This window comes from Mycobacteroides chelonae (genome assembly GCF_016767715.1).
Classification (GTDB): Bacteria; Actinomycetota; Actinomycetes; order Mycobacteriales; family Mycobacteriaceae; genus Mycobacterium; species Mycobacterium gwanakae.
Genome location: NZ_CP050145.1, coordinates 2,116,317 through 2,577,689, shown reverse-complemented (window position 1 = coordinate 2,577,689; position 461,373 = coordinate 2,116,317). Strand labels below are relative to the sequence as shown.

Sequence of the window (461,373 nt, the reverse complement as noted above, 5' to 3'; positions counted from 1 at the left end):
TCGTCGAAGTGTTCGAGGCCGACTGGGAACACCGCGACTGGGTACCGTCACTCTTCGACGGCCTGCTGTGGAGCAATGCGAACTCCCGGTATCACATGGCGGAATTCATCGACGCGGCTGAGCAGCGGCTCGACATTCAACATCCGAAGTACGTCGATGCTGTCATCTTGGACCGTGTTGCCGCGGCAGTGGACCGGGGTGTCAGGGTGCGCGTGCTGTGTGGGGGCAGGCACGGCATCAGTGAATGGGACATTCTGGACACGTTCGCATCGCTGCGGACATTGCGTCGCATCGGAGTGAAGGTGCACAAGCAGAAGAACCTGAGGGTGCACGCCAAATTACTCATCATCGACAACACCCGGGCACTGGTGGGCTCGATGAACATCGATCGCAGCGCCTTCGACCTGCGTCGTGAACTTGGGATCACCATCACCGACCCACCCGTGGTTGCCCGGCTAAAAGACGTCTTCGACACCGACTGGAATCTCTCCCATCAGTACGACCCGCCGGATCCGCTGGATTCACGTCAACACTATGAAGACGACTTCCCACACGATCCGGAACTCATGCATGAGTAGCGGTGACAACGATCCCCCGTTGCCACGGGTGTCCATCTTTCGCTTGGCGTGGACGTTCAACCACATAGCGCTGGCCTCGTTCGGAGGTGGTTTGTCGGCGTGGTCGCGCGAGGTGCTCGTCGTCGAGAGGAAGTGGCTGGGCGAGGAAGAATTCCTGTCCGCGATGACGATGTGCCGAATCCTGCCGGGCGCCAACCAGATCAACATGGCCGTATTCGTTGGCACCAAGATGCGCGGTGCACTGGGCGCCATCGCGGCCGTCGTCGGGCTCTGCCTGATACCGCTGGTTCTGGTGTTAACGGTGTCGTACTTCTATTTTCGCTTCAAAGAGGTACCCGCCGTCAAGGGCGTACTGCATGGCGCTTCCGCCGCCGCCGTAGCGCTCACCCTGGCGATGGTGATCAAGACCGGACAGAAGTGCCTCACCAGCCTGATCCCGGTGCTCCTGTTCGCCGCCAGCTTCGCGCTCAACGGACTGATGCGCTGGCCCCTGCTGGCGACACTCGCACTCCTTGCCCCGCTGGCCCTCTTCTGGGCGTGGCCCAGGAAGGCGGCCGCGTGAACACCTACTGGCAGCTGGTGGTGTTGTTCGGATCGCTGTCACTGATGTCCATCGGCGGCGGTAATGCGGTGCTGCCGGAGATGCACCTGCGCTCAGTGCGCGACGAACACTGGCTGACCAATTCGCAATTCGCCGACATCTTTTCGATCTCCCAGACCACACCGGGCCCTAGCATTCTGATCGTGGCGATGGTCGGGTATGCCGCGGGCCTTCCTGTCGGTGGCATCGCGGGAGGCATCCTCGGCGGAGTCATCGCGACGGTCGCCATGGTGTTTCCCGCCGCCTCCCTGGTGTATGCGGTAACGCGATTCTGGCAGCGGGCACAGAAGTCGAAATGGCGCACCGCCGTTGAGAGTGGCTTGGCGCCGCTGACAGTCGGGCTCATCCTGGCGACCTCCCTGGTGATGAGCCGAGCCGCGGATCACGACTGGCGTGCCTACACGGTCACCGGAATCTGCACCCTGATCTTCGTCTTTACGAAGACAAATCCGTTGATCGTGGTCGCCGCGGCCGGAGTGCTCGGCTATCTAGGTCTTGTCTAGTACCAGATCAGCGCCAACCGAAGCCGGGTCCACCAAACCCGACCCCGAATCCGTCGTCGCCCGGCCACATCCACGGCGTCGTGAGCTCATCGTCATCGGTGCTTTGGGTGCAGGCGGCGTCAGGGCCCAGACCTCCCGAGAACTGACACTCGGGCTCACCCCGAGCCGGCGTGGCAAGAATCAGCATCGCCGCCAATGCTGCTGTGGCACATGCGCTGTAACGCATTTCCATCCCCCTCCTTCGTCGCAATAACGTGCGGGGTTGGCATGAGATTAGCACCGCAATCGCGGCGCGGTAGGCCATCGAGTGAGGTATTCGAGTGCCCTGATCTGCGACGCTACCTCCGCTTGCGACAATGGCTGCATGGTTGAGCAGAGCCTCTGGATGCAGAAAGTCGCGGCCAATCCGAACCATTCGCATTGGTACATCGAGCGGTTTCGCGCCATGGCGCGTGAGGGTGCGGATTTGGCGGGCGAAGCTCGCTTTGTGGACGCGATGGTTCCTCGTGGCGCCCGGGTCCTCGACGCCGGGTGTGGCTCCGGCCGGGTGGGCGGGTTTCTGGCGGCCGCCGGTCACTGCGTGGTCGGCGTCGACGTCGACCCGGTGCTCATCGAGGCGGCCGAGCAGGACCATCCCGGTTCACGGTGGATCGTCAGCGATCTCGCCGACCTCGACCTGCCGTCGGCCGGTATCGCCGAGCCATTTGACGTCATCGTGTCAGCGGGCAATGTGATGGCGTTTCTCGCCCCGAGCACACGGGTTCAGGTGTTGAAACGCCTGCGCGGACACCTCGCGGAAGATGGCCGCGCGGTGATCGGCTTCGGCGCCGGCCGTGACTACGAGTTCGCTCGATTCCTCGACGACGCTGCCGAAGCAGGTCTCGCTCCGGACCTCCTGCTGTCCACCTGGGACCTGAGGCCCTTCACCGATGACTCGGACTTTCTTGTCGCACTGTTGCGAAGGGACAACACCCCGCGTGAGCTCTGAAGCCATCGTCCGAAGCAAGTCACAATCGTTGGTGCTCGTGACCATCGCCTATCTCATCGCCGTGGGCGTGGCCGCCGGCTGGCTCATCTGGGGTCCAGCTACCGGCCGCATGTGGCTGGACACGTTGATCGCCGATGTGCTGGCCACGGTGGTGATATTCGTCTTCAGCAGGCTGTACCGCAATTCGAGCTTCTACGACGCCTATTGGAGCGTGATACCCCCGCTGCTGCTGGTCTACTGGTGGAGTCAGTCCGGGGTACATGAGTTGCGTTGTTGGCTCATCGCGATGGTGATCGCGCTGTGGGCAGTGCGCCTCACCGCCAACTGGGTGTATTCGTTCCCTGGGCTGCACCATGAGGATTGGCGCTACCCGATGCTGCGCGCCAGCGCCGGCCGATGGAGCTTCCTGGCCGATCTGGTCGCCATCCATCTCATCCCCACACTGCTGGTCTTTCTCGGGATGGTGCCGGCGTATGTCGCGGTAACGCGCCCCGTCGGCGACCTGGTCTGGCTGACGACGATCGCGTGTCTGGTTGGCCTCGCGGCTGTAGCTCTGGAGCTGGTCGCCGATGTGCAGATGCACCGCTTCACCGGCAACCGTCGTCCCGGTGAGGTGATGGACCGCGGCCTGTGGTCATGGTCTCGGCATCCAAACTATTTCGGAGAGTTCAGCTTCTGGCTCTCCCTAGCACTCTTCGGTATTGCGGTCTCCCCCGCTGATGCGTGGTGGCTATGCCTCGGCGCCGCGGGCATGTTGGGGATGTTCCTGGGCTCGAGCATCCCGATGATGGAGCAGCGCAGCCTGCAGCGGCGGCCCGAGTACCGAGATGTCATCGCACGGGTATCCCGATTTGTGCCCCGCCCTCCACGGAAATCGGCGTGAGCCGCAGACGGGTCCTTATCGCCGGGCTCGGCGACAGCGGCCTGCTCACGGCGATCCGGCTCGCCCGCCACAGCGATGTTGTCGGAATCTCCGCCAAACCCGGGTTGGTCAGTGGCCAAGAGTTAGGGATACGGCTTTCACGCCCCGACGAATGGGCACGGAACTACTGGGTGCCGTTTGACCGGTTCCACAGACTGGACCGTGTCCGTACCGTGCATGCCCGGCTCACCGGCGTCGACTTCAGCGCCCGAACAGTTTTCGCCCACAGCAGTAACGGCGTATCGCTTGCGGAACCATACGACACTTTGGTCATCTCGACCGGTGTCAGTAACGGCTTCTGGCGACAGCCCACACTGCAGTCCAATGTCGAGGTCGCTGCGGAGCTGCGCGCGGCGCACCTGCGACTGGCCGCGGCGGGCACGGTAACCGTCATCGGTGGAGGGGCAGCCGCTGTGAGCAGCGCGGCCAACATCGCGATCACATGGCCCAACCTGCGTGTCGACCTGTATTTCCCTGGTGAGCGTGCGCTCACACAGCACTCGCCGCGAGTATGGCACCGGATTCGGCAGCGGCTCAACGACCTCCGCGTGGGGCTGCACCCCGGACACCGTGCACTCATCCCCGACGGATTCACCGGCAACCGAATCACCGGCGAGCCGGTTGAATGGATTTCCGGGCAGTCTCCGGTCTCCTCCGATGCGGTGCTGTGGGCGATCGGCCGGGTCCAACCCAATACAGAATGGCTGCCCGACGAGGTACTCGACCAACACGGATTTGTCCGTGTGACGCCACAACTGCAGGTTCCCGGCTACCCCGACGTCTTCGCCGTCGGAGACGTCGCGGCCACCGATGCGCTACGCACCTCGGCTCGCAATCGAGCTGACCGGCTGGTGGCTCACAATGTTCGCGCCGGAGTATCCGGGCGGCCTTTACGTACCTACCGCCCACCCAGGTACCGGTGGGGCTCGGTTCTCGGCGTACAGCCCGACGGGCTGGAAGTCTTCGCCCCCTCCGGTCACGCCTTCCGCTTCCCCGCGTGGTCGATCGAGCGCGTACTGCAACCCTGGATCATCAAACGCGGTATCTACCATGGCATCCGCGACAACACGGCGCCGCCGTCGGGCGTCGGCACACTCAAGCCTCTCCGGAAGGATTGACCGCATGAACATCGGCAGCACGATCGTGATGGGCGCATGTGCCGGGCTGGCGACACTCGCCGCGGCGTGCGGGTCATCTACCCCCGTGTCCGAACGTGAGCCGGTGAGCCGCACCGACTTACAGCGCCATGATCTGAGCATCCCGGGCCGCGAGGCACTACAGACACGTGTCGATTTTCAGCCGGGAGCCACGGCTGCCCGCCACAAGCATCCCGGCGAGGAGATCATCTACGTGCTCAAGGGCACGCTGGTCTACGACATCGACGGTCAGGGTTCACAGAGCGTCACCGCCGGAGATGTCCTTTTCGTCCCCGCCGAGACGTTCCATTCCGTTCGCAATATCGGTGATGACGAAGGTTCAGAACTGGCAACCTACATCGTCGACAAGGACAAGCCGCTCTTGGTACTGGCTAAGTAGGCCGGTCAGTGCTTGATCTCGTGACGGATCTGGCCGTCCATCATCGTCATCGTGACCGTCGCCTTGTGGATGTCGTGTGGGTCTCCCTCAAGGATGTTGCGGTCGAGCACGATGAGATCGGCGAGCTTGCCGACCTCCACCGAGCCGACCTTGTTCTCCATCCGGATCTGGTGCGCGGCACCCAGCGTATTAGCCTGCACCGCCTGCGCCGCCAACAACTTCTGGTCGGTGGGGCCGAGCACCGCGGCATTCGGGTCACCGATCAGCTGACGGGTCACACCGATCTGGATTGATTCGAGTGGCTTGTAGGTGGAGAAGTACCCCGCCGCAGGCCAATCCGTTCCCAGTGACACTCTTCCGCCGGCGTGCAGTATGTCCTGGATCCGGTAGAAGTTGTCCTTGCGGGGCGCGCCATACCGGGCAGCCAGATTGACCACGGTGTCGGGGTCGGCGGAGAACCAGTTCGCGGACAACTGGGCTCCAACCCCAAGCTTGGCAAATCGGGCGTTGTCCGCGTCATCGACATAGATCAGGTGCGCGATTGTATGCCGGCGGTCCCGGGCGGGATTCTTGGCGATCGCCGCCTCAAACGCATCCAGTGCCGCCCGCACCGTGCGCTCCCCGCACGCGTGCACATGCATGTCGATACCCGCAGCATCAATCTGGCCGACCAGCTGGCCCCACTGCTGCTCGGTGAACGGTGACGTTCCGATCGAATCGGGTTTGTCCGCATAAGGATCGAGCAACCAGGCGGTGTAGCCGCCTTGGGTGCCGTCGCCCATGATCTTGATCATCCCCACCTGAACGAGGTCGCTCGCGATCTCGTCACGAGTCTGGGTGAACATCGCTACCGCATCATCGAAGGGAGGCGCCTTCACAACATAGGACGCCACCACGCGGAAAGGTAACGCGCCCCTGCGCTCAATGTCGTTGTACAGCCCAAGAAACGCCGCCTGACTCCCGACCGGAGGAACACCGGCATCGAACACCGACGTGATGCCGGCCGCAGCCGCATGGGGCAGCCAGTCCTCAAGTGCTCGCTGCATGCTCTCAGCGGTAACCGGTTCGATGGCATCGATCAGGTCAAGCATCGCGCTGATCTCCAGGATGTAGCCCCTCGGCTCGCCCTTGCCATCTTTTGCGTAGTAGCTGAAGCCTGGGACCGGGTCGGGCGTATCTCGATGTATGCCAGCGACTTCCAGGGCCTTACTGTTGGCCCACATGCTGTGCGCATCGACGGCGAAGAAGAAGCCGGGCCGGTCCGGCAGGACACTGTCCAATTCTTGACGGGTCGGCCCCTCCGGCCCGAACATGTCGATACGCCAGCCAAATCCGCGTATCGGCCCATCCGGATTCTCCTTGGCGTACTTGGCAATAGCCGCCAGTGCCTCTTGTTTGGTCGAAACTTGCAGATTCACGCCGCTGCTGAGGAAGGCACCGAAGAACGGATGAATGTGCCCCTCCACAAACCCGGGCATGAGCAGCTTGCCGTCCAAATCGATGACGCGGGTGCCCAGGCCCACCATCGCCATCGCGCCCGCCTCATCACCAACATGTCTGATGGTATTGCCCTTCACGGCAACCGCTTCGGCCCATTCCTGAGGCCCGGACACTGTGTAGACGCGGCCGTTTCGGAAGACGAAATCCGCCTCGGCATTGTCGGGGTTGGTACTACCTGACGTGGACGACGAATCGGCCCCTGTAGAGCATGCGGCGACGGCGCCCGCCCCGAGCGCCACCGCGGCCGCAGCGCGCAGCGCCGTCCGGCGGGTGGCCTTCGTGCTCAACGACGAGAAATGCGGCGCCCACTCGCATGCGATACACATATCTGCACAATATTGCGGGCTATCCCGGCGCGGGATTGGAATAGACGCGGCCGGGCGCGATGAGAACTGCGGCGCGTCGTTCTTCGGCCATCACCCTGTCGTAGGTGTCCCAGTCGTCATGGGTACCGCCGGCCGCCTGGAAGATGTCGCGCAACAACAGCCTTAGCGTTTCCTCGTCGATACCGGCTTGTTGGTCGTCTGGGCCGATGATCTCGGCGACTCCCTCCACGGTCACCCACTGCCATCCGGCGCGCACCACGATGGTGGCCCGTGGGTCCGCCCGCAGGTGATCGAGCTTCCGGGTGCCCCCGGCCGCCACCAGCGCGACGGCTGGTTCACCAGTTCGGGGGTGGCGCATGACGCCGGCGTTGATCACCGATGACTGGACGCTGCCGTCGCTTCGAATCGTGCTGAGCACGCACAGCCCATGGTCACGATCGACCAGCTCGGCGAATGCGGATATGTCTGTCACGACTGAAATCCCTTCCATGTGCGGCCACGACGGGCGCAATTCCAACTGTAGGCCCCGATCGTCTCGAGGGCGCCAGAGATTTTGAATCTGATTCAGAAAGATCTTGACGCCCCTCTTCTCGATGACTACTTTCTGAATCAGATTCAAATACTGGAGGTGTCATGGTCGGCAACAAACGTGGTGTCGCCTCACGCGCCGCCCTGCTGGAGGCCGGTCGCGTTGCCTTCAGCACGCAGCGGTACGACGAGGTGTCGATCGTGGATCTGGCCCGCGCCCTTGGCGTGGCCGCGGGCTCGATCAGCTACCACTTCGGTGGTAAGCGCGGCTTCTACCTGGCCGTGGTCGAGCAGGCGGCCGACGAATTCTGGGGTGAACTCGTCCAGATGCGCGGTCCCGCGCTGGAGCGATTGTCCGAGGGTGTCGGCAAGTTTCTGGATCGGGCACAGCAGGAGCCCGGCGCCTTCGAGGCGCTCCTGGCCGACGTGTCCGATGCCGAAGTACGGCGTGTTCGTGAACAACATCGCCAACGTCTGGCACACGCCTTGGCCGTGGAGATCACGGGAACCGAATCGACGCCGGTGCTGCGTGCGGCGATCAGTGGCTGCCTCTCATTCATCGAGGGCATCGTGCTGCATTGGATGCATACCGACGAGATCTCCCGCGACACGGTTCGCGATCTGATCATGGCCAACTTCTTCGGCACTGTCCTGAGCGCCGTGCAATCGGACCCTGATATCGAACTCAGCCAACGTGTGGTCGATGCCGTGGTGTCCGATGCGCAACTACGAACTGTGCTCGCCGGCCTGGCCTCCATAAGTCCCTCAACTAACAACACCAAGTAACCGAAAGCACCGAGATGTCAACGATTTTGCCCACTGGGCCTTCCCCCGTCGTACACCATCCGATCGCACGCGCGGCCGCTTATCTGATCGGCCCGCGCGGTTTACGGGACATCGATCGGCTCCGCGGCGAGGTGGCGGGAAAGGTCGTCGTCGTCACCGGTGCCTCGTACGGGCTCGGCGCCGCCACCGCTGAACTCTTCGCGCAGGCCGGTGCGAGGGTGGTGCTGGCCGCACGATCCATGGAACAGCTCCGGATGGTTGCCTCCGGTATCGCCGAAAGGGGCGGCGAGGCAGCGGTTTACCCACTCGACTTGACATCCGAAGCCTCGATCACAGAGTTCGCCGAGGCTATACTCCATGATTTCGGTGCGATCGACTATCTGGTCCACAACGCCGGTAAATCACTGCGCCGGTCGATACACCTCTCCTACGACAGGCCCAAAGACGTCAACGCGACATCGGGCGCCAACTACGTGGGGCCCATGAGGCTCACCCTGGCGCTGCTACCCGGTATGCGTGCCCGGGGAACCGGCCATATCGTCAACGTCTCGACAGTGGGCGTGATGTTCGGGGTGGTACCCAAGTGGGGCTTCTACCTGTCGTCCAAGGCCGCGTTCGACATCTGGATGCGGGCCGTCGGAATGGAAGCCCGCGGCGATGGGGTGACCCTGACAACTTTCTACGCAGGTCTGATGCATACCCGGATGAGCGCACCGAGCCGGTGGATGCGGCTGCTTCCGGGACAGACCCCCCTTGATGCGGCGCGCGTGATCGCCCGCGCCGTCGTGGACAAACCCAGAACGTTGACGCCGGTGTACGGGCATCCCTCCGCGATATTGGCTCCGGTGCTGCGCTTTCCGATGGAACCGATCCTCGGTTTCGTCTATCGGCGATTGGGTGATACCCAGGCCTCCCTGTCAAGGGTGACCGCAGGCCGGCCGGCACCAACTCATGTCCAGACATCGGACCCGGTGGGTGCTCATGCCGAATGAGTTCAGGCAAAGCCTCAGGCAGTGGGCTGCCGCGGTGCCTGCGGCGCTCACCTCAGGCGCGCTCACCCCGATGGGTCCACGGGCCGTCGCCGCACTTGCCCGCGCCCTCTGCCAGTACGGGCCGACACCGGCACTGTTGTTGGCGGCCAGCGCGATTCGATTTCCCAACAGGGCTGCGCTGATCGACGAGGCGGGGCACATCACCTATCGCCAGTTGCATCAGCGCGCGGAGGCTATCGCCGCGGCCGTATACGCGCTGGCGCCTTCTGCCCCTACTTCGGTCGGGATCGTATGCCGCAACCATCGAGGATTCGCCGAGGCCATGCTGACCGGTGCACAGCTCGGGGCCGAACTCATCTTCATCAACACGGAACTGACTCCTCAACAGTTGCAGGCGATCCTGCAACGCCACGAACCGGACGTACTGATCTTCGATGCCGAGTACACCGAAGCGGTCGATGCCGCAAACTACCGTGGCCTGCGGGTCTTGGCGTGGCACGAGACCGCGGCCACAGATGGACTCCTGAGCTTGGATGCACTCGCGACACAAACGCACCCCAAGCCGCCACCGGTGCGCCGTCCGGTGAAACTCACCCTGCTCACTTCGGGCACCACCGGGCTGGCCAAGGGAGTGCCGCGCGCCGTCAAACCCCGACAGTTGGTGCTCATGTGTGTGACCGCGATGGCCACCGTGCGACTGCGATCCCGGGACAGGGTGCTGGTGGCACCACCGTTCTTCCACGGATTCGGATTGGCCGCACTGCTCGGGCCGTTGGCGCTCGGGGGCACCGTAGTCTGCCGACGCCGATTCGACGCCGCGCAAGCCATGAACGATATTGCGCGTCAACATGTCACGGTACTGTTCGCGGTGCCGGTCATGCTGCAGAGGCTGTTGACGGCGCTCCCGGAAATAGGCAGGCAAAACGCCCAAGGGCTGCCCTTGCGGATGATCGTCACTGGGGCGGCGCCGATATCACCGGCCACCGTCTCCGGCGTGCTGACAGCCTTCGGACCGATATTGGTGAACGGTTATGGATCCACCGAAGCCGGAGTGGTCGCGATCGCCTCCCCTGCGGACCTCGTTGCCGCACCGAATACTGCGGGGCGCAAGGCACTTGGAGTGTCCGTGCGCATCCTTGGAGACAACCGCCGAGAGGTTGAGGCCGGTAAAACGGGAATGATCTTCGTCCGTGGTGGCCTGGAGTACGAGGGCTACACGCCCGACAAAGCAGCGCACGCCGCTTCCAAGGAAGTCGTCGACGGGCATGTGAACACTGGCGATATGGGCCATTTCGACGCAGATGGCAGGCTGTACATCGACGGTCGCTCCGACGACATGATTGTCTCGGGTGGCGAGAACATATTCCCCGGGGAAGTCGAGGACCGACTCACGGCGCACCCCGCGATCGCGGATGCTGTCGTCATCGGCGTACCCGATGACGAATTCGGTCAGGTATTGCAGGCTTTCGTGGTTGCGGCGGCGGGGTCCTCAGCGCCCCGGGAGGACATGCTCAAGGCTCATGTTCGGGAGGGTCTCGAGCGCTACAAGGTTCCGAAACGGTTCGTTGTTCTTGACGAGATACCTCGCAATGCCAGTGGCAAAGTACTTCGTGCACAACTACATTCACCCGACGCTTCATAGCCGCACCACCACCGAAGGACAACGATGTCTCATACCCCGGCCACCCGCCGAGCGCGTGATCGGTTCTACGATCCGCCCGCTCTCGACAACACCGGATCTCCCGGCGATCTACTGCGTGCCACGCCCATGGCCGCGCGTGTCTTCCCCGGAGTCAGGATGCGCACCCAGGCCTGGCGCGTGCTGTATCGATCGACGACCGCCACCGGCACCCCTATCGCGGTATCCGGTGTCGTGCTCATCCCCGATGCTCCCGCCCCGATGACTGCACGGCCTTTACTCGGATTCGCCCCGGGCAGCCAGGGTCTGGCGCGCTCTGCCACCGTGTCTCGCCTACTTGCACTCGGCCTGGAGTACGAGGCCCCCTTCCTCACCGCGGCCGTACGGCGCGGTTGGGTAGTGGCCGTCACCGACTATCCGGGGCTCGGCACCCCTGGCGTGCATCCCTATGTCGTCGGAAAAACAAACGGACGCGCGCTTTTGGACATCATGCGCGCCGCAAGACAACTACCACAGGCCGATCTCGAGCCGCAGGGCCCGGCAGGCATATACGGCTACTCCGAGGGCGGCAACACTGCCGGCTGGGCCGCGCAGTTGCAGCCCAGCTACGCACCTGACATGCCGCTGCGTGCTGCGGCCGTCGGCGCGGCTCCGGTAGATTTCCCCGAACTCGCCAGCGAACTGGACGGTGGACTTTTCGCCTTTCTCCTGCTGTACAGCGGGATTGGGCTCGACAGCAGCTATCCCGAACTGCGATTGCATGACTACCTCAACCGAGGCGGGCGGCTGGTCACCGCAGTGTTGCGACGGACCCATATTGTCGCCGCAATTGTTCTGGGCCTGCTGCTACCCAAGAATCGACAGCGCTATCTCGCGGGTGCGGACCCCTTTGTCGAGCCGGGATGGGTCACGCAACTGCACGACAACAGCCTGGGACACCTGGCGCCCGCAGCTCCGGTGTTGGTGGGCACCGGACGGCAAGATCAGGTGATTCCCTACCGTCAGGCCGAGCTGTTGGTGCAGCGGTGGAGCGCTCTCGGTGTCGACGTGCGCGAGCATCCGATTCGTTTCGGTGAGCACCTCACCGCTGCACCACAATTCGCGAAGGCAGGATTCGCATTTCTCTCCGATCATTTCGGTCGCGCCGAAGCAAGCGCACCCACGGTGAGGGAAGCGGGATGATTCGGATACCGCGAGGCGTGGGGCGTTAATCTCGCCTACGCAACCCGGCGCGACATGCGATACCCGGCCGCGAGCAGTAGAAGCCACACCGCACCGACGATGAGCGCAACGCGGGTATCGGCACTGAAGCCCAGCAGGATCATGACGAAGACCAGAAATCCGGTCGCGAACACCTGCAGGTACGGCCAGGCCGGTACCGGGAAGCTCGGACCCGATAGATCGCCAGCGCCCGTTTGTGACCGGAACCTGAAGTGGGACAGAAGGATCATCAGCCAGACGAAGATCGTTGCAAAGGTGGCAACCGAGGCGATGATGACGAAAACACGTTCCTCTATCGCATAGTTCAACACCACGCCGACGAGCAAGGCCGCCGTCATGACGACCACGGTCATCCACGGGACGCCGTTACGCGATACCCGCCGCATGATCGCGGGTGCCTGTCCTCGCTGAGCCATGCCGTAGATCATTCGTCCAGCGGCGAAGACATCACTGTTGATCGCCGACAATGCCGCCGTCACCACAATGACATTCAGGACGGTCGCCGCTGACGTAAGCCCCAACCCCTCGAATATCTGGACAAACGGGCTGCTGTTCGAATCGATGGAGCGCCAGGGATTCAGGGACATGATGACGGCGAGCGTCAAAACATAGAAAAGCATGATGCGTATGGGAACTGTGTTGATGGCCCGGGGAATCGTGTGCGCCGGGTCCTTGGCCTCACCCGCAGTGATTCCGATGATCTCGGTGCCTCCGAACGCGAACATCACGATCATGAAGCTGCCCAAGAAGCCTGCCAACCCGTTGGGAAAGAAGCCGCCGTCATTCCACAGATTGGCGATACCGTGCTGCGCCTCATGCCCGGTAGATGTCCCCCACAGCAAGATCGCGATGCCACCACCGATCATCGCCACAATGGCAAGCACCTTGACGAGGCTGAGCCAGAACTCGACTTCCCCGAACACCTTGACGCTGAGCAGATTTATCGCACCGATGAAGAAGATGATCGAGAGGACCCAGATCCAGCGTGGCACGCCCGGGAACCAGAACCCCATGTACACACCGAACGCGGTGACATCGGCCAGGCAGACGACGACCATCTCCAGGGCGTACGTCCAGCCGGTGAGAAACCCGGCCAGCGGGCCCATGTATTGCGTCGCGTATTCGCCGAATGATCCGGCAACCGGGCTGCGCACCGCCATCTCCCCCAGCGACCGCAACACGATGTAGATGACAGCCCCGCCCAGCAGGTACGCCAGCAGAACCGAGGGGCCCGCCTGCCTGATCGCTTCGGCCGATCCGTAGAACAGACCCGTCCCAATGGCCGAACCCAATGCGATGAAGCGGATGTGGCGCGCGGAGAGCCCTCGCGTCAGCGTCTCCGACGTGCTGTTCACAGGGCGAGCTCCTATCGCGTGGCCTATTCGGGGTTATGAGATAACCGGGAAGTTAGCCGAGTTTAGGTGCTCGGCCGCTGGTCGTAGTCATCGGAGCTGATCGACCTGACGCTGTGACTCCCATGTGGCAGGAGAATCACGCTAACCCGGCTGCCAGCTGGCACGATGGTCATCGTGACCGACGACCCTGTTCCTGGCGCATTCAGCGCGAAGATGGCTGATGCCGCCCGCCGCATGCAACAAGAGCATTCCAGCGTCGAGATGACGCTCCAATCGATCACCACCGCGGCTCTGGAGAATGTGCCCGGTGTTGAGCAGGCCGGCATCACCCTGGTGACCGGTCAGTACACCATCGAATCCCGGGCAGCGACCTCGGAGGTGCCCCGCATTCTCGACGAGATACAACAGAAGCTGCGCGAAGGGCCCTGTGTCCAATCTGCGTGGGAGCATGAAACGGTGTACGCCGAGGACCTGGCCAAGTCCACACGCTGGCCGGAATTCGCGAAGGCCGCAGTCAAGCTCGGTGTGCGATCAATGTTGTCTTTCCAGTTGTTCACGCATGGGGAAAACCTTGGGGCGCTGAATCTCTACTCGCAGAGCGCCCAGGCATTCGGCGCGGATTCGTATGACGCCGGCCTTGCGCTGGCCACCCACGCGGCGATCGTGCTCGTGGCTGCGCAACGCGAATCACAGTGGGTCTCGGCTCTAGCCTCCCGCGACATCATCGGGCAAGCCAAGGGAATGCTGATGGAGCGGTTCGCTATCGATGCCGCCCAGGCCTTCACGCTGATACGGCAGTTATCTCAGGAGTCCAACACCAAGCTGGTGGACGTGGCCCGTGCCATCGTCGATGATCGCCCCTCGCGTTGACGCGCGCCATCGTCAGACTGTCTTGCACTCCTGCCGCTTCTTGTCGATGGGCGCCATGATGTCCTGAAGTTCCCGGTCCTGTTGGGGGTGGGCGCCAAAGTACGCCTTGATATTCGCTGCCCCAACCGATTCGGGCTGCGTGTAGGCCTGCGTGATCACCTCGTTGGCCTGGGGATACTTCGCAAAATAGACACTCAGGGCGTTGTCAGCCGCGCGGATCGTCTGCGTGACGCTCTCCGGGCTGCAGTCTGTCGATGCATGTGCGACCGGTGCGCCGACCAACGCTGATGCCGCCGAGATGACAAGGGCTGCAAGGATAGTCTTGTTACTCACGCCATGACCTCCTCTCTCGGATCGATCAGGGTACGTTCACGCACCCCACATTGGGGATGCATCCGCTTCCACCGCCCGGCCCACCGGAGCCAGTCGGACCGCCGGGGATGCTTCCGGCGCCGCCTTCTGGTCCACCGCCGCCAGTCGGACCGCCGGGGATGCTTCCCGCACCCCCGCCCGGGCCGCCGCCGCCGGTGGGGCCGCCGGGAATGCTCCCGGCGCCACCCTCAGGTCCGCCTCCGCCCGTCGGCCCACCTGGCACGCTGCCGCTGCCGCCGGGCGCCGGGGGTGTTTGAGTGGTGGTGCCGACGCTAGAAGCGGCCGTATCGCTACCGCAGCCAACTAGCGAAGCAATCACCGCCATGGAGCTGATGACGACACTCACTGAATTTCTGGCTTTCGTATGCATACATTGCCTCTACCCGGGTTTCGCCCGGCTCAAACGGGGAACCATCGATAGGTGGACGCCGACCACCCGGAAAACGACCAGCAGTGGGACGCAAGGGCGCGCCACGAGAATGTGACCGAACGGCTTGACCGGAACTGGGCCAGTCTTTTGCAGGAACTGCGGGTCCTGGAAACCGGCGTCCAATTGTTGACCGGCCTGCTGCTCACACTCCCCTTCCAACAGCGCTTCATCGTGCTCGATCACCCGATGCGGTTGGTCTATCTCGCCACGGTGGCTTGCTCGGTTGTGTCCACAGTGCTGTTGGTGGCACCCGTTGGCATGCACCGGGTGCTGTTCCGCCGCCACCGCCTAGCCGTGCTTGTCTCTGCGGCACACCGGTTGGCGTTCGCCGGTCTGCTGGCACTGGGGCTGGCCATGGTCGGGGTCACCGACATCGTCTTCGACACCGTCTCGGGCCGGCGTGTCGGCATCGCTTCGGGTGCCGTCGCACTCGTTGCGTTCGGCTTCTGCTGGCTCGTGTTGCCGCTCATCCTTCGTTCGAGAAGTACCTCCCGAACGCGGCCTGGACCGCGGCTTCCCTTGTAGCAGAACCATTGCGGCCCGGACGACCCTGCGACGTTTGTTCATGCTGCGAGCGGGGTACCCGGCCGCAGTACTTTCGCGCCAAAAGGAGACCACAGTGGACAGCACGCCGAACCCGAAACAGGAACAGCTGGATACAGCTCGAGTGGGCCGTGGCTCCGGGTATCTCACCACACAGCAAGGTGTTCGCATCGATAACACCGATGACGCCCTTGCGGCGGGCGCCCGCGGACCAACACTTTTAGAAGACTTCCATGCCCGGGAGAAGGTCACCCATTTCGATCACGAAAGGATTCCCGAGCGAGTTGTACATGCACGGGGCGCCGGCGCCTACGGCTACTTCGAACCCTATGACGACTGGCTCACGGAGTTCACTGCCGCGAAGTTCCTCACCACACCAGGACAGCGAACACCGCTGTTTGTGCGTTTCTCGACGGTGGCAGGTTCACGTGGCTCCGCTGACACCGTGCGGGACGTGCGCGGGTTCGCGACGAAATTTTATACGCCGCAAGGAAACTACGATTTGGTGGGAAACAACTTCCCGGTCTTCTTCATCCAGGACGGCATCAAATTTCCAGATTTCGTCCATGCGGTGAAACCCGAGCCCGACAACGAGATCCCCCAGGCCGCATCAGCCCACGACACATTGTGGGATTTCGTCTCCCTGCAGCCCGAGACACTGCACGCCATCATGTGGTTGATGTCCGATAGAGCCCTGCCGCGCAGCTACCGCATGATGCAGGGGTTCGGTGTCCACACCTTCCGACTGGTCAATGAGTCAGGCGAAGGCGTCTTCGTCAAGTTCCACTGGCAGCCCACCCTCGGCGTTCATTCCCTGCTGTGGGACGAGTGCCAACAGATCGCGGGTAAGGATCCTGATTACAACCGGCGTGATCTATGGGACGCCATCGAGTCGGGCCAATACCCTGAGTGGGAGCTCGGTGTACAGCTCGTACCGGAATCCGACGAATTCGGATTCCCGTTTGATCTGCTTGACGCAACGAAAATCATTCCCGAAGAGCAGGTTCCGGTACAGCCCGTGGGACGTATGGTCCTCAATCGCAACCCGGACAACTTCTTCGCCGAGACCGAGCAGGTGGCCTTCCATACCGCGAACGTCGTCCCCGGTATCGACTTCACCAACGACCCGCTCTTACAGTTTCGAAACTTCTCGTACTTGGATACTCAGTTGATCCGGCTGGGCGGTCCCAATTTCGCGCAACTGCCGATCAACCGCCCGACTGCTGAAGTCGACAACAATCAGCGGGACGGTTTCGCCCAGCACGATATCCCGCAAGGCAAAACGAGCTACTCCAAGAACAGCCTCGGCGCAGGTTGCCCGGCGCTCGCGCAGGACGGTGTCTTCCGTCACTACACGGAGCGGGTCGACGGCCACAAGATTCGCGAACGCGCTGAGAGTTTCAAGGACTACTACAGCCAGCCGAGAATGTTCTGGCGAAGCATGTCGGTAATCGAAGCCGAACACATTGTTTCCGCATTCGCCTTTGAGCTCGGGAAGGTGAGTCCGCACAACGACATCCGCGCGCGTACGGTCGATCAGCTCAATCTCATTGACAATGAGCTGGCATCCGAAGTGGCATTGCGGCTCGGTTTACCCTGTCCTGCGATGCAATCTGTTGACGACGTTCTTCCGGCTTCGCCGGCCCTGTCGCAGCTCGCCATGTCGCCCGACACCATCGCGACCCGCCGCATCGCGATCTTGGCCGCCGACGGAGTGGACGTGCGCGGTGTCGAGTGGCTGCGGACGGTGCTGCATCAGAACAATGCCGTCGCCGAGGTGCTTGCACCGACCGCGGGAGGCACCTTGACCGGAGAATTCGGCGGTGAGCTGGCCGTGGATCGTGCCATGACGACCATGGCCTCCGTCTTGTACGACGCGGTTGTCGTGCCATCCGGTGTCGGATCGGCGGGGCGGCTCGCACGCAATGGGTATGCCGTGCACTTCGTCTCCGAGGCATACAAACATCTCAAGCCGATTGCGGCGTTCGGCGCGGGCCTAGACGTCCTACGCGCCGCTTCGGTTGTCGAGACGCTCGCCACCACCACCGAAGTCGTCGAGGAGGACGGAGTGGTGACGACAACCGCGGAGGATGACACGCTGCCGACCGAGTTCGCGACAGCCTTCGTAGCCGCGATCAGTCGTCACCGCACGTGGGAACGCGAGACCGAAATGATCCCCGCGTAGTTTCGTACATGCTCGCGCGGGTAGTAGTGCCAGAGAACATCGCTCGCCGACTTGATATCCGCGGTGGGCCCAGCAAGCCACCTGGCGAAAGTGAGGCCGACCGTGCCATGCGCCGGTCGGCCTCACTTCCTTCCCCGCAGTCCCATCTACTTCCAGGCCGCCGGCGCCCGTGGGGCTGCGCGGCGACCGCCTCGTCGACTATCAGGGGCTTGCCGCGACGGTGGCAGACCCGCGCGATCCCGCCGATATCTGCGCATGTGCCGTACGGACTGGGGCTGACGATCAAAGCGCCGGCGGCCTGAGGGTGCTCCCGCCACGTCTGCTCAACCTGTTCTGGTGATGGTGGATGCGAGATGCGCCGCTGTGTATCCCACCGTGGGGTGATCCATCTGCTGCTAACTACTCACCAACGCGTTCCCCAGTAGGAGTTTGACCACGCGCCGTCCGGGAAGTCTGCTCACGCGGGACCCAGGGAAGGGCGCAGATGAACGCTCCGATGTATAGCGACAGAACACGAAAGTCACGGGATAAGAAGGCTTTCGGAAAAGCGGTCTGGTTCAGCGGCGTGGTCGTGGTGGCTGCCGGAATCACCCTGATCACGTCCGTGATGTGGATGGGACAGTATTCGATCAGTCTGGACGTCGATGAGGCGCTTTGCGGACGGCACGGCACGCCAATGATTGCGCTGGCCTCGCCGGCGGTGCTCTTGATTGGCGGGATTGTTGCGTTTGTCCAGACCTACCGAAGCTGGAAGCGGCGGGAGAGCTGGTGGATCTGGCAGGGCGCCGGCTGGTTCCTGCTGTTGCTCATGGTGGTTAACCTCATGCTGGCCGGACGGATGATGACGACCTAACCACACCCCCGAGTTTGATCAACGGGATCGCGGGTATTGCTGAGGCATGACCATTGTCCGGAAGCCATCTCGCACGGTAGCAACGGAATACCGTCATACCCCTGGCCATTAGGAGACCGCATGCACAAGTCAGCTGACGACCCAGTGGATCATGCCCGCACGTTTCGCCCACACGCCGGCGAGGCTTTGACGGACAGAGCGTCCTGGCCAGGATTGGCGCTCATCGCGTTCGGTATCACCGTGGTGGTGCTGGGACTCACTGCGGCCGGCTATCGGTACTACGGCTGGGCATCGATTGCAGGCGTTTCGGCCTTCGTATTCTTCGTTCTTGGGTGGCTCTGGCTCCACATCGAACGCAAACGCGTCCGTGAAATGGAAGACGCTTGGCACCAGGAACATTCGGAACCACGACACGATTGAACAAAGCCGGCCAGTAGGGAATCGCGCTCTCGCGCCTGGCGCCGCCCGACTGTTTAACTAGTTACCGCTTGGGGTAATTCGGGCGAGAAGCAGGAGGAGCGTAGCGATGCGTAGTGGCGCCCACCCGGACGGTCCAGTCGTGTATCCGTCCGAGGTGAACCAGCGGCTTTCCGCATTCGACAAGTTCGCGACGCTGATGTCCGGATATGTCTCGCAACCATGGTTCTTTGTGATGTGCGTGCTGATCGTGGTGCTGTGGGCCCCCACGTTCATCTTGTTCAACATCGACACCTGGCAGCTGATCATCAACACGCTGACCACCATCATTACCTTCCTGCTGGTCGCACTTTTACAGAACACGCAAAGACGATCAGACAATGCGGTACAGCAGAAGCTCAACGGGATCGCCGACGGATTGGCCGACATCGCCGATGCGCTGGGACAGATGAACCCGAACTTGGCGCAGAAATTGAGCCGAGACCGTGCGGATCTGCTGGACGCAGTGGGGCTTGAGGAACACGAGAGCACCGACTCCTCATGAGTCGCGCAATCGATGATTGAGTCCATGGCTCACGGGGTAGGTCACATCTATCATGAAGGTGCAAGCACTGCAGAAGGGCCGCGAATTGCGTTGCCGCAAGGCGGGCTTATCCATTTTTGCCAGTGAGACGCGCCCCTTCTCCACGCGAACGCGATGCAAGCCGCCTCACAAGAACGATCAGCGATCAGCTATCCCGGCCTGTATGGCAGCAGAAGAAGACGTATGCTGACGTTACCTACCTACATCGGCAACGCGGAGAGTTTGGCGTGGATGCCGAACGGCTACGTGCAGGTATTGGTTGTGCGCCGATGATCCGGGTAATCTCGAACGCAGGAAATGTTGGGAGAGATATGACCGAGACTGACTCCACTGAATCCGGCAGTCATGCGGGCGATCGGTCTCTCACGCTCCAAATAGCTGCTCGGCTAGATAATCTGGCGATGATACGTACCGTCGTAGGCGCGGCCGCAACGTTCGACGATGTCGACATGGATACGGCGGCTGACCTGAAACTAGCCACTGACGAAGCGTGCACTCGGCTGATCCGGGCGTCGGTATCCGAGGCCACGCTGACCGTTCGGTTGGATTTTCATTCAGATCGTCTGGGCATCGTGGCGTTTACGCAGTGCCTAACCGGTGACGTGTTTCCGATCGACAGCTTCAGCTGGCATGTCCTCAGATCGCTGGTAGACCACATCGAAGTATTCGAGCGGGACCCCTCGGCTGATGAGGCTGGTCGTATCGTCGGCATAACGATGAGCACGGGACGGCACACCACCGCGACAGTGCACGTGGCCCACGGTTAACTATCTCAGAAACAACACTTTTCGACTACAGCGCCAACTTACTCCAGACCTCAGGTATCGAATCGCTCAGTGGGAAAGTACTACTGTCCCCGCCGATGTCGAGCAGCTTGGCCACCGCACGTCCGGGAATCACCGACCAGTCGATCCCTTCCATCGCACAGTGGCGGCGTATCTCGTCGAGTGCCACCAAGCCGTCGGTTCCGAAGAACCGCAGCCCTTCAAGATCGAGCACCAAAGCGCGGTGCCCGTCCAGATAGCGCGTTGCATACTCCGTCAGGTGACCGGCGTTGACCGCGTCGATCTCACCCGTGACGCGCACGAGGATCGCAGACGGACGGTGCCAGTGAGCCGTGAACGCCGCAGTGTCGTCCGTTGATGAAAACAGGGAAATAACACCGGTTTTGGATCGAGCCGCGAAACGTGATGCATTTTGGTCAATGATAGACATGTATGACTCCATCGATCGAAGTGTGCATTCTTCGGATCGGAGACACCAGGCTACTAGCCCGATATAGAAGCCCGACGCTGCACTGGCATCTACAGATCCTGCGCGGCTGTGGACTCAACCTGATGATGACGCTACGCCGACTCGCGTTCGTGCACAATGCTTCTAGCTGCCGCGATGCCCCAACGCAAACATGGGCGTCCTACCCGGTCAGGTGTTTACGCTGTAAAGCTAATTTTGATGACCATGAGCCTGATCGGGTTCGTTGGCCCGAATGCTCGGCATGAGTGCCACAAGTGGGCAGTACCCGACCCCGGGAGCGTTCAGCGGATAGCCTTGCCGCACGAAGCCTGCGAAGCGTTGTAAAAGTCGCAGTACGTCCACGATTCACCTCCAGCATGTGGCGCTGGACATACACATACCCGGCGATGACGCTATTCAATCCACCGAAACGCTTTTGACCTACTGCAACTGTTCCCGGAGATGCCGCAGGGTGTCACTGAGGATCCGCGACACGTGCATCTGGGATACGCCGATCTGGTCGGCGATCTGACTCTGGGTCATGCCTTTGAAGAATCGAAGTTCGAGGACTGCGCGCTCGCGACGCGGCAACCCCGCCAACAGCGGGCGTACCGCCTCGCGATTGGTGACGTGTTCCAGCGCCGGGTCGATGCCACCGAGCAGGTCACCCACATGCTTGGACTCGTCATCTCCGTGGGTCAGAGGCGCCTCGATCGACTGTGGCTGATAGGCATCAGCAGCGACCAGGCTCTCAACGACGTCCTCCCGGCTGATGTCCAGCTCCGCTGCCAACTCGCTGGCTGTGGGCGCACGCTGCAGCGCCTGGGTCAGTTCCGCGGTAGCCCTGGCAATCTGGACATGCCTGTCCCGGATCGCACGCGGCACATGCATTGACCACCCGTGATCGCGGAAATACCGACGCACCTCCCCCATCATGGTGGGAACAGCGAAACCCAGGAAATTCGCACCCTTTTCGGGGTCAAAGCGGTTGACCGCATTCATTAATCCGACCCGCGCGACTTGAACCAGGTCCTCGAGGTCGACGCCACGGCGATCGAAATGGCGTGCGACATTGTCTGCCAGCGGTAAGCATCTGGTCACAATCTGCTCGCGGCCACGTTGATACGCGGCGCCATCGGACGGCATGCCAACGAGGGCCAGGAACATATCAGGAACATCCGAATAGTCGTCGGCCGCACCGCCCGGTTTCGGTTTAGCCGCCGGGCGCCCGGTATCCGGAACATCCACAGGGCATTCCATATAGTGAACCCTCTCAACGCTGTCCACGACGCAACTCGTTGCGGTTTGGCCGATCACGTCGGCGAGCTGCGCGTGCATTCAATGGCGGGCCGCTGCCAGCGGGCCCCGTCCTCTCATGCGGACCATATGCGCCACATCTGCTTCCCCCACACTAAGCGGATATTCCGATAGGCACCACCCTATGGCGAATCCACGCGTACCGGACCGCGCGCCGATCAGCAGCAGGGTTCGGGCGTCGCTTCGCTGACTTCTTCTCGGGGAGTGGATATTTGGTATGAGAAGCCGCGCTTCTCAGGCTTCGTGGCCGGGGGTGAGCCCCGTGACATCGCTGAACGTTACGTAGCCATGCGACTCGTCGGGCCGCATGAGGGCGACGGGTGAGAGCACGTGGCCGATGTGATCGCCGAGTGTGATGCGCGCCAGGATCTCGCCCACGAACCAGGCCGAGGATTGGTCGAGTATCGCTGCGCCATGCGGACCCAGATGCCAGGCACACCTCGCGAACTTGTCAACGTTGTCCCCGGTCTCTTCGCCAAAAAGGCGTACCAGCTCGCCCTCTGCCGGAGGTATCACGTGGACTGCCAGATGGCTGGCGGCCTGCGAAACCCGCCACGTGTGGTTCTGTTCCGACAGCCCGACAAGAAACAGCGGTGGATTCACGCTGATCTGCGTCGCGAATCCGACCAGGCAACCCGAAGGTCCATCGGTTCCCTGCACAGTCACGACGTACATCGGGTGATCCAGTTGGCCCATGAGGTTGGTGAAATCTGCCTGCACCTCGGAGTCCGACGAAGCTGCACTCTCCATTCCCACCTCCGATCCACGGCTACATCCAATAGTCCTACCCGTTTGGCGCTATGGGAAACGGGTAGGCAAGCGGTGACGTACGACTGGCCACGAGAGACGGAGTAGTTTTGTGCCGAGTGTGATAGCAAGAGCGCCGCTGTCCGACCAGGAGCTCAGTCAGATCGACTCCTACTGGCGAGCAGCCAACTATCTGTCGGTTGGCCAGATATATTTGCTGGATAATCCCCTGCTGCGCGAACCACTCACCGCTAGCCATATCAAGCCCCGCCTGCTGGGCCACTGGGGCACCACCCCCGGGCTCAACATCATCTATGCACACCTCAATCGAATTATCCGCCAAAGGGATACCAACGTTATGCTGATTACCGGGCCGGGGCACGGAGGACCGGGCGTCGTCGCCAATACCTACCTCGATGGCAGCTACAGCCATTTCTATCCGCACATCGATCAGAGCTTCGAGGGTATGCGAAAGCTATTCAGGCAGTTCTCTTTTCCTGGCGGTATTCCCAGTCATACGGCACCTGAGACTCCCGGATCGATCCATGAGGGCGGCGAGCTCGGATACGCGCTCGCCCACGCCTACGGAGCGGCCTTCGACAACCCGGATTTGGTGGTCGCGTGCGTCATTGGGGACGGGGAAGCAGAGACGGGCCCATTGGCGGCCAGTTGGCACTCGAACAAGTTCCTGAACCCGACCACGGATGGTGCGGTCTTGCCCATACTGCATCTGAACGGTTATAAGATCGCGAATCCGACGGTGCTGGAACGAATTCCGCAGGAAGATCTCCATTCGCTGCTGAGCGGGTACGGCCACGATCCCTGCATGGTGAGCGGCGACGACCCCGCCGAGGTTCACCAGCAATTGGCCTCCGCATTCGACTGGGCGTTTGGCCGCATCGCGGACATTCAGGAGGATTTCCGTCGGGAACAGACGGTACGCCTTCCCCGTTGGCCGCTCATTGTCCTGCATACACCCAAGGGGTGGACCGGCCCGAAGATGGTCGAGGACGTGCCCGTGGAAGGGACGTGGCGGTCGCATCAGGTTCCCCTCGCCGAATGCCGTACCAATCCTTCGCAATTGGCTCAGCTTGCGGACTGGATGGAGAGCTATTGTCCGCACGAGCTGTTCGACGACCACGGGGCGCTACGCCCAGGGGTCGCCGAGCTTGCCCCCCCATGGCCCGAAGGCGATCGGGCGTAACTCACATGCCAATGGGGGCTCGTTGGCGCGTGACCTCGACCTTCCGGACGTGGATCGCTACGCCGTGGCCACAGGACGACCCGGGACAGTGAACGCGGAGGCCACGAAGGTTCTGGGCTCGTACCTTCGCGATGTCATCGAACGTAACCCGATGAGTTTCCGTCTGATGGGGCCCGATGAGACCGCTTCCAACCAGTTGTCGGCGGTCTATGAAAGCAGCGACAAAGCATGGCTGGCGCGTACCGAGTCAACAGATGAACACTTGGCGCCCGCGGGCAGGGTCATGGAAGTACTCTCCGAACATCTCTGCCAAGGATGGTTGGAGGGATATCTACTTACCGGAAGACACGGCGTCTTCAACTGTTACGAAGCCTTCGCCCATATCATCGACTCGATGCTCAACCAGCATGTTAAATGGCTGTCGAGCAGCGCTCAGATCCCCTGGCGGCACACCATCCCTTCGCTGAATTACCTACTAACTTCGCATGTCTGGCGTCAGGACCATAACGGCGCGTCCCATCAGGACCCGGGTTTCATCGACCATGTGGCCAACAAGCGGCCCGAAGTGGTGCGCGTCTATCTTCCTCCCGATGCCAACACCCTCCTCGCAGTCGCCGATCACTGTCTGCGCAGCCGCCATTGCGTCAATGTCGTGGTGGCGGGCAAGCAGCCGGCATTGACTTACATGGAAATGGATACCGCGCGGGCGCATTGCGCACGAGGGCTGGGAATCTGGGATTGGGCAGGTAATACCTCGGACGAACCGGATGTCGTACTGGCCTGTGCCGGGGATGTACCCACCTTGGAAACTCTGGCCGCCGCCGACATCCTCCGGCGGCGACTGCCCGAACTTGCATTCCGCGTGATCAATGTCGTGGACATCATGCGACTACAACCTGATTCCGAGCATCCGCATGGCATGTCGCACAGCGACTTCGATGCACTCTTCACGCCGGACAAACCGATCATTTTCGCCTATCACGGCTATCCGTGGTTGATCCATCGGCTCGCCTATCGACACACCAACCATGACCGGATGCACGTCCGCGGGTTCAAGGATCGCGGCACCACTACCACTCCGTTTGACATGGTGATGCTCAACGACCTGGACCGCTTCCACCTGGTCATGGATGTGATCGACAGAGTCGACGGAATGGATGGCCGGGCAGCGAACCTTCGACAGGACATGGTCGATGCCCGTATCGCAGCCCGTCGATACACCCGAGAGCACGGCCGCGATGATCCCGCCATCGCAGACTGGGTATGGGAACACGAACTGGACTTCGTGGCCGAATAGAAACTCACAGCCTGCTAGCGCGGCGGATGAGTTGGTAAGTCGCCTTGTCCAGGATTGCCTCGGCCACTTCGGTTTTCTTGTGCGCTGCGCGCCGGACTGCCGCCCCGATTGTCCGTCCGTGCTCGTAACTCAACACCACACGCGGGTCGACGTACGCATCGCGGGCGACGGCAGCGGTATTACCCAAGGCTGTACCGACATCTTTCATGACAGTCGATGCCACTTTGGCGCGCTGTTTTGGGTCTGCGGCGGACGTCGCCTTTGCAAAACCAACCGTCGCCAGCACCGTCGCATGCCAGGTGCGCAGATCCTTCACGCTGAGTTCGTTGCCCACCAAATCCCTGAAGTGATCGTTCAGATCTCCGGAATGAATCTCTTGGCGCCCAGAACCGTTACGGTACTGCAGAAGACGATGTGATCCGTCGTTGATCCGGAGCAGAGCCCGGACTGACGCCTGCCCGCGGTGTCCTTTCCGACTGCCTGTATGTGTCCATTGGGATGCGGGCTGATCCATACCTGTTTCCACGCAGGTGGAATGACGAGCGACTTGATTCGACGCAGTGTCTGCTCATCGGTTAACAGGTCGCCATTGACGGCGTAGTACGCAAACCCCCCACCCCGCCGTTTTCGCGCGAAGCCGGGTGCGGCCGGCGTGCTCCGGCGTAAACGCATAGCGACCTCCCAATGACCTTGAGTGAGCGCAATACCCGCCGAGCCACTGGTCTACACGCCTGATTACTTACCGGTGCGCTCGCGGTGCTTGCATCCGGGCCAACAACACGGCCGTCGCTTTCCTTCTTCGAGCTCCTCCTGGGTCCGCCGAATCCGGCGTTCCCGCGTCGCGTCCTGCTTGGCATCCTCCACCCAGCAGATGAACTCATTGCGACCCAGCGGGGTGATGTCCCGCCATAAGGCCAGGGCCGTGGGGTTCCCGATCAGTGCGGTGCGTAAGTCTGCGGGCAACGTGTGCACTACCCCACCAGGCACCTGCTTGCTCATGGGGCAGGGCTGCCCTGGCCCGGAGCCGCGGGTTCATAGCCGGGCGGCGCGGGATCCTTCAACGAGGTATATCCGGGTGGTAGCGGCGGCCCCGAGGGTGCCGGTGCATAGGGGTCCCTGATCCTTCCCGGATTCGAAGACTCTGGAGCATTTGTCGAGATGTATCCCGGCGGCAGCTGCGGAGCGGGACCCGCACCATCGGGCCGTCCGGTAACGCCTTCGGGAGTATCGAGTGGACCGTCGTGGGCTTGATGCCACAGGTCGCGGATGGTCCCCAACGGACCGCTCGACCCCGAGCCGTAGGTCGGGTTCGCGATCTCGGGAACCCCCGGTTGAGCCGGTGGCGGAGGTGGAGGCCCCAGGGGGCCGGTGGCAGCTGCTGCCGCATCCGGAGTCGAGGGTCCCGGTGCAGGTCCGGGCACCCCGGGATCCGCGATGGCGGGGACCGACAGGGTTAGCGTGGCACCGGCGACGATTACGCCAGCGACAAACAGCTTGGCTGCGTCCATCGGCTCATCGTCGCATAGTCGTTCTGCAGCCGCTGGTCAGTGATGCCGGATGATTAGGCTCCCCCACATGATCAGCAGACGCGGATTTTCCACAATGGCGCTCGCTGCGGCGGTCGGCGCGACGGCCCTCGGGGCATGCTCGAACGGTGCCCGTGTCGACGCGACGCGACCGCGCACACAGTTCCCTGCGCTCAAACAGATCGACGCGGGCCCGCTCAACGTCGGGTACGTCGATGAGGGCCCACCCGATGGACCACCGGTGATTCTGCTGCACGGTTGGCCCTATGACATTCACAGCTATCTGGACGTGGTGCCGCTTCTGACCGCCAAAGGATTCCGGGTTCTGGTCCCCTATCTGCGCGGATACGGCAGTACCCGCTTCAGGTCCGCCGACACCGTGCGCAACGGTCAACAAGCCGCACTTGCCAGCGATGTCATCGACTTCATGGACGCGCTGAAGATCCCGTCGGCCATCCTCGGCGGATTCGACTGGGGTGCCCGCAACGCCGACATCGTGGCCGCGATCTGGCCCGAGCGTGTCAAGGCACTCGTCGCGGTCAGCGGTTACATCATCGTGAACCTCGAAGCCAACCAGCAGCCGCTGCCGCCACAGGCGGAACTTGGCTGGTGGTACCAGTACTACTTCTCCACCAACCGTGGCCTGCGGGGATATCGGCAGAACACTCGCGACTTCAACAAGCTCATCTGGCACAACGCCTCACCGACATGGAACTTCGACGACACCACCTATGACCGCTCGGCCGGCGCCTTCGACAACCCCGACCATGTCGACATCGTCATACACAACTATCGGTGGCGGCTCGGGCTGGCCAAGGGCGAACCACGCTACGACGCCGTCGAGTCCAAGCTGGCGGCCAAGCCAACCATCGGCGTGCCAACCATCACGATCGGTAGCGATTTCGACGGGCCGGCCAAGGACGGGGCAACCTACCGGAAGATGTTCACGGGCAAGTACTCCCACCGGATCCTGGACGGGATCGGCCACAACGTCCCGCAGGAGGCGCCCAAGGATTTCGCCGCCGCGATCATCGATGCGAACGCCCTTTAGGTTCTCCACGAAGGGCACCCGCCTAGAATCACAAATGGAACAGGCGAACAGGTAGGGAATGAACTCACTCGGAATGTCGATCGGGGCTACACAGCTGGTCGCCACCGACGGCAACCCTGACGGCGTTCCTGTCGTGCGGGCATCGATGCTCACCTTGCATGACGATCGGCCCTCCGAGGTCGGCATCCCGAAGGAGCCTGGCCTGGGTCTGACCGGATTTGTCGATCGCGTCGGAGATCCCGTCGGAATCGTGGGTGCTGACGGATCGGTGCACAGCGCCGATTGGGTCATGGCAGAAGCCATCCGGGTCATGATCGCCGACGCTGCGGTGGTGGCCAGTTTCGAGACTCCCCCGGCGCTCGCGGCCGCCATCCCCGCGCATTGGGGCGCGCAGTCCATCGCCGCGTTGCGCGCCGCCATCGACAAAGTGCCTGCCCTGGCGCCAGGCGGGCGGCCGATGAAGCTGGTGCCGGATGCGCGCGCGGCATTGGTGAGCCTGCGCGATCGCGTCCCCAATCACGGAGTGGTTGTCGTCTGTGATCTGGGCGGAACGGGCACAAGCATCACATTGGCCGACGCCACAAGCAATTTCGAGCCCGTCGGCGAGACTGTTCGTCATCGCGACTTCTCCGGACAACGTATCGACCAGGAACTCCTGGCCCAGGTCCTTACCGGCCTCGACCAGGATCCGGACGGCACCGCATCGTTGGGTGCCTTGACCCGCCTGCGTGAACGGTGTCGCGCGGCCAAGGAGCATCTGTCTACCGATACGACCACCGTGGTTCCCGTCGAGCTTCCCGGCCTCACCGCCGATGTGCGGCTCACCCGCAGCGAGCTGGAAGACCGGATCCGAGGCCCGCTAGCCGCGTTGATCACAACCATCCAAGAAACTCTGGAACGCAACAACATTCCTTCCGCTGGCGTCAGTACCGTCCTCACCATCGGGGGCGGCGCCGGCATTCCTCTTGTGACTCAGCAGCTTTCCGAACGATTGCGATGCCCGATCATCGCCGCACCACAGCCCCAGCTCGCCGCCGCATTCGGGGCCGCCGTCATGGCCGGTCAACCAGACGAGACACCATCGCTCGAAGCGACCATGATGCGGCCGGTGCCGACGGGCGAGGAAACCGCGAAAAGCCCGGCATCCAAGCCCATCGACACCGTCGAGTCCGATAGCTTTGCCTGGTCCCAAGCCGATACTTCCCCGGAACTGCAGGAGTATCAGGACTACTCGACGCCGGTCACCGCCGCTCGCCCCGAGGTGACCTTCAGCCCCGGACCGGGCGACTACCGTGACACCGACCGGATGCGCTGGTTCCAGCGACCGTTCCTGTGGTTTCTTGCCGCCGCAGTGTTCTCGGCGGCCATATTCACCGCACTATTCATCGCGTGGCAGGACCGCGACGACGCACCGTCACCGAGTAACCGCACGTCGACCACGACGACGGCGACCAGCACACCCCATCCCTAGCCGCGAATGTTGGCTTAGGCCAGCCGCTGCGAGCTAGACGATACGAGCGGGAGAGTCATGACCGGCACCAGACGATTCTGGATCGCACTCGTGGTGGGGTTGGCAGCCGGCATCCTGACGTGGACGCTGCTGCAGCGTTGGCAAGTTGCCCTGCTCGCGGTGGTGATCGTCGCCGCGGCCATCAGTGTCGGGTGGGCGCTGATCGTCTTGTGGCCCATGGATCCAGAGCAGACGCGTGCGCGTGCGAGCAGTGAGGACATGGACGACGAGCTCGGCGATGTGGCGATGCTGCTGATACTGGTGGCCAGCCTGTCGGCAATCGGAATACTTCTGATCTCTGCCAATGACGAGGACAAGGGCATCTACGCGGGCCTGTGCATAGGAGCGATACTGACCGTGTGGGCGATGCTGCACACGATCTACGCCGCCCGCTATGCGCGGATCTATTACCAGGACGCCCCCGGTGGAATCGACTTCAATTCCACCGTGCCGCCACGCTACGTCGACTTCTACTACTTCTCCTTCAATCTCGGCATGACATATCAGGTCTCTGACACCGCCGTCACCGAGTCGCACATCCGCGACGTGGTCTTGAAACACTGTCTTTTCAGCTACGTCTACGGCACCGTAATCATCGCGTGCACGATCAATCTGGTGATCAATCTCGTCGGATAGATTTAGCCGCGCGCGTGCTGATACCGCGTCGTGTGGAAATCCCGGTTGCCGAATTCCGACTCAATCACGGTAAGACGCTTGAAGTAATGTCCGATGGCGAGCTCCTCGGTCATACCCATGCCGCCATGCAGCTGAACCGCCTCCTGCCCCACCAGCCTGGCCGCACGCGCGATGGTCGCCTTGGCGGCCGACACCGCCCGGGTACGGCGTGCGCCGTCGAGATTGAGCGAGGCCAGGTACGAGGCCGCGACCGCCTGCTCGACCTCGATATGCATATTCACCATGCGGTGCTGCAGCGCTTGGAAATTAGAGATCGCCACACCAAACTGCTGACGCTGCTTGGTGTATTCGACGGTGTCGGAAAGGACCTTGCGCAGCATCCCCACCGCCTCGGCCACGGTGGCGGCTGTGGCCTCGTCGAGTGCGGCATCGATCAGCGGCCACGCCTCGTCCACCTCCGAGATGCGCGCCGAATCCGGCACGCGCAGGCCGGATATCACCAGATCGCTGGCGTGATGGTCATCGATCGTCCGGTAGTGGTGTACGTCCATCCCCGATGGCGGATCGGCGGGATCGAACGGTATCGCGAATAGTGTGAGACCCGCGGTGTCGGCCGCATCACCGGAGGTCCGCGCGGTGATGATCAGATGGGTCGCGATCGGTGCGTCACTGACCACGATCTTTTCCCCGTCGAGCAACCAGTGCTGTCCATCACGGCGCGCGGTGGTCCGCACGGAATGGAATGCCTGGCCGGAAGTTGGTTCCAGGGCCGCAAATCCGGTGACAACATCGCCGGACGCGATTCCGCCAACGAGTTCTGCGGCAAGGTCAGTGCTCGAGCGCCGCAGCAGCCCGCCACCAAGAACCACGGTGCCGATGAATGGCTCGACCACCAGATGCTGCCCGAGCACCTCGGCGATGACAAGAACTTCCTCCGCGCCGCCACCCAAACCACCGCGCTCCTCAGGCAGTGGCGCGGCGAGGATGCCGAGTTCCTCGGCAAAGGACTTCCACACCTGCGGCTGCCAGCCGACATCCGAGCGCGCCGCACGTCGGCTGGTGTCCAGGGCATAGCGGTTGGACAGGAAGTCCGAGACAGAGTTCTTGAGGAGTTGCTGTTCGTCGGTCAGATTGAAATCCATGGTGATGTTCGCTCTTGTCTGTCAGAGACCCAGCTGGGCCTTGGCGAGGATGTTGCGTTGAATCTCGTTGGAACCGGCATAAATTGATCCAGCCCGATCATTGAAATAGTGCAGCGGTGCCACCGCCTGCCATAGCTCACCGCTGTGGTACCCATCGGCGGGCGGGGTGTACTCGACCACCGGGCCGCCCGGCTTCGTGACATGGGGCTGATACACACGACCGCGCGGACCGGCGGCCTCCAGCGTGAGCGTGGTCAACGCTTGAGAGAGTTCGGTGCCAAGGATTTTCAGCATCGACGAGGCCGTGCCGGGGTTACCGCCACCGGCGACAACCGCGAGCACGCGGTGCTCAAGAACTTCCAACACGTCGACACGAATCGCAAGGTCGGCAAGCTTGGCGCGGAACAAGGGATCTGCTGCCAGGGTGCCGTTCTCGGTGGGTGCTGATTGGGCTGCAGCGGTCAACTGATCGAGACCCACCTGCAGCATGGGTGCCACTGCCCCACCACCGCGCTCGAACTCGAGAAGATACTTCGCGACAGTCCACCCCTCGTCGATCTCACCGAGGACATTCGCTTTGGGCACTCGCACGTTGTCGAAGAAGACAACGTTCTGCACCTCCTCCCCCGAGCTCATCACCAGTGGCTTGACGTCGATTCCGGGCGAGGTGAAGTCGATGAGGATGAAGGTGATACCGAGCTGCTTCTTTGGGCCTTTGGTGGTGCGAACGAGAGCAAACATCCAATTCGCCTCGCGTGCATGGGTTGTCCAGATCTTGGAGCCGTTCAGAATGAAGTCGTCACCATCGGCGACGGCCGACATCTGCAACGACGCCAGGTCCGAGCCGGATTCCGGTTCGCTGTATCCCTGACAGAAGAACACCTCGCCAGTCAGGATGCGGGGCAGGAAGAAGTCTTTCTGCTCCTGGGTGCCGAACTTGACGATAGCGTGCGCAACCATCCGAATACCCATGGGCGACAGAGCCGGCGCCCCGGCAATCATCGACTCGACCGCGAAGATGTAATGCTGCGCAACGGTCCAGGGCTGACCACCGTACTTCACCGGCCAGGCCGGCGCGGCCCACCCCTTCTCATGCAGGATCGCCTGCCATTGCAGGCTCGCCTCATGGTCGCTGTACACACTCGTTTGCAGGCGCCCGGCCGAACGCAGGTCCTCCGTGAGGTTCTCTTCCAGGAACTCCCGAACCTCGGTGCGGAATTGTTCTTCCTCTGCCGAGAAGGCCAGGTCCATGTGCACTCCGTTGCGTCGAGTCGGTGATGTGAAGGCGATGAATCGCATTAATCTGGATGCAAGCGCATTCAGATTAATGCGCGTCGGCTCCCCGGGCAACACCGGCTCCTGCAAGTGCGTTTCACCACAGCGTCGGACAACATGACGACCACACCCACTCCCGTGGCCGTCGTTTTTGTTGACAGAACGACCAGGATCGTCCACACACATCCGGACCGATATGGCGGGAAACGGGGCCAAAGCCCCAAGCGGAACCGACGTCTAGTGGCGGGCCGAAGTGGACGTTGCCCCGTCCTCGATTGACTGGCCACCACTGGATGGATGTGGCCACCTCCGGATAGTGACTGCAATCGCCAAAATCTATCAAATTACTTGTACTGCAACATGTTTCAATCAATTTGCCCGCCGCTTACGTTGCGTCCACGGGTAGAGATTCATTGTTTCTTTCGATGTAGAAGGGTGTCATGAGCGGATATCGCTTTTGTGTGAATGTGGTGACGGCCAGCTTTCTAGCCACAGCCGGAGCTGCTGGGTGGTTGGGTTTGGCTGCGACGGCTGCGGCAGATCCGGGTAGTGGCAACAGTTCGCATGATTCAGGCGGGTCGCACAGCTCTGCTGCTGGGTCGCACGGCCCTGGTAGTTCGCGACCTGGTGGCTCTGGGGCTTCAGGATCAGCTGGGGCCAGGCCCGGCCATGAGTCAAAGACTCCCCGTGCTGCAGGGAATTCGCCAACACAGCACGGTGGCGGCACCCAAGGCGGTCACACCGGCACGAAGTCTTCTGGCGGCACCGATGCGCCTGGACATTCGACGGCGATAAAGCCGAAGGCCCCGCCCAGCCCGCATTCGGCAGATTCGCCGTCCACGGCGACCAAAGATGTCGCCGGCGGCGGCGTTCCGACCAAAGAGAAGCGAGCACTAACAGATCCCAAGCCAGGTACACCCGAGACCGCACGAGTATCCGGCGCCGGAGGCAACGGCGTGGGTCCCGAAGCTGATCACAAACCCGGCGGTAAGCCAGCGAGCACGCAACCGGGGCACGCTGTCAAGACTCGCGAAGACGGTTCAAAAGCGTTACGCCCCCCGCACGTAGAGGGTCACAAAGAAGGTGATCGTGCAGACGCCAAGGGCGAACAGCGCCCTTCGCCCAGTACGAATGGCGAATGGAGGTCCCACAGCAGTGGAGCTTCACTCAACTCTGAGCAGAACACCGCGGCCAACAAGTTTCTGGAACAGGCACGGCGGGCCGAACCCCTTATCACCCAATCCCTCCGAGGCATCGTTGACAATGCGCCGGGCAGTCAGCTCACAGGTCTGGCAAAGCGGCTCAAGACAGAAGAATCATTCAAACGGAAGCTCTACACGTCCATCGTGACGACTCCGAATCTGAGCACTGCCGAGCACCTTGCGGATATGAAGGATTCTGTGAGATACACCGTGCAATCGCCCCATGAGCTTTACACCGCGAACACACAGCGGGCGATTGATCGCCTGGTCGCGGAAGGCTACGAGCCTGTCAAGTTCAAGAACACATGGGACAAGCCGGGTTATCAAGGCATCAATAGCTTCTGGCGCGAACCGACAACGGGGCATACCTTTGAAGTCCAGTTCCACACGCCCGCGAGCTTCGATACCAAGACGCAGGCGCACTCCCTATATGAGGAAGAACGCCTTCCTAGTACCTCACCGCAGCGGGCCAATGAACTGCAGCAGAAACTGAATCACGCGTTCGACGCGGTCCCACGCCCGAGTGGCAGCTCGTCGATATCTCTACCGCCGAACGGAAAACGTAAATGAGTAAGACACCAGTCACCTTCTACGCGCTTTTGGCTGGTGGTCGCACACCAGAAAACCCAGCAGGAATTGTCAGGCGGGTCCACACAGACCCTCCCATCGACGAGGCCTTCGGCCGGGACCTGGAGTGGCACCCCACCGAGTACATACGCCGCTACTACCTCGGACACAACGATGTAGATCACGTCGAAATCGACGAAGGTTCCGCTAAGTCAGTCCTCGACAGATGGCGTATCGAGTGGGCCGAACAGGACGGAGCGGGCGGCGCTCGTTAGCCCGGACTCCAGAAGACGACTCGACAAGCGCACGCCGTACGTGACCGAAGAGTGCCGACAAGGCTCATATCGGTCACGTACGGCATGGCGCCGATTTTGCCGTGACTGGCAGAGCCTGAACCGGCAACACCGGCTCCTGCAAGACTGGTCGGGTGTCATCCCCCGCCGGTCGCTCCTACAGCGGCCTACCTGCCGACGAACGCCTGGCCCGGCGTCGGCAGCAGCTGCTGGAAGCGGGGCTGGACATCCTCGGCGCCCCGGAAGGACCCGGCGACCTCACCCTGCGCGCGGTCTGTCAGCGGTCCGGCCTGGCGCAACGCTATTTCTACGAAAGCTTTGCCGACAAGGACGAATTCGCCGTCGCGATCTTCGATTGGGCAGTTGAGGGGCTTGCCTCGACGGTCGAGGCCGAGGTGGCCGCGGCACCACCGCGCCTGCAGGTCAGAGCAGGTATCACCAGCGTGGTGCGCGTCATCAACGCCGACCGGCGCATCGGACAGCTGCTGTACAGCCCCAGCCAGGTCAACCCGGTACTGGTCCGCAAGAGGTTCGAAGCCACCGCGATGTTCGTCTCGCTGTTCGCCCAGCACCTACGCGACTGGTTCCGTCGCGACGATCAGGGCAACCTGCCCGTGCTGGCCCATTTCATCATCGGGGGCGTGGGCCAGGCCGTCGCGGCGTGGCTGCATCAGGACGTCGCGGTCGGTGAGGACGAGCTGATCGAGCAGCTCGTCGAGATGCTGCTCGCCCACGGTCCCGAACGCTCCGCGCAACTCTGAATAGCTCACGGATCAGACCTATACCCGTACCCGGCGACGGTATTCTGAGTATTAACTGAGCTCACCATGAGAGCTTCCTGATTTCCCCCTGATCGATGTAGACAGTTCCTCTGAAAATGATATATGCATAGATAGCCATGAATTGACACGCCGCGAAACGCGGCGAGACAGATTAGCTGGATTTTCGACGTGCAGAGAGGCATGGATATGAACGTGTTGACGGCAGTGGGTTCGGCAATGACCCTCGGGATCGTGACACTGATCGGGGCGCCGGCCGCTGCGGCTGCACCGGAACCCCCACCGGTGTGTTACGCGAACCAGCCCAGTGTCAGCGCCACCGAGTTTGACCCGTGCCTGGCGCCGGGTGACATCGAGTACCAGCAAGGCGCCCATCAGCCGACCTACGACGGCGCCAATCCGTTGACACCACCCGGTGTGAACCCGTTCGTGCCGGACGGCACCAATAAGAACAACGCCGGCTAGCGGGCAACGCGACGCGCCGGACACACCTGCCAGACACGCGGAAAAGCCCTTGAGAACAGCGGCTCCGCGAGCCAAGGATGTAGGCGTGAATTACGGTGAGGTGCTTGAGAAGTTGGTCGCGTGGGCCGCTGAGACAGACGCCGTCCGGGCGGTCATTGTCACCGGATCCGCGGCCAACGGGGATGATCACGTCCTATCGGATCGGGATATCGAGCTGTACGCGCCCGATCCCGATGACCTAGCGGACGACGATTCCTGGTGGTCGGACTTGGGTGAGGTCCTCGTGGTCGAGCGCCTAGAAGACGAAGACACCGGGTACCCCACCCGGCTGATCTATTACGCGGGCGGCAAGCTCGACTTCACCCTGGTGCCTGCCGAAGATCTGGTCACCGCGCGGCACGACAGACCCTTTCTGGTCCTTCTCGACAAAGACGATCTCGCGCCGGACCCGGAGTCGGTGGGCGCGCCCGAGGGTGCGCTACCGGACGAGGAGGAGTTCGAGGAGTGTCTGCACTGGGGTTACGCCGCGGCGTTGATGTGTGCGAAATCGATAGTGCGCGAGGAACTCTGGTCGGCCAAGCTACGTGACCAGGACCTCAAGGAGGAACTGCTGCGGGTCATCGAGTGGGATCACACCGTGAGACATGGCACCGCTCATGACACCAGATATCTGGGCTCGCGGATGAGCAGCTGGATGGACTCGGACATCCGCGAGGAGCTCAACGGGTGCTGGGGCCATTTCGATGCTGTCGACACCCTCAACGCCTTGCGACGGACCGTTGACCTGTTCGCACGCCTGTCCGTGCGCACGGCCACCGCCCTCGGCTTCCCACCGTTCGATCACGAACGGCTGCAGCGCGAGATCGAGCGGATCCTGTCACTGCGCGTCTAGAAGGTTGTGGAAGTTCGGCACCAGGACACCTCATGATGGAGGGCATGGAATCCTCCCGCGTCGATCGGTGGCTGTGGGCGGTCCGGTTGACAAAAACCAGGCCGGACGCCGCCGCGGCATGCCGAGGCGGACATGTGCGAATCAACGATCGACCGGCGAAGCCGTCGACGACCGTGTCCCCCGGCGACGAGGTTCGCGCTCGGGTCGGTGACACCACGCGAGTCGTGAAGGTGGTGCGGGTAATCCAGAAACGGGTTGGCGCCGTCGATGCGGTGACCTGTTATCTCGACCGAACACCTGCACAGCCCGCTGTCCCACCGGTACTGGTCGCCGCGCGTGATCGTGGTGCCGGGCGGCCGACCAAACGGGACCGGCGAGTGCTCGACAAGTGGCTTGCGGGTCGGGAATGAACCGTCAGTAAACGTCGCGCACGTACCGATGGTTCTTGATGAGATCGTTGACGTACGCATGGGCACCAGCGGCGTCCATCCCCCCGCAGCGAGCAACGATCTCATGCAAGGTGGCGTCTACGTCCTTGGCCATATGGTCGGCGTCGCCACACACATACAGGTACGCACCATCCTGCAACCAGGCGAACAACTCCGCCGCGTTCTCCGACATGCAGTGCTGGACATACCGTTTCGGTTCCCCCTCAGCACCGTCACGGGAGAACGCGAGATCGAGGCGGGTCAGCGCGCCCGAATCCACGAAGCCCTGTAGTTCCTCCCCATAGAGGAAACTAGTGGCGCGGCGCCGGTCTCCGAAGAACAGCCATGAACGCCCCGAGGCGCCCGTGGCCTGCCGCTCCTGCAGGAAACCGCGGAACGGAGCAATACCGGTGCCCGGACCGACCATGATGATGGGTACGTCGGCCGCCGGTAGCCGGAACGTGTGGTTGGGGCGCAGATGCACCCGCATCGTCTGTCCACGATCTGCCAGGAAGGTCGATGCCACTCCGCCATAGGTGCGTTCGGCATCGGTGTACCGGATGGTCGCCACGGTCAAGTGCACGCTGTCGGGATGGATGAGAGGACTCGAGGCGATGGAGTAGTCGCGGAACTGAAGCGGCCGTAAGTTGTCCACTAGCTCGTCAACGGTCAACTCCCCCAACCTGATCAGGTCGAGGACATCTTTCCCGTACAACCAGGAACCCGGCGCGGGCACGACATCGCCGCCCAGGGCCACGACAGCGTCAGTGTCATCTGTTCGGGTAGCCACCAGACCGCGAAGGGTGCGTGAGGGAGTACGGATCTCCAGGTGATCTGAGAGCAGCTCACCAAGGGGCTCGTCGTGACCGGTCACCCGATGATCGGCGTCTACGCCGAGTTCGGCAAGTATCGCCGCGACAAGGGCAGGGTCGTTGCTCGCGTGCACGGCAATCGAATCACCTGCCTCATAGGAGATTCCGGAGCCGGTGAGGTCCACTTCATAGTGGCGCACTTCTTTGTCGGATTCGGTGGTGGTGAGCAGCCGGTTGACGAGCAATCGGGCCTCGACAGGTTCGTTGCGGTCGCGTTTGGGCTGTGTGGGGGTCTCGGTCACGGCTGCCGGCGTGGAGGCATCGCTCTGGCCCGCGGACAGGCGCTTGACGAGGTCGGTGGTCCATTCCTTCGAGGGCTGCAGATACGGCCCATCCACATCGACGCGGTCGGTGAGCTTCACCGCGCCGAGCGCCTCCAAACGTTGATCGAGCAGCAGACCCGCGTTGCAGAAGAACTCGTAACTGCTGTCACCCAGCGCCAGCACCGCGTAACTCAGGTGCTCCAGCCGGCCTGCCGCCTCGGCGCTGATCGCCTCCCAGAACAGCAGTGCGTTGTCGGTGAACTCGCCATCGCCGAATGTCGACACCACCGCGACGAAATGCGATGCCGACTGCAAGTCCGCGACATCAATCTGGTTGAGCTCGATCGCCTCGGATTTGATTCCGGTGGCCTCTTCCAGCGCCTCGGAGAACGACATCGCAGCGTCCTCGGCGTTGCCCATATCGGTGCCATAGCCGACGATCAACGAAAAATCCGGCTGGGCGGTCACAGCACTCCCTCACTCGCGCGCGGGGCTGCTCCCCAGCGCTGGGTGAGGGCGACCTTACTTTGACGCGCAACGCCGTGGGGATCTCCCCCTCTCTTTTCCCGGTACCGCACCTCTGACCGGCTAACATCCGAAGGTGGCCTGGCTGGATACCTGGTGGCAGTACGACGTGGTGGACGGTTACAAAGGTCCCTTGCTGCTCGGCTTCGTGGCGTTCGTGGTGACCTTCGTGGTGACGCGCACCATTACCCGGCTCATCCGTGACGGGCGGGGCCCGTTTCACAACATCTCCGGTGGCGGCGTCCACATCCACCATTCCGTGCCGGGCGTGATCCTGTTGATCGTCGGGGGGTTCACAGCGCTCGGCTCTCCGCCGTTGTCGGTGTGGACATACTTCGCCGGTCTACTGGTGGGGATCGGCGCATCGCTGGTGCTCGACGAGTTCGCGATGATCTTCCATCTGGAGGACGTCTACTGGTCCAACGAAGGTCAGCTTTCGGTCGATATGGTCACGCTTGCCACCGCCTGCATCGGTCTGGCTGCGGTCGGTGTCTCGCCGCTCAATGTGGATGGCCTGACCGGCGTCATCGCCATCGCTCGCGGGGTCGCGGTGATGCTGCTGCTGGTACACCTGGGGCTGGTGGCGCTCACCGCCCTCAAAGGCAAGTACCCCACCGCGATGATCGGCATTTTCATCGCCCCCATCGCCTGGTGGGCGGCGGTTCGCCTGGCCCGCCCGACATCCCCGTGGGCGCGGTGGCGCTACTCGCCGGAGAAGCTCGAACGAGCGCGGCAGCGGGCCCTGGTGTTCGACCGCCGGTGGGGTCCGGTACGCCGGCGATGGCTCGACGCTATCGGTGGGACACCAACCCCCGAGCTCCCTCACGCACCTACAGACTCGCGGACCCGCTGAGCGACCTCGGCAAGTGTTCCTTCCGTGTGCACCGGTGTGCCCCACCGCGGGTTGACCTCGAGCTGCACCCAGCTGGTGCAGCCGACATGCCCGTCGTCACGGGGAATTCTCACAGGCGTGACCAACGGGTACGCACGCACCACCAAGACTGTCAGCCGGTGTTTGGGCCGGAAATCCACGCGGTCCTCACGAATGGATTCGGCTGTCCAGATATGCAGCGACGCAATCTCTTCGAGCGCCTCGGCCCGAGTGACCTCGATTGCGGCGACAACCTCGGCCCCGGCTCGCACCACTACGTCGGTTTCGGTGCTATCGGCGGCGGCACGCTCGAGTACGTCATGGTGTTCCGGTCGCACCCGTTCGGCGTGGCCGTGCACGATCGTCGGGAAGAGCAGGAACCGGGAATCGGCGAGCGTGAAACGCTTCTCGTGAATTCCGCCCTTGCGCAGCAGAATCTGCTGTCGGCCGTCGAGCAGCGCATGCACCGCCGCACTCCATTCCTTCAGCGCGGTGGTCACATATCGAGACTACGGCCGCGGTGTCACCAGCACCGGGCAAGCAGCCTTGTGAATCAGCGCATGGCTGGTGGATCCGAGGAAGAATCCCGCGACGTCACCGCGGCCGCGGCTTCCCGTGACGATCAACTGCGCGCCCTCGGACGCGCGGAGCAGGACGTCGGCGGGATGCCCGATCGCGAGAACGCGCCGGACCGGTACGTCCGGATGCTTCTCCTGCCAGCCGGATAGACGCTCGGCAAGAATCTGTTCCTGGCGCCGTTCCTCTGTGGTCGAATCGACGGCGCTCCACGCGGTGTAGGCGTAGACGTACCCCGGCGGAATGTTGTTCCAGACATGCACCGCCACCAGCTCGGCGTGTCGCATCGAGGCCTCCTCGAACGCCCACGCAAGCGCGCCGTCGCTGGAATCGGAATCGGCGACTCCCACGACAACCGGCCCTGCAGGTCCCGCCGCTTCTCTCACCACGACAACCGGGCTGTGGCCCTTCGCGGTCAGCGATACCGATACCGAGCCGGCCATCATGCCGGTGAATCCGCCGAGCCCGCTGGACCCGAGCACCGTCATGACAGCGTTCCGGGACAACTCCACGAGGATCGCGACGGGCTTACCCGCCGCCTTGACCGTGGACACTTCGACATTCGGGAACAGTGCGTAGACATGGTCCTTGGCCTGACTGAGGAACTCGGCGCCATCGGTGTCCAGGTGATCAAAGAAGCTCGCCGACGCCCCCAGGTTGTAACCCTGCCCGAAGCTGCTGTGATCGACGGCGTGCACCAGCGTCAGCGGCAGATTCCGCTGCTGGGCCTCGGCGCCTGCCCACGTCAGGGCGTGGAGCGCCGATGTCGATCCGTCGATACCGACAAGAATGTGGGGGTTGGGTGTCGTGGCGGTCATGGCTCCTCCGATGCGATAGGGCGGCTCTGCTCCTCCTCCCCGACACTATTGACCGCCCGGCGCGGCAGCCATGGGCCAAAATCCCCACTGCCAGTGACTTTCGGCCATACAAAAGTGGGCTTCATCACGCCATCGACGTGTCATTCGTGTTGGCGGAGCTTCCATTTGGAGCTCACCAGCCGGTAGATAGCATGACTAAGGACTCTCGTGATCCTGCTAGCGTTGTGCGTAACGGAATCTCGCCGACCGTCGATATGGACGTCGGGGGAACTGGTGGAAGGTAGACGAGAATGCCCTTGACGGCGAAGTTGATTGTTGGTTCTGGCGCGATCGCATTGTCGCTGGTTGCAGGCGGTGGAATCGCGTCCGCCGACCCGGATGTGACGGCCATCGTCAACACCACATGCACATACCCGCAGATCATGGCGGCACTGAACGAGCAGTCGCCCGCGGCGGCACAGCAGGTGAACGCGAATCCGATCGCCGGTGCCTGGCTGCAGCAGTTCGTGGCGTCGCCCAAGGTGAAGCGCCAGCAGATGGTCAACGAGGTACGGGGCATGCCGGCCGTTCAGGAGTACACCGTCCTGATCAACCAGGTCGCCAACTCCTGCAATAACTACTGAGCGGCGATTTTTCCGCCGCTGCCCCATAATGGGAAGTGGCGGCCGGTCCATCGAAGCGTCGGCACGCTTGCTAGGCCTGATCCTCGGTGTGACGTATATCCCGCCGACTATCAGACCTCATCGACTTAGGCTAGGCTTGGTTTAACTGACCCCAGGAGGCCGGGGAACCGGCGTCTGCCAGGTCGCGACCATGCCGAGCGCTGGTCAGGGCGGGTTCGCTCAACGAACGAGAAACCCAACGTCACACGCTGGATACGCCGTGCGCGGCGCTGGGTGAGGAGAATCGGCTGAACGGGCTGTATGACCAGAGCCAGGAGAAAAATAGCTGCGGTGTCGGCTTCCTGACCCGTAAAGACGGCATCCAGACACACGATGTCGTGCGCAAGCTCCACGAGGCACTCTGCGCCGTGCCGCACCGAGGAGGAATGTCTTCCGAGGGCGTTGGTGACGGCGCTGGCGTGAACATGGACCTGTCCTTGCGCTTCTTCTCCGAACTGACCGGCGATCCCGACTTGCTGCCGGGCGAGTTCGGGGTGGGCAACTTCTTCTTGCCCACCGATCCGGCATTCCACCCCGAGGCCGAGGCGGTCATCGAACAGGCCCTGCGGGCACAGGGATTCACGATCCTGCTCACACGGGATGTGCCAGTGGACAACGGGGCGATTCGCCCTGCCGCTGTGAAGTACCAGCTGCCGATTCGGCAATGGGTATTCCGTTCCGATTCCGAGCGCAAGACACATGAGGCGCTCATGGCGATCGAGGCCGTGGCCTACACGCGCCCGGAACTGCTTGGGCTCTACCCACTCTCGCTCAGCACGCACACTCAAGTCCTCAAAGGGCGCCTGAACTCCAACGAAGTGGTGCCGTACTTCAGCGACCTGTCCGATCCGCGGATGGAAGTGCACTCGATGTTCTTCCATACCAGGTTCTCCACCAACACCGCACCGAATGCGACCATGGCTCAGCCGTTCCGGCTGATGGCGCACAACGGTGAGCTCAACACGGACAAGAAGAATCGCTTGTCCGAGAATGCGATCGCGCTGGCCCGGAACCGGGCCATTATTCGCCCGGTGGGGCAATCGGACAGTTGCCGACTGGATCAAACCCTGCAAAGCCGGGTGCTTGAGGACGATCTCGACCTCGTCACCGCCGTCGTTGCGATGATGCCGCCCGCATGGGAGAACGACACAACACTCTCGCCCGGTGTGACGGCGATGCTCGAATACTTCAGCCTCTACGAGGAGAAGAACGACGGCCCCGCCGCGCTGATCTTCGGGGACGGCAACATCATCGGTGCGCGCCTGGACCGGCTTGGGCTCAGGCCACTACGCACGGTCGAGACGGCCGAGTACCTCGGAGTGATGTCCGAGGCCGGACAGATCTACTTCGACCCCGACACCGTGATCGAGCGCGGCCGCATCGAGGCCGGCGGCATGCGCTACTACGACCATGCCGAAGGCCGTTCCTACGGAACCATCGAGGCTCTCGAAAAGCTTGCCGCGCGCCATGATTACCCCACCATGCTGGCGCAGGCCCGCGTGAACATCGCGGACTTGCCCCACGTGCCCCCGGCGGGCCAGGGCTCGCCGGCACGATACGACGGCGACCTCGACCGTCACCAGCGGTACGTGGCGTACTCACTCAACCAGGAAAGCTTCAAGTTCCTGATGGATCCGATGCTGGCGACCGGTCAGGAGAAGATTTCCGCGATGGGCTACGGCGCAGCCATCAACGCCCTCTCCAATCAGGAAGGTGGCGTTGCGAAATACTTCTCGCAGCGGTTCGCCCAGGTGACCAACCCACCACTGGATTCCATCCGCGAGGCGGATGGAATGACCTTGCGTGTTGCGCTCGGCGCAAAGCCCAACAGCGGGGCTCAGCCCGCACCGCAGATCGTGGTCCCCTCCCCCATCCTGACCCATCTCGACATGCTCAAGATCCGCGAGCAGCAGGGCACCCCGGTCCGGCGTTTCGGGATGCGCTATCGCATCGAGCTCTCCGACCCGGCATCCAACGCCGAACGGATCGTGCGGGCCATCGATGAACTATGCGATGCGGTAGAGCAATTCGCGCGGGAGTCCGGCGGCATTGCGGTGATCTCCGACCGCCATGTCTCCAGTGATCGCGCGGCAATGCCCCTCATCATCGTCATCTCCGCCATCAATCAGCGGCTGATCGAAGAGGGCCTACGGCTGCGTGTTTCGTTGATCGCCGAGAGCGGACAACTGTGTTCCTCGCACCACGTGGCCGCCGTGCTGGGATTCGGCGCGTCGGCGGTATACCCGCTGGCCGTACAGATGCGGGCCGAGGAGAAGTACGGGGCCGATGCCGACAAGGCGTTCAAACATTTCGCCAAGGCGGCCGAGAAGTCACTGATGAAGACGATGGGCCGCGTGGGCCTATGTACCGTCGAGAGTTACATCGGCGGCGAGTTCTTCGAACCGAATTACCTCGATACCTCTGATCCGGTGTTGCACAGATACTTCCCCAATGTCGTGTCACCGGTCGCCGGTGTCGGTTTCTCCACTCTCGCAACAGCTGTCGCCGACTGGCATGCGCGTGCACTGGCGGTGACCGGCGAGAAAGACGTTCCGCTGCTGGGGCTGTTCAAGGAGCGAGCCGAGGGCGCGGGCCACTCGTACGGCACCACGGCGGTACGCGGATTCGTCGACATGACCGAGGAAGCCATCTCATTCGGGGACGAAGCGCGCCCGGAAAACCCCGACATGGCCGACCCGACCTACCTGAGGCTGCTGCCATTGCACCAACTCGAGGGTGCGTTCGGGCTGGACGACGGCGCGTACCGCAACAACAGCTTTGACGAGCTGCCCACGCGCGCTGTCGATAGTTTCGATATCACCCCGGGCTACCGCAGTTTTGTCCGGGCTATGAACACAGAACGCACCCGGCGCCCGGCGGCGCTTCGGGACGTACTGGCGCTGCCCGCCGATGTGAATTTCGTGCGTACCGCCAACGAGTTCCGCAGGGAAATGGGGCAATTCGCCCGGTTCGGAAACAACGACTTTCAGGTGCGTGGCCTGTCCTGCCGGGAATCCGATGGCAAGTTCGTGCTGCGGCTCTCACACACCCACGAGCGGCTCGCGGCGCTGGCAGCCTCGCTTCGGGTCCGGTTCGGCGCTGACATCACCAGCCAGGAGATCATCGGCGACGAGCTGCATCTGAAGGCGACCGGCCAAGCGGCGAGCTACCTGACGAAGATCAGGACGGCTCCGGATTCGGTTTCCCTGTCCTCAGTGCAACCGGCCAGTGAAATCACCCCCACGCTGACATCGGGTGCCATGAGCCACGGCGCGTTGGTGGCCCCGGCACACGAGGCCGTGGCCCACGGAACCAACTTGGTTGGCGGACTCTCCAACTGCGGCGAGGGCGGCGAACACATCAGCCGTTACGGCACCATCCGCGGCTCCCGCATCAAGCAGTTCGCCTCCGGGCGCTTCGGAGTGTGGGCGGGATACCTTGCCGACCCGATGCTCCAGGAGCTGGAGATCAAGATCGGGCAGGGCGCCAAACCCGGTGAAGGCGGCCAACTTCCAGCGCCGAAAGTAACCGTCCAGATCGCCGCGGCGCGCGGAGGAACCCCGGGTGTCGAACTCGTCTCTCCTCCGCCCCATCACGACACGTACTCGATCGAGGACCTCGCGCAGCTGATCCACGATTGCAAGGCGGCCCGTGTCCGGGTGATCGTGAAACTGGTTTCTTCGGAGGGCATCGGCACGATTGCCGTGGGTGTTGCCAAGGCCGGCGCCGATGTCATCAATGTCGCGGGCAACACCGGTGGCACCGGAGCGGCGGCCGTGACAAGCCTCAAGTATGCGGGCCGCTCGGCGGAAATCGGTGTGGCCGAAGTGCATCAGGCTTTGTGCGCCAATGGAATCCGGCAGAAGGTTGTGCTCCGCTGCTCGGGCGCGCATCAGACCGCCAGCGACGTCATCAAGTCAGCGCTGCTGGGGGCGGACAGTTTCGAGTTCGGGACCACCGCCCTGATGATGCTCAAGTGCGTCATGGCCAAGAACTGCAACATCAAATGTCCGGCCGGGCTGACGACCAACGCCGAGGTCTTCGAGGGTGATCCTCGGGCACTTGCCCAGTATCTGCTGAACATCGCGCACGAAGTGCGGGAGCTGCTGGCGACGCTCGGCCTGCGGACGCTGCGTGAAGCGCGCGGTCGCAGCGACCTCCTGCATCTGCTGGATCACCCGTCGAGCATCGGCACCCTCGATCTGCGCCGCATGCTTGCGGTGGCAGAGGAATTCGTCGTCCAGAATCCGGTGTACATGGAGAAGGACTACTCCGTGGACGACGCGTTCACCGAGCAGCTCGACCTCGACGGCACGGTACTGCCACCCAGACAGCTGACCAACCAGAACAAGAGCGTCGGCGGTCAGCTCGCGATCGATATCGAGCGGATGCTCAACTATCAAGGGGCAGAAGGATCCGCGGTCGCCGTTGACGAACGTGGCCGTCGTTACTTGCTACCCGAGAGTGTCTCGATCACCACAACGGGCTCGGCAGGCCAGAGCTACGGCGTGTTCTGCAACGACGGCATGATGCTGATGCACACGGGCACCTGCAACGATGGAGTCGGTAAGAGCGCCTGCGGCGGCACGATCACCGTGCGCTCACCCGGCGGTGGTTCGGAGGCGCCGGGCGGCAACGTCCTGATCGGAAACTTCGCCCTCTTCGGTGCTTCGGGGGGACGCCTGTTCGTAGAAGGCCAGGCCGGGGACCGCTTCGCGGTTCGGAACTCGGGTGCAACGGCAGTGGTCGAGGGCGTCGGCGAATTCCTTTGTGAATACATGACCAATGGTGCCGTGCTCAACATCGGCGGATTCGGCAAGGGCGTGGCGAACGGGATGAGCGGCGGCTTCCTGTACCAGTACGACCCGCACGGCGAACTGCCCTCGAAGGTCAGCAGCGACTCGGTGCTGGTACTGCCCGTGACCGATGCCCCGTTCCACGAGGCCGCAGCCCGCATCCTGCTGCAATGGCATGTGGCGGCCACCGGGTCAGTCAGAGGCCAAGCCCTGCTTGATGATTGGCAGAGCACCCGGGAGCACCTGGTCTACACGATGTCGCGGGCGCTGTTGCAGTACCAGGATTCCGACGCCATTCTGCAAGGCAAGACACGCAAGGAACTGCTGGACGAATTGGCCGCCGCCCTGGCCGGCTACCAAGTACACAAGTTCAAGCTGTCCTACCGGAGCCAGCGCGATGTCCTCGAAGGATCGGTGCCCGCATACGGCGACACCGATACCGAAGGGATGTACGCGCTGCTGAACACCTACACGGTGCTGAACATGGCCCAGCAGCTCGCGCTGTCCAGGATGCCGAACGTCACGGACGTCACCGACCCCCGGATCGGCAAGGCAGTGCGCAATCTCGTACTCACCGAGGACTTCTTCTTGATCCAGAAGCTGCAAAAGTATGCACGTGAGGCGATCGACGGGCATAGCGATGAGGACCTGGCCGTGCTGATCGCGGACAAGCGCCTCAACGATTACAAGGAGGCGCTGAGCCAACGCAACGTCTTGTCCATGGACAGCCCGGGAACCTACGGCTGGATCCTGTACCAGAGCAACAAAAACCGGGACAAGATCGGCCGTCTGCCTTCCTTCGAAGAACTGTTCGCACATCAAGCGTTACCTGTTGTCGCCCTGTCCGGACCGTCCCTCCAGACCACGTGAAGAAGCCATGAAGATCGCCTACATTCCCGAAGACGCCCCATTCAACGAGGACCAGCGCGCCTGGCTCTCCGGATTCCTGGCGGGGCTGCACTCCCGTCTCGCCATGAACCTGGCAGCGCCACCGCCGGCGGCCTCCGGGGACCTGGCAGCTCCCCGCCCGCCGCTGCGCATCCTGTACGGCACCCAGACCGGTAATGCCGAAATCGTGGCGGGCGACGCTGCCGCCGCGGCCAAGGCTCAGGGATTCGACGTGACGGTCAGCGGCCTCGAGGAGATAGCGCTCGATCAGTTCGCCGGACTGAAATACGTCCTCATCGTCACGTCCACCTATGGCGAGGGCGAGATGCCCGATAACGCCGAACTGTTCTGGGAAGCACTGTCTTCAACACTGGCGCCCCGTCTCGAAGGGGTGTCCTACGGTGTGCTCGCCCTCGGCGACACCAGTTACGACGGTTTCTGCCAGGCCGGCAAGCTCATCGACACCCGTCTCGAACAACTCGGCGCGAGTCGGGTGGTCGGTCGTGCCGACTGCGATATCGACTACGAGGCGCAGGCCGCGGAATGGGTCCAGGGCGCAGTCGCGAGCCTGGTCACCCTGGCCGGAGCCAGCGGCACCCCTGGAACTCCCCCGCCGAGCACCGTGGTTCGTTCCGGGTGGACCCGCAAGAATCCGTTTCCCGCAGAGGTACGGGTCAACCGGCTGCTCTCACGCGCGGGCTCTGACAAGGAGATCCGGCACTTCGAGTTCGCGCTCGCGGACAGCGGGATCACCTACGAGGCGGGCGACGCGCTCGCGGTCATCGCCGAGAACGATCCGGCACTGGTAGGGGCGATCGCGGATCACTTCCGTGTCTCCACAGAGACCCTGGTCGACGGTGAGCCCCTGGGTGAACTGTTGGGCACCCGCTACGAGATCAGCGCCCCATCGCGAGACTTGTTGAGCGAGGTGGAAAACCGCGCGGAGAGCGAGGAGTTCTCGCATGCACTCCGAGGCGGGGTCAAGGAGGTGCTGGATGCCTGGCTGTACGGCAAGGACATCCTTGACATCCTGCGCATCGGCGGGGATGCGCTGAGCCTGGAAGAGTTCATGGGGCTGCTCAAACCGCTGCAGCACCGCGCCTACTCGATCTCTTCCAGCGCATTGGCTCACCCAGAGCGCATCCACTTGACGGTCGCCAGCGTGCGGTACCAGAGCCTGGGCCGTGAACGCGGCGGGGTGTGTTCCACATTCTTGGCAGATCGTGGCAGTAATGCCCGTATCTTCTTGCAACCCAACAAGTCCTTCCGGGTCCCGAGTGATGACGATGCGCCGATGATCATGGTCGGCCCCGGCACCGGCGTGGCGCCGTTCCGCGCGTTCCTGCAGGAACGTGAGCAGCGCGGCGCCAGCGGCCGCAACTGGCTGTTCTTCGGTGACCAGCACCGTGAACACGACTACATCTACGAGCACGAGCTCGACGGGTGGCATACCTCCGGCCTTCTCAACCGGCTCGATCTGGCCTTCTCGCGTGATCAGGCAGAGAAGATCTACGTGCAGACGCGGATGCGCGAGCATGGCCAGGATCTGTTCGCATGGCTCCAAGATGGCGGGCACTTCTACGTGTGTGGCGACGCCACGCGCATGGCCAAGGATGTGGACAAGGCGCTGCACGAGATCGTCGGTGAGCACGGCGGATTCAGCCCCGATGAGGCGTCCGAGTATGTCAACACCCTCAAGCGGGAAAAGCGGTACGTCCGCGATGTGTACTGACGGCCGGCGCTGCGAACACTGCCCCGCCCGACGAATCGTGGCGGGGCCCAATGCCATTGCCGAAGCACTCCCCGCCCTTGGCACGGTGGTGGCCGTGACCGCCAACGATGCCGCCCTGATCAGCCACACCGGCGAGTACCTGGAACCCGCCTTTCCCGGCGAGGCACTGTGCTGCGATGACGAGTACATCGCCCTGCGGCTCAACCCTGCACTCGTCCGCGATGCCTTCCTGGCACCGCGAGCGCTGACGATGGTCGCCGAGACCGGCACGCACCGCGCCTACCTGACCCCGCTTTCGGACCGCCTGACGATCAGCGCCCTCGAGCTGGCACCGGCGGCGGCCCCCGAAGCGTTCCCCGTCACCGATTGGTCCGACGTCAATTGGCATGACACCGATCAGCTCACCCACCTCGACGCACTCACCCCCGGGCGTTACCGCGTGCTTCCGTTCACCGGCGCCCGCAAGATCGATTCGCAGGTCATCCCCCATCTGCTGGCTCACATCGTGGACGTGGACATGCCGTTCACGATCGCGGTTCCCGGTGGCGGCTGCGTGCAGCTGCACCGTGGCCACGCCGCGATGGTCGAACAGGCCGGCGCACATATCGCCGTCATCTTCGGGGCCTCGAGGTACGCCATGGATCCGGTGTTCATCGCCGAGTCCTGGGTGACACATGCGCACGGTACCCAGGGCCTGACATCGTCGGTCGAGCTCTACGACCACAGCCATCGGTGCGTCACGACCATCACGCAAACCGGCCCGATCACGGCCCGGCTTCATCAGGCGTGGGAACACATGATCGCTTCGTTGCCTGACGCCGCCTGACCTCCACCCGCCTCGCGGTTCGGCACTCATCTCACAGCTGATAGCCGGCGAAGTGTGAACAGATTGAGATGTCCCGGTGAATTGGGGGCAGCGTCCGGGAAATTGTGCGGCCCTAGCGTGTGCGCATGAAAGCGACACCCGGAGGCAACATGGGCGGTGAACCGTGAGCGGCCTGATCAAGGTCGTCGATCCGATCCTTCCGGGTCGGAGCGCGGATCTGCGTCAGGCGCAGTACTACCAGGATGTCCTCGGCGAGCTACGTGCAGTGGCCCTGCGGGAACTCGACGACCATGTGGCATCCCTGGAGCGCAGAAGACAGAGCGGCAAGCCATCGAGCCTCTCGCGCCTGCACCGGCTCGTCGGTGCTAAACGCGCCGAGCTGGCCGCACTGGATCAGTTGCTTGTGGCGCTCAGTGATCGATTCGGAGATCACTCCACCTTGTCAGCCGGGTAGGGCTGCTCGACGATACGACCGGCCCGGATGTCCGTCGGACAGATGGGGCCCGCGGCCACCGAGATGCTCGCGCAGGCTGAGCCTTTCCCGCCGATACGGCACCCGGCCTCGGCGCCGGAGCTCGGGCACCACGAAACGGGCGAAATCGACGAAGGTCCCGGGTGTGGTCACATACGCGACGTTGAACCCGTCGACATCGGCAGCGTCGACCCAGTGTTCCAGTTCGTCGGCGATGTCGGCGGCGGCACCGACGAGAACCGGCCCACGCCCGCCGATCCCGATTTCCTGCGCCAGCTCACCCACCGTCCAGGTACGGCTCGGATCCTTGGTAAACGAGGCCAGCGCGGAACGGTTGGCATCGGTCTGGACATGCCGCAGCGCCTCGTCTGCCCCGAGCCCAGCCAGATCAACTCCCGTCCAGCCACCAAATAGAGCCAATGCACCTGCGGGGCTGACATATTGGCGGTAATCATGCAGCTTAGCGATCGCCAGATCCCGCGTCTCCGCGACGATCGGGGTCACCATGGTGAAAACCTTGATGGCCCGCGGGTCGCGGCCCAATCCCGCTGCGGCCTCACGCAAGGCCCGCACCGGTCCGCGCACGACCTGCGGCGTCGGACCCGATACGAACACCGCTTCGGCGTGAGCCGCCGCGAATTGAACTCCCCGCGCCGAGGCACCCGCCTGGAACAGCACCGGTGTGCGCTGCGGCGAGGGTTCGCACAGAAATGGCCCGGGAACGGTGAAATACCTTCCCTGGTGCGCGATGTCATGGACCTTGGCCGGGTCGGTGAAGACACCCCGCGCCCTGTCATGCACCACGGCACCGTCCTCCCATGAACCTTCCCACAGCTTGTAACAGACCTGGAGGTACTCGTCGGCGATGTCGTAGCGCCGGTCATGCGGTATTTGGGAGTCCAGTCCCAAATTCCTTGCTGCACTGTCTAAATACGATGTGACAATGTTCCATGCCACCCGCCCCTCGGTGAGGTGATCGAGCGTCGAGAGACGGCGGGCCAAGGCATACGGCTGCTCGTAGGTGAGTGACAGCGTGATCCCGAATCCCAATGTCTCGGTCACCGCCGCCATCGCCGATACGGCCAGCGACGGGTCATTGACCGGGAATTGCGCCGCATCGACCACGGCCGCATCGCGCGAAGCTCCGTACACGTCATACGCACCCAGCACGTCGGCGAGGAACAACAGGTCAAAACCGCCGGTCTCGAGCGACCGGGCGAGTTCGGTCCAATAGCTCAAGGTCCGGTATCGGTATCCCTGATCCTCGGGATGTCGCCACAGGCCCGGTGATTGGTGGCCGACACATGCCATGTCGAAGGCATTGAGGTAGATCCGGCTCATCGAGAGGCTCCGATCTTGTCTCGATAGGTTTCACGGGCGGCATGTGCGGAGGCGAACGTGAGTGCGGCCAGCACCAGGTAGTAGACGACAATGAGCCATGGGTTGCCATGGTTGACGGCCAGCAGGGCTGCGGCGATCAGCGGGGCGAATCCACCGGATAGCACCGCACCGATCTGATAGCCCAGAGACGCCCCGCTGTAGCGGACCCGGGTGTCGAACAGCTCGGCGAACCACGCGGCCTGGGGACCATACATGGCGTCGTGAACAACGTTGATCCCGAAGATAATTGAGAGCACCACGAGAACCGTCGACCCGCTTCCGGCCGCCAGGAAGAACAGCGTCAACGCCACCGGTCCGGCCACCGCTCCGAACAGGTAAAGCGGACGTCGGCCGATCCTGTCGGATAGTGCCGACCACGCCGGCGTACTCACGATGCCGATCGCCGAAGCGGTCAACACGGCAGTCAACCCGACTTGACTGTCCTTCCCGAACACGTCTTGCAGGTAGGTCAACGAGTAGGTGGTCAGCAGTACGAACAAGGCGATCTGGGACAGCCGTAAGCCGATGGTCAACAGCACATTACGGGGCTGCGTGCGCACGACTTCCACGACAGGCAGCCGGGCGAGCTCGCCTCGTTCGCGCAGCCGCCGGAAGTCCGCTGAGTCACTCAGCCGCAATCTGATCGCCAGGCCGACGGCCACCAAGATGACGCTGCTCAAGAACGGGATGCGCCAGCCCCAGGCAAGAAACACGTCCGGCCCGGTGAGCATTCGAGTGAGACCGAATACGCCGGTAGCCAAGAGCATTCCCGCTGGCGAGCCCAACTGGGTGAAGCTGCCGAACAGACCCCGATGGCCGGGCGGGGCGTGTTCAACCGACAGCAGGGCGGCGCCACCCCATTCCGCTCCGGCCGCGAGCCCCTGCAACACCCGTAGCGTCGCCAGTGCGCTCGGTGCGAAAACGCCCGCCTCGGCATAGGTCGGCAGTGCGCCGATCAGCGCGGTGGCAGTGCCCATGAGGAGCAGCGCCCCAACGAGAACGGCCTTGCGCCCCAGCCGGTCACCCAGGTGTCCGGCGATGACGGCTCCCACGGGGCGCGCACCGAACCCCGCGGCGTAGGTTGCGAACGAGGCCAGCGTGCCGGCTGTCGAGGAGACGGTCGGGAAGAACAAGGGCCTCAGGACAAGTGCCGCAGCCGTCGCGTAGAGGTAGAAGTCGTACCACTCGATGGTGGTGCCGACCATGCAGCTCAGCGCAACGGTACGGGCGCCGGGACCACCGCTCGGGGCCGGTCCACCCGCGTGAACGGCAGGCGCCGCACTGGTGGTAGTCACGTGACGCCACGGTGCATGACCGGATCGCCGGTGGGAACCTTTGTGCTCGGCGGGATTTCAGCCGTACGGCTAGTGGCTCCCGGCCCGCATATCGGGCTGTGAATCCTCTAGCGGGGTAAGGATTGTCGCGAGCCAGGTGACCGTCAGCGTGGAGGAGGCGAGCGCAGCCAGCAGCGTCCACATCAACGGATCGGAACCGTCCGCCGTCTGATGCCACCACAGCGCGGCCAGACTTGTCACCGCGCTCAGCGCCGCGGTGTACGCCGCCGCGCAGCACCACCGGAAGTGCCTCCGGCGCAGAGCTACGAGCGAAACAAGGCATGCCACCAGAAACATGATGGACGTCCCCGGCACCACGGCATCGACATGCAGCGACGGACTGGCTTGGGCGCCGAGGTTTGACCAGCGACTTGCCGCGGCCACGCCCAGGACGATGGCCGCCACCAGCGCGGTCCAGCGTCGCGGCCTGCTCATCCAGACGTCCTCAAGCACGCCGCGCTCGATCGCGCGCAGCGTGTCCTCAAGTCCAACGTCGTCGTGGCGCTGCGTCCTCACTCAATGCCTCCCAAATTCGAACATCTCTGAGACTAGAGGTCGGATGCGGTGGCGCGGGAGTTCCGTACCACTTGTCGTACTGCTACTTTCCGGCGGTGGACCTCTTCACCCACACCTGGGCAGCTCTGCGTGCCGCCGTCGCCGATCTGCCGGACCAGGCATTTACCCAGCCGTCCGGCTGCGCGGGCTGGCTCGTGCGCGATCTGGTGTGCCATCTGATCATCGATGCCCAGGACGTGCTGATAACCCTGGCAACCCCCAGCGAGGAACCACCGACGCGCGATGCGCTGACCTACTGGGAAGTCCTTGGTGCGCCCCCTGCCGGTGACGACGCCCTCGATGCGCTGATCGTCAGGTTGGCCGCCGCCTACCAGGAGCCGGGCCTGCTCACCTTTCACCTGGATGACCTGGGCGCCGCGGCCGGGCGCGCCGCGCTCCTCGCCCATCGCGACCAGTGCGTCGCCACCAAGGGACAGGTCCTCACCGTGGGCGATTATCTGGATGCCTACGTCCTGGAATGGACATTGCATCATCTCGACCTTGTCGCGTATCTTCCCGACGCGGCAGCCCCACCCGCCGCCGGGCTTTCGCGTACGCGTCAGATGGTGGAGCAGATCGCCGGATACAAGATCCCCGCGACACTGACGGATACCGACGCCCTGGTGATCGGAACGGGGCGCCGCTCCCCAACCGCCGCACAAACCGCAGCCTTGGGAGCCGACGGGAACAGAATTCCCGTCTTTCTCGGCTGAGTCACGCGCGTCCTTCGCCTACGCGCAGTTCAGGGTGACATAGGCGATCTTGTAGTCAGGGGCTTCCCCATCGCGGGCGGGCGCCGGCCTGATATCGCTCGTGTGCTGGTGCTGCACCGGGGTTTGGGTCAGGATCGAGCGAACCGTGCAGTCCTCGATGCCCCGCCCGCCCGTCTTGGTGACGATGACGCGGTACCCCTCCGAGGTGAGCATGTCGATGACCCCCTGGGCGCCCCCGACGGCGGCCGGGCCCGCGGCGGCCAGCGGGGATTGCGTAAGGAATACCGCCGTGCTCGCTGCCACGGCGACGAACCCGGCCGAGGACACCGCCCTGACGAGCGCTTTGGCACTGTGAACTGCGCATTCGGTGATCATGTGACGGTGCTCCTCTCGGGTTGAATCCACCATATGACACATTGTGTCATTCTGTACACATCGTTTCATGTGGTGTGGAGCACATCTAGACAGGCGGACCATTTCTCGGAGGTCGCGGCTAGCATTGGGACATGACAACGCAGTTTGACGCCGTCATCGTCGGGGCCGGTTTCGGCGGGATGGGCGCGGCGATCCAGCTCAAGGAGCTGGGCCTGACCAACCTTGCGATCCTGGATCGCGAGGACGATTTGGGCGGTACCTGGCACGTCAACCATTACCCCGGCCTGGCTGTCGACATCCCTTCGGCGACCTATTCGTATTCCTTCGAGCCCAATCCCTACTGGTCGCGGTTGTTCGCGCCGGGTTCCGAACTCAAGCAGTACGCCGCCCATGTGGCCGAGAAGCACGACCTGCGCAAGTACATGCGGTTCAACACCCCGGTATCGGGTGCACGCTGGGACGAGGAGGGCCAACACTGGGTTGTGGCCACCGAGTCCGGTGAGACCCTCACCGGTAAATATCTTCTGACAGCCACCGGATACCTGTCTCAGCCCAAGATGCCCGATATTGCGGGTATCGAGTCCTTCACCGGCAAGGTCATCCACACCACCAAGTGGGATAACAGTTATCGGGCCGCGGGCCACAAGATTGGCCTGATCGGCACCGGCGCCACCGCCGTTCAGCTCATCCCTGAGCTGGCCAAGGACGCGCAGCACCTGACCGTGTACCAGCGCACCCCGATCTGGGTCGTACCCAAGGCCGACGCGAAGGTCCCCGGTGTGATCAAGAAGCTTTTCGCGAAGGTGCCACGTACCCAAAAGATCGCTCGCACAGTGGGTTCGGCGATCCTTGAAGTGATCATGGTGGGCGGAGTACTGCATTTCCGTCAGTTCCGGCAGGCCAACAACGGGGCCGCGATGCTGGCCAAGGCGCATTTGTTCGCGCAGGTGCGCGACCGCGAGCTGCGCCGCAAGCTGACACCCGACTACGACTTCGGTTGCAAGCGGCCGACATTCTCGAACACGTACTTCCGGGCCTTCAGCAAGAAGAACGTCAGCCTTGAGACGGCATCGATCGAGCGGATCGAGCCCGATGGCATCGTCACCGCAGACGGTCGCAAGACGGTCATCGACACCTTGGTCTTGGCCACCGGTTTCAATCTGTGGGAATCGGCCTTCCCCGCGTTCGAGGTAGTCGGTCGTGAGGACTACAACCTCGGAAAATTCTGGCGGGATAATCGATTCCAGGCGTTCGAAGGTATCGCGGTGCCCAAGTTCCCGAATCTGCTAACACTCAACGGGCCCTACTCCTACAGCGGGTTGTCCTACTTCGACACCATCGAGTCCCAGATGCGGCACATCAAGCGGCTCTTTGGCGAGATGGCTCGCACCGGCGCCGAAACCTTCGAGGTCACCGACGAGGCCAACACCGAGTTCCTGAACCGCATGGTCGGCAACCTGGACAATTCGGTGTTCTATCTCGGCAGCTGCCAGACGGCACGAAGCTACTACTTCAACCAGCACGGTGAGGCCGCACTGCTGCGCCCGACATCCACGGCCAGCGCGTACAAGGAGCAGGAGTCATTCCCGCTGGAGGCCTACCAGCTGGCCTAGCCGGTTCTGGGTGGGTTAGCCGAGTACGCAGTCGCCGCATACCGCGGAACGGTCGTCGGTGAGCTGATAGATCAGACAGCAGCTGCGCCGCCGGAAATCAGGTCTTGCACGCTGGGTGCCGTCGTCGATGCGCGGGTCGCGAAGGTAGGAGTCGGCAACTTCGCGGGCGGCGTCGGTCAGTTCGGGTCGCGATGAGGCGATGAGGCGCGCGGCGCTGTTCACGGCCGATCCGACGTTTCCCCAGAGGACGCGGTCGCTTACCCCCGCGTGTTCCATGACGCCCTCGGTGATCGATTCCACTACCGACCCGGTGATGGCGGAGTCCTCCCCCATCCGCATGACCACGGAAAGCGGAAACGGACCGCCGAGCTCGTCCTGCCACCACAACTCGTGTGGCTGCTGCGAGATCCGCGGTTCGTCGCATGCCGCTGCGGCGACCGTTGGCGCCAGGATGCGGGCGACCAAACCAAGATGAGCCACCGAGCCTGCTACCCGCGGATCGATGTCGGCGGGGCTCACCGCTATCCGCGCGGCGAGATTGCTTCGGACGCGCTCAATCCGATCCGCCAATGCGTGTGATCCGTCGGTCAACTCCGCCACAGGCCGCCACGGCGGGATCGGCGCGTCACCGGTGTCATGGGTCTCGACGGCGAAGAAGGGCCCAAAAGCCGACACCTCAAACGCGCTCACACGCCGATGATGCCATCAGCCCGATCAAGATCACGCGCGGGCGAGGCATTGGGTTTAGGTTACTTGCGTCCGGTACATCCAGGGGCAGTGCGCACGAAAGGTGTCGTTGGTGGCTGAGCAGGTCGGGGACCTCACTACGGTCAATTTCGAATACCACTACTCGTATCCGGCCCACCAGGTGTGGTCGATTCTTGTGTCCCCGCAGTTGTTCGGGCAGTGGGTCAAAGATTTCGGGCCGACCAAATACGAGACGGGACTCGCGTTCTCGTTTAGCGTCTTCCCGTTCGTGGGAAGCGGATTCGTCGGAGAGATCGACGGCCGATTCACCGAGGTTGTCGACGACGAGCTGTTGGCCTACCGGATGACCACCCGCGACGGATCGATCACCATCGACTCACGCTGGACCCTGAACCCGAATGCAGACGGAACCCGGCTATCTGTCGAGGCGACCGGATTCAACCCGAATGACCACGACCAGATGCGGTTCAGGCAGCTGTGTCTGGTGGGTTGGCCTGCTGTGCTGGAACGGATTGAGGACTTTCTGCGCGAGCAGTGATCGCGCAGAAAGACGCTCCATCGCTGTGACTACTCGATCACCCGAACCAGGTAGGGGGCCATGTCGTTGAACCGCACCTGCGACACCTGCACCGCGGGTTCGGATGCTTCCAGCATGAGGTTGTTCCCCAGGAACATCGTCACGCTCTGGCTACCGTTGGGACCGTAGAAGATGAGATCCCCCGGAAGCGCCTGGGACGGAGCGATTTTCCGGCCGACGTTGTATTGATCACCGGATCGGCGTGGAAGCTTGATGCCTGCGGCGGCATAGGAGTAGACCATCAGCCCCGAGGCGTCGAAACCGGGAACCTTGGGCGCAGGGGCAGCCACCGGAGCGGGAATCAACCCCAGCAGGCTCGTGGTCGCCTCCGGCGCGGCAGGCGCGGTGTCGGTACTTGTGGTCGGGCCGTCGGTGTTACCGCCCCCATATGTGAACGGCACGCCGCGTTGAGACAGGCCCCTGGCGATCACCGCGTTGACGAGCTTCTGGGCGTCGGCGGGACTTCTGTGAACGTCCGCCGAGGCCAACCCCGGGGTGGCGAAGAGCAGGGCGATGCCGAGCATGACGGCGTATGTGCGTTTCATTCGATTGTCGCTTCCCTCCGGCCGCGAATCCTCCATGCGCGGGTGGTTCCCTCCGGCCGGCGATGACCACCAAGATCCTTTGTACCTCCGCGGCCCCTTCCAATCCCAATTAGGTTCTGCGACATGGCCAATGAGTTGTCGTAACGTGACCGAACGGTGATACGCGGCGGGGCTTCGGCGCACGTCAACCCTTACGCTCAACGTTTCTTGAGCGCGGTTGGCCCGCCGGTCGTAGGCTGGCGCCATGACCGACCACGACCGCCTTGCCGCCCGCCGCGAAATCGCCGACGCACTCACCAGCGCGTTCGAACGGCGTCACGAAGTGCTTGACCTGATTGTGGAAGCCGATGACCGGAAGAGTGCGATCGACGCGATAGCCGCACTATTGGGAACCTCGCATCTGGGCGGTGAGGCAGTCATGGGGATGTCGTTCGATCATCTGACCAAGGATGAGCGCCGCAAGAACGCGGCCGAGCTCGAGGATCTCAACAGCCAGCTCACCTTCACACTCATGGAGCGCCCCGCGAGCTCGGGAGACAGCCTTGAGCTGCGCCCGTTCTCCGGGAATGCCGATGCCGACATCTTCGCCGTACGTACGGAAGAGATCGGCCAGGCCGGCGACGGGTCCGGCGCCCCCGCCGGGGGTGTCGAAGACGAATTGCGGGCGGCTCTCGCGCGCATCGATGATGAAGAGGCGGCCTGGTTCGTCGCCGTCGAAGGGCCCAGCAAGGTGGGCATCGTCTTTGGTGAGCTGGTCGACGGTGAGGTGAACGTGCGGATCTGGGTCCATCCCGACCACCGCAAGAAGGGTTACGGCACCGCGGCTTTGCGAAAGTCCCGATCGGTGATGGCCGCCTACTTCCCCGCCGTGCCCATGGTGGTACGTGCACCCGGCGCCCCCGCGTCATAGGCACCCGACAGATTTAATGCTCATCAAGAGCATTGATCAATGTGCTTGATGCACTGATGAATTGGTGCGAATGTACCGGACGACACGCCGCCCCTCCACAGCGCTTCGGGCGGTGGAACATTGGCGAGGTCCGCTACTGTTAGCGCGGTATGAGCACATACGAGGAATCTCCGATGGGCATTCTGGTGTCTCAGATCTACCGGGTGCTGTGGTCACGCGCTTCGGTGATCGTGCGCGACTTCGGCGTGACTGTTCCGCAGATGGAGTGCCTGGCCGTGCTTTCCGCACAGCCGGGGATATCCAATGTTGAGATCGCCGCAGAGCTTCGAATCACCCCCCAGGCGGTAAGCCTGGTCCAGCGGTCGCTGGAGGAGGCAGGTTTGGTGCATCGTTCGCGACGGCAGGCAGACGCGAGGGTGCTGACCACCGAGTTGACCGCCAAGGGACGAAAGCTCTTCGAGCGTGCCGACGCCACGCTGCGCGAGGATGACGACGAGATTCTGGCCAACATGACGGACAAGGATCGTGCCCAGCTGCGCAGGCTGCTCGGCGGAGTGATCGAGACGATGTCGGCCCGGTAGTTCACCCACCTCCGCGTGCAAAAGTGCTCAGTGTCAACACTATTGACGACGTTTGGCCATCATTGATGACGCCTTTGCGCTGGTTGAACGGGTTCTGAACCCTTTCCAACTCTTTTCCGGATTTCTTGGACTCATTCCAGATAATTCAGGCATACTGCCGTTGTGGCCTTCACACCGGACGAGTACGCGGCGCTGCTGCGGACCGCCGATCTGCGTGTGACCCGTCCCCGAGTGGCCGTGCTCGAGGCCGTCGAAGCGAACCCGCACGCCGATACCGAGACCGTCTTCGGTGCGGTGCGGGCGGGCCTGCCCGAGGTGTCCCGGCAGGCCGTTTACGACGTCTTGGCGGCGCTGACGTCGGCCGGCCTGCTGCGCAAGATTCAGCCCTCCGGCTCCGTCGCACGGTACGAATCACGGGTTGGCGACAACCACCACCACGCCGTATGCCGCTCGTGCGGTGTCATCGCGGACATCGATTGCGCGATCGGCGCCGCGCCCTGTCTTACCCCGTCCGACTACAACGGATTCGTCCTGGAGGAGGCCGAGGTCATCTATTGGGGCTTATGCCTCGACTGTGCAGCACACGCTGCGTCCACACAAATTTCGGGATCACACACGTGATCACAGCCCATATCACCCCCCTCCCGAAAGGATCGCTGTGCCTGAAGAACACCCGCCCATCGCTGAGGCGAACAATCAGCCCTCGAACGGTTGCCCCGTTGCCGGTGGTCGCCTGAACTACCCCGTCGAGGGTGGTAACGCCAACCGCGAATGGTGGCCGACCCAGCTCAACCTGGGCATTCTCAAGAAGAATCCGCCCGCCGCGAACCCCCTTGGCGAGAGTTTCGATTACGCCAAAGCCGTACAGACAATCGATGTGGACGAGCTGAAAAAGGATGTCGAGACGGTCCTGACCGATTCGCAGGACTGGTGGCCTGCCGACTTCGGCAACTACGGCCCGATGTTCATCCGCATGGCATGGCACGCCGCGGGCACCTACCGCGTGGGCGACGGCCGTGGCGGCGCCGGTGCCGGCATGCAGCGGTTCGCCCCGCTGAACAGCTGGCCCGACAACGTACTGCTTGACCGTGCCCGCCGGCTGCTGTGGCCCGTGAAGAAGAAGTATGGGAACAAGCTCTCGTGGGCAGACCTCATCGTCTTCGCGGGCAATCACGCGATGGACACCATGGGGTTCAAGACCTTTGGCTTCGCCTTTGGGCGCGAGGACCGCTGGGAGCCCGAGCAGGACGTCTACTGGGGTCCCGAGCACACCTGGCTCGGCGATGAGCGCTACACCGGAGACCGTGACCTGGAGAACCCACTTGCCGCCGTGCAGATGGGTCTGATCTACGTCAATCCCGAAGGCCCCAACGGTAATCCGGATCCGCTGGCCGCGGCGATCGATATCCGTGAGACGTTCGGCCGGATGGCGATGAACGACGAGGAGACGGCCGCGCTCATTGTGGGCGGCCACACCTTCGGCAAGACGCACGGTGCCGGCGACGCCGGGCTGGTCGGTCCCGATCCCGAAGATGCACCGCTTGAGCAGATGGGCATCGGCTGGAAGAGCGCGTTCGGCTCCGGAAAGGGAAATGACGCGATCGGTAGCGGGCTGGAGGTCATCTGGACCCATACCCCCACCAAGTGGGACAACAGCTTCCTGGAGATTCTCTACGGCAATGACTGGGAGCTGACCAAGAGCCCGGCCGGTGCGCATCAGTGGAAGCCCAAGGACGGCGGCTGGGCCAACTCGGTACCCATGGCGCAGGGCGCGGGTAAGACGCATCCATCGATGCTCACGACCGACCTTTCGATGCGCTTCGATCCGATCTACGAGGCGATCACCAGGCGCTGGCTCGATCACCCCGAGGAACTGGCCGATGCCTACGCAAAGGCCTGGTACAAGCTGATCCATCGCGATCTCGGGCCGCTGTCCCGCTACCTCGGTCCGCTGGTGCCGAAACAAACCCTGCTGTGGCAGGACGTCATTCCCGCCTCGGATACCAATCTCGGGGACGCTGACGTCGCCGAGCTGAAGGCGCAGCTTCTCGCCTCAGGCCTCACCGTGCCGCAGCTGGTGTCGACCGCATGGAAGGCCGCGGCGTCGTATCGCAACAGTGATAAGCGCGGCGGCGCCAATGGTGGACGTATCCGGTTGCAGCCGCAGGCCGGCTGGGAGTCCAACGAGCCCGACGAGCTCGCCCAGGTGATCCGCACGCTGGAAGGCATCCAGGAGTCGTTCAACGCCGGCGCCAAGAAGGTCTCGTTCGCCGACCTTGTCGTACTCGGTGGAGCTGCCGCCGTCGAGAAGGCGGCCAAGGACGCCGGATTCAACATCACGGTGCCATTCACGCCCGGCCGCGGCGATGCGACTCAGGAACAGACCGACGTCGATTCGTTCTCCTATCTGGAGCCGGCTGCCGATGGGTTCCGCAACTACCTGGGCAAGGGTGCGCAGATACCGGCGGAGTACAAGCTGATCGACAAGGCCAACCTGCTGGCGCTATCTCCGCCGGAACTGGCAGTCCTGGTGGGTGGCTTGCGCGTGCTGGGTGCGAACTACCAAGGTTCCGAGCTCGGTGTGCTCACCGACAAGCCCGGGACGTTGACCAATGACTTCTTTGTCAACCTGGTCGATATGGGCACCGAGTGGACGCCGTCCTCGTCCGACGACGGCACGTACGTGGGTACCGATCGCAGTACCGGTGCGGCGAAGTGGACCGCCAGCCGGGTTGATCTGGTGTTCGGCGCGAACTCCGAACTGCGAGCTCTCGCAGAGGTTTACGCACAGGACGATGCCAAGGAGAAGTTCGTCAAGGACTTCGTCGCGGCATGGGTCAAGGTGTCGAACGCGGACCGCTTCGACGTCCGCTGATACCCGCCACACGTGGATGGCCGGCTCCTTCGGGGGCCGGCCATCGCGTTATCGCCAGGACTAGTCGGCGTCTCTCGTTCGCGCGGTCAGCGGCACTCCGGCTTCCTCGAAGATCTCCTCGATGGCATCCCAATCCTTCTTCCCCACCGCGGACTTGATGCGTGTCGCGTCCTGCAGAACGAACCGGAACGGCTCGTCGTCAGGGGTGCCGAAGCCGCCCCGGAGGCAATCGACGAGAGCATCGAGATTGCTGCCGAAGTAGCCGCCCGGCCCGTTCACCGCGCGCCCGAGTTCGGTGAAGAAGTCCGCCCGGGTGCGGACGTGGGAGCCTTCGACGACATAGGTCTTCATGCGCCTTCAACCTCACAGAATGACTGGTAGTGATCGCCCGTGTAATAGACGTGTGGAGGATCGTTCGGTGGATTACCACCGGTGATGATGCGCCGAGTGCCACGCGTCTTACTCCCCGGAGTTCGGACCGTGTACTCGTGGTAGTACCCGCGGGGCTCCGAGGGCAGGACCCGCTCGCGGTTCTGGAACACGACACCGTCGTTACGCGGATAGGGGAACGGCCCGCCGGCATGGATCAGGTCCACTGTTCCGGAAGCCTCCGACGGCAGTTCGGACAAGTTGCACTCGGCGATGGTGGCACGAGCCGGCGAAGGCTCGGTACAACCGATGAGTGCCAGCGCGAGGACCGCGGCACCCACCACACGCAAACGCTGCGACATGCTTCGACGGTACTGCACGCCGCCGCCGGAACTGCGGTCGGCGACTCGGTTACCGCGATCTTCCGCGGAGCACCGCTAATTCGGTGCGCGCCGATGCGTGTTCGGCTTGCACCAGTGCGGCTTGTTCGTCGGCGGGGTCGGCGAACAGGAACGAGCCGGTGCCGGGTGCGCCGGCCGATCCGAGCTTGTTCATGCGCTGTGGCACTGCGGCGCCCTGGTATTCCAGCGGGATGGCGTGGCCGTGCTCGTCGACACCGGCCAGTGGCTGGTGCAGCTCGATGTATTCACCGTGCGGCAGTCGCTTGATGATGCCGGTCTCGATGCCGTGTTCGAGTACTGCGCGGTCACTGCGTTGCAGGCCGATGGCCCAGCGGTAAGCCAGGTAGTACACGACGATCGGCAAGATGACCATGCCGATACGGCCGATCCACGTCGTCGCGTTCAGCGAGATATGGAACTTCAACGCGATGATGTCGTTGATGCACGACAGGGTGAGCAAGATGTAGAGCGAAAAGCCGGCAGCCCCGATGGCGGTGCGGACCGGAGCGTCACGCGGACGCTGCAGCAGGTTGTGATGCGCATCGTCGCCGGTGAAGCGTCTCTCGATGAATGGCCAGGCCACGATCACCACGAACGCGAGCATGATGCCCAGCACTCCCCACAGCACGGCGGGAACGGTGTGGCCGAAGATGTACAGCTCCCAATCCGGGACGAGCCGCAGCAGGCCGTCCGTCCACATCAGGTAGATGTCGGGCGGTGATCCGGCCGCTACCTGCGATGGCTTGTAGGGGCCCAGCAGCCACACTGGGTTGATCTGCAGTAGCCCGCCCATGAGAGCGAGAACTGCCGTAACGATGGCGAAGAATGCGCCAGATTTCAAGGCGAACACCGGAACAATCCTTACCCCAACAACATTGGTCTCAGTGCGCCGTGGGCCGGGAAATTGCGTGTGCTTCTGATACCACACAAGTGCCAGGTGCACGCCGATGAGCGCGATCATGATGGCGGGAACGAGTAGCACATGCAGAACGTAAAGTCTTGGCAGCACGATGTTTCCGGGGAAGTCGCCGCCGAACAACGCCCAATGCATCCAGGTACCGACGATCGGCAGCGACATCATGCCCTGCGTGACCACACGAAGTCCGGTGCCGGACAACAGATCATCGGGCAGCGAATAGCCCGCGAACCCCTCTGCCATGGCCAGGATTAGCAGCAGTGATCCGATGACCCAGTTGGCCTCCCGCGGGCGGCGAAATGCCCCGGTGAAAAAGATGCGGGCCAGGTGTACGACGATCGAGGCCGCGAACATCAAAGCCGCCCAATGATGGATCTGGCGCACGAACAGGCCACCGCGAACCTCGAAGCTCAGATTCAACGAGCTTTCATAGGCCTTGGACATCTGCATACCGCGTAGCGGTTGGTAGACGCCGTTGTAGGTGACCTCGGCCATCGATGGGTCGAAGAACAGCGCCAGATAGATGCCCGAAATCAGGAGCACCACAAAGCTGTACAGCGCGATCTCCCCCAGCAGGAATGACCAGTGCGTCGGGAAGACCTTATTCATCTGTCTTCGTAGGCCCGATGACGCGCGATAGCGCGAGTCGATCGCATTGGCAAGCTCCGTTGCTTGACCCATAGCTGCTCCCTCGGGAAGAGACTTTGTGCCTACTACGGAGAGTAGTACGTAATTACTACTAGCGGTAGTAGCAATTCAGAATCCACGACACCGGGCGATTACGTAATAGAGCAGTTGCTCTGTTATGGTCTGGCCTGTGCCGCGACCACGTGTCCACTCCATCGACGATCTGCTCGATGCGACCGAGCGAATCGCGGTCGACGACGGACCAGCGGCCGTCACGGTCCGGGCGGTTTCGCTGGCTACCGGCACCTCCAATGGCGCGATCTACCACGCCTTCGGATCACGCGGCGCGATGGTCGGTCGGGCCTGGCTGCGTGCCGCGAAGAGATTCCTCGATATGCAGCGGCACGCCGTCGATCACGCGCTGACGGCGGGTGAGCCGATGCACATCGCCGCCGTGAATGCGGTCGTCGCGGCGGCCGACACCCCTGCCGCCTTCGCCGAACGCTTCCCCGCGTCCTCGCGGCTCGTGCTTGGGGTGCGGCGCGAGGATCTACTGGGCTCCGACATACCTGCGGATGTCGCCGACACGATGACACGCGTGGACTCCACACTGGTCGCGTTGTTCATCCGATTATCGCGCGCCTTATGGGATCGGGAGGACGGCCGTGCGGTTCAAGTCATCGAGGACTGCGTCGTGGGACTGCCGACTGGTCTCCTACTGCGAGGGCGCCGGAAGCCCGACGCTGCCGCACGCGCACGGCTCGAGGCCGCAGTGCGCGCCATTCTTACCCTCGATCCACCACCGGTGCACCCAAAAGCTAAGGGCGCCAAAATGAAAGGAAAAGCACGATGAGCCCCATCCTGGAACTTCAGGACACCATTGCGATTCTGAACCTCGGCCCGGACGAAAACCGGTTCTCCCCGGATTGGCTCGATACCGTCAACGGACTCCTCGATGACGCGCTGGAGCACGCCAAGCCGCTGATCACCGTGGGGACCGGAAAGTTCTATTCGAACGGGCTTGACCTGGATTGGCTGATGTCCCACGCAGATCAGACCGACGGGTACGTCGGTCGTGTCCACGCGTTGTTCAGTCGAGTCCTCACCCTCCCGCTGCCGACCGTCGCGGCGGTCAACGGTCACGCGTTTGGAGCAGGAGCGATGCTCGCCGTGGCCCACGACTACCGAGTGATGCGATCCGACCGTGGATATCTGTGCTTCCCCGAGGTCGATATCAACATTCCGTTCACCCCCGGTATGGCGAGCCTCATTCAGGCCAAGGTGACCCCGCAGACAGCGGTGACCGCGATGACGACCGGGCACCGGTACGGCGGAGAAGCGGCCGTGGCCGCGGGTCTTGCCGACCGGGCCGTATCCGAGGACCAAGTACTCAGCGTCGCAGTCGATCTGATGAAACCCCTGGAGGGCAAGAACAGCGGGACGCTGGGTGCCATCAAAACGACAATGTTCGCCGCGACCACCGCTGCCCTGGCCGCATGACGCGTTCTTACTGCGGAGGGACGACCGGTGGGCGGCACACGTTGCCCACCGGGTCCCACCACCAACCGTTGTCACAGCTCAACGGGGTTGTGGCTATTGCAGGGCGACAGGTGTTGGCCACCGGGTCCCACCATCCGTCCGGACAGTTGGGCACGATGGGATCTGCCGAGACGATCGGCGCGACGGTGCAGGCAAGGGGTATCAGCGTCGCCACCGCGGTAACGATCGTCAAGCGCATAAGCTTGCTCATTCGAATTACCTCGGAACGTGGGTTATGTATGGCCGGTAAGCCTACTCGCGGATGCATGTGGTGCGCGGGCCGTTCGCTGCTCATGCGTGGTTGAAATCGCGTCACTGTGACGCCTTCGCCGCTATCAACGTTCAGCGTGTGTAGGCGGCGGAGTCATGCTGTTGACGAACCTCCGGTAGTCGTCCGGGGCAGCGCATCGCCACCAGCGCTAACCCGCCTCGCTGAAGCAAGGCGGGTGATATGCCACGCACCGCACCCGTGACAATTACCACCTTCCGTTCCAGGAGCCGCCATGAATGACCTTGCTGGCAAGACATTGTCATGGGGGATCCTGTTCTGATTGTTGCACCGGAAGGCCTTCGACTCCCCTGGAGAGCAATGCCCGAGGGAACGAGGTTCCGTCTAGCCTGCGTGTTGTGCGCTGTACGATTTCCCAGCCTCTGGCGCTTCGCTGCAGTGCGAAATGGTTAACGCCCGCTCGCGCGACGTAATAGGTCACTCCGTGTTTGACAAGTAAGACTGATTCGCACACAGCAACAGCGTCGTCGCCTCGCACGGTAACGACCGCTGGCCCCAGCAGATGAGTGCATCCGCGAGCAATCAGCCCTTGGTGCTCTTGCGAATTGACCATCGCCTCGATATCGGATCGACCCGACATGGTCCAGTCTTCTACGTCGTAACGTCCGTCGGGAGACCACAACTCAGCTGTCGCGGTCGCTTCACCCGCGTCCACAAGCGGACCATATGACGCGACAATTCGTTCGATGGCACGTTCATCTTCTATTCGTTGAATCATCGATTCAAGCTTGGCGAGGTCGGATGTTGTCATGTTTCCTTCTTTGCAGCGGGTGGACGAGCTCACTGAGGGCCGAGAGCTGTTCACGAAAATGACTCGCGGAGCGCGACGAGAGTGAGCAAGTGACAGCAGTTGCACCGGCCTCGCGCAGGGACGCAATCTGATGCAAGGCCTCTTCGGTTTGTTCACAGGGGTCTAGCGGTGACGTGCCCAGCGCGACTTCAAAATCATCCGGAATATCGACAGAGCTGAGCATCTTCGCCGCTTGAGTGAGTGACACGGCGAAAGGCATCCACCCGTCTGCCAATTCGACGGCTCGGTGCAAGGAGCGAACTGTCCGTCCGCCGACCCATACGGGCACATGCCGCTGAACCGCACAGGGACGAATGTCGAGGGACGTGTACTGGTAGTACTTACCACGGTAGGTCGGGGTGGTAGTCGATAGCGAAGATCGCAAGGCACGAATGGCGTCATCGGCGCGCTGTCCGCGGTCATCCCATGAGGCGTTGAGTAGATCAAACTCCTCACGTAGCGAGCCCACGCCGACACCCAGGATTAGTCGGCCCGAGCTGATTCGGTCCAGCGTTCCGTACCGCTTGGCGATTGCGAGGGGGTGGTGATACCCCAGCACGACAACTGATGTGGCCAACCGAATTCTTGATGTGAATGCGGCCAGGTAGGACAAGGTAGCGAGCGGGTCCCAGTAGACCGATCCTCGCGTAGTGGCGGCCTCAATTGGCACGGCGATGTGTTCGGAACAGGTGAGGTAGTCGAATCCGAGGTGATCAGCCCAGCTGGAGATATCGGCGATGTCGGTGGCCGTGCCGGAGGATTCCCACTCCGCGGCAACCCCTGGCACCTGGACCACGACGGGCGTCGCTATTCCGATCAGCATGGCAGCGCGCCCATACATGCCGGTGATGCGGGTTTAGGCGGCATATCGACCTCCTTTGGGTTGTACGGTATCCTCCAAAACTAAAATGTATTTTAGTTTTGGAGGTGGATGTTGTCCAGTGCGTTCGGCCCGGAATGGTTGCGGCAGTATGGTCCGTGGGCAGTAGTCGCAGGCGCGTCAGAAGGGATAGGCGCCGAATTCGCGCTGATGCTGGCAGAGGCGGGCATGAATCTCGTTCTCGTGGCGAGAACTCGAGAAACATTGGAAGGTATCGCTTCAGAATGCGGTGATCATGGCGTGCAAGTGAGGGTGCTGAGCCTCGACTTGACTCATGCGGATTGCGTTTCGGAGATATCTTCGGCCACGGTTGACATCGAGATCGGCTTGCTGGTCTACAACGCCGGTGCGAATACGCACAGCGCTGAGTTCATTGACGGAGACTTGGCCGAGTTCCGCCGGGTGATTGATCTCAATGTCACTGCACCGCTTGCCCTGATCCACCGTCTGTGCGGCCCGATGCGTGAACGTCGACGCGGTGGTGTGGTGTTGGTCGGCTCGCTGAGTGGATACCTTGGGGCAGCCCGACACACGGTATACGGTGGCGTGAAGGCATTCGCGCGGATATTCGCGGAGGGATTGTGGTTGGAACTACGGGAATACAACGTGCACGTTCTCGAACTCGTGTTAGGTGTGACAGATACCCCGGCGATGAGGCGTATCGGCTTGAACCTTGAAGTTCCGGGAATGCACATATCGACGGCGAAGGACGTTGCTGCACAGGGGCTTACTAGCTTGCCGCAGGGCCCCATACATGTCGCCTCGGGCAACGAGAACAACCCAGTGCTCCAGCCTATGACTGATCGAGCACAAGCTATTCTGGCCTCTCATCGAATGATGCAGAAGCTAATTGAAGGAACCGCGCCGCACAGCCACTGAAATCGGAGGTCGCAATGCCAAGTGCATCGCGGGGGCGCGAGCCGGCAAGTCCTTCGACCCCCGCGCAAAAGGCTCGCTGTGATCGAATTCTCTCTGTGGCAGCCAAGCTCGGAGCCAGGCAGGGCCTGGAAGCGGTGCGCATGCAGGAGGTCGCGGACCGGTCGGAGGTGTCCACCGCAACGCTGTATCGCTACTATCCCACCAAACATCATCTATTCGCGGCCTTGCTGTTTCGATATAGCCAGCACCCCAGTTTGCCGGCAAAGCCATCTGGTTGCCCGATAACAGACGCAACTGAGTTGATGGTGCAGATGGTACGCAGCACCCTGGCTGTACCGCTGCTTGCCAAAGCGATGATCGTCTCGGTCAACGTCCTACGCGCAGAGTCTGAGTTTGCAAGGGACTTTCAAGTGCGCCGAAGCATCTTGGCGGTGGCCGGAAAGAGTGCCCCAACGGCCGAGGACGCCCAACTAGCGTTGCTTGTGGAACAGATGGCGTTCGGTGTTCTGTGTTGGGCAGTGATGGGGGAAACGACGCCGGATCAGGCCGAACGGAATATGCGGAAGGCGTGCGCGCTTCTACTTGCTCCTTGGCGTGGTGCGGCCGAGTAGTCGCCTTGCGGCCACATCAAGGACGTATCCGAGCACACCGATCACGAGAATCACCGCCGTCACCTGATCGTAGGCCAGCTGGTCGCGGGCGTTGAGAATCTGATAGCCCAAACCCGATCGCACGCCTAACATTTCGGCCGGCACAAGCACTACCCATGCGATACCGAGTGCGACCCGCGCGCCGGTCTGAATGTTACCCCGCACGGCCGGAAGTATCACCGTGGTGAGGAGCTCTATGCGGGTGGCATGAAACGACCGCGCCACGTCCAGATACCCGGGTGCGATGCCGTGCACACCGGCCGTGGTGTTGATGAGGATCGGCCAGACGGCCGCTGCGGCGATGAGAAAGATGACCGGTTGACTGCCGATACCGAACACGGCCACGGCGATGGGCGTCCACGACAGCGGCGAGATCATCCGCAGAAACTGGATCACCGGACGTGTGGCACGTTCCGCGGTAGCGCTTACGCCGAGTAGCAGGCCTGCCGGGACGCCGATCACGGCAGCAAGGCTGAGCCCGATGAGTAATCGCCACAGGCTGATTCCGATATCAGGCAGTAAGACTCCACGGTTCAGCAGTTCGATGGCCGCGGGCAGCGCTTTGTCGGGGGCGGTCTGCCGCAGCAGCGAATGGGGTTGGCTGAGTATCGAACTGGCAACGCACCACAGAACAACGCTCACCACAATGGCCAGGGCCGGGGGCCAGATCTTTGCGAACAGTCGCGCTGTCCGCGGCGCCTCGGCACTGTCGTGGACGATCGAAGGTGTGCGCTCAAGGGTGCTCACAGTGCCTGTACCTGTTCTGTTCGGGTGAAATCGGCCGTGATTCCGAAGGCTTCGGGCCCGCCGTGGGTCGCGATCGCCGAGCGCACAAAGGTGTCGTCCACCAGATCATCGTGAACCCGCGCAGGATCCAGCCGGTTGAGGAAACCACGGTCGCCATCCACGACGGTGTCGTGCATCGACTCGACCAAACGCTGTGTGAAGCTTCGGTAGGGAAACGGCTGGAAGCCCAGGCGTTGCGGATGCCAATCCGGATGCTTCAGCGGATATGGCGGATTCGGGTAGGTCAACGCCGTCTGTACCGCCGGGACGGGCTGCGGTAGGTACTTCCCGGCGCCAAGGGCGCCTGCCGCCGCTTTTCTGTCGGCATCAATCCGCAGCTGGGCGGCCACCACCGCGTCGGTGACACCCTGCACTGCCGAAGCACAGTCGGCGATCACGTCATCGCGCGTGACGAGGACACAGCAGGCATGGTCGCGCCAGACATCGCCGAGAAACGTGTGAATCCGTCCGATCTTCTTGATCTGTGCGATGACGTTGAACGGATCGGCGACCACGTATCCCCCGATGGATCGATTGGCCAGCGCCGGCACCATATCGGAGGGGCTCATCACGATGAGTTCGACGGTACGCTGGGACCGGGACGCGGCGCTTCGGATCACGGGCCGTAACCCACTGCCGCGCAACAGCTCTTGCAGCACGATGTTGTGGATCGACCACCAGAATGGAATGGCGACCTGGGTGCCCGCGAGATCCTCCAGATGTTCGATGTCCGGCGCCACGGTGAGTGCCGAACCGTTAGTGTGATTCCACCCGAGCACTCGTACTCCGTGCCCCAGCACCTGACGGAGCTGGATCGCCATGGGCATCAATAGATGCGCAACATCGATCTGCCGCGCCATGAAGGCCTCCGCCAAGGCGGCCCAGCTGCGAAACAGTACCGGCTTGGCCGCGCTGACCGTGCCGTCCGGATACATCCGCGCGGAGTGGGCCAGCAGCAGCGGTGCCGCGTCGGTGATCGGTAGATACCCGATGCGCAATTGGCCGCTGATGTTCGTCGCGTCTGACGCCGCGGCGCGAATCAACCCGGCGCCACCGAAAAGTCCCGCTGTGGTGGTTATTCCAGCGGCTCCTGCCAGAACGGCGCGGCGCGAGACGATGCTGCTCACTCAGATCCCGTCTCTGCCGGTTGGTACTGGGCGAGGATTTCCCGGCGTATCCGATCACGCTCCTTCGCGGAGTGATCGTCCAGCGACCACTGCTGACGTATCCGCCCGTTGTCGCCCAGAAGAACCACCCGGTGCGCAAGTGCCAGGGCTTCATCGACGTCATGGGTCACCAGGATGACGGTGACGGCCAACTCGGCGGCCAGTGCCGCCAGCCAGGACTGCAGGTCCGCCCGCGTCACCGGGTCGAGTGCACTGAAGGGTTCATCGAGGAGCAACAACTTCGGCCGAGTGGCCACCGCGCGCAGAATCGACACACGCTGAACCTGTCCCCCGGACAATTGATCGGGATAGCGATCGGAGAGTTTTCGGAGCCCGAAATGATCGACCAGGGCCTGCACGTAGGAATCCTCGAATCCGCTGCGGTGCCGCCCGAATCGCTTGGCGAAGACGATGTTCTCGGCGACGGTCAACCAGGGCATCAGCAAGGCATCTTGGAAAACCACACCCGTCCGGGGGCGGCGTTCACCGTCCGATGTCCAGACGACGGTCCCAGCACTGAGTTCTTCCAGACCCGCCAGCACGCGCAACAGGGTGGACTTACCACTTCCACTGGGGCCCAGCACGGCCAGGAACTCACCGGAAGTCACGTGGACATCGACCTCGCGCAGGGCCACTGCTGTGCCGAAATACTTGGTGCCGTTCGCTATTCGTACTGCGTCAGTTCCCACCGTAGCTGTCCTTCCGAGGGCGATTGGATGGGTAGGAAAGCGGCCTCACGAAACCGCCGGTTCGCCGAGGTTCCCAGTGCGTATCCTGCGCCGCCGGCCATGGTGACCTCCAACCGAGACGCTTGACCGGCAAGACCGGCGGCATCGAGCCGTAGCCGGAGGAGTTCGGCGGTGCCCGGTTCAGATGGTGCTGCCGCGAAAGCGTAGAGGCGATCGCGCAGAATGCGATTCCTCTGTGTGAGCTCAACGAGTTCGGTGGCGAACTGCCCGGCGAGTTCGCCACGCGCGGATTTCGCACCGCAAATCGCCGCACTGGTGACCCCGGCGCAGAAGGCGGTCTGGAGCAAGAGAAAGGCTGGGCGGATTCGGGCGACGAAGCCCCGCAAGTCGGTGCTGATCACGTTCTCGGTGGGGATGTGAACATCATCGAGCTGCAGAGATGTGGAGGCCGTGGCCGACAGCGCCATCAGATTCGGTGGTCGCTCGATGCGTATCCCATCCGTGCTGACATCGACCGCGACGACGAAGGTAGTGCCGTCCGCCCCACATGCGGGTAGCACCACCAGCGCGTCGGGGAAGACATTGGAAGCCCACCGAATCGGGCCGGTGATACGGAGGCCGTCCCGATGCGGTGTCGCGCGCAGCGGCACCTCCCCCAGCCCCGCAACCTGTTTGAGGCCGGCAGCCATCGCGGTGACGCCTGGGCGGAGCCCCGCCCTGAGCCCGGGCAGGTGCTCAGCGCGCAGAGCTTCCGGAGCCAGGCTCACATACTCGATGGTCATGCGATGTGCCCATGCCGAGAAACCCACAGCCAGACTGCTCGTGGCAACCCGTTCGATCACCCGCACCATGGGCGCCAGGTCTACGCTGGTCAGACCCGCATCGAACAGGCTTTCCGCACCCAGAGCGCGAATGTCTGTTCGGACATCGGTCTCATTGGAGTCAAGAGCTGATGCCCGGGCCGACACCGCATCGCCGACGCGTTCCAACGCCGCCTCGATGTCCCTGGCCACGGCGGCCGTCATAGCGAGATATCTCCAAGCCCGTGCAGTCTGTCGACGGGGGTGTCAACGGCCTTGCGCGCGCGGAGCACCGCCTCTTCATCAGGAGCGTCGTAGAAGCACAGGCACTTGTCCATGTCTTCACGCACATACGTGCGCAGAAAGCTGACTTCGGGCACATCGGCGTACTTGGGCGCCTTGGCCTTCTTGCGCGCCAGGTACGTCTGCATGTCCAGGTCCGCGGGCAGATCCCATTCCACGAGATATCCGGCTACCGGCCGCACGGACTTCAGCTGGCCAAGATCGGCGCCGACCAGCCGTACCGAGTGCGGCCCGGAGACCGAGTCCACGCGCAGCGCATCGGAGTCCAACCGCGAGGCCTCACCATGAAACTCGGCGATGACGAAGATCCGGCGGGCCTCACGTGTCACCTGAGCTTCGATCAATTCACCGCCGTCGCTATGCACCCGCCCGTCGATCTCCTTGAGCAGTTGTGTGGCATCGGTGTTATCAGCAGGGCCAAGGGCGATTTCGTAGAGATGCAGCGTCACGTCACTGTTCCTAACTTCGGTGGACGACTTCGATGTGCGACCCCGTGACGGTTTCATGAACAGACCGGTCTGTCTATGAAGGTTCATTGGGTTACCCTGCTTTCATGAGTTCCACGACAGCACCTCCAGACCGCGACACCACCTCGGCCACCCGTGTGCTCGCGCCGTCCGAACGGCTGCTTCGCACTGCCGCAGATCTCTTTGCGACGCAGGGCATTCGCGCTGTGGGAATCGACCAAATACTGCGCGAGGCGGGGGTTGCCAAGGCAAGTCTGTACAGCAGCTACGGATCAAAGGACGCGCTCATCGTTGCCTACCTCGAAGAATTGGATCAGCGTGATCGCAACCGCTGGAATGCCGCGGTGGCGGCGCAACGCAATCCCAAAGCGAAGGTCCTGACGTTCTTCGATCTCGCCACCGCCGCCGCGAAGGCGAGGAACTTCCGCGGCTGTCTGTACGCCAATGCCGCTACCGAGTTCCCCGGAACGGAGTGGGAACCGGTGCGAAGGCATCGTGAGTGGTTCCGTGCGACCGTGACCGCGCTGCTGCGCGAGGCAGGGATATCGCGCCCCGACAATCTCACCCGGCAGGTGCAACTGCTCTACGATGGTGCATTGACCGCCTCGAAGATCGAGAAATCAGTTGCACCGATAACGCTGGCGCGCAAAATCACTCGCGAGTTGATCGGCTAGGCGGCAAGATTCTGGTTGGATGGGCTGTATGACTGAGGATGTCCGAGTGGTCTCGGCGAGCCGCGTAATAGATGCGCCGGCGGCGGTGCTCTTCGAACTCATCGCTGACCCGGCGCGGCAGCGAGAATGGGACGGCAACGAGAACCTCGCCGAGGCGGCCCCGGGCCAACGGGTTCATGCCGTGGGTGACGTGTTCGTCATGACACTGACCAATACCCACGTCCGAGAAAACCGCATCGTGGAGTTCGACGAGGCGCGCCGGATCGCATGGCTACCGTCAGAAGTGGGCAAGCAGCCGCCGGGCCATCTCTGGCGATGGGAACTGGAGCCGGTCGGCGATGGCAGCCGCACTCGGGTGACGCACACGTATGACTGGACGAATCTCACCGATGAGAACAGACTGCCCCGGGCTCGTCTCACCACGCCCGAACGGCTACAAGCGTCGGTGGACAGGCTAGGCGCGCTCGCCGAATCGGGCGCGTAGCCCAGGCTGACGCAGCGCCGTATTACCCCTTGACCTCAAGTTCACTTGAGATTGAACACTGGGGTGATGACAACGAAGACATCGAATGTGCGCCAGATTCGATCAGACCTGTGGGAGACACGAACGGACAACCCCTTCCCCGGGCTGACCACTCACGCCTACCTGTGGGTCCGCCCCGAAGGAAACGTGTTGTTCTACAGCCCCGCCACCGAGGCCGACTTCGAGGCAATTGCCGAATTGGGCGGAGTCGCCCATCAGTACCTTTCCCATCAGGACGAGGCAGGACCCATGCTCGCCGTCGTGAAGCAGCGATTCGGATCGAAACTGCACGCATCCGCCCGTGAAGAAGGTGAGATCAGCACACACACCGACATCGATGTCCCGACAACGCAGCGTCACGTGGACGAAAATGGCGTCGAAGTGATACCGACACCTGGTCATTCCGTCGGCAGTACAAGCTATCTGGTAACCGGTGCAGATGGTGAGAAATACCTCTTCACCGGGGACACCATGTTCCCGACCGAGGCCGGATCGTGGTCCACCTTCCTGGTCCCCGGTCGCGGGAGTGCCGACGAGCTATCGGCGAGCCTGGACCTGCTGGCAGACACCGTCCCGAATGTCGTCATCTCCAGCGCGTACGGCGGGGACACCGCCATGTATGAGCTCACGCCGGGCCGGTGGGGAGAATTCATCGCACAGGCCCGGCAGAGCCTACAGCGCGGCTAAGGGCGTACCGCCTGGGTGAACCCGAAGATCCCGTCGGGATCGTAGGTCGCGGCGATCTGTCGCAGCCTCGGCAGATTATCTCCGTAATACGCTGCGGCCCAATCGGGTAAACGCGGATCGATGTAGTTCACGTACGCGGCGGTACCGCAGATCTCGCCGAGCCGGTCCCGTGCCTCGTCCACGCGGCGATACGCAGCCGACGGATCGGCGCCGACCCCATGATAGATCTGGAGGGAGGCGAGGGCCGTTCGATGCGGGAAGGCGGTGGCGGCAGCGGGAATTCGGCTGACTGCACCGCCCAGGCTATCCAGAATGAACGTCAGCCCCGGCGTGCCCACGAGGATCATCTCTATTGCGGCGGTGTCGACCGCAGCGTGCGGGATCATCCGGGAGGATGCCACAAACGCCTCGCGTTGCAGTTGACCAGTACCTACTCCACCCCACGACGGATGACACTGGGCCACAGTCAGTGTTGAGCACCCACCCATGAACTTCATGGCGTCGATATAGGCCATGTCGGCGACGAATCGATCGGATGGACTGATGCCGATCGCGGCGCGGAGACCGTCTACGAGTGCCCGTGGATCGTCCGTTGTGGCGATGCAGCCCACGATCCGGCCATGCGGAGTAGCGCCGCCCACGGCGTGCAGCGTCGTCCACAATTCGTCCGGCGCATCGTCCATGAACGCCAGCCACCGGCGCATGATCGTAGCCAGCTCGCCCGGCGCGTAATCGAGCGTGAACACCGTAAGCTCGCTAGCTTCGGCGGTGTCAAAGGTTAATTCCGTTGCAATGCAGAAGTTTCCGCCGCCACCCCCGCGAATGGCCCAGAACAGGTCGGACTCGGATTCCGACGACAGGTCTCGGATCGCACCATCCGCGGTAACCACCCTGGCGGATGCCAGTTGGTCGCAGGTCAGCCCGAACCTACGAGTGAGAACCCCTACCCCGCCGCCGAGGGTCAATCCCGCGATGCCCACGGTGGGACAGGAACCGCCGGCAAGCATCCGGCCGGCCCCGGAGACAGCCGCATAGACATCTATCAGACGCGCCCCCGACCCGATCTTTGCCCGCGTCCCGGTCATCGAGACCGTTGCCATACGCCCGAGATCGACCACCAGTCCGTCATTCGGAACGCAATAGCCGGCAAAGCTGTGACCACCGCTGCGTGCCGCGATCGGGATCCCAGCACCCGATGTGAACTCCACGCAGCACGCCACATCCTGCTCGGAGGCACAGAAGGCAACCGCAGCTGGATGATTCGTGTCGAAAAGAGGATTGAACGTCCGCGCTGCCGCATCAAACCCGTTCTCGCCACGCACCGTGAGCGTTCCGGACATCCTGCGGCGCAGGTCTTCCCATCCAGAAGCCGCGAGTCGATCCTTGGGGTGTGCCGGTGAGCATCCGGCGATAGACGCGGCGCCGAGCGCCACGATCGCCCCCGCGGACAGCACCGCACGCCTGGTGACCAGCGCAGGAGTTTGCGTGCGATGCGGTTGGGGGTCCAACACTCCTCCTGTCGGTCACGATCGGGTGGATACCCCATCTTGTCGCCTACGGCGGGTACGCGTGCCGCACAACGGTAGATTGGCCCACATGACGGTGAGTTCGGCACCCGACCCGGTCGCCGATATAGCGTTGCGCCCCGCTGGGCCGCAGGTGGGAGCCTTCTTCGACCTGGACGGCACCCTGGTGGCCGGATTCACCCCGACGGCTCACGCCCGTGATCGGATGCGCCGTGGTCAGGCGAGTATCGGTGAGGTTCTCGGAGTTCTGGAGGCCACCTTCCGGTACAAGCTGGGCCGCATGGAATTCGAGCGTTTGGTGGTGCGCGCCGCCGGATACCTGCGCGGCGACTCGCTAGCCGAGCTCGAAGCCGTCGGCGAACGAATCTTCCACCAGCACAATGCCTCGATGATCTATCCACAGATGTCTGAGCGCGTGCGTGCACATCAGGAGCAGGGCCACACTGTGGTGCTGAGTTCCTCGGCGCTAACCATTCATGCCGAACCAGTGGCGCGCCACCTCGGAATAGCCCATGTGCTGTGCAACCACTTCGACCTCGACGACGACGGACTGCTCACCGGCGATATCCGCAAGCCCATCGTGTGGGGCCGCAACAAGGCAACCGCGGTCGCGCGCTTCTGCGAGTCCAATCATGTTGACTTGCAACGCAGTTACTTCTATGCCGACGGAGAAGAAGACATCGATCTGATGTCTCTCGTCGGCGAGCCCTGCCCGGTCAACCCGCGTGGCCGGCTCGCCACCGTGGCGGCCGAGCGGGGTTGGCCGATCTTGCGTTTGGACGATCCGAGGCCACGTGGGGTGAGTTCGTCGCTGCGCAGGTTCACCCGGCTGGCTCGCCGATAGGCTTGGTCCATGGCGGGACGTTATGTGGCATTGGGCAGCTCTATGGCGTCGGGGCCGGGTATCCCGCCGCGTGTACCGGGCTCGCCCCGGCTTGCCGGGCGTTCGGCACGCAACTACCCGCACCAAATCGCTGAACGCAGGGGATATCAGCTGGTCGACGTCACCTACTCGGGGGCGACCACGGCGCATATCCTGACCGACGCACAGCACGCCGCCGCACCTCAGATTGGGGTACTCGATGGCACCGAGGAGTTGGTGACGATCACGATCGGCGGCAACGACGTCGGTTACGTGCCGTTTCTGATCGCCGCGCGCCTACCGCGCATCCTACGTGCCCTGCCGGTCATCGGAAGCGGGTTGGCCGGCTTGCTCGACACCGGTAAGCAGGACGCGGCGCTGGCGGTCGTGGGTGATTCCCTGCGCGCGGTGGGTGAGCAGGTACGCGCTCGCGCACCGCGCGCACGCGTGATCTTCATCGACTACCTGACGCTGCTGCCGCCTGAAAACGAGCCGGCGCCGCCGTACACCCGGGCCGAGGCTGACAACGGGCGCCGTATTGCCGCGGAACTGGCGGCGCTCACCGCGCACGCGGCCCACGCCGCCGGCTGCGACATCATCCGCGCATCGGCGGCCAGCGCCGGACATCACGCATGGTCACCGCAGCCCTGGACGAACCGCCCCGGATTCCCGTGGCCGGGGCGTCCGGCACCGCTTCACCCCAACGAGGACGGTATGACCGCCGTGGCCGATCTGGTCGTGGCGCTATTGGACGGCGCGTCTAATCGCTGAGGTTGCGGTGTGAGCGGTCCATCGCATTGCGATACTTGACCCGTGCGCACACCTTGCCTGCTGATGATCCCCGTCGTCGCCATGGCGATCGGAATCGGATTCGCCGGCCCGGCCTCGGCCGTGGCGCCTCCGGCGGATGGGACCTACCGAATGATCGAGGAAGGTGCCGGCGAGGTCTCCTGGACGATGTCCGCTGTGTGTGTGCAGGCATCCGGCACCCGCATCCAGTCCGACTACACCGACCCCACCATCCAGGCCGACGGCTGCACCCTCACCGTCACCAGCGCGACACCCGACATCCTCAAACACAACGACCGACTCCAGAACTACTCCATCCCGGCCAAGCTGGTCGATGACCAATGGACATTCCTGCACGCCCGGCCGCAAGGCATGACCTGCCCCGATGGAACCTTCGCACCCACTCAGGAGAAGTACGTTTTCAACGACGAAACCCTGACCGGAGTGCACACCAGCATCCACAGCGCCGTATGCGGTGGCCAGCCCGGGATGACCAAGAAGCCCTTCAGCCTGCAGTTCCTCAAGCCGCTCGACGTACCCGTGGACCGGTTCCCGCAGTACTGCGATGGGTTCGCGCACTGCTGGTGAGCGGCTAGGGCAGCAGTGGCACCCGCCAGAGCGGCACTCCTGGATCGATGACCATCAGGCGCGTCATCGTCAATCGCGTGATGAGCAACGCGCCCCGGATCATCACCACGGCCACCGGTAACTCAGCCAGCACCGCTGTCAGAATCGCCCACCGCACCTCGCTCGGTCCGGCCGTCATCACGTCGAACCAGGCGTCGCAGATCAAGAGCACACCGGTGGTGAAGGCCGTCAGCACAAGTAGCTGACGGCGCAGCAGGCCAAGTACCACGGTGGCCAGCATGAACGTCACCAGCAGGATGTCGAAACCCACCCATGTCGCCGTCCATCGCTGCGCCACATAGTTTTCCGGCAGCGTGAACGCAAGGTAGGTGATCCAGGGAATCAGCGCGAGCGCGCCGCCGATCATCAATCCGAGTCGCAGTGCACGAAACCTGGCCAGGTTCGGCGGTGCCACCTCGCTGAGCGGGCGTTCCAGTCGCTGAATGAGGTCCCTGCGCTCGGCTGTTGACAGCGCCGCAATCGTCTCGTCCGACAGATAACTCTGGGTCATGTCCAGCTTCCTCCCAGGAAACCTCATCACAATGTCAGCGTGCCACCGACTACGCCGACGCCCGCTCCGGCGCCGACCCCTATCCCACAGTTGCCCGCCAATGACTTCCACCAGTACAACCATGGGATTTCCGCGCTCGGCGGCTGGTTTCCGATCGTCGTTCAGGTACTGGCGGTCGTGGCGTTGGTCGTGGTCATCGGATGGCGCACCCGCCGGTGGCGCCTCCTGTGGGTGCCCGTGAGCGTAGCGGTCGGAGCGTTGGGCGCCTTGGCGGCATGGATTTACATGAACTCCGAAGGGTTGGCGTCCGATCCGGCGCCTTTCAGACTATGGATTTGGATCGGTGTTTTCGTCACCTCGGTCGCGATCGCCGTGATCGGCTTCCCCAGTGCGCAATGGTGGCGCCGTGGCGTATCGGTGGTGGCCATTCCGGTGACGCTGCTCGCCGCACTCGTCGCACTCAACACCTGGGTGGGCTACTACCCCACTGTGCAGGCGGCCTGGGGTGCGGTGTCCGCGGGACCGCTTCCCAACGAGGTCGATATGAGTGACCTTGCGGGTCTGCGTAACTCGAAGCCCGACACCGGCAAGCTCGTACAAGTGGACATCCCCGCAGATGCCAGCGGATTCAAACACCGGGGCGAGTACGTCTATCTCCCGCCGGCCTGGTTCGCCGGCGATACCCCGCCGAGGCTGCCGGTGGTGATGATGATCGCCGGCGAGTTCAACACTCCCGCCGACTGGATTCGCACGGGCAACGCCACCCAGATGATCGACGAATACGCCAAGACACACGGCGGACAGGCGCCGATATTCGTCTTCGTGGACGTCGCGGGAAGTTTCAACAACGACACCGAATGCGTCAACGGGCCACGCGGCAACGCCGCCGACCATCTCACCGAAGATGTTCGCCCCTATGTGGTTTCGGAGTTCGACGGATCGCCCGATCCCGCCAACTGGGCCGTGGTCGGCTGGTCGATGGGCGGTACCTGCGCTATCGACCTGACAGTCATGCACCCGGATTTGTTCTCCACCTTCGTCGACATCGCCGGCGACCACGGACCCACCGCCGGAACCAAACAGCAGACCATTGAGCGGCTATACGGCGGCGACGCCGCCCGATGGGACGCCTTCGACCCGCGCACCGTCATGGCGAAGCACGGGCCGTACACCGGTGTAACCGGATGGTTCGAGGATGCGATACCACCTGCGGACAGCAAGAAACCCAGTGGCGCAAAGCGGCCCACGGCCGACACGCCCACGGGCATCGGCGGGCATGACGACGTGACCGATGATGACCGAGAAGGTGCCGCCGCGGACCTGTGCGCAGCGGCTCAGCAGGTACAGATCTCCTGCACCATCCACCAGATGATCAGCGGGCACACCTGGCAGTTCGCCAGCCGGACATTTTCCGACGCATTGCCGTGGCTGGCGGCACAGCTGCACACCCCGGGAAGCTCCTAACGCTCTATGACGCACCGACCCGGGCACGCAGCGATTCCAGAAGGTCCTGCCACCATTCGCCGTGGCGCCGCAAGAACAGCCCATCGGGAAACGTATGGCGTGCAACGTGATCCTGCGGCACGGACTCCCAGCCGAGATGTTCCACCGTCACCCGGGTCTCGTCGTCAACCGGCTCGAACCTCACCTCGACGGTCGTTATCTGATCCCCGGTGAAACTGTCCTGGCGCCAGGTGAATCCCAGCCTGCTGCCCGGTTCCCACGTGGTGACCCTGCCTATTTCGAACTCGGTGCCGTCCGGGTACGACTCGACGAAGCGGCCCCCGAGTACCGGTTCTATCGCGAGAGTTCCCCTCCGTTGCCTGGTGAATCGGAACAGCGTGTTGGGCCGCCACCACATTCCGATGTCATTGACGAACACCTCGAATGCACGTGCCGGCGTAGCGCCCACGCGCAGCGATACCAGCACTCGTGACGTCATCGGCCCGGCTCGCGTTCGACGTGCTCCTTGAATGCCAAAAGCTGGGTAGCCCAGAGCTTCTCGATCTCGTCGAGCCAACCCTTCAGTTCTGCCATAGGCGCGGGCCGCAGGGTGTAGATGCGTACACGCGCGTCGAACTCCGGGTGTGACTCCTCGACCAGCTCGCTGGCCTTGAGGGTCCGCAGATGCCTGCTGAGCGCTGCGGGACTCAGGCCAACGGCTTGCGCCAGCTCCCCTGCCCGACGCGGTTGATCCCGCAGCACCTCAACGATTCTTCGCCGATTGGGATCGGCAAGTGCAGTCAGCGTGCGATCAATGCTCGCGAGTTGCGGCGAGGGCCGGGTCAAACCCAGCCCTCGATGTTCAGACCGCTGGCCTTCTCGGCGTCCTCACGCGACACGGCCCGCACTGACTGCCCGAAGGTCCAGACGTGCCCCTCGGGATCCTGAGCGCGGTACACCCGATCGCCGTAGAACTGGTCGGCCGGGCGCATAAGAATTTTCGCGCCGGCGGCCTCCGCCCGCTCGCAGTGCGTGTCGATCTCGCTGTCGATCTGCACGTGGATCGTCTGGGTACATCTACCGCCCACACTCTTTGGGCTGGCGACGCTGGAGTCCCACTCGGATCCGACCATGAGGTAACCGTCCCCGAATCGCATCTCGGAATGCTCAATCTTGCCGTCTTTGTCGGTGATGACCATGGATCGTTCAAAACCAAAGGCCTTCTCCAGCCAGTCAAGTGCTGCCGCCGGGTCTTGATAGACGACCGCCGAGGCCAAACTAGGGCGTGTGCTCATAGTTGATATTTAACGCTTGCGTTGAATATCTGTCAACGGTCGCGCACAGCGCCGAGACGCATTCCGTGAGCTGGGGGTAGCCCAGCCCACGAAATGGGACCGCTAGGAGTTGACCTTGGCGACGACGTGCTCGGCGAAGCCCTCCAGATTCCTGATCTTCGTCTCCAGCGGCTCGGTGTCCGGCCCGACGATGTAGGGAATGCGGAAGCCGACGATGACATCGGTGACGCCCTTGTCCTCCAGGCGCTTCACCCCGTCCACGGTGAACCCGTCGACGGAGATGACGTGGACCTCAAAGGGCTTGTCGGCCGTCCCCTCTTCTTCACGGAATTTGTTGAGCTTGACCAACAGCTCGTCCAAGTCCTCGGTGCCACCACCATGCATCCAGCCATCGCACCGCGCCGCGCGGCGCAGTGCGGCGTCGGCATGTCCACCGATGAGGATCGGGATGGGCTGCGTCGGCGCGGGGCACATCTTGGTCTTAGGAATGTCGTAGAACTCGCCGTGGAACTCGAAGTAGTCACCGGTGGTCAGCCCCCGGATGATCTCGATGCATTCGTCCATGCGCTTACCGCGCTTGGCGAAGGGCACGTTCATCAGTTCGTAGTCCTCGGGCCACGGACTGGTACCGACGCCGAGCCCGAGACGGTTGCCCGTCAGTGCCGCAATGGACGAGGCCTGCTTGGCCACCAGGGCGGGCGGGCGGATCGGCAGTTTGAGTACGAAGATGTTGAACCGCAACGTCGAGGTCACCGCGCCGAGCGCGGCCGTGAGCGTCAACGCCTCGATGAACGGTTTGTCCTCCAGGAATTCGCGGTTCCCATCGGGCGTGTACGGATACTTCGCATCCGACTCGTAGGGATACGCCAGGCTGTCGGCGATGGTCATACCGTGATAACCGGCCGCCTCGGCCGCCCGGGCCAAGGGAACGTAGTACGACGGATCGGTCATGGCCTCGGCGAAGGTGAACCGCATAGCTTCCTCCTAGAGTGCTTGAGAAACACATTGTGCTGTCGGTACTACGCACTCTAGCGGTTGCGAAATCTGAACTCGCATATTGATTTTACGAAGTCAACGCGCCTTCTCGTCTGCGCCCGCGATCACGAAAAACAGTGCGGGGACGAGAATTTCGACGGCGAGCATGACAATCCAGAATGGATGGGGCTGTCCGGAGTCGATCAGTGATGCCACTCGGCCAAGTGCGCCCACCAGCAGGCCGGCGGCGAGGAACCTAATGGCAGCGCCGGGAATGGGCGATCGCCGCGCCACCCAGATCCATGCCGCACCATAGACGGCGAACAACCCGGAGAAGAAGCGCTCCTGACTGTCGGTGCTCGCGGTGACCGTTCCCCCGCCGATGACGGTTCCCGGTCCCCCGATGAGGTGATAGAGGCCGATGGCCAGGCAGATCACCCCGGTCAGGATCGCCAGGTACTTCAGCACTTTGTCCATCTCCACACCCTCCACCTCGGCCGTACTTGATAGAACGTTCTAGTAAGGACCGTACAATGCTGTGCAATCGGATACAAGACTCCCTGAAGGACTCGCCATGCCCGCTGACACACGCGACCGCATCGTTGCCTCCACGTGCGAGTTGTTCCGCCGACAGGGCATGACGGGCACTGGGCTCAAGCAGATCGCGCAGAGCGCCGGCGCACCGTTCGGGTCGATCTACCACTTCTTCCCCGGAGGCAAGGTGCAACTGGCGGACGAGGCAATTCGAACAGCCGGGGCCATGTACCGCGATCTGGTACTAGCGATCTTCGATGAAGGTGGTCCAGACCTGCCGACCACCGTCCGGATCGCGTTCGCGGCCGCAGCGGACAATCTCGTCGCAACCGACTACGCCGACGCCTGCCCGATCGCCACCATCGCCCTCGAAGTGGCGAGCACCGACGAGACGCTCCGCCGTGCCACCGCCGACGTCTTCACGGATTGGATCGATCAGGGGGCGCAACGGATCGCTGGATCGGGTTTGAGGCCCGAGATGTGCCGACGCCTCATGCTGGGATTCATCACCAGCCTGGAAGGTGCGTTCGTGCTGAGCCGGGCGCTGCGCAGCACCGAGCCCCTGCTGGCCGCCGGTGAAACCGTCGCGGCGGCGGTGTCGACCGCGCTCGCCACCGGGAGCACACTTCCGGAATAAAGCGGACCGCAGTCCGGTTAAGCAGGCATAGGAACTCTCACCAGGAGGTTTGCATGCCAGCTATCACTGTGTCGTCAACGGACGCCCTGACTCTGCCGCGCATCCCCGCTCCCGAGCCTGCCGATACCGAACGGCCGGTGCGGTCCATCACCAGCGGGCCGCGCGGGTACGAGGGTGAAGGCTTTCCCGTCGTGCGTGCGTTCGCCGGAGTCCCGTCAGCCGAGTTGGATCCGTTCATCCACATGGATCAGATGGGCGAAGTCGAGTATGAGCCCGGCGAGCCGCGTGGGACGGATTGGCACCCGCATCGCGGCTTCGAGACCGTCACGTACATGATCGACGGCAGGTTCACCCATCAAGACTCCCATGGTGGAGGCGGGCTCATCCACGACGGAGCCACCCAGTGGATGACGGCGGGATCGGGAATTCTGCATATCGAAACTCCCCCAGCAGAATTGGTGGAGAGCGGCGGGCTATTCCATGGCATCCAGCTCTGGGTCAACCTGCCGGCGCGGGACAAGTTCCTGACGCCCGCCTACCAGGCCATCGAGGGGGCGCAAACCACACTGGTGAGCTCCCCCGACGGCGGTGCGCTGGTACGCATCATCGCCGGAGACGTCGGGCCCCATCACGGACCGGGCAGCACACACACGCCAATCACATTGGCACATGCGACGATCCAGCCGGGCGCGCAGTTGAATGTGCCCTGGAATCGAGAGTTCAACGCCCTCGTCTACGTTCTCTCCGGACGTGGCACGGTGGGGGCACTGGGGCACCCGATCGAACAGGGGCAGCTCGCGGTGCTGGGCCTCGGTGACCGGATCTCGGTGCAGGCCAATGCGGAACAAGACGCGAACCGCCCGGCATTGGAGGTGTTACTGCTGGGCGGGCGGCCCATCCGTGAGCGTGTCGTGACCTACGGGCCATTCGTGATGAACACCAAGGCGGAGCTGATCCAGGCCGTGGAGGACTATCAGGCCGGTCGCTTCGGTGCGATTCCGCCCGATGCCCTGATGCCGCACGTCGTGCGCTGACCGTGATCGCCTACCGCCGGAATGCCCGACGGTAGGCACTCGGTGTTGTTGCGGTGACCCTGCGCAGGTGTGTCCGCATGGCGGTAACGCTGCCGAAACCACACTGTGCAGCAATGGATTCCATAGTCAGATCAGTGTTCTCGAGCAATTCGCGGGCACGGGTGGCGCGCTGTAGGTCGAGCCACCGCTTGGGAGTCGTACCGACTTCCTCGCCGAACCGCCGGTTGAATGTGCGCAGGCTCAAGTGTGCGTGCCGTGCCAGCGCCGATACATCGTCGATCTCGGAGAGATACTCCGATGCCCAGCTCAAGGTCGGACCGAGCCCAGCCGAATCATGAGAATTCCTTGGGGGCGGGATGAATTGGGCCTGGCCGCCATCGCGGTGCGGCGCCATGACATTCCACCGCGCCATCTCCGACGCCGCGGCGGCTCCCAGCTCTCGTCGCAGCACGTGCAGACATAGGTCCATCCCCGCGGAAAGCCCCGCCGAGGTGAGGATGTCCCCGTCGTCGACGTACAGCGCATCGGGCCGCAGATCGACCTGTGGGTACAGCGTGCGCATGTCCTGGCAGTACTCCCAATGTGTGGTGGCAGGGCGTCCATCCAGCAACCCGGCTGCTGCCAGGACAAACGCACCCAGGCAGATACTGAAGATCACTGCGCCGCGTTCGTGCGCAGTCACCAGCGCGCTCAAGACGTCATCCGGTGGCGGACGGTCGTGTGGGGCACGCGCGGGAACGACGACGATATCGGCGGTTTCCAGCGCGTCGATACCGTGTTCCATTTCGAGATTGAAACCGTCCGGTGTCCACACGCTGCCCGCGCGATGGCCGCAGGTCACCAGGTCGAAACCGTCCGGCTGACCGGCACGCCCCGGCCCCCGGCGAAACATCTGCACGGCACATGCCAGGTCGTAGGTGATGACGCCGTCGAGCGCCAGTGCCGCCACCGTCTTGGTGCCCATGGCTCACTATGGCATGAATCGGAGCATCTATGGCATTCATGCCACTGGCCTTCGGGGACATACCCGCCTTGACTGAAGCCCATGACGACCGAATTGGATTGGCACTGGGCCACTCAGACCGGCGGGGAGATCTCGTCGGCTCAGCGGCGGGCATTGTTCGGACGCCTGTTTCGCGCATTACCCGCGATGATCGGCGATGCCGTCAGGACACGCACCGGCCGCCGCGGGCAGGGGCGAGTGGAACTCGGATCGATCGCAGTGCCCGATTCCACGCTTGCTCTTGCCGCCGAGCAGGAGGCACGCGATTCGGTGACCCCGCACGTGCTCGAACACTCGTACCGCACCTACTTCTTCGGGAAGGCACTGGCCGCGCTCGACGGCGTAGCAGTCGATGACGAGCTCGTGTACGTCGCGAGTCTGTTGCACGATCTACAACTCGAACATCCCACGCCCGGCCGGTGCTTCGCCGTCGCGGGTGGCGAGCGTGCCGCGCAGTTCGTCCGGGATCAAGGGGCGCCGGAAGCCCGCGCGGAGGCGGTCGGCGCAGCGATCGCCGCACACATCACTCTCGGTGCCAGCGAGAACCTCGCAGATCCGGGCGGATTCGTCTCTGCCGGCGCAGGAACAGACGTCTTCGGTCTACGGCTCTCCGACCTCGACGCCACGTGGGTGGACGAGCTGCTGCAACGGCACCCGAGGCTTCAATTCAAGCGGCATATGCTCGCAGCCTGGGCCGCAGAGGGCGCCGCGGTGCCGGCGGGCCGTGCGGCTTGGCTGACTCGCTATGCGGCGTTTCCGCTACTGATCAGGGCGGCGCCCTTCAGCGAGTAGCGCTAGCGCTGCAACAACCGACGCAGCAAATGCAGGGCGACAGTGGTTGCACGCTCACGAATCTGGTTGCGATTTCCCGGGATAACGACGCGAAGGGCAGCCTTCTCCCCCGCCGAGGTCTTGACACAGAAACACACCGTGCCCACCGGCTTCTCCGCCGTACCACCGCCCGGGCCTGCCACACCCGTCGTCGACACTGCGATATCAGCACCCAGCACCTTCAGCGCGCCCTCCGCCATGGCCTCGGCGACCTCCGGTGATACTGCACCGTGTTCTGCAAGTAGCTGCGGATCCACCTGCAGCTGACCGATTTTGACGTCATTGGCGTAACTGATGACCCCACCCAGGAAGTACGCAGAAGAGCCCGGGACATCGGCGATGCGAGCGCCCAACAGTCCCGCCGTGCATGACTCCGCCACCGCCAAGCGCCTCCCGTTCAGCAGCCGGGCCACCACGTCGTCGACGGTCGAGCCATCCGCAGAGAACAGTGCCGCTCCATGCCGGGTCTGAATGAACTCATGCAGGCGCGTCCATAATGGGTGCGCATCGGCCTCGAAGCGGGTGACCACCTCGACCTCGCTGCGCCGCAGGCAGGTGGTGATCTCCAGCGCGGCAAGGCTTCCCAACTCGCCCTCAGCAAGGCGCAGTGTCTCGGCGATATCCGGCTCGGTGATTCCATAGAGACGCAGTGTGGCCTGCTCGATAGCGGTGACATCCTCGCCGAGGAGCGCCCGGAAAGGCGCGGCGTCGAGCGCCGACGGCCACATCCGCTGAAGCTCATGCGGCGGCCCGGGCAGCACCACGATGAGAACACCGTCCGCACTCATGATCGCTCCCGGCGCCGTGCCCACCGGATCAAGCACCTCGCCCCGAGCCGGGACAAGCGCCTGTTTGGCGATGCCGACGCGCAGTGCTTCCCAATCGACATTCTCCCAGCGATCCGCGATCGGCCGCAGCCGGTTCATGATGGCCGATTCTAGCGTTGCGTCGAAAATTAGTGTGGTACCGGCAAATTCAGCTACAGTCGGCAGCGTCATGTCGTCGGCCGTCGGACCCAAGCCGCCGGATGTGACGATGAGATCTACACCCTGATCGGCGAGAAACCGCAGCTGCGCTGTCAGGTCTTCTCTGCGGTCCCCGCACACGCAGATATGTGCCACATCCACGCCCACTTCCCGCAGGTGTTCGGAAAGCCATGGGCCGTTTGCGTCGGCAACACGCCCGGTGAGGACCTCCGTACCCGTGACGACGATTCCCGCTCGCAACATGTCAGCAGCCTAGGCCGGTAGGTTCGGTGTCATGGATGAGGGCGCCATCATCGAATACATCGTCACGACCTTCCCGGATCTGCAGCACGAGGTTGTACAGGGCAATTGGTTCTTCTTCCAAGGCCCCGAACGTCAGCTGCCGGTCATCACCCTGATGTCGAACGAGGCATTCGATACGTACTCCGACCTCGGACGACCGCACGTCTACCGGCTCAACATCGGCATCAGCGGTGACACCTTCGTCAAGGTTGTGCCCGGTCAGGACGAAGCGATCCAGCCCGATTACACCGAGTTCGACCAGGTACTTCCGCATCCCGAGTACGGCGGCGCCAAATGGGTGTGTGTGGTCAATCCAGGTGAGGACACCTTCGCCGAGGTGCTCCGGCCACTGCTGGCGGAGGCATACGCACGGGGTCGTGACGACTAGTTGTCGCTGACACCGGCCCACAACTGCCGGTTTGTGGATGCGTCGCCCAGGGTGGGCAGGGTGCGCCCCTCGTTGCGGAAACCGTGCACGGCGAGAGCCCCGGTCAAGGACCGATCCTCATCGCGCACCGCGACGACGATCCGCCTAGTGGGTGAAGGAGCGCCCATCAAGCGTCCCGCAAGATCTGCGATGGTCGCGGTGAGCTCATCCTCAGACACATCGGGACGGGGCCTGCCAATGAGCTCCGTGGTGGAGCTGCCCTGATCGACAGCGATCTCGACAGATCCCAGAGATGTCCCCGAAACCGTCACCGCGACTGAACTATTCGCATCGGCAGCGACGCGCCGTCTGTAGTTGCGCAGTTCGTAGCGACCGCGCGCCAGCAGATCGCTCCAGGAAACCGCCGCGCGGCGCCCTGACGTCGTCCAGCTGGTGATGTTGCCGGACAGGGCGTCTCGCGTCCGGCGTAACGCCGCCAGGTTCTCGATGGTGTTGCCCTGAAACCAGATCTGATGATCGGTGGGGTTTCCGTCGTACATGCGCAATCGGCGGCATGTCTGTAGCTGCGACCAGCCCACCGACTGGGCAAGTCGCTGCACCGCGATGTTCTCCACCGCGAGCGGCGCCACCGCGTGCGGAACCCGGGGATCAGCCTCGAATCCGGCGATGATGAGCGATGCCTGCGCCCACCGGGTGACGCTGTGTGGAACACCGGCCGTCCATGTTGATACCTCGGCGCCCCCCGTTCGCGGATGTCGCCCCGCCATGGCCAAGTGGCCGACGACGTGTTCGCGGCCTCCATCGAGGTGCACGAGCAGATACGAGACCCAGCCACGCGCGGCATCGGAGAGTGCCTGCTTCCAGGTGTGAATCCACATGTACGGCGAATGCGCTGTCGACCACGGCATGTCCGGATGGCTGAACGCCGGTGCCAGCCGCTTTTCGTAGCGCAGGTTGGTTTCCCGCCACGATGAGCCATCGGAGAGCCGCGGAATGCGCAGCATTACGGTCATACCGTCTATTTCAACCGGCCCCAGAGATGTCGGAGTGGGCCGATCGCTTGCGAACACCCCGGCAGGGTAGCGCACCTTGGCACAGGCGTATGGCGATTAATCGGCAACTGCGAGAAGATGATTGCCAAGTACAGGCTGTCTATTTTGGAAGCGGGCCCGCCAGCAGCGTCCACATACGCCGCGCGGTACCACCGTCACCCAGGGTCGCCGGCGCCTCACCCTCGTCGACAAAACCACGGCGGGCAAGCTGGTCCGCGAGCGTGCCATCCGCGCCGCTGACCGCAACGACCGTCCGGCGCGACCCGTCGGGGCGAGCGGCAACATGGCTTGCGAGTGCGGACAGTGCGCACGCGCCGGCATCGCGGGACACCCACGGCTCGAATCGTGGCACCAATTCCGTTGTGGACGTGCCGACATCGGTATAGACATCAATCGAACCGGCCGTGCGCTCAGCCACCGCCACCCGGAACTGCCCGCGACCAGCCGGTGCGATATGCACCACTTCCCCATTGGTGGTGGAGGTTTCGAGTGAGGACTCAGTCGGTGCGGGCCGCAGTGTGGCACTGATCCGCTGCCGGACGCGAATCGCCGCGAATCGGGCCCACGCGGCGAGGTATCCAGCGTCCGGCCTGCGGGACACGGTGGGCGCGAGAAGCGTTCTCGTGGCGGGAATTTCCGCGAGGCGCTGCCTTACCCAATCTCGGTACTCGGCCGTATTGGCGAGCACCCACATGTTGTGGTCTGAGATCTGCCCATCGTATTTACGCAGAGCACGACGTGTCTGTAGCTGGGCCCAGCCCATGGATTCGCAGAATCTGTTTGCGCGCACGTTTGATACCGCCACGGGCGCCAACGCGTGTGGAATCGCAGGGTTTCCCTCAAAGGCAGCCAGCACCGTGACCAGCTGTGCCCACCCGCTCACGGCCGAGGGCACATCGACCGCCCAGCTGGAGATCTCGGCGCCCCCGGTTCGTGGATCCCTGCCGGTCATCGAGAACTGCCCAACGACTCTCTCGATGCCGTCATCGATCCTTACCAGCAGGTATGAGACTCCGCCTGCGCGTGCATCGGCAAGCGCCGAACGCCAGGTGTCCACCCAGATAACCGGAGAATGCGCGCTCTCCCAATCCATGTCGTCACGATTGAACGCCGGTGACAGCCGCTCGGTGAAAGCCAGCGCGGTCTCCCGCCAGGATGGACCATCCGCGAGCCGGGGCGGCCGTAGCAGTACCGTGACCCCGCCGATCGTGACCGGCCCAAGGTCCACCACGGACCGGAGGATGGATTTGCTAGACACCGCGTCAGGCTACAGGAGAAACGTTCGCTCCGTGAAAGTCGTCAGGTGGCGGGCACGAGAACGAGCGGAACCCTTTTCGCGCCGATGAGGCGATGCGACACCGACTGCCCGAGCAACGCATCCAGCGCGGACGCCAACCCTCCCCGGGGGCTACCCAGAATGATCATCATCGCCTCATACTGCTGTGCCACGCCCAGAAGGGCGGCGGCAGCGGGTCCCTGCGCGCGGTGGTACTTCCAGGCCACTTCCTGGCCCGCAAGCTGTTCGACAGCCTCAGCCTCGGCAGCGGTAACAGCGTTGCCTGCCTGCGCTTCCCAGCTGTCGGTGTCGATGTCCATCGGCTCGTCGTCCATATCGAGGATGTGCACCACGTGCATGCAGGCGCCCAGGCGCCGGGCCATATCGATCCCGAAGCGCAGCGCGGCAGTGCTCGGCGGGTATCTGTCCCATCCGACTACCACGTGCACACCTGACGATTCGGTCATAGTGACATCCTCACGCTATCGACCACGCCAGCGCTAGTCCCGCGACACAGGCCCCGACGGTGCCCAGCAGCGTGCCGAACGTGTTGTACAGGGCGAGTGACCATTCACGCCGCTCGAGAAGCCTGACCGATTCCACACTCGCGGTGCTGAAAGTCGTATAGCCGCCACAGAACCCAGTCCCCACGACAGCCAGCAGGGCCGACGACGAATGGTGGAAGATCACGGTGCCCGCCACCACGCCGATAAGGGCCGATCCGCTGAGGTTGATGAGGAGCGTCGCCCATGGGAAGCGGAAGGTCCGGCGATGCTTGATGAGCGAATCGACGACGAAGCGCGCTACCGCACCCAAAGCCCCGGCGAGAATCACGGCGATAACCGTCACGCGGAACCTCCCGAGTACCGCCCCAGTACCGCGGCGGCGGCAGCTATCCCGGCCATGGCGGCGGCCAGACCGACCGTGATGCTGACCAGTGCGTACCCCACGCCCAATCCCGCAAATCCGTTGCGGGCGAGAGTGCTGATCTCCAGGGCGAAGGCGCTGTACGTGGTGAAGGCGCCGCAGATGCCCGTGCCGACAAACAACCGGGCGCGTTGGCGCCAACCGCCGTCCGGGCCCAGCAGTGTGAGGGTTTCCAGCAGCGCCCCGAGGATGAACGCTCCGGTCAGGTTGACCGCAAAGGTCCCCCAAGGCCAGGCCGCGCCGGTAGCCGGCCACATCTTCTCGAACCAATACCGCAAGGCGGTTCCACACACGCCGCCGAGAAAAACCCACAGCAGGGCATACGGTCGCAGATGTAGGGGTCGCACGGACTCTTCGCGCTGCGCACCTGTCACATTCGGTCCCATCGTGTTACGACTCATCAACACAGGAACTATCAGCCATCAGTGGCGGTTCGGGACAAGCCCCGGCGAGATCCATCGCGCGTGACGAATATAGCGCGAGACGGGTCAGTACACGTCGCGGACGTACCGTTTCCCGGCGACGAGCTCCTTACGAAACTCAAGAGCCTCCTCGGGCGACATCCGCCCGTGCTTCTGGGCGATGGCCAGTAATGCGCTGTCCACGTCCTTGGCCATCCGGCTGGCGTCTCCGCACACGTAGAGATGCGCGCCGTCAGCGAGCCACCGCCATATCTGTGCCCCCTGCTCCATCATGCGGTGCTGGACATAGATGCGTTTTTGCTGGTCGCGCGAGAACGCGAGGTCAAGTCGGCGCAGGGAGCCATCACGCAGGAAGCCGTCGAGCTCGTCGCGGTAGTAGAAATGCTGGGTGCGGTGCTGGTCGCCGAAGAACAACCAGTTGGGTCCGGAGTGGCCCAGAGCGCGGCGTTCCTGCAGGAACCCGCGGAATGGGGCGATACCGGTCCCGGGACCGACCATGATCATCGGCGTGTCCGAGGAATCGGGCGGGCGGAAATGCGGCGATTTCTGCAGAAAGATCGGGACGGGCAGCCGCTGTGCACGATCGGCCAGAAAGGTCGATCCCACACCTCCACGGGCCGAACCGTCGGGCCCCTGGAACCGAACGATGGACACGGTCAATGCAATGGATTTCGGGCTGACCAAGGGGCTGGACGAGATCGAGTACTGGCGTGGGGTGAGTCGGATCAGAACCTGTTGCCACTCCTCGATACCGGCACGGACGGGGAACTCGCGCAGCACGTCGAGGGCATTACGGCCCCGTAGCCACCGCTCGCGCGTCGCGGTGTCGGGGCCGCGCAACAGCTTGATGGCCAGTTTGTCGCCGCGCCGCTCGGCGACGAAACGCAGCAGGTCATCGGTGACGCGGCAGATGTCGTAGTGGCTGGCGAGCGCGGTACCCAGGGGCAGCTCGCCCCCATCGATCGTGATCGGCAACTCCGCATCGAAACCTGTTGCAGTGAGCCAGCGTTGGACATCTTCCTCGCGGTTCGTCGGATAGACGCCGAGAGCATCTCCCACCGAGTAGTCCACATCGTGGCCGGTCAGGTCGAACTCGATGCGCCGTACCTCCTTGCCGGAGCCCGGCGCGGAGAGGACCTCGTTGTGTGACAACGCCGCCAGGATCGGCGCGTCGCGGGTGAAAAGTTCCGGCGCGGCCGTCGGCAGCCCGTCGCTGCGCAATCGTCTGACCGCCTCGACGCTGGCGTCGGTGCCATCCCCAATCGCCTCCAGCAGGTCCGCGGTCCACGCCGCGATCAGCGCTCGGTCATTCGCCTCGCCGTCTACCCGGGCCAGTACCGGGGTGGCGCCGAGCTCGAGCAGCCGGGCGTCGAGCGCCTTTGCGTGACCACAGAAATCCGCGTAAGCCCGGTCGCCGAACCCCAGCACCGCATAACGCATGTGGTTCAAGGACCTGGTATCGCCGGACAGTGCGGACCAGAATTGCGCGCCGTTATCGGGTGGGCCACCCTCGCCGAAACTGCTGGCGATGAGTACGGCTGTTCGAACCTCGCCGAGATCGACGGGGGCGCACTCGTCCATCGCGGTGAGTGTGGCGGAGATTCCCGCTGTCGCCAGCAGCCCGTGCACCGAGGTGGCCACAGTCTCGGCGTTGCCGGTTTGCGATGTCCACAGAATTGCTATGTCGCCCAATGCTTGTGCCGGCCTGTCGAGCACCTCGTGGACAACGCTCCGTCCGGTGGGACGCAGCATCACCGCGCTGACCTTGAACTCGGGCTGTAGCGAATCCGGGTCGACGGCGTCGTTGGTCACCGCGTTGATCGCCAATCCGGGCCCCTGCGCGTCGTTCCAGTGGAAGGGCGCAAAGCAGCTGCCGGGTTTGACCCTGTCGCTGATGATCGCCGGGAGTTCGGCGGTGCCACGCCGCGAGGCGATATCGACGATATCGCCTTCGGAGATGCCGAGTGTGGCGGCGTCGCGGGGGTGGATCTCCACGAACGGGGACGGATGGAGCCGCTCGAGCGTCTTGATGCGGCCGGTTTTGGTGAGAGTATGCCAATGATGTTGCAAACGACCGGTGTTCAAGACCATGGGATACCCGTCACCGGGGGTTTCCGCGGGGTCGCGGTGGGCACGGGCGTGGAACACCGCCCGCCGCGACGGGGTGGGGAACGCCAGCCGCGGAATGGTGCCGTCCTCGCCGATATGCAGGCCTTGGCTGACTCCGTCGTTGAGATAGCGAATGGGATTCCGCTCCCCCGAATCTTCGGGTGGACAAGGCCATTGCACGGGTCCTTGACGCAGTCGCGCGTAGCTCGCCCCGCGCATGTCGTATCCGGTCCGTGGATTCCAGAATCCGCGGATCTCGTCGAAAATCTCCTCGCTTGACGCGTAGTCGAAACCGTCGCCGAATCCCATCGCGAGGGCGACATCGCAAATCAGGCGCCAGTCGGGCTGCGCATCCCCCGGCGGATCGGCGGCCCGGTTGGTCAGCGTTACCGTGCGCTCCGAGTTGACTGACACGCCATCTGATTCGGCCCACAGCGCGGCGGGCAAGAGCACATCGGCGTATTCATTGGTGGCCGTCGCGAGGAAGGCATCCTGGCTGATCACCAGCTCGGCCCGGCGCAGTCCGTCGATCACATTCTGCCGGTTAGCCACCGAGGCAACCGGATTGGTGCAGATGATCCAGCACGCCTTGATATCGCCGGCGGCCATCTGGGTAAACATATCCACGGTTCCGGTGCCGAACTCCTCGCGGATGGAACCGGGTGCGAGGTGCCAGTGCCGCTCGACGAATTCTCGATCGGCGAGGGATTTCACCGAGCGCTGTCCCGGCAACCCCGGGCCCATGTAACCCATTTCCCTGCCGCCCATCGCATTTGGCTGGCCGGTCAGCGAGAACGGTCCGCTGCCGGGGCGGCAGATGGCACCGGTAGCCAGATGCAGATTGCAGATCGCGTTGGTGTTCCAGGTGCCATGAGTGCTCTGGTTGAGGCCCATGGTCCACAACGTCATCCATTCGCGCGCCTCCCCGATCCACCGGGCGGCGGTGCGGATATCGTCCTCGGCCAGGCCCGTGATAGCCGCGACCGTCACAGGTGGATAACCGGCGAGGAACTCCGGCATCCCCGCCCAGCCCTCGGTGTGCTCGGCGATGAACCCGGAGTCGATATCGCCGTTCTCCACAAGCAGATGCAGCAGTCCGTTGAGCAGGGCCAGGTCGGTACCGGGGGTGATCTGCATGAACAGATCAGCGCGTTCGGCAGTGGCGGTGCGGCGCGGATCGACCACGATCAGCCGTGCTCCGCTGCCGAGCCGATCGGCCATGCGCAGGAACAGAATCGGATGGCAGTCGGCCATGTTCGCACCCATGACGAGGAACAGATCGCTCTGCTCGATATCGGAATACGACCCGGGCGGCCCGTCGGCTCCCAATGACTGGCTGTATCCGGTTCCCGCACTGGCCATGCAGAGCCGCGAGTTGGACTCGATCTGCGTGGTCCGGATATAACCCTTGGCGAGCTTGTTAGCGAGATACTGCGCCTCCAGGCTCATCTGGCCGGATACGTACAGGGCAATCGCATCGGGTCCATGGGTGTCGAGGATGTGGCGTAATCGCCTGCCGGCCTCGGCGGTTGTCGCCGCCAATGGGGCCGGAACCGGCTCCGTCCCGCGCGCGGGACGGATATGCGCCGCCGTCATGCGTCCTTCGGCGGCCATCAGCTGGGCCTGCGTGGCGCCCTTGGTGCACAGGCGTCCCTGATTGCTTGGGTGCAGGGTGTCGCCCTCGACGGTTGCGATGGTGACCGGACCCGCCGAACTTCTCTCGGCCCGCACCACCACACCGCAGCCGACACCGCAATACGAGCAGGCGGCACGGCGCGCGGTGGGCGGCGCGCTGAGTTCGGTCACCCCGCCATGGTGAGCGAGTCAGATTCCCGAATTCTTCCGCCGAGGTTATCCGGCTGTCACGGCGTCCTCACCGCACGGATCTACCGAGCGTGAGAACGACATCTCCCCGCAGCGCGCCGTTAGAGCGCCGACGGGCGAAGTGTTCCACTAGCATCAGCAGCGGGTCGACGCTCGTTTCCTCAGTACGCATACTCGAAGGAGCTAGACATGGTGTTGAACATCATTTGGATGATCATTCTTGGCCTGATCGTTGGCTGGATCGCCCGGTTGATCGTGCCTGGCAAGGAGAACTTCGGCTGGATCGTGACAGCGTTGCTGGGCATCGTCGGTGGTTACGTCGGCGGGACGCTGGGAAGTCTGGTGTTCGCCCCTCACAAGTTCACGGTTACCCCGCCGATCAATCACGCCTTCCTGGGAGCACTGGTCGGCGCGGTGATTCTGCTGGTCGTCTACAAGTTCATCGCCGGGAAAACCAAAAGCTAGTCGCTGCCCTTAGGCGGCATCTTCAGGCGAAAACACAGTGCATCGGTGACATGCGCCCACGCTGATCGCGTGGGCGCATGGAATCCGACCTTCACCGACACTTACCGTCAGCGCTCACCGCACAGTGCGTGAGCCGAACTAGCCGAGCGTTAGACCGGAACCCCGGGTGCTGCTGGCGCCGCTGGAGGTGGCGGTGGCACGGGCTGCCCCGGAGCAGCGGGTTCGGGCGCCGGTGCACCCGGTGCCGCAGGAGCCGGTGGCTGGTTGGGATCGGCAGGCACAGGCGCGGGCTGGTTCGGGTCCGCAGGCGCGGGTGCCGGCTGGTTCGGATCGGCGGGCTGCCCGGCCGGAGGCGTGGCAGGAGCGGGCGGGGTCCACGGGCGAACCGAGTCGGTGAGGGCCTTGGCCACTCCCTTGTCCACCGGAGATGCCGCCGTGCCGAGCCACACGATGAACCAACGATCCTTGCCCTTGCCCACGGCAGCGGCCCAGATCTGACCGGGCTCCTTGGCGGCGTCGTCGAACTTCACCTCGTAGTACGAGGACGCCGCGGGCATGCCCGCCACTTCGAAGCTCTGATCCTCCTGGTTGACGCGGTTCCCCGGGTACGGCATGAAGAACTCACCCATATCCGAAGCGAGCCTGCGTGCGGCCTTCTGGTTGTCAGGCTCGGCGCCCGCGAAGAGCTTCAGATCGAGGCGACCCAGGAGAATGCTGCCGTTTGGCGCCGCTGGGTTGGTCAGCAGCGCCGAACCGTATGTCAGCCTGCGCGCGTCCGCTTGCGCCCAGCCTTGGGGCACAACATAACTGAATCCACCCTGGTCATTGTTGATGCGCGCGGCATCTGCCGGCGCACCGGGTGCCGGAGTGGGTGCGGCAGTACCGGGCGGAGGTGACGCCGGAGGCGTCATCACGGTTGTCGGAGTCTCCGGGTTGGGTGCCGGTTGGCCGGGCGCAGGCGTTGCGGGTGGCGGCGGCGCATCGGTGGTCACCAGATTGATTTCCGCCGTGCGTACCGACGTCGGCGACTGATCAGCCGGTCCGGCGACAAGCGTTATCGCCCCTGCCCCCGACAGCGAGGCCACGGCGACGGCAGCTGCCATCACCCGCGCCCGTTGCACCCGCTTGGCGGCCAAAGTTGCCCGTGGTTGCTGCATGCCAATGAACGTACCGTTTTGTCCTGCACGTGCAAGCCTATCCGGCAATCGGCGCGCCCGATTCGGCAAGGGGTTTGGCTGATCAGAAGCAAACATAGGTTTCCTCTCAAAGGCTACCGAAATCCCCGTCCCCAGCTACTGCGCCGCCTGAATGACGACCTCGTGAGCCTTCACGGCAAAGTATGCCGACTCCTCGGGTGTCAGCTTTAGCTCTGCCGCGGCAGCCGCGGTGATGTGTGCCGTGAATATCGCGGGCCCCGCGGTTGCCGTTACAACCACGCTGTCGCCATGAGCGCTCAGGGTCGACACGGCCACCGCGATGACGTTGCGCGGGCTGCCGCCCGGCGGGGACAGATGCACGCCCACCGCACGCGGCCCGAACACCGCGACGGCATGCTGGCCCGGCTCGGGACTGTCGGCGCCAGACCACGCGCCGTGGATGACGATGCCGTCCGCGTGCAGGGCTCCGTCCTCGCCCACGGTGCCTGCGATCAGGTTCACGCCCGCGAACCGGGCACCAAACTTGCTGGTCGGACGGGCCAATACGGTCGCGGTATCTCCCAGCTCCACGATGTGGCCGGAGTCCAGGACCATCACCCGGTCGGCGATGGCGACGGCGTCCATGATGTCGTGCGTGACGATCAGAGCGCTCTGGCCACCGCGGCCCAGCACCCGGCCCAATAAGGCCCGGATTTCCGGCGCGCTCGCGGCATCGAGGCCGGCGAGCGGCTCGTCGAGCAGCACCAGGTCCGGTTCGGTGGCCAAGGCACGGGCGATCGCCACTCGCTGCGCCTGCCCCCCGGACAGTTCGCCCGGCCGGCGTCGGGCAAGGTCGCGCGCGCCGACCGATTCCAGCCAGCGATCGCGCAGAGCAGGCACCTCATCTCGATGCCGGGCGCGCATCCCGAACTCGACGTTGCGCGCGACCGTCAGGTGCGGAAACAACGAGGCTTCTTGCAGCAGGAGCGCCGTACGTCGCCGATGGGTCGGGACGAAAGTGCCTGTGGCACAGTTCGTCAGCACGTGATCGCCGAGGCGGATCTCACCGGAGTCGGGTCGCAGCAGTCCGGCAATGAGCCCGAGCAATGTGGACTTACCGGCCCCATTGGGGCCGACGATCGCCAAGGTCTCTCCGGGCGCAACGGTGAATGCGGCGTGTACACCCCGACCGGAATGCTCTGCCTCGAATCGCAACTCACTCATCGCCGCCATCCATCGCGGCGCCAGGCCCGGACTCCCACAACGGCCAGCACAACCGCCGCCACCGCCACCAGCAGCAGCGAGAGCGCCACGGCCGATTGCGCATCGGATTCGCGCTGCAGATAGATCTCCAGGGGCAGTGTGCGCGTGACCCCCTGCCGGGATCCCGCGAAGGTCAAGGTGGCACCGAATTCACCGAGCGAACGCGCGAAGGCCAGCACCGTACCCGAGACCAGTGCCGGCATCACCAGCGGCAGCGACACCCGCCGCAGCACTGTGGTCGGTGGTGCGCCCAGACTTGCCGCCACATGGTCGTAGCGCTCCCCTGTCGTGGCCAGCGCGCCCTCAAGGCTTATGACGAGAAACGGCAACGAAACGAATGTCTGCGCCAGCACCACAGCAGACGTGGAAAACGCTATCCGGATACCCGCGGCGTCCAGGTAGTGGCCGAGTAGGCCGAGCTTGCCGAAGGCGTAGAGCAGTGCGATGCCGCCGACGACCGGCGGCAGTACGAGAGGCAACAGAATCAGCGGGCGCAGCAGGCGGGTGAGCCACGCCGGTCCGCGGGCCAGCACGATGGCCAGCGGGACACCCAGCAGCAGGCACAACGCCGTGCTGGCCACGCATGTCCTGACGCTGAGCAGCAGCGCTGCCTGTGAGGCGGGGCTGGTGATCAAAGCGGGGAGCTGAGGCCAGTCGGCCTTGACCACAAGTGCCAGCAGCGGCAGCACGATGAGCACTGCCCCAACGGCCGCCGGCAGATACACCCAGCGCGGCAGACCGGGTGCCGGTGTCACGGCGCAGAGAACCCGGCCGCCGCCAGAATTTTGTGTCCGGCATCCCCGGTGACCGTTTCGATGAACTGATTCGCACGTTCGGGATTGCGTGAGTTCGCAGTCACCGCAATGGGATAGGTGTTGACGATCGACCGCGCCTCGGGGAATGCGACCGCGGTGACTTTCTCGCCGGCGGACTTGGCATCGGTCACGTAGACCAAACCCGCATCCGCCTGGCCCGCGACCACCTTGTTCAGGACATCGGTCACCGAGGACTCTTCACTGACCGGATTCAGTTGCACCCCAGTCTCTTTGGATGCGGTCGCGGCGGCCGCACCACACGGAACCTGCGGTGCGCACACCACCACGTCCAGACCAGGACGAGCCAGGTCCCCAAAGGTGGCGATGCCCTTCGGATTCCCGGGGGCGACGACGATGGCGAGCGTGTTGGCCGCGAAGTCGACGGGATTGACCACCGAGTGCGCCTTCCACGCCTTGTCCATGTTGGCCGAATCCGCGGTGGCAAGCACGTCGGCCTGGGCGCCCTGCGTGAGCTGAGTGACCAGATCCGAGGACCCCGCAAAGGTGAACTCGACGGTCGTGCCCGCGTGGGTCGATTCGAAAGACTTCCCGATTTCGGTGAAGGCCTTGCGCAGCGACGCCGCGGCCAGCACGTGCAACTGAACCGGAGCAGAATCCGAACCAGTCGACGGGGCCGCTGTGCTGCCCTCGGGCGCCGTTCGCGAACCACAGCCGGACATGGTCAGCGAACCCGTAAGGAGTGCTGCGGCGAGAATTTTCCACCCTCTGCTGGTCACCGGCACAACCCTAGCCCCAGCCGAGGCGATACGTGGTGGTCGTAGGTATTGCTACCGTCCAGTAATATTGGCGCTCAAACCCGTGCGACCCGGCCACGAAATCCGGGGTATGAGGTCCGGGTTGTGTCACGATCAAGCTGATCAGGCCTGGCAACAGAAGCGGATCGGTAAGGCTTGCAGGAAGGTAAGGAAGGTACCGCCATGGACGTACTGGTAACCGGAGCGGTTAACGAGGTCGGCCGGGCGGTGGCTGCGGAATTCCGCAACGCCGGCCATCGGGTAGTCATCACCGGCCCCAATGCCGACGAGCTGGAAATCGCCGCCAAGGAGCTCGAGGTCGACGCCATCGTGTGCGACAACTCCGACCCGGACAGCCTGGAAGAGAACGTCGAACTGTTCCCCCAGCACCTCGACGCCATCGTGAACATCCCGAACCCCGTCTGGAGCGAGCCCGGCCCACATCTGGGCACCCTCACCGATACCGGCGAGGCGTGGCTGTCTCGCTACGAGTCCAGCGTGCTGACCGCTGTGCTGACGGTGCAGTCCATCGGCGATCATCTGCGTTCCGGCGCGGCCATCGTCAATCTGTGCACGCTGGGCAGCCGGGACCGATCGGGCGCCACGACTGCCGCCAAGGCCGCACTGTCGGCGTGGACCGCCGAGCAGGCCGAACGAATGGGCACCCGCGGGATCACCATCAACACCATCGCTCCCGGGCAGTCGGCCGACGCCAACTACGACGGCCTTGACAGCACCGAGGATGCCCAAGAGCTGGTCAGCGCCGAGATCGCACGGTTGGCGTTGTTCCTCACCAGCCCGCAGGCGCGTCACATCACCGGCCAAACCCTGCATGTCAGCCGCGGAGTTCCCGTCGGCGTCAGCTGACACAGCTGGAGTGCACTCCAGCTGTAGATCGCCGAATTGCATTGCGAGGCAAGACCGTACGTAGTGCCGTGGCAGCAGTTCGAGCGTAGGCTCGATCGGGTGACCATTCGGCTTGGCTATCAGATCCCCAATTTCTCCTACGGCACCGGCGTGGCCGAGCTCTTTCCCACCGTCGTCAGACAGGCGCGCGAGGCGGAGTCGGCAGGTTTCGACACGGTTTTCCTGATGGACCACTTCTATCAGCTGCCCATGATCGGCACCCCCGATCAGCCGATGCTCGAGGCCTACACAGCCCTGGGCGCGTTGGCCAGTGCCACCAGCACCATTCAGCTCTCGACGCTGGTCACCGGCAACACCTACCGAAACCCGAGCCTGCTCGCGAAGGCCGTGACCACCCTCGACGTCGTCAGCGGCGGGCGCGCCATCCTGGGCATCGGAGCGGGGTGGTTCGAACTGGAACACCAGCAACTCGGGTTCGAGTTCGGCACGTTCACCGACCGCTTCGAGCGGCTGAACGAGGCCCTGGAGATCATCGCCCCGATGCTGCGCGGTGAGCGACCCACCTTCGAGGGCAAGTACTACCGCACCGAGACCGCCATGAACGAGCCCAGGCTCCGGCCGAACATTCCGATCATGATCGGCGGCAGCGGCGAGAAGAAGACCTTCGGGCTGGCTGTGAAGTACGCCGACCACCTGAACCTGCTCAGCTCCCTGGACGAGATCCCACACAAGCTGTCGGTGCTGCGACAGCGGTGCGAGGAAGCAGGCCGTGACCCATCCACCCTGGAGACCTCGGCGTTTTTCTCGGTGTTCATTGACGACGACTCGGCGACAGCCTGGAAACTCGCCGGTGAGCAACTACGCAAGAACGGCATCGATCTGGAAACCCTCCCCGAGGAGGCCCGTGCGCAGGTTCTCGGACGCACTCTCGTGGGCAGCCCCGACGAGATCGCCGAACAGGTGCAGACCCGAGTTCTCGATCAGGGAATCGATGCTGTCACGCTCAACGCGACCGCCAACGGGCATGTGCCTGGCGTGGTGGAGCTGATCGGCAACACTCTTCGCCCCCTGTTCAAGGAGTAGTCGGCCGGATTCGCCCTCCGTCGCGCAATCTTTCGGCAGGATGTGCGATATGGGTGCTCCGTTCAGCCTGCAGCCAGCCGCGACAGCCGTGGTGGCGCTTCTTCCGGGGGTGTCGGATGAGGCGCTGGACGGCTCGACTCCGTGTACCGAACTCACGGTCCGTGCCCTGCTGAATCACCTGATGGGTTTATCGGTGGCGTTCCGATACGTCGTCCGCCCCGAGGAGGCGGCGGCTCTCGGCATCGACCTTTCGGGCCCGTCGTTCACCGAGGACCTCGATCCGCAGTGGCGGACGTTGCTTCCGCAACGGCTCGCAGATCTGGTGGCGACCTGGGCGCAGCCCCGGTCATGGATTGGCCAGTCGACCATCGCGGGCACTGTCATGCCCAATGACCAGGTGGCCATGGTGGTCCTGGATGAGTTGGTACTGCATGGATGGGATCTGGCGGCGGCCACCGGGCAGCCGTTTGACCTGCCTGAGGGCACCGATCCGGGTTTGTATGGATTCATCAGGGCGCTGGCCTCCGACGCCGGGATTCCGGGTTTGTTCGGCCCGCGCCAGCCAGTTCCCACCAGTGCTCCACGGTTCGATCACATGCTCGCCATGTCGGGACGTGACCCAGGCTGGCGTCCGCAGGGTGTGTGAGATATTTCGCTAAACTAACTGACGCGACGTACAGGGAAATCCCGACTACGGTTGAGGTGTTGCACCAAGTGTCAGACAAGGTGAATAACCCCAGTTGAGACACCATTTGACGAGGAGTGATCGATGAGCACGACACCAGACGCCGCCACCGGCGCGGCGCCTGTCGAGGCCAATCCGAAGCCCAAGATCAAGGACGCGCTGACTCCCAAGCACCGAGTCGTGATCATCGGGTCGGGATTCGGCGGTCTCACGGCCGCCAAGACGCTCAAACGTGCCAACGTCGATGTCACGCTGATCGCGCGCACCACTCATCACTTGTTCCAGCCGCTGCTGTACCAAGTGGCCACCGGGATCATCTCGGAAGGGGAGATCGCTCCCCCGACGCGGCAGATCTTGAAGGACCAGGACAACGCCCAGGTCGTTCTCGGCGATGTGACGAGCATCGACCTGGAGAATCAGGTGGTCCACTCCTCGCTGCTGGGGCACGACTACTCCACGCCCTACGACAGCCTGATCGTCGCCGCCGGCGCCGGCCAGTCCTACTTCGGGAATGACCACTTCGCCGAATGGGCTCCGGGCATGAAGACCATCGACGACGCTCTGGAACTGCGCGGACGCATTCTGGGCGCCTTCGAGCAGGCCGAGCGCTCCAGCGATCCGGTGCGGCGCCGCAAACTCATGACCTTCACCGTGGTCGGTGCCGGTCCCACTGGCGTCGAAATGGCCGGGCAGATCGCCGAACTGGCCAACGAGACCCTCAAGGGCACCTTCCGGCACATCGATCCCACCGATGCCAGGGTCATCCTGCTGGACGCCGCGCCCGCCGTACTGCCACCCTTCGGCCCCAAGCTCGGCGACAAGGCACGCAAGCGCCTCGAGAAACTCGGCGTCGAAATCCAGTTGGGCGCCATGGTCACCGACGTGGACCGCAATGGCCTGACCGTCAAGCATTCCGATGGCACCGTGGAACGCATCGAATCCTGGTGCAAGGTGTGGTCCGCGGGCGTGTCCGCCAGCCCCCTCGGTAAGAACCTGGCCGAACAGTCCGGTGTCGAACTGGATCGTGCCGGGCGTGTCAAGGTCGGCCCGGACCTGTCGATTCCCGGTCACCCGAATATCTTTGTGGTCGGCGACATGATGGCGGTGGACGGTGTACCCGGCGTCGCCCAGGGCGCCATCCAGGGTGGGCGCTACGCCGCCAAGCAGATCAAGGCCGAACTAAAGGGGCGTAGCGCCGAGGAACGCCCCGCATTCAAGTACTTCGACAAGGGCTCGATGGCCACCGTGTCGCGGTACAACGCGGTGGTCAAGATCGGCAAGCTGGAGTTCAGCGGATTCATCGCGTGGCTCAGCTGGCTGGCGCTGCACCTGGTCTATCTGGTCGGGTTCAAGAATCGTCTGGTCACCCTGATCCTGTGGTCTATCGCGTTCATGACGCGCTCGCGCGGCCAGATGGCGATCACCGAACAGCAGGCCTGGGCTCGAACACGTCTGGATCAGCTTGAAGAGCTGGTCGCGGAGAAAAACGGCGACGACGAACAAGTTGCGCAGCCCGAAGAGGAAAAGGCAGCCAGCTAGTTCCGATCAGTCGGACGGTAGCCGCTGTCCCTGCCACGTGAGCAGGGTGGCGTCGCCGGCGAGGCGCAGCACAGTGGCGTCGGCCGGACATGGTGGCATGGAATCTGTTGCGGGATAGCGCAATTCACTAATCAGGGCCAGTGGGCGACCCAATTCGTCATCGGTCACTGATCCCGCACCGAGTTCGATGCGGTGGCGCAGCAGGGGGCGATTATCGATATCCGCCTCGAGCTCGCCGCTCCAGAATCCGGACGACTCCCCTGCCCTGCCGATCTGCACACGTTCGCGCAGCCGCACGCTCGCGCTGCCCGATCCATGAACGGTGACATGAGAATGGTGGACGGCATTGGCCGCCACGATGGTTGGCGCGGGGTCGAGGTCAAGTTCGCCCGCCACCGAGCAGCTCCACGCTGTCGAGGACCGCAGGGTGTCCCGGCCGGGCAGGGCCACCGCTGCCGCCACCGATCGCACGCGCAACAACACCCCGTCGCCGACCTCGATACGCACCGAGATCTCGTCGCCACCCAGGGGGCTAGCGGCCACTCCGATGAGATGAACGGTATCGGCCTCGGTGAGCCTGCCCTGCAGGCTGCCCGAGCAGCGTATCCGTGGGAGGCGGCCCTTCACCGCAATGATCTCGACGTCAGTGCGCATGGTCCAGGTGGCTCCGGACCCACGCCAACACCTCGGTGGCCGTCGGGTCTTCGGTCAACGAGATCATCGCGGTGGGCCGTCCTTCCCGTACAGCTGCCGCGTCCCGCGCCATCACGCCCAGATCGGCGCCCACCATGGGAGCCAGGTCGGTCTTGTTGATGACCAACAGATCCGAGAAGGTCACGCCGGGACCGCCTTTGCGTGGCACCTTGTCACCGCCGGCGACGTCGACGACGAAGATCTGCACGTCGATCAGACCTGAGGAGAACGTGGCAGTGAGATTGTCGCCACCCGACTCGACGAGGATGAGGTCAAGTGGATCATTGGTGGCGATGAGATCCTCGATGGCGTCCAGGTTCGCGGTAATGTCATCGCGGATGGCGGTGTGCGGGCAGCCACCGGTCTGCACGGCGGTGATGCGCTCGTCGGGCAGCACCGCGTGGCGACGCAGGAAGTCAGCATCCTCCGTCGTGTAGATGTCGTTGGTGAGCACCGCCACCGAAATCTCGTCGCGCAGCGTGCGACACAGCGCGGCGACCAGCGCGGTCTTGCCCGACCCCACGGGTCCGCCGATCCCGATGCGCAGCGGCTCACCCGGCTGGCGCACCCGGCGGGGCCTGTCGATGTGTTGATGGGGCTGACCGTCGAGAAGATGCGGTGGCATGTTGATCCAATCGTGGTTGTGCGTGAAAAACCTAGAACCCTAAAACTACGAAACAAAAAGCGGACGTTCACGTGTGAGATGACGCTCAGCGAGCACATCCAGCAGCGGGTCGGACAGGCATGCCAGATCGGTGGCGGCCACGGTCGCGGTCTCCTCACACAGGCCCGCCATGGCCAAGGTACCCACCGCCACCTCTGTGGGGTCTAGCGCCAACAGCCGCTGGCCCGCGGTAGCGGACCCGGTCAGCGTGGTGTACACGACAACGAGGGCGATATCACGACCCGACAAACCCGTTGCCGCGCCGATGATGCCGTAGACCACGGCCAGGTGCGGCTGGCGGCCGTGCGCACGCCAGTCGATATGCGGCCAGGCGCTCCCGGCCAGGCGCTTGAGCCCCCGCCCCTGGGCGCGGGAAGCGTCCCGCGCCGCCTGCGACGGCGTCCGCGCGTCCGTTTCGGCATCGGCACGCTCCGGATCCAGCCGCCCCGATGTGATGGCGGCGGCAATGGATGCCGCAACCAGGCCGTGAGTCCGAATACGCCGCCGCAGATACGCGTTCAGAGTCGCACCGTCTCGCACCAGACCCTGCGCTATGGCCTCCTCCACCCCGCCGGAATGCACATGCGAACCGGTGGGCAACCGGGAATCGGCCAGCGACAGCAGCAGTGCTGTCGTCGCGGAAGTATCGATGCCACCCATCAGAACAAGAAATATCGTTGCGCCATGGGCAGTTCGGTGGCCGGCTGTTCCTGCCAGACCTCGCCGTCAATACGTACGGTGAAGGTATCGGGATCGACTCGGATATCCGGCATCGCGTCATTCAGCGGCAGGTCGGCCTTGCCGCGATGGCGCACATCGCGGGTGGGAACCAGCCTGCGCCGCAACGCGAGCCGGGCCGCCAGATCGTCCTCGATGGCCGTCGGCGAGACGAAGTGCACGGCCAAACCGGGTGCCACGTTGGGCATGGCGCCGAACATGGGCCGTGGCAGCACGGGTTGCGGGGTGGGAATGGAAGCGTTGGCATCGCCCATGGCAGCCCACGCGATGGCGCCGCCCTTGATGACGACATGTGGCCGGACCCCAAAGAAGGCCGGTTCCCACAGCACCAGATCGGCCAGCTTGCCGACTTCTACCGAACCCAACTCGTGATCGATGCCGTGCGTGATCGCCGGACAGATCGTGTATTTCGCGACATACCGGCGGACGCGGTTGTTGTCGTTGCCTCTGGCCCCGGACGGGTCCCCCTCCAACGCACCCCGGCGCTTCTTCATCACATGCGCGGTCTGCCAGGTGCGCATCACCACTTCTCCGATGCGTCCCATGGCCTGACTGTCGCTGCCAATCATCGAGATGGCGCCGATATCGTGCAGCAGATCCTCGGCAGCGATCGTGGACGGACGAATCCGGCTCTCGGCGAAGGCAAGATCCTCCGGCACCGCGGCGTTGAGATGATGGCAGACCATGAGCATGTCGAGATGCTCGTCCAGGGTGTTGACCGTGTGCGGGCGCGTGGGATTGGTGGAGCTTGGCATCACGTTCGGGTGACTGGCCACGGTGATGATGTCGGGAGCATGGCCGCCGCCGGCGCCCTCGGTGTGGTAGGCGTGTATCGCACGGCCGGCGATCGCCTCCAGAGTGCCCTCGACGAAACCTGTTTCGTTGAGGGTGTCCGAATGCAGGGCGACCTGGACGTCGGCCTCGTCGGCGACACGCAGGCACGCATCGATCACCGCGGGCGTGGTGCCCCAGTCCTCATGAAGTTTGAAACCCGCTGCGCCACCGCGTAATTGTTCCCACATGGATTCGGGGTTGACGGTGTTGCCCTTGCCCAGCAGCAACACGTTCACCGGCCACCTGTCGAGCGCCTGCAGCATGCGGCCCAGGTGCCATGCTCCGGGAGTGACTGTGGTGGCCTTGCTGCCCTCGGCGGGGCCGGTGCCACCGCCGATCATCGTGGTGATGCCGCCGCCGATCGCCTCTTCGACCAGTTGGGGACAGATGAAGTGGACGTGGCAGTCGATGCCGCCCGCGGTGACGATCCGGTCATTGCCGGCGATGATCTCGGTGGACGGGCCGACGATCAGTTGGGGGTGAACCCCGTCCATGATATCCGGATTACCCGCCTTGCCGATACCGACAATGCGTCCGTCTCGAATACCGATGTCGGCCTTGATGATTCCCCAGTGATCGATGATGACGGCGCCCGTAATGACGGTGTCCGGCGCTCCCCCGGCGCGGGTGAGGCGGCTCTGCCCCATCGACTCGCGCAGCACCTTGCCACCACCGAAGACCGCCTCCTCGCCCGCCAAACCCGGCCCACCACATCGATCTTCGGTGATCTCGATAAGCAGATCGGTGTCGGCCAAGCGGATGCGATCACCCGTTGTCGGCCCGTACAGCTTGGCGTAATGCTCCCGGGATAGCCGGGTCATGCGGGTTCACCGCCATCCAGATGTCCCGGGGCGTCAAGCGTCAGTCCGTGCACTTCTCGGCGGCCACGTAGGGGAACCAGTCGGACCTTTTGCGCCACACCGGGTTCGAAGCGAACCGCGGTACCCGCAGGAATGTGCAGGCGGTGTCCGTGCGCGGCCTCGTGATCGAAGTCAAGCGCCGGGTTCGACTGCGGGAAATGTACGTGACTACCGACCTGCACGGGGCGGTCACCGGTGTTGACGACGTCGAGCTCGATGACGGTCGCTCCCGCGTTGAGTTCGATATCGTCCGGTGCGAACAGGTATTCGCCAGGAATCATGTGGCTCATCCGATCGGGTGGTGCACAGTGACGAGCTTGGTGCCGTCAGGAAAGGTTGCCTCCACCTGGACGTCCGGGATCATCTCGGGGACGCCGTCCATCACATCATCGCGCCCCAGCACCTCGCGGCCGCTGGCCATCAATTCCGAGACGGTGCGACCATCACGAGCACCCTCGAGGAGATGATCAGTGATGATGGCGATTGCTTCTGGGTGGTTGAGGCGCAGGCCTCGGGATTGGCGTCGTCGCGCCAATTCCGCCGCATAGGAAATGAGCAGCCGTTCCTGCTCGTGCGGGGTCAATCGCATAAGGGGCGATCCTGCCATGATCCGGGCTGCCTGGCACTTTCACGGCCGTTGCGCAGACAGCGGACGGTTTTGCCCTGCGGTCGAGATGGTGAGTGCGAGAATCCACGGAGCTTGTGGGGTGTGGAGTCGATCAGGAGGGTTCGCAATGCGGTACGGGATGACGTTGTGGTGTGTGGTGTCGGCCGGAGTGCTGATATCCGGGTGCGGTCAACCCAGCGAGGGGATAAAGCCGGTGTCGGCACCGAGCACCACTGCGGCGGATATGCCCATGACAGCGGGCACCTCAGCGCCCGCGTCCATCCCCACGACCACAAAAGCGCCTCCACCCCCGCCTCTGGTGGTCACTCCGGAGAAGATCGACTCGATCCTGGGCTCACGTTCGGATGTCGGGAAGATTCTGGGAACCACGCTCGAGTACGACGACAACACATCGACACCACCGACCGATGCCGTCGGTGGTGCACCGGACTGTGCCAACCTGGATAACCCGCGGGCCGGCCAATTGGGATCCGAATGGACGACATATCGCTGGAACTATTACCGCGAGACCAAGGACACCACCGCATACATCGTGAGTCAGGTGGCCGTCCTGTATCCGTCCCGCGAGGAGGCCGCGGCGGCTTTCGCACACGCGTTTCCCAAGTCCGCAGCGAGAACATGCGCCAACGCGGAGATCTCCAAGCAGGACCAGAAGTGGAAGATCAGCAACATCGCGGAAATCAGTGATGGCGCGGCGAAATGGACCCAACTGCAGATCACACAGACCGCCACGTGGCACTGCTTCTTCGACTTCCGCAACAAGAACAACGTGCTCTTCGGGACGTACCTATGCCAGTACGGTGACGGCGTACCCGGTGTGACGACCATTACCGACCGGATCGCGGCGTGGATCCCGCAGTGAAAGGAATCGCTGTGACCAGCAGATCGGTGTACCGAAAGACTGCCGTCGCGGTGTGCGCCGCCGCGGTCCTGACGGGATGCTCAATTTTCGGAGGTGGCCAGCACCCTGCGACGTCCGGGCCGTCGGCGACATCCGGCGCATCGAAGACGTCGACAACGTCCGCGGTGGATGCGATCAGTCCCGACAGAGCCAACTCGATCATCGTCTCCAAAAATGACGTGTCCGAGCTGGTCGGCTCGACCCTCGAATACGAGGGCAAGTCCTCGAATCCGCGATCGTCGTCGCCGATCGACGGCAAGCAATCGTGTCAGGCGCTGATGGTGCCGCTGACCGTCGACGTCGGCGACAAGTGGACCACCTACCGGGACGTCTGGTATCGGGAGGGCAAGGACACGTTCACGCACTCGGTCACCCAGCGGGTGCTGCTGTACTCGTCGAAAGACGATGCGCGGGAGAACTACTCAAAGGAGTTTCCCGCCGATGTCCGCAGTTGTTCCGGCGAGGAACTGAAGGTGGACACGGCGATCTGGCGCGTGTCTGTCCGCGAGGCATCCGACGACCGCGCCCAGTGGGTGCTCGATGAAATCGCCGATGGGCGCCCGTCGGGATGGCGCTGCATGTTGGAGGCCCGCATCATCGAGAATCTGCTGCTCTCGGCGACGGTCTGTCAGGTGGCCAACGGCGGTCCGGCGCTGCGCGCCATCGTGGACAGGATGGTTGCCGCCACCCAGCCGAAGTAAGAAATCGCTCGTGTAACACTGGGCGCCAGCGATCCGATGTAGCCATGATTTGGGTCGATACGGGTCTGAAATCGGCAGGGAGGGATTGAGATGCGTCACGTGTTGGCTGTCGGATGGCTTGGCCTGGCAGCGATGCTCGCGGTGAGTTGTGGAACGGAGACCGGGGGCATCAAGCCGATACCGGTCGGTGCCACCGAGACATCGGCGCCGACCGATCACGGGCAGGACGGGGCGATCGCGAGCCCCAAGTCCAGTGCTCCACCGGTCACCACCTCACTCGAACCGCCGGCACCGGTGATCGTCACGCCCGACAAGGCGGAATCGATCATCATCTCCGCCGACGATGTGGGCAGGCTGGTCGGATCGCCGCTGACGTACGAGTTCAAGTCCACTCGGCCCAGCGATGCCTCCGCGACAGGCAAGTGTCAGGCACTCACCGGGTTGCGCAGCGAGAGCCTGGGTGATGAGTGGACCACCTACCGGGGCTCGCGTCTGCAGGAAACACAGGACCGGTATGACCACATCGTGTGGCAAGCGGTCGTGTTGTTCCCCGATGCGAAGGCCGCGGCGAACCAGCTTCAGACCGCATATCCCCCGTCGCTCGCGTCCTGCGCGGACTCGCGCCAGACCGAGGGCGATATCGAATGGCGGATCGGTCAATTCTCGAACGACGGCACCAGCGTGAAGTGGGTGCGACAGGAGCTCAAGGACGGAAAACCCGCAGGGTGGCGGTGTTTCTACGACTACCGGGTCAAGAACAACGCACTCTTCGGAAGCCTGCTGTGCCAGAACGGCAACGGCACTCCGATAGTGACCGCGATCGTCGACCGCATGGCCGAATGGATTCCGGCATGACCACGACGAAGAACACGGCAGGGGGCCCGATGACAGGCACAACGGCGCGGGCGGTGCTGTGCGCGACGGCGATCGCCGCGCTGGCGCTGTCCGGGTGTTCCGGCCAGCGGGAGGCCGCCGGAACGTCAACGGCCACCACCACGACGGCCTCACGGTCGGTAAACGCGCCGGCACCGGCTCCGGTGAGCAGCGGACCAGCGGGGCTTACGGGGTGGCCCGGCCAGGACAAGATCACCGAGGAAGCCATGGTGGCGGCGTTGTTCACCAACGAGGAGATTTCCAAGGTGTTCGACGCCGAAGTCGCCAAGACCAACAAGCGCGAAAAGCCTTTCACGGCCACGGAGTCTGATGACGCGAGTTGCAATGTGACACAGGGGCTCACCGTGGAGTCGGTGGGTAAGGAGTACGAGACGTTCCGCGGCACCGAGATGCTGCTCGGCGACGCCGAGAGCCCGGATGCGCAGGTCTACCAGGGCATCGCGGCGTACAGGGACAAGGACTCCGCGCAGGCGCAGTTCTCGACGGCAGCTGACGAGATCACGGAATGTGACGGAAAGTCGTACAACTTCACCGATCCCGGCGGGCGCAAGGTGCCGGTGACGGTGTCTGTCTCGTTGTCGAACGACAAGAAGGTGAATTGGGCCCTCACGTACGGGCCCAGTAAGTATCGCTGCTTCGTGTCGTACAACGGTGTCGCGAATCTGATTGTGCAGACGCAGGTTTGTGCACGAAGCAATTCAAAGCAGCTGGTGCAGAAGATGGCCGACAGGATTGTCGACAAACTGCAGCTGAGCTGACGAGCTACCCGGATCCAGGGGGGACTGGGTCCGGGCGGGGGGACGAGGATGGCGGCCCGACCATCGGGGGGCCGGCCGACATCTCTCGAAAATGAGCTCGGGTGGGCGTACGGGGGTTGCGCCCACCCGAGTCTCACAGATTCTGTAGGCGGACCTGCCCGCGTGCGATTGTGCGGTTCTGATCATCGGCAATGGTGACGAGCCACAGCTGCTGACGACGTCCCCGATGTATCGGCGTGGATGTCGCGGTCAGCGTGCCGGTCGAGATGGCGCGCAGGAAATCGGTGTTGTTGTTGACGCCGACCACCGCACTCTCCTCCCCCAGCACGTTGGCACGCCAGACGTACGCGGACACGCTCGCGACGCTTTCCACCACGGAGCAGTAGACGCCACCGTGCACGATCCCATTGGGTTGCAACAGGTTTTCGGTGACCGTCAGGGTGGCGGACACTCCCTCGGGTGTCAGCGAGGTGTATTCGAGCCCCACGAGCTTGTCGAAGGGCGCGGTGGGCATCTGGCTGAGGTGCTCCGGCGTGTCTGGCATGCGATGTTCATATCAGTGCGGGATCCGTTAACGAAGAAGTGCCCCACCTGCCGAGGCAGGTGGGGCACTTCCTTCGAGTGGACCGGGGGTCTCTGCAGCCCTCAGGACTCCGGCGCGGTCCGGGTGTCTGGTCGCGCGGTAGCGCGTTCGACATTTCTAAGGATAGGCAAGGCTGCCCTAAATTGCAAGGGCCTTGTGGCGAACCGGCAATCCGAGTGTCATGAAGCGGTCCAGGATCGCCTGTCCGCGCCGCATTCCATCGGTCTCGCTGGAGCGGGCCAGCAGCGGAACATGCGTCGCCGCACCCACCACGGTTGAGCCCACCAGTTGCCACATCTGGCCGATTTCCATTGTTCCGGAACTGATCTGAGACAGGCGCGTAAACAACGGCGCCAGGGCGCGATGGCATCGGTGCGCCGTCCACGCCGCAAGTGCGTCCTCGCCGGGGAACACCACAACCTGCTCCCGGTCCCGGTCTGGGTCATTGGGCAACACCCGCAGCGTCGGGTCCACCACACCCACCCAGTCGATGCAGCCCTCGGAATCGAAATACACCCACAAGTTGCCGAGGCCCGGATCCCAGGCGCGTCCCTCCAGGACGACCAGGGCGACCAATCGGCCGACCACGGTGTGCACAAGCGCGTCCGCGAGTTGATGGACGGCGACCGCGTCGCTACCGGTCTCTTCAATGGCGCGGGCGTACATCCGCTCGAGGCGGTCGGTGTTCAGGGCTCGTGCCAGCGGCCACCATCGGCGCCGGCCGACATCGGACATGACGGCGACACCATAGGCCCGAGGGCACTCGGGATACAGCTCGCGAAGCCGGGCGCTCGATTCGTGCAGCGGCAGTGATTGGCGGATAGACATCCCGGCGATCAGCGGATCGTCGGCGATGAGGCTCCTCGTCGAAGAGCATCGATCAATGGCCAGTGTCACAGTTGGCAGCCTCCCTTCACGTAGACAAGATAGGTAAGCCTAACCACATGTAGGATGACATCGCCAGGTGCGGGTGTTGTGACTGCCCTCACCAAAGCTCCTGATCATCGGGCAGTGCTAACGATTTCGGCCCACATGTTGAGACCGGATCCAGCGCTGGAACAAAGACCGAGTTCTAGATCGTTGGCTGTCAGAAGTAGTACGACTGGATGTAGTACGGCATTGCGTCGGAGGTGAACGTAGAATGTTCGGAATGGCACGCCTGGGCGAACTTGAACGCGCGGTGATGGACCATCTCTGGTCGTCCCCCGAGCCCCAGACTGTGCGCCAGGTCCACGAGGCATTGTCGGCGCGGCGTGACCTCGCCTACACGACCGTGATGACCGTGTTGCAGCGTCTCGCGAAGAAAGATCTGGTGGTGCAGCACCGCGATGATCGCGCGCACCGCTACGCACCCGTACATGGCCGTGACGAGCTTGTCGCGGGCCTGATGGTGGATGCGTTGGCGCAGGCCAACAACTCTGGTGCCCGTGAGGCCGCGTTGGTGCACTTCGTGGAGCGCGTCGGCCCCGATGAGGCCGATGCGCTGCGCCGCGCACTGGCCGAGCTCGAAGCGAAAGATCCATCTGCTGGCGGTCGCCCCACCGCGTAAGGGACACTAGTTATGTGTCCGCCCTGGCGTTCGCGATACTCGCGCTGCTGCTGACCGGTCCCGTACCGGCGTTGCTTGCGCGTGCGCGCTGGCCGTACCGCGCGCCACGTGCCGCGATGGTGTTGTGGCAGGCCATTGCCGCGGCCGCCGTTCTCTCCGCGTTCAGTTCGGGGCTGGCGATCGCGAGCAGACTCCTCGTCCCTGGCCCCGATGGTCATCCAACCGCCACGATCACCGGTGAAATCGACCGCCTTGGTTGGGGTTTGTGGCTGCTCTACGTCACGGTGTTCGCGATCACGATCCTTATCGGTATCCGGCTCATGGTGTCGGTGATCCGAGTCGGGGTGCGCACCCGCCGTCGGCGTGCCCGCCACCGCGCCATCGTTGATCTACTGGACCACAAGCGGTACTGCGAGAACTGGCGCGGCGGCTACGACATCCATCGTCGGCGCGACCACGACCTGCGGGTGTTGGAAGTCGACGAGCCCTTGGCCTACTGCTTGCCGGGAGTACGCAGCCGGGTGGTCGTCAGCGAGGGAACGCTGAGCACGCTTGGGCACAACGAGGTGACCGCGATCGTCGCGCACGAGCGTGCGCACCTGCGCGCGCGCCATGACCTGGTGCTGGAAGCCTTCACCGCAGTCCACGACGCCTTCCCTGTCATCGTGCGCAGCAAGAATGCGCTGGAGGCGGTCAAGCTGCTCGTCGAGCTGCTCGCCGACGATGCCGCGGTGCGGACAGCCGGGCCGACTCCCCTGGCCCGCGCGCTCGTCGCGTGCGCTGGTGGACCGACCCCGGTCGGCGCAATGGCCGCCGGCGGCCCGACGACACTCATCCGCGTCCGCCGCCTCGGCGGGGACGGAAACAGCCTGCTGTTGTCGTGCAGCGCCTATACCGCCGCTGCCGCCATCCTCGTGGTGCCGACGCTGGCCGTGGTGATCCCATGGTTCACCGAACTTCAGCGCCTGTTCAGCAAGTAACCTCCGAGTAGGTGACCCGCGCTCGCGGGCCGATTGTGACTGCGCGAGAATCCGTGGAGCACAACACGTCAACGAAAGGATGTGCTGGTGACGGCTGCAGACGGCTCGGCGCAGGGTAAAGCTCAGATCGGCGTGACGGGCCTGGCCGTCATGGGTTCGAATATCGCGCGGAACTTCGCACGGCACGGATACACCGTCGCTCTGCACAACCGATCGGTCGCCAAGACCGACGCATTGCTCGCCGAGCACGGATCCGAGGGCAGCTTCGTCCGCAGCGAGAGCATCGAGGAGTTCATCGCAGCCCTGGAGCGCCCGCGCCGCGTGCTCATCATGGTCAAGGCCGGCGATCCGACCGATGCGGTGATCAATGAGCTCGCCGATGCCATGGAGCAGGGCGACATCATCATCGACGGCGGCAATTCCCTGTACACCGACACCATCCGCCGGGAGAAGGCGATGGCCGATCGCGGCTTGCACTTCGTCGGTGCGGGTATCTCCGGTGGCGAAGAGGGTGCGCTGAACGGTCCCTCGATCATGCCGGGCGGCCCGAAGAAGTCGTACGAATCCCTCGGCCCGCTGCTGGAGGAGATCTCCGCGCACGTCGACGGTGTGCCCTGCTGTACCCACATCGGCCCCGACGGCTCCGGCCATTTCGTGAAGATGGTGCACAACGGCATCGAATACTCGGACATGCAGCTGATCGGCGAGGCCTACCAGCTGCTGCGCGACGGCCTCGGCATGAGTGCACCGGAGATCGCTGACGTCTTTACCGAATGGAACAAGGGCGAGCTGGAGAGCTACCTGATTGAGATCACCGCAGAGGTGCTCAAGCAGGCTGACGCGAAGACCGGCAAGCCCCTCGTCGATGTCATCGTCGATGCCGCCGAACAGAAGGGCACCGGCCGCTGGACCGTGAAGTCGGCCCTGGACCTCGGCGTGCCAGTCACCGGTATCGCCGAGGCGGTTTTCGCGCGCGCGCTGTCCGGTTCCCGCCCCCAGCGCGCCGCCGCGGCCGGGTTCGCCTCCGGGGCATTGGGCGAGAAGCCAAGTGATGCAAAGCAGTTCGTCGAAGATGTACGCCAAGCGCTGTATGCGTCCAAGATCGTGGCGTACGCGCAGGGCTTCAATCAGATTGCCGCGGGCAGCGCCGAGTACGGCTGGAACGTCAACCCCGGTGACCTGGCCACCATTTGGCGGGGTGGCTGCATCATCCGCGCGCAGTTCCTCAATCGCGTCAAGGACGCCTTCGCCGACGAGCCCGACCTGGCCACGTTGATCGCCGCGCCGTACTTCCGGGCAGCCGTCGAAAACGGCATCGATAGTTGGCGTCGCGTTGTGGTGGCGGCGACGCAGTTGGGAATTCCGGTTCCCGGCTTCGCCTCGTCGCTGTCGTACTACGACGGTCTGCGCACCGATCGTCTGCCTGCCGCCCTCACTCAGGCGCAGCGGGACTTCTTCGGCGCGCACACCTATGAGCGCGTCGACTCCCCCGGCAAGTTCCACACGCTCTGGAGCGGCGACCGCAGCGAGGTAGAAGCCTAAGCAGGACGCAGAAGGAGAGCGATACTGTGCGGTTTCTAGACGAGCAGCGACCACCGTACGACCTCACCTACGACGATGTCTTCGTGGTGCCGAACCACTCGGATGTCACCTCGCGGTTCGATGTCGACCTGACCACTGCCGACGGCACCGGCACCACGATCCCGATCGTGGTGGCCAACATGACGGCGGTGGCGGGGCGGCGGATGGCCGAGACCGTCGCTCGCCGTGGCGGAATCACCGTGCTACCCCAGGATCTTCCGGTGGAAGCGGTCGCACAGACCGTCGAGTTCATCAAGAGCCGGGATCTGGTCTACGACACGCCCGTGACCCTGGCTCCAGACGATTCCGCGGGTGAGGCGGTCGCCCTGATCCACAAGCGCTCGCACGGGGCTGCAGTGGTGCTCGAGGACGGCAAGCCACGTGGGCTTGTCACCGAGGCCGCATGTACCGGCATCGACAGGTTCACCCGCGTGCGCGACATCGCCACCGCCGACTTCGTCGCGGTCCCCACGGGAACCGATCCGCGGGCGATCTTCGACCGCCTGGCCGAGGCGCATGTGCCGGTGGCGGTGCTGACGCGTCCGGACGGAACCATGGCGGGGATCCTGACCCGTACGGGGGCGATCCGGGCGGGTTTGTACACGCCGGCCGTGGACGCGAGCGGACGCCTACGGGTCGCCGGTGCCGTCGGCATCAACGGCGATGTCCGCGCCAAGGCGACCGCCTTGGCGCAGGCTGGGGTGGATCTGCTGGTCATCGATACCGCGCATGGACATCAGCAGAAGATGATCGAGGTGCTGACGTCGGTCGCGGAACTGTCGCTGGGTGTGCCGATCGCGGCGGGCAATGTGGTGTCCGCCCAGGGCACCCGGGATCTGATCGCGGCCGGAGCCGACATCGTGAAGGTGGGCGTGGGCCCGGGCGCCATGTGCACCACCCGGATGATGACCGGAGTGGGTCGTCCACAGTTGTCGGCGGTCATCGAATGTGCGGCGGCGGCACGGGAACTCGGCGCCCATGTGTGGGCCGATGGCGGCGTTCGGCATCCCCGGGATGTCGCGCTGGCACTCGCCGCGGGTGCCGCCAATGTGATGATCGGTTCCTGGTTCGCGGGCACGCACGAATCACCCGGGGATCTGCAGCACTCGGCCAGTGGCCGGCGCTACAAGGACAGCTTCGGGATGGCGTCCAAACGCGCCGTGGCCGCCCGCACCGCCGGGGACAGCGCCTTTGACCAGGCCCGCAAAAGCCTCTTCGAAGAGGGCATCTCCACGTCGCGGATCGAATTGGACCCGCAACGGCCCGGTGTCGAGGACCTCATCGACCACATCATCTCGGGCGTGCGCAGCACCTGCACCTATGTCGGGGCACGCACGCTGGCGGAGCTGCACGAACGGGTGGTTCTGGGTGTCCAGTCCGCCGCCGGATTTGCCGAAGGGCGCCCGCTTCCCGAAGGTTGGTAACCGTCCTCCCTGATGGTTGAGTACCTGCGGGCCAGCTGCACCGTTACCATGAGCCTCACGATGGTCACACCGTGTGATCACTCAACCTAAGGGGCCAGCCAGCGGTGACGCTCTTATTCACCGGGCTGAGCTTGCTTGCGTTCGTGGCGCTGACCGCGGGGACGGCACTGTTCGTGGCGGCCGAGTTCTCCCTGACCGCGCTGGAAAGAAGCTCCATCGAGGCGCGCGCCAAGACCGGCGACGGCCGAGACAGGTTGGTCAAACGGGCACACAGCACGTTGTCCTTCCAGCTGTCCGGCGCGCAGCTCGGCATCACCATCACCACACTTGTCACCGGGTATTTGGCTGAACCGGTGATCGCGCGGCTGCTCACGCAGGTGATCGGATACACCGGAGTGGCTGTCAGCAGCGCCATATCGCTGGCGCTGGCACTGATCCTCGCCACCTCGATATCGATGATCTTCGGCGAGCTCGTGCCCAAGAACTTTGCGCTGGCACGTCCCATCTGGACCTCACGCGCCACCGCGGGCCCCATGGTGCTGTTCTCGGCAGTATTCGCCTTCGCGATCCGGGCATTGAACGGCATCGCCAACTGGGTGCTGCGTCGCATGGGCATTGAACCCGCCGAAGAGCTGCGCTCGGCGCGCTCGCCCCAGGAGCTGGGTTCGTTGGTGCGCACCTCCGCCCGTAGCGGTGCACTGGATGAGACCACGGCGGTGCTGGTGGACCGCTCGTTGCGATTCGGGAGCCGTACCGCCGAAGAACTCATGACCCCGCGCACCGAGATCGAATCGCTCGAAGCGACGGACACCGTTGCCGACTTGGTCGCCATCGCCGTGGACACCGGCTTCTCACGGTTCCCGATCACCGAAGGCGACCTGGACGCGACGATCGGCATCGTGCACGTGAAGCAGATCTTCGAAGTGCCACGGGAACAGCGCGCCACGACCACCCTGGCCAGTCTGGCCCGGCCCGTCGCGGTAGTGCCCTCCACCCTCGACGGCGATGCCGTGATGGAGCAGGTGCGGGCCAACGGCATGCAGACCGCGCTGGTGGTTGACGAGTACGGCGGCACCGCCGGGCTGGTGACGGTCGAGGACATGATCGAAGAGATCGTGGGCGATGTCCGGGACGAGCACGATGACGCCACCCCCGACGTGGTGTCCTCCGGCGGCGGCTGGGTGGTGTCGGGTCTGCTGCGGATCGACGAGGTCGCCGCCGCGACCGGCTACCGTGCCCCCGAAGGCGAGTACGAGACGATCGGCGGCCTGGTGCTGCAGGAGCTCGGTCACATCCCGACGGTCGGCGAGACCGTCGAGTTGTCCGCGGTCGTGCCGGATCATCCGTTCGCGGAGCTGCCCCGCTGGCGGGCTCGGGTAGCGAGCATGGATGGTCGCCGCATCGATCAGATCGAGCTTGTCGAGCTGACCGACGCCGACGGTCGGGGGGAATGACCACGATGGGCAGCGACATACTCGGCGTACTCCTCACCGCCGCACTGCTTTTGGCGAACGCATTCTTCGTCGGCGCCGAGTTCGCCCTCATCTCCGCGCGCCGGGATCGACTCGAGGCGCTCGCGGAGGCGGGCAAGAAACGCGCCGTGACCGTGATGATGGCCGGCCAGAACTTGTCCTTGATGCTCGCCGGCGCCCAGCTCGGCATCACGATCTGTTCAATCCTGTTGGGCCGCATCGGAGAACCGGCCGTAGCGCATCTTCTGGAACGACCATTCGAGCTGTTAGGTGCGCCGCCCGCTCTCACGCACACCATCGCGTTCGTCGTCTCGCTGTCCATCGTGGTGCTGTTGCACGTGCTCCTCGGCGAAATGGTGCCCAAGAACATCGCCATCGCGGGGCCAGATTCCGCGGCCATGCTGCTGATTCCGCCGTACCTGGTCTACATCCGGCTGGCACGGCCATTGATCGCCTTCTACAACTGGTGCGCCAACACCGCGTTGCGGCTGGTCAAGGTCCCGGTGAAGGACGAGCTCGAGGTCACCGTGTCCACCGTGGAGCTTTCCGAGATGATCGCGGAGTCACTGTCCGAGGGGCTTCTCGACGAAGAGGAACACACCCGGTTGCGCCGCGCGCTACAGATCCAGCACCGGGTGGTCGCGGACGTGGTCGTGCCCGCTAACCAGATTCGGGCGATCGCGGTATCGGGTTCGGCGCAGGCGCCCTCGGTGACTGCCGTGGAGCGCGCGGTGGCGGAAACTGGTTACTCACGTTTTCCAGTTATCGGGCCCCACGGGGATTACCTCGGCTATCTGCACATAAAGGACGTCCTGACCATGGGTGACGATCCGGAGGCGATTGTCGACCCCGCGTTCATTCGACCGCTCCCACGTCTACACGGCTCGGTTCCACTGCCGGAAGCACTGTCGACGCTACGTCGCAGCAACAGTCATCTTGCGCTCATGTCGACCACCGACGGCAGCGTGGTGGGCCTCGTCACACTCGAGGATCTGGTGGAGGATCTCGTCGGCACCGTGCGTGACGGAACTCACCGCATATAGAGCGGTTTCGGGGTACATGGCTACCAGTGAGTAGGATCAATGTTCACCGAATCGCAAGAGCGTCCGGTCCCAGACCCCCTAACAACACAGAGGAGTTGCGATGAGTGATCGCGTCGATGTGGGCAACCTTCGCGTGGCGCGGGTGCTGTACGACTTCATCACCAACGAGGCCCTCCCGGGCACCGGTGTGGATGCCGACGCTTTCTGGGCCGGGGTCGACAAAGTAGTCACCGATTTGGCTCCGCGGAACCGCGAGCTTCTCGACCGGCGCGACGACCTGCAAACTCAGATCGATCGCTGGCACCGGCAGCGCGCCATCGAGCCGCTGGACCAGTCGGCGTACCGGGAGTTCCTCACCGAGATCGGGTACCTGGTCCCCGAGCCCGAAGATTTCACCATCACCACCGCCGATGTGGACGACGAGATCACCACGACTGCCGGTCCGCAGCTGGTGGTGCCGATCCTGAACGCGCGCTTCGCGCTCAACGCCGCCAACGCGCGCTGGGGCTCCCTCTATGACGCGCTGTACGGCACCGATGTCATCTCCGAGGCCGATGGCGCCGAGAAGGGCTCGTCGTACAACAAGATCCGCGGCGACAAGGTCATCGCCTACGCCCGCGAGGTGCTCGACGGCGCGGCCCCGCTGGCGGGCGGCTCCTGGAAGGACGCTGTCGGCCTGAAGATCGACGACGGTCAGCTGCTCATCGAGCTGGGCGACGAGCTCTCGGTGGGACTGCAGAACCCCGATCAGTTCGTCGGCTACACCGGCAAGCTGGGCAAGCCGCAATGGTCGGTGCTGCTCATCAACCATGGCCTGCACATCGAGGTCCTCATCGACCCCGACTCCCCTATCGGATCCACCGACAAGGCCGGCATCAAGGATGTCGTGCTGGAGTCGGCGATCACCACGATCATGGATTTCGAGGACTCCGTGGCTGCCGTGGACGCCGAAGACAAGGTGCTCGGGTACCGAAACTGGCTGGGACTCAACAAGGGTGATCTGTCCGAGGATGTTTCCAAGGGCGGCAAGACATTCACCCGGGTACTCAACGAGGACCGCGTGTTCAACACCCCCGACGGCAAGGGCGAGCTGACCCTGCCAGGCCGCAGCTTGCTGTTCGTCCGCAACGTCGGTCATCTGATGACCAATGACGCCATCGTGGATGCCGCGGGCAACGAGATGCCCGAGGGCATCCAGGATGCGTTGTTCACCAGCCTGATCGCGATCCACGGTCTGCGTTCCGGCAAGAAGAACGGCCCGCTGAAGAACAGCCGCACCGGATCCATCTACATCGTGAAGCCCAAGATGCACGGGCCCGAGGAAGTGGCCTTCACCGCCGAGTTGTTCGGCCGCGTCGAAGAGGTGCTCGGACTCCCGCACGCCACCCTCAAGGTCGGCATCATGGACGAGGAGCGTCGCACCACCGTCAACCTCAAGGCCGCCATCAAGGCCGCCTCGGATCGAGTGGTCTTCATCAACACCGGCTTCCTGGATCGCACCGGCGATGAGATCCACACCTCGATGGAAGCCGGCCCGATGTGCCGCAAGGCCGTCATGAAGTCGCAGCCGTGGATCCTGGCATACGAGGACCACAACGTCGATACCGGACTGGGTGCCGGTTTGGCGGGTAAGGCGCAGATCGGTAAGGGCATGTGGGCCATGCCCGACCTGATGGCGGACATGGTCGCGCAGAAGATCGCCCAGCCGCGCGCGGGGGCCACCACCGCCTGGGTGCCGTCTCCCACTGCCGCGACGCTGCACGCGCTGCACTATCACCAGGTCGACGTCAAGGCTGTGGACCAGGAGCTCGCCGGTAAGCACCGCGCCGAACTGGAGTCGCTGCTCACCATTCCGTTGGCCGAGTCGCGTCATGACTGGACCGCGGAGGACATCCGCGAGGAAATCGACAACAACTGCCAGTCGATCCTGGGCTACGTGGTCCGCTGGATCGATCAGGGAGTCGGCTGTTCCAAGGTTCCAGACATCCACGACGTGGCGCTCATGGAAGACCGGGCAACCTTGCGTATCTCCAGCCAGCTGCTGGCCAACTGGTTGCGTCATGACGTCATCACCGACGCCGACGTGGTCGAGGGACTCAAGCGGATGGCACCTGTTGTCGATCGGCAGAACGCCGGCGACAAGGACTACCGCCCGATGGCTCCGGACTTCGACAGCAACATCGCCTTCGAGGCCGCCAAGGAGCTGATCCTCGAGGGTAAGGACCAGCCGAACGGATACACCGAGCCGATCCTGCACCGGCGTCGCCGCGAGTACAAGGCCGCGGCGGCCAAGTAGCGGCCTGTTTGGCTGACGTGCCTGGACCTCGCCGAGGGTCGTTGCCGTCCCGGTCTGTTGAGTGTCGGTTTGGCTGCGGTTTGGTGTCGCGTGCCGTAGTTCACGGGGTCTGAGACAGTAGACTCAGGCCGACGCACAGCAGGGCTCTCACGCAGCCGCTGGACAAGTACTTAGACACGATCAGAAGGGTCGCGACAACACATGGGCAGGCACAGCGCATCTGGGTCAGGTAGCCCAAACGATCGCGACGACAACGACGGTTGGGGTGCCGACGCGGCGCCGGACTACGAGTCGGGCTCCGGCCCTGAGAACTCCGGCTCTGAGTTCGACACGGGTAGCTGGCAGCGGTCGCATCGCAGCGGTGGCAGCAACTGGGGTGTCAGCAAGGGTCTGATCGGAGCCCTCGCGGCCGTCCTCGTGGTGGCCGTGTCCATCGGACTCTGGTGGTACTTCGACCGGCGGACCACCGACAACCAGGCAGAGGCATCTGCTACCTGTGTACACGGTGACAACGCCATCGCCGTGGTCGCCGACCCGTCGATCGCGGACCGTATCGGCGAGCTGTCCGAACGGTTCAACAAAAAGCACGAGGTGATCGGCGACTACTGCTTCACCGTGTCGGTGCGCCCGGCGGATACGACCAACGTGATCAAGGGGCTGACGGGTCAGTGGCCCGCCGAGCTCGGGGAGCAGCCGGCCTTGTGGATCCCCGGCAGCTCGATCTCCTCGGCACGTCTGAAGGCCGCCTCCAAGACAAACATCGTCAATGACAGCCGGTCGCTGGTCAGCACACCCGTGGTCATCGCGACGACGCCCCGGCTGCGTCAGGCCATTCCCAATGACAAGAGCTGGGCGGATGTGCCTGCGCTGCAGAATGTTCCGAACTCGCTCGACGGTGTCGGTCTGCCCGGTTGGGGTTCGCTGCGGTTGGTGTTGCCGTCGAGCGGCAATGGGGATGCGGCGCAGCTCGCCGCCGAGGCGGTAGCCGCCGCCAGCGTTCGCCCCGGCGACTCGCCCGAGCTCGGCGCGGGCGCGGCCGCATCGTTGACCGCTGCGGCTCCCAAGCTTCCCGCGAACAACCTGACCGACGCCATCGGCGCACTGCTGGACGGCGGCGAACAACCCGGTGCCGCCGTGCACGCGGTGGTGACCACCGAACAGCAGCTCTACGCCCGTACTCGCAGCAACGGCGACGCCAAGAAGGTGATTGCCGCGTGGCAGCCCGCCGGGGCGACGCCGATCGCCGACTACCCCACCGTTCAATTGGACGGGCCGTGGCTCTCCGAGGAACAGCACACCGCGGCAAGCCAATTCGCGCGTTTCCTGGGCGACAAGGACCAGCTCAAGGATTTGGCGGCCGCTGGTTTCCGTGCCGAAGGCGCGGATCTGCCCAGCAGCGACGTGGTGAGTTTCACGAAGATCGACAAGCCGCTGAGCATCGAGGACAAGGTCCGGGTCGCGCTCGCCGATGGCACCTCGACAGGCGCCGGGGCCACCACGATCATGCTGGATTCCTCGCTGTCCTCCGAAGCGGTGAAGCTGTCCGATGTGACCGGGGCACTTGCCAATCGCGTACGCGCCATCGCTCCGAGCTCGGGAGTCGGGCTCTGGACATATGACGGCAGGGAAGGCAACACCGTGGTGCGGCTGGGTACCGCCTCCGACGACGTCGAGGGCGTGCCCAGGTCACAGAGTGTCGCCGACGCGTTGACGGCGCTGCAGCCGACCTCCAACGGCGCGGTGGCGTTCACCACGTTGCGCAACGTGTACCAGGAAGCGGTCAATAGCTTCCGGCCGAACCAGGTCAACTCGGTGCTGATCGTGGCAGGCCGCTCGCATACCGATCAGAGCCTGGACAGTGCCGGCCTCATCGACACGATCAACCGTCAGAAAGATCCGGCGCGACCGGTTCGGATCAACGTGATCGACTTCGGCAACGACTCCGATCAGCAGACCTGGCAGGCCTTAGCTCAGCAGACCGGCGGCGCCTACCAGAACCTGGCGACCTCGAACAGCCCCGAGCTGGCCGGAGCCATCACCCGCTTCGTGTCTTAACGTCATTTCTAGCGAAGCAGGCCCCCGCCGTAGCAGGGGCCTGCTTCGCTAGAAATCGCTACTGGGCGAAGGCCTCGATCGGTGGGCAGGAGCACACCAGGTTGCGGTCACCGTATGCACCATCGATCCGGCGTACCGGTGGCCACACCTTGGGGCGGAAGCCCTTCCCCAGCGGATATGCGGCTTCGGACCGGCTGTAGGGGTGCTGCCACTCGTCGGCGGTGAGGGATTCGGCGGTGTGCGGCGACCCGCGCAGCGGGTTGTCCTCCACCGGCCACACCCCGGAGCCGACCTTGTCGATCTCGGCCTTGATCGCGATCATCGCCTCGCAGAAGGCGTCCACCTCGGCCAGGCTCTCACTTTCGGTGGGCTCGACCATGAGCGTGCCGGCCACCGGAAAGCTCATCGTTGGCGCGTGGAAACCGTAGTCGGCCAGCCGCTTAGCCACATCGTCGACGGTAACGCCGGTGTTCCTGGTGATCTCCCGCAGGTCCAGGATGCACTCGTGGGCCACCATGCCGTTATCGCCGGTGTAGAGCACGGGGTAGTACTCGTCGAGACGGCGCGCCAGGTAGTTGGCCGAGGCGATCGCGGTGAGCGATGCGGCCCGCAGGCCGTCGGGCCCCATCATCCTGATGTAGGCCCAGGTGATCGGCAGGATCGATGCCGAACCATAGGGCGCCGCCGACACCGGCGGGCCCGAGGGCAGTTCCGCGGCGTACGGGTGCCCCGGCAGGTACTGCGCGAGGTGACTGCGCACCGCGACAGGTCCGACACCTGGCCCGCCGCCGCCGTGCGGGATGCAGAACGTCTTGTGCAGGTTCAGGTGACTCACATCGCCACCGAAGTGCCCGGGGCGGGCAAGTCCGACAAGGGCATTCAGGTTCGCACCGTCGACGTAAACCTGCCCCCCGGCATCGTGCACGGCCGCGCAGATGTCGGCGACGTCGTGCTCGTAGACACCGTGGGTGGACGGGTAGGTGATCATGATCGCCGAGAGGGAGCTGGCATTCGCCGCGATCTTGGCGCGAAGGTCGTCCAGGTCGACGTCGCCGTTCTCACGGCAGGCCACCACGACAACCCGCATACCGGCCAGCGCCGCCGAGGCGGCGTTGGTGCCGTGGGCACTCGACGGGATCAGGCAGACGTCGCGGGCGCTCTCGCCGCGGTCGATGTGGTACTGCCGAATGGCCAGCAGACCCGCGTATTCGCCCTGGGATCCCGCATTGGGTTGCAAGCTCACGCTGTCGTAGCCGGTGATATCGGCCAGCCAGCCCTCGAGGTCGGCGATCAGCGTGCGCAGGCCGCGGGAGTCGCTTGCCGGGGCGAATGGGTGTTGTGCGGCGAACTGCGGCCAGGTGATGGGTTCCATCTCGGCGGCGGCGTTGAGTTTCATGGTGCACGAACCGAGCGGAATCATGCTGCGGTCCAACGCAATATCCTTGTCGGATAGCGCACGCAGGTAGCGCATCATCTCGGTTTCGCTGTGGTAGCGGTTGAACGCCGGGTGCGTCAGGTAATCGGAGGTGCGGGACGCGATGTCCGAGGTGTCGGATGTTCCGCCACCGAAATCGGTTCCGAACGCCCGCAGCACCGAGACCAGGTGCGGCAGCGTTGTCGCCTCATCACAGGCGATCGAGACATGGTCGCCGTCGGGACTCCAGATGTTGACACCCTCGGCCTTGGCGGCGGCCTGGATCTCGATGGCCTTGCCGGGAACGTGCACCAAAACGGTGTCGAAGAACTGGTCGTGCACCACGGTGTGGCCACCGCGAGTCAGGCCGGAGGCCAACAGCTGCGCGTTGCGGTGCACCCGGGTGGCGATGGCACGCAAGCCTTCCGGGCCGTGGTAGCTCGCGTACATGGCGGCCATCACGGCCAACAGCACCTGCGCGGTACAGATATTGCTGGTGGCCTTGTCGCGGCGGATGTGCTGTTCGCGGGTCTGCAAGGAGAGCCGGTAGGCGGGTGCGCCATCGGCATCCATCGACACTCCGACGAGCCGTCCGGGCAGCTGCCGGGCGTGGGCGGTGTGCACGGCCAGGTACCCGGCGTGCGGCCCACCGAATCCCATCGGCACGCCGAAGCGTTGCGTGGTGCCGAAGGCGACGTCGGCGCCGATGTCGCCGGGCGGGGCGATGAGGGTCAGGGCCAGCAGGTCGGCGCCCACCGCCACCAGTGCGCCGCGCTGATGGGCCTCGGAGATGAGCGCTGACCAGTCGCGTACCACTCCGGAGGCACCGGGCAGCTGCACGATGACTCCGAAGAACTCACCGTCAGGCAATCCCTGGGAAAGATCGGCGGTCACCACCTCGATGCCGAGTGGTTGAGCGCGGGTGTCGATCACGGCGGCAGTCTGCGCGTACACGTCGGCGTCGACGATCAGACGGTTGGACTTGGACTTCACGGCGCGGTGCATCAGTGTCATCGCCTCGGCGGCGGCAGTGGCCTCATCGAGCATCGAGGCATTCGCGATGTCCAGGCCGGTGAGCTCAGAGACCATGGTCTGGAAGTTCAGCAGCGCTTCCAGGCGCCCCTGACTGATCTCCGGCTGGTACGGCGTGTAGGCCGTGTACCAGGCCGGATTCTCCAGGATGTGCCGACGCAGCACGGGCGGGGTCAGTGTGTCGAAGTAGCCCTGCCCGATCATCGATACGGCAATCGTGTTGTGGCTGGCGAGTTTCCGCAGCGCGTCGAGAGCCTCGTGCTCGGATGCCGCTGCCGGGAGCGCGTCGAGGCCGGTGGCGAGGCCACCGTGCAACTCATCCAGGATGCTGGCCGGTACCGCCTTCTCGGCGAGCTCGTCAAGGCTGGCCACACCGATGGTGGCGAGCATGGTGTCGATATCGGCGGCGGTGGGACCGATATGGCGATCGGCGAAAGACATGACACTCCCGAAGGGCCGAGTCGCGCGGCGGGCACACGACAGCATCTCCCCTCCCTCTGTCATCAACCCGGTGCGGGCGCCTGAGAGATTCGGTCGTCTCACCGGGCCAATACCCGGACGAGAGCCTTTCCCCGTCGGCGGGTGATCCGCTCACAAGATCGGATCACCACTTTTCAGAGGCATCGGGGCCGAGAGCGGTTCGGGGGCCTGAGAGATTGACGGAGAGGTGTTGCTCCTTCGGCGGCCATGACTGGCGGTCATGACACTCTCCCGCCCACGGGCGATGCCTGACCAGCTTACGCGAGTTAACCCACGGGTCCAGACAGCCGAGTAGGCACCCGCGAATCAGCCGATCTTGCGGGCACGATCCTTGCGGCGGGAAGCCAGCTCGTCCTCGGGCGCCTCGATGGTTTCGCCGCCGTCGGCGCGCTCCCCCGGGAACTCGGCGATGGCACCGGTCAGTTCGCGCATGGCGCCGCTGACCGCGATGCCGAACACACCTTGTCCGCCCTGGAGCAGGTCGACGACCTCTTCGGCCGACGTGCATTCGTAGACAGTGGTGCCATCGGAGAACAGCGTGATGTTGGCCAGATCCTCGACGCCACGCTGACGCAGGTGTTCGACGGCAACCCGGATGTTCTGCAGCGAGATCCCGGTGTCCAGCAATCGCTTGACGATCTTGAGAACCAGGATGTCCTTGAACGAGTACAGGCGCTGGCTGCCGGAACCGGCGGCGCCACGGATCGAGGGAACCACGAGCGAGGTGCGGGCCCAGTAGTCGAGCTGACGGTAGGTGATGCCAGCAACCTGGCAGGCACTGGGTCCGCGGTAGCCGACGAGTTGGTCAGGAACGGAGTCATCCGGGAAAAGACCCGGCTGGACAGGCCCGGCAGATGCGGAATCGGCGGAACCGGTGGCGCCGTTGTCCAATGTCATCTCCAGCTGCCCCTGCTGCGGCTCTTCAACCACTTCTGCTCCCTCTCGCGATCGCTTCTCCGGCTACCGTCCTGTGGTTCTCAGTTCGCCGGTAGTGCGTTCGTCCAAGCACGAATCCTCCGAGCATACGCCCTTTGCGCTGCCCCGTGCCGGCCGCTGAGTCAAATTATGGTCCCCGGGAAATCACGGTCAATGCGACGCGCCCGGGCCGTGACTGTAAAGGTCAGGTTGAGACTTACTCGTTACTTAAAGCCCTGTTACGGGCCTTCCGTGGCCTTGAAGTCGTCGGGAGACACGCTGTCGAGGAACTCCTTGAACTTCTCTACCTCGTCTTCTCGCAGCGCTCCGCCGGAATCCTCATCGTCCTCGTCGGGAATGATCAAGCCTGCCTCGGCCAGCACGGCTTCCTCGACGTAAATCGGAACTCCCACGCGTAGCGCGATTGCCACCGAATCCGATGGGCGCGCCGACACCCGGATGTCGCTGTCGAAAACCAGGTCCGCGTAGAACGTCCCCTCCTGAAGATCCACGATCCGCACCTCTTTGAGCGAATGCCCAAGGGCAGCAATGAGATCACGGATCAGGTCATGGGTGAGTGGCCGCGCCGGTTCTACCCCCTGTTGCTCCAGGGCGATGGCCGCGGCCTCGGACTGGCCGATCCATATCGGCAGGTAACGATCGCCGGCAGACTCCCGCAGCAACAACACCGGCTGGTTCTGGGGCTGTTCCACGCGGATTCCCACGACTCGAACTTCGCTCATCGTGCCTCCAACACCAGTGCTTCTGTCGTACCGCGAGTCTAGTCCTCAGCGATCGAGGACGCCGCGCACCGCGGACTTGATCATCGCGCCGTGGAGCGCGATCGACAGTGCCGCCACCTCTCGGATCAGGTCATCGGCGCGGTCGCGGGCCCCTGCCTTGTTGGCTTTGACGGTTGGGCCCACAATCTGGGCGATGAGATCGGTCTCTCGATCGACCGCGGAGCGGAACGTGCGCAGATGCCGCGGCTCGACGCCGTAATCGGCCAGCTCAGCGGCGCACTGAACGATCAGGACCGTGTACTCGTCGAAGAAACCGCCCGGGCCGGCGGTGATGATCCCCGCCTTGATGAGCGAGGTCAGCAGCACCTCGTCCGCACCGGAACGCGACAGCAGGTCCTCACGGCTGAGCCGCGTGGGACGGGTAGATGGGATTCCTTGACGGGCAACACTGTTGGTGCTGTCGCCATCGGTGATGGCAAAGAGACGAGGGCCGCCGGTGAAACCCGCCACATCCGGCAGCGCTCCGTCGGGCTGCGCGTCGAGTTGCTCCTTGATCACCTTCAGCGGCAGGTAGTGATCACGCTGCGCGGTCAGGATGAACCGGAGCCGCTCGGCGTCATAGGCCGAAAACCGGCGATACCCCGACGCGCTACGCGACGGGGTAACCAGTCCCTCTGATTCGAGGAATCGAATCTTCGAGATCGTGACGTCCGGAAACTCCGGACGCAACAGGTCGAGTACCGACCCGATCGACATTCCGGTGAGAGCCGGCCGGTCGGGAGCTGTCACTGGCCACCCGGGGCGGTGCCATCGCCTGCCGACTTCGGCCCGGTCAGGAAGACCAGACGGAACTTCCCGATCTGCACTTCGTCGCCGTTGGCGAGCACCGCTGAATCCACCGGCTCGCGGTTGACATAGGTGCCGTTGAGGCTGCCCACGTCGACTACCTGGAATTCATCACTGTCAAGCCGGAATTCGGCGTGACGGCGGCTCACCGTGACGTCATCGAGAAAAATGTCGCTGTCGGGGTGCCGTCCGGCCGACGTGGTTGCTTGATCGAGCAGAAAGCGCGATCCCGCGTTGGGTCCACGCTTGACCACCAACAGTGCCGAACCGGCGGGCAATCCCTCGACACCCGACACATCGTTACCGGCCTGCGCGGGCGCTTCCAGCTCGGTGGCGAAATCGGCGCGGAACACCGAGGTCGTCTCCGCGGTGACCTCGCCTGACGTGTCGTCCTTGTCGTTATCGGTCACCATCGCTCCTTCTTCCTCGCCCCTGGAGGATTCGATTGTCAGTGCGGATCTCGTTGAGCATGACGCCCTTCGCGACCCTCATCGCCGCTCATTTCCGACCGTACCGTCTGACTGCCCGTAACGGGCCACCTCTGCCGTATCCGCCAGTGGTCCACCCGAAATTGTGGTCATCGGACTGGTTGGAGAACTGGTGCCCTCCTAATCGGTGGCGTCACCATATCCCGATGCGTCTAAGAGGTCATTAAGAGCCACGTCGAGATCGGCCTCGCTGGCGACCTCAAGATCGACCAACCAGCCCTCGCCGTACGGATCGGAATTCACCAGCTGCGGGTTGGAATCCAAATCGCCGTTCGCGGCAACAACTTTCGCGGTGATCGGCGCGAAAAGGTCCGATACGGACTTGGTGGATTCCACCTCGCCGAACGTCGAGCCGGCACTCAGGTCCGAGCCCACATCCGGCAGCTGAACAAACACCACGTCGCCGAGCTGCGACTGTGCGTAGTCGGTGATTCCGATACGCACGGTGCGCTCACCGGTGCGCCGCACCCATTCGTGTTCCTCGGTGTAGTGCAGGTCGGCAGGAATTTCGGTCACGGTGAATCATCCTTGCTCTCGGTCAGTGGTCTGCGTGGTCGCTGGCCTGGGGGCTACTTGCCGGGCTGAGCGTATTGGCGCGGTTTCGGTTCTCGCAAGGTGGTGATGTCTACGCGCGCCGGCTGGTCGATAGTAACGCCGCCGCCAACCCGCGAGACGGTGTCGACGGCACCGCCCGGAATGTTCATCGCCGCCGCGAGTGTCGGTGGATCGCCTATCGCCAGAACCGAATACGGAGGTGTCAGGAGCACGCCGTCGACGATGAGCTGTCCTGGGGCCCCGGTGACCCAGGAATCGGCCCCAATGCGCACCGACTGGTCGCCCGACTTGATCTCGATGGCCTCGGCACCGGCCGCCCGTAGCTCGTTGATGATGTCCAGTAGGGCTTCTGCACCCAGGCCCTGCCCCGGATCGTCAATGGTGAGGATCACACCAGGACCGGTGGCCCCGACGGTCCCCGCCATGATGGACAGTGCGGACAGTCGGGCCTTCGCGTCGTTGATCACGGCCTGGTTGCCGGTTCCGCTGGCGCGCATCGTGATAAGGCTCTGCTGCAGATCCGCGATCTCCTTGTTCAGGTTGGCATCGCGCTGCTGCAGGGAGTCCAGCAGCACCAGCAGGTCGGCGGGTCGCGCGGTGTCCAGGCCATCGCCGGATTCGGTTTGGCGGACCTGGGTGGTGATCGCCAGGCCCAGCAGCGCGCACAGCGCGACGCCCAGCACTCCAAAGATAACCTGAGTACGCGTCGGCGGACGGCGCGTTTTGGGCATCTCATGCTTGCCGGGGTGCGGTTCGTGCGGTGCATCGGTCATCGGCTTATGCCCCAAACAACCTGCGCCGCAGGGCGGCTGCGTTTCCGAAGATCCGAATGCCGAGAACGACGATGATGGCCGTGGACAGCTGCGTACCGACCCCAAGCTGGTCGCCCACGAACACGATCAGCGCCGCTACCAGCACGTTGAACACGAAGGAGACCACGAACACCTTCGAATCGAAGATCTGGTCCAGGTAGGCCCGAGCACCGCCGAAAAGAGCGTCGAGCGCCGCGACCACCGCGATCGGCAAGTACGGGGCGACCGCGTCGGGCACATTTGGGTGAAACACCAGCCCCAAAACCACGCCGATCGCCAGCGCGACTATGCCGATCATCGTTTACTTCCTCTCCTGTTCACCGTCCGGGTCACCTCACCGGCCTCCTGCTGGAATTTCCTTGGCGTACTTGACGTCCCGATTAACCGCGGGAGCCAGCTGAACGTTCTCCTGGGTGCCCAGGGTGAGTCTGATGCCGTAAGACTTCTGCAGAAGCCGCATCCTGGCCATTCCCGGGCTGCGCTCGAACGAGGATTTCATGGTATTCGCGGGGCCGACGGCGACAATCCGGTACGGCGAGCTGATGGGCTGGTTGTCCACCAGGATCGCTCCCCCGGCCTGACGCATCGTGACATTCGGGCCTATGCGGACATCCGATACCGAAATCGCTTCTGCACCACTGTTCCACAGCGAGTTCACGACGAGCTGCATGTCGCGGTCGAGGATGACCTGCTGGCTGCGCGGGATGCGTTCCTTCGAGACGTCCGAGAGGTCACCTGCACTGCCAGGGTCGGCCAGCGTGACGATCAGCGCCGGTCCGCGCACCTCGGTGCTCGCCGCGGCAAGACCCAAGTGGTCCAATCGATTCAGCAGCTCCTTGCCCTGCTCGTTGCCTTCCAGCTGACTGCGCCGAGCGCCGGCTACCTCTGCCGCCAGCTGGTCTCGCGTCGACTCCAGGGCCCCGGAGTCGCGCTGTTCACTGCGGATACTCGCCAGCAGTCCCTGCTTTTCCTGCATGACGCCGGGCGCGATACGGGTGGTCTGGGCGATCGCCGCCGCGAAGACCGTGGCAATGGCGACGGCAGCGACTGCCTGCCAACCCCATTCAGCCAGGCGTGAACGCGGTGGCGCGCCGTCTCGGCGTGCTGCGGCCGCCTCGGCGTATCCGGCGTCCAGGTGATCAGAGAGCAGGGTGCGCAGCAGCGACGGCACCGGGTTGCGCTTGGGCCGGTTCGCACTGTGGTGACCCAGACCCTCCTCGGGTTCGAAACCACCCATGAGATGCGGCCCGTTGCCGTGTATGGGGTCCTCGGCACTCATGTCAGGTGCTGACCTTGGGCAGCTGCCGGACCACCATCACGATCTGGGCGACGTAAAGCACGAAAGTCCACAGATACATCCCCAGACCCCAAATCAGGAATGCCCACCCGCAGGGGCCGATTATCCTGCCCCACAACGAGTCCCATTCACCGATGAGGATCAGCGGAAATGCCGACATCAGCGCAAACGTCGCGGCCTTGCCGATGTACATGACGGGCAGCGCCTCGATTCCGCGACTACGCACGATGGGCAGTCCGAGCGTGAGGATAAGGTCGCGGGCCAGCAGCGTGAGGACGATCCACCACGGGACGATGTCCCGGATCGCGAAGGCGATCGGTGTGGTCACCATGTACAGCCGGTCGGCAGCCGGGTCCAGGAGCGTGCCCAGGTGCGAAGACTGGTTCATCAGACGCGCGATCTTGCCGTCGGCCCAGTCGGTGAAGCCGCTGAGCATCAGAATGGCAACGGACCAGCCGTCGGCGTGTTTGACCAACAGCAGATACAGGAACAGCGGAATGAAGGCCAACCGAATGACGCTCAGCACGTTGGGGACCGTCAGTATCCGGTCGTCTCCGGAGGGCGGTTCGGCGGTTCCCATCCGGCCACCCTCTCATATTCGCGAAGGTATGCCCCGCGCAAATAGACGGTCTGTCGTCAGCTGAAGACGCCAGGCAGGTTCAAGATCGACAGGCTGTCGTTCTTGCGCGGGTCGTCGTGAATCATGTACGTCCACGTCGAGGTCGGCCGGGCAAGCTTCGACAGGTCCAATCCCTGTTCCTCGTCAACCAGATTGGTGGTGTCGAAGGTCTGCTGCGCCGCTTCCACGGCGTCGGCGGCCAGCGACGCGAAGGCGTCGACGGCGAGCCGGTGGAACTCGTCGATCGGGTTCTGCCGCCCGAGCGCGCGCAGGTGGATGCTCTCGCGCACATCGGAGAGGTACGCCAGGTGGTCAGCCCAGCCCCGATCGAGGTGGTACAGCATGATCTCCCGTGAGATCCGCTCCAGGCGTTCTTCGGAAAGCTCCTCGGCCAGCTCGTCGTAACGCTCAGCGGAGCGCTCCTGGAGTTCCTTACGCGCGGTGTCGGTGCGCAGCAGGGTGTCGCGGCGCTCGGAGATGATGGCGCGCTGCTGGGCGATCAGCTGGTTGTACCGCCACGTGTTGGCGTGTAGGTCGAGCATCGCACCCTCGGCGACGCGCTGGGCGTGGTCAATGAGCCCTCCGGCCTTGGTGCTGACAATCTGCCCATTCTCGTCTGTCTCGGTGGGCAGCTTGGCCGAATCCAGATATGCGACAACGACCTCGTCCTCCCAGCTGGAGAAGAAGACCGACGACCCGGGGTCGCCCTGGCGTCCCGCACGTCCGCGCAGCTGGTTGTCGAGTCGTTCGGTGCGATGCCGCCCGGTGCCCACGACGTGCAGCCCGCCCGCTTCGACGACAGCGTCGTAATCGGTCTCCTCGGAGCCGCCCAGGCGGATATCGGTGCCGCGTCCGGCCATCTGCGTGGAGACCGTGACCGCCTTGAGCGCGCCGGCCTCGGCGATGACGCGGGCTTCCTCGGCATCGTTCTTGGCGTTCAGCACAACGGCCGGAACCCCTGCACGCACCAAACGGTGATGCAGTGCTTCGGATTCGGCGACATCGTGCGTGCCCACCAGCACCGGCTGCCCGGTGGCATGGATCTCGGCGATATGGGCGACGATGGCGTCGTTCTTACTCGCCTCGGTGATGTAGACGCGGTCGGGCTGATCTTCGCGGATGTTCGGGGTGTTGGGCGGGATCGGCGAGACACCGAGCTTGTAGAACTGCCGCAACTGCTCACCGGCCGCCAGGGCCGTACCGGTCATTCCGCTGACACGCGGATAGCGGTTGATGAGTGCCTGCACGGTGATGGTGTCGAGAACCTCACCGGTATCGGTGGTTTCGATTCCTTCCTTGGCTTCGACGGCTGCCTGCAGGCCATCGGGCCAGCGCTGCAACGTCGCGATGCGTCCACGCGAGGAGTTGATGAGGTGCACGGCGCCATCGCGCACGATGTAGTGCACATCGCGCTCCAGGAGCACATGTGCGTGCAGGGCCACATTGACCTCGGTGAGGGTCGTCCCGACGTGGTGTTCGGAGTACAGGTCGATGTTCCCCAGCTGCTTTTCCAGCTTTCGGGCTCCGGTATCGGTCAGGAAGATGTTGCGGCGGTCGTTATCGGCCTCGTAGTCCTCGCCGGCGACCAGCTCGCGGACCGCCTCGATGACCTCCGAGCTCGGCGCTTCACGATGGCTGGTTCCGGCCAGCACCAGCGGCACCAGAGCCTCGTCGACGAGCACCGAGTCGGCCTCGTCGACGACGGCGACATCGGGGCTCGGCGACACCAGGGCATCGACATCGATCGCCAGCTGGTCGCGCAGTACGTCGAAACCGATCTCGTTGACCGACCCGTAGGTGACGTCACAGGCGTAGGCCTCACGGCGTTCGTCAGCCGTGGATTCCTCGGTGATCCAGCCGACCGTCAGCCCCAGGCGCTCCAGGAACGGTCCCATCCACTCGGCATCACGGCGGGCCAGGTAGTCGTTGACCGAGATGACGTGCACGCTGCGTCCGCCCAGCGCGTAGCCGGCGGCGGTGATCGCACCGGTGAGAGTCTTGCCCTCACCAGTGGCCATCTCGATGACGTCGCCGTCGAGCATGCGCAGGGCGCCCAGCAGCTGAACATCGAACGGGCGCTCGTCAATGGTCCGCTCGGCGGCCTCACGCACTATCGCCAGGAACTGGCCGATGTCCTTGGATTCGATGCCCTCGGACAGGTCGAGTTTCTTGGCCGCCTTGGTGAGTTGTTCGTCGGTGAGGTCCTTGGCCTTCTCGTCGTACTTCTTCGAGGCATCCACGAGCTCCAGCGACTGGCTCTGGTTCTTGTCGGTGGCGGCACCGAGGAGCTTCCAGAACTTCCCGGTGAACCGTGAGGCGGTGTTCGACTTGCGCACATGCACACGGTACGTCAGGGAGCTAGGAGCGCCTTCGCGACGATCGTTAAGCCCAGTGAGTGCCGTCAGGCGAATTCCACGATCACCGAATCGGTGACGGCCCGGAATCCGAGCTTGCGATAGATGGAGTTGGAGGTGGGGTTGGCCAGATCGGTGGTGAGCACGATCTCCCGCGCACCTGCCTGACGCGCCCATTCGCAGGCCGCCGCGGCCACGGCGCTGCCGTAGCCGTGGCCCCGCTGCGGTGGGGGTGTGTAGACGGGACCCACTCGTGACACCCCTTCGATGGGGGCCCGGACGCCCGCCATCGCGACAGGGGCCCCGCCGCGTTCCCAGCACAGGTAGACGTCCCCCAATCGGTAAGAGCCAATCAGCCAGTGCCCCGCTTCGTCGGCGGGCTTGTCGACACCAAAGGTTTCCCTGCTGTACTCCACGCTCCACGGCACCAACGACTCGATCTCCTCTGCAGCGACGAGCAGTGGCTCGCCCGCTACGCGCGGCTTTATGAGATCTAACAGGCGGTAGAGCCGCTCGTCGGTGGTGCCGCAGACCGTGACGCCGGTCCTCGACAGCCAGGCGTCGGCCACCGCCAAGGTCACCGCACGCGACCCCCGCACCGAAGGCAGCGGTATCGCGTTGTCGGCCAGCAGGTTCACCGCGGCAGTGATCCCGGCCGTGGGCATGGCATTGCAGACGAGGCCCTGGCTGGTCCCCAGGGCCGCTCCCACCAGATGATCCAGATCGGTAAAGGTGATCAGTGCCGCCGCGGGATCGGAATCCGGCTGCCGCAGGCGCGCGGCCAGGTGGAGCTCAAAGGTGTACAGCACGGGATCGGCGGAGTACAGCGGCCCGGCCAGGGCCCAGTACTCCGCCAGATCCTCGTGAAGGTGCGCCCGCATCAACCCAGCGTGATACGGCGGGGCTGGTGTGTCGAGCTATTTCTCTGCCAGCAGCCCCTTGGCGATGTGCGTGATCTGAACCTCGTTGCTGCCGGCGTAGATCATGAGCGACTTGGCATCGCGCGCCAGCTGTTCGACGCGGTACTCGGTCATGTAGCCGTTGCCACCGAAAAGCTGCACGGCGTCCATCGCGACATCGGTGGCGGCCTCAGAGCAATAGAGCTTGATGGCCGAAGCTTCCGCCAGGGACGGCGTCTTGTTCTCCGAGAGGCTCTCGATGGCATGAAACAGCATGTTCCGCACGTTGAGCCGGGCCACTTCCATCTTGGCCAGTTTGAGCTGGATCAGTTGGAACTGGGCGATCTCCTTGCCCCACAGGGTGCGTGTCTTCGCGTAGTCCAGCGAGAGCCGCAGGCACTCCTCGATGACACCGAGTGCGAGCGCCGCCACGCCGATACGTTCCATCGAGAAGTTGGCACGGGCACTGTCGCGGCCGTCGCCCTGATCATTGGCTTCGGATTCGCCGAGGAGCCGGTCTTTACCCAGACGGACATTCTCGAAGAACAACTGGCCGGTGCGGGAACTGTGAATGCCCATCTTGCGGAAGGGTTTCGACTGCGTGAAGCCCTCCATGCCCTTGTCGAGAACAAAGGTCAGCACCGTGCGGTCCCGCTTGTCGACCGAAGGGTCCTTCTCATCCAGCTTGGCGTAGACGACGATCACATCGGCATCGGGTCCATTGGTGATGAAGGTCTTCTGGCCGTTGAGGATGTAGTCCTCGCCGTCACGGGTGACATACGTCTTCATGCCGCCGAATGCGTCCGAGCCCGAATCGGGTTCGGTGATGGCCCACGCTCCCACCTTCTCGTAGGTGACCAGCTCGGGCAGCCATCGCTCCATTTGCGCGGCCGTGCCGCGGGAGGCGATGGTCGGGACGGTCAGGCCCATGCTCACGCCCATACCCGTCACCAAACCCATACAGACACGCGAGATTTCGCTGGTGAGCACGAAGCCCATACCGGCCGACCCGCCCGCGAGCCCCATGACTCCCCCGCCGTCGGACTTCTTGGAGTCCTCTAGCGGCTGACCGGCCGCCAGTGCGGCCTCCCGGGTCTTCTTCTTCTCGATCTGCTTCTGCAGCGCCTCTTTGGCAAGAGCGTCGATGCCGAAGGTTGCGAACATCTTTCGGATGATGGGGTACGGCTCCATCTCACCGGACTCCAGCGCATCGACGTGAGGCCTGACCTCCTTGTCGATGAACTGGCGAACGGCGTCACGCACCGCGAGGTCAATGGGTGACCAGTCGAGCATGTCTCCTGCTTTCTCCTGTGAAAGTGATCGACGTCGGCAGACCCGGTTAGCCGAGTTCCTTGGCCAGCAACTCTTTGAGGCGGGCGACGGAGTTTTCGAGCTCTTCCTGCACGGCCTTATCGATGGCCGTGCCGATTGCCCCGGTGAGCATCTGCCCGGTGAAGGACGAGTCCACGTTCACCCGGGTGTTGTCGGCATCGATTTCTTCGACACTCGACTTGATGATGGCCTCGACTCCGGCCATACCGGTCCCGCCCAGCTTGAAGGCGCCCTTCTTGGCGGACAGCACCTCGTCTGCCGGGGTGAACTCCTGCACGGTCCACTCGACCGTGTTGGCCATGCCCATGAGGGTGACGATTTCGGAGAACTTGGTGCCGACCTTGATGTCCTCGATCGCCGGGACATCGCCCTTGAATCCGGTGTGGATGGTCATCCACTCGTCGTATTTGTTGAGATCCGGCAACACCGACCAGAGCTTGTCGATGCTGTACGGGAGGTCGATGCTGGAGTGCAGCTCGGACATGGGCGGAAGACTCCTTTGTCATTGGTCTGGCACGGATTGGCACCAGCGGATCCGAACGTAACATACATACCCTCGTGTATGTAAGATGCAATTACTGCTGATCTCGCACTGCGCGCCGACTAAATGCAGGTGTACTGCCGTCAAATACCGACAGACCTGTGGGTGGATGGGCCCGATTCTGCGGCTACCCGGCAGTAGCTCAGCGCACGTTACATACAACTGTGCTCGTATGTATTACAGTGGCGCACATGACCACCCCCGAGGGCGCGGGCAACGACGCGGCGCCCCTCGCCACTGGACTGTCCGAGAGTGGGACACAACAGCCCGGCCCCCCGGAATCTACCTCGGAAATCGCCGCGGCAACGGCGAATTCGCAACCGGCCAGGGGGGCGATCGATATCGAGATCACCCGCCCGCGGGTCACGTTGCATCCACCCCCGCTAAGAGTGGAGGTCGGGCGCGTCGGCATCGCCGCGTCCCGACTGGCCAGTTCTGGAGCCCGCCTGCTGGTGCGGCCCCGTCGCGGGAAGTCTCTGGAAGTGCGCGCGGCACACGAGCTGCGCCGGACCTTCGCCCTGATGGGTCCCACCTACGTGAAGCTGGGACAGCTCATCGCCTCCTCCCCCGGCGTCTTCCCCGAGGCGCTGTCCAACGAGTTCCGCACCCTGCTCGACAGAGTTCCGCCGGCTTCATCTGAACTGATCCACCAGACCGTGCGGGAGCAGTTAGGCGCTGATCCAGCAACGATATTCGCAACATTTGATGAGCACCCCTTCGCCTCTGCGTCCATAGCCCAGGTGCACCACGCCACCTTGAAGACAGGTGAACGGGTGGTGGTGAAGATTCAGCGGCCGAAGATCCGCACCCGGTTAGCCGCCGATATCCGAATCTGGGGCCGGCTGGCGCGGGTCGTCGTCAAAACCGATCTGGGCCGCGCCACCAACGCGACCGAGATCATCGAGGATTTCGAGCAGAACCTCAATGAGGAGCTGGATTTCGCGGCCGAGGGCCACGCCATGGAACAGTGGATCGCCAGTTTGGCCGACACCGAGTACGGCGACAAGGTGCGAGTCCCCAAGGTGTTCTGGCAGTACAGCACCGAACGGGTACTCACGATGGAGTATGTCGAGGGAATCCGGATCGACAACGTCACCGAGCTCGCCGCGGCCGGTTTTGACGGGGTCGGATTGGTCAAGGCCATCGTCTACTCACTGTTCGAGACGGGATTTCACAAGGGGCTCTTTCACGGAGACCTACATGCGGGCAATCTCTTGGTGGATTCCAACGGCCGAATCGTCTTCCTGGACTTCGGGATCGTTGGCCGTATCGACGAACGCAGCCGCAAGATCTTCACCGAGATCATGGTCGATCTGTTCGTCAAGAACGATCATGCGGCCGTGGCGCGCGGCATATACAAACTCGGCGCCATCGGCGATCGAGGCAAGCCGGCCGATTCCACAACTGCCGCCAAGACCATCTCCGATTTCACCAGTCCCCTACAGCAATCGAAGCTTTCGGCGATCTCCTACGGACAGCTGGGTAAGCAGCTGGCGATGATGGCCAAGGAATACGACGTGCGACTCCCGCGCGAGCTGGTACTGATCTCCAAGCAGCTGCTGTATGTGGAGCGCTACATGAAGCTGCTGGCGCCCGACTGGGCCATTCTCTCGGATCCGTCATTCATCGGATACTTCGGGAACATGGTGATCCAAGCCGAGCAATCACGCATGGAGGAAGCAGCGGCGCGAGAGTCCGGCCCTAGTCGGAAAGACTGAGCTTTCCGGTGTCGATGGTGCGTAACGCGGAATCCAGTGGCGCACCGACCGTCGGCGACTCGACGATATTCAACAACATCGACTTGGCGCGCGCCCAGCGTTGATCACGAGCCTCCTGCGGTGCGGTCATGCTGTTGACCAAGATCCCCCGAACGGCGTCCATGGCGGTGAGTGTGATGTTGCGAATGACCCGCAGCTCTTCGTCGGTCTGACTTACCGATTGACCCAGCGTCGAGAACTGCTGCATCACAATAAATTCGAACTGGTCCATCTGAGCCGATAGTTCGGGATCGGTTCGCGCGGCAATCCATAGCTCCATGGTGGCGATGAACATCGACCCCTGATGCATTCGCCAGAGCGCATCCAGACAACGGCTGACGAAGTCGGTTCCACTCTCACTGTCCAGCGCTATCAGCTCGGAAAGAATCTCCTGCCCTTGCTTGAACGCCAAGTGCCGCACCGATTCTCCGAGAAGTTCGGATTTCGACTGGAAATGGTGCACAAGCGCGCCACGGGTGACGCCGGCGCGTTGCGCCACGCGCGTGGTGGTGGTGCCCGCGTATCCATATTTGACCAGGCAATCCACGGTGGCGTCCAGGAGCCTGCTGCGCATCGCGGCGCTACGTTCCTCCTGAGTGCGTCGCCCGGCACGATGATCGCGGGTAGCAGGCCGTGCTGGGCTGCCAGCGGTGCGTGTCATTCTCCGACCTCATCCTTGATTTCTTCGCGGGCCTGCTGATACTCCGATATCAAGGTGCCGAAGTAGGTGAGTATTTCCGGGTCCCCCACCGGCTGCCAGTCCGGCGCAAGCAGTTTGGTGTACCGCTCGACATAGAGCAGTTGCTTGCCCACCAGGATGAATTCCTTGGGGAGGATAGCGTCGTGCTCGCGCCCCAACGCGGTGAGCTGTCGGCCGATCGTGCCGTAGGAGATCTTGCCCAATGAGGTACCCATGGGACGGGTGACCTTCCGGAGCGACTCGGCAACCTTGGCCGGGTCGGCGCCGGGATCGATGGCCCCCAATTTGATCAGCGTTCGCGCGGCCGCCTCGTCATCGGGCTCGATGATGAGTGCACCGATCAACTCGCGCAGCGTCTTGCGGGTGCGCTCGTCGAGGCGGCCGATGATTCCGAAGTCCAGGAACACGATTCGCCCTTGCGGGTCCACCATCAGGTTTCCGGCATGCAAATCACCATGGAAGGTGCCCGCGGCGAACGCCGAATCGAAAAGGGTGAGCATGAGGGTTTTGACCACCTCGGGGCCGTCGAAGCCTGCCGCACGGATACCTTCCGCGTTGTCGATACGGATGCCCTCGACGTACTCCATGGTGAGCACCTTGTCGGTACACAGCTCCGAATAGAGCTGGGGTACTCGCACCTTCGGTGCGTACTTGGAGCCCGCAAGGCCAGCGGTCCAGTCCCGCATGGCCTGGGCTTCCAGAGTGAAGTCGAGCTCCTCGGCGAGATTGGCCTCGAAATCCTGCATCACCTCGTAGATGTTCGACATGCGGCCCATCTCGGTGAGTTCCAGGCCCCGGGCGATTTGTTTGAGGATCTGCAGATCGGCCGCGAGCCTGGTGCGGATCGCGGGGCGCTGGATCTTGACGACGACCGCGGTGCCGTCCTTCAGGGTCGCCTTGTGCACCTGGGCGATGGATGCCGAGGCAAAGGGAACCTCATCGAAGGAGCCGAACACGTCCTCGGGTGGGGCGCCGAGCTCGTCGGTGAGCATGGAACGGATGGTCCGCGGGTTCGCCGGTGGTACCTGATCGAGCAGCGACCGAAACTCCGCGGAGAGGTCCTCGGGGAACATCCCCGGCGATGACGCGATGAGCTGGCCGAACTTGACGTAGGCGGGGCCGAGTTCGGCAAATGAACGGCGCATTTCCTTGGCGACCACCTGGCGCAGGTCGCGTTCGGTGGGACGTTGGCTCAGGATGCGCGACCCGGCCTTGAGGAGCTGACCGGCCGTAGCTGCCAGCCGATCGAACTGAATCTCGACGGAAACCGGATCAAGCTTCCGGGGCCTCCGGGGCTGATCGGATGAATCGCTCATCGCGACTCCCTTCGTCCTCATCACCTACGTCGATGAGACATTACCGACAATCCGGTATGTATGTTAATCGAACGTCAGGAGTATCCGGGGATGACCAGGGAAGGAAGCCCTACCGGTGCAGGGCGCGTTCGACTTGGGCGATCCGATCGTCGGCGAAATCCAGCACGATCTTCGTGGGGTAGAGCGCGACCTTCAGTACGCGGATGAGCGGATTGACCACGTCGATGAGGGTCTCGAGGCTCGTCATCGTGTTAGCCAGGGTCGTGGTGGTCTCGGCCAGATTGTTCAACGTGAGGTTCAGCGAGTCGAGGGAGTCGTCGAGCCGCTCCAGGCTGGAGTCCAGGTGGTCGAGCATCGAACCCACCCGATCGGTGAGGTCGTGCACTTCCACAGCCATCGATTCGATATGTCCGACGGTGCCATCGATGTTCAGTGCGACGTTGGCCAGCTTGCGGATCTTACGGGCCGGGGCGGGCCGGTTCCCGTTGCTGGTATAGACCTCCGCCATTGGAGTCACCTTTCCGTTGCGCCCAGCCTAGGCGACATGTTCACGGTCACCCACCGGCTATCCCGTTGGACGACCATTTGATGCACGTTTGTGACCGGCCTCACATAGCGTGCCAGATCGGATTAGCCGGTGGATACCCCTGCTGACGCGTGCGAACCTGCGCGCCGGCCGAAGAACGACGCTTCGCCAAGCCGGGTTCCGCTGCTGTAGCCCTTCCCGTCCTGAGCAATGTTCGAAGCGCTGGCGCCCGCCGCATAGAGACCCGATATCGGCTCGCCGGATTCGGCGAGCACACGTCCGTCCGCATCCGTACGAAGTCCACCCAGCGTGAATCCCGCATAGATCGCCTTACCAAGGGTCAGATCGAATGCACCCCATGGGCCGGTTCCCTGCGCGGCAAGGTATTTCGGGTACTTATGGAAGTCGGGGTCCTCTCCCCTGGCGGCATGTTCGTTGTACCGCTGCAAGGTCTTCCCAAGGTTTCCCGCCGGGATGCCCAGCGCCGCTTCCATTTCCGCGACGGTCTCCCAGCCATCGATGAACGGCGTCAACGGCAAGGTCGGCCGATCCATGTGCTCGGAGTCGACAATCAGGTAGGCGGCACTGTCGGGCTGATCCATCACGAACCCAGAGGTCCTGGAATGGTAGGAGTCTTCGGCGACGAATCGTTCACCGTTCTTGTTGACGATGATTCCGGTGAGCAATCCCGACGGCGGGTACACCGGAGCAGTCACGAAGATCTGGTTCATGTTGCGGGTGCCTGCACCCGCGGACACCCCGAGTCTGATGCCGAGACCGTCGTCGTAGGTACTGCCGAGCACGAAGGGTTTCTCGGCGAGCTTGGGGGTGTACTCGGCCACCATGGCGGGGTTCATGACGAATCCGCCCGCCGCGATGATCACTGACTTCGCGCGTATCGCACCGGTTTCCGCGAAACGTTTCCACGTGGCGCCCACGACCGCACCCTCCTCGTCGAGGATGAGCGCCGTGGCGCCGGTCTCATAGCGGATGGGTACACCCAGCTCGTCGGCACGCCGTGCGAGCAGGTCAACGACCATGCCCGCACCGCCGGTGTCGCCGGGCTTGGGCACCTTGTGTCCGCGTGGCGCCGGAACGGCCTGATCGCGGTACGGCCACACCAGCTCGTTGCCCGTGAACATCAGCCCTTCGGTGTTGGGCTGGATAACCGCCTTCTCCGGATAGAAGCTGCGTTCGAACTGAAAACCCAGCGCCTCAAGCCAATTGAAATGATCGACACTTCCGTCGCAGTACAGACGGATCTTCTCCGGATCGGGATCCGGAGATACCGCCATGAGGTATTTGTACATTTCGTCAGCGCTGTCGGCATGTCCGGTGGCCTCCTGAACCGCGGTGCCGCCGCCGAGGTAGAAATGCCCGCCCGCCATGGCGGTGGTCCCGCCCGCGGAAGCGGCACGCTCAAGGGCGAGTACGCGTGCGCCCGCCTCGGCGGCCGAGACGGCGGCACATCCGCCGCCCATGCCGAATCCGATGACCAGTACATCTACCTCGTCAGACCACTCCGTGACGTCCTGGACCGCTACGGTTTCCGGTATCGCTGCGCTCATGCCTGCTCACTCTTGATGTAGTCGTAGAACGCCCGGATTTCGGACGGGACATGGGCCAGTTCCATGTACGGCAACGCGGCCTCAGGTGCCGAGAGGTAGGCAAAGCGCATACCGCCGGGCATCACACCGTCTTGGACCACTGCCATGCCGCGTGCCGTGGCCTGTTGGACCGCAACGTCCATGTCGGGCGGTTCCACGCATACGTGGTGCAGCCCCGGGGGATGTTGTTCCAGAAACTCCGAATAGATGCTTACACCGCTGACCGGGCGGATCAGTTCGAGTTGCATGTCGTCGAGGTAGCTCAGCGCGATGGTCGCGGTGAAGTCGGCCGGCGCACCGCGATAGGTGCACGAGTCGGGGCCGAAGTGCACATCTGGAATTCGCGTCCATTTCTTGACCCCGAATACGGCACTGAGCATGCCTTCCGTGGCGTCGAGATCATCAGTAACCCAAGCAATTTGGGTGACGCGTCCAAATCCAGAAACATCCGGCGGCATTGCCGATGTGGTCATGGGCCGATACTAGCGTCCGCTGTGGCGCCGGCCACTTCAGCCCGCGGTATAGGCCTGCGTGGTGCGATCTGCCATGCCTCGGGCCTGCGCTGGGTCCATACCGGAGGCAACGGCCGCCTCGTACCACCGTTCGCTGGAGCCGGCCATGAATGCGCGCCCCTCATCGCCAGCCGCCCAGGCCGCTCCCTCTTCGGGAGTAATCCGATCCTCCGGTGACGCGAGGTATCCGGCCAGGCCCAGAATCCCAGAGTCCCAACCGACTCCGACAGCGCCCGGACCGAACTGCAGCCAGTGTTCGTCGTCGTCGCTGATATCGGAGATGTGTTCCAGGGTGAAGGTGGCCCGGTCGCCGGACTCGGGGGTAATCGTCACCTCGATCCAGCTGGTGGCGCCCATGGCTTCCCAGGACGCGCTGAACGAATGCGGCGCATCGCAGGTGAGCACGGTTCCAGATGCGTTGCCCTCCAATGAGTAATGGCCTCCGAGGCGTAGGTCTCCGGTGACCGGCAGGAACCACCGCGGGATGCGTTCGGCGTTGGTACAGGCATCCCATAGGTCTTCGGCGTTGGTGTCGTAGGTCTGACTGACCGTCACAACGCGCGCCTCTCGTGCCTGGAATGTCCTGGTGCCGACCGTGCGGCGGACGGCGTTGAGCTGATGCTGAACGTCGATCACGCGATGTCCTCCTTGTCGTTTCGGGGGCTTGCGGATGCGCGGTGCCGCTTGCCGCGGGAGATCTCGGTGGCCAGCGCATCCAAATGCGGAGTCCAGTTGCGGCGAAAGGTGTCGAGCCAGCGGTCCACTTCCCGGAGCGGCGCGGCGTCCAGGCTGTAGAGACGCCGGGTTCCTTCGGTACGTACCGTCGCGAACCCGTTGTCGCGCAGCACCTTCAGGTGCTGTGATACGGCAGGCTGGCTTATCGCGAACTCCGACCGGATCACCTCGGTAACGGCACCCGAGGACATCTCCCCCGCCTGGATCAGCTCCAAAATGCGCCGGCGCACCGAGTCTCCGAGTATGTCGAAGGCGTGCACGCCGCAATATTAAAAGCCTTTACTTATATAAGTCAATAATTAAATACTAACCCCAGGTCAACGGATCGAGCTGCAGATAGAACTTCAGCCGATCGGGGTCCGCACGTGTCCCGTACACGTCCAGGAACCGCCCACGTGCGGTTGCCGCCCGGGTGTCCTCTGGCCAGGTATCCCGCGAATTGGCGAAGAGCAATGCGAGATCCGCATGCCGATCCGCCAGCCCGAGCCTGCCGAGGTCGATGAGTCCGGCGACCGAAAAGCCGTCCGGAGCGACGAGGATATTCGGCAGACACAAGTCGCCGTGGCATACGGCCAGGTCGCCGGTTTCCTGGGCGAGGCGCGCCGGTACGTCGGCCGCGATACGCGCCAGGAGCTCCGCGGCAGGAACATCACGGTCCTCATCGGGCAGGAAGTCCGGATTGACGGCATCGCGGGCCACCACGTCACGCGCCAGCGCCATCATCGCATCCAGATTCCGCGTGAAAGGGCACTGTGCCGTCGGCAGTGCGTGCAGTCGGCGCACTGCCTCGGCGATGGCGGGCCACGCCCTGTCCAGATCGTCCGCGTCCAGCTGATCGGCGGGCGTGCCGCGAACGGCTGAGGTGATCAACACGGGGCCGCTGGGCCCCGGTGTCCATTCAAGGACCTTCGGGCCCGGGACATCCCGAGCGCTAAGCCAGTCGATGCGATCTCGCTCCGCCTCCAGGTCGGCACCGCCCGCTTTCGCGTAGCGCGTGCGGTCGGCCGACCGGTAGACCAAGGCGCCAGACTCCCCTGTTGTGACAGGTTCCCAGGCCGAGAGGTCGATCAAACGCCCGTCCAGGCCGAATCGAGCCGGTGCGCGACGTCGATGGTGCGTGCCGCCATGGCCTTGGGGTTATCGACCTCGTCGGCGACATATTTGGCGATGAACCGGCTGATCAGCTGATCGACGCCCGCCAGGATGCGCAACAGCTCGCCGCGAATGGTGTTTGAGGACACGTCGACGGTGATGTCTGACGGGCCGGGCGGTGCGACGTCGATGATCAGCTGCAGCGGCGCGGCGGCGCGGGCGGTCGCCTTCAGGTTGATGTTGCCCGCGACGTTGAATCGGCTCTTGTCGAGCTTCAGGTCGATCAACAGATCGATGGCCAACGGCACCTGAATGTCGAAGGTGATGGTCTCGCCGGCGTTCCGGGTGACTATCGGGTCCAGGATCTGGACCTTCGCAGTGACCTTGGCGATCTTTCCGGGCCCTTGAGCCATGGGGCCGACCTCGAACGGTTCGCCGGCGATCGACGCGACCGCCGCCCGTACGCGGGCCTCGCTGACGGCTATCTCGAAGAACGCCCTGCCGAATTCCTCATACGAGAGGTATTGGTGGCCACTCGCCTCGCTATCCATAGTGAGAGATACGGTCTCATGGACGGGGCCGGAAGTGTGAACTGTCGGAGTGTCCGTGTGTCAGAAACCCCGAATCCGCACCAATCGATGCGACCGTCGCATCAGTAGCAAACATGTGACGATCATTACGCAGCATGTAGGTGGCAAGATGACATATTCGCGGCTATGCGCCGACCGTATACAGGCCGTCAATGCAAGCAACTGCTGGTCACACCGGGGCCGATGGGTTTCAACCGCTCCGGCTCTCTGCGAGGGCATCGCTGGTGATTGCCCGGCGGACATTAGCCCTTCGTTCTTCGATCGTGCGGCCAAACTCCTGCATGAGCAAGGGGTTCCGGTGCACCAGCGTCTCGACCTGCTCGCGTTCGATCTGCACGACAGTGACTTCGCCAACGGCATACGCGCAACCGATCACCGGCTGACGAGTGAGCGTGCTCTGCCCAAGAAAGGAACCTTCGTCGAGAGTACCCACCGATATCTCCGCGCCATCCGCACCGACCGCGGTGAGACGTACGCGGCCCGCGACGATGAACAGCATGTGGTTCGGCACCTCGCCTGAGCCCTGAATTTTTTCGTCGGACCCGTAACGCTGGACTGTCGAATGCGAGATCAGCGCCTGCTGGTCGTCCAGCCCTATCCGCAATGTTGGTGCGACCACAGTCTGTATCGCGTCTGCGACGCGTTCCGGTGTGGAGAACGTCTCGGCGGCGTGATCGAGGTGAAGCCCTTCCCGGCGAGCGGCATACCAGATCCAGCGCAGGAAGGTCGCCTTCGCCTCGCCATCATCGTCAAAGGACAGCAGTGGGATAGTGGTGCGATATTCCATGCCGCCCAATGGGATTGACAATGGCGGTGCATCCAGGCGGAGCTGTGGCAGCTCGGCCGCTACCCGCAGCAACATGGCGCACACTCGATCTGGGGGGTCTTCGACAGAGAACACGCTGATGATCGCGATCTTGTGCTTGCCGACAGGGCGGCTCACATTGGTAAACGACGAGGTGGCCAGCACGGAGTTCGGGGTGATCTGCAGCCCGGTGTCAGTCTGCAGATGCACCGCACGCCAATTGACTTCGACGACGTGGCCATGCGCGGTCGGGGTATCGAGCCAGTCCCCTATCCGAAACGGCTGCTCGAAGAGCATCAACAGCCCGGAGACGATCTGGCCGACGGACTGCTGCAGCGCCAGTCCCATCACGATCGATGTCACGCCGAGTGCGGTGAACAGCCCCCGCACATTTGCGCCCCAGATGTAGGAAAAGATCATCGCGAGGCCGACCACGATCACGACGAACCGTGCGACGTCGACGAAGATGGCCGGCACCCGTTTGCGCCATGTCCCCTCGGGAGCACCGTGGAAGAGCGTGGCGCTCACGCCCGAGAGCACCAGCACCAACACCACGAAGGCGAAAAGGGTGCCCACGAGTCGCACCGACGTTGCCTCGGGCGGAATCCGTTTCGCCTCGATCAGCAGCAGTAGGAGTGCACCGAGCGGCAGCAGATAGTTGCGCAGCACGCTGACCGGCCGCACCAAGACGCTGTGCTTGCGGCGCAACGCCTGTTGCCACTCGGTCAGCGCGATCAACCCCAGGGGCAGCCCGAAGGCGATGCCAACAGACCAGAAGAACCAGGGAGACGTGAGGATGTCGGTCATCACTGATTCTCCGACAGCCGCCAGATCGGTTGTTCTTCCCCGTCGACCGTAACGGCTCCGGCCGATGTGAACTCGAAGGTTTCGCGAAGGGCATCGTGCACGCGCGAGGTGACGTAAATACCCTGCTGCGGCGAACCACTCTTCACCTGGTGCGCGAGATTGACTGCCGCTCCCCACATTTCGTAGACCATCGTGGGACGTCCGACAAGCCCACTGCTGACTGTGCCGGTGTCGACGCCTGCCCTCAGGCTCAGTTCATGCCCGGTTTCGCTATTGAATCGCCCGATGATTCCCTGGCATGCGAGGGCGAAGTCGATGATCCTGCGCACATTGTCCAGCCGCGGAGTGTTGAGACCGCAACTTCCGAGGTAACCGTTGTGTGCCGTTCGTACCCGCTCGATTCCGAGATCATCGGACGCCGCATCGAGTTGGCGAACCAGATCGTTGACGAGCGCCAGTGAATCCTCGGAGGCCAGCTCGGCCTGGAGCCGATCCAGGCCGACGATGTCGGCGAAGATGACCGACACGTCATGACGTTCGGTGGCAATGAGCTCTTCGCCTTGCCGGTACCGTTCGGCGAAGGGTTCGGGCATCAACGATCGCAGCAAGCGGTCGTTTTCCTGGCGCTGTTCGGTGAGCAGGTCCTCCTTGATGGTCAGACTTCTACTCATTTCGTTGAATGCTTTTGTCAGATCCGCGATTTCATCACGCGTTTCGATCGGGATGGCAACGGTGTAGTCGCCGGCACTGATTCTCCGGGCCCCTTCTTCCAGCCGCCTGATGGGGCGGACGAAGAGCTGCGCGAAGAATGCGGCGGCCAGGCAGACGGCGAAGATGATGCCGGTGGTCGACACCACAATGGTCTTGGTGAACGACACCTCGTGTTCGAATGCCTCCGCGGTGTCGACCGTCGCGATCACCGACCAGTGCACATCGGAGTCCGGCAGCACCAGCGGTGCGTACGCCTGTAACGTCTCCTGCCCAAGGTAATTGGTGGCGATCAGGGTGCCCGATTGGCCACGTTGTGCCGCTTGGGTGGCATCGGAGTCCACCGGCTGCACCAGTGTGGTTCCACCGAGCCGGATGGCCCTGTCTACCACATCGGTGGGAGTTCCCGCCGCGACGACATCGCGCTTGTAGCGCTGCGGATCTTCCAGGAACAGACGTGAATCCGAACGCATCAGACCGTCCGGGCCGGCCAGGTAAGACTCACCGGTTTTGCCGATACCGGCTGCCTGCCAGCCTTTATCGAAGGTCATCAGGCTGTTGATCTTCGACACCGGGAACTGCAAGGCCAGCACACCGGTTGCCCTGTCGTTGGGGATGACCGGTGCCACGATCCAGGCGGTGGGCTCATTCTCCGCCGGCTGATAGATCTCGAAGTCGGTGAACAGCACAAAGTCTGAATCGTTGGACGTCAGCGCTCTCTGATACGCGTCATGTAGTTTCGATCCGCTGTACGGGCCCGTCAGTATGTTGGTACCCAAGTCGACATCTTTGAACGCGGTATAGACGATGTTTCCGCGAGTATCGAGCAGCAGCGCATCCTGAAACTGGAAACGGTTGGCGATTTCGCGGAAGTACTCCTGATAGCGGGCGTTCGCCGCCGACCAGGCGCTGCCGTCATGGGCGTCGTTGAGACCGATCGCCACATCATCGGATTTCCGCTGAGCCGTGTAGATGGCCTGCAGATAGCGCTGGGCGTTGGACGTGGGCAGCACCGCTGCCGCGTCGAGTTTGACCCCGCTGTTCTGTTCGGTCTGCTTGAGGAAGTTGCTGTTGTAGTAGTTGACGACCGATTGCCACTGCGCCGGATCGACGGTCGCGTTGGACAGCTGATCAAAGCCACTGGTGAACGCATCGAGTGCGCCCGAGACGGTCGTCCCGTGAGAATAGATGACCAGTGAATTCTTCAGATCCGAAAGCTGCCCCGCGAGCGCGCGCGATTGCGACTCCCGCACCTCCGTCAGCCGGGTGAACACCGCCGTGCGCAGTCCGTTGCGGCCGACCTGAAAAGCGATGATGCCGACCACCGCGGCCCCCACAATGGTGCACACCACCATCATCGCGATCAGTTTGGATTGAATGCTGACTCTGGACAACGGCCGGAAACGCAGCAGCCTGAACCTCTTGACTCCACCGGCGTCCGGTGTCGCCCCCTGGGCCTCACGCGTAACTCGCACCCTCGGCGTCCCTTCGACGGCCCAGCTAGACGACTGATCAGTGTGACAGAGCAAGGGCCTGCTCTGATCAAGATTGGTCAGAACGCATAGGGTGCGTGCCCGTATTCAGCCCACAACTCGGCGGGCGCCTTTCATCGATAGCGACTAAACCCTTTGGGCACAATGAATGAGCACGGCATCGCGGTACATTCACCGCCGGCTGGCTCCTCGACTTACAGGATGTAAAGCATCTCCTGGTAGGTCGGCAGCGGCCACAGGTCATCGGCCACTATCCCCTCGAGCATGTCGGCGGCGGCTCGCACCGCATCCATCGCGGGCAGCAGGCTCTTGGCGTGCTCCGCTTCCTCCAGCGCGCTGACGGCGGAGTCGCTCTCGATTCCCTTCTTCAGGTCGGCGAGGGCCGCGACGAGGTCGGCGATGGGGCCCGATACATCCTCCAGCAAGGTGGTGCTGGGCGACATCCCGGCGGCCTTCAGTGCGGCGACGTTCTGCGCGATCTCAGTCTGGTAGCGCAGTGCCGCGGGTAGCACGACTGTCGAGGCCAGCTCGAGGGACAGCTTCGCCTCGACGTGAATCGTCAGCGCGTACTGCTCAAGACCGATCTCGTAGCGGCTGTGCATCTCCCGGTCGTTGAAGACCTTGTACTTGTCGAACAACTCCAGGGCTTCGGGCTTGATCAGCTCCGGGAGCGCGTCCAAGGTGGTCTTGAGATTCGGCAGGCCCCGAACGGCCGCCTCGGTTTGCCATTCCTCCGAGTAGCCATCCCCGTTGAACACCACGTCGCCGTGTTCGGTGATGATGTCGGTGAGAAGCTGCTGAACGGCCTCGTCGAAGTCGGTGCCGTCGGCAACTTCCTTTTCCAATACGGTGGCAATGTAATCCAGCGATTCCGCCATGATCGTGTTGATCGTGACCATCGGTGCGGCAACTGTCTGCATCGAGCCGGGGGCGCGGAATTCGAAACGGTTCCCGGTGAACGCGAAGGGGCTGGTGCGGTTGCGGTCGCCCGGATCGGTAGGCAAGACCGGCAATGTATCGACGCCGATAATCATGCTGCCCTTGCCTTTTGACGACGTCGCCGCACCCTTGGCAATCTGCTCGAACACATCGGCCAGCTGATCGCCGAGGAAAATCGAGATAATGGCCGGCGGAGCCTCGTTCGCGCCGAGACGGTGATCGTTGGTCGCCGATGCCACTGAAACCCGGAGCAGCCCACCGAATTTGTGCACAGCACGGATTACCGCGGCGCAGAAGACCAGGAACTGCGCGTTCTCATGTGGTGTGTCGCCCGGCACCAGCAGGCTGCCAAACTGCGAGTTCCCCAACGAGAAGTTGACGTGCTTGCCGGAACCGTTGACACCGGCGAAGGGCTTCTCGTGGAACAGGCACTCCATGCCGTGCTTCTTGGCGATCGTCTTGAACGTCGTCATGAGCAACTGCTGATGGTCCGAGGCAATGTTGGCCCGCTCGAACATCGGAGCGATTTCGAACTGCCCAGGCGCAACCTCGTTATGCCGTGTCTTGGCCGGGATGCCGAGCTTGAACAGCTCACGCTCGGTATCCATCATAAATCCGAGAACACGCTCGGGCACCGCGCCGAAGTAGTGGTCGTCGAACTCCTGACCCTTCGGCGGCTTGGCGCCAAACAGAGTACGACCCGCGTTGATCAGATCCGGGCGAGCCAAGAAGAAGTGACGGTCCACCAGAAAGTACTCCTGCTCGGGACCGCAGAACGACACAATGTGATCAAAGTTGCTGTGGCCAAACAGTTTAAGAATACGCTCGGCGTGCTCCCCCATCGCCTGCTGGCTGCGCAGCAGCGGGGTCTTGTGGTCCAGAGCCTCACCGGTCATCGACACGAACACAGTCGGGATGCACAGCGTGTTGCCGTTGGGGTTTTCGAGGATGTACGCGGGGCTGGTGACATCCCAGCCTGTGTACCCCCGGGCCTCAAAAGTGTTTCGCAGGCCGCCGCTGGGGAAGCTGGACGCGTCCGGCTCGCCCTGGATCAGGGTCTTGCCTGCGAACTCGGCCAGAGTCGCACCGTCACTGATTGGTTCAAGGAAACTGTCATGCTTTTCGGCGGTCAGACCAGTCAATGGGTAGAAGACGTGCGCGTAGTGTGTCGCACCCTTCTCAAGTGCCCAGTCCTTCATCGCCGAGGCAACGGCATCGGCCACGGCCGGGTCCAGCTTGGCGCCCTGCTCGATGGTGGCGGTCACGGACTTGTAGACCGACTTGGGAAGCCGCTGTTGCATGACAGCCTTGCTAAAGACGTTCGCGCCGAACACTTCACCCGGCTCTTCACCGACCACGAAGCTGATTGCCGGCGGCACGTAGGCCTCGACGTTGTTGATCGCCTGCAGCCGAACAGCATTTCCGCTCAATTGACTTCCTATCGCCGTGACGTGCCCGCACCTGATTTGCGAGCGACCAACGTGGCTACGTTAGGGACGACCGATAGCCGGGATGTTTCGCACACATCAACAGCAGAATGCGTAGCTGTGGAACTCCCCCTAACTTGCTGCATGGAGTTCGACTCGCGCTGAGCACTTCACAGAGATGCAACACGCAGGAGCCGCGTTCGACATATCTGCTGCGCATTGTTCTGGCCGCGGCCCTTCCGCCGTGCATGTTCCAAGATCCCCGAGAGGAATGCCGCTAGTGGATGGTTTCCCGTCAATGGGTGTCCCGAATACCGGAGACACTGCGTGGATGCTGGCCAGTGCCGCGTTGGTGTTGTTGATGACACCCGGCCTGGCTTTTTTCTATGGCGGCATGGTCCGCGCGAAGAACGTGCTGAACATGATCATGATGAGCATCAGTGCGATGGGGCTGGTGACGGTGCTGTGGGTGCTTTATGGGTACTCGCTGGCGTTCGGTAACGATGTCTCGGGGCTGTTCGGTAACCCGGCGCAGTTTTTCGGTTTGAAGGGTCTTATCGGTGGTAATGCCGCGGAGGCGGTGATCGCCGATCCGGCTAATGGGATTGAGGCGGCCGAGGTCGTCAACATCCCGCTGGTAGGAACTATCCCTGCGACAGTGTTCGTGGCGTTTCAGCTGATGTTCGCCATCATCACTGTTGCCCTGATTTCTGGTGCGGTGGCTGACCGGTTGAAGTTCGGATCCTGGCTGCTGTTCGCGGGTCTGTGGGTCACGGTCGTGTACTTCCCGGTCGCGCATTGGGTTTTCGCGTTCGATGGTGCGGCCGCGGAGAAGGGTGGCTGGATCGCTAATCAGCTCAAGGCAATTGACTTCGCTGGTGGTACCGCGGTGCATATCAATGCCGGTACCGCGGGCCTGGTGTTGGCGCTGATCTTGGGTAAGCGCAAGGGCTGGCCGGGCACGCCGATGCGTCCGCATAACTTGCCGTTCGTGATGCTGGGGGCTGGTCTGTTGTGGTTCGGCTGGTATGGGTTCAACGCCGGTTCGGCAACCAGTTCTAATGGTTTGGCGGGCTCGACGTTTGTGACTACCACGGTGGCTACTGCCGCGGCGATGCTGGGCTGGTTGCTTACCGAACGTATTCGGGACGGGCATGCGACCTCGCTGGGTGCGGCCTCGGGAATCGTGGCCGGTTTGGTGGCCATCACCCCGTCGTGCTCGTCGGTGAATGTCGCTGGCGCCCTTGCCATTGGCGTGATCGCCGGCATTTTGTGTGCGCTGGCGGTGGGCTTGAAGTACAAGCTAGGATTTGATGACTCGTTGGATGTTGTCGGTGTGCACCTGGTCGGCGGGATCGTTGGCACGTTGCTCATCGGTTTGTTCGCCGCGCCCCAGACCGGTGCGGCCGTGGCCGGTCTGTTCTACGGCGGCGGGCTAGAACAGTTGTGGCGCCAAGCTCTTGGCGCCGGGGCGGTTCTGCTCTATTCGGCAATAGGCACCGCTATCGTTGCATTCATCGTGAAGTACACCATTGGCCTGCGCATCAGCGACGAGGGAGAAGCGGCCGGAGCCGACGAATCCCAACACGCTGAAGGTGCATACGACTTCGTCGCACTCGGCCTCGGATCAGCCACCGGGAACTTCGCGGGCTCCCCGACAGAGGGACGCCCCCTCATCTCCCACCGAGAGGCATGAGGGACATGAAACTCGTTACCGCGATCGTCAAACCGTTCACGCTCGACGACATCAAAACCCAACTCGAACAGACCGGCAACCCCAGCATGACGGTCAGCGAGGTGCAGGGCTACGGCCGGCAGAAGGGCCACACCGAGGTATACCGCGGCGCTGAGTATCAGGTGGACTTCGTGCCGAAGGTGAAGGTCGAGGTCCTTGTCGACGACGAGGCTGTCGACAAGGTGGTGGAGGTCATCGTGACCGCCGCACGCACCGGCAAGATCGGCGACGGCAAGGTCTGGGTGAGCCCCGTCGACTCGGTGGTGCGGGTACGCACCGGCGAACAGGGCGCCGAAGCCCTCTAACCGGGCAAGTTGCGCAACCTATTTGCCCCCAGTACCGCTGTTTGATACTGATGGAAGGTGACGATTCGACGCGCGTTCATCACCGGCGCAAACGGATTCGTGGGCCGCGCACTCTCGCGGCAGCTTCGCGCCTCGGGCTGGGAGACCCGCGGCGTCGATCTGGCGGCGGACTCCACACACGACGTCCGCGCCGGAGATATCAACGTTGAGGGTCCGTGGCTGGCAGACGCTGCGGCCGCGGATGCGATCTTCCACACCGCAGCAATAGTGTCGAACACCGCGGCAGCCGACGCGGCCTGGCGCATCAATGTGCTTGGCACGAAAAAGGTTATCGACGCCACGTCACCAGCGGCGGTGTTCGTACACCTATCGTCGGTTCGCGCGTTCTCGGATATCGACTTCCCCGATATGGTCACCGAAGATCATCCTGTCCGAACCGACGGGAACACCTACGTTGACACCAAGATCGCAAGCGAACAAGTGGTACTGCAGGCTCACGCGGCCCACCGGATCGATGCGCGGATCGTACGCCCAGGTGATATCTACGGGCCCGGATCCCGGCCGTGGACACTGCTGCCCCTCGAGATGATCCGCGGTAACCAATTCGTGTTGCCGGCGATGGGCAAGGGGATCTTTTCGCCGATCTACATCGATGACGTCATTGACGGCATCACGAGCGTGGCTACCTGCGACGCGGCACGCGGCCAGATCTTCACCATCTCCGGAGGGGTTGGGGTCTCCTGCGCACAGTTCTTCGGCCACTACTACCGCATGCTCGGTAAGCGCGGCCCCTTGGTGCTACCCACCACCGCCGCGATTGGCTTGGCCAGAGCGAAGACGTCCATCCTCGCGCTGTCGGGCAGAACAACTGAAGCCAATGCCGCCTCCGTGCGATACCTCACCAGGACCGGAACCTACTCGATTGCCAAAGCACAGAGCGTTCTGGGGTTCAGGCCCCAGTTCACTCTCGAATCCGGCATGCAAGCGACCCAAACCTGGTTACAGAGCCAAGGGCTCCTGGGATGACAAAAACCACCTGTAAACAGGTGGTTTTTGTGTTGTCGGGCTGACAGGATTTGAACCTGCGACCACTTGACCCCCAGTCAAGTGCGCTACCAAGCTGCGCCACAGCCCGCCGCCGCGATGAGCAGCAGACGGAAGCCTACCGTAGGTGTGGCGAGATCCTGAACTCGGATTCCGGTCAACGAACCCGGATTCCTGAAATCACTTGTGTCACAACAAAATCATTCGCAACATTTGTCGGTAGTTGTCGGAGTGGCGTCCTATAATTCGAACATGCGTTCGATAGTGGATGCGGAGGCAAGCCAGGTCCTTGCGGAGCTGGCCGGCGCCCTCGGCGCATTGTCGGAACTGGATCCGCAGACCCTTACGCAGGGTGACCGTCTCGCCGTCCTACGCGAGGTCGAGGCATTCGTGCGCCGGATTCCCGCCGCCACCCACGGGCTTGTCAATGAACTTGTGGCCGATCATGTTCCGGGCGCGTTCGGTGGCATCAACCCGCCCGACGTCCTCGCCGATGCACTCCGGATCACCCGCTCCGACGCCCGACGGCGCATCCGGGACGCCGCGGAACTCGGTCCGCGGGTCACGCTCAGCGGTGACCGGATCGAGCCGGTGCTCGCGGCCACCGCCATGGCGCAACAGGCGGGCACCGCCGGGTGTGATCACATCGCGGTCATCCGCCAGTTCTGGGACCGGCTCCCCCACGCCGTCGATGCGGTAACCCGGGCGGCCGCCGAGAGGCAGCTGGCGGAGCTCGCGGGAACGCTGCGGCCCGACGAGCTCCGCAAGGCCGCGGACAGACTCCTGGCCTATCTCGATCCCGACGGGAGCTTCACCGGCGACTCCGACCGTGCTCGACGGCGAGGGTTCAGAATGGGGCGTCAGGGTGTCGACCTCATGACGCCCGGGGAATTCGACCTCGACCCCGAGCTACGTTCCTATCTCGACGCGATCTTCGCCAAGTACGCAGCACCGGGCATGTGCAACCCCGATGACGAAACACCTTGCGTAGGTGATGATTCGGACGTAGATGCGGCGCGGCGGGATGGTCGAACCGTCGCACAGCGGCAGCACGATGCGCTGAAGGCGGTCTGCCGGTCCGTGTTGTCATCGGGTGAGCTGGGTCGTCATCGCGGATTGCCCGTGACCGCGGTGGTCACCGCAACGCTGCGTGAGCTCGAAGCTGGCTCGGGTAACGCGGTGACCGGCGGGGGCTCACTCCTGCCGATCACCGATCTGATCCGGATGGCCAGTCACGCCCATCATTATCTGGCCATCTTCGATGACGACGGTCGCGCGTTGCATCTGGGGCGGGCGAGACGGATCGCCACCGAGGACCAGCGAATCATGTTGACCGCCAAGGATCGTGGCTGTACCTACCCAGGCTGCGATCAACCCGCGTATCACTGCCAGGTGCACCACATGGACGAGTGGGCTCACGGCGGCAGCACCGATATCGACTCCCTCACGCTCGGCTGCGAAGGGCATCACAAGCTACTGGGAGCCGAGGACCAGCACTGGAGAGCAGCACGCGGTCCGGACGGCCGAACCTGGTGGATCCCACCCGCGCATGTCGATCCGGCGCGTTCGCCGCGTATCAATTGGTTCCACCATCCGGACGGCTACCTACGGGAGTAACACGACATCGGCCCCGCCGGGGGTTAACCCGACGGGGCCGATGGGGCCAAGAGGCTTAGTTCGAGCCGCTTGCGTGATCCGGTGCGATTACTCCGGGATGGTCAGAACCTGACCCGGCTGAATCAGATCGGGGTTGGCAACGCCGCTCGCGTCGGCGATCTTCTGGTACTGGTTGCCGTCGCCGTAGAAGCGCTCGGCGATGGCCCACAGAGTGTCACCCGACACGACCGTGTAGGTGCGGGGCTCCGGGGCAGGAGCAGGCTCCTCCACGGCGGCCGGAGCAACCTCGACGGACTCGGCCGGGGCGACCGGGGTGTCGGTCTGGGTGCCCGAGGACCACACGGAGTCGGCGCCTGCGTAGAGCACCAGGTTGCGGTCGTCCTGCAGAACCAGCTTCACATCGGAACGGCCCTCGGTGTTGCTGCTCCACAGCGCGCCGCCACCGTTGTCGTAGACCACGAAGTTTCCGTCGCTCTGCACCTCTGCGCGGCCAGCGCTGTGTCCGCTGGTGTCGGAGGCCCACACGGGGCTGCCGCCATCGGTCAGAACCAGGTTGCCGTCATCCTGCAGAGTCAGGGTGTACGCGCCGTTGTTCGAGGTGAGGCTCTGTCCCGAATCCAGCTTCTGACCCTGGGTGAGTGTGTCCGCCACTGTGTTGCGCCTTTCGTAGGTGGTTTTGCTACCGCCGCAGGATGGTAGACGGTCAAACCAGCCTAGGTCGGCAAACCGAAAAAGTGGGCGATTCGGATCGGGTAGATCTCAACATGGGCGCGAATATTGGGTGAACGGAGCCTGAGAGCGCAATGTGCACAGGGTCCTTTAGCTTGTGCCCGTTGCTATCTCGCCGCCAGTTAGCGCTTGGGCCCGCGCTTCTCGCGTACCCGCACATTCACCCTGATGGGAGTGCCTTCGAAGCCGAAACTTTCGCGCAATCGACGTTCGAGGAATCGGCGATACCCCGCCTCGAGGAAACCGGTGGTAAATAGCACGAAGGTGGGCGGCCGTGAGGTGGCCTGAGTGGCGAACAACACACGTGGCTGCTTCCCGCCGCGCACCGGCGGCGGCGTCGCGGCAACCACTTCCTTGACCCAGGTATTGAGCTGACCGGTAGAGATACGCGAGTCCCAGGACTGCAGTGCAGACTCCAGCGCGGGCACCAGCTTCTGGATGGCCCGCCCACTCTTGGCCGAGATATTCACGCGCTGTGCCCAATTGAGCTGCGCAAGCTGAAGGTCTACTTCACGTTCAAGGAGATCGCGGCGATCCTCGTCCACCAGGTCCCACTTATTGAACGCCAGTACCAATGCGCGCCCGGATTCGACGACCATCGACAGCACCCGCTGGTCCTGTTCGGTGATGGGCTGGGATGCGTCCAGGAGCACGATCGCCACCTCGGCGGCCTCGATGGCTCCATGGGTGCGCAGCGAGGCGTAGTACTCATGCCCCGAGGCCTGGCCAACCTTACGGCGCAGACCTGCCGTATCGACGAAACGCCAAGTCTTACCGCCGAGTTCGATCAAGGTATCCACTGGGTCCACGGTGGTCCCGGCAGTATCGTGCACCACCGACCGCTCGTCGCCGGACAGCTTGTTCAGAAGAGAGCTCTTGCCCACGTTGGGTTTTCCGACGAGTGCCACACGCCGCGGTCCGCCCTCCCCCGACCCTCGCGCTGACACCTGGGGCAGATCGGCGACCACACGGTCAAGCAGATCCGCGACCCCACGCCCGTGCATGGCGCTGATGGCGATGGGCTCACCTAACCCCAGCGACCACAGGGTTGCGGCGTCGGCCTCGGCACGGTCGCTATCAACCTTGTTGGCCGCCAGGAAAACCGGCTTACCCGAGCGGCGCAGCAGCTTCGCCGCGTCTTCGTCAGTCGAGGTGGGACCCACCGTCGCATCGACCACCAGAATGATGAGATCCGCGGTCGCCATCGCATGCCGCGCCTGTTCGGCCACGAGCTGTTGCAGGCCGGTCGCATCGGCCTCCCAGCCACCCGTGTCCTGCACGGTGAATCGGCGATCCAGCCATTCGGCCGGGTACGAGACGCGGTCTCTGGTCACCCCGGGGATGTCCTGGACGACCGCTTCGCGCCGCCCGATGATGCGGTTCACCAACGTCGACTTGCCGACATTAGGGCGACCGACCACCGCCACCACCGCGGGCGGGGCACTCGGCTCCTCGGTTTCCTCGACTCCATCGAATTCGTCGAGTTCCCACTCGCTTTCGTCGACCCATGTGCCGTCGGTCATCGGGATGCCCCTGCCTTTATACGAACGAGGTCCAGCAGGTGGGCCACCACCTCATCCTGTGTCATGTCGCTGGTGTCGACCTCTATCGCGTCCTGCGCCGGACGCAACGGTGACACCGCCCGGGTCGAGTCCAGATGATCGCGGCGCTGCACGTCGGCGAGCACGCGCTCGTACTCGTCGGCCCCGCCGCCCGAGACATTCTGTGCGTTACGGCGCTGGGCCCTGGCCTGTGCCGATGCCGTCAGGTAGATCTTCACGTCGGCCTCGGGCAGCACGACGGTACCGATATCGCGGCCCTCGACCACCACGGCGCCACCACTGCCCTCGGCCAGCTCACGCTGCCGTCGCACCAGCCGTTCACGTACCTCCGGAACCGCCGACACCGCGGAAACCGCGCCAGTCACCTCGGTCCCCCGGATGGGAGTCGACACGTCCTCTCCGGCGAGCAGAGCAGTCTGCGCATCCGGATCGGACCCGACCGACATGGGCACCTCGCCGGTGGCCGCGGCGATGGCCGCCGGATCGGTGAGATCGACACCGGCGCGCAGCACCCAGAGCGTCACGATGCGGTACATCGCACCGGTATCCAGATAGGCGGCGCCGAGCTGCCGGGCCAATTCCTTGGCCACCGAGGACTTTCCGGTGCCCGATGGACCGTCGATGGCCACCACGACGCGACTCACAGACCCACCGCCTTGTACAGCGAGCCGATCTCATCACGGCCCAGGGCGCGGAGGCTTCCCGGACGCTGATTGCCCAGCGCCACATCGCCAATCTTGGTGCGCACCAATTCCACTACCGGATGCCCCACGGCATCCAGCATCCGGCGCACAATGCGATTGCGCCCCTCGTGCAGGGTCAGCTGGAGCATGGTCTGGCCGTCGGTGGTGCCGAGGAATTTGAAATCGTCGACCTTGGCGGGGCCGTCGGCGAGTTCTACGCCATCGCGCAGCTGTCTGCCAAGACTGCGCGGTATGTTGCCGGCCACCGTGGCGATGTACGTCTTGGGCACCTCATAGGACGGGTGCATGAGGCGGTGCGTCAGCTCTCCGTCATTGGTCAGCAGGATCAGTCCGACGGTTTCGGCATCCAGTCGGCCGACATTGCGGACACCCTGGTTGCTGCGCACCCGCTCTTCGATCAGCTTCCCGATGCACGGGCGGCCACGATCGTCCGACATGGTCGAGAGCATCCCGTACGGCTTGTTGAGCGCCAGATACACCAGCTCGGAGTTCATGATCACCCGCGCACCATCGACGCGAACCACGTTGACGGCGGGATCGATTCGCCGGCCCTGCTCGGTGACGATCTCGCCGTCCACCTCCACGCGGCCGTCGAAAATCATCCGCTCGGCAACCCGGCGTGACGCAATTCCCGCCTGCGACAACACCTTCTGTAGCCGAATTCCTTCTTCGCTCATCGTTCAGTCCTGATCAACAGTAAAGGCGGGCGCGGCACCGGATCCGGCACCGTCGGCAGACATCCGGTCGAGCCGTGCAAACCTCGGCTCGTCGCCAAGGTTCTCGGATAGGTCATCGATCACGTCGATATCGGGAAGAAGCGGCGCGATATCGGGAAGATCCGACAGTGACGTCAGCCCGAGCCGCTCCAGGAACAGCTCGGTGGTGCGGAACATCACGGCACCGGACTCGTCATCGGTGCCGGCCTCAGCGATCAGCCCGCGCATCAGCAGCGTCCGCATCACGGCATCGACGTTCACACCGCGAACGGCACTGACGCGCGATCGCGTCACCGGCTGCCGGTAGGCCACCACGGCAAGGGTCTCCAGCGCAGCTCGGGTCAACTTCGAACGTGCACCGTCCAGCAGCAGCTTCTCCACGTAGGGGGCGTACTGGGCGCGGGTGTACATGCGCCAGCCATCTGCGGTCTCACGCAGGTCGATACCGCTCGTGCGGTCGGTCAGGATCTCGGAAATCCGTTGCAGCGCTTCGGCTACACGATCCAGCGGCTGCGCGACGACGGTGGCCACCGCGGCCGCACTAATGGGTGTATCCACCACCAGCAACAGCGCTTCGAGAGTGCTGCTGAGTTCCTCATCGGTCATCGGGACGAACTCGTCCGATTCCTCCAGGATGGGTTCTGCTGAGGGGTCGAGCTCGGTGGACTCCTCCGACCCCTCGACAGAGGTCGTCTGCTCACTCATGTGTAGTCCACTGCCTTTTCTAGATCATCCTGCGCCGGGCGCTCACCGGTCCATGAAACTTGGAGCGGTCCAAGCGGTTCGGATTGCTCGAATAGTACCGCCTTGGAGCGGTAGAGCTCGAGGACGCCCAGGAAACGGGCCACAATCTCAATGGGCACCGTGCACTCGGCCACCAACTCGGTAAAGGTCATCCACTGCCCCGCGCCGCGTTCGGCCAGCAGTTCAACCATCCGTTTGGCGTGCTCAGGCACCGAAACGCGGGGAATATGCAGATGGCTGAGGCCCACCGTCGGCACCGGCCGCGGCGTAAACGCACCGGCCGCGAGCTGGGCGAATTGGTCGCCATCGAGTCCCAGGTGCACCGGCGGCAACAACTCGCTGAACCGCTCCTCCAACGCCACCGCACGCGGATATGAACGCAGCGCGGCGGCCTCCAGTTCGGCGAACATCTCCGCCACGTGCTTGAAGGCCCGGTACTGCAGCAGCCGCGCGAACAGCAGGTCCCGGATCTCCAGGAGAGCCAGATCGTCGGCGTCGTCCACCTGTCCCGACGGCAGTAACCGCGCCGCCTTGAGGTCCAGCAGTGTGGCCGCCACCACCAGGAACGCGGTGACCTCGTCCAGGCTGTAGGTATCGCCCAGCGACTTGGTGTATGCGATGAACTCGTCGGTCACCTGATGTAGCGACACCTCGGTGACATCGAGCCGATGCTGCGAAATCAGTTGCAGCAGAAGGTCAAACGGACCCTCAAAGTTTGTGAGGCGAATCCGGAAACCGTGCGTTTCGGACGCAGCCGCCTCCGGGGCCGCGGAACCGGGCTCCGCAGAGGTCTCGACCGGATGAGACACAGCCAGCTCTTCCGGTACCTCAACCGTCACGATTCGAACCGGTCGATTACCTCGCGAGCCAACGAGATATACGCCTGGGCACCGGAGGATTTGGGCGCCCACGTGGTGATGGGCTCTCCCGCCACACTGGTCTCCGGGAAGCGGACAGTGCGAGTGATGACGGTGTGGAAGACCTGGTCACCGAACACCTCGATGACCCGGGCCATCACCTCGCGCGCGTGCAAGGTGCGGGCATCGAACATGGTGATGACGATTCCGGACACCGACAGCTTCGGGTTGAGCCGGTCGCGCACCTTGGCGACGGTGTCGGTGAGCAGCGCCAGCCCGCGCAGCGAGAAGAACGCGCATTCCATCGGGATGACGACGCCCTCGGAACAGGCCAGCGCGTTCACCGTCAGCAGCCCCAGCGACGGCTGGCAGTCGATCAGCACGTAGTCGTAGCGGTCGAGCACCGGATGCAACGCACGGGCCAGCGAGTGTTCCCGACCCACCTCGTTGACCAGCTGAATCTCGGCCGCGGACAGGTCGATATTGCTGGGAATCAGGTCCAGGCCATCGACCCGGGTACGCATGAGAACATCGTCCACCGATACCCGCGGCTCGACCAGCAGGTTGTGCACCGTGGTCTCCAGCTCGTGGTGCGCGATACCCAGACCGGCAGACAGCGCCCCCTGCGGGTCCAGATCCACCAACAGAACGCGCCGGCCGTACCCTGCCAGCGCGGCGCCCAGATTGATGGTGGACGTGGTCTTACCCACCCCACCCTTCTGGTTGCACATCGCGATGACCTTGGCCGGTCCATGGCTGGTCAGCGGCTTTGGTTCGGGAATGTCTCTGTGCGGACGACCGGTCAGGTCAAGGTCGCCGTCTTCGGCGGGAAAGTCGGAGTCAAGACTGGAGTCCGTCACGTCACCTCCCGGTCATCTGTTCGACCCTCTTCGCACCAGCGGCTCATCGAAGGCATTCGCGCAAGTCTAGTGGGGTTGCGGCGTGCGGTAGCGGCAACCCGCGCATGGAGTCGGCACTATCGGGCGCGGGGATGTGCACCAGCCCACACTTCGCGCAGCGAACTGACGGTGACCAGCGTGTAGATCTGTGTCGTCGTGACCGAAGCATGGCCGAGGAGCTCCTGCACGACGCGAACGTCGGCACCGCCTTCCAGAAGGTGCGTTGCAAAGGAGTGCCGCAGCGTGTGCGGCGATACGGCCGCGCTGATCTTGGCGCGTTCGGCGGCATCGGCAAGTACCTGCCAGGCGCTTTGACGTGAGAGCCGTCCGCCCCTCGAGTTCAGGAACAGGGCGGGCACGCCCCCGCGTCCTCGTCGCGCCAGGTCCGGACGGCCACGCACCAGGTACGCCTGGAGCGCTTCCACCGCGGGGCGCCCCACTGGCACCAGCCGTTGCTTGCCGCCCTTGCCCCAGAGCAGTGCCGAGCGGGCCTGAACGTCGACATCGTCGACATCGAGCCCCACCGCCTCGGAGATCCGGGCGCCGGTCGAATACAGCAGTTCCAGCAGTGCACGGTTACGCAGATCGAGCGGGCCGTCCGTGGCGGCTCCGCCCGCGGCGGCCAACAGGGCCTCGACTTGATCGACGGTGAGGCTTTTGGGCAGCCGCCGGTTGGGGGTCGGCGGTTTGACGGCGCGGGCAACGTCCGTCGGTACCAGCCCTTCGATGGCCGCGAACCGGTGCAGCCCACGCACGGCGATCAACGCGCGCGCGGCCGAGGACGCGGACAGCTCGGGCACGCCATGCTCGGGGTCGCCCCGGCGCAGCGTCACCACGAAATCGCTGACATCGGGTTCGGACACGTCGGCGAGACGGTCGATTTTGCGGTCGGCGAGATGCTGCTGATAGCGGCGCAGATCGCGACGGTATGAGCTCAGTGTGTTCGCGGCGACGCCGCGTTCCACGTCGAGGTGATCCAGGTAGGACTGGATCTCACCGTCTAGGAGCGGGACCGCTACCGTCACATTCGGGCCTTACGTTCCGCGAAGGCCGTAGGCCGGTCCGGCCAGGGGGCGTCCGAGGCGCGGGTGTGGTGACCGGAGAGGGCCACATGTGCGGCCAGAATGCCCGCCGCGGCAATAGCATTCACGATTTCACCGGCGAGCACCATGGACACCGCCTCAGCCAGCGGCACCCAGTGCACCGTCATGTCGGCCTCTTCGTCATGACTTTCACCACGTCCCGGATGTGACAGCCCGGTGGCCAGAAAGACCCTGACCACCTCGTCGGTGAACCCGGGTGAAGCGGCCGCGTCCACGAGCACCCGCCAGGTGGTGGCCTCGACGCCTGCCTCTTCCTGCAGCTCGCGCGCGGCGGCAAGCTGAGTGTCCTCCCCCGCGATGTCCAGCAGACCGGCGGGCAGTTCCCATAGCCGGTGCCCGAGCGGATGGCGGTACTGATGCACCAGCGCGACCCGCCCCACCTCATCCACCGCGGCGACCGCGACAGCCCCGTAGTGCTCGACGACCTCTCGGGTCGCACTTCCGCCGCCGGGCATCGCGACACGGTCGCGGCGCAACGCCAGAATCCCGCCCATATACATGGGCTCGGACTCCAGGGTGACGAACTCGTGGCGTTCGCCCTCCCCGGAGGCCCCGCTACTCACTGTCAGGATCCAACGGAAGACGCTCGGCCGCTTTGTATTCCATTGCTGCGCGGATGAACGCGACGAACAACGGATGTGGGCGGGTGGGACGGCTCTTGAGTTCGGGGTGGGCCTGGGTGGCGACCGCGAACGGATGGACGTCCCTCGGGTACTCGACGAACTCCACCAGGTGCCCGTCCGGCGATGTGCCGGAGAACCGCAGGCCGCTTTCGGCGATCTTGTGCCGGTAGGGGTTGTTCACCTCGTAACGATGCCGGTGCCGCTCGGATACCTCAGTCGTTCCGTACGCCTCGGCGACGATCGAGTCGGCTTCCAGGATCGCGGGGTAGGCACCCAGGCGCATCGTTCCGCCCAGATCCGCCTCACCGGCGACTGCCCGCACCTGATCGGCCATGGTGGCGATCACCGGACTCGGGGTGTCGGGATCGAACTCGGCCGAGTTGGCGTCGGCCAGGCCCGCCGAGCGTGCCGCCTCGATCACCATGCACTGCAACCCCAGGCACAGGCCAAGCATCGGGATACGCCGCTTGCGGGCGTAGCGGATGGCGCCGAGCTTGCCCTCGATGCCGCGGATGCCGAAACCGCCGGGGATCAGCACGCCGTCGACATCGCCGAGCGCGGACTGCGCACCGGCCTCGGTCTCGCAGTCGTCCGAAGGCACCCACTTGATGTCGACCTTCGTGCGGTGCCGGAATCCTCCGGCGCGCAGCGCCTCGGTGACCGACAGATACGCGTCGGGCAGATCGATGTACTTGCCCACCAAGGCGATTCGTACGGTTTCGCTGGGCTCGTGGACGCGCTGCAGCAGATCGCCCCACTCGGTCCAATCGACGTCGCGGAAGGGCAGGTTCAGTCGGCGCACCACATAAGCGTCGAGTTCCTCGCGATGCAGCACCTTCGGAATGTCGTAGATGGACGGGGCGTCCGGCGTGGAGATGACACCGTCGACGTCGACATCGCACATGAGCGCGATTTTGTTCTTGAGGGGTTCGGGCACCTCCCGGTCACAGCGCAGGATCAGCGCGTCGGGGGTGATGCCGATGCTGCGCAGCGCGGCGACCGAGTGTTGCGTGGGCTTGGTCTTGAGCTCGCCGGACGGCTTCAAGTACGGCACCAGGGACACATGCAGGAAGAAGACGTTGTCGCGGCCGACGTCGTGCCGGATCTGGCGCGCGGCCTCCAGGAACGGCTGCGACTCGATGTCGCCGACCGTGCCGCCGATCTCGGTGATGACGATGTCGGGCCGCTGTCCCTTTTCGTTGGGTTCGGCCATAGCCAGAATGCGGCTCTTGATCTCATCGGTGATGTGCGGGATCACCTGTACGGTGTCGCCGAGGTACTCGCCACGTCGCTCTTTGGCGATGACGGACGAATAAACCTGCCCCGTAGTGACATTCGCCGACCCGGACAGATCGCGGTCCAGGAAGCGTTCGTAGTGCCCGACATCGAGATCGGTCTCGGCACCATCCTCGGTCACGAAAACCTCGCCGTGCTGGAACGGGTTCATGGTGCCCGGATCCACGTTCAGGTACGGATCGAGCTTCTGCATGGTCACCTGCAAACCACGTGAGGTGAGAAGTTGCCCGAGGCTGGAGGCGGTCAGTCCCTTGCCCAACGAGGAGGCCACACCGCCGCTGACGAAGAGGTGCCTGGTGGCGGATTGAGGATGCTTGCGTAGACCTGCCAACTTGGCTCCCGTGACGACTGCGCAGGGCAATTCTGACTAGCTCGGGGCCCTGCTGACCCACGGAACCTCACCCTAACAAACACGCCGACAACCCGCGCTGAACACGCCGAGCGGTGTGGGCTAGATCCCCTTTTCGGATCGTCTACGGCACCGTGATGGAAGTAGCTCCCGGCCCCAATCCATACCGGCCCGAGCGGCCGTCGGCCTGTTCCCGCAGCGCCAGGACGGTGGTGATGCGGCCCGAGGCCATCTCGATATCGTCGACGGTGCTCGCCGCGGAGGCCATGGAGCTGTCGGCCCGGGTCACGGCAATCGCCGCGATGCCATCGGCCGACCCGCTGCGTCCGGCGAGCACGGCGCCGGAACCGCGCCGATCCAGCGCGGCGGCGAATCGCGCGACGGTGGAGCCCTTGTTTCCGGCGTCGTTGGGCAGCGCGCCCCCGGTCACGATCACCGCGAGGTTCCCCGCCGACACCTGTCCGTCGGCGTAGGTGATGAATCCGCTCTGACGCAGTGCCGACAGGGCGATGCCGCGCTGCTCATCGGTCACCGGTGGTGCCGGATCTTTCGGGACCTGCAGCACGATGCCCACCAGGTCACCCGCCTGCGAGCCCTGATCGACGACATCGGTACGCAGTGCGGTGCCGGCGGGCAGAATCGACGAGTTCACGATGGTGCGCAGCCGTTCGCCCTGGTTGGCGTCGGTGAATTGATCGGTCAACCCGATCCGGCCCGATACCGATCCGCCCGCGGTGGCGATCAGCTGCGCGATGCCGTCGATATCGGCGCGGTCGGCCTCCGGGGTGGTGATCAGCACGACCTTGCGATCGCCCAAGGCGTCCTTGACCATTCGAGGCGCCATGGTGGCATCGAAGTTGCTTGCCGCGTTGAGTTTCTCGTTGAGGGCGTTCTTGTCCTGATTCAGATCCTCAATCTGCCGCTGCTGGGTACGCTTGTCGTCGCGCAGACCGGACAGCAGGGTGTCGTTGAGCAGGCCGGAACCGAGTATGACGCCCACCGCGAGTGCGAGGAAAACCGCAGCGAGGGATATTGCGTGCTGGCGCAGGGTAATCACGGATAACTCAGCTGACCAGGTTCTGCACCCAGACGGTCAACCGGTTCCAATACGCGAGCAGCCATTCCGCGGCGCTGTCGCCCGCGCTGGTGACCCACAGCATGGTGATCACGGCAACCAGCACCGCGAGGATCAGCAAGGCGATGGCCCCGCCGGAGAACCGGTTGCGGTACAGCGTCGCAACGGCTTTGGAGTCGACGAGCTTGGCGCCGACCTTGAGCCGGGTCAAGAATGTCGACGGATTGGATTGCTGCCGTTCGCGATCGAAGAACTCCTCGATGGATGCGGTGTGGCCCACCGTGACGATCAACGATGCTCCGTGATGATCGGCCAGCAGCAGCGCCAGGTCCGCCGCCGAACCCGCAGCCGGGAAGGTGACCGCACCGACTCCCAGGTCCTGGATGCGCTCGAGCCCGGCGGCGTGTCCGTCGGCGTCGGCGGGAAGCACCACCTGCGCACCGGATTTCAGGACATCGTTGCTCATCAACAACGGGTCGCCCACCACGATGAGCGGCCGGTACCCGGCCTTGCGCAGGATGTCCGCACCGCCCCCGACTCCGATGAGAACCGGCTGGTACTCCTTGATGAAAGGCTTGAGGTTCTTCAGGTCATACACCGCACCCGCGCCGTCGGACACCACGATGACGTGCCGGTTGCGCAGGTCGACATCGACGTCCGGGATGCCGATGCCGTCAATCAGCAGCGGACTCTCGCTGCGGATGAATTCGATGGTGTTGCCGGAGAAGGCCTCCAGGTGCGCGACCAATCCGGTCTTCGCCTCGGTCATGAGGTCGTGCACGTCCGCATCGGTCCGCGGAGTTCCCGCGATCAGACGGCGATCGCCGTTGTAGATGCCGCCGTTGTGCACCCGAACCGTGGAGCCGTCCTTGACCTTTTTGAAGACCTCGGGTCCGATGCTGTCGATAAGGATGATGCCGTTGGCGACGAGCACCTCGGGTCCCAGATTCGGGTACCGGCCGGAGATCGACGGCGAAGCGTTGACGACGGCGCTCACCCGGGCGTCGACCAAAGCATCGGCCGTGATGCGATCCAGATCGAGGATGTCGATGACGGCGATATCACCCGGATTGAGGCGTTGCAGCAGCTTGTTGATGTCCCTGTCGGTACGCACTGTTCCGACGATGCCGGGCCTGGAGCTGCTGCTTCGCGTGAGCATCGTGGTCAAGTTCATGAAGGTGATCATGACGCGATGGGCCGTCGAGCCTGTGGAGGCGCGCCGTAACACCTGTCACATTAGTCACTCCAGTACCGCTGACTTTCCGCGGGTCGTGCTCTGTGATTGTTTGCGAAGGGGTCTCAGCCCCGCTCGGAGCGGGCCGCGTCGAGCAACTCGCGGGCATGCGCCCGGCCGGTGTCGGAGTCGCCGAGACCGGCGAGCATGCGGGCCAGTTCAGCGACCCGGTCCTCATCATCCAGACGGCGCACACCGCTGCCCTTGCTGTTCACCCGGTCAACCGTGAGGTGGATATCGGCGAAGGCCGCGACCTGCGGCAGGTGCGTCACCACGATCACCTGATGCGTGTGTGCCAGCTTGGCCAACCGTCGACCGATCTGCACGGCCGCACGGCCACCCACCCCAGCATCGACCTCGTCGAACACCATGGTGGTGCCGGCGGTCGAGGCGGCCAGCACCACTTCGAGGGCCAGCATCACGCGCGAGAGCTCACCCCCGGATGCGCTCTTGGCCAGCGGCAGTAGCGGGTTGTCACGATGGGCGGCGAATCCGAATTCGACGGCGTCGGTACCCGCTGATCCCGCGTGCACGGTCTGCCCGGACGGCAGCGCCAACGGCGCCGAGTCATCGGCCCGGGCCGCGATGGGCTCCACGGCGATGGTGAACACCGCACGGTCCATCGCCAGGCCGGCCAGCTCGGCCGTGACGGCCTTACCGAGCGCCTTCGCGGCCTTCGTGCGCGCCTTGCTCAGAGCCGTTGCCGCGACAGCCAGTTCACCGGCGAGCCGATCCACACGGGCAGCGATGGCGTTAAGCGTCTCCTCGGAGGTGTCGACCTCGGCCAGCCTGCCGCGCGCCTCCTGCGCCCAGGCGATCACCCCGCCCAGGTCGGCGGCGTACTTGCGGGTCAACGTACGCAGCAGCCCCTGGCGTGCCAGCTTCTCTTCGAGTGTGCTTGCATCGCTGGGCAATTCGTCGGTGAACGCGGTCAACTCGCGGGCGACGTCACTGACCACCGCAAGCGCCTCGGCCAATTGTGGCGCCAGGGCTTGCAGGGCCGCGTCATCGGTGGCTTCCAGCAGAACTTTGGCCTTGGCGATGCGGTCGATCGCCGAATCCGAATCGTCATCGCCGCCGTCCGAGTCCGTACCCGCCAACGCACCACGTGCCGAGCCGGCCGCATCGCGCAGCGCATCGAGTTCGGACAGGCGATGGATGTCGGCGATGAGCTGGTCGTCCTCACCCGGCTTGGGATCGACGGTGTCGATCTCGTTGAGCGCGAACCCGAGTCGATCGGCCTCCTGCGCGAGCTCGCGCGCCCGGTTGGTGCGGTCGATCAAGTCGCGCCGCGCGGTGAGCCACTCCTCGCGCAGCTTGCGATAGGTGGTGAGCAGCGCCTCGATGCTGCCCGGCCCTTCCGAGGCGAACCTGTCCAGCGCGGCGAGCTGCTGCTCCGGGCGCATCAGCCGCAGCTGGTCGTTCTGCCCGTGTACCGTGAGCAGTCCCGCGGTGAAGCTGGCCAGCGATTTGGCGGGCACACTGCGTCCACCCAGATATGCGCGTGAACGCCCGTCGGAGGTCACCGAACGCGCGGCGATCACGCTACCGTCGTCATCCCGTTGCGCCCCTGAGGAATCCAGGATCTCGGTAACGTCGGCTGGTTCGGCGCCCAGCGGATCGGTCGTGAGAAACCGGCCCTCCACCACGGCGCGGTCGGCGCCCGCCCGCACCCGATTGGCGTCGGCGCGGGCACCACCGAGCAGATGCAGACTCGTGACCACCATGGTCTTACCGGCTCCGGTCTCACCGGTCAGCACGGTCAAACCACTGTCGAACTCCGCGGTCGCAGCGGGTATCGCGCCAAGGGACTCGATGCGAATCTCGGTGAGCACGACTACCTTCCCCGCCAGCCCTTGACGGGCAACTGGAACTTGCGGACGATCCGGTCCGCGAAAGGCCTGCTGTCCAGGCGTGCCCACAGCACCGGCTGATGACCGCGCACCACCTCGACGCGTCCTCCCGGTGGCACTCTGATCTCTCGACGTCCATCGCAGAACAGGAGCGCATCATGCCCATCGGCTTCGATCTCGACGGCGACGGTGGACGCAGGACTGATCACCATGGGCCGGGCGAACAAGGCATGAGCGTTGTTGGGCACCACGAGGATTGCGTCCAGATCCGGCCAGACGACCGGTCCGCCCGCCGAGAAGGCGTAAGCCGTTGAACCGGTCGGCGTCGAGACCAGCACTCCATCGCATCCGAAGGCGGAGACCGGACGGGCATCCACCTCCAGCACCACGCCGAGCACACCCAGCCGGGGGCCCTTTTCGATACTGACCTCGTTAAGCGCCCAGCCACGCTCGACAACCTCGCCGCCAATGCGAACCAGGACGTCCAGCGTCATCCGGGTCTCGACGCGGTAGGTGCCCTCAACCACATGGGTGAGCACGGCATCGAGCGCCTCGGCCTCGACCTCGGCGAGAAACCCGATGCGGCCCAGGTTGACTCCGAGCACCGGCGCGGTCGCACTACGTGCCAGATCCGCGGCCCGCAGAAAAGTGCCGTCCCCGCCCAGTACCAGCACCAGTTCACACCCGGTGGCGGCATTCTCATCCGCGTCGACGACCTCGACATCGACACCGAGGGAGCGGAATTCGGTGGGGTCCAAATGCACGGGGCCGCGATCGATGGCCTCAGCGGACAACACCCGTAAGGCGATACCGTTCTCGCCCAGCGTTTTCGCGACACGCTGGGCAGTCTCGGTAACCTCGTCGCGCCCGGTGTGCGCGACGAGCAGAATCTTGCGTTCGCTCATTACTGGGGTCCCCTCGATACTGCATCGGCGACTGCTGTTTCGATATCCAGGCCGGAATCTGTGTTCCGCAGCCAGAGAAAGTATTCGACGTTTCCGGACGGTCCGGGCAGTGGGCTGGCCGTCACGCCAGCGGTATGCCAACCCTGCGTCCTGGCGCGGTGGGCGACAGAGACCACGGCATCGATGCGTAGTTGCGGGTCACGCACCACGCCTCCCGCGCCGACGAGTTCCTTACCTACCTCGAACTGGGGTTTGACCATGGGCACGATATCGGCATCGTCTGTGGCACAAGCGATCAGCGCATCGAGTACCAGTCCGAGCGATATGAAGGACAGGTCGGCCACGATCAGTTGTGCCGACCCGCCGATCACTTCGGGTGTGAGGGTGCGCACGTTGGTGCGGTCCAGCACGGTGACCCGGTCGTCGGACTGCAGGGCCCAGGCCAGTTGCCCATACCCGACGTCGGCGGCAACAACTTCACGAGCACCCGAACGCAACAGCACCTCGGTGAAACCGCCCGTCGAGGCACCAGCATCCAGACAGCGCTTGCCCTCGACGGAAAGTCCCTGTGGGCCAAAGACGTCAAGCGCCCCGAGAAGTTTGTGAGCACCACGCGAGACCCACTTGTCCTCGGCCTCCCCCTGCACCACAAGCGAAGCCGTCGCAGGCACGGCTGTTGCGGCTTTCGCGGCGGGTATGCCGTCGATACGCACGCGTCCCGCGTCGATCAGCTCAGCCGCCTGCTGTCGCGACCGCGCGAGCCCGCGGCGCACCAACTCGGCGTCGACCCTGGCGTGCCGGGCCATGACTATCCCTGCTCCGCGGATTCCAGCGCTCGGACCAACACGTCATGTGCCTGTTCCAGGACCTGGGCTTGGGTTTCGAGATCCAGCTCGGCGTCGGTTTCGCCCAGGCCGGCAGGCGGGTCGAGCTGACCCAGCAGCGCCTGCACCTGGGACCTGACCTCATCAGGATCAGGTCCGGCAGCGTGACGGGCGACATCGTTCGGGGTGGTCATCGCGCTCAAGGCTAGTGGATCGCCCCCGACCGGCAGGGGCGACGACACACTATCCGGCAGAAAGCCCCTGCAAGGCCTGTTCCGCCAGGTCATCGGTGGACACGATGGGCCTGATCGCCGGGGCTGGGCCTGTTGCCCACACCGCGGCCGCCAGTGACTGTGCCAGCGACAGGGGTGTTCCGGCGTCGTCGACGGCGCCAACCGACACATGGCCGGTATCCACCGTTACCCGCCATGACGGCTTCGGCTCGATACGTACTTCGGTCTGTGGGAAGTGCAATGCACCCAGATCGGTCCCCAGGAAGGTGGGTCGGTGCGAGGTGTGCGCCCAGATCGCATCGACAGCACTGTTGACGCCGGTGAGCACCATGAGACTGGGTAAGTCCGCGGCATTGGCTCCGGAGATATCGGTATCGAGACGGTCGCCGACAACGAGCGGCCGTGCGAAGCTTCCGCGTGCCAGTGCGTCCTCGATGAGTGCACGTCCCGGCTTGCCCGCCACGATCGGATCGGCGTCGGTGGCGGTGCGCAGCGCGGCGACCATGGACCCGTTTCCCGGCAGCAGACCACGTTCGGTCGGCAGCGTCGCGTCGACATTGGCCGCCACCCAATACGCGCCTGCCCGGATCGCGAGTGCCGCCTCGGCAAGGGTGGTCCAGCAGGTGTCCGGGGAGTGCCCCTGCACCACGGCACGTGGCGCCGCATCGAAGCTCCGCACCGGGGTGAGGCCAACGGCCGCAACCTCGGCGGCCAGCGCCTCGGTGCCGACCACGAGTACCGCATCGTCACGCTCAAGTGCCTCGGCGAGCAGTCTGGCCGCACTCTGGGCGCTGGTGACAACGTCGCCGGGGGTGGCCATGAAGCCCAGGGAGGTGAGGTGTTCGGCGACCTCGGGTGCGGACCGGCTGGCGTTGTTGGTGACGTATAGCTGCCGCGCATCGCCGGCGGCTGACAACGCGGCAATGGCGTTCGGAGTGGGTTCGGAACCCCGGAATACCGTGCCGTCGAGATCCAGCAGCAGGCAGTCGTGGGCGCCGGCAAGTGTGTCAGGCAAGTTCGGCTGCCCGATCCTCGGCGTCCGTGTGGCCTTCGACATCGGCGTTGGCCGCGTGCAGGAACCATTGCACTGCTTCGGGTTTGCGATCCAGGGCCAGGAGGATGTCGGCGTATGCGTAGAACAGCCGCGCCGCGACCACGCCGACACGCTTCGGATCGGGTGCGGGAGTTGACAGCACCGCCAACGCCTGATCAAGCTGTCCCATGTCGGCGCGCGCTCCGGCGGTCACAATGCGCAGTTCGTCCGCGGCATCGCCGGTGAGTGCCTTGGCCTCATCTCCGCGGGCAAGTTCGAGGGCACGTTCGGGCCGGCCCACTCCCCGTTCGCAATCGGCGATGAGGGCCAGCAGTGGCGAGCGGGTGCCCATGCGCTTGGCCGCGCGCAGTTCGGACAACGCCAGCGCCCAGTCCCCGCAGTGATAGGCGGCGATACCGAGCGCTTCGCGGACGCCCGCAATGCGGGCCGCACGGCTCTTGGCGGCCTTGGCGTGCTCCAGCGCCGCTTCCGGGTCTTCGTCGAGCAGGTTGCCCGCCACGACCAGATGCCGGGCCACCGTGTCGGCGGTGTTCTTGTCGAGGCTGAGTAGCTCGGCGCGGACATCGGGCGCAAGCTGCTTGGCCTCGACCTCGTCAGGAATGTGTGGGCCGAAGTTTCGTGGCGCCTGGCGCTCATCCGTGCGCCGGGGCCCGGATCCTTGATGGCGCTGCGGGCGATCGCCGCTGCGCTCATCCGACCGGCGCGGACGTGCCGCACCGCCACCGCGGTCATCGCGCCGCGCGCCTGAATCGCGCGCGGGGCGACTCGGGCCTTGTTTTCTGGGCCCCTGCTGCCTGGGTCCTCGCTGGTCCACGGGCACCTCCTTTACAGCGCGAGTATGCCGGTAACAGGCCCTTCGCCGGAAATTCGGTGGCGATCCACGTGACCCATTACGCAGACTGAACGCCATGTCCGCTGGTCTGCGCGCAAGCGGCTCATCCATGGGCCATGTGCAGCTCGATGCCATCGGCTATCACCTCCCGGACGGCCGAGCGCTTCTCCACGATGTCAGCCTCCGGGTAGGCGAAGGCAGTAAAACCGCACTGATCGGCCCCAATGGGACCGGCAAGACGACGTTGTTGCGCATCATCGCCGGCGACACCGATCCTCATGACGGGGCCGTCACCCGGGGCGGGCAGCTCGGGGTGATGCGGCAATTCATCGGTTCCGTTCGTGACGACTCGACCGTCCGCGATCTGCTGTTGTCGGTGGCGCCGGATCGCATCAGAGTGGCCGCCGAACGTTTGGACCGCGCCGAGCTGGCACTCATGGAACGTGACAGCGAACGAGATCAGCTCACGTACGCCCAGGCGCTGGCCGACTGGGCGGATGTGGGCGGGTATGAATTCGAGACCGAATGTGACGTACACACCACCGCTGCCTTAGGAATTCCGTTCGAACTGGCCAGATTTCGCGGGGTCAACACGCTGTCGGGCGGGCAGCAGAAACGCCTGGTGCTCGAATCGCTGCTGCGCGGTCCGCACCAGGTGCTGCTACTTGACGAGCCCGATAACTATCTGGATGTCCCGGCCAAGCGCTGGCTCGAGGACAGGCTCGTGGAGTCGTCTAAGACCGTGCTGTTTGTCAGTCACGATCGCGAGCTGATCAATCACGCGGCGAGTCAGGTCGCCACGTTGGAACCCACCCGGGCCGGGTCCACACTGTGGGTGCACCCGGGGTCGTTCGCTACGTACCATCAGGCGCGGGCGGACCGTAACGCCAAGCTCGCCGAGTTGCGTCGCCGCTGGGACGAACAGCGTTCGGCGCTACGCGATCTGGTGCTGATGTACCGGCAGAAGGCGGCGTACAACTCCGATATGGCCAGCCGGCTGCAAGCGGCCGAGACCCGGCTGCGCCGCTTCGATGAGGCAGGGCCACCCGAAGCGGTTCCACTGCGCCAGAACGTCCGCATGCGCCTTAGCGGCGGCCGCACCGCCAAACGTGCCGTGATCGCGGAGAACCTCGAATTAAGCGGTCTGACAAAGCCATTCGACGCCGAATTGTGGTATGGCGATCGGGTCGCGGTCCTGGGCGGTAACGGCACCGGCAAGTCGCATTTCCTGCGGCTGCTGGCGTGCGGGGGCAGTGACCCCGAGCCGGATCAGTTGCCGGTGGGCGACATGATTCCCGAAGCCGTGCGCCACGACGGACGACTACGGCTGGGCGCGCGGGTACGTCCGGGGTGGTTCGCGCAGACGCACCATCACGCGGGCCTGATGGAACGCACGCTGCTCGACATCCTGCATCACGGGGACGAACGGCGGGCCGGTCACGGTCGCGAGCAGGCCTCGCGGATCCTGGACCGCTACGGGCTCGCGCCGTCGGCCGAGCAGACCTTCGGCTCGCTCTCGGGTGGACAACAGGGCCGGTTTCAGATCCTGCTGCTGGAGTTGATGGGGTCGACACTGCTGCTGCTCGACGAGCCGACTGACAACCTGGACCTGCATTCGGCGGAGGCGCTCGAAGATGCGTTGGCAGCCTTCGACGGCACGGTCATCGCCGTCACCCACGATCGATGGTTCGCGCGGACCTTCACTCGCTTCCTTGTCTTCGGCGTGGACGGCAAGGTGAAGGAATCCGTTGAACCCCAATGGGTGTAGCGAAATCTACGACCCGCGCACCCGCTGCACCCCGGCGATGTTGCGCTTTCCGCGGCGAAGCACCAGCCACCCACCGGTGAGGTAGTCGCCGTCACTGGGCGTCCACTCTTCGGCGTCCACTCTGGTGTTGTTGACGTAGACGCCACCCTCCTTGATGGTGCGGCGTGCGGCACCCTTGCTTTCCGAGAGTCCGCTGCTCACCAGCAGGTCCACGATGGTGTCGGGTTCCCCGTCGGCGAGCCGCGCAGGCTCACCGTTACCGGCCTCGGTGAGCGCAGCGGTCAATGTGCCCTCGTCGAGCCGGTCCAACTCGCCCCGGCCGAACAATGCCCCACTGGCAAGTTCGACTGCCTGCGTGGCGCTTTCACCATGGACCAGGGTGGTCACCTCGGCGGCCAGACGACGCTGCGCGGCACGCTCATGTGCCCGCTCGTCCGTTGCGGTCTCCAGCTCGGAGACTTCGTCGGCGGTCAGGAAGGTGAACCAGCGCAGGTACCGCACCACGTCGGCATCGGCGGTGTTGATGAAGTACTGGTACCAGGCGTACGGACTCGTCATCTCCGGATCGAGCCAGAGGTTGCCGCCCCCGGTGGACTTACCGAACTTGGTGCCGTCGGCCGCCGTCACCAACGGAACGGTCAGCGCGTGCACGGAGGCACCGTCGAGCTGGCGGGCCAGCCGGACGCCGGCGACGATGTTGCCCCATTGGTCCGAGCCGCCGATCTGCAACGAGCAGCCGTACTTTCGGTACAGCTGCACGTAGTCATTGGCCTGCAACAGCATGTACGAGAATTCGGTGTAGGAGATGCCATCACCCTCCAGGCGCCGCCGGATGGTGTCCCGGTCGAGCATGACATTCACCGAGAAGTGCTTGCCCAGATCGCGCAGGAACTCCAGGGCGGAGAGCTGACCGGTCCAGTCCAGGTTGTTCGCGACGATGGCCCCGGTTGGGCTGTCATTGAACTCGACGAAACGCTCCAATTGCCCGCGAATCCGATCGGCCCACTGTGCCACGGTGTCCGCACCATGCAGGCTGCGTTCGGAGGTGTCCCGCGGGTCGCCGATGAGACCGGTCGCCCCACCGGCCAGCACGATGGGGCGATGCCCGGCCCGCTGGAATCGGCTCAGGGTCAGCAGCGGCACCAGATGCCCGGCGTGCAGACTTGCGGCGGTGGGGTCGAATCCCCCATAGACGCTGATCGGCCCCTTCGCGATATCGGCCGCGAGGGTGTCGCGGTCGGTCGTCTGCGCGATGAGACCGCGCCAGGTCAGCTCGTCGAGAATGTTGGAAACCACGGCAACGATCATCCCTTATCGGGTTCAGCGTGCCGGATACCGCTCATCCGATCGTGGTCCCGCAGGCCCGCGGAGGTCATCGGCGACGGTCGCGATGACCTCCCGCAGTTCAAGCCGGTCCAGCCAATCCGGTGGCAGGCTCGGTGCGCCCCACATCGCACCGAGGAGGTTACCCGTGATGGACCCGGCGGAATCGGAGTCACCGGAATGGTTCACCGACAACCGGATTCCGTCCTTGAAATCATGCGCACCGGCAGCCGCCCAGATACCGATGGCAAGTGCCTCCTCCCCGACCCACCCGCCACCGAGCGCAGAGGCGATCCGTTCCGGAGTCGGCCGCTCGTGCGCGGCGAGTTCGAGACTTCTGCGCAAGGCGCCGGATGTCTCCTCGTGCCCGGAAGGTGCGGCGAGCACATCGAGCGCCATACGCACCGATTCCGCCAGAGTCGCTGCGGCCGCCACTCGGTTCCTCAGACGTCAATCGAGGCATATGGACCAGTATCCGGTTGCGGAGCGCGCGGACTGCGCCGGTACACGGATACCTCCGGATATCCGGGCAGCCAGAATCGCCATGGACGATCCGCCGCCGTGCTGACACCCACGCGCGGCCCCGACTGGGCCTTCTGCTTGCGCCTCAACACGACCCGCACCGGGCTGGAAGCGGAGAAAACGTCGACGCCGTTGTCTTCGGGGGTGATCCCCAGCGCGGCGCCCAAATTTCCGGGGCCGCGAGCCAGACCCGCGTCGTTACGGGCGGTCGGGCGGCGCTGCCAGCCCAAAGGTGCTCCATCCACAATCGCCGCCGCCCGCATCAACACTCCGCCGGCGACACCGTCCGGACCACACACCACGTTGGCACACAGATGAATTCCGTGACTTCGGTACACGTAGAGGTGACCGGCGGGCCCGAACATCACCCGGTTGCGAGGCGTCGGGCCACGGAAGGAGTGTGAGGCGGGATCGGGCCACGGCCCATCGGGCACACCCCCATAGGCCTCGACCTCGACGATCATCGCGCGGATCCCACGCGATTCGATGGTGGCGCCGAGCAGACGCACCGCAGCCTTGGCGGGATGGGTCCTCAGAATCGCGGCGCTCACCCCACGATTGTCCTTGACAGTCGTGGCAGACAGGCTCATATTCATCCTATGGTGAGTTCATCCATCGGTGAATTAGCTACCGCGGTGGCATCGGGTTGGGCCGCCGCCACGCTGCGCCGCCGGACATCATGACTCCCAAACGACCGGGCCGTCGGCCAGGAACGAGCAGCGCCCGCGACGACATTCTCGCGAGCGCGCGAAAGCTGTTCTCAGTCAATGGAATCGATAAGACATCCATGCGATCCATCGCCTCTGATGCCGGTGTCGATCCCGCCCTCATCCACCACTACTTCGGTACGAAGCTGGATCTTTTCCGCGAGGTGGTCCAGCTGCCGGTCGATCCGCAGGTGGTGCTGCAACCGCTGCGGGACATTCCCGTCGAGGAACTCGGAATCGCGATTCCGCGGCTCATCATCCCGTTCTGGGATTCGGAATTGGGCGCAAACGTGCTGGCACTGTTCCGGTCGGCGCTCAGCGGCGCAGATGACGGGCTGGTTCGGGTCTTCTTCCGTGAAGTCCTGGTCAACATCATCGCCGAACGCGTGGACAGCCCGGCCGGGAGCGGAGTGCTGCGTGCCGAGTTCGCGATCACGCAGATGGCCGGGATTCTGGTGGCGCGATACATCATGGAGGTTGAGCCGTTGGCCTCGCTGACGGCCGAGGAGATCGCCCTCACCGTGGGACCGAACATTCAGCGGTATCTGACGGGCGAGCTACCGGTCTTCACTCGGTGAAGCGCTGGTGCTCCTCATCGGTCACCTCGCGGGCCTCGTCGGGCAGGAGCACCGGGATGGAGTTCTCGATCCGGTAGGCCTTGTGCAGACGGGGGTTGTAGAGAATGCCGTCCGTCTCACCACCGATGAGCAGGAGTGCCCCGCGATCGATGGGGCAGACCAGGATGTCTAGAAGCGCAGCGTCAAGAGGCATGTCGGTGGTGTCAGCCCAGCGGGATGTTCTCGTTGAAGATCTGCTGGCCGCCGCCGCCGCTGACGCCGATACCCGGTCCGGGACTGACGTTGGGCGGTCCACCGTTCGGATTGTTCGACCCGTTGGTACCGCTGATGCCGATGTGAACTGGCTGCTGCGGCTTCTGCGCGGCCTTGAGGAACTGGGACTGCGTTGCGATGACCGACTTCAGGGTGTTGATCAGCGGCATCTGACTAGGGCGTTTGTCCAGGGCAGACTTGAGGGCGTCGTTCTGTGCCGAGCTGACCTGGGCGCCCCGGGCGCGCAGCTGCAGTGAGGTGCGGACCAGGTTGGACACCTGCCCACCACTGGTTCCGGTGGAGTACTCGTGGGCGATGTCGTCCAATACGTCGGCGCTGGCCGTGCCAACACCGGGCCCGAACACCAAGGCTGCGGAGAGGCCGGCGGAGGCCAGAGCTGTGCCAGCGAGGGCACGTAGGCGTGTCGGCATGACGAGTTCCTTCCGGTATCGCGGACGTCAGCCTAACAACAACCCGTCGTCTGAGCAGCGGAAGGCGACGGGACCGGGGCTGGCGCGCCCGATGCGGGCTACTGGGCGGCGCCCTGAAGCGCGTCGTACGTCGCGGCGGTTAACCGGTGGTACGCGCCGGATTCGGGGTCCAAATACCAGGTCTGGCGTCCCGGTTTCGGCAACCCCGACTCGCGAAGGTGTGTGGTGGAAGGGCGATAGGTCGCGCTGAAGGGCAGATTGGATACCACCTTGACGATGTCCGGGCGTTCCGAGATCGGCACGGATACGAAGGCCTCCGCGAGATCCGCAGGTGATATCGCCTCACCGGGGCGAAGCACCACAGCGGTCACCGCGACGCTGGCCTCGCCGGACTCCACGGGGTACGTCGCGACCAGGTCGATTGCACTCACCGAACCCAGTGCGTGACTGGTGGCTTCGGCGTACACAACACCGTGTGCGGTACGGATCGCGGTGTTTCGGCCGTCGAGCATCCAGAAATCGCCGTCCTCATCGCGACGGAAGAGAGATTCCGACGACACCCAGGTATCGCCAGGCGCGAACACGCCGCGCCGAATCGCAGCCGCGGGATCCACATCACCGGGTGGCTTCGCCAAGAGCAGACCGACCTCGCCGGGCTTGGCGATCTGCACGAACCCGTCCTCCCCCTCGATGATGACGTCGTCGACAGGGTCGTATGCGGCGAGCCGAACCTTGCCGCCGCCGGGCAGTGGCCGCCCCTTGCTGCCGATTTTGGTACCGGACACGTTGGCCAACACCGCTTCGCCGTCGGTCGTCGCGAAGAACTCGACGACATGGGCGGGTGCGAATCTCTCGGTAACGCGCCGCCATAGACCCGACGGCATGCCCGAACCGATGAACAACCGCACCGGGTGGTGCGCACCCAACGCCAGCGAAGGATCGTCGATGACCTCATGCATCATCGCCCAGGTGTAGGACACCACGGTCACGCCGTACTGGTGGATCTCCTGGACAAAACGATCCGGATTGAGCCCGCGCGACAGCGCAATGCGCGCGCCACCGGCCACCGCGCCGCCCAGGCTCACCAAGAGGCCGGACTGATGATGCAGTGGCGTGAGGCAGTACACGGTGTCATTGGACGTCAGCGCGGCGGCCGACGCGGTACCGAATGCCGACAACGCCCACCGGTGGTTGGTGATCTGCTTGGGAACCAGCCGGGATCCGTATCCGCTGAACATCACGAAAGCCAGATCGCGGGCCTGCCCGGGGTCTGGCCGGTACCAGCCGGGCAGCTCGACGGCATCGGGGTCGATCTGCTCCATATCGATGATCGAGCCGTCGTCCGGAATGGACAGATCGCGCGACTCACCACCGCCAAGTACCAAGATATGCACGGGAAGGCCCTGTGCGACAGGAAGGTTCGGCGGATCGGTGAGCAGTTCGGAAATCTCCCCCAGCTTCACCGCGACTTCCAGGTCCGCATCGGGCGGCAGCAGCACAGCCACGGCCCCCAGGCGGGACAGCGCGGCGATCGCCACCAGGGCGCTGGGCCGGGTCTCCATCAGGACACCTACCCGGACACCTTGGCGCACACCCACCTGGATGAGGCCCCGGACCACGTTGTTGATGCGGCGGTCCACCGCCTCATAGGTATGCACCCGGCCGTCGAACAAGAAGCTCTCACCATGAGGAGTGCGGCGCGCCTGTTCGGTCATCAACCGGCCCAGCGAGATTCGGGTGTGATCATGGATCTGGCCCAGTCGCGTCAACCGTGGCAGTGTACGAACCGCCTCGACGGCAATGGATTTCACCGACTTGTTGGCAGCCGCGGCGGCCGCTCCCGCCGTGCGGGCGGCGGCGATGGCGACCTCGGTGGTGGTGCTCAAACCGTGGGCGACCCGAGACGTGAGTGGCACACCGCCGCCGTCGAGCTGACCGCTTTCGTGCTCGTACATGAGGTCGACCGCCGGGGGTTTGGACGCCTCGCCCTCACGCCATTGCACCCACTGGCTCACCGTCGGCCAGGTCTGCGCCACCGCGGTCGAGCCGACCACCAGACCGAAGTGGCCGGCGCGGATGAGGTATTCGTACACGTCGGCCTTCGGCGCGGCACGCAGGATGCCGCGCACCGAGGCCGGCTGTCCGATGTCGTCGACCTCGCCGACCACAGCCAGCACCGGGCAGGTGATGTCGCTGAGCGTGACCACGCGATCGTTGACGGTGAAGCCGCCGGTGGTCATCCGGTTGTGCACCACGAACTGGCGCAGCAGCTCCGCGATCGCGGGCCCGGACCAGGCGATCCAGCCCTCGTTGGCCAGGAACTTGCGCTGCTGCTCGCGCGGGAGCAGCGCATCGCGGTCGTGTAGCTGCCGTAGGAAGTCGAGACGGCCCTTCACCGTCTTGACCGGGTCCAGCATCTGGAACCCGATGCGCGCCGACCACGCCGGAATGGAGAACCGGCTGAATATGTGGTCGGCCATGAACTCGGCGATATCGGCCGACAGCCCCGCGGGCATGCCCATGGGCATGGCGGCGTTGGCGTCGACCGGCGAACCGAAGGTGATGATGCTCGCGATGGTGCGCGACTTGCGCAGTGCCGCAGTCTGATAGCAGAACATGCCGCCCTGTGAATATCCGGCCAGGTGTACCTGACGGCCGGTGATCCGGTGCACGGTTTCGATGGCGTCGCTGACGGCCACCACGTGATCGGACAAGGTGCGCTCCATGCCCCCGGCCATCCGGTCGGGGCTGCCGAAGTCGATGACCCACGGATCGATGCCCTCACGGTGCAGGATGCCTACGGCGCCGCCGTCCTGGGTCACGTCCCACATGTCGGCGGCCATCATCATCGGGTGCACCATCAGGACCACGGGCCCGGCATCTTCGGCGCCGGAGGACCCCGGTGCGAAGTAGCGGCGCAACCGGTACATGGGGACGCTCTCGATGATCTGGTGCGAGGACGCGGTGCTGCCGGTCTCGAGTCCACCGAGACGCAGGACCTCCAGCCCGTTCTGCGCGGTGGCGGCCAGGCGGGCGACGGGCTTGGTCAAGGAGGAGAGATTGAAGGACACAGCTGCTCCTTAGATACCGATCATCCGCAATATTGCCCAGGTGAGGGCCTGCATATCCTGTCACAGCGGACCCATCGGGCTGACCGAATCCCAGCCACCGGATCGGAAGCGACGCCGTGATACGAGGCTCTACGATGGCGCGGTGGGGAATCTGTTGCTGCGACCGCTGCGCCTCTGGGTGATGTACCTGCCTCAACTGGCCGCTTGCTATCTGCTGGGCCTGTTGGGGCGCAACATCGTCATCGAGCTGGCGGCCAAATATGCGTGGAACAACTATCTCGTGGTCGACCTACTGATGCCCTTCGCGGGTCTGGCCCGGCTGGGGTCGATCATCGCGATGTTCCTGGTCCTGCGCTCGGCGATTCCGGTGTTGGCGGCCATGCCCAGGATCTCCCTGCGCAATGTCGACATATTCGCCAATGTTGTACTGCCGTTCTTTGTTATCTACCTGGCGTGGAAGATGTTCCAGGACGACTGGCTGACCTACGAGCAGAAGGCGATGTGGCACCGCGTGGGCGCCCACATGACGACCGGCACCAAGGTGGTCAACTTGGGGGATGTTCCGGTGACGAATTACGTCTGGGTACTGATCGCCGGTGCATTTGCACTACGGCTCGTGTTGAACCTCAAATTCATCAAGAACAGGCTGCCCGGGTGGTTTGTTTTCATCAGGGTGTACCTGGATGCCTTGTGGGTCTTCCTGGTGTTGTCCTTCTCCGCCAGCAAGGGCGTGAACTTCTTCCTGAGCCCATCGGCCTGGTTCAAGGAACGCCGCATCGTGGTCTGGTTTGACGAAATGCGCAGCGAACTGTTCTCGCATTTTCGCCCTTTGGAGGTTCTCTGGGGCTTTGTTAGTGACGCGTGGCATATCGTCTGGGGAGCAGCGGCCGTACCCCTGATCTGGCTGGCTATCGCCGGCATCATTTATGGCTCGTCCAGTAACGCCAGCTGGCGGGGAGTGCTTCGGCGGCTGGCGGGTATTGACAGCCAGGTGGTGGCCGACAGACTCGCACCCACCCGGGATCAGGTCCAGCGTCGGGTGACTAGCAGGGTGTCCGAGCAGACCAGGGGTAAGGCCAAGGATTGGCTGCTCTCGCAGTTCGGCAGCGCTAAACCTATTGTCGATTCGGCGCGCCTGGTGTTGCACGGAGGACTAGTCCTGCTGTCTGGCTATGTACTGGTGTATCTCTGCTTGGCGTGGCTGGACATGTCCGACAGTTTCCTCACCACGCAAATGCAGGTCGGCGGATACCTGACCCGTGGTTTTGCCTGGATGTTGGGCCCACATCCGCTGTCGTTCTGGAATGGCGTCGCGCCTATATTGACGGCGATTTCAGGTGTTCTTGTTTCCTCCCTGAGGGTATGCGTCATCGCATCTGTCTTCGCCCATTGCGTCGAAAAGGCAGAGGCGGAAGCGGCGGCGCTACATGACAACGAGGTTGTCGACTACCCAGCCGACTCGGAAGACGCTCTCTCGGCAAATCCCGTTGTCGCCGATCGGTAGAACTAAGACAGCTCAAATCTGACCAAGATTTGGGCACCGCCGCCTACGGGGTTCACCAGGTCGACAGCGGTCATGGTCACATCGTCGGGCACCAGGAAGCTGAACTGAAGGTTTCCCGGTTTGTCGCAGTGATCGACGACACCGTCTGGGGGCGTCACCGTATACAACAGGAACGGAGCCTCCGGCCACTGATGCTCACCGTCAGTGATTCTTCCGTCACAGAAGAAGTTCTGAGGAACGGGGCCAGAGCGTTCTATCGTGACCACCGCCAGTTCCGCCCCTTTCGGAATGACCCCATTGGCTCCGCGCGGGGCTTTGCCGAGGTGCTTCACTCCGGCGAGGCGCCACGTCTGTCCGTATGCTTCCCCGGACTGCCCGGTCGCAATCACATGGAGTGGGACCACACTCGCTCGATAGTCCCGCCACGAATCGCGGAACGAGACAGCCCATACCCCGGAGAACACCGCGATGACAATCACTCCCGCGACGGCATTGCGAAACCACAGGCGCGAACGTAACGGCAGTTGGTCCGGGGCGTGCTCGCGTCGGTGCCGCGGGGCATCGGTGCTGGTTTGCATTTCGCTCATTGCTTGCCCACCACCGTTTTGGGAAGCGCGATAACGGACGCCCGGGGTGCATGCTCGTTGTCGAGCGGAATATCGATCACGAGCCGTGAATCCCATTTGTACTGTCCGGCGGCGTAGAAAATGTACAACTTCGCTGAGCGAGCATCTTCAAGCACACTTGAGCTGACCTCGAAAACAAAAACGCCGGTTTCGGGGATCAGCGGAGTCAGACGTGCGCCCAGTAACGTGGATCCCTCAAGTCGGCTGTCAGGTGTGTAGCCCTTATCGCCGAGCGCCAGTATCGCGTCAGCCTGTGAGGCCTCCGTCATTGATGTGATGGTGAGTTTGACGACGACCCATTGACCGGCGGACTTGATGTTTCGCTGACGCGGAGAAAAGCCGGTGTGTTTGACGACTGGCCCGATCCCGACCTTGGTCACCGTGGCCGAGAACAACCGGCCGGTTACCGAACTTCCCATCGTGCCGTGAACATCAAAGGCATTTTGAGTCTCGGCGGCTGACGGAAGGCGATTCCAGACGTAGACGGAGGCAGAAAGTAAAACAGCCACCACCGCAGCCGTCACGGATACGCGCAGAAGCGGCGAGGAGGCCCGGAAAGGCAAGAGTTTCTTCGGGAAGTTCACGAAGACACCTCCACAGGCACACTGGTTGTTGCGCTCTTGCCGTCATCAACCCAGCCCTCGCCATAGAGCACCAGGCCACGGCTAAATTTCCGGTATGGCACCTGAACCGACACCGTGGATCCGGGTAGTACAGCGGCAGAAGGGACGCTCCACACCACTGCCACCTTCTCGGTGATATCAGGTTGCAGCCCGACCAAAAAGCTGCCGTCTTCGATCCGGAGAGTCACGGCGCGCTGGCCCTGGAACTGAGAAATGTCTTGTACATCGGGCACATTCGGCAGGGAAAACTGGCTGCTGACCACGTCGACGCGATCGGAGTTGTTGGTGACCTCCGCAAGGACCGCAAGATACATGCGTCCCGGCTTCTCTTTTGCGATCACCGCTCCACCGCCGACGATTTCCGATCGCAGAACGGCCTTTTGCACAGTGATGGTGAATTCACCATTGTCGAAAGGCTTGCCAAGATCGAATGTCTGCGGAGTCTTGTCCACGGCGTCCAAGCCACCGAATCCGGCGGTCGTCACAATCGCGAGCACTGTGACCACATGCCACATCTGCACGAACTCAAGGTCGTTCCACCACGTACGGACCCAATCGATGGTCCGACCGATCACACCATGTGGTGCCGACCGCGTTGGGCTCTCCTCGATCGCGACGCCGGCCTGCGGCGGTTCAGTGCCCACCGGGCGGCGCCACGCCGCGTTCGGGTCGTCCGGTATATCTCCCCCCGGACCGGGGCCCGACGATGTCGGGTCCGGCTCACCGTCCATGCCTGGATGTTAGCGGCTCTGACCGCGCAGCACGTTGAGACGGGCCAGCACCAGTTCGCGCTGCTCAGCAACGCGTTCCGGTGCGGTGCCGCCACGGGCGCTGCGGGAGGCGACCGATCCCGTCGTGGTGAGCACGGCGCGCACCTGTCCCGTCAGGTCCGGGTGGATGGCCGCGAGTTCGGCATCGGTGAGATCCTCCAGGCCGGCCCCGCGGGCCTCGGCGACACGAACCGCCTCCCCTGCCGCCTCATGCGCGACGCGGAACGGTACGCCCTGGCGCACCATCCACTCGGCCAGGTCGGTGGCCAGGGTGAACCCCGCCGGGGCGAGGGCCGCCATGCGCTCGGTGCGGAACCGCAGTGTCGCGACCAGGCCGGCCATCGCGGGCAGTAGGAGTTCCAGCTGCGCCACCGAATCGAAGAGCGGTTCCTTGTCCTCCTGCAGATCACGGTTGTAGGCCAGCGGCTGGGCCTTCAAGGTGGCGAGGAGGCCGGTGAGGTTTCCGATCAGGCGCCCCGATTTACCGCGGGCCAGCTCGGCGATATCAGGATTCTTCTTCTGCGGCATGATTGAGCTACCGGTAGACCAGGAATCGTCGAGTTCGGCATAGCCGAATTCTGTTGTGCTCCAGAGAATGATGTCCTCGGAGAGGCGCGACAGATCGACGGCGACCATCGCGAAGACGAAGGCGGCCTCGGCCGCGAAATCGCGGGCCGACGTCGCATCGATCGAATTATCCATGGCCGCAGTGAATCCCAGATCCGACGCGATGGCGTCCGGGTCCAGACCGAGCGAGGAGCCCGCCAGTGCACCGGCCCCGTAGGGCGAGACGGCCGTACGCCGGTCCCAGTCGACTAGTCGGTCCACATCACGCAGCAGTGGCTGCGCATGGGCGAGCAGATGGTGGGCGAGCAGCACGGGCTGGGCGGCCTGCAGATGAGTCTTGCCCGGCATGATCGCCTCGGGATGTGCACCGGCCTGATCGGCCAAGGCCTGCACCACGTCGAGCACGCCGTCGGACACCCGCCCGGCCGCATCGCGCAGCCACATCCGGAACAGCGTGGCCACCTGATCATTTCGGGAGCGACCGGCGCGCAGACGACCACCCACATCGGCTCCGACACGTTCGATGAGTCCGCGTTCGAGAGCGCCGTGCACATCCTCGTCGGTGTCGGCAGGCACGAACTGTCCGGAAGCGACGTCCCGGTCCAGCTGTTGCAGCCCGTCCACCAAGGCCGACAGTTGCTCATCGGTCAGCAGGTCGGCCTTGCGCAATACCCGGGCATGTGCGATCGATGCCCGAATGTCGTACGGCGCCAGCACCCAATCGAAATGAGTGGACTTGCTCAGTGCTGCCAGCGCGGGCGCGGGCCCGCCGGCGAACCGGCCACCCCACAGCGATCCCTCGTTGGTGCTCACTTCCCCGACAGGTCCCGCTGTGCGGAGATCTTCGACGACAGGCCGTGGATGTGCACGAATCCCTTGGCACTCGACTGATCGAAGCTGTCGCCCTCGTCGTAGGTGGCCAGGTTGAAGTCGTACAGAGACTCGGCGCTGCGGCGGCCGTTCACCGCGATGTTTCCACCATGGAGCACCAGTCGAATGTCACCGGAGACATGCTGCTGGGTGTCCGCGACGAATGCCTCCAGTGAGCGCTTCAGCGGCGAGTACCACAGACCGTCATAGACCAGCTCGGCCCATTTCTGGTCGGTGTGCCGCTTGTACCGGCCAAGCTCACGCTCCAGGGTGACGTGCTCCAGCTCCTCGTGCGCGGTGATGAGGACCATCGCGCCTGGCGCTTCGTAGATTTCACGGCTCTTGATGCCGACCAATCGATCCTCGACGACATCGAGACGGCCCACACCCTGCGCCCCGGCACGCCGGTTGAGCTCCACGATGGCTTCCAACACGGTGACCGGATTGCCGTCGATCGCGGTGGGCACACCCTTCTCGAAGGTGATGATCAGCTCGTCGGGTGCGCCCCAGTTGAGGGTCGGGTCCTCGGTGTAGTCGTACACGTCCTTGGTCGGGGCATTCCAAAGGTCTTCCAGGAAACCGGTTTCCACCGCACGGCCCCACACGTTCTGGTCGATGGAGAACGGCGACTTCTTCGTCACGTTGATCGGGATCTCGTTCTCGGCGGCGAACGCAATGGCCTTCTCGCGGGTCCAGGCATAGTCGCGGACCGGAGCTAGCACCTCCAGATCCGGTGCCAGCGAGGCAAATCCGACTTCGAAACGCACCTGATCGTTGCCCTTGCCGGTGCAGCCGTGCGCGACGATCCCGCCGCCATGCTCGCGGGCGGCGGCCACCAGATGCTTGACGATCAACGGACGGCTGATCGCCGACACCAGCGGATAACGATCCATGTACAGCGCGTTGGACTGCACGGTCGGCAAGCAGTACTCGTCGGCGAACTCATCGCGGGCATCGACGACAACCGCCTCGACGGCGCCACAGTCGAGGGCACGCTGGCGCACCACCTCCATGTCCTCGCCGCCCTGGCCGAGGTCGATGGCAACCGCCACCACATCGCGGCCGGTTTCCTTGCCGATCCAGCTGATCGCTACCGAGGTGTCGAGCCCGCCCGAGTAGGCCAGAATTACGCGGTCACTGCTAGTCATGTCTTCTCTCTCTTAAGCAAGCTGTTCGAATTGTGCGGCGAGCTGGGCTCCGGTCAAGGGTTCGCGGGCGATCACCGCAATGGTGTCATCCCCCGCGATGGTCCCGACTACGTCGGGCAATGCGGCGCGATCAATCGCGCTGGCGAGATAGTGCGCGGCACCCGGCGGCGTGCGCAGTACCGCGAGATTACCGCTGGCGTCGGTGGATACCAGCAGCTCCCCCAGCAACCGGGAGAGCCGGTCGGTGCCGCCGGACACTCCACGCACCGGACTGCCGTCCTCGGGCACCACGTACACCCCCACCCCGCCGTCGGCAGCGCGAAGTTTCACGGCACCGAGCTCGTCGAGATCCCGGGACAACGTGGCCTGGGTGGTTTCGATGCCCTCGGCGGCCAGCAGTGCAGCCAGTTCGCCCTGGCTGCGTACCGATTGGGTGGACAGCAGTGCCACGATGCGGGCCTGCCGGCCCGCTCGGGTGTCGGCGGCGTGTGAGGCTGTCATCGTCGCTGTTCCAGCAGCCACACCAGCAACGCCTTCTGGGCGTGTAGACGGTTCTCGGCCTCATCCCATACGGCGCTACGGGGGCCGTCGATCACCTCATCGGTGATCTCCTCGCCGCGATGTGCGGGAAGGCAGTGCAGGACAATGGCTTCTGAATCCGCCAGCCCGAGCAGATCCTCGTTCACCTGGAACGACCGGAAAGGCCGCACCCTGTCGAGGCCGTCGTTCTCCTGTCCCATCGAGGTCCACGCATCGGTGACGAGGACGTCGGCACCGGTGGAAGCGGTTCGCGGGTCAGCGGTCACGGTGACGGACGCACCGGTGTGCGCGGCGATCCGCTCGGCTTCGGCGACGTACTTACCATGCGGTGCAAACCCATTGGGCGCCGCAATCGTCACGTGGATGCCTGCCGTGACGCCGCCGACCATCAGCGAGTGCGCCATGTTGTTGGCCCCGTCACCCAGATACGTCAGTCGCAATCCGGCCAGCGAGCCCTTGCGCTCGGCCAATGTCTGCAGATCCGCGAGCACCTGGCACGGGTGAAAGTCGTCGGACAGGGCATTGACGATGGGGACGGAGGCGCCGCTTGCCATGGCGGTCAGGCGTTCCTGTGCGTAGGTGCGCCACACTATGGCTTCCACATACCGGGACAACACCTGCCCGGTGTCTTCGAGGGTCTCCTCGCGTCCCAACTGAGTGGTGCGGCTGTCGACCACCACGGCGTGCCCACCCAGCTGCGCTATGCCCATCTCGAAGGAGAACCGCGTCCGGGTCGAGTTCTTCTCGAAAATGACGGCGACCCCCTGCGGGCCCTCGAGCGGCCGCCGCGAGAACGGCGCCTTCTTGAGTTCGGCAGCCAGCGTGAGGACTTCAGCCTGCTCGGCAGGTGAGAGATCGTCGTCCCGCAGAAAATGTCGGATGCTTCCCGCCGGGTTCATGCCAGCTCCTGTTCTGCTGCGGTGTCGAGGATGCCGGGCAGCGCGGCGACGAACTCCTCAATCTGTTCATCGCTGAGGATCAGCGGCGGGGCCAGACGCAGCACGTCGGGCGCGGCGGCGTTGAGCAGGAATCCGGCCTCGCGTGCCGCTGTCTCGGCCGCCTTGGCACGTTGCTCGTTCAGGACGATTCCCAGGAGCAGACCCGCGCCGCGTACCCGCGCGACCAGCGGATGGTTCAGCCCTTCGATGGCATGGCTCAACGACTTCCCGGCCGCGGCAGCGTGATCGACGAGGTTCTGCTCATCGAGAACCCGCAGGACCGCCAGGGCCGCGGCGGCGCAGACGGGATTGCCTCCGAACGTGCTGCCGTGCAGCCCCGGGGTGAGCAGCTCTGCGGCAGCTCCGGTCGCGATGCAGGCACCGATCGGCAGACCGCCGCCGAGCCCCTTGGCCAGGGTGACCACATCGGGGGTTATTCCCACCTGTTGATGTGCGAAAAATGTTCCGGTGCGGCCGATTCCGGTTTGTACCTCATCGAGCACCAGCAGCGCGCCGCGGCGCGCGGTGATCTCACGCACCCCGGCGAGATAGCCCTCTGGTGGAACCACCACCCCGCCTTCGCCCATGATCGGTTCCAGGAAGACGGCTGCGGTGTCACCGTCGACAACCGACTCGATGGCGGCGAGATCGCCGTACGGTACATGAACAACCCCCGCCGGCAACGGCTCAAACGGCGCCTGCTTGGCCGGCTGGCCGGTGAGCGCCAGCGATCCCATGGTGCGGCCGTGGAAGGCACCTTCGGCCGCTACGACCTTGGTGCGCCCGGTAAGCCGGGTCAGCTTGAACGCGGCTTCGTTGGCTTCGGTGCCGGAATTGCAGAGGAACACCCTGCCCGGAACTCCCAGCCGTGCGACGAGCGCCTCGGAGAGCTCGAGGCCGGGGCCCGTCGCATACAGATTCGAGGTGTGGCCGAGTGTCGAGAGTTGGTGCGTGACGGCATCGATGACGGCCTGGTTGCGGTGACCCAAGACGTTGACGGCGATGCCGCCCAACAGATCCAGGTACCGCTTGCCGTCCACATCGGTGACGACGGCCCCGTCTCCCTCGGCGAGGACGACCGGCGGTGTGCCGTAGTTGTTCATCATGACGTGTTCCCAGCGCTGCTGGGTCTCGCTGGTGTTGCTCATGATTGGCTCCTGACAAGTGTCCCGACGCCCTCGTCGGTGAATAGCTCGACCAATACGCAGTGCTCGACGCGCCCGTCGATGATGTGGGCGCTGGGCACCCCGCCGTCCACCGCCCGCAGACATGCCTCGACCTTGGGAATCATGCCCGATTCCAGCCTGGGCAGGAGCCCGCGCAGATCCTCGGCGGCGATAGCGGTCACCAGCGATCCCCGATCCGGCCAGTCGGTGTAAAGGCCCTCGATATCGGTGAGCATCAGGAGACGCTCGGCGCCAAGGGCTTCGGCGAGTGCGCCGGCGGCGGTGTCGGCGTTGAGGTTGTGCACCACGCCATCCGCATCGGGGGCAAGGGTAGATACCACCGGGATACGTCCGGCATCGATCAGGTCAAGGATCGCTTCCGGGTTCACCTGTGCCACATCGCCGACCAACCCGATATCGGTCTCGACGCCATCTACGGTCGCGGTACGGCGCACGGCTGTGAACAGCTGCGCATCCTCGCCCGTGATCCCCACCGCGTACGGCCCGTGGCTGTTGATCAACCCGACAAGCTCACGGCCAACCTGACCGAAGAGCACCATTCGCGCGATGTCCAGCACTTCCGGTGTGGTGACCCGGAAGCCACCCTTGAACTCTCCGGAAACACCAAGCTTTTTCAGCATCGAGGTGATCTGCGGGCCGCCGCCGTGCACGACGACGGGGTGGATGCCGCAGTTGCGCAGGAACACCATGTCTTCGGCGAAGGCGTTCTTGAGCGCATCGTCAGTCATGGCGTTGCCGCCGTACTTGATCACGACGATGGCGCCATGCAGCTTCTTGAGCCATGGCAGCGCCTCGGCGAGCACGCGCGCCTTCTTGGGAGCCTTCATGAGCTGTACGCCGAATTCTCTTCGACGTAGGCATGCGAAAGATCGGTGGTCCGGATGGTCGCCCGCTGATCCCCCGCGCCGAGGTCGATGAGTACCTCGACGTCCGGCCCGGACAGATCGATATCACGAGCGCCCGGAGCGCCGGTGCAGTTGGCGCATACCAGGTTTCCGTTGAATGACACCGTGACGCGATCCGGGTCGAGGTCTATCGGGGCCATGCCGACCGCGGCGAGCACTCGGCCCCAGTTGGGGTCGGAGCCGAACAGCGCGGTCTTGACTAGGCTGTCGCGCGCCACCGTCCGGGCGGCGGCCACCGCGTCGTCCTCGGTGACCGCTCCGGTGACGGTGATCAGGATCCGTTTGGTGACACCCTCGGCATCGGACTGCAGCTGCGCGGCCAGGTCATCGCAGACCCGTGCTACCGCGGCAGCGAATTCCTCTGCGTCAGGAGTGATCTCGCTTGCCCCGGAGGCCAGCAGCAGCACGGTGTCGTTGGTGGAACAGCTGCCGTCGACGTCGAGCCGGTCGAAGGTGCGCGCGGTAGCCGCCCTCAACGCGGAATCCAACTGCGCGGCGGGCACTGCGGCGTCGGTCGTGATGACCACAAGCATGGTGGCCAGGGAGGGCGCCAACATGCCCGCGCCCTTGGCCATGCCGCCCACCGTCCAGCCGCCCTTATGATGCAGCGCAACCTCTTTCGGCACGGTGTCGGTGGTCATGATGGCGTGCGCGGCGTCGGTGCCACCGCCCAGGCCACCCGCCAGCTCGTGCACGATTTCCTGCACCCCGGCCAGCACCTTGTCCATGGGCAACCGGTCGCCGATGAGTCCGGTGGAGCACACGGCCACCTCGACGGCCCCGGTCTCGGTGCCCCAGTCGCTGAGCGTCTTGGCGACCTCCTCCGCGGTGGCGTGGCTGTCCTGGAATCCGACCGGCCCGGTGCATGCATTCGCTCCACCGGAGTTGAGAATGACGGCGCGCAGCCGTCCCGTGGTGAGAACCTGCTGCGACCAGAGCACGGGCGCGGCCTTGACCTTGTTGCGGGTGAACACCCCCGCCGCGGCGTAGTCGGGCCCCTCGTTGAAGACCAGGGCAAGATCCGGCTTGCCTGAGACCTTGATTCCGGCGGCGATTCCGGCCGCTTTGAAGCCGGCGGGCGCGGTGACGCCCTGCGTCCGAACTAACGGCGAGTTGTTCTCGGTCATGGTGCTACCCCCACGATGGATAGGCCGTCGCCCTCGGGCCAGCCGAGTGCGAGGTTCATGGATTGAATCGCGGCTCCTGCGGTGCCCTTCACCAGGTTGTCGATCGCCGCGATCGCCACCAGCACGCCCGCGTCGGGGTCGACGGCCAGCCCGATGTGCGCGGCGTTGCTCCCGGATACCGCCTTGGTGGTGGGCAACTGTCCCTCGGGAAGCACGTGGATGAACGGCTCATCGCGGTATGCCTCCTGATATGCGTCCCGGATCTCGGCCAGGGTCGCACTGGTTGGCGCCGTACACGTGGCGAGGATGCCGCGGGGCATGGGGATGAGTACGGGCGTGAAGGAGACGGTGACCGGCTTGCCCGACGGATGATTCAGCCCCTGAGCGATCTCCGGAGTGTGCCGATGCGCGCCGGCGATGTTGTAGGCGCGAGCCGATCCCATGACCTCGGAGGCCAGCAGGTCGGCCTTGGGGGCGCGTCCGGCGCCCGTGGTGCCACTCACCGCGACCACGGTGACCGTCGGATCCACGAGTCCTGCGGTGACCGCAGGAGATAACGCCAACAGTGCTGCCGTCGGATAGCAGCCCGGAACCGCTACACGCTTGGTGCCGTGCAGGCCCGCACGTGCACCGGAAAGCTCTGGTAAGCCATACGGCCAGCTCCCCGCATGTTTCGAGCCGTAGTAACGCTGCCATGCGGCGGCATCGGTCAGCCGGAAGTCGGCGCCACAGTCGATGATGAGGGTCTGCGGCCCCAGCTCGTCGGCAATCTTGGCCGAAGACCCGTGCGGCAATGCCAGGAACACCACGTCATGCCCCCGCAACAGCTTGGGATCGGTGGGCTGTAGTTTGTGGTCAGCCAACGGCGTCAGATTCGGGTGATGCTCGATGAGGCTGCTGCCGGCGTTCGAACCAGCCGTCAGCACCCCGATGCGCAGGCGGCCCGCGGCGTATGCCGGATGTGCGAGCAGCAGGCGCAGAATCTCACCGCCGGCATATCCGCTGGCACCGGCGACCGCGACCGAGAACCCAGTAGTCATAGCCGCAATTCTGTATCATTATGCAGTCAAGCGCAAATATATTCGACAGGTCTTTTGGGCACGCGATCAACCTCAACTTGAGCTAAACGGTGTGATGCCCCGTTCCCACGGTTACGGTGGAGGTAGCTGGCGAATAGCGCCGGCAGTTGATAACGAGCGAGAACGAGAAGGGAGCCTTCCATGTCGGATCGTGCCGATCGTCAGCGCCAGGAGCAGCACCGCGAGCAGGCTGACCAGCGCCGAGGACAGTAAGACCTGCTAGGTGCGTTGGGTTGCCCCAACGCGCTCGGCCGCAGAGGCCACCGCCGTTATCCGTGCGGCGGTGGCCTCGTCTTCTGTCAGGGTGCGGTCGGTTGCCCGGAAACGCAGCCGGAAGTTCAACGATTTGTTGCCTTCGCCCACCTGCGGCCCGGTGTAAACCTCCACCAGACGCACCTCTTCGATCAACTCACCCGCCCCGGCGCGCAGCGCCTCGGTGACCGCATCGGCGGGCACCGTTTCGGCGACCACCAGCGAAACGTCCTGAAGCACTGCCGGGAATGGCGAGATCCTGGGCGCGGGAAGCGGATTGGTGATGGGAAGCGCATCGAGGCTCAGCTCCAGGGCGCATGTGCGTTTGGGCAGCCCGAGCCGTTCGATGACCGCCGGGTGCAGTTCGCCGGCATGCCCGACAACCTGGCCATCGGCCACAATCTCCGCGCACCGCCCCGGATGCCACGGCAATTCACTGCCGGCCCGCAGCGACAGGTCCACGTAGGCGGCCCGCCCGATGATCCGGGCAGCTTCCAGCACGTCGGTGACATCGGCGGCGCGCCCACGCCCCCACGGACCATTCGGCTCGCGCGCCCCCGTCAGCACAAGTGCCACATGGACGGGCTGCGCGGGCAGAGACTCAAACAATGCACTGAGCTCGGCCTCGGAGGGGCGATCCGTCACGTCGAGCAGCGGGATCGCCCGGGTCGTCTCGGTTGGCCGGACAACCTGACCGATAGTGAACAACGCGACGTCGACAGTTCCGCGAGAAATATTGCGCGACAACGCCTCAAGCACCCCAGGTAAGAGCGTGCTGGCCAGTTCGGGGCGATCGGATTCCAGCGGGTTGAGAACCTTTGTGGTACGTCGGCGCGGATCGTCCTGATCCAGGCCCCATGCGTCGAACACACCGGCAGGCAGGAAGGGCATCGGCAGGATCTCGGTGTATCCGCTGAGCGCCAAGGACTTCCCCACCGCACGGCGACGGCGTTGCGGCGCGGTGAGGCCACCGCCTTGTGGTGCCGCGGGCAGAATCGACGGGATATCTTCCAGTCCTTCGAGTCGCAGCACCTCCTCCACCAGGTCCGCACCCTCGGTGATGTCCGGACGCCAGCTCGGCGGTGTGACCCGCAGGGTGTCGCCCTCCACCGCCACCTCGGCACCGATCTGCCGGAGGCGGTGTTCCACCACCCCGTCGGCGTAGTCGATCCCGGCAATGCGCGCGGGCAGGTCGGTGGCCATGACAATCTCTGATCGAGCCTGGCCGTCGGCCGACCAATCGGTGAGTTCGGCGGGCGTGCTGCCGCCTGCTATGTCACGCAGTAGAGACGCACAACGATCTAGCGCGGCAACGGATATCGCGGGATCCACGGAACGCTCGTAGCGACGTCCCGCCTCGCTGTGCAGGTGTAGCCGACGCTGGGTGCGCAGTACCGCGGCCGGATCCCATACCGCGGCTTCGAGGAGCACGTCAGTGGAGTCTTCGCGCATCTCGGTGCTTCCGGCGCCCATGACACCGCCGATGGCGGTCACACCGGCATCGTCGGCGATCAGAACGTCGCCGGGTTCAAGCTTGCGTTGCACATCGTCGAGGGTGATAACCGTCTCGCCGGGTGTCGCGAATCGCACCCGGAAATCCCCGCTGATCCGCGCCTTGTCATGCGCGTGCATGGGATGCCCGATCTCGAGCATCACGTAGTTGGTGGCGTCCACCGCAGGCGATATGGCCCGGATTCCACAGAGCATCAGCCGTCGCTGCAGCCACCACGGCGACACCGCCGCCGGATCGATGCCGATCACCGGGCGCAACCCGAAGCGTTTGACCCCAGTACCGGCGTCGATATGTACCGGCAGCGAGGGCTTGTCGGCCGGGAGCGACTCTACCGCAGCTGGATCGGCGAAATCCAGGTCGTACGCACAAGCCAGATCGCGGGCCAGCCCGCGAACGGACAGGCAGTATCCGCGATCCGGAGTGATCGACAGATCGAAGATGACATCGTCCAGCCCGACCACCTCGGCGGCGTCGGCACCGGGATCGGCGGTTCCCGGCGGTAGCACCAGAATGCCCGACGAGTCCGAGCCGAGACCCAGCTCGGTCGTCGAGCAGATCATCCCGTCGGAGGTGTGTCCGTAGGTCTTTCGTGTCGCGATGGTGAAGTCGCCGGGCAGCGTGACGCCCGGGAGTGCCACCACCACGAGGTCGTTGACGGCGAAATTCGATGCACCACAGACAATCTCACGAGGTTCGGCTTCGCCTACGTCCACCAGGCAAAACCGGATCGGCTTTTTGAAGTCGGTGAGTTCGGTGATCTGGGCGACGCGCCCGATCACCAGCGGTCCGGTAACCGGACCGGGAACGATTACCTCTTCCACTTCGTGACCGATGCGGATCAGCGTTTCCTCGATACTCGCCGGGGTAGCGGCGAACTCCGGAGCACCGACACGCAGGACCTCGATAAGCCAGCTGTAGGGAATACGCATCAGGCACTCACCCCGAACGGGAGGCTGAAGCGTACGTCGCCTTCGATCATGTCGCGCATGTCGGGCAGCCCGTTGCGGAACTGCAAGGTTCGTTCCAGCCCCATGCCAAACGCGAAGCCGCTGTATTTTTCGGGATCAATACCACTGGCCCGCAGCACATTCGGATTCACCATGCCGCAGCCTCCCCATTCAACCCAGCCGGCCCCGCCCTTCTTGTTCTCGAACCAGACATCCACCTCGGCGGAGGGTTCGGTGAACGGGAAAAAGTGCGGCCGCATCCGGGTGTGTGCCTGTGCCCCGAACATGGCCCGCGCGAAGGCGTCGAGCGTGCCCTTGAGGTTGGCCAGGGTCAGTCCGCGATCTACGGCGAGCCCCTCTACCTGATGGAAGGCGGGCAGGTGCGTCGCATCGATTTCATCGGTGCGGAAGGCGCGCCCCAGCGAGATCACGTAGACGGGCAGCTCGCGCGCCAACAGGGTACGGACCTGAACCGGTGAGGTGTGCGTGCGCAACACCTGTCGCGACTCCTCGGGGGCGATGTAGAAGGTGTCCTGTGTGCTGCGAGCCGGGTGGTCGGGCAAGAAGTTGAGGGCATCGAAGTTGAAGTGTTCGGTCTCCACCTCGGGGCCGTCCGCCACCTCCCACCCCATCGCTACGAAGGTGTCCGCAATGTGTTCGGACAGGATGGTGATCGGGTGGCGCGCTCCGATCGTCTGGCGCGTCGACGGCAGGGTCACATCGACACGCTCCGCGACCAGTACGGCGGCATCACGTTCGGCGCGCAGTGCCTCCAACCGGATGTCGTACGCCTGTTGTGCCTGGGTGCGTACGGCGTTGACAAGCTTTCCGGCCTCAGCCCGTTGCTCCTTCGGCAGCGCGCCCAGCGCCTGCCGCGCGAGCGCCAGCGGCGACTTCTCCCCCAGATGGTCAACCTTTGCCTGCGCGAGGGCATCCAGGTCACCGGCGCCGTCAAAGGCCGCGCGAGCAGCATCAACGGCGCTCGTCAGAGCTCTCTCTGATGGTTCCACTGAAGGGTCCTGCGAGTGATCGGCCACGGATGCCGATCATAGGGTAAGGCGGGTTAACCACCGTGCGGTCATGCCCGGCGGGCACCACCGCACCGCCTAGTGTTGAGCGGGTGAATGGCGAAGCAGTGCGCCGCTGGATCTTCGAAAGACATTGCCATCCGGTCAGTGCGTGGTCCCGTTGGGCAACGACACCGCTGTTGCTCGTTCCGGTATGGACCCGGCGATGGCGTTGGGCGGTCCCCATCGCTGCGTGGCTCGCCATCAACCCAGTGGTGACCCCGCCGCCCCGGGACAACAACTCCTTTGCCACTCGTGCCATACGCGGTGAAGAGATCTGGATGACCAGACCTACGTCGGATACTGCCCTCACCGTGTTGGGCATTGTCGGCGGCACCGCGCTGATCTCGGCATTGATAGCCGCCTGGCGGCGTTCAGGGATCGGGGCGACGGCAGGCACCGCACTGTCGATGACGATCACGCTGCTGGCCTGGCGGCGCTACGCCCACATCTGGGAGGCAAATCAGTCCGGACGGTAATGTCCGATTTCCGCTAGCGCTGCGGTGGGACCGCGGGCATGCTCGAAGCATGGAACTTGACGCGGAGGCCTGTTACCGGGCAGTGCAGTCCCGTGACACCCGATTCGACGGCCAGTTCTATACGGCCGTTCGCACCACCGGCATCTACTGCCGGCCGTCCTGCCCGGCCATCACCCCGAAGCGTCAGAATGTCTCGTTCCATCCCACCGCCGCCTCGGCGCAGGCCGAGGGCTATCGAGCCTGCCGACGGTGCCTGCCGGACGCGGCACCCGGGTCGCCATTGTGGAATATCAAGTCCGACTTAGCTATTCGAGCGATGCGTCTTATTGGCGACGGCGTGGTCGAGCGCGATGGCGTGGATGGTTTGGCCCGTGCCCTCGGATACTCGAGCCGTCAGCTCAACAGGGTTCTACTCGCCGAGCTCGGCGCAAGCCCGCTGGCCCTGGCGCGCGCCAATCGCGCCACCACCGCACGTCTACTCATTCAGCGGACCGAACTGGCCATGTCCGACATTGCCTTTGCGGCCGGGTTTTCCAGTATTCGGCAGTTCAACGACACGATCGCCGCGGTGTTCGCGACGACACCGTCGAAACTACGCGCCGAGCTCCCCCGTGCAGCGAGTCACACATCGGCACCGATGCCCGGCGGCGTCAGCCTGAAACTTCCTCTGCGGCAGCCTCATAACGTCGCTTGGTCGATCTGGCTATTGGAGCATCACTGCGCGCGCGGAGTCGAGGATTTTGCCGAGGGACGGTACACCCGAGCACTGAGGATGCCCCACGGTCCCGTCGTTGCGACGCTGACGGTCGACGTCGATCAGGTGCGCGCGGACCTACAGCTCTCCGATATGCGTGACCTCGCGCCCGCCGTGGCCCGCCTGCGCCATCTTCTTGATCTGGATGCCGACCCCGCGGCGGTGGATGACGCGCTGCTGTCTCACCCAGCGCTGGCCCCACTTGTCGCCGAGGCTCCCGGTATCCGGGTGCCGGGGACAGTCGACGGTGCAGAGCTGCTGTTGCGCACCATGATCGGGCAGCAGATTTCGGTGTCCGCGGCCAATACCGCTACGGCACACCTCGTTGCCGAACTCGGCGAGGAGGTGGCCGACACGACCGGGCGGGTGACACGTCTGTTTCCCACCCCCGAGGCGGTCGCCGCCGCCGGCACGGAGGTGATGGCGGGACCTGCGGCCCGGATCACCGCGATCGTGGGGGCCGCCGATAGGCTCGCGACCGGCAAGCTGAAGTTGCATCACGGCATGAACGCCGCCGACATGCGCCGGCAACTATTGGAGATCAAGGGAATCGGACCTTGGACCGCTGACTACGTGGTGATGCGTCAACTCGCCGATCCAGACGTTCTCCTCGAGCACGATCTGGTGCTGCGCCGCGGCGCAGCAGCAGAGGGCATAGACCTCGCAGCTGCCCGCGACTGCTCGCCCTGGCGGTCTTATGTATCTATGCACCTGTGGCGCAAGGGAATCACTGCGCTACCCCGTCCGCGCATTCGCGCACAGAAAGGAATCTCGTGAGCGACTACTCGACTCTCACCACCCCGGTGGGGCCGTTCACCGCCATCGTCGACGGATCGGGGACGGTCCTGGCATCGGGATGGACGGACTCCCCCGAGCTACTGCACGCGTTGATACATCCGACGTTGCGCCCGCGGGAACTGAATCGCAAGCGCGATCTCGGCAAGGTGTCCAAGGCTGTCACCGACTACCACGCGGGCGATCTGACCGCCATCGACTCGATCCCCGTCACCCAGCGTTCCGGGGACTTCCTCATGCACGCCTGGGATGTGCTGCGACAGGTCGATCCCTTAGCGCCCATCACCTACAGCGAGTTCGCCGTGCGCGCCGGACGGCCCGCGGCGGTCCGTGCCGCCGCCAGTGCCTGCGCCCGGAATGCGGCGGCGCTGTTCGTGCCGTGCCACCGGGTGTACCGCATCGGCGGCGCACTGGGAGGCTTCCGCTATGGGCTTCCGATCAAGCGGTGGCTACTTGATCACGAGGCTCCCGCCGGGACCTGACCCATTGACTGATGAGCACCGCGGCTATCGCGGCGGGCACCGCCGCCGCAAGAGTCTGGGCGTCCTCGGAGAACATCATCAGGGCGAATAGTCCACCAAATCCTAAGAGCAGCAATCGGAGTACGGACCAATGCGGTGCGTGCAGGGACAGCGTGTGCGCCGCGAGCATCCCGAGGAGAAATGCCGTGAGATGCCCCACCTCGGTGAACGTCTGATTGCAAGCGATGGATACGGCGCCGACGGCGATCCAGCCGGACATCCACGAGCCACGCCAGCGCGGCGGAATCGATGCGGTGAGTGCGCCGACAACAGCGGCTGTCCCGTAGCTCATCCCCACATCGCTGGCCCGCGCGATGGTTATCGGGGCCCAGTGCATCCAGATGGCCAGTGCGGTTCCGACTCCCACGATGAGGGTCGCCCCGATATGACCGAGCACGAAGGTCAGCGCCAAACGCCCACTGTGCCACTGCAGTTCAGCCAGGGCAAGGATGCAGATCAGGCCGGGAAGCCACAGGTAGATTGGTCCGGCGTCGGTCACAAAGGCACTGCCGATGAGGGTGCCCAGGCGTCCCTGGTGCAGATTGTGCAGATTGGTGCTCGCATGAGCGATCACCCGGTCTTGCATCCGCGGCCCCTCGACCACCAGCACGGTGGCGACTGCTACCAGCGCAACCGCGTAACCGATGGTGACCCGCAGCCGGACAAGCGCGGCCCAGACTCTCCGCATGATCCATGATCGCACCGTCTAGATGCGACCGTCGTCCCCAGCGGCTGGCAGTTCCCTGCGAGTTTCGAGTAGGTACATCTTCATGTTCTCGGGCACACCGGCCGGCCTGCTGGAGAACAGCGGTCGCCGCACGGGCGTGGGCGTGAGTCCCAGGTGATCAAGAAGCACCAGCGGCACCTTGGCCAGAGCCGGTTGCGAGATCGCCAGACCACCCTTCGCGGCGCTCTCCATGACGCGGGCGGCGATGTTCACATCGACTCCGAGCCAGTCCGATCCGATGCGCTGAGGCGTTCCGGTGTGGATCCCAATCCGCATATGCGGCGTATACCCCTGTATTTCAACGTTTTTCAATGCGTCGCGGGCAGGAATGACGGCTTGTAGGGCCGTGATCGGATCATCGAAAACGGCCATGATGCCGTCGCCCATGCGCTTGACCACCTGCCCCCCGGCATTGAGCATGGGAGGTTCGGCGACCGATGCCACCCGACGCAGCAGTTTCAGCGTTGCCTCGTCACCGGCCTCCAGTGCCCACGCGGAGAATCCGACGAGATCGGTGAAGACCAGGGTGACCTCGCGATTCGCCGGCTGCTTGCTGACCTTCTCGGTGAAGGCCTGCCAGATCTGCAGTGCGCCGAACCCGAACTCACGGAATGCGGTGTCTCTGTCGGTCACCAATCGGTCAGCCGCGCGCGCCACCGCACTCGCCCCACCAAAACCGCTGGTGGACAGGGGGTCGCCGAAATACGGGTCACCGGGCAGCGAACGCCGGGCACGGCGCACCGCCGCGACGACCGTGGGATCCCGATCCATCTTGCGGAACCAGCTCCCGGCTCGGGCGATATGGCGAGAGGCCGGCTCGGCGGGATCGGAATTCTGCGCTGGCGCGGCCGCATCGGGCGACTCCGCGGCGAGGTCATGCCGCGCAGACCCACTGGTGCGGCCTCGCCTGCGCTTACGGATTCCCGAGTTGTGCTCACGGTCCGGTTCGGCATCGAGGCCTGACGGCTCGACATCCACGGCATCAGCCTATGTGCTGGGGTGTGCGGCGGCAATCTCGTCGTTGCCAGTGTCGCCGCCTTCGCGCCGGTTCGGGTCCTTCTCCTCAACCGCCTGGTGGATACCGGTCGGCGCTGGTAGCGGCCGCATGGAGCTTCGGACACGGTTGGCAAACGGTTCTCAACACCGCTGAGATGCTCGTGGACAACGCCGGTTGTCACCCATATCGTGCGTGATAGGCGCCACATAGGAGGGTCAACGATGACATCCGCCACTGCTGATCGCCGCGCTCGGCGATCCACTTGCAAAGGCCCGTCGCGCGTGAGGCCCGCGGCCGAACCACGGCATGAAGTCGATCTGGACGGCCCACCGCAACCGTTGGGCCCAGATTCGCTGACATGGAAGTACTTTGCGGATCTGCGGACCGGACTCCTTGGCGTGTGGATCGGATCAATCCAGAACATGTATCCGGAATTGGGCGCCGGAGTCCAGGATCACTCGATCCTGTTGCGTGAGCCCCTGCAGCGCGTGACGCGCTCGGTCTTTCCCATCATGGGCGTGGTCTACGACGGTGATCGCGCCGCGGACACCGGGCGCCAGATTCGGGGCTATCACGACACCATCAAGGGCGTCGACAGCAAGGGGCGTCGCTACCACGCACTGAATCCCGAAACCTTCTACTGGGCCCACGCCACCTTCTTCATGCTCATCATCAACACCGCCGAATACTTCTGCGGAGGCCTCACCGAGGCCGAGAAACGGCAGCTGTTTGCCGAGCATGTCCAGTGGTATCGGATGTACGGCATGAGCATGCGGCCCGTGCCCAACTCCTGGGAGGAGTTCCAGCAGTACTGGACGCGGGTCTGCGACGAAGAACTGGAGATCAATCGCGCGACGATGGACGTCTTCCACATTCAGATCCCCAAACCGAAGTACGTACTGCTACCGGACTTCCTCTGGCAGCAGATGTGGGCACCGGCCCGCGCATTTCAGAACTGGGTGGCCGCCGGGGTGTTCAGTTCCTCGGTGCGCGAGAAGGCCGGAATGCGCTGGACTCCTGGCGATGAGGTACTCCTGCGAGTGTTCGGAAAAGCAGTGCAGTTGGCATTCAGTCCATTGCCCGACGACATCCGCCTGCATCCACGCGCCGTGTCGGCGTACAAGCGCGCTCAGGGCCGCCTGCCCGCGGACGCGCCGTTGGTCGAGGCACCCAAGATCACCGCTCCGCCCAGGGATAGACGCGGGCTGCCCATGCATTACGTACCGCCATCGACCGAGACGAGGTCCCTGACCTCCCGTGCTGGCAAGCTACTGCACTCCGCCTTCTCATTGGCGTCGCCGCCGTGGGCGCTCCGGGGCCGCCGCGAGGTCGCGTAACAGCTGTTTACGCAGCTTTTACAGGGCGGCACTATGGCGTAGGCCACATTTTTCGGGTTGCAATTCCTGTCGTCTGATAGACGAAACAGGATCGTCCGGACAACGGGTTTACCCTGCGGTGGACGTACCGACACATGGTGTTCACCAGGCGATTAGCCCAGCACACCAACCTATTCGGACAACGTGTCTTTTGTAGGTTGCCAGCATCCAGCAAAACTCCATCAACTCACGGCGAGCAGAAGCCGTTAGTGAGCCGCCTTGTCCCACAAGGCGATTCCTGTGAGCCACCTGTGAGTTTTGATCAGCGGCAGGGTTTGCGCAGGCGTATCTTTCCGTCAGCTCAGATAACGGATTCATCACTCCGACCGGTAATCGACGGCGCCGCAGTAGCTCCCAAACTCAGGTACAGGTTCACCACCATTTACATCCGCAAGGGGAAACGAGGCATTCAGATGGCAGTACGTAAGCGAGTGGGCGCCGTCATGGCGTTGGTCACCGCGATCTGTACCTTGGCAACGGCTCCGGCCCACGCCGATCCCGTCACCATGGCGCCACAGACCTATACCAAGGTGAGCCGCGACGGGTGGACTTTGATGATCCGGATCGATCACGAGACCATCAACTCCGTACCCAACCTGGCCGAGGCCTCCAACTCGCGGGAAGCGTTCGTGACCTTCGATGCGACCGCGATCGCCACCGGCGGATCGGCGCCCATCACGGATAGCTTGTTCATCGCCGGATACCAGTTAGGTTGCCAGACAGACGTTTCCAGCGGTCTGCAGATCGGTGGCACCGGCGGCCTCGCGGGGTCTGTGGGCTACAGCGGCGGGCCGTCCGTCGGCGGTTCCGGCGGCCTCGCCGGGTTTGTGCAGACCATCTTGCAGCCCGGTGTCATCACCGATCTCCCCCTGGCCAATATGGCCCTGAGCGATAGCGGCAAGGCCATGCTGGACGTCGACAACCTCCACATCAAGGCCGATGCGTGCGGCGGCGATGTCACCATTCGCTCCTATGTCTATCTGCGGATCTCGACCGCTTCGGCGCATACTGAGTTCGCCATCTACGGCGACCCGATGAAGATCTAGGGAGGTTCTCGTGCCGAAACGAAAGATCGTTGTCACGGTGGCCGGAGTGGCGGGGGCCCTGGCCCTGGGTGGGCTCGCCGCCCCTACGGCCGCCGCCGACCCGCCGGGTATCCCCTTCGTACCCGGCGTACCCGCGCCATTGCCCGCAACCCCGGGAAGTTATACGTACATCTACAACAACTTCCCAGCGGTCGCGCCGGCCACGGTCGACGCGCGCGGTGTGAAGATCGCCGCCAATGCCGATCCCGCGGCGGGTGCTGCCGGTCTGCCCGGCAGCAAGCTGGGTAACGCCGCCCACCCGGCCAACGTCTTGACCTCGTCCAGCACCCGGTACGGCATCCAGGGGGGCACGACACCGGCCGCCCCGGCCAGCACCACCGGTGTGCAGTTCGGCGCCGGGAACGAGAACCCCGCACTGGAGGATCCACACGGGGCACCGCCGCAGAGTGCGGCCGCGGTCGAGGCGGCCGCCCCGACCGTGATGCCGGGTGCTCCGACGCCTCCGGTTCTGGAGTCCCCCGATGGTCAACCCCCGAAGCCCGCGGAAGAACCCGCCGGCTGATCTCAGTCCTGCCGCAATACCGAAAATGGGCCCCCTGTCGAACAGGGGGCCCATTTTCGGCGTCGTGTGACGACATGGAGCGAGTGACGGGACTCGAACCCGTGTGAACGGCTTTGCAGGCCGGTGCCTAGCCTCTCAGCCACACCCGCGTCGAGCACCGATGATGCCGAACCACGATGCGCGACACGAGCGTTGGACTCAGGCTGATCCCAGTGCGGGCTAGCCGGCGAGGCCGGAGTAGTCCGCGCCGGTGAGTTCTACCGACTTCTCCCACAACCGGGCGGCCAGCTGCGGATCCCGGGCCTCTTTATTGCGCGGAGCACGTTTCACCGGACCGCGCATACCTTGCAGCTGCGTGGGCCCGAGGTAATCGTCGGGCTGCACATCGGGCATCGTCGCCGCGTACAGCTCGCCCTCGGCGCCCTGACGCTCGTCCTGGAGCACTAGACCCATGCCGAAGTAGAAGGCCTTCTGCAGGCCGGGCAGATTCGGGATCATGGAATCGAACAGGTTGGTGGCGGCCACGCCCGGGTGCACGTTGACGGACAACAGTGGGGATCCGGCTGCTGCCGCCTTGCGGGCCAGCTCCGAGCCGAAGAGCATGCATGCAAGTTTCGAAGCCCGGTAGGCGGTCAGCCGGTTGTACGGGCGCCGAGTGAAGTTCAGGTCGTCGACGTCCAGGTTGTTGCGTCCCTGCGCATGCGCGATGCTGCCCAGCGAGATGACTCGTGGTGCGTCGGCCGCGAGCAAGGCGGGCAAGAGCGCATCGGTCAGCACGAAGTGGCCGAGATGGTTGACGCCGATCTGCGTCTCGAACCCTTCGGCGGTGCGCCGCAGTGGGATTGCCATCAGACCCGCATTGTTGAGCAACACGTCGATCTTGGGCGCCTGGGTGCGGATCGCGTCCGCGGCAGAGCGCACGGAGACCAGGCTGGTGAGGTCGAGCTCCACGAGCGCGTGGTCGGCCTTCGGTCCGAGCGCGCGCACCTTATCCAGCGCCGCCCGTCCGGTCTCCTGGTTGCGGCAGGCCAGCACGACGCGGGCGCCGGCGCGGGCCAGCGCCTCGGCGGCGACGAGACCCAGGCCATTGTTCGCACCGGTGATGACATGTGTCTTACCGGTCTGGTCGGGAACATCCGACTCACGAAAGTGCCTGATCTGCAGGGGTGCGGGCATTAGGTTCCTCGATCCATGGAAGTTACTAGTACTCGTCGTTACGGCTTTGTCGGATAGTACTGGAGGCTATTGACCGCGATGCATCCGCGCCGTGGCGTAGAGGCAAATCGACGCGGCGCTGGCCAGGTTGAGGCTCTCGGCTCCCCCACGCATCGGGATGTTGATCCGATGTGTGGCCAGGGCTGCCGTCGCGCTGTCGAGTCCGTGCGCCTCGTTGCCGAAGATCCAGGCACAGGGCCCGGCAAGCACCGGATCGGCGTCATCGAGCGACAGCTCGCCATCAAGGGTGGTGGCCAGCACTGCCCCACCGCGCGCGGTGAAGTTCTCGGCGACCACCGCGGCGTCTCCGGCAGGGACGACCGGGACGTTGAAAACGCTGCCCGCCGAAGCCCGCAGGCTCTTGCCGTTGAAGGGGTCAACACTGTTGCCTGCCAGCACGACGGCATCGGCGCCCATCGCATCGGCGACCCTGATCAGAGTGCCCGCATTGCCTGGCTCCGAAACATCAACGGCGACAACGACAAATCGTGGCGAATCGGCCGCGACCTGAGACCACTGTGCCGCGATCGAACGACATTCGGCCACCAGCCCAACGGGAGTCACGGTGTCGGACAGTGCTTTGGCGGCCCGTTCGGTCACCAGACGGACAGGAGCGTCAACCAACAGGCCGGCGAATCGCTCGGTCGCGGCCTCGGTCGCGAAGACGCGTTCTACCGCGCCGGACCGCAGCGCGGCCTCGACCAGGTTGGGACCTTCTGCCAGAAAAAGACCGGCCCGCCGACGGGCGGCGGGCCGGTGCAGTTTGACCGCGTCGATCACTGTCTGTGACCGCTCAGTCAGAGCCGAGTCGCTCAGGCGGCTTCCCCGGCCGGAGCGTTGACATCCTCAGGCAGCGCGGCCTTGGCGACCTCAACCAGCGCGGTGAACGCGCCAGCATCGCTGACGGCCAGCTCGGCGAGGTTCTTACGGTCAACCTCGACGCCAGCGATCTTCAGACCCTGGATGAAGCGGTTGTAGGTGATGTCGTTGGCGCGAGCCGCAGCGTTGATACGCGCGATCCACAGCTTGCGGAACTCACCCTTGCGAGCGCGACGGTCCCGGTATGCGTAGGTCAGCGAGTGCAGCTGCTGCTCCTTGGCCTTCCGGTACAGGCGCGACCGCTGACCGCGGTAGCCCTTGGAGGCCTTCAGGATTGTCCGGCGCTTCTTCTGGGCGTTGACGGCCCTTTTCACGCGTGCCATAAGTATTCCTTATTAGTGATTTCTAGTGATGCAGTGTGGTGCTGTGTACGGGGGTGATCGTGAACGCGGCCGCTAGCCGGTCAGCATCTTCTTGACGCGCTTGGTGTCGTTCTCCGCTACCACGGCGCGGCCGTCGAGACGGCGGGTGCGGGTGGTGGGCTTGTGCTCCAGCAGGTGGCGACGGTTCGCCTTCTGGCGCACGATCTTTCCGCTTCCAGTGGTGCGGAAGCGCTTCGACGCACCGCTGTGGGTCTTGGCCTTAGGCATCTTGGTAGTCCTTATTCTTCACGGGTTCTCGGTTGTGTCGGTACTTAGGTATTACGGCTGTTCGGTGGGCGCTTGCTCGGCCGGCGGGGCCGCCTGGGCTGGGGCCGGCCCTGCAGGAGCCTCTGCCTGCTGAGCTGCCTTGGCCCGGGTCTTCGCACCCCGGTGCGGCGCCAGCACCATCGTCATGTTGCGGCCGTCCTGCTTCGCGGAGGTCTCCACGAAGCCGTACTCGGCGACGTCCGCGCCGAGCCGCTGCAACAGTCGGTAGCCCAGTTCGGGCCGTGACTGCTCGCGTCCGCGGAACATGATCGTCACCTTGACCTTTGATCCGGCTTCCAGGAAGCGCACAACGTGGCCCTTCTTGGTTTCGTAGTCGTGATCATCGATCTTCGGCCGAAGCTTTTGTTCTTTGACGACGGTCTGCTGCTGGTTCTTGCGAGACTCGCGCTCCTTCAGAGCCGTCTCGTACTTGAACTTGCCGTAGTCCATGATTTTGCAGACCGGAGGCCTGGCATCTGGGGCTACCTCGACAAGGTCGAGATCGGCGTCTGCGGCGACGCGCAGCGCATCTTCGATCCGCACGATGCCGACCTGTTCGCCTTTCGGGCCGATCAAGCGGACTTCGGGTACGCGGATGCGTTCGTTGATGCGGGTCTCAGTGCTGATGTGGCCTCCCTGGCTCGTCCTCTATCTGTCGTGACCGCAACGCGGTTCGACGGGGACAAAAGCGGGTCCATCAGCACTCTGCTCGTTACGAACAGAAAAGCCCTGCACATGGCAGGGCCCGAAGCCGACCGGTCACGACGGCACACGCCGTCCTGCATATGCAGAACAACCACCCAGGGGTGGCTGGACCGGACCGCTGTACCTTGTTGGCCAGCGGTGGGAGCGGGACTCCACTTGATGTCCCCGACGGAGCCGGGAACGGTCGCACATGACAGTCTAGCAGCCGTGACCGATGACCTTGACCACGATGATCACGACCAGTCCACGACCGCGGATGTCCGCGAGCTTGCCGACATTCCGGCGATCGAGGTGATCACCAAGGCCATTGTGATGCTGATGAGCTCCAGCGCCGAGAAGCTGGGTCTGTCCTCTCCCGATCCGGACGAAAGCCCGCATCGCGATCTGGACGAGGCGCGCCGGCTCATCACGGCCCTGGCCGGTCTGGTCGCCGCTTCCGTGGAGTACTTGGGTCCGCACGCTGCGCCGATCCGCGACGGATTGCAGAGTCTGCAGAAGGCTTTCCGGGAAGCCAGCGCCATTCCGGACGAACCCGGTCAGGGTCCTGGCGAGAAGTACTTGCGCTGAGCATCAGTAAACTGCCAGCTACACGGCCTATCCTCGCTAGGTGACGTTGTCTGATTCTCTTCGCGCAGGCCGCTCATCGTCCGAGGTTCGCGCTTCACCGCCACTAGCCGCCCCGGGAATCGGCAAGACCCCCAAGCCAATTCCCTCATCTACCTCGAAACTGCACTGGGTACCGACCTTCTTCGGATGGCTGGTCGGGGTTTTCGCGGCGATGATCTTCCTGTCGAGCATCTCGCCGATCATCCGGCACCTGACACAGGTTCCTCGTGCCTTTATCGACGAGTATCTGTTCGACTGGCCCGATACCAGCCTCGCGTGGGCCTTCGTGCTGTCGCTGCTGGCGGCGGCCCTGGCAGTGCGCAAGAGCATCGCGTGGTGGATTCTGCTGATCAACCTGACGGTGCTGTCGGCCCTCAATATCGGTGGTCTCATCCAGCACCGCGACGCCGTAGAGATCCTCGGACTGGTGCTCCACGGCGGCACGATCGTCCTGCTGATCCTGGCGCGTCACGAGTTCTATGCGAAGGTCCGTCGCGGCGCGACGCTCAAAGCTGTCGCCGTACTCATCGGCGGTTTGGCGCTGGGAACGCTCGTCGCCTGGGCCCTCACCGAGATGTTCCCGGGCTCGCTGGCCCGCTCCGACCGTTTCTGGTGGGCGCTCAACCGCGTGGCCGGTTTCTCGCTTGCCGGTCATGAGTACTTCGACGGCCACCCTCATCTCTTCTTGAACTGGCTCTTCGGCCTGTTCGGAGCGCTGGCGCTGATGTCCGCCGCCGTCGTTTTGTTCCGCTCTCAGCGCGCGGTCAACGCGTTGACCGGTGACGACGAATCGCTGATCCGCGGTCTGCTCGAGCGTTATGGGCAGGACGACTCTCTCGGATACTTCGCGACCCGTCGCGACAAGGCCGTCATCTTCGCGCCCAATGGCCGGGCAGCCGTGACCTATCGCGTAGAGGTGGGCGTCTGCCTGGTCAGCGCGGACCCCATCGGGGACAAAACGGCGTGGAGCCAGGCCATTGCCGCATGGCTGCAGGTGTGCCAGGCATACGGCTGGGCACCGGCAGTGATGGGTGCGAGCGCCGAGGGCGCGCTCGCCTACCGGGAGCACGGCCTGAACGCGCTGGAACTCGGCGACGAGGCGATCCTGTACCCGCGGTCGTTCTCGATATCGGGTCCGCACATGGCGGCGGTCCGCCAGGCCGTCAACCGCGCCCGGCGCTCGGGATTGTCGGTGCGTATCCGCCGCCATCGCGAATTGTCGCCGGACGAGGCGAAGCAGATCATCACCAACGCCGACTTGTGGCGTGACGGCAACACCGAACGCGGATTCTCCATGGCCCTGGGGCGGTTGGGTGATTCCACCGACGGCGACTGCCTTCTGGTGGAAGCGGTCGACTCCGACGACAACCCCGTCGCCATGCTGTCGCTGGTGCCCTGGGGCGCCAACGGGGTATCCCTCGAATTGATGCGCCGTTCGCGTCAATCACCCAACGGCACAATAGAATTCATGGTTACCGAGCTGCTCACTCGGGCAGAGGCCATGGGAATCACCCGGGTCTCTCTCAACTTCGTGATGTTCCGCTCGGTCTACGCGGACGGCTCCCGTATCGGGGCGGGCCCGGTGCTCCGGCTGTGGCGCTCGGTGTTGATGTTCGCCTCACGGTTCTGGCAGTTCGAGCAGTTGTACCGCTCGAACGTGAAGTATCAGCCGGAATGGGTGCCACGGTTCGCCTGCTACGAGGATGCCCGGCTCATCCCCCGGATCGGCATCGCCTCGGTGATCGCCGAGGGATTCCTGGTCTTGCCGTTCGGCAATCGGGACAAGCCACGGCATACCGGTCAATACAGTGCGGTGCCACAGTCCATCGTGGCCACCGGACTGCTGCACCACGACGGCACCGCCCCCGATCTGCCACCGCAGTCCACGGCACTGCAGAGAGTGCCGGAGCAAGTCAAGGTGCGGCTCGGCAAGCTTGCGGCCCTGCAGGAGCGGGGAATCGACGCATACCCGGCCGGCTCACCGCCCAGCCACACCGTCGCGGAAGCCCTGGCCGCCACCGACGGTACCGAGGTCGTGATCAGCGGTCGCCTGCTGCGCATCCGCGACTACGGCGGTGTGCTTTTCGCGCAGCTGCGCGACTGGTCGGCAGAGGTGCAGCTGCTCATCGACGATTCCCTGCTGCATGAAGAGTTCACCGCCGCCATCGACCTCGGCGACCTGGTCGAGGCCAGCGGTGTCATGGGTCAGTCGCACAACGGCACCCGGTCCGTGCTGGTGCGATCGTGGCGAATCATCGGTAAATGCCTGCATCCACTGCCCGATAAGCGCAAGGGTCTCACTGACCCTGAGGCCCGGGTGCGCGCTCGATACCTTGATCTGGCTATCAATCCAGAGGCCCGCGACCAGATCGCGGCGCGCAGCGCCATCATCACCTCGCTGCGTAACACCTTGCTATCACAAGAATTTTTAGAGGTCGAGACGCCGATCTTGCAACAGGTGCACGGCGGAGCCAACGCGCGTCCCTTCCTGACACATATCAACGCGTACAACTTGGACCTCTATCTGCGTATCGCACCCGAGCTTTATCTCAAGCGACTCTGCGTCGGTGGCGTGGAGCGGGTCTTCGAACTCGGCCGGGCCTTCCGCAATGAGGGCGTGGACTTCAGCCACAACCCCGAATTCACGCTGCTGGAGGCGTATCAGGCGCACGCCGATTATCTGACCTGGGCCAAGACGACCCAACGGCTGATCCAAAACGCCGCCAAGGCAGCGCACGGCAGTGAAGTGGTGATGCGGCCCCGCGAGGACGGCGCCGACGGGAAGCTGGCCCCCGTGGACATCAGTGGCGAATGGCCCATCATCCCGCTGCACGAGGCCGTGTCTCGAGCCCTCGGCGAACAGATCGATGCGACAACGGAAGTTCCTACGCTGCAACGATTCTGCCGATCGGCGGAGGTGCAGTTCAATCCGCGATGGGACGCCGGGCATCTGGCGCTGGAGCTCTACGAGCAGCTCGTCGAGAAGCACACCACCACACCCACCTTCTACAGTGACTTCCCGGTCTCGGTGTCGCCCCTGACCCGGCCACACCGGACCACCGTCGGGCTGGCCGAGCGGTGGGATCTGGTGGCCTGGGGTGTCGAGCTCGGCACCGCCTATACCGAGTTGACCGACCCGGTGGAGCAGCGTCGCCGCCTGTACGAGCAGTCACTTCTGGCGGCGGGCGGCGACGCCGAGGCCATGGAACTCGACGAGGACTTCCTGCGCGCGATGGAATACGCCATGGCGCCCACCGGCGGTATGGGCATGGGAGTCGACCGTGTGGTCATGCTCATCACGGGGCGCAGCATCCGCGAGACGCTGCCGTTCCCGCTGGCCAAACCCCGGTAACGCACAGTGAATCTGTTCGGATTCCGTACCCGGATTCGTCTAAAACCTGACAGACAATTCACAGGTATCTAGGCCATCATGGGTGCGTGTCCGGTCATGACATCTCGTTGTTACATGGGAGCTTCCCCGTCTCCATGCAGGTCATTGCCGGTTTTGCGCTCGTCATCGCGATAGGGCTGCGCACCGGTGGGTGGTTTCGGCGCTGGTTGCCCGTTGCCGTGGCCGTCGGTGGCTCCCTCGCCGCGTGGGCCTACTGGTACATCCAGTCCGAGGGCTGGGCAGACAGGGGCAATCCGGCTCCGCTGATGCTGTGGGTATGGATCGCGCTCACCGGTGTGGCCGCCACGGTCCTGGTGGTGGGCTGGCGCACGGCACGCTGGTGGCGTCGCGCGGTCGCGGTCACCGCGGTACCGCTGGCGGTCCTCTCCGGGTCACTGATGCTGAATCAATGGACCGGATATGTGCGCAGCGTCCAGTCCGGGTGGGCGCAGCTGACCGCGGGCCCGCTACCCAACCAGGCCGATATGGCCACGGTGACCGCTGCCCGCGCAGAGCGCCGAGGGCCGACGATGACCAAAGGCAAGCTCGTGCCGGTGGATATCCCGGCCGACGCCAGTGGATTTCGCCATCGCCAGGAGATCGTCTACCTACCTCCGGCATGGTTTGATTCGACCCGCACCCAGTTGCCGACGATCATGATGATCGGCGGCGAGTTCAACACCCCGAGCGACTGGATCCGCAGCGGCAACGCCGTCGAGGTGGCGGACGCCTTCGCCGGCCAGCACGGCGGAAACGCTCCCGTCATGGTGTTCGTGGACGCGGGTGGCTCGTTCAACAACGACACCGAATGCGTGAACGGCCCGCGCGGTAACTCCGCCGACCATCTCACGAAGGACGTTGTCCCGTTTATGGTGTCACGCTTTGGCGTGAGCCCGCGGCCGCAGAACTGGGGTGTGGTCGGCTGGTCGATGGGTGGCACCTGCGCGGTGACGCTTGCGGTCAAACACCCCGAACTGTTCAGCGCCTTCGAGGACATCGCCGGCGATATGTCGCCGAACACCGGGAACAAGGCGCAGACCATTGCTCGTCTTTTCGGCGGTGACGCCGCGGCATGGGAGCAGTTCGACCCGGCGACGGTGATGTCGCGCAATGGGCCGTACACGAACACCTCCGGATGGTTCGACGTCAATGGGATGCACCGCGCCGGATCCGGGGCGATCACCAGCGCGGGCGCGGTGCCGGGAGCGGCAGCGACGGTGCCACTCAGCGATCAGGACCGCGCCGCGCATCGGCTATGCGAGCTCGGTGCGGCACAGGGAATCTCGTGCACGGTGCAGCACAAGCCCGGTGAACACAAGTGGCCGTTCGCGCAGACGGCGTTCACGTCGGCGCTGCCCTGGATGGCGGGCCGCATCGGCACGCCCATGGTGCCCGATGTGCCATTGCCGCGCTAACCGCTGTGTGCGGGCGGAGTAGCGTCGGGCGCTATGTCCGATACGCCTGATCCGGGATACACCGACAACGGTGTGCCGACGTTCGAGTCGGTGCGCGAGAAGATCGAAACCCGATCCGGCACCGCCGCCGGGTCCGCCGAGCTGGATGCCGAAAGCGAAGAGGGCCGTGCACTGGAGGAGCAGTTCGAGGCCAGAAGCCGGGCCGCCGCCGATCGGATCGAGGAGATCCGCAGGTCGATGCGCGAGGAAGCTAGCCCGTCGCGGCCCGACGAGCAATAGCCTGCTCGCGGACGAGGCTGCGCCGGACCTTGCCTGAATCCTCACGCAGCGGCTCGGCGACGAACTCGATGGTGCGCGGGACCTTGTAGAGGACGATCTGGTCGAACAGATAGTCGCGCAGCTGATCTTCGGTCACATTGCGCTCGGCATGCACGACCGCGTGCACGGTCTGTCCGAGGTCGTCATCGGGCAGGCCAACGACGACACTGTCGATCACTCCGGGGTAACCGTTCATGACGGACTCGACTTCGGCGGGGAAGACATTGGCCCCACCCGTCACGATCAGGTCGGTACGCCGGTCGCTCATGTAGAGGTAGCCGTCGTCATCGAGCCAGCCGAGATCGCCGATGGATTCCCATGTTCCGAACCGCTTGATCTCGGCGCCAAGGTACTTGTAGGGCTTGGGCATGCCTTCCCACGGGCGCATGAAGATCTCCCCCACCTCGCCCGAGGGCACCGGGTTTCCTTCCTCATCGAGAATCGCCAGCTCACCCAGCGCGGGCTTGCCGACGGAGCCACGATGGGCCAACCACTCCGGGCCGGTGATGATGGTGCCGCCGATGGCCTCGGTGCCCGCGTACAGTTCCCAAATCACCTCGGGGCCCAGCAGGTCGATCCACGCTTGTTTCAGCCACACCGGACACGGGGCGGCCATGTGCCACAGCACCCGGATGCTGGATAGGTCGAATTGGCCGGGATGCTGGCGGACCTCACGCAATATTCGCGACATCATGGTGGGAACCACCTGCAACCAGGTGACCTTGTGCTTGTCGATCAGTTCGAGAGCCTGTAGGGCGTCGAATTTCGGCTGCACGATCAGATGATGCCCGAGTAGCAGCCCGTACGACGAAAACATCAGCGGCGCATTGTGATACAGCGGTCCGGCGACGAGCTGAACATCTCCCGACTGCATGCCCATGATCTCTCCCGCGGCAGGGCCGGTGATGGCGGCGGGGCTGGGGGCCAGGATGATCTTGGGCCGGCCGGTGCTGCCTCCCGACGTGGGCGCCTTCCAGGCCGGCGACACCACCTCAGGTAAGGGGCCTGCGGCGCGGTCTTCGGCCGTGGGCTCGAATCCTGCTGGGACACAGACTCGATCCGGATGATCGGCCGGATCGACTCCGACCACGAGCGCCGAGTCGGCCAGCTCGACGATTGCCCGACGTTCGGCCAGCGGCAGCCGCCAGGACACCGGTTGTGGGGTGGCGCCGAGCTTCCACACTGCGATTTGAGCCGCGAAGAACTCCACCGAGTTCGGCAACCCTATGGTGACGAGGTCACCCTGCTGCACACCCAGCCGCTGATAGGCGTGCGCCAAGGCGATGGCACGCCGCTCCAGTTCGGCCCTGGTGACCACCTCGGTACCGCAGGTGATCGCCGGTGCATCGGGTGCCGATTCCGCGAGGTTGGCGAGGATACGAACGAACGGTTCACCAACTACCTCGTCAGTCATGAATGCCACCCTAGACCGGCGTGACAACCTTCCTGGTCCGCGGTTTGGCGGGCGGCTTTCCGGCACTCTTCGCCGGAGCCTTCGCGGGGGTCTTGCCGTTGCGTTGGGGCTTGGGCAACATGTCCGCGAGGAACTCACCGGTGTGGCTGCCCGCGGTCTGCGCCACCACTTCGGGAGCGCCCTGCGCCACCACGGAACCGCCGCCCGATCCGCCTTCGGGGCCCATGTCGATGATCCAGTCCGATGTCTTGATGACATCGAGGTTGTGCTCGATCACGATCACGGTGTTGCCCTTGTCGACCAAGCCGTTGATCACAGTGAGCAGCTTGCGGATGTCCTCGAAATGCAGCCCTGTGGTGGGCTCGTCGAGGATATAGACGGTCTTGCCCGTTGAGCGCTTCTGCAGCTCGGCAGCCAGCTTGACGCGCTGCGCCTCGCCTCCGGACAGTGTCGGAGCCGGCTGCCCCAGACGCACGTAGCCCAGACCAACCTCCACCAGCGTGTTCAGATACCGGTGGATGGAGGTGATGGGCTCGAAGAACTCGGCGGCCTCCTCGATGGGCATGTCCAGCACCTGCGCGATGGTCTTGCCCTTGTAGTGGACCTCGAGCGTCTCCCGGTTGTAGCGCGCGCCATGACACACCTCGCACGGCACGTATACGTCCGGAAGGAAGTTCATCTCGATCTTGATGGTGCCGTCGCCCGTGCATGCCTCACAGCGCCCGCCCTTGACGTTGAACGAGAAACGGCCGGGTTGATAACCGCGCACCTTGGCCTCGGTGGTGGCCGCGAACAACGTGCGGATCTTGTCGAACACCCCGGTGTAGGTGGCCGGATTGGAGCGCGGTGTGCGCCCGATAGGCGACTGATCCACCCGCACTAGCTTGTCCACCTGATCCAGGCCGGTCACGCGGGTATGCCGGCCGGGAACCTGCCGTGCACCGTTGAGCTTGTTGGCCAACACCGTAGCGAGGATGTCGTTGACCAGTGTCGACTTTCCCGAGCCCGATACTCCGGTGACCGAGGTCAATACCCCGAGCGGGAAGGAGACGTCGATGTCCTTGAGGTTGTGCTCGCGCGCACCGACCACGGTGACCTGACGCTTGGCATCGATCGACCGGCGCATAGGTGGCAGCGGAATGCTCGCCGCCCCAGAAAGATACGAGCCCGTGACGGAGTGCTTGTTTTTCAGCAGCTCGGCGTAGGTGCCGCTGTGCACCACCTGGCCGCCGTGCTCCCCCGCCGCAGGCCCGATGTCGACAACCCAGTCTGCGTGTTTGATGGTGTCCTCGTCGTGCTCGACGACGATCAGCGTATTACCGAGATCCCTTAGCCGCGTAAGTGTCTCGATGAGTCGGCGATTATCGCGCTGATGCAGACCGATAGACGGCTCGTCCAGCACATAGAGCACACCTACCAGACCGGAGCCGATCTGAGTGGCCAGCCGGATGCGCTGAGCCTCACCACCGGAGAGCGTGCCCGCCGCCCGCGACAACGACAGATACTGCAAGCCCACGTCCAGGAGGAACCCGAGCCGGAACTGGACTTCCTTGAGTACCTGTCCCGCGATGGCTTGCTCACGGTGCCCGAGGGTCAGTGTGTTGAGGAACTGAGCGCACTCGGCGATCGACAGGTCACAGACCTGCGCGATCGATTTGGTGCCGTGCTCCCCCGCGGTCAACGTCACGGAGAGGATCTCCGGCTTGAGCCGGGTTCCGTCGCACACGGGACACGGGATGTCCCGCATGAAGCCTTCGTAGCGCTCCTTGGCCCATTCGGACTCGGTCTGCTCCATGCGGCGTTGCAGAAAGGCCAGTACGCCTTCGAACTCGGCGTAGTACGACCGGGTGCGGCCGTACCGGTTCTTGTACCGGACATGCACCTGTTCGGACGAGCCGTCCAGGATCGCCTTCTTCGCGGCGGCGGGAAGCTTCTTCCAGGGGGTGTCCACATCGAACCCGAGGGCATCGCCCAACCCCGCCATGAGCCGGACGAAGTAGTCGGCGTTCTGGCCCATAGACCAGGGTGCGATGGCGCCCTCGGCAAGTGTCATATCCGGGTCGGGGACCACCAGATCGGGGTCGACCTCCTTCTTGATTCCCAGACCGGTGCACTCGGGGCAGGCGCCGTAGGGCGAGTTGAACGAAAACGACCGCGGTTCAAGATCATCCACTGCCAGCGGGTGACCGTTTGGGCACGCGAGCTTCTCGGAGAACCTGCGCTCACGGTGCGGCGAATCTTCCTCGGCGTCGACGAACTCGAGCACGACGATGCCGTCGGCGAGGCGCAGCGCAGTCTCCACCGAGTCCGTCAGTCGCTGCTTGGAGCTGGCCTTGACGGCGAGACGGTCGATGACCACCTCGATGTCGTGCTTCTCCTGCTTCTTGAGCTTGGGCGGGTCGGTGAGCGAATGCACCACGCCGTCAACCCGAATGCGGCTGTAACCCTGCGAGTTCAGCTGCTCGAAGAGGTCGACGAACTCGCCCTTGCGCGTGCGGACCACGGGAGCGAGCACCTGGAACCGCAGGCCATCCTCCATATCCAGCACCTGATCCACGATCTGCTGCGGGGTTTGCTTGGCGATCTTCTCCCCGCACACCGGGCAGTGTGGGGTCCCGGCCCGCGCATACAACAGACGCAGGTAGTCGTAGACCTCGGTGATGGTGCCCACCGTGGACCGGGGGTTGCGGTTGGTGGATTTCTGGTCGATCGATACCGCAGGCGACAACCCCTCGATGAAATCAACATCGGGCTTGTCCATCTGCCCCAGGAATTGGCGGGCGTACGCGGACAGCGATTCGACGTACCTGCGCTGCCCCTCGGCAAAGATGGTGTCAAAGGCCAGACTGGACTTCCCGGATCCGGAGAGGCCCGTGAAGACGATGAGGCTGTCTCGGGGTAGGTCAAGGTCGATACCGCGCAGGTTGTGCTCACGCGCGCCCCGCACGATCAGACGGTCGGCCACCTGTCTCCTTCCACACTGCCCCATGAGCAGGTGTTTTCGCATAGCTCAGCGGCCGTATCCCCATCTGGAACCGGAGCCGACTGAGTCGTCGACTCCATGCTAGGACGAGGCACCGACAACCTCCCCGCCACTGGGGGCCACTACGGTGAAACCATGACCTCCATCACCATCGACGACGACTACTCCGGCCATCTCGAGCCGGGCACTGGGGTTGCTCGTCGCACCGTGAGCGGCGCGACCATCATCAAGGCCTCGGTGGGGCCGATGGATAACAACGCATACATCGTCACGTGCACCAACACCGGCAAGTCGTTGCTGATCGACGCGGCCAACGATGCCGAGCGGTTGGCCGCCCTGCTGGACGAGAACGCCCCGGATATCGAGCTGATTGTCACCACGCATCAGCATTTCGATCACTGGCAGGCGCTCGAGGCGATCGTCCAGAAGACCGAATCTCGCAGTGCCGCGCATGATTTGGATGCCGGACCGCTTCCGGTACCGCCCACGACGCTGCTGGCCGGGGGCGACAGCTTCGACATCGGTGACCTGCATTTCGACGTGATCCACCTGCGCGGACACACTCCGGGCTCGGTGGCCGTGGCGTTCACCGCCGACGGCGTGACGCACCTCTTCACCGGGGATTCACTGTTCCCGGGTGGTGTCGGAAAGACCTTCAGCCCCGAGGACTTCGACCAGCTGCTCGACGATGTCGGCGAGCGCCTCTTCGGCGCCTACCCCGACTCCACGGTTGTGTACCCCGGACATGGTGACGACACCACGTTGGGCGCCGAGCGCGGATCGCTCGGCGAATGGCGCGAACGAGGCTGGTGAGCCGGCCCCGTTCGCGCTCGTCGGTCTAGATCTCTAGGTCTAGGTGGTGTGAACGATCAGCACGTCGCACTTGGAGCGGCGTGCGACGTCCGAAGGAACCGACCCCAGCAGGCGTCCGGCAATGGTGTTCAGACCGACATTGCCGACGACCAGCAGATCAGCCTTGGAATCCACCACCAGATCCAGCAGCGCATCCACTGGCGCTCCCTCGATAGAGCGCTCTTCGACGCTCGTCGCGCCCGCCGCTGCTGCGCGCTCGCGGGCGGTGCGCAGGATGTCGTAGACGGGTGCCTTGCCGGTGACCTTGTACGCGTCCTCCTTGAGGACATCGGCCGAGTGGGGGTTGTTCTCCGGGAAGTACGCGGTCGCGACGATGAGCTTGGCACCGGCAGCGCCCGCGATGGCTCCAGCGCGGTCGACCGCCCGGTACGACGAATCCGATCCGTCGGTACCGACAACGACAGTGCTGTATGCACTCATGAAAGGTCCTCCAGTTCCGTTTGACCAGGCCAGACGAGATTAGCCGGGAAGGGCCCCGGCCATGCGTCATTTGGCTGATTGTGTCGGGCTATGCGGATGATTTTCTCTTGCGGGCTGCGCGCGCAGGTATGGCCTGCGCCTCAATACCGCTATGAGGACCGTCACGCGCCATTACGCCGCGAGTTCACCGCCGTTCGAGTAAAAGTCACGCACCGTTCGAGTAGAGCTTGATGACTTGGTAGAGGAATGCCCGTCCGTCGTACAGGGATTTCACCTGGATTCGTTCGTCCAGGCCATGCGCGTGGGTCTCCCCCGGCTGGGCAAATATGCCGCTGAGTCCATACACCGGGGTCTTCCCGAAGTAGATGGCATCGGTTGCTCCGGTCGACATGGTCGGTACCAGCGGCACTCCGGGCCACATGGATCCGGCCACGGCCTTGATGGGGTCGATGATCTGCGGAGTCAACGGTGGGACGGTGGCGACGTTGGTGCGGAACTCCTTGGCGGGCTTCACGGTGACCTTGGGATCGTTGACCGCCTTGACAATGCTCTCTTGCACCGCGGCGGCGCTCCCGTCGGGCAATATGCGGCAGTTCACATTCGCGGTGGCGCGTTGCGGCAGCGCATTGTTGGCGTGTCCCCCTTCAATTTTCGTAGGGACACAGGTGGTGCGCAGCATCGCGTTGTACAGCGGATTCCGGGACAGCACCGACGCCGCCGCCTGATCGTGCGGATTGGCGACGATTGCCGACATCGCCTGACCCACTTCACCCGGCTGCAGCGGAGCCTGCGCCGTGAAATATGCCCGGGTCACATCGTTGAGCTGAACCGGGAATGGCGCGGTGGCCAGCCGGTTCAGACCGGCTCCGAGATCCTGTATCGCATTGAACGGTCGGGGCTGGCTGCTGTGTCCGCCCTCGTCGGTGACTTCAAGGGTGAAGTCCTGGTAGATCTTCTGACCCGCCTGGATCTCCAGCAGGATGGGTTTGTTCTGTTCGTCGAGGTCGCCGCCGGCGCCCTCGTTGACGACGAATTCGGCGTCGACGAGTTCCGGCCGGTTTTGGTGCAGCCACTCAGCACCGTTGACCTGCCCGCCACCTTCTTCACCACAGGTCAAGGCGATCCGGATGGGGCGTTTGGGCACGAAGTTCTCGGCACGGTATCGAATGAGACTGTCCACGAAGATCGCGGCCATGGCCTTGTCGTCCTCGGCACCGCGGGCGTAGAAGTATCCGTTCTCCTCGGCGAGGGTGAACGGATCACGCTTCCAGTCCTCGCGTTTGGCTTCGACAACGTCGATATGCGCCAGCAGCAGAATGGGCTTGGCATTCGCGTCGGCTCCGGCCAGTGTGGCGACCAATCCACCGTCCTTGGGATGATCCGGCGGACTGAACAGCACCAGGTCCTTGTCGCCGTATCCGGCGGACTTGAGACGATCGGCCATCTTCTGCGCGGCCTCGGTGCAACTCCCCTGCGATGCGGTCGTGTTGGTCTCGATCAACTCCCGGTACAAGTCTCGAAACGCGGCACGATCGTCGGTGCTGGAGGGAGCGCTCGTTGCCGGCGAGCCCTGGTTCTGTGTCGTCCCGCAGGAAGTGAGTGCGAGCACGGCGGCCACGAGGGCGAAAATCCGATGCATGGTTCCGTTCATACACCCGGGACACCTACGTGGGGGCTCTTACCGCGCTCTCCCGCGCCGTGTTCGTCATGTCGACTCCTCGCCCGGGTCCGGCAGCGGCGCGAAACACTCTGGAGGACACCGCGACACCCGATAGCACGATCGCGGCGAACCCCAGGTACAGCAGGTGGGCCCCGTGCGTGTCCGACCCGCCGAGATTGACGAGCACCCCCGCCAACCCGGCGCCGAAGGCTCCGGCTATCAGCTGCACGGTGCTGATGGCGGCTGCGGCCGCTGCGCTTTCGCCCGAATCGGAAGACATCGACATCGCCGCAGACGCCAAGTGCGGCCACGCCATGCCGATACCGGCTCCCGTCACCGCGAAACCGAGTGCCCATAACGCGATCTCCAGGGCTCCGGCACCGTCGCGCTGTAACGCACCGGCCAGGACAAGTCCCGCCGCAACCACGACGGGAGCGATCGTCACCACACGTGCGATGGTCCGCGCCGTGGCCGATGCGCTGATCATTTCGCCAACGGTCCATCCGAATGCCAAGGTGGCCCCCAGGAATCCCGCAGCGACAGGGATCAGGTGCCCGAGGCGCTGACCAAAGAACGGAATGAATGTCTCCACCATGGAGGCCGCCGCCAGCACCGCGATCGTCAGATAGATCCACTTGAGTGGATTGCCGGCGAAGACCGCTTTGGGCAGTACCCATGCGGTGGCACGACGGTCGAGTACGACGAACAGGATCACCAGAGGAGCTGCTGCGGCGATCAACCCCACCATGGCGGGCATCGAGGACTGGAGCCCGGCCACGGCCACCAAAGCGGCCGCCGCCGTGAGGATGAGCAGCGACCGCAGCGGAGCACCACGCCCGGTAGCCGCGACATTCGCACTATCCGTCCGGGGCAACACCGAGGGCACCATCGCAGCGATGCCCAGGGTGACCAGCGTCAACGATACGAATGCCCACCGCCACAGCCCGAACTGCGCGAACAGCCCGCCGGCCGCGGGGCCCACGAAGGTCCCAACACCCCACATTGCCGATGTGAGCGCCGAGGCGCGCGTCCATAACCGTTGCGGCAGAGAAAGATTGATGACCGCATAGGCCAACCCTGCAAGCAGTCCGCCGGCCGCCCCCTGGATCACGCGCCCGGCGAGCATGACCTGCATTGCCGGTGCCACCGCACACACGAGGGTGCCGACCGCGAACGCGCCGAACGCCAGAAGGTACGCGCCCCGGGGGCCGGCCCGGCCAAGAAGCGAACTCACCACCGTCGCGGCACTGACCGAAGCGATCAAATACAGCGTTGTCACCCATGCGTAGAAACGTTCCCCACCGATGTCAGCGACGGCGCTCGGCAACAGACTGGTGGTGAGATACACGTTGGTGGCGTACAGCGCCACCCCACCGGCCAGCACCGTGACGATGCCGAGTTGCCGCCCGCACAACAGATCCCGCCAGCTGCCGGTCGCCTGATCGTGAGTCATGACGACACGCTATGAGCTAAAGTGCACTTGAGATCAAGGAGAGGTGATGAAGGACAAGGCCGAGCTGTTGCCGATAGGCGAGGTGGCCAGGCGCTCCGGAATCGCGGTATCCGCCGTGCGTTACTACGCCGATATCGGCCTGATTCCCGCCGAACGCACATCCGGCAACGCACGGGTGTTCCGGCGTCACGCGTTGCGCCGAATCTCGCTGATCCGGGTCGCAACCGGGTTCGGCATCCCCCTGTCGGAAGTCGCCGAGGTGCTGTCGAGCCTGCCCGACGACCGGGCGCCGAGTACTCGTGACTGGCAACGAATCTCGCGCCAGTGGCATTCGCATCTGGAAGAGCGCAAGAACGCCATCGCGGACATGCAGGAGAAGCTCACCGGATGCATCGGCTGCGGATGCCTGTCCATGACCAAATGCACGCTGTTCAATCCTGCCGACGTCCTCGCCGAGGACGGGTCGACCGGCGCACTCCTGCTCGCCGATCCGGGCTGATTACTTCAGGCCCGCGGCGTCCATACCGCGTAATTCCTTCTTCAGATCGGCGATCTCGTCACGGAATCGTGCCGCCAACTCGAACTGCAGATCGCGTGCCGCCGCCATCATCTGCTCGGTCATGTCCTTGATCAGATCGGCCAACTCGGCCCGAGGCATGCTCTTGGTATCGCGCCCCTCGAACACTCCGGCACTGACCGCGCGTCCCGGCTCACCCTGCGCGCGCCTGCCGCGACTCGCGTTGCGGCCCGATCCACCTACCGCCACTTCCTCGGTGTCTTCGGCTTCGCGGTACACCTGGTCCAGGATGTCAGCGATCTTCTTGCGCAGCGGTTGTGGGTCTATCCCGTTCGCCTCGTTGTATGCGATCTGCTTGGCGCGTCGGCGATCGGTCTCATCGATGGCCTCTTTCATCGAGTCCGTCATGGTGTCCGCGTACATGTGCACCTCGCCGGATACGTTGCGCGCGGCCCGGCCGATGGTCTGAATCAGACTCCTGCTGGACCGCAGAAATCCTTCCTTGTCGGCGTCGAGAATGGCGACCAGCGACACCTCGGGCAGGTCCAGACCTTCCCGTAGGAGGTTGATACCGACGAGGACGTCATACTCGCCGAGCCGGAGCTGACGCAGCAGTTCGACGCGCCGCAGGGTGTCCACCTCCGAATGCAGGTAACGCACCCGAATACCCATCTCCAACAGATAGTCGGTGAGATCCTCGGCCATTTTCTTCGTCAACGTCGTCACGAGCACCCGCTCATCGGCTTCAGTGCGTTGACGGATTGAGGCGATCAGATCGTCGATCTGGCCTTTGGTGGGTTTGACGACCACCTTCGGATCCACCAGGCCGGTCGGCCGGATCACCTGCTCCACGAACTCGCCGCCGGCGGCATTGCGCTCATAGTTCCCGGGCGTCGCAGACAGATACACGGTCTGCCCGATTCGCTCGGCGAACTCTTCCCAGGTGAGTGGCCTGTTGTCGGTAGCCGACGGCAACCGGAAGCCGAAATCCACCAGATTCCTCTTACGCGACATATCCCCCTCGTACATGGCGCCGATTTGGGGAACCGTCACATGCGACTCGTCGATGACCAGCAGGAAATCGTCGGGGAAGTAGTCGAGCAGCGTCGATGGCGGGGTGCCGGCCCCGCGCCCGTCGATATGCCGCGAGTAGTTCTCGATCCCCGAGCAGAAGCCCACGTTGCGCATCATCTCGATGTCGTAATTGGTCCGCATCCTCAGGCGCTGGGCTTCCAGCAGCTTGCCCTGGCCCTCCAACTCGGCAAGTCTTTCCTCGAGCTCCTGCTCGACACCCTCAAGGGCCTTCGTCATCCGATCCGGCCCCGCCACGTAATGCGTCGCCGGAAAGATTCTTAATGAATTAGCTTGCCGTACAACATCTCCGGTGAGCGGATGCAGATAGTAGAGCGCCTCGACCTCGTCGCCGAAGAATTCGATGCGCACCGCCAGCTCCTCATACGAGGGAATGATCTCGACAGTGTCGCCGCGGACCCGGAAGGTGCCACGGGTGAATGCCATGTCGTTGCGGTTGTACTGCATGTCGACCAGCAGTCGCAGCAGCGCGTCCCGGGGCACTTCGAGCCCCACATCCAGTTGCACAGAACGGTCCAGATACGACTGCGGGGTGCCCAGACCGTAGATGCACGACACCGAGGCCACCACCACGACGTCGCGCCGGGACAGCAGGTTGGAGGTCGCGGAGTGCCGCAGGCGCTCCACGTCGTCATTGATAGAGCTGTCCTTCTCGATGTACGTATCGGTCTGCGCGATATAGGCTTCCGGCTGGTAATAGTCGTAGTACGAGACGAAGTACTCGACAGCGTTGTGCGGCAACATTTCCCGAAGCTCGTTGGCCAGCTGCGCGGCGAGCGTCTTGTTGGGTGCCATCACCAGCGTCGGCCGTTGCAGCCGTTCGATGAGCCAGGCGGTGGTCGCCGACTTGCCGGTACCCGTGGCACCCAGCAGCACCACGTCCTTCTCCCCCGCCCGAACTCTGCGCTCGAGCTCGGCGATGGCACCCGGCTGATCGCCCGCGGGCTCATACTGACTGACGACCTCGAATCGCCCATCGGTACGCAAGACGTCCGTGACCGGGCGGTACTCGGAATGCGCAACGATGGGGTGTTCTGTTGCGAAAGCCATGTGCCCAGAGTAAGCCGACGGTCTGACATTCACCCGAGACGACAGGAAGGCAGCAGGAAACCAGCGTGCACCCGCCCAAACGCGAGATATTCGACCTCGATGCCATGACGAACACCGATCCCAAGGGAATCGTGCGGTCGGTGGATGAGTACCGGGTGGAGCCCTGGGGATTGTTCATGGCGCGCCCAACGCCCGGTCGGGCGCAGTTCCACTACTTGGAGTCCTGGCTGCTCCCGGCGTTGGGACTGCGGGCGAACATCTTCCATTTCAATCCGGGATACGAGCGCGATCAGGATTTCTACCTCGACGTCGGCGACTTTGTCCCCGGGCCGTCGCAGTGGCTGGCCGTCGACCACTATCTTGACCTCGTGGTGCGCTGCGGACGCGAGACCGAACTAGCCGATGTGGACGAGTTGCTCGAGGCGCACAGAGCAGGGTTGCTATCTGCTGCCGCATCCGAGCTCGCGATCCGCCGGGCAGCCACTGCCATCGATGCCCTCGCCGGGCACGGTCACGATCTGAACGCGTGGTTGAGCGCCACGGGAATGCCGCTGACCTGGCACGATCCGAACGGAGACACGCATGCCTGACACCATTCGCTGGGGAATCATCGGCCCCGGCCGCATCGCGGGAAACGTGGCCCGCGATTTCCCACTCACACCGGGAGCAGAGCTGATAGCCGTTGCCTCGCGGTCGGCCGAACGTGCCCGCGACTTCGCGGAGACACATCGCATTCCGCGAGCCTTCGGCTCGTACCGGGAGTTGCTCGCCGATCCCGATGTGGACGCCGTGTACATCGCCACCCCACATCCCCAACATCGACAGGCCGCCATCGCCGCACTCACCGCGGGCAAGGCAATCTTGGTCGAGAAGGCCTTCACCGCGACGGCGGCCGGAGCGCAGCAGATCATCGATATCGCAAGGGCGCGTGGCGTTTTTGCCATGGAGGCGATGTGGACCCGGTTTCAGCCGGCGATCGTCGCGGCCAAGAATCTTGTCGACGACGGGGCCATCGGCGAGGTCCGCCAGGTCCAGGCGGACCTGGGAGTGGACCGCCCGTTCGATCCCGACGACAGGCTGTTCAGTCCGACGCTGGGCGGCGGCGCGCTGTTGGATCTCGGTGTCTACGTGGTCTCGCTGGCCCAGTACTTCCTCGGCGATCCGGCCGCAGTGGTGGCACATGGTTCGTTGTTCCCCACCGGGGTTGACGCCGAGGCCGGCCTGCTCCTGCGCTATGACGACGGACGCACCGCGACGCTGCTGTGTTCACTGCTACATCACACTCCCGGCCAGGCGCGCATATTCGGCACCGAGGGCTGGATCGATATCCTCCCCCGATTCCATCACCCTCGCGAAATCGTGTTGCACCGCAAGGGATCTGACCCTGAGTCGATAGTGAAGCCGCCCGTCGGTGGCGGATACAGTCACGAGCTGGCCGAGGTCACCGGATGCCTGCTCGAGGGCAGCGCGCAGAGCACCGTGATGCCCCTCGCCGACACCTTGGCCGTACAGCGGGTGCTCAACACGGCGTGCGAACAGCTCGGGGTGCATCACCGCGAAGACCCTGCTGACCTGGACTGATCACGTTGTCGTCGCCATTCGGACGCCGGTAAGATGCCCGGTATGCGCCCCCTCCTCCGTGGGCTGTGCGTTGCCGGGGCAGCGGCGATCACCTTCGCCCTGCCGGCAGCGCCAGCCTCCGCCGCCGAGTTGCACAACATCAGTTACATCGCTCGCGTCGATGGGATAGGCCGTGGCATCTCCGTGACGTTCAAGACCGATCCGGTGGAACGTCGTACCGAGCAACCGCGTCTGGGCCCCGGCGAGAGCTGGGAAGTGAATCTCGTCATGGATGATCCCCAACAGGCGGGCATGGCCGTACGGGTGCTGCCGCCCTATGGGGTCGGACTGCACTGCGAAGTGCAGGTCGACGATGTCGTGGTCGACTCCCAGGACCTCACGGTGCCGCCCGCGCTCGGGATCTTCAACGGGCCCGTTAACGACACGGTCACCTGCGGACACTTCAACCCGTAACCACCAGTCAAATTAGTCACTTTCGTACCCCGGACCTGCACAAAAACCGCTACAATGACGCCATGCGCCTGAACTCTATTCGTAGCAATATTCGCGGTTCTTTCCGCGCTGCCGGAATTGCGATAGTCACCGCGGGAATTGCCGCGAGCACAGTGCCCGCGATTGCCTCCGCAGACTCCACCGATGACTACCCAGTTCCCCGCCGGATGCTGAAAACCACGTGTACAGCCGAACAATATCTGGCTGCGGTTCGCGATTACGACCCGATTTACTACACGCGGTACATGATCGATAAGAACAACAAGCCCGACTATGTGCAGCAGGCGACGATCGATCGGATTCATGAGTTCTTCGCCAAGGACTACGCGGGCCGTCGTGCCGAGTCCGAGGTTTTCGCGGTGAACTACCCGCCCGAGGCGTTGACATCGCAATGGCCCAACTGGGGCAAGATCTTCTTCAATAACAAGGGTGTCGTCGCGAAGGGCACCGAGAACTGCAGCAAGTACCCATCCGATATGTCGGTGTGGGACGGCCCCTAAACAAGCGCACGGAAAACGCCCCGCGGTGATCTACACCGGCGGGGCGTTTTTCTGTCTGTACAGCCGGACTGTGCAGACACCTGGAAAGAGTTCGGCCCCCATGCCGTGAGCATGGGGGCCGAACTCTTCAACCGTTAGATCGCAGGTCGCGGGAATTCCGTGGTGACTGGCTCGTCGTGCACGGGACCCGAACCGACCGGAACAGGAGCCGGCGGCGGTGGCGCCTGCTGCTCGACCGGCACCGGAGGCGGTGGCGGATCGGTGGCGTACTTGCTCACCTTCATGGGCCACCAGAACCATCGACCCATGAGCGCGGCGATTGCCGGCGTCATGAACGCCCGGATGATGAAGGTGTCGAAGAGCAGACCAAGGCAGATCGCCGACCCGGACTGGCCGATCGCGATCAGGTCGCTGGTGATCATCGACCCCATGGTGAACGCGAACACCAGACCGGCCTGGGTTGCCACACTTCCAGATCCGCCGACGCCTCGGAGAATCGCGGTGTTCAGACCACCGTGTAGCTCTTCCTTGAATCTGGACACCAAGAGCAGGTTGTAGTCCGATCCGACCGCCAACAAGATGATGACGGTGAACGGGAGCACGAACCAGTGCAGCTGCAGACCAAGGATGTGCTCCCACAACAACACTGACAGACCGAAGGACGCACCCAGCGATATCGCGATGGTTCCGACGATCGTGAATGCCGCCACGATGCTTCGCGTGATCACCAGCATGATCACGAAGATCAGGCACAGCGATGCGATGACCGCGATCATCAGGTCGTACTTCACCATCTCGCCGATGTCGTGGTACGTCGGTGCGGTACCACCCAGATAGAGCTTGGCTTCGTCCAGCGGAGTGCCCTTGATCGCGTTCTTCGCGGCCTTGAGCTCGACCTCGGTGTTGGCCAGTGACTCATTGCTGGCGTAGTCACCCTCATGGGTGATGATGAACTGCGCGGCCTTGCCGTCCGGCGACATCATCAGCTTGACACCCTTCTTGAAGTCCTCGTTGTCGAAGGCTTCCGGCGGCAAGTAGAAGAAGTCGTCGTTCTTGGCCTCATCGAACGCTTGACCCATCACCGTTGCGGTGTCGGTCATGCGATCCATCTGGCCGATCATGCCGTTCATGGTGCTGTACATGGTCAGCATGGTGTTCCGCATGTTTTTCGTAATGGCGATCATGGGCGGAAGCTGCTCAACCATCTGCGGCATGAGCCGGTCCATATTGGTTATGTCTTTGAGCAACCCCTGCATGCTCTCGGCTAGTTTGTCGATCCCATCAATGGTGTCGAATAGCGAGCGCATGGACCAGCACATCGGAATATCGAAGCAGTGCTTATCCCAATAGAAATAGTTACGCAGCGGCCGGAATTGATCGTCGAAATTGGCGATATTGTCCCGCATCTGATTGGTGACACTGATCATATCGGGGGTGGTCACCGTCGCCATATTGTGCGTGACGCCGACCAGCTCTTTCATGATGCTGTACATGCGTTCCATGATCGCGATCATGGAACCCATATCGTCGGCCATCTTCAACATGTCCGACATGCTGTTCTTCAGATAGTTCATGTTCTCGGTCATCGATACCGATTGCATACTCACCTGGAAGGGCACCGAACTGTGGTCGATGGGGGCACCCATCGGGCGCGTCATGCTCTGCACCTTGTTGATGCCCTCCACCCGGAAGACGTTCTTGGCGATTCGGTCCAGCACCAACATGTTGGCCGGGGTCCGCAGATCCTTGTCCGCTTCGACGATCAAGATGTCCGGGTTCATTCTCGCCTTCGAGAAGTGCCGGTCGGATGCCTGGAAGCCCTGGATCGACGGCAGACTTCCCGGGATGTAGTAGCGGTCGTTGTAGTTGACCGTGTACGAGGGCAGGATCCCCAGTCCCAGCAGCGCGATGATCATCGTGACTGCCAGGATCGGCCCGGGCCAGCGCACGATGGCGGTACCGATCTTGCGCCAGGTCCGATTCTTGATGGTGCGCTTGGACTCCAACAGCCCGAACTTCGTCGCGATCAGCAGTACCGCCGGCCCGATGGTCAGCGATGCGGCCACCACGACGAGCATGCCGATCGCACATGGCACACCGAGCGACTCGAAGTACGGCAGTCGTGTGAATTTCAGGCAGAAGGTGGCACCGGCGATCGTCAGACCGGAACCCAGAATCACGTGCGAGACACTGTGATACGTCAGATAGAAGGACTCGAGTCTCTCCTTACCCTCCGCTCTCAGTTCTTGATATCGCCCGATCAGGAAGATCGCGTAGTCGGTACCGGCCGCGATGGCCAATGAGGTCAGCAGGTTGACCGCGAATGTCGATAGTCCGATGATCTCGGCGTTGCCGAGAATCGCGACGACGCCGCGGGCGGCGCCCAGTTCGACGAACACCATGAACAGGATGAGCAGCACCGTCGTAATGGATCGGTAGATGAACAACAGCATGATGGTGATGACGATGAAGGTGATGCCCGTCATCTTGAGCATGCTCTTGTCGCCGGCGTCGTTCATATCCATCGTCAGTGCGGCCTGACCGGTGACGAAGACCTTGAGGCCGTCTGGATATGTGCCGTTCTTCTTGCTCTCGTCTATGAGCTTCGCGACGAGATCCTGTACGGCCGTTACGGATTCCTTGCCTTCGGTCGTGCCCTGATCTCCTCGGAGATTCAGCTGAACGTAGGCGGCTTTCTCGTCGACACTCTGCGCACCACCGGCGGTGATGCGGTCACCCCAGAAGTCCTGGGCGTATTCCACGTGGTTGGTGTCGGCCCGTAGCCGCTTCACCATCTCGCGGTAGAAGGTGTGCGCCTTGTCATTCATGTCCGTCGAGAACTTGGTGTCGTTCTCCAACAGGACCATGACCATGCTGTCGTCTTTGAACTGCTGGAACAGCTCACCTTGGCGCTTGATGGCCTGATATGACGGAGCGTCCTTGGACGCCAACGACACCGAGTGCTCTTTGCCGACCTCTTCGAGCTGCGGCACGACCACGTTGACGATGACCGTCAAGACCAGCCAGGCCAGAATGATCGGCACCGAGAAGGTGTGGATGAACCGCGCTATGCGCGAAGGCTTTTGGGTTGCGCCGTGAGTAGGAGCGCTATGTGTGCTCATGCGGATTTCACCATGCAGAAGACTTGGGCGTTGTGGTTGGACACGGTCTGCTCGTCCTTGACCTCGCCGTTGGACAGGATGCGGCAGCCGATTTCGTCGCTATCGCCCATCGCGACGACATTGGCGAAGACGGATGTCATGGTCGTCGTGATGGTGAGCGTCCACGGCAGGGTGGTGAACTGGGCGCGCTGCGGCTGCGCCCTGTCATCGAGATAGTTGACCTCGCCCTTTGTCCCTGCGGGACCGAAGATTTCGTAGACGATGTCTTTCGGGATGATGTTCTTGGAGTCGTCCTTGATACCGGCCGCCGAATTGATGCTGGTCGAGCCGAACACTCCGTGAAGCCGGTAGACGCCGAAGCTAGCGGCCGCGAGCGCCACTATCACGACGAGCGGGATCCATACCCGCGCCAATAACTTGAAAATCGTCCGATCCCCTTCACCCGTGTGGCCCGGGGGCCAACAACTCGACTCTGCCTATCGCGTCCGGCTATGCGTATCCGCCATTCGCGCGCAAATAGTTACCAGCCAGTACGACACCGTGTTGTTTGTGCGGAGTCAGCGAGCACACGGGCTGTCCGGTCACATCGTCCGTTCATCCCACCTGGCTCCGCTCATGCCCGTTTTCTCAGTAATTCGTAAGGGATACTACATACGTTTGTCAGGGAACTGTACATGTGCCGTCGGTCACAACTCACACATTTACGCCCCGAGACGCTCGCAATAGCCTAGTTAGCTACAAGCGGATGTCAACAACCGATGACACTGTTCTATTCCCGGCTTCTTTTCGTTGATGTTACGAAAGAGCCTGCTCGCACATCGAAGTTAGTGACTGACTTCGGGATCACACCAGCTAATGGACCTGGGCGGTGTTTGCCACTGCTATCTTCCGGCTCGCCGCCCAAGTCAATCGTAGGCACCGCCGACACGCCTCGCCCCCGCTGGCGTCGCGGCGGGTGAAAGTGATCAAATCCAAGCCGATCGAACGGGCGTGTCCTTCGCCACATTGAGAGACATTTGTCCATTAGCAACGCGCAGCCACGCGCTCCAAGCCGTCGGTCAGCGTGATTTCAGCAAACGATCTGGCGCGTCATTCAACGCTCGAGATACGACGAATGCGATGACTCACGAGAAAGATCCGGCCATTCGCAAAAGCGAATTGCCCAAGCGGCGGCACCAGCTCTGGTAACACCTGTCTACACGCGCGCGCCGGTAGACGGGTGTCGGCCGAACTGCCAGCGAACGGCCGAAGACTCAGACAGATGGCCTCGGGAACTCGGTCGTCACCGGGTCATCGCCGTGCCCGGTACCGACAGACGCCGGTTGAGGAGGTGTCTTCGGCGGTGGCAGTGGCCGGGTGCGCACATTCAGCGGCCACCAGAACCAGCGGCCGAGGATCGTCGCGATGGCCGGGGTCATGAAGGAGCGCACGATGAGCGTGTCGAACAACAGGCCCAGTGCAATGGTCGTTCCGACCTGCCCGATGATCCGCAGATCGCTGACCACCATGACGGCCATGGTGAAGGCGAAGACCAGACCGGCGGATGTCACCACGCTGCCGGTGCCACCCATTGAGCGGATGATGCCGGTCTTCAGGCCGCCGTGTAGCTCCTCCTTGAGTCGGGAGACCAAGAGCAGGTTATAGTCCGAACCCACCGCGAGGAGCACGATGATGGCCATTTGCATGACAAGCCAATGCAATTCGATGCCGAAGATGTACTGCCAGATGATGACCGACAAACCGAACGAAGCACCGAGAGACAGCGCGACCGTACCCACGATGACCAGCGCTGCCACGAAGCTTCGCGTGATGAGCAACATGATCAGGAAGATCAGGCACAGCGCGGAGATGCCGGCGATCATCAGGTCGTAGCGCGCGCCATCGGACATGTCCTTGAACACGGCCGCGGTGCCGCCCAGCTCGATCTTGGCGTCCTCGAGGGGTGTGCCCTTGACGGCCTCGATCGCGGCCTGCTTGATCGGCTCCACATGCGCGAGGCCTTCGGGCGTAGCGGGATCTCCTCGGTGCGAGATGATCATCCGGACCGCCTTGCCGTCCGGCGACAGGAACGACTTCAGACCGCGTTTGAAGTCGGCGTTGTCGAAGATTTCCGGCGGCAGATAGAAGGAGTCGTCATTCTTGGCGGCGTCGAACGCCTTACCCATGGCGGTCGAGTTCTGACTCATCTCGTCCATTTGGTTATAGAAGCCAGACATGGTGCTGTGCTGCGTCAGCATCATCTTCTGCATGTCTTCCATGATGGGGACCATTGCCGACATGTCCGACACCATCTTGGGCATCAGCTGATCCATGCGCTCCATGTTGACCACCATGCCGTCCATGGTCTCGGTCATTTCATCGATCTTGTCGAGGGTGTCGAAAATCGAGCGCATGGCCCAGCACATGGGTATGTCGAAGCAGTGCTTCTCCCAATACAGGTAGTTGCGGATCGGGCGGAACCAGTCATCGAAATTCGAGATGCTGTCCCGCATCTCGTGGATGGTGCCCTGCAAGGTGTGCATGTCGCCGACGAGCGAGTGGGTGATGCCCGCCATCGTTGTCATATTGGCGAGCGTCCGCTTCATGATGACGACGTTCTCGCCCATCTTGTCGGCCTGGACCTTCATATCGGCCATGCGGTCCTTCATCAGCTTCATGTTCTGTAGCTGACCCACGCTCTGCATGCTGATGAGGAACGGGATGGAGGTGTGTTCGATCGGCGTGCCCTGTGGGCGCGTAATCGCTTGCACACGAGCGATTCCCGGAACGCGGAAGACAGCCTTGGCCACCTTGTCGATGACCAGGAAGTCCGCCGAGTTACGCATGTCGTGATCGGACTCGATCAGGAGCATTTCCGGGCTCATCCGAGCCTGCGAGAAATGCCGCCCTGCCGCTTCGAATCCAGCGTTGGCGGGGATGTCCTTGGGGATGTACTTCTTGTCGTCGTAGCTGGTCCGGTATCCGGGCAGCGCCGCCAGGCCGATGATGGCAATCGCCAACGCGGCCGCGAGCACCGGCCCGGGCCAGCGCACGATCGTGGTTCCGATCTTGCGCCAGGTACGAATACGCATGGCGCGCTTGGGCTCGAACAGTCCGAAGCGGCTTCCGATGGTGATCAGCGCCGGCCCCATTGTCAGCGAGACCAAGACACCCGTGAGCAGACCCACCGAGCACGGCACACCGAGGCTTTGGAAGTAGGGCATGCGCGTGAAGCTCAAGCAGTACATGGCGCCGGCGATCGTGAGGCCTGAGCCCAGAATGACGTGCGCCGTGCCATGGAACATCTCGTAGTAGGCAGCCTCCTTGTCGGACCCCATGGCCCGGGCTTCCTGGTAACGGCCGATCAAGAAGATGGCGTAGTCGGTACCGGCCGCGATGGAGAGCATCACCAGCAGGTTCACCGCGAATGTCGACAACCCGATGATCTGATGGTCACCCAGGAACGCGATCACACCTCGGGCCACGCTCAACTGAACGCCCACGAACAGGAACACCATGATCACGGTGAAGATCGATCGATAGAAGAACAGCAGCATCACCACGATGACCAGGAACGTGAGCGCGGTGATGAGCTTGAGGCTGCCATCACCCGCGTGGTTCATATCGGTCTGCAGCGCGCCGGGGCCGGTGACGTACACCGTGAGCCCGTCGGGCAGCTTGGCGCCGTCCTTGGTCCAGTTCGCCTCGACCTTTTTGACGATTTCGCGGACCGCTTCGGTGGACTCGTTGGACAGCGTCTCGCCCATGTTTCCGGCGAGGTTCACCTGTACGTAGGTGGCCTTGCCGTCGGTGCTCTGGGCTCCCGCCTCGGTGAGTGGATCACCCCAGAAGTCCTGCACGTGCTGGACGTGTTTGGCGTCAGCGCGCAGCTGCGCCACCATTTCGTCGTAGAACTTGTGCGCTCCGGGGCCCAGGCGTTCTTGCCCCTCGAGCACAATCATCGCCACGCTGTCGGAGTCAGACTCCTTGAACATCTGGCCCATGTGCTTCATCGCCTGCATGGACGGCGCACTTTGTGGGCTCAGTGAGACGGTCTGTTCTTTACCGACCGTGTCGAGCGATTTCTGCGTCCCGAAGACGACGACCAACAGCACCCAGAAGATAAGGATGGGAATCGACAGGCGCCGAATCCATTTGGCCAGGAAGGTAGGCTCCCCGCCGCCGTGTGCCCCGCTCATGCAGACTTCACAAAGCAGTAGACGTAGGCGCTCACCTCGTTGGTATACCTTTCATCTTTTTTCTCGTCATTGGCCGTGATACGGCAGCCCAACCCGTCGGCATTACGCGTCTGCGCCAGGATGTTTCCCGTCATCGACGGTGCCGTCGTGATGATCTCGATCGACCACGGCAAGACCGCGCCATTGATCTGATGCGGCTCGCCCTCTTTGTCGATGTAGTTGATGTCGGCGACGGTTCCGGGCGGGCCGAAGATCTCGTAGACCACGTGCTTGGGCTTGGAGTTGTTTTTGTCGTCGGTCATGCTGCCCGCGTAAGTGGGCAACTGATAAGAACCGAAAATGCCGCGAATGCGCCACACCGCAAAACCCGCGATGGCCAGGACCAACACCATCACCAGCGGGATCCACGCCCGCTTCAATGCGCTGAGAATCGTAAAACCCCTTCACCCGTTGGCGTTATGCAAGCCGACGCCACTCGCCCGAACCTGGCTCAACTACTGATCGGATATCCGCACCCGACCGCCCCATCGGAAGGCGGCGCAGCTATCGCCACGTGATGGTCGCTTCGAGCCTGCGGTACCCGGGCGCATCCGCCCGGACGTTTCTCGAAGTAAACCATGCCTAAGTGCGGAACAGTTGGCTCCCTTCCAGCGCGTTCATCAGGATCTTTAACGCATATCACGTGCGTAACGCACGCTACCGGGTGGTCCGCTACGTCGCAAATCACACGCCGTGCGTTATCCTCGGCACGTGGCGCAACTGACATTCCAACGCGCCCGCACGGACGAAAAGAAGCGTCAGCGGGCCGCAGCGATCGTGGAAGCCGCACGATCCCTGGCCGTGGAATCCGGTGTCACCTCGGTAACGCTGACCGCCGTCGCCAACCGCGCCGGAGTGCACTATTCCGCGGTTCGGCGCTATTTCAGCTCCCACAAGGAAGTGCTGCTGCACCTGGCTGCCGAAGGCTGGACTCGCTGGTCGGACACGGTGTGTTCGGCGCTGGCCGAGCCCGGCACCGGCTCCCCTGCCCGCGTGGCCGAGGCCCTCGTGCACGGGCTCGCGGCGGATCCCCTGTTCTGCGACCTACTCGCGAACCAGCACCTGCATCTCGAACACGAGGTCGATGTGGAGCGCGTCGCGGAAGTCAAGCAGATCAGCAATGTGGCGGTGATGGCGATCGCCGAATCAATCGAGCGAGCGCTCCCCCAGGTCGGTCGCAAGAGTTCATTGGACATCCTGGTGGCGGCCTTCTCACTGGCCGCGATGCTGTGGCAGGTCGCCCATCCACCGGAGGGCCTCGACCACGACTACAAGAACGAGCCAGGCGTTCCGCCGGACTGGAATCTTGACTTCGAGCCGGCGCTGACGAGGCTGTTGACGGCGACCTGCGTCGGCATAGTCGCGCAAGCGCGCTGACTCAGCTTGTCGCTGGCGTCCAGCCGGTCTCGTCGGCCCATGCCAGTGCCCGGGGATACGCCTGCGCGAACCAGGGTTCCTTGGCCTCCACGTAGGCGGCCGTGTCCTGCGGGCTCTCCTGCGCCGTCCGCTCGGCAAGACGCTTGACTTCCAGATACTCCCCGCGTACCTGCGGGTCCGCGCGCAACCAGTCCCGGAAGATCAATGCGTAACGCTGACCCGGCCAGCCGTCGACCCGCAGGTGCACATGCGCGAGTCGGCCCGGATCCGCGGACGCGTGGAAACGCTTACCCCAGCGCGCGCCATCGCCCGCGTGCGGGTTATCGCCCGTGATCCGGTCCAGCCTCGGCAGCCCGATATCGGCCAGAGATCCCGCCAAAGCGTCTGCTACTTCCAGAGATTCAACCGTCACCTGGATGTCGATGACGTCCTTGGCCTCGAGTCCCGGTACCGCGGTGGAACCGATGTGGTCGATCCGCAGAGCCTTGGACCCGCACGCCACGGCGAGACGATTGATGATGCGTTGCGCCTGCGCGGGCCAGGTGGGATCGGCGGGAGCCAGCACCGGGTCGGCGCGCACGTGCTGACGAGTCCGCAGATTGATCTCATAGGGCAGCAACCGGACGGCCCACAGATCACGGACTGTTTGAGCAAGCGCATCGGTATCGCCTGAATTATCAAGCCACACATCGGCGATGGCGCGCCGTTGCTCGTCGCTGGCCTGCGCGGCCACCCGGGAACGGGCGTCCTGTTCATCCATGCCGCGATGTGTGATGAGCCGCGTCACGCGCGTCTCGATCTCGGCATGCACCACCAGCACCAGGTGATAGAAGGGTGCCAATGAGTTCTCGGTGAGCAACGGAATGTCTTCCACCACAATGGCATCCTCACCGGCGGCGGCCATCAGTTCGGCTCGGCGGGATCCGACCAACGGGTGCACGATCCCGTTGAGCGTGGCACGGTGCGTGTCGTCCTGGAACGCGATTGCGGCCAATGCGGGTCGATCCAACGCCCCATCGGGCCGCAGGATCGATTCACCGAAGGCCTCCACGAGCGCTGTCAGACCCGGAGTTCCCGGTTCGACCACTTCGCGCGCGATGACATCGCTGTCCACGATGAACGCACCGCATTCCGCGAGCGTCCGGGACACCGTGGACTTCCCCGCGCCAATTCCTCCGGTCAGGCCGATCCTCAACATGCCCGCAGTCTGTCACTCCCGGCGCGTTCACTATGCGTTGGGGGCGTTGCCCTCTCGGATTGCCCAGATATCGCCGCCCTGAGCTCACCGTCAACAAAAGGAGGGCCCCGGTCGTGATGACCGGGGCCCTCCTTCAGAACACGTGCTTAGGCGTTACCAGCCAGCTTCTCGCGCAGTGCGGCGAGCTGCTCGTCGTTGGCGAGCGAGCCACCCTGCGAAGCCGAATCATCGGACCGCGAGGAGCCGTTCGAGGACGCGGCCGCAGCCTCCGCCTCGGCGGCAGCGGCGGACTTCTCCATCTGAATGGTGTGCATCTTGTGACGACGCTCGGCCTCGGCGTACCGGGCCTCCCACTCTTCACGCTGCTTGTCGAAGCCTTCGAGCCACTCGTTCGTCTCGGAGTCGAAACCCTCCGGGAAGATGTAGTTGCCGGCCTCGTCGTAGCTGTCCGCCATGCCGTACTTCGAGGGGTCGAACTCCTCGGTGTAGTCCTCGTTGGCCTGCTTGAGGCTCAGCGAGATGCGGCGACGCTCCAGGTCGATGTCGATGACCTTGACCATCGCGTCGTCACCGACACCCACAACCTGATCCGGCACCTCGACGTGGCGCTCGGACAGCTCGGAGATGTGCACTAGCCCCTCGATGCCCTCTTCCACGCGGACGAACGCACCGAACGGCACCAGCTTGGTGACCTTGCCGGGCACGATCTGGCCGATGGCGTGGGTACGAGCGAAGTGACGCCACGGGTCTTCCTGGGTTGCCTTGAGTGACAACGAAACCCGCTCGCGGTCCATATCGACGTCGAGCACCTCGACGGTGACCTCGTCGCCCACCTGAACCACCTCGGACGGGTGGTCGATGTGCTTCCAGGACAGCTCGGACACGTGAACCAGGCCGTCAACCCCTCCGAGATCGACGAACGCGCCGAAGTTGACGATCGAGGACACGACACCCTTGCGGATGGCACCCTTGGTGAGCTGGTTGAGGAACTCGCTGCGCACCTCGGACTGGGTCTGCTCCAGCCAGGCACGACGGCTCAGCACCACGTTGTTGCGGTTGCGGTCGAGCTCGATGATCTTGGCCTCGATCTCCTTGCCGATGTACGGCTGCAGATCGCGGACACGACGCATCTCGACCAGCGACGCGGGCAGGAAGCCGCGCAGGCCGATGTCGAGGATCAGGCCGCCCTTGACGACCTCGATGACGGTGCCCTTGACGGCCTCGTCCTTCTCCTTAAGCTCTTCGATCGTGCCCCAGGCCCGCTCGTACTGAGCGCGCTTCTTGGACAGGATCAGACGGCCTTCCTTGTCCTCCTTGGTGAGGACCAGGGCCTCGACCTCGTCGCCCACGGAAACGACCTCGTTGGGGTCGACATCGTGCTTAATCGACAGTTCGCGGGACGGGATGACACCTTCGGTCTTGTAACCGATGTCAAGAAGAACTTCGTCGCGGTCAACCTTGACGATGGTCCCCTCGACGATGTCGCCATCGTTGAAGTACTTGATCGTCTTGTCGATAGCGGCGAGAAAATCCTCGGCCGAGCCGATGTCGTTGACGGCTACTTGCGGCGAGGTCACGGTGGGACTTGGCATGTGTTGGGTTGCTCCGGACAGGTTGTGTAGTAGGGACAGTTCTGCCACAGCTAGCTTCAGCTGCGGGCGTGCTTCGACCTCCGCACGTGCGGCAGAGATGGACTTCACCTTACTCGACTGCCCTCCACCAGGACAAACCCGGTCTCCTTGGCGACCGGAGCCCCCGGGCGGATACCGCACCCGCGAGTAAGCGCGCAGCTACTCTTCGGTGGTGTCCTACGCGCCCGCTCCCGCACCTATGCCACCCATCCCGGGATTTCCCCAGCGGATCAAAAAAGTCGGCGCGCCGATCGGGGTCATCATCGCCCTGGCGCTGGTGACGGGATTGATTCTGGCCGGCCTGCTTCTCTCCAACCCGGTCGGCGCGATGATCGGATTGGTCCTGTCGAGCATCGCGATCGGGGTCGTCGTCCTCTGCTACCTCTGGCTGGACCGATGGGAACCGGAACCCTCGAGGCTCCTTGTACTGGCCTTCACCTGGGGCGCGTCCCTATCCGTCGTCGTCTCGATCATCCTCGAACTGGCCTTTGGGTCCGTTTTCGATCCCGAGGGCGGCACGACCTTCGCGGCGATAGCGATCCGTGCGCCCTTCATCGAAGAAGCTGCCAAGGGCGCCTTTCTGCTTCTGATGTTGACCGGCCGGCGCCGCCACGAACTCAACTCGCTCACCGATTGCCTCGTCTACGCGGGCATCACCGCCGCCGGATTCGCATGGCTCGAAGACATCGCCTACATCGGTAGTGGCAACACTGTTGGCGAGTCGGTAATTACCGCGATCCTGCGGCTGGGACTGGGCCCCTTCGCCCACTCCTTGTTCACCACCATGACGGGTATCGGCATCTACTACTCGCTGCGGCAACGCAGTGCCCTCGCCAAATTCCTGTGCATAGGTGCGGGGTACCTCGCGGCGGTCCTCATGCACGGCCTGTGGAATGGCTCGTCATTTCTCGGATTCCAGGGCTACCTCGCGGTGTACGTGCTGTGGATGGTCCCCATTTTTGTGCTGATGATCGTGGTGGGAGTGCGCAGCAGGCGCAAGGAACAGCATGTCGTCGCCGAGAAACTGCCGGGGATGGTGGCCGCCGGGCTGGTCACCCCCAACGAGGCCACCTGGCTGGGTTCGATCAAGGATCGCAAGCACGCCATCGCCGAAGCCAGACGAATCGGCGGTGCCCCCAGTGGCGCCGCGGTGAAGAACTTCGCGGCACAGGTCGTCGAGCTGGCGTTCGTACGCGACCGCATAGAACGAGGCTCTCGCGACCCGCGCGATATCGCCCTGCAGACCGAAGAGGCATACGCGGTCATGGCCGCCCGGGCCGCCGCTCCGGTCTTGCAAGCACTCTCGGGGTATCGCGCACCTGCCACGGGGTAGCGTGAGGATGGGTGTTGTCTAGTCAAAGGCGATCAGGAGCATCATGGCCGAGATCTCGGAGCACGACCTGCTTGACGTTCTCATCGTGGGAGCCGGAATATCCGGCATCAATGCCGCTGTCCGATTGAGCGCAGCGGGCCGCAGCTTTCATATCGTCGAGCGCCGGGAACGCATCGGCGGGACCTGGGACCTGTTCCGGTACCCCGGAATCCGATCCGACAGCGATATCTACACACTGAGCTTCGGGTACCACCCCTGGCACGAACGCAATACCATCGCCGACGGCGCCGATATCCGTGACTACCTGGAGAACGCCGCCCGCGATTACGGCATCGACGGCCAGATCACGTTCTCCGCCAAGGTTACTGGGGCCGACTTCCGTACCGATACCGACACCTGGGCGGTGCGGGTGGACACGCCGGAAGGACCGACGACCTACCGGTCCCGATTCCTCTACCTGTGCACCGGTTACTACAACTACGACGACGGCTACACCCCCCAGTTCCCGGGTATCGCCGATTTCGCAGGAAAGCTGATCCACCCCCAGCACTGGCCTGAAGACCTGGATTGCTCGGGCAAGGAGGTAACGGTTATCGGCAGCGGCGCCACGGCGGTCACGCTGGTGCCGTCATTGGCACGTGCCGGAGCAAAGGTGAGTATGTTGCAACGCTCCCCGAGCTACGTCTACCCCATCGACCGGGCAGATCGCGTCGTCGGCCTGGTTCGGAAAGTACTTCCGCCCAATCTTGTTCAGCATTTCGCCCGGATCTGGCTGGGCGGGTTCAGCTGGATCATGTACCACGTCTGCCGTAGGGCTCCGGGATTCGCCAAATGGTTCATCAGGCGCCGGATCTCCAAGCGGCTACCCGCCGACTATCCGGTCGACGTTCACTTCAAGCCGCGGTACAACCCGTGGGATCAGCGCGTATGCGCCGACACCGATGGAGATCTCTTCGAGGCCATCAGCGCTGGTGGTGTTCGCATGGTCACTGACACCATCGAGTCCTTCACGCCGTCGGGCATCCGGCTGGGATCAGGTGAGGAATTGCGTGCCGACGTCATCATCACGGCAACCGGCCTCAACCTTCAGATTTTCGGGGGCATCGCATTGAGCGTGGACGGCTCCCCCATCGATTCTCCAAATCGCTTCATCTACAAGGGATACCTGATCGAAGGGGTACCGAATGCCGCATGGAGCGTCGGTTACACCAATGCGTCATGGACGCTGCGCGCCGATTTGAGTGCGCGGGCGGTGGTACGACTTCTCGACTACATGGACCGCCGCGGTTACACCCACGCCTATCCGGACCGGCACGGCGAGGAGCTCGAAGCCCGACCGTTCTTCAACCTGTCATCGGGCTATGTAAGCCGCGGCGGTGACCACATGCCACGTTCCGGAGTGAAGGGCCCCTGGGCCATCCGGCACAACTATGTGTTGGATCTTCTTGCGTTCCATCGTGATCGAATGGACGAGAACATGCGCTTCGGTACCGCGAAGTCAAAGGCCGTGTCCTCGGCCGCCTAGCGACTGGGGCCGATCTCCGAATCATCAAGCCCCGCCAGGTGCGAGAGCACTCGAAAAAACACAACGCGATCTGCCGGGGAGACACCGGCCAGGATTCGCCTCTCGTTCTCCCGAATCGCTTTCTGCACTGCGGTAACGGTTTTACGGCCACCTGCCGTCAATGACAGCAGATTACTGCGCCGATCAGTGGGATCGGGCTGCCGGTTGATCAGCTTCCGATCCTGCAGATCGTCAAGCACGGCGATGATCCGGGTGCGGTCCGCCCCTATGGAACTGGCCAGACTGGCCTGACTACTCGCTTCGTTGTCCTTGAGCGCGGTCAGCACGGCGTACGCCCACATCGACAGACCGTGGGCTTCCAGCAGCGGCAGCTCCGCCCGTATCAATGATCGCCCGAGCGGAACCATCAGCGCCGCAAGGTCAGGCCGGGCATCTGGATTCTGTTGCGCCACGAACATCAGGATAGACGACGTCACAAGATCGTATACTTTGCAAAATCATAAGCATGCGCATATCAGATACCGCATTGCGCGAGTGACCCCCGCCGCAATCGGTTCGGGCGTAGCGTCCCGGGTATGACGCAAGTTCTGCAGACGCAGGTGTGTGTTGCCGGCGGCGGCCCCGCCGGGCTGGTGCATGCACTCCTGCTGGCGAGGGCGGGGATCAACGTCGTCGTCCTGGAAAAGCACGCCGACTTTCTGCGTGATTTCCGCGGGGATACCGTGCACCCCACCACCATGCGCATCATCGATGATCTCGGGTTCATCGATGATTTTCTGCGGCTGCCACACCAGAAGGTCGATCACATCGCCTTCGATGGCGACGGCAGACTGCGCACCTTCGGTGACTTCCGCGCGCTTAAGTGGTTGGGATACAAACAGCCCTACATCGCATTCATGCCCCAGTGGGACTTCCTGGACTTCCTGGCCGAAAAAGCCGAGCAGTACCCGGAATTCACCCTTATCCGTAACGCGGAAGTCACCGGCTTGATCATCGATGATGGCCGCGTGGCCGGGGTACGTACACCGGACCTGGAGGTGCACGCAGAACTGGTCATTGCCGCGGACGGACGCACCTCAGCGGTACGCGCCGCGTCGGGACTTGACATCGCCAACGAGAGTTCGCCGATGGATGTGCTGTGGTTCCGGCTGAACCGGCGACCGGGCGATCCCGATGAGACCTTCGCGGTACTACGTCGAGGCCTGTTGTTGGCCATGATCCATCGCGGTGACTACTGGCAGGTCGCCCATCTCATGCCCAAGGGGGCGGGACCGCAGAACGGCTCTATCGACGCATTCAAGGAGCGCTTGATCACCGCACGCCCGCAGCTGCGTGAGCACGTGAACGATCTTCACTCCTGGGAGGACACCAGCCATCTGGATGTCCGGGTTGATCGACTCAAGACCTGGTGGCGTCCGGGTCTGCTGTGCATAGGCGATGCCGCGCATGCCATGTCGCCTGCCGGCGGTGTCGGCATCAACCTGGCGGTCGCCGACGCCGTGGCTGCCGCGAACATCCTTGTGGGGCCGCTACGCCGGGGGCGCGTCACCGATGGGGACCTCGCCACGGTGCAGCGGCGACGTGAGCTCCCGACCAAAGTGGTGCAAGCGTTCCAGGTGTTCGTCCAGGACAACGTGATCGAACCGGTTCTCACCGGCGACCTGTCACCGATCAAACTGCCGTTCTTCGTCGGACGGGGCCCGCTCAAGTTCATACCTCCGATCGCGGTCGGCAGGGGTTTGCGTCCGGAACGCGTGCACACCCCAGACGTGCACTAGGGGCGCGGCTCAACGCTCGTGCAGGTTCTCCGCCAGCGTGGCCCGCTCGACACTGAGCAGACTCTCGGCGCGATGCTCTTCCTCGTACGCCTTGCCGCCACCGTTGAGCCCGAATAGCCGCTTGCTCCACAGCAGCCACACCACGGCCACGATGTTGACCAATAGCGCCAAAACCCGAAGAACGGTTTGCTTTTCAATCAGCTCGTAGATCTCCAGCGGCAAGAAGATGCTTGTCGCGATGACGGCGAAATACTCGCCCCAACGCTTCATCAGCCACAGACCGAATGCCTCGATGAACTCGATCGCGGCGTAGGCCCCCAAACCCACCGCCACCCACATCAACGTCGACGACGACAGCGCGAATGCCTCGCCGATATGACGAATGATCTTGGAATTGTCCGGGTTCCAGCCGATCTGGTTGGCCAGCGGCCGGATCAGCGGAAGCTCTCGCTCGAAAACCTGTTGGAGATGTTCGCGCGATCCGCGGACCTTCACCACACCCACCGCCAGCAAGACGAACACCAGCCCGCGGAACACACGCTCGACCGCGAGTATCCGCATCAAGGTCCGGTCGCGCAGCAGCCGTCCGCGCGGAATCTCCGGTGCGGTATCGGCCGGTCCGCGGTAGCGCGGCGCGCCCACCACAAAGGTCTCGCAGCGCAGACACCGCCACGCCTCCCCGACCGGTGTCTCGACCCGCAGCCGGTCCCGCAGCGGCTGCTCGTCCGGAGCGAATGTCGCGTGTCCTCGCAGACCGCACGAGCGCAGAGCAAAGTTGATCACGGAAGAAACGGTAGCCCGACACCATCTGCCACGCCGCACGATATACAGGTTCCGGCGCTACCCTGTCGTCGTGTTCGACCGTCGCCGGTTTCTCACACTGTTGGCCGGAGCTGCCGCAGTGGGTGCCGCTGTTCTCGAGTCCGTCTCCGCGGCTGCCGACCCCGGCACCTCAGCGGGAGCCGGCAGCGGAGGACTGACGCGGGTGCCGTTGCCCGGGGGCGGTGCCTTGACCGCACTGCCATCGCGCACCGACGGTCAGCGATTGCTCGCCTTGACCCTTGACGACGGCACCGATGCGAATGTGATCGCCGCCTATACCCAACTGGCGTGTGACACCGGAATCCGCTTGACCTACTTCGTCAATGGGGTGAACGCGGGATGGACGCAGAATGCCCAGCTGCTGCGTCCACTCGTCGACAGCGGGCAGATTCAGCTGGGCAATCACACCTGGTCTCACCCGGACCTCACGACACTGACCGCCGCGCAGATCGATGACCAGTTGACGCGCAACACCAAGTTCCTGACCAACACCTACGGGGTCAACCCGGCGCCGTTCTTCCGGCCTCCATACGGAAAGCACAACACCGCAACCGATTCGGTCACTCAGGGGCTCGGCTACGGGCCGCCGGTGTTGTGGTACGGCTCCTTGTCGGACTCTGGCGTCGTCACGCCGCAGTACATCGTGGACATGGCCCGCAAGTACTTCAACCCGCAGGCCATCGTCATCGGTCACCTCAACCACCCCCCGGTGACCACCGTTTACCACCAGTTGCTCGACGTCATCGGGGAACGGCAGCTGCGCACCGTGACACTCAACGACGTCTATCAGCACTAGAGCAAGGGGGCGCCCGGCTCCAGCAGCCGCTTGGGATGCATACCGTCGACCTGACCGATAAACGGCGGATGAATGCTGTATCCCAGCATCCGGCGAATGTCCTCCGATACGGCGCGAACGGTGTCGCGTGTCATCGACAAGGTGAACGCCTCCTGCGGGCGCAGCCACGGCTCGCAGTATTGAGCGGTCAGGGCCAGCCGTGCGGCACCGGTTCGGTTCGCACCACCGCCATGCCAGAGCGTGCCGGGAAAGAACACGCAGGAACCCGCCTTCATCACCACGGGTTCACGCTCGGCTTCTTGTGGTCGGCGATCACCCCAAAGATGGCTGCCCGCAACAATATCGGTGGCGCCGTTGTCGGCGGTGAAATCATCGATCGCCCAGATCGTCGCGGCGCCCAAACCGGCGCGGGGACGCGGAATGGGATAGAAGCCGTCATCGGTGTGCAGCATCTGAGCCTGCTCGCCGGGCAAGATGTTGATGACCTGCAACATCGAGAGCAGATAGTTCGGCAGGAAAAGCCGATCCAGCAGGGCCAAGACGCGCGGGTGATCCGCAATCCGGTCACACGCACGTGTCTTGTTCAGGACGCTGTACACCCGCTGAGTGGTATGTCCTTCAAAACCGTTCCGGCCATGCAGATTCAGCAGGGGCGCAACGGCATCCCGAATCTGGTCCAACTCGTCAGCGGTCAGCAGATCCGGCAAGATCACGTAGCCGTCGCGGCGCATCGCCGCCAAGTCCGCCTCCGCGACAGCAGGATCGATGCCCTGGCCGCTACTGGCGGTCCGCCGATGAGTCCCGGCCAGGTCGCCGTTCAAATCCACCAACGACGACACGTGCACGCTCATCGCCACTCCTAAACATAAGATAATTATGTTTTGTACGATGACATAGTGGCACGCCCCTCAATCGGACGTCAACAGCTCATCGACGCCGCCCGTGACGAACTTGTCCGCGGCAACGGAGTGATGGATCTGAGCGGATTGACCCGACGAGCCGGGCTCACCACCGGCGCTCTCTACCATCACTTCGGATCAAAAAGCGGCCTGCTCGCCGTCATTTACGACGAGTTCTACGAGGGCCTCGTCCACGCGATTGCCGACGCGCATCTGGCTATGGACACCGACTGGCATGTTCATGAACTGGAGCGCACCCGTCGCTTCGTCGACTATCACGTCGCCGATCCACTGGCGCCGATCCTGCTGAACCGCGCCGCACTGGATCCCCAGCTGGCCGAGCTGGAAGCGACCTACCTGCAACGCATTAGCCACAACGCCGCCAAGAACATCCGTCGCGGTCAGAAACTGGGTCAATTGCCCGCAGACATCGAACCCGACAGCGCAGGAGCCTTCATCATCGGCGGAATTCGGTACGGGATCGCGCAACAGCTCCGCCTGACCCCACTCCCCGCACCCGGGCAGATCACCGACCGACTGTGGCGCCTCATTTCCGCAGCCCTGGGAGCCGACTGAACCGCCGCGTCGGGAAACTTCGGCCAGATCGATGACACATGGGCGATACTCCCTGCATGCGTTCGATACCTGTGGGCCGCACGGCCGCTCTCACCCTCGCCGTTCTCGGCGCGGGACTCGTCTCCTGCCCGACGGCAATGGCGGCGCCCTCCGGCGAGGTTGCCCTCTGTTTCGACGGCGACGTCCGTGTCAGCGCCTGGCAGGCGAGCCAAGCCGATGCACGTCGCGACCTGATCCCCGGCACGCTCAACATGAACGCCACGGACGGCCTGGCCGGACCCAAGCAGGCGTACTTCCAGTGGCGCAACCTGACCACTGGCGCTGTCGGCGAAGCGCACGGCGACGGGTCGGGCACCGCAGGAGCATCGATCTACAACGTCGTCACCGGCCCCGGCCAGGTAGAGATCACCACCGATTACGGTGGCCGTTCCGGCTTCTTCTGGAATGACGAAAACATCGCCCACTGCACCGGGACCGTCACCGTCGTCTAGAAACTCCGATTGGCGCTCAAACAACCTGGCGCGCAAGCCTTTCCTTTCACAGTATCTTCCCGGTCTCGTCTTTCGGGTCGACTGCGCGGAATACCGGCCCCATGCGCCTGGTTCGTGCAGATATGAATGCCGCCCCGCAGTTCGATCCGCACGCACTCATAGCCGACAGCCGCATCGGCGTCCTGGCGACCATCAGATCCACTGGACTGCCGCAGCTCTCCCCCGTCACCCCGTTCTATGACCGCGACAAGGGCGTCATCTACGTCTCGATGACGGATGGCCGTGCCAAGACCGTGAACCTTCGCCGTGATCCTCGCGCCGCGCTGGAGGTCACCAGCTCGGACGGACGGGCCTGGGCAACGGCTGAGGGTGGGGTGACCCTGACCGGGCCCGGTACCGACCCTCACGGGCCCGAAGTCGAAGCGCTCGTCGACTACTACCGCGGAGCGGCCGGCGAACATCCTGATTGGGAGGAGTACCGCTCTGTCATGGTGTCCGACCGACGCGTCCTGATGGCGTTGAAGGTCGAGCGCGTCTACGGCGAGAAATTGAACTGAGCCTCAGACCTTTCCTGTTGCGTCATAAATCCAGCTCATGTCCGCACTCGCGAGGTCTTCCAACCATGATGGCGGCGCCACGTTCGTCAGTGCCCCCATGTCCCAGTAGTCCTTCCAGAGCGTGATCTTCCCGTCAATCACCTTGAGCACAGACGCGAACCGCAGCAGCGCGGTTTCCCCGGTGGTCCAGATCCATGTCTCGGAGTGCTCATACATCACGTCTGCACCATTGGCGACGATTAGCCCGTCATGGTGCACATAGTCCTTCAGCGGCTCCAGGCCGATCTTCAGACGCTTGACGATGTTCTCTGGCCCGCATGCCGCAGCGGTGGGTCCGACCGGCATGTCCAAGTAAATGCAATCATCGTCAAGAAACGTGGTGACCGCGTCCCAGTTTCTCTCCGAAAGCGCTACCCACAGACCGATAACCACCGACGCTGATGACATCCCGATAGCTTTCCTTCCCCCGAAGTACAACGAGTCGAGATCCTACGATCCGCGCACCCGCAGCGGGTCCGATCTGGGCGATTAGGCTCACCCCATGCTCGTCGCAAAGTCGATCCTCTTGTTCGCCGCAGCCGCGGTCCTCGAGATCGGCGGTGCCTGGCTGGTATGGCAGGGGGTGCGCGAGCATCGCGGCTGGACATGGGTGGGATTCGGAGTGATCGCACTGGGCGCCTACGGATTCGTGGCGACCCTGCAACCGGATGCCCACTTCGGGCGCATCTTGGCGGCTTACGGCGGGGTGTTCGTTGCCGGGTCACTCTTGTGGGGCATGGTGATGGACGGCTTCCGACCCGATCGTTGGGACATCGGCGGCGCGCTCGTCTGCCTGGTAGGAGTGGCCGTCATCATGTACATGCCGCGGAGCGCATGAGCCGCGCTGCGTCCGGCCCCTTGCGCCGAGAGCTGGGCACGTTCGATGCCGTCATGATCGGGTTGGGCTCCATGCTCGGCGCCGGAATCTTCGCCGCCTTGGGGCCCGCCGCCCAATCGGCCGGTTCAGCGCTGCTGCTGGGCCTGGGACTGGCCGCGGTGATCGCCTACTGCAATGCGACATCCTCGGCCCGGCTGGCTGCGGTGTATCCCGCCTCAGGCGGCACCTACGTGTACGGCCGCAAGCGTCTCGGCGACTTCTGGGGATATCTGGCCGGTTGGGGCTTCGTGGTCGGGAAAACCGCGTCATGCGCCGCCATGGCCCTGACCGTGGGCTTCTACGCGTGGCCTGCCCACGCACACGCCGTCGCCGTGGCGGCCGTGGTGGCCCTGACCGCGATCAACTATGCGGGAGTTCAAAAGTCGGCATGGGTGACACGCGCAATCGTGGCGATCGTGCTGTCGGTGTTGGCGGCGATTGTGGTCACGGCGTTCGGATCCGATGGCATCGATGTCGCAACCCTCGACATCACCGATGTGTCGATCACCGGAGTGCTGCAGGCCGCGGGCCTGTTGTTCTTCGCGTTCGCCGGATATGCCCGCATCGCGACTCTGGGTGAGGAGGTACGCGATCCGGCACGCACCATCCCCCGGGCGATCCCCATCGCGTTGACGATCACTCTGGTGGTGTATGCCGTTGTCGCCGTGGCGACCTTGACGACGCTGGGTCCGGAGCGGATGGCGGCATCCGCAGCTCCCCTGCTCGACACCGTCACTGCGGCGGGTGTGCGGTGGATGGAACCGGTGGTGCGGATCGGCGCCATCGTGGCGGCGACGGGCTCGTTGCTGGCACTCATACTCGGAGTCTCACGCACCACCTTCGCGATGGCGCGTGATCGCCATCTACCTCACGTCCTGGCGGCGGTGCACCCCAAGTACGGAGTACCGTACCGCGCTGAACTTCTTGTCGGTCTTGTGGTCTCGATCCTGGCAGCCACCGCCGACCTGCGCGGCGCGATCGGGTTCTCGTCCTTCGCGGTGCTGGTGTACTACGCGGTGGCCAATGCCTCGGCGTGGACACTCGCCCCCGCCGAGGGGCGACCGCCGCGAATAGTTCCGGCGCTTGGTCTGGCAGGCTGCCTGGTGATTGCCCTCGCACTGCCACGGCCTTCGGTCGTCGCCGGCGCAGCCGTGCTGGCAGTCGGCATTTTCATCTACGCCGTCCGCCGCCTCAGTGTCCCGGGTACGCGTGAATAAGAGCGCTGTCCAGCTTTGACACCGCATGAGTCAGTTCGTGTTCGGCAACATGAGCGATCCGGTGCGCTTCAGCCAGGCTGATGTCCGGGTCGACATCGAGTTCGGCATCCGCGTGGAGGCGATGCCCGATCCATCGCAGCCGCACGCTGCGCACTGTGCGCACCCCCGGCTGAGCCACCAGCGCCGTTTCCGCGGCATCCACCAATGCGGGATCCACCCCGTCCATCAACCGCCGGAATACATCTCGACCCGCGGTGCGCAGCACCACGAGAATCGCCACGGTGATCACCAATCCAATGATCGGGTCCGCCAAGGGATATCCCAATGCGACACCTCCGGCACCCAGTACCACAGCCAGTGAGGTGAACCCGTCGGTGCGCGCATGCAGGCCATCGGCGACCAGCGCCGCAGAACCGATCCGGCGGCCTACCCTGATCCGGTAGAGAGCGACGAGTTCATTTCCGATGAACCCGACCACTCCGGCGACCGCCACCCAACCCAGTTGACCGATCTGCACCGGGTGGATCAGACGCATCACAGCCTCATAGCCCGCCACCACGGCCGACAGCGCGATCATCGATACGACGAACAGGCCGGCCAGATCCTCGGCACGTCCAAATCCGTAGGTGTATCGCCTTGTCGCGACCCGTGTTCCGAGTGCGAAGGCTATCCACAGCGGCACCGCCGTGAGCGCATCAGAGAAGTTGTGAATGGTATCGGCGGCGAGCGCCACAGAACCGGACACCACCACGATCGCCACTTGAAACGCAGCCGTCACCAGCAGCGCGGCCAGGCTGATCTTCACGGCCCGAGTTCCGGCCGCACTGGAGCTGAGGGCATCGTCGATGCTGTCGGCGGCATCGTGACTATGCGGCGACACGATCTCGGCGAGCAGGCCCCTCAACCCTCCGGGATGCTGATGACCATGATCATGGTGATCGTGATGAGCGGGCTGGTTTCGGGTGTGACTCATTTCTTACCAACCTTTTTCACGGATCCGGCGGTATGCAGCACGGCCTCGGCGCGGTGATGCGGCGGGATTCCCGGGCCCGCATGCTCGGCGTTGTGGACGGCATCGGTCACCAACTGCTCGACGTGTTCGTTTTCCAGGCTGTAGTAAACGGTGGTGCCGTCGCGACGAGTCCGGACCAACCGGGCCATACGTAACTTCGCCAAATGCTGCGATACCGAGGGCGCCGGCTTGCCGACGTGGTCGGCCAGCTCATTGACCGATAACTCGCCGCCAGTCAGTGCCCACAACACCCGAACTCGGGTGGCATCGGCAAGCATTCGAAATACTTCGACTACCAGCCCAACCTGCTCATCGTCCAATGGCGAACTGTCAGCATTCACCACGACGCTCCTCTGCTGCATATCTGCATTGATACGCAGATAGTAGACCATGGAGCCCGACAGTGCTCGCAGCACCCACATCCGTCGGCGGCGGCATTCCCCGGCACCGACGTGGTCATTGGTGCGCAGCAGGATTCGCCCCTCCAGGCGTTCATGCCCTCACGCACCGCGATGGCAGCGATCACGAGCGCCGCGACCGGGTCCGCCCATGACCACCCGAAGAGGGAGTTGACGAGCAGTCCTACCAGCAAGACCGCCGACAGATATGTGCACAGCAGCGTCTGCTTGGAATCTGCCACTGCCGACGCAGATCCCAGCTCACGACCCGCCCGGCGTTGCGCCCAAGACAGCACCGGCATGACCGCGAGGCTCGCCGCCGCCAGCGCGATACCGATCGTCGAATGCCGCGCCTCGCCGATCCCTGCCAGCGACCGGATCGACTCCACCGTCACATACGCGGCCAGCGCAAAGAATGAGAACGCGATGGCCCGCAGCGCGGCCTTCTCCCTGGTCTGCGGATCCTCGGCACTGAATTGCCACGCCACCGCGGCGGCCGAAGACACCTCGATAACCGAATCCAAGCCGAAGCCGATCAGCGCGGTCGAGGACACCCGCGTACCTTCCGAAAGGGCGACGACGGCCTCGATGACGTTGTAGGTGATGGTGGCGGCGACGAAAAGACGCACCCTGCGATTGAGCACGTCTCGGCGCTGGGACGTGAGCACCATCAGCAGCAACCCTCATCAGCCGGGCAGCAGGACGGATCGACCGTCAGCACCAAGTCCACCAAGTCATCCAGGGCGTGGGCGATCCGCGTATCGGCCAGCTCGTAACGGGTGCGCCGACCCTCGGGAACTGCGACGACAAGTCCGCAACCGCGAAGACATGCAAGGTGATTCGAGGTTATCTGACGCGATACCCCGACCTCCTCGGCGAGCTCCGAAGGGTAACCGGGCCGCGATCGCAGGCTCAGCAGGATCGCCGAGCGCGTCGGGTCCGACAGTGCCGATCCAAATCTCGTCAGGGCATCACGATGGACCAGGGTCTCCATGACATGGATAGTACATCTTCTGCTGTATTCAGATCTAGATGTACTAACTGACGGCCGGTACGTGCCCCGCCGAAGCCGAACGTGCTTTCTGCCCGGCACGCAGAAAGACTCCCGTTCGCTCCTTTCCGAGAATTTCGGTGGGCTTGCCGTCGACCACGACGCTGTGTCCGCCGACCAGCACCGAGCAGACTGTCTCATCATTGCGATTGACCATCCGCGACAATCCCCCGTAAGCAGCAACGGACTGCTCGGCATACTCCGTCAAGGATCCATCGAGCCTCGCGGGGTCAACCACCAAAAGGTCTGCCCGGTCGCCGATTCGGAGATGACCGGCATCGATCTGGTACCAATCGGCAAGCTCACCAGTCAGTCGGTGCACGGCCTGCTCGATGGTCATGAACGGCTGTCCGGCTAGTTGCGCCTCGTGCACATGCCTCAACAGCCGCAGCCCGAAGTTGTAGAAGGCCATGTTCCGCAGGTGAGCACCGGCATCGGAGAAGCCGAGCTGGATGCCGGGATCTTGCGCGAGCTGCCTGAGCACCTCGGGGCGATGATTGGAAATAGTGGTGCGCCAGCGGATGGCGGCGCCGTGTTCTAGCACCAGATCAAGGAACGCGTCGACAGGGTGCAGGCCCCCGCGGTCCAGACCGACCTGGCCGAAAGACTTGCCGACGACCGAGGCATCCGGGCAGGCAACGATCTCGGCATCGAAAAAGTCTCTGTGCCAGACTCTTACACCAAACTTGCTCTCGTACTCCTTGCGGAATCGGCGACGGTACTTCTCGTCGCGCAGCAGATCATTGCGCTCCACTTCGTTGCGCAAGTGCAGGGCCGCGGCCCCCGCACCGAATTCTTCGAAGATCACCAGGTCGATACCGTCCGCATAGACCTCAAACGGCACGGGCAGATGCTGCCAGCGGAAATTGCCACCCAGTTTGTTGATGATGCGGGCGAGCGGCCCCATCGCCCTGATCGCATACGGGTTGGCCTTGATATCAGCCGCCGAGAGCAGCGACGTCGATAGCCGCTTGCGCAGGATGCCCAGAGACTGGACTGCCTGCGACAACACGTTCAACGGATTCTCGATGTCCGGACCGGATTGCAGCGCCCGATTCTTTTGGCGAAGCCGGGATTTGAGCTTTCGCAGCTCACGCGGCTTGGCATAGGTAGACGGCAGCGTCCGAGAACGGCACACATCGCCGTCCAGCTTGTCGAAGAGTAGCTGCTGAGAGGACATGCCGACAAAACCGGCATCGAGGGCCTCGGTCAACCACCTGTCCATCTGCGACTGCTCATCGGGCGTGGGCCGTTCGTTCTTGCGGGTGGCGCGATCCAAACCCATCGCCGCCGCGCGCATATCCGAATGCCCCAGGAACGTCGCAATGTTCGGCCCCAGCGGAAGCGACTCCAGCGCCGCGATGTACTCGCGCGCATTCGTCCATGTCTTGTGCCGATCCATCGCCCCGATGACGTGATCGCGCGGTATCGCCTCCACCCTGCCGAAGATGTCCCCGGCATCGACACCGTTGACATGCACCACGGACAGCGAGCAAGAACCCAGTAGCACCGTTGTCACGCCGTGCCGCACCGACTCCGACAGTGCGGGTGCGGCGAGGACTTCCACGTCGTAATGCGTGTGGACGTCCACCAACCCCGGGAGCACCCATTTTCCCGTCGCGTCAATGATGTGCGGACAGTTCGTGACATCGAGGTCGCCGTGCGAGATCGCGACAATATGGCCGTCCTTGATCCCGATGTCTCGGATAGCCGATGCCGCGCCGGTTCCATCGAACCATCGCCCATTTTTGATCACCGTGTCGAACTGCACGTCGTTGTGCGAAGCCATAGTCGACTCTCCTTGTGTTACTGCTATTTCACGGGCGCTATGCGAAGCGCCGGTAGGACATATCTCCGGAAGTGGCGGCGCAGCGAGGCAGGATCATCCGGATCCATGTGGTTCCCGGGTACGCTGCCCAGGCTGATCATCACACGGGCGATCCACTCGCTTGCTTCCTCAATGTCTGTGCGCGCGTGAATTTCTCCGGCATCGCGGGCCGCCTCGAGATACGGACGCCAGAATCCGGCGAGATCGGGCACCAGCCCCTGCACGCCCGCGCCGGCGCAGGCCATGAACTCCTCGGGCTCGCGTACTCGCATCCGCATGAGCAAGGTGCCGGGATCGTCGTATGCGCGGCGGCCGATTTTCACCCCGGCCACCAACTGAGCCTCGAACCCCTCGATGTCCGCAAGCTCCGCGGCGGACTGGGCCCAGCTGGTCTCGATCAATCGGATGATCGCGGCACCCACCAGAGTCTGCTTGTCCGGGAAGTGGCGGTACAGCCAGGAACGCGATACGCCGGCTTCCTCCGCCACGTCCGTCATCGTTGTTGCCCGAATTCCCTTATCAGCCAACATCTTCTCGGCAGCGTCGAGTAGCCGGGCGGCCACTGAATCGCCATCGGGGTCGGGTATCGAACCTTCATCGAACACCGCAGTCATGCCCTCAATCTAGACAAGCTGTAGACACATTTCAAGATCTGTGTACACTTCGGATGAACAGTTTTCGAAACTGTTTACAAGCGACCGCAATGCCGCGGCCGGACCTCAAGGAGTCCCATGACCCGACCCAACACCGCGATCATCGGTGCCGGAATCAGCGGACTGACGTCCGCGAAGATGTTGTCCGACTACGGAATTCCCTACACCTGTTTCGAAACGTCAGATCGCATTGGCGGAAACTGGGCATTCGGCAACCCCAACGGCCATAGCAGTGCGTACCGTTCCCTGCACATCGATACCTCGCGGCATCAGCTCTCCTTCCGCGACTTCCCCATGCCCGACAGCTACCCACATTTTCCTCACCACACCCTGATCAAGCAGTACCTGGAGGACTACGCGACGGCCTTTGACCTCAAGCCCCATATTGAATTTCAGAACGGCATCGTCCACGCCGAGCGCTTGTCAACCGGTGGCTGGGAGCTGCTGACACAGAAGGGTGAACGCCGATTGTTCGACCTTCTCGTCGTCGCCAATGGACATCACTGGGACCCCAGATATCCCGATTTTCCCGGCACCTTCACCGGCACGACGTTGCACTCTCACCACTACATCGATCCCCGCACTCCCCTGGATCTCATGGACAAACGGATCCTGGTGGTGGGCCTGGGTAACAGCGCCGCCGATATCGCGGTAGAGCTATCGTCCCGGGCTACCGGAAACACCGTCGCCCTCTCCACCCGGTCCGGCGCCTGGATCGTCCCCAAGTACGTGGCCGGCCAGCCCGCCGATAAGTACTTCCGCACCAGCCCACACATACCGATGTCATGGCAACGCAAGCTCTTTCAGATGATGCAGCCCCTCATGTCGGGACGCCCCGATCAGTTGGGGCTACCGATGCCAAACCATAAATTCGGCGAGGCACATTTCACCCAATCCGTCGAGCTCCCGCTGCGACTTGGATCCGGAGACATCGCTCCCAAGCCGAACATCGATCGACTGGACGGTGACACCGTGCACTTCGAAGACGGCACGTCCGCGGACTTCGACGTGATCATCTTCGCCACGGGTTACAACATCACCTTCCCGTTCTTCGATCCGGAATTTCTCAGTGCGCCGGACAACCGCATCGACCTGTACAAACGGATGTTCAAACCCGGACTGGACGACCTGATCTTCGTCGGCCTGGCGCAGGCCGTTCCATCCTTGTTCCCGTTCGTCGAATGCCAGGCACGACTGGTGGGCGCCTATGCGGCAGGCAAGTACCTGCTGCCCTCGATCGATGAGATGCACGAGGTGATCGAGGCGGAACATCGCAAGTACACCGGGCACATGCTTGATCGCCCGCGCCACACGCAGCAGTTGGACTATTTCCTCTACGAGCACGATATGAGAACCAGAGAGATCCCCCGCGGGCTCGCGCGGGCGAGGGGTGCCGCATGAACCGGCAGAACATCCGATTCAACAGCCACGGAATCGACTGTGATGCATGGCTGTACCATTCGGAGACGGTAACGGAGCCGGCCCCCGTCGTGGTGATGGCACACGGTCTGGGCGGTACCAAGGATTCGGGACTGGAAGCCTTCGCGGCGCGGCTCGCCGACGCGGGCATGCACGCCTTCGCGTTCGACTATCGCGGCTTCGGATCCTCCGACGGTTTTCCCCGGCAACAGGTTTCGTTCAGCCATCAGATCGGCGACTATCACGCTGCCGTGAACACCGCCGCACGCCTCCCCGGTGTTGATCCCAGGCGGGTCGTCTTGTGGGGTGTGTCCCTCGCCGGTGGGCACGTACTGGCAGTCGCCGGTTCGCGAAACGATATCGCGGCCGTCGTCTCGGTGACGCCGTTGGTGGACGGCATTGCGGCCGCGCGCTCGGCGATGAGCGAACACAGCGCCCGCACCTTGGCTCGCTCGGCGCTCACCGGTATCCGCAGCCGGGTGGGACGTCACCAGCAGACCATTCCGATCGTCGGGCATGCGGGAGAGCTCGCGGCGTTGACATCGGACGGGTACTACGAGGCGCATCTGGCGATCGCGGGACCCTCTTGGCGCAACGAGATCGACGCGACGGTGGGCACTCAACTTGCCGCGTACCGTCCCACCCGCCATGCCGCGCGGATCAACTGCCCCACGCTGGTACAGATCGCCGACTTCGATCGGGCCGCGCCACCGTACGCCGCCGCCAAGGCCGCCTTCAAGGCACGGGCCGAGGTGCGCCACTACCCCTGTGATCACTTCGGCGTCTATCAGGGCCAGGAGTGCTTCGACTCCGTCGTGTCCCACCAAATAGGCTTTCTGACAAGACACCTGGGCGTCCGGTCGACGTCGCTGACCGAAGCAGTTCATGGCTGAGACCATTCAGCAGCTGGTGCGTGCCCGGGCTACCGATGACAACGTTGCACTCGTGTATCGAGGTGCGACGTGGACCTGGCGCGAGTATGTGGCCGAGGCGGACCGTCAGGCGGCAGCACTGATTCGGCGGGCCGACCCGCAGCGACCTCTTCACGTCGGCACCCTGCTGGGCAATACCCCTGCGATGGCGATTGCGATGGCTGCGGCCGCTCAGGGCGGATACATCCTGTGCGCGATCAACAACACTCGTCGTGGCGAGGGGTTGGTGCGCGATATCCGCAAGGCGGATGTGCAGCTACTGCTTGTGGACAGCGAGCATCGCCCTCTGCTCGAATCGTTGGATCTATCTGACGTCGTTGTGATCGATGTCGACGGGACGGGCTGGCGCCGCGATGTCGAGGCGGCCGGCGCGCTGGAGCCGTATCGGACTGCCGCGGCCCTTGACCCCTTCATGATGATCTTCACCTCAGGGACCAGCGGTGACCCGAAGGCAGTTCTCGTGACACACATGATGGTGCTCGTCGCGGCTCAATCGCTGGTATCCCGATTCTCGCTGTGCCCCAACGATGTCTGCTATGTCTCGATGCCGTTGTTTCATTCGAATGCCGTGCTGGCCGGATGGGGTGTCGCAACGGCAGCGGGTGCCGCGCTGGCCCCGGCGAAATTCTCCGCATCGGGCTTTCTTCAGGACATCCGGGAGGTCCGCGCCACTTACATGAACTACGTCGGCAAGCCACTGGCATACCTCCTCGCCACACAAGAACGGCCCGATGATGCGGACAACCCATTGCGGGTGGCGTTCGGGAACGAGGCCTGCGATAACGACATTGACCAGTTCGCTCGACGATTCGATGTCGAGGTGTACGACGGATTCGGTTCGACGGAGAATGCCGTCATCGTCACCCGGGAGGAGGGTACGCCGACGGGTTCCATCGGCAAGGGCTTCCCCGGTGTCGCGATTTACGACTCCGACACGTTGATCGAATGCGCCGTGGCCCGGTTCGATCCGCACGGCATCCTGGTCAATCCCGATGAAGCAGTCGGTGAGTTGGTGAATACCCAAGGGGCAGGCTTTTTCTCGGGGTACTACAACGACGACGAGGCTACCGGTGAACGGATGCGCCACGGCATGTATTGGTCGGGCGATCTCGCTTACCGGGACGCAGACGGCTGGATCTATCTGGCCGGGCGGACAGCCGACTGGATGCGGATCAATGGCGAGAACCTGGCGGCGGCACCCATCGAACGGATCGTGCAGCGGCACCCCGCAGTGAGCCAGGTGGCCGTTTACGCCGTCCGCGACGCCTCCGGGAGCGAAGAGGTGATGGCCGCGCTGGTGCTGCGGGAGCCGTTGACGCCGTCGGGTTTCACCGCGTTTCTAGCCGCCCAGGAGGATCTGCCGCGAACCGGTTGGCCGCGATATGTGCGCTTGGCGCCCGGGCTCCCGTCCACCGCGACCAACAAGGTTCTCAAGCGCGTGCTGATTTCAGAGGGCCTTGATGTCGGGGACGACGAGCTGTGGGACCGCGACGCGCGCGGAGTCGAATACCTGCCCTGGCGGCATCCCCACCGGTCTATGTTTCCAGAGTGACTGGAGTTGTTCGCTAAAGCCATTGCGATGCTGAATTTTCCACACTAAACTCGAACATATGTTCGATGGGTTGGCAGACGGTGGACTGATCGATGTGATCAGCTCCTCGCAGCGCGCGGAGGCACAGGCAGCCGCGCGACGACTCTCTGCCATTGGCGTGCTGGTGGATCGCCACGCGGACCCCGAGCAACAGGATCCTCGCGACAGGTTTGCGGTGGACCGCTGGGACGAGGTTGCCGCGCAAGTGGCCGCCGCACAGGGCATCACCCACGCGTTGGCCTCACATCAAATGCGCTACGCCTATGTCCTACGGCATCGGCTGCGTGCTGTGGCACAGCGATTTGCCGCCGGAGACATCGACTTTCGCACCGTCGCGTTGATCATCGGGCGCACTGAACTACTGGAAGACGATGCTCTAGTCGCCGCCGTCGACGCGGCGATCTGCGAAGCGCTGCCCCGCTGGGAACGCTGGTCGATCAAACGGATCACCGGCGCGCTCGACGCGCTGATCTACCGCCACGACCGTGACGCGGTGCGCCGCACCAAAACTGCCACCGACGACCGCCACCTCGAGATCCGGCCCCTCGATACCGGCGACCCCCTGGCCGAGATCTGGGGTGTACTGCAGACTCCACACGCCGTGGCACTCGACAAACGCCTCGAACAGTTGGTCGCCACCGTCTGCCCCGCCGACCCGCGCACCAAAGCCCAACGGCGTGCCGATGCCATCGGCGCCCTCACTCAGGGCCTAGATCGGATGCGCTGCACCTGCGATGACCCCGGCTGCGCGGGGGTTGCCGTTGCCGACACCCCCGTCATCGTGCACCTAGTCGCCAATCAAGACACCCTGGAAGACCCCGAAAACCTTGAGCCCGCCCAGGTATCCGGATTCGGAGTCATCAATGGCGCGCAGGCTCGCCACCTTGCCACCCAGCCCGGCACCCGGATCCGGCCCCTGCACGCCAGGGACACCGACCGCTATCGGCCCACCCGCGCCCTCGACACCTATATCCGGTGTCGCGATCAGATGTGCCGCTTCCCTGGCTGCTCGCACCCCGCCGATACCGCAGACCTGGACCACAGCGTCGCATACGCCGACGGCGGCCATACCTCAGTAGAGAACCTGAAGGCGTTGTGCCGCAAACACCATCTACTGAAAACCTTCTGCGGATGGCGTGAAATTCAGGAGCCGGACGGTACCGTCATCTGGAAAGCGCCCACCGGACACACCTACCCCACCACCCCTGCAGGCGGGCTACTGTTCGCCAATCTCAGCAGGTCCCGCACCCGCGCCCAGGACCGTCAACAACGCCGCACCGCCGAACGAAACCTCAACCAACGACAGCGACTACAACGCGAGCACGCACAAGCCGCACGCGCCAAGGCGAATCCACCGCCGTTCTAACCGGTGAGATAGCGCTACTCGGCGGCTGAGGCGGAATCACGCAGCATGTTCGTAACATCGTTGTTCCACTCAGCAACTTTCCGGTCGCTACGGTCGCACGATGACGTCCCCGGCAACATATGACACATCAGCGCCCGCCCCTGAGGAACAGGGATATCACAAGGGGCTGAAGAACCGGCAAGTCCAAATGATCGGCATCGGGGGTGCCATCGGCACGGGGCTGTTCATGGGCGCCGGTGGCCGGTTACACAGCGCGGGACCGGGCTTGTTCTTGGTTTATGCGGTCTGCGGCGTGTTCGTGTTCTTCATCCTGCGTGCGCTGGGCGAGCTGATCTTGCACCGGCCGTCCTCGGGGTCCTTCGTGTCATACGCCCGCGAATTTCTTGGTGAGAAGGCGGCATACGTCGCAGGCTGGATGTACTTCTTCAACTGGGCCGCCACCGCCATCGTCGACGTCACCGCCATCGCGCTGTACATGCACTACTGGAGCGCCTTCAAGGCCATCCCTCAGTGGTCCATCGCACTCATTGCCTTGGTCATCGTGCTGACCATGAACACCATCAGCGTCAAACTGTTCGGGGAGATGGAATTCTGGGCAGCTCTGATCAAAGTGGTTGCCATCATGGGGTTCCTGGTCATCGGTACGGTATTCCTGGCGGGCCGCTTCACGGTCGAGGGTGCCAGCACAGGACCGTCGGTGATCGCGGACAATGGCGGCCTGCTGCCCACCGGTCTGATGGCCCTGGTCATCGTCACCTCGGGAGTCGTCTTCGCGTACTCCGCAGTCGAACTGGTCGGCATCGCCGCCGGCGAGACCGAGAACCCGGAAAAGGTGATGCCCCGAGCCATCAACTCCGTCGTGTTCCGGGTCGCGGTCTTCTACGTGGGTTCACTCATCTTGCTGGCACTGCTACTGCCCTATGGGACCTACAAAGCCGGCGAGAGCCCCTTCGTCACCTTCTTCTCCCGGATAGGCGTGCCGTACGCCGGCGATGCCATGAACTTCGTGGTGCTGACGGCCGCACTGTCCAGCCTGAACGCGGGCCTGTACAGCACGGGGCGGATTCTGCGGTCCCTCGCAATGAATGGCAGTGCGCCAAAAGTGTTGTCCCGTATGACCTCTGGCGGAGTGCCCTTCATGGGCATCGCGGTCACCGGCGCCCTCACACTTGTCGGGATATTCATGAACCTGGTCATTCCCGCCGAAGCGTTCGAAACCGCTTTGGATCTGGCGGCGCTCGGGATCATCTCGTCGTGGGCCACCATCGTGATCTGCCAGATCCAGCTGTACCGGTGGTCGCAGCGAGGTATCCTGCGGCGGGGCAGTTTCCGGATGCCCGGAGCCCCGTACACCGGGTACCTGACGCTGGCGTTCCTGGCGGCCGTGGTGGTGTTGATGTGTTACGAGAACGCGTGGAACCTGATCGCGATCGTGGTACTCGTCCCCGTGCTGACCGCGGGCTGGTACCTGTGCCGTGGTCGCGTACTGCAGCTCGCGCAGGAGCGCATCGGATACACCGGCGCCTACCCGGTGATAGCGCACACCCCCATGCTCGACGACCCGCCGGGCGGCCGGGACGGGTAGCGGCAACGGTTGGGGCGGCCTTGTAGGTTGCGATCAACCGGTAGTCGGACACGAGAGGGACCTGAGGCATGGGCCAACTGAATGGGGCCAGGGCAGATCAGGCCCGAGAGGTGATCGAGGCGCTGGCCGGTCCCGGTGCAGTCCTGCGGAAAGATCAAGAAACCGCGGTGATAGCACTACTGGAGCCCGCAGCTCGGGTGCTGGTGGTCCAAGCCACGGGTTGGGGCAAGTCCGCGGTGTATTGGGTCGCGACAGCGATCCGGCGTTCCGAGGGCGCCGGTCCGGCACTGATCGTCTCGCCGCTGCTGTCCCTGATGCGCGATCAAGTCGCCGCCGCCGCTCGGGCAGGGCTGCGCGCCGCGACGCTCAACTCGTCGAACTTCGACGACTGGAGTTCGATCGAAGCGCGGCTCGTGGCCGGTGACGTCGATGTGCTTCTGGTATCACCTGAACGGCTGGCCAACCCCTCTTTCGGCCGTAGGGTGCTTTCGGCACTCGAAGGCTCCATGGGACTGCTGGTCATCGACGAGGCGCACGCGGTATCGGACTGGGGACACGATTTTCGTCCCGACTACCGCCGGGTCTCCGACGTGCTCACTCGGATGAATCCGGATACACCGGTACTGGCCACCACCGCCACCGCGAACGCGCGGGTCACCGAAGACGTGGCGACCCAACTGGGCGACGCCACCCTTGTTCTCCGGGGACCGCTGGCCCGTCGCTCATTGCAGCTCAACGTGTTGCCACCGATGTCGCCGCTGGCACGCTATGCCTGGGTGGCTCAGCATCTCGACGAACTGCCTGGGTCGGGCATCGTCTATGTACTCACCGTCGCCGATGCGCAACGGCTCGTGAACGCCATCCACGCGGTACACCCACAGGCGAAAGTCGCTGCTTACACAGGCCAACTCGACGCGGACGCGCGAGCCCGACTGGAGGACGCGCTACGTGAGAACCGGATCAAGGCGCTGATCGCCACGTCTGCCCTGGGGATGGGCTTCGACAAGCCCGACCTCGGATTCGTAGTCCACATCGGGTCACCGCCATCACCGGTCGGCTACTACCAGCAGGTGGGGCGCGCCGGCCGCGCCATCGACCATGCGGCAGTCGTGCTGCTTCCGTCGGAATCAGACGCCGGTATATGGGACTACTTCACCACCGCTTCGATTCCAGATCCCAAGCAGATGGACACGGTGATCACCGCTCTGGCCGGTGAGACGCGCGATGATGAGGGATCGGTATCGGTAAACGCGCTCGAAGCCAAGACAGGTATTCGGCGCACACGAATCGAGCTCATGGTCAAACAGCTCGCCGTCGACGGCGCGGTGGAGCGGGTCGACGGCGGCTGGCGATCTACCGGTAGCCCTTGGCATTTCGACACAGAGCACTACGACGGCATCATTGCCACCCGCCGCCGCGAGGCCGACATCATGAAGGCCTACACACGTGGAGAACGCTGCCTCATGCAGCTGCTCACGGAATCACTCGACGACCCCCAGGCCGCATCTTGCGGACAGTGCTCGGTGTGCCTCGGGCAGACACCCGATGGGCTTGGATCGCCCGCGTCTGCCGAGCTGATGCAGATGGTCGCGGCCACCCTGCGCACCGATTCCACGGTGCTTGAACCCCGAAAGATGTGGCCTGGCGGAGAGTTCGGGACCCGCGGCAAGATTCCAGCGGGCCTGCTCGCCGAACCCGGCCGCGTGCTGGTCCATGCCGATGCCCCAGAGTGGAGCGGGGTAATCGCCGCCGCGGTAACGGGCGAACCCGAGGCGATCGAAGTCCTGACCCAGGCCGCGGTTTCCACGCTCGCTCGATGGCGCGACGAATGGGTCGCCCGCCCCGAGATCGCGGTGTCGCTGCAGCTGACCGGTACGCCCAATCCGGTGAGGCCGGTGACCGAGCGAATTGCGACGATCGGTCGCCTACAGCAGGCGGCGATGCCAGCGGTTGTGGGTATGGCTCCGGGCCGTGATTCCTCCGGCGGCGAGGAAGCCACCTACTGGCGTGACGCGATCAGCACAGACGACTCACTCCGGGACATGGTCAACGGCCGATGCGTGCTGCTGGTGGCAGACTCGACGTCTACCCGGTGGCCCATCACCGTTGCCGCCGCCCATCTGCGCAAGGCCGGAGCGCGAGCGGTACTGCCACTGCTCATCCACCAACCGGCCTGATCCGGCTGGGCTCAGCGGCCCCAGGTGTCTTCCAGCATGCGCGGTTTGCACGCCTGGAAGGCGCCAATGCCCAGCACGGTGATTGCGACGAGCAGAAGGCCGAACGGCGCGTACCAACCGCCGGTCACATCATGCAGCACACCAAACAGCAAGGGGCCCAAGCACGCGACGGCATAGCCGACCCCCTGGGTAAACCCGGACAACGCCGCGGAGCCGGCAGGCGTGCGGGTACGCAGATTCACCAGCGTCAATCCCAACGGGAAGGTGGACGGCCCGAATCCGAGCGCGATCACCCACACGGCGGTCGCGGTCATCGGCATCCACAACAGCCCGGCAAATCCGACGAGGAAGCAGACCAGGCAGGCCACCACCAGCGGGAACGGGTTGCGCATGCGGGCGGCCAACGGCGGGATTGTCAGCGTGCCAACGAATCCCACGGCAGAGAAGATGGCCACCATGACGCCTCCCAGCGCGGCACTGCCGCCGGCCGAGGTGAGAATCGCCGGAATCCAGGTGAACATGGAATACGTGACCAGGGACGTCATGCCGAACATACCGGCCATGCCCCACGCCAACGGTGATCGCCAAACTTGTCCCACCGCAGAAGGATCCGCATGCGGCTCGGCGGAATGGTCCTCGACATCATGGCCGCGGCGCGCGATGACGACACCGATCCACGGCAGCAGCGCGGCGACCGGAACAAGCACCCAGGCCGCCAGCGAGAATCGCCAACCGTAGGTGTCAGCCAGGGGCACAGCGGTCAATGCCGGAACCGTGGTGCCGATCTGCAACACCGTGAGATAGGAAGCGCTCATCAGCGCGACGCGATGCGAGAAGTACCGCTTGACCAATGGCGGGATCACGACGTTGCCGATGCCCATACCAAGCAGAGCCAGGCAGGACAGCACCAACAAACCACCGGTTGAGTTCATCGCGGGCCGCGCCGCCATACCGATCACGGTGGCCACCACCGCGGCGAGTGTCGTGCGCTCCAGACCGAAACGCTCGGTGAGTGCGGGGGTCACCAGTCCCGCGACGGCGAACATGGCCGTCGGCAGCATCCCGAACACACCGATCACCGCAGACCCGAACCCGATCTCGTGTGAGATCTGCGTCAGCAGCGGCGTCAGCGAGGTGACCGCGGAACGAAGGCACAGCGCGAACAACAGGATCGCGACCAGCACCATGAGGCGACCACGGCGCAGCGCGGTCGCCGATACGGCCCGCATCGAATCGTGCGTGGCGGTTCCGGTGTCTTGCGCAGCCGTAGTCAACGTTCATCCTCCTGTAGGCCCCGGCAAATCATAGGATGAATGGATGAATGGGTTCAAGGTGATTTCCACCGCACGCTACGATGAGCCCTCATGCAGCCGGTCCGTCGCCAAACACTGATTGGCCAGGTCACCGAGCAACTCCGCGAGGAGATTCTGTCGGGACGCTGGGCCATCGGCGCGCGCATTCCGACCGAACCTGAATTGTGCGAGCTCACCGGGACCTCCCGCAACACAATTAGAGAGGCGGTCCAGGCCCTGGTACACGCCGGGATGCTCGAACGGCGCCAGGGGTCCGGCACCTACGTGCTCTCGATGGGCGGAAGCGGCTCAGCCATCGCCGACTACTTCGCGGCCGCCAATGACCGCGATCTGATCGAACTGCGGCAGACCCTTGAGGTGACCGCCGCCGGGCTCGCCGCCCAGCGACGTGATGAGGATGACATCGAGCACCTCCGCGCCATGCTGCAACGGCGCAACGCGCTATGGGCGCCCCATCACGTCGCACCCCAGGATGTCGAGGACGCCATCTCCACCGACATCGCGGTGCACCGGGCCGTAGTGGCCGCAAGCCACAATGCCCTTTACCTGGAACTTTACGATTCGCTGCTGGGCCTGATGGACCATTACATGCGAGGAAACCCGATAGGCGCGGAGTGCTCGTTCGAGCACGAACACACGATGCTCGTCGAGGCTGTCATCGCCGGCGATATCGACGCCGCCACGACCGCCACCGAGCGGCTCTTCACCGAGCTGAGCCTGCGCCGCCGGAACTTTCCGTCACCGGCACACGACTAGCTGAACGTGAAGATCGTCATCCCGGCAGCAGTCGCGCTGTCCTTGCTCGCCGGTTGTTCGGCGCATGAGTCCACATCCGCCACCCAGGCCACGCAGGCTTCGGCAGTCACCATCACCGACCAATGGGCAAAGTCCGCTCCCGACGGCTCCATGACCTCGGTGTTCGGCACCGTGCACAACAACGGTTCCAGTGAGGCACGCATCGTGTCCGCCACCTCGCCGGCCGCCCGGTCTGTCGAGCTCCATGAGGTGACTCCCGGCGGGTTGATGCGTCCCAAGGAGGGCGGGGTCGCCATTCCCCCTAACTGCGAGCACAAGCTCTCCCCCGGCGGCGATCACGTCATGCTCATGGGACTGACCACGCCCCTGCGCCCGGGCCAAGACGTCGTCATCACACTGGCCTTCCAGGATGGCTCAACCAAGCCGCTGACCGCCCAGATCCGCGACTTCGCAGGCGGCAACGAGAACTACCAGCCCTGAGCATGACGCGTCGTTCTCTGTCCCGACGGGGACTCATTGTCGGCGGCGGCGCCGCGGCCGCCCTCACCGCGGGCGCCGGGCTCTCGGCGTGGTCTGCCCAATCCCAAGCAGCACGGCCACAGGGCGCACCTGCTGTCGAACCGTTCCACGGAGAGCATCAGGCCGGAATCACCACCGCCCCGCAGTCACACGCGTTGTTCCTCGCCCTGGATCTACTACCCGGCAGCACAGACGAACAGTCGACTCGGGAGAATCTGCAATCGGTCTTACGTCTGTGGACCACCGACGCGGCCAGATTGACCCAGGGCCTGCCCGCTCTCGCCGACACCGAGCCGGAATTGGCAACGACCACAGCACGATTGACCATCACGACGGGCTTGGGCCCGTCGGTGTTCGCCAAGGCGGGCCTGGCCAATAGATGTCCCGCCTCGGCACGCGACTTCCCGGCGTTCACCACCGACAAACTCGACAAACGTTGGTGCGGAGGAGATCTCCTGCTGCAGATTTGTGCCGACGACATGCTGGTGGTGGCGCACACGGCGCGGGTTCTCTTGAAGAATGTGCGCTCGCTGGCTACCGAACGCTGGCGCCAGACCGGATTCCGGACACCACGCGCGGAAGACTCCTCGGGGGGCACCATGCGCAACCTCATGGGGCAAGTCGACGGCACGGTGAACCCCACCGTGCCCGAGCTCGACACTCTGCTGTGGCACCAGGGCGAAGATCATCAATGGCTCAGGGGCGGAACGCTTTTGGTCCTTCGCAGGATCACCATGGACCTGGACGGATGGGACCAGCTAGACGTCAAGCTCCGCGACCTGGTGATGGGCCGGCGAGCAGCCAACGGTGCGCCACTGACGGGCGAGAAGGAATCCGACGAACCCGACCTGGAGATGACCCGCGGTGGCATCCCCGTAATACCGGCGACCTCACATGTCGCCCTGGCCCGCCACCGCAATCCGCACGAGAAATTCCTGCGCCGTCCGTACAACTTCGACGACGCACCGCTGCCCGGCTCTTCGTCGAACTCGGGCCTGATTTTCGCTGCTTATCAACGTGATATCGCCACGCAGTTCGTCCCGGTTCAGCGACGGTTGGCCGAACGCGACGAGTTCAATCAGTGGAACAGCGCGGTCGGATCTGCCGTCTTCGTCATACCGCCGGGCACCACTGAGGACGGATATCTCGGCCGGACACTGCTGGACTAGTGCGTCGCTCACGCCCCTTGCAAGTTAGGTTTACCTAAGTTTCAATGGTGAAGTGAGCTTGATGTCCAGACCAGCACCCACCGAACCCACCGTGAACATCGGCGAGGCGGCGGCCCTCTACGGCCTCAGCCCATCGACCCTGCGGTGGTGGGAGAAGCAGGGCGTCCTGAATTCGCCGGTACAGCACAGCGGACGCCGCACCTACACCGAGCGAGACCTGCGGCGCATCGGCATCGCATACCTGTGCTGCATCACCGGGATGATGCCGCTGCGCCAGGCGGCCGTCGTGACATCGCATTCGGCGCAACCCGATACCTGGCGTGTCGCGGTCACCGAACAGGTCGCCGAGATCTCCACGCGTATCGAACAGCTCAATCGCGCACGCGAATACCTGAACCACCTGCTGTCCTGCCAGAACGAGGACATCGTCGATTGCCCGTATCTCGATGGTGAGCTCCGCATCCGCACCCCCCGTGGCCGCGCTGCCGGCAACAACCTGGTGTCCGCGGCGCGCGGCACCTGTTACGAATCTCCTTCAGTTCGTGACGAAATACCCGCCGAGATGCACACGAGCTGCGATTTCTGCGGCTCCGAACTGATCACGCACGGGAAGGGACGGCCTGCACGCTACTGCTCCCCCGCCTGCAAACAGCGCGCCTACCGGCAACGGCACGGTATGAAATGACGTGTGACCCCGTCCGCGCCTGAATCGCCGGATCCGCTACCGCAGATCGCCCGGGCCCGTTCCATCCTGTTCTCCGCGCCGCCGGCGGGCAGGCGGTGGAGTATCGGCTTACGCGCCGGTGCCGCCGTCGCCATTCCCGGGGCGCTCGTGGTGGCCGCCGGGTATCCGAATGCGGCACTCTACGTCACCTACGGCGCCTTCGCCGTCCTCTACGGCGAGGGACGCCCGTACCGGGTACGTGCCGCCGTCGTCGCCACCGCGGGAGCGGCGCTGCTTCTCATCGCGATGCTCGGCGCCTTCGTCGGCACCCATGCCCCCGGCGGCGTCGCCAACAAGGTGGCCATCATCCTCACTCTGACGGCCGTCGCGGTGCCGGTCGTGTACACCGTGGACGCGCTTCGGCTTGGTCCGCCGGGTGCCCTGTTCTTCGTGCTGGTGTGCGGCGGCGCGCTCGGCGCGACCGAATGGGGTGTGGATCCGATCAAGATTCTTGTCTGCGCAGGCCTGGGGGCCGTTGCAGCGGTGGCCGTTTCGATGGTCGGCGCCGCGGTTGACCTTCACAAACCGGAACGTGTCGCCGTGCAGCGGGCAGTCGATGCGGTTGACGGCTACGCACAGCCGGGCAAGGCGACAGTCGACGCACGCCACGCCGCGGGACTCGCGATCTCCTCCGCATGGACCGCCCTGCACGACGCGGGAATCTCCACCACGTCGGACTCACCCCTGGTGGCCACGATGCTCGACACCCATCGTCGGTTCACCGAAACCGCCGTCGGCACCAAGATGGTGCTCGATCACGTCATCCCGGGCGACCACGTCCTGGTGGTCCGGCCCAGCATTTGGTACCGGTTACGCCGCTCGGTGCGGTTCCGCTCACACGCCACCATCACCTCCGGACGCGTCGGCATCGCCTGCCTCGGCGCCGGAGTCATCAGTTCCGCTGTCGGGCTGACCCGCCCGCAATGGGCGATCCTGAGCGCTCTCGTGATCGTCCATCTGGGTCCGGACCGGCTACACGGAACGGTGCGCGGACTACACCGCTTCGCGGGAACCGTGATCGGGCTCGGCCTCTTCGCAGTGCTGTACCAGCTTTCCCTCACCGGGTACGCGCTCGTCGCCGCCATCGCCACATTGCAGTTCTGCACCGAGCTTTTCCTGCCCCGCAACTACGCCGTCGCCGTCATGTTCGTGACACCCATCGCCCTGCTGTCGGCGGGCGTGGTCACCTTGCACGGGTCCGTCACCTCGATCGTGCGCGACCGCCTCGCGGAGACGCTGATCGGTGTCGCCGTCGCCATGGCGTCCATGTATCTGATCGCGCCGCGTGCCCATCGCCAGACCTTCACATTCACCGAGGCCCGGATCCGACAGGCGGCATTGGCTCTGGTCGCGAGTGCCCGCGTGCAGCCCGCCCACGACGCGGCGTACGCAGAAGCACGCGACCTCTCCTTCGAACTCGAGGGCGCTATCCGGGCCGGCGTGCACAGCGCACACAACGAGCCCGACTGGCTGCAGGCCCATTGGCCCGCACACGCAGCACTCATTCACCACGGATATGACCTGGTGGCCGCCTGCTGGGCCACCCCTCCCGGCGAGATGCTCGCCGACCCAGACCGCTGGGAGCGCTGCTTCAGCGGCAAGGACTGAATTTTGCCGGGCAATCTCGAGGCACATTCGTCAAGATCCCGTCAAGTTCTCATGGTCCCACAATAATGTGACGAGGGTCACATCCGGTGGATACCCTCGGCAAACGCGATGAGTTGACCCGCATCGCAGGTGCCGGTCCTGGCCATCCGGGTGTCAATGTGGTTACGGTCGGACAGTACGAAACCCGAGTTGATACGAAACATGTTGTGGTGATGGTGATTTTTAGTGGTCGATACTGAATTACAGAATGAAAAAGGTTGTACCCCTGTGTGGTCGATTGGCCACCCAACGCAGTCGGATGCTCGCCAGATGTGGCGCATCGCACGCGACTCCGGCGTATTGGACGTCAATTCTTCATACGCATACCTGTTGTGGTGCACTGACTTTCCTTCTACGGCCGCCGTCGCACGTGTTGACGACAAAACAATCGGATTCGTCACGGGATATCTCAGGCCGTCTGGATCACTGATGATCTGGCAGGTCGGGGTCGATGCGGCACACCGTGGAAAAGGACTCGCCGCCAGCATGCTGGCCTGGCTCGCAGACTCTCTCGCCACCCTGCAGGGTGAACCCCTGGTTATGGAAACCACTGTCACACAATCTAATACCGCTTCGCGTGCGTTATTCGCCGGATTTGCCCGCCGGCGGGATATGGAGCTCACCGAGTCCGCAGGATTCGGCGAGGACCTCTTTCCCGATGCACATGAGGCAGAGCCACTATTGCGGCTCACTCCGCTGGAACCACATAAAACACCCAGCCACAGTGCCTAAAAACATTGGGCCGAAAGGGGATACAGAAATGACCGCCACCTTGCCCGCTCAGGAAGCTGGGCTTCCGAAGGTCATCAACGAACGCGAATCCGACGTGCGGAGCTATTGCCGCAGCTGGCCCACCACCTTCGCGTCCGCCTCCGGATCCTGGCTCACCGACACCACCGGTGAGCGTTACCTGGACTTCTTCTCCGGTGCGGGCGCGCTCAACTACGGGCATAACAACCCGGTGCTCAAGACCGCCCTCATCGACTACTTGACGACTGACGGTGTGGTGCATGGTCTGGACATGGCCACCGTGGCCAAGCAGCATTTCCTTGAGGAGTTCGAGCGCACCATCCTGGAGCCGCGCGGCATGGACTACAAGGTCCAGTTCCCCGGCCCCACCGGAACCAACGCCGTGGAAGCCGCACTCAAGCTGGCGCGGAACATCACCGGGCGCGAGTCGGTCATCAGCTTCACCAATGCCTTCCACGGAATGACACTGGGATCACTGGCCGTAACGGGAAATTCCATGAAGCGCGCCGGAGCGGGCGTGCCGCTGGTGCACTCCACACCGATGCCGTACGACAACTACTTCGGTGGCGTCACCGAAGATTTCCAATGGTTTGAGAAAGTTCTCGACGACGAAGGCGGCGGACTCAACAAGCCTGCCGCGGTGATCGTCGAAACCGTGCAGGGCGAGGGTGGAGTAAACGTAGCTCGCGCCGAATGGCTGCGTGCGCTGTCAGACCTGTGCCGCGCCCGTGAAATCTTCCTGATCATCGACGACGTCCAGATGGGTTGCGGCCGAACAGGTGCGTTCTTCTCCTTCGAAGACTCGGGCATCCGCCCGGATATCGTGACGCTGTCCAAGTCGATCAGCGGATACGGCCTGCCGATGGCACTGACCCTGATACGGCCCGATCTCGACCAGTGGGCACCGGGTGAGCACAACGGCACCTTCCGCGGGAACAACCCGGCCTTCGTGACCGCCACCGCAACGCTGCAAAACTATTGGCGGGATAGCACATTCAGCGATGACGTGCGTCGCAAGGGGGACCGACTCCACAGCGAGCTGTCCGCACTGGTCGCCGACGACGACTCGGTAACCGTGCGTGGCCGCGGCATGGTGCAGGGCATTGCCTTTGCCGATGCCGAGCGGGGCTCTCGAGTGAGCAAGGCCGCGTTCGAGCGGAACCTGCTGGTGGAGACCTCGGGCCCCAAGGACGAGGTCGTCAAGCTGCTTCCCGCGCTGACCACCACCGACGAGCAGCTCGACATCGGCATCGCCACCTTGCGTGATGCCATCGCGGAATCCGCCTGAGTCCGTACAGAATCCAATCGATCGAGAGAGGAAACTATCGTGATCGTCCGTACTACCCAGCAGATCACGGGTACAGAACGCGATGTCAGCGGCGAAGGCTGGCATAGCAAGCGGATCGTGCTGGCAGATGACGGAGTCGGGTTCTCCTTCCACGAGACCACCATTGACGCGGGTACAGTCCACGTCTTCCATTACCAGCATCACATCGAGGCGGTGTGGCTTACCGCCGGTACCGGTACGTTGACCAACCTGGAGAACGGTGAACTGTTCACACTCGGGCCGGGCAGCATGTATCTGCTCAACGGCAATGAGCGACACCAACTTTCCGCCGATACCCAGATGCGCATGATGTGTGTGTTCAATCCTCCTGTCACCGGGCGGGAGGTCCACGACGAGTCCGGCGCATACCCTGCCGCGCCTGCGCTCTCATGAGTGCCCCAGCGATCGTCGATCGCTACCCCAGCCGTCTCGAAACCGAACAGCCTCCGATCGTCAGGACGGAGCCTGTGGTGTGGGGCGCCATGGGCGAGGGGCCCCTGGCCCCGCCGGCGCTCACGCAGATGTCTGAGCAGGGATTCCTGATCAGACCGAGCACCGTCGACGACATGACGGTATCCACCCTGCGCAACGAGATCGACAGAGTGCCATCGCAATTGGGCGACGACCCGCGGATCATCCGGGAGGCCGGATCGCATGAGGTGCGGTCCATCTTCGAGGCGCACGTCCTGAGCTCGGTAGTCATGGACGTCGCGTGCTCGCCGGGCGTACTTGACGTCGCCGAGCAGCTATTGGGCGGGCCGGTCTACCTGCATCAATCGCGCATCAATGCGATGCCCGCATTCAGAGGACGTGGCTTCTACTGGCATTCGGATTTCGAGACCTGGCACACCGAAGACGGACTCCCCCAGATGCGCACCGTGTCCTGCTCGATCGCGTTGACCGTCAACGTCGCCTATAACGGCACGCTGCAGGTCATGCCGGGCACCCACCGGACGTTCTACCCATGCGTCGGTGCCACCCCGCACGAAAACCATCGGAAATCTCTGGTGGAGCAAGAGGTTGGCGTTCCATCCACCCACACCCTCGCCGAGGCTGCCCTCACCAGCGGTATCGAACTGTTCCTCGGGCAACCGGGCGATGCGCTGTGGTTCGACTGCAACCTGATGCACGGGTCGGGATCGAACATCAGCCCGTACCCGCGCTCGAACGTCTTCCTGGTGTTCAACTCGGTGGAGAACGCACCAGAGCGCCCCTTCGCCGGATCGGAGCCTCGTCCGGAGTACATCGCTGCGCGGACATTCACGCCGCTCACCGGTCGACCGCCGAGTATTCGCTGATGACGACCGTCGGCCCGGACTTCCAGTCACCCACGGGTCGGCGGCAGCTGCACCGGGCCATCGCGGCATCGGCCATGGGAAACGCCACGGAGTGGTACGACTACGGCGTCTATGCGGCCACAACCACCTTCCTGACTCAGGCGTTCTTCCCCACCCTGGGCACCGCGTTCACGATGCTGGGATATGCGATCTCGTTTCTGCTGCGGCCCCTCGGCGGGATGATCTGGGGCCCATTGGGTGACAGGCTGGGCCGCAAAAGCGTTATGGCCATCACCATCGTGCTGATGGCGTTGTCCACCACACTCATCGGTGTGCTGCCCAGCTGGGCGACTATCGGTGCTGCGGCGCCTGCCCTGATGATCCTGCTGCGGGTCATCCAAGGTTTCTCCACCGGCGGCGAATATGGCGGCGCGGCAACGTTTATGGCCGAGTTCGCGCCGGATAAGAAGCGCGGCAAGTACGGTTCGTTTCTCGAGTTCGGCACCTTGGGCGGTTTTGCAACGGGCGCCGCGTTCGTTCTGGTCCTCGATGCCACCCTCAGCGCGGAGGACATGCACTCCTGGGGCTGGCGCATTCCGTTCCTCATCGCGCTCCCGATGGGCCTCATCGGTTGGTATCTACGGAGCCGCCTCGATGACCCACCCTTGTTCAAGGAGATGCAGGAGCAGGAGCCGCAGGGCCAGGAGACCGCGTTTGAGCGGCTCAAGGATCTGGTGCGTGACTACAAGCGCCCCATGATCGTGATGATGCTGCTGGTCATCGCGCTGAACATCACTAATTACACCCTGCTGAGCTATCAGCCGACCTACCTGAAGACCCGGCTCGGGATGAGTGAGACCGAAGGGCAGATGGTCGTCCTCATCGGAGAAGTCGCCATGATGGCATTTCTGCCGTTCTGCGGCGCACTCTCCGACCGCGTCGGGCGCAAGCCCATGTGGTTGTTCTCCCTGATCGGGCTTCTTGTCCTCGCGCTGCCCATGTTCTGGCTCATGGGGCAGGGATTCACCTGGGCAATAGTCGGTTTCGCGGTACTCGGGTTGCTGTACATACCGCAGCTGTCCACCATTACCGCGACCTTCCCCTGTATGTTTCCCACCCAGGTGCGATACGCGGGCTTTGCGATTTCCTACAACCTCTCGACCGCCGCGTTCGGTGGTACTGCGCCACTGGTGAACGACCTCATGGTCGATGCGACCGGATGGGATCTCTTCCCTGCCGCCTACCTGATGCTGGCCTGCGCCGTCGGGTTATGCGCCCTACCGTTCCTCATCGAGACGGCTGGGGCCTCGATCGCCGGAACAGATATCCCCTGTGCGGACCCCGATGAGGCCGAAACAGCCCCACCGGACGACGTCGCCGTTCGCACCTGACCCCGTCCGTACCCCTTAGGTTAGGATGGGCTAAGTACATGGTCCGGATGTGTCGGCCGGAGCCACGCAGAGCACAAACAAAGGTCACATCAGCATGGGTAGAGGTTTCCAGGGTGCGGTGCTGCGCGGACTTGGGGCGCGTGATCACGTAGCCACTGTGGTCGGTACCAGTCAGGTGGCACCGAATTGTGTGCGGCTGACGATGTCGGCGCCCACTCTTTTCGAGGATCTGCTACACACGCCGGCCGAATGGCTGCGGTTCTGGTTCCCCGATCCCGAGGGTGGCGCCACCGAGCATCAGCGGGCGTACACCATCGTCTCCACGGATGCCCAGGCCGGCGAGTTCGCGATCGATGTGGTGATCCACGAACCCGCCGGACCCGCCTGCCGGTGGGCGGGGGCGGCCCAGCCCGGAATGACCATTCCGGTAGTGGCTTTCGGCTCGGCGCGTTTTGAGGTTCCCGAGGATCTTCCGGCCGGGTTCCTGCTCATCGGCGACTCGGCATCCATCCCGGCGATCAACTCCATCCTGGCCGCGCTGCCCGCCGATGTGGATGTCGAGGTCTATCTGGAACGCCACAGCCCCGACGATGAGCTCATCGCGCTGACCGAGCATCCCCGGCGGGTTCTGCACTGGGTGGACCGCACCGATGAAACCTCACTGGCGGGCGCGATCGAGGCCCGCGACTGGTCCAACTGGTACGCCTGGGCCGGACCCGAAGCGGGCTCACTGAAACATCTGCGCAAGCGCCTCAAGGAACAATTCGGATTCCCCAAGGCCGACGTGCACGCCGCGGCCTACTGGACCTTCGGCCGCGCCATGGGCAGCCGCCGCGGAGACACCGACACTCAGCAGGCACCCGTCGCAAAGCCCGCTGCTCCCAAGCCCGTCGCCGAGAATCCTGCCGCTCACTCCGAACCTGCAGTGCCCCAAGGTCGCTGGCGTTCGCAGGCTGCCGGGGAATTGTTGGCGCCGGTCAAGAAGCAGATGATCGCCGGTGGGGTGCTGCAGGCGATCATCACCATGGTCGAGCTGGCACCGTTCGTGGTGCTCGTCGAGCTCACCCGCCAGCTGCTGGCCGGAGCCGACCAATCCCGCCTATGGCACACCGGATTCATCTTCCTGACACTGCTGGTACTCGGCGCCGCTCTCGGCGCTGCCCTCACCGTCTGGATGCATGTCGTCGAAATACGGTTCAGCGCCGATGTTCGGCAACGGCTCCTGTCGAAGCTTTCCCGGGTTCCGTTGGGGTGGTTCACGCAACGCGGTTCGGGATCGGTCAAGAAGCTGATTCAGGACGACACCCTGTCGCTGCACTATCTGATCACTCACGCGATCCCCGATGCGGTGGCGGCCGTCGTGGGGCCGGTGGCGGTGCTGATCTACCTCTTCGTCGTCGACTGGCACCTGGCGCTGGTGCTTCTCATCCCCATCCTGATCTACCTCGTGACGACGGCGACCATGATGTTCCAGAGCGGCCCGAAGATCATCGAGGCCTCGCGCTGGAGCGAGCGGATGAGCGGAGAATCGGCCGCCTATCTTGAAGGCCAGCCGGTGATCCGGATCTTCGGCGGCTCGGCGGCGTCCTCGTTCAAACGCAGGCTGGACGGATACCTGTCCTTCCTCAATGAATGGCAACGGCCGTTCATCGGGAAGAAGACCTTTATGGATCTTGTTACCCGGCCAACGACGTTCCTGTGGTTGATCGCCGGGGCCGGAACGCTGTTGGTCGTCGCGGGGGCCATGGAGCCCACGACCCTACTGCCATTCCTGGTGCTCGGCACCACCTTCGGCACCCGCCTACTGGGAATCGCATACGGCCTCGGCGGTATTCGTGGTGGTGTGGAGGCCGCGCGGCATATCGCGGTTGCCCTCGGCGAGACCGAATTGACCGAGCAGGCTTCCGAGGGGCATGCCGGAGAGACGTCCGTCTCGTTTGATGCGGTGACGTTTGGGTATCGGCCGGGGGTGCCGGTTATTCATGGTGTGGATCTGACGCTGCGGCCGGGCACTGTGACGGCGCTGGTGGGCCCGTCCGGCTCGGGTAAATCGACGCTGGCTTCGCTGCTGGCACGATTCCATGACGTCGACGGCGGTGCTATCTGTATCGATGGCACCGATATCCGCGCCCTGAGCGCCGATGAGCTCTACACCAAAGTCGGATTCGTATTCCAGGACGTACAACTGGTCGCCGGAACCGTCCGCGACAACATCGCACTAGCCCGCCCCGAAGCCACCGACACCGACATCCACACCGCCGCCCGCGACGCACAAATCCATGAACGAATCCTGCGGCTACCCAACGGCTATGACACCGTCCTAGACACCAACACCCAACTGTCCGGCGGCGAAAAACAACGCCTCACCATCGCCCGCGCCCTGCTGGCCGACACCCCCATCCTGATCCTGGACGAAGCCACCGCCTTCGCCGACCCCGAATCAGAATATTTAGTGCAACAAGCCCTAAGCCGGCTGATTCACAACCGCACCGTGCTCGTCATCGCCCACCGACTACACACCATCGCCGACGCCGACCAGATCGTGGTCCTCGATCAGGGCCACCTCGTAGAAACCGGCACCCACACCGAACTTTTGAACAACAACGGACGCTACCGGCGCTTATGGGACGCACGCCTACAAGAACCCTCGAGCGTCCTTGCCGGAGAAAACATCTAATGCTGACCCACCTGATCCGCCTCATCCCCCCCGCACACCGCAACTCCCTCTACACCTACAGCGCACTCTCAGTGCTATCCGTAGTACTTCGCGCCGCGGGCTGCCTGCTGCTGGTGCCGCTGCTCGGTGCCCTGTTCTCCGCCACCCCCACCCACGCACTGCCCTGGCTCGCCGTGCTCACCGCGGTCACCATCGGCGGCTGGATCGTGGACACCGCGCTGGCCCGCATCGGCTACCGCATCGGATTCGCCCTACTCAACGACTCACAACACCAAGTCGCCGACCGGCTCACCCACATCCCACTGAGCTGGTTCACCGCCGAACGCACCGCCATGGCCCGCCAAGCCATCTCCTCCGGCGGCCCCGACCTCGTCGGATTCATCGCCAACCTCCTGACCCCAATGATCGGCGCGGTGTTGTTACCGGCAGCCATCACCATCGGGCTGTTTTTCATCTCGTGGAAGCTCGGTGTTGCAGCGCTCATTACCCTGCCGCTGCTCCTGGGTACGCTACTGGCCAGTATCCGCATCGTGCGCACCGCCGACGAAGCAGACACCAAGGCGCACAGCGCACTGACCGAACGCATCCTGGAATTCGCACGCACCCAAGCCGCCCTACGAGCCAGCCGACGCGTGAACCCCGCCCGCAGCCAGGCCGGCCAAGCCGTCGCGACAGCACGTGGTGCGACCATGCGGCTCTTGCTCTTTCAAATCCCCGGTCAGCTGCTGTTCAGCATCGTCAGCCAAATCACCCTCATCCTGCTCGCCGGCACCGCCACGGTTTTGGCGGTACGCGGCGAGATCGGAGCACCCGAAGCCGTCGCACTCATGGTCATCGTGGTCCGATTCCTGGAACCATTCACCGTCCTAGCGGGCCTGGGCGGGGCGGTCGAAAACTCGCGTGGCGTATTCGAGCGCCTCAACACCATCATCACCACCGACGCCGCCGATCAACCCGGGGATGCCGTCGCATCCGCCCACACCCCCGCCCCACGCATCGAATTCCGCAACGTCACCTTCCGCTACGACAGCACCAGCGAACACGTCCTCAACGACATCAACTTCATCCTGGAACCAGGGAGCACCACGGCGATCGTTGGGCCATCTGGATCCGGGAAGAGCACCATCCTCGCCCTCATCGCCGGACTGCAACAACCAGAAAGCGGCCAAATCCTCATCGACGGAACCGATGTCGCCACATTAGACACCGCCAGCCGCCGCGCCCTGGTCAGCATGGTCTTCCAACACCCCTACCTCTTCGATGCACCCATCGGCGACAACGTCCTAGCCGGACACCCCAACGCCACAGACCACGAAACACACCAAGCCATGACACTGGCTCGCGTCGACGAAATCATCGAACGGCTGCCCGATGCCGAACAGTCACGTGTCGGCGAAGCCGGCACCGCACTATCCGGCGGTGAACGCCAACGCGTCAGCATCGCCCGCGCACTCATCAAACCCGCCCCCGTCCTGCTCATCGACGAAGCCACCAGCGCCCTGGACACCGAAAACGAAACCGCAATCACCGACGCCATCAACAACGACCCACGCCCCCGCACCAAAATCATGATCGCCCACCGGCTCAGCGCGATCCGCAACGCCGATCACGTCCTCTTCATCGACAACGGCCACATCATCGAACAAGGCTCCATCACCGAACTCAGCTCTCTCGCAGGCCGTTTCTCACAATTCTGGCGCCAACAAGAATCCACCACCGGATGGCGCATCACCGCAGCTACAAACTAGCTAGCTGCCCGCCATCGCGTCGCGGAGGCTCTTAGGCCGCATGTCGGTCCAGTGGGCCTCGATGTACTCGACGCAATCGGCACGCGAGGCCTCGCCAAAGGCCACGCGCCACTGCGCCGGCACCTCAATGGCCGTCGGCCACAGACTGTGCTGCTCCTCGTCGTTGACCAGTACGTAAAAGACGCCGCTCTCGTTATCAAATGGGTTGGTACTCACTTGTTTTCCTTTCGCGACGAGCCGATTCGGTACTGCTGTGTCCGCCGAGCACTCGATCGGACAACAATCCGAGACAGCTGAGATTGGGGAACCCCGGGCCCTGGGTCAGACCCGAGAGTGTCGGAAGGATGAGCTTAGGAGTCAGACCATTGACGGACAGGTCGTGGCCAAGGGATTCCTGCAAGACGTTACCGTCCACGGGGGCCCCCAGTTTGAGCTCCATGAGGTCAAGAGCGCTCTGGTCGAATAGTGGTAGGAACCACAATGCGTCGGCACCCGCCCCGTCGATCACCAGATCGAAGCCATGGACGGTTTCGGAGGGTTCGCCGGCACGGTCGCTGCGCAGCGTCAATCTGATCCGGTCTTCCAGGGCGACGGCATGGGCCACGCGGCCACGCAGATGGCGGATACGGTCGTCGGCCAACAGTGATTCCTGGACACGGGCCGAGAACACGCCGCGATCGGTACGGTTCAACGCGTCGCGCCGTTCCTCCATGGTGTGGTGCAACCACCCGGTCGGATCGCTGAACAGCGCGTTCTCGAAGTACCCTTCACCACGGGTAAACAGTGTGACGCCGGGAGAGATCACGGTGATCGTCGAAACCCGGTGTCCGAAAAGCTCATTGAGCACTGAGGCGGCTGTCTCACCTCCGCCGATCACGGCGACACGTTCTGCGGTCAGGCGTGTTGATCCGGCGCAGCGGCGCCAGAATTCGGCGATCGACAAGACATTCGGGTGCTCGGGTAGCACAGAACGCTCCGGCTGCCCGGGCCCCGTCACCATGACCGCGTCGGCGGCAATGGAACAGTCGTTGGTACCCACAACCCATCTGTCGTCATCGATAGACAGACTGGTTACCTCGCCCTGAACCACCTCCATATCGACCATGTTGGCCACCCACGTCAGGTAGTCAGCCCAGCGCTTGTGCGTTGGCGCGGGCTTGTCGCGGTCAACCCACTCGGCGAACTGGCCGGTGGCGATGAGGTAGGACTGCCAGCTCAGACGCATCATCCGGGCGTCGATCTCGGCGTTACGCCCCGGCACCACGGCGGATCGATACGGGAAACCCACATCTTTCTCGGGGCTGGTACCCAGCCGGTGCTGTCCATCCGTCCAGCCACCGCACGCCTGCCAGTTGGCACCGACCTGCTGACGTTCGATCGCCACCACATCGGGTACGTCGACCCCGCATTCACGCAGCACGGCCGCCTTCGCGGCAACCGCCACCGCCTTGGCTCCCGCGCCTATCACTGCCAATGTGGACGTCACCATAGCTCCTTCGCCAGAATCCCCAGCTGTTCGTGCCAAATCGATTGCAGCTCGGTAATCTCCGAGCGCTCGAGCACCTCCGGGACCGCCTGCCACAGCGTTCCGATGGACGGCCCCTCGGTGGTCCCCATGATCAGCACCGCAATGCTGAGCTCGTGACGCACCGCCGATTCCGGCTCGGGCACAGGCGAACCCGATACCGAAAGCAAGCCATCGCGGCGTAGGAGGTCGCCCTCGAATCCACGATCGTGTCCGAGGTAGTTCAACAGGATCTGCGGATCGCGATACTGCCGCAGCACCGCGCTGGTGTCGGCACGCAGGTATCGCAGTAGCCCGTAGTCGATGGTCCGCCCTGGCACCGCGCTGTGCTGCCGGGCGACTCGCTCCACCAAACCGCGCGGTCCGATCCCCAGCGGATCGGTGCCACCCACGCGTAGCGGATACGCCGTACCGAGCAGACCCACAGTCTCAGCAGTCGCGTCCCCGCGTCCGGAGACCTGCACCGCCAGCAGCGTCTCGACCGCGGCCTGCCCGCGGCGGCGACGCCACTGGGCCACGGTGCGTGCCACTGCCGCCACCAGCAGTTGCTCCATCGGAATCCCCGAGTTCAGCAGGACCGCACTGACATCGGCCGGCGCGGACTCGACGGTGACCGCCACATCGGCCTCCCTGTCGAGTTCGGGCTCTATTCGACGCGAACCAATTGGGGGATCCTCACCGTCCAGCTGGGCGATCCAGAACGGCAGGCTGCCCACATCCCGAGCCTCGGCGACCAACGCATTGGCCCAACGGCGGTAGCCACCACCGGTCTGAGAGTTGGGCGGCACAGCACCCGCCACCAGCGACTGCCATCGAGATTCCAGCTCCTGCATGATGACTCGCCAGGAGGTGGGGTCAGCGGCGAGCTGATGCACCACGAGGATGAGGACTCCGGGCTCGCCTTCAGGGTGCAGCCATACCGCCGAGAGCATCCAGCCCTGTTCAGGATCGAGTCGGTCCACCGCACGGCCGATCTCGGCACCGGCCGCATCGGACGGATCCTCCGTAAGAATCTCGACCAACCGGAGAGACTGCCGCGTGCGCGGAACCAGCTCCAGGCGCTCGCGGTCAAGCCGGCTGCGCAGCACCTCGTGCTCCCCGACCACCGCATTGAGAAGTTCCTCGAGCGTGGATCGGGTAATGCCCTCGGGCAGCCAGAAGACGTGAGTTTCGGCCAGCCTACGCGGGTTTCCATGCTCATAGAGGCGACGACCGCTGGGAAGCAACGGGATTGGCTCGCCCTCGCGATCCTCGTCATCCGCGACGAGCCCGCTACGACGCTGGTCGACCAACTTGGCCAAGCCTGCGACAGTGCCCCGCTCCAAGATCTCGCGGATGTCCACCCCGACTCCACACTCGGTCAGGATCGCCGCCGATAGCTTGCTCGCCAGCAGCGAATGGCCCCCTAGATCGACGAACGAGTCGTCCGCACCCACAGTCGCAACCCCGAGCAAGCGCGCATAAAGAGCCGCTACCTGTCGCTGAGTCGCGGTTTCCGGCTCCCGGCGTCTGGTCACGGACCCGACCTCCGGTGCCGGCAGAGCGTCCCGATTGATCTTGCCGTGCCGGGTGATGGGCATCTCGTCGAGCACGACATACGCCGCGGGAATCATGAAGTCGGGCAGGGCAGCCGAAATCCTGGCACGGATTCGATCGAGATCGACTACGTGTCCACCGACCGGAGTCAGGTACGCAACAAGACGCTTGCCGACGTGCGGCAGCTCATCAACCACCACGAGCGCCTGGCCCACGCTCGGGTCTACCTCGATGGCCGAGGCGATTTCACCGAGCTCGATACGGAACCCTCGGATCTTCACCTGCTCGTCGGCGCGACCGACAAACTCGATGTCTCCGTTCGCGCTACGCCGCGCAAGATCACCGGACCGGTACATCCGCTGCCCGGGAACGAAGGGATCGGCGATGAAGCGCTGCGCGGTAAGACCGGCGGCCCGATGATAGCCGCGCGCCACATGCGTTCCGCCGATGTAGATCTCGCCGATGACCCCCACCGGCACCGGTCGCAGCGTCTGGTCCAGGATGTGAATCTGCGTGTTGATCTTGGGGGTACCGATCGGAACGGTCCGCGTCCCCTGAATTCCGCGCACCTTGTACCGTGAGGCGTTGATGACGGTCTCGGTGGGACCATAGAAATTATGAAGCGACGCATCGAAAGTGGCGTGAAACTTGTCCGCGACCGGACCGGGCAACGCCTCACCACCCACCGGCACCCGGCGTAGCGATTTCCATTGCGTGACTCCGGGTAGAGACAGCACCAGCCCCAGCAACGAGGGCACCATGTGCATCGAGGTAACGCCCTCGCTGTTCAACAGTTCCGTCAAATACGCGACGTCACCGAGTGCGCCCGGACGCGGGATGACCAGCCGGCCACCGCAGCTGAGGATGCCGAAAATCTCGCCCACTGATACGTCGAAGCTCGGCGAAGCCACCTGCAGTACCCGATCGGATCCGCTGACCCGATACTCAGCACGGAACCAGTTGAAGTACTCGGTCAGCGGACGATGCGTGACCGTCACACCCTTGGGCAGGCCCGTCGAACCCGATGTGTAGATGAGATAGGCGGCGTTGTCGGCGGTCAGCGGCCGCACCCGGTCCGCATCGACCGGCTCACGGGGGTCGAACTGCTCAACACCGGTTACCGGCTCCCGGATGACCAACTTCGGCTGCGCATCGCTGAGGATGTGCGCAATGCGATCAGCGGGGTAATTCGGATCAACGGGGACATAGACGGCACCGGCCTTGGCGATGGCGAGCGCGGTAATGATCAAATCCGGCGACTTGTCCAGCAGCACCGCGACATGATCTTCGGTACCGATCCCCTGCCCAATGATCCAGTGCGCCAGCTGGTTCGCGAGTTCGTTGGTCTTCCGATACGAGTAGTGCCGCCCCTCGTAGACGAGCGCGGTGGCATCCGGTTGTGCGGCCGCGCGGGCGGCCACCAGCTCGCCGAGCGTCGTCGGCTCCGCCTCAAATAGTTCTCCGGACGACACCTCCCGCAGCCACTGGGCTTCGCGACCGTCCATGAGATCCAGACTGGCCAGCGGGCGGTTCGGATCGGCGAGCGCGGAGTCGAGCAGATTGGCGAAGTGACGGAGCATCTGCGTGGTCAAACGCTCATCCAACACGTCCACCAGGTACTCGGCCACCACCTCGGCGCCATCGAGCCCGGTTTCGATCCGCAGGCCAAGCGGCACGTATGCCACCTGCCCTTCCAATGATGTTCTTTCACAGTGGATTCCAGGTGGGCAGAACCGGGCGGCGGAATCGGCACCCATCGCGAAGCCCACGCGCGCAACCACGCGGTCCAGACTCACCCGTTGGTGGGCAAACCCGTTCAGAGTGGTCCGATGTGCATTCGCCAGCAGATCCCGGAAGCTCTCACCGCTGTGCGGACGCATGCGGAGCGCGACGGTGTGCCCGAAGTGCCCGATGCTGCCCTGTGCGTGAGCTTCCCGTGTGGGAACCGGCGCGGCCACCAGGAAGTCTTCGGCATGTGTATACCGATGCAGCAGCGCTGAATACGCGGCCAACAACACCACATACGGTGTGGTGCCTGACTCTTGCGCAAGTTGCTCGACGCGGCCCATGACCGAGGCCGAAAGACGCGCCGTGCAACGTGCGGCCTTCCAGTCGCTCGCAGCCACCGAGCCATTGACGCCCGGAAGCTCCAGCGGCTCAGGAGGATTGGCCATCTCGTCACGCCAGTACTCGAGATCCGCCTGATCGGCCCCATCGTGCGGAGGCCGTACCGGTAGCGGTTCCGCAATCACGCCGTGTACGTACGCGGTAGTCAGATCGGCAAGGAATACCGACCAGGAGTCGTCGTCCCATGCGATGAGGTGGGCGACGACGAGCATCACATGTTCCGCGGCGCCGGTGCGGATGACCGTGACACGCAGCGGCGAGTCCACGGTGAGATCGATCGGAGTCGCGAATTCACGCTGCGCCAGCACGCCCAGCCGGAGCTCTTGCGAGGTGCCCGCAAGGTCGCTGACATCGTGCTCGACCCATCGGACCGGTAGGTCTTCGTGCAGCACGGCCACCGGTTCGCCGTCAGGGCCGGCGCGAAACGTCGTGCGCAAGGTCTCGTGGCGGGCCACCACCGCGGTGACAGCGGCCCGCAATCTCTCGATATCCACCTCACCGCTGAGCCGGTACGAACGGCACAGGTTCATCAGCGCGGGCGTCACCCCGTGGGCGAACCATATGCGGTGCTGCCCTGCGGACAGCCGTGGCGCGGCATCGGGGTCGAGGCCTGCCGACGCCCTTCGGCTGGTGACGTCCACCTCGACGCCACCATCGCTCACGGTGCGCAACTCGATCTCACCTCGCGTTTTCGCTCTTAGTACAGGCTGCCCTAACTACGAGGAGGCTACCCTATCTAGACTGCGAGGGGTCACCCACGAGGAGCTGCGATGACTCAGGCCACATCGACCCCCATCCCTTCGGCTGAAGCGGCCGCGGCGGAAGGCTTTGTACCCTTTCCCGCGGCGCGTGCCGACGCATATCGCGCGGCCGGGTACTGGACCGGAAGGACCGTCGAGTCGCTGCTGCGCACGACCGCCGCCAGACGTGCCGATCATCCCGCGGTTATCGACGAGCACCACGCGATGACCTACCGCGAGCTCGACGTGGCCGCCGACCGCGCGGCGCATGCCTTCACCCGACTGGGCATCGTCCCCGGCGACCGTGTACTGCTGCAGCTTCCCAACCGGACATCATTTGCGGTCGCATTCTTCGGTTTGATGCGTGCTGGCGCGATACCGATCATGTGCCTGCCGGGACACCGCGCCGCTGAGTTGTCTCATTTCATCGAGGTTGCCGATGCCGTCGCCCTGGTGATCACCGATTCCGCTGGCGGGTTCGACTACAGCGCACTGGCCGTCGAGCTATCCACAAAGCATGCCTGCCTGCGCCACATCGTGATCGATGGTGACGTACCGGCCGATGCCCCCGACCGCTTCACCGCCTGGTCAGGGTTGCTGGAAAGCGTTGAGGTTCAAGGTGACCTACCGACAGCGCAGACGGACCACCCGGCGTTGCTGCTGGTCTCGGGTGGCACCACCGCGGCACCCAAACTCATCCCCCGCACCCATGAGGACTACGTCTACAACGCGTCGCGGGCCGCACAGGTGTGCGGCCTCACCGAGGACGATGTCTACCTCGTGGCGCTGCCCGCCGGTCACAATTTCCCACTGGCATGTCCTGGTCTCATCGGCGCGATAAGCACAGGTGCCACTACGGTTTTCCTTTCGGATCCGAGCCCGGAGTCGGCATTTGAGACCATCACGCGCCACCGGGTGTCTGTGACGGCGCTGGTGCCATCGCTCGCCCAGCTCTGGGCACAGGCCACCGCCTGGGAGCCCGTGCTGCCGGAAACACTGCGGCTGCTTCAGGTGGGCGGTGCGAAGCTCGGCGCCGAGGACGCACGCACGGTTCGAGAATCACTCACCCCGGGATTGCAGCAGGTTTTCGGTATGGCGGAGGGCCTACTGTGCCTGACCCGTCCCGGAGACCCCTCGGACGTCCTCGACAACACCCAGGGCCGACCCATGTGTGAGGCCGACGAGGTTCGCATCGTCGACGAGGACGGCGCCGAGGTGGCCCCGGGTGAGGCAGGTGAGCTGTTGGTCCGCGGTCCGTACACACTCAACGGGTACTACCGGGCTGAGGCCGACAACATGCGCTCCTTCACCGCCGACGGCTTCTACCGCAGCGGCGATCGGGTACGGGCGCGACCGGGTGGCTATCTGGAAGTCACTGGTCGCATCAAGGACGTCATCCTGCGCGGCGGGGAGTCCATCGCCGCATTGGACCTCGAATCGCACCTACAGACTCACCCGGCGGTCTACGCTGCCGCCGCAGTCGGATTACCGGATCAGTATCTCGGTGAGATTGTTTGTGCCGCAATTGTGTTCAAGGGAAAGCCGGTTGCGGCCGCCGAGCTGAATCAGCACCTACAGGACCGCGGTGCCGCCGCACACTCGCGAGTCGACAAACTGGTGGCGGTCCCCTCGCTGCCCCTCACCGCAGTGGGCAAGATCGACAAACGCGCCCTGCTCGCCTCGTTGACGGGCTAAGCCTCAGCCGATCGGGTGCCGATCTCAGCCACTCAAGCACGCGTTGTGCGTGCGCGACCGGCGGCAGACGATTACCCCTCGCGCTGAACCACGTAAGGCGCAATGCTTCCGAGCTTTTCGCAGGTCTCTTCGAACTCGCGGTCCGGCGTCGATGCCTCGATGATGCCCGCGCCCGCACGCAGCCAGGCCTGCCCGTCCTGCTCGTAGGCCGCGCGTAGCGTCAGCGCCGCATCCAGTCCGCCATCGGGAGACATCATCAGCACCGCGCCGGAGTAGAGGCCACGTGGATGGTCGTCGAGCCGAAGGATGGCATCGACGCCCTCCGCCTTGGGGATACCCGAGGCGGTGACGGCCGGGAAGAGCGCCTCGAGCGCATCCATCCGGGTCATCCCGGCACTGAGCTCCCCACTGACGGTCGATCCCAGATGCTGCACGCTCCCGCGCTCACGCACGGTCATGAAGTCTGTCACCTTCGTGCTGCCCGTTTCGGCCACCTCACCGAGTTCGGCGAGTGAGCTGCGCACGGAAATCGCGTGCTCCACAATCTCTTTGGCATTCGATTCCAGGTCGTCGCGCGCTACCCGATCTGCGTCCTCTCCCCGGCCGAATGCACGGGTTCCGGCAAGCGGTTGAGTGATCACGGTGCCGTCGGCCTCCACGGCGGCCACGAGTTCAGGGCTGTAGCCGAGGGCACGAATGCCGCCGAGCCGCAGCAGGAACGAACGCACCGGCGTGTTGTTGTGACGGCCCAGACGGTAAGTCGACGGGAAGTCCATAGCGAACGGCACTTCCACACGCCGCGACAGAATCACCTTGTGGTACAGGCCCGATCGGATCTCGGCAGTAGCGATGCCCACGCGGCCACGGTAGTCGGATGGGTCCGGAATCAGGTCGATCGACGCCGGCGCGGGCGCGGGCGGGGCGCCCTGGTCGAGCACCCGCCGAATCTCGTCGACATAGCTCTCTTCACAGACCGACACTCCGTCACCGGTAATCACGACCTCCGCGCGCGGGGCGAAGACCCGAGCCATCGGCGTGCCGGGGGTCAGCCGGTGCTGCAGGCCAAAGCGGTAGGTGCCGAACTCGAACGCAACCCACCCAAAGACGCGGTGCACGCCGTCGGAGATCTCATTCACGGCTTGTTCCAGAGCGGCGCCGGGATGCCCCGACCAACCGCGCTGCTCCACGGCCCCGTCACGGATGATGCGCAGTCCGTCGCTGTCGAGTTCGACGGAGGCGCGGGCGCCGATGGCGAGCACCCACTCGCCATCACGTTCGTAGATCAGATATTCGTCGCCGTTACGCTCGGGGATTTCCTGCGCGAGAACGCCGGCGAGGTCGGCCGGCGCGAAACCGTCCGGCAACCCCTCCTGCACAGAAACCCAGGTCTGGGCGCCGATACCGGAATCTACGACCGTACTCATCTTCGACACCTGAGTAAGCCTAGCCTATGCTAAGTGGCCCTGGTACCCGCCCGTACATGACCTCCGCCACGTTGCCAAGCCCAATCCAGTGTGCTTCGGCGCTCCTGTCAGCCGGCCGCAAGTGCTTGTCGCGCATAGGCTCTCACGTCAGCGTCGCCATCTTGCAACGCACCGGTCAGCGCGTCACGGACGGTGGGCTCCGTGGAGGCCCACTGACTCAGGCTCAACACCGCCGACTTCCGTACATCCAGATGTGGATCGTCCAGGGCGCGCGCCAGCGGCGGTACGGCCTGCCCCGGATCCGCTCCGGCCAACGCACGCACCGCACCCTGACGGATCTGCCAGGCCGGAGCCTTCAGCGCCTCCCGTACGGCATCGAAGATCTGGTCGTCGACGCCCAGCGCACCAACAGCCGTCAACGCCGCGGCCCGCACCAAGGGGTCGCGGTCACGCACCAGCATCCGCACCGTCGCGCTACCGGCAGCCAACTTCGCAAGCCCGTTGGCTACGGCAATCCGCACCTCACGGTTCTCATCTTCGGCAGCGGTGGCGATGGACACCGCGTCGTCCACTGACACCAGGGCACGTACGGCCTCGATCCGGACCCGGTGATCTGAGTCGCGCACCGACGCGACGTAGGCGGCGGGGTCACCGACCTTCCGGGCACTCGCCACGTACAGCGCGGTGCTACGCACCAACGGATCGGATGCGCTGACATGATCGCCAATCGCGGCGGGATCCTCGAGTACCTCGACAAGCTCGCGCACTCCGTCGGCGGCGGTGCGGCGCACGGACGCATCGCTGTCCCCCAACGCATTCAACAGGGCCCCCTCGTAACCCGCGGGGATGTGCTCGGTGAGCGAGGCGATGGCAGTGCGGCGCACGCCCGGATCGTCGTCGACGAGGTACTGCAGCAGCTCCTCGACGGTGGGCGCCTCCAAGGACAACACCGCGGCGATCCGCGGCGACGGCGGCTGCTCGGCCTCGGCGGCGATCACGTTCAAGAGACGAGCGGCGGGCGCCTTTCCGCCCAGCAGTTCGGGCTGATGCACTGGGATCGGATCGGTCTCCCCCGACGGCAGGTCGTCGAGACCCGGGACCGGGACGAAATAGGGTGCGACGGGCCGTTTCACGAAGTCCATGGCGCCGTCAGAGGTCTTCCGCAGGTTAAGGTGATAGCGCCAGTTCTCGTCATCACGGTCCGGCAGGTCTGCCCTGTCGTGGTAGAGGCCCCACCGTGATTCGGTGCGAGTCAGCGACGAGCGCGCCGCCATCTCAGCGCAGTCCCTGATGAACGACACTTCGGCCGCCCGCATCAGCTCATGCGGGGTGCGCGCGCCGATCTGACCTACCTCGTCGGCCATTCGCTCAAATGTCTGCACCGCCAATGACAACTTGGCCGCCGTCTTCGGCGGGGCCACATAGTCGTTGACGAAGCGGCGAAGCTTGTACTCGACCTGAGGCTGCGGAGGCCCGTCCGGGTGGCGCAACGGACGGTAGATCAGCTCATGAGCCTCCTTGACCTGGTCGACGGGGAACTCCAGCGGTGCAGGCGTTTTCGACAGCGTCGAGGCCGCATGCTCGCCGGCCAGATCTCCATACACAAAGGCGCCGATCATGTAGTTGTGCGGCACGCAGGCCAGGTCTCCGGCCGCATATAGGCCGGGCACCGTGGTGCGCGCATGCTCATCCACCCACACGCCCGACGCCGAATGACCACTACACAAACCGATCTCGGAGATGTGCATCTCGATGTCATGGGTGCGGTAGTCATGTCCGCGGTTGGCGTGGAAGGTGCCGCGGGTGGGCCGCTCGGTGGTGTGCAGGATGCTCTCCAGCGCCGACAACGTTTCATCCGGCAGGTGAGTCACCTTGAGGTAGATGGGACCGCGTGCGGACTCGATTTCGTTCTTGACCTCGGACATCATCTGGCCGGACCAATAGTCGGAGTCGACGAAGCGCTCTCCCCGGGCATTCACCTGATAGCCGCCGAATGGGTTGGCCACATACGCACAGGCCGGACCGTTGTAATCCTTGATGAGCGGATTGATCTGGAAGCACTCGATGCCCGACAGCTCGGCCCCGGCGTGGTACGCCATCGCGTACCCGTCCCCCGCGTTGGTCGGATTCTCATACGTGCCGTACAGGTAACCCGAGGCGGGCAGACCTAGGCGGCCGCACGGCCCCGTGGCCAGGATCACCGCTTTCGCGCCGACCGTGACGAATTCACCGGTACGGGTGTTGAAACCCGCGGCGCCGACAGCTCTGCCTTCATCGGTGAGTACCCGCACCGGCATGACGCGGTTTTCGATGCGAATCTTCTCTCGCATCGACTTCTGCCGCAGCACGCGGTACAACGCCTTCTTGACGTCCTTACCCTCGGGCATCGGCAACACGTAGGAGCCCGACCGATGCACGCGCCGTACGGCGTACTCACCGTGCTCGTCCTTCTCGAACTTGACCCCGTAGCGCTCGAGGCGCTGCACCATCGCGAAACCGCGTGTCGCCGTTTGATACACGGTGCGCTGGTTCACGATGCCGTCGTTGGCGCGGGTGATCTCCGCGACGTAGTCCTCGGGTTCGGCCTTGCCGGGGATGACGGCGTTGTTCACACCATCCATACCCATCGCCAGCGCACCGGAGTGCCGCACATGTGCCTTCTCGAGAAGAATCACCTGGGCGCCGTTCTCGGCCGCGGTCAGCGCCGCCATGGTTCCGGCGGTTCCACCGCCGATGACCAGGACGTCACAGTCCAGCCGGATGGCACTGTCAAGTTCAGGGATCTGCATCAGGCGACAAGCTCCGTATGGTTCAGTGCGGCCAGGATTTCGGCGCGCAGCGCGCTCCGATCGCTGTCGGCCTCACGGGGATCGGGAACATCCAGCAGCGCACGCAGCGGCTGACCAGCGCGGCCCAGGACGGCGATTCGGTCGCCGAGTAGCAGCGCCTCGTCCACATCATGTGTCACGAACACCACCGTGGTGGGATGGCTGCGCCAGGTATCGATCAGCAGGCGCTGCATGCTGGCGCGAGTCTGAGCGTCGAGTGCTCCGAACGGCTCGTCCATCATGACCGCACGCGGAGCACCAGCCAGGCCGCGGGCCAGCTGAACACGTTGGCGCATGCCACCCGAGAGGCTCTTGGGCAGGTAGTCTTCAAAGCCCGTCAGACCGACGTCATCGATCCAGGTCTGTGCCGCCTGGCGCCGCCCCGCACGCGGCACACCGCCCAGCTTGAGGGCCAGCTCCACGTTCGATTGCACTGTGCGCCAGGGCAACAACGCGTTGTCCTGGAACACCATGGCACGGTGCCGGGAGGTGGTGACAACCTTCTCGCCGTCGGCGTGAATGGTGCCCGAGTCGGGTGCGAGCAGCCCGGCCAGCCCGCGCAGCACGGTGGACTTGCCACAACCCGACGGTCCGGTCAGGACAAGAATTTCCGCGGGGCGCACCGTCAGGCTCAGACGGTTCACGACGGTGCGGCCGCCGTATCCGAGGGTGACCCCGTCAAGGACGAGGGTGGAGGCACTCATGAGCGCGCCTCCTCGGCGCGGGGTAACCACCGCGTCACCCGGCGACCGATCAGCTCGACGGCCGCCGAGGTCAGGAATCCGAGAACGCCGATGGTGATGATCCCGACGAACACATCGGGATAGGCCAGCACCGTGTACGACTGCCACGTCCGGTACCCGACACCCAAACGACCCGAGATCATTTCGGCGGAGATCACACATATCCACGCGACACCGATGCCTACCGAGAGACCGCCAAAGACTCCCGGAAGGCTGCCGGGCAACACCACCCGGAGCAGCACATCCCAGCGGCTGCCGCCCAGGGTGCGGACCGAGTCCTCCCACAGCGTGGGCAGAGCACGCACCGCGTGCCGCGTGCTCACCATGATGGGGAAGTAGGCCGCGAGAAATGTGATGAACACGATCCCTGCCTCATCGCTGGGAAACAGCAGGATGGCCACCGGCACGATCGCGATCGCCGGAATTGGGCGAGCCAACTCGGTGAACGGGCCGACGATGTTCGCGAACAGCGGAGAACGCCCCAGCCAGATTCCGGTGATGACGCCGAACACCGCCGCCAGGCCGAAACCGGTGAGAATCCGAATGGTGGACTGGCCAAGATCCAGCCAATACTGCTCGGTCCCAATATGTTTAGCGAGGGCCGAGACGATCTCGGTGACCGTGGGAAGAGTGTCGAATCGCAGACCGAAACGCACCTTGTTGACCGTCAAAAGTTGCCAGAGCAGTACCGCCGCAGCCACGGACGAGGCCCGGATACCCCAGGCCAGGTAGCGAGAACCCAGCCGACGGGTACGCGCGGCCTCGCCGATCCGGTCACCGGCGGGGGGCACCGCGATCGCTCGCGGTCGCGCCTCCAAGATGGGCAGGCTGCTCATGATGCCGCCGCCAGAGCCTGTGCGTAATCCAAGGGTGTCGCGCCGGGATGAGTAGAGATGTACCGGGTGGCACCCGCGTTCGTGGTGAACGGACGTAGCCCGGCCGAGTCGCGAACCCACCAGGCATGATCGGCGAACCACCGCGTACCCAACTCGGCATCGGAGATATAGGCGGCGCGAATCTTCTGGCCGGACGCGTTCGCCGCGTTCACGGCCTTCAACAGCTCCTGCGCCGTCGCATATACCTGCGTGGAATCCTTACCATCGAACCAGATTTCGGCGGCTTGGCCCGGATCTGCCCCGGCGTCCGGTTGCAGCACCAGCGGATTGGCCTTGGCCGCCAGTTCGGTCTCGTAGTTCTTGGCGCGCGTCGTGTAGGCCTGGCGCAGCGGTCCATCCTGCACGAACTGATCGATGTCCAGATCGGCGAAGTCACCGATCGATTTCAGGTAGGGCACATCGCTTTTGAAGGCCTCGATGAGAGAGGGCTTGAGGGTGGTATCGAACGATGTACCACCGGGCCCGTTGTAGAGGTACACCACCTCCTGCGGCAGGCCGCTGCCCTCGGCCACGAGGCGCGCCGCCTCCAGAGACTTCTCGTGGATGAAATCGGTTGCATCAAGCTGAGCCTGCAGGAAGGCGTCCAGCACCTCCGGATGCTGCTTGGCGTAGTCACGGCGCACCACCACCCCATGGAAGGTGGGAACGTTCAGCTCGGCACCGTCATAGAGCAGCTTGGCCTTCTTCTGGAAGACCAGCAGCCCCGGCCACGCCACGAACTGTGACAACGCTTGCACCTGACCGGATTCCAGCGCAGAGGCACCGACCTGCGGCTGCTGGTTCAACACCTCGACATCCTTGGCCGGGTCCAGACCCTCGTTGCGCAGCGCGCGCACCAACGTGCCGTGCCCCGCCGAGCCCACACTGGCGGACACCTTCTTCCCTTTCAGCTCGGGCAGCGTGGTGATCGGTGAATTCGGTGGCACTACAACCATGTTGAGTGCGCCCTTGGCGTTGTAACCGGTGATCGACACGAGTTCGGTGCGTGCCTTCTCGTTGGTCTGGGTCTTGGATCCGTTGATCAGCAGCGGGTAATCGCCCATCGAGCCGATGTCGATCTTCTCGGCGAGCATCTGCGCGGTGATCGGCGCTCCGGTGTCATAGTCCTGCCACTGCACCGTGTACTTGGTCCCGGTGCGCGATCCGGCCTCGGCGAGCCGCTTCTCGAGGTAGCCCTGCGCCCGCAGCAGCGTGCCCGCGGTCACGGTGTTGATGGTCTTTGATTGGTATCCGACGACGACTGTCACTTCATTGGCCGAGCCGGACCCGGAATCCAGCGAGCAGCCGGTGACGACGGTGAGAAGAAGTGCGGAGAGAAGGGCTGTTCTCTTCATGAGCTGTCCTGACTTAACGGATGAGATAGGGCATGTTGACGGTGACCGCACCGGTGGGACAGCGGGCCGCGCACGGTCCGCAGTACCAGCACTCATCGACATGCATGAATGCCTTGCCGTTCTCGGGATTGATGGCCAGCGAGTCCAGGGGGCAGATGTCGACACACAACGTGCAGCCCTCGATGCACAGCGACTCGTCGATGGTGACCGGAACGTCGATACGGTTGTTGACCAATGTCATGCGAAGCCTCAGATATCCCTTAGTAGATTGCTGCGCAAAGTGATTCGATCACCGCGCATTCGGATGTACTCGAGGTCGACGGGGGTCCCGTCGTCGAGGTGGGTCAGTCGTTCCAGGAGCAGTAGCGGTGCGTTATCGGGTACCTGCAACGTCGCGGCCGAATGCGAATCCGCCGAGACCGCCTCCAGGGCCAAGTTGGCCGATCCCAATCTGTGTCCGGTGACGCGCTCGATCAGGGCGAAGACGTCGTTGCTCTCGAGCTGGTGCTCGATGACCGCCTCCCCCACATCCGAGGTCAGATAGGTCTTGTCCAGGCTCAGCGGTAGGTCTCCGAGGTATCGCAACCTCTCGATGAAGATGACCCGCGCGCCGGGATCAAGGCGCAACCTGTGCGCGACCGCGGGAGGCGCGTTCACCTCCTGAATGACGCGAACCTCGTTCCAGACCTCGCCGTATCCCTTGAATGTTTCTTTCAGCCCCAGCAACGCGTCCAGGCCGTGCTCGTACTTCCGCAGCGCCACGTGGGTACCGGTACGCGGACCCCGCTCGATGAGGCCTTCCTCTTTCAGCGTCGTGAGCGCCTCGCGGACGGTGTTGCGCGAAACGAAGAACTCCGCGGCCAGGTCGTGCTCGCTCGGCAGGCCGCCGTCGGCGTATGCGCCGGCGTGGATCTGGTGACGCAGCACATCGGCCACCAGTCGCGCCTGATCGGCGCGCGGGCGGCGCAATGGCGTGGGCTCGGCAGCAGCCACCAGTCCTCCTGACGTGAGATAACCTCGCCAACACGCTAAAGGCCAGCTCAGTGGCCATCTGGCGGATGAATTCGATATCTGTCAGGTCGGCTTCAATGCGCCGGTTCCTACCCGCCCCTACCTGCAACGGACGGTCGCATGCGCACCATTGCGCCACCGTCGCCCGCGGCGCCGGATTGGATTCAGAGTGATCGGAACGGCAGTCAGAGAGCGGCGCGGGCCCGTTCCAGGAAGACCCGCGCCGCAGGGCCGGCCGGACCGCCGAGGCGCCAGGCCAGTGCAAGTCTGCCGCGCAGCGCGGGCCGGATATCCGATGCCGCCACCCCGTGCCGGCTCCGGACGTACGGGGCAGGTACCACCGCCACTCCGAGTCCCTGCTCAACAAGGCTTACCAACGCTCGCGGTGAGCTCGCTTCAAAGGCCACATTCGGGGTGAGGCCTGCCGATCGACACGCGGTTTCCAGGATCGACCGCACACCACTGCCGGTGGGCAGGCAGATCAGGGTGCGTTCACAGAGCCTCTCGAGCGTGACCGTGCGCCGTTTCGCCCACGGGTCATCGGCCGCGAACGCCGCCACCAAGGGCTGATCGTCGATGACCTGTAATCCCAGCCCCTCAAGCTGCTGCGCCCCCAGCGCCACAATCGCCCCGTCCAGCCTGCCATCGCGCAACCCGGTAACAAGGTCCTCGCGCACCGCCTCGGTGAGGGTGATGGTGATGGCCGGGTGATCACGATGGAACGCGGAGAGCAGCGATGATAGGTCTACGCCATGCGACGTCACGGTGCCGAACGCGATATGCCCGCGGAGGAGTCCGCCAATCTCGTCTGCCGCCTCACGCACCCCGGCAACCGCAGCGAGAGCGGCTCGCGCATAAGGAATTACCGCCTCGCCCGCATCGGTAAGGCGGACCCGACGCCCCGATCGATCAAACAAATCCTGCCCTAGTTCGCGCTCCAGAAGCCGGATTTGAGCGCTCACACCCGGCTGGGCGACATGCATGGCGGCGGCGGCTTTGGTGAAACTCGATGCGTCCGCGACCGCTAGCAGGTAGCGCAGCTGATGAATCTCCATAAGATTTGATTATAGATTTAGCAACTAATAGATCTTGGACTTCTGCAAGAAGCCATCCGATGCTGGAATACATGAGCACAAATGAGACATCAGTCGTGATCGCAGGAGCCGGCATCGGTGGACTCACCTCAGCATTAGCCTTGCACACCAAAGGGTTTGATGTGAAGGTGCTCGAGGGTGCACGTGAAGTCAAGCCGTTGGGTGTGGGCATCAACATGCTTCCGCACGCGGTAGGTGCGCTCACCGAACTGGGCTTGGGTGCGCAGTTGATGGGTATGGGCATCGCCACCACAGAGATCAGATTCTGCGACAAGCGCGGCACCATCCTGTACACCGAACCACGGGGCCTGGCGGGCGACTACCTCCATCCACAGATCTCGGTGCACCGCGGCCAGTTGCAACTCATGCTTCTCAACGCCGTAAGGGAACGCATTGGCCCCCAAGCAGTTCAGACCGGCAACCGAGTTCTTGGATTCGACAGCGACGGAGACCGAGTCCGCGTGCGCACCACTGGCCGGGACATCACCGGCACCGTCTTGATCGGTGCCGACGGCGTGAACTCGGTGATACGCACACAGCTGCATCCGGTCAATCCGTTGCGCTGGTCAGGCGTGCGGATGTGGCGCGGCGCCTCCGATGTCGGCCCCTTCCTGACCGGGAAGGCCATGATCGCCGCCCACGACGACACCAACCACGAACTCATCGCCTACCCAATCAGCGACCGCACTGTGAACTGGGTAGCCCTGGCACGCACCGATCCCTCCGGCGAACTACCGGCCGGGGCGCGCTGGAACGACCCCGTCACCCCCGATGAGGTGCTAGATCACTTCCCGGGCTGGGACTTTGGTTGGCTGAACCTCGACCGAATGGTTCGCGCTACCGAGCGCATCGTCGAATACCCGATGGTCGACCGCGACCCGCTGACCCATTGGGGTCAGGGACACGTCACCCTGCTGGGCGATGCCGCCCACCCCATGTATCCCTTGGGAGCCAATGGCGGATCGCAGGCCGTGGTCGACGCCCGTTCGCTGGCACAGGCACTGTCCGAATTCCGCGACGATCCCGCACGCGGTCTGGCCGAATACGAGTCTCAGCGGATCACCGCCACCCGCGATGTGGTGCTGGCCAATCGCGCGATGCTGAAATCCTGGGGCGAAGAGTCGGCGGAGGGGCTGCAGAAGCTGGCGCAGTCCTACCGGCAGCGCACAAGGGCCTGATCCGCGGCGGACTCGGTGTGAATGGAATCAACGGCGGAGGTCATCCAACCAATCCACATGGCGCTCACACCCGAAATCCAGGAATCGCTGGCTCAATGAGGACATGCAGATCGACACGACCCCCGGCCCCGATGTTGTCGTCGTCCTCAACGCCGACGATCAGAGCGGACGTGAAATTGTGCGGATACTTGTGCGCAACGGGCACCGGGTGGTCATCTGCGGCAGGCACACCACCGATCTGACGAGGATGCTGCACGGCTATGGTGCAGATGAGGTCATGGCCATCGCCGCCGATGCCACCGACCCGCGCCAGCTACGCGAGCTGTGCCGGCGCGCGACCGACCGCTTCGGCACCGTCACCACGATTCTGGATGCTGCCGCGGGCCGGCACATGCCGCGACTGCGGCTCGCCTCCTAGAGCCGATCGACCCGTTTCGGCGGCACCGTTCCCTCAGGCCATCCAGTAGGCCTGGGCTTTCATCGCCCTGCGCGGAATGCCGTAGTGATCCTTGAGAACTTGCGCCACCTCGCGAGTGGTCCGGGTGTCGCACGCCACCCATCCGAAGAAATCGGGGGCATCAAAGGCAGCCTCACGCACCACCTGGACCAGCGATGGGTCGCCGTGGCGATCTATCCAGACCGCATTCCCATTCACCGGCAGCGTCTTGTCGCTCTCATGCGCGGCCTCCAGGAAAACCGTGGCCGGGCTGTCGCCGATGACTTCCAGCAGGGAGTTGATCGCGGGCAGGGACGCGGTGTCGCCGACGATGATGTATCCGCGCGGAGCCGGAACGGGCAGCTCGAAGTGGCTGCCCAACACCGTGGCCTCGATGGTGTCTCCCACCAGGGCCGCCTGCGCCCAGCGCGCCGCCATCCCGTCGTGCAGCGCGAATTCGATATCGACGGTGTCGGCCTGCGGATCCGGGTTGACCAGCGTGTATCCGCGCTGGTGCAGCTTCTCCCCGTCCGAGAACCACAACCGGATCCACATAGTCGGGTGAATGTCCCGGTCCTGCAGCAGGCCGCCCGCGGAGAAGCTGAGCCTCACATAGTTGTCGGTCAGCTCGCGCCGGCCGGTCACTGTTAGCTGGAAATCGCCGGCCCGGAACAATTTGAGAACCGCGCCCTGCCACCCACGTGTCGGTTGCGTCACTGTGCTCGGCATTACACCCTCCTCGATTCGCTGAGTGCGCTTTTAGTTTAGGCTAGCCTAACCATCCCGACCTGCGCAGGGCTAGGGTTAGCCATCGACACTTAGGTAAGGGAATGCTAATCTCTTGCCGAGCAGGCAACGGTGCCATGAACAAAGGCGGTAGATGAGCACTCGCGAACGAGTTAATCAACTCGAACGCCCGGGTGTGGCCACAGTCACACCAGTGTTCATTGCTGATGGGTTAGAACACCGAAGTGATCACCGCTACCAAATATGGAGTGGCGGTGCCGAGGGTGGGCGATGTGCTTCAAGTTTGCCAGCTGCTCCGGACATAGAGGCGAGGAACTATTCACGTTCGCGACCCGACTACTCCAGTCAGCGAGCGTGTCGATCGGGTGAAGGGCTGTAAGTGGATATTCGTGAACGAGTTGGCCAGCTGGACCGTGCGGCGCCGGCGGTGAATCCGTCAGCCCGCATCGACCCGGAACTAGAGAGCCGATTCGCAACCTGTTGCCGCGCGCTCGGTCTGTCCGTTAATGACAGGCGGCGTCCTGCAGATTTGCCAGCAGCACGTTACGGCTTCACGTCGCTGTGCCGAACGGCTCAGGATCACTGTGATGTCTGGGTCGGCCTGGCCGCCTCCGGGGGCGCCACCGTCGACGTGCTGGAGGCGATCTCCGAGACCGCGGCGACCGCTGGGCATCTTCAGCATGCGGTGAACCTGCACCCGGGCGACCTCACCTTCCTCTACGACACCGGGCTCTACCTCGAATTCCGTGCCAGCGGCCCCGACGACTATCACCTCGCCTACGCGGCGGCCCTCGTGGACAAGGGTGACTACGTCAAGGCTGCCGAGCTGATCGCCGCCGTAACCGAGCGACGCCCCGGATGGTTCAACGCCCGCTGGGCCGCTGTCGCCATGCAGAATCGGGCCGAACGTTGGTCCGATGTCGTCACGCTGCTGACCCCAGTTGTCACCGATGCGTCGTTGGACCCCACCACGTCCCACGCCGTACGGATCACCCTGGGTATTGCCCTCGCCAAGCTCGGCATGGTCAATCCCGCCCTCTCCTACCTCGAAGACCCCAGTGGTCCCATCGAGGTGGCAGCCACCGACGGCGCACTGGCCAAGGCGCTCAACCTGCGCCACCACGGTGACGAAGAGACCGCGACCGAGGTGCTCCAGGATCTGTACGCGGCCAATCCGGAGAACACCGAGATCGAGCATGCGCTCACCGATCCGAGTGTGGGTCTGCACACCACGACCGCCGCGCGCATCGCTGCCCGTACCGATCCCTGGGACCCCGAAACCGAGCCCACCGAAGAGGATTTCATCGATCCTGAGGCTCACGAGCGCAAGGCGATCCTGCTGGCCGAGGCCGAGCAACAGCTCAGCGAATTCATCGGCCTGGAGCAGGTGAAAGACCAGGTCTCACGACTCAAGAGTTCCGTGGCGATGGCGCTGCGGCGCCAGGATCGCGGACTTGCCGTTGGCCACCGCACCCACCACCTGGTGTTCGCGGGCCCTCCCGGCACCGGTAAGACCACCATCGCGCGTGTGGTCGCCAAGATCTATTGCGGCTTGGGGCTTCTCAAGCGCGAGAACGTCCGCGAGGTGCACCGCGCCGACCTCATCGGTCAGCACATCGGTGAGACCGAAGCCAAAACCAACGCTGTCATCGACAGCGCGCTCGACGGTGTGCTGTTCCTCGATGAGGCATACGCGTTGGTGTCCACCGGCGCCAAGAATGACTTCGGTCTCGTCGCCATCGACACCCTGCTGGCCCGCATGGAAAACGACCGCGACCGCCTGGTCGTGATCGTCGCCGGATACCGCGCCGAGCTGGACCAGTTCCTCGACACCAACGAAGGTCTGCGCTCCCGTTTCACGCGGTCCATCGAATTTCCCTCGTACGCACCGCCGGAGCTCGTCGAAATCGCATCGGCCATGGCGTCCGTGCGCGACAGCAAGTTCGACGAGGGCGCCGCTGACGCGCTGCTCACCGCCTTCTCGGCGATGTGTGCCGCAGAGGCTCCCGATACCCGCGGCATCGCACGCCGCAGCATCGACGTCGCCGGTAACGGTCGATTCGTCCGTAACGTCGTGGAACGCTCCGAGGAGGAACGTGAACACCGCCTTGACAACTCAGGCGCCGAAGAATTCAGCGATGACGACCTCATGACGGTCACCGTCGAGGACGTGCAGGCATCGGTGGAGGCCATCGTCGCCGGCCTCGGGCTGTCGGCTCCCGGGACGCCGGTCCAGAAATGAGCGATAACCGAGACAACAACGCGAACTCCGAGCGCCGGGCCTTCGCATCACGCACTCCGGCCAGTGAGAACCCCGAACCACTGAAGTACCGTCGCGGGTTCGTCACCGGGCATCAGGTCACCGGATGGCGATTTGTCATGCGTCGCATAGCATCTGGCGTTGCACTACACGACGCCCGGATGCTCGTTGATCCGCTGCGTACCCAATCCCGCGCATTCAGCATGGGCGCCGTCATCGTCGTCACCGGACTTGTCGGGTGCTTCGTCTTCAGCCTGCTGCGCCCCTCCGGTATCGCCGGTACCGATCCGGTGCTTGCCGACCGGTCGACCGCGGCGCTCTATGTCCGGGTGGGTGACAACCTGCACCCGGTGCTCAACCTCACCTCGGCCCGTCTCATCGCAGGCAAGTCCGTGGATCCGACGATGGTCAAAAGCACTCAGCTCGACCAGTTTCCGCGCGGAAACCTGATCGGTATTCCGGGCGCACCGGAGCGCATGGTGCAGGCCAAGAGCACCGACGCCGCCTGGGCGGTGTGCGAGTCCACCGAAAACCGCGCCGTGACCGTGATCGCCGGAGCATTGGACACCAGTGGGGACAAGGCCTTCGACCTCCCCCGCGACCGTGCCGCGGTGGTGTCCTCTGACGCGGGTACCTGGCTGCTGTGGGATGGGAAGCGCAGCGCGCTCAACCTCGGCGATATCGCCGTCACGAGCGCTCTGGGCCTCACCGCGCCACCGGCCGTGCGCCCCGTGACCACCCGCCTGCTCAACGCCGTTCCCGAGGCTCCGGCACTCGTGGTTCCCCCCATCCAGGGAGCCGGGACGCCGACCGCTTATCCATTGCCGGTCGCGGCGCCCATCGGCTCGGTGCTGGTGAGCTCCTCAACCGACAACACTCCGGTGTACTACGCGGTGCTAGCCGATGGCGTGCAACAGGTTTCACCGGTGATCGCATCGGTACTGCGCAACGCGAATTCATATGGTCTGGAACAGCCACCGCGGCTGACCGCCGACCAGACGGCGCACTTGCCGACGTCCTCGGCGATCGATACCAGGGTGTTCCCCAGCGCCGCCATCAAGCCGCTGGCCGCCAACGAGGATCCGGTGCTGTGCTCCCGGTTCACCAGGACGGCCGATGCCTCCTCGGATTCGTGGTCGCTACTTGCGGGTTCGGTTCTGCCCCTTTCTGATTCGGTGCACACCGTGCAGCTGATCTCCTCCGCGTCCACCCCGACGCGGGTCGCCATCACTCCCGGCATCGGATACCTGGTGCAGCCCGGCGGTGGCGGTGGGTACCAGTGGATATCCGATACCGGTGTGCGTTACGGCATCGATACCGAGGCCGAGGGCGACAAGACCCTCGAGGCACTCGGCCTGCACAAGCCCGCACTCACCATCCCCTCGTCGATTCTGGATCTGTTCGCCTCCGGGCCATCGCTCTCACGTGCCGATGCCCTGCTCGCGCACGACAGCCTGGCTCCGACCGATCGGCCGGCCACGCGCATCCAGACCGACAACCCATCTGCTCAGGCACAGGAGTCCCGTTGAGCCGTCTCATTTTCGAACCCCATCGGCGTGTAGCGCCTCCCGCGATACCCGATGCCACGGTGACCGTAGAGGCACCACCACAACTGCCTCGGGTGATTCCGCCATCGTTCCTGCGCCGCGCCATGCCGGTTGTGATCGTGATCCTGATCGTCGGGATGGTGGTCGCACTGGTCGCCTCCGGGATCCGGCTCATCTCCCCGCAGACGCTGTTCTTCCCGTTCGTGCTCCTGCTGGCCGCGACCGCGTTGTATCGCGGAGGCGGTGACAAGGTCCGCACCGAGGAGGTCGACGCCGAGCGCGCCGACTACCTGCGGTACCTGTCGGTGATTCGTGAAAATCTGCGCACCCACGCCACACAGCAGCGCAAGGCGCTGGAATGGTCGCACCCGGATCCCGAAGAGCTCACCACTGTTCCCGGCACCCGGCGTCAGTGGGAACGCGACCCCGGCGATGACGACTACCTGGTAGTGCGCGCCGGACGTCATGATCTCCCCCTGGCCAGTCCGGTACGCGTCAAGGACATCGCCGACGAGATCGATCTGGAGCCGGTGAGCCACAGCGCGTTACGCGGACTGCTGGACACCCAGCGCACGGTGCGCAGCGCACCGCTGGGCATCGACCTGAACAAGGTTTCGCGCATCACGGTGCTCGGCGATGACGACATCGTCCGCGCCTCGATCCGATCCTGGGTGACCCAGGCAGCCACTTTCCATGATCCGACGCTGCTGACCGTGGCGATGGCCGGCCCGGGTGTGGAGGACAGCGACTGGTCGTGGCTCAAATGGCTTCCCCACGTGGACATCAGCGGTGAGGTCGACGGCGTTGGCCCGGCGCGCTACCTGCGCCGCACAGGTGCCGAGCTGTTCGAGGCACTGAAGCCGGTGCTGTCCGAGCGCGCGCTGTTCGGGGCTGAATCCGGCGCCCACAAGCATCTGCTGATCATTCTCGACGACCCGACCTACGATCTGAACGGCGTGAACTCGCCGATCCCGGCAACCGGACTGGACGGCGTCACCGTCATTCAGCGGGCGGACGGAAGTGACGGCGCCACCAAGCTTCCGGAGTACCTCAACCCGGAACGTCCTGTGCTGCAGGTCAATCGGAACGGCGTGAGCGCACGAATCACCCGGTGGAACGGCAACGACTGGCAGCCGTACATCGACGAGGCCGATCAGCTCACGCTCGGAACCGCATCGCACGTGTCCCGGCGGCTCTCCCGTTGGGATTCCAATCCGACGCATCCGGGCCTGCGATCGGCCGCCACCGGTGGTGCAACCTTTACATCGCTGCTCGGTATCGAAGACGCGTCCCAGCTGGATGTGCCTGCCCTGTGGTCGCCGCGTACGCGTGACGAAGAGCTTCGCGTGCCGATCGGCGTGACCGCCTCCGGCGAGCCGCTGATGTTCGACCTCAAGGACGAGGCCGAGGGCGGCATGGGACCGCACGGACTGATGATCGGCATGACCGGCTCCGGTAAGTCCCAGAGCCTGATGTCGATTCTGTTGTCACTGCTGACAACGCATTCGGCCGACCGTCTCATCGTGATCTACGCGGACTTCAAGGGTGAAGCGGGAGCCGATATCTTCCGCGACTTCCCACAAGTCGTCGCCGTGATCTCGAACATGGCCGAGAAGCGCTCTCTGGCGGATCGTTTCGCCGACACGTTGCGTGGCGAGGTTGCCCGGCGCGAGAACCTGCTCAAGCAGGCCGGCCGCGATGTACAGGGCAGTGCCTTCAACTCGGTCCGCGAGTACGAGGATGCGATCGCGGCCGGTCACGACCTGCCCCCCATCCCCACGCTGTTCGTGGTCGCCGACGAATTCACCCTGATGCTCCAGGATCATCCGGAGTACGCCGAACTGTTCGACTACGTCGCACGCAAGGGGCGCTCGTTCCGGATTCACATCCTGTTCGCGTCACAGACCCTCGACGTCGGCAAGATCAAGGACATCGACAAGAACACCTCGTACCGCATTGGTCTGAAGGTGGCCAGCCCCAGCGCATCTCGGCAGATCATCGGAACCGAGGACGCGTATCACATCGAATCGGGCAAGGACCACAAGGGCGTTGGTTTCCTGGTGCCCGCCCCCGGGGCGGTGCCCATCAAGTTCCGCAGCACCTATGTCGACGGCGTTTACGAGCCACCGTCCAGGACCACGACCATCGAGATCCACGCCACTCCGCAGCCCAAGCCGTTCACGGCGCTGCCGGTGGCCACCGATCCGACCACAGTGATCGTCAAGGGTGGATCCGACCAGCCACAACAACCGGCACGCAAGCTGATCTCCACCGTCGGCGCCCAGCTGGCCAAGGTGGGTCCGCGTGCACCCGAGCTGTGGCTGCCGCCGCTGGACACCGCGATCCCGTTGGCAAGTGTGTTGAGCCAGACCGGCATCCCGGCACGCCAGCTGCGCTGGCCGCTCGGCGAGATCGACAAGCCGTTCCAGATGCGTCGCGATCCGCTGATCTTCGACGCGACCTCGGCGGCCGGAAACGTGATCATTCACGGTGGCCCGAAGTCCGGGAAATCGACTGCCCTGCAGACATTCATGCTGTCGGCAGCCGCGTCGCACTCCCCCCGCGATGTCACGTTCTACTGCATCGACTACGGCGGCGGGCAATTGCACGCGCTCGAAGGACTGGCACATGTCGGCAGCGTCGCCAGCGCCCTGGAGCCCGAGCGCATCCGGCGCACCTTCGGTGAGCTGGAGCAGCTTCTGGCCTATCGCCAGCGTCTGTTCCGCGACCGCGGCATCGCCTCGGTGAGTCAGCTGCGCACACTGCGTGACAGCGATCGCACACTGGACGACGGGTACGGCGAGACGTTCCTGATCGTGGACAACCTGTACGCGTTCAGCCGCGACAACACCGATCAGTTCAACACCCGGAATCCGCTGCTGGCCCGCCTTACCGAACTGGCCAACGCCGGGCTGTCATACGGCATCCACGTCGTGATCACGACACCGAACTGGATCGAAGTGCCGCTCGCGATGCGCGATGCTCTCGGGCTACGTCTGGAACTCAAGCTGCACGACTCGGCAGACAGCAACGTGCGGGTACCCGGTGCGCTGCGCCGCCCCGCCGAGAGCGTGCCGCACGATCAGCCCGGACGCGGCCTGACCATGCAGGCCGAGCATTTCCTGTTCGCGGCGTCCGACGCCAAGGACGTGGAATCGGTCAACGCCAACTACCCCGGGGCCAAGGCTCCTGCCGTCCGCCTGCTGCCGGCAGACCTGGCACCGGACGCCATCGGTCCGCTGTACCCCGGACGCGAGCAGGTGGTCATCGGTCAGCGCGAGCAGGATCTGGCGCCAGTGGCTCTCGACTTCGCCCACAACCCGCTCCTGATGGTGCTGGGCGATACCGGATCGGGCAAGACGACGCTGTTGCGGCACATCATCCGTACGGTCCGCGAGCACTCGACACCCGACGAGGTGGCATTCACCGTCCTGGACCGGCGTCTGCATCTCGTCGATGAGCCGCTGTTCCCCGACAACGAGTACACCCCCAACATCGACCGGATCACCCCCGCGATGATGGGCCTGGGTGCCCTCCTGGAGAAGCGCCGGCCACCGGCCGGACTGTCCCCCGAGGAACTGCACAACTGGGTGTCACGCGGAGTGACCGCACAGCGGCACTACCTCATCATCGATGACGTCGACCAGATTCCCGATGCGCCCGCCGTCAGCGGTCCATACATCGGGCAGCGTCCCTGGAACCCGATCACGGGCCTGCTCGCCGAGGCTCGCGAGCTCGGCCTGCGAGTGATCATCACCGCGCGTGCCACCGGTTCCGGGCACATACTGATGACCAACCCCATGTTGCGCCGTTTCCACGAACTGCAGGCCAACACCCTGATGTTCAGCGGTAGCCCGCAAGACGGTGGCCGTATCCGTGGACATCGCTTCGAGCGTCTGCCTGCGGGCCGCGGCGTTCTGTTGTCAGATAACGATGTCCCGACATATGTACAGACCGTTAATCCATTCGTCAGTGAGCACGCTGCTCAAGGAAGGGAGTACCCACGATGAATCTGAATGTCATTCCGGAAGGTCTGCTTGCCACCAGTGCTGCAGTGGAGGCGCTGACCGCGCGTCTGGCCGCCGCACATGCTGCTGCCGCGCCGGTGATCGGTGCGGTGGTACCGCCGGCGGCCGATCCGGTGTCGTTGGAGACCGCGGCCGGTTTCAGTGCCCGCGGTGTCGAACACACCGGGGTGGCCTGTTGAGGCTAGGCCGGGCCGGGCTGGGTCATTTCAGTCCGCGGCCAGCTACCACCAGGGGTATGCAGCCGCGGCGCCAGCTGATCGCGCGGGGCTAGATTCCGTGTCCCGCCCCATCTGGATGGCTTTCCGCCCGAAGGTCCACCGGCGCTACTGAAACGCTGGACCCGGGCCGGGAACTGTTGGCGGCAACCGCCATACGTCACAACACTCTCGGTTGCAATGCACCACTGCCGCAACGGAGTTGACGCAGCTGCTCGCTGCCACCAACGCCGGTCCCTGGCAGGGGCCCAGCGCCACCCAGTACGTCGTCAGCCACGCACCGTATCTGGCCTGGCTGACCCAGCAGAGCGCGCTGAGCGCCACCAATGCCGTGCTGCACGAAACCAGTGCCGCCGCATACACGACGGCTCTGGCCGCGATGCCGACGCTGGCCGAGCTGGCGGCCAACCACATGATTCACGGCGTGCTATTGGCCACCAATTTCCTTGGTATCAACACCATTCCGATCGCGCTCAATGAGGCGGACTACATCCGGATGTGGGTTCAGGCCGCCACCACCATGGGCGTCTACCAAGGGGTTTCCACGGCCGCTGTGGCGTCGGTCGCGCCGACGACACCCGCGCCGATGATCATGGCTCCGGGCGGCGAGGTGACGTCACGGATGGCCGACATGTCGGGCCTGGCCGCGCAGGCGCAGGCTGCCGAATCCGGCACCGCGCTGGACGACAGCGAGAGCTTCTTCGAGAAGCTGATGCGGCAGATTCAGGAGTTCTTCACCGACCCGCTCGGCACCTTGCAAAGGATCTTGCAGGACTTCCTGCGCAACCCACTCGAAGCGCTCGTGGCGTGGGGTCCGCTGTTGTTCTTCATCGCGTACGAGGCGTTCTTCATCCCCTTCGGGTTCACCTTCTGGGGCGTCATGCTGTCGGCTCCGCTGTGGCTTCCCCTGCTCCTGATCGGACTGGCGCAGTTGATCAACCCGGTTCCGGTCGACGCCGACGTACCCGGGGAGGAACCCGCGCCGCAACCAGCCCAGGTCGTGCGCAACTCACCTCAGCAGCAGCCGTTTGCGATGGGCGGAATGCCCGGAAGCGGCGGCACGGCAATTACCAGCGGTACGGGTGCACCGTCCGCCCCCGCGACACCGGCTTCGCCTGCTGTCGCGGCGGTGACTCCTGCCTACATGGTGTACGCGGCACAGGAGGATCCGCCGGCGGCGCGGTTTGGGCCGACATTGAATGAAGGTGCAGGTGCCAAGGCGCCGGCAGCGGGGATCTCCGCAGCGGCCGCAGCGGCCGCGTCGGCGCGTTCACGTGCCCGCCGCAAGCGTGGTGCGCGGATCAAAGATCCGGCCCCGCAGTTCATGGACATGAATTCCACCGTGGACCCGGACTTTTCGGAACCGGCAGCTCGTCAGCCCGCTGGTGTCGGGGCTTCTTCTCGCGGCACTGGCCAGCTCGGCTTTTCCGGGACGGTATCCAGGAGTACCTCGAGCACCAGCGCGGCCGGTCTGATCGAACGCGAAACATCGGCCGAGGCCATCGACGGTTCGCGTACCGCCCCAATGCTGCCCACCACCTGGGGCACCGACGCGAACGTGGATCCCCAGGACAGCGCCGAAGGGGGGCCTCACAGCTGAGCGGCCACGAACAACCAGAAATCACCGACAACACAACACGATTGAGGAGATGAATATGAGTTTGCTTGATGCACACATTCCGGCGCTGATCGCCGCGGAGGGCACTTTCGGGGCCAAGACCGCTTTGATGCGTTCGACGATCTCGCAGGCCGAGCAGGCCGCGATGTCGGCCCAGGCTTTCCACGTCGGAGAGTCTTCGGTGGCCTTCCAGGCCGCACACGCCCGGTTCGTGGAAGTCGCCGCAAAGGTCAACGCCCTGCTCGATATCGCCCAGCTCAACCTCGGCGATGCCGCAGCCACCTACGTGGCCGAAGACGCCGCCGCCGCCAGCCGCTACATCGGCGTCTAACCCACACACGCACAAGGAAGGGAACACAGCAGATGTCGCAGATCACTTTCAACTACCCCGCCATGCTGGCCCACGCCGGCGAGATGAACACCTACTCCGGTGTACTGACCGCCCTGGGAGCAGACCTGGCCGCCCAGCAGGCCTCCCTGCAGGCAGCCTGGCACGGTGATACCTCCATGAGCCAGGCCGCTTGGCAGGCTCAGTGGAACACCGCCATGGAAGAGCTCATCCGCGCCTACCGCGCCATGGGCACCACCCACGAAACCAACACCCTGTCCATGAACGCCCGCGACATGGCAGAAGGAGCCAAATGGGGCGCATAAACGCCCTTGGTGCTCCAGCACCTGATCGTGCGATGAACCAGGCCACCCGGTCGCCGGACGCCGTCGAGCTGACGGTCGACCAGGCCTGGTTCCTCGCAGACACCTTGAGCGCCGGCACCTTTCCCTGGGTGCTGGCGATCACGGTCCCCTTCCGGGATGAGGCACAGCGCGCCGGCTTCAATGCTCAGCGCGTCCAGGAACTCACCCGTGCAGGTGTGCTCAGCGCCGACGGTGCGGTGGATCCTGCCGTGGCGGGATGGATCCGCACCGTGTGCCGCCCCGACCGTTGGCTCGAACTGCGTTATGTCGCGGCAGGTTCGGAGAATCCGGACGTGATGCGCGGCATCATCGCGCACAAACAATCACAGGGTCGTGCGCAGACCGTGGTGTCACTGCGCAATGCCCACCTGATCACCTTCACGGCGGTCGACGCCGACGACCCTTCGGCGCTTGTCCCCAGTGTGGTCGCCGGACTGCGCTGGCGCGCACCCGCACGGTTCCCCGAATTCACACTGCCCACCCACGTGGGCGCCAAGGCCGATGAGCAGCTGCGTTCCGGCGCCTCACTGGCCGATGTCATGGGATACCTGGGCGTCCCTCCCACCGCACAGGCTGTGGTGGAATCAGCGTTCATCGGAAACCGCAACTATGTTGAAGTAGTTGCCGGACAACGTGATAACGCAACCCAGCAGACTTCCGAGGTGGGTATCAGCGTGGTCGACACCAGCGCTGGACGCATCCTCGTCAGCCCACACCGCGCGGGCGACGGCACCTGGCTGTCGACCTTCGCACCCGGAACCCCATTCGCGATCGCCGTAGCCGTCGAGCAATTGATGGCCACGCTCCCGGACGGGCATTGGTTCCCGGACGCGCGATTGACCCGAGACTTCGACTGATGCTTTCCCTCTATTAGTTCCCTAGTGTGCTCCACCCCCCTATCGAGAGAGTCAAACGAAACACCATGTCTGACAACGCCGTGATGCCCATCGTCCGGGTAGCCGTGCTCGGTGAAGAAAAGCTGACCGAGGTCGCCTTGCCGACCCAGCTGCCGATGCGCGACATCATTCCCGCAGTTCACCGGTTGGTGGCCCCAGACGCCACCGAGGCCACCCCTCAGCAGCTGAGCCTGGCCCCGGTGAATGGCGCGCCGTTCAGTGCCGACGCGACCCTGGACACCGTGGGAGTCGTCGACGGTGACCTGCTGACGCTGCGTCCGACTCCCGTGGGACCCGCCGCACCCGGCATCGTCGAGGACATCGCGGATGCGGCCGTCATCTTCTCCGAATCGCGTAAGCGCCCGTGGGGTGCCGAGCACATTGCCCGTGTCACCCGTGTGGGCGTCCTCGGATTAATCGTGGCGGCAACGGTTCTGGCGATCGTTCACAACATTCGCACCGGTTCCACGTTGAGCCTTGCCGGCCTGGCAATGGTCGCGGTCGCCACCGCGATCGGGGCGCTGGTGGCACATATCCGATCGCCTCGCCTGGGCGCGGAGCTGGCGATCACCGCCCTGGCTCCCATCGCCGGTGCACTCGCTCTCGCCATCCCTGGAGATGCCCTGGCGCCGCGCGCCCTCCTGGGCGCCGCCGGGGTAGCCGCGTGGTCGCTGATCTACCTGATCGTGGCGCGCCAGCAGATCGCCTTCTTCACCGCCACCACGGTGCTGTCCATCGGTATCGCCGGTGCCGCTGGCGCCCAAATCCTGTGGCACCCGTCGCTGCTCGCAGTGGGCTGCGGTCTGATCGTGGTGGGGCTGCTGGTCACCGTGCGTGCCGCACAGCTGTCGGCCTTCGCCGCCCGCTTCCCCCTGCCCACCATTCCCGCACCCGGTGACCCGACTCCCTCCGCTCCGGCGATGTCGGTACTCAAGGACCTCCCGCGACGCGTTCAGCTGAGTGACTCACATCAGAGCGGATTCATCGCGGGCGCTTCACTTCTGGCCATCCTGGGATCACTGGCTCTGGTCGGCGGTTCGGCGCAGGCGAGCCCGTGGACCTGGTACCTGGTGGTCGCGGTGAGCGCCGGGGCAGCACTGCGCGCACGCGTCTGGGATTCGGCGGTGTGCAAGGCCTGGCTGCTGGCGGTGCCCTTCGTGGTGACCTCCGCACTACTGGTGATCTTCGCCCTGGCGGGCCGTTACACCGGCGCACTGGCTGCGCTTGGCGTGCTGGCGTTCTTGGTCGCCGCGCTCACTGTCGTGGTGTTTAACCCGAAGATCGCTGAGGCAGAAAGCTACTCGCTGCCCAGCCGGCGGCTCCTGGGATTCCTCGCCTCGGGCATCGATGCCTCACTGCTGCCGGTCATCGCATACCTCACCGGACTGTTCAGCTGGATCCTCAACCGATGATCCGTTTCATGTCTGTGGGCGCCGTCGCCGCGATGCTGCTGGCGCTGTCTCCTATGACAGCACCGGCCGCGTACGCGGTGACACGTCCGGAGGCGGATCCCGCCGCCCTGCCTCGAGATTCGGCCCCCAGCGCAACAGCCGGTATGCAGTCCGCCGCGTGCACCACCACCGTGTTGACGCCGGGTACGGGGACCAGCGGAAAACCGTCCCCGGAATTCGAGGAGGCGTGGCGCTTCTCTCGCGGTGAGGGCCAGAGCGTCGCCATCATTGACACCGGCGTACAACCCAGCGCGCGGCTGCGTGTCGAAGGTGGAGGCGACTACGTTCAGTCGACCAACGGGCTGACCGACTGCGACGGACACGGAACCATGGTCGCGGGAATCATCGGCGGCCAGCCCGGCCCAGATGGATTCTCGGGCATCGCGCCGGCATCCAAGCTGATCTCGATTCGCCAGGAGTCCTCCAAGTTCTCTCCGCGAATCACCGGCGGCGATCCCAGCACGAACGGCGCCACCCACTTTGTCAGCACTCTGGCGCGGTCCATCGTGCATGCCGCGAACCTCGGCGCACGCATCATCAACATTTCCTCGGTCGTCTGCGTTCCGGCCGCCAAGCCCATCGACCAGGCCGCACTCGGCGCGGCGTTGCGTTACGCCGTCGAGGAGAAGGACGCCGTCGTCATCGCAGCGGCCGGTAACACCAGCGGCGGGGGCGCCAACTGCCAGCCGAATCCACTCAGCGGTTCGGGTACCGATCCGAGGAATTGGACTGGGGTGGAATCTGTTTCGGTTCCCTCTTGGTGGCAGCCATATGTACTGTCCGTCGGGTCGGTGTCCGCCGACGGCGCACCCTCGAAGTTCACGATGCCCGGTCCCTGGGTCGGCATCGCGGCAAATGGCGAGAACGTGACGTCGCTGTCCAACGACGAGGAAGGCGGGTTGGCCAACGGAATGGTCGGCCAGGACGGCAAGGCGCACCCCCTCTTCGGAACCAGTTATGCGACGGCCTATGTCTCGGGTGTCGCAGCGCTGGTGCGCAGCCGGTTCCCGGAACTCACCGCGAACCAGGTTGTCTCGCGGCTGCAGCGGACCGCTCGTGACGCGGGCCGTTCTCCCTCCAACCTTGTGGGAGCGGGAACCGTCGATCCGGTAGCCGCGCTCACCTGGGACGTACCCGCAGACGGAACTGCTCCCGCAGGCCCCAGCGTCCGCGCCATCGTTCCGCCGCCCCACCCGCGGAAAATCCCTTCCCCGGCAGCTCGCCTTCCTGGGCGCCGGTGTATGTCTGATCGCGGTGATCGTCGTCGCCGGGCTCAGTGCACGTCGCAGACAGGAGAGCACGAGTGAGTAAGAACGTGAAGCTATATCGACCCCCGGTACCGTGCACGCTGCGGTTGACCCTGGTGGCGACGCTGGTCGCAGCGGGTGCGTTCGCCCTCTACCGCCGGGACCCCGCCGACCGCTGGATCGCCATCACCGCCGGAGTGCTGGCACTGGTGCTGCTGGTGTGGTGGCGTGGCACCTTCCTCACCGACATTCTCGGACGATTCACGAAGCTGCTGACCCGCAGAATCTCTGGGAGGTCCTCCGCGAACACCCCTCAGATTGCCGCAGCGGGCGTCGATGCGCGCACCACGGTGGCACTCGAGCTCTCAGCACCCGCATCGGATGAGGAGGTCCCGCTCGGGCTCCTGTCCGGATACCTGGATCGCTACGGCGTACGGTGCTCATCAATCCGGGTCACGACCGCCGGGATAGCCGGCACCGAGAACAAGACCTGGGTGAGCCTGACCCTGAGCGCGGCGGACAACCTTGCGGCATTGCAGGCACGTTCTTCCCGAATCCCTTTGCGTGAGACCGCCGATATCGTGGGACGCCGACTCTCAGATCACCTACGCGAACTGGGGTGGCAGATCAATGCCGCAGAGAACCCCGGCACGCCGCTGCCGGAGGAAGTCAAGGAGGGCTCCCGCGCCGTCACTGACGATCACGGATACCTGGCCGCCTACCGCGCCACGGTGAACGACGATCTGCCGAACACTCTCGGAAGCATCGGGAGTGCCCCACTACCGGAGCGCTGGACGGTCCTCGAGCTCACCGGCACCACCGATGCTCCGCTGCTGACCGTGGTGTGCGCCGTGCGCACAGACGAGAAGCCAGAGTCACGCGCGCCATGGGGCGGGCTGACGCTGTGCTGGGGCGAGCACCTGCCTGTCCTGCAGGCGATGAACCCGCTGTCGCCCAACTCCTTCGGCGTAGCCGGGACCCCGGTCACCGTAGAGTTCCTCGACAACCTCGCGCCGCAGAATGAGGCACAGGCACTGGTCTGAGAGCATGTGGGCTAACGCGCTCCTGGGTGCGTTAGCCCACTGCGGCGTTGGCAGATTCCGGGAAGAGCGACCCGGCCTCGGTACCCTTTCGGGGTGATCGCAGGTTCGGCCAGACGTCTGGGAATGCTCGCCGCCACGCTGAGTCTCGTTCTCACAGGCTGCGGCCACGAGAACCCCGGCTCTGCGTCCTGGCCACCTGCCGGTGGGCGAGGCCCCTGCGCGGTGGCCAAAAAAGTCGATGTACCGGCCACCATGCGCGACGGCACCGTACTGCGTGCCGATGTCTACCGCCCTAAGCTCAAGGACCCCGTGCCGGTCATCCTGATGCGCACCCAGTACGGCAAAGGCAGCGCGCAGATCAAACCGTCGCGGTTCCAGACTCCCGACTGGTTCGCCTCACACTGCTACCTCGTGGTGGTGCAAGACGTTCGCGGGCAGGGCGCATCGGATGGGATATTCACCGAATTCGGCAATGACGGTAGCGACGGATACGACACCGTCGAATGGGCGGCCGGATTACCCGGCTCCACCGGCAAGGTCGGAATGTACGGGTCCTCCTATGTCGGCGCGACCCAATGGCTCGCCGCCACGACAACTCCCCCGCACCTGACAACCATCGTCCCGTCCAACACCGCATCCGACTACTACGACGGCTGGACCTACGAGGGCGGCGCGTTCCGGCTCGGCTTCGTATTGCCATGGGCGATCGAGACAATCGCCACCACCGCGGCGAAGAACCGCGGCGACGACGCGACCGCCCGAGAGCTGGAAGCCGCCGCCACGGAGCCGGAGCGCTGGCTCAAGTTTCTTCCGTACCAGGATGTTCCACCGATGCAGCCGGGCAATCCACACGTTGCTCCCTGGTACTTCGACTGGATCCGCCATTCGACCCGCGACGACTACTGGAAGCGGTGGAGCATCCGGGATCGGTACGAGAACGTGAAGGTCCCCGTCCTGCATTTCGAAGGCTGGTACGACGCGTTCCTGCGCGGAGGCCTGGAGAACTTCGCCGGCATGTCCTCGCGCGGCGGCTCAGCGGAGGCGCGCCAGCATCAGCGCATCGTCATCGGCCCGTGGGATCACCTCGCCTGGGGCCGCGAAACATCGAGTCCCTCGCCACTGCTGAAAGGCCTGGGGGCCGGAGCCAGTAGCCCCGTGAACGAGCTGCAATTGGCGTGGTTCGATCACTTTCTCAAGGGGACCGACAACGGTGTCTCCGCCGACTCACCCCGCGTCGACTACTACCTGATGGGCGCCAACCGATGGAAGAGCGCCCCTGCCTGGCCGCTGCCACAGACGCAATGGACCGTCTACCACCTCGGCGGTCCCGGCGCGAAACACCATGGAACGCTGGGTAACTCGACCATACCCGGGGATCCACCCGACAGCTACCGCTACGACCCTGCCAATCCGGTGCCGAGTGCCGGCGGGCACTCGTGCTGTGCCGCGGACACCGCCCCGGAAGGCCGATACGACCAGAACACCATCGAAGAGCGCCCCGACGTGCTGACGTACACCGGCGAGCCACTCACCGCCGATACCGAAGTCACTGGGCCGATCACCGTCGACCTGTGGGCTTCGTCGTCGGCGCCGGACACCGATTTCACCGCGAAACTCGTTGTCGTGCAATCCGATGGCACCGCCGTCAACCTCAACAACGGAATTGTCCGAACCTCGCTGGCACAATCCTTATCCGAGCGCCGGCCCATCCCCGCCGGCCAGCCACACAGATACCGCATCGACATATGGCCGGTGAGCTACCAGTTCCGTGCCGGCGAGCGCATCCGGCTGGAAATCTCCAGCAGCGACTTCCCGCAGTACGCGCCCAACCCAAATACGGGTGCGGCGTTCGGGCGGAACGATGAACTCCGCTCCGCCACACAGACAATCCTGCACGATGCCGCGCACCCGTCCGTGCTGACGCTTCCCGTCATACCCGCAGGCAGCCCGGGAACAGAGCAGTTCCCGCTGCCCAGGTAGTCAACGGGGAACGCTAACCCCAGTTCTCCGGGCCGCCCAGGTCCGCCGAGAGCCAGTGCTCCGGGGAGACATAGACCGCGATCTGCTCGCCATACCCCTCCGAGTATTTGAGATACCCATCGAGCAACTGCTCCGGGATATACCGGGCGGCCACCTGCCGGTGTTGGTCATGTTCGAGCGGCACGATCTTGGTCACCGGCCCCTCCACGCTCACATACCGCACCGTCGGCTGCTCACGATCGACCATGAGCGTGAGCCGACCTGCCGCCTCGATCAGCTGATGCTTGCGCGAACCCTTGCCCGTCGGAATCCAGAGATCGCCACCCGGGGTGTAGAAGTACCAGATCGGCACGGTAAGCGGAGCGCGGTCCGCACCGGCACTCACCGAGATTGCCGCCACGTGGGGCTCGGCCAGAAATGCCTGTCGTTCTTCCAAACTCAATCCCATGGCATCACCCTACGAGCCCGCACCGACAAGCGCACCGAACTCGGGTCATGGTTCACTGAACCCAACACTGCGGAAACGAAATGGCGTGGTGCACGCGTGTCATGCATCGTCGCCCTGCGCCGCTCACGGACAAACAGACATTTGAGACAAATGTCGAGGTGCTCGAGCAATTCGGTCTGCGCCGCGCGCTTTCCATCCTGACAGCGATTTGTACCGTGGCCATCGGCGCCGCCGCGATGACCTCGGCGTTCGAGGGCTTTTCGACCATTCCTGCGTTGTGCGTCGTCATCGCATTACCCACCCTGGGATGGGGCATTCGGTATGCGCGGCGCAAACCCATTACTTACGCCGAGTCGTTGGCTTGGCTCATCTATTGCGATATCGCCATCATGGTGCCGAAATGTATATGGCGAGAAGACAAGCCGGGAAGAAAGCCGCGCGTGTTTCCCATTGATGCCGCGGTATCGCGTGATTCACTTGAGCGATGGCACGACCCATCGATCTCGCCCGTCGCTTCTACGACCGGTTCGAACCCATCCACGGCATCACCTACTTCGCACCCGAGGCGCGCGCCGCGGCCGACGAGCTCGGCTACCGCGGATTCTGGCGCGGATACTTTGCCACCCGTTCGGCACCCCTGGGCATGGTGTGCCCCCGGCTCGTCGAGGCCGTGTTCTACAACTTCGCCTCATTCCGGGTCGTCAAGTCACTCGAAGGCGCCTGGGAAACCGTCAGCCCGCAACAGGCACTGTCCGCCCGGCAGGCCGGTGCTGTCGCGGCGTTACGGCGCTATGGCCTGACCGATGACGAAAATCTTTGCGCCGCAGCGGAACTGCTGGGCAGGGCGGCCCGCAACGCCTCGCCCGCGGGGCGTCCCCTCTACGCCGCGTTGACCGCCGTGCCCTGGCCCGACGAACCCCTGGCGACGCTGTGGCACGCCGCCACCCTGCTACGCGAACAGCGTGGCGATGCCCACGTCGCGGCCCTGGTCGCGGCGGGCATCGATGGCCGTGAATCGAACGTGTTTCATGTTGCGGCGGGCCGTGCCACCAAGGCCGACATCATGCGCAGCCGCGACTACGACGAGTCAGAATGGACCACACTCGAAGAGGGCTTGACTCGGCGCGGCCTACTCGACGACGGTGCCCAGCTGACGTCAGAGGGACACGCGCTCAAGACCGATATCGAGAACCGGACCGACCGGGTATCGCTGCCGGTATTCGACATTCTCAGCGATACCGAGGTGGAGGCGCTCTTTCACGCACTCACCCCCATCACCCGGCGGGTCATCGCCGGCGGCGACCTACCGGCGTCGACACCAATGGGGTTGCGGCGCAACGATCTCGATAACGAAAGTGCGAATCTGACCTAGGCCGCCAGCGCTCCCCGCTTCTTGAGCAGAGGGAGCACACCCTCGGCGAACCAATAGGCCTCCTCAAGGTGCGGGTATCCGGACAAGATGAACTCGTCGAACCCGAGCGCGTGGTACTCGGAGATCAGATTCGCGACCTCTTCATGACTGCCCACCAGCGCCGTACCCGCACCGCCGCGCACCAACCCGACACCGGCCCACAGGTTCGGGTAGATCTCCAACTTGTCGAGCCGACCGCCGTGCAGCGCCGTCATGCGCCGCTGGCCTTCGGATTCGGACTTCGAATGCAACGCGGTGGCCGTCGCCACCTGCTCCGGGGTCAACTCCGCCACGAGCGAATCGGCGACGGCCCAGGCCGCCTCGGAGGTATCCCGCGTGATCGTGTGCAGCCGGATGCCGAATCGAAGGGTGCGCCCGCGTTCCTTCGCCAGGGCACGCACCGTCTCGATCTTCGCCGCGGCCGCGGCAGGCGGCTCGCCCCACGTCAGGTACACGTCCACATGATCGGCCGCGATGGGCAACGCGGCCGGAGAGGAGCCTCCGAAATACAGCTGCGGCAAGGGTGTTGGCGGCTCCGAGACCCGCGCGTCGGTCACGGTGTAGTGCTTGCCCGAATAGTCGACGGGATCACCCTTCCAGATGTCCCGCACGATCTGCAGGAACTCCCCGGTCCGCTCATAACGCTCGTCGTGGGTGAGCCAATCGCCGAAGCGGCGCTGCTCGGTGTCGTCGCCGCCGCTGACAACGTTCAGCAGCAGGCGCCCTTCGGAGAACCGCTGGAAGGTGGCGGCCTGCTGTGCGGCGAGTGTGGGTGGCACCAGGCCGGGCCGGAAGGCGACCAGGAACTTCAGACGTTCGGTCTGCTCCAGAAGCGCCGATGCCGTCAGCCACGCATCCTCACACCAGGTGCCGGTGGGCGTCAGCACACCCTCGAAGCCCAAACGGTCCGCAGCGCGGGCGATCTCGCCGAGGTAGCGCAGGCTCGGTTCGCGGTAACCCACCGGGATGGTGTGATGCGAGGACGCGTGCGAGGCACCCACAATGGAACGGCTATCGCCATTGGTGGGCAGGAACCAGAAGAACTTGGCGGCCACGGGAATTGCTCTCCTTGTGGGTTATTGGGACTTGGTGAAGTACTGCTTGAGTGCATCGTTGTACCGGTTATCGACGAAATCAGAGAACGTGGGCTTGCTCTGAATCTGGCCCGACTGCGCGAACAGATCGGTCAGCGTCTGCTCCGAGGCCGTCACCTCGTCGGTAAGCGGTATTGGTTGTCGCAGGCTGCGTGACTGTGCCAGCTCAGCTGCGGCGGGGTCGATTCCGATTGCGGCGGCATACTTTCCATACCACTCCTGTGGATGGGCTTGGGCCCATGCGCTGGCACGCGCGATGCGCTGCACCAGGTCCGACAGTGCGGTATTGCGTTGAGCATCACGCAGTGCCACCTGCGAAGCGACGCCGAATCCGTATCCGTTCGCGACGCCGGTAGCGGTCACCAGGGTACGAACCTTCAGCTGTTTGTCGGCCAGCGCCGTGTAAGGGTCCCAGATCGCCCAGGCGTCGGCCTGTCCCTGACTCAGTGCGGTAAACGCGTCGGCGGGCTGCAGAAACACCGGCTGGATGTCCTTGATGGTGAGATTGGCCTTCTGCAGCTGAAGTAGCAGATGACCGTTCGCCGAACTCCCCTTCCCGACAGCGACCTTCTTCCCCCGCAGATCTGCCACGGATCGGATTGGGGATGTGTCGGAAACCAGGATCTGGTCACCGGAGGCGTCATTCGTATAACCAGACACCACTTTGATTCTCGCCTTGGACGCAGCCCCGAAGATCGGGGGTGTGTTGCCGGTGACGGCAAAGTCGATCTTGCCCGCGGTCAGCGCCTCGATCTGCGGCGGGCCAAAAGTGAAGGTGGAGAATTCGACCTTGTACGGCGCGTTGTCCAGTTCCCCTGCCGCGCGTAGCAGCGATTCGGTGCCACCCTTCTGATCACCCACACGCAGCGTGAGATTCGACAGCTCCGAGAGCGGGACGAGCTGCGGCACTGCGGAATCGCCCTTATCGTCGCGGCCGGAGGTGCAGGCCGTCAATGACAGCAGGATCGCTGTCGCGCTGACGATGGACTTAAACACCAAGCTGCGCAAGAAGCTCTCCTCGATAGTTCTCGGTTTCGGTGTCGTGCTTGCCCTGCGGTTTACGCGGATTGCGAATGCGCAATGTGTGCACCAACCGCCCCTCGTCCAGCACCAGGATGGTGTCGGCCAGTGATATCGCCTCGTCCACATCGTGGGTTACCAGCAGCACCCCGAACTCGTGCTCTCGCCATAGGTTCAGCAACAGTCGGTGCATCGAGAGCCGTGTCAGCGCATCGAGTGCCCCGAAGGGCTCGTCGAGCAACAGCAGCTGCGGCTCCGCGACGAGCGCACGCGCCAGCGAAACACGTTGTGCCTGCCCACCCGAGAGCGTCAGCGGCCAGGCCTGCGCCTTGTCGGCAAGCCCCACCTCATCAAGGGCCCGGTCAACGCGAGAGAGCGCTTCCACCTTGGACAACTTGGTGCGGGTGAGTCCGTACAGCACGTTATCGCGCACCGAGCGCCACGGGAAAAGTCGCGGCTCCTGGAAGGCCACGGCGGGAGCGCCCAACACCACGCGCTCACCGTCGTGGTCACCGGCAAGCCCGGACAGCACCCTGAGCACCGTCGACTTACCCGAGCCGCTGCGGCCCACCAGGGCGACGATCTCGCCACGGTCGACCCGCAGCGAGATGTCGTCGAGAACGCGATTACGCCCGTACCACTTGGTGACCGACGTCAACTCCGCCGCCGGGGTGGCGGACTGGCGCGACAAGTCTGCGAGCTCGAAAACCGCTGTCATGATCTGCCTTTCATGATCGGTACCGCAGTGCGCGCCGTTCCAGCACTCGCACAATGGCATCCGTGACTATGCCCAGCAGCGCGTAGACCACCAGCCCGAAGATGATGACGTCGATGCGCAGGAAATCGCGCGCATTGTTGATGAGGAATCCCACCCCGGCGTCGGCGTTGATCTGTTCGGCGACGATGAGCGTCAGCCAGGACAGCGCCAGGGACTGCCGTAACCCGACAAGCACCTGCGGAGTCGCACTGGGGACGACGATGACACGCAAACGCTGCCAGAACGAAAACCCAAGCACCTGTGCGGTTTCGAAAAGTTTGGGGTCTACCTGCCGGATCGCGGAGGTGGTGTTGAGGTACAGCGGGAAAGCCGCTCCAAGAGCCACCATCAGCACCTTGGGCAGCTCGCCGATGCCGAACCACAGGATGAACAACGGGATGAGTCCGAGGTGTGGCAGCGCCCGGATCATCTGCATGGTCGGGTCCACCACGGCGTCGGCAAGGCGCGACAAGCCCACCGCCGCCCCCAGTACCACGCCGACCAGACCGCCCAGCAGCAGTCCTTCGGCGGCGCGGAGGCCGGATACCCGCAGTGCGGCGGCAAGCTGTCCGTTGCCGATCAATTCGATTCCGGCGTGAGCGATTGTCGACGGGGCGGGCAATATCTCTGGGTCGATCAGCCCCCAGGCGCTGGCCGCCTGCCAGATGAGCAGCACCGCGAACGGTGAGAGAAATCGAACGATCTCCCACCGCCGATTGAGTACCCACTCCCGCCGCGACGGGGTGGCAACGGGGGCATCTGTGTCAGTCGCCGCAGTGGCCACCAACGTATTACGGGTGGTCATGAAAAGCTCAGGAATCCTCACGGGTCGGCGGCTGCGTATCGACAGTGTTGACACACTATGGGCGCGTTCGGATTCGGTGAAGAATTAATATCGCGCTGATTCGACGGGTATCCCTATCCCGGGAAAACGACAGAAATCAGCGCCAGCCGTCTGCCGCCTTGGCGGCGCGCAGCAGTTCCTCGCACAGCTCACGCAGCTCATCGTGGGTCGCACCTTCTTCGACCGCGGTGGCAACATCCTCGGCCGCACACCGCGCCTGATACACCCGGTCGGCCAGGTCCGTCGCCTCATCGGCCGTAAGCACCACGGCATCGGCGGGCACCGAGGTGCCCTTGACGGCGGCACGCTGCTCATAAGCGCGCTGACGGCAGGATTGTCGGCAGTACTGGCGTCGCCTGCCCAGTTCCGCGTCGTCGACTTCACGCCCGCACCATTTGCAGGGTTGAGCGTGTTTGCGACGTGCCACGTCTTGGAAGCGTAGCGGTGGCTCGCGACGCCAGGCGCGCAAGGTCCGCTCGGTACCAGCGAACCGCCTGACCGTCGGCGGATGTGAGAAATCGGCATCACCAAAACGGACGACATGACTGGTGAGAGCTGGTGCGACACGACTGACGCCACGTCGTGCAAAGCGATCGAGCGCAATTAGCACAATTGCAAGGAAAACGGATAATTGTGCGCTAATCTTGCCCAATCACAGCGGCATCCAACGTCGGAGGTTGTGCGATGAACAAGATCATCAAGCTTGGGCAGGCCGTGCTAGCGGCGGGTGTTATCGCCGCTCCGGTCGCTGTCATCAACGCGGGCCTGGCGTCGGCACAGCCGAGCCCCGCCCCCGCGGATGTGTGCTTCAACGGACCGTATCCCTCACCCCCGCCCCCTTGGGGGCCGGGAACCATGGAGGGCTGTGTCAACCCCGACAGCTGGTTCAGCCAGTGGGGTTGGCGGTATGCAGGACCCAACTGGCGCGGCGAAGGCGGACAACTGCCGCCTCCGGCCCCGAACTGGAAGTACGTAGGCCCGGGCTGCGAGTACTCGAGCAACCCGAACTGGCAGTACACCGGCCCGGACTGCCAACGCGAAACCCCGTAGTACGACGGCGGCTCCGGCGGCTAGTAGGAGTACGAGCCGCCGAGGGCCAGCTCGGCCTCGTGCGTCAAAATGGTCGCCAAGGCTTGCGGGTTCGACCAATAGAAGTAGTGCCCGCCGGTCACGAGGATGCTTGTGAACTCCCCCTTCGTGTACGGGGCCCATCGGCGCGGTGGCGCAAACTTCGGGATCACCTCGTCATCCTTTGCGCTCACCTCGGTGATCGCCGTCTTGATCCGGCGGCGCGAGATCGATTGCAGGCCAAGACTGAAATCGATCACCGCATGCAGCCGCGCCTGCTCCAGCAATGACTCGTCCGCTATCTTCTTCGGTGGCCACGCCCCGCGCTGCTCGTCATTGGTGAGCCTCCAGAGTGCGTGCTGTTTCGGGTTGTGGCCCCGGGTCTTGGCGTAGAGAGCATCCATGCGCCACAAGGACGGATGCCCACTCACCACCGGGACAAACCGGCCCACGGCGAAATCCCGCGACTCCAATGCCTGACAGACCGTGTAACCGAACAGGCCGCCGAAGCTCTTTCCCGCGAGAACCGGCCGACGGCAACCGAGCCCGACGATCGCCGCCGCACAGTCCTCCGACAGTGCGCGCAGGTTCTCCGGGGAGGGCTCGGTGGACCGGGTGCTGCGCCCCGGCATCCGCCACACCCCGAAGTTCACCCCTGCCAGATGCGGGACCAGGTGCTGCTCGCCGGCGTGATTGGCCCCGGCGCCCGGGAAAAACAGCACGGTGGGCAGGGACGGCTGATATGCCCTTGGCCACCACCAACATTCGAGCGGAGTCGCAACAGTCACGCCGATCCTCTATATCGCGTCATGCTCGGGATCGCCGACCCCTTGCGCAATGAGTAGTGCGACGCGGGCACCGACGGCCTCAAGCGTGAGATCCGGGGTGAACTGGAACGCACTGATCTGGATGTTCAACTGCTTACCGGCCCGTGCGGCGAACTCCACCGCCATCAGGGAATCGATACCCAGATCGGCGATAGGCCCGGTGGGATCGATGCTGTCCACGTCAACCTTGAGGACATTAGCGAGTTCCTTGGCCAGTTCCTTGGTGACCATCGGGCCGCGTTCCTCCTCGGGCAGGGCCAGCACCGCCGCACGGAAGGCGGCCTGTTCGTTCGACACCGCAGCAGCTTCCGCGGAGAGATGAGCGAAACGTGTGCTCTTGGCTGTCGAGGGCAACGGAGTGCGCAAGACTCCCCAGTCAACGCCCGCGATAGCGACATGCGGAAGCTGGAATCGGGAGCACTCGTGCATGAGCGTCGCCCCGAGATCCATGTTGAGACGGCGCAACCCGACGGAGTCGAGGAACTTCACGATGGCCTCCACCTCTGCCATCCCACCTCCGCTCATCGCGCCCCAGCTCACCGACAGGGCGGGCAGCCCGGCCGCGTGCCGTGCCTGAGCGAGCCCGTCCAGCACGCTGTTCGCGGCCGCATACGTCACCTGCGGAACAATGCCGATGAGACCACTGATCGAGGAGTACAGCACGAAGTGGTCGAGCGGTACATCGTGCTCGCGCGTGGCCTTATCCAGATTCAGGGCACCATCGACCTTCGGCGCGAAGACCTTGTACAGCGACTCCGCGCTGATATCCGCCAGCACCTCATCATGGGCCACCGCGGCGGCGTGGAAGACTCCGCGCAGCGGATGTCCCGACGCTTCCACCTTCGCGACCAGATCCGAGACCTGGTCGTAGTCGCTGATATCGATCCGCTCTTCCCACACGTCGACGTCGGCGGCGCGCAACGCCTCGATCTGCGCCCGCGCCACCTCCGTGGTGGCGCCGCTGCGACCCGCAAGGATCAGGTGGGTGGCGCCGGCCCTGGCCAACGAGCGTGCGGTGGCCAACCCGAACCCGCCGAACCCACCGCTGATGAGGTAGGAGTGGCCGGGGCGCACCGGGGCGGTATCCGGCTTGCGCGGCAGTAGCTTTGGAGTCTGATCCCGCAGATCCAGCACGATCCGGCCCATGTGCGCCGCCCGGAACACCGCTTCGAACGCTCCCACCACATCTTCGATCGGGAATCTCGTGAACGGCAGCGGGGTGAGCTTGCCGGAGGTAAGCATCTCGGTGCATTCACGCCGGAGCTCGCGGAAGGTCTCGGGCCGCAGCCGCAGCATGCGGTCCATGTCGATCGCGTGGAACGACAAGTTCCCGCTGAAGGCCTTGAGATCCACTGCGCCGCCGAAGTAGATATCCGCCTTCCCGATTTCGATGATCCGGCAGAACTCCCCGGCGACCGCGAAGTTCTGGGCGATCATCTCGCCGGGCAGCGAGTTGTAGATCACGTCGACACCGCGTCCTTCGGTGACGCGCAGTATGTCGTCGACAAACCCGACCGAGCGCGAGTCGAAGGCCGCGGTTGCGCCCAGCTCGAGCGCCGCGCGACGGCGCTCCTCGCTACCGGCAGTCGCATAGACAACCGCGCCCATGTTGACCGCGATCTGCACCGCGCCCATGCCCATGCCACCCGCCGCACCGTGGATCAGGACGGTCTCACCGGGCTGCAGATCGGCGAGTTTGTAGAAGGCGTAACCCGCCGTGAAGAACGGGACACCCGAGCCCACCGCGAGCGGATCGAAATCCTCACGCTGCAGGTGCTCTTCGTCGATCCGTTCCCATGCCGCACCGCCATCGAGATCGAACGTCAGGTAGCGTCGCAGCAGCCCACGCTCTGCCACCGCGATGCTCTCCCCGACTCTGAGCTCGTTGACCGCGGAGCCGACACGTGTGACGACACCGAATCCCTCCATCCCGGGCTCCAGCTTGAAATATGTTTCGCCGAGCTCGCGCTCCGTCAGGATTCCCAGGACCTTCAGCGGGTCCTTGTAGTTGAGTCCTACGGTTTCGACGCGGACCTCGACCTGCCGGGGTCCCGGTTCGATACGGTCGCATGCGCGCAGCGCGATGTCCTTGAGCGTGCGCGTGTCCGGAATCTGTACCTCGTAGGCCACCTCCGGGTCGGTGGGCTCGAATGGTTCTTCCCACGGCGCAACGAGTTCGGACAGTGACCGGCGCATCCGCTGGGTCCACCGCTCACCCGCGCGCACCGCGACTTCTTCGGCTCTATTCATCGCGCCGATCTCCGCCGCTACCTCGTCCGGCGTGGCTGAATCGGGCAGATCCAAGAGGGACCATTTGGCGGGGTGCTGCTCGTTGGCCAACACCCGGCGCGCTCCCACGAGCGCGGTCTGATCGAGGTCCAGGCCACTGTCGCCCGGGGCCAGGAAGGCGCGCGTGCTCACGACGACCACCTGCACATCCGGACTCACGACACCGCGTTCGGTCTCGGCTTCCAGAACCACCCGTAACGCCTGGGCGATCGTGACGAGTTGATGCAAGTTCTCCACCAACGTCTTTCCGGTGCCGACGGTCGCCAGGACACGCAGGTAGGTGTCCGCGTGTAACGCTGCCGCGAAAGCATCGGCGAGATCTGCTCCCGGGTCGGCTTTCAGGATCACGGCACCGGTGCTGGCCGCACGGCGGGCGCCTTCTGCGAAAGCGGCTGCCACATTGCCGATCTCGACGATCACATTCGCGGCCCGGGCGGCGGGCGCGGCGGCGCTTCTGGACGGGGCAGGTGCGGCGGCGGGCTGTCCCTCGGCTTCCTCTTCCAAAGGCTCCCAACGAGGCTCGTAGAAGTACTGATCAAGTTCGGACAGCGGGTCCGACGCCGATCCCACGGGCCGTAGCGTCACTCCCGTCAAGGCCAGGGCGACTTCACCGTCTTGCGAAGCGAGATAGGCGTTCGCACGTAGCGGCTGCGTGCTGGTGATCTCGACGAACGCTATCGGGTCCTGGGGCACCTCGTGGTACAGGCGTACCCGGTCCACCGAGGCCGGGATATGCGCCGTCGGAGGCACATCCAGCTCTGGACGTGCCGCCAAGAGAACCGCGATGCATTGCAGGGCGGCATCGGCGAGCGCGGGATGAACGGCGTGCCGCAGTGCCGACCCCGAAGCGTCTACCGCTTCCGGAGTCGTCAGCTGCGCAACGCAGCCGGCCGACCCGATGCGCACGCTCTGGATTCGCTGGAAGGCGGGACCGTAGGAGAGCCCGACCGCGGCCAATCCCTTGTAGACGTCTTCGCCGTCAAAGATCCTGTCGAACTCGGACTGTGCCGGAACCTCGATCCGTAAGGTCCCCAGATTCGCCTCGACCAGCCTGCCATTGGCATGTGCCGTCCACAGTTGGGTATGCGCGGAGCGGCCGTTGACGGTGAACCGCTTGGTGGGCTCGTCCACGGTGAGACGGGTAATCGGCGCGTCATGTTCGGCGACCACCAAAGGCACCGCGAAGACCACCGAGTCCAAGCCCGCCTGGCCCCGGCCGGAGCGTTGCCGCACGGCCGATAGCGCGGCATCGAGGTACGCGGTTCCCGGTAACACAATCGAGCCGAGGACAGTGTGGTCGGGCAGCCAGGGCAGATTCGCGGCGGCCAGGGTGACCTCCCACTGTGGCGTCAGCGCCTCCGCCCGGTCGCCCAGGAGCGCGAACCGATCGGCGTCGCCGTAGCGCGCACGCAACGTCAGGGCGTCCTCTTCCCACAGTTCCTCTTGCGACCAGGGGTATTTCGGCAGGTCCATGTGCGGGACCGAACCGTTCTCGTAGAGCCCGGCCTCGCCGGGCGCGTCGATGGCGCCCACCGCATACAGGTCCGTGACGGCTTGCAGCACCGACTGCTCATCATTCTGGTCGCGGTGCAAGGTCTGGACTGCGGCACCGGACACACTGTGGCGCACAAAGCTTTCTCGAATATTCCCGAGCAGGACCGGATGCGGTCCGAGCTCCAGGAACACCCGGTACCGATCCTCGATGAGGGTGTCGATGGCCTTCGCGAACAGGACGCTTTCGCGCACGTTCTTGAGCCAGTAGTCCGGGTCTGCGAATGCTGCGCTGTCGATCTTCTCACCGGTGACGGTCGAGTAGACCGGCACGTCTGCCTGCCGGGGGGCAAGGCCTGCCAGCGAGGTCGCGAGCTCCCCGAGAATCGGGTCCATGAGCTGGCTGTGATACGGAACCTCGACGTGCAGCATCCGGGCAAAGACCCCGTCTTCTGCGAGCTCATCGTGCAGTGTCTGCAGGGCCTTGGAGTCACCGGACAATGTGGTTGCCGCGGCGCTGTTGATCGCCGCGACGCACACTGCCGTTCCAAAGCGCGCGGCCCGGCGCTGGGCTTCCTCGGCATCCAGACCGACCGCGAGCATGCCGCCCGAGCCCGCTGTCTTGGCCTGCAGCCGGGAGCGATGGAAGGAAACCGTAGCGGCGTCGCGCAAGGACAACGCGCCGCTCACGTACGCCGCGGCGACCTCACCAACGCTGTGTCCTACTACCGCGGTGGGCCGGATCCCGAACTGCCGCAAATGCTCTGCCAGTGCCGACTGGACCAAGAAATTTGCCGGCTGGGCGATCTCGGTGCTGCTGACGCGAGAGTCCCCTTCGGGCCGCAGCAGCTCGGCGATCACCGACCAGCCCGAGATCTCCTGGAACACCGCGTCGATCTCGGCGGCGGTGTCACGGAAGACACCAGGGGTCTGCAACAGTCCGCGCGCCATCCCCCACCACTGAGGGCCCATCCCGCTGAAGACGAACACGGGATCGGAGATGCCCTCGACGAGAGCACGCGCCGGGGCCGCTTCCTCGCTTTCCGCATAGGAGTTCAGCTGCGCGAGAAGGTCATCGGCATCGCGATAGATGAAGCCCTTACGCAGATAATGCTGTGCCCGACGGCCGGTGGCCGCGGTCTTCAGTCGCTGCGCACCCTCCTCAGAGAGATCTGAGTCCAACAGCTCGGCGTACCGTCCGGCGACCTCGTGCAACGCTGCCCCACTGCGGGCGGAGACCGGGAAGATCCGAATGCTGTCACGTGCGGGAGCCTGCGGCTCGGCGGCCGCGGGTGGCGCCTGCACGATGACATGCGCGTTGGTCCCGCCGTAGCCGAAGCTGTTCACCGCCGCGTATGCGGGAGCTCGCAGGTCCGGGTACGGCTCGACCTCGGTCGGGATACGGATCTGCAATTCGTCGAACGGGATTTCAGGGTTGAGTTTGTCGAGGACGACCTGCGGCACGATGGTCCGCCGCTGCACGGTGAGCGCGGCCTTGATCAAACCTGCGACACCCGCCGCGGCCTCGGTATGGCCGAAGTTGTTCTTCACCGAGCCGATCACCAGCGGCTGCGTGCGACCGGGAACCTTGCCGTACGAGTGCCCCAGTGCCTGCGCCTCCAGCGGGTCGCCCACGCTGGTACCGGTGCCATGCGCCTCGATGTATCCCACCAAGGCCGGGTCGATGCCCGCCTCCTTGATCACGCGATCCGCAAGCCGCTGCTGCGACACCGGATTTGGCACGGGCAGCGCTATAGTCCTGCCGTCCTGATTGACCCCGCTGCCGCGAATCACCGCATATATATGGTCACCGTCGCGCTGTGCCTGCTCGAGGTTCTTGAGCACCACGATTCCGACGCCCTCGCCACGGCCGTAACCGTCTGCTGCCGCGTCGAACGACTTGCTGCGGCCGTCGGCCGCGAGGAATCTGCCCTTACACATGGTGATGAACGTTTCCGGCTGGAACATGACGTTCACTCCGCCGGCAAGCGCCACATCGCACTCACCGTCGGCGACCGCCCGTACCGCCAGGTGCGTGGTGACCAGAGAGGACGAACATGCCGTGTCCACGGTCATGCTCGGCCCCCAGAAGTCGAGCGCGTGGGCGATTCGGTTGGATAACAACGTCTGCGACGCGCTGAAGGCGGCGAAGTTGTTGATCTTCTCCAGGTTTCGGGCCAGGCCCCGACTGATCATGTTGTCGTTCATGAAACCGCCGATGAAGGTTCCCACGTTCCCGCCCAGCGCCTGTCCGGCGATGCCTGCGTCGTCGAGGGCTTCCCAGGTGGTTTCGAGAAGAAGCCTCTGCTGTGGGTCCAGAACGGCAGCCTCACGGTGCGAGATCCCGAAGAAATCCGCATCAAACCGTCGGAAACTCTGGGTCAGGAAGCTGCCTCGCCGCGTGTACATCCGGCCCGGCGTATCGGGATCTGGGTCGTAGTACTTATCCGCGTCCCAGCGATCCTTCGGAATATCGACGACGGCGTCGCCTTTGCGTAACACAAAGTTCCAGAAACTCTCCGGATCACCAATTCCTCCGGGAAATTTGCATCCGATGCCAATGATAGCCACTGCAACCAATGCTCGGCCCTCTCCTAGTTTTTGAACTATCGGGAGACGATGGAACTTTTTCCGAAATAGCGAGACAGTTCGAACTCATCTGGAATCATCTTGACCACTAACGATGCTGCGCCTGCCGTGTCATTCCGTGGAGTTCGGACTGTACCCGTCTGATTGGCAACACGAAGGGTGTTTCAGATGACTTTGTTGATCCCCCCGAAAGTAGCTCCATGAGAAACGCCTGGGTGTATCTCGTTGTGCTGGCGGTGCTTACCGTCGCGGCCTTGTTCATCCTCAAACTGCGCTCAAGCGAGATCCCGGATGAGGCGGCGGGGACGGTGAGCCGTCTCCCCACGTTGGGCACGCTGTCCGAACGGACGATCCAGTACGAGGCCGTCGGGCCCGACGGAACCCCGGCGACGGTGTCCTATCTCGACGACGAAGGCCACAACCAGAACGTCAACACCGTCCTGCCATGGCAAGAGGCACTGCGCACCGTGGAACCTTCGCTGGTGACGAGCATGGTCGTGCAGTCCAACAGCTCTGGCGTTGGCTGCCGGATCACCGTCAACGGCAAGGTCCGCGATGAACAAGTCGCAACCGCCAGCGGCGGGATCGCAAGCTGCAAGGTGCAAGTCGCATGAAAAAAGACGAGAGCGAAGCAGTTACGGGGCCCATACCGGCGCCCGGCGACGGTAACGGTTTCTCCGATCGATCACGGGCATTCGGGAAGCGACTACGCAACGAGTTCTCCGTGCCGTTCCGCCGAGAGACCTACGCCAGCCACGACACCGGACAGCACAGACCGCTGTACGCACGGCTGCTGTACGGGCTGTCCATCCCGATCGTCGTGCTGTGGGTGCTGCTCGCGTGCGGCCTCAATGCCGCTGGGCCCCAACTCGAGAAGGTGATCGAGGGACACGCGTTGTCCTTCCTGCCCGACGAAGCCTCTTCGGTGCAGGCGCTCTCCAACATGGGCAAGTACTTCGGAAACGGCGGCACCAACAACTTCGTCGCCGTGCTGGCGGAGGGAGACAAGGCGTTCGGCGCGGAGATGCACGGTTACTACGCCGATCTGATGGAGAAGTTCAAGGCCGACAAAAAGCACGTCGTCACGACGATCGATCTGTGGTCCGACCCGTCATTCGCCCCGGCATTCGAAAGCCAGGACCGGAAGGCCTCTTTCAGCTACCTCAACCTCGCCGGAAACATGGGCACGGCGCTGGCCATGGAATCCACCCAAGCGGTGCGCGACATCGTCAAGGCCTACCCGCCCCCCGCCGGGGTCAAGATCTACGTCACCGGACCTTCCGCGGTCGTGAATGACGAACTACTCGCAATCAACCGCTCGATCCTGCCGATCATCATCGCGTGCGCCATCTGCATCACCATCATCATGTCGTTGACCTACCGTTCGCTGTTCACGGCGGCGATGCCGCTACTGGTCGTGGCGGTCGCTCTGGTGACGGCCCGTCCGATCGTCGCACTGCTCGGTGAACGCGGGATCATCGGCATCTCCATATTTGCGTCAAGTCTGTTGGCCGGCATCGTCCTTGGCGCGGGAACGGACTATGGCATCTTCCTACTCGGCAGGTATCAAGAAGCACGGCGGGCGGGCCAGGACCCGACCACCGCCTACTTCACCGCCCTGTCGAGTGTGCAACGCATCATCTTTGCCTCCGGACTGACGGTGGCCGGCGCGACCGCCTGTATGACACTCACCCGACTCGCGGCGTTCTCCACGTCCGGTCTGCCCTGCACCATCGGCATCCTCACCGCCCTTGCCGCGGCGTTGACCCTCGGCCCCGCGCTGCTGGCGATCGGATGCAGGCTCGGACTGTATGAGCCGCGCGGAGATCGGGCCATCCGACGCTGGAGGCGCATCGCCACGCACGTGGTCCGTTGGCCCGGCCCCGTACTCGCCGGCAGCCTCGCCGTGCTCGCGCTCGCGATTCTCGTCCTACCGACGTATGTCATCAGCTACAACGAACGCGCGGCACAGCCGGCCAATACCGAGGCGAACCTGGGCCTGGACGCCGCAGACCGGCACCTGCCGCCCAACATGCTGAACCCCAACCTGCTGTTCGTCGAATCCGATCACGACATGCGTAACTCCGCCGACCTGATCGCGCTCGCCAAGCTGACCAATGCCGTCTACAGCGTGGACGGCGTGCAAGCGGTCCAGGGCATTACCCGCCCACTCATATCGCCACTGCCCCAAGGAACCCTGACCTATCAAGGCGGGTACATCGGTGAGCGCATGTCCCAAATCGCCGAGATGGTCAGCACACAGCTCAACGGCATCGCAAGAATCACCGGCCAGATCGATCAGCTCTCCGTCGGTGTCAAGGTGGTCCTCAAGGACCTCCGAGTCACCCAACGGGCCGTCGACCTGCCCGGCGGCGGGGGCCAGGCCACCCGAGCGCGCCTCATCGACCTGTTGAAGATGGCGAAGGGCATCCACAATGAGATGCAGCCCATGCTCGCCGCCGGTATCGACACGGCGGGACAGCTCGTCGATATGGTCCCGGACTGTAAGCAGCTGCTGCCCTGCAATACCGCGCTCACCGGCCTGGCCGTTCTCGACGGACTCAATCAGGCCGGAGGGCGAAAGTTCGAGGATCTCGTGGACGCCTCCCGCGTGGCCTCGGAGTCATTGCCGAACCTGGTGGCACAAGTTCAGCTGCTGGACCGTTTCCTCAGCGACGCACAACGAACGCTGACCCCCATCCGCGGCATGGCGGACTCGCTGCTCGTACAGATGAACGAGGTGACCCAATTCCTGCGTGAGATCGCCGACACCTATATGAAGGGAGACCCGAGCGGGTACTTCTTCCTTCCGAGTCAGGCCTTCGAATCCCCGTTGTTCCAGTCCGCACTCTCCGTCTTCTTCTCACCGGACGGCAAGATCACCCGAATGCTCGTCATGGGCGATGTGAACTCGTTCAGCAGAGAGAGCATGGACTACAGCGCGAAGATCATCCCCGCGGCGCAATCGGCACTCAAGGGCACCTCGCTCGGCGGGAGCCAGGTGAGCATCGGCGGCGCCGGCGGCACGCTGCTCAACATCGCCGCCTTCGCCAGGGAGGACTTCATCACCAGCGCCGTGGCGGCCTTCGCATTCGTGTTCTGCGTGGTCCTGCTGCTGCTGCGCAGCTTCGTCGCCGCGATCGCCGTCGTGGGCACGGTGGGGCTGTCGTTCTTGTCCGCGTGGGGTCTGAGTGTCGCCATCTGGCAACACGGTGTCGGTCTGCCCCTGCACTGGGCGGTGGCGCCATGCTCCTTCATATTTCTTGTCGCGGTCGGCGCCGATTACAACCTGCTGCTCGTCGCCCGATTCAAAGAAGAGCTCCGCGCCGGAATCAAGACGGGCATCATCCGCTCCATGGTGGGAACCGGCAGCGTGGTCACCACAGCGGGCCTGATTTTCGGTTTCACGATGTTCGCGCTGATCGCCGGCTACTCCAGCACACTCGCACAGATCGGCACGACCGTCGGCGTCGGACTCCTGCTCGACACTCTCATCGTCCGTTCACTCGTCATCCCCTCCATCGCGACCATTCTGGGCCGCTGGTTCTGGTGGCCCATGCGTGTGCCGTGCCGCGCATTGCGGGAAACGGATCCGGCATTGGTCGGCCCGCGGCACAGCGCGAGCCAGGCATAAAAAGGAAATCCGTGTACAGAAATTGCAGAATTGGTAATTGTCGTCCACCAGATTTGGAAGACCGGGTATGAGTGCGAATAGTCGCCGTCTTGATCGCCGGGCGAGTTTTACCGCGCAATCCTGCGCCGCGCAACGCGCGGCCGAGACGATGCAATCACCCCGCCGGCGTCTCCTCAACGATCCCTACTCACGCTATTTCATCCGTAGCCCGCTATTACGTGCCTGTTTGATTCATCCGCTGGTGGCCCGCGGATTTATCGGGGTACTCAAATCGGTATTCGGCGCCGCAGGTCACTTCTTTTTGGTATTGCGGGTGCGCTATACCGATGACGTCCTCAAGAAAGCCATCGATGATGGCGTTGATCAACTCGTGCTCCTGGGCGCGGGGTTCGACACCACTACCTTGCGCCGCGTCGCGCACGGCCCGATCAAGATCTTCGAGGTCGACGCACCGACTACCCAGGCGGACAAACGAGCCGTCATGGAACGGCTCCAACTAACCGACAGCAGCGATGAAATCGTGTGGGTTCCTTGCGATTTCGAACATGACGTACTCCGCGAAAGGCTCCTCGCCAGCGGATTCGATCCCACCCGGCCAAGCCTGTTCGTCTGGCTCGGCGTGACCGCCTACCTCACCCAAGACGCGCTCGACGCGACACTTGCCGACCTCGCGACGGTCTGCGCGCCCGGAAGCCTGCTGGTTTTCGACTACCTGGACACCAGTGTCGTCACGGGCGGAGACAACAAGTCGGTGCGTGCCCGGCTATGGACCGAAGCGGCGGCACGGTTCGGCGAGCCGTACCTCACCGGTCTCACCGCGGCAGACGCCGACGCGCTGCTGGCCTCGCACGGATTCCAGTGCCGCCAGCACCTGACCACGCTCGAATTGCTGCGGCATTACGCACCGGCATACGCCAGTCGATCACCTGCCGACGGCCGGGCGGCGATCACCACAGCGCAGCGCACCTGACGGTGGGCTCGCCACATATCCGCGAAGCGAGCGGTGACGGCCGCAACGGCGTTCACCAGCTATAATGAGGGCCACAACCTGCATGAACAGGGAACTAATGCCCCGGGTACGGCGTTGAGTTAGACAGCCACCAGCAATTTGAGCGCGGGATCCGAGTGCAGAGACCCGCAGTGAAGAGGAGAAGTACACATGGCAGATCGTGTTCTACGAGGCAGCCGACTCGGTGCCGTCAGCTACGAAACCGATCGTGACCACGACCTGGCGCCTCGCCGCATGGCTCGCTACCGCACCGAGAACGGTGAAGAGTTCGACGTTCCCTTCGCCCACGACGCCGAGATCCCGGCGAACTGGGCATGCCGCAATGGCCTGGAGGGCACCCTGCTCGACGGCGACGTGCCCGAGCCCAAGAAGGTCAAGCCCCCGCGCACGCACTGGGACATGCTCCTGGAGCGCCGCAGCGTTGAGGAGCTCGACGAGCTGCTCAAAGAGCGTCTGGAACTGATCAAGGGCCGTCGCCGGGGCTAGAACCACCCGCCCTGATGAGCGCCCGGCAGGTCCGTCTCGGGTTCCGCCGTGCTGATCACCGGTGCCGCCAGCGGCATGGGAAAGGCCACGGCCCGGATTTTCGCCGAAGACGGCGCGTTTGTCGCGGTCACCGATCTTCGGCTGGAGGATGCGCAGGCGGTTGCCGCCGAGATCGGTCAGTCCGCCGTGCCGTGGGCACTGGATGTCACCGACGAGGCACAGATCATCGAGGTCGTCGCGGCGGTTGCCGATCGGTTCGGCCGGCTGGACATTGTGGTGAACAACGCGGGTTTCGCGGCGTTCAGATCACTTGATGACCCCGACTACGGCAGCACCTGGGATCGCTCACTTGCCGTCCACCTGAGCGCACCCCAACGGATCGTCCGTGCGGCACTTCCGTTTCTGCGCAACTCCCCCGCCCCGCGCGTAGTGAACATCGCCTCGACGGAAGCCCTCGGCGCCACGCCGTACGACAGCCCGTACGCTGCGGCCAAAGCCGGTCTGGCTGGCCTGACCAGGAGTTTGGCGGTCGACCTGGGCCGGGAGGGAATCACCGTGAACTGCATCTGCCCGGGTCCCATCGATACCGCGATGACCGCAGCGATCTCGGCTCAGGACAAGGACACCTATGCGCGCAGGCGCACCGCACTGCGTCGCTACGGCCGCGCCGAAGAGGTCGCCCACATGACGCTGAGCGTGTGCCTACCGGCCGCCTCGTACCTGACCGGCACGGTCATCCCCGTCGACGGCGGCCTGATGGCCCGCAATGCGTGAGGACTGACTCCCTCAGCGATTGATGCCGCGGGCCCGGTCCAGACGGCTTTGGACGCCCCATTTGGTCACCTTGACCAGGGCTTCGTTGATGATGGACCCACTCATCTTGGATTCGCCGATCGCGCGTTCGGTGAAGGTGATCGGCACCTCCGCAACCTCGAAGCCGTGCGCGATGGTGCGCAGGGTGAGGTCGATCTGGAAGCAGTACCCGTGCGATTCCACCGCCGCCAGATCCAGCTTCTCGAGCACCTCACGCCGGTAGGCGCGATAGCCCGCGGTGATGTCGTGCGGCTTCACACCCAGCACCAGCCGGGCATACACGTTCGCACTCCGGGACAGCACCAGGCGCCGCCACGGCCAGTTGACGACGGTACCGCCGGGTACGTAGCGAGATCCGATCGCTAGATCGGCTCCGGCGTCGACGGCGTCAAGCAGCCGGGACAGCTGTTCGGGTGCGTGGCTGCCGTCGGCGTCCATCTCCACCAGCACCGAGTACTGGCGCGCCAGGCCCCAGCCGAAGCCCGCGATGTAGGCCGCACCGAGGCCACCCTTTTCCTTGCGGTGCATGACATGTACGCGGTCGGGGTCGGCGAGCGCCGCCTCGTCGGCCAGTTCGCCGGTACCGTCCGGGCTACCGTCGTCAACGATCAGCACGTGCACATCGGGTTGCGCCTTGTGCAACCGACTAAGGATCAGCGGGAGATTCTCCCGCTCGTTGTACGTCGGAATGATCACCAGGGTCCGGGCGCTCGGACGTTCGGTCACGGGATCCACTCCGGTCAGGTCTCCTTAATCGGTGAGGCCGGTTCTACCTCATATTTGGGCCTCTTCAGCCCTCCATTGTGCAGTATCGCCAGGCCAGCCGAGGCCAGGACGGCAAGTCCGGCGATCAGAGCCAGCGCCCACTCCACCCACGGACCCCATTGCGTGGCCGGTGTCACGTCGTTGTGCAGCCGCACCTGCATGTCGATGTAGGCCGGTTCGAAGAACTTGGTGCGCCCCGCGTCGACGCCGTCGGGAGAGATAAACGCGCTGATCCCGGTGGTGCCGACGACGATGACTTCCCGATCGTGCTCGACGGCCCGCACCTTGGAGATGGCCAGTTGCTGTTCACTCATCGCCGTACCGAACAGGGCGTTATTACTCGGCACGGTGAGTATCTCGGCACCGTTCAGGGTGGACTGCCGCAGCGCCCGATCGAACAGAACCTCCCAGCAGGTGGCAACGCCGATCTTCACGCCGCCCGCCGTGACGACGCCGTTGCCGTCTCCGGGGACGAAGTATCCGGCCCGGTCCGCGTACTTGGAGAAGTGCGCGAAGAAGGTCCGCCACGGTAAATACTCACCGAATGGCTGCACGATCTGCTTGTCGTGACGCTCGCCGGGGCCGCTGTCGGGATCCCAGACGATCACCGAATTGATCGATTTGGGCTGTTCGGGGGTGGAATCTGGATGCCGCAGCACGCCGCCGACCAGGATGGGAACGCCGATGGCCTGCGCCGCCTCGGTGATTGCCTCGGCTGCGTCGGCGTTGCGGATCGGATCGATGTCCGAGGAGTTCTCCGGCCACACCACGAACTGCGGCGCCGGGGCCTTGCCCGCCTTCACGTCCGCGGCCAGCAAGAGCGTTTCCTTGACGTGATAGTCGAGCACGGCGCGCCGCTGTGCGTTGAAATCTAGCCCCAGCCGGGGCACGTTCCCCTGCACCGCGGCGACGGTGACACTGCGGCCATCGGTGGCGCCGTGGCTGGCGTGTCGAACCTGCTGCCAGCTCACCGCCATGGCGAAGAGCACGAGGCAGACGCACGCCCCGGGCAGCAGCACCGAGGGCACCGGACGCGCACCGCCTGGTCCCACCGAGGGGCTGCGCCACCAGCGGTACATCTCAATGCCGAGCGCGGTCACCGCGAACGCGCCCAGGGCCACCGTGAAGGACACCAATGGCGCGCCCCCGTACCGAGCCAGGCTCAGCATCGGACCATCGCCCTGACCGAAAGCGACTCGACCCCATGGGAATCCGCCAAACGGAACGCTTGCCTTACCCCATTCGGCGGCAGACCACGCGGCAGCGAACCACAGCGGCCAGCCCGGCAGCCGACGCACGGCGACGGCCAGCACGCCGAACAGGGCGACCCAGGTCGCGCACAGCAACGACAGCGCCAGCCACGGGACGACGCCCACCAGCTGGCCCGTCCACGGCAGCAGCGGAACGTAGAAGGCGAGACCGAACAGCAGCCCGTACCCCAGCCCACCACGCAGCCTGGTGTTCGACGACCACAGCACCAAACCCAGGATGGACAGCGCCGGGAAGGCCGCCCACCAGAAACCCCAGGGCGGGAAGCTCGCGCACAACAGGAGACCGCCGATCACCGCCGCACCCTGGCGGGGCGCCGCGCGCAGCCAGGCCCGGCCGAACGCGATACTGCGGGCACGCACCGCCGCCGCGAAGGCCGCGCCACGTGAAGGCCCGGTTTTCGCCGGAGCCTCCGGCTCCTCGTCGGCCGGAACGTCGGCGGCCTCGGCCAGCTCGGTCACGTCCTGGTCGACAATCTCCTCAACGGACTCGTCGACAGTTTCGTCAGCCATGGATCACCGTGCCACGGTGCACAGTTCGTAGACACTTGGGAAGCACAGCGGCGGCGTCCGATAAGTCCGGCAGGGCGGGGACACGCGAGCGTGGGTCGGTGGACCACCGCTGTACACCCGGTTGGCTGGTGTTGATGGTCAACTCCCCCGTCTCCCAAATCGCATAGCTGGCAAGTGCTCCCGGGATCAGCGTGCCCGTGGCACCGTCATGAACTCCCTGGGCGCGCCAGCCACCTCGGGTGGCGGCGCCGAACGCCGCGCGGACCGAGACGGAACTGGTTGGGGTGCGATGATGGGCTGCCGCCCGCACCGTCATCCACGGATCCAGGGGCGTGACAGGGGCGTCAGAACCGAACGCGAGGGGCACGCCTTGGGATGCTAACAGCGCCAGCGGGTTTAGCTGAGTACCTCGATCCACGCCGAGTCGTTCCGCGTACATACCATCGGGGCCGCCCCAGAGGGCGTCAAAGGCCGGTTGCACACTGGCGATCACCCCAAGGCGACCGAGCTGCTCCGCCTGTGCCGCCGAGATCATTTCCAGGTGCTCAAGGCGGTGCCCGCACCGAGCCACAGCCGGTATGCCGTGCCGGGTGGCGACGCGGTCCAGCGCGTCGATCACCTGAGTGACAGCAGCGTCACCGATCACGTGGAATCCCGCGGTAATACCGGCCCGTGTGCACGAGTCCAGGTGCGTCTCAACGGTTTCGGCATCCAGATGCATGGTGCCGCAGGTGTGTGGTGCGTCGTGATAGGGCTCCTGCAGCCAGGCGGTGTGCGATCCCAACGCACCGTCGACGAAGAGGTCTCCGGCCAGACCGGCGGCCCCCGTCAACGCGATGAGCTCGCGCGCGTGCTCGGCGTCGCGCGCCGGCTCGCCCCAATATCCGGTGACCTGCACGCCATGCTCGGTGGCCAACAGCTCGCGGAAATCGTCCAAACCACTGATCTCCGGCCCGCCGCACTCGTGCACCGACACCAGACCCAGCGATGCCGCACTGTCCAGCGCCGCGCGCCGCGCTGTCGCACGCCCATTGACGGAGAGCGCGCCGCGCGCATGTGCCCGTAACAGGTGATGAGCCGCACCGGCCACCGGATGTTCGGGATGAAATCCCGTGGCCCCGGCAAGCCCGGGTACCTGCTGCCGCAGCGCGGTCGACGCCGCAGCCGAATGCACATCGATCCGGCTGAGGTAGACGGCCCGGCCAGGCGCGGCCTCGTCGAGATCGACAGTGGTCAGCGGCTGCCGCTCGGGCCATCGCGATTCGTCCCAGCCATGCCCCCAGATCACCTCATCGGAGTGCTCGCCGGCGTACGCGGTCAGTCGGGCCAGGCACTGCTCCCGCGAAGACATCCCGGACAAGTCGAGCCCGATGAGGGACAGTCCGATGGCGGTGAGATGAACATGGGCGTCGACGAACGCGGGCGCGACGAAGGCACCCTCGAGGTCGACGATGTCGGCGTTCGGGAACTCGGCACGACCGAGGTCGTCCTCGCCGATCCAGCTGATGACATCGCCGGTCACGGCCATCGCGGTCGCCGCCGGATGCGACGGGCTATGCACGCGCGCATTGACGAGCAGTTGAGTCTGCACTCGCTAATTCTGCCGGGTTCGGGCGGTGTCTACGCAGGCAGGTCGTGGCCGGGACGGTATCGCCGAGACGGTCCGGCTTGCTCGTCACTCACGTCGATGACCTCACCGTCGATGTAATCGACGGTGCTCGCCCGTGTTTGAGCCCCCTGAAAGGCGCCGTATCCGGTGGGTATGACGGTGATGAGGGGCGCACGCCTACTCAGCTGGCGGGCCGCGACCAGGGTCAAGACCGGCCGCAGGACCGCTCGGGTCGGGGGCAGCAGCATCAGCAGTCCGATGACCGAGGAGACCAGTCCGGGAATCACCACCGCAATGGTTCCCAGCGCGATGAGCGCGCCGTCCGCGACGGCCCCTCCCGGGGATCTGACTCCACGTCGCAGCTGATCAACGGCGCGTCGAGCCTGAGAGCCGGCAAGTATGAGACCGGCCACGAAGGCGGCAAGGACGGCGATGATGGTCCAGCCGATACCCACCGCCGAGGTCAACGCCACCAGGGCGGACACCTCCACGATCACGTACAGCAGAAACAGACCAAGCCACATATCCGGTCAACGAGCCGACCCGTCGCCGGGTTCCCGACTCACGCCGCGGTTCAGGCGGTGATGGCCAACCCGATGGTGCCGCTGCTGCCGCGACGCACGATGCTCGCCTTGACCAGCACCCAGCCCAACAGCCCGTACTTGCGCGTGATGGCCGCGCGGGCTCGCTGCGTGCCCTCGGTATCCAGGACGCGCGCGGTGCCCTCGATCTCGCCGCTGCGGACCTTGCCGCGCACATCGCAGATGGCCAGCGAGACCCGCGGGGTGTTTCGGATCCGGCGCACCTTCCAGGACGTCGTCTCGGTCCACACGAGAAGTTCACCGTCCTCGGGCGCCGCCCATACCGCGGCAGGTTTGGCCCGGCCGTCCTTGGTGTAGGTGGTCAGCAGGACATACTTGGCAGCACAGACTTCGTCGAATGTCGGCACCGGGAGGTTCGCACCCATGCCGACCAGTCTAGAAACCTCAGGGCGCTTCCGGCGCGCCGAGCGTCACTGAAATCCCAACCCTGGCGCCGTTACGCCGGTCCAGCCAGGCGGTCACGATCCGGCTGGCCAGCCCGTATCGGCTGACCACCGCCGACCGAATACGCGCCACGGACGCCGGATCCTCGACGATCACCGCGGTGGCGTCGGCGGACGGGCTGATCACCCGGCCGCGCCGAGTACAGACGGCCACCCGCACCTTCCTGTTGCGCCGGATCCTTCCGACCTTCCAGGTGTTGGCACTTGTGGTCAACAGAAGCTCGTCGCCCTCTGCCACGAAGCCCATCGGAGTTGGCTTGGGCACACCGTCTTTGGTGAATGTGGTCAACAGGATGTAGCGGCCCGCCGCCACCGTGCCGATGTTCAAGCCGATATCCCGGGCCATGCTCCGATGCTACGACTCCAACTCGCCCTCGGTTTCCAGGAACACCGAACGCAAATCATCCAAAACTTGCTGATCGGGTTCTTGCCAGAGACCCCGGCTGGCTGCCTCCAACAATCTCTCGGCAATCCCGTGAAGAGCCCACGGGTTCGATTGCTGCATGAACTTGCGATTCTGCTCGTCGAGCACATAGCTGTTGGTGAGCTGCTCGTACATCCAGTCGGCCATCACGTTCGCGGTGGCGTCGTATCCGAACAGGTAGTCGACGGTGGCGGCCATCTCGAATGCACCCTTGTAACCGTGCCGGCGCATCGCCTCCAACCACCGCGGATTAACCACACGCGCACGGAAAACCCTTGTGGTTTCTTCAGATAACGTGCGGGTATGCACCGCGTCGGGCCGGGTGTTGTCGCCGATGTATGCCGCCGGCGCCTTGCCGGTGAGCGCTCGCACCGCGGCGACCATGCCACCGTGATACTGGAAATAGTCGTCCGAGTCGGCAATATCGTGTTCACGGGTGTCGGTGTTCTTGGCCGCCACCGCGATCCGGCGATACTGATGACGCATATCCTCACTGGCAGCCGCACCGTCCAGTCCGCGGCCGTAGGCGAATCCACCCCACGCTGTGTAGACCTGTTCCAAATCCGAGTCGTTGCGCCAGTTTTGACTATCGATCAGCTGAAGCAGTCCCGCCCCGTAGGTGCCGGGCTTGGAGCCGAAGATGCGCATGGTGGCGCGGCGCCAGTCTCCGTGTTCGGCACGATCAGCCTCGGCGTGCGCCCTCAGATAGTTCTCCTCGGCAGATTCGTCGAGTCCGGCCGCAAGGGCGACGGCGTCGTCGAGCATGGTCACCACGTGCGGGAAGGCGTCGCGGAAGAATCCGGAGATGCGCACCGTGACGTCGATGCGAGGGCGCCCGAGCTCCGACAAGGAGATCGCCTCGAGGCTCACCACGCGCCGGGAGGCGTCATCCCATACCGGCCGAACTCCCAGGAGGGCAAGGACTTCGGCAATGTCGTCGCCAGAGGTCCGCATCGCCGAGGTACCCCAGATCGAAAGCCCGACGGACCGCGGCCAGTCGCCATAGTCGGTGCGGTATCGCTGCAGGAGCGAGTCCGCCATGGCCTGCCCGGTCTCCCAAGCCAACTTCGACGGAACCGCCTTGGGGTCCACCGAGTAGAAGTTGCGTCCGGTGGGCAACACGTTGACGAGTCCGCGCAGCGGCGAGCCAGAGGGCCCGGCCTCGATGAATCGGCCATCAAGAGCGCGCAGCACCGCGTCGATTTCGCCGTTGGTGCCGTCCAGCCGTGGCACCACCTCCGTCGCCGCGAACCGCAGGATCGATGCGACCTGAGGGTCGTCGGTGAGTTGACCGACCGCATCCGGGTTCCAGCCTGTGCCCTGCAACGCGGCCAGCAGCGAATGTGCTTGCTGATCAATCTCATCCACCCGCGCACGGTCGTCGGTGCCGTCCTCGGCCAGGCCGAGCGCCTGCCGCAACCCCGGCACCGACTGTTCGCCGGCCCACATCTGCCGGGCGCGCAGGATCGAGAGCACCAGATCAACCTGAGCGGCACCCGTGGGCGCACTGCCCAGGATGTGCAGGCCGTCACGGATCTGCACATCCTTGATCTCGCAGAGCCATCCGTCGACGTGCAGCAGCATGTCGTCGAAGACGTCCTCGTCAGGGCGCTCTTCGAGTCCCAGGTCGTGGTCCATCTTCGCTGCACGCATCAGCGTCCAGATCTGCTGGCGGATCGCCGGGAGTTTGGCCGGATCCAGCGCCGAGATGTTCGCGTGCTCATCGAGAAGCTGCTCCAAACGCGCGATATCCCCGTAGGTCTCGGCGCGCGCCATGGGTGGGATCAGGTGATCGACCAGGGTCGCGTGTGCGCGCCGCTTGGCCTGGGTGCCCTCGCCCGGATCGTTCACCAGGAACGGGTAGATGAGTGGCAGGTCACCGATCGCGGCGTCGGTAGCGCAATCTGCCGACAGACCAACGGTTTTCCCGGGTAACCACTCCAGGTTGCCGTGCTTGCCCAGGTGCACCAGCGCGTCGGCGCCAAACCCACCCTCCTCGCGCGGGGCCGACAGCCAGCGATACGCGGCCAGATAATGGTGGCTCGGCGGCAGATCGGGATCGTGATAGATGGCCACCGGGTTCTCGCCGAACCCGCGAGGCGGCTGCACCAGCAGCAGGGTATTGCCGGCTTGCAAGGCGGCGATCACGATATCGCCGTCGGGGTTGACGCTGGTGTCCACGAACAGATCGCCCGGCGGCGGTCCCCAGTGTTCGACGACCTGCTCGGCAAGACCGGGTGCCAGCCGGGAGAACCACTCCCGGTACTGGCGAGCCGGAACACGAATCGGGTTGCCCGCCAGCTGGTCTGCGGTAAGCCAGTCCGGATCTTGGCCACCCCGCTCGATGAGCGCGTGCACCAGGGTGTCCCCGTCCCCGTCCGTGGCGGGACGACCGGTGGCGGGCAGTCCGGGGATGTCGCCGTCGGCGCCCACGTCGTAGCCGGCCTCCCGCATCGCGGTCAGCAATGCCACCGCACTGGCCGGAGTGTCCAGTCCCACCGCGTTCCCGATCCTGGCGTGCTTGGTGGGGTATGCGGAGAACACGACGGCAATCCGGCGTTCACCGGCGGGGATGGATCGAAGCTTCGCGTGCCGCAGCGCGATACCTGCCACCCGGGCGCAGCGCTCCGGGTCGGGAACATAGGTGATGAGGCCGTCGCTGTCGATCTCCTTGAACGAGAACGGCACGGTGATGATGCGCCCGTCGAATTCGGGCACCGCGACCTGAGTGGCGACGTCCAACGGACTCATGCCGTCGTCGTTGGCCTCCCAATCATCTCGGGGGCTGGTCAGGCACAGCCCCTGCAGGATCGGGATATCAAGGGCGGCAAGATGGCCGACATTCCACTCGTCGTCAGCCCCTCCGGCTCCCACAGCCGCCGGGGTGGCACCGCCCGCGGCCAGCACGGTGACCACCATCGCGTCAGCGGCGGCGAGCGTCTCCAGGAGTTCCGCCGGCGCGGTGCGTAGCGAGGCGCAGTACACCGGAAGCGCCCGCCCTCCGAGGTTTTCAATGGCGGTGCAGAGAGCCTCTATGTATGCGGTGTTCCCGGCCAGCTGCTGAGCGCGGTAGTACAGCACCGCGACGGTGGGACCATCGACACTCCCGGTCGCACGCTCCAGCACTCCCCAGGCCGGGTTTGTCGTCGGCGGTTCGAAGCCGATACCCGTCATCAGGACGGTGTCGGACAAGAAGGCGTGCAGCTGCTGCAGATTGGCCGTCCCGCCCTCGGCCAGGTACCGGTGCACCTGCAGGGCGACGCCGCCCGGAACGGTCGAGCATTCCATGAGTTCGGCATCGGGAGCCTGTTCACCGGAGACCACCACGGCCGGCACTCCGGAGGCAATGACGGCGTCGATGCCCTCCTCCCAGCCGCGACGTCCGCCCAGAAGCCGGACAACCACCAACCCCATCCCCTCCAGCAGGCCCGGGACGTCGTCGACGTGGATACGAGAGGGGTTGGCCCATCGATAGTTCGCACCGCTGGCGCGCGCGCTCAGCAGGTCGGTATCCGATGTCGACAGAATCAGGATCGGGGCATTGCTCACAGGACATTCGTACCGTAGTCCTACGGTGAGTAGGTGACCCGCTCCTCAGCCGACGACGCATGCCCCGGTGCGCTGCGGTTACATGAGGCGGCCGACGGAGCACTGGCACGCATCCGGCTGCCCGGCGGAATGCTCTCGTCGGCGCAGTTGGCCGCGTTGGCCACAGCAGCAGGCAGCCATGGCGCACCCGTTTTGGAGCTGACCTCCCGCGGCAACATTCAGCTGCGATCGATCCGGGATGCGGACGCGGTGGGCACCCTGTTATCGGACGCCGGGCTGCTGCCGTCGCCCAGCCACGAACGAGTGCGCAACATCGTGGCCTCGCCGCTCTCGGGCCGGGCCGGTGAGTTCCCCGATGTGCGGCCGCTGGTCCGCGCGCTCGACCAGGGGCTGATCTCAGCTTCCGTGCTCGCCGGCCTGCCGGGCCGCTTCCTGTTCAGCCTCGATGACGGACGCGCCGACATGGCCACCGTGGGTGCGGACATCGGGCTCGGCCATGGGCCGGGCGGCTGGCGTGTTCTCCTCGATGGTCATGGCACCTCTACGTGTGTCGCCGACCCGGACGCCGCCGTCGACCATGTGCTCGCGGCGGCGCAGACCTTCGTAGAGATTCGGGGAAACGCATGGCGCGTCCGGGAGCTGCCGGACGGCGCCAAGACCCTGGCCGCGGCGATCGGCGCAACACTGATCGCGGGGCCGGGCGAGGCAGGGCCCGCGCCGCACGCGCCCGTGGGATGGATCGAGCAGTATCCCGACCACGAGTTGGTGACGCTGGGGGCCGCCGTTCCGTTGGGCCAGCTGCCGGCTCGGGTGGCGGCACTGCTGGCCGCCGCCGAAAGACCCGTCGTCATCACCCCATGGCGGTCGGTACTGCTGTGCGATCTGCCCCACGAGGACGCCGACGCGGTGCTGCGGGTGCTGGCACCTCTGGGCCTGGTCTTCGACGAGCGCTCCCCATGGCTCAATGCCAGCTCGTGCACCGGGCTACCGGGATGCGGACGCTCCCGAACCGATGTCCACGCCGACGTCCGGCTCGAAGTCGCCGAAGAGATCGCCAGCGGTGTTCATTCGCCGATACATCGGCACTGGGTCGGGTGTCCACGGGCCTGCGGCTCCCCCACCACAGGGCAGGTGCTGGTGGCGACGGAGCTGGGTTATCGACCGCTCGAGCGGCACCCGTAGGGTTAGCGCGTGCTGGACTACGTGCGAGACGGAGCCGAGATCTATCGGCAATCGTTCGCGACCATCAGGGCCGAGGCAGATTTGTCGGCCTTCCCCGATGACGTCGCGCGTGTGGTGGTCCGGCTCATTCACACCTGTGGGCAGGTGGATTTGCCCGGCGAAATCGCCTTCACCCCCGATGTGGTGACACGCACCCGAGCGGCATTGGATGCGGGTGCCCCCATCCTGTGTGATTCGTCGATGGTCGCGGCCGGGATCACCCGTCTGCGCCTGCCCGCGGACAACGAAGTGGTGTCCCTGGTGGCCGATCCGCGCGCCGCCGATTTGGCCCAGCGCACCGGGACTACGAGATCTGCTGCTGCGGTGGATCTTTGGACCGATCGACTACCGGGATCGGTGGCCGCGATCGGAAATGCCCCCACGGCGCTATTCCGCATACTCGAACTCATCGACGAAGGTGTGGCGCCCCCGGTGGCCGTCCTGGGCGGCCCGGTCGGTTTCGTCGGTTCGGCACAGTCCAAGCAGGAGCTGATCGACCGTCCCCGTGGCATGGACTACCTGTTGGTGCGAGGGCGGCGCGGTGGCAGCGCGATGGCCGCCGCTGCCGTGAATGCGATTGCGAGCGAGAAGGAATGAGCAGAGGAACGCTCTGGGGTGTGGGCCTGGGCCCCGGTGATCCCGAACTGGTGACCGTGAAGGCGGCCCGCGTGATCGGCGAAGCCGATGTGGTGGCATTCCACAGCGCACGGCACGGCCGCAGCATCGCCCGCTCGATTGCGCAGCCGTATCTGCGGACCGGCCAGATCGAGGAGCACCTGGTCTACCCGGTGACCACCGAGACCACCGATCACCCGGGCGGATACCGCGGTGCGATCGATGACTTCTACGAGGAGTCCGCGAATCGGATTGCCGCCCATTTGGATTCGGGCCGTAATGTGGCGCTGCTCGCCGAAGGTGATCCGCTGTTCTACAGCTCGTACATGCATATGCACCGCCGCCTGACCGACAGGTTCGACGCGGTCATCATCCCCGGTGTGACGTCGGTCAGCGCCGCATCAGCCGCAACGGGTACGCCCTTGGTCGAGGGCGACGAGATCCTGACGGTCATCCCCGGCACCTTGCCCGCCGACGAGATCGCCCGCAGGCTCAGCGATTCGGATGCGGCAGTCATCATGAAACTCGGACGCTCCTACGGCGCCGTCCGGCAGGCGTTGGACACCGCCGGCGTGCTGGACCGTGCCTACTACGTGGAACGGGCCAGCACCACGCAGCAGCGGGTACTGTCCGCCGCCGATGTCGATCCGTCTTCGGTGCCCTATTTCTCACTGGTCCTGGTTCCCGGGGCGCAACCCCTCGGCGACACCGCACAGGACGGAATGGTGACGGTGGTCGGTTTGGGCCCCGGCCATCATGATTGGACCACCACCGAAGTACGGCACGAACTGGCCCTCGCCACCGATCTCATCGGATACGGGCCGTATCTGGATCGTATCCCCGCTCGCGACGGTCAAGTCCGTCATGCCAGCGACAACCGTGACGAGCCCGCACGCGCCGAACTGTCCTTCAAGCTCGCTGCGGGTGGCCGCCGGGTGGCCGTGGTGTCCTCGGGGGACCCGGGTGTGTTCGCGATGGCGGCGGCGGTGATGGAAGAGGCCCGAGCGTGGCCCGATGTCACGGTGCGGGTGCTTCCGGCGATGACGGCGGCGCAGGCCGTCGCCAGCCGGGTCGGGGCACCCCTCGGGCATGACTATGCGGTGATCTCGCTGTCCGATCGCCTCAAGCCCTGGCAGGTCATCGAGTCCCGGCTACGCGCCGCGGCCGCGGCCGACCTGGTGCTGGCCGTGTACAACCCGGCCTCGAAGTCGCGCACCTGGCAAGTGGCCTCCATGCGCGACGTGCTGCTGGAACACCGCGCCCCGGCAACTCCGGTCGTACTGGGACGCGATGTCGGCGGCGCGGGAGAGTCCGTGCGGGTGACCACCCTGGGTGACCTCGACCCGTCAGCGGTGGACATGCGCACCCTGCTGATCATCGGGTCCTCACAGACCCAGTGGCAGGACACCGATTCGGGACCTCAGGTGTTCACGCCTCGGCGGTATCCCGCTCAGTGACCCAGTGCTGTGCCTCGTCCACGGTGGACACGGTGCGCACCTTCTCCGGCAGGGCCGGCCTGTCGATCATCACCACGGGAATGCCCAGCACTGCAGCGGCTTCCAACTTCGCCGAAGTCATCGTTCCGCCACTGTTCTTGGTGACCAGCGCCTCGATCTCGTACTGGCGCATGAGATCGGTCTCTTCCTCGAGGGAATAGGGCCCACGCGACAACAACAGATGGTGCCGCTCGGGCAGTTCGTCGGCGGGCACCGGCTCCACCACACGGATCAGGAACCAGGCGTCCGAGAACAGAAACGCCCCGATGCTGGAGCGCCCCGAGGTCAGAAACACTCGTGAAAAGCCCTGTGCCACCACCGTGTCCTTGGCCTCGGCGGCCGAGCACACCACGGTGGCATCTCCCGCCGGCCAGGGTGGACGGCGCAGGATGAGGTGCGGGATACCCAGCCGGGCGCATGCCGCAGCGGCGTTCTCGGTAATCGTCGCCGCGAACGGATGCGTAGCGTCGACCACGGCGTCGATATTGTTATCCAACAACCATTTCCGTAGTCCGGCCTCTCCACCAAAGCCCCCGATGCGCAACTCGCCGGCCGGAACTGCCGGGTTACGCACCCGCCCCGCGAGCGAGGTGGTGACATCGAACCGGGGTGCCAGCCGCTCCGCCAGCTCGCGCGCCTCCGCCGAGCCGCCGAGAATCAAGATCTTCATCTAATGTGTTGCCCCTCTGCGACGTCCGGCCGAGTACAGGTAGCTATCCGTGAACCCCTCTGCCGCAAGCACCTTTCCGACGAAGATGACCGCCGTCTTGGTCACGCCCGCTTGTTTCATCTGCTCGGCGATGTCCGCGAGAGTGCCACGAAGGATGGTCTCCGATGGCCAGCTGGCATATGCGACGACAGCAACCGGCGTGCCCGGCGGATACCCCCCGGCGACGAGGTCAGCTACCACATTGTCGATTTGGGCCGCGGCCAGGTGCAACGCCAGCGTCGCCCGCGGCGCCGCCAGGGTGCGCAAATCCTCGCCGGCGGGCATCGCGGTGGACAGCGTCGAGACACGGGTGATTGTCACGGTCTGCGCGACACCGGGAACGGTGAGCTCGGCGCCCAATGCCGCCGCGGCCGCGGCGAAGGCAGGCACACCGGGCACGATCTCGTGACCGATGCCCAGGGCATCCAGTCGGCGGCACTGCTCGGCCACCGCACTGTACAGCGAGGGGTCACCCGAGTGCAGCCTGGCGACATCCAATCCCTGTGCGTCAGCGCTGGATATCTCCTCGATGATGGCATCCAAGGTCAGTGGGCCAGTGTCGATGATTCGGGCGTCGGGCGGGCACACCGCCAGGAGGTCGGGCGGCATGATCGATCCGGCGTACAGGCACACCGTGCACCGCTGCAGAATCCGCTGACCGCGCACCGTGATGAGGTCGGCGGCGCCCGGTCCCGCGCCGATGAAGTAGACGGTCATGACTTTTCCCCGGTCCATTGAGCCACGGGCAGCCGGGATCTCCAGCTGGTGAAGGCTCCGAGCGGAGCCGCGTCCTCCACGCGGTACCGGTGCAGCTCTCCCCCATGGCGGGAATACCAACGCAATAGCAGCGCTTCGGACTCCGCGGTCACCGCGTTGACGACAATCCTGCCTCCGCTCGGCAGCCGTTCCCAGCACGCCTCTAGCAGACCGGCATTGGTCACGCCACCGCCGACAAAGATCGCGTCCGGCGGGCAGGCCCTGTCGAAATCGCAAGGTGCCGCGGCGAAACACTCGACGTCTACACCGAATTTCGTCGCGTTGGCCACAATCGCGGCCCGCCGCGATGGCTTGATCTCGAAGGCCGAGGCGCTACAGCCGGTGCCACTGCGAGACCATTCGATCGCGATGCTGCCCGACCCTGCGCCCACATCCCAAAGCCGCTGGCCCGGTCGCGGCGCGAGTGATGCCAGCGTGACCGCCCGGATCTCGCGCTTGGTTATCTGCCCATCGTGTTCGAAGGCGTCCTCGGACAACCCCGCGACCAGTGGCAGCGCCACCTCTCCCGCTGCCGTCGGAAAATATTCCACGGCAACGACATTCAATGCATGACCGGGAGAATGGCCCCAATCGCGAGCGACCCCTTCCAGGCTTTTCTCTGCCGCTCCACCCAGCTGCTCCCACACCGTCAGCCGTGAGTCACCCAGCCCGGAATCGGTCAGGGTCTGCGCCAGCTCAGCCGGAGTGTCCGCGTTGCGGCTGAGCACGATCGCCCGACCGCCGAACCGCAGCGCGGAGGTCGCCGGCGCATTGACCAGGCTGATGATCTCCACATCGTTCACCGCCCACCCCATTCGTGCGCAGGCCAACGACACACTGGATACGTGCGGTAACACATGCACCCGATCCGCTCCGAAGAGCCGGATCAGCGTGGTTCCGATGCCATGCAGCATCGGGTCACCGCTGGCCAGCACGTGGACATTGCCGAGACCATCGAACATGGTGGGCAACGCGGGCAACAGGGGCGAAGGCCACACCCGGCACTCGGCCGCCAGGGATTCTTCGGCCAGCAGTTCCAGCTGGCGTAGCGAACCGAATATCACTGAGGCATGCTGTAATTCGCGGCGGGAACGCATGGATAGCCCGTCGACACCGTCCGCACCTATCCCGATCACGGTGATCACCGCGGTATCCTGCGCCATAGAGATGACGGTACCCAGCGCATGATGAAAGCGAGCGTTCCCAGCGCACGCGGAATCCACACGGTGCGCTTCCCGCTGCGCAGGGCGCGCACGGTCGCCTCCGCCACCTGGGGCGGTGTGCTCGCCAATGGTGCCGGTGACATACCCGCCGCCATCCGCCCGATCACGAAGCCGGGGCGCGCGATCAACAGGTGCACGCCCGAACCGTGCAGGGCGTCGGCGAGTCCGCTCGCGAAACCGTCGAGCCCCGCCTTGGCCGATCCGTACACGTAATTGGCACGCCGCACTCGCCATCCGGCGATCGAGGAGAAGACCACCAGCGCACCGCGCCCGGCACCGCGCATGCGCACGGCCAGCTGGGTCAACAACGCCACCTGCGCCACGTAGTCGATGTGCACGATCGCCGCCGCATGGCCGGCATCGGTTTCCGCCCGCTCCTGGTCGCCCAGCAGTCCAAACGCGAGCACCGCCACGTCGATGGCTCCATGCCGCTCGGTAAGGGCGGCCAGCACCGATTCGTGGGTGTCGAGCCGGTCGGCGTCGAACTCGACGCAATCGACCGCCACGGCCCCCGCGTCGCGGACGCGCCGTTCCTCGTCCTGCAGGTCACCGGCCCGGCGCGCCGCGAGGACCACCGTGTTTCCGGCGGCGAGACGCGTGGCCACCTCAAGTCCGATTTCGCTGCGTCCGCCGAATATCACCACCGTCGACGGTCTTCCCGCACGCGGATCATCCCCAAGCTGGCCGGAGTGTCGCACCGTGTCGGTCACGTCAGCGATTATGTCCTGCGCTAGCGTGAGAGTTGATGCCGAACACCCCTACAACTCGACTTACCGATGATGCGCTGGCGTTCCTGTCCGAGCGCCATCTCGCGATGCTGACCACCCTGCGGCAGGACAACAGCCCGCACGTGGTGGCTGTCGGCTTCACTTTTGACCCGGTCACGCACATCGCGCGGGTCATCACCACCGGCGGGTCGCAGAAAGCGGTCAACGCCGAGCGTGGAGGCCTCGCGGTACTGAGTCAGGTGGACGGCGCCCGCTGGCTTTCCCTGGAGGGCTCGGCCACCGTCGTCACCGACAAAGAGGCGGTACGCGACGCCGAGCTGCGTTATGCGCAGCGCTACCGCACACCGCGGGTGAACCCGCAGCGGGTGGTCATCGAGGTCAAGATCGAACGGGTACTGGGCTCCTCGGATCTACTGAACCGCGGCGACGCTCCTACCGAGTAGGCACCACCGTCAGGCCGTGCGGCCGTGAATTCACCGATTCGCAACCATTTTCGGTGACGACGACGATGTCCTCGATTCGCGCGCCCCACTGCCCCGGGAAGTACACGCCAGGCTCGATGCTGAAGGCCATTCCCGGCTCCAGGATCAGATCGTTGCCCTCCACGATGTACGGCTCCTCGTGTACCGACAATCCGATGCCGTGTCCGGTGCGATGCACGAATGCCTCACCCATCCCCGCCTCGACGAGAACGCGGCGCGCGGCGGCATCCACCGACTGGGCGCTCACGCCGGGCCGGGCCGCCCGTACCGCCGCCTGCTGCGCCTGCTCCAGAATTGAAATCCGGTGAGCCACATCGGAGTCAGGCTCGCCAATGCTGTAGGTACGCGTGCTGTCGGAGTGGTAACCGGGCTCGTAGCTGCCGCCGATGTCCACCACGACGATGTCCCCGGTCTGCAGCTCGCGGTCGGAGCATTCGTGGTGCGGGTCGGCCCCATGCGGACCGGACCCGACGATGATGAAGGCGACTTCCGAATGCCCCTCGGCCACAATCGCTTCAGCGATGTCGGCGGCCACCTGCGCCTCCGTGCGGCCCGGCACCAGCAGTTCGGGCACCAGCGCGTGGACGCGATCGATGGCCGCCCCGGCCTTGCGCAGGGCATCGATCTCGGAGGCGTCCTTGACCATGCGCAGTCGGCGCAGCACCCCCGTGGCCAGTATCGGCACGGTCCCGATCAATTCGGTCAGCGGGAGTAGATGCAGCGCGGGCATGGACTCGGTGACGGCAATGGTGCCCGACAACGCACCATCCGGGGAACCCAACGCCGCCCGTACCAGCTCATAGGGATTCTCCCCGTCCACCCAATCGCTGATCGGGATGCCGAGGTCGCCGATCGCCGAATCCTGCAGCGCCGCAAGCTCCATCCGCGGCGCGATCACGGTGGGCGTTCCCGAGGCAGGCACCACTAACGCCGTGAGCCGCTCGAATGTCTGCGCGCGTGAGCCGGTCAGATATCTCAGGTCGTATCCGGGTGTGATCACCAAGCCCGCCACCCCGGCCGTCGCGGCCTCCTGAGCGGCACGTTGCAGACGGTTGGCGTACACATCGGATTCAAAACGCTGGGGTGCCATACGGTCCAGGCTATCTGGCATAGGTTGAGTGCCGTGTCAGAAGACCTCCACCGACCCGTCCTGCTCCTCGATGGAGCCAGCCTGTGGTTCCGTTCATACTTCGGCGTCCCGGATTCCATCAAGTCCCCTGATGGCAGACCCGTCAATGCGGTCCGCGGCTTCCTCGACACCATCTCCCAGCTCATCACGCTGCATCGGCCGCATCGGCTTGTGGTGTGCCTGGATCTGGACTGGCGGCCCGCCTGGCGGGTTGCCGCGATTCCGTCGTACAAGGCGCATCGTGTGGTCGCGGAGGAGCCCGACGGCGCCGTCGATGTCGAAGAGGTGCCCGACGACCTGACACCCCAGGTCGACATGATCGCCGAAATGCTGGATGCGTTCGGCATCGCGTCCGCCGGCGCCCCGGGATTCGAAGCCGACGACGTACTAGGCACCCTCGCGGCCGCTGAACGGCGCGACCCGGTGATCGTGGTAAGCGGGGACCGAGACCTACTGCAGGTGGTCACCGATGCCCCGGTACCTGTTCGCGTCTTCTACATGGGCCGCGGGTTCGCCAAGGCCACATTGTTCGGACCGGTGGAGGTATCCGAGCAGTACGGCGTGTCCGTCGAGCGCGCCGGCGCGGCGTACGCCGAGCTGGCCCTGCTGCGCGGCGACCCGTCCGACGGTCTGCCCGGTGTTGCCGGGGTGGGCGAGAAAACCGCCGCCAAACTTCTGGCCGAGCATCACTCGCTGACCGGCATTCTCGCAGCGGCCGATGATCCAAAATCAGGGCTGGCCAAGGCCGTTCGCGCCAAGTTGCAGGCCTCGGTCGACTACATCGCGGCTGCCGAGCCGGTGGTGCGGGTGGCCGTGGATGCGCCGGTCACCATCGATCGGGACAGCGATGCGCTACCGCTGGCCGCCCGAGATCCGCGGCGAGTCGCCGAACTCGGTGCCGAGCTGGGCATCGGTTCGGCGATCACGCGCCTCCAGAAGGCATTGGACACGCTGCCGCAGCCTTAAAGCCGAGAACGCAAAACGCCGAGCGCGTCACTGCATGCGCTCGGCGTTTTGGCGGAACTCGTTACTTGGGGCGGCCGACCTCGTAGGTGCCCTTGTCGTTCTGGAAGGTCACGGTGACCTGTCGCTTGGTGCCGTCGATGCTGACATCGCAGTTGAAGGTGGCGCCCTTCTTCACCTCGGGGTTCTGGCCATCGTTGCACTTGACGTCCTTGACGTTCTTGGCGCCGTAGCCATTGGTTTCGTCGGTGAGAACCTTGGTCACACCCTCCTGCGCCTTGTTGACGTCCAGGGTTGTGGTCATGGCCCAGCCAGGTGCCAGGAAGGCGGTAATCAGCACCACGATCAGGATCACCGCGGCCGCGACGATACCGCCGATGATCGCGATGGTCTTGGTGGAACGCTGCGGCTTTCCGGCGCCGAACTGCGGGAACGGCTGTCCCTGCTGCTGTCCGTACTGGCCCGGGTATCCACCCTGCTGTCCGTACTGTCCCGGCTGGCCGTAGGCGCCGGGCTGACCGAACTGGCTCGGCTCACCGAACCCCGGCTGACTGGGCTGCTGGCCGAACTGGCTCGGATCCCCAAATCCACCGCCCGGGAAACCCGGCTGCTGGTACTGCGGATACTGCTGGCCCTGGCCATAGGCGGGCTGCTGCCAACTCGGGTCACCCTGCTGCGCCGGATCTGAGGATTGCGGTGTCTGCCACGGCTCTTGGCCTTGCCCAGGTTGGGGCGCCCACTGTCCGCCAGGTTCGGTTCCCTGTGGACCGCTCATCGTTCCTCCCGTGTCGCGACTTTGTTACTTACCGGTGTGTAAGAGGGTGCTGACGCTCCACCTTAGCGTTTGCTCGTCGTTATGTGCCATCAACGGCAACGACGCCACGCCGCACGTCGGCGACCGCGGCCCTCGCCACCGAGCGCACCCCGGCGTCCGGCGCTGCCTTGTTGATCTGGTCGAGCAGATCAACCACTTGCCGGCACCACCGCACGAAATCGCCTGCCGGTAGCGCGGTGCCCGTATCACCGGCCGCCTCCAACGACGCCGCCAGATCACCGGTGGTCGCCCAGCGGTACACCGCCGCGACAAAGCCCTCATCGACCTCGCGGGTGGGCGCGAGCTGATGCCGCTGTTCGTCGTGACGCAACCGTGCCAGTGCCCGGTGGGTTTCGGCGAGCGCCGCGCGCAGCGCCCCAGTGGGCGCCTCCCCCGTCACCGATACCGCATCACCACGCGACTCGTACAGCACGGCCGAGGCCACGGCCGCCAGTTCCGCGGGTTTGAGCCCCGCCCACAGTCCGCGCCGCAGACATTCGGCCACCAGCAGATCGCTCTCGCTGTAAATACGCGCCAGCAGCATGCCGTCCTCGGTCACCTTCTTGCCGAGTTCGGAGCTGTCCTGGACGTATCCGCGTTCGGTCAGCAGCGTCAGGATGCGGTCAAACGTGCGCGCGAGTGAGTTGGTGGCGGCCGACACCTTCTTCTGCAGTTGCGCGTTATCGCGTTCGATGCGCAGGTAGCGCTCGGCCGTCCGCGCCAGTTCCTCACGGTTGGGAGCGTGGTGCACCGGATGTTCCCGGATTTCGCGGCGCAGCCGTTCGACCTCGACGCCGAGATCTGAACCATCAGTGCCCGAATCGTTCTTGCGCCCCTTCACGGGTTGCGGCCTGCGCACCCGGCCCTCGTCCAGTGCCGATCGCAGGGCTGACGCCACGTCACGGCGCACCTTGGGCTGGCGGTGCTCGACACGCTTAGGCAGGCTGATGGATCCGAGCGGTTCCGCGGTTCCTGAGTAGTCCGCCGATGAAATCCTTCCGGCCCAACGATGTTCGGTCAACACCAACGGGCGCGGGTCATCGTCGTCGTGGGCCGGCTCCAGCACGACGGCCACGCCATTGCGGCGGCCGTGAGGTATCGCGATGACATCGCCGCGCTTGAGCGCCGCCAGGGCATCGTTGGCCGCACCGCGACGTTCCAGCCGCGAGGTGCGCGCCGCCGCCCGCTCGCGCTCGGAGAGCCTGCCGCGCAACCGGACGTATTCCAGGACGGACCCGTCGTGCCCGTCAATCTCCTTGGCGATCTCGTCCAGCATCTTCTTGCCGCGTTCGATACCGCGGACCAGTCCCACCACCGAGCGGTCGGCCTGGAACTGCGCGAAGGATCGCTCCAGTAGTTCACGCGCCGGATCCGGGCCCATGCGGTGCACCAGATTGATCGTCATGTTGTAGGACGGCGCAAACGAGCTGCGCAGCGGGAAGGTACGCGTGGACGCCAGACCTGCGATCTCGCTGGGTTCCACCTCGGGCGTCCACAACACGACGGCATGTCCCTCGACGTCGATTCCGCGTCGGCCCGCCCGCCCGGTCAACTGGGTGTACTCCCCCGGAGTCAACGCCGCGTGCTGCTCGCCGTTGAACTTCACCAACCGCTCCAGCACCACCGTGCGCGCGGGCATGTTGATACCCAATGCCAGTGTCTCGGTGGCAAATACCGCCTTCACGAGCCCCTTGGTGAACAGTTCCTCGACGGTGTGCCGGAAGACCGGCAGCATGCCGGCATGGTGGGCGGCGATACCGCGCAGCAGCCCCTCACGCCACTGCCAGTAGCCGAGCACGTCCAGGTCTGCCTCGGGCAGCCCCTCGGTGCGGCGGTCGATGATGGCAACGATCTCCCGCCGGTCCTCCTCGGTGGTGAGGCGCAACCGGGATCGAAGGCATTGCGCCACAGCGCCATCGCAGCCAGCACGAGAAAAGATGAACGTGATCGCCGGAAGTAGGCCGTCCTCGTCGAGCCGGGTGATGACCTCGGGTCGCGATGGCGGGCGATAGAGCGTGGGAGGACGCCCGCCACGATCGTGTGGTCCCCGTCGGCGTGGGCGGTCGAAGTCTGCGAAGCGATCGGCCTGGCGCCGCTGGGCTATGTAGCGGGTGAGCTCCGGGTCGACATCGGTTTTCTTGCCGTCGTAATCAAAGAGATCGAAGAGCCGCCGCCCGACCATGACGTGCTGCCATAGCGGGACCGGCCTGGTCTCATCGACCACGACGGCCGTGTCCCCGCGGACTGTTTTGATCCATCCGCCGAATTCTTCGGCGTTGCTTACCGTGGCCGACAGGCTGGCCAGGGCCACCTCTTCGGGCAGGTGCAAAATGACTTCTTCCCAGACCGCACCGCGGAATCGGTCGGCCAGGAAATGCACCTCGTCCATGACCACATACGAAAGACCATGCAGTGCTGGCGAATCCGCATACAGCATGTTCCGCAGCACCTCGGTGGTCATCACAACCACCGGGGCATCGGAGTTGATCGAGGAGTCTCCGGTAAGCAGGCCGACCTTCTCCGGTCCGTACACCGACACCAAGTCGTTGTGTTTCTGGTTGCTCAGCGCCTTGATCGGGGTGGTGTAGAAGCACTTGCGTCCGGCCGCCAGCGCCAGGTGGACCGCGAATTCTCCGACGATGGTCTTACCCGCGCCGGTGGGTGCACAGACCAGCACGCCGTGGCCGTTTTCCAGCGCCGTGCACGCGCGGACCTGAAAGGGATCGAGAGCAAAACTCAGCCCTTGGGAGAACGCACTGAGTTGGGTTCCGATGCTGGTCACTTGCCCATGTTGTCAAACCGCTCGGGAGGACCGATCGGTTCGGGCGCGGCAATGGCCTCGGGAGCATCCAAAGCCGAGGCCTCGTCATCGCCGAGCTCCTGCGCGGCCTCCCGCTTGGCCTTGCGTCTGTCGTGGATCCGGGCCACCTGAATGGAGAACTCCAGCAGCACCGTCAGTGCGAGGCCCAGCGCAGTCATCGTGAACGGATCGGATCCCGGGGTCGCGAAGGCCGCGAACACGAACAGGCCGAAGATGATGCCCCTACGCCAATTCTTGAGCTTGGCGTAGGACAGGATACCAACGAAATTGAGCATCACGAGCAACAGCGGGAACTCGAAGCTGACGCCGAAGACCAGCAACACGTTGATCAGAAAACTGAAGTACTCGTCACCCTTGAGCCCGGTGACCTGGACGTCGCTGCCCACCGTCAAGAGGAAATGCAGGGCCTTGGCCAGCACCGTGTAGGCCAATAGCGCACCGGCGACGAACAGCACCGTCGCCGCGGTGACGAAGATGACCGCGAATTTGCGTTCGTTGCGATACAGGCCCGGCGTGATGAACCGCCAGATCTGGTACAGCCACACCGGACAGGCCAGCACCACACCGGCGGTCAGACCTACCTTGAGGCGCAGCATGAACTGCTCGAAAGGCGCGGTCGCCAGCAGCCGGCAGGCCCCATCGGCGCTCAGATTGGCGCGCGCGCTGGCCGGCAGCGAGCAGTACGGTCCGCGCAACCACTCACCGAGGCTCTCCACACCGAACATCGCGTGCTCGTACCAGAAGAACCCGACGATGGTGGTCAGCAGGACGGCGGCCACCGAGATCAACAGACGGGTACGCAGCTCCTGCAGATGCTCGACGAGCGACATGGTGCCGTCGGAATTCTTGGGCTGTCTGGACTTTCGCTGCAGCCCAAGAGCACCCAGGACCTTATTCATGAACGCATGACCTATCCGGCCGGCCTATCGCGGCGGAACGCGGCTAGGCAGTGGGCTTGTGACCGGGAGTCGATTCGATCGGCGGTGCTTCCACCGCGGTAGCGGGTGGCACTTGCTGCTGCTCCACCGCTGGTGGGGCGTCGGCCGCCTTCGCAGAATTTCCCTCGTTTTGCAGTTCCTTGACTTCGGATTTGAAGATCCGCAGCGACTTACCCAGCGAACGCGCGAGGTCGGGCAGCTTCTTGGCACCGAAGAGCAGCGCGAATACGACAATTACGATCACCCAGTGCATGGGTTGTAGACCGCCCAACGTGGTCACCTCCTCTGGCGTCGTGTCTGCCTTGATGCTACCCCAGGGCTGATCGCGGTCAGCTGGCCTGATACGCCGCCAGCGCCGCCACCGCGTCGGTACGCACCCGTCGCGCCAGGGATTCCGGCGCCAGCACCCGGATCGCCGAACCGAAACCGAGGATCAGCCGCGCCATCCAGTCCTCGGAGGCATAGGTCATGGCGGCCTCGACCGATCCGTCGGCATGCTGGGCGCCGGTGGGCCGCATCGGGAAGTAGTCGAAGACCCAGGAGGCACTCGGCCCGACCAATACCGTCGCGGCCGGCAACGAGGGGTCCGCCTCGAACAAGCCGGTGTCGGTGGCCGTCTGTACCGCGGGCGCAGGGGGTGCAGATCGCTGATCGAGAACCTCGGCTTGTTCGATCCTGTCGAACCGGAACAGCCGCACCCCCTCGGAGGCGCGACACCAGGCCTCCAGGTAGCTGTGTTCCCCCACGACCGCGATCCGAATGGGGTCGACTATCCGCTCCGACAAGGCATCTCGTGATGCCGAGTAGTACTCGATGCGCAGCGCCTTGCGGTTACGCACAGCCGCGCGGACGGCGGAGACCGCCGCGGACTCGACAGGGGTCGCCGATGAAGCGTCCGATTCGGTGGTTGATTCTCTTCGTCCGAGCGTCTCGTCGCCAGCCCCCGCCGCATCCTCGATCTTGGCGATAGCGCTGCGTGCGGCCTCCGGGTCGACGGTGCCGGGCATGTCCAGCAGGGCGCGCAGGGCGACCAACAGCGCCGTCGCCTCGGGCGAGGTGAGGCGCAGCGGACGGTCGATACCGGCCGAGAATGTGACCTCGATGCTCTCCTCGGAGAACGAGAGATCGATCAGATCGCCGGGGCCGTAACCAGGCAGGCCACACATCCACAGCTGGTTCAGATCTGCCATCAGCTGTTTGGTGGTGACGCCCAGGTCCGCGGCGGCGTCAGCGGCACTGATACCGGGATTGGCCTGGAAGTACGGAACCATGTTGAGAAGCCGGGTCAGACGATTCGACAGCTCGGTCATGCCGTAACTCCTGCGTGTTCCTGGAGACGAGCGATGACCTCGTCGCGCACCTGCGCCGGCTCCAACGCGACCGCATCGGCGCCGTGGGAGGCGATCGAACGAACCAGGCGGTCGGGTGAGGCCACCTCGATCTCGACCACATCGCCGTCGCGTTCGCCCAGCCGACGGGGTTCGACCATGGCACCCATCCGGCGCAGCTCCTGGGCGCGCCCCTCGGCGATCCATACCCGCGCGGTGATGCGCACCGGCCCATCGCCGACAGCTCTGGCCACGATGGCGCGCAGATCCACTCCGTCGGGGCGGCGCACCGTGCCCGGCTTTTCCAGCATCGTGACGTCCTCTCCGATGCGGGAGAGCCGGAACGTACGGGTGGCATTGCGGTCTCGATCGTGTCCGACCAGGTACCAGCGGCCGCGGTCGGTGATCACGCCCCACGGCTCCACGGTGCGCGTGACGTAGGGCTCGGCGCGTGAGGGACGGTGTCCGAACTGCACTGCCTGACCGGAGTCGATGGCGGACAGCAGGATTCGCAACACCGATTCCGACCCACGACCACCGGGCATCGCTAGGTTTGACGTGGACCCCGCCACCGAAACGTTCTCGGCGGCGGGATCGACGTCCACGCCCGCCGCGCGCAGTTTCATCAGCGCACCCTGTGCGGCGGTGACCAGTTCGGGCGACTGCCACAGCTGCGTGGCGACCGCAACAGCCGCGGATTCATCGGCGGTGAGAGTGATATCGGGCAACTCGTAGGCGTCGCGACGGATGCGGTAGCCCTCCGTGGCGTCGAAGGACGACACTTTGCCCGTTTCCAGCGGGATGCCCAGGTCGCGCAGTTCGTTCTTGTCGCGCTCGAACATCCGGCTGAAGGCCTCATCGCTCGGCGAGTCCGAGTAACCGGCCACAGAGGTGCGGATTCGTTCTGCGGTGACATAGGTTCGGGTGGACAGCAGGCAGATCACCAGGTTCATCAACCGCTCGACTTTGGAGATCGCCACGGCGGAAAGCTTAGAGGAAACCGGCACGTCAGCCCGGAGCGCATGCGGGAGTGTCCGAATGTTTGTTCGGACACGACCCAAACGCCGAGCGCGAGCGCTACATGCTGGCGATGAGCCGTTCCACCCGCTCGTCGACCGACCGGAACGGGTCCTTGCACAGCACGGTGCGTTGCGCCTGGTCGTTGAGCTTGAGGTGCACCCAGTCGACGGTGAAATCGCGGCCGGCCTCCTGGGCGGCGGTGATGAAGTCGCCGCGCAGCTTGGCGCGCGTGGTCTGCGGCGGCTGATCGACGGCGGCCTTGATCTCCTCATCGGTGGTGATACGTGCGGCCAACCCCTTGCGTTGCAGCAGGTCGAACACGCCCCGGCCACGCTTGATGTCGTGATAGGCCAGGTCCAGCTGAGCGATCTTCGGGTCAGACAGCTCCATGTTGTAGCGGTCCTGGTACCGCTGGAACAGCTTGCGCTTGATCACCCAGTCAATCTCGGTGTCGACCTTCGAGAAGTCTTGGCTCTCAACAGCATCCAGCGTGCGGCCCCAAAGTTCGACGACCTGCTCGACCTGCTCATTGGGTTCTCTGGTGTTGAGATGTTCCACGGCCCGCGCGTGGTATTCGCGCTGGATGTCCAGCGCGCTGGCCTGCCGCCCCCCGGCGAGCCGCACCGGACGGCGGCCGGTGAGGTCGTGGCTGACCTCGCGGATAGCACGGATCGGGTTGTCCAACGAGAAGTCCCGGAATGCCACACCCGACTCGATCATCTCCAGCACCAGCGCCGCGGTGCCCACCTTGAGCATGGTGGTGGACTCAGACATGTTGGAGTCGCCGACGATGACGTGCAGGCGGCGGTACTTCTCGGCGTCGGCGTGCGGCTCGTCGCGCGTGTTGATGATGGGGCGGCTACGCGTGGTCGCCGAGGACACACCTTCCCAAATATGCTCGGCGCGTTGCGATAAGCAATAGGTCGCGGCCTTGGGCGTGAGCAGCACCTTGCCCGCCCCGCAGATCAATTGGCGGGTGACCAGGAACGGCAGCAGCACATCCGAGATCCGGGAGAACTCGCCGGCCCGCACGATGAGGTAGTTCTCGTGGCAGCCGTACGAGTTACCCGCGGAATCGGTGTTGTTCTTGAACAGGTAGATGTCGCCGCCGATGCCCTCGTCGGAGAGACGCTGTTCGGCGTCGATGAGCAGATCTTCCAGGACGCGCTCTCCGGCGCGGTCATGGGTGACCAGCTGCACCAGGCTGTCGCACTCGGCGGTGGCGTACTCGGGGTGGCTGCCCACGTCAAGGTAGAGCCGCGCGCCATTACGCAGGAAGACGTTGGAGCTGCGCCCCCAGGACACCACCCGGCGGAACAGGTAACGGGCGACCTCGTCCGGGCTCAATCGCCGGTGGCCGTGAAATGTGCACGTGACGCCGAACTCGGTCTCGATCCCCATAATTCGACGTTGCACACCATCGAGCCTACTGGGTGAGGCCATCGACAGCGGGGAGGCTGGCCTTTCTCGAGGCCATCTGTCTGGGTATCTCAGCAGCACGACCGGCGATCCGATACGGTTCGGTTCGGGTTGGGCCCGGTTTTCCGCACGCCGTATTGGCACACAACGACAGGTTTCGACAATGCATATTGCGCTGTTCACCGATCTTCACCCTGAGAGCCTGGGCGGGGCGCAGATCTCGGTGGCGCGCCAGCGTCACGGGCTGGAACGGCTGGGACACAAGGTGACGGTGTTCACCGCGCCGCTGGCCCACACCGTTGACCCCGACCCGAACGTCGTCGAGGTCAAGCCGGTGCCATTCGTGGCCGAGGCGATGCGCAAGCTCGGCAAGCACGACGATTTCACCTTCGTATGGCCCGGGGCGGCGAACAAGGAACTGATCGATCGGGAGCTTCGTGCCCGCGGGCCGATCGACATCATCCACAGCCAGGGCGACCTGGGCGTCTGCATCGCCGGCGTGGAAGCGGCCCGCCGCAATGGCATCCCGGTGGTGCAGACCAAGCACACCCGGTACGACGTCTACTTCGAAAAGGCCAGCCCCAACCCCCTGCTGTTGGCGTGGATCTTCAGCCAGATGCAGGAGCGCCATCTACCCAAGGATTTCCACCTGACGACGGTGCAGGAATCGGCCGCGTCGCGGCGGGCGTGGCAGCTGATGATGGCCCAGGCGCAGGCGGTGGATCACGAGATCACCCCGACGACACACTTTGCCCAGGCCCTCACCGACCGCGGGCTGCGTCGGCCGATTTCGGTGGTCTCCAATGGCGTGGACGACGAACTGGTGGACATCGCCCGTGAAGCCGCCGACGACAAGCCGACCGACGACGAGCCGCTACGGCTGATCTGGTGCGGACGGCTGTCCCCGGAGAAGCGGGTGCTGGAGGCCGTGAAGGCCGCCACCCAGGTCCAGAACTGCGTCATGGACATCTACGGCGACGGCCACCTCGAGCACGCCATCAAGAAGTACGTCGATTCACACGGAGCTTCGCACCGCATCAGGCTGCGCGGCCGGGTCAGCCAGGACAGCTGCCTGGCGGCGATGGGAGCCAGCAGCGCCCTACTGTTCACCTCCTACGGTTTCGACACCCAGGGACTGGTTCTGCTGGAGGCGATTTCGATGTCGACCCCGGTGATCTTCTGCGACGAGATCCTGGGCGAGTCGGTACCCGATGGCGGTGGCCTGGTCACCGAGAACGAATCCGTCGAGGCCATTGCGAAGGCCATCCGGGCGTTGGCTGATGACCGCGCCAAGCTGCGGCAGATGACCGAGGTGGTGGCTGCGCACCAGGACGAGCCGCGGCAGTCGCTGCAGACCGAGAAGATTGTCGCCATCTACAACGATGTGTTGAAGAAGGCCAACGCCTGACCCCGTGAGGCCGCATAGGCTGGCCGGGTGGACTTCTCCGAATACTCCCGATACGACGCCACCGGCCTAGCCGAGCTGGTGGCCACCAAGCAGGTCACCCCGGCCGAACTGCTCGCCGCGGCCCGCGCCCGCGCGGTAGCGGTCAACAACAAGATCACTGCCATAGTCCGGACCATTCCGGAGGCGGATAAACAGGTCGAGGGCGAGCTGAGCGGTCCGTTCGCGGGGGTTCCTTTTCTCATCAAGGACCTCGGTCAGGACTACAAGGGCCATCCGACATCGGGAGGGTGCCGGGCGCTGTCCACCCTTCCCGCGCCGGAGCATTCCACCATCGTGCAGCGGTGGCTCGACGCCGGTCTGGTCATCTTCGGCAAGACCAACACCCCCGAGTTCGGCTCGAAGGGCATCACCGAGCCGGAACTTTTTGGGGCTAGCCGTAATCCGTGGGATCTGGACCGCACACCCGGCGGATCATCGGGTGGCTCCGCGGCCGCCGTCGCGGCGGGAATCGTCCCGGTGGCCGGTGCCAGCGACGGCGGCGGGTCCATCCGCATCCCCGCGGGATGTTGTGGTCTGGTGGGCCTCAAGCCAGGGCGTGGCATCACTCCGATGGGTCCGGCGGCCGGCGAGCCCATGCACGGTGCGGCCGTGAGCGGCACGGTCTCGCGCACCGTCCGCGATACCGCCGCGATGCTCGATGTTATTGCCGGACCGGATGCGACGTCGCCGTACCTGCCTGCCATACCCGAGGATTCGTACGCCTCGCAGGTGGGCAGGGATCCCGGAAAGCTCCGGATCGGGGTGCGCATCCCGACCGTCATCACCCCCAATCCCGATCCGGCGGCAGCCGCCGCGGTCGAGGCCGCGGTGCGTGTCCTGACGCATCTGGGCCACGAGGTGGAAGAGGTGAGCGCCCCGTATGACGATGGGCAGCTGGCACGCGACTTCCTGCTGACCTGGTTTGTGCACGCGGCCTACGAGGTGGACGACACCAAGCGGCTAACCGGAGCCGGTGACGAAGGTTTTGAACGCGACACCCTACTCATCGCCGCGCTGGGCCGTGCCACCAACGGCCCCGATTATGTTGCGGCCGTGGAACGCCGGCACAACTATGTACGGGAACTGGCCACCTTCTTCGGCGACTACGACTTGTTGCTCACGCCCACGCTTGCCAAGGTTCCACCGAAGATCGGCGAGTTCAACCTTCCGGCGCCCTTGGCGGCAGTGTCCGATCTGTTGTTGCGCACCAAGACGGCCCGCGTGCTCAAGTACGCCAACATCGTCGACAGCATGATCAACGACAACCTCGGCTGGGTTCCCTATACCCAGTTGGCGAATCTGACTGGGCGCCCCGCGATTTCCCTGCCCCTGTATCAAACGCCGAAGGGCCTGCCCCTCGGCGTGCAGTTCGTCGCCCCACTGGGCGGCGAATCACTGCTCATCCGGCTGGCCACCCAGTTGGAGGCGACCGCACCGTGGGCAGACCGCCGGCCCACGCTCTAGCGCGGTAATGTGGACGCCGGGCCTGCAGGAGCGCCCGGTGTCCGCCCGAAGAGGCTCAGCCTCCCTGCCTTGCTTGCACTGGTTTACCGACCTCTTCTCGCACCTGGTCTCGCGGACATCGGGCACACGAGAGGAGGCCGTCATGGCCAGCACCCTTCCCGCCAATCCGTCACTTGATCGCCTCCGCGATGAGGCGCGCGGACTGCAGCGCGCGATGCGAGCCACCGATCTTGACGCGGCCGGCGTGGTGCGTCAACACCATCCACGTCCGGATATCGCCTTGGCGGGTGAACAATTCGCACTGCACGATGCCCAGCTGACAGTGGCCCGCCGCTACGGATTCACCGGCTGGCCCGCGCTCGTGCACTATGTGGAGCTTGCCGCCGGACTCAGCACCGATCCCAGCGCGGTGTCCGAAGCGGCGCTCGACACGGCCGACCGATTCTGCGCTCTGGCATCGCTGCGATACGACGAGGACGATGAACCGCCCCGTTGGCAGGCGGCCGCGGACCTGGTGGCCGCCGATCCCGCGCTGGTAGATCGGCATGTATGGGCGGCCGCCTCGGCCGCCGACCCGGCCGCACTCGCACGACATCTGGCGGCGCACCCAACACTGGCGAGCACGAATGGTGGTCCATACCAATGGTTTCCGATCATGTACCTGTGCTACGGCCGTGCGCCATTGGGTCGTACGGAGCAGCAGACGGTGGCTGCCGCGCGCCTGCTTCTGGACGCCGGCGCCGATCCGAACGCGGGATACCTCTGGCGCGGTCTGCCCACTCCGTTCACCGCGCTGACGGGGGTGTTCGGCGAGGGTGAGCAAGGGCCGGGACGTCAGCCCCGGCACCCCTTCGCCGAAGCGCTGGCCACCGTTCTGCTGCAGCGCGGCGCACACCCGGTGGATCAGCAGACCCTCTACAACAGGATGTTTCGCCCCGACGATTCGCATCTGGAGCTGCTGTTCGCCCACGGGCTGGCCGATGCCGGGGCGAGCCCGTGGGAACTCCACCTGGGCGAGGCCATGGAGACCCGTCAACAGATGTGGCGGCGGCAGGTCGACTGGGCCGCCGAGCACGGGTTCTCCGACAGGCTGGAACTGCTCGCACGGCATGGAATCGACACCGCGGGCGCCACCGTCGTGGTACCCGCCTTCCCCACCGACGTCAATGCCCGCGACGACGAAGGCGCGACGCCGCTGCATCACGCCGCCTGGGCGGGTGACCTCGGGTTGATCCGAAGGCTTCTGGACGCAGGAGCCGATCGCACAATCGCCGACAACCGTTTCAGCACAACGCCGCTGCAATGGGCAGAGCACGCGTACCAAATGGAGGCGGCAAAACTACTGCGGGATACCGGACATGGATAGGCGCCGGATCAGGCGGAGTCCCTGAGTCGCTGCACGTCGTGCTCGACGCAGCCCACCTCGTCGGCCGCCTGCGTAACCGATAGAGCGGGATTCAGCAGAATCCGCAGTTCACTGGGGGTAAAGGTCGGCTCGATTTCCCAGGGCGCATGATCCCACCCGGTTTCACTCATGCCGACGAAGAGTTCTTCGCTCATTTTCGATCCTCAGAACAAGGAGAAGTAAGAACGGGACACCACGATGAGGGCCCAGCTGAGGTGAGCTTCGTCGCCCACCCGTGACGTATGCCAGTAATGCTAGCCGCGCGCGTCAGCCAGATACAGCACCGTCCCGATAACACTGCGTAACGAGTCCGCTCTCCCTGTGGCACAACCATGTTAACGGGTGCGCAGCCGTGCACACTCGAGGCCGGACACTCGTCGGTTCGACCTGCCGCAAACTGTTCGCGCGCGTCACGCGGCAGCGGCCTTGACGGCCTTGCCCACCTCGGTACGCAGTTCGGCGTACTCGGGAGAACGGCGTAGATCGTCGGGGTCGATGCCGGTTCTGGGCAGGTTCACCAGAATGTCCAGTGCCACTTGCCCCGGGCGGCGGGTCAGCACGACGATGCGCGACCCGAGGAAGGCAGCCTCCTCGGCGCTGTGTGTGACGAACACCGTGGTGCGGCCCGACTCGGCACTGACCTGCCGGACATCTTCCTGGAGACGCTCGCGGGTGAGTGCGTCGAGCGCGGCGAACGGTTCGTCCAGGAGGAAAAGCGGGGTCTCCGCGGCGAGGGCCCGGGCGATGGCCACCCGCTGCTGCTGGCCGCCGCTGATCTCCCAGATGCGCCGACTCGCGGTGCCCTCCAGCCCGACCCGGGTGAGCAGTTCGTCCCGGCGCTGCGCCCATCGATCCCGAGGCACCTTTGCGTACTTCAGGGCGAGCTCGACGTTGCCTCCCACGGTGCGCCAGGGGAATAGCCGTGGCTGCTGAAAGACGACTCCGGAGGTGATGCCTGGGGTGGGCGCATCGCCGGCCACCTGTACGGCCCCCTCACTCGGTGATTCGAATCCGGCCAGCAGCCGCAACAGGGTGCTCTTTCCGCAGCCCGAGGCCCCGACCAAGACCAGAAAGGTCCCCGGATCGACAGTCAGGTCCACCGGGCCCAGTGCCGTGGTCCTGTCCGCGCCGCTGCCGTAGCGGTGCGTGACGCCACTGATCTTTATCGATCCGGTTTTGCTTTCCTGGACAGTGCTTTCCACATCATTTGCCAATGACACCGGGTAGGCCTTTCGTGTAGACGGCATTCTCGAATGTCGACAGTGGCGCCGCAGCGGGGATCTGCTTCTGTTCGGCCAGGAACTGTGACGCACTCTGCAGGTCCACGGCGATATGGCCCGGCTTTCCCTGTTCACCAAGCCATTTCGGAGACGCGACCTCACCGGGAGTCAAGTAGATCCCCTGCTTGAGCTGGCCCGCCACCTCTTGTGGAGTGAGCCCGTTCTCGGCGGCGATGGCCTTGGCCGCCGCACTCGGATCGTCATGAATGAGTCGCAGCGCCCGTGCCTGCTGCTGGCGCCACACGTCGACGATCTCCGGGTGCGCGTCGGAGAAGACGTTGGCCACGGCCGCCAAGTCCAGGGTGGGTTTACTCCCCTGGGCCAGCTGCCGGCTGGTGATGAGATCCCTACCGTTCTTGCGCACCTGGTCCACCGTGGGCAACCAGGTGTAGACGGCGTCCACGTCACCACGGTCGAAGGCGGCCAGCGCGGCTTGTGGCTGCAGATCCACGAGCTGAACATCCTTGGCGGACAGTCCGTTCTGAGCCAATGCCGCCAACAGGCTGTAGTGGGCGGTGGAGGCAAAGGGGGTACCCACGCGCTTGCCCCGCAGGCCCGCGATCGTCGTGACACCGCTGCGATTACTGGCCACCAGGGCCTCGTTGTCACCCGCGACATCGAGAACGAAGGCCACCCGGTACGGGATGTTCAAGGGCGCCGACAATCCCCGCGCGAAGGGACTTGAGCCCAGCGACCCGAAGTCCAGCTCCCTGGCGATGAATGCCGTGTTGACATCGGCACCGGAGTCGAACCGCGTCCACTTGATGTTGTAATCGGGTAAAGCCGTTTCCAGCCAACGGTTTTGCTTGACCACGAGGTCGCCGCTGGGGAAGTTCTGATACCCGATGCGGATGGTCGGTTTACCATCCTGCAGGCCTGAGTGGTCGATGGCGCATCCGGACAGGAGCCCGATCGCCACCATCAGCGCCGCCGCGATTCGGCCCGCTCTCATACCTTTCCCCTCCACGGCACCGCACGGCGCTCCACAGCCCGCAGCGCCGCGTCGATGATCAGTCCCGAGATCCCGATCGAAAAGATTCCGACGAGTACCACAGGCGTGTTGTTGTAGTTGCTCGCGTCTTTCACCAGACCGCCGATTCCGGGTATGCCGTTGAACAATTCGGCGGCGACCACCGAGGAGTACGCCATGCCCACCGCGAGCCGTACTCCGGTGAATGTCTCCGGCAGCGCCGCGGGGATGACAACGTCACGGGTCACCTGCCAGCGGGTGGCGCCCAGGGCGCGGGCGGCCTCCACCAGCCCGACCGGTGCGGCCACCACGGCGGCGGTGGTGGCGACCGCGGCCGGTGGCAGCGCCGCCAACGCGAGCAGCGTGATCTTGGGGGCCTCGTCGATGCCCAGCCAAATGACCAACAGGAAGAAGTACGCCAACGGCGGCAGCGTGCGCAGGAATGTCAGCCACGGCTCGAGCACGCTGCGCACCCAGCCGACCGATCCCATGACCAGGCCCAGCAGCACGCCACCGGTAACGCCGATGATGACACCGAAAAGCAAGCGGCGCAGCGTCATATACAGATGTTCGGCCAGCAGGTAGCCACCGTATCCATGCACGCCGTCATGGTTGGTGGAGACCTCGATGAACGCGTGCCACACGCTACTCGGATACGGCACGAAGGTCTGGTTCCAAATGCCGCTCACCGCGGCCAGCTGCCAGATGCCGACGAACACGACCACCGAGAGCAGCGGCAGAGCAGCGCTGGTCAACCGGCGGCGCCACTGCGACGGGCGCGGGGCTGCTTCCTTCGATTCGGCGGGCAACTCTTCGGGGGGAACTATGTCGACGAATACAGACACTATGCGAATGGCTTTCTGTGGCTAGGCGCGATGGGACGGCGTCAGACAACAGCAGCTATCAGCAGAGGGTGTCGAAGGCACCCGGTATTGATACCGGCGCAAACCCGGACACTCAAGGGTCCGGCTCAACGCGAACGAAACCCGCGACGGGGCGGTGGTCCGAGATCGTCGTCGGCCTCGTGCTCCCACAAACCGATAACCGGGGCCGAGCCCTTGGGCAACTCCCCCAGCAGCTCGCGGGTGTTCTCGCCATTGACGAGATATCCCGGGCTGTAGTGCTCGTTTTCGTCCCCGCGCCGCTGGTTCGTGTGCGACGGATACGCACCCATCATCGGCATCATCGCACCCCATGGCCGGATCGCAGCCCCCGCACCGATGCCGCCGGTACTCGCCGGCGTTGCTCCCGCACCGAGCGGCGGTATCCGGTCCGGGGTAAGCGGCTGACGACTCGCGGGTGTCGCCGATTCGAACCCGGCGCTGCGGGTTGGGTTCTCATGCCAGAGCGGATCACGCATCCAGTTCTGCTGCGCGTAGACATCGTCTTCACCGAGCTCGTCCACCCCCGATCCGGATTTCTGCCTGGACCCGAAATCATTGCCCGGAAAGGGATTACCCGGCATTCCCGCCACCATGAGGGGTACCTGCAACGGCATACCGGCACCGCCCTGAGGCATCGTCTGCTGCGGGTCCGTCTCCGGCTCCCCCAACGCCCACCGCGCCAGGAAGTCCCCGGCCCTCTCGGCCTGTTCGTCCCGCGACGAGTCGCCTGCCGCTCCCAGACCGGGGCCGGATCCGAAACGAAGTCGTTCCCGGGGGCCGACCAGTTGGGCCACCGCATTTCCGGCCTGTACCGCCGGACCGCTGTACACGGTGCGCACCTGCTCCAACGCTCGTTCCCACAGATCGAGGTCATCGGTGACCGAGGCTCTCCAACCGACCGGCACGCCCAGCCGACCCACTGGGGCGCCGGTACTCGGGGCCACGACCTGCCGCTGTAATTGACCCGTCGCGTGAGCCAGCACGCCCAGACCGGTGGACAGGGTGGTGGCCTCTCCGAGTGCCACCCGCGAGTTCTCCACGTACGCCCGCATGGTGCTCAGCGCCTCCCGCGCCCCTGCGCCGCTCCAGCTCTCGCCGATCATCGCCGTGACGTCCTCGAGAAATGCGGTGAGCAGCGAATCGAGCTTGCTCAGAGTGCTCGTCCATTCGCCGGCGATGCGCTTGATACCGTCGGGCTCCATCCGCGCCTGCAGGTCCATGATCGATTCGTGGCTCCATTTGTCGCCGTGCCATTCATCGGGCCGCACTGCGCCGGTCATCTCACCGCCCCGCTTTCCGGGAGCAATCGGCAGAGTTCGTGTCGATATCGCGGTAGGCGTCGCCGATGCGCCGGAATGTTTCGGCGAACTCGGTAAGTACGGATCGATGCTGTTCGAGAACGGCGGTGAGCGATCCCTCGGGTGCCCGGACGGCGTCATGAACCACCTGGTACCACCCCCGGCCCTCCGCACAGTCGCCGAAGATCGTATGGCCTGCGGGTGCGATGGTATCCAGGCGCGCGATGGCGCCCGCAAAAGCGCTCCGTAGCAGCTCGCAGCGCGCGGCCAGCTCCTCACAGGCGCCATCTGCCAGTCGCAGCGTCGCAAGATCGATGTATGTGTCTTTGTCGGTGGTGACGGACATGACTGCTCCTACCTGAGACGAAACGGGTTCGATACAGGTACGACCACCGACGACCGCTCACGGTTCCGCCGATTTCAGGCTGTGGATAACTTCCGGGACGCGGTGTTATCCGCTCAGGACGCCAAACGCGTGCGAGCTAACTGTCCTTGGAATCCTTGGAGTCTTTGGAATCACCGGCCTCGGGGCCCGGATCGCCGCCGCCCTCGATCTCCCCCGGGGAGAAGTCCTCGGGCAGAAGCGCTTCCAGCGCGGCGCCCTTGATCCGGCGGAAGGCTCTGCGGGGACGGCTCTGTTCCAGCACCGCCACCTCAAGTCCGCCCAGCGCCCGGCCCTCCGAACCGTTGGCGCCGGCCGTCCCTGCCTGCAGTGCCTTCACCGCGAAACCGACCGCGTCCTTCAGCGTGGCGCCCTCGGCGTAGCTCTCCTTGAGCGAGTTGATCACCGGCTCGGTGTTACCGCCCATGACCACCCAATGCGGCTCATCGGCAATCGAGCCGTCGTAGGTGATCCGGTACAGCACCGGCTGGGTGTCCCGGCCGTGATGAGCCACCTCACCGACACACAGCTCCACCTCATACGGTTTGGCCTGCTCGTTGAAGATGGTGCCAAGCGCCTCGGCGTAGATATTGGCCAGCTGCCGTCCACTCACGTCGCGGCGGTCATAGGCATAGCCGCGCATATCGGCCCACTGAATACCACCGCGGCGCAGTCGGTCGAACTCGTTGAATTTACCGACGGCGGCGAAACCCACCCGGTCGTACACCTCGCTGACCTTCTGCAGCGAGTTGGACGGGTTCTCGGCGACAAATAAAACGCCGTCTGCATAGGTGAGCGCCACGACCGAACGACCGCGGCTGATTCCCTTGCGCGCCAACTCCGAACGGTCGCGCATGAGCTGCTCGACCGAGGCGTAATACGGAAAGGTCATGAGGGATCACCACTTTCGGCCGCTTCGGTCCGCTTCTGGATGACCTCGCGCGCAATGCTTTCGATATCGGCCTCGGGCACCCGGATCGCTCCGCCGGAATCGATCCGAATGGCCGTCGGGAACACCCGGCGCACCAGATCCGGTCCGCCCGTTGCCGAATCGTCCTCGGCGGCGTCGTACAGCGCCTCTACCGCCACCGCCAGCGCACCCAGTGCGTCGCCGCCAGACTTGTAGAGCTTCTTGATCGATGATTTGGCGAACACCGAACCAGAACCCACCGCCTGGTATCCGTCACTCTCGACGTGCCAACCGCCCGCGACATCGAAAGACACGATGCGCCCAGCGGTTTCACCGTTGGGGTCGTCGATGTCGTAGCCCACCAGCAGCGGCACCGCCACCAGCCCCTGCATGGCCGCGGCGAGGTTGCCACGCACCAAGGCCGAGAGCCGATTGGCCTTACCGTTGAAGGTCAGGGGCACACCTTCGAGCTTCTCGTAGTGCTCCAATTCGACGGCATACAACCGCGCGAACTCGACGGCGATCGCAGCGGTTCCCGCGATACCGGTCGCCGAGTAGTTGTCGGTTATCTGCACCTTGTCGATATCGCGGTTCGCGATGTAGTTGCCCTGGGTGGCGCGCCGGTCACCGGCGATCAGAACTCCACCGCGGTACGTGAGCGCCACGATGGTCGTGCCGTGCGGCAGGTTCGTGATCACGTCACCTGATGCCTTTCCGAGTGCCGGAAGCAACTCCGGGGCCTGAATCCTCAGGTACTCGGAGAACGAGGAAAGGTGCGAGTGTCGGGTGAACTGCTGGGGCGCGATCGAATCATCGCGCCAGATCACTGGCCACCCTTTTGGACGTACGCCCGCACGAAGTCCTCGGCGTTCTCTTCCAGCACGTCATCGATCTCATCGAGCAAATCGTCGGTGTCCTCCGCCAGCTTTTCGCGGCGCTCCTGCCCGGCCGGTCCTCCCAGGTCGGTGACATCGTCCTCGTCACCGCCACCACCGCGCTTGGTCTGCTCCTGCGCCATCGCTGCCTCCTGACTGCTAGGTCGGTTCTGTTCAGCCTACCGGGCAGCGCCCACGGTGTGACGTTTCACGGGCGTGCGTCGCCGAACCCGTTACGTGGTGAGCTGATCGACCAGTTCAGCAGCCGAATCGACCGAATCCAGCAGCGAGCCCACGTGGCTCTTGCTCCCGCGCAGCGGCTCCAGCGTTGGAATCCTGACAAGCGAATCCCCACCCAGGTCGAAGATCACCGAGTCCCAGCTGGCGGCGGCAATGTCGGCGCCGAAGCGGCGCAGGCACTCGCCCCGGAAGTAGGCGCGGGTATCCGACGGGGGCCGCGTGACCGCGTCCAGCACCTGTTGCTCGGTGACCATCCGCTGCATGGACCCGCGGGCCACCAGCCGGTTGTAGAGCCCCTTGTCCAGGCGCACATCGGAGTACTGCAGGTCGACCAGATGCAGACGCGGTGCCGACCAGCTCAGATTCTCGCGTTGCCGGAATCCTTCCAGCAGCCGCAGCTTGGCGGGCCAGTCCAGCAGGTCGGCGCATTCCATCGGATCGCGCTCCAGCAGATCGAGAACCTTGGCCCACACCTGCAGCACGTGATCGGCCTGCGGATCCGGGTCGCGGGAGGCGACCAACTCAGCCACCCGCTCCAAGTAAATACGTTGCAGTGCAAGGCCTGTCAGCTCTCGGCCGTCCGCAAGCGCCACGGTGGCCCGCAGCGACGGATCACGACTGATCACGTGCACCGCGTACACCGGCCGCGCCAGGGCCAGGTCCGAGAGATCGGCCCCGGATTCGATCAGGTCGAGTACCAGCGAGGTGGTACCCACCTTCAGGAACGTCGAGGTCTCGGCAAGGTTGGCGTCACCGATGATGACGTGCAAGCGCCGGTACTTGTCGGCGTCGGCATGCGGCTCGTCGCGGGTGTTGATGATGCCGCGCTTGAGCGTGGTTTCCAGACCGACCTCTACTTCGATGTAGTCGGCACGCTGCGACAACTGAAAGCCCGAGTCGTCGCCGGAGGGCCCGATTCCCACCCGGCCGGAACCCGTGACCACCTGGCGCGACACGAAGAACGGCGTCAGGCCCGCGATGATCGCCGAGAACGGCGTCTGACGGTCCATCAGGTAGTTCTCGTGGGTGCCGTAGGAGGCACCCTTACCGTCGATGTTGTTCTTGTACAGCTGCAGCCGCGCGGCGCCGGGCACGCTGGCGACGTGGCGGGCGGCGGCCTCCATCACGCGTTCACCGGCCTTATCCCAGATCACCGCGTCGAGCGGATTGGTGCATTCGGGCGCCGAATACTCCGGGTGGGCGTGATCGACGTACAGGCGGGCACCGTTGGTGAGGATCATGTTGGCCGCCCCTACCTCGTCGGCATCGACGATAGGAGCCGGACCGGTGGTGCGCCCCAGGTCGAATCCACGGGCATCACGCAGCGGCGACTCCACCTCGTAATCCCACCGGGTGCGCTTGGCGCGCTGGATCCCCGAGGCCGCGGCGTACGCCAGCACTGCCTGCGTGGAGGTGAGGATCGGGTTGGCGGCGGGGTCCGTAGGAGACGAAATGCCGTATTCAACCTCGGTACCGATGATCCGTTGCATGACGCTCAGCCTAGAGAGTTGGGGCTGAACACCACGCCGGGGACTGTTCAGACTGCTCTGCGCGCCGCGGAATCCGCATTAGCGTCGGATTCATGAGCCGCCCAGAGAAGATCCATGTCGACCTCAGCGGAGCACCGCAGACCATGCTGGCGACGTTCTACGCCAAGGCATTGGATGCCGATCTGCCGAAGCCGATCCTCGGCGACCGGCTGGCCCGTGACATCGCCGACCGCATCGACTACGACTGGTCCAAGACGACCATCACCGCGGGTAGGTCACCGGCCGTCACCACCCGTTCCGCACATTTCGACGGCTGGGCGCGCGCCTTTCTGTCCAGGCACGCCGAGGCCGTGGTGCTGCATCTGGGCTGCGGTCTCGACGGCCGGTATTTCCGGCTGAACCCCGGCGCGGGAGTCCAGTGGTACGACATCGATTACCCCGACGTGGCGGCGCTGCGCAGCCAGCTCTATCCGACACGCGATAACTATCACGTCGTGTCCGCATCGGTGACCGATCCGGCATGGCTCGCGCACATTCGGGGCGACCGCCCGGTGCTCGCAATCGGAGAGGGGCTCACCATGTATCTCACGCAGGCCGACGGCATCGCCCTGTTTCGCCGGATTGTCGATCACTTTCCCTACGGGGAACTGCAATTCGATGCGTTCAACAGGTTCGGCATCAAGACGCAGTGGTCGAACGCGGTGGTGCGACGCTCGGGGGCGACCCTGTATTGGGGCATCGACGGTCCCGAAGACATTATTCGCGAGATCCCCAAGCTGCAGCTCCTCGAGTGGGAGTCACCCTTCGATTCGGCGACCTTCCAACAGACCAGGACCGCGTATCGGCTTCTCGCCAAGGCGATGTCGGTATCGCCGACGCTGCGGTACATGGCGCAGTATCACCGCTACGCATTCTGAGAAGTGGGGGTTGACCGCGGCAGTCCTTGCCGTTTCGGGGCCGGCAATCGGGGGGACGGATCGCCGCGGCCAACCAGTCTATGACGCCGGTCTACTCAACTGCGGCGCTGCGCTTTCGCCGATCTCGTCGACCTCCAGCAGCCGCCGCGCGACGATCGCCATTTCTCGTGGGTCGCCGACGGTGAGCCGAACACCGCCATCGGGATACTCCTTCGCGACAACATCATCGGTTCCCAGGATGGACATCCAGCGCTCGCCGTCACCGCGCGCCGGCAGATACACGAAATTGGCATGCGACTCCGGGATATGCGCACCCATCTGAGCGAGCCGTTCCCTGAGCCGATCACGCTCGTAGACAATAGAATCGACCCGCAGTCGCAGCTCGTCTTCGGCCGCATACGAGGCGGCCACCGCCACTGCCGCCGCACGGTTCATGCCGAATGGGAGCTGGTATCTACGAATGACACCACAGACCGCGGGAGCGGCCAACCCATAGCCGATCCGCAGCCCCGCCAACCCGTATGCCTTCGAGAAGGTACGCAGCACCACCAGGTTCGGGTGTATCGCAAGAAGAAGCGGAACGTCCAGATGTTCGTCGGGATCCACGAATTCGATGTAGGCCTCGTCGAGGATCACCACACTGGTCGGCGGCGCCGCGCGGACGAACTCATAGACCTGGTCCGCGGGTATCAGTGTTCCGGTCGGGTTGTGGGGCCGGCACAGCACCACGGCGGCGGCATCGGCGTCATACGCCGCACCCAGTAGCTCATCCAGATCTGTGATCCCGTTATCTGCCAGCGGAATCGGAACCTGGATCAACCCGGCGATATCGGCCAGTATCGGATAGCCGTCGAATGTCGGGTGCGCAAACACCAGCGAATCGCCCGGCTGACAGAGCGCCTGCAGCACCTGCAGCGCGACGCCGGTGGCGCCGACGCCCACCACCACTTCTTCCGGTGTCATGCCCACCCGTTCGGCGATCAGTCGCGGAAGCACCACGGGCAAGAACTCGGGGTATCTGTTCACCTCCGCAATGTCATGCCTGAGCGCATCGCGCACCGATGGCAGTGGACGATAAGGATTCTCGTTCAATGCCAATCGGAGTGGACTGACCGTCACAGGCCCCTCCCTCCCCACCGCACGGCCGCCGCTGCCGCATAGTCACCGGCGTGGGCGAAACCTGCCAGCATCACCGTGTCGCCGGACTTGACCTGACCGTCGGAGATCGCCTGATCGAGAGTGTGCGGAATGCCCACCCCGAAGAGGTTGCCGCACTCGTCGAAGGTGTCCGGGTGCTTCTCCCGGGGCAGCTGCAGGGCATCGCGCCAGTTCCGCAGAAATATGCGGTTCGGCTGGTTGGTCACCAACGCGTCCAGATCCGTTGACGGAAGTCCGATTCGATCGCAGACGGCCAGGGCCACCTCGGGCACCATGCGATTGCCACGGGCCAGCACCTTGCTGATCTTGTGCTCGGTGAACGCCACCCTCCCCTGCCCTGCCCCGGCCTCCCAGTACTTGCGATGAGGCGTCACCGCGTACGTCATGTCGCCCGCGAACTCGCCGAAGTTCCGCGTCTCGATGCCCAGTACCGGGGAAGTCCCATCGCGGGTGATCAGCGCCGCGGTGGCGCCGTCCCCCGGAATGGAAGCCTGTGCGGTGGAGCGCACCTGCTCTTGTACGAAGATCTGGCCGGCCGCATTCTGCATGTTCACGATGAGGGCCGAACGGGCGCTCGACGAGTCCATCATCTGCTGCACGAGCTTGAGCATCAGAACGAACGAGACGCAGCCACCGTTGTGTATGTCCAAGATCCATTCCGGGCGGATCTGCAGCCGGTTCGCCACCTCCCCACCGCAACCCACGAAGGGTAGGTCGGGCAGCTGGGTATGTGTCAGCAGAATGTCCACCTCGTCCAGCACGCTGTCGCCGTGCCGATCCTTGAGTCCGGCGACCGCACGTTCGGCCATGTCCACCGCGGACTCGTCGGCGGCGACGTGATGCCGGAAGGCCGGGCTGCGGAACATGACGTTCTCCGCCAGATCGTCATCCTTGGCGTACTGCGCGAAGTAATCGGCGCTGACCCGGTTCTCGGGAAGATAGCTGGAGATGTCGAAGATGCTAATGGTCATTTCATCCACTCCGGAACGATCGGAAGCCCATGGCTGTGGCGATACTCGGCGATGGCCTTGAGGTTCAGCAGTTCCAGCAGGTGACCCGCGCCGAACATGTCCCAGAAGTCCCCCACCCACGGCTTACGTTGGGGCGGAGCGGTTTCTGGATAGGGGTTCTCGTCGTAGAACGGATGGTGGCAGTTGGTCCACAGCACGACCGAGCCCGGCTTGTTAAGCACGATCTGCGCGTCGACCACTCGCATGAGGTAGATCATCCAGAGGTGATCGCCCTGATCCCAGGCACAGTGATAATCGACGGTTCCGGATTCGGCGTTCGATTCCGTGCGGGTGTAGATCAGCGTGTCCGATCCCAAACGGTCATGTGCGACCCACAACCCGGGCTCATCGGTCTCCTCGAAGCCGCGCAGGCTGTAGGTCCACTCCTCCAGGCAACGAGTGTCGGACAGGTAGCGGTGCAACTCGTCGGGCGGGCAGTCCACATACTCCTGGACCGTGCAGAACGGGCCGAACACCTGGTCATGCGGATACACCGACCGCATCATGTCCATGATGATCGGCGTCGCCTTCTCGCGTGGCGAGGTCTCGATCCGATGCACCCCGGGCAATGCGTCCTCGGTCCCGGCATCGGCAGCGATATCGCTAAGCGCGGGCAAGGCTTTCAGGCCAGGCTTGGATGCTTCGGCAATCGTGTCGGTCATGCGTTTTCTCCTTAGCGATATCGGATGACAAGAACGGGGCAAACGGGGGTATCTCGTCGGTGGAACAGATGACCTCCACCACAGCGGGACCGCCATGGGCCATCGCCGCATGCATGGCGGCCTCGAAATCGGCCACCGTATCGGCCGAACGGCACATCAGACTCGGGAACATCGCGCCCATCCCGGCCCCGATATGCGAGGGCGTGAACCGGTTGAAGCTGTACTCCCCTCCGTAATACAGCTGCTCACGGGTGACGCACATGGCGTGTGCGTTGTTGTTGACAATGACGAATGTCACCGGCAGCCGGTGCTCGATCGCCGTGTGAATCTCCATGCCGTGCATGAAGAATGCCCCGTCCCCCGCGACCACCACGGTGCGGCCGCCGCGCGCGAACGCACAGCCGATGCCCGCACCGAAGGCGTACCCCATGCCGCCCACACCGAGTGCGACAACATAACGGCCCCGGTGCCGGGCGCCCAGGTAATGCACCGCGGCAGCGCCGGTGTTACCCGCATCGACGAAGATATCCGCCTCCGCAGGAATCACCCGGTCGAGAACGTGCATGCCATCGTGGTACCTGACACCGTCGCCGTCATGCTCGGGCGGTTCCAGATGGGTTGGTGCGTAGAGCGTTTCACTGTCCAACGAGTCCGAACGCGCCGGCACAGCGGCGGCGAGCTGGGCCAGGGTCGATGACAGGTCCTCGGTCTGCAGGTGGCGGGACGGGATATGTGGTGTCGCCGAACCGATCGAGAGCACCGGCGTCGTCGCGAAGTCGACACCGCCTCGGGTCATCACGGGCATGGTGGTCCCGATGCAGACACACGTCACACCGTGGCGCAGTACCCTTTCGACGGCCGGGTGTCCCATCACCCCGATGACGCCCAGCAGCCGTGGATCATCGCCGTCTACAGCATCTTTGGCGTCGGGCGACACCGCGACAAAGGCATCGAGACGATCGAGGAGATCCGATAGCTCGCCGCGGGCATTGTGTCGTGCCACCTCCGGCCCCGCTACCACCAGCACCCGTCCCGGCGCATCGGCCAGATGCTTGGCGAAGTCGGCAAGCTGTGCGGGCACCGCTCCAGGCCGCACGTGCGGCTCCGGCAGCTGTGGTGTGGCGTGCAGGCGCGCCTGCTGGACGTCTTTAGGTATCAAGAGAACCGCCGGCAGACCGTCCCGAAGCGCGGCCAGGGCATGACCGAGCGCCTCGGCGATTTCCTCGGGATTTTCCACTCGGGTGCAGTAGCCGGAAATGGGCCGGAAAACCGCCTGCAGATCCATGCTCCCGGCGCGCCCACTCCCATCCTGGAACGCCCCGTTACCCTCCAGCGGGCGCGGCGGCTGGCCCACGATCGCCAGCACCGGCACCCGGCTCGCATACGATTCAGCAAGCGCAGGAACAAGATTGACAGCGCCGCCGCCTGAGGTCGCGGCCACTACGCTCATCCGCGAGGCGGCACGCGCATAGCCGTCGGCCATGGTGCCGGCCGAGAACTCGTGCTTGGCGACGACGGCCTGGATACCCGGCGCGTAGTGCACGGCATCGTAGAGATCCTCGATGTTCGCACCGTCGACCCCGAAGACGACATCGACATGGTGACGACGCAACTCCAGGACGAGCCAGTCGACCAAGCGCATGGTCCCGTTCCCGAGCGCGATATCGCCGGCCATACGGCTCCGGGCACGTATCGGGGTGGTCATGACTAGTACACGACTGTCACACGTGACCGGTTCAACAATCCGGAAGAAAAAGTGATCGAGTTATCTCAATCATGTGATGGCACAATATGAATCGCGTTTCAGGTAATGCCGATATGGGCACGTCAAAGCACCACGAACCTGATGGGGTAGGCGTCAGCGACGCAGTTCGAGGAACACCAACGGCACGGCGTCACCGTGATTGTCGATCACCTGGACGCTCTCGATCTGATCCTGCGCCACCGGGACGGTCATCGATGTCATCATCGCGGAGCCCGGCTTGGCCGTCCACGAACTGGCGATGATGTTCCCGCCGGCTCGGGTGCCGACGCGCAGTGCATAGGGTGCCGCCGAGTCATCCGGGTCGTCTCCGTATGCCGGATAGCTGCACCACATTTCGATACGGGTGCCGGCACCGTCCTGGACAATGGCCACTTGAGCGCTCAGCGGTGAGGGCGTCACCTGGCGCATCGGCTGCCAATGCTCCCCCGCCGGCAACGAACCCGCGGCGACATTCATCGGTGCGGGCCGGTGATACCACGGCGGCGGCACCAACGAGACCGTCAGCGCGACAGCGGCGGCCACCGCGACCGCACCCACATAGGCGAGCCGGCGCACTGCGCTCTGCCGCCGCCACCGGGCCTGCAGCTTGGGCCACAGCGCCTGTACCGGGCAGCTGGTGGCGGGCTTGGCGAGCACGGGCGGGTCTTCGAGTTCCATCTTCTCGGCGTAACCGCGATCAACCTTGGACAGCAGACCGGGCATGGCTGTCACCTCGGACAGCGCGCGCTGGCAGCTGACACAGTCGACCAGGTGCTGTTCGTATTCACGCCGCTCGGCGGACGAGAGCGCACCCAGCACATAGGCGGCGTCCCAGTCGGCGTAAACATGCTCCACAGTCATCGTGTGACCCCCATTTCCTGCAGCGACAACCGAAGCGCACGCACGCCATAGTGCAGGCGTGACTTGACGGTGCCCTCAGGCACCCCCAGCTCGGCGGATATGTCGGCGACTGAACTCCCCCGGTAATACGCACGCAGGATGACGGCGCGGTGATCGGTGGACAACGTGCGCAGCGCTTCGGCCACCAGCCACGCGTCCAGCGTTGCGTCCACCTGATCGGGAGAGGCGAACTCGGGTGTCTCGGCGGTGGCTATCTCGCTGCGAAAGCGCGAGCTACGTGCGTTATCACGGACCAGGTTGTGGGCGACCGTAAACAGCCATGCCCTCGCCGACCCTTCCGTCTGGTTGACCAGCGTCGGATGCCGCCAGGCTCGCAACAGCACCTCCTGCACGATGTCTTCCGCCAGCGCCGAGTCGTGGGTCAGGTACATGACATAGCGATGCAGCGGGCCTGCGTACTCGTCGTAAAAGGCCCGCATAAGACTCGATGAGCCATTGACGCCGACGCCGTTCGGCCCAGCCTGCCCATCCGCCATGGAACACCTCCGACGGTTACACGATCCGACCGCCCGATTGGTTCAACGTACGCCCGCTTTGCCTCGTCGAACAGCCTTGTCATCATGATCAGGTGCGCAATCTCGACGACATTCACGAATGGTTCCTCTCCCGAGGACTACCCGTCGTGCTCGATCGTCGCGTGCGCTCACGTGAACTCATCGACCGGGCCGCGCCCATGATCGGAGTCGCCGGTGCGGGGGTGGCGCTCTACGAGCTGATCTCCACCGACAACGACACCCGCTCGATTGTGCTGATGATCCTGCTCGGGGTGGTGGCACTGCTGATGGCGGCGCAACCGCTGGTGCTCACCGCACTGCAACGTGTCGGAACCATCCGTGCCGACGTGGTGCGCCGCGCCCTGTCATGGCTCGTCATCGCGATCTTCGTGGTAGCGCTCCCGGCCACCGACACCGGTTCGTGGCCGGAGGCCGCCGCGAAGATGCCCGCCTTCCTGCTGGCCGCGCTGGTGCTCATCTGGTTGACGTACCTGGGTGCCGGGTCGATCGGACTGTGGGCCCTGCGGTACGCATCCACGCAGTTCGGCGCGCTGGGCACGCTCATGTCCCGCGCGCTGCCACTGCTCATGCTGACCGTGGTGGTGTTCTTCACCGGAGAGCTCTGGCAGCTGTCGGCCCGGATCACCCGCGAAAGGCTTTGGCAGACAATCGGCTTCCTGGCCCTCACCGCCACCGTGTTCATGGTCGCCACCGTGCGCGACGAGTTGAACAATCTGCGCGAAAACCGGGCCGAACGTCCCGCGCCCGCCACGCTACTGGCCGGCACCCCACTGGCCGACCTGACCGGAGCCGACGGTCCGGAGCCGCCGCGGCCCGCACTGCGCTGGCCCGAACGGCTGAATGTGCTACTGGTGATGGTGGTTTCGCAGGCGATCCAGGTGGTGTTCTTCACCACCGGGGTGTTCGCGTTCTTCATGTTGCTGGGCATCGTGGCCGTGCCGCACGACGTGATGGCGTTGTGGTCCAATGAGGCCGCATGCCCGTCGGGAGCAGCGCCGCCATGTTCGGGCACCTGGTACGGGATTCGGATCGGCGTGCCACAGACTCTGATTCATATGTCGCTGTTGGTCGCGGTGCTGTCGGGGCTGTACTTCACCGTCAACAGCAGCATCGATCCGCAGTATCGGACACGTTTTTTCGAACCGTTGATCGCCGATGTGGCGGTAAGCCTCGCCGGACGCGACGTGTATCTATCGGCCTCACAACGGATCTGACCTCAGCGCATCCGTGCCGCCAGCGTCGGCACACCGTCACCTTCCAGCTCACCGAGCACCACCGGACGGCCCGCCATCGCCAGCACCAGCGCCTCCCCGGTGCCGCACACGTGCGGGCCATTGCCTTTCGCCCAATCCACGTCGTTGGCCATGAACCTCAGCCCCTTGGTGTACCGCTTCGGGTGGGCGCCAAAGTCGGGATGATCCAACGCAAAGACCAGCCGGTCCTCGGGAATGGCACGCGGCCTGCCCAGTGGTCGCCGAATATCCTGGTGGTGCACCATGGCGTCGGTATGAAGTGCCGCGGGCGCCATCTTGCCAAACGCTCCGGGCCGCACTGCCGACTCGAAATGGTGCAACAGCTCTTCATTCGACAGGTGACCGGTGCGCTCCACCAATGCATCGTTGAGCTTGTTGATCGATGGGTTCCGTAGCGCGGTCCCCAGATAGACACCCAGCGATACCGCGTCGACGGCGGCGTGTGCCACGACATCGCGGACCCGCCAGCCCGCGCACAGTGACGGAGCCAACCAATCGTCTTCGGTCAATGTGTGCAGGAACTCGGCCAGGCTGGTGCGCTCGGCGGAAAGCATTTCTCGGGGTTTCATGGTCTTCACGGATACCTCCTCGGGCTGTACTCGCCATGCTAGGAAGACCGCACTGACCAGCACCGCCTCCGCATGCCACGCACTGCCAGATGATGCCAATGCCCCCTCGCGGGCCCACCGGACTTTCTATCCTCGCGATATGTCTGGACGCCGGCTCGACCAAACCGCAAGTCTGACCGCACAGTTCAACGCGTGGCAGCGCGCTGCCGAGTCGATGCAGCGCGATGGCCTGCTGAACGATCCACAGTCCGGATGGTTCGTGACCCATCCGCTGCTGCGTGCGGCACTGGCATCTCCCACCGTGGCCAGGTGGGGCCTGCGTCTGGTGGACCGATGGTGCGCGGGCCTTCATGCCCTCATCGTGCTGCGCCGCCGGGTGTCCGACGACGAAGTGCGGTCCGCCGCGCGATCCGGCATCGGTCAAGTGGTGATGCTGGGGGCGGGCTTCGACACCTCGAGTCAGCAGCTCGGTTCCCTGCCCGTCACCGTATTCGAGGTCGACGCACCCACCACCCAGCAGGCGAAACAACATCTCATCGCCGAACACCGCGGTGATGAGTCGCGGCTGGCCTGGGTCCCCTGCGATTTCGAGCGCGATGACCTGACGTCGCGTCTGCTTGGCGCCGGATTCGATACGGCCGCACCCTCACTCGTGGTGTGGCTCGGCGTGACCTACTACCTCACCGAGGCCGCCCTCGAGTCGACCCTGGCGCAACTGACGAAGCTCTGCGCACCGGGAAGCAGGCTCGTCCTGGATTACGGTGATCCCGATATCGTCGGCCCCGACAGTCGCCGTCGCGAAGTCCGGCGCGGATCGCGGTCCGTCTCCCGGCGCGGCGAGCCGTACCGCACGGGCATGACGGCGAGACAGGCCGACGAACTGCTTGCGCGCCAAGGCTTTCAGACCACCGAGCAGCTGCGGATACCCGAGCTGCTGCGTCGCTACGATCCCACCGGCGCGCGTGCACTCGCACCCGGCGACTGGACCACGGTGGTCACAGCCCGCCGCGGGTGAGCACGGTGCCTACAGGTACTGGCCCAGGCTCGATTCGGTGTCGATGGCGCGGCTGGCGCTGGAGCTCTTGCCGGTGACCAGCGTACGGATGTAGACGATGCGCTCGCCCTTCTTGCCCGAGATCCGTGCCCAGTCATCCGGATTGGTGGTATTGGGCAGGTCCTCGTTCTCGGCGAACTCGTCGACGATCGAGTCGAGCAGATGCTGAATACGCAGACCCTTCTGACCGGTCTCCAGCACCGCCTTGATGGCGTTCTTCTTCGCGCGGTCCACGACGTTCTGAATCATGGCGCCGGAGTTGAAGTCCTTGAAGTACATGACTTCCTTGTCACCGTTGGCGTAGGTGACCTCCAGGAAACGGTTGTCGTCGATCTCGGCGTACATCCGGTCCACGACCTTCTCGATCATGGCCTTGATGGTCAGCCCGCGATCGCCGCCGAATTCCGCCAGATCGTCGGTGTTCACCGGCAGTTTGTCGGTGAGGTACTTGGAGAAGATGTCTTGCGCAGACTCCGCATCCGGCCGTTCGATCTTGATCTTCACGTCGAGGCGGCCGGGCCGCAGGATCGCCGGGTCGATCATGTCTTCACGGTTGGAGGCGCCGATGACGATGACGTTCTCGAGGCCCTCGACACCGTCGATCTCGGACAGCAGCTGCGGCACGACCGTCGTCTCCACATCGGAGCTGACGCCGGTACCACGAGTGCGGAAGATCGAGTCCATCTCATCGAAGAAGACGATGACCGGCGTACCGTCCGAAGCCTTTTCGCGGGCCCGCTGGAAGATCAGGCGGATATGCCGCTCGGTCTCGCCGACGAACTTGTTGAGCAGCTCCGGGCCCTTGATGTTCAAGAAGTAGGACTTGGCCTCGCGCGAGTCATCGCCACGCAGCTCTGCCATCTTCTTGGCCAGCGAGTTGGCGACGGCCTTGGCGATGAGTGTCTTTCCGCATCCGGGGGGCCCGTACAGCAGCACACCCTTGGGCGGACGCAGGGCGTACTCCCGATAGAGGTCCTTGTGCAGGAACGGCAGCTCCACCGCGTCGCGGATCTGCTCGATCTGCCTCGTCAGGCCACCGATGTCGCTGTAGCTGACGTCGGGCACCTCTTCGAGCACCAGATCCTCGACCTCGGCCTTGGGAATCCGCTCGAAGGCATATCCGGCCTTGGTATCAACCAGCAACGAATCGCCGGGCCGCAGTTTCCGGGGCTTCAGATCCGCTCCGTCGGCATCCTCGGACACCTCGGAGAGATCGGGCGCGATCAGCGGATCGGCCAGCCAGACGATGCGTTCCTCGTCGGCATGCCCCACCACGAGCGCGCGATGACCGTCGTCCAGCAGCTCCCGCAGCGTGCTGATCTCACCGACCGATTCGAAGTTGCCGGCCTCGACCACCGTGAGCGCCTCGTTGAGGCGCACGGTCTGCCCCCGTCGCAGCTCGGCGGTCTCGATGTTGGGAGAGCAAGTCACCCGCATCTTGCGGCCGGAGGTGAACACGTCCACCGTGTCGTCGGCCTGCACGGCCAGCAACACGCCATAACCGCTCGGCGGCTGGCCCAGCCGGTCAACCTCCTCACGCAGCGCCAAGAGCTGCTGACGGGCCTCTTTGAGGGTGTCCATCAGCTTGGCGTTGCGCGCATTCAGGGAGTCGATACGAGCCTCAAGCTGGTTCAGGTCGCGCAGACGACCGGTGTCACCAGATCCGTGGGCCGCGCTGCCTTCCAGCTCCTGGCGAAGGGCCGCAACCTCTCGACGTAGCCGTTCCAGTTCGGCGGCATCCGGTGTGCCGTACGCCTCTGAACGCTCCGACTCACTCATGATGTCCTCCTTTCCCACACCGAGAATTGGTGCGGTGGATGCTTCAACGCTACCGGCGATTGGCCGCCCGTGCGGGGTCTACCCGTTGCCTGGGACGTCTACGCTGTTAGCGTTCGTCACATTCAGGTCGATCGGAAGGACAACCGTGAGCTCACGAACCGGTATGTCAGGGGTCGCCACGCTGGGTTTACTCGCGGCGGCAGCGGTTGGCTTGGCAGTACCAATGGGCGAGCCGACAGCCAGCTCCGCTGGCCCGACAGCAACGACCACCATGTCCGCGGACATTACCCCCGTGTCCTGGGACGTCCCCATGGACGTGCCCACCGAACCTGCCGACGCGGCACCCACATCCGATGAGCTAAGCGGTTTGCTGTATTCACTCGCAGATCCGGGCGTGTCGGCCCTGGCCAAGGGTGGCCTCGTGGAAGGCGGCATCGGCGCGGGTGAGGCGATTTACGCCGATCGTGCCTTCAAGAGCGCCAACCGTGACGGGTTCCTGCCACTGGCTTTCACTGTGTCCGACATCAAATCCACCGGACCGGGTGTGGCCGCTGCGGCGGTCACCATCACCGGACCCAAGACGCAGGCGTACACGACGAAGATCAACTTCGTGAACCAGGATGGCTGGAAGATCAGCAAGGCCTCGGCGGTTTCGCTGATCCAGGCGGCATCGGGTAAGTCTGGAAGGTAGACGTGTAGGAGGAGGGCTGGATGATCACCACGACCTCGCACGCCGATATCGTCACCGCACTTGGCCGAACGACTTAGCCGATATGCCGAATGGAGTCACCAGGATCATGGCCCGTCACCTTCAACTCGCCGTCGTCGCCGCCGGTGCAGCCGTTCTCGCCCTGACCGCCTGCAGCAGCTCAAACGATAAGGCCGCCCCCGCCAGCGCTTCGGCGACTCAGCCCGCATCCTCGGCGGTGGCCGCCGCTGTCCCGAACCATCCACTGCCCGATCCGGCGGTGCTGACCGATGTCCTCAACCGCCTCGCCGACCCGAACCTGCCGGGTGCCGAGAAGATCACTGCCGTTCAGGGTGCCACTCCCGAGCAGCTGGACAAGTTCACCAAGGCGATCGGCGACGCCGGGTTCTCGCCGTTGTCGTTCACCGTCAAGGACCCGAAGTGGTCGACGGAAACCCAGGGCGACGTCGAAGCCGTCGTCACCATCAACAGCCCCAGCCCGAAGATGGGTGGTTTCGCGGTCCCGATGTCGTTCTCGCCCGAAGGTGAGGGCTGGAAGCTGTCCAAGCGAACCTCCGACCTCTTGCTCAAGACCGGGACATCGCTGGCGGGTACCGCCACGCCGCACGAGGCGCCTCCCGCCGGCGCACCCGCGCCCGAGACACCGGCCCCGGCGCCTACCCCGTAGCGCCCGCTGGCGACGGCTCTAGCTCGGTAGGCGCTTACGCCGCAGCGGTGTCGGAGTGATGGTGCCCGGCGCCAGACGACGCGCACTGACCAGGAACGCGGTATGCCCGCGCATGCTGTGCTCGGGACGCACCGCCAGTCCGACGACGTTCCAGCCGCGCTGCATCGACTCCCAGGACCTCGGTTCGGTCCAGCATTGCTGTTCGCGCAGCGCCTCGACCACGCGCGACAGTTGTGTGACGGTAGCGACGTACACAATGAGCACGCCACCGGGTACCAGCGATTCGGCCACCGCGGGCAAAGTCTCCCAAGGGGCCAGCATGTCCAGGACCACCCGGTCGACGCCACCGGCATCAGCAGCCCGCTCGGCGAGATCACCGATTACCAGCTCCCAGTTGTCCGGTTGCTCCCCGAAAAACGCTGTGACGTTTCGCACAGCATGTTCGGCGTGATCCTCACGAATCTCGTAAGAGATCACCGTTCCCTCGGGCCCCACCGCGCGCAGCAGCGAGCAGGTGAGCGCACCCGAGCCCACACCGGCCTCCAGTACCCGCGCGCCCGGGAAGATGTCGCCGTCATGAACGATCTGCGCGGCGTCCTTCGGGTAGATCACCTGCGCGCCACGCGGCATCGACAACACATAGTCGATCAGCAAAGGACGCAGCACCAGAAACTGGTCGCCGTTGGTCGACTTCACCACGCTGCCCTCGGGGATGCCGATCACCGTGTCGTGTGTGATGGCACCGCGGTGGGTGTGGAATTCCTTGCCCGGCTCGAGCACCATCGTGTAGTGCCGCCCCTTGGGGTCGGTCAGTTGCACGCGATCGCCCACGACAAAGGGCCCGGTCCGAGTCATGCGCTCACCTTGCCAGGTGCGTATCGCGCACCGCGAACTGGGCAGGCCTTGCAGGTAAAACGGGGTCACCCACCAATGTGTTTCGGCACACACGATTTAGCTCTAGAGGCCAAAGGCACGTACTGTCATGGGTAAGCGCCACTGTGCGCCTGCGTCGTAGATCATTCTTTCGTCAGCCAGTCCGCTGATTTCAGGCTTTTCTCACGGCGATCGATGTTGCCCATTGGCAATCTCGCCATCTCGAAGCCTCGAAAGGCGTCATTTCTCATGTCTTCAACCACATTCGCGTCACTCGGCGTGCCCGCAGTACTGGTCCGCGCCCTGCAGCAGGGCGGCATCGACGCCCCATTCCCGATCCAGGCCGCCACCCTGCCGGACACACTCGCCGGCCGTGATGTGCTGGCCCGCGGCAAAACTGGCAGCGGCAAGACCCTTGCGTTCTCCATCCCCGTCGTCGCACGTATCGCCGAAGGCACTCGAGTGCCGGGCCGCCCGCGGGCGCTCGTGCTCGCTCCCACCCGTGAGCTGGCGACCCAGATCAGCGCAGTCATCGAGCCGCTGGCGGCCGCCTACCGCATGAAGGTCACCACCATCTTCGGCGGTGTCTCGCAGCACCGTCAGGTTCAGGCGCTCAAGGCCGGCGTCGACATCGTGGTCGCCTGCCCCGGTCGGCTCGATGACTTACTCAAGCAGCGCCACCTGACTCTGGACGGCGTTGAGATCAGCGTTCTGGACGAGGCCGACCACATGGCAGATCTCGGATTCCTGCCCGTCGTAACGCGGTTGCTCGCCGCGACCCCGAGTTCCGGTCAGCGCCTGCTGTTCTCGGCCACCTTGGATAACGATGTCGACAAGTTGGTCAAACGATTCCTGCACTCCCCCTCCGAGCATTCGGTCGATCCCGTCGATTCCCCGGTTGCCGCGATGACACACCATGTGTTCACGGTCAGCGGCCCCGACGCCAAGCGTGAACTTGTGAACACGCTGGCCTCCGGCACCGGACGGCGCATCCTGTTCATGCGTACCAAGCACCACGCCAAGCGGCTCGCGCATCAGCTCAATCAGTCGGGCATCCCGTCAGTTGACTTGCACGGCAACCTCTCTCAGGGTGCACGCGACCGTAACCTGGCCGCCTTCGCGAACGGCGAAGCACGGGTGCTGGTCGCCACGGATGTCGCTGCCCGCGGCGTGCACGTCGACGATGTCGCTCTCGTCGTGCACGTCGACCCTCCCGCCGAGCACAAGGCGTACCTGCACCGTTCAGGCCGCACTGCGCGCGCCGGTGGCACCGGCGACGTGGTCACGGTGGTACTCCCCGAGCAGCGCCGCGATGTCACACAGCTGCTACGCAAGGCCGCCATCACCGCCACGCCCCAACAGGTGACGGCCCATTCCGATGAGGTCAAGACCTTGGTGGGCGAGGTGGCTCCGTACGTGAAACCTGCTCCCGCACAGAAGGCCAACGGCTCTTCCACGGCGAACGGCCAGCGGTCCCACCGACCCCGCGGCGGCGCCGAGGGACGTCCGGCACGTGCGCCTCGGCGCGGCGGACAGGGCCAAGGCCGCCAGGGGCAGGGTCAAGGGCGTCAAGGCCAGGGACAGCGATCCGCCCGCAGGGCGGGCAACAGCGCCTCCCGGTAACCGACCGGCGCGGGCGATTCCCTACACCCGCGCCGCGGCCCGGATCGCCGCCTTCTCCTCGTAGTACTTTGCACGCTCATCCACGGCGGCAAGGAATTTCACGAGGGTGTCGCGGGCCTGCTCCCCTTCGGCCCCGATATCGGAGCGTTCGAACACCCGCCAGAACCTCAGGATGGGTTGCAGAACCTCATCGTGATGGATGCGCAAGTCGTAGATGCCCGCTTTCGCGATGGCTATCGCGTTCTGCGCAAATCCCGCCATCCCCATACCCGGCATCGCGAAACCGACGATCTCCTTGCAGATGGCCTGCATCGCGGCATCGGGTTCGATATCGAGTGCCGCCGACATGAGATTGCGATAGAAGACCATGTGCAGGTTCTCATCCAGCGCGACGCGCGCCAGCAGCTGATCGGCGATGGGGCAGCCCGAGGCCTTCCCCGTGTTGCGATGAGATATCCGAGTGGCCAGCTCCTGGAACGACACGTAGGCGAGCGCCTCCAGGGGCGTCTTGTCCCCTGAGTCGTAACCGGCGATGGTGTGCGCCATGCGCATCGCTTCGAGGTTGCTCGGGTCGACACCACGGGTGACCACCAGATAGTCGCGAAGTGCGATGCTGTGCCGCCCTTCCTCCGCCGTCCACTGGCCCACCCAGGTTCCCCATGCCCCGTCTCGGCCGAATCTCGTGGCGATCTCACGGTGATACGACGGCAGGTTGTCCTCGGTCAGCAGATTGACGATCAACGCCGCCTGAGCGATCGGATCGAGCGGGCTATCCTCCGGTTTCCAGTCCTCTCCGCCCAGAAATGCGAAGTCCCGGCCCCTGCTCCAGGGCACGTAATCATGTGGGGCCCATGGCCGCGCGGCGCTCAGGTGCCGCTCGAGATTCGCCTCGACAACGGGCTCCAGCTCGGTCAGTAATCGTGTTTGCAGTCCGGTCACCATCTCGTCCACCTCTCTAATTCGGCCTACCGCGATCTGTAACCTACGGTACCGTAAGTTATAGAAAAAGTAGATGAGAAGTTGGTGAACTGGCGAGGACTACGCGGCCCCGGCGCCGGTATCGAGAATCACGGGCGCCACCAGGTAACTCGGCTGGCCGGGATCCAGGACAAGGGCCTGGCCGTGACGGCTCGCCCACAGCTCCGGAATGGACGGGATGTACCTCGGCAGACTGGCCGCCGCGACGACCACCCGCAGCCGGTGCCCCGCCGCGATCACCGCATCTACCTCGGTGAGATCGATGTCGAGAGTGGTTGGCACGCCGGGTTCCACCGGCAGCGTCGATCCCTTACCGGTGGGATGCCAGGGCGATAGGTAGTCTCCGTCCGCGGTACGCAGACTCTTGTCCTCATCCACCCCGCGGCGCGATGCCAGCAGCGCGCCCTCAGCCAGCATCCGGGAGAAGCCGTCGGGCGCCACGTCCGTCACCGATACGACCCAGAACGCCTCCGTACCTATGGCTTTGGTGTGCAGATGAAGGTTCAGCGCCCCGGAGATCACCCACGGCTGCACAGCGGGGCTACTGGTGAAGGTGAGTGCCCCACGCTCGAAGTACCGAGAGTCCTTGAGCCCGGACGTACCCAGCACGGCAGTGATACCGGCCGTCAGCCGGGAGGTGGTGGGCGATTTCAGCAGTCCCATCCGTCGGCGAAGGAGGTGCTCGGTCTTGTTCAGCGGCACAGCACCCGTCAACGACCCGTCGAATGTCGAACCAGCCCCCACCCCTGAGGGTTCGGCATCCAGATAGAACCGCTGCGGCTCGGCTTCGGGCCGCGGATAGACGTCCAGGGTATGCCAACCGCCATTTTGCTGTTGCAGGGTGAGCGGGCCGTAGCTCTCCACTCCGTTGTCAATACCCTTGAGCCACTTGTCAAACCACGCACGCTGCAAGACATCCAGCCGGGGAGGTCCGTCTTCACGGCCGAGCTGCGAACCCGGGGACCCGTGATAACCCTCGTTGATGACGACCTGAAACCTGCCGCCCGGCGACGCGGCTCGGCGATGGATACGCAGGGCGGCCGGACCGAAGATGTCGTCCCACGCCCCATAGACGAACGTAGGGATCTCGATGTCTTCGAACCGGGGACTGATCTGCTGGAAATACTCGTCGTTGTCGATCAGCGCACCCGTGCCACGCAAGCCCTCGAAGATGTACCGCACCACACGATTCAGTGGTGCGCGCAACCGCCCCGCGAGCCAGCCCAGGCCGACGCCGCCGCGTATCACGTCCGAAGGCGACGGCAACCACTTTCCCAGCGCAACGGCAAGCATCCAGATGGGCAGGAAGAATGTCTGCGCCCCACCGGTTTTCATGAGGTCACGGGAGATGTCGCTGACCGGCTCGACCGCGAACACCGCACCGAGACCCGGCACCCGGTTGCCGGCGGCCTGCAGCGCGTTGATCGAACAGTACGAGATGCCATACATGCCGACCGAACCATCGCACCACGGCTGCGCCTGCGCCCAGGCCACCACCTCCGCGGTGTCCCGCTGTTCGAGATCGTTGAGCATTCCCCAGTCACCCGAGGAGGCGCCGGTACCGCGAACATCGACAACCACTTGGGCATACCCACTGCGGATCAGCGAGTCGTTCACTCCAAACGTCGTCAGGCCGCCACCGGGAATCGCCCGCGCCAGCTCGGCGAGCTCCAACAGACGCGGATTCCTGGGCGGCAGGGCCGGCACGGTAATGCCGAACCGGTGCAGGCCCCGCAGCACCCATGCCGCCAGGTGAGTAACGGATTTGTTGTAGGGGGTGAGGTTGAAGAGCACCGGCACCGGGTCATTGACCGGGGTCCCGTCGGCATTGGCCGGCCGGAACACCTGGGCCTTGAGCACGGTCCCGTCGGACAGCGGTATCGAGACATTGGGAGTGAAGGACACCCGGGAGTACCGACTGGGCCCATCGGCCAGCGCGGTCCACCGCTCGGCGAGTTCAGAACCGGCGAGCCCGGTGTCCTTCACCTGCGGGCTGTCCAGCGGGCTTCGATGCTTTGCCGTCGTCACTGCACATTCCTCTCGCGTGGGGCGTCGTCGCCCCATGGCCAATGAGAGGTTCACGTTACTTCGAGTACGGATACTTTGGGGACGACTTGTGACATGTGTTGAACGGAGCCCACCAGCTTTGTGCCCGGCGTGGCGTCAGCACCTGTCGGACACGATGCCTAGGCTGCCAACCATGAAGGAGACCACGCAGAACCGGCCCACCCGCCGGCCCGCGCTGTCCCCTTCCCGTGCCAGCGACTTCAAGCAATGCCCACTGCTGTACCGGTTCCGCGCGATCGACCGCCTCCCCGAGCCGCCCTCGACAGCGCAGGTGCGCGGCAGCCTCGTGCATGCCGCCCTGGAAGATCTCTACGCCCGGCCCGCGGCCGATCGCGAGTACGCCACCGCCGCGGGATTGGTGCAGCCCGCGTGGGAACGCCTCGTGGAATCGAACCCCGAACTCGCGGCGGTGGTCGAGACCGAGCGCCTTCCGGCGTTCCTCGATGAGGCCCGAGATCTGCTCTCGGGCTATTACCGGCTTGAAGATCCCACCCGATTCGATCCCGACAGTTGCGAGGAGCGCGTCGAGGTCGAGCTGTCCGACGGCACGATGCTGCGCGGATTCATCGATCGCATCGACGTCGCCCCCGGGGGCGCGATGCGTCTGGTCGACTACAAGACCGGACGCGCACCGCGCGCCTTGTTCGAAGCCAAGGCGTTGTTTCAGATGAAGTTCTATGCCGTCGCGCTGTATCGCACCCGCGGGGTGGTGCCGCGACGGCTGCGGCTGCTGTATCTGTCCGATGGCGAGGTTCTCGACTACACACCGGATGAGGCAGAGCTACTCAAGTTCGAGAAGACGCTCATGGCGATCTGGCGAGCGATTCAGAACCTCGGCACCACCGGCGACTTCCGGCCCAATCCCTCCCGGTTGTGCGACTGGTGTGCCCATCAGTCGCTGTGTCCCGCGTTCGGCGGCACGCCGCCTCCCTACCCAGGCTGGCCTTCCGATTACGGTGTCTCCGATACTGATATCGAAGATGCCGAAGCCTCCGCGACCGCGATCCCGGGAGATGCCGCATGACGTTGGACCTGACGGGTTGTTACTACCGGCGATTGGATACCGACGGCGAGTTCCAGGTGTTCGAGTCCACCGAGCTGACCGCCAGCGGATGGGGGCCGAACCTGCAGCACGGCTCTCCCCCGATGGCGTTGCTACTCAAGGCCATCGAGGAACTGCCGGAGCCGCGCGAGAGCCTGCGGATCGGCCGGGTCGCGCTCGACATCCTCGGCCCGGTTCCGCTGGAGCCGGTGCGCGTACGGGCATGGATCGAACGGCCGGGTCGGCGCATCGCGCTTGCCGTGGCCGAGATGGAAGCGCGCGCCAATGGCGGTTACCGTGCGGTCGCGCGAGCCAGCGCGTGGCTGTTGGCGACCTCGGTGACCGCCGACAAAGCCAGTGATCGGTACCCGCCCTTACCCGAGTACCCGCCCGGCCCCACACCGCCGGCGTTCGGCTTCGAGGGCTCTAACTACTCAAAATCGGTTGATTTTCAGTGGTTTTCGGTACCCGAGGGAGAACCGCAGGTTGCCTGGATGCGGCCACATGTGCACATCGTCGATACCGAGCCCACCACCGGATGGCAGCGGCTGGCCTCGGTCATCGACTCCGCGAACGGCATCGGCGCGGTGCTCAACCCCCTGCGGTTCGTCTACATGAACACCGATACCGTGATGCACGTCCACCGGATTCCCCAGGGCGACGAATTCGGCGTCCGCGCCCGCATGTCGGTCGGACCCGACGGAGTCGGCGTGACCACGGCGGAGATATTCGACCGCCGCGGCTACATCGGCTCCAGCGCCCAGACAGTCCTGGTGCAGCGGCGGTAGGTTAGGCCGATCCGCTCCTGCGCCTGACCGTCTCCTTGACGTGTTCCGGCAACGCGGGGGCATCGAGAAGCCGCGGAAGCAACTCGGATTCGAGGGTGAGCGCCCGGAACGCAAGTCCCACGGTCACATCATGCTCCGGACGATTCTTGACGGCGATGCCGTCACCCTCTCGCACCACCCCGGGTGAGATCACCCGGAAGTATGCGCCGGGGATCGCTTGCGCCGTAAAGGTCTTGACCCACCCGCGCAGGTCAAGCCAGGCCGCAAAGGTCCGGCACGGTATGCGCGGCGCGGACACTTCCAGCACCAGCCCGCCGTCACCGATATGCCACTGCTCACCGATGAGCGCGCCGGTCACATCGATCTCGCGGGTGGTCAGGTTCTCCCCGAACTGGCCATTCGCCAGCTCTCGCCCGAGCGTGCCCTGCCACCAGTCCAGGTCCTCGCGGGCGTACGCATACACGGCTTGATCGTCGCCACCGTGCACGCCCGTATCTCCGATCGCGTCACCTTCCAGGCCGCTGCCGGCACCCTCGGACGTACCACCCGGCGCGCGGACGGCTATCACCGAATCGGTGGGATGTTTGTCGATACCGGTGCGCGTTGGCCCGCCTGCCGGATTCGACCGCAGCTGGCCCACGTTCACCGTCAAAACTGTAGCCACCACACCAGGATACGGAGCGCACCTAACGGGCGGCACGCATGAGGGGTAGCAGATATCGGCCCGCGAATTCGCGGGTGTTTTCGTCGGTGTCGGTCGGCACCAGCGCGGAAGGGTTCACCAGAAACGTCGACGTCAGCCGCAGCGCCAGGTCGAGCGCGCGCTTCACCGCAGGAACGGGATAGTCCTCGTCGGCCAGTAGTTCCGCGATCACCGCAAGCAGTCCCTGATACCCGGACGCATTCACGTCAAAGACATTCCGCGAGAACGATTCCGCGTCGAATTCCTTGAGCGCCAGCACCAATGGATGATCACGCGCCTCACGCATGCCCATGACGAATGCCTCGACCATCCTGTCCTCGGCATTCGATAAGGGCGCGAGCACAGCCTGCGCCCTCATGAAGAATTCGGTTGTCTCCCGCACCAACACCGCGGCGACGATGTCTTCCTTGTCTCCGCATTTGCGGTACAAGGTCGGGCGGGACACACCGGCGCGGCGTGCGATATCCCCGACAGCGGTGCGAGCGATCCCGTGGGCAACGAATTCCTCGCGGGCGGCATCCAACAAATGAGCGGTCGCCACATTCGTGTCGGACAGTGTTCCGGTGACCAGCTGCCGCAGCAACGAGTCGATCTCTACCACGGACCCGATAGTAACGGCGGGGACCTGCGAAACCTCGCTGCGACTCACAGCCCCTCCGTTCGGCACATCTAGCTGGTATTTGAATCAATGAATTACTTTTGATTCAGTATTGCATGACGGCTGGATCGGCCATACACTTCGCCACCAGAATCACCGTTCCGCACAGAAGAGGCAGCCATGCACGCCACCGGCACAAACTCCCCCACGCAGGAAACATCGCAGACCCCAGGACCCCGACTTGCCCCGCGGCTGCCCTTGCATCGGGCCGCGCTGCTGGGGCTGAGCTGCCTGGGTGACCCGTTTCGGCTGCCGTACCTGCTACTGCCCAAGATCGCGAATCGATACGGCGACATCGTCCGCCTCTTCACGGGCCCGAGCCCCGCGCTCACAGTCACCCTGATCAACCATCCCGACTACATCGACCATGTGTTCACCCGCCACCACGACCGATACGCCAAGCACGAGGCCACCATCGAATTGGTCTCCGGAGAACCGGCCGCCCTCCCCTTGCTCGAGGGCCAGGAGTGGAAACGAGTCCGCACCGCTTTCAATCCGTACTTCGGCGAACGCGCACTGGCGGCAGCGACCCCGCTCATGATGGAAGGGATCACCGATCGGGTCGATGCCTGGTCACGCCATGCGACCAGCGGGCAACCCGTGGATCTGGAACATGAACTCGGCGCGGTCGTGATGGACGGACTGATGCGCTCGATGTTCAACGTTCAGCTCGGCTCCGACGAGATTGATCATGCGGTCGACGGTGCGCGTCGGTACGGCCGCTACGTCATCAGCCGGGTCGCCATGCATTATCTGCCCGGCTGGATGCCAAATCCCCTGCGTCGCAGTGGTGAACAGTCCAAGGAGGAGCTATTCGGGATCCTCGACCGCTTCGTCGACGAACGGAAAGGGTGCCCGCTGCCCGACTCGCCCGATCTCGTGGACGCATTGATCGGGCTGGAATTCGAGGGCTGCCCGCAGACACAGCACCGCAGACGGCGCTCCGAAGCCGCCGGGTTGGTGTTCGCAGGATTCGAGACCACCGCCGCCGCGCTGGCCTGGACCATCGCGCTGCTGTGCCGCAACCCGATCGCTCTCGGTAGGGCGTATAGGGAGATTGACGCGCTCGGCGGAAAGACGTTGGAGTACGACGACCTGGAGAACTTGAAGTATCTGAGGGCATGTTTCGATGAGGCACAGCGTTTCCAGGCCGCACCCGCCAACATCCGAACGGCCGTCCAGGACGACGAGATCGGCGGCTATCTCATTCCCCAAGGTTCACACGTCGTGATCACGCAATACGCACTACAGCGCGATCCCCGGTTCTGGAAGGACCCGGAGACGTTCAACCCCGAACGATTCCTGACCGACAAGATCAATCGGAATGCGTTCCTGCCGTTCAGTATCGGACCACGCAAGTGCATGGGCACCAGGATGGCCTACATCGAGGGGACCCTGGTCCTCGGAACCATCTTGCAGCGCTATGCATTCCAGATCCGCGATGGCTGGACACCCCGGCACCGAGTACGCGTCTCCACCGGCCTGGCTGGCGGCCTCCCGACGCGGCTCCTCACCCGCTGAGCCATCACACAGTTCCCACAACGAAAGGAAAAAGATGAGCAGATTGGAAAAGTTGGGCCCCTCACCGGAACACGCGCAGTATCAGGCGCTCATGCCGGAGTTCTGGAAGAAGGTGCGGCAGCAAGAGAAGAACGACATCGAGCGCGGGCTTCCCGCCCAGGGCCGAACAGAGTTCGCCTACACATGGTTTGATGCCTGGGCCGAGCAGGACATCAAGAAGATCGATTACTGCATCGCCGAGGAGTGCAGCTATATCGACAGCACGACGTTCCAGGAGAACAGGCTCGGACGTCAGTTCACGATCGACAACTGCCAGGCCGCCTTCGACGTCTTCCCCGACTTTGCGTTCTACCCACAGGACGGAACCAACCGGTCACTGCCCTACTGGGACTACTTCGACGATCAGTGGCGGGTGACCATTCCGTGGCGAGGTATCGGCCGCATGATCGGTGAGACCATCGAGCCCAACACGGGAGCCAAACTCAAGGGAACCGGCCGCTGCCTGAATTTCATTGGTATCGACCGCTATACACTGACTGAAGACTTCAAGATCACCCACATCGACACCGACTGGGACATGCTTTACGGTGCCGCACAGCTCGCCGGATTAGGCTCCCTCATGCACAGCCAGCGTCTTCAAAGGATCGGGCTGCGCGCCGCCAGCCTGGTCGCACCGGTGTTTCGCCTGGCGACCCTGCTCACCACAAGGTGACCGATCTCGCCAGCTGGTCAGGTCAGCGCGACGCGGAAACACCTTTGTAGCAAGCGATTAGGCCACCAATAAGCCCGAGAGCCAGCGCTTCGATGGCCACAATCAACACATTGAAGGGACTCAACAACTGCGTCAAGTTCTCGATGAAAAGACTCAACGGAGTGTGCTTGCCGAACGCCGAGAAGAAATAGACACCGGCTGCGCCAACAGCTATGAAGGCCAACGGCACCGCGGCGACCGCGGTGGCGAGGACTCGAGGGACAACAAACCCGTGCGTGACGTCGACGCCCCGGCCCCGCATGACCTCAATCTCTTGTTGGATCCGGGCGGAATCGGCCTCGGCAAACACCACCGTCGCGCCGGTGGCCGCGGCCACCAAGACCGCGTGCGTCGGGAACCCCGTGGGGCCGAACACCAACGCCTCCAGCACGAGCACTATGAGCACCGCGAGCGGTATCGCCACCATGCACATCGGCAGAACCGACACTCTGGCGATCGACCACACCTGCCGGAAGAACTCGCCCACCGCTGGTGGACGACGCACCATGGCACCAAAGGTCTGCAGTGTCATGGCCAGGAAGCCGGACAGTGTGCGTGCCGGCTTCTCGGCAGAACCCGAGATCAGGGCATCCTCTCGGCCCACTTGGGTTACCGCCGGGGCCTCTGCGTACGTAGTCACACATCACTGCATAGCGCGTTCCGCCCGCGTCCGCGGCGGAATCATCAAGATCACCAGAGCAGATCCACGCCACCGGTGGGCGTGATCGGCCGCTCAGAAACTAGACGGACACCTTGGTGCGGCGCCGCTCACGCACCAACGCGATAGCGGTCTTGAGGCCGCGACGCGGAACCGAATTCGGTTCGGCCACGGGTGGTTCTAGGACCACGAACATGCGCTCGCTACGAGTCTCCGGCGCATTGTCGGCCGTGGCATGCAGGAATCGATCCGGCAACGACAACTTGGCAATGGTGCGCCAGGTCTTCGCGTATTGGAACAGCATCGATCCGGTGGTGTACGGAAGGTCGTAGCGATCGCAGATCTCGCGTACCCGCAGCGAGATCTCGTGCAGCCGGTTGCTCGGCAGATCCGGGTAGAGATGATGTTCGATCTGATGACACAGGTTGCCGCTCATCAGCCGCATCGTTGGACCCGCGTCGAAATTCGCGCTGCCGAGCAACTGGCGCAGATACCACTGACCGCGCGTCTCGTTCTCCATGTCGGTCACGGAGAACTTCTCCGCGCCGTCCGGAAAATGTCCGCAGAAGATGACGGCATTGGACCAGAAATTCCGGATCAGGTTGGCTGTCGCGGTGGAGGTCAGCGTCGAGCGGTAAGTCGCCCCCGGCGAGAGCGCCGTGATCGCCGGGAACGCGACGTAATCCTTGAAGACCTGCGCGCCCGCCGAGCGGACCAGCTCGCGTACTCGCTGTTTGGTCGCCTCGCGAGTTTCCTTTGTCCAGATCTTCCGGAATTCCAGGTGCTGCAGGGCGATTCCCCACTCAAAACCAGCAGCGAGGATGAAGTTGAGTGGCATGTTCAGAAGGTTGCGCACCTTCCACGGTTCATCACGTGTGACCCGCAGAATCCCGTAGCCCACATCGTCGTCCAGATCCAGGATGTTGGTGTACTTGTGATGCTCGACGTTATGGGTGATGCGCCAGTGCTTGGCCGCACCTGCCATGTCCCATTCCCACGTCGACGAGTGAATCTCGGGATCGTTCATCCAGTCCCACTGACCGTGTAAGACGTTGTGACCGATCTCCATGTTCTCGATGATCTTGGCGACCGCCAGCGTCACCGTGCCGGCCCACCACGCGGAGCGCTTCTTACTCGCCGCCAGCAGCACACGGCCGGTCAGCTCGAGCGCGCGTTGCGCGGCGATGGTGCGACGGATGTAGCGGGCGTCGCGCGCACCGCGCGACTCCTCGATTTCACGCCGGAGCCCATCGAGCTCGACGGCCAGGTTCTCGACGTCCTCGCTGGTGAGATGCGCGAATGCCGAGATGTCCGTGATTGCCATCGGCCTCCTTCCGCGCCCACGATACCTTCACCCTACGGTCCCGTAGGTTACTCGTCGGTAAATGGACACGCCACAGGTGGTGACAACCAGGCCACGGTAGGCGTCGACACGCCGCATTTTGCGCGGATCAGAGGCGTGTCGGCACCGAAGACGGCGTGTCGAAACACCGGCGGCCCGTGATCGGACTCACGGAACGAAGTGAGCGAGATTCCCGACGAGATCAAGCAGTGGCTGCGGCACTATGCCGAGCAGAACCGTGACGAGCGCACTCACCCCGATCGATATCGCCACCGCCGGACCGGGGATCCGAAGCACCCCGGAGTCCTCGACCAGATCGGCGAAGAACATCAGCACGATCACCCGCACGTAGAAGTAGGCGGCGATGGCGCTGCACACCACACCAACCACCACCAGCGGCACGGCACCGCCGGATGCGGCGGCCTCGAAGACCGCGAACTTGCTGACGAATCCACTGGTGAGCGGAATGCCCGCGAAAGCCAGCAAGAACAAGGCGAAGACGATGCCGAGCACGGGTGATCGGCGGCCGATTCCTGCCCACCGACTCAGATCGGTGATCTCTTCGTCCTCATCCGGTCCGCCGTCGCCATCACCGGAACGAACCAGCCCGGCAATGGCGAATGCCCCCACGGTGCTGAAACCGTATGCCGCCAAATAGAACAACGTCGACGACACACCACGTTCATTGGCGGCCGTGACCCCGGTCAGCAGAAACCCGGTATGCGCCACCGCGGAATAGGCCAACATGCGTTTCACATCGGTCTGCGTGACGGCACCGATTGATCCGATCAGCATGGTCGCGATCGCCACCGCCCACAGCACCGGACGCCAGTCGGCCGTGATTCCCGGCAGCGCGACATACAGAACCCGAAGCAGCGCGCCGAAAGCCGCGATTTTGGTCGTGGCCGCCATGAATGCGGTAACCGGGGTCGGCGCCCCTTGGTAGACGTCGGGGACCCAGAAATGGAAGGGCACCGCCCCTACCTTGAACAACAGGCCCACCGACAGCATGGCCACACCGAGCAGCAGGAAGGACCGCTCGCCGGCATCTGCGCTGACGGCCCGCGCGACGGCGTCGAGTTCGACGGTTCCGGCGTATCCGTACACGAAGGCCGACCCGAACAGAAAGAACGCCGAGGAGAACGCACCGAGCAGAAAATACTTGAGCGCCGATTCCTGGGACAGCAGCCGGCGTCGTCGCGCCAGCGCGCACATCACGTACAACGGGAGTGAAAACACCTCCAGGGCAACGAACATCGTCAACAGGTCGTTGCAGGCGGGGAACAGCATCATGCCCGCGATCGCGAACAGTGTCAGCGGGAAGATCTCCGTTTGCGTAATACCGGTGCGATTCAGTACCCCCTCCGGCTCGCTGCCCGGAACGCTGGACGCCTGCGCGGCGAAGGCGTCCAGCCCGCCGCCGACGGCAACCGTACTGGGAAGGGCCGCGGCTGTTCTGCGCTGCGCCATCACCGTCAGAGCCAGGCCGGAGGCCACCAGGATGAGCCCCTGCAGATAGAGCGTGGGGCCGTCTATCGCCACGGCGCCGTTCATGACGACTTCACGCGTACCCCCCAGCGCCACCACGGCCGCAAAGGCGGCGAAGATCCCCCCGATGGCCAGCGCCAGCTGGGTCGTGAGCCGGTACCGTCGCGGAACGAACGCCTCGACGAGCACCGATACCACCGCGACACCGAACATGATCAACATGGGAGACAGCGCGCCGTAGGCGATCGGCGGCGTGGGAAGAATCCCGATATCGGTCATCGTCGCTCACCTTCGCCGTGCCACAGGGCAACATCGGCCACTGCCGGCGGCGGATCCTTCTCGTTGACGGTGCGCAGCGTCTGCTCCACCGCCGGATTCACGATGTCCAACAGTGGCTTGGGATAGATACCCAGTACGAGAAGCATTGCGATCAACGGCGCGACCACGGTGAGTTCACGGCGCTTCAGATCACCGATGCTCTCATTTCCCGGCGCCAACGGTCCCGTCATCATCCGCTGATACATCCACAACACGTAGATGGCGGCCAGCACCAACGCGATGACCGCACACGCCGCGGCCGCCGGATATCGCGTGAATGTTCCGACCAGCACCAGAAACTCGCTGATGAACGGTGCCAGCCCGGGCAGCGACAGGGTGGCCAGACCGGCCACCAAGAAGGAGCCGGCAAGAACGGGTGCCACCTTCTGCACTCCCCCATAGGCCGCGATGAGTCGAGATCCTTTGCGAGACACCAGAAATCCTGCCACCAACATCAGTGCCGCGGTGGAGATGCCGTGGTTGACCATGTACAACGTCGAGCCCGATTGCCCCTGACTGGTCATCGCGAAGATGCCCAGGATGATGAACCCGAAATGCGATATCGAGGTGTAGGCGATCAGTCGCATCACATCGGTCTGACCGATCGCCACGATGGCGCCGTACACGATGCCGATGACCGCCAGCGTGATGATCACCGGGGTGAAGTATCTGCTGGCCTCGGGGAACAGCTGAATGCAGTACCGCAGCATCGCGAATGTCCCCACCTTGTCCACGATCGCCATCATGAGCACCGCACTGGCCGGGGTGGCGTGCACAGCCGCATCGGGCAGCCATGTGTGAAATGGCCAGAGCGGGGCCTTGACCGCAAACGCGAACATGAACCCGAGGAAGAGCGCCTTCGCGACACCCGGATCGATCCCGAGCGCGCCGGTGGCGACCATCTCGGTGATATCGCGCAGATCGAACGTGCCGGTCTGGCCTCTGGCGGTGACCACGTAGAGACCGATGACGGCCGCCAGCATGATCAGGCCGCCAAACAGGTTGTACATCAAGAACTTCACTGCCGCGCGCGAACGCTGCTTGGCGTCTGAATGCGTGCTCCCGAATCCCCCGATCAGGAAGTACATCGGGATCAGCATGGCCTCGAAGAAGATGTAGAACAGCAGCACGTCCAGGGCGGAGAACGACAGCAGCACCATCGATTCCACAATCAGGATCAAGGCGACATAGCGTTGTGCCAGAGGCCGATTTCCGTATCCGGGCGCCTCTGCCCCGTCATTCCATCCGGCCAGCAACAGCACGGGCAGGAGCCCCGCAGTCAGCAGGACCAGCGCGAGCGCGATCCCGTCGAGCCCCACCGTGTACTTCATCCCGAATGCGGGTATCCAGGACATCGATTCGACGAACTGATATTGGGGTCCCGCCGGGTCGAACGCAATGGCCAGCCCGATCGCGACGACCAGTACCAGCAACGAGGCACTCAACCCCACATACTTGGCCAGGGTCCGCCGGCGACCCGGCATGATCAGCACCGTGGCGGCGCCTATCAGGGGAATGAACCACAGAGCTGTCACGGCACCCACGGCGCTCACCACCTCACTGCCATCAACACGGCGACTACCAAAGCCGCTCCGGCACACATGGACAACGCATACGAGCGGACATGGCCGGTCTGTAGGCGACGCACCCAGTCCGACACCGCGCCCAGGGTTGAGGTGACCGCGTTGACAAGGCCATCGACCCAGCGGTCGTCCGCGAGCACCAGCCCCCGGGCGAGACGCTGCCCGGGGCGCATGAACACCGCCTCGTTGACGGCGTCGCCATACAGGTCCCGGCGAGCGGCGACGGTAAGCGCCGAACCCTGAGGAGCCGACTCGGGTACGTCGGCGCGGTACATCCGGTATGCCACACCAACACCGCAGAGCACCACCGCGACGGTGACGACACTGATGACCCAGGCTGCAACGGGTAACTCGCCGTGGTGCGCACCCACGACCGGCTCTAACCAGTTCTGTAATGCCCCGCCGAAGCTGAGCAGGAATCCCGCACTCACCGACCCGATGGCGAGCACCATCATCGGCCACGTCATCACCGACGGTGATTCGTGTGGATGCGCGTCCGGTTTCCAGCGGCGGGTGCCGAAGAAGGTCAGCAGCATGACCCGAGTCATGTAGAACGCCGTAATCCCGGCGCCCAGTAGTGCCGCCGCCCCGAGAAGAAATCCCCCGGCACCGCCGTGTCCGAAGGCGACCTCGATGATCTTGTCCTTCGAGTAGAACCCCGCAAACGGTGGAACGCCGATGATGGCAAGGTATCCCAGCCCGAAAGTGACAAAGGTGATCGGCATGACGGCGCGCAGCCCGCCGTAGCCGCGCATGTCGGTTTCCTCGTTCATACCGTGCATGACCGAGCCCGCACCGAGGAACAGCCCGGCCTTGAAGAACCCGTGTGTGAGCAGGTGCATGATCGCCACGGCATACCCGGCGGGGCCGAGTCCGGCCGCCAACACCATGTATCCGATCTGCGACATGGTGCTCGCGGCCAGGGCCTTCTTGATGTCGTCCTTGGCGCACCCGATGATCGCTCCGAAGAGCACGGTAACGGCGCCCACGATCACCACCGCGACCTGTGCGTAAGGCGCGCGTTCGAAGATCGGCCCGGACCGGGTGATCAGGTAGACACCCGCGGTGACCATGGTGGCGGCGTGGATGAGCGCGGACACCGGGGTGGGGCCTTCCATCGCGTCGCCAAGCCAGGACTGCAGCGGCACCTGAGCCGACTTTCCACACGCCGCCAGCAGCAGCGCCAATCCAATTGCGGTGTTACGACTCTCACCCGCCGCACCGGCCGACCCGAGTACCTGCGCAAAGCCGACCGAGCCGAACGTCGCGAACATCAGCATCATGGCCAGGGCCAGCCCCATATCACCGACACGGTTGACGATGAAGGCCTTCTTGGCTGCGACGGCGGCCGATGGTTTCTGGTACCAGAAACCGATCAACAGGTAAGACGCCAGACCGACACCTTCCCACCCGACGTACAAACCCAGGAAGTTGTCGGCGAGCACCAGCAGCAGCATGGCCGCCAGGAAAAGATTCAGATAGCCGAAAAACCTTCGCCTGTCGGGATCATGCTCCATGTATCCGATCGAGTAGATATGGATGAGTGAACCCACTCCGGTGATCAGCAGTGCGAAGCACACGGACAGCTGGTCCAGGGTCAGCCCGAAATCGATGTGCAGCGCCCCAACCGGAACCCAGGTGAAAAGAGTCTCGTGCACCGCGCGCTCGGTGCCCGTTCGGCCGAGCATGCCCACGAACGAAACGACCGCGACAAGAAACGATGCGAGTGCCGTCGCGCAGCCCAGCAGATGCCCCCAGGAGTCACCCCGACGGCCGACGAGCAGGAGTACGGCCGCACCCGCCAGCGGCAGCGCCGGCATGAGCCATGTCACGGGGACTGCCCTCCTAGAGTTTCAACAAATCGGCGTCGTCGACCGAGGCCGACCTGCGGGTACGGAAGATGGTCATGATGATCCCCAGCCCCACAACCACTTCCGTGGCCGCGACCACCATGGTGAAGAACGCGATGACCTGACCGTCGAGGTTCCCATGCATCCGGGCGAAGGTGACGAATGCCAGGTTGGCCGCGTTGAGCATCAGCTCGACGCTCATGAAGACCACGATCGCGTTGCGGCGCAACATCACGCCGGCAGCCCCGATGGTAAAGATGAGTGCGGCCAGGTAGAGGTAGTTGGCGGGATTCACCGGGCCTCCATGTCCCGCGGGGTAAGCACGCCGCTGACCGACAACTCCGAGAAGGATCCGTCGGGAAGCAGCGCAGGTACGTCCACGGCGTTATGCCGGGCGTAGACACCGGGGTTGGGCAACGGGGTGGCCCGGTCTCCATGCTGAAAGCGCCGAATTGCCAACTCCCGCTGGCCGCCGGTCTGCCCCAGCTTCTCGCGATGCGCCAGCACCATCGCGCCGATCGTCGCGGTGATCAGCAGAGCGCCGGTGAGTTCGAAGGCCCAGAGGTAGTCGATGAAGATGCGCTCAGCCAAACCCTCCACGTTGCCGCGGCTGTTGGCCTGATCGAGCCCGACGAACACTGTCGTGGAAGCGTTTCCGATACCGGCGATGGCCAGGATCCCAAATCCCAACCCGGCGGCGATCGCACCCACCCGCTGCCCCGGCAGGGTCTCCACCAGAGAATCCGAGGAATCCACGCCCACGAACATGAGCACGAAGAGGAACAACATCATGACCGCGCCGGTGTACACCACCACCTGGGCGACGCCCAGAAACAACGCTCCCTGGGCTACGAAGAAGACCGCGAGAATGACCATCGTCATGGCGAGGAAGATCGCCGAGTACACCGCCTTGGGGGCCGCGATCACACCGAGTGCACCCAGCACCGCGATGGCGCCAAGTACCCAGAACGTCACCGCCTCCCAGGTCGGCGTGCGGGATAACCCCTCGGCGGCAAGCACTGCCACCTGGCCGGCCATGAAGCCCGGACTCACCTGACCTCCTTCCCGGCCTGCGGCAGGTTGCCGAGGTAGTAGTCCGTGTCGGTGGTTCCCGGGTACATCGCGTGTGGGGGTGGCGCCATGCCAGGCTGCAGCGGTGCCAGCAGCTTGTCCTTGCCGTAGATGAGGTCGGCGCGGTTGTCGTCGGCCATCTCATAGTCGTTGGTCATGGTCAGCGCGCGGGTCGGGCACGCCTCGATACATAGCCCGCACCCGATGCACCGCAGATAGTTGATCTGGTACACCCGGCCATACCGCTCCCCCGGCGAGAAGCGTTCCTGCTCGGAGTTGTCAGCGCCCTCAACGAATATGGCATCGGCCGGGCACGCCCAGGCGCACAGCTCACAACCGATGCATTTCTCCAGCCCATCGGTATACCTGTTGAGTTGATGCCGCCCGTGATAGCGCGGCGCGGTGGGCTCCTTCTTCTCGGGGTACTGCTCGGTGAGCCGTTTCTTGAACATCGACGAGAAGGTCACCCAGAATCCCGCCATCGCGTCGACCGAACGTCGCACAACATCAGGCATGTGCATCCTCCTTGGTGGTCGAGAACGGGTCCGTGTCGAGGCGCTGCCCGGGCAGTGGCGGCACCGGGAATCCACCGGCCATCGGGTCGAAACTCTTATCCAGCACGGGTTTTGGCGATTCAGTGCGTCGGGCGAGCACACCCACCAGCGCGATACTGCCGACAGAGACCACGAGACCGGCGACCCCGAGAATGATCGAGGGGTTTCCGTATCCGTAGAGGGCCAGCGCCTGCACCACTCCGACAATGACGATCCATACCAGCGCGACCGGGATCAGGACTTCCCAGCCCAGCCGCATGAACTGGTCATAGCGCAGCCTCGGCAACGTGGCGCGCAACCACATGAACAGGAACATGAAGCCCCAGACCTTGGCCACGAACCACAGCACCGGCCACCAGGAGCTGTTTGCTCCATCGATCAAGCTCAGCGGCCAGGGGGCATGCCAGCCCCCAAGGAACATGGTTGCCGCCAGACCGGAAACCGTTGCCATGTTGATGTATTCGGCGAGCATGAACATCGCGAAGCGCAGTGAGGAGTACTCCGTGTGGAAGCCGCCGACCAGCTCGCCTTCCGCTTCGGGGAGATCGAACGGCGCCCTGTTGGTCTCGCCGACCATGGCGGTCACGTACACCAGGAATGACGGGAGCAGCAGGAATACGTACCAACGACCGGCTTGCGCAGCGACGATTCCCGAGGTCGACATCGTGCCGGCCAGCAGGAACACCGCCGCGAATGTCAGACCCATCGCGATCTCATAGGAAATCACCTGCGCGGAGGAGCGCAATCCACCCAGCAGCGGGTAGGTGGAGCCGGATGCCCAGCCCCCCAAGACAATCCCGTACACGCCTACGGACGTGACCGCCAGCACGAACAGAATCGCCACCGGAAGATCGGTCAGCTGAAGTGGGGTGCGATGCCCGAAGACCGAGACGACTGGGCCGAACGGGATGACGGCGTACGCGACGATCGCCGGCACCACCGAGATGATCGGCGCGAGGAGATAGATCGGCTTGTCCACCCCGGCTGGGGTCAGGCCCTCCTTGAGCGCCAGCTTCACGCCGTCGGCCAGGCTCTGCAACAAGCCGAAGGGACCCACCCGATTGGGACCGATTCGACGCTGCATCCAGGCAAGCACCTTGCGCTCCACAAGAATAGCGACGAGCACGGTCAGAACCAGAAAAGCGAATACCGCCACGCATTTCACGAAGACCAACCAGAGCGGGTCAATCCCGAACTGGGAGAGCACCGCCGAACCGTCCGTCTGCCTCACGGCGCGACCTCGATTCGCACCACTTGTCCCAGCGCCGGACCGAGCTGCTGATGAACCTCCGACCCGACAGAACGCATGGGCACCCATACCACCCTGTCTGGCATCTCGGTTATCCGCAGCGGCAAGGTTATCGATCCCTGAATCGACTCCGACAGACTGCGTATCGTCACCGATTCGCCCTCCGCGGCACCGATCTCGCTTGCGGTCACCTCCGATAACCGCACCTGTGCGGTGTGTGCGGTCCCGGCAAGGAACGCCTCACCGTCTTGCAGCCGACCGGCATCCAGCAGCAGCCTCCACGAGGCGAGCACCGCCTCTCCCGCCATGGGCTGGGGAAGGGCGGTCGCGCGTACCGGTCCCGGGGTTTCCCGCGCCCCCTCCCAGGGCCCGATATCCGCAAGCTCGGCAAGTGCCTGATTTTCGTCGTTCAGCCCGATCGGACGATCCATCCGCGCTGACAGCGCAGCGAGCACCTTCAGGTCATCGAGAGCATCACTGGTGTCGAGAGTCGCCCGGAAGGGCCTCAGCCTGCCTTCCCAGTTCACGAAGCTTCCGGATTTCTCGGCGACTGCCGCCACCGGAAGAACCACATCGGCGAGCTCGGTGACAGCGCTGTGCCGCATCTCCAGGCTGACGACGAACGCGCTCTTGAGGGCGCCGATGGCGGCGGCGGGATAGGGCAGATCGGCCAGTTCCACGCCACCGATGAGGAAGGCGTCGAGTCCATTTCCCGGATCCAGCATGCCCGCGGCATCGAGTCCGGGCATGTCGGGCAGCGCGATCACACCCCACTTGTCGGCGATGTAGCGCCGTGCCGCACTGTCGGATACCGGATGCCCGCCCGGCAGCAGTCTCGGCAACGCTCCAGCCTCCAATGCGCCACGCTCGCCTGCCCGGCGCGGAATCCACACCAGCGTCGCGGCCGTGCTGTCGGCCAGCCGGGCCGCCGCGGACAGCGCTCCGGGTATCGACGCCAGTCGCTCTCCCACCATGATCACGGCACCGGGCCGGCGCAGTAACTCGGAATCGGCCAGCCCTGCCATCGTTTCCGGTTCTGTTCCGGGAGCGGTGGCAATCACATCGGCCGAGAGCTTGGTAGATCCTCGGCTGACGAACGGTGCGATGGCCAGCACCTTGAGGCCCCGTTTACGTACCCCCTTGCGCAGCCGCAGGAAAACAATCGGAGATTCCTCTTCCGGTTCGAATCCCGCCAGCAGGACCACCGGCGCGGACTCCAGGGCCGCATAGGTGCGCGTCAGCCCGCGCCCGGCGACGCCCGATCCGAGGAACGCGGCCTCTTCGGCGCTATGTGCACGGGCCCGGAAGTCGATGTTGTTGGTGCCCAGCACCATACGAGCGAATTTGACGTAGGCGTAGGAATCTTCGACGGTGAGCCGCCCACCGGTCAGGACTCCCGCGTGGGCACCAGCATCCGCCAAGCCCTTTGCCGCGACCTCCAATGCCTGTGGCCACGATGCCGCCACCAGGTCCCCGGACTCATCACGTATCAGCGGATTGGTGATGCGGTCCCGTGCCGTGGCATAGGCGAACGCCCAGCGTCCCTTGTCGCAATTCCATTCCTCGTTCACTTCCGGATCGTCACCGGCCAGGCGCCGCAGCACCTTTCCACGCCGATGGTCGGTGCGCTGCGCGCATCCGCTCGCGCAGTGCTCGCACACGCTGGGGGTGGACACCAGATCGAATGGCCGCGCACGAAACCGGTAGGCAGCACCGGTCAGAGCGCCGACCGGACATATCTGCACGGTGTTGCCGGAGAAGTACGACTCGAAGGGCTCGCCGCCTGCGATACCAACCTGTTGTAACGCACCACGTTCGAGTAGCTCGATGAAGGGGTCGCCGGCCACCTGTTGTGAAAAACGGGTGCACCGGGCGCACAGGACACAACGTTCCCTGTCGAGCAGCACCTCGGTGGATAGCGGAATCGGCTTGGGAAACGTGCGTTTGGCCTCAGTGAATCGGGTCTCGGAGCGGCCGGTCGACATCGCCTGGTTCTGCAGTGGACACTCCCCGCCCTTGTCGCAGACCGGACAGTCGAGCGGATGGTTGATCAGCAGCAGCTCCATCACACCGCTCTGCGCCTTCTGCGCCGCCGCGGAGGTGACCTGGGTATGGACCACCATGTCCTCGGCAACGGTGGTGGTACAGGCGGCCAACGGTTTACGCTGCCCCTCCACCTCGACCAGGCACTGGCGACAGGCACCCACCGGATCGAGTAAGGGGTGATCGCAGAATCTGGGTATCTGCACGCCTATCAGTTCGGCGGCGCGGATCACCAATGTGCCCTTAGGCACCGAGATGCTGTGTCCGTCGATGTTCACGGTAACGAAGTCGGTGTTGATGGCTGGTTCTGTGGCCGTCATCGACGTACCTCCCCGAATACAGTGCTGGCTGCCGAATCGAAGGGACACCCATGGTCCAGGTGTGCCTCATACTCTCCGCGGAAGTACTTGAGCGAGGACATGATCGGGCTGGCCGCACCGTCCCCGAGCGCGCAGAAGGACTTGCCGAGCACGATGTCCGAGATATCCAGAAGCTTGTCGAGGTCTTCGGCGGTACCCTCTCCGGATTCCAGTCGCCGCAGAATACGCACCAGCCAGTAGGTACCCTCGCGGCACGGCGTGCACTTGCCACAGGACTCGTGCGCGTAGAACTCGGTCCACCTCAGGACCGCGCGCACCACACACGTGGTGTCGTCGAATATCTGTAATGCCTTGGTACCCAACATCGATCCGGCGGCGCTGACTCCTTCGTAGTCGAGTGGGACGTCCAGATGCTCGGCGGTGAACAGTGGTGTCGACGAACCACCGGGAGTCCAGAACTTGAGCCCGTGCCCGTCCCGCACTCCGCCGGCCAGCTCCAGGAGCTCTCGCAGCGTCACGCCGAGCGGGGCCTCGTACTGCCCGGGAGTGCGCACATGCCCGGACAACGAATACAGCGTGAATCCAGGGGATTTCTCCGAACCCATGGTCCGGAACCACTCGGCGCCGCGCCGCAAGATGACGGGCACGCTCGCGATCGACTCGACGTTGTTGACGACCGTCGGGCTGGCGTACAGACCGGCAACCGCAGGAAACGGCGGACGCAGCCGTGGCTGGCCGCGACGACCCTCCAGCGAGTCCAGGAGCGCTGTTTCTTCCCCGCAGATGTAGGCGCCCGCACCGGCGTGCACCACCAGTTCGAGATCGAAACCGCTGTCAAGAATGTTGCGACCCAGATATCCGGCCTCATAGGCCTGGGCCACCGCGGTCTGCAATCGTCTAATCACCGAGATCACCTCACCGCGCACATAGATGAAGGCATGCGCGGCGCGGATCGCGTAGGCGGCGATGACGATTCCCTCGATGAGGGTGTGCGGCGTCGCCAGCATCAGCGGAATGTCTTTGCAGGTACCGGGTTCGGATTCGTCGGCGTTGACCACCAGATAGTGCGGCTTGCCATCACCCTGCGGAATGAAGGACCATTTGGTGCCCGTCGGGAATCCGGCACCTCCGCGTCCACGCAGCCCGGCTTCCTTGACGACACCGATGACCGCGTCCGGTTCCATGCTCAGCGCGGCGCGCAGGCCCTGATATCCGTCATGGCGCAGATACCCGTCGAGAGTCCACGAGTCGGCCTCGTCCCAGTACTCGGACAGGACCGGGGAGAGAATAGAGGAAGTCATCACACCTCCTTCTGCACGTTCTGCTGTACATCCCGGGCCAATCGCAGCCCGGCCAGCGTCGGGTTCCCGGCCCGAGCGGCGGCCACCGCCTCCGGCCGATTGTCGGCGAACCCGGCCAAGATCCGGGCGGTCTGTCTGAACGTGCACGGTGGAGCACCGCGCCGGGGCTCGGGGATCCGTCCCCTTTGGAGCCCTGTCACCAGATCTGCGGCCCCGTCCGGGGTCTGGTTATCGAAGAACTCCCAGTTGATCATCAGCACCGGCGCGTAGTCGCAGGCGGCGTTGCACTCCACATGCTCGAGCGTCACCTTGCCGTCCTCGGTAGTGCCTCCTGGTGCCACGCCGAGCTCGTCGACCAATCGCGTCAAGATCGCGTCACCACCGAGCACCGCGCACAGCGTGTTGGTGCACACCCCGACGAGATAATCGCCGGTCGGTTCGCGCCGGTACATCGAGTAGAAGCTCGCCACCGCGGTGACCTCGGCGGCCGTCAATTCCACTTGTCCGGAACAGAATTCAATTCCAGCCATAGTCACATACCCGTCCTCGGACTGCACGAGATGCAGCAGCGGCAGCAACGCCGACCTACGACTCGGGTACCGGTCGAGAACATCCTTGGCGTCGATGGCAAGCCGGGAAACAACCTCCGGCGGATAGCTTTTGCGTCCGGCGAAACAGCCCTCGTCCTCCGGCGGACGGCTCCCGAGTTCAAGAAAGACGCCCTCGCGCTCCGTTGGATGTTCATCGCCCGAGTGGCTCATCACCGGTCCACACCGCCCATCACCGGATCGATGCTTGCCACCGCGGCTATCAGATCGGCCACCATGCCGCCCTCGCACATCGCCGACACGGACTGCAGATTGGTAAAGGACGGATCGCGGAAATGCACACGGTAGGGCCGGGTTCCACCATCACTGACCATATGGACCCCGAGCTCGCCGCGCGGCGACTCGACGGCGACGTACACCTGCCCGGCCGGCACGCGGATCCCCTCGGTCACCAGCTTGAAGTGATGGATGAGTCCTTCCATCGACGTACCCATGATCTTGGCGATGTGCTTGGGTGAGTTACCCAGTCCATCCGGGCCCGAGGCCAGGTCCGCGGGCCACGCAATCTTCTTGTCGTCCACCATGACCGGTCCTGGCCGCAACCGGTCCAGACACTGCTGGGCGATCTTGATGGACTCGTGCATCTCCTTGACCCGAATCAGATATCGCCCGTAAGAGTCGCAATCCCCATGGGTGATGACCTCGAAGTCATAGCTCTCATAACCGCAGTACGGCTGTGCGCGTCGCAGATCGTGAGCGAGCCCGGTGGCACGCAGGACCGGACCCGTGATTCCCAAAGCCATACACCCGGTCAGATCGAGGTATCCGACGCCCTGGGTCCGCGCCTTCCAGATGTAGTTCTCGTTCAACAGGTTTTCCATATCGCGCAACCTGCCCGGCAGAATCTTGAGCAGATCGCGCACCTCTTGTTCGGCGCCATCGGGCAGATCCTGCGCCAGCCCGCCTGGCCTGACGTAGGCGTGATTCATGCGCAGGCCGGTGACCGCTTCGAAAACCTTCAAGATCATCTCGCGTTCCCGGAAACCGAGGAACATCGCGGTCATCGCCCCGAGTTCCATGCCGCCCGTGGCAAGTGCGACCAGATGCGAGGAGATCCGGTTGAGCTCCATCATCAACACCCGAATCACGGTGGCTCGCTCCGGGATTTCGTCGGTGATGTCAAGCAGCTTCTCAACCCCCAGGCAGTAGGCGGTCTCGTTGAAGAAGGGTGACAGGTAGTCCATCCGGGTCACGAAGGTGACACCCTGCGTCCAGGTCCGGTACTCCAGATTCTTTTCGATACCGGTGTGCAGATAGCCGATTCCGCAGCGTACGTCGGTAACCGTCTCCCCCTCGATCTCAAGGATCAGGCGAAGCACGCCGTGGGTTGACGGATGTTGCGGGCCCATGTTGACGACGATTCTTTCGTCGCTTGCTTGGGCGGCGGCAGTGACGATCTCGTCCCAGTCCTGCCCACCGGCCATGAGATGAGTCTCGGGCTGCGCTGTCATTAGTTGTAGGACCTCCGCTGATCGGGCGGCGCAATGGTGGCTCCGTGGTACTCGACCGGCACACCACCGAGGGGATAGTCCTTACGCTGCGGATGACCTTCCCAGTCATCGGGCATTTCGATTCGGGTCAGCGCGGGGTGATCGTCGAAGACGATGCCGAAAAAGTCGTAGGTTTCGCGTTCATGCCAGTCGGTGGTCGGGTACACGGCGTTCAGTGACGGGACATGCGGATTACCATCAGGTACAGCCACTTCGAGCATGATCCGGCGGTTCCACGTGATCGACATGAGTGGGTAAACAGCATGCAGTTCCCGCGCGGTGTCCTCGGGGTAATGCACACCACTGACGCCCAGACAGAGCTCGAAACGCAGCTGCGGATCATCCCGCAGAGACTGGGCGACCTGCACCAGGTGTTCGGCCTTCACGTGGATCGTGAGCTGATCGCGGTAGACGACGACACTCTCGACAGCGTCCTCGTAGGTGAGGTGTTCCTGCTCCGCCAGAACCGATTCCAGCCGGTCGACCACGTGGTCGAAGTACCCGCCGTACGGACGATTCGAGCTCGCCGGCAAGGAGATCGACTGAACCAGCCCACCGTAGCCCGAGGTGTCGCCGCTGCCCCGGACTCCGAAGAGCCCATGCCGTACCCCGATGACCTCGCCTGAACTCTGATCGTCGCCCGTCACCGCAGCAGACCCTTCATCTCGATGGTCGGCGTCGCGGCAAGCGCGGCGGCCTCGGTCTCGCGGATGACTTCCTCTCGGTTGGCCCCGAGCGGCATCTGCCCGATCTTCTCGTGCAACTTCAAGATCGCATGCAGCAGCATCTCCGGACGCGGCGGGCATCCTGGAAGGTAGATATCCACGGGGACAACATGATCGACACCTTGGACAATGGCGTAGTTGTTGAACATGCCGCCGGATGATGCGCAGACCCCCATAGCAAGCACCCATTTGGGTTCGGCCATCTGGTCGTAGATCTGTCGCAACACGGGAGCCATCTTCTGACTCACCCGGCCGGCCACGATCATGAGGTCGGCCTGCCGTGGCGTCGCCGAGAAACGCTCCATGCCAAAGCGGGCAATATCGAACCGCGGCCCCGCCGTGGACATCATCTCGATGGCACAGCAGGCCAATCCAAAGGTGGCCGGCCACAACGAACCTTTGCGCACATACCCCGCCAGCGTCTCGACGGTGCTCAGCAGAAATCCGCTAGGCAGTTTTTCCTCAAGACCCATGGCTCTCCCGACAGGTGTGCTTATTCGTTATGTTGCAAGGACTTCCGCGCCGCCCCACCAATCGCACAGGGGCTAATCCCAGCTCAGGCCACCGCGCCTCCATTCGTAGGCGTACGCCACCGACACATTGACGATGAACAGGGCCATTGCGAGCAGTCCGAACAGTCCGAGGGCGCCGAAATGGACGGCCCACGGATACAAGAAGACGATCTCGATATCGAAAATGATGAACAACATGGCGGTGAGGTAGTACTTGACCGGCACCCGATGTCCGCCGGACGCGGCGCCGTGATGATCACGTCCCATCGAATGCTGGGTGGCCTCGATGCCACACTCGTAGGCCTCGAGCTTGGCCCGGTTGTATCGACGTGGACCGACGAACGATGAAATCCCAATGGAGAAAACGGCAAAGGCCACCGCAATGGCGCCGAGTACCAAGATCGGTACATACGCATCCATGGCAGACCAGCCTCCCGAATCGATCGATCGGGTCCCTGTGCTGGATCGGCAACGTTGCCGTGTCAGTGCTGTCTGTGGTCGAGGGCTGCCGACCAGTACAGATGTGACCTAACAAACACACTATCGGTTGGCGCTGGATCCATGCCACCGTTTCACGGTGTTTTGCGCAATTAAGTATCGAGTCGAAGAGCCTGGCCGGCTGACGTCAGCGGCGGGTAGCGGCAGCCGAACCGAGCAGGTCGATCACCGTCGCCGTCAGTCGCATGGGATCGATCGGCCGCGGCACCACGCCCTCGGCTCGGGACCAGCTCGCCAGCCAGCTGTCTTGCGGACGACCGGTCAGAACGACGATCGGCGGCGGAGCGTCGACCTCATCTTTGACCTGCTTGGCCACACCCAGCCCGCCGAATGGCGTCGCCTCACCATCCAGGATGGCCAAGTCGATACCGCCCGCACCCAGGCGTTCGATGACCATGGGCCCGGTGGCGACCTCGACGAACTCCAGCGGCGGCAGGGCGGAATCGGGCCGGGTGCCGATTCCCTGAATTACCTTGCGCCGGACCGTGATGTCATCGCTATAGACGAGGACGTGCAGCGCCATGGGGCCATGCTAGGCCGAGCCGACGCCGCTTGCGATGGAATCCGGGAAAGCCCAGGAAACCCGGGAGAACTAGGCGCGGAAGAACCTGACCTCGGAGGCCAAGATGGCCTTCGCGCCGATCGAGGCGAGCGCATCCATGGTGGTGTTGACCCCCTTGCGTGGGGCCAGGGCACGGACCGCCACCCACTTCTCGTCGGCCAGCGGGGCCAGCGTCGGTGATTCCAGACCGGGCGTTACCTTGAGCGCCTCATCCAGAACATCGCGCGGGCAGTCGTAGTCGAGCATCAAGTACTGCTGGCCGAACACCACACCCTGGATGCGAGTGCTCAGCTGGGTGCGAGCGGTTTGCGTTGCCGGATCGGCGTTCTCCCGCTCGATCAGTACCGCTTCCGAATCGCACAGCGACTCCCCGAAGGGCGCCAGACCATGCTGACGCAAGGTGCGGCCGGTGCCGACGATGTCGGCGATCACATCGGCCACACCCAGCTGGATGGATATCTCGACAGCACCATCCAGGCGAATGACTTCGGCCTCGATCCCCTTGGCGGCCAGATCCTTTCGGACCAGGTTGGGATAGGCAGTGGCGATCCGCTTGCCTGCGATGTCGTAAATCGTCCAGTCTCTGTCCGCGGGCGCGGCGTAGCGGAAGGTCGAACCACCGAATCCCAGCGCCAGCCGCTCGAGCACCGGGGCATCGGAGTCCATCATCAGATCGCGACCGGTGATACCAAGATCAAGCTCGCCCGAGCCGACATAGATCGCTATGTCCTTGGGCCTCAAGAAGAAGAACTCGACGTCGTTCTGCGGGTCGAGCACGGTCAGATCCTTGGCGTCGCCACGCCGCCGATAGCCCGCCTCCGACAGGATCTCCGATGCCGCCTCGCTGAGCGCCCCCTTGTTGGGGACGGCGACGCGCAGAGCCTTGGGGACGCCGTTCGTACTGGTCATGTCAGAGCTTCCGGTAGACGTCGTCAAGAGTCAGACCGCGGGCGATGAGCAGCACCTGTGCCCAATAGAGCAGCTGGCTCACCTCTTCGGCAAGCGACTCGTCGCTCTCGTGTTCGGCGGCCAGCCACACTTCACCCGCCTCTTCGAGCAGTTTCTTGCCCAGGGTGTGCACCCCCGCATCGAGGGCGGCAACGGTGCCACTCCCCTCGGGCCGGGTCTTGGCGCGATCACTGAGCTCAGCGAACAGCTCGTCGAAGGTCTTCACGGGTGGCGATTCTGTCACGACCCCGCCTGGTGAGTCATATGGGTTTGCACGCGGTGGCGGTCAGCACATCCGCGTGGGCACGCCGCAGGTCGGCCGCGGACAGACCCGACAACGTGGCGGCGTGCCTGCGCCGGTCGCCGGCGGGCACCTCGACATGGTTGGGCACCACCAGCACCACACAACCCGCCGCCTCGGCCGCGGCGGCACCGGTCGCCGAGTCCTCGATGGCCAGGCAATCGGCCGGATCTATGTCCAGCAGCGCGGCAGCCCGCAAGTACGGGTCGGGGGCCGGTTTGGTGCGCACCACCTCGTCACCGCATACGGTTCCGGAAAACCACTGTGTGCCAATGGTCTTGAGCGCCTGGTTGGTGAGTGATCTGATGGTGTTGGTCACCAGTGCCATGGGTACCTGCTCGGCGGCGAGCTGCGCGAGCATGTCCTGGGCGCCATCGCACCAGGTGAGATTGGTTTCGAAGAGCTCGCCGGTGTACTCGTGCAGCCAGTCGTTCTCGCGGGCCATCAGCTCGGGGTCCGGCTCCAGCCCGAACGCTGCGAACATCATCTTCATGGTGGCCTCGGCGGATCCGCCAAGCAGCGCGGTACGCAACTCGGGGGTCATCTCGCCGCCCAGCCTGCGGCACGTTTCGGCCATCGAGATATCCCAGAGCTTCTCCGAGTCGATGAGCGTGCCGTCCATGTCCCACAGCACCGCGCGCATGCGACCAATTCTGTCAGAGGTCGCCTGCTGCCCATGACGCCGGTGCTCAGTCCTCAGGGTTGTAGCCGAGGTTCGGGCCGAGCCAGCGCTCCGCTTCCTGCAGCGTCCAGCCCTTGCGCTTGGCATAGTCGGCGACCTGGTCCTGGGCCAACCGGCCGACCACGAAGTACTGCGACTGCGGGTGCGAGAAGTACCAGCCGCTGACCGCGGCGCCGGGCCACATCGCCATCGATTCGGTCAGCTCGATGCCGGTCCGCTTCGTGACGTCCATCAGGTCGAACAGCGTCGTCTTCTCGGTGTGTTCCGGGCAGGCCGGGTAACCGGGTGCCGGGCGGATTCCCCGGTACTTCTCGCCGATGAGTGCCTCGTTGTCCAGCTGCTCATCAGGCTGGAAGCCCCAGAACTCCTTGCGGACCCGCTGGTGCATCCGCTCGGCGAAAGCCTCGGCCAGCCGGTCGGCGACCGACTCCAGCAGGATCGCACTGTAGTCGTCCAGATCCGCCTTGAACTCCATGATCTTGTCCTGGCTGCCGAGCCCCGAGGTGACCGCGAAGGCTCCGACGTAGTCGGCCAGGCCCGTGTCCTTGGGCGCGATGTAGTCGCCCAGCGACCGGTTCGGGATGCCGTCACGGTGTTCGCCCTGCTGGCGCAGGTTGTGCAGCGTGGTGAGTACCTCCGTGCGGGAGTCGTCGGTATAGACCTCGATGTCTTCCATATTCGAGCCCACCGCATTCGCAGGGAAGAAACCGATCACCCCGTTGGCCGTCAGCCACTTCTCCTTGATCAGGGTGTCGAGCATCTGCTGGGCATCGTCATACAGCTTGCGCGCGGCCTCACCGGTGGCCGGGTTGTTGAGGATGTCGGGGAACCGGCCCTTCATCTCCCAGGCGTTGAAGAACGGCTGCCAGTCGATGTACTCGCGCAGCTCGGCGATGTCGTAGTCCAGAAACTCCCGCACCCCAATCCCTATGACGGGCACGGGTGGCGTGTATCCGTTCCACTCGATCGGTGTCCGGTTGGCTCGGGCCTTCTCCAGCGTCAGCGTCGGCCGCTCGTTCTTCTGGGCATGCCGTTCGCGAAGTGACGCGTAGTCCTTCTCGGTGGCCTCCAGCAGTCCTGGCCGCTGTTTGTCATCGAGGAGTGCCGCGGCGACCGGCACCGAGCGGGACGCGTCCTTGACCCAGACCACCGGGCCCTTGCGGCGCGGTGAAATCTTCACCGCGGTGTGGGCGCGCGAGGTGGTCGCGCCGCCGATCAGCAGCGGGATCTCCAGCCCTTCGCGTTCCATCTCGACGGCGAAGTTGGCCATTTCATCCAGCGACGGGGTGATCAGGCCGGACAACCCGATGATGTCGGCGTCATGCTCCTTCGCTGCGTCCAGGATCTTCTGCGCGGGCACCATCACACCGAGGTCGATCACTTCGAAGTTGTTGCACTGCAAAACGACTCCGACGATGTTCTTGCCGATGTCGTGGACGTCGCCCTTCACGGTCGCCATGATGATGGTGCCGTTGGTGTCCTTGGATTTGGTGGACCCAGTGGCGCCCTCGTTCTGCGCCTTTTCCTTCTCGATGAACGGCAGCAGGTACGCAACGGCCTTCTTCATCACCCGGGCCGACTTCACCACCTGTGGCAGGAACATCTTTCCCGCGCCGAAGAGGTCGCCGACGACGTTCATGCCATCCATCAATGGGCCCTCGATCACCTCGATCGGGCGGCCGCCCGCGGCGGCGATCTCAGCGCGCAACTCCTCGGTGTCGTCATCGACATGGGCGTCGATTCCCTTGACCAAAGCGTGCGTAATCCGTTCGCGCACCGGAAGACTGCGCCACTCTTGAACTGCTCGATCGTCTCCTCCGCCCGAGTTCTCCGTGCTGTTGAACCGTTCGGCGATCTCCAGGAGCCGTTCTGCCGCGTCCGCGCGACGGTTCAGGACGACGTCCTCGATGCGCTCCCGCAGCTCGGAGTCGATCGAGTCGTAGGGCACCAGTGCGCCGGCGTTGACGATGCCCATGTCCAGACCGGCCTTGATGGCGTGGAACAAAAACACCGCGTGGATAGCCTCGCGGACGGGATTGTTGCCGCGGAACGAAAACGACACGTTCGAGATACCGCCGGAGATGTGCACACCGGGCAGGTTCTCCTTGATCCAGGCGCAGGCCTCGATGAAGTCGATCCCGTACGTCGCGTGTTCCTCGATCCCCGTCGCCAGCGCGAAGCAGTTCGGATCGAAGATGATGTCCTCAGCCGGGAAACCGACCTCTTCGGTCAGAATCCGGTAGGCGCGCCCGCAGATCTCCTTACGACGCTCCAGGTTATCGGCCTGACCTGTTTCATCGAAGGCCATCACCACGACGGCGGCGCCGTACTTGCGGCACAGCTGCGCTTCGCGGACGAACTTCTCCTCGCCCTCCTTCATGGAGATCGAGTTGACGATCGGCTTGCCCTGCACGTTTTTCAGACCCGCCTCGATGACCTCCCATTTCGAGGAGTCGATCATCACCGGGACGCGGCTGATATCGGGCTCGGCCGCGATCAGCTTGGTGAACCGATCCATCGCGGCGACGCCGTCGATCATGCCCTCGTCCATGTTGATGTCGATGACCTGCGCACCGACCTCGACCTGCTGCAGGGCGACGGACAGCGCCGTGTCGTAGTCCTCGGCCTTGATCAGATTGCGGAACCGGGCGGAGCCGGTGATGTTGGTGCGCTCACCGATGTTCACGAACAGAGAGTCGTCGGTGATGTTGAGCGGCTCCAGACCCGACAGCCGGGTAGCCACCGGCACGTGCGGCAGCTGCCTCGGCGTCATGCCCTCGACAACCTTGGCGATCTCAGCGATATGCGCAGGCGCCGTCCCGCAGCACCCACCGACCAGGTTGACCAGGCCGTCCTCGGCGAACTCGGCAAGATACCCGGCCTGGCGCTCGGGGGACTCGTCGTACTCTCCGAAAGCGTTGGGCAGACCCGCGTTCGGATAGCAGGAGACGAAGGTGTCGGCGATGCGCGACATCTCAGCGATATAGGGCCGCATCTCCGGGGCGCCCAGGGCGCAGTTGAGGCCCACCGCGATGGGCCTAGCGTGCCGGATCGCGTTCCAGAATGCCTCGGTGACCTGGCCGGACAACGTTCGCCCGGACGCGTCGGTGATGGTGCCCGAGATGATGATCGGCCAGCGACGCCCGCGCTGCTCAAACAGCGTCTCCACGGCGAACACCGCTGCCTTGGCGTTCAGCGAGTCGAAGATGGTCTCCACGAGGATGATGTCGGCACCGCCGTCGACCAGGCCGTTGGCTGCTTCAAGATAGGCGGCGACCAGCTGGTCGTAGGAGACGTTGCGGGCTCCGGGATCGTTGACGTCCGGCGAAATCGACGCGGTCCGGGTGGTCGGCCCCAGCGCCCCGGCGACGTAGCGCGGCTTCGCGGGGGTGCTGTAGTCGTCGGCGGCCGCCCGTGCCAGCGCGGCACCCGCATAGTTCAGCTCGTAGCTCAGCTCTTCCATGCCGTAATCGGACAGCGACACCGCGTTCGCGTTGAAGGTATTGGTCTCGAGGATGTCCGCACCCGCCTCGAGATACTCACGGTGAATTCCCTCGATGATGTGCGGTTGCGTCAGAGTGAGCAGATCGTTATTGCCGATGAGGTCGCTCGGCCAGTCGGCGAACCGTACGCCGCGGTATCCGGCCTCGTCGGGCCTGTCGCGCTGGATCGCCGTACCCATCGCGCCGTCGATCACCAAGATCCGCTGTTCAAGAGCAGTGGTCAGCGCGTCCGTGCAGTCGGGTCGGACATTCGGCTGCAGATTGGTCACGTGCATTCCTTCCAGAGCGGAAGGCGTCCTTAACTCTGCCGAGCGTGGCGGTCACGGGCTGTGATCCGGAACCGTTGCAACGCCTCTCGACCGGATCGAGTCTACGTCGTCACTCGACGGTCGTGCGAACGCCTAGTTTGTCTGCGTGGTGTCGTGCGGGTTTTATTAGCGGCGGTCATATCAACAATGTGATCCGGCTATCCAATCCATTCTCCGCCAGCCGCAGCTCGTCCCCGTCACGCAGGGCTTACGCTGGCACCGTGACCCAGTCGGAGACCGCCCAGAACGGCCTACCCGTGCTGCGCGACCCGGTGGTGGTTGCCGCATTCGAGGGCTGGAACGACGCCGGAGATGCCGCCAGCGCTGCGTTGGAGCACCTGGATACCACCTGGCAAGCCACTCCGTTGATGACCATCGACGACGAGGATTACTACGACTACCAGGTCAATCGTCCCGTCGTACGGCTGGTCAAGGGTGTCACCCGCGAGTTGGAGTGGCCGGGCATGCATATCTCCTACTGTTCGCCACCCGGCTCGCAGCGCGACGTGGTTCTGATGCACGGTGCCGAACCGAACATGCGCTGGCGCACCTTCTGTAACCGCCTACTGGCCATCGCTGACCGTCTTAACGTCTCGACCGTAGTGATCCTGGGTGCACTATTGGCCGACACTCCACACACCCGGCCGGTGCCCGTGAGCGGTACCGCATACTCCCCCGACGCCGCCAAATTCTTCGGCCTGGAGGAGACCCGATATGAGGGACCCACCGGTATCGCCGGGGTGTTCCAGGACGCGTGTGTGAACGCCGGCATACCGGCCGTAGCCTTCTGGGCCGCAGTACCGCACTACGTATCGCAACCCCCCAATCCAAAGGCGACGGTCGCGCTGCTGCAGCGCGTCGAAGACGTGCTGGATGTCGAGGTGCCGCTCGGAGATCTGCCCGAACAGGCCGAGGAGTGGGAGCAGGCCGTCTCCGAGATGACGACCGAGGACGAAGAGATTGCCGAGTACGTCCAGTCGCTCGAGGAACGTGGCGACGCCGAGGTCGATACCACCGAGATTCTCAGCAAGATCGACGGCGACGCCCTGGCAGCCGAGTTCGAGCGATACCTGCGACGGCGAGGACCACGGTTCGGGGGCTAATTCCCAGCCGAGTTGACTTGTTAGTCATCGCATCTTGACCCGTTCTTTCGCACACGCACCGGAACGCCCCCGCACCGAATAGGATCTTGATCCGACTTCGCCTGGTGGAAGGAATCCGAGTTGACGACCGTGGCGCTGATGACGAACTCGGTCGAACTGCATTCGTTGGTGTCGATCAGCCATGTGGTCCTTGATTACCTGGGCACCTTGGCCTTTGCGATGTCGGCGGCTCTGGTCGCCGTCGAGAAGAAGTTCGACATCGTCGGGCTCGCGGTGCTTGCCATGGTGACGGCGATCGGCGGTGGGGTAATCCGTGACCTGATCATCGGACAACACCCGCCGGCGGCATTCACGAGTTTTTCCCATATCGGGATCGCGCTTGCCGCAGCGGGATTGGTTTTCCTGTGGCAGCCTCCGGCGAGGCTTACCGGCTGGCCCCTGCAAATCACCGACGCCCTGGGACTAGCGGTCTTCTGCGTGACAGGCACCGCCATCGCGGCCCATAGCGGGCTTTCCGCGCCCTCGGCCGCGCTCTTGGGTGCGCTAACCGCGATCGGAGGCGGAGTCATCCGCGACCTGCTCTCCGGCGAGACACCCATCCTGCTACGGCCGGACAGCGAGCTCTATGCCATCCCCGCCATGCTCGGCTCCAGCATCACCGCATTCCTGATCCATTTCGGTATTTACTCCGATCTCACCGGAATGGCTGCGGCGTTAGGTGCATTCGGGCTGCGCATGCTTGCCATCCGATTCCATTGGCACGCACCACAGGCCCGGAGGCGATAATCCGTGCCGGACAACGAAGACCGCAAGGAACGAGGGAGCAACATGTCTGACATCATCCTGACGGCCGCCACCGTGATCACGATGGACGATGAGCGGCCCCGCGCCGAGGCCATCGCGGTATCGGGAAACCGCATCGTCGCGGTGGGATCGCTCGCGGAATGCACCTCGGCGCTCCCCGGCGCCCCGGTGATCAGCACCGGGGCAGGCGCCCTTTTACCTGGTTTCGTTGAGCCACACGGACATCCGTTCATGAGCGGTGTCATCACCGAAGCTCCCGTGCGCTCCATCGCCCCTTGGAAGGCCCAGAGCTGGGATGACGTCGTCGCCGCGTTTCACGCGGCGCTCGCCGAGACCGATCCATCAGAACCATTGATTTTCAGCGGATTCGACGCACTCCTACACGAACACCCCGCACCCGATGCCCGTGAGCTGGACCAGATCTTCGGTGATCGCGTCGCCGCAATCACCGATAACTCCGGACATGGAATCTATTTCGGCACAGCACTCATGAAGCTACACGGCTGGGACGGAGCCCCGCCTGCAGACCCGGTGGGCGGGCATTACCAGCGCAACACCGACGGCAGTCTCAACGGACGTGGGTTCGAGGTTCCCGTACTCACCGAGGTACTGGCACCGCTGATCGCCGGAATGGGCAATCCGCTGCGTTCGGCCGCGCTGTTCTTCTCGGCGATGGCCCGCGCGGGATACACATCAGCCTCGGACATGTCCTACGACCGGCAGCTCAAGCCCGCCTACGAGGCACTCGCCGCGGCTCCTTCATGCCCACTTCGGGTCAGTCTGTGGGAGATGTCTACCACCGAAACTTATACCGAGTCAGAGGAATTCACGGTCGACGAGGATATGCTACGTAAGACCGGCGTCAAGCTGTGGACCGACGGCGCGGTGTGGGTCGGGACGGGCGCGACGTCGTTCCCCTACGTCGACTCGGATGCGACCCGCAGGGCAGCCATCGACCCGACTACCGCAGGCGGAACACGTTCGTTGAACTACTCCCGCCAGCAGCTCGATGTCATCCTGGACAAGGCCGCGCCCCTGGGTTGGCAGATGGCATTCCATTCCAACGGTGACCTTGCCGTGGAGCTGGCACTCGATGCCTATGAGGCAGCACTACAGCGACACGGCTTGCTCGGCACCGATCACCGGTGGCGGCTCGAACACGTCGGAGGCGCCACCCGCGCCCAGCTGGACCGTGCCGCCCGGCTGGGTGTACACGTCTCCATGTCGCCCTTCCAGTACTACTTCTGGGGAGATCTGTTGGACGGCCACATCTTCGACCACGAGCACGGCAGCCAGTGGCAGCCCTTCGCCGATGCGGTCGCCTCAGGGGCGTGCGTGTCGCTGCACAACGACGGATCCGTCTCACCGCCCTCTCCGTTGACAAACATCCAGACGGTGACGGCCCGGCGCACACGTGCCGGCAATGTCCATGGCGCCGAACAGGCCATCACCCTCGATGAGGCGCTGCGTGCGCAGACCATCAACGCGGCTCGCACACTGCAACGAGACCGCCTCATCGGTTCCATCGCTGTCGGCAAGCTCGCCGATTTCGTCGAACTGTCACACGATCCGTACGGAATTGATCCCGCACGACTCACCGAGGACATCAGCATCAAGGGCACCTGGGTCGGTGGCCGACGGGTGGACCTCGATACGTTTCTCGGTGCCTTCCTCGATGCCACCGACACTGACCACAGCTCCGCCCCGGTGGCCCCGATCAAGCACTGTTGCTAACTCGCTATTCGTTGGCAGCTAAACGTATTCGAGTCTGCTCGCGAGCCAGCGACCGTCAATCAGCTCCATGGTCACTTTCATTCGGGACTTGTCGATGCGCGGATCAGGAAGTTGGCTGTTGGTGATCGCCTGATCCACCATCAACAAAACGACCACCTTCTTCTCAGGCGTGTCGAGGGTGTCGGATTGCACCGCGGACGCGAGCACCGTGCCGGTCGCGGTGGCGTGATTGTCAATCAGCAGCTGACGCAACTGCACGGAGCCCTTCGCGAACTGGTCCCTGAGCTCACCCGTGCTCAGTTCAAGGATTTTCGCGAAGCTCTCGTCGACGTTGCCCGAATCGATCGACGTCACCGTCACGGTCACCAGCTCGGCTGCCGTCCGGCCCTGCTCACGCAGCTCGTGAACACGGTGCTGGGTCGCCGCAATGGGTCCGTCGTGGAACAACTTCCAGCCCAATAGGCCACACGCGCACAACGCGACCACCGCCACGCCAACCATCACACTGGCGAATACGATCCGCAGCTGGCCACCGGGCGGCACGGCGTAGGGCGCCGGATATTCGTTCACAGCAGGTCGACCTTGCTTGTCAACCAGCGACCGTCCACCTTCTCCATCGTCATCCGCACCCGGCTCCGGTCCAGACGAGGCTCCGACAATGCGACGTTGGTCACCGACTGGTCGATAAACAGCAACACGGTGACCTGTGTGGCGGATCCGGACTGGATCGCCGATTCGACCACCAAGCCGGTGGCCTTCGCCTTGTTCTGAACCATCGTTCGACGCAGATCGGCACTGGATTTGGCGTAGGCGTTCTTGAAGTCTCCAGTGGAATTCTCGAGTACCTGGGCTGTGCTTCGATCCAGTTCCCGGTAGTCGACGTTCGTCAACAACGTCGCAAACGCCCGAGCCGCCTCGAGTGCTTGGCCACCGGCGGTATGCACTTCCGCCGATTCGGACGGCATTTCGCGTCGATCGCCCGCCAGTTTCCAGCCCAGGAATCCGCACCCGCCCAGGGCAAGCAAGGCGATCACGCCGGCCACGATGATCGTGACTGTCGCCCACCGACTCGGTGTGGGGGCAGGCACCGGGTATCCCGGATACGGGATGGGCCCCTGAGGCCACTCCTGAATCACTAACCCCCCACTCAGCTACCGTGCATCAAGGAAGACGCTGCACCGCCAACTCGTTGAGCGAAAGATAGCAGTTGACCGCCATGGTGAGGTCGGCTTCTGCCAGTAGCGACTGGATCACGTGTTTGACGCCGTTGGTTCCATCCAGCGCCAGCCCGTACACGTACGGCCGGGCCACGCCCACCAGGCTGGCACCGAGGGCGACAGCGCGTAAGACATCGATACCGTCACGCACGCCGGAGTCGAAGGTCACCGGAACCGGGCCGGCCGCTTCGACGGCCGCGGCCAGACCATCGATGGCCGGCACTCCCCCATTCGCCTGCCTCCCACCATGATTGGAGTAGGCAATGGCATCGATGCCGCGATCTACCGCCTGCCGAACGTCGTCGACGTCGCAGATGCCCTTCAGGATGATCGGCAGTTTGGTCAGTTCTCGATAGTGATCAATATCCGCCCAGGTGAGCCCGGGATGGCTGAACAGCGACGCCCACACCAGACCCGCGTGCATCGGCGTCAGTTCCCCTGCGGAACGCGCGCCCGCGATCTCGAGAAATCGGGGATCGGAGGTGTAGTTGGCCAGGCAATGTCCGTGCAGCATCGGCAGATAACCGTGTTTGAGATCACGGGGACGCCATCCCAGCGTGCCGGTATCCAGGGTCACCGCCAGAGCGTCGTACCCCGCCGCCTCAGCACGCCGGACGAAGTTGTCGGTCAGCTCGGCATCCGATGACGGGTACAGCTGGAAGATTCCGTATGAATCGCCGCGCTCGGCCGCGACCTCTTCCAGGGTGGCCGACGAAAGCGTCGAGTACATGGCGGGCACATCGAGGTCCCGGGCCGCTGCCGCCGTGAGCAGATCTCCGCGGTCGCGGACCGCACCCAGCACACCTACCGGGCAGATGAACAGTGGACTGGCGAGTTCGCGCCCCAGAAACGAGGTCGACATGTCTCTGGCCGTGCGATCTCGCAGCATCCGGGGCACCAGCCCGTACCGGCGGAACGCGGTGGCATTGGCGTCTTGGGTGTGCTCATCACCGGCGCCACCACGCACGTAGCCGAAGATTCCCTCGCCTAACGTCTGCTCCGCGCGGCTCTCCAGTTCGGCAAAGGTGAAGGGAAGGGTTGACACCTTTCCGAGTGCACCCGCGGCATAGAACTGGAGCTGGAAATCGCCGAAATTCATCGAGCACTCCTCATCGTTCGGACATTCGCTGGATGCTCAGCGTACTGGGCACTTTCGGCTTCATCTAGCACCATCGGCCGGATGGCTGAGCATGCTTGTCCGTCAGTCGCATGTGAAATGCGCAATGCAAGTAACTCGCGAGCCCACGACCCCGGCAGCTATCCACCCGTCCAGCAAAGGGAACCCGAGTTAGGGATACCTTACCGGGGTTCCTTATGATCGGTGAAACGCATACGCATTCGGCGTCGGCATACGTTCCCGGAAGGCTTCCGTTGTCCGCTCTCACCTACCCTGCTGGGACCCGGTTCGCCTTACGTGACGGCGCAACGTGCCTCGTCACAGCTGCGGGCGGGATACTCCTGAACCCGCCGCGCAACGAAAAACTCACCGGGCTGTCGCAGCAACAGCGGCGCGTGCTGAAGACTCTCAACAGCGGGCAGGCGACGCTATCGGAACTGGTAACCGATTCCGATAGCGACGCCATCGAGGCACTCATCGGGCGGCTACTCGAAGGTGGATGGCTTTCGCTGACGGTCCGTGACGACACGCATGACCTCTATGCCATCCAGTGTTTCGGGGTCCCGGGCCCGCAACCCGAAGATGCCACACCATCGGGCGTTCATCTGTCGAAATTCTCCGTGCTGCATCGTGATTCACGCGGATACGTACTCGAGAACCCGCGCGGTTGGTGTGATATCCGCATCCACGATCTGCGTCTGCTTCCCTTGCTCGACGGCCCCGCGGGCGCTCCCGCCGGCCTGGGCGAGGACCTCATCGCGCGGTTCCTGGCGGATTTGCGTTGGGGCGGATTCCTCGTCTCCAACCGTGACGAGGAGAACCACGAGTTCACCTCGATCAGTTGGAGCGCAGCGGACCTGTGGTTCCACCGACGCAGCACCCTGGGAGAACGCACCATCACCTGGGACCACTTCGGTCCCACGAAATGGGCGAAGGGCAAGTTCCCGCAGCCTGCAGCCCGCAAACCCAACTATCCGGGAAGCCCGGTCGCGCTGCCCGCCCCGGATCTGGCGACCCTCCGCACCCAAGACCCCACCCTCACCGCCGTCATCGAAGACCGGATCTCGGTGCGGGCCTTCGATGACGCCAACCCCATTACCCTCGAACAGCTTTCCGAGCTCCTGTATCGCACGGCCCGTACCCGTGGCGCCCGCTCGGAAAGCGAAGGCGAAGAACTGCTGTCGCGCCCCTATCCCTCGGGGGGCAGCGTGTACGAACTGGAGCTGTACCCGGTGGTACGCAACGTCGCCGGACTGGCACCCGGCATGTACCACTACGACTCCTTCGAGCACGTTCTGCGACCAGTGGCCGACGCCTGCTCCACCGCGGTCAAGCAGCTGCTGAAATCGACCTCCGCAACCCTTGAGGGCGGCGCCGAACCACAGGTGCTACTGGTGATGGGCGCGCGTGCCGGCCGAGTGATGTGGACCTACGAACAGGTCGCCTACTCGGCCATCCTCAAGCACGTCGGTGTTCTCATGCAGACCATCTATCTGGCCGCCACGGCCATGGGCCTGGGTGCATGCGCCCAGGGCTTCGGCGATACCGCGGCATTCACCGCTGCCGCAGCCGTTCCGGAGCTGCAGGAGTGCAGTGTGGGCAGCATGGTGCTCGGTACCCCTGCGGCCTCCTGACCGGTCAGGTGGTGCCGGCCAGGATCTCCTCATCGGTCATCGCCGCGATCTCCAGGTAGTGCCCGGCGACTACGGCCAGACGGTCAGGCGTGCCCAGTTCGATCTCGCGCTGCTTGAGCCTGTCGGCGAGTCCGGCGACGGTACGGGTGGCAAAGAGGTCTCCGACGAGCGCGTGCTCGACCGACAGCCAGTCACGCACGCGCGCAATGACTGTCGTGGCGAGCACCGAGTCGCCGCCCTGAGCGAAGAAGTCGTCGTATACCCCAATGGATTCCAGGCCCAGTACACCTGCCATCAGGTCGGCGAGGGCTGTGTCGAGATCATCCCGGGGAGCCGAGTCGGTGGCGGTCGTGGCCGCCTCGTCGAGCAGGGCGGTCACCGCTCCCCGATCGATCTTCCCGTTCGGCGTCAACGGCATCTGATCGAGGAGCTCGACACGGGCCGGAACCATGTAGCTGGGGACCAGGTCAGCGAGCAGCGTCGCGTAATCCGCCGACCGGTCCGGGGTACCCGACACCGCGGCAACAAGGATCGGCGCATCGCCGCCGACGATGGCCGCAACGGCATGACGGACGCCGGGGACCATGCGCAAGGCGCTCTCCACCTCGCCCAGCTCCACGCGATATCCGCGGATCTGCACCTGATGGTCCGCACGGCCCAGAAACTCGATGGTTCCGTCCGGCCAGTACCTGGCCATGTCGCCCGTCCGATACCAGCGCAGTCCGTCGTACTCGACGAATCGTTCCGCGGTGCGTTCGGGGTCCTTGCGGTATCCGGCCGCGACATTGGCGCCGCCCACCCAGAACTCGCCGGGGACCCAGTCCGGGCAATCACGACCCGCGGGTGAGACCACCCGGCACCGGACGTTACGCAGCGGAACACCGAAAGGCACTGTCGCCCAGTGCGCGGGCGGGTCTCCCACCACTTCGCAGATGGTGTTGTGGATGGACGTCTCGGTGGCTCCGCCCAAGCCGGAGAACCTGCAGCCCGGCACCTGTTGAGCCAGACGCGTCGCCAGGTCAGCGCCCACCCAGTCACCGCCCAATGTGACAGCCCGCAGCGAGTCACCCAGGCCGTTACCGCCGATCTCCAAGATCATGTCCAGCATGCTCGGCACACAGTTGAGAATCGAAACCTTGTGGCGCCGCAACAGGTCCACCCACGTGGTGGCCTCGGCGCGCTGTGCGACGTCGACCGCCACCAATGATCCGCCGACCGAGAACATGCCGAAGATGTCGTACACGGAAGCATCGAACTCCAGCGCCGAGAGCGCCAGCACCCTATCGGTGGGGCCGACGTCGAACCACTCGTTGACGGCATCGATGGTGTTCATCGCCCCGCGGTGCGGTACGTCCACACCCTTGGGAGTGCCGGTCGAGCCCGAGGTGAAGATGACATATGCGATCGCATCAGTCGCGGGAATGACCGGGGCGGCCAGCGGCTCACCGTGATTCCGGGCCTCATCAATGGACAGCGACGGCACCGGAATATCAGCGCCCGGAACGGTTATCGCCATCGCGACACCACCGGTCTCGAGGATGCTGGCACGGCGGCGGGCGGGCTGGTCGAATCCGATCGGGATGTACGTCGCCCCGGCGGCAAGTACACCGAGCACGGCGAGAATCTGATCGCGCCCCTTGGGCAACTGCACCGCCACCGCGTCGCCGGGCCGAACGCCACGAGCCTGCAGCGCGCCGGCCACTGCCAGGGCCTGCGCGGCCAGGTCGCCGTAGGTCCAGACCCCGTCCTCGTCGCCGAAGCCCCACACCACCGCGGATGCGCCGGGTTGGGTCTTCGCGAAATCGAAGAATCCTTCGTGCAGGCATCGGCCGCTCACCGGGCCGTCGGTCGCATTGACGGCGCGTCTGACCTCGGCCTGCGAGGCCGGAAGCCGCACGGCCGCATCGGCATTCCAGCCGTCATCACCGGTGCAGAGCGCGGCCACCGCATCGGTGTAACGCGCGAACATGGTGTCGACCATGCCGGCCGGGAAGGCCGACTCACGCACATCCCAGTTGAGCAGCAGTCCGCCACGTACCTCGGTGACCTGCGCATCCAGCAGGACCTGCGGTCCCTGGGAAATGATCCAGACCGGTTCGCCAAAGGTGTCCATGACCGACTTGGCGAACAGCTCTCCCAGATTCAGCGCGCTGGTGTACACCACGGGTGCCAACACCGGCTCACCGCGATGCCTGCCCAGGTCCCGGAGCACATTGAGCCCCGGGTACGCCGAATGCGCTCCGCTCTCGTACATATTGCGCTGCAACGCGCGAGCGCGGTCGGCCACCGACATCTGGTCGGTGAGATCGACGTCGAGCATGATCGAGGAGGTGAAATCGCCGATCACCCTGTCGATATCGGGGTGCACCGATTCGCGATGGAACAGCGGGACATTCAGCAGGAACCGGCTTTGCGCCGACCACCCTCCGACGGTTTCGGCGAACACCGCGGCCATCGCCATCGCGGGGGTGATGCCGCGCTGATGTGCGGCCGCCAGCAGCTGCTGCTTGGCGTGCGGTTCAAGCCAGTAGTCATAGCGCACGGTGCGGTGCGGTTCGGCCCGTTCACTCACCGGCACGGTGGGCAGCTCCGGCGCACCCGGCAGCTCGTCCAGCCGCTCGCTCCACCATTGACGGTCACGCTCGCGCGCCGACTCGTCGCCGCGCTGCTCGGTGCGATACCGCCGATAGGTGTACCCCAACTCCGGTTGTGCCGCACCGTGATACAGCGCGGCCAGATCGGAAACCAGCACCCGGTAGCTCATCGCATCACCGGCCAGCATGTCCACATCCAGGTGTAGCCGGCTGTTCTCCTCGTCGCGCAGGGTCAGGGTGACATCGAGCACCTGGCCGTCCTCGATCGCCAAACGCTGATGCGTCTTGCGTTCACGGAGCTCGGCCAATGCCGCCTCGATCGCATCATCCGCACGTCCGCGCAGGTCCACCACGCTGAAGACATCACGCTCGGGGGCGGTCAGAGTCTGCTGGGTGCCGTCGGGCAAAAACCTGGTGCGCAACATCGGATGTGCCGCGACGAGCTGCTCAACTGCCCGCCGAAGCCGCTCGGGATCGATTGCTCCACCGTCGAATTCGACGTACAGGTGCGCGGCCACACCACCGAGCTCCTGATCCTCCGAACGGCCAATCCAGTAGGCGTGCTGCATGGTGGCCAACGGGAAGGGCTCATCCTCCACCGCGTCCTCCGGGGTGTCCGGGGTGTCGATGGGCGTGACGCCGTCGCCAACCTCCGCGACCGGTGCCACACCCTCTCCCAACAGCGCATGCCAGGACTGGACCGACGGCTCGGCAGCGAGCTGCGCAAAGGTGATGCGGCTGCCGCGCTTACGCCATCCACCGGCCAGAGTCATCATGCGAATCGAGTCCAGCCCGAGCGTGATGAGGTCATCAACGTCCGAGATCTCTTGGGGAGCAATCCCGATGAGGTCTGCGACGGTCGCCTTGATCTCGTCCCTGCTGATTGATTCCATCCGTGCTGTCTTCCTGTCGCTATCCGTCGAGTGCCTGAGCCAGTGCGGCAACGCTTCGTTGCCACAGCCGCGCCAGCTGGTCGGCATCTTCCGAGGTGAAAAGGTTTGAGCTCCACTGCCAGTTGGTGACCAACTGAGGCCCCTCGGCGGTCGTCATCACCGCAGCGCCGATGTTGATGCCGAATCGCAGGGGTAGATCCGGTTCGGAGTCCGGAGGCACAGCGAGGCTTCGCCCATCCGTGATGAGGGACCACGGCTGGTCATCGATCCCGCTGATATCCATCCGGCCCACGTAATTGAACTGGATCTGCGGATCCCGTGCCGCGACCAGCTCAGCATTGCGCTCCGCATAGCGGAGCAAGCCATAGTCCAGTCCCTGATTCGGGATCTCGCCGAGACGCGCGTCAACCGCCGCCAAGAGCCGCCCGGCCGCCTCGCGGTCGTTCTCCGCCCGGTCGATGTCTATCGCCGACTCGCCCGCGCCGACACGAACCGGGTAGATGGTAGTGAACCAGCCCACGGTGCCGCTGGTGTCGGTGTCCAACTCGGAGTCGGCCCTGCCGTGCCCCTCCAACGACACCAAAGTGCCTGCGGCCGAGTCCTGCCCACGCTGTGCGCGCCAACTTGCCACCGTGACCGCCAGCGCCGCCAAGAGAAATCCATAGACACCTTCGGGCTTGTTCAGCGAGGCCAACAGGCGCGCGGTGGTGTCCACAGGTGTCGGTACTGAAGTGGTTTGCAGGGTCCCCCAGGTGTCGCGCGCTGGATCTGCATGCCGTGATCCGAGTTCCGGATCCGCACCGGATATTTGTGTGATCCAGTAGTCACGTTGCCGTGAGACGTCCTCGCTGGGCGCCCGCTGCTGCATCAGCTGACTCCACCGACGATACGAGGTGAATTCCATGGGCGCCTTGGGCACACCACCGGATGCCACCGCATGCCACGCGTCGGCGAGGTAACCCAACACAATGTGCCAGGACACGACGTCCATCGCCAGATGATGGACGGTCAACAGCAAGGCGTCACCCGATTCGGCATCCGCGAGCCAGGTTGCCCGAACCATGGCACCCGACCGCGGATCCAGCGCATCGAAAGCGTCCCGCGCGGCCGCGGTGATCGCGGCGTGAGCAGCTTCGCCTACGGGCAGTTCCACGCGGCTGAGCACGCTCTCGGCACGCACCGTCCCGGCTTCACGGGTGACCACGCGCGGGCCGTCGGGGGTGTCCACCAGGGTCGACCGCAACATGGCGAATCCATCAAGAAGCAGTTGGAGCATCTGCTCTATCCGCCGACTGTCGATGCCCTCGGGCAGCCGGACAAGCACTGACAGCGAGAGCCGACGGTATGTTTCACTCTCGTACATCCAGGACACCACCGGCAACGGCGGAACTTCGCCATAATCGGGTTCTCCCGCAAGCGAATCAATGCCTTCAGAACGGTTGGACCGATCGGCTCGTTCGTCAATGAGGGCCGCAAGCTGTCGAATTGTTGGCGCGGCCAACACCATCCGCGGGGTAATCATCAGGTCGCGCTTACGCGCCTTGTTGACCAACGAGATCGCCACGATGCTGTCAACCCCGAGCGAGAAGAAGTCTTCATCGATACCCGGCGCCGTTCCGTCAAACAGTTCGGCACAGCAGTCACACAGCGCGCATTCGGTGGTGGTGGCAGGTTGTGCCCCGTCGCCCCCGGAGCCGCCTCCCGACAGTGCATCCAGCGCAAGCCGCTCAAGCACGTCACCGTCCAATTTGCCATTCACAGTGACGGGCAGCCGCTCAAGCACGACCAAACGCGATGGCATCATGTACGACGGCAGTCGATCGGCGAGCCTCATCGCAGTCCGAGTGGTATCGAATTGGGCCAGTTCCTGTTGGGGCACAATGAATCCCACGAGGCTCGCGCCGCCGGCGCGGCGCACCACTGCCACTGCGGCGGTCTGCACACCCGGCTGCAGACGCAGCGCCGATTCAATCTCGCCGACCTCGACCCGGTAACCGCGGATCTTCACCTGGGAATCGGCCCGGCCCAGATATGCGAAACCGCCATGAGGTAAGCGGCGCACCAGATCACCCGTCCGGTACATGCGTTGCCCAGGTCGCTGGGGGTCGGCAACAAAGGCACTAGCCGTCACCGCCGGTTTTCCCGCATAGCCGCGAGCCAGCTGGGCCCCGGCAAGGTACAGCTCGCCCACGGCTCCATCCGGCACCGGCCTCAGCCGTGAATCCAGCACATAGCCGGCCATCCCCTGATTCGGCGTACCGATGGTGGGCGCCGGATAGTCCTTCACCCCTGCGACAACAGCTTCGACTGTGGTTTCCGTTGGGCCATAGCAGTTGTAGACGGCGGTCTCGGTCAACGCGCTCAGACGGTTCCACAAGGCGGCCTCAATGGCCTCGCCACCCAGCGCCAGCACGGGAAGCTCCCGATCCAGGAGCCCGGCGGCGGACAACTGCGCCAGCATCGACGGCGTGGTATCGATCATGTCGATGCCGTGCTCGACTATGCCCTGCACCAGTCGGTGCGCGTCCCGCATGGCCTCGGCATCGAACAGGTGCACGGAGTGCCCGTCCAATAGACCGATCATCGGCTGCCATGAGGCATCGAAGCTCAGTGACCAGGCGTGGGCGATCCGAAGCTTGCGCCCCAATCGGGCGGTGGCCGGCCGGTAGACCCGATCACGATGGTCGGCAGCGTAATTCATCAGCGCACCGTGTGTGCCGATGACGCCCTTGGGCTCACCCGTGGATCCGGAGGTAAAGATGAGATAGGCGCTCTGGTCAGGGTGCCTGGAGATAGCAGGAGCCTCCGCAGGCTGATGTGAGATCCGCTCCGCGGTCGCAGGATCGCCAAGCACTACCGTCCGGTGCTGCGCCCCTACGAGGTCGCCGTGCTCGGTAATGGTGATGACAAGTTTCGGATCAGATTGGCGCAGAATCGATTCGATACGTGCCGCAGGTAGTCCCATGTCGATGGGAACGTATGCCGCACCGGCGGCCAGTACCCCAAGGATGGCAATAATCGACTCGACGGAGCGCGGAAGTGCCAGCGCCACCGTCATTTCAGACCCCACGCCATGTTCGACGAGTTCATTCGCCAACCTGCACGCGGCGGCATGCAACTGTGCGTAGGTGTAGCTTTCTTTGGCCCCCGTCGTCAGGGCGACGGCATCGGGCTGACTCATCACCTGCCGCTCGAAGAGCTTCCACACCGAATCCACTGACGCATCTGCCGCGGATGCCGTGACGGCAATCTCCACCCGCTCGCCCGAGGTCAGGACATCAATGGCTCCTGGGGTCGCATCGCCGATATCCGGCAATTGACGTAACACAGAAACCAGCCGCTCGCCGACACTCGCTCCCGAAAAGTACTGCAGCGCTTCGGGAATCGCCTCGATCATCACCAACAGCGATTCGCCAAGCATATGCGAAACCACCGTTAGCGGATAGTGCGCCAAACTTTCCATCTCCACCGGGCGGAAGCGGGCACCGTCGGCCATCTCGACCTCTTGCACCGCGTCGCCGATCGGGGCGTTCTCGAAGACGAACAGGGTGTCGAACAACGCGGCACTACCCTCGGACCGTTGCAGCGCAGAAAGGCTCAGATATCCGATATCACGCATCGCCGCCGCTTCGCGCTGCAACTGCGCACACTGTTCGATGACCGACATCGAGTAGTCGATGTGGTGCACCATCGGCACCGAGTTGATGAAAAGCCCGACCATCCGTTCGACATCGGGAAGTTCCTTGGGCCGCCCAGACACGATGGTGCCGAACACCACATCGGTGCGATCCGTCAGCCTGCCGAGCACCAGGGCCCAGGCGAAGGCCGTCACGGTGTTCAGGGTGAGCCCGTTAGCGGCCGACCACTGACGAAGACGCGCGGTTTCCGCTGGGGTCAAAAGGAATTGCGATTTCTCAGGCACACTCTCATGTGCGGCGACAACACCATCGGCCAGCATGAGTGGTCCGGACACGGTTCCGAGATAGCGCGTCCACCGCTCGGTCGCAGCGGTGGTGTCCTGCGCGTTGAGCCACGCGATGTAATCACGGTACGGGCGAACCGTCGGCAATCCGTCGACAGATCCGGCCGCCTGATACGCAGCGAGCAGCTCGGAGAAGAAGATGGCGATCGCCCAACCATCCATGAGTATGTGATGGGTGGTGACGATCATCCGGCGATGTACGCCACCGGGCACCGTGAGAAGCAGGATTCGTATCGCCGGACCCTTGCCCAGATCAAACGGACGGCGGCGTTCCGCCAACGCGATGTCGTCGAAATCCGTTGTCCGTGCCTCACGCTCCTCCCACGGGATGTCCGCGTGCGAAGGCACGATCTGCACAGGCTTGGGCAACCCGCGATCCCAGAATGCGGCGCGCAGATTGGGATGCCGTGTCAGGAGCGCCTGCGCGCTGCGGTGCAGCAGATCGACGTCGAGCTCTCCCTCGATATCTGCAACGAACTGCATGCTGTACAGGTCGACGCTCTCATCGGCCAGCTGGGAAAGCGCAAAGAAGCCCTCCTGCAAGGGACTTAGCGCCAGCACATCCTCGATCTGCGGTTGCTGGTCGGTACCGGTCACGACTGCGCCTGCCAGGATGCGGTGAGCTCAGCGAGCGCTTCGGCGCTCAGACCAGAGGCACTCATCGGAGCACTGTGCTCCACTTCGGTTTCGGAATTCGAATTCGTTTCTGCCGCAACATTGTCAGCAGCGTCGACGGCACCCGCGAGTTGAGAGATGGTCGCACATTCGAACACCATTTGCGGAGTCATCGCCAACCCACGTTCAGCGGCACGCGTCGACCATTGGATGGAGATGACACTGTCTCCACCAAGGGCGAAGAAGTTGTCCTCCGGGTCGATATCACTAATCTCCAGCAGCTCTTCCAGGATGCCGATAAGCGCGAGTTTGGTCTCCTCGGACCCCTCACTCACCGGTGCCGCGGCACGTTCGTGCGCGGCGGCAGGCGCCGCTAGCAGTCGTTCCAGCACATCGGCAGGCAGCAGCACAACCTCAGAAACACGTACGTCCTGATCCGTGGCGAACGCATCGAACGCCGCGTCCAGCGCCCGCGCGATCAGTCTCGTCGTCTCGGGGTCGTACAGATCTGCGTTGGCCACCACCGAAACGTCGAGCCCGCCCGACGGGGTGACGTTCAGCGCGAAGTTCAGATCCAGATAGGAGACGTCCACCTCCATGGGCAGTGGTACCAATGAGGTCTCGCCAGAACCTGTCAGATCTCGCGCCTCCGTACCCCAATCCGCACCACGGAAATTCACCATGGTCTGGAACAAGGGATTCCAAGACAGGGAACGCGGTGGATTGATGGCCTCTACCAGTTTCTCGATGGGCAGTTCCTGGTGTGCATGCGCGTTGAGGGTGGCATCACGGCTTCGCTGCAATACCTCGCCCAGTGTCGGGTCCTCGGACAAATCGTTTCGCAGCGCCACCATATTGGCGAACAAGCCCACAAGATTCGCGACATCGGGGTGCACCCGGGCCGCAACCGGGCTACCGATCACGATGTCCGTACCACCACCGAGGCGATGCAGGGTGGCGGCCAATGCCGCCTGGTAGACCATGAACTCGGTGACACCATGCAGCTCGGCCATCCGAGTCAGTGCCTGCCTACGCTCGGGCGCGACGGTGAACTTTTCAACCTCACCACGTTTTCCGAGAATCTGCGGCCGCGCACGATCATGTGCCACCGCGATCTCGACGGGTATCCCAGCCAGCAGCTCGCGCCAGTAAGTGACCTCGGCCTGACCGAACTCGCTCTCGGCACCGAACGCATCGCGCTGCCACAGGACATAGTCCGCGTATTGCACCGGTTGGGGATCCCACTGTGGTGCCTGGCCCGCCGCTCGGGCACGGTATGCGGCCACAAGATCATCGACGATCACGGTGAATGAGACATGGTCCACCACCAGGTGATGCACCGCCAGGGCAAGCACGTGCTGCTCGGCACTCAGCTCCACAATCGAAGGACGAAACAGCGGCTCGGATTCCAGCCCGAAAATATGGTGTCGCAGCTCGTCCAGGGTGTCCGTAAGGTTGTCCGGATCCGTCCGGAGGATCGGAACCGACAGCTCTCGCGACGGATGCACGATCTGATACGGCCCACCCTCATGAATCGCAAAATTGGTGCGTAGCATCTCGTGCCGGGCAACCACGTCGTTGAGGGCGGCGATCAGGGCCGGTGTCTGCAAGGGACCGTCGAAGCGCAATGCCAGCCACATGTTGCCGATATCGGTAACACCCTCCATCTGACACTCGAACCACATCGACAGCTGGGACGAGGACAGCGGGAGACGTTCCGGGCGGACAGCTTGGACGAGATCCGGACGACCGTCCTGGGGAGCGACCTCCATCTCGTCAGAGTCATCGAGATCCAGCTCGTCGAGCTCGATCTCGAACTCCTCGCGGAAGTACGTAACGAGCTCGCCAGCGAGCCCCGCCGGAGTAGGGCTGTCGAAGACCGTGCGCACGGTCAGGTCGATGCCGAACTGAGCACGGATCTGCGCGACGAGGCGCGCAGCCAACAGCGAGTGACCGCCCAGCTCGAAGAAGGAGTCATCGGCGCTGATCTGCTCCCGCCCGAACAGATGCGAGAAGATCGCACACATCCGGCGTTCAGTAGGGGTGGCAGGAGCCAGAAACACCCTCTCCGCCATCGTTTCTGGGGCGGGTAGCGCCCGCTTATCAAGCTTGCCGCTGGTGGTCAGGGGAATCTCGGGAATGACTGCGAATGCGCTCGGCACCATGTAAGCCGGCAACGTTTCCTGAGCCCGGGCGCGCAATTCCTCCAGGTCGATTTCCCCGGCGGGACCATCGGACGCGGGCACGACATAGGCGGCCAGCATCGGCCCCACCTGCGCATCCTCCACCACCGTCACCACACAGCGACCGACCCGCGGATCAGCGCCGATGACACCCTCCACCTCGCCGAGCTCAATGCGGAATCCCCGCACCTTGACTTGCTCGTCAGCGCGGCCCACGAACTCAAGCTCACCAGATACGTTGCGCCGCACCAGGTCACCGGTGCGGTACAGCCGACCCCCGGAACTGAACGGGTCGGCCACGAACCTTTCCGCAGTGAGCACGGGCCTGCCACGATAACCCCGTGCCAGCTGCACACCTCCGAGATACAACTCACCGACAACGCCTGCGGGCACCAGCTGGAGCGCCTCATCCAACACGTATGCGTACACATTGCGATTGGGATGGCCTATCGGCACGATCGAATTGCCTTGGGGACCATCAACAGGCATGTATGTCGAACACACCACTGCCTCGGTAGGCCCGTAATGATTCCTCAGCTCAGCGTCGAACATGACGGCGAACTTGTCCGCCACCTCACCCGGAAGCGCTTCACCACCAACCGGAATGTGCCTCAGCCCGCGCAGCTCACGAGCCTCCGGCAACAACATCACCGAATTGAGCAGGGACGGCACCATGTGTAGCACCGTCACGCCTCGACGACGGACCAGGTCGATCACATACCCGATGTCGGAGAATGGATTCGGTTTGGGAAGGACAAGCTGCGCTCCCAAGGACAAGGGGCACAGGATGTCGGCCAACGAGGCATCGAAACTGACCGAGGTCGACTGCAGCATCCGATCCTCAGCAGTCATACTCCAGTCGACCATGAAGGACACCACATGCTCAGCGATCGCCTCATGTGCGACGGCAACCCCCTTGGGCCGTCCGGTGGACCCGGACGTGTAGATCACATAGGCCAGGCTCTCGGGCAGCAACGGGCGCAGCCGGTCCGTGTCGGCGACTTCGGTGTCGGAGAGATTGGCGGCCCTTTCCTCTGCGACCCGAAACTCGCTTTTACCCCATACAATCCGGGGATTCGCATCGGCGGTCAGGTACTCGATCCGATCCTCGGGAAGCGCGGGATCGATGGGCATGTAGGCCGCGCCCGACTTGAGGACCGCGAACATCGCGACGATGAACTCGACCGACGTCGACATCTGGAGGGCAATCACATCCTCCGTACCAACCCCTTGGCCGATAAGCCATCGCGCGACGCGATTCGCGCGACGATGCAGTGCCTCGTAGGTGAGTTCCAACTCATCAGACACCACAGCTAAGGCATCCGGTGTTGTCCGAGCCGCTTCTTGAAGAACGTTCACGAGCGTCGTGCGCGGGACATCGGACAGCGCTCCGCGTGACTGCGCCAGCACCACCGAACGCTCTTCGTCGCCAAAGGGATCCAGCCGTGCGAGTGGCTCCCCGGGGCGGGCTAGACCATCCTCAAGCAGCCGCCGATAGTGTGCGAGGAGCTGATCCACAAGCCACTGCGGCAGCGCATCAGTCTGATACTCGATCTCCACCATGGTGCCCGACGAATCCGCCGCGATCGCCAGTGCGAGCGGCACTTGCGCGGCACCTCCGTCGAGATCAATTCTGCTGGTCTCCACGCCGGCCAATCGGTATCCGTTGGGATCCTTACGCATACTGAAACCGAGCCGCACCAGATCATCCAGCCCGTCACGGCCGGTGGAACGACTCGGATTGACCTCGCGCACCACCTCGTCGATCCCAATGCTCTGGTGGCCAAACGCTCCCAGGCACGCCTCACGCACTGCGGCTACGTACGCGGCGAAACCCATACTCGGATCCACGGCAGCCCGCAGCAGCACAGTGTTGCCAAAATAGCCAATTGCCTTTTCCGCGTTGGCCTTGCGCTCCACTACGGGAATGGCGACCAAGAAGTCAGTTGCCCCGGTGTACCGATGAACAAGCGTTCCGAAGGCCGCCAACAGGACCATGAACGGCGTCGCCGAGTGGGCGCGGGCGAACTCCTCCATCCGCCCGGCGGTGTCGGAAGACAACGGGATTGCTCGCCGCCGCGCCCTTCGGGAGGTCGGGTTTGACGACGAGGAGCCCGGAAGGTCCAGGGAATCCGGAAGGGGCGTCAGCGACTGACGCCAGTAGTCGATGCCGACATCCGACGTCTGGGACTCGACCGCACCCACCACCATGAATTGAGGGGCATCGCCCTCAACTGGGCGGGAGTTGTAGTAGTCGCTCAGCTCGGTGAAGAACACCTCCCAGGAATTGTCGTCGAAGCCGATGTGGTGCACCACCAACAGCAGCACGAACTCCTGTGCATCCATGCGGAGTAGCGTGATCCGTAGCGGCGGGTCGACGGTCAGGTCGAACGGGCGGCCAAGCTCACGCTCGGCCAGCGCCCGAAATTCCCGCTCCCGAGCACTGTCCTCAAGATTCCCTAAATCTATAGTGGTCCAGGGAAGTTCGACATCTTCGGTGAAGACCTGATACGGCTCTCCGGCGGCGTCAACACCATACGTAGTGCGCAAAATGTCGTGGCGCCGGATGATCGCCGCGAAGGCGCCGCGCAACCTAGTCTCATCGAGAGAACCGCGCATCCGATGCGCAACACCGACATTCAGCGTCGTGTCAGCCTCATCCTTGACCTGCAGGAACCACATGCGCCGCTGCCCTGGCGCGAGTTCGCGCCGCTCGCCCGCCTGGACCCGCGGTGCCGCATCGGTGGCGGCTTGCGCCGCAATACCGCTTTCGGCGAGCCGTTTACGCAGCAGCTCCCGTCGGCGGTCCAGTGCGGACAGCTGCTCGCCGCTCATCGGGCGTTACCACCAGGGACGAAAGCCTGGAATCCGAACGACTCCGCGCGCATGAAACGAACCACCTCAATCTGGGAACTATGCCTAGCCTTACCTTAATGTCTGTCGGCAGCACCGAGTGACGGCCCATGGGTGCTGTCAATCACCACGCTCCGAACGCGAGCTGCGTACCCAACACCGGGTTACGTTAGGCTAATCTAACTATCTGCAAGTTGGAAGGAAGCTCGACGTGGATCGCAAACTCGGATGGATCAGGCAGTTCCACAAGCCAGAGTCACCCGATGCGCCATTACTACTGCTTTTTCCGCACGCAGGCGCTGGCGCTTCGGCATATCGCATGCTTTCGAAAGCCGCTTCAGCAAATTTCAATGTCGTGATATTCCAATATCCCGGGCGACAAGATCGCGCCGGTGAGCCCGCGCTGCCCACGCTTAACGATATTGCGTCGGGAGCGTTCGCCGAGTTCCGATCGTCCGAGCACAACCGCGGCCTTTCGATCCACACCTTTGGCCACAGCATGGGCGCGGTCGTCTCCTTCGAGTTCGTCCGGCTGGCGGAGGCCGCCGGACTGGACGTGCGTCAACTGACCGTCTCCTCGGCGGTGGCGCCGGCCAATATCGCCGGCAAGCCTGCCCTGCCGACCGACGATGACGCGGTACTGGCCCATATGGGCGCCCTCGATGGCACGAATTCCGCGGTCATGGGCAGTCTCGATGTCATGCGGATGGCGCTACCGGTCATGAAGGGCGACTACCGGGCCTTCAACGCATACGAGTGTGCCGACGGAGTTAGGGTTGCCGCGCGTATCCACTCGATCGGCGGGGACCAGGACCCCATGATCACCATGGCCGACCTCTACGGTTGGAGTAAGCACACCGATGAACTCGAAGTGACGTTGTTCGATGGCGGGCATTTCTTCCTGAACTCCCAGACCGAAGCCCTGGCCGAGCTACTGGCAGGGAACGCAGCCCGCACAATCTCGCCGCAACGATGAGCACCACCGACGCCGATCCTGTTGTCATCTCCGGGATGGCCATCGAGGCGCCCGGAGGAATCGACACCCCCGCAGCGTTCTGGCGCGCACTGGCCGACGGCCGCGAGCTCATCAGCCCATTCCCCCGTGATCGCGATTGGCCTATCGACGAACTGTTATCGCTGTCCAATCTCGACGGCTGGGGCCGTGTGTCCGATGCGGGTGGATTCCTTACCGATGCAGGCGCTTTCGACCCGACCTTCTATGGCATCACACAACGGGAGGCTGTCGCAATGGACCCGCAGCAGCGGGTGGCCATGCGCTCGGCATGGAAAGCTCTAGAAAACACCGGCCTCAACCCCGGCGCACTCGACGGCTCAGAGGCCGGTGTATTCATTGGCATCTCCCCCAATGAATACGGTCCTCCGGTCGGCGAAGTCAACGCCCATAGCGGCATGCGTGTCGTAGGTCGTGGACAACTCGGCGCCGCCGGCCGCATCTCGCACCAACTTGGACTTATCGGGCCATCCATGTGTATCGACTCCGCATGTGCCTCGTCGCTTGCCGCGCTGCACGTCGCCGCATCCGCCGTTCGAGCCGACGAATGCGAATGGGCCATCGCGGGTGGAGTCTGTGTCATGGGATCACCCGGGGGTTTCTATGAGTTCTCACGGATGCACGCACTGGACCCCGACGGGCACTGCCGCTCATACTCCGACGAGGCGAATGGCACCCTCTGGGGCGAGTGCGTCGGAATGGTTGTGCTGGAACGTGAATCGCGTGCACGCGCTCTAGGACATCGGGTGTACGGACGTATCATGGCGGTCCGCACCAACCATAACGGCGGCGGTAAACCCATTCTGGTGCCGCGAGGACGCGCACAGGCCAAATTGGTGGCCGCGACCATCGCCGCCTCCGGTGTCGATCCCGCCGACATCGGGATGCTCGAAGGACACGGAACCGGCACCCGTGCGGGTGATCCGCTCGAGATCCTCGCGCTGCAAAGCACGTACGGAGCCGGCGGCTCCAACGCGCTTCTCGGATCGGCGAAATCCAATGCAGGGCACGCTCAATCCGCTGCCGGCATGATGGGCCTGATCAAGCTGCTCTTGTCTGGTCAGCATGGACATATCCCACCGACGCTGTTCGCGGACAACCCCACCACCAAGGTCGACTGGTCCATGACCGGGATCCGACTGGCCACGAAACTGCACCCTTGGGAGCCGAAGAACGGCCTCCGGTGCGGCGCGGTCTCGTCCTTCGGAGCCGGGGGCGCCAATGCCCACGCCATCATCGCGATGCCCGCAGAGGGAGAGGACGGCGACGATGTCTAGCCATCGCCTACCTAACGGAGCCGTCCCCATTCTGCTCTCTGCGGATACTCCGGAGGTACTGCGCAGGGAGGCCTCCGCGCTCCTCGCGTATGTGCTTGACCACCCGCAAGTCGCCCCGGATCGCATCGCGGGCATGATCTTTCGGACCCGCATTGCACGCCGCTACCGTGCGCTGATCGTTGCCGAAGACCGCGACCGACTGGAAGCTGCTCTGCGCGCCGTGGTCGCCGGCACGGACCACGTCCACGTGGTCCGCAATGCCGAGCCCGCGTCCTCACGCCGACGCGGATTCGTGTTCCCCGGGCAGGGCGGGCAACGCCCGGGAATGGGGAAACTCTTCTACGACCGATTCCCCGATTTCCGCACAGAGGTCGACCGATGCGCGGAATTGTTCAACGCACAGTTCGGCCGTTCACCACTGAATTACCTTCTCGACGAACATCTCCCCGCAGATGACAGCGCAAGCACGGTTCAGCCAGCCCTTTTCACCCAAATGGCCGGCTTAGCCGCGCTGTGGCGTGCGGTGGGTGTGACCCCGCACGCCACCATCGGACATAGTCAGGGCGAGATCGCCGCGGCCTACGTCTCTGGCGTGATGTCCCTTGCCGATGCGGTAACCGTGGTGGGCACCCGAGCCAAGATCGCCGACGAGTTCCCCGCCGACGACTACACCATGGCAGTGATCGCCGCCGACCGCGATACTTGCGAGGAACTTCTTGCCCGGCAATCAGGTTGGGCCGAACTCTCGGTGATCAATTCCCCGTCGATGGTGGGAGTCTCCGGCCACCACGAGACCGTCCACCAGATCGTGGAACACCTCACCCAATCCGGTGTCTTCGCACGGACCATCGCGGTGCGATACCCGGCTCATACCAGCAAGATCGCGTCGATCGGCGCGGATATCCGCAGGGCACTTGTCGAGCGCCTCGGCGTCAGCGAGTTCGAGCCTTCCGAAATCGATTGCATCGGAGCGACACTCGGTACGCCGATTACAAATGATACCCCGCTGGAGCAGTACTGGTTCTGGAACCTGCGCAACATTGTCCGCTTCGATCGTGCCATGGCGACTGCGGTGAGATCCCAGGTTGACACCTTCGTGGAGTTGGGCGAGCACCCCACGCTACAGCTGGCGATCCGCGAGAACCTCTCGACTCTAGGCTCCGAACGCGCCGCGTGCGTGGTGGGCACATCCACCCGGGCCGCAACGGATCTGGCCGACTTCACCGCCAACCTTGCGAACCTCGCCGTGCACGATCTCGACTACAACTGGGATGCGCTGCGCGCCGAGACATCCGAACCAGTTTCGCTACCGCTACGCGACTTCCCCAATGTCCAGAACAACGATGTTCCGCTCTGGTTGTCGTACCGTGGGGCGGGCGGTGGAGTGTCGGTACCCAAGCAGCCCACCACTACGGACGCCGGTCGCTCGGAACACGATGCGGACTCCCTCTCGCACCCACGACTGTTGCGCGAGGCCTGGACCAAGGTGACCAGGCGCTCGATGATGCCGCCACGAGCCTACGGATTCATTGATGCCACCGGTGAGGCCGGGGCACTCACCGCGGCACTCCGGGACTGCGCAGCGGATTTCGGTTCGTCAGCCCACATCATCGGCAACGCAGAGGTATCCGGTCCCGGAGACGCAGACACTGTGGTGATCGTGCTGCCCGCTGCGGGACATCTGGATGATCCCGGGGCGGCCGACGCGGTGGCTCAGTTCTTCGGCGACCGCACGTGGTGGCCAGAGCTGTCGAACTCTGTCACCGGTTGCTGGATTGTCACGGTCGGGGGCGAAGAGGTTGTCGCCACAGACGCATCGCCACATCCGGTGCACGCCGCGATCGCCGCCGGGTTCCGTTGCATGGGTGCCGAACACCCAGGAACTGTCTTTCGACACCTGGACCTCGCGCCCGATATCGCACACCCAGATAATGCCAGCACCATCTTGGCCGCGCTGCAATCTGCCGGAGAATCGGAGTTGGCGCTCCGGGCAGACGGCATGTACGCCAAGCGCATTCTGGATGCCGATCAGGACGGTGACCACGAAACCGCAACTGCAGTACCCGATCACGTCGTGATAACCGGCGGAACAGGAAAACTCGGTCAGGAATTCTGTGAGCACTATGCCCGGCTGGGTACCCGACAGATCACCCTGATCAGCCGTTCCGGCGAGACTGACACCGTGACCGGACGGCTCGACGCGATCCGCCGCAGCACCGGCGCGACGGTCCGTGTGCTGTCGTGTGATGTGACCGATGCCTCTGCTGTCGCCACGCTGGCCGAGGACCTACGTGAAGCCCCCGCGGACCTCATCATCCATGCCGCGGTGGACTATTCGGATCTCCCCTTCAGCGAGATTACGGTCGAGCGGTTCCAACAGGCGCTGCATGCGAAGGTCGCAGGGATCACGAACGTTCTCAACGCACTGCCCCGCACCGATTTCTGCCGCGTCGTCTTGTGCTCATCCCTGGTGGCAACGATCGGCGGCAAGGGCCAGCTGATGTATGCGGCGGGCAATCGGATGCTGGACGTGCTCGCGACCCGTCAACGTGCTGCCGGACTGGATTGCGTGTCCGTGCAGTGGGGCCAGTGGACCACGCACCTCGATCTCGATGACACAGGCATAGCGAAACTGGCTGCGGCGGGAGTCCATCCCATGAGACCCGCCGATGCTCTCGCGGTCGGAATGGGGCTACACACTGGCAACACCCTTGTCGGGGCGTTCGATCTCACGCAGGCTCGTGAAGTACTGGGCGTCTTCGGATACGGTCCGCTGCTCTCCGAGCTCGTGGACATCAGCACGCCTGTAGCGTCCACCGAGGCAACTCGGCCCGCGGCGGTGGCTCCCGAGAACCGACCCGGACATCTTGTGCAGTTACTCGCTGAGGTCATCGGAGCCGACCGTGCCGACTCCATCGACACCGCCATGCCCATGGTGGCGATGGGCCTGGATTCGTTGCAGGCGCTCGAATTTCGGCGACGCGTACAGGCTGAGCTCAATTTCGAGCTGCCAGTGCAAGATCTACTCGGCGGCGCCTCCGTGGACCATGTCATCGAGGCTCTCACCGCCCAGGTGCGGTAAGGATGCGCCGCACGGATTGTTCCGGACGAAGATCCAAGCGGCGCAGCAACTGTGCGTTGAGCGCGACCACCACGGTGGATGCCGACATCAGGATGGCCCCCACACTCATCGGCAGCACGAATCCGATCGGGGCGAGCACACCCGCCGCCAACGGAACCGAGATCAGGTTGTATCCAGCCGCCCACCAAAGGTTTTGCTTCATCTTGCGGTAGCTGGCACGCGACAACTCGATAACCGAGAGCACCGATCGCGGATCGGAGCTGCCCAGGATGACGCCGGCCGACGCGATCGCGACATCGGTCCCCGCTCCGATCGCGATACCCACATTGGCTTGCGCGAGCGCGGGGGCGTCGTTGACACCGTCACCGACCATCGCCACGGTGTGTCCTTCGGACTGCAACTGCGCCACCGCTGCCGCCTTGTCCTCCGGCCGCACCTCGGCGAACACCCGATCCACGCCGAGCTCAGCGGCCACCGTGTTGGCCACGGCATGTGCGTCACCGGTGATCATGACCACCGATACACCCAGCCTGTGTAGCGCCTCGACGGTGTCACGGGACTCCGGCCGGATGTCATCGGCCAAGCGCAGCGCGCCCGCGACCTGCCCGTCGGTCAGCACATGCAGAATGATCGCACCTTCGGTACGCCATCTGTCGGCGATCGGTAGCTCTTGCGCACCATGCCTTTTCAGTAAAGCAGGGCCACCCACCGCGACCTGCACGCCTGCGACGTCCGCGGTGACCCCCAGCGCAGGCTCGGAGGAAAAGCCGCTCGCGGCAACGATCGGCAGTCCCCGTCTGCGAGCGGCCTCCACGATGGCGCGAGCCAGTGGATGCTCGCTGTCGGTCTCGGCCGCGGCCGCCAGCCCCAACACGGTGTCGGCATCGCGTCCGCCGGCAGGTTCGACACCCGTCACGGTGGGGGCACCCTTGGTCAGCGTTCCGGTCTTGTCGAACAGCACGACGTCCACGGTGCGCATCTGCTCCAGGGCCAGGCGGTCTTTCACCAATACCCCGCCCCGGGCCGCACGCTCGGTGGCGATGGAGACGACCAGAGGAATGGCCAGACCCAACGCATGCGGGCAGGCGATCACCAGCACCGTGATGACGCGGACCACTGCGGTGTCGGGCTCCCCCAGGATCGTCCAAGCCACGGCAGTCAGCGCGGCAGCACCCAGAGCGAACCAGAACAGCCATCCCGCAGCGGTATCGGCGATCCGTTGCGCGCGCGAGCTGGAGGCCTGCGCATCGGCGACCAGCCGCTGGATCCCGGCCAGCGTGGTGTCATCACCGACCGCGGTGACTTCCACGCGCAGGCCCGAATCGGTGGCCACGGTTCCGGCAACCACCTGATCGCCGATCTGACGGCGCACCGGATGCGACTCCCCCGTCACCATCGATTCGTCCAGATGGGCACTGCCCTCGGTGATTCGGCCGTCGGCGGGCACCGAGCCACCCGGACGCACGACAACGATGTCACCGACCCGAAGATCGGCCGGCGCGACGGGCACCACCGCGTCCCCCTCGACGCGTTCGGCACTATCGGGCAGCAGTGCCGCCAGCGAGTCGAGCGCCGACGTAGTCTGCGCCAGCGACCGCATCTCGATCCAGTGCCCCAGCAGCATGATCACCACCAGAAGCGCCAGCTCCCACCAGAAATTGAGCTGGTGATCGATCAGGCCGAGACTGGCGCCCCACGATGCGACAAAGGCCACCGTGATCGCCAGGCCGATCAACAGCATCATTCCCGGTCTGCGTCCGCGCACCTCGGCGACCGCCCCGGTCAGGAAGGGCTTGCCGCCCCAGAAGTAAATGACGGTGCCGAGAACCGGCGATATCCACGGGATCCAGCCGGTGGTGGGCAGTTGGTAGCCGATGACCATCGCAAACATGTCGTTGAACGCGACCACCGGCACCGAGAGCCCCAACATGATCCAGAACAACCTGCGGAACTGCCCGACATGATCACCATGGCCGCCATGGTCATGATGCTGATGGCCGGTGTGATCCGCATGCTCCCCGGGTTGGCCATGATGCCCGTGATGCCCGTGATGCCCGTGATGCCCGTGATGCCCGTGATGTTCGTGCATGCTGCCATGCGCAGCATGCTCGTCCGATTCGCATGTTGCGGCCGGCGCGTGAGACGACGGATGGTCAGGGTGGTCCATATGCGAACTCATACCCCCGATTAAATACCCCCCAGGGGTATCCGTCAAGGGATTAGCACTGGATATCGACGTGGTACACGCTGTACAGCCATACCCGCCTGGTGGGCCCCGACGAGATGTTCGGGTAAATACGCGGGTTGCCGAAGACGTCGAGATCTTTGCGTACCCGCGTGGCCACACATTGCGACAGTGGCTTGTTGCCCGCCTTGGTGACGATGACCTTGTTGCCCTGAGCCTTGAGAGCATCGATGACTTGTTGGGCGTCGCCGAGCGCACCCGGGCCGGCCTGGGCGACCGGAGCCGCCAGTAACGCCGCCGCAAAGGCGGCCGCGATCAGTGTCAATGTGGGCAGTCGCCCGCAAAAAGTGGTGTTCATGGCACAAGAACCTCTATGTGTAAGGCCGCACCGAGGAGGCACGGAGGTGACTGATGGCTGGCTGCAGGCCAGAGCTCGGATGCGTAGACGCATGCGAAAACCCGGCCCGGCCGGGATCAGCGCCGCAGTACGCAGAGGCGATGGATGAGGGTGCGACCGCTGACTGTTGTTGCGGCTTCGGTATGTGGCGGCGGACCCCGAGTCACCGGTGGACAGATCACAGAGAACACGCAGACGACGATCACGGCCGCGACCAACCACAGCAGTCGCGCCGCGGCGGGCGTGGCCATCGCGGTAACGGCCTCGCCGACGACGGTGCATAGGAAGGCCTGAGCCTGCCCGATGTGATCATGCCGCTGGGCCGCGACATCGGTGAGCTGCTGAGAGGACCCAGCCGCGACAGCATGGTGAAGCGAAGTGGCCGCAGCCTTCACGTCGCGGTGCATCGCCGCACACGGCAACACAAGCACAACAAGGACCGCCGCCATAACGACGCCCACCGCAGTGCGCAGCATCCGGGAAGTGGTCAGCATTGAACGTCGACGTACACGGTGCGGTATATCAGCTGTGTCCCTACCCCGTTGGCACGTTTCGCGCGGTTGGGGTCGGCGATGCGAGGCTGAGTCCACCAGTACTGGGACTCTCCTTCGCGCACCGATGTCACGGTGCACATCTGCAACGGCTTGTCGCCCGTGCGCTGGACGACGACCTTGTCACCTTGGCGTTGCAACTGCGTGATGACCTGCAGCGCATCGGGCGACGCCGGACCGGCCGAGGCGGCCGCAGATGTAGAGACGGCCAGACCCGCCACGAGGATTGCTGCCGCCAGGATGGACCGACAAGGAAAAATGTTGCGGTACATGATGTTCCCTAGCACTGCACGGTCACGTACATGACATGGGAGGCCAGCTGACGCTTGGCCGGGCCTTTGCGCTGCGGCACCTGGTCGTAAATGTGCCGGCCGACCCGTATCGAGGTTGCGGTGCATTGCGACAGCGGCTTGAGCGGCCCACTGCGGTTGATGATGACCTGATCTCCACGGAGTTTCAATGCGGCAACAAGGGCCTGGGCGTTACCCGGCGCCTGCGGCCCCGGTTGCGTCGGGCCCGCGGAAGCAGGCACTGCCAATGCGATGGCGGCGAACCCGGCCGCCAATGCCGATCCGCCGAGGCGACCGGCGACTGCGCGCGGCGCAGCCAAAGATGATGTAGCCACGATAATCGTGTCCTTATCTGAAAAGTGTTGGAGTCATGCATGATTGGCGAAATGCAGCGCGCCACAGCCCGCGGGGCAATGGGCGTGCTTTCGGGCGCTAGCGGTGGCCGCCGGCGGGGATGCGGAAAGCGCTCAGCGCCGCATCACGCAAAAATGCAAGAGACGATCACTGCCGTCACTCAACAACAAATGGGGCTGCCCTCGCGGCGGACCGTGCGCTGTTGGGCGCCACATCGCATACACCGCGAGTGCCACGAACGCCACGACCGGGAGTGCGATGGCCCACCCCGAAAACACGCCGGACACCGCCGCGATGACCGCGGGCAGCGGGTAACAGTCGTGATGGCCCTCGGCGCCGGGCAGAGCGGCGAGCACATACGGCACCTCGGCGAGATGAACAGATGCGGCCGGCGTGCCCGTGATTCCAGCGGCGGCGTCTCGCGCCGCGGGACACTTCAGCACCGGCACCAGCACGACCGCGATGATCAGCAGGGCCCGCAGCATCACCGATGCCATGCCGAAGCCCGCGCGCAGCGCTGCGCGTTCGCCGCCGGGTGCCATCACTTCACGGTACACCTACACCCCATACCCGTAGCGGGTATAGGCGATCGCGTCAGGCCTCTCCGACGTCACCACGGGCGGCGCGCTGCAGGGCGGCCACCTCGGCGTCCATGCGGGGCAGGATCTCGGGAATCATGCCCCGCATGGGCAGTTCGCCGAGCGGTGTCGACAACACCGGCTTGAGCCAACGGGTCACCCCCACCCAGCCGGGGCAGTTGATGCGCCGGCGCCGCTTTTCGATGCCCTTGACGAAGGTCTTACCGCACGCTTCGACGGACGTCACGGTTCTCAATGGCGGTGGCAGCCGGGTCAGCATCTCCGAGAACGCCGACAGGTTGGCCTTCTGGTCGTTCACCATCGAGGTGTCGATCCACGACATGTGTGCCGAACCCACGTCAACGCCTCGATGCGCCACCTCCAGACGCAACGCGTTCGCGAAGTGTTCGACGGCGGCCTTGGAGGCGTTGTACGCCGTGACCCCCGGTGCCGCCGCGTAGGCGGCCAGGGAAGACACGACGAGCACGTAGCCCTTGCGCTCGATCACCGAGGGCAATGCTGCGCGCACCGTGTGAAACACCCCGAGGACGTTGACATCGATCAGCTTCTTGAAGGCCGCCGGGTCCACCTGCAGCACCGAGCCGAACGTCAGCAGGCCCGCGTTCGCCAGCACCACATCGATGCCGCCGAATCGCTCGACCGCCTGGGCGACGGCCCCTTCCAGCGCTGCCAGATCGCACACGTCGGCGACCGCCACCAGTACTCGATCCCGGCCCAGATCGTCGGCAACGGCCGCAAGCTTTGTCTCGTCCAGATCGGTCAGCACAAGGTTGGCACCCTTGGCGTGCAATCTGTGTGCGACTTCCACACCGATGCCGCCGGCGCCGCCGGTGATCATGACCGTCTTGCCGGCAATGTTGTTCAGCGTTGAACCCATGGCCCGACGCTACAGCTGCACTCCCAGTAGGGCATCCACCGCATGACGTACGTGCGCACCCGCCGCGGCATCGTGCCCGCCGTAGGCCAGCGCATCGGTCACCCAGTTATCCAGTGCGGCAAGCGCTTTTGGCGTATCGAGATCATCGGCGAGATAGCGCCGCACCCGAGACACCACATCGCGGGCGCTCGGCGCGGCGGGCAGTGCCACCGCATGGCGCCAGCGGGCCAACCGGGCCTGCGCGCCGGAGAGCACGGCATCACTCCAGGACCGGTCGGCACGATAGTGTCCGGCCAACAGCCCGAGCCTGATCGCTGCCGGATCCACGCCGTCGGCCGTCAACACCGAAACCTTCACCAGGTTCCCCCGGCTCTTGGACATCTTGTGCCCATCCCAGCCGATCATCCCGGCGTGCACATAGTGACGTGCGAAACGGCGTTGCGCCGTAACGGCTTCAGCGTGCGCGGCACTGTATTCGTGGTGCGGGAAAATCAGGTCGCTACCGCCGCCCTGGATGTCGATACCGGCACCGAGCTCACGCAACACGATCGCCGAGCACTCGACATGCCAGCCCGGTCGGCCCGATCCGAACGAAGCCTCCCAGCTCGGCTCTCCCGGCCGTGCCGCACGCCAGAGCAGAGCATCGAGTTCGTTGGCCTTGCCGGGCCGGTCTGGATCTCCGCCACGTTCGGCGAACAGCCGCGACATGGTCTCGATGTCGTACCCCGACTCGTAGCCGAACTGCTCGGTGGCATCAACCCTGAAGTAGACGTCCGGATACTCGGGATCATCCACGACGTACGCGGCGCCCGAAGCCAGCATCTTCTCGACCAGTTCGATGATGCAGGCAATCGACTCGGTGGCGCGCACATACTCCCGTGGTGCCAGCACCCGCAGCGCGGTCATGTCGCCCCGGAACAAGTCGGTTTCCCGGTCCCCCAGCTCGCGCCAATCGATGCCATCCCGGTCGGCACGTTCGAAGAGCGGGTCGTCGATATCGGTGACGTTTTGTACGTAGTGCACATCCAGGCCCGCGTCGAGCCATTGCCGATAGATCAGGTCGAACGTGAGATACGTTGCGGCGTGGCCCAGATGGGTGGCGTCATAGGGCGTGATGCCACACACGTACATGGTCGCGCTGGAACCAGGACCGGACGACGGCGTCACCGGCCGCACCTGACGATCGGCGGTGTCGTACAGCCGCAGCTGCGGACCACGACCGTCGAGCTCAGGAACTGGCGGCGACGCCCACGACTGCATGCGCACAGCTTATTGGGCCGCCAGGTTGCCGCGGTGCGTGAGGTACTTGACCCCAGGTATATCGACTGGTCTACTTCCGGTAGACCGATCGGTTTTCCCGGTGCGGATCACCAGAAGCGCCACGCCATCACCCGAGGAGCCTCAATGCAGAAGGCAGCAGAAAAATGGGACGCGATCGTCATCGGGTCTGGTCTCGGTGGCATCTCTGCGGCCGCGCATCTCGCCGCGATCGGCCAGAAGGTGCTGGTCCTCGAGCAGTACGACGTTATCGGTGGCTCATCCCATGTGTTCCGGCGTAAACGTGAGTGGGAATGGGATGTGGGCGTGCACCACATGGGCGACTGCGGCCCGGACGGCATACTTCCTGCGTTATTCAAGA

Annotated in this window: 418 protein-coding genes, 2 tRNA genes, 8 pseudogenes and 2 riboswitches (2 of these 430 running past the window's edge); of the genes and pseudogenes, 174 read left to right on the top strand and 254 right to left on the bottom strand. The window is 64.2% G+C overall.

The window, feature by feature from the left end:
* The 3 genes in view from HBA99_RS12670 to HBA99_RS12660 are tightly spaced (each overlapping or abutting the next) and all read left to right on the top strand, a layout consistent with a single transcriptional unit that may run on beyond the window.
* A protein-coding gene (locus HBA99_RS12670; protein ID WP_070952621.1) for a phospholipase D-like domain-containing protein crosses the window boundary here: on the top strand, nucleotides 1-578 show its 3' portion. The gene continues 412 nt to the left of window position 1, outside the view; only the last 578 of its 990 coding nucleotides appear in the window; the start codon falls outside the window, past its left edge; its stop codon occupies nucleotides 576-578.
* Entirely contained in the window at nucleotides 571-1,140 is a 570-nt protein-coding gene (locus tag HBA99_RS12665; RefSeq protein ID WP_070952496.1) for a chromate transporter, read from the top strand. The genes HBA99_RS12670 and HBA99_RS12665 overlap by 8 nt, the downstream gene beginning before the upstream one ends.
* Nucleotides 1,137-1,682, top strand: a complete 546-nt coding sequence (locus HBA99_RS12660) for a chromate transporter (RefSeq protein ID WP_070930934.1) — start codon at nucleotides 1,137-1,139, stop codon at nucleotides 1,680-1,682. The genes HBA99_RS12665 and HBA99_RS12660 overlap by 4 nt, the downstream gene beginning before the upstream one ends.
* 7 nt (nucleotides 1,683-1,689) lie before the next feature.
* Here the strand turns inward: HBA99_RS12660 and HBA99_RS12655 are convergent, their stop codons facing one another.
* Nucleotides 1,690-1,908: a hypothetical protein gene (locus HBA99_RS12655; protein WP_030097832.1), complete on the bottom strand. Its 219-nt coding sequence runs from the start codon at nucleotides 1,906-1,908 to the stop codon at nucleotides 1,690-1,692.
* A gap of 138 nt (nucleotides 1,909-2,046) precedes the next feature.
* Here HBA99_RS12655 and HBA99_RS12650 point away from each other — a divergent pair, with 138 nt between their 5' ends.
* The 4 genes from HBA99_RS12650 to HBA99_RS12635 are packed head-to-tail and all read left to right on the top strand — an operon-like array spanning nucleotide 2,047 to nucleotide 5,128.
* Nucleotides 2,047-2,670 (top strand): class I SAM-dependent methyltransferase, encoded by a 624-nt coding sequence (locus tag HBA99_RS12650; protein ID WP_070930844.1) that lies wholly within the window; start codon nucleotides 2,047-2,049, stop codon nucleotides 2,668-2,670.
* Complete coding sequence (locus tag HBA99_RS12645) at nucleotides 2,660-3,553, top strand: DUF1295 domain-containing protein (RefSeq protein ID WP_412458097.1); 894 nt, start codon at nucleotides 2,660-2,662, stop codon at nucleotides 3,551-3,553. The genes HBA99_RS12650 and HBA99_RS12645 overlap by 11 nt, the downstream gene beginning before the upstream one ends.
* Nucleotides 3,550-4,710 carry an FAD-dependent oxidoreductase gene (locus HBA99_RS12640; protein ID WP_070924198.1) on the top strand — a complete coding sequence of 387 codons (1,161 nt, stop codon included), beginning with the start codon at nucleotides 3,550-3,552 and terminating at the stop codon, nucleotides 4,708-4,710. The genes HBA99_RS12645 and HBA99_RS12640 overlap by 4 nt, the downstream gene beginning before the upstream one ends.
* 4 nt (nucleotides 4,711-4,714) lie before the next feature.
* Nucleotides 4,715-5,128, top strand: coding sequence for a cupin domain-containing protein (locus HBA99_RS12635; RefSeq protein ID WP_070924197.1), 414 nt, complete (start codon nucleotides 4,715-4,717; stop codon nucleotides 5,126-5,128).
* A 5-nt stretch (nucleotides 5,129-5,133) separates the two neighbouring features.
* On the opposite strand, the gene HBA99_RS12630 is transcribed toward HBA99_RS12635, so the two are convergent.
* Together HBA99_RS12630 and HBA99_RS12625 are read right to left on the bottom strand one after the other, a co-directional pair.
* Nucleotides 5,134-6,954, bottom strand: a complete 1,821-nt coding sequence (locus tag HBA99_RS12630) for an amidohydrolase (RefSeq protein WP_070952495.1) — start codon at nucleotides 6,952-6,954, stop codon at nucleotides 5,134-5,136.
* 19 nt (nucleotides 6,955-6,973) lie between these two features.
* A complete protein-coding gene (locus HBA99_RS12625; RefSeq protein WP_070924195.1) occupies nucleotides 6,974-7,426 on the bottom strand; it encodes a TIGR03618 family F420-dependent PPOX class oxidoreductase in 453 nt (150 codons plus the stop codon).
* A 161-nt stretch (nucleotides 7,427-7,587) separates the two neighbouring features.
* Here HBA99_RS12625 and HBA99_RS12620 point away from each other — a divergent pair, with 161 nt between their 5' ends.
* Genes HBA99_RS12620 through HBA99_RS12605 form a run of 4 tightly spaced genes read left to right on the top strand, consistent with a single transcriptional unit; the run spans nucleotide 7,588 to nucleotide 12,081 of the window.
* Nucleotides 7,588-8,268, top strand: a complete 681-nt coding sequence (locus HBA99_RS12620; RefSeq protein WP_030097840.1) for a TetR/AcrR family transcriptional regulator — start codon at nucleotides 7,588-7,590, stop codon at nucleotides 8,266-8,268.
* A 14-nt stretch (nucleotides 8,269-8,282) separates the two neighbouring features.
* Nucleotides 8,283-9,260: an SDR family NAD(P)-dependent oxidoreductase gene (locus tag HBA99_RS12615; protein WP_070924194.1), complete on the top strand. Its 978-nt coding sequence runs from the start codon at nucleotides 8,283-8,285 to the stop codon at nucleotides 9,258-9,260.
* Nucleotides 9,250-10,902 carry an AMP-binding protein gene (locus HBA99_RS12610; protein ID WP_070924193.1) on the top strand — a complete coding sequence of 551 codons (1,653 nt, stop codon included), beginning with the start codon at nucleotides 9,250-9,252 and terminating at the stop codon, nucleotides 10,900-10,902. Before HBA99_RS12615 ends, HBA99_RS12610 begins: the two co-directional genes overlap by 11 nt.
* Before the next feature lie 24 nt (nucleotides 10,903-10,926).
* Nucleotides 10,927-12,081, top strand: a complete 1,155-nt coding sequence (locus HBA99_RS12605) for a lipase family protein (protein WP_070952494.1) — start codon at nucleotides 10,927-10,929, stop codon at nucleotides 12,079-12,081.
* 35 nt (nucleotides 12,082-12,116) lie between these two features.
* On the opposite strand, the gene HBA99_RS12600 is transcribed toward HBA99_RS12605, so the two are convergent.
* Nucleotides 12,117-13,475 (bottom strand): amino acid permease, encoded by a 1,359-nt coding sequence (locus HBA99_RS12600; protein ID WP_070924191.1) that lies wholly within the window; start codon nucleotides 13,473-13,475, stop codon nucleotides 12,117-12,119.
* A gap of 165 nt (nucleotides 13,476-13,640) precedes the next feature.
* Between HBA99_RS12600 and HBA99_RS12595 the strand changes: the two genes are divergently transcribed.
* A complete protein-coding gene (locus HBA99_RS12595) occupies nucleotides 13,641-14,345 on the top strand; it encodes a GAF and ANTAR domain-containing protein (protein WP_412457879.1) in 705 nt (234 codons plus the stop codon).
* Between the two features lie 12 nt (nucleotides 14,346-14,357).
* On the opposite strand, the gene HBA99_RS12590 is transcribed toward HBA99_RS12595, so the two are convergent.
* Both HBA99_RS12590 and HBA99_RS25115 read right to left on the bottom strand, forming a co-directional pair.
* Nucleotides 14,358-14,678 (bottom strand): hemophore-related protein, encoded by a 321-nt coding sequence (locus tag HBA99_RS12590; RefSeq protein ID WP_070924190.1) that lies wholly within the window; start codon nucleotides 14,676-14,678, stop codon nucleotides 14,358-14,360.
* 25 nt (nucleotides 14,679-14,703) lie between these two features.
* Nucleotides 14,704-15,087: a hypothetical protein gene (locus tag HBA99_RS25115; protein ID WP_079378706.1), complete on the bottom strand. Its 384-nt coding sequence runs from the start codon at nucleotides 15,085-15,087 to the stop codon at nucleotides 14,704-14,706.
* A gap of 51 nt (nucleotides 15,088-15,138) precedes the next feature.
* Between HBA99_RS25115 and HBA99_RS12580 the strand changes: the two genes are divergently transcribed.
* Together HBA99_RS12580 and HBA99_RS12575 are read left to right on the top strand one after the other, a co-directional pair.
* Nucleotides 15,139-15,672, top strand: a complete 534-nt coding sequence (locus HBA99_RS12580) for a DUF6328 family protein (RefSeq protein WP_070924189.1) — start codon at nucleotides 15,139-15,141, stop codon at nucleotides 15,670-15,672.
* A gap of 94 nt (nucleotides 15,673-15,766) precedes the next feature.
* Nucleotides 15,767-17,875: a catalase gene (locus HBA99_RS12575; protein ID WP_070952620.1), complete on the top strand. Its 2,109-nt coding sequence runs from the start codon at nucleotides 15,767-15,769 to the stop codon at nucleotides 17,873-17,875.
* 133 nt (nucleotides 17,876-18,008) lie between these two features.
* Here HBA99_RS12575 and HBA99_RS12570 read toward each other — a convergent pair.
* Nucleotides 18,009-18,275 (bottom strand): annotated as a pseudogene (locus HBA99_RS12570) (ornithine decarboxylase); the annotation flags it as partial.
* An 84-nt stretch (nucleotides 18,276-18,359) separates the two neighbouring features.
* Between HBA99_RS12570 and HBA99_RS12565 the strand changes: the two are divergent.
* The 4 genes from HBA99_RS12565 (at nucleotide 18,360) to HBA99_RS12550 (ending at nucleotide 20,495) form a co-directional block, all read left to right on the top strand.
* Nucleotides 18,360-18,728 (top strand): hypothetical protein, encoded by a 369-nt coding sequence (locus tag HBA99_RS12565; protein WP_070952493.1) that lies wholly within the window; start codon nucleotides 18,360-18,362, stop codon nucleotides 18,726-18,728.
* A 120-nt stretch (nucleotides 18,729-18,848) separates the two neighbouring features.
* Complete coding sequence (usfY, locus tag HBA99_RS12560; protein WP_070924186.1) at nucleotides 18,849-19,148, top strand: protein UsfY; 300 nt, start codon at nucleotides 18,849-18,851, stop codon at nucleotides 19,146-19,148.
* A gap of 106 nt (nucleotides 19,149-19,254) precedes the next feature.
* Nucleotides 19,255-19,689: a low affinity iron permease family protein gene (locus HBA99_RS12555; protein WP_070952492.1), complete on the top strand. Its 435-nt coding sequence runs from the start codon at nucleotides 19,255-19,257 to the stop codon at nucleotides 19,687-19,689.
* A gap of 350 nt (nucleotides 19,690-20,039) precedes the next feature.
* Nucleotides 20,040-20,495: an ATP-binding protein gene (locus HBA99_RS12550; protein WP_070924115.1), complete on the top strand. Its 456-nt coding sequence runs from the start codon at nucleotides 20,040-20,042 to the stop codon at nucleotides 20,493-20,495.
* Nucleotides 20,496-20,520: 25 nt separating this feature from the next.
* Here the strand turns inward: HBA99_RS12550 and HBA99_RS12545 are convergent, their stop codons facing one another.
* The 3 genes from HBA99_RS12545 to HBA99_RS12535 form a co-directional block, all read right to left on the bottom strand.
* Complete coding sequence (locus tag HBA99_RS12545) at nucleotides 20,521-20,943, bottom strand: STAS domain-containing protein (RefSeq protein WP_070924114.1); 423 nt, start codon at nucleotides 20,941-20,943, stop codon at nucleotides 20,521-20,523.
* 459 nt (nucleotides 20,944-21,402) lie between these two features.
* Nucleotides 21,403-22,221: a SigB/SigF/SigG family RNA polymerase sigma factor gene (locus HBA99_RS12540; RefSeq protein ID WP_070924131.1), complete on the bottom strand. Its 819-nt coding sequence runs from the start codon at nucleotides 22,219-22,221 to the stop codon at nucleotides 21,403-21,405.
* 291 nt (nucleotides 22,222-22,512) lie between these two features.
* Entirely contained in the window at nucleotides 22,513-23,028 is a 516-nt protein-coding gene (locus HBA99_RS12535; protein WP_070924113.1) for a flavin reductase family protein, read from the bottom strand.
* A 109-nt stretch (nucleotides 23,029-23,137) separates the two neighbouring features.
* Here HBA99_RS12535 and HBA99_RS12530 point away from each other — a divergent pair.
* Nucleotides 23,138-25,526, top strand: a pseudogene (locus HBA99_RS12530) (phosphoketolase family protein).
* 4 nt (nucleotides 25,527-25,530) lie between these two features.
* Here HBA99_RS12530 and HBA99_RS12525 read toward each other — a convergent pair.
* From HBA99_RS12525 to HBA99_RS12515, 3 genes and pseudogenes are all read right to left on the bottom strand, one after another.
* Nucleotides 25,531-26,198: pseudogene (locus HBA99_RS12525) on the bottom strand (hypothetical protein).
* 63 nt (nucleotides 26,199-26,261) lie between these two features.
* Complete coding sequence (locus HBA99_RS12520) at nucleotides 26,262-26,525, bottom strand: YdeI/OmpD-associated family protein (protein ID WP_070952491.1); 264 nt, start codon at nucleotides 26,523-26,525, stop codon at nucleotides 26,262-26,264.
* Complete coding sequence (locus tag HBA99_RS12515; RefSeq protein ID WP_081346412.1) at nucleotides 26,522-27,034, bottom strand: hypothetical protein; 513 nt, start codon at nucleotides 27,032-27,034, stop codon at nucleotides 26,522-26,524. Before HBA99_RS12515 ends, HBA99_RS12520 begins: the two co-directional genes overlap by 4 nt.
* Before the next feature lie 67 nt (nucleotides 27,035-27,101).
* On the opposite strand from HBA99_RS12515, the gene HBA99_RS12510 reads away from it, so the two are divergent.
* Genes HBA99_RS12510 through HBA99_RS12500 form a run of 3 tightly spaced genes read left to right on the top strand, consistent with a single transcriptional unit; the run spans nucleotide 27,102 to nucleotide 30,249 of the window.
* Nucleotides 27,102-28,103, top strand: coding sequence for an alpha/beta fold hydrolase (locus HBA99_RS12510; RefSeq protein ID WP_070917698.1), 1,002 nt, complete (start codon nucleotides 27,102-27,104; stop codon nucleotides 28,101-28,103).
* 58 nt (nucleotides 28,104-28,161) lie between these two features.
* Nucleotides 28,162-29,574, top strand: a complete 1,413-nt coding sequence (locus HBA99_RS12505; RefSeq protein ID WP_070952490.1) for an Hsp70 family protein — start codon at nucleotides 28,162-28,164, stop codon at nucleotides 29,572-29,574.
* A 57-nt stretch (nucleotides 29,575-29,631) separates the two neighbouring features.
* Complete coding sequence (locus HBA99_RS12500) at nucleotides 29,632-30,249, top strand: DUF1345 domain-containing protein (protein WP_070952489.1); 618 nt, start codon at nucleotides 29,632-29,634, stop codon at nucleotides 30,247-30,249.
* A gap of 2 nt (nucleotides 30,250-30,251) precedes the next feature.
* Here the strand turns inward: HBA99_RS12500 and HBA99_RS12495 are convergent, their stop codons facing one another.
* Both HBA99_RS12495 and HBA99_RS12490 read right to left on the bottom strand, forming a co-directional pair.
* Nucleotides 30,252-31,391: an acyl-CoA dehydrogenase family protein gene (locus HBA99_RS12495; RefSeq protein ID WP_070952488.1), complete on the bottom strand. Its 1,140-nt coding sequence runs from the start codon at nucleotides 31,389-31,391 to the stop codon at nucleotides 30,252-30,254.
* Nucleotides 31,392-31,412: 21 nt separating this feature from the next.
* A complete protein-coding gene (locus HBA99_RS12490; RefSeq protein WP_070949662.1) occupies nucleotides 31,413-32,642 on the bottom strand; it encodes an acyl-CoA dehydrogenase family protein in 1,230 nt (409 codons plus the stop codon).
* Nucleotides 32,643-33,215: 573 nt separating this feature from the next.
* Between HBA99_RS12490 and HBA99_RS12485 the strand changes: the two genes are divergently transcribed.
* From HBA99_RS12485 to HBA99_RS12455, 7 genes are all read left to right on the top strand, one after another.
* Nucleotides 33,216-33,461, top strand: coding sequence for a hypothetical protein (locus HBA99_RS12485; RefSeq protein WP_165615254.1), 246 nt, complete (start codon nucleotides 33,216-33,218; stop codon nucleotides 33,459-33,461).
* A 161-nt stretch (nucleotides 33,462-33,622) separates the two neighbouring features.
* Nucleotides 33,623-34,438, top strand: coding sequence for a hypothetical protein (locus tag HBA99_RS12480; RefSeq protein WP_234798107.1), 816 nt, complete (start codon nucleotides 33,623-33,625; stop codon nucleotides 34,436-34,438).
* A complete protein-coding gene (locus HBA99_RS12475; RefSeq protein WP_057967753.1) occupies nucleotides 34,435-34,710 on the top strand; it encodes a hypothetical protein in 276 nt (91 codons plus the stop codon). Before HBA99_RS12480 ends, HBA99_RS12475 begins: the two co-directional genes overlap by 4 nt.
* Before the next feature lie 152 nt (nucleotides 34,711-34,862).
* On the top strand, nucleotides 34,863-35,489 hold the full coding sequence (locus HBA99_RS12470) for a TetR/AcrR family transcriptional regulator (RefSeq protein WP_044105676.1): 627 nt from the start codon (nucleotides 34,863-34,865) through the stop codon (nucleotides 35,487-35,489).
* 207 nt (nucleotides 35,490-35,696) lie between these two features.
* The gene (locus HBA99_RS12465; RefSeq protein WP_057967782.1) at nucleotides 35,697-35,972 is read left to right on the top strand and encodes a hypothetical protein; all 276 of its coding nucleotides are present in this window, start codon (nucleotides 35,697-35,699) and stop codon (nucleotides 35,970-35,972) included.
* Between the two features lie 85 nt (nucleotides 35,973-36,057).
* Nucleotides 36,058-36,864 carry an aminoglycoside 6-adenylyltransferase gene (locus HBA99_RS12460; RefSeq protein WP_070952487.1) on the top strand — a complete coding sequence of 269 codons (807 nt, stop codon included), beginning with the start codon at nucleotides 36,058-36,060 and terminating at the stop codon, nucleotides 36,862-36,864.
* 44 nt (nucleotides 36,865-36,908) lie between these two features.
* Complete coding sequence (locus HBA99_RS12455) at nucleotides 36,909-37,274, top strand: RNA-binding S4 domain-containing protein (protein WP_030097877.1); 366 nt, start codon at nucleotides 36,909-36,911, stop codon at nucleotides 37,272-37,274.
* Nucleotides 37,275-37,278: 4 nt separating this feature from the next.
* Here the strand turns inward: HBA99_RS12455 and HBA99_RS12450 are convergent, their stop codons facing one another.
* Complete coding sequence (locus tag HBA99_RS12450) at nucleotides 37,279-38,895, bottom strand: diflavin oxidoreductase (protein ID WP_070930857.1); 1,617 nt, start codon at nucleotides 38,893-38,895, stop codon at nucleotides 37,279-37,281.
* A gap of 133 nt (nucleotides 38,896-39,028) precedes the next feature.
* On the opposite strand from HBA99_RS12450, the gene HBA99_RS12445 reads away from it, so the two are divergent.
* The gene (locus HBA99_RS12445) at nucleotides 39,029-39,805 is read left to right on the top strand and encodes a hypothetical protein (RefSeq protein ID WP_070930858.1); all 777 of its coding nucleotides are present in this window, start codon (nucleotides 39,029-39,031) and stop codon (nucleotides 39,803-39,805) included.
* Here HBA99_RS12445 and HBA99_RS12440 read toward each other — a convergent pair.
* Together HBA99_RS12440 and HBA99_RS12435 are read right to left on the bottom strand one after the other, a co-directional pair.
* Nucleotides 39,775-40,323, bottom strand: coding sequence for a DUF1802 family protein (locus tag HBA99_RS12440; RefSeq protein WP_070930859.1), 549 nt, complete (start codon nucleotides 40,321-40,323; stop codon nucleotides 39,775-39,777). The two genes, HBA99_RS12445 and HBA99_RS12440, sit on opposite strands and share 31 nt — an antisense overlap.
* 9 nt (nucleotides 40,324-40,332) lie before the next feature.
* Nucleotides 40,333-41,217 carry a universal stress protein gene (locus tag HBA99_RS12435; protein WP_070930860.1) on the bottom strand — a complete coding sequence of 295 codons (885 nt, stop codon included), beginning with the start codon at nucleotides 41,215-41,217 and terminating at the stop codon, nucleotides 40,333-40,335.
* Between the two features lie 290 nt (nucleotides 41,218-41,507).
* On the opposite strand from HBA99_RS12435, the gene HBA99_RS12430 reads away from it, so the two are divergent.
* The 5 genes from HBA99_RS12430 (at nucleotide 41,508) to HBA99_RS12410 (ending at nucleotide 50,575) form a co-directional block, all read left to right on the top strand.
* A complete protein-coding gene (locus tag HBA99_RS12430) occupies nucleotides 41,508-41,840 on the top strand; it encodes a hemophore-related protein (RefSeq protein ID WP_030097882.1) in 333 nt (110 codons plus the stop codon).
* A gap of 287 nt (nucleotides 41,841-42,127) precedes the next feature.
* Nucleotides 42,128-47,545, top strand: a complete 5,418-nt coding sequence (locus HBA99_RS12425; RefSeq protein WP_081342894.1) for a glutamate synthase-related protein — start codon at nucleotides 42,128-42,130, stop codon at nucleotides 47,543-47,545.
* Nucleotides 47,546-47,552: 7 nt separating this feature from the next.
* A complete protein-coding gene (locus HBA99_RS12420) occupies nucleotides 47,553-49,295 on the top strand; it encodes a diflavin oxidoreductase (RefSeq protein WP_070917709.1) in 1,743 nt (580 codons plus the stop codon).
* Nucleotides 49,285-50,121 (top strand): ChuX/HutX family heme-like substrate-binding protein, encoded by an 837-nt coding sequence (locus tag HBA99_RS12415; protein WP_057966389.1) that lies wholly within the window; start codon nucleotides 49,285-49,287, stop codon nucleotides 50,119-50,121. The genes HBA99_RS12420 and HBA99_RS12415 overlap by 11 nt, the downstream gene beginning before the upstream one ends.
* A 163-nt stretch (nucleotides 50,122-50,284) precedes the next feature.
* Nucleotides 50,285-50,575: a hypothetical protein gene (locus HBA99_RS12410; protein ID WP_030097887.1), complete on the top strand. Its 291-nt coding sequence runs from the start codon at nucleotides 50,285-50,287 to the stop codon at nucleotides 50,573-50,575.
* Here the strand turns inward: HBA99_RS12410 and HBA99_RS12405 are convergent.
* From HBA99_RS12405 to HBA99_RS12395, 3 genes are all read right to left on the bottom strand, one after another.
* Entirely contained in the window at nucleotides 50,564-51,934 is a 1,371-nt protein-coding gene (locus HBA99_RS12405; protein WP_070930862.1) for an LLM class flavin-dependent oxidoreductase, read from the bottom strand. The two genes, HBA99_RS12410 and HBA99_RS12405, sit on opposite strands and share 12 nt — an antisense overlap.
* Entirely contained in the window at nucleotides 51,931-53,178 is a 1,248-nt protein-coding gene (locus HBA99_RS12400) for an MFS transporter (protein ID WP_081342895.1), read from the bottom strand. The genes HBA99_RS12405 and HBA99_RS12400 overlap by 4 nt, the downstream gene beginning before the upstream one ends.
* Before the next feature lie 159 nt (nucleotides 53,179-53,337).
* Nucleotides 53,338-53,823 (bottom strand): hypothetical protein, encoded by a 486-nt coding sequence (locus tag HBA99_RS12395; RefSeq protein WP_070924091.1) that lies wholly within the window; start codon nucleotides 53,821-53,823, stop codon nucleotides 53,338-53,340.
* 95 nt (nucleotides 53,824-53,918) lie between these two features.
* Here HBA99_RS12395 and HBA99_RS12390 point away from each other — a divergent pair, with 95 nt between their 5' ends.
* A complete protein-coding gene (locus HBA99_RS12390; RefSeq protein ID WP_070917712.1) occupies nucleotides 53,919-54,575 on the top strand; it encodes a maleylpyruvate isomerase N-terminal domain-containing protein in 657 nt (218 codons plus the stop codon).
* 18 nt (nucleotides 54,576-54,593) lie between these two features.
* On the opposite strand, the gene HBA99_RS12385 is transcribed toward HBA99_RS12390, so the two are convergent.
* The gene (locus HBA99_RS12385) at nucleotides 54,594-54,983 is read right to left on the bottom strand and encodes a hypothetical protein (protein ID WP_070917713.1); all 390 of its coding nucleotides are present in this window, start codon (nucleotides 54,981-54,983) and stop codon (nucleotides 54,594-54,596) included.
* A 98-nt stretch (nucleotides 54,984-55,081) separates the two neighbouring features.
* Here HBA99_RS12385 and HBA99_RS12380 point away from each other — a divergent pair, with 98 nt between their 5' ends.
* The gene (locus HBA99_RS12380) at nucleotides 55,082-56,563 is read left to right on the top strand and encodes a flavin-containing monooxygenase (protein WP_070930865.1); all 1,482 of its coding nucleotides are present in this window, start codon (nucleotides 55,082-55,084) and stop codon (nucleotides 56,561-56,563) included.
* A 15-nt stretch (nucleotides 56,564-56,578) separates the two neighbouring features.
* On the opposite strand, the gene HBA99_RS12375 is transcribed toward HBA99_RS12380, so the two are convergent.
* Nucleotides 56,579-57,253, bottom strand: a complete 675-nt coding sequence (locus tag HBA99_RS12375) for a (2Fe-2S)-binding protein (protein ID WP_070924089.1) — start codon at nucleotides 57,251-57,253, stop codon at nucleotides 56,579-56,581.
* 109 nt (nucleotides 57,254-57,362) lie between these two features.
* Here HBA99_RS12375 and HBA99_RS12370 point away from each other — a divergent pair, with 109 nt between their 5' ends.
* Nucleotides 57,363-57,809 carry an SRPBCC family protein gene (locus HBA99_RS12370; RefSeq protein WP_070924129.1) on the top strand — a complete coding sequence of 149 codons (447 nt, stop codon included), beginning with the start codon at nucleotides 57,363-57,365 and terminating at the stop codon, nucleotides 57,807-57,809.
* 29 nt (nucleotides 57,810-57,838) lie between these two features.
* On the opposite strand, the gene ripD is transcribed toward HBA99_RS12370, so the two are convergent.
* On the bottom strand, nucleotides 57,839-58,393 hold the full coding sequence (ripD, locus tag HBA99_RS12365) for an NlpC/P60 family peptidoglycan-binding protein RipD (protein ID WP_030097896.1): 555 nt from the start codon (nucleotides 58,391-58,393) through the stop codon (nucleotides 57,839-57,841).
* A gap of 244 nt (nucleotides 58,394-58,637) precedes the next feature.
* Here ripD and HBA99_RS12360 point away from each other — a divergent pair, with 244 nt between their 5' ends.
* The 4 genes from HBA99_RS12360 to katG all read left to right on the top strand — a co-directional run bounded on the left by HBA99_RS12360 (nucleotide 58,638) and on the right by katG (nucleotide 62,759).
* Nucleotides 58,638-59,303, top strand: coding sequence for a GNAT family N-acetyltransferase (locus tag HBA99_RS12360; protein ID WP_057967768.1), 666 nt, complete (start codon nucleotides 58,638-58,640; stop codon nucleotides 59,301-59,303).
* 173 nt (nucleotides 59,304-59,476) lie between these two features.
* Nucleotides 59,477-59,884 carry a MarR family winged helix-turn-helix transcriptional regulator gene (locus HBA99_RS12355; protein ID WP_030097898.1) on the top strand — a complete coding sequence of 136 codons (408 nt, stop codon included), beginning with the start codon at nucleotides 59,477-59,479 and terminating at the stop codon, nucleotides 59,882-59,884.
* 162 nt (nucleotides 59,885-60,046) lie between these two features.
* Nucleotides 60,047-60,505, top strand: coding sequence for a Fur family transcriptional regulator (locus HBA99_RS12350; RefSeq protein WP_070924088.1), 459 nt, complete (start codon nucleotides 60,047-60,049; stop codon nucleotides 60,503-60,505).
* Between the two features lie 37 nt (nucleotides 60,506-60,542).
* Nucleotides 60,543-62,759 carry a catalase/peroxidase HPI gene (gene katG / locus HBA99_RS12345; RefSeq protein WP_070924087.1) on the top strand — a complete coding sequence of 739 codons (2,217 nt, stop codon included), beginning with the start codon at nucleotides 60,543-60,545 and terminating at the stop codon, nucleotides 62,757-62,759.
* A gap of 60 nt (nucleotides 62,760-62,819) precedes the next feature.
* Here the strand turns inward: katG and HBA99_RS12340 are convergent, their stop codons facing one another.
* Genes HBA99_RS12340 through qcrB form a run of 3 tightly spaced genes read right to left on the bottom strand, consistent with a single transcriptional unit; the run spans nucleotide 62,820 to nucleotide 65,126 of the window.
* Nucleotides 62,820-63,110: a barstar family protein gene (locus HBA99_RS12340; protein WP_070924086.1), complete on the bottom strand. Its 291-nt coding sequence runs from the start codon at nucleotides 63,108-63,110 to the stop codon at nucleotides 62,820-62,822.
* A complete protein-coding gene (locus tag HBA99_RS12335; protein WP_057966398.1) occupies nucleotides 63,107-63,490 on the bottom strand; it encodes a guanyl-specific ribonuclease in 384 nt (127 codons plus the stop codon). The genes HBA99_RS12340 and HBA99_RS12335 overlap by 4 nt, the downstream gene beginning before the upstream one ends.
* 49 nt (nucleotides 63,491-63,539) lie before the next feature.
* The gene (gene qcrB, locus HBA99_RS12330; protein WP_070930866.1) at nucleotides 63,540-65,126 is read right to left on the bottom strand and encodes a cytochrome bc1 complex cytochrome b subunit; all 1,587 of its coding nucleotides are present in this window, start codon (nucleotides 65,124-65,126) and stop codon (nucleotides 63,540-63,542) included.
* 136 nt (nucleotides 65,127-65,262) lie between these two features.
* Between qcrB and HBA99_RS12325 the strand changes: the two genes are divergently transcribed.
* Nucleotides 65,263-65,925, top strand: coding sequence for a TetR/AcrR family transcriptional regulator (locus tag HBA99_RS12325; protein ID WP_070930937.1), 663 nt, complete (start codon nucleotides 65,263-65,265; stop codon nucleotides 65,923-65,925).
* Complete coding sequence (locus HBA99_RS12320; protein ID WP_070930867.1) at nucleotides 65,922-66,572, top strand: enoyl-CoA hydratase-related protein; 651 nt, start codon at nucleotides 65,922-65,924, stop codon at nucleotides 66,570-66,572. The genes HBA99_RS12325 and HBA99_RS12320 overlap by 4 nt, the downstream gene beginning before the upstream one ends.
* Nucleotides 66,573-66,579: 7 nt before the next feature.
* Here HBA99_RS12320 and HBA99_RS12315 read toward each other — a convergent pair whose 3' ends face one another.
* The 3 genes from HBA99_RS12315 to HBA99_RS12305 form a co-directional block, all read right to left on the bottom strand.
* On the bottom strand, nucleotides 66,580-66,822 hold the full coding sequence (locus HBA99_RS12315; protein WP_070924083.1) for a hypothetical protein: 243 nt from the start codon (nucleotides 66,820-66,822) through the stop codon (nucleotides 66,580-66,582).
* A 319-nt stretch (nucleotides 66,823-67,141) separates the two neighbouring features.
* Complete coding sequence (locus tag HBA99_RS12310; protein WP_081346124.1) at nucleotides 67,142-67,651, bottom strand: nuclear transport factor 2 family protein; 510 nt, start codon at nucleotides 67,649-67,651, stop codon at nucleotides 67,142-67,144.
* On the bottom strand, nucleotides 67,623-68,513 hold the full coding sequence (locus tag HBA99_RS12305; RefSeq protein ID WP_070924127.1) for an LLM class F420-dependent oxidoreductase: 891 nt from the start codon (nucleotides 68,511-68,513) through the stop codon (nucleotides 67,623-67,625). The genes HBA99_RS12310 and HBA99_RS12305 overlap by 29 nt, the downstream gene beginning before the upstream one ends.
* 108 nt (nucleotides 68,514-68,621) lie before the next feature.
* On the opposite strand from HBA99_RS12305, the gene HBA99_RS12300 reads away from it, so the two are divergent.
* Both HBA99_RS12300 and HBA99_RS12295 read left to right on the top strand, forming a co-directional pair.
* Nucleotides 68,622-69,449: an SDR family NAD(P)-dependent oxidoreductase gene (locus tag HBA99_RS12300; protein ID WP_070924082.1), complete on the top strand. Its 828-nt coding sequence runs from the start codon at nucleotides 68,622-68,624 to the stop codon at nucleotides 69,447-69,449.
* Nucleotides 69,450-69,544: 95 nt separating this feature from the next.
* Nucleotides 69,545-70,060: a TetR/AcrR family transcriptional regulator gene (locus HBA99_RS12295; protein WP_234797052.1), complete on the top strand. Its 516-nt coding sequence runs from the start codon at nucleotides 69,545-69,547 to the stop codon at nucleotides 70,058-70,060.
* Here the strand turns inward: HBA99_RS12295 and HBA99_RS12290 are convergent.
* The 5 genes from HBA99_RS12290 to HBA99_RS12270 are packed head-to-tail and all read right to left on the bottom strand — an operon-like array spanning nucleotide 70,028 to nucleotide 74,292.
* A complete protein-coding gene (locus tag HBA99_RS12290; protein ID WP_109492698.1) occupies nucleotides 70,028-70,846 on the bottom strand; it encodes an ABC transporter permease in 819 nt (272 codons plus the stop codon). The two genes, HBA99_RS12295 and HBA99_RS12290, sit on opposite strands and share 33 nt — an antisense overlap.
* The gene (locus HBA99_RS12285; protein ID WP_070952486.1) at nucleotides 70,843-72,012 is read right to left on the bottom strand and encodes an ABC transporter substrate-binding protein; all 1,170 of its coding nucleotides are present in this window, start codon (nucleotides 72,010-72,012) and stop codon (nucleotides 70,843-70,845) included. The genes HBA99_RS12290 and HBA99_RS12285 overlap by 4 nt, the downstream gene beginning before the upstream one ends.
* Nucleotides 72,009-72,740 (bottom strand): ABC transporter ATP-binding protein, encoded by a 732-nt coding sequence (locus HBA99_RS12280; RefSeq protein ID WP_070930869.1) that lies wholly within the window; start codon nucleotides 72,738-72,740, stop codon nucleotides 72,009-72,011. The genes HBA99_RS12285 and HBA99_RS12280 overlap by 4 nt, the downstream gene beginning before the upstream one ends.
* Nucleotides 72,716-73,765 carry an acyl-CoA dehydrogenase family protein gene (locus HBA99_RS12275; protein WP_070952485.1) on the bottom strand — a complete coding sequence of 350 codons (1,050 nt, stop codon included), beginning with the start codon at nucleotides 73,763-73,765 and terminating at the stop codon, nucleotides 72,716-72,718. Before HBA99_RS12275 ends, HBA99_RS12280 begins: the two co-directional genes overlap by 25 nt.
* Nucleotides 73,762-74,292, bottom strand: coding sequence for a DUF4242 domain-containing protein (locus tag HBA99_RS12270; protein ID WP_030097911.1), 531 nt, complete (start codon nucleotides 74,290-74,292; stop codon nucleotides 73,762-73,764). The genes HBA99_RS12275 and HBA99_RS12270 overlap by 4 nt, the downstream gene beginning before the upstream one ends.
* 104 nt (nucleotides 74,293-74,396) lie before the next feature.
* Here HBA99_RS12270 and HBA99_RS12265 point away from each other — a divergent pair, with 104 nt between their 5' ends.
* The 3 genes from HBA99_RS12265 (at nucleotide 74,397) to HBA99_RS12255 (ending at nucleotide 76,194) form a co-directional block, all read left to right on the top strand.
* Complete coding sequence (locus HBA99_RS12265; protein WP_030097912.1) at nucleotides 74,397-74,984, top strand: TetR/AcrR family transcriptional regulator; 588 nt, start codon at nucleotides 74,397-74,399, stop codon at nucleotides 74,982-74,984.
* 28 nt (nucleotides 74,985-75,012) lie between these two features.
* Nucleotides 75,013-75,468 (top strand): SRPBCC family protein, encoded by a 456-nt coding sequence (locus HBA99_RS12260; protein ID WP_057968293.1) that lies wholly within the window; start codon nucleotides 75,013-75,015, stop codon nucleotides 75,466-75,468.
* A gap of 66 nt (nucleotides 75,469-75,534) precedes the next feature.
* Complete coding sequence (locus HBA99_RS12255; RefSeq protein ID WP_070930870.1) at nucleotides 75,535-76,194, top strand: MBL fold metallo-hydrolase; 660 nt, start codon at nucleotides 75,535-75,537, stop codon at nucleotides 76,192-76,194.
* Here the strand turns inward: HBA99_RS12255 and HBA99_RS12250 are convergent.
* Entirely contained in the window at nucleotides 76,191-77,702 is a 1,512-nt protein-coding gene (locus HBA99_RS12250; RefSeq protein ID WP_070930938.1) for an FAD-binding oxidoreductase, read from the bottom strand. The two genes, HBA99_RS12255 and HBA99_RS12250, sit on opposite strands and share 4 nt — an antisense overlap.
* A gap of 88 nt (nucleotides 77,703-77,790) precedes the next feature.
* Between HBA99_RS12250 and HBA99_RS12245 the strand changes: the two genes are divergently transcribed.
* The 3 genes from HBA99_RS12245 to HBA99_RS12235 are packed head-to-tail and all read left to right on the top strand — an operon-like array spanning nucleotide 77,791 to nucleotide 79,959.
* Nucleotides 77,791-78,564, top strand: a complete 774-nt coding sequence (locus tag HBA99_RS12245) for an HAD family hydrolase (protein ID WP_070930871.1) — start codon at nucleotides 77,791-77,793, stop codon at nucleotides 78,562-78,564.
* A gap of 9 nt (nucleotides 78,565-78,573) precedes the next feature.
* Nucleotides 78,574-79,353, top strand: a complete 780-nt coding sequence (locus tag HBA99_RS12240; RefSeq protein ID WP_070930872.1) for an SGNH/GDSL hydrolase family protein — start codon at nucleotides 78,574-78,576, stop codon at nucleotides 79,351-79,353.
* 42 nt (nucleotides 79,354-79,395) lie between these two features.
* Nucleotides 79,396-79,959, top strand: coding sequence for a hypothetical protein (locus tag HBA99_RS12235; protein WP_064408770.1), 564 nt, complete (start codon nucleotides 79,396-79,398; stop codon nucleotides 79,957-79,959).
* 4 nt (nucleotides 79,960-79,963) lie between these two features.
* Here HBA99_RS12235 and HBA99_RS12230 read toward each other — a convergent pair whose 3' ends face one another.
* Nucleotides 79,964-80,509 carry a hypothetical protein gene (locus HBA99_RS12230; RefSeq protein ID WP_070952484.1) on the bottom strand — a complete coding sequence of 182 codons (546 nt, stop codon included), beginning with the start codon at nucleotides 80,507-80,509 and terminating at the stop codon, nucleotides 79,964-79,966.
* A gap of 39 nt (nucleotides 80,510-80,548) precedes the next feature.
* On the opposite strand from HBA99_RS12230, the gene HBA99_RS12225 reads away from it, so the two are divergent.
* Nucleotides 80,549-81,973, top strand: a complete 1,425-nt coding sequence (locus HBA99_RS12225) for an alpha/beta hydrolase (protein WP_030097919.1) — start codon at nucleotides 80,549-80,551, stop codon at nucleotides 81,971-81,973.
* A 4-nt stretch (nucleotides 81,974-81,977) separates the two neighbouring features.
* On the opposite strand, the gene HBA99_RS12220 is transcribed toward HBA99_RS12225, so the two are convergent.
* From HBA99_RS12220 to HBA99_RS12200, 5 genes are all read right to left on the bottom strand, one after another.
* A complete protein-coding gene (locus tag HBA99_RS12220) occupies nucleotides 81,978-82,451 on the bottom strand; it encodes an SRPBCC domain-containing protein (RefSeq protein WP_070924074.1) in 474 nt (157 codons plus the stop codon).
* Nucleotides 82,448-82,798, bottom strand: coding sequence for an ArsR/SmtB family transcription factor (locus HBA99_RS12215; RefSeq protein WP_030097921.1), 351 nt, complete (start codon nucleotides 82,796-82,798; stop codon nucleotides 82,448-82,450). The genes HBA99_RS12220 and HBA99_RS12215 overlap by 4 nt, the downstream gene beginning before the upstream one ends.
* Entirely contained in the window at nucleotides 82,795-83,247 is a 453-nt protein-coding gene (locus HBA99_RS12210; protein ID WP_030097922.1) for a VOC family protein, read from the bottom strand. The genes HBA99_RS12215 and HBA99_RS12210 overlap by 4 nt, the downstream gene beginning before the upstream one ends.
* A gap of 102 nt (nucleotides 83,248-83,349) precedes the next feature.
* A complete protein-coding gene (locus HBA99_RS12205) occupies nucleotides 83,350-84,222 on the bottom strand; it encodes a TIGR03619 family F420-dependent LLM class oxidoreductase (RefSeq protein ID WP_070930874.1) in 873 nt (290 codons plus the stop codon).
* A gap of 96 nt (nucleotides 84,223-84,318) precedes the next feature.
* The gene (locus HBA99_RS12200) at nucleotides 84,319-84,699 is read right to left on the bottom strand and encodes a DUF4345 domain-containing protein (RefSeq protein WP_070952619.1); all 381 of its coding nucleotides are present in this window, start codon (nucleotides 84,697-84,699) and stop codon (nucleotides 84,319-84,321) included.
* A gap of 97 nt (nucleotides 84,700-84,796) precedes the next feature.
* Between HBA99_RS12200 and HBA99_RS12195 the strand changes: the two genes are divergently transcribed.
* Both HBA99_RS12195 and HBA99_RS12190 read left to right on the top strand, forming a co-directional pair.
* A complete protein-coding gene (locus HBA99_RS12195) occupies nucleotides 84,797-85,393 on the top strand; it encodes a TetR/AcrR family transcriptional regulator (protein WP_070930875.1) in 597 nt (198 codons plus the stop codon).
* A gap of 53 nt (nucleotides 85,394-85,446) precedes the next feature.
* Nucleotides 85,447-86,427: a pirin family protein gene (locus HBA99_RS12190; protein WP_070952483.1), complete on the top strand. Its 981-nt coding sequence runs from the start codon at nucleotides 85,447-85,449 to the stop codon at nucleotides 86,425-86,427.
* A 10-nt stretch (nucleotides 86,428-86,437) separates the two neighbouring features.
* On the opposite strand, the gene HBA99_RS12185 is transcribed toward HBA99_RS12190, so the two are convergent.
* The gene (locus HBA99_RS12185; RefSeq protein WP_070930877.1) at nucleotides 86,438-87,391 is read right to left on the bottom strand and encodes a GlxA family transcriptional regulator; all 954 of its coding nucleotides are present in this window, start codon (nucleotides 87,389-87,391) and stop codon (nucleotides 86,438-86,440) included.
* 29 nt (nucleotides 87,392-87,420) lie between these two features.
* Here HBA99_RS12185 and HBA99_RS12180 point away from each other — a divergent pair.
* Nucleotides 87,421-88,222: pseudogene (locus HBA99_RS12180) on the top strand (HD domain-containing protein).
* 2 nt (nucleotides 88,223-88,224) lie between these two features.
* Here HBA99_RS12180 and HBA99_RS12175 read toward each other — a convergent pair.
* Nucleotides 88,225-89,490 (bottom strand): competence/damage-inducible protein A, encoded by a 1,266-nt coding sequence (locus HBA99_RS12175; protein WP_070930879.1) that lies wholly within the window; start codon nucleotides 89,488-89,490, stop codon nucleotides 88,225-88,227.
* Between the two features lie 31 nt (nucleotides 89,491-89,521).
* On the opposite strand from HBA99_RS12175, the gene HBA99_RS12170 reads away from it, so the two are divergent.
* Complete coding sequence (locus HBA99_RS12170) at nucleotides 89,522-89,917, top strand: DUF6194 family protein (RefSeq protein WP_070930880.1); 396 nt, start codon at nucleotides 89,522-89,524, stop codon at nucleotides 89,915-89,917.
* Here HBA99_RS12170 and HBA99_RS12165 read toward each other — a convergent pair.
* The 6 genes from HBA99_RS12165 to HBA99_RS12140 all read right to left on the bottom strand — a co-directional run bounded on the left by HBA99_RS12165 (nucleotide 89,914) and on the right by HBA99_RS12140 (nucleotide 97,509).
* Nucleotides 89,914-90,930, bottom strand: coding sequence for a GNAT family N-acetyltransferase (locus tag HBA99_RS12165; protein WP_078322519.1), 1,017 nt, complete (start codon nucleotides 90,928-90,930; stop codon nucleotides 89,914-89,916). The genes HBA99_RS12170 and HBA99_RS12165 overlap by 4 nt on opposite strands.
* A 139-nt stretch (nucleotides 90,931-91,069) precedes the next feature.
* On the bottom strand, nucleotides 91,070-92,227 hold the full coding sequence (locus tag HBA99_RS12160; protein ID WP_081342897.1) for a GNAT family N-acetyltransferase: 1,158 nt from the start codon (nucleotides 92,225-92,227) through the stop codon (nucleotides 91,070-91,072).
* Between the two features lie 41 nt (nucleotides 92,228-92,268).
* Nucleotides 92,269-92,712, bottom strand: a complete 444-nt coding sequence (locus tag HBA99_RS12155) for a universal stress protein (RefSeq protein WP_070952480.1) — start codon at nucleotides 92,710-92,712, stop codon at nucleotides 92,269-92,271.
* A gap of 10 nt (nucleotides 92,713-92,722) precedes the next feature.
* Nucleotides 92,723-93,094 (bottom strand): fluoride efflux transporter CrcB, encoded by a 372-nt coding sequence (gene crcB, locus HBA99_RS12150; protein ID WP_070949628.1) that lies wholly within the window; start codon nucleotides 93,092-93,094, stop codon nucleotides 92,723-92,725.
* Nucleotides 93,091-93,558, bottom strand: a complete 468-nt coding sequence (gene crcB / locus HBA99_RS12145; protein WP_078322521.1) for a fluoride efflux transporter CrcB — start codon at nucleotides 93,556-93,558, stop codon at nucleotides 93,091-93,093. Before crcB (HBA99_RS12145) ends, crcB (HBA99_RS12150) begins: the two co-directional genes overlap by 4 nt.
* Before the next feature lie 13 nt (nucleotides 93,559-93,571).
* Nucleotides 93,572-93,644: riboswitch (Fluoride riboswitch) on the bottom strand.
* 16 nt (nucleotides 93,645-93,660) lie between these two features.
* Nucleotides 93,661-97,509: a bifunctional nitrate reductase/sulfite reductase flavoprotein subunit alpha gene (locus HBA99_RS12140; RefSeq protein WP_081347745.1), complete on the bottom strand. Its 3,849-nt coding sequence runs from the start codon at nucleotides 97,507-97,509 to the stop codon at nucleotides 93,661-93,663.
* A gap of 207 nt (nucleotides 97,510-97,716) precedes the next feature.
* Between HBA99_RS12140 and HBA99_RS12135 the strand changes: the two genes are divergently transcribed.
* Nucleotides 97,717-97,992 carry a GlsB/YeaQ/YmgE family stress response membrane protein gene (locus HBA99_RS12135; RefSeq protein ID WP_030097937.1) on the top strand — a complete coding sequence of 92 codons (276 nt, stop codon included), beginning with the start codon at nucleotides 97,717-97,719 and terminating at the stop codon, nucleotides 97,990-97,992.
* Between the two features lie 149 nt (nucleotides 97,993-98,141).
* Here the strand turns inward: HBA99_RS12135 and HBA99_RS12130 are convergent, their stop codons facing one another.
* From HBA99_RS12130 to modA, 4 genes are all read right to left on the bottom strand, one after another.
* Nucleotides 98,142-99,149: an APA family fibronectin-binding glycoprotein gene (locus HBA99_RS12130; protein WP_070949629.1), complete on the bottom strand. Its 1,008-nt coding sequence runs from the start codon at nucleotides 99,147-99,149 to the stop codon at nucleotides 98,142-98,144.
* A gap of 135 nt (nucleotides 99,150-99,284) precedes the next feature.
* Nucleotides 99,285-100,352: a sulfate/molybdate ABC transporter ATP-binding protein gene (locus HBA99_RS12125; protein ID WP_070952617.1), complete on the bottom strand. Its 1,068-nt coding sequence runs from the start codon at nucleotides 100,350-100,352 to the stop codon at nucleotides 99,285-99,287.
* Nucleotides 100,349-101,146 (bottom strand): ABC transporter permease, encoded by a 798-nt coding sequence (locus HBA99_RS12120; protein WP_070949630.1) that lies wholly within the window; start codon nucleotides 101,144-101,146, stop codon nucleotides 100,349-100,351. The genes HBA99_RS12125 and HBA99_RS12120 overlap by 4 nt, the downstream gene beginning before the upstream one ends.
* Nucleotides 101,143-101,886 (bottom strand): molybdate ABC transporter substrate-binding protein, encoded by a 744-nt coding sequence (gene modA, locus HBA99_RS12115; RefSeq protein ID WP_109418570.1) that lies wholly within the window; start codon nucleotides 101,884-101,886, stop codon nucleotides 101,143-101,145. Before modA ends, HBA99_RS12120 begins: the two co-directional genes overlap by 4 nt.
* A gap of 258 nt (nucleotides 101,887-102,144) precedes the next feature.
* Between modA and HBA99_RS12110 the strand changes: the two genes are divergently transcribed.
* From HBA99_RS12110 to HBA99_RS12095, 4 genes are all read left to right on the top strand, one after another.
* Nucleotides 102,145-102,828 (top strand): SDR family oxidoreductase, encoded by a 684-nt coding sequence (locus HBA99_RS12110; RefSeq protein WP_070952479.1) that lies wholly within the window; start codon nucleotides 102,145-102,147, stop codon nucleotides 102,826-102,828.
* Nucleotides 102,829-102,927: 99 nt separating this feature from the next.
* A complete protein-coding gene (locus HBA99_RS12105) occupies nucleotides 102,928-103,911 on the top strand; it encodes an LLM class F420-dependent oxidoreductase (protein ID WP_070952616.1) in 984 nt (327 codons plus the stop codon).
* A 49-nt stretch (nucleotides 103,912-103,960) separates the two neighbouring features.
* On the top strand, nucleotides 103,961-104,557 hold the full coding sequence (locus tag HBA99_RS12100) for a TIGR03086 family metal-binding protein (protein WP_070930887.1): 597 nt from the start codon (nucleotides 103,961-103,963) through the stop codon (nucleotides 104,555-104,557).
* A 123-nt stretch (nucleotides 104,558-104,680) separates the two neighbouring features.
* On the top strand, nucleotides 104,681-106,135 hold the full coding sequence (locus HBA99_RS12095) for an NAD(P)/FAD-dependent oxidoreductase (RefSeq protein ID WP_109494423.1): 1,455 nt from the start codon (nucleotides 104,681-104,683) through the stop codon (nucleotides 106,133-106,135).
* 6 nt (nucleotides 106,136-106,141) lie between these two features.
* On the opposite strand, the gene HBA99_RS12090 is transcribed toward HBA99_RS12095, so the two are convergent.
* From HBA99_RS12090 to HBA99_RS12065, 6 genes are read right to left on the bottom strand one after another with little or no spacing between them, the layout of a single operon-like run.
* Entirely contained in the window at nucleotides 106,142-106,789 is a 648-nt protein-coding gene (locus tag HBA99_RS12090; RefSeq protein ID WP_057968272.1) for an urease accessory protein UreD, read from the bottom strand.
* A complete protein-coding gene (gene ureG / locus HBA99_RS12085; protein WP_030097947.1) occupies nucleotides 106,779-107,453 on the bottom strand; it encodes an urease accessory protein UreG in 675 nt (224 codons plus the stop codon). Before ureG ends, HBA99_RS12090 begins: the two co-directional genes overlap by 11 nt.
* A gap of 45 nt (nucleotides 107,454-107,498) precedes the next feature.
* Nucleotides 107,499-108,143: an urease accessory protein UreF gene (locus HBA99_RS12080; protein WP_078354372.1), complete on the bottom strand. Its 645-nt coding sequence runs from the start codon at nucleotides 108,141-108,143 to the stop codon at nucleotides 107,499-107,501.
* Nucleotides 108,144-108,151: 8 nt separating this feature from the next.
* Entirely contained in the window at nucleotides 108,152-109,885 is a 1,734-nt protein-coding gene (locus tag HBA99_RS12075; RefSeq protein WP_057968270.1) for an urease subunit alpha, read from the bottom strand.
* A complete protein-coding gene (locus HBA99_RS12070) occupies nucleotides 109,882-110,205 on the bottom strand; it encodes an urease subunit beta (protein ID WP_057968269.1) in 324 nt (107 codons plus the stop codon). The genes HBA99_RS12075 and HBA99_RS12070 overlap by 4 nt, the downstream gene beginning before the upstream one ends.
* A 5-nt stretch (nucleotides 110,206-110,210) precedes the next feature.
* Nucleotides 110,211-110,513 (bottom strand): urease subunit gamma, encoded by a 303-nt coding sequence (locus HBA99_RS12065; protein WP_030097951.1) that lies wholly within the window; start codon nucleotides 110,511-110,513, stop codon nucleotides 110,211-110,213.
* Between the two features lie 145 nt (nucleotides 110,514-110,658).
* Here HBA99_RS12065 and HBA99_RS12060 point away from each other — a divergent pair, with 145 nt between their 5' ends.
* The 4 genes from HBA99_RS12060 to HBA99_RS12045 all read left to right on the top strand — a co-directional run bounded on the left by HBA99_RS12060 (nucleotide 110,659) and on the right by HBA99_RS12045 (nucleotide 113,806).
* Nucleotides 110,659-111,414: a sensor domain-containing protein gene (locus HBA99_RS12060; RefSeq protein WP_030097952.1), complete on the top strand. Its 756-nt coding sequence runs from the start codon at nucleotides 110,659-110,661 to the stop codon at nucleotides 111,412-111,414.
* 11 nt (nucleotides 111,415-111,425) lie between these two features.
* Nucleotides 111,426-112,154, top strand: a complete 729-nt coding sequence (locus HBA99_RS12055; protein WP_057968296.1) for a sensor domain-containing protein — start codon at nucleotides 111,426-111,428, stop codon at nucleotides 112,152-112,154.
* A gap of 90 nt (nucleotides 112,155-112,244) precedes the next feature.
* Nucleotides 112,245-113,009, top strand: a complete 765-nt coding sequence (locus HBA99_RS12050) for a sensor domain-containing protein (RefSeq protein ID WP_057968268.1) — start codon at nucleotides 112,245-112,247, stop codon at nucleotides 113,007-113,009.
* On the top strand, nucleotides 113,006-113,806 hold the full coding sequence (locus HBA99_RS12045; RefSeq protein WP_057968295.1) for a sensor domain-containing protein: 801 nt from the start codon (nucleotides 113,006-113,008) through the stop codon (nucleotides 113,804-113,806). The genes HBA99_RS12050 and HBA99_RS12045 overlap by 4 nt, the downstream gene beginning before the upstream one ends.
* 133 nt (nucleotides 113,807-113,939) lie before the next feature.
* On the opposite strand, the gene HBA99_RS12040 is transcribed toward HBA99_RS12045, so the two are convergent.
* Both HBA99_RS12040 and HBA99_RS12035 read right to left on the bottom strand, forming a co-directional pair.
* Nucleotides 113,940-114,350: a PaaI family thioesterase gene (locus tag HBA99_RS12040; protein WP_030097956.1), complete on the bottom strand. Its 411-nt coding sequence runs from the start codon at nucleotides 114,348-114,350 to the stop codon at nucleotides 113,940-113,942.
* Between the two features lie 177 nt (nucleotides 114,351-114,527).
* The gene (locus tag HBA99_RS12035) at nucleotides 114,528-115,286 is read right to left on the bottom strand and encodes an iron reductase (RefSeq protein WP_070952478.1); all 759 of its coding nucleotides are present in this window, start codon (nucleotides 115,284-115,286) and stop codon (nucleotides 114,528-114,530) included.
* A gap of 244 nt (nucleotides 115,287-115,530) precedes the next feature.
* Between HBA99_RS12035 and HBA99_RS12030 the strand changes: the two genes are divergently transcribed.
* The 8 genes from HBA99_RS12030 (at nucleotide 115,531) to HBA99_RS11995 (ending at nucleotide 126,789) form a co-directional block, all read left to right on the top strand.
* Nucleotides 115,531-115,938, top strand: coding sequence for a BlaI/MecI/CopY family transcriptional regulator (locus HBA99_RS12030; RefSeq protein ID WP_030097958.1), 408 nt, complete (start codon nucleotides 115,531-115,533; stop codon nucleotides 115,936-115,938).
* Nucleotides 115,939-115,952: 14 nt separating this feature from the next.
* Nucleotides 115,953-116,918 carry a M56 family metallopeptidase gene (locus tag HBA99_RS12025; protein WP_030097959.1) on the top strand — a complete coding sequence of 322 codons (966 nt, stop codon included), beginning with the start codon at nucleotides 115,953-115,955 and terminating at the stop codon, nucleotides 116,916-116,918.
* A gap of 87 nt (nucleotides 116,919-117,005) precedes the next feature.
* On the top strand, nucleotides 117,006-118,460 hold the full coding sequence (gndA, locus tag HBA99_RS12020; protein ID WP_030097960.1) for an NADP-dependent phosphogluconate dehydrogenase: 1,455 nt from the start codon (nucleotides 117,006-117,008) through the stop codon (nucleotides 118,458-118,460).
* A 26-nt stretch (nucleotides 118,461-118,486) separates the two neighbouring features.
* Nucleotides 118,487-119,923, top strand: coding sequence for a GuaB1 family IMP dehydrogenase-related protein (locus HBA99_RS12015; protein ID WP_057968266.1), 1,437 nt, complete (start codon nucleotides 118,487-118,489; stop codon nucleotides 119,921-119,923).
* Between the two features lie 104 nt (nucleotides 119,924-120,027).
* The gene (locus HBA99_RS12010) at nucleotides 120,028-121,377 is read left to right on the top strand and encodes a hemolysin family protein (RefSeq protein WP_057963447.1); all 1,350 of its coding nucleotides are present in this window, start codon (nucleotides 120,028-120,030) and stop codon (nucleotides 121,375-121,377) included.
* Between the two features lie 5 nt (nucleotides 121,378-121,382).
* Nucleotides 121,383-122,438, top strand: a complete 1,056-nt coding sequence (locus HBA99_RS12005; protein ID WP_070952614.1) for a hemolysin family protein — start codon at nucleotides 121,383-121,385, stop codon at nucleotides 122,436-122,438.
* Between the two features lie 100 nt (nucleotides 122,439-122,538).
* Nucleotides 122,539-124,734, top strand: coding sequence for a malate synthase G (locus HBA99_RS12000; RefSeq protein WP_070952477.1), 2,196 nt, complete (start codon nucleotides 122,539-122,541; stop codon nucleotides 124,732-124,734).
* A 201-nt stretch (nucleotides 124,735-124,935) separates the two neighbouring features.
* The gene (locus HBA99_RS11995; protein ID WP_057968265.1) at nucleotides 124,936-126,789 is read left to right on the top strand and encodes a vWA domain-containing protein; all 1,854 of its coding nucleotides are present in this window, start codon (nucleotides 124,936-124,938) and stop codon (nucleotides 126,787-126,789) included.
* Nucleotides 126,790-126,847: 58 nt separating this feature from the next.
* On the opposite strand, the gene gcvP is transcribed toward HBA99_RS11995, so the two are convergent.
* From gcvP to HBA99_RS11925, 14 genes are all read right to left on the bottom strand, one after another.
* Nucleotides 126,848-129,676, bottom strand: a complete 2,829-nt coding sequence (gene gcvP, locus HBA99_RS11990) for an aminomethyl-transferring glycine dehydrogenase (protein ID WP_070952613.1) — start codon at nucleotides 129,674-129,676, stop codon at nucleotides 126,848-126,850.
* A gap of 185 nt (nucleotides 129,677-129,861) precedes the next feature.
* A riboswitch (glycine riboswitch) is annotated at nucleotides 129,862-129,959 on the bottom strand.
* A gap of 62 nt (nucleotides 129,960-130,021) precedes the next feature.
* Entirely contained in the window at nucleotides 130,022-130,645 is a 624-nt protein-coding gene (locus HBA99_RS11985; protein WP_030097967.1) for a MerR family transcriptional regulator, read from the bottom strand.
* A gap of 224 nt (nucleotides 130,646-130,869) precedes the next feature.
* The gene (locus HBA99_RS11980; protein WP_030097968.1) at nucleotides 130,870-131,373 is read right to left on the bottom strand and encodes a bifunctional nuclease family protein; all 504 of its coding nucleotides are present in this window, start codon (nucleotides 131,371-131,373) and stop codon (nucleotides 130,870-130,872) included.
* Between the two features lie 45 nt (nucleotides 131,374-131,418).
* Entirely contained in the window at nucleotides 131,419-132,162 is a 744-nt protein-coding gene (ftsR, locus tag HBA99_RS11975; RefSeq protein WP_064393459.1) for a transcriptional regulator FtsR, read from the bottom strand.
* The gene (gene garA / locus HBA99_RS11970; RefSeq protein WP_109494421.1) at nucleotides 132,159-132,632 is read right to left on the bottom strand and encodes a glycogen accumulation regulator GarA; all 474 of its coding nucleotides are present in this window, start codon (nucleotides 132,630-132,632) and stop codon (nucleotides 132,159-132,161) included. Before garA ends, ftsR begins: the two co-directional genes overlap by 4 nt.
* Nucleotides 132,633-132,827: 195 nt before the next feature.
* Nucleotides 132,828-133,223, bottom strand: a complete 396-nt coding sequence (gene gcvH, locus HBA99_RS11965) for a glycine cleavage system protein GcvH (RefSeq protein WP_057968263.1) — start codon at nucleotides 133,221-133,223, stop codon at nucleotides 132,828-132,830.
* 53 nt (nucleotides 133,224-133,276) lie between these two features.
* The gene (locus HBA99_RS11960) at nucleotides 133,277-134,035 is read right to left on the bottom strand and encodes a DUF881 domain-containing protein (protein ID WP_064408742.1); all 759 of its coding nucleotides are present in this window, start codon (nucleotides 134,033-134,035) and stop codon (nucleotides 133,277-133,279) included.
* A 4-nt stretch (nucleotides 134,036-134,039) separates the two neighbouring features.
* The gene (locus HBA99_RS11955) at nucleotides 134,040-134,372 is read right to left on the bottom strand and encodes a small basic family protein (protein ID WP_005058551.1); all 333 of its coding nucleotides are present in this window, start codon (nucleotides 134,370-134,372) and stop codon (nucleotides 134,040-134,042) included.
* Nucleotides 134,373-134,408: 36 nt separating this feature from the next.
* On the bottom strand, nucleotides 134,409-135,353 hold the full coding sequence (locus HBA99_RS11950) for a DUF881 domain-containing protein (RefSeq protein ID WP_057968261.1): 945 nt from the start codon (nucleotides 135,351-135,353) through the stop codon (nucleotides 134,409-134,411).
* 1 nt (nucleotide 135,354) lies between these two features.
* Nucleotides 135,355-135,951, bottom strand: a complete 597-nt coding sequence (locus HBA99_RS11945) for a CDP-alcohol phosphatidyltransferase family protein (RefSeq protein ID WP_057968260.1) — start codon at nucleotides 135,949-135,951, stop codon at nucleotides 135,355-135,357.
* A gap of 56 nt (nucleotides 135,952-136,007) precedes the next feature.
* Nucleotides 136,008-138,332 (bottom strand): accessory Sec system translocase SecA2, encoded by a 2,325-nt coding sequence (gene secA2, locus HBA99_RS11940; RefSeq protein WP_165615253.1) that lies wholly within the window; start codon nucleotides 138,330-138,332, stop codon nucleotides 136,008-136,010.
* Between the two features lie 59 nt (nucleotides 138,333-138,391).
* Nucleotides 138,392-139,225, bottom strand: a complete 834-nt coding sequence (locus HBA99_RS11935; protein ID WP_070952476.1) for a GNAT family N-acetyltransferase — start codon at nucleotides 139,223-139,225, stop codon at nucleotides 138,392-138,394.
* A gap of 36 nt (nucleotides 139,226-139,261) precedes the next feature.
* Nucleotides 139,262-140,536 (bottom strand): acyl-CoA dehydrogenase family protein, encoded by a 1,275-nt coding sequence (locus tag HBA99_RS11930; protein WP_057969241.1) that lies wholly within the window; start codon nucleotides 140,534-140,536, stop codon nucleotides 139,262-139,264.
* Between the two features lie 46 nt (nucleotides 140,537-140,582).
* Complete coding sequence (locus HBA99_RS11925; protein ID WP_030097979.1) at nucleotides 140,583-141,059, bottom strand: type II toxin-antitoxin system Rv0910 family toxin; 477 nt, start codon at nucleotides 141,057-141,059, stop codon at nucleotides 140,583-140,585.
* 248 nt (nucleotides 141,060-141,307) lie between these two features.
* Between HBA99_RS11925 and HBA99_RS11920 the strand changes: the two genes are divergently transcribed.
* Entirely contained in the window at nucleotides 141,308-142,834 is a 1,527-nt protein-coding gene (locus HBA99_RS11920) for an ABC1 kinase family protein (RefSeq protein ID WP_078322528.1), read from the top strand.
* Here HBA99_RS11920 and HBA99_RS11915 read toward each other — a convergent pair.
* From HBA99_RS11915 to HBA99_RS11860, 12 genes are all read right to left on the bottom strand, one after another.
* The gene (locus HBA99_RS11915) at nucleotides 142,818-143,447 is read right to left on the bottom strand and encodes a TetR/AcrR family transcriptional regulator (RefSeq protein WP_030097981.1); all 630 of its coding nucleotides are present in this window, start codon (nucleotides 143,445-143,447) and stop codon (nucleotides 142,818-142,820) included. The two genes, HBA99_RS11920 and HBA99_RS11915, sit on opposite strands and share 17 nt — an antisense overlap.
* An 83-nt stretch (nucleotides 143,448-143,530) precedes the next feature.
* Nucleotides 143,531-144,889, bottom strand: coding sequence for an ABC1 kinase family protein (locus tag HBA99_RS11910; RefSeq protein WP_070952475.1), 1,359 nt, complete (start codon nucleotides 144,887-144,889; stop codon nucleotides 143,531-143,533).
* 109 nt (nucleotides 144,890-144,998) lie between these two features.
* Nucleotides 144,999-145,397: a hypothetical protein gene (locus tag HBA99_RS11905; protein WP_030097983.1), complete on the bottom strand. Its 399-nt coding sequence runs from the start codon at nucleotides 145,395-145,397 to the stop codon at nucleotides 144,999-145,001.
* Nucleotides 145,398-145,519: 122 nt separating this feature from the next.
* Nucleotides 145,520-146,983 (bottom strand): FAD-binding protein, encoded by a 1,464-nt coding sequence (locus HBA99_RS11900; protein WP_070952474.1) that lies wholly within the window; start codon nucleotides 146,981-146,983, stop codon nucleotides 145,520-145,522.
* Nucleotides 146,980-147,495, bottom strand: a complete 516-nt coding sequence (locus HBA99_RS11895) for a VOC family protein (RefSeq protein WP_057969237.1) — start codon at nucleotides 147,493-147,495, stop codon at nucleotides 146,980-146,982. The genes HBA99_RS11900 and HBA99_RS11895 overlap by 4 nt, the downstream gene beginning before the upstream one ends.
* Before the next feature lie 36 nt (nucleotides 147,496-147,531).
* Nucleotides 147,532-148,170 carry an SRPBCC family protein gene (locus tag HBA99_RS11890; protein WP_030097986.1) on the bottom strand — a complete coding sequence of 213 codons (639 nt, stop codon included), beginning with the start codon at nucleotides 148,168-148,170 and terminating at the stop codon, nucleotides 147,532-147,534.
* Entirely contained in the window at nucleotides 148,167-148,529 is a 363-nt protein-coding gene (locus tag HBA99_RS11885) for an ArsR/SmtB family transcription factor (RefSeq protein WP_070930893.1), read from the bottom strand. Before HBA99_RS11885 ends, HBA99_RS11890 begins: the two co-directional genes overlap by 4 nt.
* A 46-nt stretch (nucleotides 148,530-148,575) precedes the next feature.
* Nucleotides 148,576-149,352 (bottom strand): APH(3'') family aminoglycoside O-phosphotransferase, encoded by a 777-nt coding sequence (locus tag HBA99_RS11880; RefSeq protein WP_070930894.1) that lies wholly within the window; start codon nucleotides 149,350-149,352, stop codon nucleotides 148,576-148,578.
* The gene (locus HBA99_RS11875) at nucleotides 149,337-149,912 is read right to left on the bottom strand and encodes a hypothetical protein (RefSeq protein WP_046253635.1); all 576 of its coding nucleotides are present in this window, start codon (nucleotides 149,910-149,912) and stop codon (nucleotides 149,337-149,339) included. Before HBA99_RS11875 ends, HBA99_RS11880 begins: the two co-directional genes overlap by 16 nt.
* 229 nt (nucleotides 149,913-150,141) lie before the next feature.
* A complete protein-coding gene (locus HBA99_RS11870; RefSeq protein ID WP_070952473.1) occupies nucleotides 150,142-151,563 on the bottom strand; it encodes a mechanosensitive ion channel domain-containing protein in 1,422 nt (473 codons plus the stop codon).
* Nucleotides 151,563-153,629, bottom strand: a complete 2,067-nt coding sequence (locus HBA99_RS11865; RefSeq protein ID WP_109494419.1) for an adenylate/guanylate cyclase domain-containing protein — start codon at nucleotides 153,627-153,629, stop codon at nucleotides 151,563-151,565. Before HBA99_RS11865 ends, HBA99_RS11870 begins: the two co-directional genes overlap by 1 nt.
* Before the next feature lie 329 nt (nucleotides 153,630-153,958).
* Nucleotides 153,959-156,133, bottom strand: a complete 2,175-nt coding sequence (locus HBA99_RS11860; RefSeq protein ID WP_057969232.1) for a glutamine synthetase III family protein — start codon at nucleotides 156,131-156,133, stop codon at nucleotides 153,959-153,961.
* Nucleotides 156,134-156,428: 295 nt separating this feature from the next.
* Here HBA99_RS11860 and HBA99_RS11855 point away from each other — a divergent pair, with 295 nt between their 5' ends.
* From HBA99_RS11855 to HBA99_RS11845, 3 genes are read left to right on the top strand one after another with little or no spacing between them, the layout of a single operon-like run.
* A complete protein-coding gene (locus tag HBA99_RS11855) occupies nucleotides 156,429-157,826 on the top strand; it encodes an ammonium transporter (RefSeq protein WP_202692840.1) in 1,398 nt (465 codons plus the stop codon).
* Nucleotides 157,827-157,831: 5 nt separating this feature from the next.
* Nucleotides 157,832-158,170 (top strand): P-II family nitrogen regulator, encoded by a 339-nt coding sequence (locus HBA99_RS11850; RefSeq protein WP_057963934.1) that lies wholly within the window; start codon nucleotides 157,832-157,834, stop codon nucleotides 158,168-158,170.
* A 57-nt stretch (nucleotides 158,171-158,227) separates the two neighbouring features.
* Complete coding sequence (locus HBA99_RS11845; RefSeq protein WP_070924175.1) at nucleotides 158,228-159,196, top strand: NAD-dependent epimerase/dehydratase family protein; 969 nt, start codon at nucleotides 158,228-158,230, stop codon at nucleotides 159,194-159,196.
* Between the two features lie 35 nt (nucleotides 159,197-159,231).
* Here HBA99_RS11845 and HBA99_RS11840 read toward each other — a convergent pair.
* Nucleotides 159,232-159,305, bottom strand: a tRNA-Pro gene (locus HBA99_RS11840).
* A 161-nt stretch (nucleotides 159,306-159,466) separates the two neighbouring features.
* On the opposite strand from HBA99_RS11840, the gene HBA99_RS11835 reads away from it, so the two are divergent.
* Nucleotides 159,467-160,831, top strand: a complete 1,365-nt coding sequence (locus HBA99_RS11835; RefSeq protein WP_070951008.1) for an HNH endonuclease signature motif containing protein — start codon at nucleotides 159,467-159,469, stop codon at nucleotides 160,829-160,831.
* A gap of 87 nt (nucleotides 160,832-160,918) precedes the next feature.
* Here the strand turns inward: HBA99_RS11835 and HBA99_RS11830 are convergent, their stop codons facing one another.
* The 18 genes and pseudogenes from HBA99_RS11830 to HBA99_RS11745 all read right to left on the bottom strand — a co-directional run bounded on the left by HBA99_RS11830 (nucleotide 160,919) and on the right by HBA99_RS11745 (nucleotide 178,192).
* Nucleotides 160,919-161,482, bottom strand: coding sequence for a LysM peptidoglycan-binding domain-containing protein (locus HBA99_RS11830; RefSeq protein ID WP_030098009.1), 564 nt, complete (start codon nucleotides 161,480-161,482; stop codon nucleotides 160,919-160,921).
* A 200-nt stretch (nucleotides 161,483-161,682) separates the two neighbouring features.
* Nucleotides 161,683-163,083: a ribosome biogenesis GTPase Der gene (gene der / locus HBA99_RS11825; protein ID WP_030098010.1), complete on the bottom strand. Its 1,401-nt coding sequence runs from the start codon at nucleotides 163,081-163,083 to the stop codon at nucleotides 161,683-161,685.
* Entirely contained in the window at nucleotides 163,080-163,754 is a 675-nt protein-coding gene (gene cmk, locus HBA99_RS11820; RefSeq protein ID WP_109494291.1) for a (d)CMP kinase, read from the bottom strand. Before cmk ends, der begins: the two co-directional genes overlap by 4 nt.
* Before the next feature lie 8 nt (nucleotides 163,755-163,762).
* Complete coding sequence (locus HBA99_RS11815) at nucleotides 163,763-164,503, bottom strand: pseudouridine synthase (RefSeq protein ID WP_057968401.1); 741 nt, start codon at nucleotides 164,501-164,503, stop codon at nucleotides 163,763-163,765.
* Nucleotides 164,504-164,506: 3 nt separating this feature from the next.
* A complete protein-coding gene (gene scpB / locus HBA99_RS11810; protein WP_070951010.1) occupies nucleotides 164,507-165,247 on the bottom strand; it encodes an SMC-Scp complex subunit ScpB in 741 nt (246 codons plus the stop codon).
* Nucleotides 165,244-166,101 (bottom strand): segregation and condensation protein A, encoded by an 858-nt coding sequence (locus tag HBA99_RS11805; RefSeq protein ID WP_199340357.1) that lies wholly within the window; start codon nucleotides 166,099-166,101, stop codon nucleotides 165,244-165,246. Before HBA99_RS11805 ends, scpB begins: the two co-directional genes overlap by 4 nt.
* A 20-nt stretch (nucleotides 166,102-166,121) precedes the next feature.
* The gene (locus HBA99_RS11800) at nucleotides 166,122-167,003 is read right to left on the bottom strand and encodes a ParA family protein (protein ID WP_070924172.1); all 882 of its coding nucleotides are present in this window, start codon (nucleotides 167,001-167,003) and stop codon (nucleotides 166,122-166,124) included.
* Nucleotides 167,004-167,119: 116 nt separating this feature from the next.
* The gene (gene xerD, locus HBA99_RS11795) at nucleotides 167,120-168,067 is read right to left on the bottom strand and encodes a site-specific tyrosine recombinase XerD (RefSeq protein WP_030098016.1); all 948 of its coding nucleotides are present in this window, start codon (nucleotides 168,065-168,067) and stop codon (nucleotides 167,120-167,122) included.
* Nucleotides 168,064-168,708, bottom strand: a complete 645-nt coding sequence (locus HBA99_RS11790) for an NUDIX domain-containing protein (protein ID WP_078343179.1) — start codon at nucleotides 168,706-168,708, stop codon at nucleotides 168,064-168,066. Before HBA99_RS11790 ends, xerD begins: the two co-directional genes overlap by 4 nt.
* A gap of 7 nt (nucleotides 168,709-168,715) precedes the next feature.
* Nucleotides 168,716-170,395 (bottom strand): annotated as a pseudogene (locus tag HBA99_RS11785) (CTP synthase); the annotation flags it as partial.
* A 142-nt stretch (nucleotides 170,396-170,537) separates the two neighbouring features.
* A complete protein-coding gene (locus HBA99_RS11780; RefSeq protein WP_070924171.1) occupies nucleotides 170,538-171,470 on the bottom strand; it encodes a copper transporter in 933 nt (310 codons plus the stop codon).
* A gap of 7 nt (nucleotides 171,471-171,477) precedes the next feature.
* Nucleotides 171,478-172,662 (bottom strand): putative cytokinetic ring protein SteA, encoded by a 1,185-nt coding sequence (steA, locus tag HBA99_RS11775; RefSeq protein ID WP_057968419.1) that lies wholly within the window; start codon nucleotides 172,660-172,662, stop codon nucleotides 171,478-171,480.
* A 125-nt stretch (nucleotides 172,663-172,787) separates the two neighbouring features.
* Nucleotides 172,788-174,557: a DNA repair protein RecN gene (gene recN / locus HBA99_RS11770; RefSeq protein WP_070930535.1), complete on the bottom strand. Its 1,770-nt coding sequence runs from the start codon at nucleotides 174,555-174,557 to the stop codon at nucleotides 172,788-172,790.
* 2 nt (nucleotides 174,558-174,559) lie between these two features.
* Nucleotides 174,560-175,480, bottom strand: coding sequence for an NAD kinase (locus tag HBA99_RS11765; RefSeq protein ID WP_070924169.1), 921 nt, complete (start codon nucleotides 175,478-175,480; stop codon nucleotides 174,560-174,562).
* Entirely contained in the window at nucleotides 175,480-176,286 is an 807-nt protein-coding gene (locus HBA99_RS11760) for a TlyA family RNA methyltransferase (RefSeq protein ID WP_070924168.1), read from the bottom strand. The genes HBA99_RS11765 and HBA99_RS11760 overlap by 1 nt, the downstream gene beginning before the upstream one ends.
* A gap of 2 nt (nucleotides 176,287-176,288) precedes the next feature.
* The gene (locus tag HBA99_RS11755; RefSeq protein ID WP_030098024.1) at nucleotides 176,289-176,498 is read right to left on the bottom strand and encodes a hypothetical protein; all 210 of its coding nucleotides are present in this window, start codon (nucleotides 176,496-176,498) and stop codon (nucleotides 176,289-176,291) included.
* Nucleotides 176,499-176,547: 49 nt separating this feature from the next.
* Nucleotides 176,548-177,552 carry an HAD-IIA family hydrolase gene (locus tag HBA99_RS11750; RefSeq protein ID WP_070930653.1) on the bottom strand — a complete coding sequence of 335 codons (1,005 nt, stop codon included), beginning with the start codon at nucleotides 177,550-177,552 and terminating at the stop codon, nucleotides 176,548-176,550.
* Entirely contained in the window at nucleotides 177,545-178,192 is a 648-nt protein-coding gene (locus HBA99_RS11745; RefSeq protein ID WP_030098026.1) for a hypothetical protein, read from the bottom strand. Before HBA99_RS11745 ends, HBA99_RS11750 begins: the two co-directional genes overlap by 8 nt.
* Before the next feature lie 340 nt (nucleotides 178,193-178,532).
* Between HBA99_RS11745 and HBA99_RS11740 the strand changes: the two genes are divergently transcribed.
* The gene (locus tag HBA99_RS11740) at nucleotides 178,533-180,191 is read left to right on the top strand and encodes an ABC-F family ATP-binding cassette domain-containing protein (protein WP_070924184.1); all 1,659 of its coding nucleotides are present in this window, start codon (nucleotides 178,533-178,535) and stop codon (nucleotides 180,189-180,191) included.
* 6 nt (nucleotides 180,192-180,197) lie between these two features.
* On the opposite strand, the gene tyrS is transcribed toward HBA99_RS11740, so the two are convergent.
* The 3 genes from tyrS to HBA99_RS11725 are packed head-to-tail and all read right to left on the bottom strand — an operon-like array spanning nucleotide 180,198 to nucleotide 182,587.
* A complete protein-coding gene (gene tyrS, locus HBA99_RS11735; protein WP_057968395.1) occupies nucleotides 180,198-181,499 on the bottom strand; it encodes a tyrosine--tRNA ligase in 1,302 nt (433 codons plus the stop codon).
* 12 nt (nucleotides 181,500-181,511) lie between these two features.
* On the bottom strand, nucleotides 181,512-181,961 hold the full coding sequence (locus tag HBA99_RS11730) for an ADP-ribosylglycohydrolase family protein (RefSeq protein ID WP_420063464.1): 450 nt from the start codon (nucleotides 181,959-181,961) through the stop codon (nucleotides 181,512-181,514).
* Nucleotides 181,958-182,587, bottom strand: a complete 630-nt coding sequence (locus HBA99_RS11725) for a DNA-3-methyladenine glycosylase (protein ID WP_070952238.1) — start codon at nucleotides 182,585-182,587, stop codon at nucleotides 181,958-181,960. The genes HBA99_RS11730 and HBA99_RS11725 overlap by 4 nt, the downstream gene beginning before the upstream one ends.
* A gap of 128 nt (nucleotides 182,588-182,715) precedes the next feature.
* On the opposite strand from HBA99_RS11725, the gene HBA99_RS11720 reads away from it, so the two are divergent.
* Nucleotides 182,716-183,321 carry a TetR/AcrR family transcriptional regulator gene (locus HBA99_RS11720; RefSeq protein ID WP_070951013.1) on the top strand — a complete coding sequence of 202 codons (606 nt, stop codon included), beginning with the start codon at nucleotides 182,716-182,718 and terminating at the stop codon, nucleotides 183,319-183,321.
* On the opposite strand, the gene HBA99_RS11715 is transcribed toward HBA99_RS11720, so the two are convergent.
* The 3 genes from HBA99_RS11715 to HBA99_RS11705 form a co-directional block, all read right to left on the bottom strand.
* Nucleotides 183,311-183,514 (bottom strand): Trm112 family protein, encoded by a 204-nt coding sequence (locus HBA99_RS11715; protein ID WP_070951014.1) that lies wholly within the window; start codon nucleotides 183,512-183,514, stop codon nucleotides 183,311-183,313. The genes HBA99_RS11720 and HBA99_RS11715 overlap by 11 nt on opposite strands.
* Before the next feature lie 10 nt (nucleotides 183,515-183,524).
* Nucleotides 183,525-184,004, bottom strand: a complete 480-nt coding sequence (locus tag HBA99_RS11710; protein WP_046253618.1) for a hypothetical protein — start codon at nucleotides 184,002-184,004, stop codon at nucleotides 183,525-183,527.
* Nucleotides 184,005-184,102: 98 nt separating this feature from the next.
* Nucleotides 184,103-187,075 carry an acyl-CoA synthetase gene (locus HBA99_RS11705; protein ID WP_070951015.1) on the bottom strand — a complete coding sequence of 991 codons (2,973 nt, stop codon included), beginning with the start codon at nucleotides 187,073-187,075 and terminating at the stop codon, nucleotides 184,103-184,105.
* A 181-nt stretch (nucleotides 187,076-187,256) separates the two neighbouring features.
* On the opposite strand from HBA99_RS11705, the gene HBA99_RS11700 reads away from it, so the two are divergent.
* Entirely contained in the window at nucleotides 187,257-188,579 is a 1,323-nt protein-coding gene (locus tag HBA99_RS11700; RefSeq protein WP_081346129.1) for a hypothetical protein, read from the top strand.
* Nucleotides 188,580-188,581: 2 nt separating this feature from the next.
* Here the strand turns inward: HBA99_RS11700 and HBA99_RS25110 are convergent, their stop codons facing one another.
* The 13 genes from HBA99_RS25110 to pheS all read right to left on the bottom strand — a co-directional run bounded on the left by HBA99_RS25110 (nucleotide 188,582) and on the right by pheS (nucleotide 202,708).
* Complete coding sequence (locus HBA99_RS25110; protein ID WP_057968414.1) at nucleotides 188,582-188,911, bottom strand: hypothetical protein; 330 nt, start codon at nucleotides 188,909-188,911, stop codon at nucleotides 188,582-188,584.
* Between the two features lie 251 nt (nucleotides 188,912-189,162).
* On the bottom strand, nucleotides 189,163-189,789 hold the full coding sequence (locus HBA99_RS11690) for a hypothetical protein (RefSeq protein ID WP_070951016.1): 627 nt from the start codon (nucleotides 189,787-189,789) through the stop codon (nucleotides 189,163-189,165).
* A complete protein-coding gene (locus HBA99_RS11685; RefSeq protein WP_064408722.1) occupies nucleotides 189,786-190,559 on the bottom strand; it encodes a hypothetical protein in 774 nt (257 codons plus the stop codon). The genes HBA99_RS11690 and HBA99_RS11685 overlap by 4 nt, the downstream gene beginning before the upstream one ends.
* Nucleotides 190,560-190,568: 9 nt before the next feature.
* Nucleotides 190,569-191,978: an argininosuccinate lyase gene (argH, locus tag HBA99_RS11680; RefSeq protein WP_070951017.1), complete on the bottom strand. Its 1,410-nt coding sequence runs from the start codon at nucleotides 191,976-191,978 to the stop codon at nucleotides 190,569-190,571.
* The gene (locus HBA99_RS11675; protein WP_070951018.1) at nucleotides 191,975-193,183 is read right to left on the bottom strand and encodes an argininosuccinate synthase; all 1,209 of its coding nucleotides are present in this window, start codon (nucleotides 193,181-193,183) and stop codon (nucleotides 191,975-191,977) included. Before HBA99_RS11675 ends, argH begins: the two co-directional genes overlap by 4 nt.
* Nucleotides 193,184-193,195: 12 nt before the next feature.
* Nucleotides 193,196-193,684: an arginine repressor gene (locus HBA99_RS11670; RefSeq protein ID WP_030098041.1), complete on the bottom strand. Its 489-nt coding sequence runs from the start codon at nucleotides 193,682-193,684 to the stop codon at nucleotides 193,196-193,198.
* On the bottom strand, nucleotides 193,681-194,622 hold the full coding sequence (gene argF, locus HBA99_RS11665; protein ID WP_070921921.1) for an ornithine carbamoyltransferase: 942 nt from the start codon (nucleotides 194,620-194,622) through the stop codon (nucleotides 193,681-193,683). The genes HBA99_RS11670 and argF overlap by 4 nt, the downstream gene beginning before the upstream one ends.
* Nucleotides 194,619-195,809, bottom strand: coding sequence for an acetylornithine transaminase (locus HBA99_RS11660; protein ID WP_070924162.1), 1,191 nt, complete (start codon nucleotides 195,807-195,809; stop codon nucleotides 194,619-194,621). The genes argF and HBA99_RS11660 overlap by 4 nt, the downstream gene beginning before the upstream one ends.
* The gene (gene argB, locus HBA99_RS11655; protein WP_030098044.1) at nucleotides 195,806-196,675 is read right to left on the bottom strand and encodes an acetylglutamate kinase; all 870 of its coding nucleotides are present in this window, start codon (nucleotides 196,673-196,675) and stop codon (nucleotides 195,806-195,808) included. Before argB ends, HBA99_RS11660 begins: the two co-directional genes overlap by 4 nt.
* On the bottom strand, nucleotides 196,672-197,880 hold the full coding sequence (argJ, locus tag HBA99_RS11650; protein WP_030098045.1) for a bifunctional glutamate N-acetyltransferase/amino-acid acetyltransferase ArgJ: 1,209 nt from the start codon (nucleotides 197,878-197,880) through the stop codon (nucleotides 196,672-196,674). The genes argB and argJ overlap by 4 nt, the downstream gene beginning before the upstream one ends.
* The gene (gene argC / locus HBA99_RS11645; RefSeq protein ID WP_070924161.1) at nucleotides 197,877-198,920 is read right to left on the bottom strand and encodes an N-acetyl-gamma-glutamyl-phosphate reductase; all 1,044 of its coding nucleotides are present in this window, start codon (nucleotides 198,918-198,920) and stop codon (nucleotides 197,877-197,879) included. Before argC ends, argJ begins: the two co-directional genes overlap by 4 nt.
* A gap of 258 nt (nucleotides 198,921-199,178) precedes the next feature.
* Nucleotides 199,179-201,653, bottom strand: a complete 2,475-nt coding sequence (pheT, locus tag HBA99_RS11640) for a phenylalanine--tRNA ligase subunit beta (RefSeq protein ID WP_070951019.1) — start codon at nucleotides 201,651-201,653, stop codon at nucleotides 199,179-199,181.
* Nucleotides 201,653-202,708 (bottom strand): phenylalanine--tRNA ligase subunit alpha, encoded by a 1,056-nt coding sequence (gene pheS / locus HBA99_RS11635; protein WP_109491724.1) that lies wholly within the window; start codon nucleotides 202,706-202,708, stop codon nucleotides 201,653-201,655. The genes pheT and pheS overlap by 1 nt, the downstream gene beginning before the upstream one ends.
* Before the next feature lie 83 nt (nucleotides 202,709-202,791).
* On the opposite strand from pheS, the gene HBA99_RS11630 reads away from it, so the two are divergent.
* The 3 genes from HBA99_RS11630 to HBA99_RS11620 are packed head-to-tail and all read left to right on the top strand — an operon-like array spanning nucleotide 202,792 to nucleotide 205,248.
* Nucleotides 202,792-203,217, top strand: coding sequence for a DUF6653 family protein (locus tag HBA99_RS11630; RefSeq protein ID WP_227457849.1), 426 nt, complete (start codon nucleotides 202,792-202,794; stop codon nucleotides 203,215-203,217).
* A 49-nt stretch (nucleotides 203,218-203,266) separates the two neighbouring features.
* Nucleotides 203,267-204,748, top strand: a complete 1,482-nt coding sequence (locus HBA99_RS11625) for an Ada metal-binding domain-containing protein (protein ID WP_070924159.1) — start codon at nucleotides 203,267-203,269, stop codon at nucleotides 204,746-204,748.
* Nucleotides 204,745-205,248: a methylated-DNA--[protein]-cysteine S-methyltransferase gene (locus HBA99_RS11620; RefSeq protein WP_057968386.1), complete on the top strand. Its 504-nt coding sequence runs from the start codon at nucleotides 204,745-204,747 to the stop codon at nucleotides 205,246-205,248. The genes HBA99_RS11625 and HBA99_RS11620 overlap by 4 nt, the downstream gene beginning before the upstream one ends.
* Here HBA99_RS11620 and HBA99_RS11615 read toward each other — a convergent pair.
* Both HBA99_RS11615 and HBA99_RS11610 read right to left on the bottom strand, forming a co-directional pair.
* Nucleotides 205,205-205,975: a rhomboid-like protein gene (locus HBA99_RS11615; protein ID WP_057968385.1), complete on the bottom strand. Its 771-nt coding sequence runs from the start codon at nucleotides 205,973-205,975 to the stop codon at nucleotides 205,205-205,207. The two genes, HBA99_RS11620 and HBA99_RS11615, sit on opposite strands and share 44 nt — an antisense overlap.
* A gap of 18 nt (nucleotides 205,976-205,993) precedes the next feature.
* Nucleotides 205,994-206,992, bottom strand: coding sequence for an adenylate/guanylate cyclase domain-containing protein (locus HBA99_RS11610; protein ID WP_070924158.1), 999 nt, complete (start codon nucleotides 206,990-206,992; stop codon nucleotides 205,994-205,996).
* A 240-nt stretch (nucleotides 206,993-207,232) separates the two neighbouring features.
* Here HBA99_RS11610 and HBA99_RS11605 point away from each other — a divergent pair, with 240 nt between their 5' ends.
* The 3 genes from HBA99_RS11605 (at nucleotide 207,233) to HBA99_RS11595 (ending at nucleotide 209,995) form a co-directional block, all read left to right on the top strand.
* Nucleotides 207,233-208,348, top strand: coding sequence for an oxygenase MpaB family protein (locus HBA99_RS11605; protein WP_081342920.1), 1,116 nt, complete (start codon nucleotides 207,233-207,235; stop codon nucleotides 208,346-208,348).
* 482 nt (nucleotides 208,349-208,830) lie between these two features.
* Nucleotides 208,831-209,433, top strand: a complete 603-nt coding sequence (locus HBA99_RS11600; protein WP_044105784.1) for an MspA family porin — start codon at nucleotides 208,831-208,833, stop codon at nucleotides 209,431-209,433.
* 10 nt (nucleotides 209,434-209,443) lie between these two features.
* On the top strand, nucleotides 209,444-209,995 hold the full coding sequence (locus HBA99_RS11595; RefSeq protein ID WP_057968383.1) for a hypothetical protein: 552 nt from the start codon (nucleotides 209,444-209,446) through the stop codon (nucleotides 209,993-209,995).
* 75 nt (nucleotides 209,996-210,070) lie between these two features.
* Here the strand turns inward: HBA99_RS11595 and HBA99_RS11590 are convergent.
* The 6 genes from HBA99_RS11590 to infC all read right to left on the bottom strand — a co-directional run bounded on the left by HBA99_RS11590 (nucleotide 210,071) and on the right by infC (nucleotide 213,345).
* Nucleotides 210,071-210,144 (bottom strand) — tRNA-Cys (locus tag HBA99_RS11590).
* 70 nt (nucleotides 210,145-210,214) lie between these two features.
* Nucleotides 210,215-211,171: an oxidoreductase gene (locus tag HBA99_RS11585; protein ID WP_070924157.1), complete on the bottom strand. Its 957-nt coding sequence runs from the start codon at nucleotides 211,169-211,171 to the stop codon at nucleotides 210,215-210,217.
* Nucleotides 211,172-211,237: 66 nt separating this feature from the next.
* Nucleotides 211,238-211,990 carry a TrmH family RNA methyltransferase gene (locus HBA99_RS11580; RefSeq protein WP_070924156.1) on the bottom strand — a complete coding sequence of 251 codons (753 nt, stop codon included), beginning with the start codon at nucleotides 211,988-211,990 and terminating at the stop codon, nucleotides 211,238-211,240.
* Nucleotides 211,991-212,022: 32 nt separating this feature from the next.
* A complete protein-coding gene (rplT, locus tag HBA99_RS11575) occupies nucleotides 212,023-212,412 on the bottom strand; it encodes a 50S ribosomal protein L20 (RefSeq protein WP_005088930.1) in 390 nt (129 codons plus the stop codon).
* A gap of 72 nt (nucleotides 212,413-212,484) precedes the next feature.
* The gene (rpmI, locus tag HBA99_RS11570) at nucleotides 212,485-212,679 is read right to left on the bottom strand and encodes a 50S ribosomal protein L35 (protein WP_030098059.1); all 195 of its coding nucleotides are present in this window, start codon (nucleotides 212,677-212,679) and stop codon (nucleotides 212,485-212,487) included.
* 51 nt (nucleotides 212,680-212,730) lie between these two features.
* Nucleotides 212,731-213,345: a translation initiation factor IF-3 gene (infC, locus tag HBA99_RS11565; protein WP_075908808.1), complete on the bottom strand. Its 615-nt coding sequence runs from the start codon at nucleotides 213,343-213,345 to the stop codon at nucleotides 212,731-212,733.
* Between the two features lie 285 nt (nucleotides 213,346-213,630).
* Between infC and HBA99_RS11560 the strand changes: the two genes are divergently transcribed.
* The 4 genes from HBA99_RS11560 (at nucleotide 213,631) to HBA99_RS11545 (ending at nucleotide 219,114) form a co-directional block, all read left to right on the top strand.
* A complete protein-coding gene (locus HBA99_RS11560; RefSeq protein ID WP_057968380.1) occupies nucleotides 213,631-213,990 on the top strand; it encodes a DUF1844 domain-containing protein in 360 nt (119 codons plus the stop codon).
* A gap of 118 nt (nucleotides 213,991-214,108) precedes the next feature.
* The gene (gene lysX, locus HBA99_RS11555; protein ID WP_070952239.1) at nucleotides 214,109-217,381 is read left to right on the top strand and encodes a bifunctional lysylphosphatidylglycerol synthetase/lysine--tRNA ligase LysX; all 3,273 of its coding nucleotides are present in this window, start codon (nucleotides 214,109-214,111) and stop codon (nucleotides 217,379-217,381) included.
* 134 nt (nucleotides 217,382-217,515) lie between these two features.
* Complete coding sequence (locus HBA99_RS11550) at nucleotides 217,516-218,835, top strand: alpha/beta hydrolase (RefSeq protein ID WP_070951020.1); 1,320 nt, start codon at nucleotides 217,516-217,518, stop codon at nucleotides 218,833-218,835.
* 33 nt (nucleotides 218,836-218,868) lie between these two features.
* Complete coding sequence (locus HBA99_RS11545) at nucleotides 218,869-219,114, top strand: hypothetical protein (RefSeq protein WP_057963962.1); 246 nt, start codon at nucleotides 218,869-218,871, stop codon at nucleotides 219,112-219,114.
* On the opposite strand, the gene HBA99_RS11540 is transcribed toward HBA99_RS11545, so the two are convergent.
* Complete coding sequence (locus HBA99_RS11540) at nucleotides 219,086-220,567, bottom strand: AMP-binding protein (protein ID WP_070924179.1); 1,482 nt, start codon at nucleotides 220,565-220,567, stop codon at nucleotides 219,086-219,088. The genes HBA99_RS11545 and HBA99_RS11540 overlap by 29 nt on opposite strands.
* A 10-nt stretch (nucleotides 220,568-220,577) precedes the next feature.
* Nucleotides 220,578-223,532 carry an excinuclease ABC subunit UvrA gene (gene uvrA / locus HBA99_RS11535; RefSeq protein ID WP_070924153.1) on the bottom strand — a complete coding sequence of 985 codons (2,955 nt, stop codon included), beginning with the start codon at nucleotides 223,530-223,532 and terminating at the stop codon, nucleotides 220,578-220,580.
* 153 nt (nucleotides 223,533-223,685) lie between these two features.
* On the opposite strand from uvrA, the gene HBA99_RS11530 reads away from it, so the two are divergent.
* Complete coding sequence (locus tag HBA99_RS11530; protein ID WP_070924152.1) at nucleotides 223,686-224,363, top strand: MBL fold metallo-hydrolase; 678 nt, start codon at nucleotides 223,686-223,688, stop codon at nucleotides 224,361-224,363.
* 39 nt (nucleotides 224,364-224,402) lie between these two features.
* Here HBA99_RS11530 and HBA99_RS11525 read toward each other — a convergent pair whose 3' ends face one another.
* The 3 genes from HBA99_RS11525 to HBA99_RS11515 all read right to left on the bottom strand — a co-directional run bounded on the left by HBA99_RS11525 (nucleotide 224,403) and on the right by HBA99_RS11515 (nucleotide 227,956).
* The gene (locus tag HBA99_RS11525; protein WP_030098068.1) at nucleotides 224,403-224,843 is read right to left on the bottom strand and encodes a universal stress protein; all 441 of its coding nucleotides are present in this window, start codon (nucleotides 224,841-224,843) and stop codon (nucleotides 224,403-224,405) included.
* A 205-nt stretch (nucleotides 224,844-225,048) separates the two neighbouring features.
* The gene (locus HBA99_RS11520) at nucleotides 225,049-226,494 is read right to left on the bottom strand and encodes a M20/M25/M40 family metallo-hydrolase (protein WP_070924151.1); all 1,446 of its coding nucleotides are present in this window, start codon (nucleotides 226,492-226,494) and stop codon (nucleotides 225,049-225,051) included.
* Nucleotides 226,495-226,507: 13 nt separating this feature from the next.
* Entirely contained in the window at nucleotides 226,508-227,956 is a 1,449-nt protein-coding gene (locus HBA99_RS11515; protein WP_070951021.1) for an MFS transporter, read from the bottom strand.
* A 46-nt stretch (nucleotides 227,957-228,002) separates the two neighbouring features.
* Between HBA99_RS11515 and soxR the strand changes: the two genes are divergently transcribed.
* Nucleotides 228,003-228,455, top strand: coding sequence for a redox-sensitive transcriptional activator SoxR (gene soxR, locus HBA99_RS11510; protein WP_057968375.1), 453 nt, complete (start codon nucleotides 228,003-228,005; stop codon nucleotides 228,453-228,455).
* Here the strand turns inward: soxR and uvrB are convergent, their stop codons facing one another.
* Nucleotides 228,456-230,615 carry an excinuclease ABC subunit UvrB gene (gene uvrB / locus HBA99_RS11505; RefSeq protein WP_057963966.1) on the bottom strand — a complete coding sequence of 720 codons (2,160 nt, stop codon included), beginning with the start codon at nucleotides 230,613-230,615 and terminating at the stop codon, nucleotides 228,456-228,458.
* 65 nt (nucleotides 230,616-230,680) lie between these two features.
* Between uvrB and HBA99_RS11500 the strand changes: the two genes are divergently transcribed.
* From HBA99_RS11500 to HBA99_RS11485, 4 genes are all read left to right on the top strand, one after another.
* Nucleotides 230,681-231,205, top strand: a complete 525-nt coding sequence (locus tag HBA99_RS11500) for a ribonuclease FAU-1 family protein (RefSeq protein ID WP_057968374.1) — start codon at nucleotides 230,681-230,683, stop codon at nucleotides 231,203-231,205.
* Nucleotides 231,198-232,196, top strand: a complete 999-nt coding sequence (locus HBA99_RS11495; protein WP_070951022.1) for a Gfo/Idh/MocA family protein — start codon at nucleotides 231,198-231,200, stop codon at nucleotides 232,194-232,196. Before HBA99_RS11500 ends, HBA99_RS11495 begins: the two co-directional genes overlap by 8 nt.
* 42 nt (nucleotides 232,197-232,238) lie before the next feature.
* Entirely contained in the window at nucleotides 232,239-232,649 is a 411-nt protein-coding gene (locus tag HBA99_RS11490) for a hypothetical protein (RefSeq protein WP_030098075.1), read from the top strand.
* A 62-nt stretch (nucleotides 232,650-232,711) separates the two neighbouring features.
* Nucleotides 232,712-233,188, top strand: a complete 477-nt coding sequence (locus HBA99_RS11485) for a DUF5078 domain-containing protein (RefSeq protein WP_030098076.1) — start codon at nucleotides 232,712-232,714, stop codon at nucleotides 233,186-233,188.
* 134 nt (nucleotides 233,189-233,322) lie between these two features.
* Here HBA99_RS11485 and HBA99_RS11480 read toward each other — a convergent pair whose 3' ends face one another.
* The 4 genes from HBA99_RS11480 to HBA99_RS11465 all read right to left on the bottom strand — a co-directional run bounded on the left by HBA99_RS11480 (nucleotide 233,323) and on the right by HBA99_RS11465 (nucleotide 240,880).
* The gene (locus HBA99_RS11480) at nucleotides 233,323-236,310 is read right to left on the bottom strand and encodes an MMPL/RND family transporter (RefSeq protein ID WP_057968372.1); all 2,988 of its coding nucleotides are present in this window, start codon (nucleotides 236,308-236,310) and stop codon (nucleotides 233,323-233,325) included.
* The gene (locus tag HBA99_RS11475) at nucleotides 236,307-236,723 is read right to left on the bottom strand and encodes an MmpS family transport accessory protein (RefSeq protein ID WP_075874239.1); all 417 of its coding nucleotides are present in this window, start codon (nucleotides 236,721-236,723) and stop codon (nucleotides 236,307-236,309) included. The genes HBA99_RS11480 and HBA99_RS11475 overlap by 4 nt, the downstream gene beginning before the upstream one ends.
* A gap of 840 nt (nucleotides 236,724-237,563) precedes the next feature.
* The gene (locus HBA99_RS11470) at nucleotides 237,564-240,488 is read right to left on the bottom strand and encodes an MMPL/RND family transporter (protein ID WP_044105720.1); all 2,925 of its coding nucleotides are present in this window, start codon (nucleotides 240,486-240,488) and stop codon (nucleotides 237,564-237,566) included.
* On the bottom strand, nucleotides 240,485-240,880 hold the full coding sequence (locus tag HBA99_RS11465; RefSeq protein WP_232783323.1) for an MmpS family transport accessory protein: 396 nt from the start codon (nucleotides 240,878-240,880) through the stop codon (nucleotides 240,485-240,487). The genes HBA99_RS11470 and HBA99_RS11465 overlap by 4 nt, the downstream gene beginning before the upstream one ends.
* Before the next feature lie 358 nt (nucleotides 240,881-241,238).
* Between HBA99_RS11465 and HBA99_RS11460 the strand changes: the two genes are divergently transcribed.
* On the top strand, nucleotides 241,239-241,904 hold the full coding sequence (locus HBA99_RS11460) for a TetR/AcrR family transcriptional regulator (RefSeq protein WP_064410273.1): 666 nt from the start codon (nucleotides 241,239-241,241) through the stop codon (nucleotides 241,902-241,904).
* A gap of 1 nt (nucleotide 241,905) precedes the next feature.
* On the opposite strand, the gene coaE is transcribed toward HBA99_RS11460, so the two are convergent.
* A complete protein-coding gene (gene coaE / locus HBA99_RS11455) occupies nucleotides 241,906-243,102 on the bottom strand; it encodes a dephospho-CoA kinase (RefSeq protein WP_070924148.1) in 1,197 nt (398 codons plus the stop codon).
* Nucleotides 243,103-243,248: 146 nt separating this feature from the next.
* The gene (rpsA, locus tag HBA99_RS11450; RefSeq protein WP_030098083.1) at nucleotides 243,249-244,694 is read right to left on the bottom strand and encodes a 30S ribosomal protein S1; all 1,446 of its coding nucleotides are present in this window, start codon (nucleotides 244,692-244,694) and stop codon (nucleotides 243,249-243,251) included.
* 208 nt (nucleotides 244,695-244,902) lie between these two features.
* On the opposite strand from rpsA, the gene HBA99_RS11445 reads away from it, so the two are divergent.
* A complete protein-coding gene (locus tag HBA99_RS11445) occupies nucleotides 244,903-246,066 on the top strand; it encodes a PrsW family intramembrane metalloprotease (RefSeq protein ID WP_070924147.1) in 1,164 nt (387 codons plus the stop codon).
* Between the two features lie 43 nt (nucleotides 246,067-246,109).
* The gene (locus HBA99_RS11440; protein ID WP_030098085.1) at nucleotides 246,110-247,591 is read left to right on the top strand and encodes a flavin-containing monooxygenase; all 1,482 of its coding nucleotides are present in this window, start codon (nucleotides 246,110-246,112) and stop codon (nucleotides 247,589-247,591) included.
* On the opposite strand, the gene HBA99_RS11435 is transcribed toward HBA99_RS11440, so the two are convergent.
* Nucleotides 247,588-248,043: a MarR family winged helix-turn-helix transcriptional regulator gene (locus HBA99_RS11435; RefSeq protein ID WP_070924177.1), complete on the bottom strand. Its 456-nt coding sequence runs from the start codon at nucleotides 248,041-248,043 to the stop codon at nucleotides 247,588-247,590. The two genes, HBA99_RS11440 and HBA99_RS11435, sit on opposite strands and share 4 nt — an antisense overlap.
* 123 nt (nucleotides 248,044-248,166) lie before the next feature.
* Between HBA99_RS11435 and HBA99_RS11430 the strand changes: the two genes are divergently transcribed.
* Nucleotides 248,167-249,369 carry an FAD-dependent oxidoreductase gene (locus HBA99_RS11430; protein ID WP_070917980.1) on the top strand — a complete coding sequence of 401 codons (1,203 nt, stop codon included), beginning with the start codon at nucleotides 248,167-248,169 and terminating at the stop codon, nucleotides 249,367-249,369.
* A gap of 9 nt (nucleotides 249,370-249,378) precedes the next feature.
* Here HBA99_RS11430 and HBA99_RS11425 read toward each other — a convergent pair whose 3' ends face one another.
* The gene (locus HBA99_RS11425; protein ID WP_030098088.1) at nucleotides 249,379-250,152 is read right to left on the bottom strand and encodes a DUF2127 domain-containing protein; all 774 of its coding nucleotides are present in this window, start codon (nucleotides 250,150-250,152) and stop codon (nucleotides 249,379-249,381) included.
* A gap of 70 nt (nucleotides 250,153-250,222) precedes the next feature.
* Here HBA99_RS11425 and HBA99_RS11420 point away from each other — a divergent pair, with 70 nt between their 5' ends.
* Nucleotides 250,223-250,987 (top strand): polysaccharide deacetylase family protein, encoded by a 765-nt coding sequence (locus HBA99_RS11420; RefSeq protein ID WP_070951023.1) that lies wholly within the window; start codon nucleotides 250,223-250,225, stop codon nucleotides 250,985-250,987.
* Here the strand turns inward: HBA99_RS11420 and HBA99_RS11415 are convergent.
* Complete coding sequence (locus HBA99_RS11415; protein ID WP_070917978.1) at nucleotides 250,984-251,838, bottom strand: phytanoyl-CoA dioxygenase family protein; 855 nt, start codon at nucleotides 251,836-251,838, stop codon at nucleotides 250,984-250,986. The two genes, HBA99_RS11420 and HBA99_RS11415, sit on opposite strands and share 4 nt — an antisense overlap.
* A gap of 45 nt (nucleotides 251,839-251,883) precedes the next feature.
* Between HBA99_RS11415 and HBA99_RS11410 the strand changes: the two genes are divergently transcribed.
* The 3 genes from HBA99_RS11410 (at nucleotide 251,884) to HBA99_RS11400 (ending at nucleotide 253,510) form a co-directional block, all read left to right on the top strand.
* A complete protein-coding gene (locus tag HBA99_RS11410; protein ID WP_030098091.1) occupies nucleotides 251,884-252,462 on the top strand; it encodes a TetR/AcrR family transcriptional regulator in 579 nt (192 codons plus the stop codon).
* 56 nt (nucleotides 252,463-252,518) lie between these two features.
* Nucleotides 252,519-252,953 (top strand): hypothetical protein, encoded by a 435-nt coding sequence (locus tag HBA99_RS11405; RefSeq protein WP_046253579.1) that lies wholly within the window; start codon nucleotides 252,519-252,521, stop codon nucleotides 252,951-252,953.
* A 122-nt stretch (nucleotides 252,954-253,075) separates the two neighbouring features.
* On the top strand, nucleotides 253,076-253,510 hold the full coding sequence (locus HBA99_RS11400; protein ID WP_070924144.1) for a PPOX class F420-dependent oxidoreductase: 435 nt from the start codon (nucleotides 253,076-253,078) through the stop codon (nucleotides 253,508-253,510).
* A 3-nt stretch (nucleotides 253,511-253,513) separates the two neighbouring features.
* Here the strand turns inward: HBA99_RS11400 and HBA99_RS11395 are convergent, their stop codons facing one another.
* A complete protein-coding gene (locus tag HBA99_RS11395) occupies nucleotides 253,514-253,957 on the bottom strand; it encodes a nuclear transport factor 2 family protein (RefSeq protein WP_030098095.1) in 444 nt (147 codons plus the stop codon).
* A gap of 94 nt (nucleotides 253,958-254,051) precedes the next feature.
* Between HBA99_RS11395 and HBA99_RS11390 the strand changes: the two genes are divergently transcribed.
* Together HBA99_RS11390 and HBA99_RS11385 are read left to right on the top strand one after the other, a co-directional pair.
* A complete protein-coding gene (locus tag HBA99_RS11390) occupies nucleotides 254,052-254,387 on the top strand; it encodes a YnfA family protein (protein ID WP_030098096.1) in 336 nt (111 codons plus the stop codon).
* Nucleotides 254,384-255,643: an APC family permease gene (locus HBA99_RS11385; protein WP_070951024.1), complete on the top strand. Its 1,260-nt coding sequence runs from the start codon at nucleotides 254,384-254,386 to the stop codon at nucleotides 255,641-255,643. The genes HBA99_RS11390 and HBA99_RS11385 overlap by 4 nt, the downstream gene beginning before the upstream one ends.
* Here HBA99_RS11385 and HBA99_RS11380 read toward each other — a convergent pair.
* The 6 genes from HBA99_RS11380 to HBA99_RS11355 are packed head-to-tail and all read right to left on the bottom strand — an operon-like array spanning nucleotide 255,618 to nucleotide 260,546.
* Nucleotides 255,618-256,616, bottom strand: coding sequence for a cation diffusion facilitator family transporter (locus HBA99_RS11380; RefSeq protein ID WP_070951025.1), 999 nt, complete (start codon nucleotides 256,614-256,616; stop codon nucleotides 255,618-255,620). The two genes, HBA99_RS11385 and HBA99_RS11380, sit on opposite strands and share 26 nt — an antisense overlap.
* A complete protein-coding gene (locus HBA99_RS11375; protein WP_070924176.1) occupies nucleotides 256,613-257,017 on the bottom strand; it encodes an ArsR/SmtB family transcription factor in 405 nt (134 codons plus the stop codon). Before HBA99_RS11375 ends, HBA99_RS11380 begins: the two co-directional genes overlap by 4 nt.
* The gene (locus tag HBA99_RS11370) at nucleotides 256,993-257,724 is read right to left on the bottom strand and encodes a cation efflux transmembrane domain-containing protein (RefSeq protein ID WP_070951026.1); all 732 of its coding nucleotides are present in this window, start codon (nucleotides 257,722-257,724) and stop codon (nucleotides 256,993-256,995) included. Before HBA99_RS11370 ends, HBA99_RS11375 begins: the two co-directional genes overlap by 25 nt.
* Nucleotides 257,724-258,047, bottom strand: coding sequence for an ArsR/SmtB family transcription factor (locus HBA99_RS11365; protein ID WP_070917799.1), 324 nt, complete (start codon nucleotides 258,045-258,047; stop codon nucleotides 257,724-257,726). Before HBA99_RS11365 ends, HBA99_RS11370 begins: the two co-directional genes overlap by 1 nt.
* A 43-nt stretch (nucleotides 258,048-258,090) precedes the next feature.
* Nucleotides 258,091-259,893: an N-acyl-D-amino-acid deacylase family protein gene (locus HBA99_RS11360; protein WP_070951027.1), complete on the bottom strand. Its 1,803-nt coding sequence runs from the start codon at nucleotides 259,891-259,893 to the stop codon at nucleotides 258,091-258,093.
* A 23-nt stretch (nucleotides 259,894-259,916) separates the two neighbouring features.
* Entirely contained in the window at nucleotides 259,917-260,546 is a 630-nt protein-coding gene (locus tag HBA99_RS11355) for a TetR/AcrR family transcriptional regulator (protein WP_070924140.1), read from the bottom strand.
* Nucleotides 260,547-260,663: 117 nt separating this feature from the next.
* Between HBA99_RS11355 and HBA99_RS11350 the strand changes: the two genes are divergently transcribed.
* The 6 genes from HBA99_RS11350 (at nucleotide 260,664) to HBA99_RS11325 (ending at nucleotide 269,655) form a co-directional block, all read left to right on the top strand.
* Complete coding sequence (locus HBA99_RS11350) at nucleotides 260,664-261,986, top strand: flavin-containing monooxygenase (RefSeq protein ID WP_070949695.1); 1,323 nt, start codon at nucleotides 260,664-260,666, stop codon at nucleotides 261,984-261,986.
* Nucleotides 261,983-262,897, top strand: a complete 915-nt coding sequence (locus HBA99_RS11345) for an alpha/beta hydrolase (RefSeq protein ID WP_070924138.1) — start codon at nucleotides 261,983-261,985, stop codon at nucleotides 262,895-262,897. Before HBA99_RS11350 ends, HBA99_RS11345 begins: the two co-directional genes overlap by 4 nt.
* Nucleotides 262,890-264,488 carry a fatty-acid--CoA ligase FadD1 gene (fadD1, locus tag HBA99_RS11340; protein WP_070951028.1) on the top strand — a complete coding sequence of 533 codons (1,599 nt, stop codon included), beginning with the start codon at nucleotides 262,890-262,892 and terminating at the stop codon, nucleotides 264,486-264,488. Before HBA99_RS11345 ends, fadD1 begins: the two co-directional genes overlap by 8 nt.
* Nucleotides 264,489-264,546: 58 nt before the next feature.
* The gene (locus tag HBA99_RS11335; protein ID WP_070951029.1) at nucleotides 264,547-265,893 is read left to right on the top strand and encodes an HNH endonuclease signature motif containing protein; all 1,347 of its coding nucleotides are present in this window, start codon (nucleotides 264,547-264,549) and stop codon (nucleotides 265,891-265,893) included.
* A gap of 100 nt (nucleotides 265,894-265,993) precedes the next feature.
* Nucleotides 265,994-267,478 (top strand): amino acid permease, encoded by a 1,485-nt coding sequence (locus tag HBA99_RS11330; protein ID WP_057968258.1) that lies wholly within the window; start codon nucleotides 265,994-265,996, stop codon nucleotides 267,476-267,478.
* A 68-nt stretch (nucleotides 267,479-267,546) separates the two neighbouring features.
* Nucleotides 267,547-269,655 carry a DEAD/DEAH box helicase gene (locus tag HBA99_RS11325; protein WP_070951030.1) on the top strand — a complete coding sequence of 703 codons (2,109 nt, stop codon included), beginning with the start codon at nucleotides 267,547-267,549 and terminating at the stop codon, nucleotides 269,653-269,655.
* Between the two features lie 11 nt (nucleotides 269,656-269,666).
* On the opposite strand, the gene HBA99_RS11320 is transcribed toward HBA99_RS11325, so the two are convergent.
* Nucleotides 269,667-270,884 carry a CynX/NimT family MFS transporter gene (locus HBA99_RS11320; protein ID WP_030098111.1) on the bottom strand — a complete coding sequence of 406 codons (1,218 nt, stop codon included), beginning with the start codon at nucleotides 270,882-270,884 and terminating at the stop codon, nucleotides 269,667-269,669.
* A gap of 135 nt (nucleotides 270,885-271,019) precedes the next feature.
* Between HBA99_RS11320 and HBA99_RS11315 the strand changes: the two genes are divergently transcribed.
* The 12 genes from HBA99_RS11315 to HBA99_RS11260 all read left to right on the top strand — a co-directional run bounded on the left by HBA99_RS11315 (nucleotide 271,020) and on the right by HBA99_RS11260 (nucleotide 284,953).
* Nucleotides 271,020-271,724, top strand: coding sequence for a FadR/GntR family transcriptional regulator (locus HBA99_RS11315; RefSeq protein WP_070951031.1), 705 nt, complete (start codon nucleotides 271,020-271,022; stop codon nucleotides 271,722-271,724).
* Nucleotides 271,725-271,730: 6 nt separating this feature from the next.
* Nucleotides 271,731-272,204 (top strand): copper chaperone PCu(A)C, encoded by a 474-nt coding sequence (locus tag HBA99_RS11310; RefSeq protein WP_070951032.1) that lies wholly within the window; start codon nucleotides 271,731-271,733, stop codon nucleotides 272,202-272,204.
* 2 nt (nucleotides 272,205-272,206) lie between these two features.
* A complete protein-coding gene (locus tag HBA99_RS11305; protein WP_070951033.1) occupies nucleotides 272,207-273,412 on the top strand; it encodes a Dyp-type peroxidase in 1,206 nt (401 codons plus the stop codon).
* Nucleotides 273,413-273,473: 61 nt separating this feature from the next.
* A complete protein-coding gene (locus HBA99_RS11300) occupies nucleotides 273,474-274,097 on the top strand; it encodes a MerR family transcriptional regulator (protein ID WP_046253557.1) in 624 nt (207 codons plus the stop codon).
* A 3-nt stretch (nucleotides 274,098-274,100) separates the two neighbouring features.
* Nucleotides 274,101-275,744: an FUSC family protein gene (locus tag HBA99_RS11295; RefSeq protein ID WP_070951034.1), complete on the top strand. Its 1,644-nt coding sequence runs from the start codon at nucleotides 274,101-274,103 to the stop codon at nucleotides 275,742-275,744.
* A 309-nt stretch (nucleotides 275,745-276,053) separates the two neighbouring features.
* The gene (gene ectA, locus HBA99_RS11290) at nucleotides 276,054-276,515 is read left to right on the top strand and encodes a diaminobutyrate acetyltransferase (protein ID WP_057964003.1); all 462 of its coding nucleotides are present in this window, start codon (nucleotides 276,054-276,056) and stop codon (nucleotides 276,513-276,515) included.
* Nucleotides 276,516-276,543: 28 nt separating this feature from the next.
* Nucleotides 276,544-277,821, top strand: a complete 1,278-nt coding sequence (gene ectB, locus HBA99_RS11285) for a diaminobutyrate--2-oxoglutarate transaminase (protein ID WP_070951035.1) — start codon at nucleotides 276,544-276,546, stop codon at nucleotides 277,819-277,821.
* A 39-nt stretch (nucleotides 277,822-277,860) separates the two neighbouring features.
* The gene (locus tag HBA99_RS11280; protein ID WP_030098119.1) at nucleotides 277,861-278,253 is read left to right on the top strand and encodes an ectoine synthase; all 393 of its coding nucleotides are present in this window, start codon (nucleotides 277,861-277,863) and stop codon (nucleotides 278,251-278,253) included.
* Nucleotides 278,250-279,158, top strand: coding sequence for an ectoine hydroxylase (gene thpD, locus HBA99_RS11275; RefSeq protein WP_030098120.1), 909 nt, complete (start codon nucleotides 278,250-278,252; stop codon nucleotides 279,156-279,158). The genes HBA99_RS11280 and thpD overlap by 4 nt, the downstream gene beginning before the upstream one ends.
* Nucleotides 279,159-279,232: 74 nt before the next feature.
* A complete protein-coding gene (locus HBA99_RS11270) occupies nucleotides 279,233-280,528 on the top strand; it encodes an MFS transporter (protein ID WP_044105790.1) in 1,296 nt (431 codons plus the stop codon).
* 94 nt (nucleotides 280,529-280,622) lie between these two features.
* Nucleotides 280,623-283,205 carry an ABC transporter ATP-binding protein/permease gene (locus tag HBA99_RS11265; protein ID WP_070952240.1) on the top strand — a complete coding sequence of 861 codons (2,583 nt, stop codon included), beginning with the start codon at nucleotides 280,623-280,625 and terminating at the stop codon, nucleotides 283,203-283,205.
* Complete coding sequence (locus tag HBA99_RS11260; protein ID WP_070951036.1) at nucleotides 283,205-284,953, top strand: ABC transporter ATP-binding protein; 1,749 nt, start codon at nucleotides 283,205-283,207, stop codon at nucleotides 284,951-284,953. Before HBA99_RS11265 ends, HBA99_RS11260 begins: the two co-directional genes overlap by 1 nt.
* On the opposite strand, the gene HBA99_RS11255 is transcribed toward HBA99_RS11260, so the two are convergent.
* From HBA99_RS11255 to HBA99_RS11245, 3 genes are read right to left on the bottom strand one after another with little or no spacing between them, the layout of a single operon-like run.
* Complete coding sequence (locus tag HBA99_RS11255; protein ID WP_046253549.1) at nucleotides 284,954-285,169, bottom strand: MbtH family protein; 216 nt, start codon at nucleotides 285,167-285,169, stop codon at nucleotides 284,954-284,956.
* Nucleotides 285,150-286,439, bottom strand: coding sequence for an NADPH-dependent L-lysine N(6)-monooxygenase MbtG (gene mbtG / locus HBA99_RS11250; protein ID WP_070952241.1), 1,290 nt, complete (start codon nucleotides 286,437-286,439; stop codon nucleotides 285,150-285,152). Before mbtG ends, HBA99_RS11255 begins: the two co-directional genes overlap by 20 nt.
* Complete coding sequence (locus tag HBA99_RS11245; RefSeq protein WP_070951037.1) at nucleotides 286,436-290,812, bottom strand: non-ribosomal peptide synthetase; 4,377 nt, start codon at nucleotides 290,810-290,812, stop codon at nucleotides 286,436-286,438. The genes mbtG and HBA99_RS11245 overlap by 4 nt, the downstream gene beginning before the upstream one ends.
* A 99-nt stretch (nucleotides 290,813-290,911) precedes the next feature.
* Here HBA99_RS11245 and HBA99_RS11240 point away from each other — a divergent pair, with 99 nt between their 5' ends.
* Nucleotides 290,912-292,576 carry a (2,3-dihydroxybenzoyl)adenylate synthase gene (locus HBA99_RS11240; protein ID WP_070951038.1) on the top strand — a complete coding sequence of 555 codons (1,665 nt, stop codon included), beginning with the start codon at nucleotides 290,912-290,914 and terminating at the stop codon, nucleotides 292,574-292,576.
* Nucleotides 292,577-292,647: 71 nt separating this feature from the next.
* Here the strand turns inward: HBA99_RS11240 and HBA99_RS11235 are convergent, their stop codons facing one another.
* The 8 genes from HBA99_RS11235 to HBA99_RS11200 all read right to left on the bottom strand — a co-directional run bounded on the left by HBA99_RS11235 (nucleotide 292,648) and on the right by HBA99_RS11200 (nucleotide 301,867).
* Nucleotides 292,648-294,000, bottom strand: a complete 1,353-nt coding sequence (locus HBA99_RS11235; protein WP_193601872.1) for a salicylate synthase — start codon at nucleotides 293,998-294,000, stop codon at nucleotides 292,648-292,650.
* Between the two features lie 107 nt (nucleotides 294,001-294,107).
* Nucleotides 294,108-296,789 (bottom strand): fumarate reductase/succinate dehydrogenase flavoprotein subunit, encoded by a 2,682-nt coding sequence (locus HBA99_RS11230; RefSeq protein ID WP_070951039.1) that lies wholly within the window; start codon nucleotides 296,787-296,789, stop codon nucleotides 294,108-294,110.
* Nucleotides 296,789-297,532: an ABC transporter ATP-binding protein gene (locus HBA99_RS11225; protein ID WP_070951040.1), complete on the bottom strand. Its 744-nt coding sequence runs from the start codon at nucleotides 297,530-297,532 to the stop codon at nucleotides 296,789-296,791. Before HBA99_RS11225 ends, HBA99_RS11230 begins: the two co-directional genes overlap by 1 nt.
* On the bottom strand, nucleotides 297,529-298,407 hold the full coding sequence (locus HBA99_RS11220; protein ID WP_109494095.1) for an ABC transporter permease: 879 nt from the start codon (nucleotides 298,405-298,407) through the stop codon (nucleotides 297,529-297,531). Before HBA99_RS11220 ends, HBA99_RS11225 begins: the two co-directional genes overlap by 4 nt.
* Nucleotides 298,404-299,801, bottom strand: coding sequence for an ABC transporter substrate-binding protein (locus HBA99_RS11215; RefSeq protein ID WP_070951041.1), 1,398 nt, complete (start codon nucleotides 299,799-299,801; stop codon nucleotides 298,404-298,406). The genes HBA99_RS11220 and HBA99_RS11215 overlap by 4 nt, the downstream gene beginning before the upstream one ends.
* Nucleotides 299,802-299,814: 13 nt before the next feature.
* Nucleotides 299,815-300,042: a 4Fe-4S dicluster domain-containing protein gene (locus HBA99_RS11210; RefSeq protein WP_030095683.1), complete on the bottom strand. Its 228-nt coding sequence runs from the start codon at nucleotides 300,040-300,042 to the stop codon at nucleotides 299,815-299,817.
* Nucleotides 300,043-300,050: 8 nt separating this feature from the next.
* Nucleotides 300,051-300,794: a GntR family transcriptional regulator gene (locus HBA99_RS11205; RefSeq protein WP_030095682.1), complete on the bottom strand. Its 744-nt coding sequence runs from the start codon at nucleotides 300,792-300,794 to the stop codon at nucleotides 300,051-300,053.
* Between the two features lie 203 nt (nucleotides 300,795-300,997).
* Nucleotides 300,998-301,867: a LysR family transcriptional regulator gene (locus HBA99_RS11200; protein WP_070951042.1), complete on the bottom strand. Its 870-nt coding sequence runs from the start codon at nucleotides 301,865-301,867 to the stop codon at nucleotides 300,998-301,000.
* A gap of 59 nt (nucleotides 301,868-301,926) precedes the next feature.
* Here HBA99_RS11200 and HBA99_RS11195 point away from each other — a divergent pair, with 59 nt between their 5' ends.
* Together HBA99_RS11195 and HBA99_RS11190 are read left to right on the top strand one after the other, a co-directional pair.
* Complete coding sequence (locus HBA99_RS11195) at nucleotides 301,927-303,084, top strand: FAD-dependent monooxygenase (protein WP_070924422.1); 1,158 nt, start codon at nucleotides 301,927-301,929, stop codon at nucleotides 303,082-303,084.
* Nucleotides 303,085-303,187: 103 nt separating this feature from the next.
* Nucleotides 303,188-303,502: an SDR family NAD(P)-dependent oxidoreductase gene (locus HBA99_RS11190; protein ID WP_070924423.1), complete on the top strand. Its 315-nt coding sequence runs from the start codon at nucleotides 303,188-303,190 to the stop codon at nucleotides 303,500-303,502.
* Between the two features lie 33 nt (nucleotides 303,503-303,535).
* On the opposite strand, the gene HBA99_RS11185 is transcribed toward HBA99_RS11190, so the two are convergent.
* Entirely contained in the window at nucleotides 303,536-304,249 is a 714-nt protein-coding gene (locus HBA99_RS11185; RefSeq protein ID WP_070951043.1) for a siderophore-interacting protein, read from the bottom strand.
* A 397-nt stretch (nucleotides 304,250-304,646) separates the two neighbouring features.
* Here HBA99_RS11185 and eccA point away from each other — a divergent pair, with 397 nt between their 5' ends.
* The 12 genes and pseudogenes from eccA (at nucleotide 304,647) to HBA99_RS11125 (ending at nucleotide 321,245) form a co-directional block, all read left to right on the top strand.
* Entirely contained in the window at nucleotides 304,647-306,509 is a 1,863-nt protein-coding gene (gene eccA / locus HBA99_RS11180) for a type VII secretion AAA-ATPase EccA (RefSeq protein ID WP_078322023.1), read from the top strand.
* On the top strand, nucleotides 306,506-308,056 hold the full coding sequence (gene eccB, locus HBA99_RS11175; RefSeq protein WP_070924425.1) for a type VII secretion protein EccB: 1,551 nt from the start codon (nucleotides 306,506-306,508) through the stop codon (nucleotides 308,054-308,056). The genes eccA and eccB overlap by 4 nt, the downstream gene beginning before the upstream one ends.
* Nucleotides 308,053-312,084, top strand: coding sequence for a type VII secretion protein EccCa (gene eccCa, locus HBA99_RS11170; RefSeq protein ID WP_070925594.1), 4,032 nt, complete (start codon nucleotides 308,053-308,055; stop codon nucleotides 312,082-312,084). The genes eccB and eccCa overlap by 4 nt, the downstream gene beginning before the upstream one ends.
* Nucleotides 312,081-312,351, top strand: a pseudogene (locus HBA99_RS11165) (PE family protein); the annotation flags it as partial. The gene eccCa and the pseudogene HBA99_RS11165, both read left to right, overlap by 4 nt.
* Nucleotides 312,352-312,378: 27 nt before the next feature.
* A pseudogene (locus HBA99_RS24970) lies at nucleotides 312,379-313,917 on the top strand (PPE family protein).
* Nucleotides 313,918-313,972: 55 nt separating this feature from the next.
* Nucleotides 313,973-314,266, top strand: coding sequence for a hypothetical protein (locus HBA99_RS11155; protein ID WP_030095674.1), 294 nt, complete (start codon nucleotides 313,973-313,975; stop codon nucleotides 314,264-314,266).
* A gap of 32 nt (nucleotides 314,267-314,298) precedes the next feature.
* The gene (locus tag HBA99_RS11150; RefSeq protein WP_030095673.1) at nucleotides 314,299-314,589 is read left to right on the top strand and encodes a WXG100 family type VII secretion target; all 291 of its coding nucleotides are present in this window, start codon (nucleotides 314,299-314,301) and stop codon (nucleotides 314,587-314,589) included.
* 32 nt (nucleotides 314,590-314,621) lie between these two features.
* Nucleotides 314,622-315,485, top strand: a complete 864-nt coding sequence (locus HBA99_RS11145) for an ESX secretion-associated protein EspG (RefSeq protein WP_030095672.1) — start codon at nucleotides 314,622-314,624, stop codon at nucleotides 315,483-315,485.
* Nucleotides 315,486-315,550: 65 nt separating this feature from the next.
* The gene (gene eccD / locus HBA99_RS11140; RefSeq protein WP_070951044.1) at nucleotides 315,551-316,936 is read left to right on the top strand and encodes a type VII secretion integral membrane protein EccD; all 1,386 of its coding nucleotides are present in this window, start codon (nucleotides 315,551-315,553) and stop codon (nucleotides 316,934-316,936) included.
* Nucleotides 316,933-318,286, top strand: a pseudogene (gene mycP, locus HBA99_RS11135) (type VII secretion-associated serine protease mycosin). Before eccD ends, mycP begins: the two are co-directional and overlap by 4 nt.
* Nucleotides 318,279-319,265: a type VII secretion protein EccE gene (gene eccE / locus HBA99_RS11130; protein ID WP_070951046.1), complete on the top strand. Its 987-nt coding sequence runs from the start codon at nucleotides 318,279-318,281 to the stop codon at nucleotides 319,263-319,265. The pseudogene mycP and the gene eccE overlap by 8 nt, the downstream one beginning before the upstream one ends.
* 123 nt (nucleotides 319,266-319,388) lie before the next feature.
* Nucleotides 319,389-321,245 carry a CocE/NonD family hydrolase gene (locus HBA99_RS11125; protein WP_070951047.1) on the top strand — a complete coding sequence of 619 codons (1,857 nt, stop codon included), beginning with the start codon at nucleotides 319,389-319,391 and terminating at the stop codon, nucleotides 321,243-321,245.
* Between the two features lie 13 nt (nucleotides 321,246-321,258).
* Here the strand turns inward: HBA99_RS11125 and HBA99_RS11120 are convergent, their stop codons facing one another.
* The gene (locus HBA99_RS11120; RefSeq protein WP_070924435.1) at nucleotides 321,259-321,693 is read right to left on the bottom strand and encodes a pyridoxamine 5'-phosphate oxidase family protein; all 435 of its coding nucleotides are present in this window, start codon (nucleotides 321,691-321,693) and stop codon (nucleotides 321,259-321,261) included.
* Nucleotides 321,694-322,177: 484 nt separating this feature from the next.
* Here HBA99_RS11120 and HBA99_RS11115 point away from each other — a divergent pair, with 484 nt between their 5' ends.
* Nucleotides 322,178-323,065: an SCO6745 family protein gene (locus HBA99_RS11115; RefSeq protein ID WP_070924436.1), complete on the top strand. Its 888-nt coding sequence runs from the start codon at nucleotides 322,178-322,180 to the stop codon at nucleotides 323,063-323,065.
* On the opposite strand, the gene HBA99_RS11110 is transcribed toward HBA99_RS11115, so the two are convergent.
* The 5 genes from HBA99_RS11110 to HBA99_RS11090 all read right to left on the bottom strand — a co-directional run bounded on the left by HBA99_RS11110 (nucleotide 323,062) and on the right by HBA99_RS11090 (nucleotide 327,246).
* Nucleotides 323,062-324,159, bottom strand: coding sequence for an LLM class flavin-dependent oxidoreductase (locus tag HBA99_RS11110; protein WP_057967054.1), 1,098 nt, complete (start codon nucleotides 324,157-324,159; stop codon nucleotides 323,062-323,064). The genes HBA99_RS11115 and HBA99_RS11110 overlap by 4 nt on opposite strands.
* Before the next feature lie 21 nt (nucleotides 324,160-324,180).
* Nucleotides 324,181-325,206 carry an ABC transporter substrate-binding protein gene (locus HBA99_RS11105; protein ID WP_070951048.1) on the bottom strand — a complete coding sequence of 342 codons (1,026 nt, stop codon included), beginning with the start codon at nucleotides 325,204-325,206 and terminating at the stop codon, nucleotides 324,181-324,183.
* Entirely contained in the window at nucleotides 325,187-325,936 is a 750-nt protein-coding gene (locus HBA99_RS11100; protein WP_070924438.1) for an ABC transporter ATP-binding protein, read from the bottom strand. The genes HBA99_RS11105 and HBA99_RS11100 overlap by 20 nt, the downstream gene beginning before the upstream one ends.
* 10 nt (nucleotides 325,937-325,946) lie before the next feature.
* Complete coding sequence (locus tag HBA99_RS11095; RefSeq protein ID WP_030095656.1) at nucleotides 325,947-326,780, bottom strand: ABC transporter permease; 834 nt, start codon at nucleotides 326,778-326,780, stop codon at nucleotides 325,947-325,949.
* Between the two features lie 136 nt (nucleotides 326,781-326,916).
* The gene (locus tag HBA99_RS11090; RefSeq protein ID WP_030095655.1) at nucleotides 326,917-327,246 is read right to left on the bottom strand and encodes a hypothetical protein; all 330 of its coding nucleotides are present in this window, start codon (nucleotides 327,244-327,246) and stop codon (nucleotides 326,917-326,919) included.
* Between the two features lie 257 nt (nucleotides 327,247-327,503).
* On the opposite strand from HBA99_RS11090, the gene HBA99_RS11085 reads away from it, so the two are divergent.
* Nucleotides 327,504-327,869 (top strand): hypothetical protein, encoded by a 366-nt coding sequence (locus HBA99_RS11085; RefSeq protein ID WP_030095654.1) that lies wholly within the window; start codon nucleotides 327,504-327,506, stop codon nucleotides 327,867-327,869.
* Between the two features lie 20 nt (nucleotides 327,870-327,889).
* Here the strand turns inward: HBA99_RS11085 and HBA99_RS11080 are convergent, their stop codons facing one another.
* Together HBA99_RS11080 and HBA99_RS11075 are read right to left on the bottom strand one after the other, a co-directional pair.
* The gene (locus tag HBA99_RS11080) at nucleotides 327,890-328,609 is read right to left on the bottom strand and encodes a thioesterase II family protein (protein ID WP_030095653.1); all 720 of its coding nucleotides are present in this window, start codon (nucleotides 328,607-328,609) and stop codon (nucleotides 327,890-327,892) included.
* Between the two features lie 75 nt (nucleotides 328,610-328,684).
* Entirely contained in the window at nucleotides 328,685-335,074 is a 6,390-nt protein-coding gene (locus tag HBA99_RS11075; protein ID WP_070951049.1) for a type I polyketide synthase, read from the bottom strand.
* A gap of 224 nt (nucleotides 335,075-335,298) precedes the next feature.
* On the opposite strand from HBA99_RS11075, the gene HBA99_RS11070 reads away from it, so the two are divergent.
* From HBA99_RS11070 to HBA99_RS11050, 5 genes are all read left to right on the top strand, one after another.
* A complete protein-coding gene (locus HBA99_RS11070) occupies nucleotides 335,299-335,697 on the top strand; it encodes an MmpS family transport accessory protein (protein ID WP_052399513.1) in 399 nt (132 codons plus the stop codon).
* A complete protein-coding gene (locus HBA99_RS11065; protein ID WP_070949721.1) occupies nucleotides 335,694-338,717 on the top strand; it encodes an MMPL/RND family transporter in 3,024 nt (1,007 codons plus the stop codon). Before HBA99_RS11070 ends, HBA99_RS11065 begins: the two co-directional genes overlap by 4 nt.
* 67 nt (nucleotides 338,718-338,784) lie before the next feature.
* On the top strand, nucleotides 338,785-339,687 hold the full coding sequence (locus HBA99_RS11060) for a class I SAM-dependent methyltransferase (protein ID WP_070951050.1): 903 nt from the start codon (nucleotides 338,785-338,787) through the stop codon (nucleotides 339,685-339,687).
* 189 nt (nucleotides 339,688-339,876) lie between these two features.
* Nucleotides 339,877-340,212 (top strand): RNA polymerase-binding protein RbpA, encoded by a 336-nt coding sequence (locus HBA99_RS11055; RefSeq protein ID WP_005061379.1) that lies wholly within the window; start codon nucleotides 339,877-339,879, stop codon nucleotides 340,210-340,212.
* Nucleotides 340,213-340,263: 51 nt separating this feature from the next.
* Nucleotides 340,264-340,986: an SDR family NAD(P)-dependent oxidoreductase gene (locus tag HBA99_RS11050; protein WP_234798086.1), complete on the top strand. Its 723-nt coding sequence runs from the start codon at nucleotides 340,264-340,266 to the stop codon at nucleotides 340,984-340,986.
* A 12-nt stretch (nucleotides 340,987-340,998) separates the two neighbouring features.
* Here HBA99_RS11050 and HBA99_RS11045 read toward each other — a convergent pair whose 3' ends face one another.
* The 7 genes from HBA99_RS11045 to cobN all read right to left on the bottom strand — a co-directional run bounded on the left by HBA99_RS11045 (nucleotide 340,999) and on the right by cobN (nucleotide 350,198).
* Complete coding sequence (locus tag HBA99_RS11045; protein WP_070949724.1) at nucleotides 340,999-341,760, bottom strand: polyprenol monophosphomannose synthase; 762 nt, start codon at nucleotides 341,758-341,760, stop codon at nucleotides 340,999-341,001.
* A gap of 5 nt (nucleotides 341,761-341,765) precedes the next feature.
* The gene (gene lnt, locus HBA99_RS11040) at nucleotides 341,766-343,571 is read right to left on the bottom strand and encodes an apolipoprotein N-acyltransferase (RefSeq protein WP_070951052.1); all 1,806 of its coding nucleotides are present in this window, start codon (nucleotides 343,569-343,571) and stop codon (nucleotides 341,766-341,768) included.
* Nucleotides 343,564-345,099 carry an amidohydrolase gene (locus tag HBA99_RS11035; protein ID WP_070924598.1) on the bottom strand — a complete coding sequence of 512 codons (1,536 nt, stop codon included), beginning with the start codon at nucleotides 345,097-345,099 and terminating at the stop codon, nucleotides 343,564-343,566. Before HBA99_RS11035 ends, lnt begins: the two co-directional genes overlap by 8 nt.
* 92 nt (nucleotides 345,100-345,191) lie before the next feature.
* Nucleotides 345,192-345,704: an FxsA family protein gene (locus HBA99_RS11030; RefSeq protein ID WP_070951053.1), complete on the bottom strand. Its 513-nt coding sequence runs from the start codon at nucleotides 345,702-345,704 to the stop codon at nucleotides 345,192-345,194.
* Nucleotides 345,705-345,754: 50 nt separating this feature from the next.
* On the bottom strand, nucleotides 345,755-346,156 hold the full coding sequence (locus HBA99_RS11025) for a PPOX class F420-dependent oxidoreductase (protein ID WP_057967044.1): 402 nt from the start codon (nucleotides 346,154-346,156) through the stop codon (nucleotides 345,755-345,757).
* Nucleotides 346,157-346,166: 10 nt separating this feature from the next.
* Complete coding sequence (locus HBA99_RS11020) at nucleotides 346,167-346,571, bottom strand: PPOX class F420-dependent oxidoreductase (protein WP_070951054.1); 405 nt, start codon at nucleotides 346,569-346,571, stop codon at nucleotides 346,167-346,169.
* 9 nt (nucleotides 346,572-346,580) lie between these two features.
* Nucleotides 346,581-350,198, bottom strand: coding sequence for a cobaltochelatase subunit CobN (gene cobN / locus HBA99_RS11015; RefSeq protein ID WP_070918029.1), 3,618 nt, complete (start codon nucleotides 350,196-350,198; stop codon nucleotides 346,581-346,583).
* Nucleotides 350,199-350,231: 33 nt separating this feature from the next.
* On the opposite strand from cobN, the gene cobG reads away from it, so the two are divergent.
* From cobG to HBA99_RS11000, 3 genes are read left to right on the top strand one after another with little or no spacing between them, the layout of a single operon-like run.
* The gene (gene cobG, locus HBA99_RS11010) at nucleotides 350,232-351,380 is read left to right on the top strand and encodes a precorrin-3B synthase (RefSeq protein ID WP_070951055.1); all 1,149 of its coding nucleotides are present in this window, start codon (nucleotides 350,232-350,234) and stop codon (nucleotides 351,378-351,380) included.
* Nucleotides 351,381-351,389: 9 nt separating this feature from the next.
* Nucleotides 351,390-352,016 carry a precorrin-8X methylmutase gene (locus tag HBA99_RS11005; RefSeq protein ID WP_070924445.1) on the top strand — a complete coding sequence of 209 codons (627 nt, stop codon included), beginning with the start codon at nucleotides 351,390-351,392 and terminating at the stop codon, nucleotides 352,014-352,016.
* Nucleotides 352,013-353,491 (top strand): precorrin-2 C(20)-methyltransferase, encoded by a 1,479-nt coding sequence (locus tag HBA99_RS11000; protein WP_070951056.1) that lies wholly within the window; start codon nucleotides 352,013-352,015, stop codon nucleotides 353,489-353,491. Before HBA99_RS11005 ends, HBA99_RS11000 begins: the two co-directional genes overlap by 4 nt.
* Here HBA99_RS11000 and HBA99_RS10995 read toward each other — a convergent pair.
* The 4 genes from HBA99_RS10995 to HBA99_RS10980 are packed head-to-tail and all read right to left on the bottom strand — an operon-like array spanning nucleotide 353,463 to nucleotide 356,862.
* Complete coding sequence (locus HBA99_RS10995; protein WP_081343085.1) at nucleotides 353,463-354,191, bottom strand: cobalt-precorrin-6A reductase; 729 nt, start codon at nucleotides 354,189-354,191, stop codon at nucleotides 353,463-353,465. The two genes, HBA99_RS11000 and HBA99_RS10995, sit on opposite strands and share 29 nt — an antisense overlap.
* A 9-nt stretch (nucleotides 354,192-354,200) precedes the next feature.
* Entirely contained in the window at nucleotides 354,201-354,956 is a 756-nt protein-coding gene (gene cobM / locus HBA99_RS10990) for a precorrin-4 C(11)-methyltransferase (protein ID WP_057967037.1), read from the bottom strand.
* On the bottom strand, nucleotides 354,953-356,158 hold the full coding sequence (gene cbiE, locus HBA99_RS10985) for a precorrin-6y C5,15-methyltransferase (decarboxylating) subunit CbiE (RefSeq protein ID WP_070951057.1): 1,206 nt from the start codon (nucleotides 356,156-356,158) through the stop codon (nucleotides 354,953-354,955). The genes cobM and cbiE overlap by 4 nt, the downstream gene beginning before the upstream one ends.
* On the bottom strand, nucleotides 356,137-356,862 hold the full coding sequence (locus HBA99_RS10980) for a decaprenylphospho-beta-D-erythro-pentofuranosid-2-ulose 2-reductase (protein ID WP_070952243.1): 726 nt from the start codon (nucleotides 356,860-356,862) through the stop codon (nucleotides 356,137-356,139). Before HBA99_RS10980 ends, cbiE begins: the two co-directional genes overlap by 22 nt.
* A gap of 101 nt (nucleotides 356,863-356,963) precedes the next feature.
* On the opposite strand from HBA99_RS10980, the gene HBA99_RS10975 reads away from it, so the two are divergent.
* A complete protein-coding gene (locus HBA99_RS10975) occupies nucleotides 356,964-357,389 on the top strand; it encodes a F420-dependent biliverdin reductase (protein WP_030095633.1) in 426 nt (141 codons plus the stop codon).
* Here the strand turns inward: HBA99_RS10975 and HBA99_RS10970 are convergent.
* Nucleotides 357,379-358,518, bottom strand: a complete 1,140-nt coding sequence (locus HBA99_RS10970; RefSeq protein ID WP_070952244.1) for a M24 family metallopeptidase — start codon at nucleotides 358,516-358,518, stop codon at nucleotides 357,379-357,381. The genes HBA99_RS10975 and HBA99_RS10970 overlap by 11 nt on opposite strands.
* Before the next feature lie 60 nt (nucleotides 358,519-358,578).
* Here HBA99_RS10970 and HBA99_RS10965 point away from each other — a divergent pair, with 60 nt between their 5' ends.
* Nucleotides 358,579-359,523 (top strand): 5'-3' exonuclease, encoded by a 945-nt coding sequence (locus tag HBA99_RS10965; RefSeq protein ID WP_070952245.1) that lies wholly within the window; start codon nucleotides 358,579-358,581, stop codon nucleotides 359,521-359,523.
* 61 nt (nucleotides 359,524-359,584) lie between these two features.
* On the opposite strand, the gene HBA99_RS10960 is transcribed toward HBA99_RS10965, so the two are convergent.
* The 7 genes from HBA99_RS10960 to pafA all read right to left on the bottom strand — a co-directional run bounded on the left by HBA99_RS10960 (nucleotide 359,585) and on the right by pafA (nucleotide 367,857).
* Nucleotides 359,585-360,295 carry a DUF4333 domain-containing protein gene (locus HBA99_RS10960; protein WP_057967035.1) on the bottom strand — a complete coding sequence of 237 codons (711 nt, stop codon included), beginning with the start codon at nucleotides 360,293-360,295 and terminating at the stop codon, nucleotides 359,585-359,587.
* A gap of 79 nt (nucleotides 360,296-360,374) precedes the next feature.
* Nucleotides 360,375-363,116, bottom strand: a complete 2,742-nt coding sequence (locus HBA99_RS10955; RefSeq protein WP_070949728.1) for a DEAD/DEAH box helicase — start codon at nucleotides 363,114-363,116, stop codon at nucleotides 360,375-360,377.
* The gene (gene tatC / locus HBA99_RS10950) at nucleotides 363,113-363,985 is read right to left on the bottom strand and encodes a twin-arginine translocase subunit TatC (protein WP_070917108.1); all 873 of its coding nucleotides are present in this window, start codon (nucleotides 363,983-363,985) and stop codon (nucleotides 363,113-363,115) included. The genes HBA99_RS10955 and tatC overlap by 4 nt, the downstream gene beginning before the upstream one ends.
* A 112-nt stretch (nucleotides 363,986-364,097) precedes the next feature.
* Nucleotides 364,098-364,364 carry a Sec-independent protein translocase subunit TatA gene (tatA, locus tag HBA99_RS10945; protein ID WP_044104701.1) on the bottom strand — a complete coding sequence of 89 codons (267 nt, stop codon included), beginning with the start codon at nucleotides 364,362-364,364 and terminating at the stop codon, nucleotides 364,098-364,100.
* Nucleotides 364,365-364,422: 58 nt separating this feature from the next.
* Nucleotides 364,423-365,403: a helix-turn-helix transcriptional regulator gene (locus HBA99_RS10940; RefSeq protein WP_070924452.1), complete on the bottom strand. Its 981-nt coding sequence runs from the start codon at nucleotides 365,401-365,403 to the stop codon at nucleotides 364,423-364,425.
* Nucleotides 365,400-366,401 (bottom strand): helix-turn-helix transcriptional regulator, encoded by a 1,002-nt coding sequence (locus HBA99_RS10935; protein ID WP_064408639.1) that lies wholly within the window; start codon nucleotides 366,399-366,401, stop codon nucleotides 365,400-365,402. The genes HBA99_RS10940 and HBA99_RS10935 overlap by 4 nt, the downstream gene beginning before the upstream one ends.
* Before the next feature lie 97 nt (nucleotides 366,402-366,498).
* Nucleotides 366,499-367,857, bottom strand: coding sequence for a Pup--protein ligase (gene pafA, locus HBA99_RS10930; RefSeq protein WP_030095624.1), 1,359 nt, complete (start codon nucleotides 367,855-367,857; stop codon nucleotides 366,499-366,501).
* A 166-nt stretch (nucleotides 367,858-368,023) separates the two neighbouring features.
* Here pafA and HBA99_RS10925 point away from each other — a divergent pair, with 166 nt between their 5' ends.
* The 3 genes from HBA99_RS10925 (at nucleotide 368,024) to HBA99_RS10915 (ending at nucleotide 372,137) form a co-directional block, all read left to right on the top strand.
* A complete protein-coding gene (locus tag HBA99_RS10925) occupies nucleotides 368,024-369,268 on the top strand; it encodes a glycosyltransferase (RefSeq protein ID WP_030095623.1) in 1,245 nt (414 codons plus the stop codon).
* Nucleotides 369,269-369,295: 27 nt separating this feature from the next.
* Complete coding sequence (locus tag HBA99_RS10920) at nucleotides 369,296-370,771, top strand: amidase (RefSeq protein WP_070951058.1); 1,476 nt, start codon at nucleotides 369,296-369,298, stop codon at nucleotides 370,769-370,771.
* Between the two features lie 142 nt (nucleotides 370,772-370,913).
* The gene (locus HBA99_RS10915) at nucleotides 370,914-372,137 is read left to right on the top strand and encodes an ankyrin repeat domain-containing protein (RefSeq protein ID WP_070951059.1); all 1,224 of its coding nucleotides are present in this window, start codon (nucleotides 370,914-370,916) and stop codon (nucleotides 372,135-372,137) included.
* Nucleotides 372,138-372,145: 8 nt separating this feature from the next.
* Here the strand turns inward: HBA99_RS10915 and HBA99_RS10910 are convergent, their stop codons facing one another.
* From HBA99_RS10910 to dop, 10 genes are all read right to left on the bottom strand, one after another.
* Nucleotides 372,146-372,331 carry a hypothetical protein gene (locus tag HBA99_RS10910; protein ID WP_057968018.1) on the bottom strand — a complete coding sequence of 62 codons (186 nt, stop codon included), beginning with the start codon at nucleotides 372,329-372,331 and terminating at the stop codon, nucleotides 372,146-372,148.
* Nucleotides 372,332-372,586: 255 nt separating this feature from the next.
* Nucleotides 372,587-373,423 carry an ABC transporter ATP-binding protein gene (locus tag HBA99_RS10905; protein WP_420063451.1) on the bottom strand — a complete coding sequence of 279 codons (837 nt, stop codon included), beginning with the start codon at nucleotides 373,421-373,423 and terminating at the stop codon, nucleotides 372,587-372,589.
* Nucleotides 373,380-374,408 (bottom strand): taurine ABC transporter substrate-binding protein, encoded by a 1,029-nt coding sequence (locus tag HBA99_RS10900; protein ID WP_057964727.1) that lies wholly within the window; start codon nucleotides 374,406-374,408, stop codon nucleotides 373,380-373,382. The genes HBA99_RS10905 and HBA99_RS10900 overlap by 44 nt, the downstream gene beginning before the upstream one ends.
* Nucleotides 374,405-375,271 (bottom strand): ABC transporter permease, encoded by an 867-nt coding sequence (locus tag HBA99_RS10895; RefSeq protein ID WP_070951061.1) that lies wholly within the window; start codon nucleotides 375,269-375,271, stop codon nucleotides 374,405-374,407. Before HBA99_RS10895 ends, HBA99_RS10900 begins: the two co-directional genes overlap by 4 nt.
* A 125-nt stretch (nucleotides 375,272-375,396) precedes the next feature.
* Nucleotides 375,397-376,590 (bottom strand): hypothetical protein, encoded by a 1,194-nt coding sequence (locus HBA99_RS10890; RefSeq protein WP_070951062.1) that lies wholly within the window; start codon nucleotides 376,588-376,590, stop codon nucleotides 375,397-375,399.
* A 1-nt stretch (nucleotide 376,591) separates the two neighbouring features.
* Nucleotides 376,592-376,954, bottom strand: coding sequence for a hypothetical protein (locus HBA99_RS10885; protein WP_070951063.1), 363 nt, complete (start codon nucleotides 376,952-376,954; stop codon nucleotides 376,592-376,594).
* A 136-nt stretch (nucleotides 376,955-377,090) separates the two neighbouring features.
* On the bottom strand, nucleotides 377,091-377,882 hold the full coding sequence (prcA, locus tag HBA99_RS10880; protein ID WP_057964725.1) for a proteasome subunit alpha: 792 nt from the start codon (nucleotides 377,880-377,882) through the stop codon (nucleotides 377,091-377,093).
* On the bottom strand, nucleotides 377,879-378,727 hold the full coding sequence (prcB, locus tag HBA99_RS10875; RefSeq protein WP_030095613.1) for a proteasome subunit beta: 849 nt from the start codon (nucleotides 378,725-378,727) through the stop codon (nucleotides 377,879-377,881). The genes prcA and prcB overlap by 4 nt, the downstream gene beginning before the upstream one ends.
* The gene (locus HBA99_RS10870; RefSeq protein ID WP_030095612.1) at nucleotides 378,724-378,918 is read right to left on the bottom strand and encodes a ubiquitin-like protein Pup; all 195 of its coding nucleotides are present in this window, start codon (nucleotides 378,916-378,918) and stop codon (nucleotides 378,724-378,726) included. The genes prcB and HBA99_RS10870 overlap by 4 nt, the downstream gene beginning before the upstream one ends.
* A gap of 90 nt (nucleotides 378,919-379,008) precedes the next feature.
* Nucleotides 379,009-380,505: a depupylase/deamidase Dop gene (gene dop / locus HBA99_RS10865; RefSeq protein ID WP_030095611.1), complete on the bottom strand. Its 1,497-nt coding sequence runs from the start codon at nucleotides 380,503-380,505 to the stop codon at nucleotides 379,009-379,011.
* Nucleotides 380,506-380,597: 92 nt separating this feature from the next.
* Between dop and HBA99_RS10860 the strand changes: the two genes are divergently transcribed.
* A complete protein-coding gene (locus tag HBA99_RS10860) occupies nucleotides 380,598-381,422 on the top strand; it encodes a class I SAM-dependent methyltransferase (protein WP_070930599.1) in 825 nt (274 codons plus the stop codon).
* Between the two features lie 78 nt (nucleotides 381,423-381,500).
* On the opposite strand, the gene HBA99_RS10855 is transcribed toward HBA99_RS10860, so the two are convergent.
* From HBA99_RS10855 to HBA99_RS10830, 6 genes are all read right to left on the bottom strand, one after another.
* Nucleotides 381,501-382,559: an aminotransferase class I/II-fold pyridoxal phosphate-dependent enzyme gene (locus HBA99_RS10855; protein ID WP_070924459.1), complete on the bottom strand. Its 1,059-nt coding sequence runs from the start codon at nucleotides 382,557-382,559 to the stop codon at nucleotides 381,501-381,503.
* Entirely contained in the window at nucleotides 382,538-383,551 is a 1,014-nt protein-coding gene (locus HBA99_RS10850; RefSeq protein WP_070924460.1) for a 3-oxoacyl-ACP synthase III family protein, read from the bottom strand. Before HBA99_RS10850 ends, HBA99_RS10855 begins: the two co-directional genes overlap by 22 nt.
* Nucleotides 383,548-384,207, bottom strand: a complete 660-nt coding sequence (locus HBA99_RS10845) for a hypothetical protein (RefSeq protein WP_030095607.1) — start codon at nucleotides 384,205-384,207, stop codon at nucleotides 383,548-383,550. The genes HBA99_RS10850 and HBA99_RS10845 overlap by 4 nt, the downstream gene beginning before the upstream one ends.
* Complete coding sequence (locus HBA99_RS10840; protein ID WP_070952246.1) at nucleotides 384,194-385,894, bottom strand: thiamine pyrophosphate-binding protein; 1,701 nt, start codon at nucleotides 385,892-385,894, stop codon at nucleotides 384,194-384,196. Before HBA99_RS10840 ends, HBA99_RS10845 begins: the two co-directional genes overlap by 14 nt.
* Nucleotides 385,895-386,110: 216 nt before the next feature.
* Complete coding sequence (locus tag HBA99_RS10835) at nucleotides 386,111-386,857, bottom strand: anti-sigma factor family protein (RefSeq protein ID WP_030095605.1); 747 nt, start codon at nucleotides 386,855-386,857, stop codon at nucleotides 386,111-386,113.
* Entirely contained in the window at nucleotides 386,854-387,336 is a 483-nt protein-coding gene (locus HBA99_RS10830; protein WP_070951065.1) for a sigma-70 family RNA polymerase sigma factor, read from the bottom strand. The genes HBA99_RS10835 and HBA99_RS10830 overlap by 4 nt, the downstream gene beginning before the upstream one ends.
* Before the next feature lie 149 nt (nucleotides 387,337-387,485).
* On the opposite strand from HBA99_RS10830, the gene HBA99_RS10825 reads away from it, so the two are divergent.
* On the top strand, nucleotides 387,486-388,646 hold the full coding sequence (locus HBA99_RS10825) for a hypothetical protein (protein WP_070930603.1): 1,161 nt from the start codon (nucleotides 387,486-387,488) through the stop codon (nucleotides 388,644-388,646).
* Between the two features lie 2 nt (nucleotides 388,647-388,648).
* On the opposite strand, the gene HBA99_RS10820 is transcribed toward HBA99_RS10825, so the two are convergent.
* Nucleotides 388,649-389,254: a maleylpyruvate isomerase family mycothiol-dependent enzyme gene (locus HBA99_RS10820; protein WP_030095603.1), complete on the bottom strand. Its 606-nt coding sequence runs from the start codon at nucleotides 389,252-389,254 to the stop codon at nucleotides 388,649-388,651.
* A gap of 139 nt (nucleotides 389,255-389,393) precedes the next feature.
* Here HBA99_RS10820 and HBA99_RS10815 point away from each other — a divergent pair, with 139 nt between their 5' ends.
* Entirely contained in the window at nucleotides 389,394-390,269 is an 876-nt protein-coding gene (locus HBA99_RS10815) for a class I SAM-dependent methyltransferase (protein WP_070951066.1), read from the top strand.
* A 9-nt stretch (nucleotides 390,270-390,278) separates the two neighbouring features.
* Here HBA99_RS10815 and arc read toward each other — a convergent pair whose 3' ends face one another.
* On the bottom strand, nucleotides 390,279-392,087 hold the full coding sequence (gene arc / locus HBA99_RS10810) for a proteasome ATPase (protein ID WP_070917110.1): 1,809 nt from the start codon (nucleotides 392,085-392,087) through the stop codon (nucleotides 390,279-390,281).
* A 145-nt stretch (nucleotides 392,088-392,232) separates the two neighbouring features.
* On the opposite strand from arc, the gene HBA99_RS10805 reads away from it, so the two are divergent.
* Together HBA99_RS10805 and lppK are read left to right on the top strand one after the other, a co-directional pair.
* Complete coding sequence (locus tag HBA99_RS10805) at nucleotides 392,233-392,778, top strand: MTB12 family secreted protein (protein ID WP_227457848.1); 546 nt, start codon at nucleotides 392,233-392,235, stop codon at nucleotides 392,776-392,778.
* A 106-nt stretch (nucleotides 392,779-392,884) separates the two neighbouring features.
* On the top strand, nucleotides 392,885-393,463 hold the full coding sequence (lppK, locus tag HBA99_RS10800; protein ID WP_064408627.1) for a lipoprotein LppK: 579 nt from the start codon (nucleotides 392,885-392,887) through the stop codon (nucleotides 393,461-393,463).
* An 18-nt stretch (nucleotides 393,464-393,481) separates the two neighbouring features.
* Here the strand turns inward: lppK and HBA99_RS10795 are convergent, their stop codons facing one another.
* Nucleotides 393,482-394,318 carry a tRNA (adenine-N1)-methyltransferase gene (locus tag HBA99_RS10795; protein WP_030095598.1) on the bottom strand — a complete coding sequence of 279 codons (837 nt, stop codon included), beginning with the start codon at nucleotides 394,316-394,318 and terminating at the stop codon, nucleotides 393,482-393,484.
* 297 nt (nucleotides 394,319-394,615) lie between these two features.
* Here HBA99_RS10795 and HBA99_RS10790 point away from each other — a divergent pair, with 297 nt between their 5' ends.
* On the top strand, nucleotides 394,616-395,959 hold the full coding sequence (locus HBA99_RS10790) for a DEAD/DEAH box helicase (RefSeq protein ID WP_064410261.1): 1,344 nt from the start codon (nucleotides 394,616-394,618) through the stop codon (nucleotides 395,957-395,959).
* A 21-nt stretch (nucleotides 395,960-395,980) separates the two neighbouring features.
* Here the strand turns inward: HBA99_RS10790 and HBA99_RS10785 are convergent, their stop codons facing one another.
* Nucleotides 395,981-396,901, bottom strand: a complete 921-nt coding sequence (locus tag HBA99_RS10785) for an acyl-ACP desaturase (protein ID WP_030095596.1) — start codon at nucleotides 396,899-396,901, stop codon at nucleotides 395,981-395,983.
* A 96-nt stretch (nucleotides 396,902-396,997) separates the two neighbouring features.
* Nucleotides 396,998-398,965, bottom strand: coding sequence for a CocE/NonD family hydrolase (locus tag HBA99_RS10780; RefSeq protein WP_064408626.1), 1,968 nt, complete (start codon nucleotides 398,963-398,965; stop codon nucleotides 396,998-397,000).
* 172 nt (nucleotides 398,966-399,137) lie between these two features.
* On the opposite strand from HBA99_RS10780, the gene HBA99_RS10775 reads away from it, so the two are divergent.
* Nucleotides 399,138-400,028 carry a RecB family exonuclease gene (locus HBA99_RS10775; protein WP_030095594.1) on the top strand — a complete coding sequence of 297 codons (891 nt, stop codon included), beginning with the start codon at nucleotides 399,138-399,140 and terminating at the stop codon, nucleotides 400,026-400,028.
* Nucleotides 400,025-400,834, top strand: coding sequence for a thioesterase family protein (locus tag HBA99_RS10770; protein WP_030095593.1), 810 nt, complete (start codon nucleotides 400,025-400,027; stop codon nucleotides 400,832-400,834). The genes HBA99_RS10775 and HBA99_RS10770 overlap by 4 nt, the downstream gene beginning before the upstream one ends.
* Nucleotide 400,835: 1 nt before the next feature.
* Here HBA99_RS10770 and HBA99_RS10765 read toward each other — a convergent pair whose 3' ends face one another.
* Nucleotides 400,836-401,498: an MOSC domain-containing protein gene (locus HBA99_RS10765; RefSeq protein WP_057968072.1), complete on the bottom strand. Its 663-nt coding sequence runs from the start codon at nucleotides 401,496-401,498 to the stop codon at nucleotides 400,836-400,838.
* A 22-nt stretch (nucleotides 401,499-401,520) separates the two neighbouring features.
* Nucleotides 401,521-402,186, bottom strand: coding sequence for a TetR/AcrR family transcriptional regulator (locus HBA99_RS10760; RefSeq protein ID WP_057968073.1), 666 nt, complete (start codon nucleotides 402,184-402,186; stop codon nucleotides 401,521-401,523).
* A 129-nt stretch (nucleotides 402,187-402,315) separates the two neighbouring features.
* Between HBA99_RS10760 and HBA99_RS10755 the strand changes: the two genes are divergently transcribed.
* Both HBA99_RS10755 and HBA99_RS10750 read left to right on the top strand, forming a co-directional pair.
* The gene (locus HBA99_RS10755) at nucleotides 402,316-403,716 is read left to right on the top strand and encodes a cytochrome P450 (RefSeq protein WP_070951067.1); all 1,401 of its coding nucleotides are present in this window, start codon (nucleotides 402,316-402,318) and stop codon (nucleotides 403,714-403,716) included.
* Between the two features lie 34 nt (nucleotides 403,717-403,750).
* Entirely contained in the window at nucleotides 403,751-404,428 is a 678-nt protein-coding gene (locus HBA99_RS10750) for a nuclear transport factor 2 family protein (protein ID WP_070916162.1), read from the top strand.
* A 22-nt stretch (nucleotides 404,429-404,450) separates the two neighbouring features.
* Here the strand turns inward: HBA99_RS10750 and HBA99_RS10745 are convergent, their stop codons facing one another.
* The 21 genes from HBA99_RS10745 to metH form a co-directional block, all read right to left on the bottom strand.
* The gene (locus HBA99_RS10745; protein WP_070916163.1) at nucleotides 404,451-405,107 is read right to left on the bottom strand and encodes an ABC transporter permease; all 657 of its coding nucleotides are present in this window, start codon (nucleotides 405,105-405,107) and stop codon (nucleotides 404,451-404,453) included.
* A 100-nt stretch (nucleotides 405,108-405,207) separates the two neighbouring features.
* Nucleotides 405,208-406,449 (bottom strand): fatty acid desaturase family protein, encoded by a 1,242-nt coding sequence (locus HBA99_RS10740; RefSeq protein WP_064408619.1) that lies wholly within the window; start codon nucleotides 406,447-406,449, stop codon nucleotides 405,208-405,210.
* 186 nt (nucleotides 406,450-406,635) lie between these two features.
* Nucleotides 406,636-408,234, bottom strand: coding sequence for an NADH-quinone oxidoreductase subunit NuoN (gene nuoN / locus HBA99_RS10735; RefSeq protein ID WP_070951068.1), 1,599 nt, complete (start codon nucleotides 408,232-408,234; stop codon nucleotides 406,636-406,638).
* Nucleotides 408,231-409,829 (bottom strand): NADH-quinone oxidoreductase subunit M, encoded by a 1,599-nt coding sequence (locus HBA99_RS10730; protein WP_193601870.1) that lies wholly within the window; start codon nucleotides 409,827-409,829, stop codon nucleotides 408,231-408,233. Before HBA99_RS10730 ends, nuoN begins: the two co-directional genes overlap by 4 nt.
* Nucleotides 409,823-411,688, bottom strand: a complete 1,866-nt coding sequence (nuoL, locus tag HBA99_RS10725) for an NADH-quinone oxidoreductase subunit L (RefSeq protein WP_109494103.1) — start codon at nucleotides 411,686-411,688, stop codon at nucleotides 409,823-409,825. The genes HBA99_RS10730 and nuoL overlap by 7 nt, the downstream gene beginning before the upstream one ends.
* A 13-nt stretch (nucleotides 411,689-411,701) precedes the next feature.
* Nucleotides 411,702-412,001 (bottom strand): NADH-quinone oxidoreductase subunit NuoK, encoded by a 300-nt coding sequence (gene nuoK / locus HBA99_RS10720; protein WP_030095583.1) that lies wholly within the window; start codon nucleotides 411,999-412,001, stop codon nucleotides 411,702-411,704.
* The gene (locus HBA99_RS10715; RefSeq protein ID WP_057968076.1) at nucleotides 411,998-412,726 is read right to left on the bottom strand and encodes an NADH-quinone oxidoreductase subunit J; all 729 of its coding nucleotides are present in this window, start codon (nucleotides 412,724-412,726) and stop codon (nucleotides 411,998-412,000) included. The genes nuoK and HBA99_RS10715 overlap by 4 nt, the downstream gene beginning before the upstream one ends.
* A gap of 29 nt (nucleotides 412,727-412,755) precedes the next feature.
* A complete protein-coding gene (gene nuoI / locus HBA99_RS10710; protein WP_101312732.1) occupies nucleotides 412,756-413,292 on the bottom strand; it encodes an NADH-quinone oxidoreductase subunit NuoI in 537 nt (178 codons plus the stop codon).
* A complete protein-coding gene (gene nuoH / locus HBA99_RS10705; protein ID WP_227457847.1) occupies nucleotides 413,285-414,562 on the bottom strand; it encodes an NADH-quinone oxidoreductase subunit NuoH in 1,278 nt (425 codons plus the stop codon). Before nuoH ends, nuoI begins: the two co-directional genes overlap by 8 nt.
* A complete protein-coding gene (locus HBA99_RS10700; RefSeq protein ID WP_070942476.1) occupies nucleotides 414,559-416,943 on the bottom strand; it encodes an NADH-quinone oxidoreductase subunit G in 2,385 nt (794 codons plus the stop codon). Before HBA99_RS10700 ends, nuoH begins: the two co-directional genes overlap by 4 nt.
* Nucleotides 416,940-418,244, bottom strand: a complete 1,305-nt coding sequence (nuoF, locus tag HBA99_RS10695) for an NADH-quinone oxidoreductase subunit NuoF (protein ID WP_064408615.1) — start codon at nucleotides 418,242-418,244, stop codon at nucleotides 416,940-416,942. The genes HBA99_RS10700 and nuoF overlap by 4 nt, the downstream gene beginning before the upstream one ends.
* Complete coding sequence (gene nuoE / locus HBA99_RS10690; RefSeq protein ID WP_064408614.1) at nucleotides 418,244-419,005, bottom strand: NADH-quinone oxidoreductase subunit NuoE; 762 nt, start codon at nucleotides 419,003-419,005, stop codon at nucleotides 418,244-418,246. The genes nuoF and nuoE overlap by 1 nt, the downstream gene beginning before the upstream one ends.
* On the bottom strand, nucleotides 419,005-420,276 hold the full coding sequence (gene nuoD / locus HBA99_RS10685; RefSeq protein WP_234797645.1) for an NADH dehydrogenase (quinone) subunit D: 1,272 nt from the start codon (nucleotides 420,274-420,276) through the stop codon (nucleotides 419,005-419,007). Before nuoD ends, nuoE begins: the two co-directional genes overlap by 1 nt.
* Before the next feature lie 26 nt (nucleotides 420,277-420,302).
* The gene (locus tag HBA99_RS10680; protein WP_057964711.1) at nucleotides 420,303-420,989 is read right to left on the bottom strand and encodes an NADH-quinone oxidoreductase subunit C; all 687 of its coding nucleotides are present in this window, start codon (nucleotides 420,987-420,989) and stop codon (nucleotides 420,303-420,305) included.
* Nucleotides 420,986-421,540: a NuoB/complex I 20 kDa subunit family protein gene (locus tag HBA99_RS10675; RefSeq protein ID WP_030095574.1), complete on the bottom strand. Its 555-nt coding sequence runs from the start codon at nucleotides 421,538-421,540 to the stop codon at nucleotides 420,986-420,988. Before HBA99_RS10675 ends, HBA99_RS10680 begins: the two co-directional genes overlap by 4 nt.
* A 72-nt stretch (nucleotides 421,541-421,612) precedes the next feature.
* Complete coding sequence (locus HBA99_RS10670) at nucleotides 421,613-421,999, bottom strand: NADH-quinone oxidoreductase subunit A (protein ID WP_030095573.1); 387 nt, start codon at nucleotides 421,997-421,999, stop codon at nucleotides 421,613-421,615.
* A 205-nt stretch (nucleotides 422,000-422,204) separates the two neighbouring features.
* Nucleotides 422,205-422,600 (bottom strand): hypothetical protein, encoded by a 396-nt coding sequence (locus HBA99_RS10665; protein ID WP_070951070.1) that lies wholly within the window; start codon nucleotides 422,598-422,600, stop codon nucleotides 422,205-422,207.
* A 69-nt stretch (nucleotides 422,601-422,669) separates the two neighbouring features.
* Entirely contained in the window at nucleotides 422,670-423,548 is an 879-nt protein-coding gene (gene hisG / locus HBA99_RS10660) for an ATP phosphoribosyltransferase (protein WP_070916169.1), read from the bottom strand.
* A gap of 1 nt (nucleotide 423,549) precedes the next feature.
* Nucleotides 423,550-423,831 carry a phosphoribosyl-ATP diphosphatase gene (locus HBA99_RS10655; RefSeq protein WP_005061184.1) on the bottom strand — a complete coding sequence of 94 codons (282 nt, stop codon included), beginning with the start codon at nucleotides 423,829-423,831 and terminating at the stop codon, nucleotides 423,550-423,552.
* A 16-nt stretch (nucleotides 423,832-423,847) separates the two neighbouring features.
* The gene (locus HBA99_RS10650; RefSeq protein ID WP_030095570.1) at nucleotides 423,848-424,531 is read right to left on the bottom strand and encodes an HAD family hydrolase; all 684 of its coding nucleotides are present in this window, start codon (nucleotides 424,529-424,531) and stop codon (nucleotides 423,848-423,850) included.
* Nucleotides 424,532-424,577: 46 nt separating this feature from the next.
* The gene (metH, locus tag HBA99_RS10645; protein WP_109494298.1) at nucleotides 424,578-428,342 is read right to left on the bottom strand and encodes a methionine synthase; all 3,765 of its coding nucleotides are present in this window, start codon (nucleotides 428,340-428,342) and stop codon (nucleotides 424,578-424,580) included.
* Nucleotides 428,343-428,530: 188 nt separating this feature from the next.
* Here metH and HBA99_RS10640 point away from each other — a divergent pair, with 188 nt between their 5' ends.
* The 3 genes from HBA99_RS10640 (at nucleotide 428,531) to HBA99_RS10630 (ending at nucleotide 432,022) form a co-directional block, all read left to right on the top strand.
* Nucleotides 428,531-429,484, top strand: coding sequence for a PAC2 family protein (locus HBA99_RS10640; protein WP_371258725.1), 954 nt, complete (start codon nucleotides 428,531-428,533; stop codon nucleotides 429,482-429,484).
* A gap of 138 nt (nucleotides 429,485-429,622) precedes the next feature.
* Nucleotides 429,623-430,270 carry a trimeric intracellular cation channel family protein gene (locus tag HBA99_RS10635; protein ID WP_096505702.1) on the top strand — a complete coding sequence of 216 codons (648 nt, stop codon included), beginning with the start codon at nucleotides 429,623-429,625 and terminating at the stop codon, nucleotides 430,268-430,270.
* 42 nt (nucleotides 430,271-430,312) lie between these two features.
* Nucleotides 430,313-432,022, top strand: coding sequence for an amidohydrolase (locus HBA99_RS10630; protein WP_070921870.1), 1,710 nt, complete (start codon nucleotides 430,313-430,315; stop codon nucleotides 432,020-432,022).
* A gap of 18 nt (nucleotides 432,023-432,040) precedes the next feature.
* Here HBA99_RS10630 and HBA99_RS10625 read toward each other — a convergent pair whose 3' ends face one another.
* From HBA99_RS10625 to HBA99_RS10615, 3 genes are read right to left on the bottom strand one after another with little or no spacing between them, the layout of a single operon-like run.
* Complete coding sequence (locus tag HBA99_RS10625) at nucleotides 432,041-432,592, bottom strand: Mce protein (RefSeq protein ID WP_234798023.1); 552 nt, start codon at nucleotides 432,590-432,592, stop codon at nucleotides 432,041-432,043.
* A complete protein-coding gene (locus HBA99_RS10620; protein WP_165615216.1) occupies nucleotides 432,589-433,158 on the bottom strand; it encodes an Mce protein in 570 nt (189 codons plus the stop codon). Before HBA99_RS10620 ends, HBA99_RS10625 begins: the two co-directional genes overlap by 4 nt.
* Nucleotides 433,159-433,183: 25 nt before the next feature.
* Entirely contained in the window at nucleotides 433,184-434,338 is a 1,155-nt protein-coding gene (locus tag HBA99_RS10615; RefSeq protein WP_070951072.1) for an alpha-hydroxy-acid oxidizing protein, read from the bottom strand.
* A 272-nt stretch (nucleotides 434,339-434,610) separates the two neighbouring features.
* Between HBA99_RS10615 and HBA99_RS10610 the strand changes: the two genes are divergently transcribed.
* The gene (locus HBA99_RS10610; protein WP_070952247.1) at nucleotides 434,611-435,990 is read left to right on the top strand and encodes a SagB family peptide dehydrogenase; all 1,380 of its coding nucleotides are present in this window, start codon (nucleotides 434,611-434,613) and stop codon (nucleotides 435,988-435,990) included.
* A 4-nt stretch (nucleotides 435,991-435,994) separates the two neighbouring features.
* Here the strand turns inward: HBA99_RS10610 and HBA99_RS10605 are convergent, their stop codons facing one another.
* From HBA99_RS10605 to HBA99_RS10595, 3 genes are read right to left on the bottom strand one after another with little or no spacing between them, the layout of a single operon-like run.
* A complete protein-coding gene (locus HBA99_RS10605) occupies nucleotides 435,995-439,477 on the bottom strand; it encodes a non-ribosomal peptide synthetase (RefSeq protein ID WP_070951073.1) in 3,483 nt (1,160 codons plus the stop codon).
* Nucleotides 439,478-439,496: 19 nt separating this feature from the next.
* Nucleotides 439,497-444,056 carry a non-ribosomal peptide synthetase gene (locus HBA99_RS10600; protein WP_070951074.1) on the bottom strand — a complete coding sequence of 1,520 codons (4,560 nt, stop codon included), beginning with the start codon at nucleotides 444,054-444,056 and terminating at the stop codon, nucleotides 439,497-439,499.
* Entirely contained in the window at nucleotides 444,053-449,092 is a 5,040-nt protein-coding gene (locus HBA99_RS10595; protein ID WP_070951075.1) for a non-ribosomal peptide synthetase, read from the bottom strand. The genes HBA99_RS10600 and HBA99_RS10595 overlap by 4 nt, the downstream gene beginning before the upstream one ends.
* 229 nt (nucleotides 449,093-449,321) lie before the next feature.
* Here HBA99_RS10595 and HBA99_RS10590 point away from each other — a divergent pair, with 229 nt between their 5' ends.
* The 3 genes from HBA99_RS10590 to nbtC are packed head-to-tail and all read left to right on the top strand — an operon-like array spanning nucleotide 449,322 to nucleotide 454,481.
* Nucleotides 449,322-450,086: a thioesterase II family protein gene (locus HBA99_RS10590; protein ID WP_064408601.1), complete on the top strand. Its 765-nt coding sequence runs from the start codon at nucleotides 449,322-449,324 to the stop codon at nucleotides 450,084-450,086.
* Entirely contained in the window at nucleotides 450,083-451,399 is a 1,317-nt protein-coding gene (locus HBA99_RS10585) for a beta-ketoacyl [acyl carrier protein] synthase domain-containing protein (protein WP_070951076.1), read from the top strand. Before HBA99_RS10590 ends, HBA99_RS10585 begins: the two co-directional genes overlap by 4 nt.
* Nucleotides 451,392-454,481: a nocobactin polyketide synthase NbtC gene (gene nbtC / locus HBA99_RS10580; RefSeq protein ID WP_165615220.1), complete on the top strand. Its 3,090-nt coding sequence runs from the start codon at nucleotides 451,392-451,394 to the stop codon at nucleotides 454,479-454,481. The genes HBA99_RS10585 and nbtC overlap by 8 nt, the downstream gene beginning before the upstream one ends.
* Here nbtC and HBA99_RS10575 read toward each other — a convergent pair.
* From HBA99_RS10575 to mshC, 8 genes are all read right to left on the bottom strand, one after another.
* Nucleotides 454,462-456,411 carry a heavy metal translocating P-type ATPase gene (locus HBA99_RS10575; RefSeq protein WP_064408599.1) on the bottom strand — a complete coding sequence of 650 codons (1,950 nt, stop codon included), beginning with the start codon at nucleotides 456,409-456,411 and terminating at the stop codon, nucleotides 454,462-454,464. The genes nbtC and HBA99_RS10575 overlap by 20 nt on opposite strands.
* Nucleotides 456,412-456,700: 289 nt before the next feature.
* Nucleotides 456,701-457,024: a hypothetical protein gene (locus tag HBA99_RS10570; protein ID WP_064408597.1), complete on the bottom strand. Its 324-nt coding sequence runs from the start codon at nucleotides 457,022-457,024 to the stop codon at nucleotides 456,701-456,703.
* A gap of 116 nt (nucleotides 457,025-457,140) precedes the next feature.
* Nucleotides 457,141-457,557, bottom strand: a complete 417-nt coding sequence (gene lpqS, locus HBA99_RS10565) for a putative copper homeostasis (lipo)protein LpqS (protein ID WP_070921794.1) — start codon at nucleotides 457,555-457,557, stop codon at nucleotides 457,141-457,143.
* A complete protein-coding gene (locus HBA99_RS10560; RefSeq protein WP_064408595.1) occupies nucleotides 457,551-457,886 on the bottom strand; it encodes a hypothetical protein in 336 nt (111 codons plus the stop codon). The genes lpqS and HBA99_RS10560 overlap by 7 nt, the downstream gene beginning before the upstream one ends.
* Nucleotides 457,887-457,894: 8 nt before the next feature.
* Nucleotides 457,895-458,239 carry a hypothetical protein gene (locus HBA99_RS10555; protein ID WP_373877295.1) on the bottom strand — a complete coding sequence of 115 codons (345 nt, stop codon included), beginning with the start codon at nucleotides 458,237-458,239 and terminating at the stop codon, nucleotides 457,895-457,897.
* A 132-nt stretch (nucleotides 458,240-458,371) separates the two neighbouring features.
* The gene (locus HBA99_RS10550; protein ID WP_064408593.1) at nucleotides 458,372-458,800 is read right to left on the bottom strand and encodes a hypothetical protein; all 429 of its coding nucleotides are present in this window, start codon (nucleotides 458,798-458,800) and stop codon (nucleotides 458,372-458,374) included.
* 52 nt (nucleotides 458,801-458,852) lie between these two features.
* On the bottom strand, nucleotides 458,853-459,734 hold the full coding sequence (locus HBA99_RS10545; protein ID WP_070951079.1) for an SDR family oxidoreductase: 882 nt from the start codon (nucleotides 459,732-459,734) through the stop codon (nucleotides 458,853-458,855).
* A 9-nt stretch (nucleotides 459,735-459,743) separates the two neighbouring features.
* The gene (gene mshC / locus HBA99_RS10540; RefSeq protein WP_064408591.1) at nucleotides 459,744-460,994 is read right to left on the bottom strand and encodes a cysteine--1-D-myo-inosityl 2-amino-2-deoxy-alpha-D-glucopyranoside ligase; all 1,251 of its coding nucleotides are present in this window, start codon (nucleotides 460,992-460,994) and stop codon (nucleotides 459,744-459,746) included.
* Between the two features lie 144 nt (nucleotides 460,995-461,138).
* Between mshC and HBA99_RS10535 the strand changes: the two genes are divergently transcribed.
* Nucleotides 461,139-461,373 carry the start of a phytoene desaturase family protein gene (locus tag HBA99_RS10535; protein ID WP_070951080.1) on the top strand. It continues 1,484 nt past the right edge of the window, so the window shows 235 of its 1,719 coding nt (coding positions 1-235); it begins with the start codon at nucleotides 461,139-461,141; the stop codon falls past the right edge of the window.

Excerpts from the sequence above, each read along its gene's own strand:
- HBA99_RS11440 (WP_030098085.1), top strand. The coding sequence starts at position 246,110 with ATGGCCGAGATCTCGGAGCACGACCTGCTTGACGTTCTCATCGTGGGA.
- HBA99_RS12615 (WP_070924194.1), top strand. The coding sequence starts at position 8,283 with ATGTCAACGATTTTGCCCACTGGGCCTTCCCCCGTCGTACACCATCCG.
- HBA99_RS12500 (WP_070952489.1), top strand. The coding sequence starts at position 29,632 with ATGACCGGCACCAGACGATTCTGGATCGCACTCGTGGTGGGGTTGGCA.
- der (WP_030098010.1), bottom strand. The coding sequence starts at position 163,083 with ATGACCGACGGCACATGGGTCGACGAAAGCGAGTGGGAACTCGACGAA.
- HBA99_RS11350 (WP_070949695.1), top strand. The coding sequence starts at position 260,664 with ATGACCCGACCCAACACCGCGATCATCGGTGCCGGAATCAGCGGACTG.
- HBA99_RS12005 (WP_070952614.1), top strand. The coding sequence starts at position 121,383 with ATGGGCAGCGACATACTCGGCGTACTCCTCACCGCCGCACTGCTTTTG.
- HBA99_RS12520 (WP_070952491.1), bottom strand. The coding sequence starts at position 26,525 with ATGAGCAAGCAGGTGCCTGGTGGGGTAGTGCACACGTTGCCCGCAGAC.
- HBA99_RS11145 (WP_030095672.1), top strand. The coding sequence starts at position 314,622 with ATGAACCAGGCCACCCGGTCGCCGGACGCCGTCGAGCTGACGGTCGAC.
- HBA99_RS11700 (WP_081346129.1), top strand. The coding sequence starts at position 187,257 with ATGTACCTGCCTCAACTGGCCGCTTGCTATCTGCTGGGCCTGTTGGGG.
- HBA99_RS12510 (WP_070917698.1), top strand. The coding sequence starts at position 27,102 with ATGATCAGCAGACGCGGATTTTCCACAATGGCGCTCGCTGCGGCGGTC.
- ripD (WP_030097896.1), bottom strand. The coding sequence starts at position 58,393 with ATGAAACGCACATACGCCGTCATGCTCGGCATCGCCCTGCTCTTCGCC.
- HBA99_RS12465 (WP_057967782.1), top strand. The coding sequence starts at position 35,697 with ATGAACGTGTTGACGGCAGTGGGTTCGGCAATGACCCTCGGGATCGTG.
- HBA99_RS10770 (WP_030095593.1), top strand. The coding sequence starts at position 400,025 with ATGACGTTGGACCTGACGGGTTGTTACTACCGGCGATTGGATACCGAC.
- HBA99_RS12650 (WP_070930844.1), top strand. The coding sequence starts at position 2,047 with ATGGTTGAGCAGAGCCTCTGGATGCAGAAAGTCGCGGCCAATCCGAAC.
- HBA99_RS12065 (WP_030097951.1), bottom strand. The coding sequence starts at position 110,513 with ATGCGATTGACCCCGCACGAGCAGGAACGGCTGCTCATTTCCTATGCG.
- HBA99_RS11670 (WP_030098041.1), bottom strand. The coding sequence starts at position 193,684 with ATGACAGCCTCACACGCCGCCGACACCCGAGCGGGCCGGCAGGCCCGC.
- HBA99_RS11115 (WP_070924436.1), top strand. The coding sequence starts at position 322,178 with ATGGCACGACCCATCGATCTCGCCCGTCGCTTCTACGACCGGTTCGAA.
- HBA99_RS11615 (WP_057968385.1), bottom strand. The coding sequence starts at position 205,975 with ATGCGGAGAGTCTGGGCCGCGCTTGTCCGGCTGCGGGTCACCATCGGT.
- HBA99_RS11740 (WP_070924184.1), top strand. The coding sequence starts at position 178,533 with ATGGGCCATGTGCAGCTCGATGCCATCGGCTATCACCTCCCGGACGGC.
- nuoE (WP_064408614.1), bottom strand. The coding sequence starts at position 419,005 with ATGAGCCACTCGGGCGATGAACATCCAACGGAGCGCGAGGGCGTCTTT.
- HBA99_RS11585 (WP_070924157.1), bottom strand. The coding sequence starts at position 211,171 with ATGCCCGCACCCCTGCAGATCAGGCACTTTCGTGAGTCGGATGTTCCC.
- HBA99_RS11920 (WP_078322528.1), top strand. The coding sequence starts at position 141,308 with ATGACCACCCCCGAGGGCGCGGGCAACGACGCGGCGCCCCTCGCCACT.
- HBA99_RS11375 (WP_070924176.1), bottom strand. The coding sequence starts at position 257,017 with ATGCAGCAGAGGAGCGTCGTGGTGAATGCTGACAGTTCGCCATTGGAC.
- HBA99_RS12550 (WP_070924115.1), top strand. The coding sequence starts at position 20,040 with ATGACCGAGACTGACTCCACTGAATCCGGCAGTCATGCGGGCGATCGG.
- HBA99_RS11195 (WP_070924422.1), top strand. The coding sequence starts at position 301,927 with ATGCTGGAATACATGAGCACAAATGAGACATCAGTCGTGATCGCAGGA.
- HBA99_RS11065 (WP_070949721.1), top strand. The coding sequence starts at position 335,694 with ATGAAAAAAGACGAGAGCGAAGCAGTTACGGGGCCCATACCGGCGCCC.
- rplT (WP_005088930.1), bottom strand. The coding sequence starts at position 212,412 with ATGGCACGCGTGAAAAGGGCCGTCAACGCCCAGAAGAAGCGCCGGACA.
- HBA99_RS11915 (WP_030097981.1), bottom strand. The coding sequence starts at position 143,447 with ATGCGCAGCAGGCTCCTGGACGCCACCGTGGATTGCCTGGTCAAATAT.
- HBA99_RS12545 (WP_070924114.1), bottom strand. The coding sequence starts at position 20,943 with ATGTCTATCATTGACCAAAATGCATCACGTTTCGCGGCTCGATCCAAA.
- dop (WP_030095611.1), bottom strand. The coding sequence starts at position 380,505 with ATGCAACGGATCATCGGTACCGAGGTTGAATACGGCATTTCGTCTCCT.
- HBA99_RS10630 (WP_070921870.1), top strand. The coding sequence starts at position 430,313 with ATGTCTGACATCATCCTGACGGCCGCCACCGTGATCACGATGGACGAT.
- HBA99_RS12100 (WP_070930887.1), top strand. The coding sequence starts at position 103,961 with ATGGGTGCTCCGTTCAGCCTGCAGCCAGCCGCGACAGCCGTGGTGGCG.
- HBA99_RS11545 (WP_057963962.1), top strand. The coding sequence starts at position 218,869 with ATGTCCGATACGCCTGATCCGGGATACACCGACAACGGTGTGCCGACG.
- HBA99_RS12050 (WP_057968268.1), top strand. The coding sequence starts at position 112,245 with ATGCGTCACGTGTTGGCTGTCGGATGGCTTGGCCTGGCAGCGATGCTC.
- HBA99_RS12595 (WP_412457879.1), top strand. The coding sequence starts at position 13,641 with ATGGTCATCGTGACCGACGACCCTGTTCCTGGCGCATTCAGCGCGAAG.
- HBA99_RS12630 (WP_070952495.1), bottom strand. The coding sequence starts at position 6,954 with ATGTGTATCGCATGCGAGTGGGCGCCGCATTTCTCGTCGTTGAGCACG.
- HBA99_RS12090 (WP_057968272.1), bottom strand. The coding sequence starts at position 106,789 with ATGCGCACTGACGTCGAGATCATTGCGGTGAAGGGCCGCCTCCCACGG.
- argB (WP_030098044.1), bottom strand. The coding sequence starts at position 196,675 with ATGAAGGCTCCCAAGAAGGCGCGCGTGCTCGCCGAGGCGCTGCCATGG.
- HBA99_RS11020 (WP_070951054.1), bottom strand. The coding sequence starts at position 346,571 with ATGGCCCGGGATATCGGCTTGAACATCGGCACGGTGGCGGCGGGCCGC.
- HBA99_RS11960 (WP_064408742.1), bottom strand. The coding sequence starts at position 134,035 with ATGACCGATGCACCGCACGAACCGCACCCCGGCAAGCATGAGATGCCC.
- HBA99_RS11325 (WP_070951030.1), top strand. The coding sequence starts at position 267,547 with ATGGGCCAACTGAATGGGGCCAGGGCAGATCAGGCCCGAGAGGTGATC.
- HBA99_RS12430 (WP_030097882.1), top strand. The coding sequence starts at position 41,508 with ATGCCCTTGACGGCGAAGTTGATTGTTGGTTCTGGCGCGATCGCATTG.
- ectA (WP_057964003.1), top strand. The coding sequence starts at position 276,054 with ATGTGGCGCATCGCACGCGACTCCGGCGTATTGGACGTCAATTCTTCA.
- HBA99_RS10560 (WP_064408595.1), bottom strand. The coding sequence starts at position 457,886 with ATGTACCGCAACATTTTTCCTTGTCGGTCCATCCTGGCGGCAGCAATC.
- HBA99_RS12320 (WP_070930867.1), top strand. The coding sequence starts at position 65,922 with ATGAGCCCCATCCTGGAACTTCAGGACACCATTGCGATTCTGAACCTC.
- HBA99_RS12245 (WP_070930871.1), top strand. The coding sequence starts at position 77,791 with ATGACGGTGAGTTCGGCACCCGACCCGGTCGCCGATATAGCGTTGCGC.
- HBA99_RS12385 (WP_070917713.1), bottom strand. The coding sequence starts at position 54,983 with ATGGTGGATTCAACCCGAGAGGAGCACCGTCACATGATCACCGAATGC.
- HBA99_RS11060 (WP_070951050.1), top strand. The coding sequence starts at position 338,785 with ATGAGTGCGAATAGTCGCCGTCTTGATCGCCGGGCGAGTTTTACCGCG.
- HBA99_RS12355 (WP_030097898.1), top strand. The coding sequence starts at position 59,477 with ATGGGCATTCTGGTGTCTCAGATCTACCGGGTGCTGTGGTCACGCGCT.
- HBA99_RS12155 (WP_070952480.1), bottom strand. The coding sequence starts at position 92,712 with ATGACCGAATCGTCAGGTGTGCACGTGGTAGTCGGATGGGACAGATAC.
- eccD (WP_070951044.1), top strand. The coding sequence starts at position 315,551 with ATGTCTGACAACGCCGTGATGCCCATCGTCCGGGTAGCCGTGCTCGGT.
- HBA99_RS11710 (WP_046253618.1), bottom strand. The coding sequence starts at position 184,004 with ATGCCGACACGCCTACGTGCCCTCGCTGGCACAGCTCTGGCCTCCGCC.
- nuoF (WP_064408615.1), bottom strand. The coding sequence starts at position 418,244 with ATGACTTCCTCTATTCTCTCCCCGGTCCTGTCCGAGTACTGGGACGAG.
- HBA99_RS11210 (WP_030095683.1), bottom strand. The coding sequence starts at position 300,042 with ATGACATTGGTCAACAACCGTATCGACGTTCCGGTCACCATCGACGAG.
- HBA99_RS11835 (WP_070951008.1), top strand. The coding sequence starts at position 159,467 with ATGCGTTCGATAGTGGATGCGGAGGCAAGCCAGGTCCTTGCGGAGCTG.
- HBA99_RS25115 (WP_079378706.1), bottom strand. The coding sequence starts at position 15,087 with ATGCATACGAAAGCCAGAAATTCAGTGAGTGTCGTCATCAGCTCCATG.
- HBA99_RS11480 (WP_057968372.1), bottom strand. The coding sequence starts at position 236,310 with ATGAGCACACATAGCGCTCCTACTCACGGCGCAACCCAAAAGCCTTCG.
- HBA99_RS11910 (WP_070952475.1), bottom strand. The coding sequence starts at position 144,889 with ATGAGCGATTCATCCGATCAGCCCCGGAGGCCCCGGAAGCTTGATCCG.
- HBA99_RS12605 (WP_070952494.1), top strand. The coding sequence starts at position 10,927 with ATGTCTCATACCCCGGCCACCCGCCGAGCGCGTGATCGGTTCTACGAT.
- HBA99_RS10585 (WP_070951076.1), top strand. The coding sequence starts at position 450,083 with ATGAGCACCACCGACGCCGATCCTGTTGTCATCTCCGGGATGGCCATC.
- HBA99_RS12165 (WP_078322519.1), bottom strand. The coding sequence starts at position 90,930 with ATGACCGTAATGCTGCGCATTCCGCGGCTCTCCGATGGCTCATCGTGG.
- HBA99_RS12210 (WP_030097922.1), bottom strand. The coding sequence starts at position 83,247 with ATGAGCACACGCCCTAGTTTGGCCTCGGCGGTCGTCTATCAAGACCCG.
- HBA99_RS11605 (WP_081342920.1), top strand. The coding sequence starts at position 207,233 with ATGACATCCGCCACTGCTGATCGCCGCGCTCGGCGATCCACTTGCAAA.
- HBA99_RS10815 (WP_070951066.1), top strand. The coding sequence starts at position 389,394 with ATGTCTGGACGCCGGCTCGACCAAACCGCAAGTCTGACCGCACAGTTC.
- nuoN (WP_070951068.1), bottom strand. The coding sequence starts at position 408,234 with ATGACCGATATCGGGATTCTTCCCACGCCGCCGATCGCCTACGGCGCG.
- HBA99_RS11760 (WP_070924168.1), bottom strand. The coding sequence starts at position 176,286 with ATGGCCCGGCACGCCAGGGTCGACGCCGAGTTGGTGCGCCGCGGGCTC.
- HBA99_RS11390 (WP_030098096.1), top strand. The coding sequence starts at position 254,052 with ATGCTCGTCGCAAAGTCGATCCTCTTGTTCGCCGCAGCCGCGGTCCTC.
- HBA99_RS11525 (WP_030098068.1), bottom strand. The coding sequence starts at position 224,843 with ATGAGTGCATACAGCACTGTCGTTGTCGGTACCGACGGATCGGATTCG.
- HBA99_RS11850 (WP_057963934.1), top strand. The coding sequence starts at position 157,832 with ATGAAACTCGTTACCGCGATCGTCAAACCGTTCACGCTCGACGACATC.
- HBA99_RS11330 (WP_057968258.1), top strand. The coding sequence starts at position 265,994 with ATGACGTCCCCGGCAACATATGACACATCAGCGCCCGCCCCTGAGGAA.
- HBA99_RS11550 (WP_070951020.1), top strand. The coding sequence starts at position 217,516 with ATGCAGGTCATTGCCGGTTTTGCGCTCGTCATCGCGATAGGGCTGCGC.
- HBA99_RS12185 (WP_070930877.1), bottom strand. The coding sequence starts at position 87,391 with ATGGGCACCAAGACGGTGGCGGCACTGGCGCTCGACGGCGTCATCACC.
- ectB (WP_070951035.1), top strand. The coding sequence starts at position 276,544 with ATGACCGCCACCTTGCCCGCTCAGGAAGCTGGGCTTCCGAAGGTCATC.
- HBA99_RS10670 (WP_030095573.1), bottom strand. The coding sequence starts at position 421,999 with ATGGATGCGTATGTACCGATCTTGGTACTCGGCGCCATTGCGGTGGCC.
- HBA99_RS11470 (WP_044105720.1), bottom strand. The coding sequence starts at position 240,488 with ATGAGCGGGGCACACGGCGGCGGGGAGCCTACCTTCCTGGCCAAATGG.
- HBA99_RS12195 (WP_070930875.1), top strand. The coding sequence starts at position 84,797 with ATGCCCGCTGACACACGCGACCGCATCGTTGCCTCCACGTGCGAGTTG.
- HBA99_RS10905 (WP_420063451.1), bottom strand. The coding sequence starts at position 373,423 with ATGCCGTCTACACGAAAGGCCTACCCGGTGTCATTGGCAAATGATGTG.
- HBA99_RS12535 (WP_070924113.1), bottom strand. The coding sequence starts at position 23,028 with ATGGAGAGTGCAGCTTCGTCGGACTCCGAGGTGCAGGCAGATTTCACC.
- HBA99_RS11520 (WP_070924151.1), bottom strand. The coding sequence starts at position 226,494 with ATGAACGGAACCATGCATCGGATTTTCGCCCTCGTGGCCGCCGTGCTC.
- HBA99_RS12300 (WP_070924082.1), top strand. The coding sequence starts at position 68,622 with ATGTTGTCCAGTGCGTTCGGCCCGGAATGGTTGCGGCAGTATGGTCCG.
- HBA99_RS12200 (WP_070952619.1), bottom strand. The coding sequence starts at position 84,699 with ATGGACAAAGTGCTGAAGTACCTGGCGATCCTGACCGGGGTGATCTGC.
- HBA99_RS11625 (WP_070924159.1), top strand. The coding sequence starts at position 203,267 with ATGGAACTTGACGCGGAGGCCTGTTACCGGGCAGTGCAGTCCCGTGAC.
- HBA99_RS11335 (WP_070951029.1), top strand. The coding sequence starts at position 264,547 with ATGTTCGATGGGTTGGCAGACGGTGGACTGATCGATGTGATCAGCTCC.
- HBA99_RS10615 (WP_070951072.1), bottom strand. The coding sequence starts at position 434,338 with ATGAATTTCGGCGATTTCCAGCTCCAGTTCTATGCCGCGGGTGCACTC.
- HBA99_RS10740 (WP_064408619.1), bottom strand. The coding sequence starts at position 406,449 with ATGGCAATCACGGACATCTCGGCATTCGCGCATCTCACCAGCGAGGAC.
- HBA99_RS11215 (WP_070951041.1), bottom strand. The coding sequence starts at position 299,801 with ATGAAGAGAACAGCCCTTCTCTCCGCACTTCTTCTCACCGTCGTCACC.
- HBA99_RS11030 (WP_070951053.1), bottom strand. The coding sequence starts at position 345,704 with ATGTGGCTTGGTCTGTTTCTGCTGTACGTGATCGTGGAGGTGTCCGCC.
- HBA99_RS10850 (WP_070924460.1), bottom strand. The coding sequence starts at position 383,551 with ATGACCATTAGCATCTTCGACATCTCCAGCTATCTTCCCGAGAACCGG.
- HBA99_RS11270 (WP_044105790.1), top strand. The coding sequence starts at position 279,233 with ATGGGAAACGCCACGGAGTGGTACGACTACGGCGTCTATGCGGCCACA.
- HBA99_RS12495 (WP_070952488.1), bottom strand. The coding sequence starts at position 31,391 with ATGGATTTCAATCTGACCGACGAACAGCAACTCCTCAAGAACTCTGTC.
- HBA99_RS11815 (WP_057968401.1), bottom strand. The coding sequence starts at position 164,503 with ATGAGCGAAGAAGGAATTCGGCTACAGAAGGTGTTGTCGCAGGCGGGA.
- HBA99_RS12040 (WP_030097956.1), bottom strand. The coding sequence starts at position 114,350 with ATGCCAGACACGCCGGAGCACCTCAGCCAGATGCCCACCGCGCCCTTC.
- HBA99_RS12360 (WP_057967768.1), top strand. The coding sequence starts at position 58,638 with ATGACCGACCACGACCGCCTTGCCGCCCGCCGCGAAATCGCCGACGCA.
- HBA99_RS12265 (WP_030097912.1), top strand. The coding sequence starts at position 74,397 with ATGAGTTCCACGACAGCACCTCCAGACCGCGACACCACCTCGGCCACC.
- HBA99_RS11600 (WP_044105784.1), top strand. The coding sequence starts at position 208,831 with ATGGCGTTGGTCACCGCGATCTGTACCTTGGCAACGGCTCCGGCCCAC.
- mshC (WP_064408591.1), bottom strand. The coding sequence starts at position 460,994 with ATGCAGTCGTGGGCGTCGCCGCCAGTTCCTGAGCTCGACGGTCGTGGT.
- rpmI (WP_030098059.1), bottom strand. The coding sequence starts at position 212,679 with ATGCCTAAGGCCAAGACCCACAGCGGTGCGTCGAAGCGCTTCCGCACC.
- HBA99_RS12620 (WP_030097840.1), top strand. The coding sequence starts at position 7,588 with ATGGTCGGCAACAAACGTGGTGTCGCCTCACGCGCCGCCCTGCTGGAG.
- HBA99_RS11515 (WP_070951021.1), bottom strand. The coding sequence starts at position 227,956 with ATGACTCACGATCAGGCGACCGGCAGCTGGCGGGATCTGTTGTGCGGG.
- usfY (WP_070924186.1), top strand. The coding sequence starts at position 18,849 with ATGCACAAGTCAGCTGACGACCCAGTGGATCATGCCCGCACGTTTCGC.
- rpsA (WP_030098083.1), bottom strand. The coding sequence starts at position 244,694 with ATGCCAAGTCCCACCGTGACCTCGCCGCAAGTAGCCGTCAACGACATC.
- HBA99_RS11685 (WP_064408722.1), bottom strand. The coding sequence starts at position 190,559 with ATGGACGGTGAGCCGGACCCGACATCGTCGGGCCCCGGTCCGGGGGGA.
- HBA99_RS11190 (WP_070924423.1), top strand. The coding sequence starts at position 303,188 with ATGCAGATCGACACGACCCCCGGCCCCGATGTTGTCGTCGTCCTCAAC.
- HBA99_RS12505 (WP_070952490.1), top strand. The coding sequence starts at position 28,162 with ATGAACTCACTCGGAATGTCGATCGGGGCTACACAGCTGGTCGCCACC.
- HBA99_RS10665 (WP_070951070.1), bottom strand. The coding sequence starts at position 422,600 with ATGGCGCTGCACGTCCTCGTCTATAGCGATGACATCACGGTCCGGCGC.
- HBA99_RS12000 (WP_070952477.1), top strand. The coding sequence starts at position 122,539 with ATGAGTGATCGCGTCGATGTGGGCAACCTTCGCGTGGCGCGGGTGCTG.
- HBA99_RS11380 (WP_070951025.1), bottom strand. The coding sequence starts at position 256,616 with ATGAGTCACACCCGAAACCAGCCCGCTCATCACGATCACCATGATCAT.
- HBA99_RS10545 (WP_070951079.1), bottom strand. The coding sequence starts at position 459,734 with ATGGGTTCAACGCTGAACAACATTGCCGGCAAGACGGTCATGATCACC.
- tatC (WP_070917108.1), bottom strand. The coding sequence starts at position 363,985 with ATGTCGCTCGTCGAGCATCTGCAGGAGCTGCGTACCCGTCTGTTGATC.
- HBA99_RS12170 (WP_070930880.1), top strand. The coding sequence starts at position 89,522 with ATGGATGAGGGCGCCATCATCGAATACATCGTCACGACCTTCCCGGAT.
- HBA99_RS11100 (WP_070924438.1), bottom strand. The coding sequence starts at position 325,936 with ATGACAGCGGTTTTCGAGCTCGCAGACTTGTCGCGCCAGTCCGCCACC.
- HBA99_RS11870 (WP_070952473.1), bottom strand. The coding sequence starts at position 151,563 with ATGACCGACATCCTCACGTCTCCCTGGTTCTTCTGGTCTGTTGGCATC.
- arc (WP_070917110.1), bottom strand. The coding sequence starts at position 392,087 with ATGAGTGAGTCGGAGCGTTCAGAGGCGTACGGCACACCGGATGCCGCC.
- hisG (WP_070916169.1), bottom strand. The coding sequence starts at position 423,548 with ATGACCAGTACGAACGGCGTCCCCAAGGCTCTGCGCGTCGCCGTCCCC.
- HBA99_RS11220 (WP_109494095.1), bottom strand. The coding sequence starts at position 298,407 with ATGAGCAGCCTGCCCATCTTGGAGGCGCGACCGCGAGCGATCGCGGTG.
- HBA99_RS11865 (WP_109494419.1), bottom strand. The coding sequence starts at position 153,629 with ATGATGGTGGTGTGCACCATTGTGGGGGCCGCGGTGGTCGGCATCATC.
- HBA99_RS11995 (WP_057968265.1), top strand. The coding sequence starts at position 124,936 with ATGGGCAGGCACAGCGCATCTGGGTCAGGTAGCCCAAACGATCGCGAC.
- nuoI (WP_101312732.1), bottom strand. The coding sequence starts at position 413,292 with ATGCCTGATGTTGTGCGACGTTCGGTCGACGCGATGGCGGGATTCTGG.
- HBA99_RS11235 (WP_193601872.1), bottom strand. The coding sequence starts at position 294,000 with ATGAGTACGGTCGTAGATTCCGGTATCGGCGCCCAGACCTGGGTTTCT.
- HBA99_RS11490 (WP_030098075.1), top strand. The coding sequence starts at position 232,239 with ATGCGCCCCCTCCTCCGTGGGCTGTGCGTTGCCGGGGCAGCGGCGATC.
- HBA99_RS12475 (WP_057967753.1), top strand. The coding sequence starts at position 34,435 with ATGAGTAAGACACCAGTCACCTTCTACGCGCTTTTGGCTGGTGGTCGC.
- HBA99_RS12455 (WP_030097877.1), top strand. The coding sequence starts at position 36,909 with ATGGAATCCTCCCGCGTCGATCGGTGGCTGTGGGCGGTCCGGTTGACA.
- HBA99_RS12175 (WP_070930879.1), bottom strand. The coding sequence starts at position 89,490 with ATGTTGCGAGCGGGAATCGTCGTCACGGGTACGGAGGTCCTCACCGGG.
- HBA99_RS11530 (WP_070924152.1), top strand. The coding sequence starts at position 223,686 with ATGACCTCCATCACCATCGACGACGACTACTCCGGCCATCTCGAGCCG.
- HBA99_RS12335 (WP_057966398.1), bottom strand. The coding sequence starts at position 63,490 with ATGTCGCAGCGTTTGCGTGTGGTGGGTGCCGCGGTCCTCGCGCTGGCA.
- HBA99_RS11365 (WP_070917799.1), bottom strand. The coding sequence starts at position 258,047 with ATGGAGACCCTGGTCCATCGTGATGCCCTGACGAGATTTGGATCGGCA.
- cobM (WP_057967037.1), bottom strand. The coding sequence starts at position 354,956 with ATGACCGTCTACTTCATCGGCGCGGGACCGGGCGCCGCCGACCTCATC.
- HBA99_RS11900 (WP_070952474.1), bottom strand. The coding sequence starts at position 146,983 with ATGAGCGCAGCGATACCGGAAACCGTAGCGGTCCAGGACGTCACGGAG.
- HBA99_RS10975 (WP_030095633.1), top strand. The coding sequence starts at position 356,964 with ATGCCGAACACCCCTACAACTCGACTTACCGATGATGCGCTGGCGTTC.
- HBA99_RS12110 (WP_070952479.1), top strand. The coding sequence starts at position 102,145 with ATGGACGTACTGGTAACCGGAGCGGTTAACGAGGTCGGCCGGGCGGTG.
- HBA99_RS12070 (WP_057968269.1), bottom strand. The coding sequence starts at position 110,205 with ATGATTCCTGGCGAATACCTGTTCGCACCGGACGATATCGAACTCAAC.
- pheT (WP_070951019.1), bottom strand. The coding sequence starts at position 201,653 with ATGCGTATTCCCTACAGCTGGCTTATCGAGGTCCTGCGTGTCGGTGCT.
- garA (WP_109494421.1), bottom strand. The coding sequence starts at position 132,632 with ATGGTGACCGATAACGACAAGGACGACACGTCAGGCGAGGTCACCGCG.
- HBA99_RS12135 (WP_030097937.1), top strand. The coding sequence starts at position 97,717 with ATGGTGTTGAACATCATTTGGATGATCATTCTTGGCCTGATCGTTGGC.
- HBA99_RS12635 (WP_070924197.1), top strand. The coding sequence starts at position 4,715 with ATGAACATCGGCAGCACGATCGTGATGGGCGCATGTGCCGGGCTGGCG.
- crcB (WP_078322521.1), bottom strand. The coding sequence starts at position 93,558 with ATGGGACCGAATGTGACAGGTGCGCAGCGCGAAGAGTCCGTGCGACCC.
- nuoD (WP_234797645.1), bottom strand. The coding sequence starts at position 420,276 with ATGGCCGGTGGGCAGGACTGGGACGAGATCGTCACTGCCGCCGCCCAA.
- HBA99_RS11265 (WP_070952240.1), top strand. The coding sequence starts at position 280,623 with ATGGGTAGAGGTTTCCAGGGTGCGGTGCTGCGCGGACTTGGGGCGCGT.
- HBA99_RS12515 (WP_081346412.1), bottom strand. The coding sequence starts at position 27,034 with ATGGACGCAGCCAAGCTGTTTGTCGCTGGCGTAATCGTCGCCGGTGCC.
- HBA99_RS12030 (WP_030097958.1), top strand. The coding sequence starts at position 115,531 with ATGTTCGGAATGGCACGCCTGGGCGAACTTGAACGCGCGGTGATGGAC.
- HBA99_RS11875 (WP_046253635.1), bottom strand. The coding sequence starts at position 149,912 with ATGGATAGCGAGGCGAGTGGCCACCAATACCTCTCGTATGAGGAATTC.
- HBA99_RS11155 (WP_030095674.1), top strand. The coding sequence starts at position 313,973 with ATGAGTTTGCTTGATGCACACATTCCGGCGCTGATCGCCGCGGAGGGC.
- HBA99_RS11950 (WP_057968261.1), bottom strand. The coding sequence starts at position 135,353 with ATGAGTGCCGAGGACCCCATACACGGCAACGGGCCGCATCTCATGGGT.
- HBA99_RS10960 (WP_057967035.1), bottom strand. The coding sequence starts at position 360,295 with ATGAGCGGTCCACAGGGAACCGAACCTGGCGGACAGTGGGCGCCCCAA.
- cbiE (WP_070951057.1), bottom strand. The coding sequence starts at position 356,158 with ATGGCGCAGGATACCGCGGTGATCACCGTGATCGGGATAGGTGCGGAC.
- HBA99_RS10970 (WP_070952244.1), bottom strand. The coding sequence starts at position 358,518 with ATGGCACCCCAGCGTTTTGAATCCGATGTGTACGCCAACCGTCTGCAA.
- HBA99_RS12260 (WP_057968293.1), top strand. The coding sequence starts at position 75,013 with ATGACTGAGGATGTCCGAGTGGTCTCGGCGAGCCGCGTAATAGATGCG.
- lnt (WP_070951052.1), bottom strand. The coding sequence starts at position 343,571 with ATGGCTGACGAAACTGTCGACGAGTCCGTTGAGGAGATTGTCGACCAG.
- HBA99_RS12230 (WP_070952484.1), bottom strand. The coding sequence starts at position 80,509 with ATGACCCAGAGTTATCTGTCGGACGAGACGATTGCGGCGCTGTCAACA.
- HBA99_RS11035 (WP_070924598.1), bottom strand. The coding sequence starts at position 345,099 with ATGGCCGTGACCGGCGATGTCATCAGCTGGATCGGCGAGGACGACCTC.
- HBA99_RS10605 (WP_070951073.1), bottom strand. The coding sequence starts at position 439,477 with ATGGAATCAATCAGCAGGGACGAGATCAAGGCGACCGTCGCAGACCTC.
- HBA99_RS10635 (WP_096505702.1), top strand. The coding sequence starts at position 429,623 with ATGACGAACTCGGTCGAACTGCATTCGTTGGTGTCGATCAGCCATGTG.
- argJ (WP_030098045.1), bottom strand. The coding sequence starts at position 197,880 with ATGACCGAGAACAACTCGCCGTTAGTTCGGACGCAGGGCGTCACCGCG.
- HBA99_RS12420 (WP_070917709.1), top strand. The coding sequence starts at position 47,553 with ATGAAGATCGCCTACATTCCCGAAGACGCCCCATTCAACGAGGACCAG.
- HBA99_RS11935 (WP_070952476.1), bottom strand. The coding sequence starts at position 139,225 with ATGCGGGCGCACCTTCACGAGGATCTGGCGGAGTACTGGGCCCTGGCC.
- HBA99_RS10650 (WP_030095570.1), bottom strand. The coding sequence starts at position 424,531 with ATGCGCGCGGTGCTGTGGGACATGGACGGCACGCTCATCGACTCGGAG.
- HBA99_RS12305 (WP_070924127.1), bottom strand. The coding sequence starts at position 68,513 with ATGCTGATCGGAATAGCGACGCCCGTCGTGGTCCAGGTGCCAGGGGTT.
- HBA99_RS11300 (WP_046253557.1), top strand. The coding sequence starts at position 273,474 with ATGTCCAGACCAGCACCCACCGAACCCACCGTGAACATCGGCGAGGCG.
- HBA99_RS12130 (WP_070949629.1), bottom strand. The coding sequence starts at position 99,149 with ATGCAGCAACCACGGGCAACTTTGGCCGCCAAGCGGGTGCAACGGGCG.
- HBA99_RS11720 (WP_070951013.1), top strand. The coding sequence starts at position 182,716 with ATGACTCCCAAACGACCGGGCCGTCGGCCAGGAACGAGCAGCGCCCGC.
- HBA99_RS12490 (WP_070949662.1), bottom strand. The coding sequence starts at position 32,642 with ATGGACCTGGCCTTCTCGGCAGAGGAAGAACAATTCCGCACCGAGGTT.
- HBA99_RS11225 (WP_070951040.1), bottom strand. The coding sequence starts at position 297,532 with ATGAGTGCCTCCACCCTCGTCCTTGACGGGGTCACCCTCGGATACGGC.
- HBA99_RS12075 (WP_057968270.1), bottom strand. The coding sequence starts at position 109,885 with ATGACCCGGCTATCCCGGGAGCATTACGCCAAGCTGTACGGGCCGACA.
- HBA99_RS11260 (WP_070951036.1), top strand. The coding sequence starts at position 283,205 with ATGCTGACCCACCTGATCCGCCTCATCCCCCCCGCACACCGCAACTCC.
- HBA99_RS10750 (WP_070916162.1), top strand. The coding sequence starts at position 403,751 with ATGAGCAGATTGGAAAAGTTGGGCCCCTCACCGGAACACGCGCAGTAT.
- HBA99_RS11660 (WP_070924162.1), bottom strand. The coding sequence starts at position 195,809 with ATGAGCAACACCAGCGAGACCCAGCAGCGCTGGGAACACGTCATGATG.
- HBA99_RS11495 (WP_070951022.1), top strand. The coding sequence starts at position 231,198 with ATGCCTGACACCATTCGCTGGGGAATCATCGGCCCCGGCCGCATCGCG.
- HBA99_RS11385 (WP_070951024.1), top strand. The coding sequence starts at position 254,384 with ATGAGCCGCGCTGCGTCCGGCCCCTTGCGCCGAGAGCTGGGCACGTTC.
- HBA99_RS11430 (WP_070917980.1), top strand. The coding sequence starts at position 248,167 with ATGACGCAAGTTCTGCAGACGCAGGTGTGTGTTGCCGGCGGCGGCCCC.
- HBA99_RS12565 (WP_070952493.1), top strand. The coding sequence starts at position 18,360 with ATGAACGCTCCGATGTATAGCGACAGAACACGAAAGTCACGGGATAAG.
- HBA99_RS10550 (WP_064408593.1), bottom strand. The coding sequence starts at position 458,800 with ATGGCACCCGGCGGCGAACGCGCAGCGCTGCGCGCGGGCTTCGGCATG.
- HBA99_RS12125 (WP_070952617.1), bottom strand. The coding sequence starts at position 100,352 with ATGAGTGAGTTGCGATTCGAGGCAGAGCATTCCGGTCGGGGTGTACAC.
- HBA99_RS10835 (WP_030095605.1), bottom strand. The coding sequence starts at position 386,857 with ATGACTGTGGAGCATGTTTACGCCGACTGGGACGCCGCCTATGTGCTG.
- modA (WP_109418570.1), bottom strand. The coding sequence starts at position 101,886 with ATGTCCGGCTGTGGTTCGCGAACGGCGCCCGAGGGCAGCACAGCGGCC.
- HBA99_RS11955 (WP_005058551.1), bottom strand. The coding sequence starts at position 134,372 with ATGATCGGCATAGTCGCGCTGGCGATCGGCGTGGTTTTGGGGCTGGTG.
- HBA99_RS10570 (WP_064408597.1), bottom strand. The coding sequence starts at position 457,024 with ATGAACACCACTTTTTGCGGGCGACTGCCCACATTGACACTGATCGCG.
- HBA99_RS11905 (WP_030097983.1), bottom strand. The coding sequence starts at position 145,397 with ATGGCGGAGGTCTATACCAGCAACGGGAACCGGCCCGCCCCGGCCCGT.
- HBA99_RS11400 (WP_070924144.1), top strand. The coding sequence starts at position 253,076 with ATGAATGCCGCCCCGCAGTTCGATCCGCACGCACTCATAGCCGACAGC.
- HBA99_RS11485 (WP_030098076.1), top strand. The coding sequence starts at position 232,712 with ATGCGCCTGAACTCTATTCGTAGCAATATTCGCGGTTCTTTCCGCGCT.
- HBA99_RS11320 (WP_030098111.1), bottom strand. The coding sequence starts at position 270,884 with ATGCGGGCCGTATCGGCGACCGCGCTGCGCCGTGGTCGCCTCATGGTG.
- HBA99_RS11855 (WP_202692840.1), top strand. The coding sequence starts at position 156,429 with ATGGGTGTCCCGAATACCGGAGACACTGCGTGGATGCTGGCCAGTGCC.
- HBA99_RS10700 (WP_070942476.1), bottom strand. The coding sequence starts at position 416,943 with ATGACGGCCACAGAACCAGCCATCAACACCGACTTCGTTACCGTGAAC.
- HBA99_RS12255 (WP_070930870.1), top strand. The coding sequence starts at position 75,535 with ATGACAACGAAGACATCGAATGTGCGCCAGATTCGATCAGACCTGTGG.
- HBA99_RS11125 (WP_070951047.1), top strand. The coding sequence starts at position 319,389 with ATGCTCGCCGCCACGCTGAGTCTCGTTCTCACAGGCTGCGGCCACGAG.
- HBA99_RS12240 (WP_070930872.1), top strand. The coding sequence starts at position 78,574 with ATGGCGGGACGTTATGTGGCATTGGGCAGCTCTATGGCGTCGGGGCCG.
- qcrB (WP_070930866.1), bottom strand. The coding sequence starts at position 65,126 with ATGGGTCAAGCAACGGAGCTTGCCAATGCGATCGACTCGCGCTATCGC.
- HBA99_RS10830 (WP_070951065.1), bottom strand. The coding sequence starts at position 387,336 with ATGCGGGCCTTTTACGACGAGTACGCAGGCCCGCTGCATCGCTATGTC.
- HBA99_RS10795 (WP_030095598.1), bottom strand. The coding sequence starts at position 394,318 with ATGACTCGGACCGGGCCCTTTGTCGTGGGCGATCGCGTGCAACTGACC.
- steA (WP_057968419.1), bottom strand. The coding sequence starts at position 172,662 with ATGAACTTGACCACGATGCTCACGCGAAGCAGCAGCTCCAGGCCCGGC.
- HBA99_RS11715 (WP_070951014.1), bottom strand. The coding sequence starts at position 183,514 with ATGCCTCTTGACGCTGCGCTTCTAGACATCCTGGTCTGCCCCATCGAT.
- fadD1 (WP_070951028.1), top strand. The coding sequence starts at position 262,890 with ATGGCTGAGACCATTCAGCAGCTGGTGCGTGCCCGGGCTACCGATGAC.
- HBA99_RS11360 (WP_070951027.1), bottom strand. The coding sequence starts at position 259,893 with ATGGCTTCGCACAACGACGTGCAGTTCGACACGGTGATCAAAAATGGG.
- HBA99_RS10785 (WP_030095596.1), bottom strand. The coding sequence starts at position 396,901 with ATGGTGACCGGACTGCAAACACGATTACTGACCGAGCTGGAGCCCGTT.
- uvrB (WP_057963966.1), bottom strand. The coding sequence starts at position 230,615 with ATGGCTTTCGCAACAGAACACCCCATCGTTGCGCATTCCGAGTACCGC.
- HBA99_RS11405 (WP_046253579.1), top strand. The coding sequence starts at position 252,519 with ATGCGTTCGATACCTGTGGGCCGCACGGCCGCTCTCACCCTCGCCGTT.
- HBA99_RS10900 (WP_057964727.1), bottom strand. The coding sequence starts at position 374,408 with ATGAGAGCGGGCCGAATCGCGGCGGCGCTGATGGTGGCGATCGGGCTC.
- HBA99_RS12275 (WP_070952485.1), bottom strand. The coding sequence starts at position 73,765 with ATGACGGCCGCCGTGGCCAGGGACATCGAGGCGGCGTTGGAACGCGTC.
- HBA99_RS10840 (WP_070952246.1), bottom strand. The coding sequence starts at position 385,894 with ATGCGCTTGGTCGACTGGCTCGTCCTGGAGTTGCGTCGTCACCATGTC.
- HBA99_RS11465 (WP_232783323.1), bottom strand. The coding sequence starts at position 240,880 with ATGGTGTTGGTCCTGGCCATCGCGGGTTTTGCGGTGTGGCGCATTCGC.
- prcA (WP_057964725.1), bottom strand. The coding sequence starts at position 377,882 with ATGACCTTTCCGTATTACGCCTCGGTCGAGCAGCTCATGCGCGACCGT.
- HBA99_RS12400 (WP_081342895.1), bottom strand. The coding sequence starts at position 53,178 with ATGGTCGGCACCACCATCGAGTGGTACGACTTCTACCTCTACGCGACG.
- lppK (WP_064408627.1), top strand. The coding sequence starts at position 392,885 with ATGGCCCGTCACCTTCAACTCGCCGTCGTCGCCGCCGGTGCAGCCGTT.
- HBA99_RS10925 (WP_030095623.1), top strand. The coding sequence starts at position 368,024 with ATGCATATTGCGCTGTTCACCGATCTTCACCCTGAGAGCCTGGGCGGG.
- HBA99_RS11000 (WP_070951056.1), top strand. The coding sequence starts at position 352,013 with ATGAGCAGAGGAACGCTCTGGGGTGTGGGCCTGGGCCCCGGTGATCCC.
- HBA99_RS11120 (WP_070924435.1), bottom strand. The coding sequence starts at position 321,693 with ATGGGATTGAGTTTGGAAGAACGACAGGCATTTCTGGCCGAGCCCCAC.
- HBA99_RS12340 (WP_070924086.1), bottom strand. The coding sequence starts at position 63,110 with ATGAAGACCTATGTCGTCGAAGGCTCCCACGTCCGCACCCGGGCGGAC.
- HBA99_RS12555 (WP_070952492.1), top strand. The coding sequence starts at position 19,255 with ATGCGTAGTGGCGCCCACCCGGACGGTCCAGTCGTGTATCCGTCCGAG.
- HBA99_RS12435 (WP_070930860.1), bottom strand. The coding sequence starts at position 41,217 with ATGACCGCCACGACACCCAACCCCCACATTCTTGTCGGTATCGACGGA.
- HBA99_RS10860 (WP_070930599.1), top strand. The coding sequence starts at position 380,598 with ATGAGCCGCCCAGAGAAGATCCATGTCGACCTCAGCGGAGCACCGCAG.
- HBA99_RS11200 (WP_070951042.1), bottom strand. The coding sequence starts at position 301,867 with ATGGAGATTCATCAGCTGCGCTACCTGCTAGCGGTCGCGGACGCATCG.
- HBA99_RS11755 (WP_030098024.1), bottom strand. The coding sequence starts at position 176,498 with ATGACCACCCCGAACGATGTCGCCCGTCACGCTGCCGGACCTGATCCT.
- HBA99_RS11395 (WP_030098095.1), bottom strand. The coding sequence starts at position 253,957 with ATGTCATCAGCGTCGGTGGTTATCGGTCTGTGGGTAGCGCTTTCGGAG.
- HBA99_RS10890 (WP_070951062.1), bottom strand. The coding sequence starts at position 376,590 with ATGACCGGCGCAGTGCGGCCCGATGAATGGCACGGCGACAAATGGAGC.
- HBA99_RS11150 (WP_030095673.1), top strand. The coding sequence starts at position 314,299 with ATGTCGCAGATCACTTTCAACTACCCCGCCATGCTGGCCCACGCCGGC.
- HBA99_RS12190 (WP_070952483.1), top strand. The coding sequence starts at position 85,447 with ATGCCAGCTATCACTGTGTCGTCAACGGACGCCCTGACTCTGCCGCGC.
- HBA99_RS11185 (WP_070951043.1), bottom strand. The coding sequence starts at position 304,249 with ATGCCGAGCACAGTGACGCAACCGACACGTGGGTGGCAGGGCGCGGTT.
- HBA99_RS11055 (WP_005061379.1), top strand. The coding sequence starts at position 339,877 with ATGGCAGATCGTGTTCTACGAGGCAGCCGACTCGGTGCCGTCAGCTAC.
- HBA99_RS10940 (WP_070924452.1), bottom strand. The coding sequence starts at position 365,403 with ATGACCGAGCTGTCGAATCGTCTGACCCGGCTTCTCAACATGGTTCCG.
- thpD (WP_030098120.1), top strand. The coding sequence starts at position 278,250 with ATGAGTGCCCCAGCGATCGTCGATCGCTACCCCAGCCGTCTCGAAACC.
- HBA99_RS11895 (WP_057969237.1), bottom strand. The coding sequence starts at position 147,495 with ATGACCACATCGGCAATGCCGCCGGATGTTTCTGGATTTGGACGCGTC.
- HBA99_RS12655 (WP_030097832.1), bottom strand. The coding sequence starts at position 1,908 with ATGCGTTACAGCGCATGTGCCACAGCAGCATTGGCGGCGATGCTGATT.
- HBA99_RS11675 (WP_070951018.1), bottom strand. The coding sequence starts at position 193,183 with ATGACTAGCAGTGACCGCGTAATTCTGGCCTACTCGGGCGGGCTCGAC.
- HBA99_RS12220 (WP_070924074.1), bottom strand. The coding sequence starts at position 82,451 with ATGACGTCACGAGTGCTGGTATCGCTGCGCGTGGGCGCTACGCCGGCA.
- HBA99_RS10755 (WP_070951067.1), top strand. The coding sequence starts at position 402,316 with ATGCACGCCACCGGCACAAACTCCCCCACGCAGGAAACATCGCAGACC.
- HBA99_RS11415 (WP_070917978.1), bottom strand. The coding sequence starts at position 251,838 with ATGAGCGTGCACGTGTCGTCGTTGGTGGATTTGAACGGCGACCTGGCC.
- HBA99_RS10575 (WP_064408599.1), bottom strand. The coding sequence starts at position 456,411 with ATGTTGGGGCTCTCGGTGCCGGTGGTCGCGTTCAACGACATGTTTGCG.
- HBA99_RS10870 (WP_030095612.1), bottom strand. The coding sequence starts at position 378,918 with ATGGCGCAGGAGCAGACCAAGCGCGGTGGTGGCGGTGACGAGGACGAT.
- argC (WP_070924161.1), bottom strand. The coding sequence starts at position 198,920 with ATGACTACTGGGTTCTCGGTCGCGGTCGCCGGTGCCAGCGGATATGCC.
- HBA99_RS11230 (WP_070951039.1), bottom strand. The coding sequence starts at position 296,789 with ATGCAGATCCCTGAACTTGACAGTGCCATCCGGCTGGACTGTGACGTC.
- HBA99_RS11355 (WP_070924140.1), bottom strand. The coding sequence starts at position 260,546 with ATGACTGCGGTGTTCGATGAAGGTTCGATACCCGACCCCGATGGCGAT.
- HBA99_RS10675 (WP_030095574.1), bottom strand. The coding sequence starts at position 421,540 with ATGGGTCTTGAGGAAAAACTGCCTAGCGGATTTCTGCTGAGCACCGTC.
- HBA99_RS11930 (WP_057969241.1), bottom strand. The coding sequence starts at position 140,536 with ATGCTCGACTGGTCACCCATTGACCTCGCGGTGCGTGACGCCGTTCGC.
- HBA99_RS12610 (WP_070924193.1), top strand. The coding sequence starts at position 9,250 with ATGCCGAATGAGTTCAGGCAAAGCCTCAGGCAGTGGGCTGCCGCGGTG.
- coaE (WP_070924148.1), bottom strand. The coding sequence starts at position 243,102 with ATGTTGAGGATCGGCCTGACCGGAGGAATTGGCGCGGGGAAGTCCACG.
- HBA99_RS11925 (WP_030097979.1), bottom strand. The coding sequence starts at position 141,059 with ATGTCCGAGCTGCACTCCAGCATCGACCTCCCGTACAGCATCGACAAG.
- HBA99_RS12045 (WP_057968295.1), top strand. The coding sequence starts at position 113,006 with ATGACCACGACGAAGAACACGGCAGGGGGCCCGATGACAGGCACAACG.
- ureG (WP_030097947.1), bottom strand. The coding sequence starts at position 107,453 with ATGCCACCGCATCTTCTCGACGGTCAGCCCCATCAACACATCGACAGG.
- HBA99_RS11095 (WP_030095656.1), bottom strand. The coding sequence starts at position 326,780 with ATGACCACCCGTAATACGTTGGTGGCCACTGCGGCGACTGACACAGAT.
- HBA99_RS10885 (WP_070951063.1), bottom strand. The coding sequence starts at position 376,954 with ATGTCCGTCACCACCGACAAAGACACATACATCGATCTTGCGACGCTG.
- HBA99_RS10775 (WP_030095594.1), top strand. The coding sequence starts at position 399,138 with ATGAAGGAGACCACGCAGAACCGGCCCACCCGCCGGCCCGCGCTGTCC.
- HBA99_RS11370 (WP_070951026.1), bottom strand. The coding sequence starts at position 257,724 with ATGGTGCTCACGTCCCAGCGCCGAGACGTGCTCAATCGCAGGGTGCGT.
- HBA99_RS11765 (WP_070924169.1), bottom strand. The coding sequence starts at position 175,480 with ATGAGCGAACGCAAGATTCTGCTCGTCGCGCACACCGGGCGCGACGAG.
- scpB (WP_070951010.1), bottom strand. The coding sequence starts at position 165,247 with ATGAGTGAGCAGACGACCTCTGTCGAGGGGTCGGAGGAGTCCACCGAG.
- HBA99_RS12405 (WP_070930862.1), bottom strand. The coding sequence starts at position 51,934 with ATGAGCCGGATCTACCTCAATGCCTTCGACATGGCATGTGTCGGCCAC.
- lpqS (WP_070921794.1), bottom strand. The coding sequence starts at position 457,557 with ATGCTGACCACTTCCCGGATGCTGCGCACTGCGGTGGGCGTCGTTATG.
- HBA99_RS12205 (WP_070930874.1), bottom strand. The coding sequence starts at position 84,222 with ATGCGGTTCACCTTCGCCGAGGCCATGACCGATCCGTCGTACTACGTT.
- HBA99_RS10595 (WP_070951075.1), bottom strand. The coding sequence starts at position 449,092 with ATGAGCGGCGAGCAGCTGTCCGCACTGGACCGCCGACGGGAGCTGCTG.
- HBA99_RS10915 (WP_070951059.1), top strand. The coding sequence starts at position 370,914 with ATGGCCAGCACCCTTCCCGCCAATCCGTCACTTGATCGCCTCCGCGAT.
- HBA99_RS12315 (WP_070924083.1), bottom strand. The coding sequence starts at position 66,822 with ATGAGCAAGCTTATGCGCTTGACGATCGTTACCGCGGTGGCGACGCTG.
- HBA99_RS11945 (WP_057968260.1), bottom strand. The coding sequence starts at position 135,951 with ATGGGAACCGCCGAACCGCCCTCCGGAGACGACCGGATACTGACGGTC.
- HBA99_RS12380 (WP_070930865.1), top strand. The coding sequence starts at position 55,082 with ATGACAACGCAGTTTGACGCCGTCATCGTCGGGGCCGGTTTCGGCGGG.
- argF (WP_070921921.1), bottom strand. The coding sequence starts at position 194,622 with ATGAACCCGGCGGGAAGCATCCGACATTTTCTGCGGGACGACGATCTC.
- HBA99_RS11540 (WP_070924179.1), bottom strand. The coding sequence starts at position 220,567 with ATGACTGACGAGGTAGTTGGTGAACCGTTCGTTCGTATCCTCGCCAAC.
- HBA99_RS11345 (WP_070924138.1), top strand. The coding sequence starts at position 261,983 with ATGAACCGGCAGAACATCCGATTCAACAGCCACGGAATCGACTGTGAT.
- HBA99_RS12540 (WP_070924131.1), bottom strand. The coding sequence starts at position 22,221 with ATGGAATGCCCTGTGGATGTTCCGGATACCGGGCGCCCGGCGGCTAAA.
- eccB (WP_070924425.1), top strand. The coding sequence starts at position 306,506 with ATGAGCGATAACCGAGACAACAACGCGAACTCCGAGCGCCGGGCCTTC.
- HBA99_RS12060 (WP_030097952.1), top strand. The coding sequence starts at position 110,659 with ATGCGGTACGGGATGACGTTGTGGTGTGTGGTGTCGGCCGGAGTGCTG.
- HBA99_RS11240 (WP_070951038.1), top strand. The coding sequence starts at position 290,912 with ATGACTCAGGCCACATCGACCCCCATCCCTTCGGCTGAAGCGGCCGCG.
- HBA99_RS11305 (WP_070951033.1), top strand. The coding sequence starts at position 272,207 with ATGACGCGTCGTTCTCTGTCCCGACGGGGACTCATTGTCGGCGGCGGC.
- HBA99_RS12310 (WP_081346124.1), bottom strand. The coding sequence starts at position 67,651 with ATGACAACATCCGACCTCGCCAAGCTTGAATCGATGATTCAACGAATA.
- nbtC (WP_165615220.1), top strand. The coding sequence starts at position 451,392 with ATGTCTAGCCATCGCCTACCTAACGGAGCCGTCCCCATTCTGCTCTCT.
- soxR (WP_057968375.1), top strand. The coding sequence starts at position 228,003 with ATGAAGGACAAGGCCGAGCTGTTGCCGATAGGCGAGGTGGCCAGGCGC.
- HBA99_RS10820 (WP_030095603.1), bottom strand. The coding sequence starts at position 389,254 with ATGAAACCCCGAGAAATGCTTTCCGCCGAGCGCACCAGCCTGGCCGAG.
- HBA99_RS11980 (WP_030097968.1), bottom strand. The coding sequence starts at position 131,373 with ATGAGCGAAGTTCGAGTCGTGGGAATCCGCGTGGAACAGCCCCAGAAC.
- HBA99_RS12665 (WP_070952496.1), top strand. The coding sequence starts at position 571 with ATGAGTAGCGGTGACAACGATCCCCCGTTGCCACGGGTGTCCATCTTT.
- HBA99_RS11085 (WP_030095654.1), top strand. The coding sequence starts at position 327,504 with ATGAACAAGATCATCAAGCTTGGGCAGGCCGTGCTAGCGGCGGGTGTT.
- gcvP (WP_070952613.1), bottom strand. The coding sequence starts at position 129,676 with ATGTCTTTCGCCGATCGCCATATCGGTCCCACCGCCGCCGATATCGAC.
- HBA99_RS11315 (WP_070951031.1), top strand. The coding sequence starts at position 271,020 with ATGCAGCCGGTCCGTCGCCAAACACTGATTGGCCAGGTCACCGAGCAA.
- HBA99_RS10910 (WP_057968018.1), bottom strand. The coding sequence starts at position 372,331 with ATGAGCGAAGAACTCTTCGTCGGCATGAGTGAAACCGGGTGGGATCAT.
- HBA99_RS12415 (WP_057966389.1), top strand. The coding sequence starts at position 49,285 with ATGTGTACTGACGGCCGGCGCTGCGAACACTGCCCCGCCCGACGAATC.
- tyrS (WP_057968395.1), bottom strand. The coding sequence starts at position 181,499 with ATGATCGTTGCCGTGGTTTCCAACATTCTCGACGAGCTGACCTGGCGC.
- HBA99_RS12095 (WP_109494423.1), top strand. The coding sequence starts at position 104,681 with ATGAGCACGACACCAGACGCCGCCACCGGCGCGGCGCCTGTCGAGGCC.